Origin of the sequence: Flavobacterium cheonhonense (genome assembly GCF_035671315.1) — a bacterium.
In the GTDB taxonomy this organism is placed as follows: domain Bacteria; phylum Bacteroidota; class Bacteroidia; order Flavobacteriales; family Flavobacteriaceae; genus Flavobacterium; species Flavobacterium cheonhonense.
The window spans coordinates 403,701-865,073 of sequence record NZ_JAXAVY010000001.1 but is presented as its reverse complement, the minus strand read 5'-3'; the positions used below and the strand labels follow the sequence as shown (position 1 = coordinate 865,073).

Here is a 461,373-nt window from a genome sequence, read left to right as displayed (position 1 = left end):
GTAATTCCAAGTGATGTTTGGTGTAACAAAAACGGCTACATGACCGAAGTGAATAGCTTAGGAGAAACCATTAAAGTTCCCAATTACAAAAAAGCCATGCAAGAAAATGCAGAATTGCTGGCTGTTATAGCCAAAATTAACGGTCTTATGGCTGATCGCGGGTTTCCGCTAAAAGACATGGCTGCGGCTATAAAAACATTGGAATCTGAAAACGCAGAAAACGCAATGTTAACTTCAAAAAGCGGCGCCGCTGTAGCAGAAACACCAATTGAAAGATTAAAGAAAGTAGCAAAAGCCGATATCATTATCGACCTTACTTGGACAGTTAATCAAACAGGCCCAAAAAAATCGGTTACCTTTACCATGAAAGGATTAGATGCTTACACCGACAAACAAGTGGCTACCGCTACCGGAACAGGAAGTCCTTCTTTCTCAGCAGAGTTACCGGTATTGTTAGAAGAAGCTGTTTTAGCTCATATTGATAACTTTAACGGACAATTACAAACTCATTTTGATGATTTGTTTGCCAACGGAAGAGAAATCATCGTGCGCATCAAGAAATTCGATTCATGGCCTGATGACCTTGAAAAAGAATTTAACGGAAAAGAATTGCGCGAAATCATATCCGATTGGATGCATGAAAATACTGTAAACCACCGTTTTTCTGAAACAGATTCAGGTGAAACTTCTATGTTGTTTGAACAAGTTCGCATTCCATTATTTGACGCAAACGGAAAAGCAATGGATGCTAAAGCGTTTTTAAAAGGACTTCAAACCATGCTGAAAAATGCACCTTATTCGATTACTAACAAACTCATGACAAAAGGGCTTGGTCAAGCTACTCTTGTACTAGGTGAAAAATAAAAAAAAGTAACATGAAAAATACATTAAAATCTATCAGTTGCTGGATTCTTGCTTTAACAGGTACTGTTGTAATGGCTCAAGAATCATCCACCAGCGCTGCGGCTCTAGGCAGAATTACGGTTACTGCTTACATCCCGCCACAAACAGAAGCGCTTCCCAGCGGTGCAGAAAACATGCTCACTAACAAACTTAACCAGTTGTTAACCGCCAATGGTATTTCAGGTTCAGGAGTTAATTCAAGGTTCATTATTGCGCCAAGTATAGTAGTTACTTCCAAAGATATAACCTCAACGGCTCCGGCTATGACAGCTATTTCTTTAGATGTTAACCTATACGTAGGTGATGGTTTTGACGGAAAACGCTATGCTTCTAAAACCGTTTCTGTAAAAGGAGTCGGAACTAACGAAACCAGAGCTTATCTTGATGCCATTAAAAACATCAAACCAAATGATCCTGCTATGCAAAGCTTTTTATCGGGCGCTAAAAGCAAAATTATTGATTACTACAACGCCCGTTGTACACAAATCATTAACGAAGCCAATGCCTTAGCTAACTCGCAAATGAAATTCGAAGAAGCTATGTACAAACTGACTTCAATTCCTGAAGAATGTACAGAATGTTACACCAAAGCTATGGCTGCTGCCGGACCAATGTTCAGAAAGAAAATTGAACGCGACTGTAAAGTTAAAATGGTTGAAGCCAACAATCTTTGGAACGCTAATCAAGATTGGGATACCGCTAACACTGTTGGACAACTTTTAAGCAGCATCGACCCTGAAGCCAGCTGTTATAAAGACGCTAAAGCACTTTCCGACAAAATTGGTAAGCGCGTATTGGAAATTGACAAACGTGAATGGAACTACAAAATGGAAATCGATGTTAATCTGAAAAGAGATGCCATCAAAGCCATTAGAGATATCGGAGTAGCCTATGGCAACGGACAACCTAGCACTGTAGTTTACAGAAGTATTTGGTAATCGTTTTCCTTTATTAAAACACAAACCCCGATTCGAAGTGAACCGGGGTTTTTTATTTTACCAAAAAACAGTACATTTGATTCATTAGGTATGCAAATCAACACTCATGTTCCACTCTAAAAAAGACCCCCGCTCCCGCGTGAATCCTTTCGCGTGGTTGTAGAAAACTAAGTCATAACTGCAATACAAAACCACATTCACGGGTGGTTTGTTTATTTTATAACGTTCTTAGCATTTTAGAAGAAAATAACTATTATCCATTTGGGCTAAAACATAAAAACTATAATGTAACCAGTAAACAATATACCCAAGCAGGTGGTGCTATTCTGATTGAAGATTGTGTTAATTGTAGTTATAAGTATAAGTACAACGGCAAGGAGTGGCAGGACGAGTTAGGGCTTAACTTTTATGATTTTGGTCTTAGAAACTACGATCCTGCCATAGGAAGATGGTTTAATACAGATCCATTAGCAGAAAAAAGATATGAATTGAGTTTATATAACTATGTTCAAAACAGCCCATTATTTAGATTTGACCCTAATGGTTTAACGGATTATACTTTGAATAGAGAAACAGGTGAAGTCAAAGAAGTTGGAAAACCAAATAATGAAAAAGACAGAATATTAAAAACTGATTCTAAAGGCAATGTTAAGAAAAAAGGAGAAGGATTTTTAGGTTTTTTGGTTCCTGAATCTGAAAGAGGTAAAGAGAAAGTTGCAATAGAAGGTATTGAAAAAGGAATATTGAAAGACGGACAGAATTTTTAAGAAAAAGGGGAGTTATTTGAAATCGGTGGAAAAGGAAATCCTACTCGAGAAGGAGTTGAGTCATTTGCCGTTAAATTATCTAATTATCTTGGAGGTAAAGAAGTAGGAGGTGCTTATTCTTCAACTGATGGTAAGAACATAACACATATGACTATTGGAAAGTATGAAGGTAATGCTTCTGATCAGATTAATGGAGGTTTTGCTATTGACCTTTTACTAAGAGTAACTCCAAAATTTTACTTGTTAGGACATTTTCATGTTCATCCTGCGGGTACTGTTACTACATCTCGTGAAGATGAGAGTTCACAAGATGTTTGGAAGAAAGAATACAAAAGTACTTTATTTTATATATTAATTAATTCAAGTAACAAAGATGGTTATGAAAGAAAATCGTATTAAGTTAGTGATTACATTTTTTATTTTTATGTTTTTTTTTAGTTGTACTGTTTCAAAATCAAGTTCAAGAGAAAATGGGGATTATGATAACATAATTCATAATGCAATTTATGATTTTAAAATGAACAACAAAAAATTGCTTAAAAGAGATTCTGTTTTTCATTTAATCCTATTCAAGGAAGAATATAAGGAGAATGAGTTTGTTAAAATAATTATTATAGGTTCAAATAAGCAATTTTTATATAATAAATATAAAGATCCAAACGAAAACAAATTTCCCAGTGGTTATTTAGATTCAGATAATATTTTGTTTTTTTGGTATGATGACAATAAACAAATAGATAGTTTAACAATCAATACTTTTAAAAAGTATAACTTATTGGTGGATGATGAGAATGGGAAGATAAAATTTCTGGATAATGATAAAATTGATGATAGAAAAAAGGGAGTACTTTATTTTTTTTGCAAAGGTAATATAAAAAAATTTGAAAAATCTATTTCAAATGAGTCATCTAAATATCCCAAAAGACTCAAGTGTGAATAATAGGTTAGATTTTAAAAAGTTAATATGAAAAGGTTTTCCGGTAATATGTCAAATTAGGCTTAATGTGGTAATGTTCCAAATTTAGTGATGAAACAAGATTATTGTATTAACATTTTGCAAATCAATAAATACTAAAATAGTAACACAAAAAAGGAGCGCAATAATGCGCTCCTTTTACATTTGAAAATGTCTTAAATCCCCCGCTCCCGCGCGAATCCCTTCGCGTGGTTGAAGATAATTAAGTAACAACTGCAACACAAAACCACCTTCACGGGTGGTTTGTTTATTTTATAACGTTCTGTCTTGTCCTCAAATAGCCATAACAAAGCCCTACTTAATGTATGAGTAGTATATCAAAACACACATTATGTCAAATAGAATAGCATTTAACCATACTTTGTTACACAAACCTCGGTTCACTTCGAATCGGGGTTTTTTATTTTACCAAAAAACAGTACATTTGATTCATTAGGTATGCAAATCAACGCTCATGTTCCACTCTAAAAAAGACACCGTTTATGTCGTTCTCGCCGGCATATTCACTACCAATGCCATAGTAGCTGAACTCATAGGCGGCAAACTCATCGATGTTGGCTCAGCTGTAATGAGCATCGGCATTCTTCCTTGGCCCATTGTATTTGTCACCACCGACTTAATCAACGAATATTTCGGGGAAAAAGGCGTTAGAAAATTATCCTTCATCACTGCAGGATTAATCGCTTACACCTTTTTTATTTTGTACTTTGCGATGCAAATTCCGTCAACAGGCATCAGCTCTGTAACTTCGGAACAGTTCAATGCGGTCTTTGGGCAGAGTCAATTAATCATCGTAGGCAGTATCATTGCCTTCTTGGCTTCGCAATTAATCGATGTAACCATTTTCCATTTTGTAAAACGAAGAACCGGTAACAAAATGATCTGGCTCCGTAGTACAGGTTCCACTGTAATCTCTCAATTTTTTGATAGTTTTATCGTTTTAGGGATTGCATTTTGGTTGCCGGGCATCATGGACACCAAAACCTATATCATTTCCGGATTAACGGGTTATACGGTTAAATTGGTTATCGCGGTTGGCATGACACCTTTCATCTATTTAGGACATTACTTAATTCAAAAATACATCGCCAAAGATGGACAATAAAATACGCTGTGCTTGGTGCGAAAAAGACGATTTGTACCGCCAATACCACGACACCGAATGGGGAAATCCGGTATACGACGACGACAAATTATTCGAGTTTTTAGTCTTGGAAACCTTTCAAGCCGGACTGAGTTGGTACACCATTTTGAAGAAAAGAGACAATTTCCGTAAAGCTTTTGATCAATTTGATTACAAAAAAATAGCCCAATACAACGAAGACAAAGTCGCCGAATTAATGCAAGACGCCGGCATCATCCGAAATGGTTTAAAAATTAAAGGAACGATTGCCAATGCCATTGCATTTATGGAAGTTCAGAAAGAATTCGGGAGTTTCTCCCAATACATTTGGAATTTCACCGGCGGAAAACCTATAGAAAACAACATCAAGAAAATGAGCGATATCCAATCGACCACGCCACTTTCTGACAAAATCAGTAAAGATTTAAAAAAACGAGGATTTAAATTTGTAGGGTCAACCGTAGTCTACGCGCACATGCAAGCCACAGGAATGGTCAACGATCACGTGGAAGATTGTTGGAAACGAAAATAGTTTGCTGTGACCTTATTCAACTCCAAACATAAATACATCTTATGAAATCATTTATTTTACCTTTATTTTTTTTAGTTTCCAATCTTGTAAATTCACAGGAAACAGCAAATAAATTTATAAGAAAAGGTGATTTTCCGGAAGGTATTTATATGACAATAGAAGATGTCTTAAATAAAAAACCGAGTTCAACAGAAGAAGTTTACTTAAAGACTACCGATAGAAATGATACTGTTAATTTACCGGAAAAAGCTTTCTTTTATTTCAAGCAAAAAAACAAGAAGATAGTATATCCGTTAGCCATTTCATATCAAGGTGAAATGTATTTTCAAACCTACAGAAAGTATACTAACAAAAAAGACAAAGGGTATGATCCGGATCAATATTCAAGATTTTGTAAAGTTTCCAATTACGGAAGGTTTATCTATTTTGAAGAAAATATGCGGGGGCTTTGGTCAAAAGCTTTATTAGTTAATCTAAATCCTGCCAGTTATTCTATCAAAGGCAAAATCAAAGGAATAGTATTAGACCTGGATAATAGAGAATTTAATATGCTCAGAGACTGTGAGGATTTGAATGACTTTTTCAAACAACATAAGATTCCTGAAATTCAATGTGATTCGGATAAATTAACCATTGGCGAATTGCGAACGATAATTGATGAAATAAATAAACCGTACCGAGAATAGTCCAGTTAAAACATTAAGTATTATTAAGCCTTGATAAAATTCTTAACGTTAAATTTTCTGAGAAACTAACTCTTCAACACCTTAATAAAAGTCTCCCTCGAAATCTCAAAAGCACCCAATTGCTCCAAATATTCATTGTGGATTTGGCAATCGAGCAATTTATAGTTGTGGTCTTTCAAGTATTGCACTAAGGTCACAAACGCAATCTTACTCGCATTCGATACTTTAGAAAACATACTTTCCCCACAAAAAACATGACCCAAATCAACGCCGTACAATCCGCCTACTAATTCTCCGTTTTGCCAAACTTCTACCGATTGCACATGACCCAACTCGTGTAATTTAGTATATGAATCGATAATGTCCTGCGTAATCCAAGTGCCGTCTTGTCCTTTGCGTGCTATTTGCTGGCAGTTGCGGATAACCGACCTAAAATCTTGGTTAAACGTAACGTCAAACTGTTGGCGATTCAATAAATTCCGTATACTTTTCGACACCTTGTACAGCTGCGGCACTACCACCATGCGTTCCGGTGGCGACCACCACAATATGGGTTCTTCTTCATTAAACCAAGGAAAAATACCGTTGCGATACGCCAAAAGCAAACGCTCCGTCGACAAATCGCCGCCGATGGCTAAAATGCCTTCATAGGTTGCTTCGTCCACCGGTGGAAAATATAACTCTTTGGTTAGGAAATACATCAGAAAGTGCGAATTAAAAAAGACAAATTTTGAAGTTTAATTTTGCAAAAAAGCCAGAAACTAGAACCTAATTCTAACTTCTGACTTCCATAATCTCCGATTGATATTCTAAATTAGAATGGCAAATCGTCGTGTTCTTCTTCATTAAAGTTGGTGGCCGGAGCAAACGTTTCAGCAGCCGGCATTGGCGCCATAGCAGCAGGAGCAGCAGCAGGAGTTTCCGCTTGCATTCTCTCAATTCTCCAACCTTGAATATCGTTAAAATATTTGGTTTCTCCTTGCGGATTTACCCATTCTCTTCCTCTTAAGTTGATGGAAACTTTTACCGCTTCTCCCACATTATAGCTGTTCAATAAATCGCATTTATCTTGCACAAAATTAATGCTGATAAACTGCGGATACTGCTCTTCTGTAGCCACAACTAATTCTCTTTTTCTAAAACTGGCACTCACTTGTTGCTCAGGATTAATCACTTTAATTTTTCCGGTAACTTCCATAATTAATGTTTTGCTAAAAGCACTTTCCAGGCCGAAAGCACTTCGTTGTTATTCAAATATTCTTTTGCTTTTTGGTGGATTTTTTGCTCGTCATCGGAGCTTAAAACGCCTTTTACGGCAAAATTCTGTTGTACAAATATAGCAATTTCTTCTTCGGTTGGCAAGGCTTCTACGTTTCCTAATTTTCCCAAATCATTCCCGTCGAAAATCGGGCTTTTTTTAATAAAATCAGGAATCGCATCTACTCCTATTCCTAAGGTTACCAAGGGTTTTTCTACTTCAAACAAACCGGCATTCGAACGCGAATACCAATTGCCGCCCAAGCGCGAAACCAAGTCAATTTTACTTTGGTCAATCGCTCCTTTATCGTCTAAAACACTTTCGTTGATGTGGATTTTTACGACTTCGCAAATGATCAAATTCCCCGCACCGCCTTGATTCCCCAAAGCAATAATCTGGTTCACTTTACACTCCATTTGCACCGGACTTTCCGCTACTCGAAACGGCTTCACCATATCCGAAGGCAACATCGTCAAACCCGATTTGATAAACTCGTTCACACCATCAGGATATTCGGTACTCGACAACGACATTTGCTGAACGATGTCGTAATTCACCACGTTAATCACTACTTCCTTAGTAGCTTCACAATTTTCCAAGGTGTGTTTTGTAGTGTTGTTTCTAACACGTCGTGCGGGCGAAAAAACCAGTATCGGCGGATTGGAACTAAACACATTAAAAAAACTGAAAGGCGACAAATTGGGTTTCCCATTGGCATCAACCGTACTGGCAAAAGCAATCGGTCGCGGCGCCACAGCACTCTGTAAATAGCCTTGTAACTGTGCCGGTGAAAGGGTATGAGGTTCGAAACTGAGCATAGATTTTATTTTTCCCAAAAATACAATTTTAATTGATTGTAAGAGCGATCTCGTCTTTTGGGACGAGAGGGCATTCTTGCGGTCCGTATTCCTGCTGTTCGCTCTATCTTTTGTTTTTTATCAATCTCGTCAAAGCAATGGTCATACTGAGTCAGTTCAAGTGCAATCGAACAACCCCAACAAAAAACAAAAGGATGCCGCTGCCATCAGGGCTAAACCAAAATCGTCTTGCACTTTTGACGCTTTTGTCTATATTTATAAAAAATTTAGCATGCAGTTTTCCGAAAGAAGAAACATCACCCGTTGGATTATCATAGTGACTTCCTTTGTCATAGTGACGCTGATTCTTTGGAACACCTATACTTTCTTTCAAATCTTTAAAAACGAAGAGCGCATCAAAATGGAACTTTGGGCGCAGAGTTTAAAAGCCTTCAACAATGCCGACCCTGAAACCGGCGACATCGAACTGCCCAGCTTAATTATGAGCAATAACAAAACCATTCCGCTCATATTGACAGAGGAAAATAAAATCATCAATCACGTTAATATTGAAGACGATATTGCCAGCGATAAAGTGAAGCTCAAAGACTATCTGGAAAAACTCAAAAAAGAAAACAATCCTATCGTTATCGAATACAATCCGGGTAAATTTTGGAAGCTCTACTACGGCAATTCGTCGTTGCTCAACAAACTCAAGTACTATCCGATTGCCTTATTGCTGATTATTTTCCTCTTTGCCGCCGTGGTGTATAACTTCTATCGCAGCACCAAAATGGCCACGCAAAACAAGCTTTGGGCCGGGATGGCAAAAGAAACCGCACATCAAATCGGAACGCCTTTGTCTTCCTTAATCGGTTGGCTCGAAATTATGAAAGCTAACAATGTCGATCCAGTTATGGTAACCGAAATTGAGAAAGACATCACACGTTTGCAAACCATTACCGATCGTTTCTCTAAAATCGGCTCAGAACCCATTTTGGAAGAACGCAACATCATAGCCGAAACCGAACAATCTTTCGACTACCTGAGATCGAGATTCTCCAGTCAAGTTGAATTTAGTTTTAAAGCGCCCCAAAAACCGATTATAGTATCTTTAAATCCGGCGCTGCACAGTTGGACGATTGAAAATTTGGTAAAAAACGCTATCGACGCCATGAAAGGTCGCGGCCAACTCTCGGTCGTAATTGAAAACGACGACCAATGGGTGAAAATTTTAGTGACTGATACCGGAAAAGGCATTCCGAAAAAACAGTTTACCAGTGTGTTCGAACCGGGTTTTACGACCAAAAAAAGAGGTTGGGGCTTGGGTTTATCGCTCACCAAACGAATTGTTGAAGAATACCACAAAGGAAAAATCAAGGTATTACACTCTGAAATCGGCAAGGGTACAACCATGCAGATTATGTTTAAAAAAACGGGGTAACCCGACTATCCTCGACCGGAAAGCAGCAATTTTCGGCCAATTTTGGTTCTGCTTAAATAGTCGTTTAAAAAAGCTTCTTGCTTTTCAACTTCTCTTAAATTACTACTGATATTTTTTTTCAAATCGGAAAACATAGCAGCATTCTGATTTCCAACAGTCCCGATTTTGTAAACCTCATCGTTGCAGTACAAAAACTTATCTTTTACGCTTTGGAACATGGCTTTCAATTCCTCATCAGTCATAGCTGGTTTAAATTGGCGTTGTCTGTACATCATATAGTCGTTAAAATAAACAATGGCTTCGTTGTATTTGGTAACCAGTTCATTCAATCGATCGATATTTTTATTGGCAGTCAGTACCGTAAAATTCCCTTTCAGCATTTTGTGATACTGCACAATTAAAGCATTTTTCAAACCACTTTCCTCTACTCTGGCGGCTTCCTCAAAGGTTTGTTCGTTTTCGGATAACTTTTCATAACGCTCAATTTCCGTTATATAATCGAAGCTCTTTTTAGGCTTGTTGGGCATTTCTTTTCCGTCATAAAACTCCTGATTGTTCCATGGCGAATTGAGAAATTGCCACAAATAATCGAACGGCATATGGGAGTTAATCATCTTTTGGGGTGCGACTTTGAAATACGCATTGTTCAACTTCTTGACAAACTTTTGCTTATCGACATAACCGGCGCCCCAAGTCGGATCAAAAAGGTACCATTGCCCCTCGATTTTAGCAGCACACCATGCATGAGAAATAGGCGAAACTATTCCGGCTTGCTTGGTATAGCCCGAAACTATTACCGTTTGAATATCCAGCAAATTAGCAATTTCTCTAAATACTTCGGCATAGTGAATGCAAACACCTTTTCGGGTATGCAAGGCTTTGTTAATCTTTTCCTCAGGAGAATCCAATTGATTGGGTTCAAACATATTCGGAACATCATACACAATGTTTGATGCTGTCCAATAATAAAGCGCTCTAATGCGTTCTGTAGGCGTTTTGAAGTTGGTATCGATGTACCGGGCAATTCCGGCAGCACTTAAGGTCAAATCTGTTGGAATCTGACTCATTTTAGCATCTGTTTGCGCATAAGGATTAGGTGTTTGACCAAAACCCAAAGCCATCCAAAAAAGCAACGCTATTTTTAAAAAATGTTTCATCACAAAACCCTATAAAAAACCCTGCCAAAGAATAAGCAGGGTTTAGATTTTTATCTTTAATTAACTTACAATTGTTCTTGTATTTGCTGTACTAAGGTTTCAAACTCGACTTTGGTTAACGTTACTTTTCGTTGGAAACGCATATCATCCATATCGTGTAACGGAATCAAATGTACGTGAACGTGTGGTACTTCTAAACCAACAACGGCTACGCCAATTCGTTTGCAAGGAACAGCTTTCTCTATGGCTTTGGCCACTTTTCGGGCAAACTGCATCAGACCCAAATAATGGTCTTCTTCCATATCGAAAATCTTATTGATTTCTTGTTTCGGGATACAAAGTGTGTGCCCTTTGGCATTCGGATTAACATCTAAAAAGGCCAAATAGCGGTCGTCTTCGGCAATTTTGTAGGCCGGAATTTCTCCGTTAACGATTTTGGTGAAGATAGAACTCATATTAGTCTCTGGTTATTTCTAAAATCTCGAAGTTCAATTTTCCGTTTGGTACGCTGATTTCAGCAATTTCACCTACCTTCTTCCCTAATAATCCTTTACCGATTGGCGAGGTTACCGAAATTTTTCCGGATTTCAAATCGGCTTCACTCTCGGCTACCAAAGTATATTTCATTTCCATGCCGTTGGCTTGGTTTTTAATTTTTACTTTAGATAATACCAAGGCTTTAGACAAGTCCAATTGCGACTCGTCAATCAATCGTGCATTCGCATAAAGCTCTTCCATTTTGGCAATACGCATTTCCAAAAGTCCCTGTGCTTCTTTGGCGGCGTCATATTCTGCATTCTCCGATAAATCGCCTTTATCCCTAGCTTCGGCTATAGCTTGTGAAGCTTTAGGTCGTTCTATACTTTTAAGTTGGTCTAATTCGTCTTTTAATTTTTTTAATCCTTCTGCGGTGTAATACGATACTGTACTCATAATTTCATCATTTATATAAATAGAAAAAATCCCATCGGAACGGGATTTCTTTTTGCAAAGATAGTATTTTGATACTTATTTCAAATTTGTTTACGTTGGATAACGTTTGTCAAAGTTAATTAAATTAAATTTGTTTCGCTATAGGAAACCTAAAATTTATATGAAAAAGATACTCCTCCTGTTTTTAGTAGGCTTGACCTTGAGTTGTGATGGTGGTTCGGTGAATTATAACAATCCGAATATCCCGAATTATCAAGTGAACTTGCAAATCAACATGAATTTACCGGGTTACACCAACTTACAATTTCCCGGGAACAGGGTTTTAGATTACAGTCAGGGTGCGCGAGGTATAGTGGTTTTTAATACCGGCAGTGGCTATAACGCTTTTGATTTGGCCTGTCCGAATCAGGCTTTCAATGTTTGTGCCGAACCTATGACCGTAGCACAAGGTAACACCAATGCCGAGTGCAATTGCGACGATAGTTTTTATAGCTTGTATACCGGATTAGGCGCAGGACAACAATATCCTATGAAACCTTATCGGGTAAGCATTAATGGCAATACACTGATTATAACGAATTAAAAAAAGCCGAACGAAATGTTCGGCTTTTTGTTTTATAACTTTATTGTTGCTCCTGCTAAGAAATTGATACCGGCTTGCGGGTAAAACCCGGCGCCTTCTATAGTGGTTACACTGCCCGGCGTAGTCCAATCGTCATCGTAGGTGTAAAAATATCCGTTAGACTCGTATTCCAAATTGAACAGATTATTTATTAAGGCCGAAAAGACAATTGACTTCACACCTTTGTTGATTTTCCATTCGTAGGAAACGTTCAAATCGTTTACAAAATAGGCATCTAGTTTAGAGCGATCTGAATCGATATTACCCATGTATTGGTTGCTTACAAACTTAGAGAACAAAGAAAGTTGCAACGCTTTTACAGGGCTGTAAGTAATTCGGTTCCCAATAACCCAATCCGGTGAAAAAGCAATAGTCGTATTGCCTAAATTTTGTAACACACCGTCTCTTTGGAACACGAAGTCACGATTTTTGTTTTGGCTAAAAGTTACATTCGGATTAACAATCCATTTATCGGATAAGGCAATCACCGATTCCACTTCTAACCCTACGCGGTAACTTTTCCCACTATTGGTAAAAATAGGCGAACCAACATCGTTTAACGCGCCGGTTAACACCAATTGGTTTTGGTAGTTCATGTAGAAAGCATTGGCCGAAATGTTTACCTTTTTCGATTGGTATTTCCAACCTAATTCGTAATCGAACAAACGCTCCGGTTTGGTGCTGCCGTTTTCGTAATCATCGCGTCGTGGTTCTTTGTTGGCTACACCGAAATAACCGTAAAAGGAATGTTTATCGTTGAAATCGAAATTCAATCCCAATTTCGGATTAAAAAATCGGAACGTATCATTCACGTCATCAAAGCGGAAACTCGTAGCTTCATAAAACACCATACGGTATTGCAAATCGGCAAAAACATTCAACTTACCAAATTGTTGCGATGCTTTAGCATACACATTCACATCGTCTTTGTTCCCGATATTGTTGTAATAGCGATTGGCGGCAGGCACATAATATTGCGTCCAAACCACTTCTCCGAAATGGTCACCCAAATAGCGATTAGCTGCTCCGCCAAGCATCACGTCGGTTTTAGGGGTTTTGTAGTTTAATGAAAAAACAGCCCCGAAGAAATCGTTGTCCAACCATCTTTTGCGCACCAAATCGGATATGGCATTGCCCTGGAAATCAGGCAAATTGTAATCGGCTAAGGTTTCGTCTTCTCGGTATTGTTCGAAATAGCCTTTGCCAATGGTGTAATGCAACGCGGCATTAGAAACCCATTTGTCAGACCACTTTTGAGACCAATGCAATTGGAAGTGATTTTGTGCATAATTATCCGTTTCATCGTCATAAAATTGCATGCTGCCGTTTTCATCAAAATACATTCCGGCCGGGTTGAATGTCCTATCGTTACGGAGTTTTTCAGGATCTTCTATACCGTACCAAGCTTGATAGGTTTTCTCTTTACCTCCGAACGCTATTGCTTTAATCAAGGTCTTTTCGGTCACATAATTGACATTGAAAAAATAACCGAATAAGTTAGAAGAAGCACGGTCGACAAACCCATCTGAGGCAATATTGGACAAACGGGCGTTGAGCTCAAAGTTATTGTGTAAACCCGTTCCGAAAGCCAAAGTATGTTTGCGTGTTCCGAAACTTCCGCCGGAATTGGCAATTTCAGCATACGCCTTTTCCTGATACGATTTGGTTTGCATGTTCAAACTGGCACCAAAAGCGCCGGCGCCATTAGTAGATAATCCGACACCACGTTGCAATTGAACGCTTTCCAATGAAGAAGCAAAATCAGGCAAGTTGACAAAAAAAGTGCCTTGACTTTCACTGTCATTAAAAGGAATACCGTTAAGTGTAACATTGATTCTTGAACCGTCAGCACCTCGAACGCGCATGTAAGTGTAGCCAACTCCGTTTCCGGCATCTGTAGTAGTTACTACTGACGGCAGGTAGTTGAGTAAAATCGGAATATCTTGCCCGAGATTTCGGGGCGCCATTTCCTTTTTGGAGAGATTCGTAAAAGTGACCGGATTTTTGCCTTTGGCTCTGACCGCAGATACCGTAACTTCCTCAAGTTGATTGACTTTTGTAGTGTCCTTGGTTGTTTCCTGTGCAAAGCCTATTAAAGGCAAACAGCAAAAAGCGGTAATCAATACTGCCTTCGTACCTTGTACTTTGTAATTCGTACTTTTTGTTGTGAATAAAGTTTTCATTCGTAATGTATTACGAATAAAAGGGGCAATTATTCTTGGTTTATAAAAAAAATTGATACTCCTGACGTACGACTAACGTGCACTTTAGTTTTTCGTCAAATCCTTAAACAGCATTACCTGTTCTAAGTTCGTTGGGTATGATCTCAGCTCGTTATTTAGAGCACCCCTTTGAGACGAGGCAAAGATAATTACAAATTATGAATTACAAATTATGAATTTTAGAAATTAGGCTTTCTTCTGTTTTGTTTGATTTCCGATAGATTGCGCTTGGCTTTGATGCGTTTTTCGATTACGGCACGTGGAATTTTAGTGGGTTTTCTTTTCTTAGGAACGACTAAAGATGATTTGAGTAGTTCTAAAAATCGTTTGGTTACGATAGTTTTGTTCTTAAGCTGGCTTCGGTCTTCATCGCAAGCCAAAATTAACACTTGTTCGTTAGTGAGTTTTGATGCCAATTTATGCTTCAGTAAAGTCTTCTCTTCATCGGTCAACGCTAATGATTGGTTGACATCAAAAGACAGCATTACTTTTGAAGATACTTTGTTTACATTTTGCCCGCCAGCACCCGAACTTCTGACTGCTTTAAACTGCAGTTCAGTTAACAATATCTCAGTTTTCATATTGCGGTTGATGAGCCGGTTTCAGTAAGTCATTCACTGTTTTTACCGGATTAAAAGTTACCAAAGGTACTTCGACAAAAACGGTAATCCACTTGGCCATGGCGCCATTCCAAAGTCCAGGTAGCTCATAGCCTTTTAAGTCTATCCCTTTGTTATTTTTGTGAACTATAAAACCGGTACTTTGGTCGACAAATTGAGTCAAATCAAACTTTTGCCCTTGGTAGTCTTTAGTAGCACAAACCAAATCCACGGGATTGAAATGCGTAGCTTTTGACAAAATACTCGCCTGTTCCGAATTGTGGGTATCAACCTGTGAGCTTTCCACAATTTGTAATGATACATTCCCTTTAAAACTTCGCACCCAAAAAGGGCCACCACCGGGTTCGCCTTCGTTTTTTACCATACCGCAAACGCGAATTGGTCGGTTAAGTTTGTTTTTGATAAAATCGATTTTGTTTTCGAGTGTGTATTTGTAGAAATCGTCCAACACATCAATATTGAGTTGTTGCTTCATGAAGCGGATGATTTCCTCTATATCATTTTCACCTATGGAACGGCTGTCGATCGCGTTCAGAATCTCGAAAACTTTTTGCTGTAGTTCGAGTAAAATCCCGGCTAATCCCTTTTTGTATAAGGTAATTTCGTGTATGTGATTTTGAATAACGTTATCGATGTTTTTAATGAAAATAACATCCGCTTCGAGTTCGTTAAGATTATTGATTAACGCACCATGACCGCCTGGACGGAAAACCAATTTGTTTTGCTCATTGCGAAAAGGTCTGTTATTCATGTCGACAGCAATGGTATCTGTGCTTTGGTCTTGGTAAGAATAGCTGATGTGAACTTTGGTATCCGTTTTACTTTCTACCTTATCCTTAACCTTATCAATAATGGAAGTGAATAGATTTTGATGGTTTTCTGAAACGGTAAAATGCAAATGCGAGACCGAATTTGAAGCGGCATAAAATGCACATTCATTCAGATGTTCTTCGACCGGAGTAGCGACATGCGACGGGTATTTATGAAAATCGAGTACGCCTTTGGGTTTGTTGGCAAAATCAAAATGTTCAGTGGAAAGCATCAATTTGATGAATCGATAACTCTTTTCGTGACTTTCCAGAGAATAGTAATCCGGATACAGCTGTTTCACTACAGATTTGATTTCGTCGTAGAACGGAAACTTTTCAATTCCGGCCAGAAAAATCGGCAAATTCTTGTCTTTTTTCCGATTGATGTAAGCGTTGATGGTTTCATTTTCGTGGTCGAAATCGTTTAAAAACTCATTCAAAAATTTGAACATTCGGCTGGCAGCGCCCGAGGCCGGAACAAACTTTTTTAGCTTCAATGCGGTTTTGTTTGCATCGAAACTATGGGCATATGATTGAAATTGTTCAGCAGTCAGTTTTAGGATTCCGTCTCCTAAAGTGGCCGGTCTTTCTATATATATTTTGGGAATCCCGGATTTAAAGAGCAATAATTCAGTTTCAATTTTATCCAAAGCAATGCCTTTCGCTTTGATTTGCTCAAAGTCGGCCTCGCTTAATCCGTAATTTTTAGCTAAACTTTCTTTTCTAGTATGATTTTCTTCCATTCCAAATATCCGTAAACGGCCAAAATTGTGAAAATGAAGTATTGAAGCGATAACATTCCCAAGCCTCTATAGGCAAACAACGGCACAACGATGCAATCCCCAATAATCCACAACGTCCAATTTTCTATTTTTTTAAGTGCCATATACCACATGGCTGTAAAAAAAAGGCCGGATGTAAAAATATCAATATAATTAGGAATTTCAAGTTTGTAATCAAAAAACTTGTAAACCATGTAAGTGATGACCATAGTTAGTCCAAACAATCCCAAACCGATAAGTTTTTCGCGCATATTGGTTCGGGTGATTTTGATTTCGGGCTCGTTAGTCTTGGCCGACCATTTGTACCATCCGTAAAGACTCATTAAAGAATAATAGGCGTTCATTGTCATATCACCGAAATACTTCGCTTGATACAACAAATAGGTTGTAATAACCGTGGCAATCAAACCGGTTGGATACACCCAAATATTTTCTTTTTTAGCTAACACCACACTGGCAATTCCGAATACAAATACCAAAAACTCCAAGATAATTTGAAGGAAGGAAGCATTTTGATATTGTGAGATAAAAAAATCTAGCATCAGTCGAAGAAAGTTGGGTCGTTTTCAAAAGCAGTGCCGATAACCACCAAATCGGCTCCGGCATCAAAAGCTGAATTAATAGCTTCTCGCGAACGAATACCGCCGCCCACGATTAGCGGAATCGAAATGCGTTGCGCCACTGCAGCAATCATAGCCAAAGACACTGCTTGTTGCGCACCGCTTCCGGCTTCGAGGTAGATTAATTTATTTCCGATAAATTCACCGGCTTTGGCCGTTTGGGCAACATAATCGATTTGGTCTCGGTTAATCGGTTTCGTTTGGCTGACTCTTTCAACGGCGGTTTCGTGACCGCTTTCAATTAAAATATAACCGGTAGAAAGAATTTCAAGATGTGTTTTTTCTAAAACAGGAACAGCGTTCACTTGGTGTTCAATTAGGTATTCCGGATTTCTACCTGAGAGTAGTTGTAAAAACAAAATCCCGTGGGCTTCGGGTGAAATTTGCGAAGGATTTCCGGGGAAAAGTACAATAGGTAAATTTATTTGAGATTTTAAAACCTTGAGCAGTTCATTTAAATGATTGCCTTCAAAAGAACTGCCCCCGACAAAAATATGACTTGCCGGAGATTGGTTGATTTTTTCTGCTAGTTTACCTATGGCTGTAACCGAAACTTTATCGGGATCCAGCAAAATGGCTAATAGCTTTTGTTGGTTACTTTTAGCCGTTTGTATGTCTTGGTAAATGTTTTTCATTGTTGTATTTGGCCTAAACATCGCTCAAAGAAACAGAATTAAAGGCACAAACAAACACATAGTCTTCGATGAAATCGAATAGTACATCAAAATACTCTTCTTTATTGTTGAACCTTAAGGTGACTTTACATTGTTTATCGTTGAGATTAAAATCGCTTTCAAAAATATGATCTTTAAAACTAATGCCGACTTCATTTTTTATCTTAAAAACCGACTCTTTAATACCCCAAACCACCGTAGCTTTTTGGAGCGAATCGGTTTCCGACAAACCTTTCAAATGCGCAACATCCATAAATCTGGGTGCTAGTTTCAGGGTTTTTTCTTTTAGAAGTTCAAGATCGGCTCCAATATTTTCTTGACTGATTACGATTACCGAAAAATCATGGGAATGGGAAATCGAAATGTGTTTCCCATCGGCCAAATGCGGCTTCCCAAACGCATCGTAATGCAAATCGAAGTCGATATAACCTGCTTCCATCAACAATCTTCTTACGCTGAGAAAGCCTTTTTGGTGACTTTCGGCTTTCATCCCTTCTAATCTTGCCAGAGAAACATCTTTCAAAGCTACACTTCGAAAAAGTTCATCGAAAGACTCGGTGATTTTCCAAACATAAAGCGTAGTGTTAGTATTTAAAGCTTTGATTTTTAGTAACGGCATGGGTGTTTTAAAATTATCTAATTGTTTTTCAGAAAATTAAGCGCTTAAACAATCCCTAAAAAATCAAAAAAGTTTTTTTTAATTCTTTTCTATTCCGTAATTTTGCGCCACAATTTTATAAAACAAATATACACAATAGATGAGTACACAAACATTACCTTTTGTAGCTTACAAAGTTAAAGATATTAACTTGGCAGCTTGGGGAAGAAAAGAAATTGAGTTGGCCGAAGCCGAAATGCCCGGATTAATGGCACTTCGTGAAGAATATGGAGCCAGTCAACCGCTTAAAGGCGCACGCATTGCAGGATGTCTTCACATGACTATCCAAACTGCTGTTTTAATCGAAACTTTGATCGCTTTGGGTGCAGAAGTGACTTGGTCTTCTTGTAACATTTTCTCTACTCAAGATCAGGCTGCGGCTGCTATTGCTGCTGCAGGAATCCAGGTTTACGCTTGGAAAGGTTTGAACGAAGAAGAATTTGATTGGTGTATTGAACAAACTTTATTCTTTGGTGAAGACAGAAAACCATTGAACATGATTTTGGATGATGGTGGTGATTTGACAAACATGGTATTCGACCGTTACCCTGAATTAATTCCGGGCATCAAAGGTTTGTCAGAAGAAACTACAACCGGAGTTCACCGTTTATACGAAAGAATGAAAAACGGTACTTTATACATGCCGGCTATTAACGTAAACGATTCGGTTACTAAATCGAAATTTGACAACAAATACGGATGTAAAGAATCAGCTGTTGATGCTGTTCGTCGTGCTACCGACATTATGTTGGCCGGAAAAAGAGTTGTAGTTTGTGGTTACGGAGACGTTGGTAAAGGAACTGCAGCTTCTTTCAGAGGCGCGGGTTCTATTGTAACTGTTACTGAAATTGACCCGATTTGTGCTTTACAAGCGGCTATGGACGGATTTGAAGTGAAAAAATTAGACACCGTTATCGCTAATGCTGATATCGTGATTACAACTACAGGTAACAAAGACATCGTTGTTGGAAGACATTTTGAAGCCATGAAAGACAAAACCATCGTTTGTAACATTGGTCACTTTGACAACGAAATCGACATGGCTTGGTTAAACCAAAACCACGGTGATTCTAAAGTAGAAATCAAACCACAAGTGGACAAATACAACGTTAACGGTAAAGATATCATTATCTTAGCTGAAGGTCGTTTAGTAAACTTAGGTTGTGCTACCGGTCACCCAAGTTTTGTAATGAGTAACTCATTCACCAACCAAACTTTGGCTCAAATCGAATTGTGGAACAACAGCGCTGCCTACAAAAATGAAGTGTACATGTTGCCTAAACATTTAGATGAAAAAGTGGCTGCTTTACACTTGGCTAAATTAGGGGTTGAATTGGAGACCTTAAACAATGAACAAGCCGCTTATATTGGTGTTGACGTTCAAGGACCGTTTAAACCGGAATATTACAGATATTAATCAGATTTTAAATATTAGATATAAACCCTTGCTTCAAGCGAGGGTTTTTTATTTACAATTCCTTTTGATTTGTTGATACCGTAGGCCGAACAGTAAGAAAAAAGATGTCTTATGTTTACAATCCCGTTAGGGATTTAATAGGGGTAGCAAAAATCCATATAAAAAGAAGTCCCGTTAGGGACGATATTCCTGAGACAAAAGACGAATACCGGCTAGCCCCGATTGTAGAGGAAATCTTTTTGTTTTTTAAAAAACCCTTCGACTGCGCTCAGGGTGACAAAAAAATGAAACAAATAGCGGGGAAAAAAACCGAACCTTTGCTTCGCCAATTCACTTCGATCGGCCGCTCCAAAATAAAAAACCGCTCATTGCTGAACGGTTTTGATGGCTAAACCAACCTTATTGTTTGGAGTCGTTTTCTTGCTTGAGTTGGTATAAATCGTTGGTTTTATTGATGATTTCACGGATGATTTCATCAAAATTTACCGTTGAGTCTTTGAGAGCGTGGATGATTTCTTTGTTTTCAGGATCATTAAATTCCTCGTAATTGATTAGGTTGATCAACCCTAAAAGCCGAACTATTGGTGCTCTAACTTGGTGAGATTGCAAAAATGCGATTTCGTATAACTTCTCATTTTGCCCCAACATATTTCGCTTGAGCTGTTGCTCTTGGGTAATATTTTTAAGAAAAACATAAAACCTTCCTTGATTGATATTTAAAAAGGTTACGCTAACCTCAACTTCTATTTTTTCTCCCGACTTGGTCATATGAGTGCTGACAAACCTATCGTGTCTTTTTTCGATTATCCTTTGAAAATGGTTTTTCATTTCTTCAAGCGACTCATTACAATCAATATCTCTTATATTCATTTGTAGTAACTCTTGTCGCGTATAGCCAATCATTTCGCAATAAGCATCGTTAACGAATAAGATTCTGCCGTTATGCTCTATGTCGGTAATCCAAAATCCATCGCTTGTGGTTCGCAATACAGTTTCAAATTCATTTAACAACTCCAAGGAGTTTTGGAAAGAATGATGCAAGGGGCGATAATAAATCAAATAGTAGGCTGTTGAAAAGGAAAGTGTGAAGATTACCGACTCTAAAACCAGTAATACAACGCCACTGAGACTGGTGAATTGTTCAATCACCAACATGGTCGTAAAATCGAAAACCAAACAGACTAAGGATAATTTAAAAAAGTCAAAAAAACCAAAATGCTTTGGCCGCTTGTTGATTAAATACATAAATAAGACAAATCGTTTTTACAATTCCGGACTGTTTTGGGGCAATTTGCTTTGGCTAAAATTAGGCAAAAATTAAAAAAGGAAAGTGGTTTTTGAAAATATTTGCGACAAGTATAGCACAATAATTTACATTCTTGACATTCTTGCTGTAGCTTCGTACAAAAAAAAACGAGCAATAAGTAATTGCGGACAAATCTGTGCGACAAGAAAATAAAAAAACCCGCTCATTGCTGAGCGGGTTTTATATTGTGATAAGAGTTTGTTCTTATGCTTCGAACGGAAGGATAGATACAAATGATTTGTTATCTCCTTTTTTCTGGAATTTTACAATCCCGTCAACCTTTGCATGTAAAGTGTGATCTTTACCCATGTAAACGTTATCTCCGGCATTGTGTTTAGAACCTCTTTGTCTAACGATGATATTACCAGCAATTGCAGCTTGACCACCATAAATCTTAACGCCTAAACGTTTCGATTCTGATTCTCTACCATTCTTAGAACTACCGACACCTTTCTTGTGAGCCATGACGTTTTAGTTTTTAAATGTTAATTATTCTTCTGTAGCTTCAGCTTTTTTTGCTGCTTTCTTTTTTGGAGCAGCACTTCCGTTGATTCCCTCAATTACGATTTGAGTCAACGACTGTCTGTGTCCGTTTCTTTTTTTGTAACCTTTTCTTCTTTTCTTTTTGAAAACGATTACTTTGTCTCCTTTTAAGTGTTGTAACACTTTGGCTTCTACTGAAGCACCTTCTATAGCTGGGGCGCCTAAAGTGATGTTACCATTGTCGTCTAACAAAAGAACTTTGTCAAAAGAAACTTTTGATCCTTCTTCTGTAGCCAAACGGTGAACAAAAACTTTTTGGTCTTTGCTTACTTTAAATTGTTGCCCTGCTATCTCTACGATTGCGTACATAACAATAATGTTTAGTTAATTTTTAAGTGCGCAAATATACAACTATTTCTTTTACACACAACCCTGTTAAGTATTTTTTTCAAATCTTAGCAACAGCCTCTTAGCCAAAACAATATAATTGTGCGGGTTATCACATTTTTAGATAAAAAAAAGTACTTTTGTGTAACAAATTTAAAGGTTAGTTAACTAACTCAACAATCAACGAAAAAATTTCAATTTTTTATGAAAAAATCATTAATTGCTTTAAGTTCATTGCTTATGCTTGGAGGAACAGCACATGCTCAAAAGGTAGCTTTTGAAGAGTACGATTTACCGAATGGTTTGCATGTTATTTTACACAACGATCCGTCTGCACCGGTGGTGATTACTTCGGTAATGTACCACGTAGGTTCTAAAGATGAGAATCCGGAAAGAACAGGATTTGCTCACTTCTTTGAGCATTTATTATTCGAAGGAACTGAAAACATCAAAAGAGGAGAATGGTTCAAAATTGTAACTTCTAACGGAGGAACAAATAACGCCAATACTTCGGAAGACAGAACCTACTACTTTGAAGTTTTTCCTTCTAACAATACCGAGTTAGGATTGTGGATGGAATCTGAGCGATTAATGCATCCTGTTATCAATCAAATTGGTGTTGATACTCAAAACGAAGTCGTTAAAGAAGAAAAAAGATTACGTGTTGACAACCAACCTTACGGTCAATTGATTGCCGAGGTAAAGAAAAACATGTTCAAAAATCACCCTTACCGTTGGGCACCAATTGGTTCAATGGCGCACTTAGACGCAGCCACTTTAGAGGAATTCCAAGCGTTCAACAAAAAATTCTACACCCCTAACAATGCAGTTTTAGTAGTAGCCGGTCAAATTGATATGGCACAAACTAAAGCGTGGATTGAAAAATATTTCGGTCCTATTCCAAGAGGTGTTGAAATCAAAAAAGAAACTTTTACAGAAGCACCTATCACCGAGCCTATCAAAGCCCGTTACGAAGATCCGAACATCCAAAAGGAAATGGTGGTAGCCGCTTACAGAACACCATCGATGAAAACCCGTGACGCCAGAGTATTAGACATGATTTCTACTTATTTAAGCAACGGTAAAAGTTCTAAATTGTACAAAAAAATTGTAGACGATAAAAAGATGGCCTTACAAGTAGGTGCTTTCAACTATACCCAAGAAGATTACGGTCAGTACATTTTATACGGAATGCCGCAAGGTGAAAACACTTCGGCCGACTTGATCAGAGAAATCGATGAGGAAATTGTAAAAATGCAAAACGAATTGATTTCTGAGAAAGATTTTCAAAAATTGCAAAACATCTACGAAAGCAACTATGTTGACAGCAATGCCAGCGTAGAAGGTGTAGCCGAAAACTTAGCTACTTTCTATCTTTTATATGGTGATGTAAACTTAATCAATACCGAAATCGAAATCTTCCGTTCTATCACTCGTGAAGAAATCAGAGATATCGCTAAAAAATACTTGAACCCAAATCAACGTTTGATTTTGGATTATGTACCGGCCAAAGACAAAGCTCAAAACTAAGACTCAAAGTATCATGAAAAAAACAATTATAGTATTATCAAGCTTGTTTTTAACCTTAACTATGCAAGCACAAGACAGAACCCAACCAAAACCGGGTCCGGCACCAACTATTAACATCAAAAAACCGGAAACTTTTTCTTTGCCAAACGGCTTGAAAGTTTTAGTGGTTGAAAACCATAAATTACCTCGTGTATCTTTCAACTTATCTATCGACAACACTCCGTATGCGGAAGGTAACAAAAAAGGCGTTGACGATTTAACGAGCAGCTTAATCGGAAACGGTTCTACCAAAACATCGAAAGATGCTTTTAATGAAGAAATCGATTTCTTAGGCGCTAACATTAACTTTTTCTCTTCGGGCGCTTCTGCCAGTGGTTTGTCTAAACACTCGAAAAGAATTTTAGAATTGATGGCCGAAGGTGCTTTAATGCCTAACTTCACACAAGAAGAATTCGACAAAGAAAAAGAAAAACTAATCGAAGGCTTAAAAACGCAAGAGAAAAGCGTTCCTGCAGTAGCCGGAAGAGTAGAGCGAGTTTTAGCTTACGGGAAAAACCATCCTGCGGGTGAATACTTGTCAGAAGAAACCATCAACAACGTTTCTTTAGCCGATGTAAAAACCAATTACAGCACTTACTTTGTTCCTGAAAAAGCTTACTTAGTGGTAGTTGGCGATGTTAAAACCAAAGAAGTTAAAAAATTAGTAGAGAAATTATTCGGTTCATGGGTAAAAGCTACTGCGCCAAGATTAACTTACTCTAACCCAACCAACGTTCAGTATTCACAAATCAATTTTGTAGATATGCCGAACGCAGTGCAGTCGGAAATCACTCTTTTCAACACGGTAAACTTGAAAATGGGCGATGCCGATTTCTTCCCGGTAATTTTAGCGAATCAAGTATTTGGTGGCGATTTTAACAGCTACTTGAACATGAACTTGAGAGAAAAACACGGTTGGACATACGGTGCCCGCTCTAGTGTTGGTTTCGACAAAAACATGTACAGCCAATTCAGAGCCAATACGCAAGTAAGAAATGCAGTAACCGATAGTGCCATCACACAAGCTTTATACGAATTAAACCGTATCAGAACTGAGAAAGTTTCTGAAGAAGCATTAAACAACGTAAAAGCCGGTTACATCGGTCGTTTCGTAATGCAAGTAGAAAAACCGTCTACTGTTGCCCGTTATGCTTTAAACATTGAAACAGAAGGTCTTCCGGCTGATTTCTATGAAAACTACATCAAAAACATCAACGCCGTTACTCCGGATGATGTAATGAGAGTGGTAAACAAATACTTCTTAGCTGATAACTTAAGAATCTTAGTAGTAGGAAAAGCAGCTGAAGTTTTACCGGGATTAGAAAGTTTGAAAATTCCGATTTTCTTCTTTGATAAATTTGGTAATCCAACAGAAAAACCGGCTATGAAGAAAGCGATTCCTGCCGGCGTAACGGTAAAAACGGTAATCGACAATTATATCAATGCTATTGGTGGTGACAAAGCCATCAAAACTGTAAAATCAATTGCTTATTTAGGTTCTGCTAAAATCCCTCAAGCACCAATGCCGTTAACTTACACTTCAAAAATCGATTCTAAAGGAAGATTTGCTGAAGAATTATCAATGGCCGGAATGGGTTCATTGATGAAACAAGTGGTAAACGGAAATACCGCTTATGCTTCGCAACAAGGACAGAAAAAAGTAATGGAAGGCAAAGAATTGGCTGAAATGAAAGAAAGCGCTGTATTGTTTAGCGAAACTTTATTAGCTACTAAAGCCGGAGTAACGCTAAGCGGTATCGAACCTATGAACGGAAGCGATGCTTACACTGTTGTTGACGGCGATACTACTTACTACTTCGATGTAAAATCAGGCTTGAAAATTGCCGAAGCTTCTACAAGTGAACAAGGTGGTCAAAAAGTAACTCAAGTAACTACTTTTGGTGATTACAGAGACGTAAAAGGTGTAAAACTTCCTTTCAACCACATCATGAATGTTGGCTTTGAATTAGACATCAAAATGTCTGAAGTTAAAATTAACGAAGGTATTTCAGATGCTGATTTTCAATAATTGAAATCATACCAATAAAAAAAGACCGTTAGCAATAGCGGTCTTTTTTTTGTTTGAACCACATAGAGACATAGGAGATATTAATGCCTTTTTGTTACCATCAACAAAAAGTGAAACGCCTTTTGAATAAGCTTCAAAACCTATGTTATTATGCGGTTATTTCAGCGCTATTTTTTACTCGACAAATAAACGCCGACCAACACTACAAAAGCACCAACAAACTGCACCGGCGTTAACATTTCATTGTCCAACAATCCCCAAAAGAAAGCTACAACCGGAATCAAATAGGTAACGGATGTGGCAAAAACCGGAGACGAAATTTGGATCAATTTATAAAATAGCACATTGGCAATTCCGGTTCCGATGATGCCCAAAATGGCAATGTAAATCATCGCTTCCTTTACCGAAGTCAAATGCATTTTTGTGGTAAAATCGGTAAAAAACAAAATGCCCAAAGCCGGAAGTAACATTACCAAAAAATTCCCTGTAGTAATGGTTAAAGGCTTCAAATCGGATAAATATCTTTTGATCAAATTGACATTAGTGGCATAACACATCGAGGCTATTAACACCAAAATCGTGTACCAATAATTCTGATTCGGATGGTGTGCAGCTCCATTTAAAATAAGCAACATCGTTCCGGCAAAACCAACAAGCACTCCTATGATTTGCGTTCGTTTAAAGTCGAGACCAAAAACCACCGCACCCAATATTAAAGTATTCAAAGGCGTAAGCGAATTGAGTATCGAACTCACCGAACTACTGATTTGCGTTTGCGCAATGGCAAAAAGATAAGCCGGGATAAAAGTCCCGAAAAGCGAAGTTAGGGCAATGAATTTCCACTTGTGCAGCGGAATAGTTGTCAAACTTTTAAATCCGATTACTAACAAAAATAAGGCGCAAAACACTATGCGCAAGGAACCCAATTGAAACGGACTCAATCCTACCAATCCCTTTTTAATCAATATAAACGAACTGCCCCAAATTAAGGCCAGGACGATTAAAATAAGCCATTTTGTTTGTGTTGCTTTCATACGCAAATTTTGGATTTCAAATTTTGTAATTATTTTAAGAATAATAACTTTAATTTTTATTTATTTTTGTCTCTCAAACAAGCAATTACAATTAAAAATTAGGAATACCATGAATTTCACCAAATCTTTAGTAACCTTAGGCATCGTCTCATCTTTGTGTTTCAGCTGTAAAGACACTGCGAGCAAACCCGTTACCGAAAACGAAACCGAAGTTACCGCTACTAACGAAAAAACAAAGGCTGTAGCTGCAAAACCGGAAACAGCCAGTTTTAAAATAGAAGGAATGACCTGCGCTATGGGTTGTGCAAAAACTATCGAAAAGAAATTAGCCGATATGGATGGCGTGCAAAAAGCGACGGTTAACTTTGATAAAAAAGAAGCGACTGTAGAATTTGATGCTGCCGTATTAACTCCGGAAAAACTATATGCCACTGTAGAAGGAGCTGCCGACGGTAACACTTATAAAGTAGTCAAAAAATAATCCCAACAAATTTCAGTTAATGAAGAAGGAGCTCTCAGGAGTTCCTTTTTTTATTTAGTTTGCTTCGCTCGTTCCGCTCCGTTCCATCTATCGGCCTTGAGTCCATTGAATAGATTCAATCAAATGCTGCATGTCGTTTCGAATGTAATCGGCGGCCGGCATAATCGAATCAAAATTGGGTTTAGCATAAAAATACACCGAACCGGTTACAAAATGTTTGACACTGTCGGTAGCATAAAACTGTGCATTAGTGGCGGCATTACCACTCACACGATAAAACATACCGTATACTTTTTTATCGTTATTGATGAACGGCTGCTCTAAAATATCATCGGCCTTAATAACATGCTCGTAAGTCAACTTTTGAGCGTCGCGCAACAATTTATCAATATCGTTGTTTACCGTCTTATAAGTAAGATAAATGGTCGCCTTCATCTTTGGATAATGGATGGTGAACTCGCAATTTTGAGTCGCTTTTATCTTGGCTTTTTCATTCATTTCAAACGTAAACGGACACGGATTACTGAACGTAGCGTACTTAGCCACCTCATAATCCAAACGCAATTGTCCGGCCGGTTTGGGCAACACTTCATTTTTACATCCAACAAAAGTTAACAGTAAAAAAACCGTCAATAACCCTACAACTTTATTCCTCATCTTACTTTATTCCAAAGTTACTTTTAATTGTTTCACTCTTTTTTTATCAACTACTTCAACGGTGAAAGTCACAGTAGAAAAGTGGATTTTTTGACCTTTCTTCGGGAAATTACCTAAAATTTCTAAGATAAAACCGGCCAAGGTTTCAGCTTCTCCTTTTCGATCATCAAAAGCTTCTTCATCAACATTGACAATGCGATAAAAATCTTTGAGATTCATTTTACCTTCAAACAGAAAATTCTTCTCGTCAATTTGCGAATAGCTGATGTTCTCGTCATCAAACTCATCCGAAATGTCGCCCACAATTTCCTCAATCACATCTTCTAAAGAAACCAAGCCCGAAGTACCGCCGTATTCGTCAACTACTATTGCTAAATGGCTTTTCATGCTTTGAAAATCCTTCAGCAAATCGTCGAGTTTTTTGTTTTCAGGCACAAAAAACGGTTCGCGCAACAACGAATTCCAATTGAATTCCTTTTTATGAATATGCGGAATCAAATCTTTTACAAACAAAACGCCTTCGATATGATCGATATTTTCGCGGAAAACGGGAATTCGCGAATAGCCTTTTTCAACAATCTTCGGATAAATCTCGGCGAAAGATTCTTCAATCTCGAGCGCAAAGATATCAATTCTCGGACTCATTACTTGCTTGGTATCGGTATTCCCGAAAGAAACGATGCCTTCCAAAATTTTTTGTTCTTCCGAAGTAGTATCGTCAGCCGAGGTCATCTCCAAAGCTTGCGATAGTTGGTCAACCGAAATATTGGTTTTTTGTCTGCCTAATTTTTTATGTAAATAAACTGTAACAGCGCGCATAGGCAAACTTAAAGGCGATAACAATTGGTCTAATATCCAAAGCGGTCTAGCAATACCGGATGAAAATTTAATATTATTTCGGCTGGCATAAACTTTAGGCAATACTTCGCCGAAGAGCAAAATGAGAAAAGTAACCAAAACAACTTCAACCACAAACTTCACTAACGGTGAAACTATCCCGGCAAAAAAGGAATTCGATAAAAAAGAAAAGATAATCACTATCCCGATATTGACAAAATTGTTGGCCAAAAGCAAAGTAGCCAGTAGTTTTTTGGGTTTTTGCAACAATTGGGAAACCAACTGAGATTTGGTGGGATTTTGCTGAGAAAGCTTGGTCAAATCATTCTGAGATAACGAAAACAAAGCTACTTCTGCGGCTGAAATCATAGCCGAACAAAACAACAACAAAACAATGACTAAACTTCCAAAAAGCAAGTTGGTATCAAGAGTATCGAGAAAAGTCAAACCGGGCTCGGGGTCCAAAAGTATCAAGGTTAGTTAAACAATGTCAAAACGGCAAATCGTTCTCAGGATTGGCGGTATTGGGCGACTCAAAGTTAGCAGGTTTAGCTTCTAAATTTTGGGGTGTTTTGATGCCTTCCACCTCTTTCTTGGTGGTTAAAAAAGTGAATTCGGTTACCTGAATTTCCGTGGTGTATTTGGTAGTGCCGTCTTCAGCTTGCCATTGACGGGATTTGATGCGACCTTCCACATAAATTTTATCACCTTTAGACAAATATCTTTCACAAATTTCCGCCGCTTTGTTTCGAACCACTAAATTGTGCCATTCGGTGGAAGTGATTTTTTCGTTGGTTTGTTTGTTGATGTAAACCTCATTAGTGGCCAACGGAAAACGACCGATGCAATTGCCACCCTCGAAATAGTGCATTTTTACTTCGTCACCTAAATGACCGATAAGCATCACTTTATTTAATGTCCCATTCATTTTTTCAGCAATTTGTTCTTTTCAAATTTACAGCTTTTTTTGAAATTTAAAACCTTTCGGCTTCAATAAAATTGTGAATTACAATCGGAAACGGCAATTTTTTGACTGATTTCCAGTTGGTTCCTTCGGAAAGCTTGCCTGCTACTCTAACTTTCCAAAAGCAAATATTCAAATGCTGATGGGTTAACTTGTGTACCATTACTGCTTCATTGAATCGCGATATGTCGAGTATTTTATTTTCTACATAGGTATGTTTAAGCAGCAAATCAGATAATGCTTCAGGCGACAAATCGTTATCAGTTTCAAGTAACGGAAACTCGTATAAATTGTGCCAAATGCCTTTTTGGGTTCGTTTTTGAATGAGTGTATTGTTGACCTCATCTTCAAAAACCAAATAAGTAAAAAAACGGGTTCTGACTTTTACTTTCTTTGATTTTATGGGCAACTGAGCTACTTTCTTTTTTTGTAACGCAGCGCAACTGTTGTTAAAAATACAGTTAGCACAATCCGGATTCTTAGGTACGCACTGTAAAGCTCCGAATTCCATTATGGCTTGATTGAACAAATTGGCTTCCCCGGCGGGCAACAATTCGGCGGCCAATTGCGTGAATTCTTTCTTGGCGCCGGAAGAGGCAATATCAGTTTCCACTTCAAAATAACGAGACAACACTCGGTACACATTGCCGTCAACCACAGGAACACTCTCATTATAGGCAAACGAAGCGATGGCGGCTGCGGTATATTCACCTATGCCTTTCAGCTTTAGCAATTCGGCATAGTTGGCGGGAAACTTCCCATTGAATTCAAAAGCAACTTGCTGGGCTGTTTTATGCAAATTTCTGGCTCTGGAGTAATAGCCCAACCCTTGCCATAATTTGAGCACTTGCTCTTCATCGGCTTTGGCCAAATCAAACACGGTAGGAAATGCTTCGGTAAAACGCAAAAAATAAGGCAATCCTTGCGCTACACGCGTTTGTTGCAACATGATTTCGGAGAGCCAAATAAAGTAAGGATCAATCGTATTTCTCCAAGGCAAGTCGCGTTTGTTTTGTAAATACCATTGGATTAGAGATTTAGAGAAATTCATAGCGGAATTTAGGTTTACAAAAATAAATCTTTATGTGATTAAATTTTAATAGATTATGCTTGAAATATTCTTTTTTTAATTCATATATTTGCAACCTCAAAAATTTACACATAATATTAAATACGAAAGAAAATGACGAAAGCAGATATCGTAGCGAAGATTTCAGAAAAATTAGGCCTTGAAAAAGGAGATGTACAAGCCACTGTTGAAGCGTTTATGGAAGAAGTAAAAACTTCATTAGAAACCGGCGACAATGTATATTTAAGAGGTTTTGGTAGCTTCATCATCAAAACAAGAGCTGAAAAAACAGGAAGAAACATTTCTAAAAATACTACTATCAAGATTCCTGCTCACAATATTCCGGCATTTAAACCTGCTAAAGTATTCGTAGAATCAGTAAAAACCAATACTGAAGTAGCAGTATAATAACTTATTTATTAATCACAAAAACACAAGCTTATGCCAAGTGGTAAAAAAAGAAAAAGACATAAGGTAGCAACGCACAAACGTAAAAAAAGAGCGAGAGCTAACCGTCACAAAAAGAAAAAGTAGTTCTAAACTACTTTTCTTTTTTTAAAAAACGTTCATTGAAATGGAATTTTAGATATCAAATTTCAAATATTAAATATAGTGCTGCGGCATTAAGTCAAATATTTAAAATCATAAATCTAATATTATTCCCCCGGGTAACAACATTACCTGTTTAAAATGTTTAATCCATCCCTATTGTTGATTTAGGAATTAGGAATTAGGAATTAGGAATTACAAATCCTTAATCCAAAATCCTTAATCCTTAATTGAAAATACGGATAAAAATTTACAACATGAATAAAGAACTAATCATCCGTAGTGGTGAGAATGCTGTAGATTTTGCCTTATTAAAAGATGGAAAACTAATTGAATTACACAAACAGGAAGACACCAGTAATTTTCAGGTTGGTGATATTTTTATCGCCAAAATCAGAAAACCTGTGGCCGGTCTAAACGCGGCGTTTGTAAACGTAGGCTTTGAAAAAGATGCCTTTTTACATTACCACGATTTAGGACCAAACTTGGCTTCTTATTTGAAATTCATAAAACTTGTAAGCGCAGGTAAACTAAAAGATTTCTCCCTAAAAAACTTTCAGTTTGAAAAAGAGATTGATAAAAACGGTGCCATCTCAGACATACTGAGTGCCAATCAATCTGTATTAGTTCAAGTAGTCAAAGAACCTATTTCTACCAAAGGCCCAAGAATCAGCACTGAGCTGTCTTTCGCCGGTCGTTTTGTAGTGTTAGTGCCTTTCTCCGACCGCGTTTCTATTTCTCAAAAAATAGAATCCAAAGAGGAAAAAGACCGACTCAAAAAACTAGTACAATCCATCAAACAAAAAGGTTTCGGGGTTATTGTGAGAACAGTAGCCGAAGGCAAAAGCATAGCCGAACTAGAAAAAGATTTGCAGAACTTAATGAATCGATGGACTGCAATGTGTAAAAAATTACCAACTGCTCATCATCCTTCCAAAATATTAGGAGAACTTAATAAAGCTTCTTCTATTTTGCGAGATGTATTCAATGATACTTTCACCAGTATCCAAGTTGATGATGCAGAGTTGTACCAAGAAACCAAGGACTATTTAGCCGAAATAGCCCCTGATAAACAAAAAATTGTTAAGCTTTACCAGTCGAAAGACTTGCCGTTGTTTGAGAAATACCATATCGAGCGACAAATCAAAACGTCTTTTGGGCGTACCGTATCCATGAGTAAAGGTGCCTATTTGATTATAGAACATACCGAAGCTTTACACGTTATCGACGTGAACAGCGGAAACCGTTCTAACAAAGCCACCAATCAAGAAGATACCGCCCTCGAAGTCAACATGATAGCTGCCGCCGAAATCGCCCGACAATTGCGTCTGCGCGATATGGGTGGTATCATCGTAGTGGATTTTATCGATATGCAAAATCCGGACAACCGTCAAGTATTATTCAACTTCCTTCGTGAAGAAATGAGCGACGACAAAGCCAAACACAAAATCTTACCGCCGAGTAAATTCGGATTAGTCCAAATCACTCGCCAACGCGTAAGACCAGAAGTCAATATCGAGACCCGAGAAGAAAATCCGAATAATTTGAGCGGCGATGTAGATGCGCCAATTCAAATTATCGACAAGATTAACTTCTCCCTCGAAAAGATTATCAAAGACCACAGCGGCATCAAGCTTAATGCCCATCCGTTCGTGGCCGCTTACCTTAAAAAAGGTTTTCCATCAATACGTTCAAAATGGCTTTTTGAACATAAAAAATGGGTAAAAATCATACCACGTGACGCTTACACGTATTTAGAGTATCATTTCTTCGACAAAGACGGAAATGAGATCAAGGAATAAAAGAAGAAACCATCCCGTTTTCATAACGCGGATGGTTTTTTTATGCTTTTTTGCTAAAGCAAAAATACCTGAAGCCCACCGGGCTTCCTCCTCTTAATATCAAATCACGTGACGCTTACACGTATTTAGAGTATCATTTCTTCGATAAAGACAGAAATGAGATCAAGGAATAAAAAAAGAAACCGCCTTTCGAAAGATTGCTTTCAGCCTGTTCGGCCGCGAGCGTCCTCAAGTAGGCGGTTTTTGTGTCTTTTTGGGAGCTATTTCCGGCTATACGCTCTATCTTTACTGTTATTGCATAACAGCAAAGGATGCCGCTGCTATCCGGGCTAGGACTAATCCTTTATAATCTCCACTCTTCTCTTAATCTCATTCCCAAATTCATCCGCTACCGTAATATAATGCACTCCTGTTTCCGCAGCAATCGGCATTTCGTGAAAGGTTTGCGTCGTGCCTTTGTAGTCGTTATCCACATACCAAAATAGTTTGGCTTCCCTATTGGAATGCGCCACTTTTACAATTACCGGCTGTACTTTGCTGTTAAAATCCTTAGTCAAATAAATCTTACTGTTCGTTTTGGGATATATAAAATCCATTACCGCTTGTTGTGTCGGCTGACAATCGGCTCGGTACGGCGGCACCGTTTTGTAATCAATATGCAAACTCTTGTAATACCATTCCATCACCGGTGGTAGTATAAACCATTTGGTAGTTACTATCTTATCCACATCCTCGCAACTGCTGTTCACCCTAAACTGCCGCGATGCATCCAAATGTACCAACTTGTGATACGGACAAATCGCAGTTTTCTTGCCGCTACGAGTGATGAGCTGTTTGATTTTCGGGCAATCGTCTTGGGCTAAATGACCACTTTGTTTACAAACCTCAGCATATTCCAAATCGTTCAACGGCGGTTGGAACCATTTTTTCCGAGGCAACAAATTAAACACATCAAACAAGATAGGTGCTGCGCTGTCCACTCCGGTCAATTCCGGTCGGCCTTCACCATTGGCATTGCCAACCCATACACCAACCACGTAACGCGAATTAGTACCTATCGCCCAAGCATCGCGATTTCCAAAACTGGTTCCGGTTTTCCAAGCCAATTCTAAAGAGGAATCGTAAAACTTCCAAGCTTCATCACCTTCCGGTCGGTTGACTTCCTTCATCGCATTATACGTTAAATAAATAGCGCCTGCACCGAAAATGTTTTGCTGAAAACTATCATCGCCAAAATCCTGTTGAAAGTCGTTCACATAATTCAACTCGGCAAACTCTTTACTACGGTACTTTCCGTTCGACTGATTGAAATAATTAATCGTAGCCGACATATTGGCATAAGCCCGACACAAATCCCACAAATTGCTCTCGGCACCGCCTAAAATGAGCGATAATCCGTAATGATCGGGATGTTGGTTGATGTTTCTGAGCTTCAATTTTTGCGTCAACTCGTAAAATTTGTTCACGCCGTGTTCCTGCAACATCAACACCGACGGAATGTTCAGCGAACGCGATAAAGCGCGCTGTGCCGGTACGGCTCCGTCAAAAGTCAGGTTAAAATTCTGCGGCGAATACCCGGAAATTTGCGTAGGAATATCAGCCACCAAAGTATTGGGCAATAGTTCACCTTCGTCAAGCATGGAAGCAAACAACAGTGGTTTCAAAACGCTACCCGTACTTCGCGGCGCGCCAATGATGTCTACATCTTTATCGTGGTCTTTGTCCGTAGGCGAATTGCCTACATAACCAATGACATTGCGGTTTTGAATGTCGATGACCATAATGGCCAAATTGTGCACCTCGTTTTGTTTGTACTGATTGTAATACTGTTGCGCGATTTGATTCACTCGGTTTTGCAACGAAATCGCAACGGTGGTTTTAATGCGTTTGCCTTCATCGGTTTTGGCAATTCTTTGCAGCAAATGCGGCGCAATTTGTGGTAAATTATAGGGTTTTTGAGGCAAAGGTTCTTTAACGGCCAATTCGTATGTGAGTTGGTCTATGACTTTTTCATGATACAGTTTGAGCAACAAGGCATTGCGTTTGCGCAACAACTTAACCTGATTTTTCCCGGGATAAATCAAACTCGGCGCATTGGGCAATACCGCCAAAGTAGCACTTTCCGCCCAAGATAATTGGTACGATTGCACGCCGAAATACCGCCAAGACGCCATTTCTAATCCGACCACATTACCGCCAAAAGGCGCATGAGCAGCATACAATTCGAGAATTTTTTCTTTGGAATGTCGGAATTCCAAACGCGTCGCCAAAACGATCTCGATGGCTTTTTCAAAGTAAGTGCGCTTTTTGTTTTGACGCGACAAACGAATGACTTGTTGGGTCAACGTACTACCGCCGCGAACCACTCTTCCGGCGCTTCGGTTTTGCTGAAAAGCCTTAACCATAGCCACCGGATTGAATCCGGGATGGTGGTAAAAATGTTCGTCTTCAAAGTAAACCAAGCATTTCTTAAATTTTTCAGGCACGCTGTCTTGAGCGGGAAAACGCCATTGACCGTCACGGGCTATTTTGGCCGCTAATAACTCGCCTTCACTACTTTCTATAACAGTCGCATAAGGCGAATCGAATAAAACACGGGGCAACGAAAAATAATAGACGAGCAACAGTATAAAAAATACCGCTGATTTCTTGGGATTCCTTTTGATATAAGTAACGAAGCGTTGCGAGAACACTTTGATTTTTGCTTTCATTTTGTTTGCTAACCAATAAAATTAACCGCAAAGTTCGCAAGGTGTTACGCAAAGTCCGCTAGAAAAATCTCTTTTGGCGAACTTTGGGCTTGCTTGGCGTCTTTGCGGTTAAACATTTATTTCACCACTTCTACCCATTGTCCTTTAGTACGCGCTATAAACTCGTTGTCATACATGGCTTCACATTGCAAGCCCGGCAAATAGTATTTCCCAAGGTAAGAAGCATTCAACAGGATTTTAAACTGTCGCGTTTCCGAAGGTTTTAAACTGAAATAGTAATTGGCGCGGTCGTCGCGGATGTCAATGTAATCGGCTACGTTGTCGGTAGCACTGCCAAAATCGGTGTAGCGGGTGTTGACTATTTCAAACCCTGACGGCACTATTTGCGATAGCGCAATATTTTCCACTCTTTCGTTCTTGCGGTTGGTTAGCGTAACCTCGGCGTAGAACTCGGTTCCTTGCGCTATTTTCGACACCGAAATCACTTTGCCTTTTCGGTCTTTGAAGACCAAACCGGCCGACACATTTTGCTGCATTGGTTTTTCACTGCCCACCGGAAGAATACCACTATTCAGGATACGAACAAACAAAGTGTTCTTCTTGTTGTTTTTAAGTGTAACCGAATTGCTGCCCATTTTCACCGACAAGGTTCTTTGGGCTACCGTTTTATCGGTTGCAATCACTTCGGTTTTGCCATTGTTGGTAAACTGAACGGAAACGCCTTTGCTGCCGTTGGATTTGGCGAATTTGGCCATCGCATACAAACCATAAGCCGTGGTTTGGGTGCTCATCCATTGTTTGCTCGATAAATTTTTAGCCAATTTGGTAGCCATGGCAAAGGCCTTTTGTTTTTGACCTAACAAAATCAGCGTTTCTAAAGCCATAGCTCTATTTCTCTCGGCGGAACCGTAGTAGTAATAGTAGTAGCCATCTTCGGTGTTTTGTTCGTCAATGAAAGATTTACTCAACAAAGACATCCCGGCGGCATTTTGTTTTAGCATGGCATAACAAGCCGCCAAACGCAATTTGCTTTCGTTAGAAATACCAACCGTTTCGCGCAATCTGTTCATTGAAGCCAAATCGGGTGCACCGGCCAAAGCCAAAGTGTACAAACGGTAAGCTTGTGCCAAATCGTTGCCATAGGATTTTTCAAAACGCCATTGTTTGGCTGCTTTTTGTTGGTAAGACAACCATTTCGATTTGAAACTGATGGGCAATACATAGCCTTTTTTCTCGGCTTCAATCAAGAAATGTCCGGCATAGGAAGTGCCCCAATCGTCTGCATCTACATTGCCCGGCCAATACGACAAGCCTCCGTTAGGCAATTGGAAATTCCCCAAACGCTTGATGCCGGCCATGACATTCTTCTGGATATTTTGCTTGCGAACCGCATCTAAGTCCATAATCTCCGTCAAATACAACTGCGGAAAAACGGAAGAAGTAGTTTGCTCCACACAACCATGTGGGTACTGGATTAAGTAATCCAATCTTCGACTGAAATCAACGGTTGGCGACGAGGAAACTTCCATTTTGGCTTTGTTACTGCCACTTACCCCAAAGGTTTTCCAGCTAATGGTTTTGGAACTGTTTGGCGGAATCACCACATCGGTAAAATCATTCGTAATCGGATTCGGGTTCGTCACATCAATCTCGACAGCGTAAGTCGATTTTTCTTTGCCGGAAACAGCAGTAATTTCGATTTTGCCGATACCCGTAGTGGCGCCGACTTCCAAATTAAAATAGCCCATTTTTTCATCCGGTTCGGTAAACTTGATAACTTGACTCGACTTACCAATCACCCTAACACTGTTATTGGTTTTGATTTGCAAGGTGACATTTTTAATGTATTTCTCGGTTGCGAACAAGGTAACCGGTAACGTAACTTTTTCAGAAGGTGAGATTTTTCGAGGCAGTGAAGCCAAAATCATGAGCGGACTTTTCACCGGAGTGGCTTTTTCCGCCATACCGTAAGCACTGGTTTTGGCATCAGCAGCTACTACCATAGTGCGAACAGAACCAATGTATTTCGGCAATTTGATTTGGTGAGTCTTCGAACCGCCGTTCAATTCAAAAGGACCATAATATAAAACTACCGGTTTGAAACGGTTGGCTTTTTTGGCTTTTCCACCTCCTGCATCGGCATCACCACCGATACTGAAAACCTGATTTACTTTACCGCCATAAGCGCCAATCACATCATCATAAATATCCCAAGTTCTTACACCCAAAGATTCACGAGTGTAAAAACTGGTCCAAGCATTCGGTGTTTTGAATCGGGTTAAATCCAGCAATCCTTCATCCACCACGGCTATGGTGTAAGTCATTTTTTTGCCTTTCTTTTCAGAGACTTTAACGTTGATGGTTTGCTCCGGACGCAACACATCCGGCATCGTGAGTACAGGTTCTAAAACCGTATTTTTATCGATAACTTCTATTGGAACGATACCGTACATGCGGATAGGCAAATCGTTTTTGGTGGACGCATGCGGTTGCAGTAAAGAAATGTTGATGTACACATTCGGCGCCATATCTCCGGTAATCGGCAACTCGACCGTCGTTTCACCTTTTTTTGTTTTGGCCCAAATGGTTTTCAATACTTTGGTGCCGTTTTCAATGGAAATCATTGCTCTGCCGCCTTCGCTAGACGGGAAGAAAATTTTGGCTTTATCGCCTACCGCATAATTGGTTTTATCGGTAGAAAAACGAAGCATCGTAGCCGATTCACCATCCGTATTTCTCGACTTAGCCGACCACCAAGGCATATCGATATAGACTCTGACTCCGGTAGCGTGACCGTCATTCGGATCGGTTACACGTACCAAATAATTACCCCATTCGTCATCCGGCACTACAAAAGAAACACTGCCTCTACCCGATGCATCGGTATTGATAAAAAAGTTTTTGTACGCGATAGTCGCATTAGAAGTGTTGTAACTGGACAAATCATCGTTAGAGGCATCCCACCACCAGCGTGATTCCATTCGGTACACACTGACTTGCAGATTTCTCACTGCACGCGGACGACCGGTTTCACTTAGCGTAACTATGTCAAATCGGTTAGCCCTTCCAGTTTCAATCATCCCGTATTTGTTGGGTTCAGGCGATTTGATACCGACATAAGTCGCGTAAGGCGAATAGTTGGTGGAAGCCACATCGGTACTTACATCGCCTCCGTTTTCATATACTTTGGTAATGAAAGCGGCGCGCAACATTCCCGGTGCTTGGCCTTCGATGTTCGGTTTAATCGGAATAGAAGCACGTCCGTTGCCATCGACTTTGCCGGAGAAAATATTGATTTCTTCGGTATAAAATCTACGCGTTGGATCGTCGAAAACATAGTTGGCAAATCCTTTAAAAGTGGTGACTTGTTGTGAAAACTTCGCTTGCACTTCGGTTTTTAAATCCTTAGCCACAGCGCCGTGTAACCATAAAACCTGCATGTTGTTGATGTTTTCTTTATTGGCCGAAAGCACCGACTCGTTAAAACTGTTTTTAATTTTTAATCGATTCGGTTTGATGGTTTCGATTTTGATGCTTTTGTAAAATCGCGCGCCTCCAACACTTACCACGGCTTCCCAATTTCCGGTGATGTCGCTGGTTTCAGTTGGAATGACGAATTTGTAATGGTTTAAATCGTTCAGTTTTTGTACCGATTCGTAAACCGTTTTGCCTTTAGGGTCGTTCAGTTTTAATTTAATCGGATGCGAAGCCGGCAATTTGTTGGCATTATCATTTAAGATAAAAGACAAATACACGGTATCGCCGGGACGCCAAACGCCTCTTTCTCCGTAGATGTAACCTTTGATGCCTTTTTGCAGGGTTTCGCCTGACACATCAAAATTACTCAACGACAATGACAGCTCATCATCTAACTTCACATAAGTACTTTGATCGCCTTTGGTTACTATAGCAAAGTAGGCGTATTTTTCCAACTGAAAAGAAGCCAAACCATCGCCATCAGTTTGGGAACCGGCAATTTTTTGTTGTTGGTAATTGTACAAATCCACCGTAGCGCCTGAAACCGCAGCAGTAGTCACAATATCACTAACAGCTACCACCACAGATTTGTCAGTGCCTCTTTTAGCAATGACACCCAAATCGGAGGCCAAAATATTGGTTCCGACTCTGGTATTGTAGAAATAATAGTTAGTGCAAGGATCTTGTCGCTCGCGCCATTCGTAATCTTGTTCGTAATAGTAATCGTAACCGCTGTTGCTGTAATTGATGTCGTCTTCCGCTACGGGTTCATCATCTTCTTCGTTGTTGTAATCTTCGTCGTCTTCAGCACTTACCGAAGTACATTTGTACATTGAATACTCTTTTTTAAAGGAAAACTCAACGCGATAAATGGCGCCCGGTTCGGGTTTGATAATCTTAGACAAATCCAAAGCGTAAGTATTCCACTTGGTGTAATCGATAAGGTTATTTTGCTTGAGTTCGATTTTGGTTTTGGCTACCGATTGTCCAACTCTACGCAAGTTTTCGGTACCGTTGAGATTGTTGTCTTGCAAAAATTGTAAGATGTTATTTTTGTAAATTTTAAAGACTTTCACGTCAACAGCATTCAGATTCGCCGCTTCAAAATTGATTTTTAAATTGTTGGAACTCGGTAAAATCGTACCGCTTTTGAGCAATTTTACGCCGGGTTTTACTTGTTCAAACAGCAACTTTTCGGAGTAGTTTTGCTTCATCTTGTAGCCGTCAATGTTTTCAATACCTTGAAATACTTCGACTAACTTGCTTCCGGAAAATCCGGTTTCAGCGGCAGCAACAGCTTCCACAATTTCTTCCACAGCAACAGCAGCAGTGTCAACAGCAGCCATAGCCGTATCGACAGTTGCGGTAGTAGTACCGCGGTCGACTTTAGAATCAGGTTCTTTGTTGTAAAACACTTTTAAAACATTCCCCATCGTGGCAAACTTAAGGTTGTTGGTGTTTTCAATGGCCACTAACCCTTTAAAATCCTGGTCTTTTCTGAGTGGATCGGAAAAATTAATCAGCACCGATTGGTTGTTGGCATCGCCTACTTCAATCTTCAAGACTTTAAACTGGTTTTTCCCCGGAATCGGGAATTTGGTCACGCCTTTTTGGTCAATGTCAACCGCATCGCCATCCCAGTTGATAAAAATCTCACTGTCGTCATCAAAACGTTGAATACTGTCGATCATAAATTTAAAATCGGTACTCGTACTCAAAGCTTTGTCGAATTTGATTTTGAGTTTTTTATCGTTTTGTGTAACCTCAATAATTTTTTGGGCTTCTTCTAACGTAAGGTTATCGGCGGTTTTTAAATTACCGTTCAAGTAGTACCAATCTTTGCTGTACGATTGCAAATCTTGGGTGTTGACGATAAAATCTTGCTTAATGGTTTTGACAGAAAAATTGAAATTGGCCAATTCTTTAGGCACTTTATTGGTAATTTCCGAAAGTCGCAACGTAATTTGATAGAGCGTATTTTGCTCTAATTTTTCATTGGGAATGAAAGCGATAGTGTTGGGCGACAAGGCAACCACTTTACCACTCACACTTGGAGAAACGTCAAACAAATCGCTGTCTAATTCCTGATTGGGTTTCCAATCGCTTTTGTTGAATGCCAACTGTACCCTGAAGTCGGAGTTGACCGAGACAAAGCCCGATGAAAATCCTGTAATGTAATCTTTGTAAAGAGAGGGATCTGAATCAAAATCGGAAGCCGATTTTTTAGAACAGGATTGCCATAGTAACATGGCAACAAGCAAACCTAGAATCTTGCTGGTTTTCATCGTTTTAAAAGGAATTATTTGTTAGAACTTTTGCCTTGGAATTTTTCTCCAATTAGCATCATAACGCTAAAATTATTAAAATATTATTTACGTTATGAATAATTTTTTAAGAATATTTTTCTGAATTTTTTATGGGCGTTTGGCTGCAAAAAATCTGATCATTAATTCGGCCGCTTGTTCAGCCAAAACACCTTTAACCACTTGGGTTTTAGGATGTAATTGGGTGCCTAATTTTTGGAAACCACGTTGCTCATCAGAAGCGCCGAAAACCACTTTGGAAATCTGACTCCAGTACAAAGCACCGGCACACATTTGGCAAGGTTCTAATGTAACGTACAAAGTGCAACCTTTGAGGTATTTGCCACCGATAAAATTGGCCGCCGAAGTAATGGCTTGCATCTCGGCATGAGCGGTTACATCGTGTAACATTTCGGTGAGGTTATGGCTGCGGGCAATCACTTTGTTATCGATTACAATAACGGCACCCACGGGAATTTCGCCTTTTTCAAAAGCCATTTCGGCTTCCTGCAAGGCTTTCTTCATAAAATACTCGTCGGTGAAAGGATTTTCCATAAAACAAAAATACAATTTCAATTCGTACATTTGTGGCATGTCAAAAAAATTGCTGCAACAAATCAATACGCCATCGGATTTAAGAAAACTCGACCCGTCTCAATTACCGGAGTTGGCCAGAGAGTTGCGTGAGTTTATCATTGATATCGTTGCCGTAAAAGAAGGTCATTTGGGCGCCAGTTTGGGTGTAGTTGAATTGACTATTGCTTTGCATTATGTGTTTAATACCCCAGAAGATTTACTGGTTTGGGATGTTGGGCATCAAGCCTACGGACATAAAATTTTAACCGAAAGACGAACAAAATTTGACACCAACCGACAATTGGGCGGCCTTTCCGGATTTCCGAAACGCAGCGAAAGCGTTTATGATACTTTTGGGGTGGGCCATTCTTCTACTTCCATTTCTGCGGCTTTAGGTATGGCGATTGCGTCCCAGCTTAAAGGTGAAAACAAACACCATATCGCCGTGATTGGCGATGCCTCAATTGCCAGCGGAATGGCGTTTGAAGGTTTGAATCATGCCGGAGTAACCGATGCCGATTTGCTGGTGATTTTAAACGATAATGCCATCGGAATTGATCCGAGCGTTGGTGCTTTGAAAAACTATTTAACGGCGGTTAAAGAAGGGAAAAACCCGAAGCAGAATAACATGATTAAGTCGCTTAATTTTGATTATTCCGGACCCATTGACGGTCATGATTTGCCAACGTTAATCAAAGAGTTGGAACGACTCAAAAAAGTAAAAGGACCGAAGTTTTTACACATCATAACCACCAAAGGAAAAGGCTTACAACAAGCCGAAGAAGACCAAGTGAAATACCACGCACCAGGTAAATTTGATGCCACTACCGGAGAAATTATCAAAAAATCAGAGGAACATTTACCGCCGAAATTCCAGGATGTTTTTGGATTAACACTGGTTGAACTGGCTAAAAACAACCCTAAAATAATTGGGATTACTCCGGCCATGCCCAGCGGTAGTTCGATGAAATTTATGATGGAAGCTTTCCCGAATCGCGCTTTTGACGTTGGGATTGCCGAACAACATGCGGTAACGCTTTCCGCCGGAATGGCCACCCAAGGCATGGTGGTTTTTTGCAATATTTATTCCACTTTTCTGCAACGCGCCTACGACCAAGTGATACACGATGTAGCCTTGCAAAACCTACCGGTAATTTTTTGTTTAGACCGCGCAGGTTTAGTGGGCGAAGACGGAGCTACACATCACGGGGTTTTTGACATCGCCTATTTGCGTTGTATTCCGAACCTTATGATTTATGCGCCTAAAGATGAAATCGATTTGCAAAACATCCTTTATACGGCTTCTTTAGGATTGAAACATCCGATAGCGATTCGTTATCCGCGAGGCAGAGGTAAAAATGCCGACTGGAAATTCCCGAGCGATTTCCAAAAAATAGAAGTTCGTAAAGCGCAAAAACTCAAAAAAGGCAAAAAAGTCGCCATTTTATCTACCGGAACGATTGCGACTAATGTAACTGCTGCGTTAAATGAAATAGAAGAAGACGGCCATTTTGCCCACTATCATTTTGGGTTTGTCAAACCTTTAGACGAAAAGAAACTGCACAAAATTTGCGATAAATTTTCAACGATTATTACCGTGGAAGATGGCGTAACCACCGGGGGATTTGGAAGTGCTATACTTGAATTTGCCGCGAAAAACGATTACGTCAACGAAGTTTTCCTTTGTGGCGTTCCCGATTACTTCATCGAACACGGCACGGTAGATGAGTTGCAACAATTCTGCAATATCGATGTCGATGGTTTGAAATCGCTTTTCTCCACTGTATTAGAAGAAGACGAATAACTACGCTGATTCTATAAAGCGGTTTTTGGCCTCAGAATCTGGCAGGCGAGTGTCAAATATTCGAAGAATCCGTGAAATAAAAAGCTGTCTGAGCAAAGCGAGTTCTTTTTATTTAGGATTCGAGAAAAAATTTGACCGCCGAAGATTCTTAGCCTTGACTTTTTTGTCACTTTTTGTGTCAAGACAAAAAGTGAAATTAAGCCGTCACAATCTTGTTCAACTCCACCGCTTTACCATCGGTTAGCATCGAGATGAAGTGGCAAATGTGCAGCAATCGTTCGTACAGACTTTCTTTTTCCAAATGGTGTTTCTCGGGTAAAATCTTCATTAACAACTTATCGTAATTCGTGGCTTTACCATCATAAGTATTGTTGTAGGCTGTAATGAATTTATCGAGTAAATTATTGATGATTTGGTAGCCCGAGAGTTCCTTTTCAATCACTTCCCGACTTTGGTAAATGTTTTTGACGCTCAATTTGATAATGTCGTCCATTTGCGCTTTGTATTTACTTTTGTCGGTTAAGGCGAAATGGAATTTCCCTTGCAAGATTGCTTCTTCGTTTTCAACAAATACACGAACCGCATCATTAATCAAATTCCCGATAGCCAAAGCGCGCAAATAGCTGATGCGGTCTTCTTTGGTGGTCAACGATTGGTATTTCGCCGCATCGATAGTGTCTTTGACCAATTTGATTAGGTATTCCAAGGCATAATCTTCAGAAACCAAACCGAGATTGATGCCGTCTTCAAAATCAATAATGGTGTAGCAAATATCGTCGGCCGCTTCGACTAAAAAAGCCAACGGATGACGTTCGTAACCAATATCCTCGCCGGTTTTGTTGGGAATCATGCCTAACTCATCAGCGACTTCTTTAAAGAAAGCCACATCCGATTGGAAGAAACCGTATTTTTTATCAGCTATGTTTTTGGTGGGCTTTTTGGGCAGACTTTCCTTCGGGTATTTGGTAAAAGCGCCAAGGGTGGCATAGGACAAGCGCAAACCGCCTTCAATCCCGGGACGCGAACCGGTTAGAATGGAAAAACCATTGGCGTTGCCTTCAAAATCGACTAAATCCTGCCATTGTTTGGGCGTGAGTTGGTCTTTGTACTGTTGGCCTTTTCCTATCGAAAAATATTCCCCTATGGCTTTTTCACCCGAGTGTCCGAATGGCGGATTGCCGATATCGTGCGCCAAAGCAGCTGCAGCGACTATCGCTCCGAAATCGTTCATATGATAGCCGTGTACTTCTTTCAGATACGGATACTTTTCTATGATTTTTTTTCCGACTAACCTTCCGATGGAACGACCTACGACGGAAACTTCCAAACTGTGCGTCAAACGCGTGTGCACAAAATCGGTTTTCGACAAAGGAATGACTTGGGTTTTGTCTTGCAAACTGCGAAAGGCTGAAGAGAAAATAATACGATCGTAGTCGACTTCAAAGCCGAGACGGGTGTCGTCTTGTTCGATACGCAATCGTTTACCGGTATCGCCTTGGCGTTTTAGAGAGAGCAATTGTTCCCAGGTCATACAATATTAAATTTTAGATTTTAAATATAAGCCCTTCGACTGCGCTCAGGGTGACAATATAGTTGTAACCAAAAATACGTTTTAATTTAGAATTTTCTTCATACAAACGCTGTTTTCCACGCCTATGTATTGTCCGAAATTCTCAGTGATTTGATAACCTAGTTTTTGGTATAAACCAATGGCGTCTTTTTGCAGGTGACCGGTTTCGAGTATGGCCATTGTATAGCCTTCTTCTTTGGCCCAAAGCTCTAATTCGGTTATAATGGCTTTGGCGATGCCTTGTCCGCGGTATTCCGGGCGAGTATACATGCGTTTGATTTCGGCGGTTTTCGAGTCGTATTCTTTGTAAGCTCCGATGCCAACCGGAAACTCATTTTCATAAACAATCAGCGCATTTTTAAGCAAACTGGTTTTGTTGAATTGGGCGTAGAACTCGTGGTCGTCGCCATCTAAAATGCGCAAATAAGCATCTAACTCGGCTACTAACTGTCCGAAATCGGGATGGTCTGAAGTAGTTCGAATCAGTTGTATCATAAGGCTTCCGGGTTTTCTCCAATTTGTTCAAACGAATGGAACAACTCTTTGCTGATGCGCAAGTCTTCTTTGTTAACCACATAGGTTTTCGACAAACTATCGTGCCAACCTACACAAGGCGTTCCGAAAAAGGAGAAGAATTCGAACGGAATCAAGCGGCACAAACTGCGGATTAAAACGGCATTGGCAGTAGGCTTTTCGCCGTATTCGTCTACCACTACGGTTTTGGTCATGAGTTTGCCAACTGTAGTTCCGAAAAAGATTTCAAAAACATTATAATATAGCAGCAATACTACCAAACCAATGGTGAGTTCTTGAATGCGCGTGATGTTTTGAAAGAAAATCAATATTTCTTCATTTCCGGTTAAAACACCAATCATAGCAGCTATCATACCGATAACGAATGTTAGTCCCAATCGGGCCACATAATCGATAACAACATTGGCAAAACGCTTGCCGTTAGAGGCAATAATTTCATCCGGAATGGTATATTGTCGGTTGCTCATGCGTTATTCTTTTTCGTTGGCCAGGAAGAAATGTCGGGATTTCTTTGGGTATTGGTTGTAGCTTTTATCGCTGGGATTGGCAATGACGGATTTGATGTTGATTTCGTCTCCGACTTTAAAATTGGCTTCGGTATATTGGTAATCCAATAAATACTCGCCGCAATAATAATTACCGTTTTCGTCTTTTTGGATGATGCCGGTGTAGACTCCTTTTTTTTGTTTTGACATGATTTTACCGATATTAAATCCCTAACGGGATTGGCCCTAGCCCCGATTACTTCACTAAATTAAAAACATTTCATTGGTGTTCAGTGAATGCTTTGCATTTGGAGCAAGTATCCTTTTTTGACAACCCAGCATCTCGACTGCGCTCGATGTGACAAAAAAGATACTGCGGAAAGCGGGAAATAGCTCCTAAAATTAATCAAAAAACAGCCATCTAATGACAGCTGTTTTCTAAATTCTTACTCTATGTTTTAATTACGATCCGCACATTTCGCAATCGTCACCACCGTTTCCGGCGGCAGCACGAGCGCGTTCTACCATAGCGGCAAAATCTTCGGCGGTCATTTCTCCGTTTTCGGTTGGTGCTACTACTTCTACAGCTACCGGTTCGGCGGTTGGTTCGGCTTTTTTATCGTTGTTCAAAGTGAACTTGATAGCGTCTACCGCGGCTTTGGTTCTGAGGTAGTACATACCTGTTTTTAAGCCGCTTTTCCATGCGTAGAAGTGCATCGAAGTCAGTTTCGCATAGTTAGCGTCTTGCATGAACAAGTTCAACGATTGCGATTGGTCGATGAAATACCCTCTGTGTCTCGACATGTCGATGATGTCTTTCATAGACATTTCCCAAACGGTTTTGTAGAGTTCTTTTAAGTCGGCCGGAATTCGCTCGATATTTTGCACCGATCCGTTGTGGCGCATGATTTCTTGTTTCAATTCTTCGTTCCACAAACCGCGTTTCACCAAGTCTTCCAACAAGTGTTTGTTCACTACTATAAACTCACCCGACAATACGCGACGCGTGTAAATGTTAGACGTGTATGGTTCGAACGCTTCGTTGTTTCCAAGGATTTGAGACGTAGAAGCGGTTGGCATTGGTGCCATCAACAAAGAGTTTCTTACGCCGTGTTGCATTACTTCTTTGCGCAAACTTGCCCAATCCCAACGGCCGGACAATTCTTCGTCTTTGATGTTCCAAAGGTTGTGTTGGAACAAACCTTCTGAAATTGGCGACCCTTTAAAGCTTGAATATGGACCTTCTTCTTTGGCCATTTCCATAGAAGCCGTTACAGCAGCAAAGTACATGGTTTCGAAGATATCTTGGTTGAGTTGTTTGGCTTCATCGCTGGTGAACGGCATACGCAACAAGATGAACGCATCGGCCAAACCTTGTACACCCAATCCAACCGGACGGTGACGCATGTTGGAGTTTTCGGCTTCTTTTACCGGATAGTAATTTCTGTCGATTACTTTATTTAAGTTGCGGGTTACGCGTTTGGTTACATTGTAAAGCAATTCGTGGTTGAATTGACCGTTTTCCACAAACATCGGTAAAGAAATAGAAGCCAAGTTACACACGGCAATCTCATCTTCCGAAGTGTACTCCATAATTTCGGTACACAAGTTAGACGAGCGAATGGTTCCCAAATTCTTTTGATTGGATTTGCGGTTCGCAGCATCTTTGTACAACATGTACGGCGTTCCGGTTTCGATTTGCGACTCTAAGATTTTCTCCCAAAGTTCACGCGCTTTTACTGTTTTTCTGCCTTTGCCTTGTGCTTCGTAAGAAGTGTATAACGCTTCAAACTCATCACCGTAAACATCGTACAAGCCCGGACATTCGTTGGGACACATTAAGGTCCAATGCGAGTCTTCTTCCACGCGTTTCATAAACAAATCAGACGTCCACATCGCAAAGAATAAGTCACGCGCACGCATTTCTTCTTTTCCGGTGTTCTTTTTCAAGTCGAGGAATTCAAAGATATCCGCATGCCAAGTCTCTAAATAAATGGCGAAACTTCCTTTTCTTTTTCCGCCACCTTGGTCTACGTAACGTGCGGTATCGTTGAATACACGCAACATCGGAACAATTCCGTTAGACGTTCCATTGGTACCGCGGATGTACGAACCTGTCGCACGAACATTATGGATAGACAAACCGATTCCGCCGGCTGATTGCGAGATTTTCGCGGTGTTTTTTAGCGTATCGTAAATCCCGTCGATGCTGTCGTCTTTCATCGACAACAAGAAACATGACGACATTTGCGGTTTTGGTGTACCGGCATTGAATAAAGTTGGCGTAGCGTGGGTAAAGAACTTCTTCGACATTAAGTCGTAGGTTTCAATTACCGCATCCAAATCGTTTAAGTGAATCCCGACAGAAACACGCATTAGCATGTGTTGCGGACGCTCTACGATTTTACCGTTGATTTTTAGCAAATACGAACGCTCTAAAGTTTTAAAACCGAAATAATCATAATTGAAATCGCGGTTGTATATGATGTGTGAGTTTAAGAACTCGGCATTGTCTTGGATAACCTGGTGCACTTCTTCAGACAATAGCGGTGCTGCTTGGTTGGTTCTTGGATTAACATAGTGGTACATTTCGTTCATGGTTTCCGAGAACGATTTGTTGGTGTTTTTGTGCAAGTTAGAAATAGCAATACGAGCGGCTAATTGGGCATAATCCGGGTGCGTTACCGTCATCGATGCGGCAGTTTCAGCAGCCAGGTTGTCGAGTTCGGAAGTGGTTACGCCGTCGTACAATCCTTCGATAACTTTCATCGCTACTTTTACAGCGTCTACCAATTCATTTAAACCATAGCATAGTTTTTTAATTCTATCCGTGATTTTGTCAAACATTACCGGTTCCTTGTGACCGTCTCTTTTTACTACGTACATACTTGTTAGGTTTTGTGAAATAGAGAATCCCTTCGCTACTTCGAGTTACTTGTTTTGTTTTTTGTTAATCCCTTAACTTGCAGAAGATGCTTCTGCGGTTTTATGAGAAGCTGTTCCGGCTGTCCGCTGTATCTTTTTTTGTTTGTGCTTCGACTCCCGAAGTTTCGGGACAGCATGACAAACAAAAAAAGGATGCCGCTTCCCTCCGGGCTAGTACTGATGCAGTACTCAGCATGACAACTTTTTATTAGAAGTCAGCGTCGAAGCTGATTTTTTGATCTTCGGTATCTTTCGACATTACACCGGCTTTTTGGTATTCGGCCACGCGTTTTTCAAAGAAATTGGTTTTTCCTTGTAGTGAAATCATGTCCATGAAATCGAAAGGATTGGTTGAGTTGTAGACTTTTTTACAGCCTAATTCCACTAACAATCTATCGGCTACAAACTCTAAATATTGCGTCATTAAAGTAGCATTCATACCGATCAAACTTACCGGTAAAGATTCGGTGATGAATTCGCGCTCAATATTCAATGCATCAGTAATGATTTCGGTAATTCTTTCTTTAGACACTTTGTTAACCAAATGGTGGTTGTGTAAGTGAACGGCAAAGTCGCAGTGAACGCCTTCGTCACGAGAAATCAACTCGTTGGAGAAGGTTAGTCCAGGCATTAAGCCGCGTTTTTTCAGCCAATAAATCGAACAGAACGCGCCCGAGAAGAAAATCCCTTCTACCGCAGCAAAAGCAATCAATCTTTCGGCAAACGAATCCGACTTGATCCAACGCAAAGCCCATTGTGCTTTTTTCATAATCGCCGGAAATACTTCAATGGCATGGAAAAGGTCATTCTTTTCGGCTTCGTCTTTTACATAGGTATCAATCAACAACGAATACGTTTCGCTGTGGATGTTCTCCATCATGATTTGGAAACCGTAGAAAAATTTGGCTTCGGGATATTGTACTTCGTTCACAAAGTTTTCGGCTAGGTTTTCGTTTACAATACCATCAGAAGCCGCAAAAAAAGCTAAAATGTGCTTGATGAAATACTTTTCATCAGCATTCAACTTGTTATTCCAGTCTGATAAATCTTGGTGTAAATCGATTTCTTCGGCAGTCCAAAAACTGGCTTCCATTTTTTTATACCAATCCCAAATATCATGATGTTTGATAGGGAAAATCACGAAGCGGTTTTTGTTTTCTTGTAAAATTGGTTCGATAGCGGCCATTTTGAATTATTTTTTTTGGATTATTGGGGAGATTTTTTCTTCAATCTGTCTGTTACAAAGATTGTCAAACCAAACGTAAAATGAAAGTCAAACTTATTCACAATCGGCTTTAGTTTTTAACAAATCTCAACTTTGTTTAACTTTTTTAATCATTTTTTAAATACTTGATTTTCAGCGTTTTATTTTTTTAAAAATCGCCAAAAAGCCCTAAAATAAAGGGAGTTAAGAATTTACTGAATGCCCAATTTTAACATTTAAGCGGCTTCTGAAAACTGTTTTTTTAGCAATACAAAATGAATTTTACTACATAAAAATTTAAGCTTAAAGTATGTTGATAATTTTTAAAAAAAAGAACGATTAAATTTTCAAAAAAGTTCTACTTTTGGAAAAGAAAAACCGACATAATCTTTCAATTACATCGGCTTCTTTTAATTATTCTATCTTTCGATAAATAATTTCACTACATCCACTATTAAGTGTCCTAAGCTAATCAGTGGTGCAGCGAGTTTCCAAAATTTGAGCCAATGACTTTCTACGTCTGAAGGCTCTTTTTTTATTAAATTCATTTCACAAAGTTTATCAATCCAAACGTAAAATGAAAGTCCTAATTATTCACAATCGGCTTTAGTTTTTAACAAATTCCAACTTTGTTTAACTTTTTTAATCAATTTTCAACCAATTGATTTTCAGCATTTTATATTTTTGAAAATCGCCAAAAAGCCCTAAAATAAAGGGAGTTAAGAATTTACTGAATGCCCAATTTTAACATTTAAGCGGCTTCTGAAAACAAGATTTACGGCACAAAAAAAGTGGTTTTCCCTTACGGAAAACCACTTCATTATAAGTTTGCAAAATCAGACTGTTTTAGTCCTCTGAAATATAGGTTTTGTTTCCGTTTTTATTGATGTAATATTTGCCGCCTCTTGGTCCGGTAAATACTTTTTTACCTTTATAAGAACCCGTCACTTTGTCTTTATTGTTTTTTGGGGCTTTTTCTTTAGACTCTCTTTCTTTGACTTCTTTTTTGGCTTTGGCTTCTGCTTTATTGGCAGCAGATTTGGCTTTGCCTTCAGCCGATTTCATTTCGCCTTTTGCGGAAGCGTTGTTTTCTTTCGATTTGAAACGCTTGTCCGGAGTACCATCTTTTTTTAAAGGCACGTCTGTTTTCTTGAAGCGTTTGTCGGGTGTTCCGTCTTTTTTCAAAGGCACCGCTGTTGCTTCTTTTTTAGCCTTGTCTTTGGCTGCTTTTTCGGTTTTAGCTTTTGCTTTTTCGGCTTTGGTTTCCTGTGCTGTGGCGTTTACCATGAAGGCAAACAAAAAACACAACAAAAATAATTTTCTCATAATGCTTGCTTTTTAGTTAGTGATTTAAAATTACTAAAAAAACACTTCCAAAAATCATTCCGCTTAAAAATAAGCTCTCAACTGAACATTACCGGTATGTATGGTTTGACTGGTTTCCGATTTTCGCCCTTGGTAATTGATATTGATGTCTAAGTATTGGGTTAGATTCTTCTGCAACAACAAGCGCCATGTTAAATTTCGACCCGGACGCAAGCCTTCTAACATTTGAAACGCTACCGGCTGGGAAGCATCGCCTTCAAACGTGTTTTGATAGAGCGAAAATTCGCCGTTGGCTGTAATCTTCTTTTCACCAGCATAAGTAAAAGAAGTTCCGAAACGTTGTTGGGATAACGTTTCCAAATTACCTTGTCGATTTTCCTTGTTTTGGTATTCGTAAAAAATATCCCAACTCGCATTTTTGCTGAACAAATAGGAAATCTTCGGGTTAATTTGATAACCTTCGACTTTAAAGTTCTTGCTTTCGTAATTCTCCGAAGTCAGACCGGTTTGATTGATTTTAGTGCCAAAATTAAACAACCAAACTTTTTTCAGTAAATGGGTATACTGCAACTGATGCGATTGGTTTTGACTGGATTGTGAACCTACCGTTAATAAGGCGCGGAGTTCATTTTGGGTATAATTATAGGTAACCGAATGTTTTTGCTTGCCGCGATTGTAGAAAAAACTATTGCGGAAACTGGTGTTTAATCCTAATTGGTTGTCACTATTATTAGGTAGCGGATTCAAATCGAAATTGCCGCCTTCTCTTCTGATTTTGCGTTCGATTAAATACGAGGTTTGATTGTAAAAATGCGACAGGAACTTTTTGAATCCTTTGCCGTTTTGCCACTGTGCGGGATTTAAAGTGAGTGACTGCGAGAATTTATTTTGATGGGTTTTCACAAAAACTTGGTTCGGTAAAAACACGCGTACATATTTGGCTTGGTCCGGAAAAGGCGCGACTTCAAACTCTTGTAATTCCTGAATCCCGTTGTTGTTGTAATCTATCCAAGTGAAAACGCCTTGCCCGGGTTCGACTTCTAAATACGTAAATTCCTGTTGCGCAATGGTACCCGAAGTGGTTTCGTAGGCGGTGCTGACTTGCATCTTTTGCTTAAAAAACTGATCGTTGTACAACAATCTGGAGTTGAGCGACGGTTCGTTTTCGCGGTCGGCTTCTTCAAATTTCAAATTGCGGTAATTAACAAACAAAGATAAATTGGTTTTGTCGTTTTGAATCAGGCGCGATTTTAAGTAATACGATTGCGAAGTGTTGACTCTTTTTACCAAACCATTTTGCAAACTGTCGTTTACCCTTTGCAAATAGCCCAGTTCTACAAAGACTTTAGTACTATCGCCACGTCCAACAAAGGCACCGTATTCGGTAAATTTCTGGCTCAAAGAAGACAACTGATTGGTCGCCGCCAAACGTTCTTGGTTGTCTTCCAAACGTAACGTTCCGCCTATCCAATTCTTTTTAAAATGATAGCGCGCTTGCGATTGGTTTCTAACGAAGGTTGACTTGGCAAAATTTCCGTCGCTGTTCAATACGCTGGTATTTTGTTGTAAGTTCCATTGGTTGAGTTTGAAAAACCCGTTTACCGAGTGGCGATTTCCGGTAAAACTTTTAGAAAAATCTAATTTCTCAAATTGATAGGTCAGCTTGCCTTTTTGCGGCAGGATAAAATCCAAGCCGTTCACAATTAAACTCTGATTTCCGGAGAAAGTGGTCAAGTTCCAGTCGCGGTTGAATTCGATATTAAATAACCGCTCAATAGTTCTGAAATTTTCTTGTATAAATTGGTAGTTTCCAAAAGCATCAACCTGCCATTTTTTAGTGAGTAATCGTTGTTTGAAATTGAGCTTTCCGGCCACACCTTTATTGTCTTCATCATCTAAAGAAGAAAACAAATTTTGGTCGTTGTTGCTCACGCCCAATTCAAAATCGATTGCGGTTTTTTCATTCGGATTGTATTTCCCTAAAACGGTGGCGATTTGGATTTTCGTAGGCGCTACCAATCGCACTACCGGTTCGTAATTCCCTTGCGGAATGCCGGCAACAGGTTCAACATACTGGTAAATTTTACCGATAGCCGCGGTATTGGTTAGGATGTAATTCCCTAAATTATTGCCGACTAAAGTAAAGCGTACATTGTACAATTCGTCGTTAGGGTTGTTCGAATATTCAAAAACCTCAACACTGTTTACGATTACTTTTTTGTACAAAATTTTATTCTCGGAATAAGTATCCAAATAAGCCGAGGGCGCGTTCATTTGGTTGATGTCGTCTCCGGCATTGTTGAGTATATCGACTTGCTCCGGCGACAAACTTTGCTGTAAAGGTTGGTTTTTGACATCGTTTTCGGAATACAGGTAACCGCCTAAACTCCATTTTTTAGCGGTATGATTTACGCCGCCGTAGGTCACAAAACGCGTATAATTTCTATCCGAATATTGGTATTCAATTACAATTCGCATTTCGGAATTGATGGGAAACAAAGAAGTAAATGTAATTTCTCCGGCATTGTAATCGATGATGTAATCGTTATTCTCGCCTCGTTTTTTAAGAATTCCGTTGACATACACTCGCTCCGAACCCGAAATCACCAACACATACAACTCGCCGTTATTGCCGCGCAATTTGTACGGTCCTTGATTGCCTTCCTGACCGGTAAAAGTGCTTCGGGCATATTGTCCGCGCACCAACGCGGCCGAAGCAAAAATTTCAGTTTTATTATCTTCGTCGCCTAAGGTAAAGCGAGTAGCCAACCCTTGCACTTTTTTGTTGAAATTAAGGAAACGCGATTGCCGGTTTTCCAAGAATAAATCACCGGCGCGAATGCTCCATTTATCGGTAAACAATTCGATGAAAATTTGGTCAAATTCGTCCAACTTTTGGGAATAGCCGTTTTCCTGCAGCGGAATGTTAGAATCCTGAATCGAAGCCCGAAGCGAAACTTTATCCGAGATTTTTCCGGTGATTTGCAAATCTAAATTCGACGTTACCGAAGCATTTTGATTGTTTCCGATGGTTACCCCGCGCGTAATGCTACCGGAAGTATTCAAGCCTTCAAACGGCACAAACTTTTTTAAGGAGCGATCGGTTTTAACCAAAAATCCGGCCTCGTTTGGCACCACTTTGTCTTGATCGTAAATGCTGTATGTTTTGGTTAGAAATTCAGGATAGTTAAAATAACGAATGGTAATGGTATCGGTAACCGTGAAATTCCTTTTGAAAAATAATTTGCCGGTTTTAAAATCGACTTTATAGAATGACGTATCGACTTCTTTGCCTTCGCGAGTGAGTAGTTTGAAAAAACTCGGACTGATACTGACTTTTTCAATGGCGATAGTATCTTTGGAAGGCAGGACTTTTTTGGTTCGGTACAGCGAATTGATTTCCTGAGCCGAAAGCCCGGAAAAACTGAATAATATCCACAATAAAAGCCCTTTTTTCAGCATATCTTAATAACGTAAAAATAGGCTTTTTTAATATAAAAAACCGCGAACACTTTTTATTTTAGTCTTCGCGGTTTGGATGATTATTCTTTGGTGACTACTTGTAAAGTTTCACGGGAAATTTGCTTGAGCAAAACCGTTTTCCCTTTTTCCACCATTTCGGCGGCTTCTTTATTGAAGTGTCGAATAGTGTACAAAGAAACGTTTTCGTTATAAGCCACTTTGAATTTTTTGGCCAAGATATTTTTCAAATCATTGAAATTGCCGAATTTGTCTTCCACACAAACCGAAAAACTGATGGCCGAATTTTGGATCAAACTTACCTTCATTTTGTACTGGTGGAACAGCGCAAAAATTTCGCTGATGTTTTCTTCCATGATAAAGGAAAAATCGATAGACGACAGGGAAATCAACAATTGATCTCTTTTCACAATATAACACGGTGTTTGCGGCTCCAAATCTTTGCCTTTGGAAACACTGGTTCCGGGCAAAAGCGGATTGATAAACGATTTAACGTGCAACGGAATTTCCTTTCTTTGCAACGGCTGCAAAGTTTTCGGGTGAATCACCGTAGCGCCGTAAAAGGCCAATTCGATGGCTTCGCGATACGAAATTTGGTTCAACAATATGGCATTTTCGAAATAACGCGGATCTGCATTCATCACACCCGGAACATCTTTCCAGATGGTTACGCTTTCGGCATTCAAGCAATAGGCAAAAATAGCCGCGGTGTAATCGGAACCTTCACGACCCAAAGTAGTGGTGAAATTATTTTCATCGGAACCTAAAAATCCTTGGGTAATGTTTAAGGCTTTCTTCTTAACGCCTTTAGCAATGAGTTGCTGGGTTTTTTCCCAATCCACATTGGCATCGCGATAGGTATTGTCGGTTTTGATAAAATTGCGTACATCAATCCAGTTGTTTTTCAAGCCGGCTTGGGCAAAATAATGACTGACAATAGTGGTTGATATAAGTTCTCCGAAACTCACCACTTGGTCGTATACAAAATTGTAGTTTGGCGATTTATTGCTTCGGATAAAATACTCCAAATCGGCAAAAAGACTGTTCACGGCAAAGTACACATCGTGTTCTTCATCTTCAAACAAATCCATCAAAATTTGGTAGTGGTATTTCTTAACTTCTTGTAAGGAAGAATGCAACTCATTCGATTTTTCGAAATAGTTCTTGATTACTAACTCCAAAGCATTGGTTGTTTTTCCCATAGCGGAAATCACTAAAAGTGTGTCTTCGTGACCTACTTTTTCCAATACACTGAATACATTTTTAATCCCATCGGCGTCTTTAACTGACGCACCACCAAATTTGAAAATTCTCATTATAAATTAGTTAAAAAGTCATTGATTCCTTGTTCATCCATTTGCACCACATCCCAATCGGCTAAAATTTTCGCTCCCGATTTTTTGTAGAAGTCGATAGCCGGCGTGTTCCAATCCAACACATTCCATTCGATTCTGCGAACGTTGTCTGCTTTACCTTGCTCGATAATTTTGGTATACAAGGCCAAACCTAAACCACTACCGCGCATTTTTTCTTTGACGATTAAATCCTCTAGGTGTATGGTTCTTCCTTTCCAAGTAGAATAGCGATAGTAGTACAACGCCATACCAACAATTTGCTTCGCCTGTTCGCTATCGCTCGAGTCACCCTCAACTTCGGCTACAAAAGTGTAAAACAGCGGATTTTCACCAAAACCATCACGCTCCAAATCGGCCACCGTGACCACAACCGCATCGGGTTCTTTTTCAAAAATAGCCAATTCTTGTATTAAATCAAGAACAGCTTTCATATCGTTTTTGGTTCCTCTGCGGATATTCATCAGGTGTTGCTTTTTTTGCTTAGTAATGTGATTAGATAAAAGTCTAGCGTCAACAAAAATACAACTTATAATTTCTTTTCAGAATAGATTTTTTCTTAGACAATTTTAGCGATATTTGCACCCACAACTACAACGATTTCGTAATGGAAGAACGCAACAAAACCTTAGGGGAATTTATCATCGAAAAACAAGAGGAATTCAAATATTCCTCGGGCGAATTGTCCCGAATTATCAACTCCATCCGATTGGCTGCCAAAGTAGTCAATTACAAAGTAAACAAAGCCGGTTTGGTGGATATAGTGGGCGCTGCCGGAGATCAAAATATTCAAGGCGAAGACCAACAAAAACTGGATGTTTATGCCAACGAAGTGTTCATCCAAACTTTAATCAACCGCGAGATTGTTTGCGGAATCGCTTCGGAAGAAAACGACGATTTCATAACAGTAGCCGGTTCCGATAACAGTCACAGCAACAAATATGTAGTGTTAATGGATCCGCTCGATGGTTCTTCCAACATAGACGTGAATGTTTCTGTAGGTACCATTTTTTCGGTTTACCGCAGGGTAACTCCGGTTGGTACTCCGGTTAGTATTCAAGATTTTCTGCAACCCGGAACCCAACAAGTAGCGGCAGGTTATGTTATTTATGGCACCTCAACTATGTTGGTATACACTACCGGTCACGGCGTGAATGGCTTTACGTTAAATCCGGCCATCGGTACATTTTACTTATCGCACCCGAATATGCAATTTGCCAAAGACGGCAACATTTACTCCATTAACGAAGGCAATTATGTGCATTTCCCGCAAGGCGTGAAAGATTACATCAAATACTGCCAGCTGGAAGAAGGCGATCGCCCTTACACTTCCCGTTACATAGGAAGTTTAGTATCCGACATTCACCGGAACATGATCAAAGGCGGTATTTATATTTATCCTACCAGTTCCAAATCGCCTAACGGAAAATTGCGTTTGTTGTACGAATGCAACCCAATGGCTTTCATAGCAGAACAAGCCGGCGGTAAAGCCTCTAATGGTTTCGGACGCATTATGGAAATCCAGCCGACCGAATTGCACCAACGTGTACCGTTCTTTTGCGGTAGTTACAATATGGTAGAAAAAGCAGAGGAGTTTATGGCGAAGTATGTTTAAGTGACTGAGTGGCTGTTTTGCAAATTCTTCATACTTTGTAAAAGCATGAAGAGTCATAAAGAGAAAATACCTAAGTAATAGCTTGTTAAAAAATTGTTAAATTATCAATATGTAAGTTTTTTTTTATTTTAAATTTGTAAGTATAAACTTTAAAATCAATTAAAATGAAAAAACAACTTTTAACAACATTATTTGCTTGTACATTTCTACTATCTTGCTCAAATGAGAGTATTAGTGAGAAAAAAATGTCATCAGAATCTTTTTCAAAAGGAAGATGTCCGGAAGGAACTACAGAGGTATGGACTTATTAAGCAGATGGTTTTAGATTTAAAAGGCCTAAATTCAATTGCGAAAGCGGCTTTTGGTTTTGTACTTACGGAGGCGGATGGGTTTTTGAAGGTTGTAAAGACAGCTCTGGTAATATATGGCCGGCCACTCCTTCAACAACAATTAACAAAACTAATTTAGTTGCATTTCCTTCTCCTAACAACACAATAACCATTCTATTCCCAAAAGAATTGATTAATAAACCAGGAAATACACTGGATGATTTCAAAATTTTTTCTGTTGATGAAGAAATTAGTATTGGAGATATGAAATTAAAAGCTGGATCTTATAACACAACTTTAACCAATGAAACCATTGTCGTCAAAGTTCCTATTTATTAAAATTGGAACTACTCTTGTTGGTCTGATGCTATTGACTGTTTCTTGTAAAATGGTTTACAATTCATTCAATGGTGTAAATAAGATGACTACGTTCAACAATAAAGAAGAATATTTGAAATACTTTGAAAAAAGATTCAATTTTCACAGAGAAGACATATATTTCCCTGAAAAAGAAGAATATGGGAATCTAATGAATTATATCAGTAGTCAAAAAGTGTCTTTCTTTTATGGAATTACTGTTAATGAAAACAGCAAAATTTACGACTCCTATTTGAATGATAATAATTCATGTTTTGGAAGAATTGTAACCATAATAAAAAATAGAAACTTCGAACACAAATTAACAGGAACCGAAATAACAAAATTTAAATTTGAAAATATAAATAGTAAAACAATAGATTTTAATAACGGAAAATCTGTAATCTTCATTATTTCAACAAAATTGGGAAGAGCAATTAACAATAATATTAAAGAACTAACTTGTATTATTGATGATTTAAATGACAAATCTATAAATTACTACTTAATTAGTGTAGACAATCAAGATTTTAAAAATCCTCTATGAATCAAGTCCTTAATTATATACTCACATTGTAATTTCGTAGACATTTGATAATAAGAGGAGGACTGCAGGTGGCAGTCAGGTAAACGAACTTTAGTTCGTCGTAACAAAAAACCCTGAATACTCAGGGTTTTTTGTTATTTATTCATATGTGTCATTTCGTAGACAAACGTATCCGAATCCACATTCATCACCAAAAGCGATAACGCTTTGTCAACAATGTATGGTACATTCCCCGGCGTAAATCCTAAAGCCAAAGCAAATTTGGTCAAGATTTCTTTTTGTTTCGGTCCGAGGATGTGATCAGCATAAACCATACGCGACAAATCGTATAAACGCTCTAAACGTTGTACGTGTAAATATGGCGGATTGATTGGGTATTTAAGCGGGTTTTCCAGAATTTCTTCATATTCTGCCGGCGATATTTCCAAACGAACAGCTAATTTATCTAAGAACTCTTTTTCCTCTTTGCTCAAATCGCCGTCGGCAGTAGCCACACGTACGATAGCGGAAAAATGACCCTTATTTCTGCTTTTAAACTCGCTGTCAAATAAATCTGAAATAGACATAATGGTATAGATTTTAATGCGACAAATATAATCCAATTTCCTGTTTTAGAAAACCAATTCGACAAATGTTTTTTATCGATTTTTGGATTTATTTTGAAACGACAATTAAAATTAATCGTAAGTTTACCTCACTAACAACCTATCACTACCATGTCAGATTTCTGGATATACTTTAATATCGGATTACAACATGTGCTCGACATTAAAGCTTACGACCATGTATTATTCCTTTTGGCGCTTACCGTTCCGTATGAATTCAAATCGTGGAAACGCATTTTAATCTTAGTTTCACTCTTTACGTTAGGCCATACCGTAGCCCTTTTTTTATCGGTTTTTAACATCCTTAGCATCAAAGCGGAAGTGGTTGAATTCCTTATCCCGATTACCATTCTAATTACGGCATTGTACAACATCATCATCTTGGGGAAATCGGCTAAAAAAGACAGCACTACCGTAACCGGTATTATAACTGTTTTCTTCGGAATCATACACGGTTTGGGCTTTTCCAACTACTTCAATAGCATTTTAACCGGCAAACCTACCGATAAATTAGCACCGCTTTTTGAATTTGCTTTAGGGATAGAAGTCGCTCAAATTATCGTGGTAGTCGCTGCTTTATTGCTGGCATATGTGGTGCAAACCTTGTTGAAATTCTCCAAACGCGACTGGATTTTGATCATCTCTGCTTTTATTGCCGGCGTGGTGATTCCCATGATTATGCAAAGTGAAATTTGGGTTAAATAAATTGTTTTGGAGCTAAAGGTTTGGGTATATTTGCTATACATTTTCCCGCTAACTGTTCCAATCTTTTCAAATGGTTTCCATTTAAAAAGGATTTCCACGTTTATCGGGGCTACAAGGGAAACCATTTGAACTTCTGGAAATGAAAGAAAAGAAACAACAAAAATACGACATCGCTTACCTTAGAATTGCTGCCGAATGGAGCAAACTCTCCTACTGCAAACGCAAGCAAGTTGGTGCGATTATTGTTCGCGACCGCATGATTATTTCCGACGGCTATAACGGAACGCCTTCCGGTTTTGAAAACTGCTGTGAAGACGACGAAGGCTTAACCAAGTGGTATGTTTTACACGCCGAAGCCAATGCCATTTCCAAAGTCGCCCGTTCTACCCAAAGTTGTGAAAATGCTACGCTTTATATTACGCTTTCGCCTTGTAAAGAATGTAGCAAATTAATCCACCAATCGGGTATCAAACGCGTAGTCTACCACAACGGTTACCGCGACGAATCGGGTTTGGATTTCCTCAGAAAAGCCGGCGTGGAAGTCACCAAAATTGACGATTTGGATTAACCAACTGTACCATTTCTTTCACACATGAAATCAAAGGAAAAATACTTGCCGCTTTTACTATTCTCTTGCGTTGCCTTAGGCATCGTGATTGGCGGCATGCTCAATTTTCCGGAACGCTCCTTATCCAAAGCCAACGCTCGAAAAGCCAAAATAGACAAACTCATCGACTTTATCGACGATGAATATGTAGACCATGTGAATTCGGATTCCATAGTCGACTTAACCGTAAACAGTATTTTGGCCAATCTCGATCCGCATTCGGTTTACATTCCGCCCAGCGAACAATCTAGCGAGGTCGAACTCATGCGCGGCGATTTCGTAGGCATCGGCGTAAACTTTTATATGTACAAAGACACCGTAACAGTTGTTCGTCCGCTGGAAAACGGTCCGGCCGAAAAAGCCGGAATACTGGCAGGCGACCGAATTTTGTATGCCGATAAATCGAAACTCTTTGGGCGAAAATTGCCAACCGACAGTTTATTCAACAAACTCAAAGGCGAAGAAGGTTCAACCGTTTTGCTTACGGTTTACCGAAAAAATACCGGGAAGAAACTCAAAATTCCTGTGGTGCGAGATGTCGTTCCGATTGAAAGTGTTGACACCTATTTAAAACTCAACAAAAACACAGGTTACATCAAAATCAATCGATTCGCTGAAAACACTTATACCGAATTCCGTGAAGGCTTAGAGCAACTCAAAAGACAAGGTATCAATACTTTGGTCATCGATTTGCGCGACAATGGTGGCGGTTATTTGGAAAAAGCCGTGGAAATTGCAGACGAGTTGTTGAAAGACCAAGAACTTATCGTCTTTACCAAAAACAAGAAAGGCACCATTAAAAAAACCTTTGCTACCGCAGAAGGCATTTTTGAAACCGGAAGAGTATTTGTTTTAATTGATGAAAATTCGGCTTCCGCCAGCGAAATTTTGGCCGGCGCGATACAAGACAACGATCGCGGCACTATTGTTGGTCGACGTTCGTTTGGAAAAGGTTTGGTGCAACGCGAAATGGACTTTGATGACGGTTCGGCGGTTCGATTGACAACCTCTCGCTATTATACGCCAAGTGGTCGTTCCATTCAAAAACCTTACACCAAAGGCAACAGCGAGGCTTACATACACGATTTTGAAAAGCGCTTTGAAAGCGGCGAATTGTATGCTAAGGACAAAATTAAAGTGGCCGATTCCCTAAAATTCAAAACTAAAAAAGGGCGCATTGTTTACGGCGGCGGCGGTATAGTGCCGGATATTTTTGTGCCTTTAGAGGTGAAAAAAGGTGAAGAAAATGTTGGTTACGTGCTGAACTCCGGTTTGGTAGGACATTTTGTTTTTGAGCAACTTGACCAAAACCGAAAAGCCTATGAAGGCTTAGACCTTAAATCCTTTTTAAGTCAATTATATTCCGACAAAACTATAGTAGCTAAGTTCCAAAAGTACTTAGCCGAATCAGGTTTGGAAATCAGTGTGGCAAATAATGAAACTTTGGTGAAAAAATACGTTTCGGCAGAATTCGCCCGACAGCTGTTTGGTGAAGATCAGTATTACCAAATCTTACTGAAAGACGATGCGATCTTGAAAGCGATTTTGAAATAGTTATTTGCGAATGCTGTCGTGCACTTGCACATGAACACCATTATTCCAAAGTGTTAAAATATCGGTTGCTACGGCAGCGCCACTTCCGGCAGCTATGGCCAACTGACTTCTCCAACCGGCTAAGGTTCCGGTTACATAAATCCCTTCGGTTACTTTGTGATCGGTATTGCTGAGTTGGATTCTGTTTTTTTCAGCAATAACTTTTTGATGCGGTATCACATACGCTTCTAAACCTTCTATCGTAAACGGATTTGCGGCACCGATACTAATAACTACCATTTTGGCAGCATAAGTGTTTTTGTTAGTGATTACGGAAAAGTTGCCGACTTCACCTTCAATCTTCATTACTTTTTCGCCTGAGATTTGATCAATATGCGGATACAATTGTTGCAAATGCGTAATGCTTTCGGTCAGTAAATCCGAACCCAATTTTCCGGCCGGTATTCCGTAAGCATTATTGAATAAAGCATCTTGTAAAGAAGAAGCTTTTTGGTGCGCGATGATGCCAATCTTTTTGTCGACTGCGAAAGGTTTGTGTTGGGCCGAACCCAAAAGCAAGGCACACGACATCCCTGAAACACCGCCGCCGATAATCAAAACATCATACATAGAAAGGAAAATTACAAATGTTAAAAATCAAATTACAAATAAGCTCCAAAAAATTAAATCTCAATATTCAATCCTTTGAAACTTAACGTTTCGGATTTGCATTTTATTTGGAATTTGGCACTTTGAATTCGGAATTTAAAAGGCTTAGTTTTTCAGTTTCTCTTCGATTTTCTTCGACATTCTGAAGATCAAAAGAATCAGCATGGCACACATCGCTGCTGCTATTCCGATTAGGGCAACCAAACTATCGCCTTCAAACAAATTGCTGAAGTCTAACATGGTTACGTTGAAAGCAATCAGAGCAAAAGCAACAACAATTAATATGGTAGTAAAAATTTTCATGGGTTGAATTTATAGCACAAAAATACTAATTTTTAAAATCAGACAAATAGTCCTTTAACATTAGCCGCAAATAATTTAACAGCTATGGCTAATAAAACCACGCCAAATACTTTTCGGATAATACTCAAGCCGTTTTTACTGAGTCGTTTTTCAATTTTTGAAGACGATTTCAACACGACATAGACTAAAATGATATTCAGCAATATGGCAATAATGATGTTGATGGATTGGAATTCGGCGCGCAAAGACAACAGTGTTGTCATTGTCCCGGCACCCGCAATTAAAGGAAAAGCAATCGGCACAATAGACGCAGAATTGGCTTCTTCATCACGGTACAATCGAATGCCTAAAATCATTTCCAAAGCCAAAAAGAAAAGCACAAACGAACCGGCCACTGCAAAAGAATTGACATCGATACCAATCAATTTTAAAATTTCTTCCCCAACAAAAAGAAAGGCAATCATAATACCGGCTGACACTAGCGATGCTTTCTCCGATTGAATATGGCCAAATCGAGCTCTCAAATCGATGATAACCGGTATACTGCCCACAATATCAATCACAGCAAACAAAACCATAGTAGCTGTAGCAATTTCTCTGAAGTCTAAATTCATGGTACTTTTTTTTTGCAAAATTAGGTTTTTAATCGTTTATTACGATTTTTGATTTTACCTTTGCATTAAAAATCGCGCTTTGGCTTTTAGCCGCAGCAAAAAAAATAATCTATTTTAAAATACCTGAAGCCCACTGGACTTCCTCCTCTTAATATCAAATGTTTCAATTAGGCAAAACCATAGTATCAGAAGATATACTCGAAAAAGATTTTGTATGCAACCTTTCAGCCTGTCATGGCGCTTGTTGTGTGGATGGCGATGCCGGTGCACCATTGAGTGAAGCCGAAACCAAAATCTTGGAGGAAATTTATCCGAAAGTCAAACCTTTTTTACGCAAAGAAGGTATTGAAGCCATAGAAAAACTGGGTACTTGGGTAGTTGGCACCGATCAAGATTTAGAAACACCGCTAATTGACAACAAAGATTGCGCTTATGTAATTTTTGACGGGAAAACAGCGCTTTGCGGTATTGAGCAAGCTTATAATCAAGGTATCGTTGATTGGAAAAAACCGGTTTCTTGTCATTTGTATCCGATTCGTGTGAAAGATTTCAGTGAATTCGCCGCGGTTAATTACGACCGTTGGGACATTTGCAATGACGCTTGTACATTGGGAAAAGAATTGCAAGTTCCTGTCTATAAATTTGTCAAAGAAGCTTTGATTCGAAAATTCGGTCAAGATTGGTACACCGAATTGGAAAAAGTAGCCGAAGACTTGAAAAACGAGAAATAAAAAAAGCCTGAATCAATGATTCAGGCTTTTTTGTGGAGAAGATGGGGCTCGAACCCACGACCTCTTGACTGCCAGTCAAGCACTCTAGCCAACTGAGCTACATCCCCGTTTTGAGACAGCAAATATATACTTTTCTACTAACAAAAAACAACATCAAACACATCTTTTTTTGAGATTTGTTGTAAATTTACCTTAAATATTCATTTTTATGTCTGCCGAAAATACCCAAGGGTTTATCCAAACCCAAATTGAAAACAAAATTGCCTTTCTCACCTTTAGTCATCCGGCCAGTAACTCATTTCCGAGTGATTTATTAGAAAAACTAACTCATGAACTCCATTCGCTCAGCAACAACACTGAAGTAAACGTAATTGTACTGCAAAGCGAAGGCAAAACCTTTTGCGCCGGAGCTTCATTTGACGAATTACTCTCGATAAGCAACCTTGAAGAAGGAAAAAAATTCTTCTCCGGTTTTGCCAATGTCATCAATGCGATGCGCAACTGCTCTAAAATTATACTAGGAAAAATTCAAGGTAAAGCTGTTGGCGGTGGCGTCGGATTGGCGGCCGCCTGTGATTTTGCTTATGCATACCAAGACGCTTCGATTAAATTATCCGAAATTGCCATTGGTATTGGTCCGTTTGTGATTGAACCGGCCGTATCTCGAAAAATCGGTAAAAATGCCATGTCTTTATTAGCGCTTCAACCTAACCACTGGCAAACGGCTGATTGGGCTGTGGAAAAAGGACTTTACGCAGATGTTTTCGACAGCTACGACGAGTTGACGGAAGCGACTGTTGCTATGGCCAAAAAATTGGCTTCCTATCATCCGGATGCGTTAGCTGAAATGAAGAAGGTATTTTGGGAAGGTACCGAAAATTGGGATAGTCTTTTGTATGAACGTGCCGCTATCTCGGGCACCTTAGTGCTTTCGGATTTTACCAAAAAAGCGCTTAACGAATTAAAAAAATAAATCATGCTATTGCTTATAACACTTTTACAGCAAACCAATATTGATGAAAAAATCAAAAACGCTCCCGACAATGGCTACATGATAGGCGTTTGGATTGGTTATATTTTGCCATTCGTTGTATTTGCAGGATTGGCTTGGCTGCTGTATCGCAAAGCCAAAAAAAGACAAGACGAGCTGTAGTTATATTTACTAAATTTGCGGCATTAAAACTTTTTTCATGAGCAACATCCGAATTACCAAACAATTCTCTTTCGAAACCGGTCATGCACTTTATGGCTACGACGGCAAATGCAAGAATGTGCACGGACACAGCTATAAGTTATCGGTAACAGTAATTGGTCAACCTATAACCGACACTTCGAATGTGAAGTTTGGAATGGTCATCGACTTTTCGGATTTGAAAAAAATTGTGAAAGAAGAAATCGTTGATGTATTTGATCATGCGACGGTTTTCAATCAAAATACTCCTCATATTGAATTGGCCAACGAACTCAAAGAACGCGGTCATCATGTGATTTTGGTAGATTACCAACCTACCAGCGAAAATATGGTTACCGATTTTGCACAAAAAATAAAAAATCGTTTACCGCAAAACATCGCCTTACATTCTTTAAAACTCCAAGAAACCGACACTTCCTTTGCCGAATGGTACGCCTCGGATAATTCATAAGTAAGCTACATGCAAATTACACCCAACAAAAAAATCTATTTTGCCTCCGACCAACATTTTGGCGCTCCGACTCCTGAAGCTAGTTTTCCTCGTGAACAAAAATTTGTAGCGTGGTTGGACGAAGTAAAGCAAGACGCTGAAGCGATTTTCTTGCTAGGTGATTTGTTTGATTTTTGGTTCGAATATAAAACCGTGGTTCCGAAAGGATTTGTACGTGTTTTGGGCAAATTAGCTGAAATTCGCGACAGTGGCATTCCGGTTTACTTTTTTGTAGGCAACCACGATTTGTGGATGCATGATTATTTCGAAAAAGAACTGAACATTCCGGTGTATCGCGACAATCAAGAGTATGAATTCAACGGTAAAACGTTTTTAATCGGTCACGGTGATGGTAAAGGTCCGGGTGACAAAGGTTACAAACGCATGAAGAAAGTCTTTACCCATCCATTTTCCAAGTGGCTCTACCGTTGGTTGCATCCGGATATCGGTATGCGATTGGCCCAATATTTATCGGTTAAAAACAAACTGATTTCGGGGGAAGCCGATGTGAAATTTTTAGGCGAAGAAAACGAATGGTTGATTCAATACTGCAAGCGAAAACTGCAAACCAAACAATACAATTACTTGGTTTTTGGTCATCGTCATTTGCCGATGGTGATTTCTGTAGGTGAAAATGCCGAATACGTAAACTTAGGCGATTGGATTGGCTATTTTACTTACGGTGTTTTTGACGGTGAGACTTTTGAGTTGAAGAAATACTAAACTACCGTAAATCCTTAAACCGCAGCTGTACCGAAACTTTTCCGTTGAATTCGTTTTCGTCTATGCAATACACAGCGTCAAAAGATTGCTGGTTTTTGACCAAATCCAATTTCTTTCCTAAACCAAAACCAATAGCACCAAATCCGGGAGAATTATTTTGCTTGACGTATAGTTTCAAATGGTCTTCATCGGCACCTATTCCTTTAGCGTAACCCGAATCTTTTAACCCTTTGGTCATAAAAACCGGCGTCATATTTTGTGGTCCGAAAGGTTCAAATTGGTTTAGAATTCTAATCAATTTCTCGTTGATATCCGTCAAATTGATTTCGGCATCCACTGCAATTTCAGGAGTCAGCAAATCAGGATGTATTGTTTCTTCCACCGTTCTTTCAAAAGCTTCTTTGAACGTTGCATAATTTTCTTCCTTCAAGGTCATTCCGGCAGCGTACATATGGCCGCCAAATTGTTCCAAGTGTACCGCACAAGCTTCTAAAGCATTGTAAATATCAAAATCCTTCACCGAACGCGCTGAGGCCGCAAGTTTATCGCCACTTTTGGTAAACACTATCGTAGGACGATAATAAGTTTCTGTCAAACGTGAAGCTACAATGCCGATAACGCCTTTGTGCCAGTTTTCTTGGTAAACGACTGTGGTGAATTTTTTAGTTTCGTTATTCTCGGTGATTTGCGACAAGGCTTCTGCAGTAATTAGCTTGTCCAAATCTTTGCGGTCACTGTTGTGCTGCTCAATTTCTGAAGCAAAAAATTCTGCTTGTTCTAAATCGTATTCCGTAAGCAAAGCCACGGCTTCGTTACCGTGTTTGATTCTACCTGCTGCGTTAATGCGCGGTGCAATAATAAAAACCACATCGGTTATAGTGAGTGTTTTCTTTTTGACGTTCTGAACCAAAGCCTTGATGCCCGGACGCGGACTACTATTAATGACTTCCAAACCAAACTTGGCCAAAACCCTGTTTTCCCCTGTCATCGGAACAATATCCGCGGCTATCGCAGTCGCCACCAAATCTAAATAAGGCACTAAATCGGCCACCGTTTGGTTCCGATTTTGTGCAAGCGCCTGAATCAATTTAAACCCAACGCCACAACCACACAATTCGTCATACGGATAATTGCAATCCGTTCTTTTAGGATCTAAAACAGCCACTGCTTCCGGTAAGGTATCGCCCGGACGATGGTGATCACCAATGATAAAATCGATGTTTTTGGCTTTGGCATACGCCACATGATCGATGGATTTTATGCCGCAATCCAAGGCAATAATCAAGGTAAAACCATTATCGTCTGCAAAATCAATCCCTTGATAAGAAACGCCGTAACCTTCGTTGTATCGATCCGGAATATAAGTAGCCACATTAGGATAAAAACTTTTCAGATAACTCGACACCAAAGAAACCGCTGTTGTACCGTCTACATCGTAATCGCCAAAGACCAAAATATTTTCGGCATTGGCAATAGCTGCTTCAATTCGAGCTACCGCTTTGTCCATATCTTTCATCAAATACGGATTGTGCAAATCAGCCAAACTCGGACGAAAAAATTGGCGAGCGGCTTCATACGTTTCAATACCTCGCTGTACCAAAAGCATCGCAATCAACTCATCTACTTTGAGTTCGGCTGCTAAAGCTTTGACTTTTTCCGGTGATGGTTTGGTTTTAAGTGTCCAGCGCATGATAAATTAGGAATTACAAAATTGTATTCAACAAAAATAGGAAAAGCAACGGCAGGTTTATGGTAGTTTTAGTGTATTTATTCGTTACTTTTGAACTACAAATTACAAAGAAAATGCAAATTCAAGGTCAAATAGTCGATATCGAAAACCGCCGGATTTACTCTGGCGAAGTTAGGGTTGAAAACGGTAAAATTGTCTCCGTTATTGAAAAACAACACGATAACAAAAACTATATCCTTCCGGGTTTTATCGACGCGCACATTCATATCGAAAGCTCGATGTTGGTGCCTTCCGAGTTTGCTAAAATTGCGGTTTTGCACGGTACTGTCGGAACCATTTCCGATCCGCATGAAATTGCCAATGTATTGGGAAAAGACGGTGTATATTATATGATTGAAAACGGTAAAAAAGTCCCGTTGAAGTTTCATTTTGGGGCGCCTTCGTGCGTTCCGGCTACCTTTTTTGAAACTGCCGGAGCCGTAATCGATTCGGAGCAAATTAAGGAACTGATGGCGCATCCCGACATTTATTATTTGGCCGAAATGATGAACTATCCCGGTGTGTTGTTTGACGATGAAGAAGTTTTAAAAAAGATAGCTTGGGCGAAACATTACAATAAACCGGTTGACGGTCATGCGCCGGGTTTAAGAGGCGAAGCCGTTCAGAAATATATTTCAGCCGGAATTACTACCGATCACGAGTGTTTTACCTATGACGAAGCCGCTGAAAAATTAGCCTTAGGGATGAAAGTAATCATACGCGAAGGTAGTGCCGCCAAAAATTTTGAAGCGTTAATCGACTTACTGCCGGATCATTATGAAAACCTAATGTTTTGCTCTGATGACAAACATCCGGACGATTTGATTGTAGGTCATATCAACCAATTGTGTGCTCGGGCAGTAGCCAAAGGTCATGACCTTTTTAAAGTTTTGCAAATGGCTTGTATCAATCCGGTGAAGCATTACAACATGACGGTAGGTTTATTGCAACCCAATGATGCCGCCGATTTTATCGTAGTGGAAGATTTGACCCATTTTAAAGTGTTACAAACGTATATCAACGGCACATTGGTAGCCGAAAACGGTCAGTCGTTTGTACCGCATGTTGCCTTTGAAAAGCCAAATAATTTCAACACTTCACCTAAAGTGTTAGCCGATTTTCAAGTGGCGAGTTCGGCCAAAACCATACGCGTTATTGAAGCATTGGAAGGACAGTTGATTACCAATGAAATTCATTGTTCCCCAAAAATTCAGGATGGCAATTTGGTTTCCGATACCGAACATGATGTGTTGAAAATGGCGGTAGTCAATCGGTATGAAAATGCTCCGGTAGCTGTAGCTTTTATCAAAAACTTTGGTTTGAAAAAAGGAGCGATTGCCAGTTCGGTGGCGCACGATTGTCACAATATAGTCGTGGTTGGTACTTCGGATGAAGAAATTTTGAATGCGGTAAATTTACTCATTGCCAACACCGGCGGTATTTGTGCCGTAAACGGTGCCGAACAAAAATCGTTGGCTCTACCTATAGCCGGTATTATGAGCGACCAAAACGGTTGGGAAGCCGGGCGCTTGTACCAGGAAATCGATGCGATGGCCAAAGACTTAGGCAGTACTTTAAAAGCGCCTTTTATGACACTTTCATTTATGGCTTTGTTAGTGATTCCCGATTTAAAATTATCGGACAAAGGCTTGTTTAGCGGAAAACAATTTGCGTTTACGGATTTAAAGGTTTCCTAATCCCTAAAGATGTTGGTTAATGAAAGGGTCGGACCACTTTTCATTGTGAAGAATATTAGGATCGGTTAGTGTCCGTAAAAAAGCTACTAAAGCGGCTTTTTGTTGCTCTGTTAGATTGAGTTGCTGTGGATTCCCATTAGCATCTTTTAAAAAAGGCGATACATTAGGATGGTTTTTAACACCACTATTGTAATGCTCAATTACTTGCTCTAAGGTTTGGAAACGACCATCATGCATATAAGGCGCACCCAATGCAATATTTCTCAACGTTGGTATTTTAAAAGCTCCTTTCAAACTGTTGGTTGTTGGAAACGTTTCAAAAGCACCTAAATCATTGGTGGAAACTAAGTCAAGTCCGTTGTTTTTTGGTCCCGAATTTACACTAACAAAAGCCTCGGTTGCGTGACAATTGATACATCCCGCGCCACCTTGAGCTACAGTTTTTAAAAACAATGCTTTTCCTTGGTTTTCAGCCTCGGTAAAATTCGGAAATGGTTGTAACCTCGAATTCACCTGCATTCGACCATCATCATACTTACTTTGTGAACTAACAATACTCCTTATAAATTGTGACAAAGCTTTTGAAACTCTCGATTGGGTAATTTGACCAGAACCAAAAGCTTGTAAAAATAAATTACTGTAAAAAGGTCTTTCGGATAATCTTTGTATGATTTCGCTTTCGGTTAAACCCATTTCATTATGATCTAAAATAGGTTGTAAAACTTGGTCTTCGAGAGTGGCGGCTTTTTCATCCCAAAAAAAACGACCTCTAAAATAATAGCGTTGATTGACTAATGAAATAGAGTTTCTTCTGGTAGGCACTTGGTTAAAACCTAAACTCTTAACCGGCGAATCCGTAAAGGCCAATTCTTGGCGATGACAACTGCCACAAGCTATGGTTCGATTTTGACTCAAAGCTACATCATAAAACAGCACTCTGCCCAAAGTAGCTCCGGCATCGGTAACGGGATTGTCATCGGGTGTATTGTCTATGCCATTGACAGAACTGATAAAGGTGCCTCCTTCATTAACTGTAAAATGATACGGCAAATTGAGGTTAGCGTAATCATAAGGTGTTTCGGGCAATGAAATTATGGGTAAGTTTTGTGTAATCGGCACATATTTTTCATCCTCTGAACATGAGGTACAGAAAATGATCAAGAGAAATATACTTACCAAAAACCTTATCATTAGTATTACTATTTTAAAATTTTCCCGCCAACTACCGCGACGATTTCACCTTTTGCCGGTTTGGCTTCAAAATGTTGCAATACCTCAGCCGCAGCACCGCGAATAGTTTCCTCGTGAAGTTTCGACAATTCTCGGGAAACCGATACCGGTCGGTCAGCGCCAAAATACTGCACAAATTCGCCTAAAGTTTTCACCAATTTGTGAGGCGACACATAAAAAATCATGGTTCGGGTTTCTTCGGCCAACGCTAAAAAACGGGTTTGTCTTCCTTTTTTTTCGGGCAAAAAACCCTCAAAAACAAAACGATCGTTGGGCAAACCACTATTCACCAAAGCCGGCACAAAAGCCGTAGCTCCCGGCAGACATTCCACCTCGATATTATTTTCTACACAAGCTCGGGTGAGTAAAAATCCGGGGTCGGAAATAGCCGGCGTTCCCGCGTCGCTGATTAAGGCGATGTTTTCTCCTGCTTGCAAACGCTTGATAATATTTTCCACCGTTTTGTGCTCGTTGTGCATGTGGTGGCTGTGCATGTGTGTAGCAATGTCGAAATGTTTCAACAATTTGCCGCTGGTGCGTGTGTCTTCGGCCAAAATTAAATCGACTTCTTTCAAAACGCTGATGGCTCTGAAAGTCATGTCTTCCAAATTACCAATAGGTGTAGGAACAAGGTAAAGTTTGCCCATTTAGCTGAATTTTCGCTCCACAACAGTCATAAAACGCTCCATATAATCTTCTTTGCCTACCCAATAATTATAGTCGGGTATCACCATCTCGTTCAAGAAAGTTTTGGCTTCTTCCAGGGTATCAAAGGTGTTCAATTGCGAGATTACGCGGTTGAAATCTTCGTTGCTTTCTCCAAACAAATGGTTTACAAAAGCGATGCGATCGTTTAGGCCGATTTCAATGGTTTTTGCAAAAGCACTGTTTAAAGACGCTGCCGGTTTGGATTGCTCGATTTCAGGCTCCGGAACGATTTCTGCTTTAGTTTCCGTTGGAAAAAGGGAGACTTCATTCGGCTTTACGAAAATCGGATCTACGTAATTTTCGCCTAATAAATCTTCTAAAGCTATGTGTTTGGTATCTGGTTTTAGTTCGGATGCCGCCTCTGCTGCAGGTGCTTCTTCTTCAGCTTCTTCTTCGGCCAATTCAAATATCGGCGTAAAAAGCGGTGCTTCGGTAGCGGCTGGTTCTGCTGCAACTTCCGGTGCCATTTCTGCAACTTCTTCCTCAACTTCTTCCTCAGCTTCTTCCTCAACTTCTTCCTCAACAACCGTTTCAACTTCAGTTTCGGCTTCAGTTACAACCGGTTCTTCTTGAGCTTCTTCGGCTGCAAGAGTTTCCACCTCAACAGCAGGTGCTTCGGTTTCAACCACTAGTTCCGCTTTCACTTCAGCCATGATAGCCTGAGGTGTTTCAACATCAAAAGCAGTTTCTAATTTTTCTTCCAATTCGGCGGCATCAACCTCCGATTTTAGGACTTCGTAATTGTCCTGGTAAAATTTTAAAACCGATAACGTTTCGTATAATTTTTGGGTTTCTTTATACAATTGATCCACATCCGATTTGTTTTTGAGTTTCAAAATTCGGTGGGCAATGCTGATTAATTCGGCTTCTACTCTTTTTTTCATGATGGTTTGTAATTATAGGAAATACGCTGGTCTGTTTTTTAAATTCACTTCCGAAACATTTATTTACCTTCGGGAAGCGGGAACCATAATTAAAATTTTTCTACATTTGAATCGACGTAAAAATAGCAATTATTCAAGTCGATTGGTTTTCGTTACAAAGTAATAAAAACTATTCATTTTTAGCGCAAGAAAAATACAAAATGTTTCTCGAAAATACAGTAAATCATAAAGAACAATTTGGGTGGATTGAAGTCATTTGCGGTTCCATGTTCTCGGGCAAAACCGAAGAATTGATACGCCGATTGAAACGCGCTCAGTTTGCCAAACAAAAAGTGGAAATTTTCAAACCTTCCATTGACACGCGCTACGATGAAGAAATGGTAGTTTCGCACAACAAAAACGAAATTCGCTCTACTCCGGTTCCCGCCGCAGCCAACATCCGCATTTTAGCCCAAGGCTGTGATGTAGTCGGTATAGACGAAGCCCAGTTTTTTGATGACGAGATTATTGCCGTTTGCAACGATTTGGCCAATTCGGGTATTCGCGTTATCGTAGCGGGATTGGATATGGATTTTAAAGGCAATCCGTTCGGGCCGATGCCGGCGCTGATGGCTACGGCGGAATACGTTACTAAAGTGCATGCCGTTTGCACCCGAACCGGAAATTTAGCCCATTACAGTTTCCGAAAAACCGACAGCGATAAGTTGGTTTTGTTAGGTGAGACCGAAGAATACGAACCTTTGAGTCGCGCTGCCTATTTTAAAGCGATGCGCGAAAACATGGAAGTTAAAGATCCTGAACATTTGTCTTCAGAAGACCCGAGCGTAGCAAACTGACGCAGTAATAAATCCCAACACCTTGACACTAACCTTACGAAATATCATTCCCATCCTCAAAGCCCATTGGGTTGGTGAAAATGATGTAGCGGTAATCGACTCTATATCCATCGACAGCCGCTCTTTGCAAAACGGTGAAAACACGATGTTTTTTGCCATATCCGGACCTAACAATGACGGGCATACTTACATTAACGAACTGATTGATAAAGGGGTTCGCCATTTTGTAGTAACATATATTCCGGAAACAGTTACCGGTAAAGCCAACTTTTTAGTGGTGGAAAATACTTTGGACGCGTTGCAGAAATTTGCCGCTTACTACCGAAGTTTATTCGATTTCCCAATCATCGGCATTACCGGAAGCAACGGAAAAACTATCATTAAAGAATGGCTGAACTTTTTACTGAGTCCGGATTACAACATTATCCGCAGCCCGAAAAGTTACAATTCGCAAGTCGGCGTTCCATTATCCATTTTGGGCATTAAAGAAAAGCATAATCTCGGGATATTCGAAGCGGGGATTTCAACCATGCACGAGATGGAAAAACTGCAGAAAATCATTCGCCCAACGATTGGTATACTGTCCAATATCGGTTCGGCGCACGACGAAGGTTTTTCAAGCGTAGCTGATAAAATCAAGGAAAAATTAAAGCTGTTTACTTCGGTGAATGTGCTGATTTTAAATAAAAACAAAACCATACAAGCCTTTGTCAATCCGAAAATAAAAACTTTTAGTTGGTGTTCCGACAACAAAAGTGCGGACGTTTACATTACCAAGAAAAATTTGGGCGATTTAACCGAATTGCAAGTGACTTACAAAGAAGATACGTTCCCTATTCTGATCCCGTTTCAGGACCAAGCTTCTATTGAAAATGCCATTCATTGTATGATGGTGATGTTGTATTTCGGCTACAATCCAAAAGTAATTCAAACCCGGATGGCACAATTGTATCCTGTGGAAATGCGCTTGAAAGTGAAAAACGGAATCTATAATTGTACACTTATCGACGACAGTTACAGCTCCGATTTCCAATCGTTGAAAATTGCCCTCGACTTTTTAGAACACCAAAAGCAACACAAAAAGAAAACCATCATACTCTCGGATATTTTCCAAAGTGGATTGAACAACGATGAGTTGTACTCACAAGTCTCACAATTGATTATTTCGAACAAAATCAACCGCGTTATTGGCATAGGCGAAACCATTTCGCAGTACAAAAACAAGTTCATCAACGGCACTACTTTTAAAAATGTAGCCGAATTTATGAATGCTTTTGACCGCTTGAATTTTGAAAACGAAACGATACTGATTAAAGGCGCACGCGATTTTCACTTCGAACAAATTGTTTCGATGTTGGAAGAGAAAACGCATGAAACGGTATTGGAAATCAACCTCAACGCGATTAGTCACAACCTGAACTTCTTCAAATCGAAATTGGCACCCAAAACCAAGCTGATGGTTATGGTAAAAGCCTTTGGCTACGGCAACGGCGGATTTGAAATTGCCAAGTTGCTCGAACACCACAAAGTGGATTATTTGGGCGTGGCTTTTGCCGATGAAGGAATAAGCTTGAAAAGTGCCGGAATCAATGTGCCGATTATGGTGATGAATCCGGAAAACACTAGTTTTTCGGCGATTATCCAACACCAATTGGAGCCGGAAATCTATTCCATTAAAGGATTGAAAGCCTTTTTAAAAATAGCCGAGCAAAAGAAACTCAAACACTTCCCGATTCATCTCAAAATCGATACCGGCATGCACCGTTTGGGCTTTGAAGAAGAGCATCTTTCAGAGTTAATTGCCATACTAAAAGGCAACGAAACAGTTCAAATCAAGAGTATTTTATCGCATTTGGCCACTAGTGACGATTTGAAACAAGATGCCTTTGCCCAATCGCAAATTGCGTTATTCGAACAATTATCAACTCAACTGATAAGCGAGTTAAAAATCAAACCGATTCGACATATTTTAAACACTTCCGGTATTTCCAATTATCCCGATGCGCAGTATGATATGGTGCGTTTAGGGATTGGTTTGTACGGCATTTCCAACGATGAAGAAGAGCAGAAATATTTGGAAAATGTGGGTACTTTAAAATCGGTTATCTCTCAAATCAGAACTATAGAAGCCGGCGAAAGCGTAGGTTACGGACGAAGATTTATGGCTGATAAAACCACTAAAATCGCAACGATTCCTATTGGTTACGCCGACGGTATTCGCAGAAGTTGGGGCAATGAAGTTGGCTATGTGGTTATCAATGGTAAAGAAGCTAAAATTGTAGGAAGTGTTTGCATGGACATGCTAATGGTGAACGTAACTGAAATAGATTGCAAGGAAGGCCAATCAGTAATTATTTTCGGAGAAAATCCAACAGTAAACCTTATGGCTAAAGCTGTAAACACCATACCTTATGAAATCCTGACCGGAATTTCACAACGCGTGAAAAGAGTGTTCTTCCGAGAATAATTCAAAACCCTTTTCGGTTTTTCAAAAATTTAACTATTTTAGTACTGTTAATCAACTAAAAAAACACAAATTATGGGAATGGTATCAGAATTTAAAGATTTTATTGCAAAGGGAAATGCAATGGATTTAGCCGTTGGAGTAATCATTGGAGCTGCGTTTGGCGCCATCGTTAACTCTTTAGTTGCCGATGTGATTACACCGGCCTTATTAAATCCGGCTTTGAAAGCTGCTCAAGTAGAAAATTTAGCCGACTTAAAAACCGACAACGGAATTTTATATGGTAAATTTTTGGCGGCAGTTATCAGCTTTTTAGTTATTGCCTTTGTTATTTTCATTATGGTTAAAGCGATCAACTCCATGAAGAAAAAAGAAGAAGCGGCTCCGGCAGCTCCGGCTGGTCCAACACAAGAAGAATTGCTGACTCAAATTAGAGACTTGCTTAAAAAGTAGTACCGTTACACTATATATTCTAACTAATCCGCCTCGTCATTGGGGCGGTTTTTCTTTTTGGGAATGAGTCGTTTTCGAATTCCGAAATTTTCACCTTAAAAACAAAAACAGCATTTGTTTTCTGATTACTTTTGTATTTCAATTTTTAAAAAATCTTAATTCTATTCATATGAAAGTTGCTGTAGTAGGTGCCACCGGTATGGTTGGTGAAGTGATGCTTAAAGTTTTGGCAGAAAGAAATTTTCCTGTAACCGAATTAATTCCGGTTGCTTCTGAAAAATCGGTGGGTAAAGAAATCGAATTCAAAGGCAAAAAATACAAAGTAGTTGGCTTACAAACAGCCGTCGACATGAAAGCTGATATCGCTTTGTTTTCGGCAGGTGGCCAAACCTCTTTGGATTGGGCTCCTAAATTTGCAGCAGCAGGCACCACAGTAATCGACAATTCTTCGGCTTGGCGAATGGATCCGACTAAAAAATTAATCGTTCCCGAAATCAACGCCCACGAATTAACTCCAACCGATAAAATTATCGCTAATCCTAACTGTTCCACCATTCAAATGGTGATGGTTTTAGCGCCTTTACATCAAAAATACAACATCAAACGCGTAGTGGTTTCCACTTACCAATCTATCACCGGAACCGGAGTCAAAGCGGTACAACAATTAGAAAACGAATACGCCGGCATTCAAGGAGAAATGGCTTATAAATACCAAATCCACCGCAATGCCATTCCGCAATGTGATGTTTTTGAAGACAACGATTACACCAAAGAAGAAATGAAATTGGTGCGTGAGACCAAAAAAATCTTAAGCGATAACAGCATCGCTGTAACGGCTACTGCGGTCCGCATTCCGGTAGTTGGCGGACACAGTGAAACAGTAAATATCGAATTCACTAATGATTTTGATGTGACCGAATTGCGTAAAATATTACACCATACTAATGGCGTGACCGTTCAGGATAATACGGACACTTATACTTATCCGATGCCTTTGTATGCCGAAGGAAAAGACGATGTTTTTGTGGGCAGAATTCGCCGTGATGAAAGTCAGCCTAACACCGTAAACATGTGGATTGTAGCCGACAACTTGAGAAAAGGCGCCGCAACCAACACCATTCAGATTGCCGAATATTTGGTAGCGAATAAATTAGTTTAATAAAGTCGAGCTACTGATACTGGCCACGAATTTCACCAATTACCACGAATTAATTTGTGCTAATTTGAGGAATTCGTGGCTTTTTCATTGAAAAAAATGGTCCTCGTATTTTACAAATGCTAAAATTTGTTAAAAACAGGCCTATTTTATTTGGTCTTACCTTACTTTTGCAGCAATGAAGGAAAAATTACGCTATACCAATGCTTGGATGGGATTGATGATATTGTTCGCAATATTCTTTCAATCTATTCACTCCATGGAGCATTTGGTCAAGCAATTCTCCGAAAAAAAATGCCATCATATTTACCACGACCACAAAACCGAATTGACACATGGTCACGACGGTTTGGAAAAATGTTTCGTTTGTGAATTTGCGTTCAGCAGCTACACGCCAAACGCAATAAAATCTTTTGAATTTCTACAAAAAGAAGTTGTAACTTCTTATACTTTCTCTTATTCCAAAGCCATTACCCAAGGGTTTCGAGGATCACTCTTTGCCCTTCGGGCGCCACCGCAATTTATTGTATAAATAGTTTTTAAAGACCAAAATCGCTTTGGTCTGTTATGTAATACAATAAATCAATTTATATGAAATCAATATATTTTATCCTAGCCTTAGGGATATCCTTCGTGGCTACAGCCCAAAATAAAATTATCGGTACCGTAACCGATGCCGACCAAAAACCATTAGCCAACGTTATCGTTTCATTGCCCGAAATCCATAAAGAAACAGTCACTAACGAAACCGGAAATTTCACCTTAAATACGATTCCGCAAGGAAACTTTAAAATCAGCTTTTCTTTAGTTGGTTTCGAACGCAAAATACTATCCGTAAGCGTTATCACATCGGAAACTACAGTAAATATTTCACTTGCACCAAGTATTACTCATATGGATGAAGTGATTGTATCAACGGCATTCAACAAAATACAATCGCAGAATGTGATGAAAGTCGAACACCAAAACATCAAAAGCTTACAACAAAAAGGCGCTGCTACTTTAATTGAAGGCTTGGCGACCATTCCCGGTGTTTCACAGGTATCGACCGGTACGTCCATCGGAAAACCTGTTATCCGTGGGTTAAGTGGCAACCGTGTTTTAGTATACACACAAGGCGTTCGCTTGGAAAACCAACAATTTGGGGAAGAACACGGCTTAGGTTTAAACGATGCCGGTGTAGAAAGTGTAGAAGTAATTAAAGGTCCGGCTTCCTTACTTTACGGATCGGATGCATTGGGAGGCGTTTTGTATTTCAATCCCGAAAAATTTGCCAATAGCGGTGATTGGAGCGGTGATTTTAGTCAAAGGTTATTTTCCAACACCTTGGGTAGCAATAGTAGTTTGGGATTGAAAACGTCGGGGGAACACTGGAAATTTTTGGTTCGCGGGAGCTACAACTCTCATGCCGATTACCAAATTGCCGATGGCGACAGGGTTACCAATACTCGTTTTAACGAAACCGATTTGAAAGCCGGCATTGGGTACAATAGTTCTGTTTTTTCGAGTGTTTTGCGATATAACTTTAACAAGCTAAACTTAGGTATACCTGAAGAAGGCATTAGCTCCGCTCAGTTCGGCTTTGCCTCGGGTGCCGAACAATCTAAAGGAAGAGATGTGCTTTATCCGCGTCAAGGCGTAGACAATCATATTCTAAGTTTGCACAATACCTTTTATTTTAAAACTTCCAAACTCGATGCCGATTTGGGTTATATTTTTAACGACCGCAGCGAATTTGAAGACAGCAATGTTGCGGTTTTACACATGGAATTGGCTACATTTAATTACGATGTGAAATATTATTTGCCTAAGTTGGGTAAACTCGAAACCATTGTAGGCGTACAAGGAATGAACCAAACCAATCGCAATTTTGGCGAAGAATTATTAATTCCGAATGCCTTGACGAATGATTTTGGTGTTTTCGGGACAACCAATTACGAATGGAAAAGCAATGTAATTCAAGCCGGTTTGCGTTTTGACAACCGAAAAATATCCACGGAAAACCACGGCCTTGTAGGCGAAGAAGGTTATTTTGAAGCCCTAAAGAGAAATTTTAACAGCTTCAATGCCTCGTTGGGTTACAAAACTAATTTCGCCGAAAATGTAACGATGCGTTTGAACATAGCTTCCGGATTTCGAGCACCGAATTTAGCCGAACTTACCTCCAACGGTGTGCACGAAGGCAGCAATCGCTACGAAATTGGAAATGCCGATTTAAAAAATGAGCAAAACGTACAAACTGATTTGAATTTGGAATACAAAAGCTCGCATTTTGAATTGTTTGCCAATGGTTTTTACAATCACATCAACGATTACATCTATATTAGTCCGAATGGCAGTGTGATTGACGGGAATAATGTTTACGATTATGTTCAGGCCAATGCCCGATTGTATGGCGGTGAAGCGGGTATTCATTTTCATCCGCATCCGTTAGATTGGTTGCATTTGTATAGCAGTTTTGAAACCGTTATCGGCGAAAAAGACAACGGCGATGCTTTGCCTTTAATTCCGGCAAACCGCTGGAATACTACTTTCCGTGGAGAATTTAATATTAAAAACTGGTGGACAGCAGGATTTGCCACAGTAAACATAGAAAGTGTTTTTGACCAAAACAATTACAGTGCTTTTGAAACCAAAACCAACGATTACACTTTGGTAAACTTAAGTTTGGGCGGAAAGATAAATATTGGCAAAACCCATTTCAACCTGAATTTGAATGGCAACAATATTTTCGACAAACGCTATGTTTCCCATCTGTCCAGGTTAAAAGCTGACGGCATTCCGAATATGGGTCGCAATATAGTATTAGGCCTCAACTTTATGATATAAAAAAACGTCCCGAAAATTCGGGACGTTTTTGTTTAAAATCGGTTATCTCCATCTAACATTCGGCCTAATCCACCCAACAAACTACCTTCTTCTCTGCCGCTTCCGCCGGCTTTTGGTGCAGAAGCTATGATTCTGTCTGCCAAACGGCTAAACGGCAACGATTGCACATAAACCGTTCCGGGACCGCGCAAAGTAGCGTAAAACAAACCTTCGCCGCCGAATAAGGAATTTTTAATGCCTCCTATGAATTCGATATCGTAATCCACGTCTTTAGTAAAGCCCACTATACAACCGGTATCAACTTTCAAGATTTCGCCTGGAGCCAATTCTCTTTTGGCCAAAGTACCGCCGCTGTGAACGAAAGCCATGCCATCGCCTTCAATTTTTTGCATGATGAAACCTTCGCCACCGAATAATCCGCGACCTAACTTTCTGGAAAATTCAATCCCAACGGAAACCCCTTTGGCAGCGCAGAGGAAAGCGTCTTTTTGGCAAATAAACTTGCCGTTGAATTGCGATAAATCTATAGGAATAATTTTTCCGGGATAAGGCGAGGCAAAACAAGCCTTGCTTTTGGTATTATTTTGATTGATATACGCTGTCATAAAAAGACTTTCTCCGGTCAGTACACGCTTTCCGGCGGACAATAATTTGTCGAACAAACCGGATTGTTGTTGGGAGCCATCGCCAAAAATAGTTTCCATAGTGATGCCGTTATCCATCATCATAAAACTTCCGGCTTCGGCGATCACTATTTCTTGCGGATCGAGTTCAATTTCTACGTATTGCATTTCTTCTCCATAAATATGGTAATCAATTTCGTGTGCTTGCATAATCAATGTTTTTGGTTTTTCCTTATTAGTTTATGGTCTTTAAAAAAAGTTACAATACCGATAAAACCCATCACAGATCAAACTTAAAAAAGACAATATGTTAATAATTTAACTTTTTCAATATCATAGTTTTAATTTTTTAATGCTATTTTTACCATATTACTAATTAAACTAGCTGCCTATGAATTCCATGTTTACCACCATTATTAGAATAGTTTTAGGTTTAGCGCTATTGGTTTTTGGCGCCAACAAATTATTTACCTTCATTCCAATGGAAGCTCCAACCGGTTCTGCCGGTGATTTTATGAGTTCTTTAAATGCCACAGGGTATATTTTCCCGGTATTGGGTGTTTTGGAAATGATTATCGGAATGATGTTGTTGTTGAAAAAATGGATTGCTTTTGCTTTGATTTTATTAGCACCTATTTCCATCAACATTTTGTTATTCCACCTGTTTTTGGGAATTTCAGGACTGCCGGTGGCAGTAGCCATTTTAGCCTTTAATGTTATCTTGATTTACAAGCATTGGCAACAATACAAACCGCTTTTTTATTAGCAGTTTTCTCCAAAATAAAAAACCGTCTCTATTTACGAGACGGTTTTTTTTAATATTCTAATTTCCCTACATGCCTCATATTGCGGAGGATTTTATCTTTTCTTCTTTCAATATACGAAGACGAATTGGTGGCCTTGTATTTTAGTGGATTGGGCAAAATGGCGGCAATTCCGGCGGCTTCCCTTTTGGTTAAATTCACCGCTGATTTTCGGTACCAATGTTTAGCAGCTTCTTCTGCGCCGTAAACACCTTTCCCCATTTCGATGCTGTTTAAGTACACTTCCATAATGCGTTCTTTCCCCCAGATAAGTTCGATTAACACTGTAAAATAGGCTTCTAATCCTTTTCGAAGATAGCTGCGACCTTGCCAAAGAAAAACATTCTTAGCCGTTTGTTGCGAGATAGTACTGCCTCCTTTAATGCGCTTCCCTTTTTGGTTGTTTTTAAAAGCTTTTTGCATCGCTTGAAAATCGAAACCATAATGGTTTAAAAAATTCCCGTCTTCACTGGCAATGACGGCTTTTTGCAGATTGGGAGAAATCTCTTCTAACGGTACCCAATCATGACTCAATACAGCGTCTTTTCCTTCCCATTTGTTTTCTACGGCACGAATAGCCATTAAAGGCGTGAACGGTATCGGCACCCATTTAAACACTATCACCAATAAAATGGAAATCGCAAAAAACCAAAGCATGGCTTTTTTAACCCAACGTAATATCTTTTTTATCATACTTTATTTGACTAAATCGGCTAATTCCTGACCTATTAAACTTCCAATAGCTACGCCCATACCGCCCAAACGCACACCGCAATAAACGTGTGTAGACAATTGTTCAACGATAGGTCGCTTACAGGAACCCATTCCCATAATGCCGCTCCAGCGATGGGCTATGGTGTACTCGGTCTTTGGCAAAATTACTTCTTTTAACAAAGCCTCCAAACGTTGCTGAATTAATTCGGTTTGCGCGAACTCGGTTGTTGTTTCTCCTTCAAAATCGAGGTTGCGACCACCGCCTAACAAAATTCGGTTATCGATATTTCTGAAATAATAATAGCCCTGTTCCAGATGAAACGTCCCTTTGATATCCAAATCGGGTATCGGATTGGTGATTAAAACCTGAGCTCTGGCCGGTTTTACCTGATTATTGGTTAATTCGGCTGCAAAACCGTTAGTAGCAAACAATAAGTTGCGAGTTGCAAAACTAAAATCGTTAGCCGTTACCATAACACCATCACTTTTTTCTTGGAATGCGGTTACTTCGACTTGATTCAGGATCAAAATATCGTTGGCAATGGCTTTCTTTAATAAAGCTTGCATCATTTTACCGGTATCGATTTGAGCTTCGTACGGATTAAAAATAAGGTATTCTTGTATGCCGCTAAAATCGAAACGATCCACCTCTTTGGAAAACACTTCGTTTCTGAAGATAGGTTTTAAGATGTCGTTGATGAAAGGAAGTCGTTGCAAACAGTCGTTATACGAAGGCTCATCTGATTTCAAAAAAAGCTCATAGCCACCATAAGGTTTAAAATCGATGGCTTCATCACCTAAGTTTTTGCGCAACAATTGTAATCCGCTCCAGCGCTTTTGAATCAACTGTATCACTTCTTCTTCGCTGTGTGATTTCAAATCGTCTAAAATCTCCGAAAGACTACCGAAACAAGCAAACCCGGCATTTTTAGTACTGGCGCCTTGTGGTAAAATTCCCTTTTCTAGGATTAAAATCTTACTGTGAGGAAAACGCTCTCGCAAGGCTAATGCACAATGCAAGCCTACTATGCCGCTGCCAACTATGGTAAAATCGACTTGGGCAAACCAATGTTTAAGTTCCCAATAACTTAAGTTCATCTGAAAATTTTTCTAAAAATACTTTTTTTCAAAATTGTGATGGAAAGTAACGGTAAATTTTTTCGAATTATTCTTCATTTTAAGTATTTTTCTATCTTATTCATAACAACTAATCTTACGCTTTATCGATTTGTTAGCAGTTTTGTGATATTATCCCTTGTCGTGTAAAAAATAGTTATAATTTTGACCTACTATTTAACCAAATTGAATATTTATGAAATACAAATTACTCACTGTTGCGCTACTGACCTTCAGCAGCATAGCTTTTTCTCAATCCGGGAGATCGCTTTGGAACACCACAACGAAAAAGAGTGATATGATTCCGCTGGAAAGCAGAATGGTATTGCCGGAAAAAAATCTTTTCACTTTGAATTTAGACCAGCTCAGAACGGTTTTGTCGAATGCGCCACAGCGTTTCGGTGAAGCAAGACGCAATGGGATAACCTTGTCAATTCCGAATGAAAACGGCGTATTAGAAAGTTTTAATGTTTATGAAAATCCGGTATTGGATCCGGCTTTAGCAGCCCGTTACCCTGAAATTAAGTCTTACATCGGTATTGGTATTGACAATCCGACTGCTACTTCTTATTTCAGTGTATCGCCGTTAGGATTTAAAGCGATGACATTGAGTGCCGATAAGGCTGCGGTTTTTATTGAGCCGATTTCACAAGATTTAACTACTTATACAGTTTATAGAAAATCAGACAAAGCCCGTTCTTTATCGGCTTTTGAATGTTCTGTAATTGACGATGTAGTGCCGCAAGTAGACCCAAGCACTTTAAGACCAAATGCAGACGACAGTACTTTGAGAACTTTCCGTTTGGCCATGTCTTGTACAGGTGAATATACTGCGTATTTTGGCGGAACTAAAGCCTTGGCTTTGGCTGCTATCAACAACTCTATTACCAGATGTAACGGTGTTTTTGAAAAAGATTTCGGAGTAAGAATGGTAATTATTGCCAATACAGATTTGGTTATTTACACCAGTGCTTCTACTGATCCCTACGCTGCTGCTGCAAGTATGTCACAATGGAATGCACAATTACAATCTACATTAACCAGTGTTATCGGAGAAGCCAACTACGACGTAGGTCATTTATTTGGCGCTACCGGTGGTGGTGGAAATGCAGGCTGTATCGGATGTGTTTGTGTTAACGGTTCAAAAGGTAGCGGATACACTTCGCCGGCCGATGGCATTCCATCAGGAGATAATTTCGATATCGATTATGTAGCACACGAATTAGGCCACCAATTTGGAGCAAACCACACTTTCTCTATGAGTAATGAAGGCACCGGAGCCAATATGGAGCCGGGAAGTGGTTCAACTATTATGGGATATGCCGGAATTACAGCGCAAGACGTACAACCGCACTCTGACGCTTATTTCCATGCTATCAGTATCCAACAAGTAACCAATAACATTAAAGCTAAAACTTGTCAAACCAACACGGCTACCGGAAATTCAGTCCCTACTGCCAATGCCGGTTTGGACTATACAATTCCTAAAAGCACACCGTTTGTGTTAACCGGTTCCGGTTCAGATGCCAATGGCGATGCCTTAACTTACAACTGGGAGCAATTTGACAATGCAGCCAGTACAGCAACAGGAACGAGTTCAGCGGCCAGTGCAACCAGAACCAGTGGTCCAACTTTCCGTTCTTACAACTCATCTTCTTTACCGGTTAGATATTTCCCTCGTCTTCAATCGGTTTTAGCAGGAGCTACTACTACAGCCGGCACAGAAATTACAGTTGAAGCTTTGCCTTCTGTAGCCAGAACCATGAATTTCCGCTTGACAGTTAGAGATAACAGAGCCGGTGGTTCTGCCAATAACAGTGATGATATGATAGTAACGGTTAACGCTACAGCCGGTCCATTCACCGTAAGCGCACCAAATACCGCAGTAACTTATGCCGGGAACAGTTCTCAAACCGTAACATGGAATGTGGCAGGGACAACGGCTAACGGAGTTAACTGTGCTAATGTTGACATCTTATTATCTACAGATGGCGGATTAACTTATCCTTATACTTTAGCGGCTGCAACACCTAACGACGGCACACAAGCGGTAACTATTCCTAATGTAGCCGGTACTACAAACCGTATCATGGTAAAAGGAACCAACCACATCTTCTTTGATGTTTCTAACGCTAACTTTACCATTACCAACTCGGCTCCGGACACAACTGCTCCAACTGCTGCTACTTTAAGTGCTTCGGGAACTACTACTACTTCAACCAACTTGTCATGGAGTGGCGCTACCGATAACATTGGAGTAACCGGTTATGATGTATACCAAAATGGTGTTTTCAGAGCTTCAACCGCTTCAACTTCTTTTGTAGCTAATGGATTAACCGCTTCAACAGCTTACAGTTTTTATGTAATTGCTAAAGATGCTGCCGGAAATGTTTCTCCTGCTAGTAATACTGTAAACGTAACGACTTTAGCTCCTGATACAACAGCACCAACAGCACCAACTTTAAGTGCTTCAGGAACCACTTCCTCTTCTACAAACTTATCTTGGACAGGTGCTACTGACAATGTAGGGGTAACGTCTTATGACGTGTATCGCAACGGCACTTTCTTAGCGTCTACTGCTGCCACTACTTATGCTGTTACAGGTTTAACGGCTTCTACTGCTTATACTTTCTACGTAATTGCCAAAGATGCTGCCGGAAATGCTTCTGTGGCTAGCAACACAGTTAACGTAACTACTTTAGTGAATTCTGTGACTTATTGTACTTCTCGCGGGAATAATACCGCTGATGAATACATCAATCGTGTACAATTGGGCAGCATCAACAACTTATCGGGCAACAATGGTGGTTATGGAAACTTTACTGCTTTATCAACCAATTTAGTTCGCGGAACCAGCAACACTATTACTATTACGCCTACGTGGACTGCAACAGTTTATAATGAAGCTTACAGAGTTTGGATTGACTATAATAAAGATGGCGATTTCTTGGATTCGGGAGAACAAGTTGTGAATGTAACTCGCACCAAAACAACTCCAATTGCCAGAAGTTTTACAGTACCAACTACAGCATTATTAGGGACTACCAGAATGCGTGTTTCTATGAAATACAATGCATCGCCTACCTCTTGTGAAACTTTTGCAGATGGTGAAGTAGAAGATTATACGGTAAACATTACTGCTACCGCCAGACCTGAAGATGCTAACGTGGCTACTCTTGCGTTCAATGTATATCCAAACCCTGTAAAAGGCGATATGTTAAACATTGCTAATTTAGATGAAGCCGCAACCTATAGAGTTTTCAACTTAATGGGACAAGAATTGGCTAAAGGCAAAATTGAAAACAATGCGGTTTATGTAGGTTCGTTAAAAACCGGTGCTTATTTAATTGAAATCACCAGCGGAAATGCTACTAACACCAAACGTTTTATTAAAGAATAACCTAACCAAAACTTTATAATGCTAAAGACCACTCTCACAAGGAGTGGTTTTTTATTTTATATGAACTGACTTTTGGGCATTTATGTTGCAAGTAATCTTGTTTTAAGGCAAGATCCTATTAGGATATCAAATCTTTCAAAGTGCGATTGTTTTATGTTATCTTTGATATTAAGAAAGCTTTGAGATAACTTCATTAAAAAATGAACATGAGAATATTTAGCATTGTAATGATGTGTCCATTTTTAATTTTTGCTCAAGCAGGAACAACAGATTTGTCATTTAGTGGTGATGGAAAAGCAATATTCTGTTTTGACACAAACTCCATTGCAAATAATTCAATATTACAAAATGACGGTAAAATTATTATTACCGGCTTAAAAGAATATAATACTAGTTTTGCTTGTAGAGTAAATAGCGATGGAACTATTGACAGTAGTTTTGGGAATGATGGAATTGTCGTTATTGCTACTAATTTAACAACCGAGGCCAATAGTCTTTGCTATAGTTCTGCTTTGCAAAATGATGGCAAAATAATTTTAGTTGGAAATTTCACCTCTTTTTCAGGAGATCATAACCTAATGGTTATCAGATTGAATTCGAATGGTTCCCCAGACACTAATTTTGGTGTTAATGGTAAATTAAATCTTGAGTTGGGATCACCATACGATTTTGCCTACGCAGTTAAGATACAAACAGACGGAAAGATATTAATTGGTGGAAGTTTTGGTAGTGTTGATGGTGGTTTCTGCCTTGTGAGGCTACTACCAACCGGCCAAATGGATCCCTCATTTGGAACAAATGGGATGGTTGTTACGATAATATCTCCCGGGAATGAGAGCGCAATTAAAAGTTTAGATTTATTGTCAAATGGAAAAATTATAGCCTTAGGAAACAGAGTAAATAATGGTATCCAGAATATTGTTTTAGCACAATATAATGAAGATGGAAGTCTAGATTCCAGTTTTGGAATAAACGGCAAGGCTGAGACGATAATTGAAACCGGAATTAGTGACGATGCAAGAAATATAAAAGCATTACCTAATGGAAATCTTTTGATTCAAGGAATCTTTAATTTGTATGGTGCTTTTAGTGAGGGAGGAAATATGTTAGTACAATATACCAGCAATGGTAATCTCGATTTAAATTTTGGCAGCAATGGAGTAGTTATTAATTTAGGTGAATACTCCGGTTATGGATTAGCCACCCAAGTTGATGGTAAAATTATTGTCTCAGGCTCAGCAGCCGGTGAAACAATAGTTGCTAGATATTTGCCAAATGGTAGTTATGACAATACTTTTAATGATGACGGGAAAGTAATAACGTCAATAATTGATAATCATATTTCTTTCAGTTCAACTGTTTTAATTTCAAACGATAACAAAATAGTAGCTAGTGGATTTACAGACAGTGAAGATTATTCTCTTGGATGCGTTGGATTGATCAAAATTAATTTAGGGACTTTGACTAATGAAGAGTTTATCTCTCAACCTTTGAAATTATATCCAAACCCTATAAAAGGCGATATACTAAACATTGCTAATTTAGAAGAAGCCGCAACCTATAGAGTATTCAACTTAATGGGACAAGAATTGGCTAAAGGCAAAATTGAAAACAATGCTGTTTATGTAGATTCGTTAAAAGCCGGTGCTTATTTAATTGAAATCACCAGCGGAACTGCTACTAACACCAGACATTTTATTAAAGAATAACCTAACCAAAACTTTATGTTGCAAAAGACCACTCTCAAAAGGAGTGGTTTTTTATTTTATATGAACTTGACTTTTGGGCATTTACGCTGTCCGTATTCTTGCTTTATACTACAATAGCAAAGGCTTCTTTTGGAGGAGTTTTCACTGTTCACAAGCGTAGCGACTACGAAAGAATTAAGACTTGTTGTATTTTGACTTTTATAAATCAGTAGGGTTATATTCCATTGCGTTGGGCATTGATTATTTCATCCCTAAAGGGATTTTGGGATTAGTTGTGCATCTTTACCGAGATAACATCCCTAGCGGGATTATTGGATTTGTCTATTCATATTGACAAGATCAACCCTAGCGGGATTATGCATATTGTTTTTCTATTACTTAACAATTACAAAAGGATTAGCGGTTAAATTTAAATAAATAAGGTTTAGAGTGTCTACACTTAACAAAAGGAAAACTTCTTTGAACTATTGATGTAAGTTTAATAATGCGTCAGCCTTTTCGCCTAAAGTAACGTTGCACAGTTCTATCGCATTTATATTTGCCAATCAGTTTAGACTAGTTAGTATGAAAATTGGTAAATCATATTTCATCTTTACTAAAACAAAGTGCATTCTGTGTTCAAAATGAAACCAATAATTGGCCACCGCAAACTTTGATAAGACAGCTGGGAAAGAAATAAAATCATTAATCACCACAAATAGAAAGAAATAAAAAAGCCCAAACAGTATTGCTTGGGCTTTTTTTATAATGGATAGTATATTACTTCACAATCAAGAATTCTGAGCGTCTGTTTTGAGCGTGTTGCTCTTCAGTACAATCAGCACCACAATCTACTTTAGGCTCTAACTCTCCCATTCCTTTAGCCGAAATACGACTAGGATCGATTCCTTTAGAGATAATGTATTGTGCAGTAGCTTTAGCTCGTCTGTCTGACAATCTTAAGTTGTATTTATCAGTACCTCTGTTATCGGTATGCGACTTAGTCAAGATGACCATTTTGTCGTTATTCTTCATTACTTGAACTAATTTATCTAACTCAAACGCACCTTCTTGAGTGATGTTGCTTTTGTCGTATTCAAAATAAATCGGTTTTAAGATAATTTCTGTTTCCGTAACAATTACATCGATAGGTTGTAAGGCAGCATCCACTTTAGCAGTTGGGCCTTTGCTTGAAGTAACTGCAAATGAATTGCCTTCGTAACCGTCTTTAGAAGCTTGAACGACATAAGGGCGATCACATTCTACACGGTATTTTACTTCTCCATTAGCGTTAGACATTTCTGTAGCGATTACGTTTTTCTTGTCGTCTAAAATAGATACGCTGGCATTGGCTAAAATAGCGCCTGTTTTAGCGTCGGTAACCACAATCATAACATCTACACCACAAATTGGACTAACAGCGAAAATATCGTCGTTTCCGCCTCTGTTAGACGATAAGAAACCAACTTTCTTAGACTCGTTAAAAGTAAAAGCAAAATCGTCTTTTTCTGTGTTCACCGGTTTGCCTAAGTTAACGGCTTCTGAACCGTTAGACAAGTCGATTTGATACACGTCTAAACCACCAAAACCTTGTTTTCCGCTTGAGGCGAAATATAACGTTTTGTTGTCATCAGCAATAAAAGGGAAACTTTCGTTGCCTTCTGTATTCACTTTGTTCCCTAAGTTTTGAGGTTCTCCGTAAGTCCCATCTTCATTAATGGCTACTTTCCAGATATCAACACCACCAACACTTCCGGGTCTGTTAGAGGAGAAGTATAACGTTTTACCGTCGCGGCTTAAACTAGGGTTACTGTTGGAAAACGTTTTGTCGTTGAACGGCAACTCGGTGATATCACCCCAAGAACTTCCGGCTTTAGTAGCCTTGAACAAATAAATTTGGCTGAAACGAGCATTATTCTTTTTGTCTTTCTCGAACTCTTTTTCTTTGTAACTCTCGCTGGCAAAGTAAGCCGTATTCCCATCAGCACTGATTGTGATAGGTCCGTCGTGCCATTTAGAGTTCAATTCGGTTACCGTTGCCGCATTAGTAATAGTTCCGTCGGCATTGTAATCCGCTTTGTAAATGTCTAAGAAAGGTTCATCCGTCCATCCGTAGTTTTTACGAGCACCATTGCGGGCACTGGCAAAGTATAAACTGTTATCATACAATACGGCTGCAAAGTCCGATTTATCACTACTGATATCAGAAGCATTTACATTGTACAATTTGGTTTTATCCAATAATCTTGGAATATAGTTAGGATTTTCCTTGAACGCTTTAGCACGGTTGTCACTAGGAGCAGCAGCAGCAAACTTTTGCATTTGCTTGTTGGCTTCTTCGTATTTACCGTTGGCTTTCAACATTTGGGCGTAACGATAGTAGGTTTCAGCATCCTGATCACTTTCAGTGGCTTTGGCATACCATTTTACGGCTTCCGTTGAGTTAAACATATTGTAGTTAGCATCAGCCAATTGCTTGTAAACATAAGCATCGCCTTTACCATTCTCTACCAATTTCTGATAAGCCTTGGCAGCATCCACGTATTCGAATCTGGCAAATAACTTATCGGCAGCTTTGGTATCTTTATTTTGAGCCGAAAGAGAAAAACTTAGGGCTACAAAACTTAAGGATATATATAGATTTTTCATTTTTAAGATTCTTTATAGGTTAGAAATATCTTGGTGAACGTGATACTTTTTTCGGGAAATTCAAATCAAATAACAACATCACCTCGTGAGATGCCGGAGTTACCACATTCAAATCGGAAACAATGTGGTCGTAAGCATATCCGATTCTCAAAGACGGTGTTACTGCAAAATTGACCATAGCTCCGAAAGAGTCTTCCAATCTGTAAGTTGCACCTAATTCTAACTTATCGTAAAGTAAAAAATTGGTTGATAAATCTACTGAGGTAGGAGCATTAAGCGATGATTTAATCATAGCAAAAGGCTTGAATTTTAAATTCGGATTGATATCAAATACGTAACCTCCTGTTAAGAAATAATGAAGTTCTTCTGTTCCGTATTCTCTTCCGTCAAAATCTAAATATTTAGACTTAAGCATGTTTGGCACAGAGAAAGCCACATAGTATTTATCAGTGTAATAGAACAATCCCGAACCTATGTTTAAGAAAGTCTCGTTAGGATTACCTGATCCAAAAACATCATCTCCTAAATCCGGTAAGGTTGGATAAATAGTGTTGAAGTCGATTTTATGCATCGTGAACCCGGCTTTTAATCCGAATGCCAAGCGATGTTCTCCTCCTAAATTTAAAGTATAGGAGAAGTCCGCATAAAAGTTATTTTCTTCAACTGGTCCGATTTTATCTGAAATAACAGAAAGTCCTAAACCAACGTTTCTTCCAACAGGACTGTGGATAAAGAAGGTTCCGGTGGTTGGAGCGTCTTCTATCTCAACCCATTGTTTGCGATAGAGAACACCGCCCGAAACAGCTTCTTTCGAACCGGCGTAGGCCGGATTCATTACACTCATGTTGTACATGTACTGAGTGTAATGAGGATCTTGCTGTGCGTTTAACTCTGTTAAACCAAAAGCTAGTAGTGCAATGAAATATATTTTCTTCATTTTGTTTTGTTTTATTTTGTATGCCAATTTATAATGTCCTATTGTGCTCTGTTAATGTAAATCCAACCTGTTTTGGTTTCTGCATTATCTCTGTCAATAACAAAGTAATACGTTCCATCAGGAAGATCGTCACCATCATCAGATTGTCCTCCCCATTGATTAGTATAATTAGCACGACTGTATACTTTCATTCCGTTTCTGTTGAAGATAGTTAACTTTTTAACATTGAAACCTCTCAAGTCGAAAGTATCATTTAAACCATCATTATTAACAGAAATACCTTTTTGGACAACACAAGTTATGGCATCAACCGGGAATGCAGCAGACTCACTATTACATCCATTATCATTAACAATAACTGTGTAAGTATCTAATTCAGTAACGGTAATACTTTGTGTAGTTCCAACTTCAATACCTAAGCTATTCTGCCAAGAGTAAGTAACTGTTTGCGGGTTAAATGATCCGTCAACAGGAGATGCAGTCAACACATAGCTTACACCTTCACAACCTCCTGTTACTTCAATCGCAACCTCCGGAATAATTGTAATTGTAGCTTGGCTGTCTCCTACTAACTGACAAGTAGAAGCATCAGCATCAATATGATAAGAAACTGTGTAAGCTGAAGTACTTGGAGTACTAGCATCTACGGTAACAACTCCGGTACTAGCATTTAGAGATAATCCTGCGGAAGAAGAGAAAACACCTCCCAAGGTAAATCCTGTTCCAAGAATAGGAGATTGTAAATTAACTGAATCAGAAGCACATACCGGCGAGTTGTAACTGAAAGAAACTACCGGTGTAATCACTGGTTTGATTTCTAAAGTAAAGGTAGCTGATGTTGCTGGAACTCTACAAGTAGCTGCGTCAGCAGTTACATCAACAACAATTTGATAAATACCTGCCGTTGAAGCTGCCAAGTTAATAACTCCTGTTGTAGTATTTATTGACAATCCCGTTGAAGGCGTTACAAAGAATTGCGCAAAAGTGCTGAATCCTGCATCTAAAGTTGGTGTTAACGTAGATGGTTGTGCATTTTGACAAATTGATGTTGTATTATAACTGAATCCAACAATCGGATTAATTACTTGAATAATTTGAATGGTAACATCAGTTGAACCTGCACTTTGACAAGTTACCGGATTAAAGGCCACTTCATATCTAACCGTATGTGAACCAACTGTAGAAGCCGCTAAATTTATCTGACCTGTTACAGGATCGATAACTAAACCTGTTGTATTAACTTCTGAGAAAGTTCCACCTGTTGTAAATCCGGTTGCACTTGTGTTTGGTGAAGGGTTTGCTGCGTCTTGACAGAAAGTACCTGTTCCGTAATCAAAAGTGGTTACTGCCGGAATTGGGTTAGTAGGTGCTACAAATACATCTATAGGTTGTGAAGTACATCCTGTAGCAATATCTCTAACTACTAAAACATGTGTGCCAGGGGCAACAGCAGTGAAAGCAGGAGATGATTGATAAGTTGTACCACCATCAATACTATACTCGTAGTTATTCACAAAATTAACATAAGAACCTACGTTAGTATAATCTTGCGGATCAATGGCAGTCCAATCTGCAGAATTCCAAGTAGTACTAGGAGCTACAGCATTGGTATTTCTTCTGTAAGTGTAACCAGCCTGATTACCTGGTGTGAAAGAAACACCATCAGTTCTTCCCCAAATATCAACTAATGCATTTGCTGAAGTTGTTAATCTAATATTATCATTATCATTAACCCCACCGCAAGAAGCGAAAACCTGATTTGGTGTTACTCCTCCTTGGTTAACATTACTTCCAACAGCGACAACATGTGTTGCATTGTTGTTTAATGTTCCTGACAAAGTCAAATCACAAGAAGGATTTCCGGTTACCGTAGTATAAATTCTTAATTTATAGTTGGCTAAGTTTTTAGGAGCTCCGGTTCCGTTAAAGATTTCAATGTAAGTTAAAGAACCTGTGCTCTCGTCAGTCACTTCAGATATGAACAAGTCAGTCGGAGTAGTACCCGCTTGTGAAGTTGGAGAATTAACTGTAATTGTTCCTGTTGCTGTTGCACAGTCAGATTGTGTTGCTGTGAAAGTTGGTGTAGGAACTGAATTAATGGTTACATTGAATGACTTTTCGTTATAACAACCGTTACCATCTATAGCATAAACATATACTGTTTGAGATGAAGTTAACGGAGTAGTTATATCAATTGGCGTGGTTGATCCTCCTAATTGAGATTGTGTAAAATAATTACCAACAGTCAAAGTAGTTAATGTATAAGAATCACAAGCTTGAACTGAAGCAGGTTGAACTACATTCGGTAAAGGTAAAATCTCTACTTGAGTAGTTGGATTTGCATTGGCACAAACCGTAGAACCTGGTAACGAATAAGTTACATTATAAACGCCCGGCGCACTGGTGCTTGGATCAATGGCTCCTGTGTTGGCATTGATATTTAAACCTCCATTAGGAGTAGCAGAGAAAGTACCGCCTGTTGTTCCGTTTACAGTAACCGCTTGAGGAGTGTTAATGTTTTTACAATATGATGGAGCTCCATAAGAAATTGTAGCCGAACTTGGTGCCACAATACTGATGTTATAAGTTCTTTGTCTTTCAATACATGATGCCGTTGCAGCAACAGTATTTAAAACCAAATAGTTTCCTGGAGCACTTGCCGCTAAATCAATCTCACCGGTAGCAGTATTAGCAAATACTAAACCTGTTGGTGAAGCCGGCGATAAGGAAAACACACCTGCAAGCGAACCTGGATTGATTGTAGGAACTGGGTTAGGGGCTCCTGGTGACTTACAATAAGAAGCCGGGGTATAAGTAAAAAACGCGTCCGGACAACAATCATAAACACCTGCTCCTTGAGCGCCAACATTGGTTTGTGTTAAACTGATAAAACCTGGTTGATTGGAAAAATTAGTAATTAAAATAACATATACTTGTCCTGCAACTGCATTGGCAATATTTAAATTTTCAGTTGGAGCAGCAGAAAAACTACAACCAGTTTGTAGTGTTACCGGAACTCCAATTCCCGGAGCCAAAGTTGGAGGATTTCCAATAGCAGCACAAGCAGCAGCTTGATTTGTAAAAGGCCCCCAAGCAGCATAATCCACATCTAAATTAGGTGTTCCACCTTGAGTGGTTGACTGCGTTAATAATAAATTTATAGGACCAGACGTAGCTACATTAATTGTGTAATAAGCAGGGTTTGGTGAGCTTCCCAAACAACCAATAGTTCCTTGATTGGCAACGCCGGTAGTGTTTTGATAGCTCAAGTTTTGACACGCCGCTTGACCAGATATACAACTAGCTGGGGTTGAAATACATAAATTGAAAGTTGTCGTTTGTGGAGTGTTAGCATTTGAATACACACGAACAAAGTAAGTTTGTCCAATAGTTAAACCATTTACTACTCCACTCGTAGTATTTGCAGCACTACAAAACAACTGAGCTAATGTTCCACAGCTTCCTGAGTAAACGGCAAAATTTAAATTGGTAGTTGATCCGACTATATTTTGTAACGATACTGTTAAAAATGGATTTGAAGCTATAAATTGATACCAAACATCATCATCAGGAGTACCAATACATGGGGCGATTGCAGGCGCACCAGAAGCTGTTGCACCGGCTAATGATCCCGGAGTAACTTGTTGACAAACGGAAGAAGAATTTACAGGAGCAAAAATTGCCGTATTACATTCATCATTAGCTAACAACGTATTAAAGTTAAATCCGTTAGACCATAAACTGGTTCCTGAAGTAGGACAAATTGATCTAACATAGAAAGTATATTGTGTACCAGGGTTTAATCCGCTAAATAGGGCACCATTGGTTGAAACTATAGTTCCGGTTGCACTTGGTAACGGCACAGGAGAACCTGCAGGCAAAATAATCACTTCCCATTGGGTTACATCAGCACTGGCTTCTGTCCAGCCCAAAAGAGCGGAAGTTGTTGTAATTTGAGTAGCTGTTAATACAGTTGGTTTAGCACAATTTGGTGCAGGATCACAAGTTACATTAGCAACCCATCCAGGATTGTTAACAGAAGTATCACTTCTAAATCTGAAAGTTAAACATCCATCAGTACTTGATGATGTAAACGGTCCAGGAATTGTAGTACCCCAAAAACCTCCTGCCAATCCACCGGGAACGTTGGCTGCTGGATTTGTACTGGCAATTTGAGGTGCATTGATAGAGTTTCCGTCAAAAACGTATAAAGCATCCCAGTTAGCCTCTGTGTTAAAGGAGGTAAATGTAACGGTAACTACATTGCCAGGTGTAGGACAAATAGTCACTGTCGAATCTGAACTATTAGGATAATTCGCATTAGCACCACCGGCATCTACGTAAGGACCACCACAAACAGGAGGAGCCACTTGAGTAGTAAAGGTAGTTGGACCGGTCCAAGGACTGATATCGTTAGCCGCACATACCGCTCTAACATAAACATCATAACAGGTGGTTGGGTTTAAACCTGTCAAAGTGTGTGTCCCCGAAGTGGTTACATTTACTCCAACTGATGCAGCTGTAGGAGCAGGAGAACCACATGGTAAAGCAATTACTTCCCAAGCAGTTTCAGTATTTCCGTTAACCCATGAAACTGTCGCAGATGTTGAAAGTACATTACTTGAGGTTAAAGCAGTTGGCTCAGGACAAGATGGTAAATCTTCTATAATTACGTTGTCTATAAACAATCTCCATCCGTCTAAACCTCCTTGCGGCACATGCCATGCAATGTTAACAGGGCCTGTATAACCAGCTAAACTTACTATACTTTGAACATAAGTTGTATTACTATAGGTTGCTAGTGGAAGCAATGTGGTTGTAAAATCAGCAGGGCTGGTTCCGTTGGTTGACAACATTACTCTGAAATCATTTGGTTCACCGGTTGATTGAACTCTGTAGTGAAATTTCAACCTTTGGTTACCTGTTAAAATGATTTGCGGAGAAATCAACCAATCGTTATTAGCTCCATTATTAAAATCTGTCGTAATAGCAGCACATTGGTTACCTTCAAATGGGGTGGTGGCGTAATTCATATTCCATAAATCAGTATCACCATTAACATTAAGAACAGTCCAACAGTTTTCAGTAGTAGAAGTACTATTGAATCCTTCTTGGAAAGGCACATTGAAAGGAGCACACAAAGTATTAAACAAGAATGGCCCTGCCCAAGCACTGAAAGTACCGTTTCCGCAGTCCGCTCTTACATAATATTGGTATGCCGTATTTACAGTTAAACCAGCAGCAGGATAATTAGTATTCACATTGGTTTGTACACCTGCTCCAGCAGGAATTGGAGATCCAGCGGTTTGTACAGCAACTTCCCATGAAGTAGCACCACCTGGGTTAGCCCAACTCAAGTTAGCAGAAGTTTGACTAATTCCAGAAGCAGATAAAGTTGTTGGCATAGCACAGTTAACCGTTTGAATAACGAGCGTATATCCAATGGTTTGTGGTGTCGCATTAGTTGAAATTACAATAATGTATTCTTGCCCTGCAACAACTGGGATACTTGGAATAGATCTTACTCCTCCCCCAGTATTAGCCACACCGGCAACACAGTTAACACCTACGTTGGCACATCCCTGGTAAACAAAAATACCAGACCAGTTCCCGGTAGGAGTCATTGTAACACTGATAGCTCCGGTAGTTGTTGGAGTAAACGAATAAAACACGTCATTACCAGTCATATAATTGGTTGCCGTTCCGGCACAAGCTGCCGGCTGAGCCGCATCGGTAGTATCGCCATAGTTTCCGGTATTATCCGTAGTACTATAAGGAAGCGTTGTAACAACGATTGGTGAAGCACAAGTCAAACCCGGTGAAGAAGTAGAAAACGCAAATGGCCCTACCCATTGACTGCTGGCTCCGTTGGCACACAAAGCACGAACGTAATATTTGTAGTTGGTAGTTGGTGTAAAGGCTACACCCGTTGCCGTAGCAGTAGCAGTATACGGCGGAAATCCGTTATACACTACTCCGGTTCCGGTTGGGGTATTGGCAAAAGGCAATACTTCAATCTCCCATGAGTTAGCCCCACTGGTGTTGGTCCAAGTTAAGTTAGCAGAGGTTTGTGTAATTGCATTAGCGCCCAAATTGGTTGGGTCTAAACATTGTTCTAAAATACTAACATTGTCAACCAACCAACGGTCACCGTCTAAAACAGCTAACGGTTGAGTATAAACTTTTACAAACGAAACATATACCTGTTGCCCGGCATAAGCAGCAAGACTCACTACTTTTTCTTCATAAATATTATAGGTAGCCGTTAAAGTTGTTTCATTCCATTGCTGTACTAAAGTATAAGCTGCAGGATTGGTTTGTGAAGCAGTAGCGGGAGCGACCTTAATTTGATAAAGCGTTCCTTGATTTCCTGTGGTAAAACTTCGGGTATAAAAACGAAGTTGACCATTCGTAGGAATGGTCACTAATGGTGTTGCCAAGTAATCCTCGGAGGTGTTATCCTGTCCGATAAATTCGCGACTTACAAAGGCTGCATTAGCACCTTGATAAACAAAAGGCGGGTTTGGTGGCGTGGCCACTGTTGAATTGATGCCCCATCGCTGAACGGTTCCTACTCCGTTGTCAAAAACGGCCCAGTTTCCAGTCCCTAATGTCCAGTTGGTAGAGGGAAGCGCATCCGGACCGGTTGTTGATTCGAATCCTTCCAAAGCCATTTGTGAGTAGCCAAAGACAGAAAAGAACATCAACAAAATTAGTAATGTAATTTTTTTCATGAAATGAAAATTTTAGTTGTTTAATTGAGTTTTTTTGGAATTTGAGTTCCAAATTTAGTAAAAATTATGAAAAAAATGCCTTTTAATTTTTTTTTGAAACAATAATTCAAGTTAATGTTATGTTTTAGTAAAATAATTCTACCTAAAGTTTAGCTTGTAATCCTTACTTTTGTAACTCAATTGAAGATAATGTTAGAAAAAGAAATTATAAATTTTGAACGCACGGTATTGGTGGGTATAATTACTCAAACCCAAAGTGAAGAAAAATTAAAAGAATACCTTGATGAACTTGAATTCTTAACTTTCACCGCTGGAGGAGAAGTTATTAAACGATTTTCTCAAAAATTAGAAAGACCCAATCCGAAAACCTTCTTGGGAACCGGAAAAATTGACGAAATCAATCTTTACATCAAGGAAAATACTATCTCTACCGTCATTTTTGACGACGAATTATCACCATCCCAACAAAAAAATCTTTCTAAAATTTTAGATTGTAAAATTTTAGACCGAACCAATCTCATTTTAGACATTTTTGCTCAAAGAGCTGAAACCTCTTATGCGCGTACTCAAGTAGAATTAGCGCAATGCCAATATTTATTGCCGAGATTATCCGGAATGTGGACGCACTTAGAGCGTCAAAAAGGAGGTATCGGATTGCGTGGTCCCGGTGAAACAGAAATAGAAACCGACCGCCGAATTGTGCGCGACAGAATCGCATTGTTAAAAGATAAAATCAAAACCATCGACAAACAAATGGCGGTACAAAGAAGCAACCGTGGCGCAATGGTAAGAGTTGCTTTAGTAGGTTATACCAATGTTGGTAAATCTACCTTAATGAACGTCATCAGTAAAAGCGAGGTATTTGTAGAAAACAAGCTTTTCGCCACCTTAGACACCACCGTTCGTAAGGTGGTTATCAAAAATTTGCCTTTTTTACTATCCGATACCGTGGGATTTATACGAAAATTGCCAACTCAGCTAATCGAATCTTTCAAAAGTACTTTGGACGAGGTAAGAGAAGCGGATTTGTTACTGCATGTGGTAGACATCTCACATCCTGATTTTGAGGAACACATCGCCTCTGTAAATCAAATTTTACAAGACATCAAAAGCAATGACAAGCCAACTATAATGGTATTTAATAAAATTGATGCCTACAAACATTTGGTAATAGAAGCTGATGATTTAATCACCGAAAAAACGACCAAACATTACACTTTGGAAGAATGGAAAACCACATGGATGCACAATGTGGGTGAAAAAAACGCGCTTTTCATCTCGGCTACTAACAAAGAAAATTTTGAAGAATTCAGAGAAAAAGTTTACGAAGCTGTTAGAGAAATTCACATAACGCGATTCCCGTACAATAAATTTTTATATCCTGATTATAAAGACGCTTCTGAAGAATAAAAGTGCGGCCTATTGCAAGTAATAGATGTAACCAAAGTTCAACCATACATTCCAATCGTTAGCTCTGTTTTCAACATAAACCGCCGGATCCGGATTCAACCCGTCAACCCAATTGGAAAAATAGTACTGCATTCTTAAATCAACCATTAAGTCAGACAACTCGGTTAACTTATATCTTGTCCCAACACTACCAACAATAGACCAAACAGTTCCCCCTTGGTTTGTGGTAGCATTGTAATATTTAATAGGTGTAGAAATTGGTGTATTCAATGGCCCTAAAGTTGAATAAGCCTCAGGATCATAAAAACTGAACTGGCCTCCTAAACTTATAAAAGGTGCCCAAGCCCCAATTGTAGACGAAAAATCTCTGATACTTAAAGGAAAATATTCCAATTGCATCCCAATATTAGTTACCGAAGTACTACCACGCATTCCTCTCAACTGGTTGGCAAACAAAGAAGTTTTGTCGGGATCAACCCAACGCCCAAAATGCTGCAAGTCCGTTTTATTGTATGACAGCTCACTTCTTAATTTGAAATGATCGTTAAAATAGGTTTCCGGTGTGTAACAATTACAGTCAGCTCGGTAAGAAAAGTTTAAATAGTGAATCAATCCAATCCCATAACCAGTATTTCCAGTGTTGGTAGAAAAATCATTTCGTTCGCCATAATCCGATTGAAAGGCCACCGGACCCAAAATAACACCAACCTCATGCGAAAAACCGAACTGAGACAAGGCATTATTCGTAAATGCAAACATTAGGAAAACAATTGCGATATATTTTTTGGGCATTTGCATACTGATAAGTTCAATTATCGACAAATATATAAAAACATCATTCAGTTGTAAAATAAAATAAAAATTTGTTGATTTATATACGAAAAAAAGCAAAAAAAGTTCTAAAAACCTTAATTAAATATAGACTTATTTAAAATTTCTTAACATAAACACAAAAGTTCTGAGAATTTAAAAAAATTTGCCCCCGTATTTTTAATAAAATGTATATTTGTCGGAATTTACGAAAACGTTTTCTTAAAAAAATTAAAAGTATATTTTATGTCACAAAGTATCAATGATTTTATCGATTTAGTTGCCCAAAGAAATGGCCACGAACCCGAATTCATGCAAGCCGTTAAGGAAGTTGCCGAAACCGTAATTCCTTTTATCGAACAAAATAAAAAATACCAAAACAAAATGCTTTTGGAAAGAATGGTAGAACCGGAAAGAGTAATCATGTTCCGTGTTTGTTGGATTGATGACGCCGGTAATACGCAAGTCAACCGTGGTTACAGAATCCAAATGAACTCCGCCATCGGACCTTATAAAGGAGGAATCCGTTTCCACCCTTCTGTAAACTTAAGCATCTTGAAATTCTTAGCTTTCGAACAAACTTTCAAAAACAGCTTAACTACCTTGCCAATGGGCGGTGGAAAAGGTGGTTCTGATTTCGATCCTAAAGGAAAATCAGATAACGAAATCATGAAATTCTGTCAAGCATTTATGACTGAATTAGCCAAACATATCGGTGCTGATACCGACGTTCCTGCAGGAGATATCGGTGTAGGCGGAAGAGAAGTAGGCTACATGTTCGGACAATACAAAAGATTGAGAAACGAATTTACCGGAGTACTTACCGGAAAAGGAATTACTTTCGGAGGTTCATTAATCCGTCCTGAAGCTACAGGTTATGGCGATGTATACTTTGCTCAAAACATGTTAGCTACTAAAGGTGATAGTTTCTCCGGAAAAACCGTAGTGGTTTCAGGCTCCGGAAACGTGGCTCAATACGCCATCCAAAAAGCCACTCAATTAGGCGGTAAAGTAGTTACGGCTTCTGACTCATCAGGATACATCTATGATGCAGAAGGAATTGACGCTGAAAAATTAGCGTACATCATGGAAATCAAAAACGTAAACTACGGAAGAATTTCAGATTACGTAAAAAAATACCCGAATGCTACTTTTGTAGCCGGAAAACGCCCTTGGGAAGTAAAATGTGATATTGCTTTACCATGTGCCACTCAAAACGAATTAAACGGTGAAGAAGCCAAAGCATTAGTAGCTAACGGTTGTATCTGTGTGGCCGAAGGTGCTAACATGCCTTCAACGCCTGAAGCTATTGAGGTATTCTTGCATGCGAAAATTTTATTCGCTCCGGGAAAAGCCTCTAACGCCGGAGGTGTTGCCACTTCAGGTTTAGAAATGTCGCAAAACTCTTTGCGTTTGAGCTGGACTGCCGACGAAGTAGACCAAAGATTGAAAGACATCATGGCGAACATCCACGCTGCTTGTGTAAAATACGGCAAAGATGAAACCGGTTACGTAGATTACGTAAAAGGTGCTAATATTGCCGGCTTTGTTAAAGTAGCCGATGCCATGTTGGCTCAAGGAATCGTATAAACCAAATAAAACCAACCACTCAAGGCCGCTGCCGAACTGTATGGAGCGACAGCGGAATAAAAACTTCAAAAAGAGCCTTCGGAAACGAAGGCCTTTTTTTTTGACATAAATACCAAATCGATATTTTTCTCGTTTATACTATATTTGTGTCAAATTGCTGCTAGATGAAAAAATGCCTTTTTTACGTATTGCTCTTTATATTCCAATGGAGTTGGTCACAACAAAACCAAAATTGGAAAGGGTATTTTTCATACAACCAAATCAAAGACCTTTCTGAATCGGTCACGAAAGTTTATGCCGCTTCGGAAAACGCATTGTTTACCAAAAACACTGTTTCCAACAACATTCAAACCATCAATACCATCGATGGCTTATCCGGGAAAACCATCTCAGCTATACACCACAGTGATGCTTTTCAAAAAACCGTAGTCGGCTACGAAAGCGGATTGATGATTGTTATCAATGACATAGACGGCAGTATGTTGAATGTGGTCGATATAATCAACAAAAATCTTCCGGCTAACATCAAAAAAATAAACCACTTTACCGAACACGAAGGCATTTTATACCTGTCTTGTGACTTTGGAATTGTACAATACAAATTAGCAACGCTGGAATTTGGTGATACCTATTTTATCGGACCCAACGGTCAAGAAATCAAAGTCTTCCAAACCACTGTTCTCAACGGAGAAATTTATGCCGTTACACAACTCAACGGCATCCTAAAAGCAAATTTATCCAATCCGAACTTAGTTGACTTTGCTCAGTGGACATCCTTCGACGGTGGCTATTGGTTTGGCATAACAACCTTTAACAACCAATTATTTCTTTACAGTACTAACAATAAAATCTACAAACACAACGGCGGTTTTATTGAAGTGGCAAACATTGGTGAGGCATGCATCGACTTCAGAGCAACTAACGACTATCTCATCGCAGCTTCTGTCAATCACGTTTATATTATCAATACAGGATCAAATACCGTGGCTCACATTCAAAGCGGTCTGGTGACTTCGCCAACGGTGACTTTTACTGCGGCTACCGTAATCAACAATACCATTTACATAGGCACCAACGAAAACGGCGTTTTATCAGCTCCTGTCAGTGCTCCCAACAATTTCGAATTTATTATGCCTTCTGGGCCAACAAAAAATAAACTTTTTGCTATTGACGCCTCATCGTCAAACCTGTGGGTGACTTATGGTGGTTACGATATTTTTTACAACCCATACACTTATTTTGGCAATAATCCGTCGCAATTTGAGATCTCAAAATACAATGCAACCAATGGTTGGCTTCACCTTCCTTACGCGGATTTACTGGGCGCCCAAGCGCTCTCTAAAATCACCGTCAATCCCACCAATGAAAATCAGGTTTTCATGAGCTCCTACCACAGAGGTTTACTGAAAATTGAAAGTGACATTCCCACCATGCTGTATGACCAAACCAACAGTGGCTTGGAATCTTTGGTAGACGGCTCCAATATTAGCGTCAGAATTAATGGGACGGCTTTTGACCGACAAGGCAATCTTTGGGTAACCAACAACAACATCAAAAACCAATTGAAAGTATTGCGAAGTGGCGGACAATGGCAATCTTATAATTTAGAAGGCATTTTGGACAATTTCACGTCGGCCAACATGAATAAAATAGTCATCGACAGAACCGACACCAAATGGATGGCCACTTACCTCGATGGCGTTATCGCTTTTAATGAAACGGTGAACGAGTTCAAAAAAATTACCGAAGGCCCTGAAGCCGGAAATTTACCCTCCAGAGACGTAAGGGCTATTGCCATCGACAACCGAAACCAAGTTTGGATCGGCACCAATAAAGGATTACGTGTCTTACCAAGTACAGGAAGTTACAATGGTACGGAACAAATGCGGGCCAACGCCATCATTATTTTGGAAAACGATTTGGCGCAAGAGCTGTTGTACGAACAATTCATCACCGACATCGTCGTTAACGGTTCGAACGAAAAATGGATTGGCACCGCCGATTCTGGGGTTTTTCTTTTTTCTCCAAACGGTCAAGAAACCATTTATCATTTTACCACAGACAATTCGCCCCTACCCAGTAATGTTGTCAACGATATCGACATCAATGCCGAAACCGGAGAAGTTTTCTTTGCTACCGACAGAGGTATGGTGTCATTTCAAGGTACAGCCACCAAACCGGCCGACAACTTAAAGGATGTTTATGTTTACCCTAATCCTGTACGCCCGGAATTTGTTGGAACCGTGAAAATTGCGGGTTTAACCTCGGGTGCCAATATTAAAATTACCGATATCGAGGGAAGCTTAGTGTACGAAACCACTTCAACCGGCGGCACCATCGAATGGGACACTACCGCTTTCGGAAAATACAAAGTAGCCTCCGGCGTTTACATGATTTTTATCGCCGCCGAAGATGCTTCGGAAACCACGGTTAAAAAAGTAATGATTATTCGATAACTTCGTACTTCAAACTTCGTAAATCGCACTTTTTAGATGCTTGTCAAAACCAAAGCCATTGTCATTTCTTCCCTAAAATATCAGGAAAAAAGCTTGATAGTAAAATGTTTTACGCAAAGCGATGGTTTAAAAAGCTATTTTGTCCCGAATGCTTTTTCAGCTAAAAAGTCAAACCAAAAAATTGCCTACTTCCAGCCTTTTACAGTCCTCGAAATTGAAGCCAATCACAAAAACAAAGGCACTTTAGAACATTTCAAAGAAATCAAACTGGCACACGCCTTCCAAACCATCAACACCGACATCATCAAAAGTACCATCGTTATTTTTCTCTCCGAAATGCTCCACCACAGCATACACGAAGAAGAAAAAAATGAGCGCTTGTTCACGTTCTTGGAAACGGCTTTGCTCTGGCTCGACACCCATGAAGAAACTTCTAATTTCCATTTGATTTTACTATTGGAAATCACCAAATTCTTGGGTTTCTATCCCGATACTTCCGAGATGGATTATCCCTTTTTTGAAGTGAAAGAAGGCTACTTTTCGCCCACTCTAGGTATTGGCTGCCTGCCCGAAAACGAAACCCGTTTATTCAAAAAATTAATCGATTTGAAATTCGACAGTCCGCAAAAAATATTTAGCGGTAACGAACGCCAACTCTTACTCAAAATCCTCTTAGACTACTATACTTTTCACTTAGTTGGCTTCAAAAAACCCAAATCGCTGGACGTTTTAAAAGAGGTTTTTGCTTAAAATTTTATGGGCGTTTCCCTTCGGGTAGTCAGCTTTTGCAAAGCCTCGTGTCCCTTTGGGCCGCGTCTTCCGCTACAATCTTTTTTAATCATACTATGGCAATTCAAGGAACTTTGGGCAAAAAAAGGATTTTCGCTCCAACCGCTAACGCAAAAACTCCCGTCTCATAACCCATAACTCACAACTATTTATTACTTTCGCAAACTGATTTAAGAAAACGATAAAAATGAGTACTAAGTTTACTGAATACAAAGGACTTGACCTGCCAACTGTAGCCTCAGAAGTTCTTGCATTTTGGAAAAAAAATAACGTCTTTGAACAGAGTGTCACTTCCCGTGAAGGTGCTACTCCTTATGTGTTTTTTGAAGGTCCGCCGTCGGCCAATGGCTTACCGGGAATTCACCACGTAATGGCGCGCACCATCAAGGATATTTTTTGTCGTTACAAAACTCAGAAAGGTTTCCAAGTCAAACGCAAAGCCGGCTGGGATACGCACGGTTTACCGGTTGAGCTAGGCACCGAAAAAGAATTAGGCATCACCAAAGAAGACATCGGCAAAACCATTTCGGTAACCGAATACAACGAAGCGTGTAAAAGAACCGTGATGCGCTACACCGATGTTTGGAACGACCTGACCGAAAAAATGGGGTATTGGGTAGATATGGAAGATCCGTATGTGACCTACAAATCCAAATACATGGAAACGGTTTGGTGGTTGCTTAAGCAAATTTACAACAAAGACTTACTCTATAAAGGCTACACCATTCAGCCATATTCGCCCAAAGCAGGAACAGGTTTGTCTTCGCACGAAGTGAATCAGCCGGGTTCTTATCGTGATGTAACCGATACGACGATAGTAGCGCAATTCAAAACCAAACCAGAAACTTTACCGAACTTTTTACAAGGCTTTGGCGATGTTCATATTTTGGCTTGGACAACCACGCCATGGACTTTACCAAGCAACACCGCTTTAACCGTTGGACCAAAAATTGACTACGTTTTAGTCAAAACGTTCAACCAATACACTTTTGAACCGGTAAATGTGATTCTGGCCAAGAACTTAGTCGGAAAACAATTCGGCGGTAAATATTTTGTTGCGGAAACAGAAGCTGATTTTGCGAATTACAAAGCCGAAGACAAAAAAATTCCATACCAAGTCTTAACCGAAGCCAAAGGTGCTGATTTAGTAGGCATCCGTTACGAACAATTATTGCCGTACACCTTGCCGTATCAAAATCCTGAAAATGCTTTCCGAGTGATTTCGGGCGATTTCGTCACTACTGAAGACGGAACCGGAATTGTACACACCGCGCCTACTTTCGGTGCCGATGACGCCAAAGTAGCCAAAGAAGCTACTCCGGAAGTACCGCCTATGTTGGTGTTAGACGAAAACGGCAATCCTGTTCCTTTAGTAGATTTGCAAGGGAAATTTGTAGCCCAAATGGGTGATTTCGCCGGAAAATATGTCAAAAACGAATACTACAATGAAGGCGAAGCGCCTGAAAAATCAGTCGACGTAGAAATCGCCATTCGTTTAAAAGAAGAAAACAAAGCCTTTAAGGTTGAAAAATACGTACACAGTTATCCGCATTGTTGGAGAACCGACAAACCTATTCTATACTATCCGCTGGATTCTTGGTTCATTAAAGTAACCGAAATCAAAGACCGCATGTTTGACCTTAACGATACCATCAACTGGAAGCCAAAAGCAACCGGAGAAGGTCGTTTCGGAAACTGGTTGAAAAATGCCAACGACTGGAACTTATCGCGCTCCCGATATTGGGGTATTCCGTTGCCAATTTGGAGAAGCGAAGACGGCACCGAAGAAATGCTTATCGGTTCGGTAGAAGAATTGTACACTGAAATCGAGAAAGCAGTCGCAGCCGGTTTCCAAACTGAAAATCCGTATAAAGGATTCCAAATCGGCGACATGAGCGAAGCCAATTATGACTTAGTGGATTTGCACAAAAATGTGGTAGACAACATTATATTGGTATCGCCATCCGGCCAACCAATGAAACGCGAATCCGATTTGATTGATGTGTGGTTCGACTCGGGTGCCATGCCTTATGCACAATGGCATTATCCGTTTGAAAATCGCGAATTAATCGACGATAACAAAGCCTTCCCGGCCGATTTTATCGCGGAAGGTGTTGATCAAACCCGCGGTTGGTTCTATACGCTTCACGCCATCGGAACCTTGGTTTTTGATAAAATCGCTTATAAAAATGTAGTGTCAAACGGTTTGGTATTGGACAAAAACGGACAAAAAATGTCGAAACGTTTGGGCAATGCTGTGGATCCGTTTGAAACCTTAAAAGAATATGGTCCCGATGCTACGCGTTGGTATATGATATCGAATGCCAATCCGTGGGACAACTTGAAATTTGACATCGAAGGTGTGGCGGAAGTACGCCGTAAGTTCTTCGGAACACTTTACAACACCTACTCTTTCTTCAGCTTGTATGCCAATATCGACGGATTTAAATATGCCGAAGCCGAAGTACCGTTGAACGAAAGACCGGAAATTGACCGTTGGATTTTATCGGAACTGCATACGTTAATCCAAACAGTTGATGAAGCTTATGCGGATTACGAACCGACAAAAGCCGCCAGAGCGATCTCGGATTTTGTACAAGAAAATTTGAGCAATTGGTACGTACGTCTATGCCGTCGCAGATTCTGGAAAGGCGAATACGGAACAGATAAAATTGCCGCTTATCAAACCTTGTACACTTGTTTGGTTACTGTAGCTAAATTATCGGCTCCGATTGCGCCGTTTTTTATGGATCAACTTTACAGAGACTTAACGCAGGCAACACATACGGAGGAATTTGAATCGGTACATTTGGCAAAATTCCCGGTAATGGTTGAAAACTTTGTTGATAAATCGTTAGAGAGTAAAATGTGGAAAGCCCAAACGGTTTCGTCCTTGGTTTTATCGCTCCGCAAAAAGGAAATGATTAAAGTGCGCCAACCGTTGCAAAAGGTAATGATACCAATACTTGACGAGACTCAGCGTGCTGAAATTGAAGCGGTTTCCGACCTGATAAAAGCCGAAGTAAACGTTAAAGAAATCGAACTTTTAGACGATGCTTCAGGCGTATTGGTAAAGCAAATTAAACCTAATTTTAAGGCTTTAGGCCCGCGTTTCGGAAAAGACATGGGATTGATTTCCAAAGAGATACAAAGTTTTACCCAAGAGCAAATCAACGAATTAGATGCTAAAGGCGAACTAACGCTTGTAATTTCAGGAAAAAGTATAACTTTATCATTAGAAGATGTTGAGATTTCCTCTCAAGATATTCCGGGTTGGTTGGTAGCCAATGCAAACGGCATCACTGTTGCTTTAGACATTACCCTAACCGAAGCGTTGAAAAACGAAGGTATTGCGAGAGAATTGGTAAACCGCATCCAAAACATCAGAAAGGACAGCGGCTTTGAAGTGACCGACAAGATTAAAGTGCAATTGCAACACCATCCGGTTTTAGCGCAAGCCATTAAAGAAAATGAAAACTATATCAAATCGGAGACATTAACCGAGAGTTTGGTTTTAGAGAATGAGATTACCGAAGGTTCTGAAATAGAATTTGATGAGATAAAAACAAGAATATTAATTTCTAAATAATTACGTAACGATTATGGTAGAAGAAAAATTAAGATACTCAGATGCTGATTTGGCAGAGTTCAAGGAAATTATTTTAGCAAAGATTGAAAAAGCAAAAGCCGATTTAGACTTGATAAAAAGTGCTTATATGAACGATTTGAATAACGGTACCGATGATACATCGCCAACGTTCAAAGCGTTTGAAGAAGGCAGCGAAACCATGTCGAAAGAAGCCAACTCGCAATTGGCCATTCGTCAGGAAAAATTCATCCGCGATTTGAAAAATGCTTTGTTCCGTGTTGAAAACAAAACGTATGGTGTTTGTAAAGTGACCGGAAAATTGATTTCGAAAGAGCGCTTGAAAATTGTACCTCATGCGACTATGAGTATCGAAGCCAAAAATTTACAACGATAAATCAAACCATCTTATCATAAAAAAGCCCCGAAATTCGGGGCTTTTTTTATAAGGTAATCTGACTTAACTGGATCAACGAAAAATTCGGACCGTAGCTGTATTGCGTAATGGTGTTATCGCCTACCGTAATTAAATGTGAGGCGAGCGGAATCACATCTTTTACATTATTAGCATAACTGTTTTCCAAAACCAAACCGGCACTGTTGGCGGCGTTAAAAATCTTTAAACCATCGGTACCGCAACCTACATATAAAACCCCATTTTTAATGCCCAATCCGTAAGGCTCGTTTAATAAATAAGTCGATAATAAAGTCGGATTGGCAATATCGGTTACGTCGATTACATTAATTTGGTCTTCAATCGCACCGCAACTTGAACCGCCACGTACCGTAATGTAAGCGGTATTACCAAAAACCACTACCGGATCACAAGCCGTAGCATGAGCAAAACCGGACACAAAATACGGATTGAACTCGTCTTCAGCATCAACAGTGTACATTCCGGTTGTTGAACCTACAAATAAAATATCTTTTTGGATAAACAGCGTCTCAAATTCACCGCCACCAAACCATTGTGTCATGTAAACTTCTTTATCGAAAAAAGCAGCAGCCGGATCGGCTATATTAAACACATTCAATTTATAAGAATCTATGGTATACAAAGCATTATTGTTAATTTGAAAACGAGCATAAGAACCGCCAATGCCAATATTCCCGCCATTAGCACTTTCAAAACCGGCTAAAGCATCGTTGGCCAAAACAATTTCTTGTCCTTGAGGTCTGTTTCTCATTTCGACAGTAAATCCGGTGATAATCTCGTCCTGACCCGGTTCTGCCGTGTAATCATAATACTCTGCATCTTCAGGATATTCCGGGAAAAAAGCAATCGAATTTGGCACAGTACGAACCAAAGTTATGTTTTGGATGTTACTGATGTCAAACACCAACAAATCCACAAAATTGTCGGCAAACAGGTAATTCCCTTTTACCGCTATATCGTGCACACCGGCCAAATTAATGAAGGCGATGTTCTGCGGCGCACTCGGATTGGTATTGTCAAAAACATGCACACCGGATTCTTTTGCAATGTAAAACAAATAGTTTTCGGCGACATAAATTTTACCGTTGGATTGGGTAGCTCGGGCAGTGGTTACCGAAACATTACTTCTGATTTCGGCTAATGATTTTACGGTAGGTACGGCAAATTTGGCCAAACCTCCATTGTCGTCATCTTGATCACAAGACATTGTGAATAGTGCCAATGTAAAAAACAAGGCTGCATAAAACTTTCTCATAAGGTTTATTGTATTGGTTTTCATTTTAGGGATGAAAAAATGGTGTTTAGGTTGCTTTTTAGGGTAAAAATAAACAATCTTTCGTTGGTAGCGTTAAAATGTATCAGATGAGTTGACTAACAAATAAAATATTCTGCTTTTTGTGTAATAATATTGCTATTTTTGCGCCATTAAAACCCTAAGAATGTCGTTAAGAAACTCTATTCTAATCATTGCCATCGTTTTATTGGTTGATCAATTTGTTAAGATATACATCAAAACCAATTTCTTTTACGGAGATGCCAGCCAAATTGACGTTACCGGTTGGTTTAAAATATTGCTCATCGAAAACGAAGGAATGGCTTGGGGAACTAAAATTCCTGGCGAATACGGGAAATTAATTCTGACCAGTTTCCGAATTTTAGCCATCTGTGGAATCGGATATTGGTTGTATGACGCCAGTACCAAACACAGTTCAAGATACTTGATGGTGGCCATCGCGCTTATCTTTGCCGGTGCTGCCGGGAATATCATCGACTCGGTATTTTACGGGGTTATTTTTGACGAAAGCACTCGTTACCATATAGCTACTTTTTCACCCGATCAACCATACGGGACTTGGTTTCATGGTAAAGTAGTTGACATGTTATACTTCCCGATTTACGAAGGCACATTTCCGGAATGGTTGCCTATTTGGGGCGGAGAACCTTTTAAGTTTTTCAATGCCATTTTCAACATAGCCGATATGGCCATTTCTACCGGTGTCGGGATATTGATTGTCTTCAATAAAAAAGCTTTTGCTAAGAAGACGTCCTTGGGAACTTATGAATAGTTTCGGGCGTTACACAATAATCTAATCGAATATCGTTAGGTGATACATCGGTTATATTTTCTTCAGGTTCAAAAAACGAGAAACCAACTTTGATGACCTCTTCCTTGCATTGCGACAAAAATTTATCGTAAAAACCCTTGCCGTAACCTACTCGATTTCCGTTACTGTCATAAGCCATTAAAGGCACAAACACTACATCCAGCTTGCTTGGCGGCACTTCAATACCATCTACAGGCTCAAAAATATTGTACTGGTTTTTTTGGAATTTGGTATTGTCGGTCAACAAAAAATGAGTCATTGCCAAAGTGTCAAAATTGCTCTTAGCCACCACAATCTCTTTGTCTTTTCCGGCTAAAATTTGCAATACAAATTCAGTGTCTACTTCCTTTTGCTCTTCAATGGTCAGGAACAAATGAAAATAGGTATTCTCCCAAATGTCTAATTGTAATAATCGATTGGCAATCGCCAGACTTTGATCTTCAATTTGTGCTTCGGAAAGCTGTTGTCTAAGTGCTTTGTATTTTTTGCGTAAGTCTTTTTTAAACATAGGTAGTGGCCATCAAATCTTCTATAAAAGTAGTCAAATGTTCTACTTCTACGTGATCCATCAACACAATTTTGTACCATTGGTTATTTTCATCGTGTTGTTGTGGCACTAAACCATATTTCTCAGCTATTTTTATCGGAATGTACTCGGCTTTGATGGTCACTATATTCATAAACGGCTCACGGAAATATTGGATTTGCATAGCGTTTAGTTGGTTACACAAAAACTGTGTCCTCATTTGCAAGACGCTCACTTTTTCAAACCAACCGTTTGGCCCATAAGTGAACAAAATCATCCAAACCGCTACCGCATTGGCGCCGCTTCGACTGCCACAAAGGGTTAAATCCATGCCTTCAACGTATTCCGCTTCTTTGGTCAGTACGTTTTCAATGTAGCCTTTTCGGCAAATAAAAACACCCGTTCCGTAAGGCGCTTGCAACATTTTGTGTGCGTCTATGGTGATGGAACTGATTTTTGGGTTACTAAAATTAATCACTGATTGCTGATTACTGAACGGATAGACAAATCCGCCGTATGCACCGTCTATATGGAGCTTGTAATGCAAGTTATGTTTTTCAAAAACAGCGATATAATCTTCCGGATTGTCTACCGAACCAAACATGGTAGTTCCCATATTGGAAACCGCAAGGAAATATTTTTTACCGTTGTTATTGGCATTCAGAATTATCTGTTCCAATTGAACTTTATCAATGGCACGCGTATTAAAATCAACCGGAATTTTAAGCCAATCCAACTGCAGCAAATTAGCCGCTTTCGGAATCGAATAATGCGTATCTTCTGAAGCTACTATCGCTATTTCATCGGCTTTGGCATCATAATTATTCATGTAATAATTGCGGAACATCCAAATCGCTTGGATATTGGCTTCGGTACCGCCGGGCGAAATATAACCATCGAACGCGTTCGGTTCGGCTTTAAAAATATCTACCGCTATAACACGCAACACTTCCCGCTCAATCTCGTGTGTTCCGTTAAAAGCTTTTTCCGAAGTCCCAAAAGTGTGACAACCAATATTATTCGGATTGGCTACATAGGTTTGCAAAATGGGCGCGTCTTTCAAAAAAGGCGCATCGTCATTAAACACTATACCGTCTAATTTAGAGGCCGGATAACCCAAAGAAGTGTCTTTTGAAAAGTTGACGTTATCTTGCAAAGCCCTTGCTATACGCTCTTTTCTTTGCTCGTTGGTAAGCTTTTTCCAGTATTTCATCCTAAAAATTTTGACAAAGCTAACCCTTCGCACACAAAAAAAACATGATAAATGTTAGGCTACAGAGTTCTTGTATTTACGGCAATTTCCGTTAACTTTGTTGGTATGGAAACGCCTTCTATTGAACTGCAATTGCAAACTTTGCCCGACAGTCCGGGTGTGTATCAGTATTACGACGCAGCCGGTAAAATTTTATACGTCGGCAAAGCCAAAAACCTCAAAAAAAGGGTTTCCTCGTATTTTCATAAAGTCCATGACAATGCCAAGACCAATGTGTTGGTTCGGAAAATTGTGGAAATCAAGCACATCGTTGTCGCTTCCGAAGCCGATGCCCTATTGTTAGAAAACAACCTCATCAAAAAACTGCAACCGCGCTATAATGTGTTGCTTAAGGACGACAAAACCTATCCTTGGATTTGCATCAAAAAAGAACCTTTCTCCAGAATATTTCCCACGCGCAGAATGGTGAAAGACGGCTCGGAATATTTTGGCCCTTACACCAATTTCAAAACCGTCAATACCATTTTGGATATGATTGCAGCATTGTATCCGTTGCGGACTTGCAATTACGATTTATCCAATGCCAATATACAATCGGGGAAATACAAGGTTTGCTTGGAATACCATATCGGCAACTGCAAAGGACCGTGTGAAGGGTATGAATCGTTGGAACATTACCAAAAACAAGTAGACGCTATTCGCGAAATTCTGAAAGGCAATTTTAAAGACAGTTTGCGCGATTTTAAAAAAATGATGTTGGAATTGGCTGCGGATATGAAATTTGAAGCTGCCCAAAAAATCAAAGAAAAAATTGAGGTTTTAGAAAACTACCAATCGCGTTCCACCATTTTAAATCCGAAAATTTCCAACGTAGATGTTTTTTCTATCGTTTCGGATGAATCGATGGCTTATGTGAACTTTCTTCAAATTGCACACGGCGCGATTATCCGTTCGCATACGATGGAAATCAAAAAGAAACTCGACGAAACCGATGAAGAATTATTGGAATTGGCTGTGGTTGAATTGCGAGAGCGTTTTCACTTAACTTCCAAAGAAATTATCCTACCGTTCGAGCTCGATTTCGGAGATAAAATAAAAGTCACCGTACCGCAACTCGGTGACAAAAAACAAATCCTCGAACTCTCGCAACGCAACGCCAAATACCAACGTTTGGAACAATTAAAGCAGATGCAAATTGTAGATCCCGAACGCCATACCAACCGCATTATGGCGCAAATGCAAAAAGACCTGCGATTGCCCACAGAACCGCGACACATTGAATGTTTTGACAACTCGAACATTCAGGGAACCAATCCGGTTTCGGCTTGCGTGGTTTTTAAAGACGGGAAGCCGAGCAAGAAAGATTACCGTCACTTCAACATCAAAACCGTGGAAGGTCCGAACGACTTTGCTTCGATGGAAGAAGTGGTGTATCGTCGATACAAACGCTTACTAGACGAAAATCAAGCGTTGCCGCAACTTATCATTATTGACGGCGGCAAAGGCCAATTGTCATCGGCACTCAAAAGCTTAGACGAATTGGGTTTACGCGGAAAAATTGCCATTATCGGTATTGCCAAACGACTGGAAGAGCTGTTTTATCCCGGAGATTCGGTACCATTGTACTTGGATAAAAAATCGGAAACCTTAAAAATCATCCAACATTTACGAAACGAAGCGCACCGTTTCGGGATTACGCACCATCGGGACAAACGCAGCAAATCGGCTTTGCAAACCTCTATGGAAACCATCCCCGGAATTGGCGAAAAAACCATGTTGGCATTACTAAAACATTTCAAAAGTGTTAAAAGATTACAATTAGCCACAGAAAAAGAAATTTCTGAGGTTATTGGTACCTCAAAAGCCAAAAAAATTTCCGAATTTTACAACATCGGGAAATCCTAACCTTTTTTTATGAAAAAAATTACACTGCTGCTTCTTGGACTCTTTTTTCTTCAAGTCAGTGTGGCGCAAGATTCAACACAAACCAAAAGACCTAAAATTGGTTTGGTTTTGAGTGGCGGCGGTGCTAAGGGATTTGCCCATATAGGTGTTTTGAAAGTATTGGAAGAAGCCGGCGTTAAAATTGATTACATTGGCGGAACCAGTATGGGCGCAGTAGTCGGCGGATTGTATGCTTCCGGTTACAGCGCGACGCAAATCGATTCCATTTTTTACAACACTGATTTCGACGAATTATTGCAAGATTACATTCCGCGTTCTTCTAAAAGTTTTTACGAAAAGCGAAACGACGAAATGTATGCGCTGACTTTGCCTTTTCACAAATTCAAAATCGGAATTCCCATTGCGCTTTCCAAAGGGATGTACAACTATAATTTATTGTCGAAATTAACGCATAAAGTCCGCCATATCCGAGAATTCGACAAATTGCCGATTCCGTTTTTGTGTGTAGCCACCGATATAGAAACCGGCGAAGGAATTCTTTTAAAAGAAGGCTATTTAGCGCAAGCATTATTGGCCAGTTCTGCGTTTCCATCCTTATTTTCACCGGTGGAAATAGACGGAAGAGTATTGATTGACGGTGGTGTCGTGAATAATTATCCTGCGGAAGAAGTCAGAAAAATGGGCGCCGACATCATTATTGGCGTTGACGTTCAAGATGATTTGAAAAACCGAGATGCTTTAAAAGATGCTACCCGAATTTTGGTGCAAATTACCAACTTGGACATGATTAAAAGCATGAACGAGAAAAAGAAAATCACCGATATTTACATCAAACCGGACATTTCCAATTATGGTGTAATCTCTTTCAATGAAGGAAAAGCGATCATCCAAAAAGGAGAAATTGCCGCCATGTTAGAGATTGATAAAATTAAAAAGTTGGTCAATCCGGCAGAAAAATATGTGTTGAACCAACATCCGGTTAAAAGCGACTCGCTGTTCATCAAAAGCATTAGTCTTAACCGTTTGGAGAATTACACTCGTGCATACATTTTGGGAAAACTGCGATTTAAAAACGGTAAAAAAATCAGTTATGAGGATTTAAAAACCGGCGTAAATAATATCAATGCTACGCAAAACTTCAGTCGCATCAGTTATACCATCGAACCTTATCAAGGTGCAGACGAATTGAAATTGAATCTCACCGAAAACCATACTAAAACGTTTTTAAAATTCGGATTGCACTACGACGGTTTGTACAAAAGTGCTTTGCTGACTAACATCACGCAGAAAAAATCGCTCTTCAAAAACGATGTGGTTTCTTTGGATTTGGGATTAGGCGATAACATTCGCTATAACTTAGATTATTACATTGACAACGGATTTTACTGGAGTTTCGGATTAAAATCGAGATACAACAAATTCAACAGAAACGTGTCAACCGACTTTCGAGACGGTGCCATTTTAGGCCAATTGGGCTTGAACAGCATCAATATCGACTTTTCGGATTTTACCAATCAAGCCTACATGCAAACCGTTTTTATGCAAAAATTCTTAATTGGCGGCGGAGTAGAATTAAAAAATATTAAAATCAAATCGGACAACTTAGGCACCGTGAATCCGGTTTTTGAAAATAGTCTTTACACCAGTATTTTTGGATATATGAAATTCGACTCCTTCGACAACAAATTGTTTCCTAAAAAAGGATGGTTTTTGTCGGGCGATATTCAATCGTTTTTGTATTCTTCAGATTACACCCGAGAATTCAATCGCTTTTCTATTGCCAAAGGAGAAATTGGCTTTGTAAAATCATTCCATAAAAAAGTAACATTAAAAGTACAATCTGAACTCGGATTTACTATAGGAAATGACAGTGTTCACTTTTTTGATTTCGTTTTAGGCGGATACGGCTTTAACACCATCAATAATTTCAAGCATTTTTATGGGTATGACTTTTTGAGTTTATCAGCCGACAGTTACATCAAATCCTGCTTTACCGTTGACTACGAATTCTACAAAAAAAATCACTTCAATTTTGCCGCCAACTATGCCAACATTTCCGACGATTTATTCAGAACCGGGAATTGGCTTTCTAAACCAACCTACAACGGTTATGCAGTTGGCTATGCCTTGGAATCGGTTATCGGTCCGGTAGAAGTAAAATACACTTGGTCGCCGGAATTGAACCGTGGCTTTACCTTTATCAGTGTCGGATTTTGGTTCTGATAGCCAATCAAACATCAAAAATTATATTTTTGTGATTTTTGAAACAGAAAAAACTATATTTGGAATCTATTAACTAAACCAAACTATTTATGTCAATTTGGAGAGTAAAACCTGTGGCTGCTTTTGAAGCAGACATGAAAAAAAACGATTTAAAAAGAGTATTGACAAAATGGGGATTGACCTCATTGGGTATCGGAGCCATCATTGGTGGTGGTATTTTCACGCTAACCGGTATTGCAGCCCATGATTATGCCGGACCGGCCTTGGCTTTGTCCTTTGTAATCGCAGGTATCGGCTGTTTATTTGCTTCCCTTTGTTACGCCGAATTCGCTTCGGTACTTCCTGTGGAAGGTTCTGCTTATGCTTATGCCTATGGTACTGTGGGAGAGCTTTTTGCTTGGTTCATCGGTTGGAACTTAATCCTGGAATACATGATGGGCGCTACCACTGTAGCAGTAGCATGGAGCGGCTACTTTGTCAAACTGCTCCATTTGTTTGGGATTGATTTCCCGATTTGGTTGTGCAACGATTTAACAACGGCCACTGAGAAATATGCAGAATTAGGACAAGGCGCTCCCAGCTTTGCCTTTAATTTACCCGCCTTTTTAATCACTTGGGTGGTAACTTACATTTTGGTGAAAGGCATTAAAGAAGCTGCTAAAACCAACAATATCATTGTAATCATTAAAGTCGCTGTGGTTTTGTTTGTGATTATTGCCGGTGCCTTTTACATCGACACTGCCAATTGGCAACCATTTATCCCGACTGAAAAAACTATAATCATTGATGGCGTAGAAAAAGTGAGCTTTGGTTTCGGAGGTGTTTTAACAGCAGCTACTATCGTATTTTTCGCTTACATCGGTTTTGATGCGGTTTCTACCCAAGCCGGTGAAGCCATTAACCCTAAGAAAGATGTGCCGTTTGCTATTGTAGCTTCGCTAATCATTTGTACTGTATTGTACATCTTGGTTTCATTAGTTTTAACCGGTATGGTACCTTATGACCAATTGGACAAATCAGCTCCGGTAGCTTCTGCTTTCAGTGAAAACGGAATCACTTGGGCCGTGTTCATCATCACCCTTGCAGCTACTGCCGGATTGACCAGCGTAATGTTGGTAATGATGTTGGGACAAACCAGAATCTTCTTAGGAATGGCCAAAGACGGTTTGTTGCCTAACTTCTTCAAAACCTTACATCCTACTTTTAAAACTCCACACAAAAGCACAATATTAGTAGGTGGTATCATTTCCATTGTGGCGGCTTTGACACCAATCAACAAGGTAAGCGAAATGTGTTCTATGGGAACTTTACTAGCTTTTGCCATGGTTTGTGTAGCGGTAATGATTTTAAGAGTGAAAAAACCGGAATTGGAAAGACCTTATAAAACTCCGGCAGTTTACTTAGTAGGAACTTTAGGAGTAGCTTTCAATTTGTTTTTGATGTACTTTGTACGAAAGGAAACTTGGATTGCGTTCATCGTTTGGGGAATCATCGGAATCACCGTTTACTTCCTCTACAGTAAGAGAAAATCAAACCTCAACCAACTTTAATAAAAGAAATCCAAATTCAGAAAAAGAATTTGGATTTTTTTTTCAGATATTTGTGTAGTAAAAAATCATTTTATGATCATAATTTTAGCCATTCTTGCCGCTTTTGGCATGGGAATCATTGTCGGTAAAAATTTAAAAAACAATTAGATTTTGAACTATGACTGTGACGTGGCAAGGTTTATTAGCGTATTTAAAATTCCTCATCAAGAGAAATCCTGAGTGATTTGAAGCAATGTATCAATTATACAATGTAACAATAAACCCATTGTTACATTTAACATTGTTTAATTAAAACATTACAGTTATGCCTTTATATCATAAACTGGGAAATATCCCTCACAAAAGACACATTATTTTTCGCAAACCTAATGGCGATTTGTATTACGAGCAGTTGTTCGGTACAGTAGGCTTTGACGGAATGTCGACCAACTCCTATCACGAGCACCGTCCGACACAAGTAAAAGAAATTAGAAACCAATACAGCGTGGCACCCAAAATTGCCAAAGCCAACAACATCCAATCGTATCGCCTTCGTGGATTTCAAGTAAATCCTGAAAACGACTTTTTGGAAAGCCGTAAAATCGTCTTAACCAACTCGGATTGTCACATCGTTTTGGCCGCACCGAAACAATCGACTACTGACTATTTCTATAAAAATACCGATTCCGATGAAATGATTTTCATCCACAAAGGTTCCGGAAAATTGAGAACCATGTTGGGTAATATCGATTTCAAATACGGGGATTATTTGATTATTCCTCGTGGTATCATTTACAAAATAGATTTCGACACCGAAGACAATCGCTTGTTCATCGTAGAATCACATCGCCCTATTTACACTCCGAAACGTTATAGAAACTGGTTCGGACAATTGTTAGAACACTCTCCTTTTTGTGAACGCGATATTCGCCGTCCATACGAACTGGAAACTTATGACGAAAAAGGCGAGTTTGTCATCAAAGTAAAGAAAAAAGACGAAATTTTCGATATGGTTTATGCCACACATCCATTCGATGTCATAGGATACGACGGCTACAACTATCCGTATGCGTTTTCTATACACGACTTTGAGCCACTAACCGGTAGAATACACCAACCGCCTCCGGTACACCAAACTTTCGAGACCGATGCTTTTGTGGTTTGTTCTTTTGTGCCGCGTTTGTACGATTACCATCCTGAAGCCATTCCGGCACCTTACAACCACAGCAACATCGACTCTGACGAAGTACTGTACTATGTTGACGGTGATTTTATGAGCCGAAATGATATTGAAGCCGGACACATCTCGCTTCACCCGGCAGGTATTCCGCATGGTCCGCATCCCGGAGCTGCTGAGAGAAGTATCGGTAAAAAAGATACTCAGGAATTGGCCGTAATGGTAGATACTTTCAAACCCTTAATGGTAACAGAAGAAGCCATGAAAATTGCCGATGATAAATATTACCAATCCTGGTTAGAATAAAACAAACACAACTTTAGGTAACTCCATTACCTCTTTAAAATACAATATTATGTCACAAGAAATCAAATCCGTAGAATACGGTTTAGAAAAAATATTTGAAGGAGCGCAAGACTTCCTTCCGTTGTTAGGAACAGATTACGTAGAATTTTATGTTGGTAATGCTAAACAAGCGGCCCATTTCTACAAAACAGCTTTCGGATTCCAATCATTGGCTTATGCCGGATTAGAAACCGGAATGCGAGACAGGGCTTCCTATGTTTTGAAGCAAGATAAAATTCGTTTGGTTTTAACCACTGCTTTGAACAGCGATTCTCCTATTGGTGAACATGTAAAAAAACACGGCGACGGCGTAAAAATTATTGCCCTTTGGGTAGAAGACGCCCGAGCTGCCTTTGCAGAAACTACCAAAAGAGGCGCCAAAGTATACATGGAACCGACCGTTGAAAAAGACGAACACGGTGAAGTAGTTCGTGCCGGAATTTACACTTACGGCGAAACCGTACACATGTTTGTAGAACGCAAAAACTACAATGGGACTTTCCTACCGGGTTACCAAGAATGGAAATCCGACTACAATCCGACGCCGGTTGGTTTGAAATATGTAGACCATATGGTGGGCAATGTAGGTTGGAACGAGATGAACACTTGGGTAAAATGGTACGAAGATGTAATGGGATTTGTAAACTTCCTTTCATTCGACGACAAACAAATTACCACTGAATATTCTGCTTTAATGTCGAAAGTAATGAGCAACGGCAACGGAAGAATCAAATTCCCTATCAACGAACCGGCCGAAGGCAAGAAAAAATCGCAAATTGAAGAATACTTAGATTTTTACGAAGGCGCCGGAGTGCAACATATTGCTGTGGCCACTGATGATATTATCAAAACCGTAGCCGAAATGAGAGCACGTGGTATTGAGTTCTTAACTACGCCGCCACAAGCCTACTATGATGCTATCCCGGAACGGTTAAAAGATCACATGAATAAGTTCAAAGAAGACATTAACGAACTGCAAAAATTAGGGATTATGATTGATGCAGACGACGAGGGTTATCTGTTACAAATTTTTACCCGACCGGTAGAAGACCGTCCAACTTTGTTCTTTGAAATCATCCAAAGAATGGGTGCTCGTGGTTTTGGAGCCGGAAACTTCAAAGCTTTATTTGAATCTATCGAAAGGGAGCAAATGTTGCGAGGAACGTTATAAAAACTCGTTTTTGTTAAAAATAATTTAAAAATAAGACCGAAAAAAGACCATATTTTATTAAATTATTGTTAAAGTTGGCTTTTTGCTTGTAATATCGTAACGCCTTAGGCTATCTTTGCAGGACAAAAATAGAGGGGTGGTTCCCTCGCATTTTGGATAAATTTTCATAATTTATAGTTTTTTGGTTGGTTAATAGCATAAAAACTCAGTCATTAATTTGACTGGGTTTTTTTGTTTTAATACTTTTGGAACAGATATTGTAATCGCAGTATAAAATTCAATTCGAAATGAAAAAATACTTATTCCTGTTATTGCTTTTTATTACTGTGAGTTTCAATACCCAAAAACCGGAAGCTTATGATACTGGTGAATGGTTCAAATTCCGAATCCACTATGGCTTTATCAATGCCGGATACGCAACCTTGGAATTAAAAGAAGCCGTTCGAGACAACAAAAAAGTGTACCACGCTATTGGCAAAGGATATACTGTCGGAATGTCGCGTTTTTTCTTTAAAGTGGATGACAATTACGAAAGCTACTTCGATAAAGCCACCAACAAACCTTACCAATTTGTTCGAAAAATTGACGAAGGCGGTTACACCAAAAACCAAGAAGGATTCTTCAATCAGGCGACCAACAAAATCTTAGTTAAAAACTATAAGAACAATACCGAGAAAACATTTCAGGTTACCGAGAATGTACAAGATATCGTTTCAACGTTCTATTTCCTTAGAAACCATCCGAATATCGACAAACTCAAACCGGGAGAATCCATTGTAGTAGATATGTTTTTTGATGATGAAATATATAAATTCAAATTAAAGTTCTTGGGCAGAGAAGAATTAAAAACTAAATTTGGTACCGCACAAACCATGATATTCAGACCTTTGGTTCAATCCGGAAGGGTTTTTAAAGAAGAAGAAAGTCTAACCGTCTGGATATCCGATGATGAAAACAAAATACCATTGCGCATTAAAGCCAGTTTGGCTGTTGGTTCTCTTAAAGCCGATTTAGAAGGATTCAAAGGACTCAAAAATCCGTTTATGGTGAAATTGAAAAAATAATGAACAACAAAACAACAAACTACCACGAAGTTCTCTCCGATTTAGAAGAAAAGTTTGAGGCCATAAATCAAAAAACCGAAACCCATCTCGAAGGCTTACTTTGGGCCAAACCCATTACTTATTGGGACTACATCCAAACTGATGCCTTGCTGAATTTGCAAACACAAAGAACGGTATTACCCGACGAAATGGTATTTATCATGTACCATCAAGTTAATGAGTTGTTGTTCAAAATGATACTATGGGAAATCAAACAATTGTGTCATACTGAAAAACCGGAAACTGCATTTTTCACGGAAAAACTACGAAGAATCAGCCGCTATTTCGACATGTTGACCACTTCGTTTGACATCATGGGAGACGGAATGGAAGTAGCACAATACATGAAATTCCGCAACACACTTACGCCGGCCAGCGGTTTTCAAAGTGCACAATACCGCTTAATTGAATTCTCCTCGACCGATTTAATCAACTTAATCGATTATCGCTTCCGAGCTACCATCGACAGAAACACGCCTTACTCTCACGCGTTCGAACACTTGTATTGGCAAGCGGCGGGAAAAGATTACCAAACCGGAGAAAAGTCGTATCTGATTTTAGAATTCGAAAGAAAATACCGCGAGGAATTTCTTCGATACATGGAAGAGTACAATACCATCAACATCTGGCAAAAATTCAAACAACTTCCGGGAGAAGACCAACAAAATCCTGAGTTGGTTAAAGCCATGCGCCATTACGATTACACTGTGAATATCACTTGGGTAATGGGTCATTTGAATGCCGCCAAAAAATACATCGAAAGCGGACAAGGTTCCGGAGAAGCCACCGGCGGAAGCGATTGGAAAAAATACATGCATCCGAAATACCAACGCCGCATCTTTTTTCCGGAATTATGGTCTGAAGAAGAATTAAAAAACTGGGGAGAAGGATTGTAATATGAAGTTAAAAATCTTTCGAATTGTCTTTGCAGTGCTTATGCTCACTTCTTTTGTGGTTTCTTGTGACCAATCAAAAGAAGAAGCCTTTGTGGAAGAAAAGCCAAAACCTAAGTTAATTGATTTTGGTTTTAATCTGCACGATTTTAACGTAGTAAACGATACTGTAAAATCAGGTGATACTTTCGGAAGCCTACTCCAAAAACAAAACCTTAACGGTAAACAAGTTTATGATATTGTTGCTCAAGTAAAAGATACTTTTGATGTAAGATCCATCCGAATCGGGAAACCTTATACCATCTTGAGAAGCAAAAACAGAACACACAAAATTCAGTATTTCATCTACCAACCGGATAAGATAAACTACTATGTGATTGATTTGAGAGATTCGGTTTCAGCCTACCAAAAAACGCGCCCTTTAACGTTCAAAACCCGAACTATTGCAGGCGCTTTAAACGGTTCCTTGTCCGAAACCTTGGCCAACGAAAAAGTAGATCCTGCATTAGCGGCTAAAATTGCCAAAATCTATGCTTGGTCCATCGACTTCTTCAAACTCCAAAAAGGCGATAAATTCGGATTGACCTTCACTGAACGCTACATCAACGACACAGTTTATGATGGTGTCGACAGTTTAAAGGCTTCCTTCTTTGAATACAAAGGCAAAAAAATATACGCCTTTCCTTTCTCTCCCGACGGCAGTTCCAAAAAGCAACAATACTTCGACGAAGAAGGGAAAACGCTTAAAAACTTTTTCTTGAAAGCGCCTTTAAAGTTTGTCAACATTACATCGCGTTATTCCAAAAGCCGATTCCATCCGGTTCAAAAAAGATGGAAAGCCCACAACGGAACAGATTATGCGGCGCCAACCGGAACGCCTATCATGACTACCGCTGCCGGGGTTGTAGAACAAGCCGGTTATACGACCGGAAACGGGAATTTTGTTAAAGTAAAACACGATCGAACCTATTCGACACAATACTTACACATGTCTAAAATTTTGGTAAAACGCGGCCAAAGAGTTACCCAAGGACAAATTATCGGAAAAGTGGGCAGTACCGGTTTAGCTACCGGACCACATGTGTGTTATCGCTTTTGGAAAAACGGCGTACAAGTAGATGCTTTGCGTTTAAAATTGCCCACCTCTACTCCAATGGAAGCCAAATACAAACAACAATTTTTGGAACAAATCAAACCGCTCAAAAAGGTATTGGACAGCACCGCCGAACTCAAATTCAGAAGATAATTTACTTTTTTTACTTACTACAACGTTAGCGTAAAAGGCCACCTCTTTTTTTACCAATCTATATTTGTAAATTTGTGCTTCAAATGTAAAAAAATGGCATTAGCACAAATCAATCCGACAATTACGGGAGCTTGGGAAAAACTCACCCAACATCATGCACAAATCAGCAACACTTCCTTAAAGGAAATGTTTGCCAACGATTCGCAAAGAGCGGAAAAATTTCATATCCAATGGCAAGATTTTTTAGTCGATTATTCTAAAAACATACTCAACCAAGAGACCATCAACTTATTATTGGATTTGGCTAAGGAAGTAAAACTCGAGGAAGCCATCAGCCAATATTTTGGGGGTGATGCTATCAACCAAACCGAAAACAGAGCGGTATTGCACACCGCCTTGCGTTCGCCGGAAAACCAAGTGGTTTTGGTAGACGGAGAAAACGTAATGCCGGAAGTTTTTGCTGTTAAAAACAAAATCAAAGCGTTCTCCAATGAAGTGATTTCTGGACAACGAAAAGGATTTACCGGAAAACCATTCACCGATGTAGTGAACATTGGAATTGGCGGTTCCGACCTTGGTCCAGCTATGGTGGTGGAAGCGTTGCAATTCTACAAAAACCATTTAAACGTTCATTTTGTATCTAACGTTGATGGTGATCAAGTAAACGAAATCATCAAAAAACTCAATCCGGAAACGACACTTTTTGTCATCGCTTCCAAAACGTTTACCACACAAGAAACCTTGTCAAATGCGGAGACCATTCGAGCTTGGTTCTTGCAGTCAGCATCACAAGAAGATGTGGCCAAACATTTCGTTGCGGTTTCCACTAACATTCAAAAAGTAACCGAGTTCGGTATTAATCCCGACAATATTTTCCCTATGTGGGATTGGGTTGGCGGACGTTTTTCGCTTTGGAGTGCCGTAGGTTTATCCATCAGCTTAGCCGTTGGATTCGAGCACTTTGACGCATTATTAGCCGGCGCTCACGAAATGGACAATCATTTCAAAACCGAATCTTTCGACAAAAACATACCGGTAATTTTGGCCTTGTTGACCATTTGGTACAACAACTTTTTCGGTGCCGAGAGCGAAGCCTTGATTCCGTACACCCAATACCTACAAAAGTTAGCGCCATATTTGCAACAAGGCATCATGGAAAGCAACGGAAAAAGTGTAGGTCGCGATGGCAAGCCGGTCAATTACCAAACCGGAACCATTATTTGGGGCGAACCGGGAACCAACTCACAACATGCCTTTTTCCAATTGATTCACCAAGGTACCAAATTGATTCCTACTGATTTTATCGGATTTGTAAAACCTTTATACGGGAACGAAGACCATCACAATAAATTGATGTCAAACTTCTTCGCTCAAACCGAAGCTTTACTCAACGGTAAAACCGAAAGTCAGGTTAGAGCCGAATTTGAACAACAAAACATCACAGGTGACAAGGCAGAATACCTTTTACCGTTTAAAGTATTTACCGGCAACAAGCCAACCAACACCATTTTAATCGACAAGCTAACGCCAAAATCATTAGGATCATTAATTGCTTTATACGAACATAAGATTTTTGTACAAGGCGTAATCTGGAATATTTTCAGTTACGACCAATGGGGCGTTGAGTTAGGGAAACAATTGGCCAACTCTATCTTAGACGAAATCCATTCGGGAACCGTTAAAAACCACGACAATTCAACCGAATTCTTACTAAAGCATTTTTTGAAAAACAAATAGCCTTAAACAAAAGTTAATCATACCTCATTTTTTCTTAATATTTTCTTAACGGCCGAGTTTGTTTAAAATTGAACTTTTGCAGAAATTTTAAACAAACTCTAAAATGAGAAAAATTAAAGCGAATTATTTTGTGTGGATTTTTACTTTGTTTACAGCTTTTGCTTATTCACAAGGTAAAATTAACGGTGTCATTCTTGATACTGATTCTGGTATGGGTTTGCCTGGAGTAAACGTTACTGTTAAAGGAACAAACGAAGGCACCACAACTGATTCTGAGGGTAAATTCAGCATTACTACTAAAACCCAAACAGGACAATTAGTATTTACTTATATTGGGTTTCAAACAAAAACAGTAAATTTTTCAGTAGAAAAAACGGGAACAATTGATTTGGGAAAAATAAATATGGCTTCCGAATCAAACCAATTGGAGGAAATTGTAATCAAATCAAGTGTCATCGACATTGCTAAAGACAGAAAGACGCCAATTGCTGTTTCTACCATTAAATCAGCGGAAATAGTGGAAAAATTAGGCTCGCAAGAGTTTCCTGAAATCTTAAACAATACACCGTCGGTATATGCTACAAAATCGGGTGGTGGATTTGGAGATTCAAGAGTTAACATTCGTGGTTTCTCCCAAGAAAACATAGCCGTAATGATTAATGGTGTTCCGGTAAACGATATGGAAAACAGCAGGGTGTTTTGGAGCAACTGGGCCGGTTTATCCGACGTTACTTCAGCCATGCAGGTTCAAAGAGGTCTTGGTTCTTCAAAATTAGCTATTTCTTCTGTAGGTGGAACTATCAATGTTATTACTAAATCATCCGACTTAAAAAAAGGCGGCACCCTTTCTTCTACTATCGGAAATGATGACTATTTAAAAACCTTAATGTCTTATTCCAGCGGTAAATTAGAGAATGGATTTTCAACTTCAGTCTTATTGAGTCAAACTTTTGGTGACGGATATGTTGATGGAACAAAATTTGCCGGCGCTAACTATTTTGTGGCTCTTGGATATGAACTAAACAAAAACCACGATTTTCAAATTACTTTCACCGGAGCACCGCAATGGCACAACCAAAGATCTGCAGCGCCAACAATTGCCGATTATATAAAATATGGTGATGGCGTAGGTGAACCTAACATCCGTTACAATTCTGATTGGGGTTATTTGAACGGAAGAGAATACAGTTTCAGAACCAATTACTACCACAAACCGGTGGCCTCCTTAAATTGGGACTGGAAAATCAACGAAACTACTAAGTTATCAACTGTAATTTACGGTTCTTGGGGACGCGGTGGCGGAAGTAATGGTGCCGGTGCTATCAGAGGAAATCGTTTCTTTTCAAACAGTTTAAGAACCGCAAACGGATTAATCAACGTTGATTTAATCAATGCCTATAATTCCGGTCAACAAGTAACCATTGGAACAACCAACTTTACCCGTTCACAAATCAACGGTGATTTCCAAAACTCTGCATCAACCGGCAATAATGCCACCAACGGTATTTCTAAAATTTCTTCTATTAACTCTCATAACTGGTATGGAGGAATTGTAAACTTGAACAAAAAAATCAATGATAAGTTTACGTTGGATTTTGGTTTAGATGCCAGAACTTACAGAGGTATTCACTTCCAAAATTTAAATGATTTGTTAGGAGCAGATAATTATGCCGATAACTTTGATGTCAACAATCCTAACAGAGTTTTGAGCTTTGAATACTCAACCAAACCGCATTTTAACCCTTTCTTCAACTCGGATTACCAACAAAAAATCAATTACAACAACGATGGATTGGTAAGATGGTATGGTGCTTTTACTCAGTTAGAATATGCCACAGAAAAACTAACTGCTTTTGTACAAGCTGCGATTTCACAACAAGGATTCAGAAGAGATGACTATTTTAAATACCTTACTACAGATCCATTATATTCTACTGATTATGAGAATATTTTAGGCGGAAACATCAAAGGTGGTTTGAACTATAACATCAACAAAAATCACAATGTTTTCATTAATTCGGGATACTATTCAAAACAACCGTTCTTTAATGCTGTTTATCCGAACAATGCGTCTGTTGTAAACGAAAACTTGACCAATGAAAAAGTATTTGGTGTAGAAGCGGGTTACGGATACCGCTCCTCAAAATTCAATGCGAACTTAAACGTTTACAGAACCAGCTGGAAAGACCGTTTTATAAGATTAACAGCCAATATTGACAACGATTTGAACCCTGCTACTCCTACCATTCTTGGAAATGCCTTTTTACAAGGCGTTGAACAAATTCACGTGGGTGCAGAGTTAGATTTTACTTATAAACCAATTCGCAAATTAGCCATTAACGGTATGGCTTCAATAGGAAACTGGAAATACGGCAGCAACGTTACAGCAAATTACCAAGATGACAACAACTTAGTAATTACTAACCCAAGTGGTGAAGTTTTCACTGAAACACTATATTTAGATGGCTTGAAAGTGGGAGATGCTGCTCAAACTACAGCAAGTATCGGCGCTTCATACGAAATCATTGAAAGAGTGAAAATTGATGGTAATTATCGTTTTGTTGACGAATTATACGCCAGTATAGACCCGGTTAACTTCAGAACGCAAGCCGCTAATGACAAAGGTTCGTTGTTGTTACCTTCATACGGTTTGTTAGATGCAGGTTTCTCTTATAAAATGTTGGTTGGAAAAGACCGTGCAGATGCTATCAATTTCAGATTAAACATCAATAACGTTTTGGACGAGATTTACATCGCTGAATCAAGAACTAACATTCACACCAAAACACAGGCAGACTTTACCAATACAGATGGTTCTCCAAATACAACTGCTTACAACACTTATGTTACCACTCAAATTTATGATGGTTTAGACAAGTCAAATCAAGTCTTTTTCGGATTCGGAAGAACTTGGAACTTTGCTATCAGTTATAGCTTTTAAGTTGGTATCCTTCCTATCAAAAACCTCAACTCCGGTTGAGGTTTTTTTATGTCTTTTACCTATATTTGTGATTCTAAAACAAAAACTATGTACGATTTCATTCAAAAATTCCACTCAGGTTGGGCTTATTTAGCTTTATTATTGTTGGTTTTCGCTGTTGTTAATTCCTTTTTGGGCATGTCTTCTAAAAAAGAATTTACGGCTAAAGACCGAAAAATTGCTTTGTTTGGATTAATCGGAGCGCATATACAATTATTGGTTGGCTTGATTTTATATTTTGTTTCTCCGCTAGGTCACGCCTTGTTGGGGGAAATGAAAGATGCCGATGCCAGATTAACCTCTCTAGAACATCCGCTAATCAACATTATCGCGATAATTTTAATTACTATCGGTTGGTCGAAACACAAAAAAGGGGAAACCGGAACGGCAAAATTCAAATCTATTGCCATTTTCTATGGCATAGGATTACTGCTTATTTTAAGTCGAATTCCTTGGAAATTATGGTTCTAAAAAATAACTAAAGTCCTGAAAAGGACTTTTTTTATCAGGTACGGTTTTTGTAAACCGATTTATCAACTAAAAAATTCTCTATGAATACCAAAATAAACTCATTATTGCTTCTCTTGATGACTTTTACTTTGCTGTCATTTTCTTCGGGTAATCCGCAGCAAAAGGAAAAGCCAAAAGACAAGAACAAAGAGAAAACTACTCCGGCCAAAGACAGTAAAGATCCTAAGGAAATCAAAGACCCAAAGGACAAAACAAAAACTGTAGCAACGGCTAAAACCGACACAGTAGTAGTGAAAGAAATTCCAGTGGTGAAAGAAACTGATACGCTTCAAATTGATCCCAATTCAAAGCTGAAGATCTACAAAAAAAACGCTCACGCTTCTTATTATCACCATAAATTCAACGGTAGAAGAACCGCCAGTGGCAAACGTTTTGACAACAACAAATACACTGCTGCTCACAAAAAATTACCATTTGGCACTTTGGTAAAAGTCACCAACGAAGCCAACGGAAAATTCGTTATCGTCGAAATTACCGATCGTGGTCCGTTTTCTAAAGTCCGTGAAATCGATTTGACTAAAAGAGCTTTTATGGATATCGTTTCCAATAAAAATTCAGGTTCGGTAATTGTAAAAATTGAAGTAGTAGAAGAACCTAAATAACTACCAGCGGGTAAAAGGATTTTTACTCAAGTAGGCGTTGTAATAGCGTTCATCGTTGGTTACTTCTTCGCCCAACCATTTAGGTTTTTCAAAAGTTTCCGTTTCCGATTCCAATTCAATCTCGGCCATTACCAATCCATCGTTCTCGCCTGAGAAAATATCGACTTCATACACGTGATGTCCGACTTTGACTTCATATCTAACTTTATCGATAATACCGCTTTCGCATATGGTGAGCAAGGTTTCGGCATCCATCACACTGATTTCCCTTTCCCATTCCAAACGCGTTGTACCGTTGGCGCTGCTTTTGCCTTTGATGGTTAAATACCCTTTATCGCCTTTAATTCTCACGCGTACAGTTCTTTCCGGATTAGAACTCAAATAGCCTTGTACAATGCGCTTTTGCGAGAAGGACTCGTTGATAAAATCGTTCGAAAGGACTAAAAATTTACGCTCTATTTCTATCATTTTTTGAGTCATATTTAGGAGCAAGTTAAGAAATATATACCTTGAAAATTGTATTTTTACAAGAATCTTAACCGCCTAACCTTCTTGGGATGAAATTGTACCGCAATAAGACACCAATTACAACTTTAACCGATTTATTTAGGTTGTACTTCGACCAAAACGGTTATCAATCTAATGACCGTTTGCTTTTTTTGGTGGATTTAGTTCGTTTTTTTCGTCCTGATTATCCCAAAAATGAGAATGTGGTTAGTATTAAGCCTCTCTTAGAGTATTTAGAAACAAATCCGAATATGACGGCGCAATTCAAACTGTATTTGGGTGAAGCGCTTTCGCAAAGAAAATTCGGCAGAATGCTTTCCGACACCGGAATTTTAAGGGATTCCGACTTTACTTATGAAGTCAAAAAACGAATCTTTGCCAAAATTTTACCTTTCCAACCGGAAAAAGACACTTTGGAATTTGTGCTGAATCAAGTGTTTTTTAAAAGTTCGGATCCGATTTGGATAGCCCGTATTCCGTTTGAAGAATTGCAACAACTGTTTGATATTATCGCTACAGAAACCATTTATGAATCGGTGGCCGAACAATCGGTTTTGGCCGAAGTCATGAACGCTATGGGTTTAATTTCGCAACGAATGAGCGGACGAGCGATGGAAACCGATGTGATTAAAATGGTACCCGAATACGATGATTTGGAAAGTCCTTTTGTAGCGTTTGAAAACGAACTGAACAGTATTTTGTCCAAAATCAGAAAAAGCGAACCACATTATATTGTTTCAGAAGATTTAAACTACAAGCAACTGATTATCCTGCACAAACAATGCGAGGAATATGTAGATAAAGCTTTCGGTAACAGTTCGAAATTCGGCATTTCGTTGAAAGTAAATCAGAGTTTGCTCCGCATCCGACAACAGTTGCACCGAATGAAAGTCTTGATTTCTACTTTAGTCGTTAACAAACCTTCAGACAAAAAAAATAATTCCATTTTACTGTTGCTACGACTGATTAAATACAACTGTCAAAAGAACAATGTCCGCCAGTTAATCAACGAAAGTACCCAATTGATTTCCTATGAAATCACACAACATACAGCCAAAACCGGAGAACATTACATTACTGAAAGTCGCTCCGAGTATTTTTCCATGTTTAAAGCAGCGGTTGGCGGTGGATTTATCGTTGGGATTTTGTGTATCCTTAAAATATTGTTTTCCAAGATAGAAACCAGTGCTTTTGGTCATGCTTTTTATTACAGTTTGAATTATTCGCTGGGTTTTATCGCCATTTATTTGATGGGTTATACTTTAGCCACCAAACAACCGGCCATGACAGCTGCAACCTTGACAAAAGCTTTAGAAAGCGGGATGAAAAAACAAAGTAATTCAGAAAACAAACACGGTTCGTTTGCCCAACTATTTGCCCGTTTGTTTCGTTCGCAATTTATCGCCTTTGTAGGCAATGTTTTTATGGCCTTTCCCGTAGCCATGTTAGGCATTTGGCTTATTGATTATTTATTGGACTACAATATTGCCTTTGAAAAATCGTCGAAACTGTTATACGATTTATCTCCGGTGCACTCGGCAGCTTTATTTCATGCCGCTATTGCCGGTGTGTTTTTGTTTCTCTCCGGCATTATTTCAGGAAATGTATCGAATAGGAACAAACACAATCAAGTTTACTATCGCATCAAAGAACATCCGGTTTTAAAACAAAATTTAGGGATTGTCAAAACCAATGCTATTGCCAAATGGTTTGAAAATCACTGGCCCGGTGTGGTTTCCAACGGTTGGTTTGGCGTGTTTTTGGGGAGTACGGCTTCGTTGGGGATTTTTCTCGGACTGAATCTCGACATTCGCCACATTACTTTTGCCGCCGGAAACTTTGCTTTAGGCTTGTACGGTGCTGATTTTTTTGTGGATTGGCCAACAATTATTTGGGGAATCATCGGGATTGGATTGATTGGTTTTGTGAACTTCATCGTTAGTTTTTCGTTGTCGTTGGGATTGGCATTCCGTTCCCGCAATATTCCGCTTTCGGAGTTAAAACTGTTATTCAGCGCTACTTGGGCGTATTTCAAAACGCGTCCGATGGCCTTTTTCTTCCCGGTAAAAGACAAGTAAAATGGAAGCCGAGGTAACTTATCGAAAAATCATACACATCGATATGGATGCTTTTTACGCTTCGGTAGAACAAATGGACAATCCAGAGCTCAAAGGCAAACCTTTAGCCGTTGGCGGCAGCGAAGTTCGTGGTGTGGTTTCGGCGGCAAGTTATGAAGCACGAAAATTTGGTGTTCGTTCGGCCATGAGTGGCATTCAAGCCAAGCGCAATTGTCCGGATTTGATTTTTGTTCGCCCTCGATTTGACCGCTACAAAGAAATCTCCAAAAAGATTCGCAAAATCTTTCACGAATACACCGATTTAGTCGAACCGCTATCGTTGGACGAAGCCTATTTGGATGTAACTCAGAATAAAAAAGGTAATCCGAGTGCGACTTTAATCGCACAGGAAATCAGGCAACGGATTTTTGAAGAAGTAGGTTTGACAGCCTCTGCCGGAATTTCAGTGAATAAATTCGTGGCCAAAATTGCCAGTGATTACAACAAACCCAACGGGCAAAAAACTGTGAATCCGGAAGAAGTAGAAGCTTTTTTGGAAAACCTCGACATCAAAAAATTCTATGGTATTGGTAAAGTCACCACCGAGAGAATGTACCATTTGGGCATTTTTACCGGTAAAGATTTGAAGTCGAAATCGAAAGAATTTTTGGAAGAACATTTCAGCAAAAGCGGTTTGCATTTTTACAACATTGTTCGCGGCATTCACAACAGTGCGGTAAAACCCAATCGAATTGCGAAATCGGTGGCCGCGGAACATACTTTTAACGAAAACCTGACTTCGGAAATTTTTATGGTAGAAAAGTTGGAACGCATAGCTGCCGAACTGGAAAACCGATTGAAGAAATACAACATTTCCGGAAAAACCGTAACCCTCAAAATCAAATACAGCGATTTTACGACCCAAACTCGCAGCAAGACCTTGCCTTACTTTATTGCTGATAAAGGATTGCTTCTCGAGACCGCCAAAGAGCTTTTATTTCAAGAACGGATGAAGGAATCGGTGCGATTGTTGGGCATTTCGTTGAATAACCTAAATACAGAAATTAAAAAGACGGTTGTCGTGCAGTTGAAGTTTGAGTTTTAAGCACAAAAAAACCAGCCCGAAAGCTGGTTTTGATTTTTATAAGAAAGCCTTAATCTCTGCTTGACAATTTAGATAATAGTCTCAAGAATTCAACATACAACCAAACTAAGGTAATCATTAAGCCCATAGCGCCGTACCATTCCATGTATTTCGGCATTCTTTCTTGAGCGCTTTTTTCAATTTGGTCAAAATCTAAGAACAAATTCAAAGCTGCGATTACAATTACAAACGCACTAATACCAATGCTGATCATCGAATTACCGTGGTGAATTGGCGTAAAACTAGTGAATAACGACAATAACCAAGAAATCAAATAGTAAGTAGCAATCGCTAAAGTAGCCGCTATTACTACCGATCTGAATTTGTCGTTAACTTTCACTACTCCGTATTTGTACAAACCGAAGCAAACCATGAAAGTCACAAAAGTACAACTCACCGCTTGGATTACAATTCCGGGATACATTACCTCAAAAATGGCTGAAAGACCACCAATAAATAATCCTTCGAAAATGGCGTAACCAGGAGCTAAAAAGGTAGAATATTGCGGTTTAAATACGGCAATTAACACCAACACAAATCCAACAATAGCACCACCGATGGTTAACACTACCGGGTTTTGTCCGCTCAATGTCATCATCCAAGTGATGGAAGCACTGGCGATTAAAAGAATTAACATCAGGAAACTCTTGTTGATGGTTCCTGAAACAGTCATGGTGTTATTGTAATCAATCACTACGGCTTCGTGCACCGTTTCATTGTTTTCGGTGAATGATTTGGTTTTGAAAAACGGATTGTTTGAATTCATTTTATTTCTTTTTAAAGATGGTTGTGGCTAAAATACTAAAAATTATTCTATTTCAGAAACCCTTAACGTATTTACCATTCCTTTATCGGCCACCGGCATTGCGGCAAGATTAATCATCATATCACCTTTTTTCACGTAGCCCTTGTCTTTGGCCATTTGGTTGATATCGTCTACGGTATCATCGGTGCTGACAAATTTATCGTAAAAGAAGGCATTCACACCCCAAAGCAAATTCAGTTGCGTTAAAATTCGCTTGTTCGAAGTATACACTAAAACGTGTGCTTTAGGACGCCAAGCAGAAATTTGAAACGCGGTATAACCACTATTGGTTAAGGTTGATATGGCTTTGGCTTTGATGTCGTTGGCCATAGTCGCCGCGTGATAACAAATAGATTTGGTAATAAATCGCTTGGTTCTAACGTGAGGCGGATTTTGCGGCACGACAATTAAAGGCGAATCTTCAACGGCTTCGATAATTTGTGTCATTTTTTCAATCACTTCTACCGGATAATTTCCGACTGAAGTTTCCCCCGACAACATTACGGCATCGGCTCCATCCATAACCGAGTTGGCTACATCGTTTACCTCAGCTCGCGTTGGCGTTAAACTGGTAATCATCGTTTCCATCATTTGCGTAGCTACAATTACAGGAATACGAGCAGTTTTGGCGCGGTGGATTAATTTTTTCTGAATCAACGGTACTTCATGGGCCGGAATTTCTACACCAAGATCCCCTCGAGCGACCATTAATCCGTCGCAGAAAGCTACAATCTTATCGATGTTTTCTACTGCTTCCGGTTTTTCAATTTTGGCTACAATCGGAATTTTATAGGCAGAATGTTTGGCTATCAAATCTTGTAATTCTTCTAAATCTTTGGGCGTTCTCACAAAAGAAAGTGCAATCCAATCCACTTCTTGCTCAATAGCGAAAAGCGCATCCTTAATGTCTTTTTTAGTCAATGCCGGTAAGGAAACTTTGGTTTGCGGCAGGTTGACTCCTTTTTTAGATTTTAACGGTCCGCCTTGTATAACTTTACAAACCACTTCGGTCGTACCGTTGGTTTCCAAGGCTTCGAAAATTAACTTTCCGTCGTCCAACAAAATGCGCTCTCCCGGATTAACATCCTGCGGGAAAGACAAATAGTTCATGTACACACGCTCTTTAGAACCCGGAACATCTTCGGCGGTTTGAAACGTGATGATATCGCCCGGATTCACTACTACATCTTCCTTCATCACACCAACTCGAAGTTTTGGACCTTGCAAATCGGCTAAAATTGCGGTGGTGTAACCATATTCATCATTCAATTCTCGAATGATATCTATTCTTTCTTTTACATCGGTATAATCAGCATGGGAAAAATTGATACGAAATACGTTCACTCCGGCATCAATCATCTTCTTAATTACTTCTTTCGAACTGCATGCAGGCCCTAAGGTGGCTACAATTTTAGTTTTCTTTTTTGTTGGCATTATACTTAAAAAATTAAATTGTTCTTTGATTTTATATTGGCTACGTCTACGGTGTAAACGGTGCTTATTTTGTCTATTTTTTTGAGACAGTTAATGATGTTCGGCAGGTCTATCGGCACCTCATCGTTCTCAATTTTAAAAAAATAATCGACCTTCTTAAACTCCGGAATCAAGTAAATTTTGGGTGCAAACTCAGTGCTGCTTTCTGCAAATAACCCAAAATTGTTGGACGGAGCCGAAACTATCGCATCGTTTTGGTTTTGAATCAAACTCCAAGCAACGTCTTGATGGTCTTCAAAAATAAATCGGGTAAATTGCGTTTCGCCTTCTTTATTGCTGATCTGTATGTTGTTGTGGCACTTTTTAAGATTGATAGGCAAATGCTTGTTGATAAAATAAGCCAATCGATAATCCTCTAAAGGGGAATGAATAGCAATTAACTGATAATCTATCTTGTCAAACTCTGCAATATGCAATTTGTGAACATACATAAAGATTGCAATTTAAGTTGTAAATATAGTGCATCTGCGACAGATTTTCAGCAAGTAAAGTTTGTGTTAACGTTATTTTATGAACGAAAACGTTATAGCTTTTTAAGAATCTGCATTATTTTTTGTTAATTTTTTCTTGAAATGCAAAATAAGCCCTTTGAGACGCTTTTTCTTCTGCTTTCTTTTTAGAAGTTGCTCTGGCTTTGGCAACAACTTTATTGTCGATGCTTAATTTAACGCCAAAGAATTTTTGCCCATCGTTACCATTATCATCAAAAACGTCGTAATGAAAAGACTTTTTCTCTTTTTGACACCATTCGATTAGAAGACTTTTGTAACTGATGACTTTGCCTTCCAATCGGGCTATATCTACATAAGGAGCTATGACACTTTTTTGGATAAACTTCTGACAAAAATCGTAGCCTTTATCTAAAAAAATAGCGCCAACTAAGGCTTCAAATATATTACCGTGTATGTTTTCTCCAAAATGTTGTGTCGGTACTTTACTTTCCACAAACCGAATCAAATTTAAATCTCTTCCCAACTCGTTCAAGTGTTCTCGACTCACAATTTTAGAGCGCATTTTAGTCAGATAACCTTCATCTCCGGCGGGTGCTTCGTTGTAGAGATACGCAGCAATAACAGCGCTCAACATCGCATCACCTAAAAACTCCAAACGCTCGTAATTCATAGGGTTTCCTTTTAAATCGGTGCGGTTGGTAGACCGATGAGTAAAGGCTTTTTGATAGTACTGAATGGATTGTGGTTTGAATCCGATAACTTTTTCAATTTCAGTAAAAAAAATCCCGTCCTCAGATGATGAACGGGAATTTTTGAATATATTTTTTAGAATTTTCATCCTAAACTTAGTCTTGTATTTTTTTGAATAACACACAAGCATTATGACCTCCGAAACCGAAAGTATTGCTCATGGCAACATTAACTTCTCTTTTTTGGGCTTTGTTCAACGTCAAGTTCAAAGAAGGATCAATGTTCTCATCAACAACAGTATGGTTGATGGTTGGCGGCACTATACCGTGTTTCATAGCCAAGATTGAAGCAATGGCCTCAATAGCACCGGCCGCTCCAAGTAAGTGTCCGGTCATCGATTTGGTCGAATTGATGTTGATGTTTTTAGCATGTTCACCGAAAACGGCACTGATGGCTTTTAATTCTGCCACATCTCCCAGCGGTGTAGAAGTACCGTGAGTATTGATGTGATCGACTTGTTCCGGAGTCATTCCGGCATCGCGCAAAGTGTTCTCCATCACAGCAATTACCCCAATACCTTCCGGATGCGGAGCGGTTAAGTGATAGGCATCTGATGACATTCCGCCACCGCCTACTTCACAATATATTTTAGCACCACGAGCTTTCGCGTGCTCATATTCTTCCAATACTAAAGCTCCAGCGCCTTCTCCTAAAACAAAGCCGTCGCGCGTAGCATCAAAAGGTCTTGAAGCCGTTTCCGGACTGTCGTTTCTGGTCGATAAGGCTTGCATGGAGTTGAATCCGCCCATACCGGCGATGGTAACTGCAGCTTCTGAGCCACCTGAGATGATCACATCACACATTCCTAAACGGATGTAGTTGAAAGCATCTATTAAGGCATTGGCCGATGAAGCACAAGCAGAAACCGTGGTATAATTAGGCCCCATAAAGCCATTTCTCATAGAAATATGAGCAGGAGCAATATCGGCAATCATTTTCGGGATAAAGAAAGGGTTGAATCTTGGCGTTCCGTCTCCGGCAGCATAACTCATTACCTCTTCTTGGAAAGTCTCCAATCCGCCAATTCCGGCACCCCAAATTACACCAACACGGTGTTTATTTACATTCTCTTTGGTAATACCGGCGTCTTTAATAGCTTCTTCGCTGGCAGCAATGGCATATTGGGCAAATTTATCCATTCTGCGAGCTTCTTTTCTGTCGATATAATTTTCGATATTGAAGTTTTTTACTTCGCAGGCAAATTTTGTTTTGTGTTTTTCGGTATCATAATAGGTGATGGGCGCTGCTCCGCTTTTCCCATTAACCAAAGCATCCCAATACTCTTCGATGGAATTCCCTATGGGTGTCAACGCACCTAAACCTGTTACTACAACTCGCTTTAATGCCATAATGTGTTTTTTACAATTGTATTTAAACAAATAATACCCATGTTTTCTTCAAATTGATCATTAAAGAGACAGGGGTATTTCAATATTTTTAAGATTGAATATCAATCAAGTTTAATCTTTTCAGTAAAAATAATAAAAACCCGCGAAAAATAAAGATTCTTCACGGGTGTTTTATTTATTATTTTTTAGCTTCTTCGATGTAAGAAATAGCTTGACCTACAGTAGCAATGTTTTCAGCTTGATCGTCCGGGATTTGAATATCAAATTCTTTTTCGAACTCCATGATCAACTCAACAGTGTCTAATGAATCAGCACCTAAATCATTGGTGAAGCTAGCTTCAGTTACAACTTCGTTTTCGTCAACGCCTAATTTGTCTACAATAATCGCTTTAACTCTTGATGCAATGTCTGACATAATTTCTAGATTTTTAATTTAAATTGTTGGCAAAAATAAAAAACTTTATTTTATAACAACCTTTTTGTTACTAAATATAACTACGAAAGTAAAAAAATAATTTCAAAATCTTACATTCTTATACCTCAAAATAGCGTAATTATTCTTTTTTTTGTACTCTAATTTCAGGCTTGACAAATGAAAAAAATTGTGCTGTTCGCCTCAGGAAACGGTTCTAATGTTGAAAATATCATTCAGCATTTTAAAAATAGTAAGCTGATAGCTATAGCCGGTGTGTTTACCAATAATCCGCAGGCCAAAGTATTGGAAAAAGCTAAAAACCACAACGTTCCCTCTTTTGTTTTCAGCAAAAACGACTTAGAAAGCAACTTGGTTTTACAAAAACTGCTATCAATACAACCGGATTTAATTGTCTTAGCTGGATTTTTATTAAAATTCCCGGAACATATTATTGCTCAATTTCCCAATAAAATTATCAATGTTCATCCGGCGCTGTTGCCTAAATACGGTGGCAAAGGCATGTATGGTATGCACGTACACAAAGCTGTTTTGGAAAACAAGGAGAAAGAAACCGGCATCACCATTCATTACGTGAACGAGCATTACGACGAAGGCGAATTTATTTTCCAAACTTCTGTCAACATTGAAGAATGCCAAACACCTGAGGAAATCGCTGCCAAAATACATGAATTGGAACACCAATACTTCCCTATAGTTATCGAAAAACTTCTTATCCCTAATCCCTAATCCCTTTTCATTTGAGTCACCAAGTCCACATCTACACCGACGGCGCTGCCAAAGGAAATCCCGGAAACGGCGGTTATGGCGTAGTCATGGAAATGGTTGGCACACCCTATCGCAAAGAATTCTACGAAGGTTTTCGTTACACAACTAACAACAGAATGGAATTATTAGCCGTGATTGTTGGTTTGGAAAAACTCAAACAACCCAACATGAAAGTGCTGGTGGTTTCCGATTCGAAATATGTGGTGGATGCTGTGGAGAAAAAATGGGTTTTCGGTTGGGAAAAGAAAAACTTCACCGGGAAAAAAAACCCGGATTTATGGATGCGATTCCTCAAAATTTATCGTAAGCATCAAGTCGATTTTAAATGGATCAAAGGCCACAACAACCATCCGCAAAACGAACGCTGTGATGAACTGGCGGTGTATGCCTCAGGTTTAGAAAAACTTTCGGTTGATGATTTTTATGAAAGAGAAGAAGGGAAACTTTTTTAAGCTTCAAACCATTTTAAACTTTTAAAGGAAAACTGTATCTTTGCGCCTTTAATTTGAAACCCTAAGAATGAACAAATTACTTATAGTAGGAACAGTAGCTTTTGACGCTATTGAAACTCCTTTCGGAAAAACAGATAAGATTTTGGGCGGTGCCGGTACTTTTATCGGATTGTCTGCTTCGCACTTCAACTTACAATCGGCTATCGTATCCGTAGTTGGCGGCGATTTTCCTCAAGAATATTTAGATTTACTAACAGCCCGAAATATTGACATTTCAGGTTTAGAAATCGTAAAAGAAGGCAAAACGTTTTTCTGGAGCGGTAAATACCATAACGATATGAATTCGAGAGATACATTGGCCACCGAGTTAAATGTATTGGCCGATTTCAATCCGATTGTGCCGAATCATTTTAAAGATGCCGATGTGGTAATGTTGGGTAACTTACATCCTATTGTACAAACCGGCGTTTTAAACCAAATGACACAAAAACCGAAATTGGTGGTTTTAGATACTATGAATTTCTGGATGGATTGTGCCTTGCCGGAATTGTTAGACGTAATTAAACGTGTTGACGTGATTACCATCAACGATGAAGAAGCACGACAGTTATCAGGAGAATATTCGTTAGTGAAAGCAGCGGCTAAAATCCACACTATGGGTCCAAAATATGTAGTGATTAAAAAAGGAGAACACGGTGCGTTAATTTTCCACAACGAACACATTTTCTTCGCTCCGGCTTTACCATTAGCTGATGTGTATGATCCAACAGGTGCCGGTGATACTTTTGCCGGTGGTTTTGCAGGTTTTATTACCCAGCAAGGTGATATCTCTTTTGAAACGATGAAAACCGCTATCATTCAAGGTTCTAACTTAGCGTCTTTCTGTGTAGAGAAATTCGGAACCGAAAGAATGCTCGAACTAACCAAAGAAGAAGTGAACAAGCGCTTGAAACAATTCAAAGCTTTAACACAATTTGAAATAGATTTACAATAACTTTATGCCTCGAATTTTCGGGGCATTTTTGTTTTTAAATACCCTTAACATACAACTTACAACAACACAACAACCTATGAGCGACGCCATTAAACACGAATGTGGAATTGCCCTTTTACGATTAAAGAAACCGTTAGCTTTTTACAAAGAAAAATATGGTTCGGCTTTTTACGGCATACAAAAAATGTATTTGCTGATGGAAAAGCAACACAACCGCGGTCAAGACGGTGCCGGTTTTGCTTCTATCAAGTTTGATGTAGAACCGGGCGAACGTTACATTAGCAGAGTGCGTTCTAATAAAGCACAACCCATACAGGATATTTTTGATCAAATCAATGATCGCATCAACGAAGAATTAGAGTTACATCCTGAATACCAAGACAACGTAGATCTGCAGAAAGAAAATCTACCTTATATAGGAGAATTATTTTTGGGACATGTTCGCTATGGTACTTTCGGCAAAAACAGTATCGAAAGTGTACACCCGTTTTTGCGTCAAAACAATTGGATGCACCGAAATCTAATTGTAGCCGGGAATTTCAACATGACCAATGTAACCGAATTGTTCAATAGTTTGGTCGAATTAGGACAGCACCCGAAAGAATTAGCCGATACCGTAACCGTAATGGAAAAAATTGGCCATTTCCTTGACGACGAAGTCACCGATTTATACCAAGAATGCAAAAACAACGGCTTGTCGAAAAGAGAAGCTTCTCCTGTAATTGCCGAAAAACTTGATATCGCCAAAATTTTGAAACGCGCCTCTAAAGGTTGGGACGGCGGTTATGCCATGGCAGGATTGTTAGGTCACGGCGACAGTTTTGTGTTTCGCGATCCGGCAGGAATTCGACCGGCGTATTTTTATGAAGACGAAGAAATTGTAGTCGTAGCTTCGGAAAGACCGGTGATTCAAACCTCTTTTAATGTACCTTTTGAAAAAGTACAAGAGTTACTTCCCGGAAATGCACTTATCATCAAAAAAAACGGAAGTGTTTCCCAACAGGAAATTATCACCCCAAGCGTCAAAAAAGCCTGTTCGTTTGAACGCATCTATTTCTCACGAGGCAGTGATGCTGAAATTTACCAAGAAAGAAAAGAACTGGGTAAATTAATCTTGCCGGCCGTTTTAGAAGCCATTGACGACGATACCGACAATACCGTTTTCTCTTTCATACCAAACACGGCCGAAACCTCCTTTTACGGAATGATTGAAGCGGCTAATGATTTTCTGAACCACAGAAAAAACCAATTCATTTTGAATAACCGCAAAACATTGACCAAAGAAAAACTGGAAGAAATACTGTCGGTCAAAATCAGAACTGAAAAAATTGCTATTAAAGACGCCAAACTCAGAACCTTCATCACCGAAGACAGCAGTCGCGATGATTTAGTAGCACACGTTTACGATGTCACTTACGGAGTAATCCAACCTTCCGATAATTTAGTAATTATTGACGACAGTATCGTTCGCGGCACTACTTTAAAAAAGAGCATCTTAAGAATGATGGATCGTTTGAATCCGAAACGCATAGTAGTAGTTTCGTCAGCGCCGCAAATTCGCTATCCGGACTGTTACGGAATCGATATGGCCAAACTTGAGGGTTTAATTGCATTTCAAGCCGCGATAGAATTGCTAAAAGAAAGAAAGCAATACCACATAGTAGACGACGTTTATAAAAAGTGTAAAGCACAAGAAAAACTGAATGATACCGAAGTCGTAAACTTTGTAACCGAAATCTACGCACCTTTCACCGATACGGAAATTTCAAACAAAATAGCAGCACTGTTACATCCGGAAGACATTAAAGCAGAAATAAAGATTATTTTCCAAACCGTTGACAATTTACACTTGGCATGTCCGAAAAATTTAGGCGATTGGTACTTCACCGGCGACTATCCAACTCCGGGTGGTAACCGCGTGGTTAACAGGGCGTTTATGAATTTCTATGAGGGTAAAGACGCTCGTGCTTACTAAAATTTTAACATTTTTTGTCATTAAACGATTTTTGTTGCATTTCGTCTGAATTTTTTGTTTCAAAAAAGGCAATCCACTTACATTTGACTTTACCATAGCATTAGTAGGTTAAGTTTATGGTAGATTTGGGGCAAAAAGGGTGAAAAGCAATTTTCACCTTTTTTATTTTATACACCGCTGAAAAACAGCCCAAAAAGATTTCAACGATTTTACTTGTCGTTTATCTGATTATTTTTTTTAACAATATTATCCGCATTATATTTGTTCCACCATAGCATTAGTAGGTTAAGTTTATGGTAGATTTGGGGCAAAAAGGGTGAAGTTTTTCTTCACCTTTTTTATTTTATACACCGCTGAAAAACAGCCCAAAAAAACTTCAACGATTTTACTTGTAGTTCGTCTGATTATTTTTTTTTAACAATATTATCCGTGTTATATTTGTTCCACCATAGCATTAGTAGGTTAAGTTTATGGTAGATTTGGGGCAAAAAGGGTGAAGTTTTCTTCACCTTTTTTATTTTTTATACCTCTGAAAATCCCCAAAAAGACAGTTTTCACTCTCATTTGCCTATCATTCCAATATATTTTAACAAAAAAAGCGCAAAATTAATTTGGATGTTATTAGATTTGCGTTACCATAGTATTTAGTGTAGGTTAAGTTTATGGTAGATTTGGGGCAAACAGGTGGAAGCAATTCCGCCTGTTTATTTTTTATCCCTATACCAAACAAAAAACCGATTCCGCTTAATTAGCGAAATCGGCTTTTATTCTTTCTGAAAAAAGGCTCGGCTTTATTTTTCAGTAGCGTACAAACGAGACACCTCTGTCCAATTGATTACGTTAAAAAACGCTTCAATATAATCCGGACGACGGTTTTGATAATGCAAGTAATAAGCATGTTCCCAAACATCCATTCCTAAAATAGGGAAACCGCCACAAGCCGTATCCGGCATCAGCGGATTGTCTTGGTTTGGTGTAGAACACACTTCCAACTTCCCACCTTTGTGTACACACAACCAAGCCCAGCCAGACCCGAAACGAGTTGCTCCGGCTTTGGCAAACTGTGCTTTAAATTCTTCAAAAGAACCAAAAGCCGCATCAATAGCTTCTGCTAATTCACCGGTTGGTTTTCCGCCACCATCAGGCGACATTACTTTCCAAAACAAATTGTGATTATAGTGACCACCACCATTGTTGCGAACCGCCATATTGGTCATGTCTAAGTTAATCAAAATGTTTTCGATGGTTTTGCCTTCCATATCGGTGCCGGCGATAGCCGCATTCAAATTGGTCACATAAGCATTGTGGTGTTTAGAATGATGGATTTCCATCGTTCTGGCGTCGATATGTGGTTCTAAGGCATCGTATGCATAGGGTAATTTTGGTAATTCAAAAGCCATGATATTTTTAATTTAAGTTAGTATTAAAATGAATTCAAATTTATACATTTATCTTCGGAAGATAAAATACTATTTACCAATTAACAAATAATTAAAATCGATATTTTATTTGGAGCTGTTTGCTTCGCCTGTTCGCTCTTTATGAGCTCGTGTCCCGCTTTCAATTACAATCTTTTTAACTCACCAAGGGTTACAACCCTCAGCAAGTCAAAAAGGATTTCTCCCGAAAATTCGGGACAATCGGGGCTATAAAACCAACTGCTACCCATGACTTTAAACTGGCAACCACAACATCTGCAAAACGAACTTATAGCGCTTTTTCTGCTCAAGGAAGAAGATTTTGAAGATTTATATGTTGTAGCTTCTGATCCGTTGGTTTGGGAGCAACATCCTAATAAATTGCGCTACCAACGCGAGGTGTTTCAAAAGTTTTTCGAAGGGGCATTGCTGTCGCAGGGCGCTTTTTTAATTCGGGACAAAGCCACCAATGAAATTGTTGGCTGCAGCCGTTTTTACGATTACAATGAAAACCAAAAATCGGTTTTAATTGGCTACACTTTTATCGGACGCAAATTTTGGGGCAATGGCTACAACAAAGCGCTTAAAAAATTGATGCTCGAATACGCTTTTCTGTTTGTTGACAAAGTGTATTTTCACATTGGCGCTTGCAACATTCGTTCTCAAAAAGCCATAGTCAAAATAGGCGCGGTAAAAGTCGATGAATTTGAGGTGGAATATTACGGTGAAGAGCCGAAGCTGAATTTCGTCTATTTAATCGAAAAAGGCCAATGGTAGATTTTGATTTCATCTTACATTTTATCCGAATCGATTTAATTTTAGGCTTCGGTTGGTATACTGTTTTATTCTTTACTCTAAAATTATTCAAGTACAAAAAAGACTTGCTCACAGAATTTGACAAAGACGCCTGCAAAACCTTCGTATTCTTAGGGATTTTATTTGCGATTGTTTGGCTTCTGGCTGTAACGGTCGATTTTGTTGTTATCATGACGGAAGAAGAAAAAACGCAATTCCTGAATCGACTAACAGGAGAATATTCTTTTGGCATTTGGCTTCAACCCTTATTTTGGTTAATTTTAACCCAATTGGTTAGATTCAATGTTATAAGGAAGTTTTTGTTTTTCAGGATACTTATAGTTGTCCCTTTTATCATAACTTTTGAACGATTTGTCATTATTGTAACTTCTCTTCACAGAGATTATCTCCCAAGTTCTTGGACTATATACAACTACATCGGATTTACTTGGTGGGAGTTTTTACTCTCTATTCCGGTTAAAGCGATTGAATTTAGCCTTATAGTATTCGTTTATAAATATGCCAACCAATCCATTTTAAAATTTAAAACTGTAAATCATAATTAATGCAAAAATCTGCTTTCTCCATATACGACGCTTCGGCCGGCTCGGGCAAAACCTATACTTTGGTGAAAGAGTATTTAAAAATCATTCTCCTATCCAAAAAACCCGATGCCTACCGCAATATTCTGGCCATTACGTTTACCAACAAAGCGGTACACGAAATGAAAAGCCGTGTGGTGGAAAGTCTTTCGGAGTTTGCTAAAGAAAATCCTTCGAACAAAGCGTTGCAGTTGATGCAAGATATTCACAAGGAAACCGGATTATCATTGCCCACAATTACCGAAAAAGCCAAAAGCATCATCAAAAACCTCATCCACAATTATGCGGCTTTTGATATTTCGACCATAGACAAATTCACACACAAAGTGATCCGTGCTTTTGCCCACGATTTGAATCTGCCCATTACCTTTGAAGTATCTTTAGACACTGAAAATTTATTGACGGAAGCCGTTGACGCTATCATAGCCGAAGCCGGAAATGATGAAACGCTCACCAATTTGTTGGTCGATTTTACCATGGAAAAAACCGACGACGACAAATCGTGGGACATTTCAAGGGAAATTATGGACACCGGAAAATTAATTCTGAACGAAAACAACCGCCAAGAGATTACCCATTTTCAGAATAAAACCATAGCGGAATTCATCGAAATAAAAAACAAACTGACGGAACTTTGTGCTGCTATGGAAGCCAAAACTGTTGAATTGGCTACAGAAGCTTTGTTGTTGATTGACAATAAAGGCATCGACAACAAAGCTTTTTCAGGCGGCTATTTCCCAAAACATTTGGTAACGATTCAGGAAAAGAAATTCAACCCGAACAACAAAACCTACCACGAGTTTGACGATATCAAAATCAACAAAACGGCCGCAGACAGAGCTGTCATTGAAAGTATCATTCCGGATCTACTCGAAATGCTGTCATCAATTTATGCCACATTCGAAAAGAAAAATTTCTACGAAGCCTTTCTGAAAAACATTACGCCGCTGTCATTGTTAAATACGGTGAGTAATGAATTGGATAAAATTCAGAAAGAACAAAATATCCTTTCGATAGCCGAATTCAACAAACTCATTTACGAGCAAATCCAGAACCAACCCGCACCTTTTATATACGAGCGCTTGGGCGAAAAATACCGCCATTTCTTTATCGATGAATTTCAGGATACTTCCGAAATGCAATGGCACAATTTAATTCCGCTGATTGACAATGCCCTGTCGAGCGAAGATTTAAACGGTGAACGTGGCTCGCTGATGATTGTAGGCGATCCTAAGCAATCCATCTACCGTTGGCGTGGCGGAAAAGCGGAACAATTTATCGAACTCAGCAAAAACAACAATCCGTTTGTCAATCCGGATAAAGCGCTTTTCTCTTTGGGAACGAATTACCGCAGTTATTCGCAAATCATCGATTTCAACAACCGGTTTTTTCGTTTTTTATCGGGCGAGTTTACCCACCAAGATTACAAAAACTTATACCTCAACCACAGCCATCAGGAATTCAATGCCAAAACCGGTGGTTATGTACATATTTCCTTTGTACCGAAAGTGGACAAAGAGCATTGGGACGACGACGAAAGTTTGGAAAAAAACGAAATGTACTTGACTGCTACTTTGGCTACCATTGAAAAAGTCATCCAAAAAGGATTTCGCTACAAAGACATTGCCATCTTAACCCGAAAAAAAGCCCATGGTGTCGAAATTGCCAATTACCTGACCGAAAATGGGATTCCGATTTTGTCTTCGGAAAGTTTGTTGTTGGGCGCTTCATCCGAAGTACAAGGCGTGATTCACATTTTGCGCTACTTGAAAAACAACAGCGATTTGATGGCCAAAGCCAACTTTTTGTACTATTTGGCTTCGCTACAAGAGCAATTGCCAATTCACGATTTCATTGCGAAAGGGATGGAACAACAAAGTGAATCGGCTTTTCAACAATGGCTGCAAAGTTTCCATCTAGATTTTTCGTTTGAAAACATCCGCAAAAAGTCGCTTTATGAAGCCACCGAAATTATAATTGCCAAAGTCATTCCGACGAACAAACGCAATGCTTACATACAGTTTTTCCTCGATTTGATATTGGAACACGACTTGAAAAAGCAAGCCGGTATTTCGGATTTTCTCAATTATTGGGATACGAATTCGGAAAAACTCAGCATTGCGTCGCCCGAAGGCAATGATGCGGTTCGGATTATGACCATTCACAAATCGAAAGGACTCGAATTTCCGGTGGTGATTTTTCCGTTTGCCGAAGAAGATTACAGCAAAGGGCCGAGAGAAAAGATGTGGCTCAATGCCGATGCCGAAACCATTGGTTTGCCGAAAGTTTTAGTAGACAAAAGCAGTAAAGTAAGCAGTTACGGCGAAGAAGCAAATACTCTTTACCAACAAAAAAAACAAGAAGAGTTGTTGGACAACATCAATGTATTGTATGTGGCCTTAACACGTGCCGAGGAGCAGTTGTACATTATTTCGGGCATGCAAACGCGAAGCAAAACTTCGGGAGAATATCCGAACAATATGGCGACATTCTTTATCAAATTCATAGGCGAACCATTCGATGAAAACCAACTTGACTACGCTTTTGGTCAAGCCGACAAACTGTCTGAAACCGAAACATCGACCTCAGCTACACAAGTGATTCCACAATTAACAGCTACCTTGAATCCGAAAAACATCAAAATTGCCCAAAAAGAAAGTTTGATGTGGAATACCCAACAGCAAAAAGCGATTGAATTCGGGAATATTTTACACGAAATCCTGTCTTTTGTCAACACTACGGACGACATCGAACTAGCGCTGACGAAAGCCATTGAAAACGGATTAATCATCACTTCGCAAAAGGAAACCATCGCACAAACTTTGGAAGAAGTAGTCACACATCAAGACTTGTTGCCTTATTTTGCGTCCGGCAATACAATTTTGAACGAACAAACTATCATTCAAAAAGAAGGCCATTTAGTCAAACCCGATCGAATGGTTGTCCATCCGAACAAAGAAATTTATTTATTAGATTACAAAACCGGTGCGCACCAAAGCAAATACACCACGCAGCTGGAGAATTACCAAAACGCCATAGAAAAAATGGGGTTTAAAGTAACTAAAAAAGCCTTGGTTTACATTGGAGAACGTTTGGAAGTAGTAAATTTGTAACATCAACATCAAACAACATTAAATTTAAATTCCAATCATGTACGGAAAAATTCAGCAATACCTACAAAACGAATTAGATACCATAGAACAAAACGGTATTTTTAAAAGAGAAAGAATCATTACTTCACCGCAAGGAGCCGAAATTAAGGTTAACGGAGAAACGGTTTTAAACTTTTGTGCCAACAATTATTTGGGATTATCATCCCATCCTGAAGTGATTCAAGCGGCCAAAGACGCTTTGGATTCTCATGGTTTCGGAATGTCATCGGTGCGTTTCATTTGCGGTACGCAAGACATTCACAAAACCTTAGAAAAAAAGATAGCCGAATTTTACGGCACCGAAGACACCATTTTATACGCTGCGGCTTTTGATGCTAATGGAGGTGTTTTCGAACCTTTATTAAGTGAAGAAGATTGTATCATCTCCGACAGTTTGAACCATGCTTCTATTATTGACGGTGTTCGTTTGTGTAAAGCCGCACGCTACCGCTACGAAAATTCCAATATGGAAGATTTGGAAAACCAATTAAAAAAAGCGGTTGAAGCCGGACATCGTTTCAAACTGATTGTTACCGACGGCGTGTTCTCTATGGACGGATTGGTAGCGCCTTTGGATAAAATTTGCGATTTAGCCGATAAATATGATGCCTTAGTCATGGTGGACGAATGTCATGCTGCCGGTTTTATCGGTGCTACCGGTAAAGGAACCATGGAAGCCAAGGGTGTTATGGGCCGAGTAGACATCATCACCGGAACACTCGGAAAAGCGCTAGGCGGTGCGATGGGCGGCTATACAACAGCCAAAAAAGAAATCATCGAAATTTTACGTCAACGTTCACGACCGTATTTATTCTCTAATTCATTGGCGCCGGCCATTGTTGGTGCGTCTATCAAGGTTTTTGAATTATTAGAAAAAGACACCACGCTGAGAGATAAGTTGGAGTGGAATACCAATTACTTCAAAGAAGGAATGAAAAAAGCAGGTTTTGATATCATCGATGGTGATTCTGCCATAGTTCCAGTAATGCTTTACGACGCTAAACTCTCACAAATTATGGCGGATGAACTTTTGAAAAAAGGTATTTATGTCATCGGTTTCTTTTATCCTGTAGTACCAAAAGACAAAGCAAGGATAAGAGTTCAATTATCCGCAGCCCACAACAAAGAGCATTTAGACAAAGCTATAGCGGCTTTTACCGAAGTTGGCAAATCACTCAATATCATTAAATAGTGACATTTTAACCATAAGATTTTGATATTAGGGTAATAGGTATTACTTTTGCCCTATTATAATTATTATAATTTAATCAAATTAAGTATGAAACATCTTAACAAATTATTCGTTGCTATGCTATTGTTAGCTGGTTTTAGCTCACAAGCTCAAGACAGCAACAACCCATGGGCAATTACCTTTGGTGTTAACGCTGTAGACACTAGAGTTAGTGCTGCTTCAAAATTGGAAGATCAATTTTCACAGTTTTTCAATGCTCGTGACAATTGGAATATCTTACCTGCCGTATCTTTTGTAAACGTATCAAAACATGTTGGCGGTAACTTCTCATTCGGTATTACCGGATCTATCAACAAACTTACAAGATTCGTTTTGCCAAGAGTTGGTGAAGGACCTTATGAGGTAGTTAATCCTGGAGACATCAACTATTATGCAGTTGACGGAGTTATCAACTACAGCATGATGAATTTACTTAAATCAAAAACTATTGATCCTTCATTACATGTTGGTGGAGGTTACACTTGGTTAGGTGATGTAACTAGTGCTGGTACCGTTAATGCTGGTTTAGGCTTAACTTACTGGTTCAACGAAACTGTAGGTTTATCATACCGTGCTACTTACAAACATTCTTTCGAAGATGTTCGTGAAGATATGCCATCTCATATGCAACACTTTGCAGGTCTTACTTTCAAATTTGGTGGATCTGACAAAGACGGTGACGGAATTTATGACAAAGATGATGCTTGTCCTGAAGAAGCTGGTTTACCACAATTCAAAGGATGTCCTGATACTGATGGTGACGGAATCGAAAACAGCAAAGACTCTTGTCCAGATGTAGCTGGTCCTGCCGAATTTAACGGTTGTCCTGATACTGACGGTGACGGAATTGCTGATAACGTAGACGCTTGTCCTGAAGTAGCTGGTTTGAAAGCTTTCGGTGGATGCCCTGACACTGACGGTGATGGTGTTCAAGATAAAGAAGACAAATGTAAAGACGTTAAAGGCCCTAAAGAAAATGGTGGTTGTCCATGGCCGGATAGAGATGGTGACAAAGTATTAGACAAAGATGACAAATGTCCGGATGTTGCTGGTACTGTTGCTAACAATGGTTGTCCAGAGGTAACTGAAGAAGCTATCAAAAGATTAAATGACTACGCTAAAACTATCTTGTTTGACAGTGGTAAAGCTTCTTTCCAACAACAAACTTTCCCGGTATTACAAGCTATCACAGCTATCTTAAAAGAGTATCCAACAGCTAACTTCTCTATCGAAGGTCACACTGACAGCGATGGTAAAGATGCTACTAACCAAAAATTATCTGAAGACAGAGCTGCTGCTGTGAAAAACTACTTAGTAGAAAACGGAATTGCTGCTTCTAGATTAACTTCAGCTGGTTTCGGTGAGTCAAAACCAATCGATACTAACAAAACTAAAGCTGGTAAAGCTAACAACAGAAGAGTTGAAGTGAAATTAGTAAAATAATTTCTCCTTAAAATATCTCAGAAAAACGCTCCGAAATTCGGGGCGTTTTTTTATTTTTATGCTATGTCAAAACCAACTTTTCTTCATAAACTGGCTCAGGAAATTTTAAAATCCCATTCCAATACACTATTGGACTTAGTGGTGATTTTACCCAACAAAAGAGCCAAAGTCTTTTTGTTAGCCGAATTAAAAAAATCCGTTTCTGATAACATCTTCGCACCTAACATTATCAGTATAGAAGACTTTATCCAAGACATAGCCGGAATACGTTCAATTGACAGCGTTGAACTGCTTTTCGAGTTTTACAACGTTTACCTTTCGGTGACAGAAAAAGAACAACAAGAATCTTTCGAATCCTTTGCCAACTGGGCCAAAACCTTATTACAAGACTTTAACGAAATCGATCGGTACCTGCTGGAACCCAACAAGATTTTAAAATACCTCGAAAACATCAAGGAAATTGAACATTGGGCAGTGGCTGTTGAAAAAAGAACTGACCTCATCGACAATTACCTCCGATTCTGGAAAAAACTGCCGGAATACTATCATGCCTTATATACATATTTACTTGATAAAGGTTTAGGTTACCAAGGCTTAATTTACCGTGAAGCGGTTCAAAATTTAAATCACTTTTCCGAAAACAATAACCAGCAATTTCTATTTGCCGGTTTCAATGCGCTTAACCAAGCCGAAGAGAAAATCATCCAACACCTTTTAGCTTTAGATGTAGCTAAAATATATTGGGACATAGACGAAACCTTGCTGCACGATACTTTTCATGATGCAGGTTTGTTTCAGAGAAAATTCAAATCAGAGTGGATTCACTATAAAACCCATCCATACGAATGGATTGTCAACGATTTTACCGAAGCCAAAAACATTCATGTTATTGCGACCTCAAAATCAATTGGTCAAGCCAAAATTACGGGGAGTATTATCGAAAAATATGCTGCCGAAAACAACGCCAATCTTCAAAATGTAGCAGTCGTTCTTGGCGAAGAAAATCTGCTCTTGCCCTTATTACACGCTTTACCCGAATCGGTGAACGCTCTCAACATCACCATGGGATTTTCCAGCAAGAACAATCCGGCGCAACTATTGATTGCCAAATTATTCAAGCTGCACACCAACGCGCTTTCCAGAAACGGGGAAAGTTATGTGATGTATTACAAAGATGTCATGGATATTTTAACGCATCCGCTTATTGAACCTTATGTTAACGCAAGCGGATTGGTCAATAAAATCAATAAAAACAATTACACTTTCATCACCCATAAAAAAATCACAGAATTACAAGCCGAAAGCAATGTGCTTTTTGAGATGTTGTTCCGAAAATGGAATACAACTTCCGTAACAGTGTTGGAGAATTTATCTCAAATTCTACTGCAAATTAAAGCCCATTTAAGCCACGACAACGAAGAGGAAAAAATTACCAATGCCTTTGTGTACTCGGTTTATAAAGTCATCAATAAGATGATTACCTATTTCGAAAACCACACAAACATCGACGACATTAAAACACTACAAGCCATTTACAAGCAAGTCATCGACGTGGCCGATGTTTCCTTTGAAGGCGAGCCGCTGAGTGGTTTGCAAATTATGGGTGTATTGGAAAGCCGCGTGCTCGATTTTGAAACCGTGATCATCACTTCCGTCAACGAAGGGAAATTTCCCGCCGGTAAAAGCACCAATTCGTTCATTCCTTATGATGTTAAAAAAGAATACGAATTGCCGACTTACAAAGAAAAAGACGCCATTTATACTTACCATTTCTATCATTTATTGCAACGCGCCAAGAACATCTACTTGCTATACAACGCGGATAGCGAAGGATTTGACGCCGGTGAAAAAAGCCGATTCATTACGCAATTGGAAGTCGAAAAACAACCGAATCACAACCTGACTTTTCAATATTTCAATCCTGATGTACCAACAATCGCATACCAACCGATGCTGGTGCCGAAAACAGATAGCGTCATAGATCGTTTAAAAGAAATTGCGAGCAATGGGTTTTCGCCTTCTTCTTTAACGACTTATATTCGCAATCCGATACAATTTTATATGCAAAGGGTTTTGCGCATTTCCGAAACCGATGAAGTAGAGGAAAACGTAGCCGTCAATACGTTGGGAACTATCATTCACGGCACTTTAGAAGAGTTGTACAAACCATTTATCGGGCGATTGTTAACCACGGCTGATATTGAAAGTTGTTTTCAAAAAATAGATGCCGAAGTGTTGCACCAATTTAAAGAAGTATACAAAGAAGGTGAAATCAAAAAAGGCCGAAACCTCTTGGCGTTTGAAGTGGCCAAACGCAATGTGTACAATTTTCTGAAATTGGAGAAAGCGGCTTTAGAAAATGGCGATCAAGTACAAATTATCGCCCTGGAACAAACCTATGAGCGCCTTTTAGAAGACAATCGTTTACCGATTCCCGTATTGATCAAAGGAAATGTAGACCGTATAGAACTTCGCAACGGTAAAATCAGGATTATCGATTACAAAACCGGAAAAGTCGAACAAAAAAATGTCACTTTAAAAGATTGGAAAGGCCTAACCGAAGACATCAAAAACGATAAAATCATCCAAATTTTGGCTTATGCCTTTATGTTTGAAAAAGAAACCAAAGGCCTTGAAATGGAAGCCGGCATCATTTCTTTCAAAAACCTAAACGCAGGCTTTTTGCCGTTTACTTTCAAACCGGAAAAAGAAGCCCAATCGGTTATCAATGCCGAAGTAATGAAAGCTTATTTGGAAGAAATAGTAGTTTTATTGCAAACCATTTTCAATCAAGACATTGCATTTGAGGAAAAAACAAATTAACCTTTGACAGTTAATTACACCTTCTTTAAAAAACCCAACATCGCTTGCAACAATGCCGCCTCGTTCTCAATGTGGCTCATGTGACCGTCGGGAAATGTAATGAGTTCGACTTTAGTTTCTTCAATTTGGTCGATGTTGTCATCGTATAAAAGCACGCCATCCTTTTTACCCAAAACCAACTGCATCGGATAAGGCGCAAAATGCAATATCACTTCTCGGTCTTTGCGGATTTTCATGCCTTCTAAAGCAGCGACTATACCTTGCAATGGTGTTTTCAAGGCTTGTTCTTTTACCTTTTCGATGGTATCTGCCAAACGTTCGCGGTTTTCTTCTGCAAACAAATTGGCTATAGACATACGGACAAAAGCCGTATAATTTTGCTTTACCGCTACAATCGCCCGATCTCGGTTTGCTTTTCGCTCATCGCTGTCGGCTCTGGATGTCGAATTCAACAAAAACAAGCCTTTCATATAATCGGGATACAATTCGGCGAAAGCCAAAGCCACATAACCGCCCATGGAATGCCCAACCAAAACCACTTTGCGAATTTTTAAATGTAACAACAAAGCATACAGCATATCCGCTTGGTCTTCCATGGCGTGGACATAACCCAAACATTCGGTTTCTCCGTGACCTAATAAATCAACGGTAATCACGCGGTGCTTTTTAGAAAGTTCGGGCACAAAGTTGTCCCACATAGTTTGGTTTTCCAAAAAACCGTGTAATAACACCACTGCCGTGCCTTTGCCTTGGTCGGTGAAAGAGATTTTAGTGTTTTTGTATGTAATGGTTTTCATCGTTACAAAAATAGTTTTTAAACCATATAAGACATAGAAGTTTCATATGAGAAAACTTAAATAATCTTATATGACTTATATGGTAAACAAAAACGACCCGCAACTGCGAGCCGTCTTTCCCTTTATTTCTTTTGCCTATTCCCTTAATTAGGAATTCATCAAACTCTCAATTTCTTCCACGGTAATCGGGATATTTCTCATTAAGTTAAAAGGCTCTCCTTTTTCTTGAATCACTACATCGTCTTCAATACGAATTCCGAAACCTTCCGCCGGTATGTAGATTCCGGGCTCCACCGTGAACACCATATTGGCTTGCATTGGTTCGTACAACAACCCATAATCGTGCGTGTCTAAGCCCATATGGTGTGACGTTCCGTGCATAAAATATTTTTTATAAGCCGGCCAATCGGGATTTTCGTTTTGAACGTCGGCTTTGTCGATTAAACCTAAGCCTAACAATTCGGAAGTCATGATTTTACCAACTTCCACATGGTATTGTTTCCAATAATTGCCGGGAACCAACATTTTCGTGGCTTCGTCTTTCACGCGCAAAACCGCATTGTAAACCGCTTTTTGTCGGTCGGTAAATCTCCCCGAAACCGGAATCGTTCTAGTCATATCGCTGGAGTAATTCGCGTATTCAGCGCCAACATCCAACAATAATAAATCGCCGGCCTTGCATTGTTGGTTGTTTTCAATATAATGCAACACATTGGCATTGCTTCCTGATGCGATGATTGGCGTATAGGCAAACCCTTTGGAGCGATTTCTCAAGAATTCATGAGCAAATTCAGCTTCCACTTCGTATTCCATCACATTCGGTTTCACAAAATTCAAAACCCTGCGGAATCCTTTTTCGGTGATGTCACAAGCTTTCTGAATCAAATCCAATTCTTCACTTTCTTTCACGGAACGCAAACGTTGCAAAATCGGATTCGACTTCTCTACTCTGTGCGCCGGATAGTTTTCTTTCCACCATTTCACAAAGCGTGCTTCGCGAGTTTCGGTTTCAATCACAGCGCGGTAATGTTCATTGGTATTGATGTACATCGTTTCGGCATAGGCCATCACTTCTTTCAAAGTTTTGTGGAAATCCTGTAGCCAAATCACGGTTTTAATCCCCGAAACCTCGAACGCTCTTTCTTTGGTTAGCTTCTCGCCTTCCCAAACCGCTATGTGTTCGTTGGTTTCGCGCAAAAACAACACTTCTTTCAAGTGCTCGAACGGCGCATCGGGAAAAAGCAATAAAACACTTTCTTCTTGGTCAACGCCCGATAAGTAAAAAATATCGCGGTGTTGTGCAAAAGGCAAAGTACTGTCGGCTGAAACCGGATAAATATCGTTAGAATTAAAAACCGCTACACTGTTGGGTTTCATTTGCGCGGTGAATTTGGCTCTGTTTTTTACAAACAAATCGCGGTCTATCTGATGGTATTTCATTTTTAGACAATGTTAGATTATTAGATATTTTAGACTTCTGGAAAGAAGTTTTTCAAAATTACGGATTAGTCCAAAGCAATTAGTAGCCAAATGGCGTTATTTTTGGTTAGCCGATGTTTTTTCGAATGCGGCTCATGTGGCGATTGGAGATCCCAAGAAAAGAAGCCAAGTAATGCAGCGGAACTTCTTGTAGTAATTTGGGTTCGGTAGCTAATAGTTTTTTATAACGTTCTTCCGGCGATAACGTGAGTAAATCGATGCGATAGTCATCGATCAACATGATTTGTCTTTCGATTAAATTGTAGTAAAACTGATGAAACGCTTGGTTATTCATCAATAAATCCTTGAAGTTTTCCAAATCGATTACCCAAAGTTGGCAATCGACCAAAGCTTTGATGCTTTTTCGCGACGGAATCTTGTTGAGAAAGCTATTCAGCGATGAAGTAACCGAATCTCGTAAGGCTAAATAAGTAGTTTTCTCTTCAGCTTCGACTACAATGGCATGTTGTAAAATCCCGCTTTCCACAAAACAGAAATAAGGACAAACTTGGTTTTCAGCGACTAAAAGTTGGTTCTTTTTTAAAGCTAATACCGAAAATCTATCGACAATTTCATCTAATTCAGACTCTGATTGCAGGATATTATCATCTGCAAACTGACGCAAATACGCTAAAAAATCCGAGTTGTCGTTTTGTGTTTTCATGCCTTTAATGAACTACAAAAATATTCTTTTTAGCTTAGGTTTTTTTATTCTATTATTAATGAATATTTTTAAACAAAAATCACCCGATGAAAAAAATAGTGTTAATGATGGTCGTAATGTATGGCTTAACTTCGGCAGCTCAAGACAAAAAGGCCTACCAACTTTTTGATAAAAATGGCAAAAAAGTAAAATACGGAAAATTACTCAAAGCAGCCGAAAAAGCGCAAGTGGTTTTGTTTGGCGAATACCATAACAATGCGGTGGTACATTGGTTACAATTAGAATTAACCAAAGATTTGGCAGAGAAAAAGCCTTTGATTTTAGGCGCCGAAATGATAGAAGCGGATAATCAAAAACAACTTGATCAGTACCTAAACGGAGAAATTAATCAGAAAAAATTAGACTCAACTGCGCGTCTTTGGCCCAACTATAAAACCGATTATAAACCCTTAGTCGATTTTGCCAAAGCCAAAAAACTGCCTTTTATTGCTACTAATATCCCGAGAAGATTTGCATCGATGGTGTCTAAAAAAGGATTTGAAGCATTGGAAACCTTAACCGATGAAGAGAAATCCTGGATGGCGCCTTTACCGATGCCTTACGATGAAAACTTGCCTGGTTATGTGAACATGATGAAAATGATGGGCGATCATGCGAGTCCGAATATGCCGAAAGCCCAAGCGAGCAAAGATGCTACGATGGCTTATTTTATTCAGAAAAACTTCAAAGAAAATTCGGTTTTCATCCATTACAACGGTTCGTATCATTCGGATAACTTTGACGGCATTTGTTGGTATTTGAAAAAATACGCGCCGGAAGTTCAAATTTTAACCATTGCGACTATCGAACAAAGTGATTTAGAAAAAATTCCGGCAGAAGAACACAATAAAGCCGACTATATTCTCGTTATAGATGAAGATGTAACAAAAACACATTAACATCGTCTTAACATCATCAATCAAAATCAACCGAGGCGACTTGCTTGGAGCGCAGCGGAAAAAATCAAAAAATCATGAATAAAGTAATTGTTGTTTTACTCTTCCTAATCGCCGGACTACCGTTTTTTTCGTGTAGCAGCGATACTGCTGAAGAACCAATGTTGATCATCAAATTCAAATTTGACGAAAATCAAGTTCGCTTGAATAATTTAGGCCAACCATCGGCAGTTGCGCCCGGGAATGCGGCCCAATCTCCGATTTTCAATGCCATTTCATCCCATTACATAGAATTGGCACCGAATGCCAACACCCAATTGGGCGCCGGAACCATCATTTACCACGCTCCGGAAACCAATTTAGGCGGTGCTACAGCTATCGATTTCAGTCGCTCTAAAATTGTGGGCGAAGATGAAGTATTTTTAAAAATTCCGTTGCGAGATGTTGCCGCCGGTAATTACGAATGGTTGCGAGTGTCTTTGTCTTATCAGAATTACCAAATTAACATTCGCCATCAAAATGTGGATTACGCCGGAACTTTGGCCAGTTTTGTTGGGTTTAACACTTACATCACCGAGTTCAATATCGGCAATAATCTTTTCCCGGTTAATGCTAATAAAGCGCAAGGTTATTGGGCTTTTGCTTTGAACAACCAACCTTATTCGGCTTCCGGACAAGCTCCGGCAGGTTCTACCACGGTTCCTAATCCGATAGAAGCCACGTCGCCTATTCCGAGAAACTTAAACACTTGTGTGGTGACTGGAAAATTCACCAACAACTTAGCAATTAGCGGTAACGAAACCCAAGATATCATAGTAACCTTGTCCCTTTCTGTCAACAATAGTTTTGAATGGCACGAAATTAACGCCGACGGCAAATTTGAACCTTCCATTGGGGAAAATGTGGTGGACATGGGATTGCGAGGGTTGATTCCTAGCTATGTTCGCTAGTTTTGTTTAAGTTTTTGAGCCTCAAAAAGCCTTTTAAACAGTTGAAAATCAACAACTGTTAAACTCACTTTAAATTCATTATAAATTACAGCGAAAAGGTTGTAGTTATATGCAAATAGCCTTATTTTTGTGTGAATTTTTTAAACAATTATACACAACATTATGGCAAAATCTGCACTTTTAAAGTCGTCCATTGTAAAAAAATATTGGATGGCTCTTACAGGTTTATTTTTATGCTTGTTTTTAGCGGGTCACTTAGCAGGAAATCTTCAATTAATTTTTAGCGATGCATCAGCATTTAACAAGTATGCGTTGTTCATGACCACTAATCCGGCAGTAAAAATTCTTTCTTACCTAACTTACATTTCTATTCTTTTTCACGCAGTTGACGGATTCATGTTAACCTATCAAAACGCCAAAGCCCGTCCAATAGGTTACGCTAAAAACAACCCTTCCAAAAACAGTAGTTTTTCATCGAGAAACATGGCGGTTTTAGGAACTTTGATTTTGGTGTTTATTGTAACGCACATGGTGAACTTTTGGGCAAAGATGCATTTCGATGAAAAAATGCCTTTACAAACCATAATCGTAGAGCAAATGGGCCAAAAAATGGAGTATTATGTTACTACTGATCATGGTAAATACTACCCTGCTGATCCGGCACAATTGGGACAAATGGGATTAGAAATCAGAAACAAAACCGAATTTTACAACAAAGAAGTTAATGTGAAAATGGGTGAAGGGTACAAAGATTTACACAAAATCACCGTGGCCTTTTTCAAAGATCCGAAATTCGGCTTAATCGCAACTATCGCTTATGTTGTGGCTATGCTTGTATTGGCTTTCCACTTGTTACACGGATTTCAAAGTGCATTCCAATCACTTGGGTTGAACAATCCGAAATACACCCCGCTAATCAAAGGCTTCGGAAAAGCATTTGCTATAGTAGTACCGCTACTTTTTGCCGCAATTCCGGTTTACATTCACTTTTTTCTAAAATAATCAACATCAGTATACATCATGAAGTTAGATTCTAAAATACCAGAAGGTCCAATAGCAGAAAAATGGACTAACCATAAAAACCACTTAAAATTAGTTGCTCCGAATAACCGCCCTAAAATTGATGTGATTGTAGTAGGAACCGGATTAGCCGGTGCTTCAGCTGCGGCTTCTTTAGGTGAAATGGGCTACAATGTAAAAGCATTTTGTTTCCAGGATTCTCCAAGAAGAGCGCACTCTATTGCTGCTCAAGGAGGAATCAATGCTGCGAAGAATTACCAAAATGACGGCGACAGTACTTACCGTTTGTTCTACGACACCATCAAAGGTGGAGATTACAGAGCTCGTGAAGCCAATGTTCACCGTTTGGCAGAAGTTTCAGCCAATATCATCGACCAATGTGTGGCACAGGGTGTACCATTTGCTCGTGAGTATGGCGGAATGTTAGACAACCGTTCTTTCGGAGGAACACAAGTACAACGTACGTTTTATGCTGCCGGACAAACCGGACAACAATTGTTGTTGGGTGCTTATTCAGCTTTATCTCGTCAAGTCGGATTAGGACGCGTTCAGATGTTCAACCGTCACGAAATGTTAGACTTGGTAAAAGTGGACGGAAAAGCCCGCGGTATTATCGCTCGTAATTTAATCACAGGAGAATTAGAAAGACATTCGGCTCATGCCGTAATCATAGCTTCCGGAGGATACGGAAATGTATATTTCCTTTCCACCAACGCGATGGGAAGTAACGTAACCGCTGCTTGGAAAGTACACAAAAGAGGGGCTTTGTTCTCCAACCCTTGTTTTGTACAAATTCACCCAACCTGTATTCCGGTTCACGGCGTAAACCAATCGAAACTGACTTTGATGTCGGAATCATTGCGTAACTCAGGAAGAATTTGGGTACCGAAGAAAAAAGAAGATGCCGAAGCCATCAGAGCCGGTAAATTAAAACCAACACAATTAAAAGAAGAAGACCGAGATTATTTCTTGGAAAGAAGATATCCGGCATTCGGTAACTTAGTACCACGTGACGTGGCTTCAAGAGCGGCTAAAGAGCGTTGTGACGAAGGTTTCGGAATTGAAGCCAACGATACCAACGAAGGGGTTTACTTAGATTTCTCCACCGAAATCCAAAACAAAGGTAGACAAGCGGCTTATGCCCAAGGAAACCACAATCCTTCTGCTGAGGAAGTGACCAAATTGGGTAAAAAATGGTTGGAAGAAAAATACGGTAACCTTTTCGCGATGTATGAAAAAATCACCGATGAGAATCCATATGAAACGCCAATGAAGATTTACCCTGCCGTTCACTACACTATGGGTGGTGTTTGGGTAGACTATAACTTACAATCCAGTATTCCGGGTTGTTTCGTGGCCGGTGAAGCCAACTTCTCGGATCACGGTGCAAACCGTTTAGGGGCTTCTGCCTTGATGCAAGGATTGGCCGACGGTTACTTTGTATTACCATACACCGTTTCTAACTACTTGGCTGATGAAATCAGAACCGGGAAAATCTCAACCGATTCTCCTGAATTCGCAGAAGCCGAAGACAGCGTAAGAGCTTCTATAAATAAGTTTTTAGGCAACAACGGATCCAAATCAGTCGACCATTTCCACAAGCGTTTAGGTTTAATCATGTGGAATAAAGTAGGTATGGCGCGTAACGAAAAAGGTTTGAAAGAAGCTATTGCAGAGATCGCCGCCTTAAAAGACGAATTCTACAAAGAGGTTTACGTTCCGGGTAGTGCCGACGAATTAAACCCTGAATTGGAAAAAGCACTTCGCGTGGCCGACTTCATGGATTTAGGACAACTAATGGCTATGGACGCATTACAACGAAATGAATCTTGTGGTGGTCACTTCCGTGAAGAATACCAAGATGCAGAAGGAGAAACACTTCGTGACGACGACAACTTTGCTTTTGTAAGCGCTTGGGAATACATGGGCTACGACATCAGCAAAGAAATGCTTCACAAAGAAGAATTGAAATACGAGTTTATTAAAATAGCCGCTAGAAACTACAAATAATTACATTATGTCTGCAGCAAAAAACATCAATATAACCCTTAAAATTTGGCGTCAAAAAAACGCTAAAGCCAAAGGTCAAATAGAAACTTATAAATTAGATAATGTTTCTACTGCCAGTTCATTTTTGGAAATGTTAGACCAATTGAACGAGCAATTAATCAACGAGAAAAAAGAACCGGTAGCTTTCGACCACGATTGTCGTGAAGGTATCTGCGGTATGTGTTCTTTATATATCAACGGTCGCGCACACGGTCCGGATACCGGAACTACGACTTGTCAGTTGCACATGCGTAAATTCAACGACGGCGATACCATTTACATCGAGCCTTGGAGAAGTAAAGCCTTCCCGGTAGTGAAAGATTTAGTGGTAGACCGCAGCGCGTTCGACAGAATTCAACAAGCCGGAGGTTTTGTATCGGTAAACACTTCAGGAAGAACCATCGATGCCAACGCAATTCCAGTACCTAAACACGATGCAGACCGCGCTTTCGAAGCCGCTGCTTGTATCGGTTGCGGTGCTTGTGTGGCGACTTGTAAAAACGGATCTGCTATGTTATTCGTAGGAGCCAAAGTATCACAATACGCTTTGTTACCGCAAGGAAAAGTAGAAGCCACCCAACGCGTCTTAAACATGGTACGCCAAATGGACGAAGAAGGATTCGGAAACTGTACCAACACCGGTGCCTGCGAAGTAGAATGTCCAAAAGGCATTTCTTTAGAAAACATCGCACGCATGAACCGCGAGTACTTAAAAGCCAGTTTGAAGTAATTCAAATCAAAATTGTCACCCTGAGCGCAGTCGAAGGGCAAAACGCATTCATTGATTTGGATGCGTTTTTTTATGGCGTTCCCTCGTAGTGATTTTGCAAAACACAACGAGGTCAGGCTTTCCGCAGTACAAGGTACTTGCTCCACACGAGCGAAGCGACTGCCGAAGGAATCCCTAACGCAAACTCTGCTGTAAAAAATGTATATTTGAGTCATACAACTCGACTTATGAAAACGTATTTCACCTTCTTACTATTACTGACTTCACTTTTTAGTACCGTTTCAGCTCAAAAACTAAGTTTAATGACCTACAACATTCGCCTAGACCTGGCTTCAGACGGCGAAAACGCTTGGCCTAATCGCAAAGTGTATTGGGCTTCGCAAGTAACTTTTTACGAACCGGACATCTTCGGCATCCAAGAAGCCTTACCACAGCAAGTAACTGATATACAAACTTTGTTGCCTAACTATAACTACATCGGTATTGGTCGTGACGGTGAAGGCAAAGGCGAATCATCCAACATCTTTTACTTAAAAGACCGATTCCAAATACTGCAAGAAAACACTTTTTGGCTATCGGAAACTCCCGATAAAATCTCCAAAGGTTGGGATGCTGCGCTCAATCGCGTTTGCACTTACGGACTCTTCAAAGATCGAAAAACCAAACAAACCTTCTGGGTTTTCAATACCCATTTGGATCACATGGGTGAACTGGCAAGAACGAATTCCATTCTTTTAATTCTGTCAAAAATCAAAGCATTGAATATCAAAAACTATCCTGTATTTTTCATGGGTGACTTCAATACAGAACCTAACGAAGAACGCATCATCAACTTAAAAAAGGAAATGAACGACAGTCAAGATATAGCCAAAACCAAACCATTCGGGCCAAGCGGCACCTTTAATGGCTTCCGTCACCAAGAAGCGGTAACCAAACGCATTGATTACATCTTTCTTTCTAAAAATAATCCGTTCACTGTAGAGAAATACGCCATTTTAAGTGATTCAAAAGACTTAAAATATCCTTCAGACCATTTACCGGTTTACATTGAACTCAAATTTTAACAAAAGCATTTGCTATCTTTGATATTACCAACAACAACACTATGACACTTCGATTCTCAAGCTTATTTTTATTGTTTTCGCTCTCCGTTTTAGGACAAAATTGGCACCAATACGTCAACCCGATGATTGGCACCGGCGGTCATGGCCATACTTATCCCGGCGCTACTGTGCCTTTCGGAATGGTACAACTATCGCCCGACACCAGAATCGACGGTAGTTGGGACGGTTGTTCTGGCTATCATTACGATGATAAAACCATTTATGGCTTTTCACACACGCACCTCAACGGCACCGGCTGTACCGATTATGGCGATATAATGTTGATGCCAACGATGGGCGAACCCATGTTAAGTCCGAAAGATTATGGTTCTACATTTTCACATGCTAACGAAAAAGCATCCGCAGGATATTACAGTGTTAAACTCGACAAACACCCTATCGATGTGGCTTTAACAACTTCAACAAGAGTTGGATTTCATCAATATACATTCAATTCGGCGGGAAATGCCAATATCATTTTAGATTTAAACCACCGCGATAAATTGCTATATGGAGAAGTGCGCATTGTAAACGCCAAAACCATCGAAATCCTCCGAAGAAGCGAAGCTTGGGCGAAAGACCAATATGTTTTTGCCCGCATTGAATTCAGCCAACCGATGCAAATCAACAAAATCAGAAGCAACAATGCAGCACAAGCTTCAGTTACAGACAAAGTGTTTTCAGGCACGCAATTGGCGTTGAGTTTTTCCAAAAAAGTGAGCAAAGGCGATAAAATTTGGGTGAAAGTCGCTTTATCCCCAACAGGTTACGAAGGCGCCAAGGGCAATATGAGCGAAATTCCGGGCTGGAATTTTAACAAAGTCAAAGAGGACGCCGAAGGACTATGGGACCAACAATTAGCCAAAATCGAAATTACTGAAACGAATAAAGACAAACTAAGCATATTCTACACCGCTTTATACCATACGATGGTGCAACCGAATATCGCCCAAGACATCGACGGAAAATACCGCGGTCGCGACAATAAAATTCATAAAGCCGAAGGGTTTGATTACTATTCGGTCTTTTCGCTTTGGGATACCTTCCGTGGCGCGCACCCGTTGTACACTTTAATCGAAAAGAAACGCACAGCCGATTTTATCAATACCTTTTTAAAACAATACGAACAAGGCGGCAGATTACCCGTTTGGGAATTGGCTTCCAATGAAACCGATTGTATGATTGGCTACCACTCCGTTTCCGTGATGGCTGATGCTATGGCCAAAGGCATCAAAGGTTTTGATTACGAATTGGCGTTTCAAGCCGCGAAACATTCAGCTATGTTAGACCATTTAGGTCTGGAAGCCTACAAAAGACAAGGCTTTATCTCGATGGATGACGAACACGAAAGCGTTTCCAAAACGGTGGAATATGCTTATGACGATTGGTGTATCGCTCAAATGGCTAAGATATTGAACAAGAAAGCTGACTACGATTACTTTATGAAACGCTCACAAAGCTGGAAAAATGTCTTCGATTGGACAACCGGTTTTATGCGTCCAAAGAAAAACGGCGGCTGGGACAAACCTTTTGACCCACGGGAAATTAACAACAATTTCACCGAAGGCAACTCGTGGCAATACTCATTCTTTGTACCGCAAGACATACAAGGCATGGTTGAAGCTTACGGCGGTCCGGAAAAATTTGAAGCAAAACTCGACGAAATGTTTAACAGCGAGAGTAAAACCACGGGACGAGAGCAAGTGGATGTCACCGGGTTAATTGGTCAATATGCGCACGGCAATGAGCCGAGTCACCATATGGCGTATTTGTATAATTACATTGGCAAACCCGAGAAAACCAAGGAAAAAGTGCATTATATCTTAAACGAATTCTATAAAAACACACCCGATGGTTTGATTGGTAATGAGGATTGCGGTCAAATGAGTGCCTGGTATGTTTTGAGTTCGATGGGAATTTATGCGGTTACGCCGGGTAAAACAGGCTGGAGTACAACCGAACCTTATTTTGAAAGTATTAAAGTCCATTTAAACGAAAACAAAACCGACTACATCAACCGTAATCGGAATGGCGATTATTTACAAATTTTCGGGCTGGAAGAATTTCAAAAGACTCCGCATCAAGAAGCTTGGCAACCCATTATTCCTGTTCCGGTAATTGAAGCCAAAAGCAAATCTTTTAAAGACCAAATGGAAATCAGTATAGCATTCAACAAATTCGACTTTGCGGAAAGTCAAACCAATCTGAAGACTTATTACAGAATCAATAATAATGGAGCATTTCAGCTTTATGAAAAACCTTTTACCATCAATGAAACAGCTAAAATAGAAGCCTATTTGGCGCCTGATTTTATGGTTGGCAGCGATACTATTTCGGCTACTTATTACAAAAAACCCAACAATTATAGTATAGACATCAAATCGATTTACAATCCGCAATACCACGCCGGCGGTCCGGAAGGTTTGTTGGATGGCATTAATGGCACAACCAACTGGCGCAAAGGCGATTGGCAAGGTTACCAAACTCAGGATTTTGAGGCCGTTATCGATTTGCAAAAAGAACAAAAAGTAAGTGATTTTCACAGTACCTTTTTACAAGACCAACGTTCTTGGATTTTGATGCCGACCAAAGTAGAATACTACGTTTCCTCAGACAACACCAACTTTACCTTAGTAGCGACTGTTGACAACGACATTGACCCGAAAACCGACGACAATCAAATCAAAGATTTCGGCATCACCTTACCAAAAGTGCTTAATGCTCGATTCGTAAAAGTGAAAGCCTACAATTACGGCAAACTGCCCGAATGGCATTTAGGCTATCCGTACAATGGCGATGCGTTTATCTTTATTGACGAAATCAGCATAAAATAATCTGTGTTAATCTGTCCAATCCGTTTAATCTGCGGCTAAAACATAAATCATGTCTTTGAAAATCGCTCTAGTACAAACCAACCTCATTTGGGAAAACCCAATTGAAAACCGAAGTCATTTGGCTCAAAAAATCACGGGCTTTATGGAAGAAGTTGATTTGATAGTCTTGCCCGAAATGTTTTCCTCAGGCTTTACCATGAATCCTAAAGCCGTAGCGGAAACGATGAACGGCGAAACCATAGCTTGGCTGCAACATTTGGCCAAAGCCAAAGACTGCGCCATTACCGGTAGTTTGGTCATTGAAGAAAACGGAAAGTATTACAATCGTTTGGTTTTTGTATATCCGAACGGTGAACTTAAAACTTACGACAAACGGCATTTGTTTACCTTGGCCGGAGAGGACAAAGTTTACACTGCCGGGAAAGAAAAATTGATTATAGAATACAAAGGATTCCGAATTTGTCCGCTCATTTGCTATGACTTGCGCTTTCCGGTATTTGCTAGAAATGTAGAAGATTACGATGTGTTGATTTACGTTGCCAATTGGCCGAAACCGCGCATCAATGCATGGGATATTTTACTCAAAGCCCGAGCTGTGGAAAACATGAGTTATGCCATTGGCGTAAACCGAATTGGAATGGACGAAAATGAATTGGAATACGTTGGGCATTCCCAAGCGGTTGACTTCTTAGGAAATTACCTTTTGGAGGCACAAGAAACCGACGGTGTTTTTATAGTTGAATTAGACAAGGAAAAACTACTCGAAACAAGAAGTAAATTGGCTTTTCTTAAGGACAAAGATTCGTTTAAACTTTTATAGACAGCAACTATTTCAGGTTAAATGGTTGTTCCACATCCCAGTTGGCGCGAACATCAATTTCTTTGGGGAAATAAATGACTTCTTCGGTTTGGCGTTTTTCCATAAAACTACCGGTATCCCAAAGCTTATTTTTATTGTCGTCGTAAATGATTCGCAGCACATATTTGGCCGGTTCGATAGCGTCAAAATTGATACTGTTATTGCCTTCGGAGTATTCGGAGTATTTAACTTTACCGTCTTTATCCGTTAGCTCAATAATGACCGGAAATCGCTTGACGTTTTCCAACACCAACCTTAAATTTCCGTAATCAGATAAGTTTTTAGTCGTGGCTTTGTAATTCAGCGTATCATTAACGGTATCAAAAAAATCAACCATCGCGCCCGGCAACAATTGTATTTTATAGTTTTCTAAAGGTTCTTTTTTGAAGTCTAAATACAGCTTTTGGTTGAATTCATCGTATTCCGTGGTAAAATCTACCGCCAAAGAATCTTTATTTTTGATACTGATTTTAGTTTTATCAAATTTTACCAATGGTGTCGTACTGCTCAAAGCGTAGCGTTCACGGAATGGCAAATTACCGCTGAATTCCGGACTAATTTGCAGCGAATCGGCTTTATTGCTTTTTCCTTTGATATAGAAATCGGTTTTATAATTATCTTTTTCCACCATCACCTGAAGCGAATCGGCTTTGACCGGTTTCATCCAAATTTGAAGCGAATCTTTCTTCTGCATTTGTGTTACCACAGTCGGGATAATATCATTGCCATTTTTCACGGTTACTTTGGCGCCTTTGGCTTTACCTTGGTAACCCATTGCACATCTTTTGTTCGTGATTTGAGTGGGCTTTTCAGCTTTGAACGGCACTACTTCTTTGAACAATTCCACTTCAAAAACAGTATCGTTCGGTATGCTGATGTGTTGTTTTTGAAACCCGATTTTATCCGATTTCGGGTCGTACTTGTTGTTACCATTATCTTTTAAAGCAACCAACAAATATTTTCCGGCTTTGATATTTTCCAAAGTCACCACTTCCAAACTGTCCAAAGTATTGGTTACATAGCGCGGTGTTTCTTTATAAATAGTGGAATCGTTGAATGTTTCGTTAACCTCGTACAACATCACCGAAACAAAATTGTCGGTTTTCAGTTCCAAAGCATCTTTAACTTTGACTTTCAACTGTAATGAATCAATGTAAGCGCCGGTTGAAAAAACGTATTTGAATTGAGAATACGGATTGGCTTCGTTATTGTCTTCTATACTTTGACCGAAATTAAAACTGTAAGTAGTATTCGGCTGTAAAGTATCTTTAATGTTAATCGTTATTGTTTTACTGGCTGTATACGGTAAAATTTCCAACTGATTTTTCATTGGTGGCGAAACAATCAATTGCTTACTGACATTTTTCAACTTTACATATTCATTAAAAACCAATTTAATTTGCTTCCCGTTGAAATTAGTGGAGAAATTTTTAGGCAAACTCGATTTCAAAACCGGTGCAATCGTGTCTTTATCTCCGCCGGTTATGGAGCCGCGTTTGGCACAACCAATGGTTAAAAAGACCAACAATAAAGCAAAATATTTAAAGTGCGTTTTGAGCATAAACCATTTTTTCAAAGCACAAAATAACAATTATATTTAGTGCGAATGAAATCTTTTGCAGGAAACTTAACAATTAACTGTGTGCCATCGCCATACAGGCTATACTGATTTTAGCTTCGGGGATTTTGAGCAGCGCTTTACTGCAAGCTTCCAAGGTAGCGCCGGTAGTCATTACATCATCTATCAATAGGAAATGTTTTCCGGTAAATTCCTCTGAAAATTCGATATCGAATAGTGTCTGACTCAAATCGGCGCGCCCTAAAAGCGACTTTTTCGTTTGGGTTTTGGTGTACAATTTTCGTTGCAAAAGGGTTTCGCTGTACGGAATATTCAAATGATCTGACAAAGCCTGCCCGAAAGTGGTGACCTGATTGTAGCCGCGTTCCCGAAATCGCTTTTTGTGCAACGGAACCGGAATAATGTAATCGACAGTTTGCAGTAGCGGCACTTGTTGTAATTCGGCCGCAAACCATTCGCCAACCAACGTACCAACTTCTTGGTTGCCTTTGTATTTGAGTTGGTGCATCATTTCCTGTACGATGCCTTTTTTGTGAAAATAAAACAGCGCGGCGCCAAACTCTAACGGAATACGACCGTAAAATCGTTGAAAGACTTCGTTTTCAGTCATTGTAAGATGATGTGTAAGCGGAATTTCGTGGCGGCATTGCGTACAAATCACGTTTTCATCTTGTAATAAAAGGCTGTGACAGCCGGCGCACGACTTCGGAAAAAATAAATTGAGCAGGTGATTCCACATAAAAAAGTAATTTTCTTACATAAAATTATACATTTTTTCAATTCTAATTGGTTTTAAACCCTTTTTTTATCTGCGCTTTTTATATTTTTGCAGCATTATGGCAAAACAAGAAGATTTATTTAAGAATGTAGTTTCGCACGCTAAAGAGTACGGATTTATTTTTCCGTCGAGCGAAATTTACGATGGTTTAAGCGCAGTGTATGATTACGCGCAAAACGGCGTCGAATTAAAAAAGAACATTAGAGAATATTGGTGGAAAGCCATGGTGCAAATGCATGAAAACATTGTTGGGCTTGACGCCGCGATTTTAATGCATCCTACCACTTGGAAAGCTTCAGGTCACGTGGACGCGTTTAACGATCCGCTCATAGACAACAAAGACTCTAAAAAAAGATATAGAGCCGATGTTTTAATTGAGGATTATGCCGAAAAATTAAACCTGAAAGCGAAAAAAGAAATTGAAAAAGCCCGCGAGCGTTTTGGCGCTGCTTTCGACGAAGAGCAATACAAAACCACCAATCCGCGCGTGATGGAATACTTGGCTAAAGAGCGTGAAATTCTGGAAAGAATGGGTCGTTCGTTAGGCGCCGGAGATTTGGAAGACGTAAAAGCCTTAATCGAGGAGTTGGAAATTGCCGATCCGGAAACCGGTTCAAGAAATTGGACGGATGTGAAGCAATTCAACTTAATGTTTGGTACAAAACTCGGTGCTTCAGCCGAAAATGCCATGGATTTATACTTGCGTCCGGAAACGGCTCAAGGGATTTTTGTGAATTTCTTAAACGTGCAAAAAACCGGTAGAATGAAAGTACCTTTTGGTATTGCCCAAACCGGTAAAGCCTTCCGTAACGAAATTGTAGCCCGTCAGTTTATCTTCCGTATGCGTGAGTTTGAACAAATGGAAATGCAGTTTTTTGTAAAACCGGGCGAAGAAATGAAATGGTACGAGTATTGGAAACAAACCCGTTTAAACTGGCACTTATCTCTAGGATTAGGCAAGGAAAACTACCGTTTCCACGACCACGAAAAATTAGCACACTATGCGAATGCGGCAGCGGATATTGAATTCAATTTCCCTTTTGGTTTCAAAGAATTAGAAGGTATTCACTCGAGAACCGATTTCGATTTGAAAGCTCACGAACAATACTCGGGTAAAAAACTGCAATATTTTGACAACGAGACCAATTCGAATTACGTGCCTTATGTAGTCGAAACATCTGTTGGTTTAGACCGTATGTTCTTGGCGGTTTTTGCTACTGCTTTAAAAGAAGAAACGTTAGAAGACGGTTCAACTCGAACGGTTTTACGTTTGCCTTCTGTTTTAGCACCAACCAAAGCAGCCGTTTTACCTTTGGTGAAAAAAGACGGTTTGCCGGAAGTCGCCAAAAAAATCATCGACGATTTGAAATGGGATTTCAATGTAGCCTATGACGAAAAAGATGCGGTTGGTCGTCGTTACAGAAGACAAGATGCCTTAGGAACACCATTCTGTATTACAGTGGATCACCAAACTTTAGAAGATGAAACCGTAACCATTCGCCACCGCGATTCTATGCAACAAGATCGCGTTAAAATTGCCGAACTAAGAGCCATCATCAACAACGAAGTTTCTATGAGAAATTGGTTGATGAAGATGTAACTCCTATCTTATATTTCCGAATTTATCGGAATCCAAAATCCCAAATATTAAACTGTTTGGGATTTTTATTTTTGTAAGAATTATACTTGAATAAAATTCACATATTAACAGTTTGGGCGATTCTGTCAACAATTTGAAATTCTCCTAAATTGAACCTATAATTTCGTTACAACGAAAATTGGCTCTTTTGGTCGGTTTTATTTTTGTGTTTTATTTTTAAGATACATATTTAGTGTAACAACAAAGTTTCCCCAAAACTACCTGTTAATTTAATCAGAAAATGCTGTCCCAAAATCAACGGATAAGCGTTAATGAGCCATACTTATATCATTATTGATGACAGTCAAGACGATGTCGTGAAAACCCAAGCCATAGCTGAACGTTTTCGCAACCTGTCGTTTGTGGCTTCTGCCAATAATTATGACGATGGTGTAAACTTGATTTTGGAACACCAACCGCGCTTGGTTTTTCTGGAAATCGATCCTTCCGATAAGAAAAGTAATTTATCCTTAGCGCTGATTAATGAACTCTATCGCTACTTGAGCGTGGTTCCAAAAATTATTGTTACTACTTCCAAAAAAGATCAGGCTTACGAGGCGTTGAAATACGAAGTTGTTGATTATTTGTTGAAACCTTTAGACATTAACGATTTCAGAAAAGCCATCCTCAAGTTTGACCGAGCCATCAAATCGGATTTACCGCATATGGAAGTCAAAAATCCTGCCGCTACTTTTGAAGTGTTAGACGAAACCCTGACTGAAGAACTGCAAACTGAAGAACATGATGTGGAAATCAAAACTGTTCCGGCTACCACAGACAATACAATTACGGTTCAGCAACCACAATCATTAATCATTTGTATTAAATCTTACGGTGATTACCGTTATATCGACTCGGAAGATATTTTGTATTTTGAGGCAGATAACAACTCGACCGATATTCACTTGAACAACGGAGAAATGATCACAGCTTTCAAAACCTTAAAACACTTTGAAACCGTTTTACCGGAATCACAATTCCTGAGAATTCACAATAGCTACATTATCAATGTGAATCAAGTTTCCCGAATTCACACCGGAAATACCGTTTGCTACATTAAAAACTCTACTACTAAACTGCCTTTCTCAAAATCGTATAAAGACAATGTAGATTTGATTATCAACAGAATCGCCGGCGGAAATTATTTGGAAATATAGCAGAAAAGTATTACGTTTACTAAAAATCTAATCAAAATGGAAGTAAACGTATTAATGATTGATGACCACAAACTCATCATTGAGGGCTACAAATCTATTTTATCTTTCAATCCTTATGGTTATGAAATAAAGACTGAACAAGCTTTGAGTTGTGAAAGTGCCTACGACATAATTACCAATACTACAGACCACTTCGACCTAGTCACCATTGATTACACCATGCCTGCTTATCCTGAAAAAGGTATTCAAAACGGCAGCGATTTGATTCCAATCATAAAAAGGCATTTACCGAATAGCAAGATTATGATGTTGACCACGCATTCGGAATCGCTATTGTTGTTTAATATCTTAAAGAATCACGATCCGGACGGCTTTTTGGTCAAAAGTGATTTTGATGCCTTCGATTTTACAGAAGCGTTTCATACTGTATTACAGGGAAAACAATACCACAGCAGTACCATTAAACACTTGAACAAACAATTGGAAGAAAAGGTAAAGTTGCTGGATTTTTACAATCGTCAAATAATTTTACTGTTAAACCGGGGGATTAAAACTAAAAACCTGCCGGAATATCTACATTTATCTAAGAGTGCCGTTGATAAACGAAAGGCATTCATCAAAGAATTTTTCGATATTGAAAAAGGAAACGATGAAGACATTTTAAGGGAAGCACGAAAACAAGGTTTTATATGAAACTTTTGATAATTTGTGTAGTTTAAAAAAATGTACACTTTTTGTATACTAAAATCTAATTTTCCCGTTATACTTTTACCATGATAAAAATCAAACTCAAAACTTGTTTTGGGAATGACTGCCGGATCCAAAGTGGTATTTGGGAAGGTAAAAATTAACTGAAATTTGTCCTGTTTATTTTAGGTTAGTTATTAAACGGGAGACCTGCAAAACAAACCAAAAACAGCCCTTAGCTTTTCTGTTTGGACGACTGAAAGCGGGGCTGTTTGCTTTAATGAGGTTTATGAAACAAGCTGTGCTTTACTTTTTATGGTTATGTCCGTTAACATTTTTGGGGCAAAACGCTTCAACGAAAGCACCTTGCTATCTCAAAATTAAAATCGGTGAGGAAATAACCACCTATTATTTTGACCAGGTAATGGATTTAGAAGAACATTACGAAAAATTACTGGAAGACATCCCCATCGCGGAGAACAAGAAGAAGAAAAAAGATAAAATTCCGGAGACTGAAGTAGAGATTTCAATTTTTTACAACAATCAAACCGCTAGCGATAAAGTACCCGCTAACTTAACATTGTTGAAGGAAACCCTCCAAAAACTAAAAACTCAATTGCAGATTCCTTTTAAAGAATAAGACAAGTACTATTCTTTTTCAATTTTTACTACATTGCCTTTATGAATAAATCTATTTTTTTCTTAGCCATCATTTCAATACTCTCCGGTTGTTCCCAAATGGGAAACCAACCCGAAAGCAATCCCGCCAACGATTCTGTCCAAAAATACTTGGCATTAGCTGAAAATGACAGTTTAGATTTTAAAAAGCGTGTGGAGTATAATGATAAGGCCTTGTCTTTTATTGATTTGAGGAGGAATGATAGTTTGACAATAAAAAATCTTTATAATATTTCATTTAAATGTCATCTTTTTAACCAAACTAAATTATTAAAAAAGACAGCAGATCTTATTTTAAAAAAATCTGAAAAAGTAAACGATTCATCTGGATTAGGCTATGCAAATAGATGTCTAGGATTATATTATATGTCAAAATCAGAAAACGAGAAGGCAATTGAACATTTATTTACAGCAAAAAAGATATTCAATACACTAAAAAATAAAAGGTACACAAATAGAGTTACGCTTGACATCTTATTAACTCAATCTTACGCTTGTGATTATCTTGGAAGTAATAAAACAGCTTTCGAACTTCTAAAAAGCAATGAAACAAAAAATGACAAAAGGATTAAATGCTTCTGCTTTAATATTATTGCAAATAACTTATCCGGACTTAAATTACATTTAAAAGCAATTCAATATTATTTAAAAGCCGAAAAAAACAGCTTGAGTGAAAGCCAAAAATATACTATATACAACAATATATCCCAAGAATACATTAATTTAAAAGAACACCAAAATGCGGCAGAATACTTAATGAAAATTATATCATCAAAAAAAAACAAAGATAAATTCCCAAATGAGTATGCAATTGCTGAATCATTATTTGCATTAAATGAGATTGAATCAAGAAAAAACATTGAAGTTTTAGAATTATTAATGGATGCCGATTCGATACTTTCATCTACAAATAGTAAGAATGGTTACAACTATAATCTCCTGAATCTATCAAAATTATATGCTATAAAAAGAGATAGCACAAAAGCTATTTACTATGCTAAGAAAGCGGTTAAAATATCCGAAGATTATAAAAACCCAACGGATATATTACTAAGCTTATCCCAATTAATTAAAATTGACAGGAATAACGTATCAAAAAATGCATTGAAATATATTGCAGTTAGTGACAGTCTTCAACTCAAAGAACGAAACTTTAGAGATAAATTTGCGCAAATGCAATTCGAAACAGAAGAAATCAACCAACAAAAGGAAACAGCTCTAAGACAACGCACTTTGTTTCTTATTATTACTATAGCTGTATTCTTCATCGCGATTTTAATATTTATCATCGCGCAGCAAAGATTAAAGCAAAAAGAGCTTGTCTTAAGAAACACCCAACAAATAGCCAATGAAGAAATCTACCAATTGATGTTGGTTCAAAAAACAAAAGAAGATGAAGCAAGGCTACAAGAAAAAAAACGCATTGCCATGGAATTGCATGATGGCGTTATGAATAAACTGACCAGTACACGACTTAATCTATCCGTGCTTTCCTTTAAAAGAGATGCTGTTACTGTAGAACACTGTTTGCCTCATATAGAGGAAATCAAAACCATAGAAAACGAGATCAGGAATCTTACGCACAATTTGAACCAAAAAACAACATTAGGAGATAATAGTTATGAAAAACTCTTAACTGATTTAATACTGGAGCTCAACCAAATAAGCCCTGTAGATTTTGCGTTGGCTATTGACCCTGCAGTAAATTGGGAAAACTATACCGATATTCAGAAAATGAACTTATACCGAATTCTACAAGAGTCTTGCCAAAACATCAACAAACATTCCGAGGCTCAAAAGGCCGACATCCGCTTTTTTATTGATGGAGAAAAACTATATCTTACCGTTGCTGATGATGGAATAGGCATACAACCAAACAACCCTAAAAAAGGAATCGGTTTAAAAAATATTAAATACCGGGTAAAAGCATTAAACGGAAAATTGAATATCAACTCAAAAGTAAACCAAGGCACTACTTTGTCCATTTCAATTCCATTGGAAAACTAAACTCAGTTTCTAAGACTATCAACTAAATCTTCTTTCCCTCAAAAAAAGTTTTTTCTGAGGGAATTTTACTTTGCCATTTCAAATCCCCTTTTCTTTAAAGAGTGAAAAAGTGTCAATTTCTTCAAAAACCCGAAAATCATTCACCCGAATTTGACCATCATTCACTCACAAACGAGGTCATTCTACCATAAACACCAATATATATAGGGCTTCACAGAGACTTCCTTTTTAGTTTTACATCGTGAAAGTGTCACAGCCTCAAAACAAATGCAATGACACTACATTAAAACAGAAATAAAAACATTAACAATAAAAAGTCTCAAATTATGAAAAAATTAGCAACTACTTTTGGCCTATTAGCTTTAATGCTTGTGGTTACGTCTTTTACAACACCCATAGAAACGGGTGGCAAAAAAGATCCAGATATTTTAATGTTTACTCAGGAGACTGGTGGCAAGAAAGATCCAGATATTTTAATGTTTACTCAGGAGACTGGTGGCAAAAAAAATCCAGATATTTTAATGATTACTCAAGAGACTGGTGGCAAAAAAAATCCAGATATTCTAATGTAGAAATTATATTAAATCTATAATTAAACTGCCTTGTAATCCAAGGCAGTTTTTTTTTTACTTTTGATAAAATTTCAAACCTTGAAAACAAAAATATTTTATATAACCATTTTATATTTTATAATATTTTTATCTTGTTCAAAAGATAGGAAGGAATTCTCTTCCAGCAACTCTGTAACGATTGAAACCATAAATAAAACCTTAGCCTCTTCAAAAAAAGAAAACAATCCAAAAGTAAAAAAAGCCTTAATTGATTCAATATTTAGAAATATTCAATACAGCAAAAACAGTAAAGAACTGAGAAACACTCTGTCAGATGTGGTTTTTGAGTATTATTTTTTAAAATCTTTCAAAGATATCGACAAGTCTTCACAGTTATTACTTCAACTATCTAAATCGTCTAAAGATTCTACTAACTTGGCTGTGGCATATAGAAGTAGGGCATTTTATTTCAATAATATAAAAAATATTGATAGCTCTTTTAATTACTATCTTAAGGCTGAAAAAATATATTCTCTACTTAAAGATAAAAATAATTATGCCAATGTCTTATTAAACAAAGGGCTTGTACAATACAAAGGAGGTGATAATTTAGGCGCAGAATTATCACTAACAAAAGCGTATAATATATTTTCTGAATTAAAAGATGATTTGAGGTTATTCAACACATTGATTGCTTTAGGTAATGTTGCTGACGAATTAAATGAATATGAAAAATCAATTGTTTACTACAGTAAAGCCCTTGATAAAGCCTTCGAATTATCAAAAACAGATAACGTTTTAAATCCTTCAATATGCTATAATAACTTAGGTTTTGTCTACATAAGGCAGAAGAATTACAACAAAGCGATGGAAAACTTTAAAAAAGGATTGAAAAATCTTAAAGTTGATGACGATCCTGATTTGTATGCAAGTCTTGTAGATAATCTTGCATATTGTAAAATGAAAACAAATGATTTTACAGGGTTACCCCAAATGTTTTTTAAGTCCCTAAAAATTAGAGACAGCATCCAATCTAGACCTAACATAATTTTAAGCAATATACATCTTTCTCAGTATTTTTATTTAAAAAATGACAAAGTAAAAGCAATTGCCTACGCCAATAAAGCTCTCTTCTTATCAGAAAAAGATAAAAATCCCCTAGACTTATTAGCTTCTTTACATCAAGCAGCTGAAGTTGACTCTAGAAAAGCAATTGAATATAATAGAAAGTATATAACATTAAGCGATAGTCTCCAAGTTGCTGAAAGAAAATCGAAAGACCGTTTTGCTCGTATTCAACTCGAAACTGATGAAATAATTCAAGAAAACCAAGGCCTAGCCGAAAAAAACCGGAACTTACTCTACGTTTTTGTAGTCACTTTTATTTTGGTAGTATTGTTATTTGTAGTTAGAGCTCAACGCGCCAGAACACGGGAATTACTCTACAAACAAGCCCAACAAAAGGCCAACGAGGACATCTACAACCTCATGATGTCGCAACAAGCCATTATTGATGAGAGTCGCAGTAAAGAGAAAAAACGTTTGGCCCAAGACTTACACGACGGCGTGCTGGGCAGAATGTTTGGGCTTCGCCTCAACTTAGACAGCTTAAACTCGAGTACTGATGAAGAAGCCGTTCAAAAACGATTTGAGCTCTTAAACGAGCTTAAAACGATTGAGCAAGACATCCGCGAAATATCCCACGACCTGAACCGAGAAAAACAAGTATTAATTAATAACTTTGTTTCCATCGTTCATAATTTATTGGAAGAACAAAAAAATGCATTCGATGCCGAAGTCAATTATACCATCGACAATACTGTTAACTGGGATAAAATCGGCAATGCCATCAAAATCAATTTGTATCGTATTTTACAGGAAGGCTTGCAAAACATTAACAAATACGCCAATGCTAAAAATATCTCAGTAGAGATTAAAGGTGACGAAGAAAATGTATATTTGAAAATTAAAGATGATGGTGTCGGTTTCGACGTCAACAGAAAAAGTAAAGGCATTGGTATGCAAAACATGATTTCCAGAACTCACGACTGTAAAGGAATTATCGATATCACCTCGAAAAAAGACGAAGGCACTAAAATCGTTATTACCATACCCATCGAGACAAAACAACCCACCACAATACCACAAGAATGAGAACCCCTATCCAAATTTTAATTGTAGACGACCATCCGTTTATCATTGAGGCCTACAAAAATGCTATTAATAAATACAGCCAAAACGGCTTCGAATTCGAAGTAACTCAAGCCAACAACTGTAAGTCGGGTTACGAAAACATTACGGAAGCTCCCAAAGATTTTGATATCGCCTTTTTTGATATCAGTATGCCCGAATATGCCGAAAAAGGCATCTATTCCGGAGAAGATTTGGCCATGTTGATGAAATCCGAAATGCCGGCATGTAAGGTAATCTTATTAACCATGCACACCGAGCTGTTGAAAATCAATAACATCATTAAAAACATCAATCCAAGCGGTTTAATTATTAAAAACGACTTGACGTTCGACGAATTACTTTTCGCTTTCGATAAAATCATCAACAACGAAAGTTATTACAGCCAAACCGTTATCAAATTGGTAGGACAAGCCCAATACAATAATATCGAATTAGATGTATTCGACAAGCAAATTCTTTTCCACTTGTCTAAAGGCGTGAAAACGAAAGATTTGCCGACTTACATTCCGCTTTCACTGAGTGCCATAGAAAAAAGAAAGTTAAACATCCGCGAAATCTTAGAAGTTCCGGGCGGAACCGACGTAGATTTAATTCGTGAAGCCAAAAACAAAGGTGTTATTTAACAATTATACGGGAAACCATACTAAAATATGCGGGAAACCGTAACAATCATCAACTTAACTCTACTTACCTTAGCAATATGATTTCAGGGTTAGTATTTGTAGAATAACGTAAGTAGTAAAAACTTCAAAACTACTGCTTAGTTTACAAGACTTAGGGGAAAAAGCGATACTTGACGGTATCGCTTTTTTATTGGCTTAAAGCGTCCCAACCACGGGCTTTCAAAGGAATTTTAGTATTGGCTCTGGTGACCAAATGTGCGCCTTCGCTTTCCTGTGTCATGTGCCCAATCACGGTAAAGTTCGGATTGGCTTTGATTTTATCGAAATCTTCCAAAGCAATGGTAAACAACAACTCGTAGTCTTCGCCACCATTAATCGCTACTGTGGTAGAATCGATATTAAATTCTTCGCAAACATTGATGAACTGCGGATCGATAGGGATTTTTTCTTCAAATAAGTTACAACCCACTTTACTTTGCTTACAAATATGAATAATCTCTGACGACAAACCGTCGGAAACATCAATCATAGCTGTAGGTTTTACTTCCAATTTTTCTAATAATTCTCTAATATCGGTACGCGCCTCAGGTTTGAGCTGTCGTTCGATTAAATAGGTATAATTGTCCAAATCCGGTTGGTTGTTTGGATTGACCTGAAACACTTGCTTCTCACGCTCTAAAACCTGCAATCCCATATAAGCCGAGCCCAAATCGCCGGTAACCACCAACAAATCATTTTCCCTAGCGCCATTACGATACACTAAATCTTTTTCGTCAGCTTCGCCCAAAGCGGTTATCGAAATAATCATCCCTTTTTGAGAAGATGTCGTGTCGCCGCCAACCACATCTACTTTATAAATCTTGGCCGCCATTGCAATCCCTTCGAAAAGTTCTTCCAAGGCTTCCAACGGAAATCGGTTAGAAACCGCTATGGAAACCGTAATCTGAGTAGGTTTAGCATTCATAGCCGCGATATCCGATAAATTAACTACGACGGCTTTATAACCCAAATGTTTTAAAGGCATATAACTCAAATCGAAATGAACGCCTTCTATCAACAAATCGGTTGAAACGACAGTCCTTTTTCCTTTAAAATCTAAAACAGCGGCATCATCGCCTATACTTTTGAGCGTAGAGGGTTGTTTTACGTCAAAATTTTTGGTCAAATGACTAATCAATCCAAACTCTCCTAATTGAGAAAGTGGTGTACGTTGTGGTGTTTTATCTTCTAACATATCTAAGTTGCTGAGAGCCTGAGTTCCTATGTGACTGAGTTTAAATTTTCGTTTTCGCCTTTCGGCTCAAGTATAGGCAACAAAGATACTAAGGTTCTAAGGTTTATCCCAATAAAAAACCCGATTGCTTTCACAATCGGGTATCTATAATAGTATAATTCTTTAGTGCCTCAGTACCTTAGAACCTCAGCGCCCAATAATTAATCATTCAACTTCAATACCGCCATAAAGGCTTCTTGCGGAATTTCTACGTTTCCTACCTGACGCATTCTCTTTTTACCTTTTTTCTGTTTTTCCAAAAGTTTACGCTTACGGGAAATATCACCTCCGTAACACTTGGCCGTAACGTCTTTTCTTAAGGCTTTAATGGTTTCACGAGCGATGATTTTGGCTCCGATAGCAGCCTGAATAGGAATATCAAACTGTTGTCTCGGAATCAATTCGCGCAATTTTTCACACATTTTTTTACCAATGTTGTACGCGTTGTCTTCGTGAATCAAAGCCGACAAGGCATCAACCGAATTGGCGTTCAATAATACGTCTAATTTCACCAATTTGGAAGCTCTCATGCCTATCGGAGAGTAATCAAACGAAGCATAGCCTTTGGAAACCGTTTTCAATCGGTCGTAAAAATCAAATACAATCTCCGCCAACGGCATGTCGAAGTTCAATTCTACTCGCTCCGTAGTCAAATACGTTTGGTTGGTGATGATCCCGCGTTTTTCAATACACAAACTCATTACGTTGCCCACAAAATCGGCTTTGGTAATAATCGTAGCTTTGATAAACGGCTCTTCTACACGGTCTAATTTAGAAGGTTCCGGCAAATCTGAAGGGTTGTTCACCACAATTGGCGTATCCGGTTCTTTTTTGGTATAGGCCAAATACGAAACGTTCGGTACCGTAGTAATCACCGTCATGTCGAATTCACGCTCCAATCGCTCCTGAATAATCTCCAAGTGCAACATGCCTAAGAATCCGCATCGGAAACCAAATCCTAGAGCCGCCGAGCTCTCAGGTGCAAACACCAAAGACGCATCATTCAATTGCAATTTCTCCATAGAAGAACGCAAATCTTCATAATCTTCCGTATCTACCGGATAAATTCCGGCAAAAACCATCGGTTTTACATCTTCAAAACCAACAATCATATTAGTAGTTGGTATTTTGGCATCGGTAATCGTATCTCCAACTTTTACTTCTTTCGCTTCTTTAATACCCGAAATCAAATACCCAACATCGCCGGTAGAAATCACGTCTTTCGGCACTTGGTTGAGTTTTAAAGTCCCAACCTCATCGGCAAAATATTCGTTGCCCGTGGCCATAAACTTAATTTTTTGGCCCTTGCGAATTTCTCCGTTTTTCACACGGAAAATAACTTCAATTCCGCGAAACGGATTGTAAACACTATCAAAAATCAACGCCTGTAAAGGTTCGTCTTTACTGCCCTTAGGCGCCGGAATTTTTTCAATTATGGCCGATAATATGTTTTCCACTCCAAAACCGGTTTTCCCCGAAGCGTGGATAATGTCTTCTAACTTACACCCTAACAAATCAATAATGTCGTCGCTCACTTCCTCCGGATTGGCACTCGGCAAATCCACTTTGTTCAACACCGGAATAATCTCCAAATCGTTTTCCAAAGCCAAGTACAAGTTGGAAATGGTTTGTGCCTGAATACTTTGCGCTGCATCTACAATCAACAAAGCGCCTTCACAAGCCGCAATCGAACGGGAAACTTCATACGAAAAATCCACGTGTCCCGGAGTATCTATCAAGTTTAAGATATAATCTTCGCCTTTGTATTTGTACTCCATTTGAATGGCGTGACTCTTAATGGTTATCCCGCGCTCACGCTCCAAATCCATGTTGTCTAACAATTGTGCTTTCTCTTCACGAGCCGTCACGGTTTGGGTAGCACCAAGCAATCGATCGGCCAACGTACTTTTCCCGTGGTCAATGTGGGCAATAATGCAAAAATTTCTAATATGCTTCATTTTCTTTCTTTGTCAATTTAATTAGGGCGTGTCCCCTTGGCCTGTCTTGAGCCTGTCGAAAGGGGTCGGGCTTTCCGTTGCAATCTTTTGCTTTTTTCAAAAGCAAAAGGATTTTCACTGTAATCCCTCACGCAAACCACCGCTATCCCTTTTACAGCAGTCATTTAATCGGCAAATATAAAGCAAAGTTTTGGATTGCAGATTGAAGATTAACGATTGTTGAGCGCTACCTAAAATTCTTAAATCTAAAATCGCCAATCATCATTCAACAATCTTTAGTATTTTTGCAAAAAAAACGCAACCATGCCTAAAATCGGCAACATTCAATTACCTGATTTCCCGCTGCTTCTTGCGCCTATGGAAGACGTGAGCGATCCGCCTTTTCGCCGCTTGTGTAAATTACACGGCGCCGACTTAATGTACTCGGAATTCATCTCTTCGGAAGGACTCATTCGTGATGCGATTAAAAGTCGCCAAAAGCTGGATATCTTCGACTACGAAAGACCGGTCGGGATTCAAATTTTTGGTGGCGATGAAGAAGCCATGGAAATGTCGGCTAAAATTGTTGATACGGTACAACCCGATTTGGTTGACATCAACTTTGGTTGTCCCGTAAAAAAAGTGGTTTGCAAAGGCGCCGGTGCCGGTGTTTTGAAAGATGTAGATTTGATGGTGCGTTTGACCAAAGCGGTAATTAAAGGCACTTCGTTGCCGGTAACCGTAAAAACGCGTTTGGGTTGGGACGAAAATTCTATCAATATCGATGAAGTTGCCGAAAGACTCCAGGATGTTGGTGTACAAGCCTTAACGATTCACGCCCGAACCAGAGCACAGATGTACAAAGGCCATTCTGATTGGTCGCACATTGCCCGCGTAAAAAACAATCCTCGCATTACGATGCCTATCTTTGGTAACGGCGATATCGATTCGCCCGAAAAAGCACTCGAATACAAAAATAAATTCGGCTTAGACGGTATGATGATTGGTCGTGCCGCTATTGGCTATCCTTGGATTTTTAACGAAATCAAACACTTCTTTAACACCGGAGAACATTTGGCACAACCCAGCATGGCTGACCGAATCGAGGCCGCCAGAAATCATTTGATTTGGTCTATGGAATGGAAAGGAGAACGTTTAGGGATCGTAGAAATGCGCCGCCACTACACCAATTACTTTAAAGGGATTCACGGTTTTAAAGACTTCAAGCAACGTTTGGTTACGACCGATGACCACAATGCTTTGTTGCAAGTTTTTGAGGAAATTCGTGAGGCATATGCCAACTATCAGTTTATTTAATCCAATAATTTTGGGCTCACTCTGCTGCTGGCAATCCAACTCGATACAACGCCCAGCGATACGATGGTAGCAAAAACTATAGCCACATTCTGAATACTGAAAACCACGGGATAAGCCAAAGATTCGGTAATCATTACCCATTTAAATTGTTGTTGGATTAACACGATTATAATCCCTAATATCAATCCAACTAACCCGCCAAAAACGCTTAACAAGCTGCCTTGCAAAAGGAATATCTTTTTCAAATCTTTGATATCAGAACCCAGGCTGTGTAAGGTTTTGAGGTTACTCTTCTTGTCCAATATCATCATGATCAAAGCACCGATTAAGTTGAACAAAGCAATAATTATCACCAAAGTAAAAATGAGATACACCGCTATGTTTTCGGTATTCAACATTTTATAAAGTGTGGCGTTTTGCTGGGCTCGGTTTCTGATTTGCAATTTGTTTTGGAACAAATCAGCTACGGCTTTCATAACCGAAGCTTCATCGGCATTCGGCTTAAGTTTGAGTTCCAATCCGGACAACTGATTGGGTTGTAATTCCAAAAGTTCTTGCGCCAAAGTCAAATCGCAAAACACATATTTCTGATCTAAATCTTCGCTAATGGCATAAATACCTACCGGAATCAATCGGGTTTTGTTAAAGGCTTCGGCCTCGCTTTCGATTACGCCTTTTCCTTTTCGCGGCACATAAACCTCAAACGGATTATTGAAATCGTACAAGCCAAGCGATAATTTTTCGGAAATTCCGTAGCCAATCACTACTTCAATGGTATTGGGTTTTAACCATTTTCCATTCACTACATTTTGCTCGACTACATTGGTTTGGGTAAACTTGCTGTCGACGCCTTTAAGGTAAGTTACCTGTTCTTTGCCATCAAAAAAAAACAATACGCGCTCTTCCAACACTTTACTGTAAGAAGCTATGCCTGGAATTTGGTTGAGTTTTTGCTCTTGTTGGGAAGTTAAAGTGAAAAATTTTCCGGTAACAGCCGTTCCTTTTATGTCGGGGTCAAAATCGTTAGAAAAAGACAAACTGAATTCGCGTAACCCGCTAAAAACGGACAAAACTACGAATAAAGCCATAGCGCCTACTACGATTCCGACAGCTGCTATCCCGGTAATAATATTGATAGCATTGTTCTTGCTCTTACTAAAAAGATATCGTTTGGCTATGTAAAGCGGGAAATTCAAGTGGAGATTAAAATTTCTTGCGTTTGTCTAAAAGCTCTCTGTTTTCGATAGGATTTTCTTTTCCGGCCAAGGCATTGTCTATCTTTTCGATATAATCCAAAGAATCATCAATGTAAAAAACCAAATTGGGCACTTTGCGCAATTGGAGTTTCACTCTTTGAGCCAAATCGTGCTTGATTAAAGGCGCGTTGGTTTTTACCGCTTCGAGTAACTCGGCGGCCTTGTCCTGTGGAAAAACACTCAAATAGACTTTGGCAATGGATAAATCGGTGGTTACACTTACTTTAGAAACCGAAATCACTAAATTGGTAATTCCGTTTTTACGCACTTCGCCTTGCAGGATATCTACTAAATCCTTTTGCAATACACTTCCGATTTTTTTCTGTCTGTTCGTTTCCATGCCGCAAAAATACAACTTTTAAGTTATAAAGTTGCAAAGTTGCTGACCCGAGCACGAAGTGCGAATTGTATAGAGCGAAGCGTAATAAGGTACTGAGTTTTTTGAGAAGCTATGTCCTGCTATCCGCTATATCTTTTTATTGTTATGCCCCAAACGCAATCATAAGGTCGTTTCTCTAACAATAAAAAGGATGCCGCTTCTATCAGGGCTAAAAGGCGAAATGCTTATCTTTGACACTTTAAATAGCTCAGCGACTAAGTCTCTCAGCAACTCAGCAACTAATAGAATGAGAAAAATAGAACACATTGGTATAGCCGTAAAAAGTTTGGAAACCTCCAATTTATTATTTGAGAAATTATTTGGCAATCCGCCTTACAAAGAAGAAGAAGTCGCCAGCGAAGGTGTTAAAACCTCCTTTTTTATGAATGGCCCCAATAAAATAGAGCTTTTAGAAGCTACTAATCCGGAAAGTCCCATTGCTAAATTTTTAGAAAAAAAAGGGGAAGGCATACACCACATTGCCTTTGATGTGGAAAACATCGTTTCAGAAATCGCACGATTGCAAAAAGAAGGGTTTGTGGTTTTAAACGAAACCCCTAAAAAAGGAGCCGACAATAAGTTAGTAGCCTTTTTACATCCCAAAGGAACTAACGGTGTATTGGTGGAACTTTGCCAAGAAATCCCTTAAAAATAGTTGCAACGAAAAAAAAATAGTAGTAATATTGCAACCTCTTAGCCGGTCCTATAGCTCAGTTGGTTAGAGCACCTGACTCATAATCAGGTGGTCCTTGGTTCGAGCCCAAGTGGGACCACAAAAACTTAAAGACCTCAACGGAGGTCTTTTTTGTTAGAGAAAACCCAAAGTGAAAAAAAATCGTATTTAATAAAGAAGCTCATTTGCAATGATCTTGGGTTTTATAAGAACAAAACGATAGATTTACACTTTAAATTTGTATTAACTTAATGGATTAAATAATTAATTTATTTTGGCGATTAGATTTTTTTTTTACTTTTACGCACTATGAAAATTCTCCCCAATAGAATTGTAATTATTTTGACTGCGGTTTTTTTACCGGCCATTAGTGTTTTCGCTGCCCCTGGTCCGCCGCCTCCGTCTACTCCTCCGCCCCCGCCAGGCTTGCCTTTGGATTGTGGATTGGTTCTATTGTTATTAGGGTCACTAGTCTTAGGATTTTACAAAATTCACCAATACAATATAAAAAAAGCATCCCGTTAAAAAGGATGCTTTTTTGTTTTTTGTCCCAAAATAGGATTTAACTACTGTCTTAAAGCGTGTAATCTTGCCACGTATTTTCCCACAACATCAAATTCTAAATTAATTTTTGAGCCAACTTTGAAAGTTTTAAAGTTAGTGTGCTCAAAAGTGTAGGGAATAATCGCCACAGTAAAACCATTAGGTTGTGAATTAACTACTGTTAAACTTACTCCATTGACCGTAATTGAGCCTTTCTCAATCGTAATGTTGTTGAGCTTACTATCGTATTCAAAAGAAAAATACCAACTTCCGTTGGCTTCCGCTACTGATTTACAAACACCTGTTTGATCAACATGTCCTTGAACTATGTGGCCATCTAACCTGTCGCCTAACTTCATTGCGCGTTCGAGGTTTACCAAATCCCCAACCTGCCACTCGCCCAAAGTAGTCTTATCAATAGTTTCTTTAATGGCTGTTACTGTATAGTCATTGTTATCAATGGCTACAACTGTCAAACAAACCCCGTTATGGGCAACACTTTGATCTATTTTAAGCTCTTTTGCGATGTCAGAAGATATCGTTAAATGAAGATTGCCTCCGTCTTTTTGAATTTCTTTTACAATTCCGAGGGTTTCAATTATTCCTGTAAACATTGTGGTTTTATTTTACTAAATTTGCACTTCAAAATTAGCAATAAATAACCAGTACTTCTTATGAAAAAAGCAGAAAATATCATTGTTGGGATTTCAATCGGAGATTTAAACGGTATTGGAAGCGAAGTGATTTTGAAAACTTTTGAAGATGCCAGAATGCTGGAACTTTGCACCCCGGTTATTTTCGCCAATGTTAAAATTCTCTCCTTCATTAAAAAAACACTGGAACTAACCGCACCTCTTCATGGTATAGATAAAATGGACCAATTGGTTGCAGGTAAAATTAATGTTCTAAACGTTTGGCGTGAAGGGATCGATTTGAACTTCGGAATAAATGACGACAATGTTGGCAAATATGCCATTAAATCGTTTACTGCAGCTACCAAAGCATTAAAAGAAAATCAAATTGATGTTTTGGTTACAGCCCCAATCAATAAATACAATATCCAATCGGAAGACTTTAAATTTCCGGGACATACCGATTACCTCAACCAAGAACTGGAAGGCAATGCTTTGATGTTAATGGTTCAGGACAATTTAAGAGTTGGTTTGTTAACCGACCATGTTCCCGTAAATGAAGTAGCCAAGCACTTAACTGAAAAATTAATTGTCCAAAAAATTGAAACCATTAAAAAATCATTAGTGCAAGATTTTGGCATTAATAAGCCTAAAATTGCGGTTTTGGCACTTAATCCTCATGCAGGAGACAATGGGGTAATAGGAAAAGAAGACGATGAGATTTTAAGACCAACTTTAAAGAAATTGTTTGAGAAAGGCACTTTGGTTTTTGGTCCGTTTGCTGCCGATGGTTTTTTTGGCAGCGGTCAATACGAAAAATATGATGCAGTAGTGGCTACTTATCACGATCAAGGATTAATTCCGTTCAAAACCCTGTCTTTTGGCAACGGTGTTAATTACACTGCCGGTTTAAACAAAGTAAGAACCTCTCCAGATCACGGAACGGCTTATGAAATTGCCGGAAAAGGTTTGGCCGACTACAATTCCTTTAAAGAAGCAATTTACACCGCGATTGACATTTATAATTCAAGAGCCGATTATGCTGAAATCAGTCGGAATCCCTTGAAAACAAAAGAAAAACAGTTATAAACAAAAAAATGTTGATAAGGTTATTGGAATTCCAATAATTTTATATCTTTGCACTCCCTAAATGTTGGGTCAAATTGTTGTTTAGATGAAAAGTACGAATGAATTTTTAATTCCTTTCATAGGATTAAAGTTGGGAAAGCATCAGTTTGAGTTTAAAATAGAGAAAAAGTTCTTTGACGAATATCAATTTGATGAATTTGAAAGCTGTAATATAGCAGCAACAGTAGTGCTTGAAAAAAAGACTACTATGTTGGAAATCAGCTTTAAACACCAAGGAACCGTTAATGTCCCTTGTGACTTAACCGGAGAACCGTTTGATTTACCTATCAAAGGAAAAATTAAATTGGTAGTTCAGTTTGGTGACGAATTCAACAACGATAATGATGAACTTTTGATACTTCCACACGGAGAACATCAAATTGATTTGTCGCAGTATATTTATGAAATGATAGTGTTGTCTGTGCCTCACAAAAGGATACATCCCGGCGTAAAAGACGGAACTTTGCAAACAGAAGCACTTCAAAAATTGAATGAATTACAAGTTAAAGAGATTAAAGAAGAAAAAAAAGAAGATGATATCGACCCGCGTTGGGACAAATTAAAACAACTATTAACGGATAAATAATATAGTACAATGGCACATCCTAAGAGAAAAACCTCGAAAACAAGAAGAGATAAAAGAAGAACTCACTATAAAGCAACTGTAGCTCAAATCGCTACTTGCCCGGTAACAGGTGAAGCACATTTATACCACAGAGCTTACTGGCATGAAGGTAAAATGTATTACAGAGGACAAGTAGTTATTGATAAATCAGTAGCTGTTGCTTAATTAAGGTTTTTTTACAAAACAAACTCTCACTATGTGGGAGTTTTTTGTTTTATTTAATTTTAGCAAATATCCCCGTAGAATTACCCTAAGGTATAATTTTTTTTTGTAATTTCCACAACTTTTCGATTAGACAAAAATCGATTGGAAAAATACCCTTTTTATGACCAAAATTACAGCCGCAATTACCGCAGTTGGAGCTTATGTTCCGGAATTTGTACTCTCTAATCAAGTACTGGAAACCATGGTAGATACCAATGACGAATGGATTACCACTCGCACTGGCATCAAAGAAAGAAGACTTTTGAAGGAAAAAGGAAAAGGCACTTCTTACTTGGCCATCAAAGCTGCTGAAGATTTAATTGCTAAAGCCAATATCAATCCCGAAGAAATAGACTTAATTATCATGGCCACGGCTACTCCGGATATGCCGGTAGCTTCAACCGGTGTTTACGTTGCCAGTCAAATTGGTGCTGTTAATGCATTTGCATTCGACCTACAAGCGGCTTGTTCCAGCTTTTTATACGGAATGTCTACTGCAGCAGCCTACATTCAATCGGGTCGCTATAAAAAAGTTTTACTCATCGGTGCCGATAAAATGTCGTCCATCATAGATTACACAGACAGAGCAACTTGCATCATTTTTGGTGATGGTGGCGGTGCGGTTTTATTTGAACCGAATTATGAAGGTTTAGGTTTGCAAGATGAATTTTTAAGAAGCGACGGTATCGGTAGAGAATACCTTAAAATTGATGCCGGTGGTTCAATCCTTCCGCCATCTGCCGAAACAGTAGCTAACGGACAACATTTTGTGTTCCAAGACGGAAAAACAGTTTTCAAATATGCCGTTTCCGGTATGGCTGATGTAAGCGAAAAAATAATGGAGCGCAACAATTTAACCAAAGAAAATGTAGATTGGTTATTGGCGCACCAAGCCAACAAAAGAATCATTGATGCAACCGCCAGCAGAATGGGTCTTGACGAAGAAAAAGTATTGGTCAACATTCACAGATACGGAAACACCACTTCGGCCACTTTACCTTTGCTGATGAGTGATTTTGAAAAACAATTTAAAAAAGGAGACAACTTAATTTTCGCGGCATTCGGTGGTGGGTTCACTTGGGGATCTATCTACCTGAAATGGGCGTATTAAAATACGAGGCGTTTGATATTAAGAAAATTAATTAATCGGAGCGCAGCGGAAAAAAACAATAAAACTAATTCTAAAACGAACAAATTATGGATTTAAAAGAAATTCAAAACCTGATCAAATTCGTGTCCAACACTGGAGTGGCTGAAGTAAAATTGGAAACAGGTGATGTAAAAATTACTATCAGAACTACCTTAGAAGGAAATACCCCGGAAATCACTTATGTACAACAAGCGGCTCCGGTTCAACAAGCTATGGCAGCTCCGGTTGCAGTGGCTCCGGTTGCAGCAGCGCCTGCGGCTCCTGCAGCACCTGCTGAAGACAATTCAAAATTTGTTACTATCAAATCCCCAATGATTGGAACTTTTTACCGCAAACCATCTCCTGACAAAGCACCTTTTGTTGAAGTAGGAAGCACTATCGGTAAAGGGGATGTTTTGTGTGTGGTAGAAGCCATGAAATTATTCAACGAAATTGAAGCAGAAGTTTCAGGAAAAATCGTTAAGATTTTAGTAGACGATATGTCGCCGGTAGAATTCGACCAACCTTTATTCTTAGTAGACCCATCTTAATTTAGACCTCTTAGATTATTAGATTTTTTAAAAATTTCTAAGCAATCTAAGTAGTCTAAAAATCTAAGAAGTCTAACAATCTAATCGAAAAAAGATGTTTAAAAAAATATTAATTGCCAACAGAGGCGAAATTGCGCTTCGCGTAATCAGAACTTGTCGTGAGATGGGGATTAAAACCGTTGCGGTTTACTCTACTGCCGATGCGGAAAGTTTACACGTGAAGTTTGCGGACGAAGCAGTTTGTATTGGTCCGCCACCGAGTAATTTATCTTACTTAAAAATGTCTAACATCATCGCAGCTGCCGAAATCACTAATGCTGATGCGATTCATCCCGGTTACGGCTTCCTTTCAGAAAATGCTAAATTTTCTAAGATTTGTCAGGAACACGGTATCAAATTTATCGGAGCTTCTCCGGAAATGATTGATAAAATGGGAGATAAAGCTACGGCAAAAGCTACCATGAAAGCTGCCGGAGTACCTTGTGTTCCGGGATCTGACGGAATTTTGGAAGATTTTGAAGAAGCCAAAAAAGTAGCCAAAGAAATTGGTTATCCTGTGATGATGAAAGCTACCGCCGGTGGTGGTGGTAAAGGAATGCGTGCCATTTGGAAAGAAGAAGAACTCCTGAAAGCTTGGGAAAGTGCCCGTCAAGAAGCTGCAGCAGCCTTCGGAAACGATGGCATGTACATGGAGAAATTAATCGAAGAACCACGTCATATTGAGATTCAAGTGGTTGGTGATTCTTACGGCAAAGCTTGTCACTTATCGGAAAGAGATTGCTCTGTACAACGTCGTCACCAAAAATTAACGGAAGAAACACCTTCTCCGTTCATGACCGACGAATTAAGAACTAAAATGGGTGAAGCAGCGGTTAAAGCTGCCGAATACATTAAATATGAAGGTGCCGGAACGGTAGAGTTTTTGGTTGACAAACACCGCAATTTCTACTTTATGGAAATGAACACCCGTATCCAAGTAGAGCACCCGATTACCGAGCAAGTAATTGACTACGATTTGATTCGTGAGCAGATATTAGTAGCTGCCGGTGTGCCAATTTCAGGTAAAAACTATTTACCGCAATTGCACTCTATTGAATGCCGTATCAACGCGGAAGATCCTTATAACGATTTCCGTCCGTCACCGGGTAAAATTACCGTTTTACATGCACCGGGTGGACACGGCGTACGTTTAGATACGCACGTTTACGCAGGGTACACTATTCCGCCAAACTATGACTCGATGATTGCCAAGTTAATTACGACTGCGCAAACCAGAGAAGAAGCCATCAACAAAATGAAACGCGCTTTGGATGAGTTTTATATCGAAGGTATCAAAACCACGATTCCGTTCCACCGTCAGTTGATGGAAGAACCGGATTATGTAGCCGGAAATTACACTACGAAGTTTATGGAGAGTTTTAAAATGAACGATCCGGAATAAATAGAAAAACCCAACGTAATGTTGGGTTTTTTATTTTGTTATTCCCATGATGGTATTAAATATACTGCAAGAAGTATATCATAGAGAGTAAAATTATGTCCAAAAACATTTTAATGGCAGCATTGAATTATTTTTACTACATTTATTCTGATGCATACTATATTTCGGTAACAATGCATTAAGTCCTGTTTTAATAATTAATAGGCATTAAAATTCTATGAAAAATTTAATTTACTTCCTTTTTACTTGTTATTGTTATTCGCAATCAGGTTCTTTTGATACAACCTTTGACGGTGATGGGAAAGCATTTTATTGTTTTCCACTCGGCCAGAGTTATAGTCCTCTTGATGCTTCATTTCAATCTACTGGAAAGATTATTGTTTATAGTAACAATTATGATGTGGTTGGAGCCAGTGTATTAAGATGGAACACCAATGGTACTATAGACACCACTTTTGGAGTTAATGGATTTGTTAATTTTACACAAACAGTTCCTTTTATTAATGGAGGGCATTTTCCTTACAGAATGACGGTACAACCAGATGATAAAATAATTATCATGGGTTTACAACAAAACAATACATATCCAAATGCATATTGGATAGCAAGATTGTTACCTAATGGCGCTTTAGACACCAGTTTTAATGGAACCGGTTATAGAGACTTGAGTTTTGGTACTATTCAAGACCGAGGGACATGTATTTCCTTACAAGCCGATGGTAAAATATTGTTAGGCGGCACATCAGGTGACACTGGTGAGTTTTTTACCTTGGCACGACTCAATAGTAATGGCACTCTTGATATAAGTTTTGGTAACAATGGTAAAGCTCAAATATCTTTTAGTGGTAACGAAAGCTTTGTACAATCTATGGAGGTTCAAAATGACGGTAAAATTATTTTAGGAGGTTATACCGTTTCAACTACTAAAGATTTTGCTCTAGCAAGGTTAAATAATAACGGAACACTTGATACAAGCTTTGGAACTAATGGCAAAGTGATAACAACACTAAATAGCAGTTATTCTGATTTAATAACTGATTTAATAATAGAACCAGATGGTAAAATCATTGCGGGAGGTTTTACCTCTAGTGAAAATAACCCTTTGATGTGCATGGTTCGTTATTTATCTAACGGAACTATTGATACTTCTTTTGGGACTAACGGAATTGTTATTAATAATGATGATAACAGTCGAAGCTGCACTTTAGTAAGGCAAATTGATGGAAAGATTATAATGGGTGGCTGTTATGACGGATTGTTTTTTTTGACTATCAGATACAATAATGATGGAACTAAAGATTCTAGTTTTGGAACTAATGGTGTAGTAAACCTTTTTCCAGATACTTATGGATATGCGACAAAAGCATTAATACAGTCCGACAACAAAATTGTGGTTTGCGGGAGTACAAATAGTCCGGATTTTAGCCAAGTTTGTTTTACAATTATACGCTTAAATCCGGGAACATTAGAAGTCAATGATTTTGATAGGGCAAATATGCAGGTTTATCCTAACCCTACAATAGGTATTGTTTCCTTTGACAATAGTGAAAAGCAGTATGAAAAAGTTAGTGTTTACAATTGTTTAGGACAGTTGATTTTACAACCTTTTTATTGTTATCCTGGTACAACGACAATAGATTTGAGTGGTTTTGCAAGAGGAGTTTTTCTAATTAAATTTGAAGGAAATGGAAGAGATGACTTCGCAAAAGTTATTAAAGAGTAATCGCAATTTATATAGCCGGAAACTTCTCTACGAAGTTTATGGAAAGTTTAAAAAATGAACGTTTCGGAATAAATAGAAAAACCCAACGTAATGTTGGGTTTTTTATTTTGTTGCCTTTCCAAAAGTTAAAATGGCTTCCACGTTAGCCCCGATTGGAGTGGAAATCCTTTTGTGTTATCCTGTAGCGAAGCGAAAGGAAACACAAAAGATTGTAACGCAAAGCGGGAACACCGATGGCAAAAATGCCCGAACCTTTGCTTCGCCAATTCGCTAAAGCTCGGGTCGCTTCTAATTAAAAAAACAAAACCCAACTTTTACAAGTTGGGTTTTTATGTTTATAATGTTTCGTTTAACCATTTGTAAAACTCGCGTTGCCATACTAAGGCGTTTTGTGGTTTTAACACCCAGTGGTTTTCTTCGGGGAAGAGCATGAAACGGCTTTTAATGCCTCGCAATTGTGCGGCTTGGAAAGCTTCTTGTCCTTGTCCAATAGGCACACGGTAGTCTTTTCCGCCTTGGATGATTAAAATCGGCGTATTCCATTTGTCAACCATTTTAATTGGGTTGAACTTAGTGTACGTTTTTTGGGCAACGGCATTGTCTTTTTCCCAATACGCGCCACCGTGGTCCCAATTATTGAAGAAAACTTCTTCGGTAGTGCCATACATGCTTTCTAAATTGAAAACCCCGCAATGCGAAATAAAGGTTTTAAAACGATTGTTGTGGATGCCGGCGAGATAGAATACCGAATAACCACCATAACTCGCTCCAACGGCACCTAAACGCGCTTTATCGACATAGCTTTCTTTGGCCACATCATCGATTGCTGATAAATAGTCGTCCATTACTTGGCCTCCCCAATCTTTAGAGATTTGTTCGTTCCAAGCTTGGCCGTGTCCGTACATACCACGACGGTTTGGTGCTACTACGACATAACCTTGGGAAGCCATTAGCGAAAAGTTCCAACGGAAAGAATAGCTTTGGGTTAAAGGTGATTGCGGTCCGCCCTGACAGTACAATAATGTTGGGTATTTTTTGGTGGCATCGAAATTCGGTGGCAAGATTACCCAAACCAACATTTTTTTACCGTCGGTAGTAGTTACATAACGTCTTTCGTATTTGGGCAAAGCCAATTTGGCGTAGGTTTCGTCATTGGTTTTGGTTAATTGTGTCCAAGTTTTTTTCTTACAGTTATACGAATAAATCTCAGCCGCATGGTTCATATCAGTACGCGTTACAATGATGTTATCGCCTGAAAAACCAACCAAATCATTCACATCAAAATCGCCTGAAGTAATTTGTTTTACGGTTACGGCTATTTTAGTTAAACCCGGGAAATTAACTTCGAATAAATGCTTGGCACCGTCGACTGCAGCGGTGAAATAGACTTTTTTGCCATCAGTACTCCAAAGGAAATTGTCTACACTACCGTCCCAATTGGCGGTCAGGTTCATATCGATTCCTTTAAAACGAACGATGATGTCGTTTTTATCGGCCTCGTAACCGTCGCGTTTCATTTGCAACCAAGTTAAATTACCGGTTGGAGAGAAAACCGGATTCGTGTCATAACCCAGATTGTTTTCGGTTAAATTTTTAGTGGTTTTGGTCTCGATATTATACTCGTATAAATCGGTATTGGTTGAAATGGCGTAAGCAGTACCCGCTTTCTTTTTACAAACGTAAATGATGCTTTTGCTATCAGGAGACCAAATGTAATCTTCATCACCACCAAACGGTTTTTGCGGACTGTCGTAAGGTTCGTTCGACATGATATCGATGGCTTGAGCCTTGTCTTTGTTTTCGGCGTAAAACACGTGATTATGAGAACCGTTGTTCCAAGTATCCCAATGACGGTAGTCTAAACCATTGTAGACTTGCGCATCGGCTTTGCTTAAATCCGAATAAATGTCTTTACCCAACACATTTTCGGTTTTTACTTCTTGGTTGGACAAAATATACAAACCGTTTGGTGATACATTTTTATCAACCAATAAATCTTTGGTTTCCTTTACTTCGACGGGATTACCGCCGTTAACCGGAATGGTATAAAATTTCGAATTGGATTTGTTGTCTGCCACCGAAGGCGTCGCTACTTTATAGACGATAGATTTGCCGTCTTTGGAAATACCCATAGCCGTTACACGGCCCAATTTCCAAAGTGTTTCAGGAGTAAGTACTTCTTGTGCTGACGCAGTAATGCCCATAGTGCAGAGGATTATTGAAACAATTTTTTTCATGGTTGTAATGCTATAAATTAAAGCCTTAAAAGTAGCTAAATAATCGCTACAAAAAAAGCCACCCTAACGGATGGCTTTTATTTGGAATTAATAGTTTGATACCTAGTTGATCAAAATATCGTCAATTTGCATAGTAGTTGTCACTCCGGTTCCGTTTCCTGTGTATTCAAACACGAAGAATCCATTTCCGGTTAAAGTTCCCGGTATCGCATAGTTACCACTGTTGGTAAAGTTGGTTGGATATCCATTTGACAAACCTGCAGAAATGGTGAAACTTGACGTAATGTCGGTGTAAGTTGCATTGGTAGCGTTGGTACCCGGAACATAATCTGTAGTGTAATACACTTTCAAACAATTTCCGTTAGCAAATCCAGCTTTAGATTTGAATGAGAAGTTGCTCGCTGCCGTAAAATCAACTGGCACGAAGAACAAAGTTCTGTTGGCTTCTGCAGTACCTCCAAAAGAGGTCATTTGGATGTAACGGTTTCCTCCGAAAGTTTTGATTTGCCAGTATCTGCTTCCTACTACTGCATCATTGATGTAAGCAGGGAAAACTTGTTGGTTAGTAGCTGTGTAAGAAGTGAACGGCTCGTTTATCGACCCTGAATACGCTAAGGCTGTTCCTCCGATTGGTGGGAAAAAGTCAATTGCTAAACGGTCGTTAGTTAAGTTGATGTCGCTTTCAGTTCTAACCATGAATTGGTAATCAGAATTGTATTTGGTTAAAACACCTCTGATTTTACCACTTTTAGATGGTACCGCTTTAGAAGCAAAATTAGCATAAGAACTAACTCTCACAATAATTGTATTACCAAACTCATTAGTGATTAAGTGGTTGGTAGAGCCACCTAAATCGTTCAATGTAGCATCATAATAAGTTTTACCTAAAGAGGCATCTGTAAACTGAACATTATCAAACTCGATTAATTTATTCAAATAAGAATCGTTTAAAGCTTGAGAAATGGTAATATTGTTAATGATTTGACTTTCCTCTACTTTATCGCAAGAACGAGTAATGATACTTTGGTATTCTACCGGAGAAATTCTACCCACTTCATCATCGCTGGTATCATCCGGTGTTCCACCATTGTAAAGATTTCCGATAATTGGTGAACCGAATTCTCTAACAATATATCTGTTTTTCATGTTGACATAAACCTTTCTTCCCGGTTCATATTTAGTGTACAAGTTGTAATCGTCAACCGGAATACTAAATCCTTGTTGTCCGTCAACAGAGACCAAAGAGATTGATTTGTAAAAGTTTCCTCCTGCGTCACTTGAAGTAACGTAAGCTTCAATAATATCTTCGCCTTCATATTTAACATATGAAGCGGTAGCCAAAGCTGCGATTTGTTGAACGGTTTTTGTAGGCGTTAAAGTAGTACACTCTCCGCTCAAATCCGGCTCTCTGAACTCGTCATTTACACAACTCACGAAAGTTGCTGCTGTAAATGCTAATGCTAAAAATTTTAAGTTTTTCATAGTCTTTTTTAGTTATTAGAGTAAACTTTTACTTTATCTACTTGGAATAATCCGTCTAAAGTTGATCCGTTTCCGGTAACTTTAAAGGCGATGTGAACTGTTCCGGAATAAGTAGACAAGTCAATTTCACCTGATGGGATATATGTATAATTGTTGGTGGTATTATCAGCAACAACGGCATCTAATTGTGTCCAAGTTGCGGCTAAAACATTAGTACCGTCGTAGTTGGTTGAAATGAATACCTGCAATTTATTATCAGGGTTGTCTACAAAATTAGAAGCTGAGGAGAATGAAAATACAGCATTAGCTCCTTCTTCTATTGTAATTGCCGGAGTAATAGCCCAACCAATGTTAGAGGCTTGACCGCTTCCAAATGAACTGAATTGGATATACCCGTCGTTATTAAAGTCTCTTTCAATCCAAAGTTTGGTTCCTGTTTCGGCAAAATTGGTCCAACCTTCAAAATCAAAAGTAGCATTGTAGTTAATTTCAGCTTCCGGAAAATCTTCGGAAAAAATCAATGGCTTGAACGGAGGAATTTCAGTATCATCCGAACAACTAACAGCAAGACTAAGCGTTGCTATGGCCAAAAACGATTTAAATATATTTTTCATAGTGCTATACTATTAGAAATTGATGTATAAATTTAAGAAATAAGTTCTTCCGTAACCATAGAAATATTTAGGTCCGAATGATGGGGTTCCGTTAGCATTGTCTGCTTGGTAATCCGGGAAAGTTGCCTTTCTGGACTGCTCGAAACCTCCGGTTTTGTATTCATAATCCAAAACGTTATTGATAGATGCAAAAAATCCGAAAGTGTTGCTTCCAACTCTCCAAGATTTTCCACCTACTAAATTCAACAAGGTAGTTGGATCAAATTTTTCTTGTCTTAAAGCAGCTCTAACTGCTTCTTCCGTAGCGCCTTCAAAACCTAAACCGTTTGAATCAGTAACAAAGTTATCAGTTCTCAAGATGTTAGAAATGCTGATGTAACTGTCGGCTAAATAGTTAATGTTAGCACCAATCCACCAGAATTTAGGATCTCTGTATTCTAAACCAAAGGAATAAGCTTGCTGCGGCATTCCCGGTAAACGATATCCTTTAATATACGTTTTTCCGAAATCAAATACCGGGTTCGGGTTAGTTGATGTAGCCAAAGCATCATCGTTAACTTTTAAATTCGGGTTGTTGTCGTAAGTGTATTCTCCGTAAGAAGCAGAACCGGTAGCCTTAATGGTAGAAGTGATTTGGTATTCAAATCCGAATTCTCCACCGATGTGTTTTTTGTTGATTCCGGTAACAATTTCACTGATGAAAGAATCCGTATCTGTTGATCCGTCTTCACCGGCATCAAAAATTCCTTCTCCATAGAAGAATGAAATTTGAGTAGCATTCGAAATTTTGTTGTAGAAACCAGTTAATCTCGCTTTGAATTTCGGCGCTTTGATGATGTAGCTGATATCAGTACCCATAATAGACTCGCTAGTCAAATCAGGGGTAATATTGTTGTTCAAACGAGCATTAGAAAATGTATTTCTCAAGTTTGGCGCTTTCGTCATGTAAACACCATTAATGTCTAAGAATTGTTTTCCGGTAATTTTATAAGTCAAACCTCCTTTGAAACCGAAGTTTTCAAAAATAGCTTTAGAACTTTTTCCGAATGAATTGTTAGCATAAATACCATTTCTGTAGTTTCCTTCTCTTTGGTATTCAGATCTTGAAAAAGTTTGTCCCAAATAAAAGTCAACTTTTTTGTAATTGAATTTGAATTGGGTAAAACCGTCAAAAGTAATAGCATTTAAATCATAGTTGTATCCGTAAGCATCACCCTCGTATACTTGTCTGTCCGGATTGTTTAAGTCAGTTTGAGACGCATCACCAGAGAAGAAAGGATCAATATCAGAGAAGTAAGTTCCACCTAAAAGATCGATAAGCTTTTGGAAATTTTTAGATTTTAACTTCTTAAAGTTTACTCCGGCATTCATAATGATGTTATCGGCAATAGAAGAATTTAAGTAAGAGTTAGCACTCCATTGTTTGTCTTCTACACGGTCTTCGTATAAAACGTAAGCACTTTTTTGACCTCCGTTAACAATTTTGTTGGTATAATAAATATTTTCCCAATCAATTTGACCATCATTTACAAAGTTGGTTTGTGCTTGTGTTGCAGCTGGATTGGTATAACCAGTGATGGTTACGTTGTCCGATGCGAATGTTGGCACATAATAACTTTGGTCATTTAAGTAGTAACTTGGAAGGTTTTTGTAGTATGTTGGATCAGGATTGTTAGCCAATTGAAAATCCAAACGGCTGTTTCCAACAAATCCAACTTGGTAAGCTACGTTAGTATTTAAGTTGGTTTTAGCATTGATTTTCCAAAAGTGACTCAACATATTGATAGGCTCTTCAATTTCTTTATATCTTGAATTTCTTTTTTCGCCTTCTTGCCAACCCCAATAAGAGTTGTATTCAATTCCTTTTAAACGAGTAACCTCATCTGTATTAGGAGAACTTTTTCCTCTTTTGTTCTGTGCAAAAATGGAAGTAAAATTAATCGAGTGATTCTCGTTAATTTTCTTTTCAATACTGGCAAATAAAGAGTTAGCAGCGTAGTTTGTTCCTTCAAAATAACCTTCATTAGCCCATCTTCTGGAAGCAGAAACTACAAAAGCCCATCCGTCTTTATTCATACCGGAAGCGTGTGTTCCCATTGTTCTCCAGCTGTAGTTGGTGTTGGTTCCTGAGAACGAAACCCTTGAGCCTTTTCTATAAATAGAAGCTCTGGTGTTGATTTCTTGTGTTCCTAAAATACCCCCGAAAGTGTAATCTGAAGGTGCTGAACCCATAGTAAATTCTTGGTTTCTGGTCGCGTCGTTTAATCCGCCCCAGTTGCTCCATTGTGGTCTTCCGTCGTAAATTTTATTCATCGAAATACCGTTAATCATGGTAGTACTGTATTCGTTATCCAAACCTCTGATTCTGAAACGAGCCTGACCCCAGTTAAAGGCTGCCGCTTGTTGGTAAACATCTCTGGAAGCTTGTAACAAGCCCGAAGTACTCTCAGAACCGCTGTTGTCATCACCCAAATCGTTTTCGGTTATGGTAACCAAACTCAACTGTTGTTCCGACGTAACGTCTTCTTCAAAAACAATAACGCCTAAGTCTAACACTTTTCCCGCTTCAACTTCAACCGACAACAATTGGTCTTTGTATCCCGCGCTTTTAATTTGCAGTAATTGACTACCGCTTGGTACTTCTTTAAAAACAAAAACACCTGTAGCATCTGTCAAAGCAGTGAAACTGGTGTTTTCAATAGAAGCAACAACATTTTGTAAAGGTTTTTGTGTTTTTGAATCTACCACTTTACCTGTGATTCCGGCAGTAGTTTGTGCAAAAACAAAAAACACTTGCATCACAAATAAAGTACTAATAACAAGTTTTTTCATAAATAAAATAAAATTAATTTTAATCCCTGCCAAGTCTTAATAAAAACTTAACAGCCGACAAATGTACATCTTTTAATAATATTATCTACTTTTGGCCCAAAGTTTGTAAAAACTTGATATTAAATTAATATACATTTTATGAGAATTAAAAATTTAATAGCGCTTTTCTTTGTTTTTTTCGCAATAATCGGCGCTAATGCACAGGCAAAAAAGTATAATATTCATACTGTTGCCTTTTACAACTTTGAAAACTTATTCGACACCATTAACGGCTCAAACAACGATGAAGAGTGGCTTCCGAACGGTGCTCAAAACTGGACCGGAAAAAAATACAAACAAAAGCTCAAAAACTTAGCCCGAGTACTTGCAGAAATCGGCACCAATGACCAACAAAAAGAATCTCCTGTAATCATAGGTGGTTGTGAAATTGAAAACAGAGGTGTTTTAGAAGATTTAGTAAAGGAACCGCTATTAATCAATAAAGATTACGGCATTGTTCACTTCGATTCTCCGGATAAAAGAGGGATTGATGTAGCGCTATTGTACCAAAAAAAGCATTTTAAACCTACCAGTTTCAAAAATATCCCGTTGTTAATTTACAGAAGTCAGGAAGGAAAAGCCGACAAAAAAGATACTGAAGAAGTTACCGATGACAAAGCCGAAGCCGGAAAAGACGACAGAGTATATACTCGTGACCAACTTTTAGTAACCGGATTTTTAGACGGTGAAGAAGTCAATATCATAGTAAATCACTGGCCTTCTCGTTCCGGTGGAGAAAAGAAAAGCGCCCCTTTCCGTGAAGCCGCCGGACGTTTGAACCGTCAAATTATGGATTCGATTTTTAAAATCAATCCTAACGCTAAAATCATCACCATGGGCGACCTTAACGACGGAACGTACAATAAAAGTGTAAAAGAAGGCATCGGCGCCAAACGCAAAAAAGAAGAAGTAAAACCACAAGGTATTTACAACCCGTTTGAAGAAATGTACTATAAAGGAAATGCCTCTTTGTTTCACCGCGATGCCGGAGATATTTTTGATCAAATCATGATTTCGGAAGCCTTCATCAGATCAGATTACTCTTCTTTCCGCTACTGGAAAGCCGGGATTTACAACAAACCATATATGATTACCACTACCGGACAATACAAAGGCTATCCGTTGCGTCACAGCTTAACCGAAATCGGTTTCAGTGACCACTTTCCGGTGTATATTTACCTCATCAAGGAAGTTAAATAATTTTAAAAGTCTCGATATTTCGGGACTTTTTTATTTTAACTTTACTCAAAAATTCAGTTTATGCCAGTTGCAAAACCTTTTAACCTCCAACGTTGGATTGATGAAAACCGTCATTTACTCAAACCACCTGTTGGAAACAAAAACTTATATGTAGATTCCGGAGATTACATCGTAATGATCGTGGCCGGTCCTAATGCCCGCAAAGATTTCCATTACAACGAAACCGAAGAATTATTTTACCAACTGGAAGGCGAAATCACCGTTTACATCCAAGAAGACGGTGAAAAAAAAGCCATGAAACTCTCCGCCGGCGATATGTTCTTGCTTCCTGCAAAGGTGCCGCATTCCCCATCGCGAACTGAAAACTCCATTGGTTTAGTGGTAGAACGCAAGAGAGTGGGAAAAGAAATTCCCGATGGCCTGCTTTGGTTTTGCGAAAACTGCAACCACAAACTCTACGAAGTCTATTTCGAATTGCAAGACATCGAAAAGGACTTTCTCCAACATTTCAATCATTTTTACCAATCGGAAACTCTCAGAACCTGTGAAAAATGCGGTACTGTGATGGAAACCGATCCGAGATTTATTACCAAGTAAAGTATTTAGGAGCTAATCCGGCTGTCCACTGTATCTTTTTAACTTGTTATAAAAACAAGCTAAAAAGGATGCCGTTCCCATCCGGGCTAAAATTCAAAATAAACGATTACTTTTGCGGAAACTAAAACATTCAAACTAAAATACAATGGCAACAATAGCTCAACAATTCGGGATGACCGAAGCCCTAGAAATACTAGGTGTAAAAGCCGTTAACGAAGGAACTTCAACCGGAAACAATCATTTTTCCTCAGGAGATATTATCGAAAGTTATTCTCCGGTAGACGGACAACTCATCGGAAAAGTAAAAACCACTACTGCCGAGGATTACGAAAAAGTAATGCAAACGGCTTCAGAAGCTTTCAAAACCTTCCGCTTAATGCCGGCTCCGAAACGCGGAGAAATCGTGCGTCAATTCGGCGAAAAATTGCGACAATACAAAGAGCCACTAGGCAAATTGGTTTCTTATGAAATGGGAAAATCACTTCAAGAAGGCTACGGAGAAGTTCAGGAAATGATTGACATTTGCGACTTTGCTGTAGGTTTGTCTCGTCAATTACACGGCTTAACCATGCACTCTGAACGTCCCGGTCACCGCATGTATGAGCAATACCATCCGCTGGGTATTGTCGGCATCATTTCGGCCTTCAACTTCCCGGTAGCCGTTTGGTCTTGGAATACGGCATTGGCTTGGATTTGTGGTGACGTTTGTGTTTGGAAACCGTCTGAAAAAACACCTTTGTGTGGTATCGCTTGCCAAAACATCATTGCGGAAGTTTTAAAAGAAAACAATTTACCGGAAGGTATCTCTTGTTTAATCAACGGAGATTACAAAGTAGGCGAAATGATGACACATGACAAACGTGTGCCTTTGGTTTCGGCTACCGGTTCAACAAGAATGGGTAAAATCGTAGCCCAAGCTTGTGCGGCTCGTTTAGGCAACTCTTTATTAGAATTAGGCGGTAACAACGCCATCATCGTAACGCCGGATGCCGACATTAAAATGACGGTTATCGGAGCCGTTTTCGGAGCCGTTGGAACAGCAGGTCAGCGTTGTACTTCTACTCGTAGACTAATCATCCACGAAAGCATTTACGATAAAGTAAGAGATGCGATTGTTGGTGCTTACGGTCAATTGAGAATCGGAAATCCGTTAGACCAAAACAACCACGTAGGTCCGCTAATTGACAAGCATGCTGTTGAAATGTACCAAAAAGCCTTATCGCAAGTGGTTGCCGAAGGCGGAAAAATTTTAGTAGAAGGCGGTGTACTAACCGGCGAAGGCTACGAAAGCGGTTGTTATGTAAAACCGGCCATTGCTGAAGCACAAAATCATTTTGAAATCGTTCAACACGAAACTTTTGCACCAGTGTTGTACTTACTAAAATATTCAGGTGATGTTCATGACGCTATTGCTATTCAAAATGGCGTGGCGCAAGGTTTATCCTCGGCCATTATGACCAACAACTTGCGTGAAGCAGAAGCATTCCTATCAGTAGCCGGTTCAGATTGTGGTATTGCCAATGTAAACATCGGAACTTCCGGTGCTGAAATTGGTGGTGCTTTTGGTGGTGAAAAAGAAACCGGTGGCGGTCGTGAATCAGGTTCAGACGCTTGGAAAGTGTATATGAGAAGACAAACCAACACCATCAACTATACAACGAGTTTGCCATTGGCACAAGGGATTAAATTTGATTTGTAGTCAAATCCAATCATAAAAAAAGCCCCGATTACTCGGGGCTTTTTATTTAATGATATTTATAATTATTCATTAATATCTTTAAAAAATTTAGGTCCTATTTCCATTTGATTAAATCCTGTCATCACTCGTCCGTACATCAATTCACTATTCTTTGTGGCAATAAAAAGCACAAATTTTAGATTTTTATAATTAATTACTTTTGTAATAACTGCATCAGCATCCTGATCTTGAATGGCTTGCTCAATTTTTTCTTTCGTGGTAAATTCAACACTGTGGTTGTATATTTTTTTTAGTTTCTCTGCCGTATCGATATCGTCTTTTAGACCTGTACGAGTCAATAATATTTTTTTCTCTTTAATTTTTTTCATGTTTTTTTCATTGACTTCTTCAAGGAAATCTTTGATGTCTAAATCCTTTTTCGTGTTCAATTCGAAAACAAAATTAATTTGACTTTGCATGAGCTGTATGGCAAAAAGCATTTCTACGGGTGAGACTTTGTCCAATTGGACCAAAGATAAAACTCCTTTTGGGGTGTTTTTTTTATAGTCTTTAAACATTGCCAGTTTGGTTACTCCATAAGCCATATTCAAAGCGCCGGTAGTTCCGCCTTCTCTGGAGAAACTGTACTCAACTTGGTCAACAAAAAAAGAACGCTCTCCTTTTAATTTTTCGATTTGATTTGAAGCAATCATCTCAAATTTGTTTACGGTCCAATATTTTGTTAAAATGTCGCTGATAATCTGATTGTATTTTTTATCGCTTGACTTTACAAAATAAGTAGTTCCTTCTTTAAAAGATACATATTCACGGATATCTGTATTCACTTCTTGACTGTAGCCCTTGGAAATGATTAGCAATAAAATAAGACTGATTTTTTTTATCATAATAATTTTAAAAATAAGGTTAGGTTAATTTGAATTCTTATTGTTCTTGCCAATAAGTGGTAAAAGTATATACAAATAGATTGAAAAATATGCTAGTGTGGGCAATTTTTTGTCCCATAATAAAAAAGCCCCGGTTAATCAGGGCTTTTTAAGGGTAAACACTTGTCATTTCTCTTTTCGTTGAAATGACATCAAATTATTAAAAATATGTGATTTCTCTCTGCATTTCATTGTGTTCGAAATGATAAAGCTGATTTTATTTTGTTTTCTTCACATACTGTGTCAAAATCACAATGTGCTGGCCTTCTACTCGGCCTTCAATTTGTTCGGCATTGTCCCAAACTACTTTTATGTTGTGCACAGCAGCACCGCGTTTTGCTGTGAAATTAGCTCCTTTCACATCCAAATCCTTGATCAACACCACAGAATCGCCGTCAAATAAAAGGTTGCCGTTACTGTCTTTGTGAACGATTTTACCTTCTTCATCTTCGCCTTCACCAGTGGCTTTCGCCCATTCCAAGGCGTCTTCGTCTAAATACATCATGTCTAATAAATCATGATTTTTCAAACGCGCCAGCATACGCCAAGAAACAATTTGCACCGGAAGATTCTCGTTCCACATGCTGTCGCTTAACCCTCGCCAATCGTTTGGATTCATGGTTTCGGGTTTTTTAATCTGATCTAACAACGATTGGTTTATTAAGATACAGTTTTCAGGTGTGGCTTCCGTTTTCGGCTCTACCAAATACACCACTAAATTTTCATTGGTACCGCTGATTTCGCAAATAGAACCACTGCGGTCTTTTAATCTTTTTTCAGTTACTACACTCATTTTGTATGGATTATAAATTAAAGGAAGCGCCGAGGACAAAAACAAACTGATTGTTGTATTTTTCAAATCCTTCGACGTTTGCGTCATATCGGGCTAACGGAGCACTGCCTTCTGCAAAAACCCCGAAACCGTCGGTAAAAAAGTATCTAAAACCTAAATGAGCTCCGAAATTTCGAGTGCCCAAATGCAAGCCGGGATAAATATCCATTTGTTTATCAAAACCAAAAACATTGCCTAAATTGGCATTGAATCGTGCTTTTACATCGGCTCTATCTGCAAAATCAGGCTTAATCCCACCCGGTTTTTCTACAGATAACAAATAGGAAGCTACAAATCCGTAGGACATGTTTTCACCAATTCCAAAATCGGCTGAAACCTGAATTCCGTTACCGTGGTCTTGAATATTCCAACCCACTTGTCCTTTAATGTCGTTTTTGCCTTTGTAGGCTTGGGCATTGACCATGCTTAAACTCAGCAATGCCATCAACAAAATCATTTTTTTCATCGTATCCTATTTAAAGTGCAAATATAACCGTTTAGTAAAAAGGATGTTGCAGAATTACACCAAAATCAATTCCGCCCTTTTTCACTGAAATACAATTCGTGCAACGGCTCGCTTTGCCAAAACTGTTTAGTATCAATATCCATTAAGGTTAGCGGTCCTTTGAAAGCCGCACCGGTATCAATATTCCAAACACAAGCCTTTTGGACCGGAACAGTCTGACCAATTCGTGTGACAGGCGTGTGACCTATATAAATTTCGTTGTAAAGCGTCAACCGTTTGGGATAAAACAAACTGTCTTCGGAAAGCGAACTGTCTAAAGCCAATGCGGTTTCCCATAACGTTCTGTCCCAATAAAATAACTTCGGAAAATACTCGTAAGCAATACCGTTCATATTGGTAAATCCGGCATGTATAAACAGTCTGTTTTGCTCGTCGAGATAATAGTTTTGCAGCGTTTTTAAAAAGGCAATATGCTTTTGTTTATCTGCTTCCGCCACTTTTTCAAAGGCCAAAACCGTAGCTTCTCCGCCATGTTTGAACCACATGTTCTCGTCAAAATTTTGGGTATTGCCTTCCAACCAATCCAACAGCAACTCGTCGTGGTTGCCTTTAATGAAAACACAGTTTTGTTTCCGACTTAACTGAATCAAATAGTCCAACACTTGTGGCGATTCGCTCCAACCATCAACATAATCACCTAAAAAAATCAGCGTATCAGCGGTAGTTACTTTAGCTCTTTCTATAACTTGATGCAGCGCACGCAATCCGCCGTGGATGTCTCCAATTACTAAACTTCTACTCATTCATTTTATTGTATTTCATTTTTCTCAAAATGCGCATCGCTTCTTTAAAACTCAAATAGACTGTGGGCGACTTTTGAACTTTTAAATAAGGTTTAGCATCAATTAACTTTTGCTTCGCATCTGAAAATCCGTTCAAATAACAAATCATTAAGGTCGATGACAGGTTTTCCAAGTCTTTCTCTTCGCGCTTGGTAAACGCCATATTTTTTTGCAATTTATTAATTAAGCTCAAATTGGCGTTATAAATGTGATGCAACATTTTTTTATTGTACTCCGGCGGCTCGAAAAGCATTTGGGTTTCCATTTTGTAATAGCCGTTGTCAAAAAATCGAATGGTTAATTGTTCCAACGGGTAAAAACTGGTTTTATCATTCAGTCCTAACGGTACATGTTCAATAATCGTAAAACTGCTTTCATCGTATTGAATGGAGACCACATCTAAGGCAGAGTAAAACAATTTAATTTGCTCGTTAATCAGTTCGATATCGACTCGGGACAAATAAGTGGTTTCACGGATTTTTTTCGGAATTCCGGCCCAACAAATCACGAACAATTCCTTAAAAACCTTGTACTTCGATTGCAATTCGCCGTGACGAACATGCATAAAATCCATCACGCCGTCTAAAGTATGCGCGATGCTGTTTCTGGAATTGTTTTCAATCCGAATAACGGTTTCGATATTTTGCTTCGAGTACGGCACTTTGTCTTCCGTGGGCATCGAGTTACTGCCAACTCTAACAAACACCGTATTGGCCAAAATGGTATGGATATTTTTTTTGAAAAAAGACGTTTTATGCTTTGGTTTAATAGTGACCAAACCCACCACTTTGTCTTTGGACAAATGCGGAAAAGGAACGTTTTCATACTGAATCTTCGGTGGATTTTCAAGATAGGCGTTCACCAAGTTCTGAATCCGACTATCGTCAAAAAAATCATCACCTACTATCGTATTGTCTTGGTCTTCAACGCCCACAACTATATAAGAATTGTTGGAAGGATTGGAATTAGACAAGGCACAAATGTGCTTTAAAAACTTGGCTTTGCCTTCTTTGGTATGCAAATTCAACTGACGTTTTTTATCATAAAAACTACTCTCATCATTATGAGCGAGTAGGTTTTTAATTAAAAGACGTTTGTTGATCATAGTTAAGTACGATTTACAAAGTACGAAGTAAAACCACTTCAAACTTCGTACTTCAAACTTCGTATTTTATGGCACTTTATTCCCCATACTCTCGGTCCAAATGGCAAACCAATCTTCTTGTTCTAAGTTGAGTTCAACCGCTTTCATCAATGCTTGAATGCGGGCGATATTAACCGTTCCGGCCACCGGAATAACTTTGGCGGGATGTTTTAAAATCCATGCCAATAAAATGGTATCCGAACCCAAACCGTATTTTTCAACCAATTGTGCCAATAGTTTTTTCAAACGACGGGTTTGCTCTATGTCTTCTCTGAAAACTGTTCCCAGCGGATTCCAACTCATCGGCCGGATTTGGTGCAGCTGCATATAATCGAGACTGCCGTCTAACATGGCTTCGTGATGCGTAGCGGAAAATTGAATTTGGTTGTAATTGACGGCTGTTTTTTGTCGGATCAATTCGGTTTGCGAAGGTGTAAAGTTAGACAACCCGAAATCGAGAATTTTACCTTCCTTTTGTAATTGGTCAACAGCTTCCGCGATTTCATCGGCAACCATTAACGGACTCGGACGATGCAACAACAATACATCCAGATAATCCGTTTGCAGGTTTTTTAATGAATTTTCAACCGACCAAATGATATAATTTTTAGAATAATCGTAGTGCTTGATTTTATTGTCTCTTCCTCGAGTGTGCTGGATACCGCACTTGGAAATCAACTGTATGGTCTTGCGGTCTATTTTGCTGTTTTTCAACGCTTTTCCAAAATCAGATTCCGTAGTGTAATCACCGTAAATATCCGCGTGATCAAAAGTGGTAATCTTATTTTCAATACAAATATGCATCAGATGTTCCATTTGGGCTGTATTGAGTTTCTTATCCCAAATTCCCCAATTCATCGTTCCGGCTATAATGGGTGAAAGTTGTGTTTTCATAAGTCTTTTTTTTACTATTTTATGTTTGGTTTTATCTTTTTGCACTGTGGAAAATTTTAGTATTTTGCCGCCGAAAAAAGTAAAACAGGTTCAGGTCTTAAAATTATAAAAAGAAAATCATAAATCATCCTTAAATTCGGGATGATTTCTAAAGTTTTAACGCATTATTAACATCGCGTAACCTAATTAATTTTCACTTTTGAAATGTTAAAATTTAAACCGAAATACATCTGAATAAACCCAACACTATGGAAGAAAACGGTACTGCTTTAGACATTAGAGCCATTAATGCTAAAATTGAACATGAAAGTGCTTTTATTGAATTACTGACGTTGGAAATGAACAAAGTCATCGTAGGTCAAAAGCACATGGTAGAACGATTGCTGATTGGTCTTTTAGGACAAGGGCATATTTTGCTGGAAGGTGTTCCGGGTTTGGCCAAAACTTTAGCCATCAACACGCTTTCCCAAGCCGTTGACGGTAGTTTCAGCCGCATTCAGTTTACCCCGGATTTATTGCCGGCAGACGTTATAGGAACGATGATTTACAACGTAAAAGCCAACGACTTTTCCATCAAGAAAGGGCCGATTTTTGCCAACTTTGTCTTAGCGGATGAGATTAATCGTGCTCCGGCCAAAGTACAATCGGCACTGTTGGAAGCCATGCAGGAAAAACAAGTTACTATTGGAGATACTACGTTCAAGTTAGATAAACCGTTCTTGGTTTTGGCCACTCAAAACCCGATTGAACAAGAAGGAACCTATCCGTTGCCGGAGGCACAAGTCGATCGTTTCATGCTCAAAACCGTAATCGATTACCCAAAAATTGACGAAGAACGCATGGTAATTCGCCAAAATTTGAAAGGCACTTATGAAAAAGTGAACAAAGTGGTTACTACCGAGCAAATCTTGCGCGCACAAGAAGCCGTAAGAGAAGTATACATGGATGAAAAAATCGAAAAGTACATCCTAGATATCATTTTTGCTACGCGTTACCCTGAAAAATACAAATTAGACAGCTTGAAACCGCTGATTGGCTTTGGAGCTTCGCCGCGTGGTAGCATCAACTTGGCTACTGCCGCCAAATGTTACGCGTTTATCAAACGCCGTGGTTACGTAATTCCGGAAGACGTTCGCGCTGTGGTACACGATGTGTTACGTCACAGAATCGGAGTGACCTACGAAGCCGAAGCTGAAAACATTACCTCTGTTGACATCATCAACAAAATTGTAAACGAAATTGAAGTGCCTTAATTGTTCCGAGTTGTAAAGTTCCGAGTTCAAAGTTAATCGCTTAAACTCGAAACCCGAAACCCGAAACCCGAAACCCAATTATGGAAACCAAAGACCTTCTCAAAAAAGTTCGTAAAATCGAAATCAAAACCCGAAGATTGAGTGATCACATCTTTTCGGGCGAATACCACACGTCTTTCAAAGGCCGTGGAATGACGTTTTCGGAAGTGCGTCAGTACCAATTTGGCGATGATATTCGCGCCATCGACTGGAACGTAACCGCGCGCTACAACGAACCGTATGTGAAAGTTTTTGAAGAAGAACGCGAGCTAACGATGATGCTGATGGTAGACATCTCGGGCTCGGAAAGTTTCGGCACTCAAAACCAACTGAAAAGTGAAATTGTAACCGAAATTGCCGCTACTATGGCATTTTCTGCGACACAAAACAACGATAAAATCGGGCTGATTTTATTTTCAGACCAAATCGAATTATACATTCCGCCCAAAAAAGGAAAATCGCATGTGTTACGCATCATTCGAGAACTAATCGAGTTTGAACCGAAAAGCAAAAAAACCGATTTGTCACAAGCCTTAAAATTCTTATCAAGTACGCAAAAGAAAAAAGCCATAGTATTCGTCATCTCTGATTTTATGGTGGAAGACGATTACGAAAAAACCTTGAAAATAGCCGGAAAAAAACACGATATCACCGGTGTTCGCGTGTACGACGTCCGAGAAGAAAAAATGCCAAACATTGGTATGGTGGAAATGGAAGATGCGGAAACCGGGGAAATTTTAGTGGTCAATACCGCTTCTAAAAATGCGCGTTTGAGCTATGAAAAACAGTACCGAGACAAGGTGAATTATTTCAAAGATATTTTTTCCAAATGCGGATCAGGAACCGTAAATACTCGTGTGGATGAGAGTTATGTAACTAAGTTATTGGGGTATTTTAAATCGAGATAAGAAGAAATGAAAACGAAGTTAGTATTGATTTTAAGCTTATTATCGATTGCGGTTTGGTCACAACCCAAAGTGACGACGGCTGTTGACAGCGTCAAAAACAAGATCGGAGCCGAGTTCAAACTTTCCCTGAAAACCAACGTCGATACGCTTTCGAAAGTCAAATTTCCGGAAAGCAAATTCTTTGGCGCTTTGGAAGTATTGGAATCGTATAAAGTCGATACCGTTAAAAAAGGCGACCGCTATGAATTAATCAAAAAATACGGGCTGACGCAATTCGATTCCGGAAAATACACCATTCCGAGAATTCCGATCATCATCAACGGGAAAACGGTTTACTCTGATAGCCTTGCCATTGAAATCAGCGATGTCAAAGTGGATACTTTGAAGCAAAAAATGTTCGATATCAAAGACATTGCTACGGTGAAAAGCCCGATGGGCAATTGGTGGATTTATGTGTTAGTTGTAATCGGACTCATCGGATTGGGCTTTTTAATTTTCTATTTACTTAAAAATAGAAAACCAAAAGCCAAAGCAGAAGTTATTGTTTACAAAACACCAATCGAAAAAGCCACTACTTTACTGCAACAACTTGAAAGCAAAGAACTTTGGCAGAAAGGCGCCGTTAAAGATTACTATTCGGAGCTGACCGATATTGTCCGCAATTACATTGAAGAAGAAATCAAAATTCCGGCCATGGAAAGCACTACTTCAGAATTGATTGAAGGATTGCGCAAAGCCGCCAAACAAAAGAAACTCAAGCTTTCCAACGATACGGTTGAAAATTTAGAAAAAGTACTCCAACAAGCCGATTTGGTAAAATTTGCCAAAGTTACACCTATGGATTACGAAATTGAAGAAGACAAAAAACGCATTTCCAATACCATAGTCACCATTCACAAATCAATTCCGGAAGTAGTGGAAACCGAAGACGAATTAGCGCTTTGGAACGAACAACAAAAAGAAAAAGCCCGTTTAGAAAAACTGAAAAGAGAAAAGCGCAAAAAAATGGCCATTATTGTCGGCTCAGCAGCATTTTTGATTTTGGGAACACTTGGTTTTTTCGTTGCTACCAAAGGATTTGATTATGTAAAAGATAACCTGATTGGTCACCCAACCAAAGAATTGTTGGAAGGCGAATGGGTGTACAGCCAATATGGAAATCCGGGCGTTAAAATAGAAACGCCAAAAGTTTTGATGCGTCAAGATGCCTCGAAAATATTGCCGAAAAACGCCATGGCCTTGATCAAAGAAATGCAAATCTTTACATACGGCAGTATGATAGACGACTTTTATATTGGCGTATCTACCTCAACGTTCAAAGAAGAAACTAAAATCGATTTGGAACAAGCCGCAGAAGGCAGTATCAAAATATTCGAGACCCAAGGCGCAAGCAATATTTTGGTGAAAACCGAAGAATTCGACACCCAAAAAGGTATTACCGGTCGCAAAGCTTACGGAACCTTAAGTATGGTGGACAAAGTAAGCGGCAAATCGACCAAAATGTATTACGAAATTTTGATTTTCGCCCAAAGTAACGGTATCCAACAGATTACTGTTTTACAACGCGAAGACGATCAATACGCCAAGAAAATAGGCGAACGTATGTTGAATTCGGTAGAACTAAAAATAGCACAGTAATGAAAGACGTAAGCTTTTTGAATCCCGAGTTTTTCTGGTTGTTTTTGTTACTTCCGGTGGCCATTGCTTGGCTTTTTTGGAAAGGGAAAAAATCGTCGGCTACGCTCAAAATCAGTTCTGTGAAAGGGTTTAAAGCGGAAAAATCCATCGCTGCCAAATTAAAACCGTATCTGTTTGTGTTGCGTTTGTTGGCTTTGAGTTCATTAATTATTGCCATGGCGCGCCCAAGAAAAGTGGATATCAGCAGCCAAACCAAATCGACCAAAGGGGTTGATATTGTGATGGCGATTGACGTTTCAGGCAGTATGTTGGCCAAAGATTTGAAACCGAATCGCATGGAAGCCTTGAAAAAAGTAGCTTCCAATTTCGTGGAAGGCCGACCGAATGACCGCATCGGAATTGTAGTTTACGCTGCCGAAGCCTACACCAAAACACCGGTAACCAGTGATAAAGCAATAGTTCAGGACGCTATCAGAAGCATCAAATACGACAATGTATTGCAAGACGGAACCGGAATCGGAATGGGATTGACTACCGCTGTCAATCGCTTAAAAGACAGCAAAGCGAAAAGCAAAGTCATCATTTTATTGACCGACGGTGTGAACAATGCAGGTTTTATCGAACCCGAAACGGCGTCGCAAATCGCGAAAGAGTTCGGCATTAAAGTCTACACCATCGGTATCGGAACCAACGGTGATGCAATGTTTCCTTATGCTTACGCTCCGGGCGGCGGCTTTTTATTTCGCATGATGCCGGTAGAAATCGACGTAAACTTGCTGCAAACCATTGCTAAAAATACCGGCGGTAAATATTTCAGAGCCAACAACAACAGTAAATTGGAAGCCATTTATGCCGAAATTAATAAATTAGAAACCACCGAAATCCAAGAACTTCGATTCTACGATTACGATGAAAAATACCGTCCGTTTGTATGGATTGCCGGTTTGTTACTTTTATTGGAATTGGCGTTGCGCAATACAGTTTACAGAAGTTTTATATAATGCCTCATTGATTATGTACGAGTTAGAAGAAAAAGGATATTTTTATTGGTTAGCGGTTATTCCGGCACTAACGCTTCTTTTCTTGTATGTACAATACTGGAAACGCAAGAAGCAACGGGAATTTGGCGACTTAGGGTTGATCAAAAAACTAAGTCCGGAAAAGTCGGTTTTCAAACCGATTTTGAAATTAGTCGTGTTGCTTTTAGCCCTAACTTGTTTGATTGTTGGTTTGGTCAACCCGAAAATGGGCACCAAAATCGAAACCGTAAAACGCGAAGGTATCGATATCGTTTTTGCTATTGACGTTTCTAAAAGTATGCTGGCCGAAGATGTCGCGCCAAGTCGTTTGGAAAAAAGCAAGCAATTGGTTTCGCAAATCATCAATAATTTAGGCAGCGACCGTATCGGAATCATTGCTTACTCAGGCAGTGCGTTTCCGGTGTTGCCGATTACCACCGATTACAGCGTGGCCAAAATGTTTTTGCAAGGCATGAATCCCGGCATTATTTCGGCCCAAGGGACTTCCATCGACCAAGCAATAACCTTAGCCACTACGTTTGTAGATAAGAAAGAAAAGACAAACAAACTACTCATCATCATCAGCGACGGAGAAGACCACGCAGAAGGTTCGGTCGATGCAGCCGCAGAAGCCAAAAAAATTGGGATGAAAATCATTACCATAGGAGTAGGAAGTGAAAAAGGCGGACCGATTCCGCTCAAACGAAACGACGTAGTAGAATCGTTCCAACGCGACCAAAATGACGAAGTGGTCATCACCAAAAGAAATACCGAAATATTACGAGAAATAGCCAAAGCCACCGGCGGCGGATATGTAGACGGTAATTCAACCAAAGGTGTTTTGGATTATGTGAAAAATGCCTTAGATAACATCCAAAGAACCGAGTTTGAAAGCACACAAATGGCCGACTTCAAATCGCAGTTCCAATGGTTCTTAGGATTTGCATTCTTCTTGCTGTTTTTGGATGTTTTCTTGTTGGAGAAAAAAACCAAATGGGTAGAAAAAATGAATCTGTTTAACGAGAAAAATTAATGAAAAAGATATTGCTTTACGGTTTGCTCGTGACTTCTTTTTTGGCAAAAGCCCAAGAAAAAGAAGCAGATAAAAATTTGCCTCAAGGCAACGAAACCTTTGCCGAAAAAAAATACGCCGAAGCCGAAGCCGAATACCGTATATCAGAATCCAAAAATCCAAAAAAAGCTATCGCTTCATACAATTTGGGGAATGCTATTTACCGTCAAAATCAACCTAACGAGGCCAAATACCATTATGCAAAAGCCTTGAGCAATGCCAAAAACAAAGCAGATAAACACCGCATTTACCACAACCTTGGTAACATTTTGATGAAAGCCAAAGATTATTCCGGTGCGGTTGAAGCCTATAAAAATGCGTTGCGCAATAATCCGAGCGATGACGAAACCCGTTACAATTATGCTTTGGCGAAAAAGTTCTTAAAAGACAATCCTCCGAAGAAAAACGACGACAAGAGCAAAGACAAAAAAAACCAAAAGGAAGACCAGAAAAAGAACAAAGACCAACAAGACAATAAAGACAAGGACAAAAATAAGGATCAAAAAGACCAAAATAAAGATCAGAAAGACAAAGACCAAAACGGCAACAAACCACAACCGCAACCGGGCGGCGTTTCCAAACAACGTTTGCAAAACTTGCTCGATGCCGTAAACAATGAAGAGAAAAAAGTTCAGGATAAAGTCAACAAACAAAAAGTAAGAACCAACCCTAAAAAAGCCGAAAAAGACTGGTAAAACTATTGAAGATGAAAAGGATATTGCTATTACTGTTTTTGATTGCGCAATCGCTTTCTGCCCAAGTACAATTTGAGGCCAAGGTGAGCAAAAATACCTTGGGCATCAACGAACGCCTCCGCATCGAGTTCAATATGAATGCCGACGGTGATAACTTTGTAGCGCCTAATTTTGAAGCTTCGGGTTTTCGCGTCATTGGCGGACCAAGTCAATCCGTTAGCCAATCCTGGATTAACGGAAAGAGTTCTTTTAACAAGTCCTATATCTATATTTTATTGCCAACCCAAAAAGGGCAATTAACCATCAAACAAGCGGCTATCGAGATTAACGGTCAAATCTACAAAACGTCACCGGTGAAAATCAACGTGACCAATGCCGTTGAAATTCCGAAAGACCCTAACGAAGCGCCGGCCATAAGCGCCGATGATAACATTTATCTGGTGGCCGATATTTCGAAATCGAATCCGTACCTCAACGAACCGATTACTGTGGTGTACAAATTGTATTTCAGTTACAGCATTGGTATTTCGAATTGGCGCGAATTGAACAAACCCAAATACAACGATTTCTGGTCGCAAAATATCGATATCAAGCAACTGAAAGCCGAAGAAGGCATGTTTAAGGGTGAACGCTATCGCTATGTAGTGTTGCGAAAAACAGTACTCTATCCACAAAAATCAGGTAAATTGGAAATCGAACCATTATCACTCGACATCGATTGTCAAGTGCCGAGCAACCGACGCAATTTCTGGGGCCAACCCATCATGGTGGAAGACAGCAAACGCGTTTCGGCCGGGAGTAAAATCATTAATGTAAGAGCCTTGCCGGAAAGTGGCAAACCGGTTGATTTTTCCGGTGCTGTCGGGCAATTTGATTTCAAAGTGAATCCTTCTAAAACCACTTTAAAAAATGGAGAATCGTTAGACTTAACATTGAGTGTCATCGGAAAAGGCAACTTAAAACTGTTCTCTTTACCTAAACCGGTAGTGCCGACTGCTTTGGAAATGTATGATCCTGTACACGAGGAAAACGTAACCACACCTTTAACCGGTATGACCGGAAGAATCACGGATAAGTATACCATCATTCCGCAGTACAAAGGCAGTTACCAAATCAAACCGCTTAGTTTCAGTTATTTCGATTTGGCTTCGGGACGTTACAAGACCATTACTTCACAACCCATAACGATTACCGTTTTAGATGGTCCGAGTGTGGCTTCGGGAGAAAAATCCAACCCAACTGAAGTAACCAAAAACAAAGTGGAAGTGGCCAAATCTTTCGCTTTCATCAAACCAAAAACCAGCTTGAAATCGATGGAAAAAGAAGATTTCTTGGGTTCCGGTTTGTTTTATTCATTGGTAGCTTTGCCATTTTTGGCTATTCCGTTACTTATTGTTGGCCGACGCAGAAAACGCGCTATCGATAATGATGTGGTGGGCAATAAAATCAGAAAGTCGAATGCTCTGGCGAAGAAATATCTATCAGAAGCCAAAAAACATTTAGGTCAAAAAGAACCATTTTACATCGCTTTGGAAAAGGCGCTGCACAATTTTTTGAAAGCCAAATTGAACATCGAAACTTCCGACATGAGTAAGGAGAAAATAAGGGAGATTCTAACGGAAAGAAATGCACAACCGGAAACCATCTCCGAATTTATCACCTTGACCGAAAACTGCGAATTTGCACGATACGCGCCGTCTTCTGACACCGCCATTCAGCAAGATTATGAAAAGGCAGTTGAAATCATCTCTAATTTGGAAAAACAACTCAAATAAGATAAGATCATGAAAAAGATATTCCTGTTGTTTTTAATTTTTTCCGGTGTTTTAAGAGCCGAATCACCTGTACCGCCCGCAACCTCTTCCTTTGAAGAAGGCAACCAATATTACCAAAAGGAAAATTACAAAGCCGCTGTTGCGAGTTATGAAAGCATTATTAATTCCGGTCAAGAATCGGCCGAAGTATATTTTAATTTAGGCAATGCGTATTATAAATTGCATCAAGTGGCGCCGGCAATTTACAATTACGAAAAAGCGTTGTTGCTTAACCCGAATGACGAAGAAATCAAAACCAACCTCGATTTTGCCCGAAAAATGACCATTGATGACATCAAGGTGATTCCGAAAGTAGGCTTTCACAAACTAATCTCTGATTTTACCTCGAGTTATTATTACGATACTTGGGCTTGGATAGCGGTAGTTTTTGCCTTCTTATTTCTAGCCTTTTTTGCTGGGTATTACTTTTCGCAACAAGCAGTAGTAAAGCGGATTTTCTTCTTCGGCATGTTTGTATGGATTTTAGGTATCGGCTTGGCCGCAAGTTCCGGATTTTATGAGAAAAACCGAATGAACAACGAAAAACCGGCCATCATTTTCGCAGAAGCTACGGCTTTGAAAAACGAACCAAAAGTAAATAGTCCTGATGCTACCGTTTTACATGAAGGAACCAAAGTGTACATCTTGGAAAGCATCGCCAATTGGAAAAAAGTCGAACTCACCGACGAAACCACCGGTTGGATAGAGGAAAGCGCAATTAAAGAGATTAAGAATTAGTGGTCTGTGGTCCGCAATTAAAGGTTAGTATGATTATCTTTGCCAACCTAATTACGATTTGAATATTAAATCTGATATTTAAAATCTAAAATCTAATATTGCTGTGTCAAGAGACGAACAATTAAAACAACGCTGGGAAAAAGTGGTGCATCTCCTTTCCAATCAGTTTGCTGATGGAGAAATGCTCGATTTAGATGCCATTATATACTTAATTGGAGTACAAGAACTCGGAAAAGTACACCAAACCTTCAAAAAAGACGAGAAACTTAACCTGATGCACATCGCCATTTGTCGATTGCTCGAACCTTACGGTTATTACGAATTCGACTATTTCGACAAAGACGGTTGGCCGCATTATAAAGTTAAAGAAGCCTTACCACCATTAAAAGCCGGCGAACAATCGGTTTTAATGAAAGAAGCGATTGTGAACTATTTTTTAGAAAGAGAAGTGATTGAGTAATAGTCGCAGCTTGCAGTCACAGTAATCAGTCCGATATTTACTGAAAACTGAGACTGAGACTGGTAACTTTCAATAAAAAAATCGCTATTTTTGCCCCTTCAAAGTACGACCGATGATAGACAAGATTAAAGAACATATTGAAGAAGCTAAAGCGTTCAATGCCAAAAACAAAGAAGCTTTAGAACAATTCCGCATTAAATATTTGGGTAGTAAAGGTTTATTAAAAGAACTTTTTACCGAATTCAAAAATATCCCGAACGACCAGAAAAAAGACTTCGGGCAGGTAATCAACACCCTGAAAACGGTGGCTGAAGAAAAGGTAAAAGCCATTCAGGAAGAATTGGAAAGCAAAGAAGAAGTAAAAGGTTTCTATGGCGATTTAACGCGTCCTGCTGAGCCGATTTCGATTGGTTCTCGCCATCCGATATCCATTGTAAAAAACCAAATCATTGATATTTTCTCGACCATCGGATTCAACGTTTCCGAAGGTCCGGAAATTGAAGACGATTGGCACAATTTTACCGCGTTGAACTTACCGGAATACCATCCGGCGAGAGATATGCAAGACACGTTTTTCATCCAAACCAATCCCGATGTATTGTTAAGAACACACACTTCATCGGTTCAGGTGCGTTATATGGAAAATAATAAACCGCCTATTCGTACCATTTCTCCGGGAAGAGTTTTCCGTAACGAAGCCGTTTCTTCACGTTCGCACTGTATTTTCCACCAAGTCGAAGGTTTGTACATAGACAAAGATGTATCGTTTGCCGACTTAAAGCAAACCCTTTTATACTTCACTAAAGAAATGTTCGGTAAGTCAAAAATCCGTTTGAGACCGAGTTATTTCCCATTCACCGAACCAAGTGCTGAAGTTGATATTTACTGGGGATTAAAAACCGAAACCGATTACCGCATTACCAAAGGAACCGGTTGGTTGGAAATTATGGGTTGCGGTATGGTGGATCCGAATGTATTGAAAAACTGTGGCATCAATCCGGAAGAATACAACGGTTTTGCCTTTGGAATGGGTATCGAGCGTATCGCTATGTTATTGTACCAAATTGGCGACATCCGTATGTTCTATGAAAATGACGTTCGTTTCTTGGAGCAATTCAAGTCGAGTATATAATTAAAAGTAAAAAGGGATAAGAGAAAAGGCATAAGAACTTTTTACTTATCCCTTTTCTCTTATCCCTTATCCCTAAACAATGAAAGCAGACATCACCATCCCAAAAGTAGAAAACGTATTCCTGGCCGCCGTTCAAGAATGGAGCGACGACTTTATGGAAAAGGTTTGGTATGTGTATTTGATTAACGACTCCGACTTCGATTTAGACTCTGTAATGGTCGTTTCTAAGGCTTTTGGTACGATTGATGGGGAAATGAAAAAAACGTCGCTCCTGCGTCACGCATTTATGCAAGTGCCATCGGTTTCAGCCGTTAAAATAGAAATGGTGGAAAAAAGCGTATTGGAACTCAACAACGAGTTTATGGTGACTTATTTTATCGGCAACACTTTATACGATAAGAAGTTCACTTTCCGTAAAAACATGATTAACGAGCGTGCTACAGAAGAAGTGCCTATTTTGTTTGTGAACGGCGTTATCGTGAGATAATTATTGTTTATCCGAGCGTTTCAGCTTTTCTTTCCAGCCCATATAACCCAAAACAAAGATTCCCATAGCTAAGAAACCACCGGCTCGAACATAAAAATCTCTTGAAGCTAACTGTTCCGCCAAAGGTTTTTCTTTGATTTCAAATAGCGTCATGAAAACGGTCATGAAGATTCCCCAAAACATCCCGTATTTCAACTGGTATTTCCAACGCCCGCTCATCTTAGTCCAGTTTTTCGGTTAGTTTTTTGAATACTTTTTTGGCTTCTTTGCCTTCGTATAAAACCTCATATACCGCATCAATGATTGGTGTTTTGGCCTTATAGTCTTGGTTGAGTTTGTAAGCGCTTTTTACGGCGTAATAGCCTTCGGCCACCATACTCATTTCGTGTTGCGCCGCCTGAACGGTATAGCCTTTACCAATCATCTTCCCAAACATACGGTTTCGGGAAAAAACAGAATAACCGGTTACCAACAAATCGCCCAAATAAGCTGAATTGTTGATATTTCGCTTCATCTTGTGCACTTTCTTAATGAATCGCTTCATCTCTCGTATAGCATTACTCATAATCACCGATTGGAAATTATCGCCATAACCCAAACCATGTGCAATTCCGGCGGCAATAGCATAAATGTTTTTCAACATCGCTGCATATTCGGTACCAATGATATCGTCGGAAATTTTGGTTTTGATAAAATGGCAACTCAAATGATTGGCTACTACTTTAGCTTTTTCTGAATCGGCGCAAGCAATAGTCAAATAGGAAAGTCTTTCTAAGGCGACTTCTTCCGCATGACACGGTCCGGTGATAACGCCTATATTGTCATAAGGTATATCGAAATTTTTATGGAAATGTTCACCAACTATCAAAAAAGTTTCAGGAACAATTCCTTTAATGGCTGAGAAAATCACTTTGCCTTTTAAATCGACGGTTAATTTCTCTAACTCTTTACTTAAAAAAGCAGATGGTATAGCAAAAATGAGGTAATCTGCATAAGCTATGGCTTCGTTTATATCACTGGTGAGTCGTAATTTTTTAGTATCAAACTCAACCGAACTCAAGTAATTAGGATTGTGCTTTTCTGCTTTTAAATGGTCTATGGCCGATTGGCTTCTCATATACCAAGCAATTTCAGGTAAGTTTACGCATAGCATCTTGGCTATGGCTGTAGCCCAACTTCCGCCGCCTATTACAGCAAATTTTGGTGAATTATTCATAAGAGATTCTTTTTTACTGTCCAAAAATAGTCAATTTTAAATGATATAACTTATGTTTTACTTACAGGTTTTGATTTAGTTTTTTGTAATATTATATTTATATATTTTATAATAATATGCATTTCATCGATTTTTTTGTTTACTTCATAGATATAATTACTATTTTAGCAGTCCTAAATCTACAAAAAATATGACATCAAAATCTTTACTTTTGTTTATGGGCGCCTTAGCCTTGACAATGACCTCGTGTGAAACAGAAAATGTTTCAGAAACTAATGCTACAGCTCGCCAAGCTTCAATGACTACAGCCGTAGCAGCAGCACCAATAGACAACCTAACTCCGTGTGCGCACAGTGAATTACTAGCCGGACAGCGATACGATGCCGGTGACATTAAAGTGTATTTTGACCAAGATAATCTTTATGTTGAATACCAAGCCAGTATCAATTGGCATTTGAGAAAAACACATCTCTATGTTGGCGATCAAAGATTAATTCCGCTAACCAGATTGGGTAATCCTAATGTTGAATTTTTCCCAATCCAACAAACACTCAGCGAAGGTACACAAACCGTAATGTACACATTTCCTAAAACCAACTTGAGAAAATGTTTTATAATCTCAGCGTATGCAGAGGTTTACAAAACCGATTCGAGTGGTGAAATCGTACAAGTGGAAAGCGCTTGGTCTACCGGAGAACGCTTCAACGAAGATGGCTGGGGCATGTACTTTGACGTTTGCCAGTCGGATTGTTCGAACTAACTGACATCGCAATATAAAAAAAGCCTTCTTAATGAAGGCTTTTTTTATTAGTAACTCATTTCGACTATGGTTTTTACTTTGTCTATAGTCACATTTTGTTTTTCTCCTAAGGCTTTCCAACCTCTTTCCTCAAAACGATTCACAATAAAATCGGCGGTTTCTTGATAGTTTTCGGTATTTTCTGATAATCTGGTTTTCATGCCCATGATATGGAAAAAAGCTACTGTTTTGTCAATGGCCTGTTGGGCAATTTCATCTTCACTATTGCCTTCTATATTCCAAACCCTTTTTCCGTATTGCGCTAATTTTTCTTTTTTAGAATCAAACATCACTCGGTACAAATTAGGACCAATAATCGCCAACGTTCTCGCGTGATCAATTTCGTATAAAGCGGTCAATTCGTGTCCAATCATGTGCGTTGCCCAATCGCTCGGTACACCTTTTTGGATTAAACCGTTTAAGGCCATAGTGGCGCACCACATGTAGTTGGAAGCCAATTTGTAGTCGGTTGGATTTTCGGCTACGTCCGGTCCAATTTCGATTAAAGTTTGGAGTATGCTTTCGGCAAATCGATCTTGTAAAAAGGCGTCATGCGGATAAGTCAGGTATTGCTCCATTACGTGTGTAAAAGCATCTACAACACCGTTTTGAATTTGTCTTTTAGGCAAAGAAGCAATTACTGATGGATCGCAAATAGAAAACTTAGGAAACAAAGCGCTTCCGCCTAATGTTAATTTTTCTTGAGTGGCTTCAATGGTAACAACAGCACCGGAATTCATCTCACTGCCGGTTGCGGGTAAGGTGAGCACTGTTCCGAAAGGAATCACTTTAGTCACATCGGTAAACAATACTCTGTTTTTAAGAATTTCAATAGGGTCGCCTTCGTAGTTTACGGCTCCTGAGATGAACTTAACGCCGTCAATAACACTTCCGCCGCCAACTGCCAAAATAAAATTAAGGTTTTGCTCACGGATGATTTCTACAGCCTTCATCAAGGTTTCAAAACGCGGATTAGGCTCAATTCCACCAAATTCAATGACTTCAAAGCCATCCAAAGCAGCTTTTACCTGATCGTAAACACCGTTTTTAAAAATACTGCCACCACCATAAGCCAACAAAACTTTGGCATTTTGAGGCACTAAGGTAGCCAGTTTTTGTGTTTGGTCTTTCCCGAAAACGTATTGTGTCGGGTTGTATAATTCGAAATTTAACATGCTTGTGTAATTTTAGAACACAAAGTTACAAAAGCAGTAAACGAACAACTGATAAAAGTATGTTAAGTTATCGGCGGTAAAAATTGTTGTGGTCTACGTATTCCCAAACGTTATGCGGCAATAACGGTCTGATGTTCTTTTTATTTTTGATGTTTTCTCGGATAAACGTGGAGGAGATTTCCACTATCGGAGCATCAATCCAATGCACTCTTGGATGATCTTTTAAAGTCAGATTTTCAGCTTCTTCCGACACTCTGGGGTAAATGTAAATGTCGTGATGTTGCAAAATGTACTCGTAGTTTTTCCATTTGTGCAACGATTTCAAATTGTCTTCACCCATAATTAAAGAAAACTCATGTTGTGGATACTTCTCCATCAAATGCGCTAGCGTATTGACGGTATAATTCGGCTGCGGCAATTTGAATTCGATATCGGAAGGTTTAATTTTAGGATAATCTTCGGTAGCCAATCGGACCAAATGCAACCGTTGATAATCATCGAGCAAAGTGTTCTTCTGCTTTAAAGGATTATGCGGCGTAACCACCATCCAAATTTGTTCTAAATCGGAATGCTCCGCCATGTGGTTAGCGATAATCAAATGACCTACGTGTATAGGGTTAAAAGTGCCGAAATAGAGACCGATCTTCATATTCGAGGGATAAGGGAAAAGGGAAAAGGGATAAGTAAATTTTCTTATGCCTTTTCCTTTATCTCTTTTGACTTATTTTACAAATTCTTTTACTAATTCATACGCCTCTTGCTTAGCCACATCTAGATCATAATTCTTAATAATGACATCAAACTGTGGCGCGGTGGCCAATTCTACGTGGGCTTTGGCAATTCTCATATTGATTTTATCATCGCTTTCAGTTGAACGTTCTTTTAGGCGACGTTTCAATTCGTCTACACTGGGCGGCTTCACAAAAACAGCCAAAGTCTCTTGGGGAAATTTCGATTTGATTCGCAATCCTCCGGCTACATCGATATCAAAAATCACGTTCTTTCCTTCTGCCCAGATGCGTTCCACTTCGCTTTTTAAAGTCCCGTAAAAATTGTCGCGATACACTTCTTCCCATTCGATAAAATCTTCGGCTTTGATGTGTTTTTTGAAATCGGCAATCGACATAAAATAGTAATCTTTTCCGTGTTGTTCTTCGCCTCGAGGTGCGCGCGTTGCTGCCGAAATCGAGAATTCCAGATTCAACTCAGGTTGTGCTAATAAATGCCTTACTATGGTGGTTTTCCCCGAACCCGACGGCGCAGAGAATACTAATAATTTTCCTTTGTTCATGGTAGATAGCGGTTTGCTGTAAGCTTATAACTTTTTATAATACGTTTAAAACCTGTTCCTTAATTTTCTCCAACTCATCTTTCATCATTACCACCAATTTTTGCATTTCTGCATGGTTGGATTTCGAACCCATAGTGTTGATTTCTCTACCCATTTCCTGAGTAATAAAACCTAATTTTCTGCCATTGGCTTCCGTTCCGGCTAAGGTTTCGATGAAATAATTCAGGTGGTTTTCCAAACGTACTTTTTCTTCGGTGATATCGTACTTTTCGAGGTAAAAAATCAATTCTTGTTCAAAACGATTTTCATCTACATTCTCTTTCAATTCAGATAAAGCCGTTCTCAATCGGGTTTTCACCGTTTCCACGCGTTCAGCATCATAGGCCACAGCATTGTTCATCAAGGTCAAAATATTGGCAATGCGATGTAAAAATTCTTTTTCAAGCGACACACCTTCGTCTTTGCGAAACTGCACAATATTAGCTAAAGCTTCATCGATAACAGTTTGGATTTGCTGCCATTCGTTTTCATCAATTTCATCGCGCTCGGTTTTTAAAGCATCCGGCATTCTGACGGCCATTTTCATCAATTCGGTTTCATCGGCATTCGGAATCACAGCTTTCATTTGGTTGATGTAACCTTTTACTATCGGCACATTAATTTTGGAAGATGTTTCTTCTCCGGTAACTTCAACATAAAGCGAAAAATCGATTTTGCCGCGTTCCAATCGCTGCGAAATTTGGTTGCGCAAACCCAACTCCATTTCTCTGAATACAGAAGGCATGCGGGTATTTAAGTCTAAGCCTTTGCTGTTAAGCGATTTGATTTCTACGGTAATTTTTTTGGTCGGCAATTGCAAAGTAGCTTTCCCGAAACCGGTCATGGATTGTATCATAAATGTTGTAAAATGTTCTCAAAGATAAATAAAAGTTTGCAGTCGCAGTTTACTGTTTTATCTGAGACTGAGACTTCTTTTTCTGTAGTACCAAATAAACCCCAACAAATATCAAAACGGCCGATAAAACCTTCACTAAAGTAAGTTCATCTTTACCTACACTCATAGCGAAAATCGTGGCAAAAAGCGGTTGCAGGTAAATAAAAACGGCTACCGTTGTCGGCTTTAATTCGCGCATGGAAACCAAGTTGAGCAAATACGTCATAAATGTGGTAAAAACCACTACAAAACCTATTTCCCACAAGATTACCGAAGGCAAGTTTTGCCACTGAATCTCTTGGTATTCGCTCCAACCAAACGGAAGCACCATCAGCAAACCAAAGGTGTAAATCCACTTTACAAAAGTGAAAGCGTTGTATTTGTCCATCAGTTTTTTCACGATAATCAGGTAAAAACCATAGGACACGGCATTGATAAAAACCAACAAATTCCCCAAAGGCGCATTGGTGGCGCTGCCCATCGATTTACCGTATAATATCAGAAATCCGGTGCCGAATAAGCCGAGGAAAATGCCAATGATTTTTCGTGCTTCCATCCTTTCTTTCATCAATATCGACGACAAGATTAACACGATAATCGGTGTAGTCACCATAATCACCGCGCCGGAAATAGGCGAGGTATAGCTCAGTCCTTTGAAAAAAGTGAGCATGTTCAACGCTACGCCAAACAAAGCTGCCGCAATAATTCGGGGAAAATCTGAGCGCTGGATTTTTTCCTTCGGTCCAAAAAAGGAAACCAACCAAAACAAAACGGTAGCACCTAAAACCCGAAGCAAAATAAAGCCGTAAGGTTTTACGAAAGTCGGCATCACATCTTTAGCAATGGTAAACGAAACGCCATAGATAATTGACACAAAAGTGGCGGCCAACAAAGCCCAATTGCGCTTACTCATGCGATAAAAAAGCGATGGCTTGTTGGACTACTTTCGGACTATTGCCTACAAAAATTTGCCCATCGGCTATAATCACCGGTCGCGATAAAAAAGTGTAGTGTTCCAAGATATATCTTTTAAAATCGGCTTCCGACAACTTTTCATCTTTCAAACCCATTTCTTTATACAAAGTCGCTCTTTTACTGAAAAGCGCTTCATAACTGCCCGCCATTTGCGCCATTTCTTCCACTTGCTTTACCGTCATCGGTTCGGTTTTAATGTCTTGCAGCTGAAAAGTCTCCAACTGTGGCAACGATTTTAAAATACGTTGACAGGTGCTGCAAGTTTTGAGGTGGTATATTTTTCGCATGGCTAAAAGTTTAACAATTCCAGCCACAAAAATACGTGGTTATGGCTTGGCAAATTCGTATTTTTATCAAAAAAAATTATGGACGCATCATTTAAAATCTGGGAAACCAACCGACACTTGTACTTGAAGCTGATCAACAATTATTCGTTGGAACAGCTCAACAAAATTCCCGATGGTTTCAGCAACAACTTAATTTGGAATTTAGGCCATATCATCGTGGCGCAACAAGGTTTGGTGTATCGTCTTTCGGGATTGCCGGTGAACGTTTCCGAGGTAATGACCAACACCTACAAAAACGGTTCCAAACCTAACGGACAAACCACGCAAGCAGAAGTAGACGAACTCAAAGAATTGTTGATTGCCCTGATGGAACAAACCAAAACCGATTTCGCTGCCGGAAAGTTTCAAAATTATACCGAATACACTACCGGAACCGGATTCCATTTGGCGTCGACTAAAGAGGCTATCGAATTCAACAACTATCACGAAGCCATGCATTTAGGCTTTATGATGAATATCCGAAAGTTTATTTAGAAGCTAATCCGGCTATACGCTCTATCTTTTTTACTTTTGCCAAAGCAAAAAAGGATGCCGCTGCTATCCGGGCTATAAAACAAAAAACTACCTTTGACAAAATTTTTATTAAAATGAAGTTTAATACCAAAGTCATACATGGTAACCAACACCATGAAGAAGTAACCGGAGCCGTAATGCCACCGGTATTTCAAACCTCAACTTATGCCCAAGTTTCTCCCGGGAAACCAGTAGGGGATTACGAGTATTCTCGTGCTGCCAATCCAACACGTCAAGCCTTAGAAGATGCTTTAGCCAGTATCGAAGGCGGCGCACGCGGTTTGGCTTTTGCTTCAGGATTAGCAGCAACCGACTGTTTGTTGCGTATGTTCAAAGCCGGTGACGAAATCATCGCTATGGACGATTTGTACGGCGGAACCTATCGCTTATTTACCCGTTTGTACAACAACAGCGGTATCAAGTTCCACTTTGTGGACATGACCGATTTAGACAAACTCCAGTCGTTAATCAACGAAAACACCAAATTGGTTTGGGTAGAAACACCTACCAATCCGTTGATGAAATTGGCCGACATTGCGGAAATTGCCAAAATCACAAAAAAACATAACATTTTATTTGCTGTAGACAATACTTTTGCGACGCCATATTTGCAAAAGCCTTTGGATTTAGGTGCCGATATCGTAATGCACTCGGCTACTAAATATTTGGGCGGACACAGTGATGTAATTGCCGGTGCTTTGATCATCAAAGACAAAGCCTTGGGCGATGAATTGCACTTCAAACAATTTGCTACCGGCGGAACTTTAGGACCAATGGATAGTTTCCTGGTATTGCGCGGTATCAAAACCTTGCATTTGCGTGTACAAAGACACTGTGAAAACGGGGAAAAAGTAGCTAACTTTTTGGCCAATCATCCTGAAGTAGACAAAGTATTCTATCCCGGATTACCGGATCATCCGTTCCATGCTATTGCTAAAAAACAAATGAGTGGATTTGGCGGTATGGTTTCCTTTACCTTCAAATCAGGTAAAAAAGAAGACGCAATTGCATTCTTAGAAAAGGTAAAAGTATTCACTTTAGCCGAATCATTAGGCGGTGTAGAATCGTTGGCCAATCATCCGGCTTTGATGACACACGCTTCGATTCCGGAAGACAAACGCAAAGAAGTAGGCATCACCGATGACTTAGTTCGTTTAAGTGTTGGTGTAGAAGACATAGATGATTTGTTGGCCGACTTAGAACAGGCTTTCCGATAAAACAAAAAAGCGCCGATTTTCGGCGCTTTTTTTATACTTTTTTCTAAACTAGAAGCCATAATTTACGCCAACTCCTATCACTTGTCGGGTTTGGAAACCTGAAAAGGCGTTGTCATCATAAATCGTTTGGAACGCAAAATTTGTCGTAAGGTATTTGTTTACTTTCATGACAATGTTGAGCGTGTAATCGATATCAATGTTATAAGGTTCTTCCAAATAGTTGGTGTAAGACGTAAAAATATTTTCTGCTGTTACATTCTCCATGATATTGAACTTGTAATAAGCATTGACCGCAGCTCCAAACTCGTAACGCGAATTAGCTCCCTGTGCCACCCCGAAAGCCGGGCCAAGTTCTGTAAAATGCTTGTGAACCATGATTACCTTAGAAGTTGCCGGCGCTACGTTAATCTTTAAATTGTCGTTCTTTTTCCACATCATACCCGGACCGAATTGAGTAAATGTTGGTGAAAGAAAATGCGAAATTTTAACCGAGCTATTGGCCGGATCAAAACCGGAATCAAACTGGGTTTTAAAGTTAAAAAAGAACGAGTAATACCATTCGCCCGAAGCTTTTTTCCCTAACAAAGAGTTGAATTCAAATCGGTCATCTGTTTTACGCAAATCTTGACCGGAAATCTTAGTTAAACCATAATTGGCATTCAATTTATTGTCCCATGTCCAAGTATCACTTTTATAATTGAAATCGTATTTCAATCCCATATTCCCTGAAATACTGGTTTGTCCACCGGCCAACCAATTGTCAAAACTAGCTTGGTTAGCTAAAAAGGTAAATACGCCTTTTTTCTCCCAACCATTAGGTTTTTCTTCCTGAATTTTAGCAATGGTTTCTTCTGTCTTTTTTAAAAGTTCTTTTTCACTGACTTGTGCTTGGGTAATGCTTACCATCAATACAGCGGCAAGGGCTAAGCGAAGTGTTTTCATTTTCATTCCAAAAAAATTTGCCGCAAAGGTAAGATTTCCTTGCGGCATTTTCAAATGATTCTATTTGGCTTTTTTATAGAGTGGTACAGCCGAGCAGGCTTCGCCGTACATGATACTTTTGGCAAAAGGTTGGAGTTTTTGAACCACCATAATATAGGCGCTTTCCGGGACTGGTTTTTTGGAACAACCTTTAATGATTACCGGTTTATCCTGATATACAGCATAATCCAGCGTTGGTAAAATTTCCTGATACAAAGCGGTATTCAAATCGGCTATAGTACCTAAGACCACTTTTTTAGCAAACGGCGTTAAATAGGTAGTGACTAAAATAGTAGCCCAAGCCGGCACTATGGCATCGGTGGAACAATGTATGGCTACAAAATGATTTTGGTATTGCGTCCAATCGTGATTTTTTAAGGCTTCCCTAAAGTCTTTTTCTTTTAGTAAAAACCCTTCCAACAACCATTGTGCAAGGTCGATTTGTGTGCGAGTGCCAACAGGATAATAATCTTCCAAATCGAATACCTCGAGTGCGGAGTTGGCTACTCTGTTGATGATTTCGTCCATAGTTAAGTTTGTGGTTTATGGTTTGTGATTAGAAAAGATAAACCGTAAACCTCTTAAAGCATTCCTAATTCTAACTTAGCTTCTTCGCTCATTAAATCTTTGCTCCAAGGCGGATCGAAAGTGATTTCCACTTCGCAGGATTTTACGGCTTCTATTTTAGTGATTTTTTCTTCCACTTCGCGCGGTAAAGTCTCGGCTACCGGACAGTTGGGTGAGGTTAAAGTCATTAATACTTTCACTTCATTGTCTTCGTTAATCATTACATCATAGATTAACCCTAATTCGTAAATATCAACCGGTATTTCAGGATCGTAAATGCCTTTGAGTACTTTGACTACGTTTTCGCCTAAATTGATATCGTCTTTAAATTCTTCCATAGTTTTTTAATTTTTTGCATTGAATGCCAAAGCATACATTTTCAGTTTTTTAATCATTGACACCAAACCATTGGCTCGTGTGGGTGACAAATGTTCTTTGAGTCCGATTTCGTCTATAAAATCGGTATTCGCGTCTAAAATTGCCGAAGCTTTTTGATTGGAAAAAGCGCGAATTAAAATAGCGATGATGCCTTTGGTTAAAATAGCATCACTGTCGGCGGTAAAAACCACTTTATCGCCTTGTAGTTCGGCGTGTACCCAAACTTTAGATTGACAGCCTTGGATGATATTGTCTTCGGTTTTGTATTGTTCTTCGATTAGAGGCAATGATTTCCCTAATTCGATGATGTACTCGTAGCGCTGCATCCAGTCGTCAAACATGGAAAATTCGTCTACGATTTCGTCTTGTATTTCTTTAATGCTCATTCTTCTTTTTCTTTGGCCAAAGCTACAATTTTATTGACTAATTTTTCGATTTCGGCCGGCGGATGACCATGATCAAAATCGGTGGTTTCATACTCTTTGTCTTGGTATTTGATTTTTAAATTGGCAATCGCTGCGCCGTCGTAAAATCGCTTTTGAGTTGGGTCTTTTAATTTAGGAATTTCATCCAAATTAATTTTGCCGAAAGCCTTTACCAATTCCGCCCAATCGGTATCAGAGATATTAATTTCTTCAGGAGATTTTGTCCCGTTTCGATCTCTTGAAACGGTTAACTTTTGATTCCTAATAACCACTTGTTGATAAAATCCTCTACTGCTGGCCGTGTACTGAATGGTGGTATTGGTCAACTCGTTTTGGGCTTCGTTGGTACAGCTTTTCGATAGGAAAAGGGTCAAAAAAATCAGTGTTATTGTTTTCATAGTTTTATTGTTTAGCCCGGATTCCTTCGGCAGTCACTTCGTTCGTGTGCAGCGGCATCCTTTTTTAATTTGATAAATTAAAAAAGATAGAGCGGATAGCCGGAATTAGCTCCTAATAATTTAACTCAACATCATTTGGGCCTTTTTAACAGCCTCGACCATGGCATCAATTTCTTCTTTGGTGTTGTAAAAGGCGAAACTCGCTCTAATCGTGCCCGGAATTTTGAAATAATCCATGATCGGTTGGGCGCAATGATGCCCGGTGCGCACCGCTATTCCTAACTTATCGATAATTGTGCCAATATCGTAAGGATGTATGCCTTCGATGTTAAACGAAATTACGGAAGTTTTATGTTCCGCCGTTCCGTAAATTTTCAAACCGTTTATGGCCGATAATTTTTCGGTGGCGTATGTCAACAATTCGTGTTCGTATTGGGCGATATGGTCAAATCCGATGCCGTTTAAATAATCTACTGCGGTTCCCAAAACAATACCTCCGGCTATGTTGGGCGTTCCGGCTTCAAATTTGTGCGGCAAATCGGCATAAGTGGTTTTTTCAAAACTTACGGTGGCTATCATTTCACCGCCGCCTTGATACGGTGGCAATTTTCGAAGCCTATCTTCTTTACCGTAGAGAATTCCCGTTCCGGTTGGTCCGCAAATTTTATGACCGGAAAACACGTAAAAATCACAATCCAAATCTTGCACATCAGGTTTTAAATGTGGTGTGGCTTGAGCACCATCGATTAAAACAGCAGCGCCCACTTGGTGCGCTTTGGCTATCATTTCCTTGATAGGATTAATGGTTCCTAAAGCGTTTGAAATATGATTTACGGTTACGATTTTGGTTTTGTCCGAAAGCAATTTGTCGTATTCCGACTGTATCAATTCGCCTTGTTCATTCATGGGAATGACTTTAAGCGTGGCACCGGTTCTTTCACAAAGCATTTGCCAAGGCACAATATTGCTATGGTGTTCCAGGGCAGAAACCAATACTTCATCACCAACTTTTAACAGCGAGGCAAAACCATTAGCAACAGCGTTGATACCATGAGTAGTTCCGGAAGTAAAAATCACTTCATGCGCATGTTTGGCGTTGATGTGGTTTTGGATTTTGCCACGAGAGACTTCGTAGGCATCGGTAGCCAATTGACTTAGGGTATGGACGCCGCGGTGAATGTTAGCGTTGATTTCTTGGTAATATTGAGCAATCGCATCAATCACGACTTGTGGCTTTTGCGAGGTGGCGCCGTTGTCAAAATAAACGAGCGGTTTACCGTTTACTTTTTGAGAAAGTATCGGGAAATCGGCTCTGATTTTTTGGATGTCTAACATGGTATTATTTAGAAAAATTCTAAATACAAAAGTAGTTAAAATGAGTTGTTTATTTGCTAAACAAATATTAATATTTTGTGATAGTAAACCCTGTAAGTTGTGTAAGAAAACAGTAGCTTAAATGAACTTTCGTGACTTATATGGTTCAAATTTTATAAATTGCTGGAAAAATCATTTGCCATGAAAAAATTTCTGAAAGTTTTTGCTGTTTTATTGTTGATTGCTTTAGTTTATTTGCGCATCGAAATTTATCCGCAATTGGACATTATCACCGGGTTTTCAGCTAAAAGTGTGGCTTCCGGACATTTTATTGATGGTCGAACTTTGGAAACCATTCAACAAGGTGACAACGACATTAACAAAGTCGATTGGGCTACCAATACAATAGATGAAAATGAAAAAAGTGTCTTGTCGAAAGTGTACGGATTAAAAGCACGCAAAGCCATTTACCGCGAAGGATTAGGCGCCACGTTAATCAACGACGATTTTGATGTTACTAAGCCTTATAACGTTCCGAAAAGAAGTTTATCCCAAAGCGATTTACCTTATCCTTATGGAAACGGGAATCCGGTAGATACCAGTTTTGCCGAATTAGATGTTTTCCAACTGCAAAAAGCTGTAGAAAAAGCCTTTGACAAAGAGGGCGAAAAGAACAAAAGAACCCGCGCAGTAGTTGTGTTGTACAAAGGCCGTTTGGTGGCTGAGAAATACAGTCCGGGTTTTAGAGCAACTTCTAAAATCTTGGGTTGGTCGATGACCAAAAGTTTGACGGCGACTTACTTTGGTATCCTCCAAAAGCAAGGGAAAATCGACATTATGAAACCGGCTCCGATTGCTGCTTGGAAAAACGACGAGCGCGCTAAAATTACCATCAACGACTTGCTACACATGAACTCTGGTTTGGAATGGGAAGAAGATTACGGCAAGATTTCCGATGTGACCAAAATGTTGTTTACGGCAGAAGATATGACCAAACCTCAAATTGACAAACCTTTGGTGGGCAAACCGAATGCGTCGTGGAATTACTCGTCGGGAACGACGAATTTGTTGTCGGGTATATTGCGTCAGCAATTCAAAACACACCAGGAATATTTGGATTTTTGGTACAGCAGTTTGTTGGATAAAATCGGAATGGACTCGGCTTTAGTGGAAGTTGACATGGCCGGAAACTTTGTAGGTTCATCCTACGGTTGGGCTACGGCGCGCGATTGGGCGAAGTTTGGATTACTCTATTTAAACCAAGGCAATTGGAACGGAGCACAACTATTTGACCCGAGTTGGACGAAATACGTGGCCACGCCAACCAACACTTCTAATGGTCAATACGGCGCACAATTTTGGTTAAATGCCGGCGGAAAATTCCCGGATGTGCCTCGTGATATGTTTTACTGTAGCGGTTACCAAGGACAAATGGTAGCTATTTTCCCGAGTCACGACTTGGTAGTAGTTCGCATGGGATTGAGTGAAGCATTTGATTTTAATGGGTTTTTGAGAGATATTATTTTATCAATAAAGAAATAATTTAAACGCAAAGAACGCAAAGTTAAAAAAGAGAAAGGGCGCAAAGTGTAATTAACAACTTTTGCGCCCTTTGTGTATTTCTTAGCGAACTTTGCGGTTAAAACTACAAATCAAACCCTAAGTTCACGCCTAATTTCGTGGCGATAATTTTGGTGATTCTTTGTTTTAATTCCGGGATTTTGATGCTTTCGATGACCTCATTAGAGAAGGCGTACATGAGCAATGCTTTGGCTTCTTTCTTAGGAATACCGCGTTGTTGCATGTAAAACATAGCCGTTTCGTCTAACTGTCCGATGGTACAACCGTGGGAACATTTTACGTCATCGGCAAAAATTTCCAATTGCGGTTTAGCGTTAATTGTGGCTTTGTCGCCCAGCAAAATATTGTTGTTTTGTTGGAAAGCATCGGTTTTTTGCGCTTCTTTTTCCACGTAAATTTTACCGTTGAAAACACCGGTTGCACTATCGGCCAAAATGGTTTTGTAGTTCTGGTGGCTTTCGCAATTGGGCGTGGCGTGATGCACTAAAGTGTAATGGTCAACGTGTTGCTTGTTGCCTATGATGGTAATGCCTTTTAGCGTAGAATCGATTCTTTCGCCAAAATGGTAGAAGTTCAAGTTATTTCTGGTGATATTGCCGCCAAAAGAAAAGGTATGTACTGAAACACGACTTTCTTGCTTTTGGGAAATATAGGTGTTGTCTACCAAGTTGGCCGATTGTAAATCGTTTTGGATTTTGTAGTAATCTACGATAGCGCGCTTTTGGGCAAAAATCTCAGTTACTGAATTCGTCAGTACCGGGTTTTCGTTTAAACTTTGGTGTCTTTCAATGATTTGGACATGCGCATTTTCGCCTACGATAACCAAATTTCGGGGTTGCAACATCAACGCATTTTCTTTTCCGGTAGAGAAGTAAATGATTTCGATGGGTTTTTCGACTACTTTGCTTTTCGGAATGTTGATGTAAGCACCTTCATTGGCAAAAGCCGTATTCAAACTGGTCAAACTTTCGTCTTTACTGGCGATTTTGTTGAAATATTCATCAATCACCATTTTGTATTTGGGTTTGTTCAAGGCTGATGACATCAAACAAACATCAATTCCGTCGTGTGTGGTAGCCGATAAAAACGAAGTAAACTTACCATCAACAAAAATCACTTTATAAGTATCAATCTCGTGTAGGAAGTACTTTTTAACTTCGGCAAACTCGATAGCATTTTCGTGTTTTGGAAATACCGAATAGTCGTTTTTCAAAACCGAATTCAGCGAGGTGTATTTCCAAGCTTCCTCTTTTTTAGTGGGGAAACCTTTGTGTTCAAAGTTTTTTATTGCGGCCGTCCTAATGTCATGCAAATCCGAATGAACATCGATTTGTTCTTCGAAAGCCATAAAAGACGAGATGAGTTTTTCCTTCAATTCCATTATACTTCCTGTTCTTGTTTAATCCAATCGTATCCTTTTTCTTCTAATTCCAACGCTAAGTCGGCGCCACCGGTTTTTACGATTTTACCGTCCATTAAAACGTGAACAAAATCGGGTACGATATAATCTAACAAACGTTGGTAGTGCGTGATAACCAATACCGCGTTGTTTTCGTTTTTTAATTTGTTCACTCCGTTGGCTACAATTCTCAAGGCATCGATGTCTAGTCCAGAATCGGTTTCGTCTAAGATGGCTAATTTTGGCTCTAACATGGCCATTTGGAAGATTTCATTACGCTTCTTTTCACCGCCCGAGAAACCTTCGTTTAAGGAACGTGATAAAAACTTGCGGTCCATTTCCAACAATTCTGATTTTTCACGGATGAGTTTCAGCATTTCATTGGCCGGCATTTCCTCTTGATTGTTGGCTTTTCTTTTTTCGTTAATGGCTGTTTTGATGAAGTTAGTCACCGAAACGCCCGGAATTTCTACCGGATATTGGAACGACAAGAAAACGCCTTTGTGTGCTCTTTCTTCCGGAGCCAATTCGGAGATGTCTTCGCCTTCCAAGAGGATTTCTCCTTCGGATACTTCATAGTTTTCGTTTCCGGCAATGATGGAAGAAAGCGTACTTTTTCCGGCACCGTTGGGTCCCATAATGGCGTGCACTTCTCCGGCTTTAATCTCTAAATTAATGCCTTTTAATATGTCTTTATCTTCAACAGAAGCGTGTAGATTGCTAATTTTTAACATTTTATACTTTTATTTTAAAACCATTTAAGGAATGTAAGTTCATTTAAGTTTTTATCCGACGGAACCTTCGAGTGAAATCTCTAACAATTTCTGCGCTTCAACAGCAAATTCCATCGGTAGTTTGTTCAATACGTCTTTACTGAAACCGTTTACAATTAACGCGATAGCTTTCTCGGTTGGAATCCCGCGTTGGTTGCAATAAAACACTTGGTCTTCTCCGATTTTGGAAGTCGTGGCTTCGTGTTCAATTTTGGCAGTAGTATTTTTACTTTCGATGTACGGAAACGTGTGTGCGCCACAATTATTTCCCATCAACAACGAGTCGCATTGGGAGAAGTTACGCGCATTTTCGGCACGAGCACCAATTTGCACCAAACCTCTGTAACTGTTTTGTGATTTTCCGGCCGAGATTCCTTTGGAGATGATAGTCGATTTGGTGTTTTTACCCAAATGGATCATTTTAGTTCCGGTATCGGCTTGTTGGAAATTATTGGTTACGGCAATCGAATAAAATTCGCCTATAGAATTATCGCCTTTTAACACACAAGACGGATACTTCCAAGTTACGGCAGAACCTGTCTCTACTTGTGTCCAGGAGATTTTGGCATTTTTCTCGCACAAGCCTCTTTTGGTTACAAAATTATATACACCGCCTTTGCCTTCTTTATTTCCGGGATACCAGTTTTGAACGGTGGAATATTTGATTTCAGCATCGTCTAAAGCAATCAATTCTACCACCGCTGCGTGCAATTGGTTTTCGTCACGACTTGGCGCTGTACAGCCCTCTAAGTAAGAAACATAACTGCCTTCATCGGCAATTACTAAAGTTCTTTCGAATTGTCCTGTTCCGGCTTGGTTGATGCGGAAATAAGTGGACAATTCCATTGGACAACGAACGCCTTTCGGTATGTAGCAAAAACTACCATCAGAGAAAACAGCTGAATTCAATGCAGCATAGAAATTATCTTTTTGCGGCACTACTGTTCCTAAATATTTCTGAACCAAATCCGGATGTTCTTTGATGGCTTCAGAAATACTCATGAAAATAATCCCCTTTTCGGCTAATGTCTTTTTGAAAGTAGTAGCAACCGAAACAGAATCAACCACGATGTCCATAGCGATATTGTTCATTTTTTTCTGCTCATCGATGGAAATGCCTAACTTTTTGTACATCGCCAAAAGTTCAGGATCTACATCGTCTAAGGATTTACTAGGATCGGCTTTTTTGGGTGCCGAATAATACGAAATGGCTTGAAAATCGGGTTTTTCGTAATGTACGTTGGCCCATTCCGGTTCCGTCATTTCTTGCCAAGCCCTGAAGGCTTCAATGCGCCAATCGGTCATCCATTGCGGCTCTCCTTTTTTCTGAGAAATGGCACGAACAATATCTTCGTTTAGACCTATGGGAAAAGTCTCCGATTCTAACTCAGTGTAAAATCCGTATTCGTATTCTTTGGTTTCGAGTTCGACTTTTAAGTCGTCTTCCGTATATTTTGCCATGATAGTATTCTATAATGAGAATGATTCTCCGCAACCACAAGTTCGGCTTGCATTGGGATTATTAAAAACAAAGCCTTTACCGTTCAATCCTCCGGAAAATTCTAAAATAGTTCCGGCTAAGTACAAGAACGATTTTTTTTCAACGGCTATCTTTACATTATTATCTTCGAAAACTTTGTCGTTTTCGCCTATTGCTTTGTCGAATTTTAATTCATAAGACAAACCCGAACAACCACCGCTTTTTACGCCTACTCGAACGTAATCTTGGGTCGCATCAAAACCGTCTTCCTGCATCATTTCAACGATTTTTTTACTTGCTGTATCCGATACTTTAATCATCTTATTTTGATTTTGTCTAAATTAATATGCAAATTTAAGACAAATATCGGTTTATACCACAAGCCGTAACATTTTTATAACTAATGTACGGATAGAAAAAAATGATTTTTTATTCAGTAAATTTGTCACAAACCTCAACCTATGAAAATATATCCTATAGAAGCCGGAAACTTTAAGTTGGATGGCGGCGCTATGTTTGGCGTGGTTCCGAAAACGATTTGGAACAAAACCAATCCTGCAGACAACAATAATTTGATTGATATTGCTGCCCGATGCATGCTCATTGAAGACGGCAACCGTTTGATTTTAATTGACACCGGCATGGGCAACAAACAGTCGGAGAAGTTTTTCGGTTATTACTCGCTTTGGGGCGATTTTACTTTAGATCGTTCACTAGCCCGATACGGTTTTCATCGCAATGATGTTACGGATGTGTTTATGACGCATTTGCACTTTGACCATTGCGGTGGTAGTGTGAATTGGAATGCCGCCAAAACCGGTTACGAAGTTGCTTTCAAAAATGCCAAATTCTGGACCAACGACAACCACTGGGAATGGGCGACAAAACCCAATGCGCGTGAGAAAGCTTCTTTCCTTTCCGAAAATATTTTGCCGATGCAAGAAAGCGGTCAGCTGAACTTTATTAAAAGGCCGGAAGGCGATTTTGGGATTTCGGAAGAATTGGGTTTCGGGATATTTTATGTTGACGGTCACACCGAAAAAATGATGATTCCGCACATACAATACCAAGATAAAACCATCGTTTTTTGTGCCGATTTGATTCCGACTGCCGGGCATTTACCTTTGCCTTATGTAATGGGTTATGATACCCGACCACTTTTGACCATGCCGGAAAAAGCCAAGTTTTTGAATGCCGCAGCGGAAAACAACTATTTTTTGTGGCTAGAACACGATGCGCACAACGAAATCATCACGGTAGAAAATACGGAAAAAGGAATTCGTCTGAAAGAAGTATATAAGTTGAGTGATATTTTGTAAAAACAACTATTAACACACTTGATGCAGTATAGTATTGAGCGAGATTCTTACTTCAGTCTTTATCGCTAAAATATTGTTAATCCGATGAACAAATGCTCCAAAAGAATTTATTTTTACCACTTACTTACCAAAATCATTGTAGAATGAAAGGATTATTGTATTCCGTTTTTTCGCTGTTCGCTTTGACTGTAACAGCTCAGGAAGCCCAGCCGGTTCCCTTTAAAAAAGCACCTTTAACCGAAGAACAACAACAGCGTTGGAGTCATCTCGATTTAGAAAAAGACTCCATTCCCGGGATGAGTGTGGATAAGGCGTACTCAGAACTTTTGAAAGGGAAAAAAGGCGCTAAAGTGGTTGTAGGCGTAATAGATTCAGGGGTTGACATTAACCATCCCGATTTAAAATCGGTCATCTGGACCAATAAAAAAGAAATCCCGAACAACAAAAAAGACGATGATAAAAACGGTTATGCCGATGACGTTCACGGATGGAATTTTTTGGGCGATTCCAATAACGAAACACTGGAATTGGTTCGTTATTTACGAAAAGGCGATGACGGAACCGAACTTTATAAAAAAGCCCAAAAGGAATATGAAAAAGAATATAACGAAGTGTTTCCGTACAAAGAAACAGTCGATTTGTTAGCAGATGCCGACAAAACCATCCGCGAGTATTTAAAAAAAGACAACTATACCAAAGAAGACCTTAACAATATTGCTTCGGTGAAGTACGATCTATTCAGAAGCAAGAAAATCATGTTAATGTATGCTGAAGATACGGGCGATAATTTCCGTGAAAGTTTGGAAGAATTCAAAGAGTATGTATACGACAAGTTAAACTATAATTTGAATAAAGAATTCGACGGCAGAAAACCGGTTGGTGACAATCCTGAAGATATAAAAGATAAAAAATACGGAAACAATGTAGTGTATTCCAAAGAGCGAAAAGACTCGTCTCACGGCACACACGTAGCCGGAATTATTGCCCAAGAGAGAAATAATAAAATAGGCGGTGATGGTGTAGCCACTAATGTTGAAATCATGCCGATTCGTGCCGTGCCTAACGGTGACGAATACGACAAAGACATCGCTTTAGCCATTAGATATGCTGTTGATAATGGCGCCAAAGTCATCAACGGAAGTTTTGGTAAAGATTACTCTCCGCACAAAGAGTGGGTTTGGGAAGCGATGAAATATGCTGAAAGCAAAGACGTTTTAATCGTTTTAGCCGCCGGCAATGATGGTAAAAATGTAGATGTAGAACCCAATTATCCGGAAGACACACCCGATAAAAAAACCGAACTGGTAAACAATGTGATTAAAGTCGGCGCCATCAATTACAACTATGGCGAAGGTGTGGTAGCCGATTTTTCAAATTACGGAGCTACAAATGTGGACGTTTTTGCGCCGGGCGTAAAAATTTATGCGACCATCCCGAACGGTAAATACAAATACGAACAAGGCACTTCTATGGCATCGCCTAACGTAGCCGGAGTGGCCGCCTTAATTCGTTCGTATTATCCGAACTTGAAGGCCAATCAGGTAAAGCAAATCATTATGCAATCGGGAGTAACTTTGGCTTTTGACGTAAAAGTGGGCGAAGAAGCATTGAAAATCCCTTTTTCACAAACTTGTATTTCCGGAAAAATAGTTAATGCCTACAATGCTTTAAAAATGGCAGAGGAGCTATCAAGCCAACTCAAAAAAGAACCAAAACTCTAAACGAAGTATTACAAACTATCCTTCAAAACCATGATAAAAAAGTTTTTTATTCCCATCATACTGTTAGTCGGCGCAAAAGCTACAGCACAATACAAAGGCTATTGGCAACAAAGGGCAGATTACAAAATGGAAGTAACGATGGATGTTAAATCCTATCAATATTCCGGTAAGCAGGAATTGCTGTATACCAACAACTCCAACGATACTTTGAAACGTGTTTACTACCATTTGTACAATAATGCTTTTCAACCGGGCAGCGAAATGGATGCGCGCCTTCAATCTATTCCTGATCCTGACGGTCGTATGGTAACGAAGATTAAAAATGCCGAAGGAAAAGACACAAATAAAAGTCGAATTGCCGCTTTACAACCCAATGAAATCGGTTTTTTAAAAATTTCCAACTTCAAGCAAGACGGCGTTGACGCCAAAGCTAAAGAAGTCGGAACCATTTTGGAAGTCGATTTAGCCCAACCGCTTTTACCGGGGAAAACTACTTTGTTGACCTTGGATTTTAACGGACAAGTTCCGGTTCAAATCAGACGTTCCGGAAGAAACAACAAAGAAGGTGTAGAATTGTCTATGGCGCAATGGTATCCCAAAATGGCCGAGTTCGACTTCGAAGGTTGGCATGCCGATCCGTATATCGCCCGTGAGTTTCACGGTGTTTGGGGCAATTATGATGTACAAATCACCATTGATAAAAATTATGTGTTAGGCGGTACCGGTTATTTGCAAAACAAAAACGAAATCGGACACGGCTATGCCGATGAAGGCGTGACCGTTACCATTCCGAAGAAACAAAAAACCTTAACTTGGCACTTCTTAGCGCCCAATGTACACGATTTTACCTGGGCTGCCGACAAAGATTACCTACACGACAAACTGCTAACCGAAGAAGGAGTGACTTTGCACTTTTTGTACAAAAACAATCCGAAAATAATCGATACTTGGAAAAAAGCACAAAAATACACTGCAGAAATCCTGACTTTCTACAACAAGATGGTTGGAAAATATCCGTATGAGCAATACTCAGTGATACAAGGAGGCGACGGCGGTATGGAATACGCCATGTGTACTTTGGTCTTAGGCGAAGGCGAACTCAATGGTTTTATAGGCTTGATTGCTCACGAATTCGGGCATTCTTGGTTTCAACATGTTTTGGCTAGCAACGAAAGCAAACACGGTTGGATGGACGAAGGCTTTACCTCGTTTATTGAAGATACCGTAATGAATCAGTTTGCAGAGAAAAAAGCTGCTAATCCTTATGCCGGCGCTTACAAAGGCTATGTTGATATGGTGAAATCCGGTAAAGAACAGCCGCTCTCTACTCATGCGGATCGTTTCGATTTGAACCGATGCTATAGCATTTCTTCTTATAGCAAAGGAGAAATCTTTTTGAGCCAATTGATTTACCTCATCGGGAGAGACAACCTGATGCAAACCTTACGCCGTTACTACGAAGAATTTAAATTCAAACACCCAACACCAAACGATATCAAACGGACGGCAGAACGTGTTTCGGGTGCCAATTTGGATTGGTATTTGACCGATTGGACGGAAACGACAAACACCATCGATTATAGCATTGCAACAGTAGCCGCTAACGATGCCGATGCTTCACAAACTAAAATAACTTTAGAGCGCATCGGAAGAATGCCTATGCCGATTGACCTTTTAGTGGAATACACCGACGGCAGTAAAGAAAGTTTCTACATTCCGTTGCGCATGATGAGTTTTGAAAAAGAAAATCCAATGCCTGAAATCTCCAGAACAGTACTTGCCGATTGGGCTTGGGCGTTTCAAAACTATAGTTTCACCCTTTCGAAACCCAAAAACAGCATCAAACAAATCACCATTGATCCGAGCGGTTTAATGGCCGATGTGAAAAAGGAAAACAATACTTTCACCCAATAAGGGAAAAGGATGAAAAGCGTCTGGCAGCAGACGCTTTTTTTATGGAATAGAATTTGTAGATTTACCGCAAATATAGAGTACCATGAAACATTTGAAAATCCTTATTGTTTTGTTGACCTTCGGATTGGGTATTGCTAAAACTGAGGCGCAACCTATCCGTTTTAAAAGCAGCAGTGTTAGTTTTACCGATAAAAAACCTGACGGCAGTTGGAACGAATGGTCAGATTTTGTGAAAGCCAACGTTTTAATTACACTCGATGCTAAAAAAGATTTGATCTTAATTAATTCCAATGAAGTACAGTCGTTTAAGATAAAAGCTTATGGTGAAATTGAGGACAATGAAGAAGTGAACATCGTTCCTTTTGAGTGTGTTGACAATAAGTTTTCCAAGTGCACTATTCTCATCATCACTAAGAAAAAAGAAAGTAATCGCATGCAAATTTACATCAATTACAATGAGGTGAAATTTGTGTACAACATCTACAACGAAACTAAAAATGGATAATTCTTATCCTAAAGATGAAAAACTTAAGAGCAAAAAAATCATAGATTTACTTTTTACAGAAGGCAAGTCTGTGGGGAAATACCCTTTGCGATTGGTTTATGTGCCTTGCGATTTTGAAGAAGATGTACCGCTCAAAATGGGCGTTTCGGTTTCCAAAAAATACTTTAAAAAGGCTGTAGATCGCAATTATTACAAAAGAGTGTTGCGCGAGTGTTATCGACTGAATAAAACGCAATTGACAGCACATTTAAACCAAAAATACTGCTTTATGTTTTTCTATCAATCTGCCGACAGATTGACGTATGAGGAAATAGCTACCAAAACCCAACAACTCTTTGAGAAGTTTGGTAAAAGTCTGCCACAATAAAAATTTGTTAACCTTCAACTAAATCCTCTTCATTAGAAGTAATTTAGTATATTCGTTAACCCGACAAACGTTTAAAATTATGTTTTCAAAGTTTAAAAAAAGATATATCCTGACTTCCGTTTTGACGGTTTTTCTGTTCATCGGAGTGAGTTTTAAAGATGATTTTTTCGAGATTTCCAAGCAAATCGAAATCTTCACCACTTTATTCAAAACGGTCAATCAAAACTATGTAGACGAAACCAATCCTTCAGAATTGATGGACAAAGCCATCAAAAGCATGTTGGCCGATTTGGATCCGTATACCAATTATTTTAACGAGCAAGACGTCATCAAATTCAAAATCAACAACACAGGAGAATACACCGGTATTGGCGCCATGATTACGCGAAAAGAAGACAAACTCATCATCAAAGAACCTTACAAAGGATATCCGGCCGACAAAGCGGGTTTAAAAGCAGGAGACGAAATTGTTCAAATTGGCGATGTGCTTTTGTCCGATTTTAAAGACGATGCCTCTCAGCTTTTGAAAGGCGCTAAAAACACCAAAATCGAAATCAAATACTTGCGCCAAGGAAAACCGCAAACTACGCAGTTGGTTTTGGATGAAGTGGAAGTAAAAGCCGTTCCTTACTTTGGCAAAATAGACGACAAAACGGGTTATATTGTCCTTTCACAATTCAACAAAAAAGCCTCTTCGGAAACCCGTGATGCTTTGGAAAAACTCAAAGCCGATGGTGCCAAACAAATCATCTTAGACTTACGAGGCAATCCGGGCGGATTATTAAACGAAGCCGTAAACATCTGCAACCTATTTGTCCCTAAAGGCGAAATCATTGTAACCACTAAATCCAAAAACGAAAAATACAACAACACTTATAAAACCACGAGAGAGCCGGTTGATACCGAAATTCCGATTGTGGTTATTGTAGATGGGAAAAGCGCCTCGGCTTCGGAAATTGTTTCCGGTGCTTTGCAAGATTTAGACCGCGCTGTTATTGTAGGCAGTCGCAGTTTCGGAAAAGGTTTGGTGCAACGTCCGATAGACATGACCTACGGCACCCAAGTTAAAGTAACCATTTCCAGATATTATACGCCATCCGGAAGATGTATTCAAGCGCTTAACTACAATAAAAAAGACAAAGACGGGAAAGCCACACGCACCGACGAAAAGAACTACAATGCGTTCAAAACCCGAAAAGGCAGACCGGTTTACGATGGCGGCGGTGTTTTACCGGATGTGGAAATGGAAGAAACCAAAACCAGCAGCATAGCCGAAGCCTTGCAAAAAAATGACGGTATCTTTAACTATGCCACATACTACTACTACAAAAATCCAAGTTTAGGCGATAAAATCCCAACGCTAACCGAGGCTGATTTTGCCGATTTTAAAGCCTTTTTAAAACGCGAAAAAATCGAATTCAACACGGAATCGGAAGTAGCTTTGAAAGCCCTTTTAGAAAAAGCGAAAAAAGAAAATATCGACACGGCCATTGCTGCAGAATACCAACAACTGTTGACTGCATTGCAAAAAAGCGAGCAGGTAATGATTGATAAAAACCAGAAAGAGATTAAGAACTTAATCTTGGACGAAATTATCAAGCGCTACCAATACAAAGAAGGATTGTACCAGTACTACACGAAAAGCAATTTGGAAATTAAAAGAGCTGTTAGCCTATTAAACAATACTGCCGAATACAATAAAATTCTAAAAATCTAACATGAGACTACTATTTAAATACCTGCCTTTGCTTTTTTTCGTCTTTATGAATGCTCAGGAAGAAGTAGTGCACTCGGTGTATTTCGAATTTGACAAATTTGCCTTAAATGAAGTTCAGTCCAAAGAGGTAGTTGATTTTATAAAAAAAACGGATTCCACCCGAATTGAATCCATTCAAATTTTCGGCTACACGGATGACATCGGGAAAGAAGCCTATAACTTTAAATTGTCGACCAAGCGCGCCGCAGCCATTCAAAATAAATTTATCGAAAGCGGCATTAAAAGCAAAATCATCGTCACGATTGAAGGCAAAGGCCGCATTTTGATAGACGATGACATTGTGGAAAATTTACCCGAAAAGCGCTCCAAAAACCGCCGTGTTGACGTGGTGTTGAATTTAAAACCGCTTCCTAAAATTGAAATTCCGGGTTTTTACAGTACGATTCAAAAAAACCATATTATTGGCGATCATGTTTATCTTGACAATGTTTTGTTTGAGCGCGGCAGCAGCAAACTGACTTTCAAATCAAAAAACGAGTTGGATAAGATTGCCAAGTTGCTGCACAAGTACAAAAATTTGCAATTTGAAATTCAGGGACATGTGTGTTGTACGCCACCGTACCAAAAAGAAGCCATCGACAAAGACACTAAAAAAAGACAATTGTCTACCAACCGCGCCCAAAGCGTTTACAAGTACCTCATCTTTAAAAAGATTCCAAAAACCAGGATGACTTTCAAAGGATATGGTAATACAGTTCCGTTGGGTAAAGGCGCCGAATACGATCGCAGGGTCGAATTGGTAATTACCAAAATATAACTACGATTTCTTCATTCGGATGTGTGGAATATCATCTTCGAGATAGGTGTCACTGATTTGAACGAATCCGTGGCTTTGGTAAAAATGTTTTAAGTAAAGCTGCGCAGAAATCGTGATTTCTGTCACCTCGAAATGTGTTTCAATTAGCTGAATGGCTTCGCGCATTAAAATGTGGCCGAGTTTTTTACTCCTGGAAGTTTCTTTAACTACTACTCTTCCAATGGATGCTTCTTGAAAATAATCTTTCGGTTTAAACAAGCGAGCATAAGCCACGATTTCGCCGTTGTCTTCGCCAATCAAATGCAATGCTTTCTCGTCTTTGCCATCAATGTCTTGATAAACGCAATTTTGCTCCACCACAAACACTTCTGATCGCAATTGTAACAGTTTGTATAGTTCAGATACAGAAAGCGTCTCAAATCGCTTTATTTTCCACTGTAGGTTCATATTGGTTATTTTTGGAATTGAATCGACTTGATGATGGATTCCAATTCAAACATCAAATCTCTTTTTTCTTTTGACGGTGCGTAGCAAAAACCTTCCAGCACTAAAATGCGTTTGTTGGGTTTGTCGAAAATGGTGTAATTGATAAACGGTCCCGACATAAAGTCGTTTTTCATTTGCCAAGTGCCTTTGGTTTCATACGTTTTTCGGTTGGCCAAAGTGATTTTAGAAAAATATGGCGAATAAGCCTCTTCGGTTAGCATACGGGTTCTGGGAGCCGAGCCATGAATGTACTTTCTGCCTATTGAATCTCGAGTACGGACAATATCATTTACAGCACTGCCACTGTGAATGCTGTGCCAAGGCAATTGATAAATGATGATGCTGGTATTGCCGCTGGTAATTTCGCTCTTGAGCCAAATGAAATTCTTGCGTCGCATGACATATTCGTATTTTGAAGGAATAAGCAAATCGATGTTGAATTTCTTTTGGATTTTTTTGGTATCCAACAAGGAATCTTTGAAAATCTTTTGGTTTTGGGCGATTTCTATGTCGCGCATCTTTTGAATGATACTAGGCGCATTCTCCTCCAGTAAAGCAATGATTTCAGTGGTAGATTTTCCGGTGATATGAACGGCATTTTGCGGTGCAGAAAATTCGTTCTCTTTAATTTCAAATTTGGTTTCATTGCCTTTTTTTACAATGATAATATTTCGGGAATCCGTAGAAAATCCTTCAAAAAGTTTAACCGGATATTGATTAATGGTAAAGAGCGGTTCTTCTTGTGGTAAGCCTAAAACCGGTGACGCAAATTTGTTGCGAATGCTATCGCCTACTTCTCCGTTCCAAAGTTGGTCGTCAATAATAACCGCTATGGTATTAATGGCCGCTGAAGATTCCTCGGAAAAATTGTCCTTTTTAAACGAGCAAGAACTCGCGACAACCGCAACCAAAAGCCATAAAAAAAGGGTTTTATTCATAACTGAAATAAAACCCAAATTTAGAGAAGATTTTCGGATTAACCGTTGTTAATTTTCAACTTCATCCCCGGCTTTAAACTTTCGTTTTTGATGCCGTTCCATTTTTTAATGTCGGATATGGTTACACCCGGATATTTTTTAGCAATGCTGAACAGTGAGTCGCCTTTTTTAACGTAGTACAATTTGGCTTCACTTCTTTCGTTGGCGGCTATGTCCTCTTTTTTAGAGGATTTAGCTTCGCTAACTGCTACTTCTTTTTTAGAAACAATTAAGGTTTCGCCCAATTTTACATTGTTATCTTCTAAACTGTTCCATTCTTTAATTTCGGCTACAGTTACATTGTATTTTTTAGCAATGGTGCCTAAGTATTCGCCTTTTTTAACTTTGTGTTCTACGATTTTAGTTTCTGTTTTCGGAGCTTCGGCTATGGCTGATTCTTCTTTGTTAGCCAAGGCCAATTTCGAACCTAATTGCACATTTAAATCCTCGAGGTTGTTCCATTTTTTTAAATCTTCAATGCTGACATTGAATTTTTTGGCAATGCTGAACAAATTATCTCCTTTTTGTACTTCATAAAAATCTGAAGCTTGGGTATTGCCTTCGGTGTTGTTGTCGTTGGAAGCAACTGCTGTTTCTATTTTATCCGCTTTCACTTCTTTTCTGACAGTAGTAACTACACGCTCATTTTTGATAATTTTCAAACTGGCTCCAAGAGCGATATTATTGCTTTTTAACTTGTTCCATTTTTTAATTTCTGCTACAGAAACACCGTACTTATCCGAGATCTCGCCTAAGTTATCGCCGCTTTTCACTCGGTAATACTTGACTACATCTTTATAGCTAACCACTTTTTCCTCTTTAAAAATTTTATTAGATGAGGAAGCTGCAGCTATTGATGCAGTATCTTTAGTAGTATGTTTAGAAGTTACTGCTACCGCAGTGTTTTCGTTGGTGTAAATTTTCAAGCTTCTGCCTAAAGGTGCTTTGTTGCTTCTTAGTCGGTTCCATTTTTTCAAATCTGACATGGAAACGCCATATTTATCTGAAATCTCGCCTAAACTGTCGCCACGGCGTACTTTGTGGTATTTAATTTTGGAAGAACCGATTGAATCTCTGGAAGCCAACATCGATTGAAATGGCTTTTCTCTTCGGCTGGATTCGTAATCTGCATAAGCGTAAATCTTCTCTTCATTAGAAGTAAAGACGGCGATTTTATCTACCGGCAATCTTAAGAAATGACTTTCTCCGGTGATAAACGGTATTTCTTCTCTTTTGTAAGTCGGGTTCAAAAACTGAAGTTCCGCTACTGAAACATCTAACAATTCTGAAAGTTGTTTGAACGTCAGTGACTTTTTAATAATCACTGTATCGGTTGCAAAATGATTCGCAATAGATCTGTCCGGTTTGATGCCGTGTTCTTTGTGGTATTCAAAAATGTACATCGTAGCTAAAAATGCCGGTACATACCCTTGGGTTTCTTTATGCAAATACGGTCTGATGTTCCAGTAGTTTTGCTTTCCGCCTGAACGACGAATCGCTTTAGCTACGTTACCCGGACCGGTATTGTAAGAGGCCAAAACCAAATCCCAATCGCCAAAAATGGCATACATGTTTTTCATGTATTGGGCTGCAGCAGCACTTGCTTTTAACGGATCTCTTCGGTCATCAGCATAAGTATCAACTTTCAAACCGTATTGTTTACCGGTTTGGTACATAAACTGCCATAAACCGGTAGCGCCCACACGTGAAACCGCTCTTGGGTTAAGAGCTGATTCTACCACCGATAAATATTTGATTTCTAATGGAATATTCTGAGCCGCTAAAGCTTCTTCAAACAAAGGAAAATAGAATTGAGAAATACCCATCAATCTTTCGAAAGAGCGCTTTCTGTTTTTCAAAAACGATTTGATTACGTTTTCTAAACCAACATTATACTCGATGTTGAACGGCGATTTTTCGTCTAACTTTTTAAGCCGTTCTTTTAAAAGTTCGGTCGGTAATTCGTAGTCCACCTTTTCATCAACATTGATGTTTTTGATGTCTAAAGTCAATTCCTCATACAAGTCCAAACTTGCCAATTCCTTCATCCACATGCTGTCGATACATTGGGCAATGTTATCGTGTACAAAAGTAGCTTTGATGGAATCGAGATATTGTCGTTGGGTAAGCGGCGTCTTTTTGATAGGTACTTTAATAATAGAATCTTGGGCAAAAACTGCCGAGGAAAGTAAAATTAAAGCCAAAGACGTTATTTTTTTTACAGTCATAAGTCTTGTTTGTTTTGTGGTATTTGTGTTGTTATTAATTAACCTATTAATAACGCAATTAATTGTCTTTTATTGTGTTACCGGATATTTAGTCTAAAATGGCTGCAATTCCCGGTAAAACTCTTCCTTCTAACATCTCCAGCATAGCACCGCCTCCGGTAGAAACATAACTCATTTTGTCTTCTAATCCGAATTGTTTTACAGCTGCAACCGAATCGCCTCCGCCCACTAAAGAAAAAGCGCCGTTGGCTGTTGACTCGGCTATAAAATTACCTAATGTAATCGTTCCTTTGGCAAAGGTTTCCATTTCAAAAACGCCTAATGGTCCGTTCCAAAGAATTGTTTTAGAATCCATGATGACTTTTTTGAAATGCTCCAACGATTTTGGTCCGGCATCCAAACCTTGCCAACCGTCGGGAATTTCACGAACGTCAACAATTTGAGTGTTGGCATCGTTGGCAAAAGCATCGGCAGCTACCACATCAACCGGAATATGGATTTGTACATTTTTTTCTTTGGCCAAACGCAAAATTTCCAAGGCTAATTCTTGTTTGTCATCTTCACAAATAGAATCACCTATCTTTCCGCCCAAAGCTTTCACGAAAGTAAACGTCATTCCACCGCCAATAATCATGTGGTCTACTTTGTCTAAAATATTTTCGATTACGGTGATTTTCGAAGAAACTTTTGAACCTCCTAAAACAGCGGTCACCGGTTTTACGGAGTTATTTAACACTCTATTTAAGCTGTCAATTTCTTTGGCTAAAAGCAACCCAAAACACTTATCGGTTGGGAAAAATTGAGCAATAATCGTTGTGGAAGCGTGCGCTCTGTGGGCTGTTCCGAAAGCATCATTCACATAAATGTCACCTAACGAAGCTAATTCTTTAGCGAAATTCACATCGCCGGCTTCTTCTTCTGCATAAAAACGGAGATTTTCCAACAACAGTACTTGTCCGGGTTTCAAATTTTGAGCAGCATTTTGTGCCACTGTTCCGCGACAATCCTCAGCAAAAAGAACCGGAATACCTAAAACTTCTGAGGCTTTAGAAACGATGTGTCTTAGTGAAAATTGATCTTGTTTTCCTTTTGGTCTTCCCAAATGCGACATCAAGATAACGCTTCCGCCGTCGGCCAAAATTTTATCGATAGTTGGTTTTGCAGCTTCAATACGATTGGCATCTGTTACGTTAAAATGCTCGTCTAAAGGCACGTTAAAATCAACTCGAATAATGGCTTTTTTGGCGTTAAAATTGAAATCTTGTAATGTTTTCATTGGAAATGATAAAGGTTTTGAATCCGTGCAAATATAGTAAAATTTAATTTTACCGTTCTTTTTGTAGCTTTTATCGATGTTTTTTAAGGATTTTTTAAGACTTAAGCAATTTATTTTCAAGAATATACTGAAACAGCTATCGGTTATTACAGATTGAGCCGATTTCTGGCGGCTGTAGTATAATGGCTGAAATTTGATTTTCTATTAGGAAAAAAATTGCGCTATATTTGCTCTATGCAGTTTTCAGAAATACTCGGTCAGGAATACCTCAAAAACCATTTGATGCAAAGCGCTTCTTCGGGAAGAATTCCGCACGCGCAATTGTTTGTTGGTCCGGAAGGTTGCGGCACATTGCCTATGGCTATTGCTTATGCACAGTATGTTTTGTGTCTGAATTCGGGTATGGAAAACTCGGGCGGCAACGAAAGTTGTAACTTGAAATTCCAAACCTTATCGCATCCCGATTTACATTTTATTTATCCGAATGTAGCCAACGAAGACGTAAAATCGAAACCCAAAAGTGCTGATTTTATCGCCGATTGGCGTGCCTTTGTTTTAAAAAATCCCTACGGAAGTTTGTTCGATTGGTACAAACATTTGGGCGTAGAAAAAAAGCAGGGAATGATTCGCGTAGAAGATGCGCAGGATATTTTAAAATCGTTAGCCTTAAAATCTTACGAAGGCGGTTACAAAGTAATGATTGTTTGGATGGTGGAAAAAATGAACATCGAAGCCTCGAACAAATTGCTTAAACTTTTAGAAGAACCGCCGGATAAAACGCTTTTCATTTTAATTTCTGAAAACGAGGAAGACATCATTCAAACCATTCGTTCCCGTTGCCAAGTATTGCATTTTGGGGCTTTGCCTGAAACTGTGATTGCCAAAGCCATGCGCGAAAAGTATTTTTTAGATGAACCTTCGGCTTTGAAAGTGGCCCATTTATCACAAGGCAATTACAACAAGGCCATTCACATTTTGAACAATGACAACAACGATTTTCCGTTTGAGAAATGGTTTGTAGATTGGGTTCGAGCGGCGTTCAGAGCCAAGGGAAATGCTTCGGCTATTCAGGATTTGATTTCCTGGAGCGAAGAATTGGCCACTATTGGTCGCGAAGGCCAAAAACAATTTTTGGCGTATTGCACCGATTTGTTTCGCCAAGCGTTATTGCTGAATTACCAAACCGAAAAATTGGTGTATTTGGAACCTGAAGTAGAAGGTTTTAAATTGGAAAAATTCGCTCCCTTTGTCACCGGAAATAATATCACTGAAATTTTCAAAGAGCTTTCCGATGCTTCGTATCATATTGAGCGTAACGGAAACGCTAAGATTATATTAACTGATTTGTCTATAAAACTAACACGATTAATCCATAAAAATTAAACCCATGAACAATACTGCCTCTATTTTAGTCTTACTTTTTTTAGCGGTTACCTTTGTACAATCGGCTTATGATAAAGTATTTGCCTGGAAAGGCAACGTTGAATGGTTGAAAGGTCATTTTGCCCAAACCATTTTAAAAAACAATGTGCCTTTGGCCTTGTTCATTATACTCGTTTTGGAGTTGATTACCGGCGTTTTTACTTTGGTCGGCTGCGTTGAATTATGGGTTAACGGCGGCAAAACTTGGGGATTGTATGGCGCGATTTTTTCGTCGGTGACTTTAATCTTCTTGCTTTTAGGGCAGCGCTTGGCTAAAGATTACGACGGTGCGCGTACGATTGCCATTTACTTTGTGCCTTCGGTTTTAGCCGTTTGGTGGTTAAGTTAAACCACTTTTTCTGGCCGCTTGGTACATTTTCAATTCATCCCAAGTAAATTCGTCTCCGTATTTTTCTTTTAAACTGCCCAACGATTCTTCTTTGTGATCTTTGAAGGCTTGGGCTAAGGCTGCTATCTTGTCCTCCGGCAATATGGCTGAAATGGCTATAGTTTCTGTCTCGATTAATTTGGCTAAATGCGAGCTGATGGTTTGGACTGTTAACTTTCTGACGGCTGCAATTTCTTTGATGGTATACTGTTGCAGCCAAAGTTCGTAGGTTTCTTGAACCGTAGATTTTTTCGGTTCTTTTTGCTTTTTCTTTTTGGCGTAACGCGATGGTTCTTCTTCGTCTATCAGCGAAAGATGACTGTTTTTATAGGCTTGACGAACAGTTTCTGCTTTAGTAAATCGATAGGTTTTGATTGCTTCCGAAGACAGGCTTTCTTTGGAGATGGTTTCACCATTGGCTACAGTTGCTATCAATTGTTTGGCTTTCATCAATCGGATTACTGCTTTGGTTTGGAGTTCTTCCAGCACGATTAATTCTTCGAAATAAGCTTTGGCTTTTTTCATTCGGATTACTTCTTCCAGCTGCCAGAGAATGTCGTGCGTTAATTGATCAAGTATCGGAAAAAAGTAATCGTAAGCCGAAAAAATTCTGTTTTTAATAAAATGAAAATCAACCTCTTCCGAAAATAATTTATTGAGTTGCGCGATGAATTTGTGTGACGGATCGGTTAGCTGTTGCAAGGTTTCCCATTGCTTAATTGCCCAATCTTTGTGTTGGGTTTTGAACGATAAATCCGTTTTCTCGTTGTAGCTGTATAAATGATTGCGCCATTCTTGGAGCAATACCGACCAATCGAAAGCGGTCATCAGGTAGTTACGGATAAAATTTTTGGTTTCTTTGTGTAACGTATTTTCTAAGGTTACGCTTTCTGCCTTGTTAGAAGCATAATTCATCACTTCTTGGTCGCTGGAAATCCCATTCATTTGCAACGGAGAAAGCAATACGAGGCCATTTAACGAACGCAAACGCGATAAAGCCACATAGGCCTGCCCGGGCAAAAAAACATCGGCTACATCAAGCGCAGCTTTATCAAAGGTTAATCCTTGGCTTTTGTGTACCGTAATCGCCCAAGCCAATTTAATGGGATAATGGGTAAAAGTGCCTAAAACTTCCTCTTCTATCTCTTTGGTGTTTTCGTTTACAGTGTATCGGATGTTTTCCCAAACGTATTTTTCGACTTCAATTGTCATATTTTCTTCCGGAAAATGCACCCAAATTTCACGCTCCGACAAGGTTTGGATAATCCCCATTTTTCCGTTGAAAAATTTCTTTTCCGGAGTGCTGTCGTTTTTGATGAACATGATTTGAGCGCCGACTTTCAATTCAAGTTTTTCTTCCAGTGGGAAAATTTTATCCGGAAAGTCGCCTATTACATCCGACCGATACACAAAAATTTCTCCTTCTAAATCGGCTAAAGATTGCGCATTAATCGTATCAGCTTTGTGATTATGCGTAGTTAAAGTGATGTAACCTTTGTTGGCTTTTAAATCGAATTTAGGTTGGACGAATTGGTTTAAAACTTGAATGTCCTTCGCGGTAATCTTGTTGACTCTCAGGTTATTCAAGACCGAAATAAAAGTGTCATCTGTTTGGCGGAAAATCTTAGACAATTCGATGTAAATTGGTGGACTTTTCTCGATGACATGCGCATGAAAAAAGAATTTTCCTTTGTAGTATCGGCTTAACGTTCGCCATTCGTCCTCTCGGATCACCGGCGGCAATTGGAGCAAATCGCCAATAAATAACACTTGTACTCCTCCGAAAGCTTGGTTGTTTTTACGGACAGTTTGCATCATAAAATCCATTGCGTCCAATAAATCAGCACGAAGCATACTGACTTCATCAATGATCAGCAATTCCATATTGCGAATTACTGCCTTTTTTAAGCCGCTCATTTTGAAGTGTCTTCGAAGCGTTAATCGGCTTTCAAACTTAGATGAATCCGTGAATTGCGGCGAAGAATTATCGGGTAAAAAACCACCAAACGGCAACTGGAACATAGAGTGAATTGTAACGCCTCCTGCATTCAATGCGGCTATCCCGGTTGGCGCTACAACGACTGTATTTTTGTGAGTCGTTTGAATGATTTCTTTAAGTAAAGTTGTCTTGCCGGTACCGGCTTTTCCCGTTAAAAAAACAGAGCAATTGGTTTGGTTGATAAATTGCAATACATATCGGGCTTCGGCAGTTACAGATTTCATGGCTTATAAGTTTTATCTTATACAAATGTAAAGCATTGTGTTTCAATACACAACAAAAAAGCGCCTTAAAAAGACGCTTTGAAGATTGGTTAGGATAGCAATTTATTTCTTTTCCTCTTTTTTAGCTGCCGGTTTTTCTTCTTTTTTCTCGGCTGACTTGTATTTTTCGTTGACTAATTTGATGATTTCTTTGGTGATATCATAACTGTCTTTAGCATATAGTACAGAGGCAATATCTCCGGTTCCGTAGATGTAATCATAACCTTTGTCCTTACCGTATTCTTTGATTACTTTTCTGTAAGTACTTACTAATGAATCCATTTCAACTCCGCTTTCGCTTTGTAATTGTTGTAACATCGCTTGTTGCGCGTAGCTTAATTCTTGCTCTCTTCTTTGTAATTCGGCTCCTTTTTGTTGTGCCCAAACTTGTCCGTTAGCCTGTGCATTTTTTTGAAAATTAGCCGCTTCTGATTTGAAACGATTCACTTCCACTTCCAATTGGCTACCCATAACTTTGGATTTGTCTTTGTATTTTTCGGCGATGTCTTTGGCTTCTGTTGATTCTTCCATCAATTTAGAAGTATCGATATAGGCTGTTTTGAATTCTTTTACTTCTGTCGTTTTATTGCATGATAGAAATGAGATGGCCAATGCAAAAAGGATAACTGTTTTTTTACTCATGATATAGAATTGATTTTTGGTACAAGTGAATTTATAATTTCACTATGGTTTAGATAAATTAATTTTTCGTTTCAAAAATATAAAATAAAGACAATAATTAGGCTGAAAAAAAGGCTGAAAGCCAGAATAGCTTTTAATTATTGAATTTAAAAATGCTATAATATAGCATTATTGAAATTGGCTTCAAATAAAGCGATTTAAGCGAGCATCCTGTTTTAGTAAACCAAGAGCTTAACCGGAAGCGATTTCGTTAAAATATGCTAATTTATTTCAATTTTATTGATTTTTTAGGATATAAATATGCGAAGAATACTCTTTTGTTTTCTTTCCGTTGAGATTTGACTTCAAACCGACGAAAAAAGCCCTAATGAAATTCATACGACCGGTTTTGTATTTTTCAGACAGCAAGCTCACGTAAAAACTATCAAACTTCATTGGCAAAACAGCTGTTAATTGAATTCCTTTTTCTTCAAATAATTTTTCAATAGCTGTTTTGGAGAAATGCCAAATATGTCTCGGGACATCATAAGCTGCCCAATGTCTGCCATAAAAATTAGCATCAAACGATTTAAAATTTGGCACGGCAATAATTATGGTACCGGTTGGTTTAATTAATCTTTTCAATTCGGATAAATAGTCTTCTAAATTTGGAACGTGTTCTAATACATGCCACATGGTAATAATGTCGAAAGAATGGCTTTCTAAATCTGATAAACTATCAGCAAAGTTTACACCTTTGTTGATAGCAATTCCTTTGGCTTTTGCACTAGGCTCAATTCCGGTAATATTCCAACCGTCGTTTTTGGCTACTACTAAAAAATCGCCTGTTCCCGCACCAATGTCTAATAATTTTCCTTTAGCCGATTGTGCATTAATTAATTTCAATTTATTTTTCAAGGCAATGCCTTTGATGAAATGATACACTCTTTCAAATAAGGATCGCTTCCCATCGGTATGTGAAATATAATCGTCGCTTTCGTAATAAGACGGTAATTTGTCCAAACTTGGTTTGGGAAAGGTCATTAAAAGATCGTATTCGGGATTGTGATGCAATTCGAACATTTCTTTAGAAACCGAATAATCTTTGACTTTTTGAAAAAAAATATTGTTTTGAAAACTCATAGAACTCTTAATTGGTAAGGCTTGGCAAAGTTAGTTTCACGTGGAACGCAAAACGATTAGGTTATCTGTTTTTAAATTATCGACCCATATAAATCAACAAAACCGAAATATCGGCTGGCGAAACACCACTGATTCTTGAGGCTTGTGAAATGGTCACTGGTCGAATAGCCGTTAATTTTTGCTTGGCTTCAATCGACATGGATTTTATTTTATAATAATCGAAATTCTCGGGGATTTTAATATCTTCTAAACGCGTTAGCTTTTCAGCATTGTTTCTCTCTTTTTCGATATAACCGGAATACTTAACTTGGATTTCGGCTTGTTCGATAATTTCTTTATCCAAATCGTTATCTTGAATGTATTGCTGTACTTTTTCGAACTTCAGTATATCTTCTAAGTCAATTTGCGGACGTGAGAAAACTTTAAACATCTTATCCGATTGCGTCATAGGAGAACTTTCCTTTTCGACTAAAATCGGATTGGCTTCTTCGTGTGTCAAACTGGTTTCTTTGAAGAAATTCACCATCTTTTCACTCTCGTTGAATTTATGTTCCATACGCCGCATTCTCTTCTCAGAGGCTAAACCAATTTCATAAGATTTAGGCGTTAACCTGAAGTCGGCATTATCCTGACGTAAAAGCGTTCGGTATTCAGCACGTGAAGTAAACATGCGATAGGGTTCTTCCGTTCCTTTAGTAATTAAGTCATCAATTAGAACTCCGATGTAAGCTTCATCTCTGCGAAGAATCATAGGTTCCATTTCTTTGACTTTTAAAGCAGCATTAATTCCGGCCATTAAACCTTGAGACGCAGCTTCTTCATAACCCGTCGTACCGTTAATTTGTCCGGCAAAATACAAACCTTCAACCAACTTGGTTTCTAAAGTGTGTTTTAATTGCGTTGGCGGAAAATAATCATACTCTATCGCATAACCGGGACGGAAAAACTTCACTTTTTCAAAACCTTCCACAGAACGCAATGCTTTAAACTGAATATCCTCAGGCAAAGAAGTTGAGAAGCCATTTACATAAACTTCTACGGTATTCCATCCTTCTGGCTCAACAAATAATTGGTGTCTTTCCTTGTCGGCGAAACGATTAATCTTATCTTCTATAGAAGGACAATATCTTGGGCCAATACTTTTAATTCTACCATTAAACATAGGTGAGCGATCAAATCCTTCACGCAAAATATTATGTACTTCATTAGAAGTGTAGGTCATATGACAAAGTAATTGGTGCGTCAACGGTTTAGTCTCATCAGTATATGAAAACTTGTCCGGCACTAAATCTCCGGGCTCTTCACGCATTTTAGAATAATCTAAAGAACGACCGTCAACTCTGGGCGGTGTTCCGGTTTTCATTCTACCGGCTTGGAACCCAACATTAATCAAATCTTCAGTAATACCAAAAGCTGCACTTTCTCCTGCTCTACCGCCGCCAAATTGCTTGTCGCCAATATGAATTAACCCATTCAAAAAAGTACCGTTGGTTAAAATAACCGTTTTGGCTTTAATCTCAATTCCAAGAGAAGTTACAATTCCTTCAACCTTGTTATTTTTTATCAAAAGCCCTTTAACCATCTCTTGATAAAAATCAAGATTAGGCGTTCTTTCCAACATCAAACGCCATTCTTCAGAAAACCGCATTCTGTCACTTTGAACGCGAGGCGACCACATGGCAGGCCCTTTGGATTTGTTCAGCATTTTGAACTGCACTGCTGTTTTATCAGAAACAATTCCGGAGTAACCACCCAAAGCATCAATCTCTCGAACGATTTGACCTTTGGCTATTCCTCCCATGGCAGGATTGCAAGACATTTGAGCAATGTTTTGCAAACTCATCGTGACCAATAAAGTTTTACAACCTAAATTGGCCGCTGACGCGGCGGCTTCACAACCGGCATGGCCGGCACCCACAACAATAGTATCGTATTTTTCTAAAAACATTTTCTAATTGTGTTTCACGTGGAACATCTTCATTTTTTCTTCTTCCTTCACGCGCATTAATTGCTCATCAGCATCAGATTTATCTTTATAACCACAGTAGTGCAAAACACCGTGAACCATAACGCGTTTTAATTCATCTTCAAAAGAGACATTAAAATCTGCTGCATTATCTTTAACGCGTTCAATAGAAATGAAAATATCGCCGTGTAGTTCATTTCCCACAGAATAATCAAAGCTGATAATGTCTGTTAGCGTATCGTGATCTAAATATTGCTTGTTAATTTCAAGCAAATAGTCATCGTCGCAGAATATATAGTTAATCTCGCCTTCGTTCTTTATTTCGGATTTAATGACTTCGGTTAACCAAGCCGCAAAAGCAGATTCATTATCTAAAGCAAAATCGCATTCGTAATTAAAACTAATCATTATTGATAAAGTATTCTTGAACCTTCTGGTTAAAATTGGAGCGCAAAGGTAAGCTTTGTCTATTTAAAATTTCAATGCTGTTTAAATATTCTTGTAACCTTGTTGGCAAAGCATTGGCTTGATTACTAAATTCTTTCTTATTGGTTTCTGATTGGCGCTTCTTATCTTGTCCTTGTTGTTGCACTGCCTTTTCAAGTTTCAACAGTTCGTATTTAAGATTTAGAACTTTCTGTAAAGTTTCATTATTAAAGCCTTTATTCAATAATTGCTTCTCAATTTGCTTCATTTGTTCTAAAGCGTTTTGACCATTACCACCAATGCCCTGTTTCTTTAATTCTTTTTCTAAAGCTTCACGCAATTGCTGCTGTTCTTTGTAAATTTCCATAATAGCTTTTGCATCGCCTTCACCATCTTGTCCTTGCTCACCTCCTTTTTCGTTCCCTTGGCTTTGGCCTGAATTTCCACCTTTTTGACCTTTACCTTCTTTACTGCCTTGTTGACCTTGACCCTGCTTTTCACCTTCTTTACCTTCTTGTCCTTCACCAGGTTTCTCACCCTTTTTCATGCCTTTCTTCATCTTGTCAGCAAGACTTTCCTGCTTTTTGATAATATCCGGCAACTGCATACCGGCACCTTGACCTTGACCAGGTTTAGGTTTGCCTTTACCCTGTCCTTCCATTTGAAGAGACATTTGCATACTATTAAGAACGTCACTAAGCATATCCGCCAATCTATTGGCTGAAGAAACAGCATATTGCTGGTGAGAATTTCCTTTAGATACATTAGCTTCAGCTAACGTTTCGAGTGCTTTGTCAACGTTATATTGAACGTTACCAATCTCCTTAGTTACGTCTTCGGCAATTTTAGGGTTGCGCAATGACATGGCAAATAAACTGTCATCAACATGTTTAAATTGCTGCTTCAAATCTTGTTGTATTTTAAGATTTTTATTGAAAGAGGGTGCGCCACGTTTCAAATTTTTGAACTGCTTCATCACCTCTTCTTGAGAAAATGAATATGCTAACAAATTGTCCAAAATCTGGCGCAACATAGCCACATCTTCTTCCATTTGTTCCATATCACCAGACTGCATTTGCTCTGCCATTTTCTGGCTCATTTGTTTCATCTTCTTGGCAGCACTCTTTTGCTTTGGCTTCGCTTTCTCTTTTTGTTGCTTTTGCAATTGCTCCTTAGCATTCTTCATGTCATCCTCTATGCTCTTCTCTTGCTCATCTGAATTGGGAATATCCATTGGTGATTTCAACTCTTTGTTTTCCTGTTCTAATTCGTTTAATTCTTGCTGAAGCTTATCAAACTCCTTATTGATGTCCTCTTGCTTCTCTGCTGAATTCTCTTCAACTTTATCGGCCAACTTGTCTTGCTTATCCGCAAGTTTATCTAGTTTATTGGCTATTTGTTCCGCTTTCTTTTCAACGTAATAACGCTTGGTTAGCTCAACCAACTGCTCTAAACTCTTGGTTTGGTTTTTACTCGCTTGTTGGAATTTTTGCATTTTTTCGAACAACTCTTCTTTGCTGATTTTATCATTCAGCTTTTGCAGTTCATCCAACAACTTTTTGTTCTTCTCCAATTCTTCTTTGGTTTTCTCTAAACGGTCTTGCAATAATTCTTTCTTCTCGTCTTTTTTCTCCGATTTAAATTGCTCCAAATTCTCCTTCATCTTCTCTGAAAACTCTTTCATCATTTCGTCTTGTTGCTTTTGACGTTGAATGAAATCGTTAACTTTTTGTTGCTCTTTGTAATCTAAATTATCCTTCTCTTTACCCATTTTTTGCAACTTCTCCATTTCGGACAATTGTTTGTCTTGGGCTTTTAACGATTTGGCTAACGAATTGATATTGTCATTTTGCTGTTGCAACATTTCATCTTGTTTCTCGGTCTCAGTCGCAATGCGGTTGCTGAATACAGCTGATTTGGAGCTTTTGAAATTGTGAATGGCATCATTATCGAAAATCTCAAAATAGTACTCATATGAAACACCTTCTTCTACCGGAAGATTACTCGGAAAAGCAAACACAAACTGATCATAAACATCTTTCTTAACGTTGATAAGCGCTTTTTTAGCTGTGTTCGGTTTATCCTTAAGATAATAAACAATTTGCAGCTTAGAAAGTCCGTAATCGTCAGAAACTTGTCCGAGCACATAATTCTTATTGACTTTTAAACTATCCGGTGCATTGTTGACTGTTATCGTTGGAAATTGGTCTTTGATGACAGAAATCTGATAATTCAACTTTTCGTAGTGCTGCACTTTATTGTTTGAGGTCAAAATTTGATACTCTACATTTTGCAGTATACTTTTCGACAACGTAAAGACATTATCTTGTTTAGCGAAAGTAAATCGATTGGTAGCATTCACCCAGTCCACTTTTTGAGTAGCCAAAGTGTTCATTCGCCAAGTAACTTTGGTTCCTTCAGGAATAACAGCATTTCCGGTGCCTTTGATTACCTCCGCTTTTTTATTCAAATAAACCGGGAAATTCAGAATCATTTCGAAGTTGGCTATGGAAGGAACCGTAACTACTTTAAGTTCATAATCGTGCGAACTGACTTCGTTAGCTTCGATATGAAATTCAATATCTTCGGATGGTTTCGGAATGACAAATTCAAATTCTCCTGCTTTAGTAGTTTCCATAAAGTAACTTTCATCGCCTATAAAAATCATCGCATTTTCCGGAACAACTTTACCAACCGTTTTAACTTTCACTAAGAAATCTTTGTTCTGTTCGGTTTGCAAATTATTGTTCACCAACACAATTTCAAAAGGTGCCGGCGGTGTAAATTGTTGTTTGAAGTTTACCACACGATTGAAACTTTGTGATAAAATTTCTCCTTTTCCCGAGATCAGGAAAAACAAAAAGAACAAAATCGGAATCACAGCCAGTGGTAAATACTTTTTATTCTTGCCTAAATTGATGGCATTGCCAAAAGGAATTGGCTGTAAAGTGGCAGCTTTCTGTTCAATCGAAGCCAAAAGGAGTTCCGATTGGTTTCGGTCTTGTGACAATTGTAAAAAGTTGGTTAGCTTATCGCCTACTTCATTAAAATGGTTTCCGATAATATTTGACGCCTGATTGTAGTCAATTCCCTTTTGCAATTTGAATAACTTAAAAAGTGGAAACAAGATGAATCGCAACAAAAGAAACAATTCTACCGCTACAAAAAGCACAAACAAAACGGTTCGCGCTGCAGGTTTAAGCCATAAGAAATACTCAACAAACAGCGTGAAGATAAAATAAAGCAAACCAATGCCGACGAAAAATATAGTGCCGCGCAGCAATTCATTGGTGTAAAACTTTCGAATAAAGTCTTCTAACTTCTGATAAATAAGGGTTGATTTTTCCAATTTTTAGCCAATCTTTTTTATAACCGATAAATGTACAATTTTTGGTGAATAACCAACGTTAAAAATTTGTCAATGAAAACGTCTTGAAAATGAAGCGGTAAGACAAATCAAAAACTTCCAACTTCTAACTTCCAACTTCCAACTTCTGTTTATCTTTGCACACACTTCGACAAGCTCAGTGTTAATATGAATAACCCTAAATTATAAAAATGTCAAGACCAGTTAGAGTTCGTTTTGCTCCAAGTCCAACCGGACCATTGCACATTGGTGGTGTGAGAACAGCCTTATTTAATTATTTATTTGCCAAAAAACACAACGGTGTATTCTATTTGCGAATTGAAGATACCGACCAAAATCGTTTTGTTCCCGGAGCGGAACAATACATTTTTGAAGCATTGGAATGGTTAGGCATTGCGCCGAGTGAAACCGTTGCGAAAAATGAAAAATTCGGACCTTATCGCCAAAGCGAAAGAAAGCATTTGTACCAACAATATGCGGATCAGTTGGTACATTCAGGCTGGGCTTACTATGCTTTTGACACAGCTGAAGCACTGGACAACCACAGAAAGCAACACGAAGCCGAAGGGAAAACTTTTATTTACAATTGGCACAACCGTGAAAAATTAGATACTTCTTTAGTTCTTTCGGCAACAGAAACCGAAAAAAGAATTGCCAATGGAGAAGCTTATGTCATTCGATTTAAAACGCCTGTAAACGAGACTTTGAATTTGCATGATATTATTCGCGGTGACTTAAAGTTTGAAACCAATTTGTTAGACGATAAAGTATTGTTTAAGTCAGATGGCATGCCAACGTACCATTTGGCGAATATAGTAGATGACCATTTGATGGAAACCTCACATGTGATTCGTGGAGAAGAATGGTTGCCAAGTTTGCCATTACACAGCTTATTGTATAAAGCCTTTGGTTGGGAAGCGCCTGAATTTGCACATTTACCACTAATTTTAAAACCTATCGGGAACGGAAAATTATCCAAACGCGATGGCGATAAAATGGGCTTTCCGGTATTTCCGTTAGAGTGGAAAAGCGAAGAAGGTGTTTCATCGGGTTACCGAGAAAAAGGATTTTTCCCGGAAGCAGTAGTGAACTTTTTGGCCTTATTAGGTTGGAACGACGGCACCGAACAGGAAATCTTTTCTTTAGAAGAATTGGCTGAAAAATTCGATTTGAATCGCGTACACAAAGCCGGAGCCAAATTTGATCCGGAGAAAAACAAATGGTTCAATCACCACTATTTACAACAACAAAGCAATGAAAGTTTAGCAGAAGCTTTTGCACCAACTTTAGCTGAAAAAGGCATCTCGACTGCGCTCGATGTGACAAAAGTAGTATCGTTAATTAAAGAGCGTGCCAATTTTGTTTCAGAATTTTGGGATTTGGCCGATTATTTCTTTGTAGCACCTACAGCTTATGATGAAAAAGCAGCTAAGAACTGGAAAGAAGATACGCCGCATTTGATGCAACAATTGATTTCGGTATTGGAAAATATAGGTGATTTTACGTCTGTCAACATCGAAACCATCGTAAAAGATTGGATGACCAAAAACGAAATTGGTATGGGAAAAGTGATGCAACCCTTCCGTTTGAGTTTGGTTGGCGCGCTCAAAGGACCACATCTTTTTGATATCGTGGAATTGATTGGAAAAGAAGAAACCATCAAACGACTGGAAAAAGCGATAGCTACATTATAAAAAAAGCCCCGAGATTCGGGGCTTTTCTTTTATAGATTAATAATCACTTGTCCGTTAATACTACCTAAATTTCCCTTAAAGGTATCACCGTTATTCAACACTTTTAAAGCATCGTCTTTGTTGAGTTTGTTTAAGATGTTGGTAAAACCGTATTCATAAAAAAGTACTGCTCTGATGGTTTTACTACCGGCAGAACATCCCAAATAGAAATTACCGCTAACCGGTGATATATCCACAATTTGATTGGCCGCTAACAACGTTCCTTTCAGGATTCGGTTTTCATCGGTTGGATCTACTTTAAGTTTGCCGTTGACTTGCAAAACCGGACCAAAATCCAGAGACACGTGGTCTTCCACCACATTATAACTGAACAAAATACGTACTTGAACACCTTGAATATTGTATTTGATATCTTGATTAAAGGAAGATTCCAAAGAGAAGTTATTGCTAAAAAACTGCATCCCGTAAATCATGCTCCAATTGTTGTAATAATTACCACGAACGGAAAGTCCGCCCGCAAAACCCATACCTGGAGAAGCTTTGAAGTTGTTGGTGAATAAAGTAGTTTGTGAAATTCCGGCTGAAATACCGATACGATTCCCATCTCGGTTACCGTATTGAGCGAAACCTAAAGTTGCAAAAAACAACAATAGCAAAGTAAGTTTTTTGTTCATGTAATGTTGACAGTTAATTTGTAACAAACATACATATATTTTCGTACAACCTATTTTAATCACTAAAATTTAAAATAGTATGGAATTTATTATCATCCCAATTGTATTTGGTGTTCTTTTTCTGTTCGCTTGCTTTTTTACCGTAAAGCAACAAACGGCTGTAGTCGTAGAACGATTCGGTAAGTTTTTGAGCATCCGCAACTCGGGTTTGCAGCTTAAAATTCCGGTAATCGACCGAATTGCAGGTCGTGTTAATTTGAGGATTCAACAATTGGATGTCATCATCGAAACCAAAACCAAAGACAACGTATTCGTAAAAATGAAAGTGTCGGTTCAGTTTAAAGTCATCCAAGAAAAAGTGTATGAAGCTTTTTATAAGTTAGAATATCCTCACGATCAAATTACGGCTTATGTGTTTGATGTAGTTCGTGCCGAGGTGCCGAAATTGAAATTAGACGATGTTTTTGAAAGAAAAGACGATATCGCGATAGCCGTGAAACGCGAATTAAACGAAGCGATGATGACTTATGGTTACGACATTATCAACACCTTAGTAACGGATATCGATCCGGACATGCAAGTAAAAAATGCAATGAACCGAATCAACGCGGCTGATAGAGAAAAAACTGCAGCCGAATTCGAATCGGAAGCCCAAAGAATCCGTATTGTAGCCAAAGCCAAAGCCGAAGCTGAAAGCAAACGCTTACAAGGGCAAGGTATAGCTGATCAAAGAAGAGAAATTGCGCGCGGTTTGGTAGAAAGTGTGGAAGTATTGAATAATGTAGGCATCAATTCGCAAGAAGCTTCGGCATTGATTGTGGTAACACAACACTATGATACTTTACAAGCTATTGGTGCCGATACCAACTCGAACTTAATCTTGTTACCTAATTCACCTCAAGCCGGAAGCGATATGTTGAACAACATGGTGGCGAGTTTTACCGCCAGTAACCAAGTTGGTGAAGTGATGAAAAACGCCCCTAAACGCATTAAAAAGAAAGAAGATCACACTTCCACCGATTACAATCCGTCGGACACTTCCAATCCGGAAGAACCGAAAAAGTAACAACTAGGGAATACAAAAAAGAGGCTTAATCGCCTCTTTTTCTATTTATAAACCAACCGATTACGTATGGTAATGCTATCTTTAAAATGCTGCCTAAAGTTCCGGAAAACAATTTTTTATAAACGGCATAAAACCCTTGAACCGGTTCCGAAGGGAAAATGCTATCTTTAGTTTTCTCATAGCTGAGCTTCATTTTCTGGAAATAGATTTCTTTTTCCAATTTCAGAATCTCTAAATCGTGCTCAATCTCGGCATAAGAAGCATACTTTTTGGTTTCCATCATTTAATCGTTAAAAAATATTTCTGAGAACTTCTCTAAAATTGGTCCTTCTACAATTTTATCTTTTACTAAAAATAAGAGCATTGCTAATACTAAATAAACACCGGCTACCGCTAAAAATCCTAGTGGATAACTGTTAAACCATCGTCCTAAGGCCAAAGCACCTGCGATTGAAACAAACAATAAAACAATAGTCAAACAAAGTGCAATTAGTAAAAACTTGACCATTAAAGTAGTCGACTTCATGGCTACTTTAAAACCCCAAAGTTTATAATAGGCCAAACTGGTTTCTACATAAGCTTTGGCATTCTCCTGAATGTCTTCTACATTTTCTTTTATTTCTTCAAAAGGCATTACTTCTGTAATTTGGCGTTTTGTTTTTTAAGCTCGGCTAATTTTTCTTCTAAAAAGGTAATAGCTTCTTCCGCTTTATAACTCGATTTAGATAACAAATTTTCGACAGTTTCTTTTAACTCGTCTTTGGTTTGAGAAAATTTTTCTTTGGCTTCTTCTTCTGCTGAGTTGAATTTGGATTTTACGTCATCTTTCAAATCATCAAAACCGTTTTTAATTTTTTCTCTCGTTTTTGAACCTTTATCGGGTGCAAACAAAATTCCGATACCTACTCCAATGGCAGCTCCGGCTAAAAGTGCCAAAATACTGTCGCTACTTCTTCCTGACATAATATTTGAAATTTTAATTTGATTAAAGTTACGAAATTTTTAACCAAAGCCAGTTAATAAGCCGTTAAATGATAAAAAATGATTTTAAAGCAATATAAAAGAGGTTTACTACAAAGACTATAAAATCACCTTAAGGATTTTTAAAAATCAAATAAAACCGATTTATGAAGGTTAATTTTAATCAAATGAAATTATACTTTTTATTAAAACAATAAGTTTTATTAATAATAGAAAAAGCCCACGATTATGCGAGCTTTTCATTTGATTTTTCTATACTTGATTTAGTCTTTGTTTTCCACTTTGGCCCAAGTATCTCTTAAGCCAACCGTTTTGTTAAAAACTAATTTTTCGGTCGATGAATCTTTATCAACGCAAAAATATCCCAAACGTTGGAATTGGAACTGGTCTAAATTTTTAGCAGATTGCAAACTTGGTTCTACAAAACCGGTAATCACTTCTAATGAATTCGGATTGATAAATTCTTTAAAGTCGATTTCTTTGTTGCCATCCGGACTTTCATGGGTAAATAATCGGTCGTATACACGAACTTCAGCCGGTATAGCATGATTGATAGAAACCCAGTGAATGGTACCTTTTACTTTTCTTTGAGACGCTTCTGTACCACTTCCGCTGCGAGAATCGGTATCATACGTACAATGAATTTCGGTAATGTTCCCGTTTTCATCTTTGATAACACTCTCTCCTTTAATGATGTAAGCATTTTTTAAACGTACTTCAGTACCTAAAGTCAGACGGAAAAATTTCTTATTAGCCTCTTCTTGAAAATCTTCTCTTTCGATATATAACTCTTTGGAAAAAGGCACTTTTCTATAGGTCATTATTTCTTCTTCAGGATTATTCTCAGCTTCTAACCATTCTTCCTGACCTTCAGGATAATTCGTAATTACCAATTTTACCGGATTCAAAACTGCCATTACACGAGGTGCGGTTTTGTTCAATTCTTCGCGAACACAGAACTCCAGTAAGGAAACATCTATTAAGTTAGTACGTTTGGCAATACCGATGGTTTTAGCAAAATTTCGGATAGCCATAGGCGGATAACCTCTGCGACGCATACCGGAAATAGTACTCATTCGAGGATCATCCCAACCACTAACGTGTTTTTCTTCAACCAATTGCAAAAGTTTTCTTTTAGAAACCACTGTGTGTGATAAATTTCTTCTGGCGAATTCTCGTTGTTTCGGACGCACTTTAGTCTCATCGTAAACTTGGTCTAAAAACCAGTCATACAACTCGCGGTGCGGTAAAAATTCAAGCGTACAAAACGAATGGGAAATCTGTTCTAAATAATCGCTTTCTCCATGTGCCCAATCATACATTGGGTATATACACCAATCATTTCCGGTTCGGTGATGGTGCTTTTTTAAGATGCGATACATAATTGGGTCACGCATCAGCATATTAGTCGAAGCCATATCGATTTTAGCGCGCAAAATATGAGTTCCTTCATCAAATTCACCATTTTTCATGCGTTCAAAAAGGTCTAAATTCTCTTCCACCGAACGATCGCGGTAAGGAGAATTGGTACCAACTTGTGTTGGTGTTCCTTTTTGCTTGGCCATTTCCTCCGAAGTTTGGCTGTCTACATAGGCCTTTCCTTTCTTAATAAATGCAACAGCCCAATCGTATAATTGTTGGAAATAATCAGAAGCATAACATTCGTTAGCCCATTGGTAACCCAACCATTCAATATCTTTTTTAATAGCATCCACGTATTCCTGCTCTTCTTTAGCGGGATTGGTATCATCAAAACGCAAGTTCACAGGCGCCTGATAATCAATTCCTAAACCAAAGTTTAAACAAATGGCACTGGCATGACCAACGTGTAAATACCCGTTAGGTTCCGGTGGAAAACGAAAACGCAATTTGTCTTGAGACAAACCATTTTTCAAATCTTCTTCAATAATTTGTTCGAGGAAATTAAGTGACTTCTCTTCTGTTGCCATTATTTTTGTAATTTTAGCAAAGATATTAAAAACGTTACGAGTTACAAGTTACGGATTGTAAGTTTGTTCAATTACTAACAACTCTAAACTAACCACTCTAAACCCGAAACTTAACCAATGGGAACAATTAAATTACAAAATATAAGAACCTTTTCCTTTCATGGTTGTTTGGAAGAAGAAGCTCGAATCGGTTCTGATTACAGAGTAGATTTGGAGATTAAAACCGATTTAAGAAAATCATCAGTCAGTGATGACCTAAAAGACACAGTAGATTATGTACTTTTAAACAAAATTGTGGTAGATGAAATGGCTATTCGTTCTAAATTATTAGAACATGTAGCCCAGCGAATTGTGTCCAGAATATTCAAAGAAATCCCTTCAGTATCCAGAATAGTATTAGCGGTTTCTAAACTCAATCCACCAATAGGCGGTGATGTTGAAGCAGTTACTATTGAATTGGAAGAATACAGAAGTTAGATTTAAGATTGGCGATTTAAGATTGTTGAATGCAGAATGAAATCAAAAATCAAAAATCGTTAATCAACAATCTAAAATTAAAACTTTTTAGTATATTTGCCGTCCAACTGGCATCGTGGCCGAGCGGCTAGGCACCGGTCTGCAAAACCGTATACTCCGGTTCGAATCCGGACGATGCCTCTTAATTAAGCTCTCTTTTTGAGAGCTTTTTTTATGCTTAATTTTTAGAAAAAATTAATTAAAGATTGTGTTCGAATCCGGACGATGACTCTAAATCTTAAAGCACAATAGCATTGCGACTGAAGAAGGAAACTTGGAGGTTTTTTTTATGGTTAATTTTTAAGAAAAATTAATTAAAGATTGTGTTCGAATCCGGAAAATAAAAGCATAAAAAAACTTCAGAATAAAATCTAAGGTTTTTTATTTTGATCAATATTTATTCTTGTTCTTCTAACTTTTCAATAGCAGAATTCACTATTTTTTGCTCTTTTGGAAACCAAGCCTGTGACAGTAAAACGACACCACAAATGATTAAAGCAATACTAATAACCTTTTTGATTAAAAGGATGTTTTTAGGATTGAGTTTGCTTCGTAACTGTTTGGCTAATATTATTTTAAATAAATCGGTTATAAAATAAACGATGATTAATGTTGCGAAAAAAGTAATCATTCGCGACGCCTTTAATTCTAATTGCGGACCAATGGTAATTAAGATAGCCAACCAAAAACCTAGGACGCCAATGTTAATAAAGTTTAAAAAGAAACCTTTGATGAATAAAGAAAAGTAATTGGTCTTTGCTAATTCTTTAGGGTCAATTTCATCGATGTTTTTTTTAGATTCTTTCTTGTTTTTGATAAAAGATATTATCCCATAAGTAAGCATAACTAATCCGCCGAAAATAAACAAGGCCGGATCATCTTTGATGCTTTGAATCAAACGATAACTACTGAAAAAAGCAATCAGAATAAAGATAATATCCGCTAAAACTACACCCAAATCAAACATGACTGCAGCTCTGAATCCTTTGACTACACTGGTTTCCAGGAGTACAAAAAATACCGGACCAATCATAAAACTCAGGAAAAAACCGAGCGGTATGGCGGATAAAATATCGTTTAAAAAAATCATGTTTTGAATTTTGACACTGCAAGTTAGCATTAAATTTGAAAAATTTAAAAAAAATACTACTTCGCTTCTCTAACCGTTCCGCCGGCTATGACTTTTTGATTGATCTGTTTCGGTTTGCCGTAAATGGTAATATCGCCACCGGCTCTGACTTTAGCTTCTACTATATCTGTAGCAAAAATATCCGCTTCGCCACCGGCATTGGCAGTAATAGTAGTTTGCTTTGTTTTGAATTGTTGTGCTTCAAAAATACCGCCTGAATTCACTAAAATATCCTGATTATCAGCATTTCCTTCAATGATAACTTTAGAGCCATTGGCAATTCTGGCTGAAAATTTTTGGGTTTCAAGCTTAACTTTAACCTCAGAACCTTCTTTGGCATTTACATCAAAAGTCAGTGTTTTTATAAGATCGCCACATGCTATTCTGGAACCTTCATTAGCTTCAACAGCAGTAATATTTTTGAAGTAAACCGTTACTGAAATGTGATCGCCGCCTAATAATTTCGTCAGCGACATTCTGATTTTAAGTTCACCATTTTTGTTAACCAATTCAACTTCATTGGCTTCTTTACCATCAATGATGACTTTGTTTTCGCTGCTTTTTACCAAGAAAACATCAATCTGATCGAAAGCGGTAACTTTATCAAAATCACCAACATTTTTTTCAACTTGTCCAAAAGTTACAGCACTGAATAACAATGCACTATACACTACATTTTTCATACTATTCGTTTCTTCTTATAAAATGAAAATCTAATTGTTTCTTCACTAAATCGGCATTTTTAACCTTCACATACACTTCGTCTCCAAGCTGTAACAATGCTTTTGAAACTTGACCTACTAAAGCATATTGTTTTTCATCAAACACATAATAATCTTCCTTGATTTCTCGGATGCGAACCATACCTTCACATTTGTTTTCAATTATTTCAACATAAATTCCCCATTCAGTTACACCGGAAATTACGCCTAAAAACTCTTGGTCTTTATGGTCTTGCATGTATTTCACCTGCATGTATTTCACAGAATCTCTTTCTGCCTGAGCCGCTAATGCTTCCATATCACTGGAATGTGCACATTTAGCTTCATAATCTTCTTGACTCACACTTTTGCCACCATCCAAATAATGTTGCAACAATCGGTGCGCCATTACATCGGGATAACGACGAATTGGCGAAGTAAAATGACTGTAGAAATCGAATGCTAATCCGTAATGACCAATATTTTCGGTAGAATACACTGCTTTACTCATACTTCGAATGGTCAGCGTATCAACTAAATTTTGCTCTTTTTTACCGTTGACTTCGTTTAATAAATTATTCAATGATTTCGAAATATCTTGCTTCGATTTCATGTTAATCGTATAGCCGAATTTAGAAATCACCGTTTGTAAATTCATCAACTTATCTTCATTAGGTTCATCGTGAATTCGGTATACAAAGGTTTTCTTTTGTTTACCTATAAATTCCGCTACTTTTCTGTTGGCCAACAACATAAATTCTTCAATCAAATGATTGGCATCTTTCGACACTTTGAAGAATACACCAACAGGCTCAGCTGCTTCATTTAAGTTGAATTTTACTTCCACTTTATCAAATGAAATTGCTCCGGCAGCCATTCTTTTTCTTCGAAGAATTTTAGCCAATTCATCCATTTTTAAAGTTGCTTCCACTATGGGTTTCGGAGCCTGATAGGATTTTCCGGTCAGGGAAACTTCGGCCGGAATCAAATCGGATTGGGTTTCTATGATACTTTGCGCTTCTTCATAAGCAAATCGCTGATCAGAATAAATCACTGTTCGGCCAAACCATTGGTTGACTACTTCGGCTTTCGGTGTCAATTCAAATACAGCCGAAAACGTATATTTCTCTTCATTTGGGCGCAACGAACAGGCAAAATTAGATAAAACTTCAGGCAACATCGGAACCACACGATCAACTAAATACACAGATGTCGCTCGGTTATAAGCTTCGTCATCTAAAATAGTACCTTCTTTCACATAATGTGACACATCGGCTATATGTACACCAATTTCGTAATTGCCGTTTTCTAAAACTTGAAACGACAAGGCATCATCAAAATCTTTAGCATCTTTCGGATCAATGGTAAAGGTTAATACTTTACGCATGTCTCTTCGTTTAGCAATTTCTTCAGGCGTGATTGAAGTATCTATTTTATTAGCAAAAGCTTCTACTTCTATCGGGAAATCATAGGGTAAACCGTATTCGGCTAAAATCGCGTGAATTTCGGTATTGTGTTCGCCGGGTTTTCCCAGCACTTTTATCACTGAACCAAAAGGAGAATCGGCTTTTGCCGGCCAATCTTCCAACTTAACTAATACAACATCACCGTGTTCAGCATCGCCTAATTTGTTCTTTGGTACAAAAATATCAGTGTACATTTTGGCATTGGCAGTAGTCACAAAACCAAAATTCTTTTGAATGTCAATTACGCCAACAAACTCTTCTTTGTGTCTTTCTATAATTTCTAAAACTTCAGCTTCCGGTTTCCTCGAACTTCTGCGATCGTACACATACGCTTTTACTTTGTCGCCATCCAAGGCATGATTCAAATTAACAAATGGAACAAAAACGTCGTGCTCTAATTCATCACAAACAAAATAACCGGCTTTTCTACTGGTCATATCGATAGTACCTTCATAGTATTTTTGACTGGTAGCTTTCACTAAATACTTTCCGGGTTCCGACTCGATGATTAGTTTTTGAGCGGCTAAAATTTTTAAATCTTTTATAATTTCATTCCGACTTTTAGTATCGTCGAGTTCCAGTATCGCTGCTATTTGTTTGTAATTGAAAGGCTTATTGGGATTTTTAGATAGTATTTTAAAAATCTTTTCGGAAAAGGTTTTGGCTTTACTTCCGAACTTTTTGGGTTTCTTACTCATTGTATCATTTCTAATTAATGTTGAAAATTACAAAATACTTACTAGTTATGAGTATAAGTTATGAGTTTTAATATAAATCTAACATTCACTACCTTTAGCAAAACACATAAAAATGACTGAATTTATAACCATAGCAATTTTCAACTTCGCCCATGAAATCAACGTATTGAGAACGATTTTAGAACACGAAGGTATTCCGCATTTATTTCAAAATGAAAACTTAATTGCCATTGATCCTTTAGCCAGTTTAGCGTACGGCGGTATTCAGTTAAAAATACATCCTAACGATATCAAAAGAGTGCAACAAATTTTAAACGACTTAAACAATCCTTTAACTGTAGTTTGAAAAATCAAAGTTTTCAACAATAATTAAAAACAACAAAAAAGAATTTTTAAAATTTTAAAATTTATGATGGTTATTATAGCTTGTTAATTTCACGCATAACTTTTAGTCATTTTATTTTTTAAAAAAGTTATACCAATTTATACAGAGAAATTAACAACGATTTTAAAATCTAAAAGCCTTAAAATGAATTAAAATTTAGTTTTTATTAACAGTTGTTAACAGTCAAAGAAGCACTACTTTTTTTAATAAGTTTAGTTGTTGATAATTGTTGAAAACCTACTTTTTTGTGCTCATAATTTTTCTATAAAAAGCCAAAACTAAATTTGATTTTCTCAATCCAATTTTGGATTAGAAAAAAAAGAAATACAAGGGCAAAAAACTTCTGATTTTCTATCCAAAGTTGTTAACAATTGATGTTAATTTAAAGTTAACTGATTATCAAGGATTTGCAAAACGCTATTAACATTATATAATTTTAACATTTATATTGAAATATATCTAATGATTTTCAATTAGTTATACAATTATCTTAAAATGGCGTTTTGCTTACTTTTTAAAAATCAATCAGTTAGAATTATGTAAGCATCCAATCAATAGATTCCGTAAATTTGTGCAACTAATAACACAACATACCTTATGAAAATCTCCATCGGAAACGATCACGCCGGACCGGATTATAAAAAAGCCATATTGGCTTATTTAACACAAAAAGGCTACCAAGTAGTTAACCACGGAACCGACACTTTTGACAGTGTGGATTATCCTGATTTTGGCCATCCTGTGGCGGAAGATGTTGAAACCGGTAAAGCCGATTTCGGTATTGTAATTTGTGGTTCCGGAAATGGGATTAACATGACGGTTAACAAACACCAAGGCATTCGTTCAGCTTTGTGTTGGACTAAAGAAATTGCTGCTTTGGCTCGTCAACATAATGATGCTAATATTATTAGTATTCCGGCGCGTTACACCTCTATTCAACAAGCGGTTGACATGGTTGACACTTTTTTAAACACCGATTTCGAAGGCGGAAGACACGCTAATAGGGTCAATAAAATAGCTTGTCAGTAAGCTTTATGTATCCGAAAACCGTAATAGAGTACAATAGTTTTGGTCGGAAAACGGCTTTAGCTACTTTTGTAACCGGCAGTTTGATTGTGGCGCTCTATTACTATACTGCTTTCAGCGGAATGATTTTCGTTAGTTTGTTTTTCATCATTTCATTTTTTCTCTTGAATACTGCAGTTTCGGTTTCTCTAATCAAGCTTTTACTGAAAAACAAAAAAGATAAAAAATCAATATTAACTACACTGTTTTTAATGTCGCTCAACCTTCCTGTAGGTTACGCTTATTTGCAGCTAGGATTTAAAATTTACGCCCACACCATTAATTAAAATGAGCGAAGTACACATTCACAAACATGAAGTAAAAGGGAAAAATTTAGTCATTTCCATCTTGTTAAACTTATTGATAACCATCGCGCAAATTGTGGGTGGAATCATTTCAGGAAGTTTAGCACTCATCTCTGATGCTTTACATAATTTCTCCGATGTACTTTCCTTGGTTTTTAGTTACATCGCTCATAAATTATCTAGGAGAAAAGCATCTATCAACAACACTTTTGGTTTTAAAAGAGCCGAATTAATTGCCGCTTTTGTCAACGCTTCCACCTTAGTTATTGTGGCTTTAATCCTGATTTACGGAGCGGTAGAACGTTTTTTTAATCCACATCCCATTGAATCCGGTTTAGTGATTTGGTTGGCTTTATTGGGGATTATTGTGAATGGTCTTTCGGTGATTTTTTTACGCAAAGATGCCGAGCACAACCTCAATATGAAATCGGCTTATTTGCATTTGCTTACCGATATGATGGCTTCCGTGGCTGTATTGGTTGGTGGATTGTTGATGCAATTTTACGGTTGGTTTTGGGTAGATAGTTTGATGACTATTATTATTGCGATTTATTTGATAGTTGTTGGTTTAAAACTGTTAGTCGAATCCACCAAGATGCTCATGTTGTTCACTCCTGATTTTATCGATATTAAAGAATTGGTTCGCGAAGTCCATAAAATTCCCGGTGTTAAAAAATTACACCACATACACGTTTGGCATCTTAACGACGAAGAATTACACCTCGAAGCGCATTTGGATTGTTCGGAAGATATCCGAATGAGTGAATTTAACGAACTGTTACATGAAGTAGAGCTAGTATTGTTTCACCAATTCAACATCAACCACATCAACATTCAGCCCGAATTTAAAAAGGAAGATCCTAAAGACTTTATAGTGCAGGATTGAATTAGACACTCATCACAAACACCCAAAAGCACACCGTTAAAAAGAATGCCGGAATTGCCGCAATGAGATTCAAGTTTCGTTTCAGGTGCAATTTTTTCTGATGAAAAATGTAGCTTTCTATCATTAAAAATAAGGACCAAAAAAATAATCCTGTTAAGATACTGAACAAATAGGCCAGGAAAAATTCCTCATATTCTCTAAAAAACACAATACTTCCAAAACAAAAAATTACTAATAATAGTATCCTTAGAAAAAAATATTTTATCATTGTCCAAATCATTTCTCAAAGATATAAAATGACCACCATACAATTCATTCAAAATCAAGTTTCAGCATCACCCAAAAGTATTGAAGCCACGTTAAAATTACTTTCCGAAGATTGCACTATTCCTTTTATTTCACGTTACCGAAAAGACCAAACCGGGAATTTAGACGAAACCGTAATCGAGCAAATTGCCAAATTATCCAAACAGTTTGACGATATCAACAAACGCAAAGAAAGCATCCTAAAATCGATCGAAGAACAAGGACAATTGACTTCTGATTTAAAAACTAAAATTGAAAACAGCTTCGATTTACAGGAAATAGAAGATTGGTATCTGCCGTATAAAAAGAAGAAAAAAACCCGTGCCGATGTAGCGCGTGAAAACGGCTTGGAACCATTGGCTAAAATCATCATGGCGCAAAATTCTGATGATATTGAGTTCATCGCCTCTAAATATTTGAACGCTAAAGTGCCTAATGAAGACGAAGCGTTACAAGGTGCGCGCGACATTGTAGCGGAATGGATCAATGAAAACAGCTATATCCGAAAGAACCTCCGTCGCATGTTCCAAAGAAAAGCAGTAGTAGAAACCAAAGTGGTTAAAGCTAAAAAAGACGATGAAGCGGCCCAAAAATTTGCCCAATATTTCGATTGGTCTGAACCGATTTCTAAAGCGCCTTCTCATCGTTTATTGGCGATGTTGCGCGCCGAAGCGGAAGGCTTTGTCAAACTCAACGTGGGTTTAGATGCCAATGAAGAAGCCATCGAATTCATCGAAAACAATACCATCAAAAATAACAGAGAAACCGCAGATCAATTGCGTTTGGCTATTAAAGACAGTTTCAAACGTTTGCTTGAACCAGCCATTTCCAACGAAACCTTACAAGAAGCCAAAGCCAAAGCCGACAGCAAAGCCATCGAAGTATTTGCCGGCAATTTAGGCCAACTTTTACTCGCGCCGCCACTGGGAGAAAAGCGAATCTTAGCCATAGACCCGGGTTATCGCAGTGGTTGTAAAGTGGTTTGTTTGGATGAAAAAGGCGACTTGCTCTACAACGAAACCATCTATCCGCACCAGCCGCAAAATGAAACGGCTATGGCCATGAAAAAAATCAAATCGATGGTTAACGCCTACAACATAGAGGCCATTTCTATCGGAAACGGAACCGCTAGTCGTGAGACGGAATTCTTCATCAAAAAAATTGCTTTTGACAAACCGGTTCAGGTTTTTGTGGTTTCCGAAGCCGGTGCTTCTGTATATTCCGCCAGTAAAATCGCTCGAGAAGAATTCCCGAATTTCGACGTTACCGTGCGTGGTTCGGTATCTATCGGAAGACGTCTTTCTGATCCGCTGGCCGAAGTGGTCAAAATAGATCCGAAATCGATAGGCGTAGGCCAATACCAACACGATGTAGATCAAACCAAACTGAAAGAAGAACTCGACACGGTAGTGGTACGCTGCGTGAACTCGGTTGGCATCAACATCAATACTGCCAGTAAATCGCTCCTGAGTTATGTGTCGGGCATTGGCGAAAAAATGGCCGAAAATATAGTAGCGTTCCGCTCTGAAAATGGTCCGTTCGAAGACCGAAAGCAGCTCAAAAAAGTACCGCGTTTAGGTGATAAAGCGTTCCAACAAGCCGCGGCTTTCATCCGAATTAAAGACGGTAAAAATCCGCTGGACAATTCGGCTGTTCACCCAGAAGCTTATCCGGTGGTAGAAAAAATGGCAAAAGATTTAGGTCTGAAAACTGCCGAATTAATCGGTAAAAAAGATAAAATAGCTTTGATTAAACCCGAAAATTACATTACCAACGATATCGGAATGTTAGCCATCAAGGACATTGTAAAAGAATTGGAAAAACCAGGGCTTGACCCTAGAAAAGCGGCTAAAATTTTCGAATTCGATCCCAATGTGAAAACCATTAAAGACGTTCTTTCCGGTATGATTTTACCAGGTATAGTGAACAACATTACCGCCTTTGGTTGTTTTGTCGATATCGGAATTAAAGAAAGCGGTTTGGTACACATTTCTCAGCTCAAAGAAGGTTTTGTGTCTGATGTAAATGAGGTGGTCAAGTTGCACCAACACGTACAAGTTAAAGTAGTTGAGGTAGATGAAGACCGAAAACGCATTCAACTGACCATGATTTTTTAAGTATAAAAAAATCCCAAATACTTTTGAATCGGTATTTGGGATTTTATTTTTCTTCTCAATAAAAAGCGGAAGTACTATTTAGATTCTTCCTCTTTGGCCGGAGTAGCTGGCGCCACAGTATCGTCTTTGGCAGCTTTCTTAAATTCTTTTACACCGCTTCCCAAACCTTTCATCAATTCCGGAATCTTTTTACCGCCGAAAAGCAATAAAACTACCGCCAAAATTAACATCATTTGAGGAAACTCGATAGTGCCTAAAAATATGGTTAAAAAGTTCATATAGTTGTTGTTAAATTATTCTTTAGTATCTTCTTCTTTCTTAGTTTCAGAAGTGTCGTCTTTAGCGGCTTTTTTAAATTCTTTTACACCACTACCTAAACCTTTCATCAATTCCGGAATCTTTTTACCGCCAAAAAGCAATAAAACAATCGCAAGAATCAACAAGATTTGAGGCATCCCGATTTCACCTAAAAATATCATTAAAAAGTTCATGATTTCTCTGATTAGATTATAATAATGGGCAAAGGTAGAAAATAAATCAATAGCTGCGTTTATTTGACTCGAAAGAACCGCAAACTTTATGAAATCTTAAGCAGATATAATTCCTATATTTGTGGTATAAACCATTACCATGTCTGAGAAAAGACTCAAACGCAAAATCATCAAAAAGAAATTGTTCACGAAAAACCGCTTGGTGATTCTGAATGAAGACACTTTTGAAGAAGTATTTTCTTTGCGATTGACACTGATGAATGTGTTTGTGGTGGCTACCATAGGCGCGTTGTTGATTATTTTTGTCACTACTTACATCATCGCTTTTACCCCTTTGCGAGAATATATTCCGGGCTATGCGTCAACGAAACTTAAAAAAGATGCGACCGAATTGGCGCTGAAATCCGATTCATTGTCAAAAGCCTTAAAAAAGAACGAAGCCTACATTGCCTCCATCAAAAAAATTTTAACCGGCGATTTGGATTACGCTAAATTCAGTAAAGATTCCATTACCGCAACCAATATTGAAACCATTTCGGAAGAAGACTTGCAACCGACTAAAGCCGATTTATTGCTTCGTGAGCAAGTGGCTCGTGAAGACAAATACAACTTGTTCGAAAAGGCTAAACCCAAAGCAGGCGTAGTGCTTTTTCCGCCGGCCAAAGGCATGATTACCGAAAAGTTCAATCCGAAAGAAAAGCATTATGCCGTTGATGTCGCATTGGCTAAAAATACCCCAATAAAATCCGTCTTAAGCGGCACCGTAATTTTTGCTGATTGGACACCAACCAATGGTAACGTAATCATCATTCGCCATAACAACGGATTTATTTCTGCTTACAAACACGCTGCATCATTGACCAAAGACCAAGGAGAAACTGTAAAATCGGGTGAAGTAGTAGCTTTAGCCGGTTCAACCGGACAAGAATCTACCGGCGTTCACTTGCATTTCGAATTGTGGAAAGACGGGTACCCAATTGATCCATCCATTTTTATAGCCTTCGAATAATATGGAAGATTTTTTAATTGTTGTAGTAGAAAAACTTTTCTTCATGCCTTTTTTAATGGGCCTTGTTTTTGTGATTACAGCACTCATTTCACTCCGATTTCCGCCCAAAAAAATCAATAATTTGTACGGCTACAGAACCGGAAAGTCAATGAAAAATCAACAGCTTTGGGATTTCTCTCAAAAATATTCTTCGGTTAAAATGCTGCAAATTGGCTTTTTCCTTTTGGCGGTTTCGTTTTTGGGACTGGTTTTTCACCTGAATGAAAAACAGCAAGTTATCTTCGGAGTAGCACTCTCGGCATTGGTTTGTATTTATTTATTTTGGAGTACCGAAAGAGCGATTAAAAAGAATTTTCCAAACGAATAATTATGTCCATCAAATCCATCGCTGCGAAATTATTTGCGCAATACATTCATAATAAAGTCCAAACTTGGGCGACTAAACCGGTAGAAACCCAGGAAAAGGTTTTCCGTGATTTAATCGAACAAGCCCAAAACACACAGTTTGGGAAAGACCACGATTTTGCCAACATCAAAACGTTTCAGGATTTTGCCGCCAAAGTCCCAATTCGGGATTACGAACAACTTCGCTCGTATGTAGACCGCGTTGTCAAAGGCGAAGAAAATATACTTTGGAAAGGCAAACCCATTTATTTTGCCAAAACTTCGGGAACAACTTCTGGTGCCAAATACATTCCGCTCACCAAAGAGTCGATGCCGTATCATATCGAAGCCGCTCGAAATGCTATTTTGAGTTACATACACGAAACCGGTAAGGCTGATTTTGTGAACGGCAAAATGATTTTTCTCCAAGGCAGCCCGATTTTAGAAGAAAAAAATGGGATTAAACTCGGCCGACTTTCGGGCATAGTGGCGCATTTTGTTCCGAAATACCTCCAAAAAAACCGCATGCCGAGCTGGGAAACCAACTGCATCGAAGATTGGGAAACCAAGGTCGACGCGATAGTTGAAGAAACCTTCAACGAAAACATGACCGTGATTTCCGGGATTCCGTCTTGGGTGCAAATGTATTTCGAAAAACTGCAGCAAAAAGGAAATAAACCTGTAGGTGAGATTTTTAAAAATTTCAATTTGTTTATTTACGGCGGCGTGAATTACGAACCGTACCGCGCCAAATTCGAGAATTTAATCGGACGTAAAGTCGATGCTATCGAGCTCTTTCCGGCTTCCGAAGGCTTCTTTGCCTACCAAGATTCCCAAAAAGAAAAAGGGATGTTGTTATTGCTCAATTCTGGTATTTTTTACGAATTTGTCAAAGCCGAAGAATTTTTCACCGAAAACCCGCGACGCTACACCATAGGTGAAGTCGAACTTGGTGTGAACTATGTTTTGTTGCTTTCCACCAATGCCGGACTTTGGGCTTATAACATTGGCGACACCGTGCAATTCACCAGTTTAAATCCTTATCGCGTTATCGTTTCAGGTCGCATCAAACATTATATTTCAGCTTTTGGAGAACACGTTATCGGCAAGGAAGTCGAATCTGCTTTAAAAGAAGCTATGGAAGATACCGATGTCCGTGTGAACGAATTTACCGTCGCGCCGCAAATTACCCCTAACCAAGGATTGCCGTACCACGAATGGTTCATCGAATTTGAAAACGAACCGGAAAACCTGGAAGACTTTGCGCTTAAAATTGATCAAGCCATGCGCAAACAAAACACCTATTACGACGATTTGATTGTAGGTAATGTGTTGAGAACTGTCGTGATTACCAAAGTGGCCAAAAACGGTTTCCAAGAGTACATGAAATCCATCGGGAAACTGGGCGGCCAAAACAAACTGCCGCGCTTGGCCAACGACCGCAAGATAGCCGACTTTTTTGTTAAGTAGGAGCGAACCGCTTGGGCTATTGCTAAACCTTATTCCTGCTGCCAAAACTCGCTGTAACGGTGTTACGAGCTCAAACAATTTTGGCATCAGGGCTAAAAACAAACTAAAGGCATGAAAAGAATCGGCTTACTTACTTTCTTAATTTTTAATATGAACTTGGTTATTGGCCAAGTAACCCGAGGCGAAGCCGAACGGAACGAAGTTAAAGGCGTTGTTGTAGACGAAAATAACAAACCGATTCCGTATGTGAATATTTGGGTTGAAAACGAAAATGTCGGTACTACTTCAGAAGAAGACGGAACGTTCTCTTTATCGGTTTCGGAAACAAAGAAGATTTGCTTTTCAGCATTGGGTTATGAGGCTAAAATCTTGTTGGCAACAAACGTAAAATCGGTTGTATTGTATCCAAAAGCACTGGAATTAAATGAAGTGGTTATCGAAAAAAGAAAAGGAACTCAGGAGATAGTAATTGGCGATTTTTCAGGTATAAAATTAAATTCAGGAGTCACCAATACCGGACAAGACAATGTGCATGTTTGGGCCAAAAAAATTGAGACTTCAGCAATAGTAAAAGCCCATCCTTTTATAAAAACAATAGAGTTCGTAACCCAATCAAGATTGAAAAACGTTTTGTTAAGAATCAGAATTTTTAAGGAAAATAATAATGGTCTTCCTTTGGAAGATTTAGTTGAGGAAGATATCTTAGTTCCAATAAAAAAAGGTCAAAAAAACAATCTGGTTGATTTAATAAAGTACAACATCAAGATTCCTGAGGAAGGTCTTGTGATAGGATTTGAATATTTAAAATTAGAGCAAAACAAATTTGAATTCGATATCACCTCAAAAGACAACAAACAAACTCAAAAAGCTTACCGATATGAACCTTCCATTAAAGGTTTTTTTCCCGGTGGAGAAACACTACTTATATTAAACCACGATGGAAGTCCTCGTTCTAAAGGCTACGGGAATGTGGAAATTGCTTTAAAAATCAAACTATCCAATTAAATGAAATCACTCTTTTTCCTATTGTGTTTTTTCCAGCTTTCCGCTCAAGTTAAAGGCGTTGTTGTAGACGAAAACAACAAACCGATTCCTTATGTGAATATTTGGTTCGCTAACGGTAATTTGGCGGATACTACTGAAGAGGACGGTACATTCATTATTTCGGATTTAAAAGAAAATCAGGTATTGTTTTTCAGTGCCATGGGATTTGAAAAGAAAACAGTTAAAGTGGCCGATGCAGCCCGAGTCGTAATGAAGCAATCCGCAATTGAGTTGAAGGAAGTTCAACTTGAAAATCCACGAGCCAATCTCAGCAACCAAATTGATGAGTTTGAAAGAAAAAAAGTTCATTTATATTATGGTTTAGGGCTTACACAATGGTCTTTAGCTAAACAATTTACATATAACGACACTATTCAAAAAACACCTTATTTAGCCTCTATTTTGGTTAAAACCCAATCTCCCGGCGGTGCTTCAAAAGTTAAAGTCAGAATAACATCTGTTGGTCCTGATGGCAATCCCGGGGAAGATTTGATTAATGAAGATTTGATTTTTAAGGTTAAAAAAGGCGATCGAATTTCAGAGTTTGACATGTCTCAATACAAATTAAAAATAGAGGAATCAGGTATTTTTGTAGTAATAGAATATTTAATGTTGGATGAAAACCAATACATTATATACGATAAATATAAAAAGCCCTATCCGCACTCGAGACCATCAATCGGAACTATTCCTTCAGAAGAAATAACTTTTTGGTGCTATAATAAAAAATGGCGCAAAATGGACAAGCGTAATCCTTATAATTACCCGGATGAAGAACATTATTTTAATAAATATATCGAATTAGCTATGAGTTTAAAATTGACCAACTAATGAAAGCAATCTTATTTTTTATCTTATTTTCAATTTCACTTTCCGCCCAAATCACTAAAGGTGTAGTCAAAGATAGTCTTACCGGCCAACCCATTCCGTATGCGAATATTTGGGTAGAGAACGAAAATGTGGCAACAACATCTGAGGAAGATGGGACTTTTTCCATAACGGTGGCCAATACTAAAAACTTAATTTTTTCGGCTTTGGGTTACGAAACAAGAACATTAAAAGCCACTCAAGTCACCCAAGTATTCCTGAATCCGAAAGCCTTTGATTTGGATGAGGTAGTCATTTCCAACAGCATCGGCACCAAACAAAATGTCATCGGGTTAACCGAAAATACCGTGGCCCAAGCTTTTGACAACGGTCCGAGAATAGACGTGAAATTTTTTCCTTATTCCTCGGAATACAAAAAAACACCTTATCTCAAAAGAGTAACGGTTTACACCGACAGTAGAATAGAAGATGCAACTGTAAAACTTCATTTTTACAAAGTTGACGCCAATGGTTATCCGGGTGATGAATTGTTGCAGAAAGAACTTATAGTAAAGGTTAAAAACGGGACTAAAATCAACAAAATTGACTTGAGTGATTTTGGACTGGTAATGCCTAAAAAGGGTCTCTTTGTAGGTTTTGAAAAACTCATGATTGAGAAAAACAAAAAAGAAAAAACCGTGATTAATCCGGTCACTAAGGAAGCCCAAATACAAAAAACTTATTATCCGTTGATGCTTTATAACTATGTAGAAAGGGATTTTTTATTCACGTTTTCGGGTGGTAAATGGAGCAAACAAACCGATGTCGATTCGGGAAAAGTTAAGGTTTATGAACCGGCCATCCATTTAACACTGACCAATTAAAGACAAAAACCCTATATTTGCAGGTTAGAAAAAAATATTTAATGAAAGAAATTAAAAACATTTCGCGCTCCAGAGCGCAAGAGTCCTCGGCAGCTATCGAGCGACTGTACATTACCATGAGACATTTATTTAACAGAGGTTTTTACAAACCAATGGGTGTTTCAGGAGACACATTACGAGAAGCTTTATTAGCGCTTCGCCCCGAAATTTACGGCAGCATAGCCGAAGAAAAAGTAGAATTGAACGGTTTACTTTATGTGATTGAAAGACTTCCGATAGGAATTGAAGAATGTCGTTACATCAACTTGACTTCCGACGAAGGCTATTCTAAATCGCACTTCAAACCGATTATTCCGCCTAAGAGAAGAAGAAATTGCTATCGCATCGACGACGAGCAAATGAACGTGGAAATTACTCGCGGACGTTCGGATATTTATGATATTTTAACGCATTTGACTTTCATTTTCATCGAATCTCACAAAATCAAAGACCGAGTGTTGATTGACGATGAAGGCCGAATTTCACGCGATTGGCAAAAATTGGAGCAAGCCGCTTTACAAACCAAAAAGTTAAATCAGGTTGATAAAGAAAAGGCTATTTCACACGCTGCCAATGTGTTGGGCAGAACCTTTGCAGAGGTTTTAGATATTTATGATGCCTTTGGTTCAGCCGAAAAACCGGATCGCTTTTTACACGTAATTTACTGGTTAGGAAAATTAGCCATCGAAGAAGTAGTGGATAACAACAAAAGAACCATTACGTTCAGTCCGATTTTAAGAGAGCGTTTAGGCCATCACATTCACGGTGAAATTTGGGCCAACAACATCAAAGAAGTTTTAAACCAAAACAATTTAATCGACCGACCTATACACATCATCAGTGCCAACATGCACTCGGTAATGAATTCCATCTTTGCCCAAGGTGTTTTGGGTGCTAAATACAAAGGTAAATCGGAATACCAAATTTATGAGGATTTGAGTGCTTCGGGCAACAAAGACTTGAGAAGTAAAGTAGAAGAATTGGCCTTGAAACAAGGGATGATTTCTTTACCGGATTGTTCAGGAACCAATATCGATGTACAAATTTTTGATACTGATAAAGTCGATTGGTCTAAATCGGGTTTCCCAAAAGCCAAACTCGGCAAAGAAAAACCGGTCATTATTGTAATGGACTATGCTTTTGGTGAGCAAGCTTACGAAACCATAGACGAGTTGTTGAAACCTTATAAAAAAGGAAAAAACCATATTTTCTTAAATGTAGAATCGGTTTCAATTATGGGGAAAGCCGGTATTTTACAAGGCGGAAAAGGCGACATCATGATTCCGAATGCACACATCAACGAAGGTACTGCGGATAATTATCCGTTTGAAAATGAGTTGACTGCTCAGATGTTTGAAGGTAACGATATTCCCGTTTTTGCCGGTCCGATGGTAACTGTATTAGGAACTTCATTGCAAAATAAAGACTTACTGAAGTTTTTCCATGAGTCTACTTGGGGCGCTATCGGTTTGGAAATGGAAGGCGCTTATTACCAAAAAGCGATACAATCCGCCTCTAAAATCCGCAAAAGCATTAATCCCAATGTAAAAGTGCGTTATGCTTATTACGCTTCGGATAACCCTTTAGAAACCGGTAGTACTTTGGCTTCCGGCGGATTAGGAACAACTGGAGTAAAACCAACGTATCTGATTACCATCAAAATATTGGAACAAATTTTTAACGTAAAATAAATTTATATGAGTGCCACACCTCAAAATCCGGATGATCAAGAGCTTGATTTGTCGCAAATTTCCCGAAAAGTCGGTGATTTTTTTGAAGGCATATCCAACAGATTCTTCAAAGGAATTTTATTCTTTAAAAGAAATATTGTTTGGGTAGGAACATTATTCGTTATTGGTGCCGGACTTGGGTTTTATTTGGATAAAAACACCAAAATTTACGACAATCAAATTATCGTTACGCCAAATTTTGGATCAACCGATGATATGTATGCCAAGATAGAGTTGATTAATTCCAAAATTGGTGAAGGTGACTCCATTTTTCTTAAAAATGTGGTTGGCGTCAAAGAACCTAAAAAATTGAGAGGTATTGAAGTGAGTCCCGTTACAGACGTTTACAAATTTGTTGAAAATAAGGCTCAGAATTTTGAGTTAATCAAATTAATGGCAGAAGACGGCGATATAGAGAAAGTTATCAAAGAATCGATTACCAGTAAAAATTATCCTTACCATTTGATAGAGTTTTCAACGGTTGATTTAACCTCTAATGAAGCTACTGTAAAGCCTATTTTAGACTATTTAAACAACTCTGATTATTATAAAATGATACAAAAAGAGTTTGTGAATAATGTTAAAATAAAAATGGTTGAAAACGATTCGGTTATCGGACAAATCAATGGTTTTTTGAACACATTTAACAGCACTATCAGCGGATCACAAAAAAGTGATAAGTTGGTGTATTACAACGAGAATTCGCAATTAGACGACGTAATAAAAACTAAAGATAATTTAGTTAACGAGCAAGGAAGTCATCGCTTAGAGTTGGTTAGTTTAGATAAAATTGTAAAAGACAACAGCGTTACACTAAATGTAAAAAACAACAAAAAATTAAATGGTAAAAAGAAAATAATCTTACCGTTATTATTCGTTTTTGTTTTTGTTTTAGTGAACTCTTTTAGGTCTTACTATAGAAACCAATTGGCTAAATTCAATGCATAAGCTATGAAGGGAATTATATTAGCCGGTGGTTCCGGGACTCGACTACATCCGCTTACCTTGGCCGTGAGCAAACAGCTGATGCCGATATACGACAAACCGATGATTTATTATCCGTTATCCACTTTAATGTGGTCGGGCATCAGAGAAATTTTAATTATATCCACACCACACGATTTGCCTTTGTTTCGACAACTGTTAGGTGACGGAAGCAGTTTAGGTTGTCGTTTTGAATACGCCGTACAAGAAAACCCTAACGGTTTAGCCGAGGCATTTATTATTGGTCGGGACTTTATCGGACAAGATAAAGTAGCTCTAGTGTTGGGTGATAATATTTTTTACGGTACCGGATTATCGGACCTGCTTTTGGCGAATAATGATCCGGAAGGCGGTATTATTTATGCCTACCACGTGCAAGATCCCGAGCGTTACGGCGTAGTTGATTTTGATGAAAACGGCAAGGTACTTTCTATTGAGGAAAAGCCCGAAAACCCTAAATCCAATTTTGCGGTTCCGGGAATTTATTTTTATGATAATGCAGTAGTTGATATTGCGGCGAACATCAAACCAAGTCACCGCGGCGAATTGGAAATCACCGATGTTAATAAAGAATATTTGCGAAGGGGAAAATTAAAAGTTAGCATACTCGACCGAGGCACCGCTTGGTTAGACACCGGAACTTTTAACTCTTTGATGCAGGCCGGTCAGTTTGTTCAAGTAATTGAAGAGCGCCAAGGCTTAAAAATCGGAGCCATTGAAGAAGCCGCCTACAAAATGGGCTTTATCGATGCGGATCAACTGAAAAAACTAGCCCAGCCACTTTTGAAAAGTGGTTATGGTACTCACTTGTTAAGTTTGATTTAATGAAATTCATTCCAACAAAACTCGAAGGTTGTTTTATACTCGAACCTACTGTCATTTTAGACGAGCGAGGGTATTTTATGGAGAGTTTTAACGAGCAAACTTTTCAAAAGGGAATCGGGCAATCTGTTCACTTTGTACAAGACAACCAATCGTATTCTTCCAAAGGCGTTTTACGCGGATTGCATTACCAATGTGGTGAACACGCTCAAGCCAAATTGGTTAGGGTATTACAAGGAGAAGTATTGGACGTGGCAGTTGATATCAGACCTGATTCTCCCTCTTTCGGACAATACGAATCAGTAGTATTATCAGGAGAAAACCAACGCCAATTTTTTGTACCTCGTGGCTTTGCGCATGGCTTCTTAGTTTTAAGCAACACGGCAACATTCTTTTACAAATGCGATAATTTTTACCACAAAGAAAGCGAAGGTGGTGTGTTGTTCAGTGATCCGAAAATCGGAATTGATTGGGGATTTCCATTACGAGAAATGATTGTTTCTGAAAAAGATAAATTCCAACCTTTGCTGGAAAATGCTAAAAAAGTATGGTAGTATTGGTTACAGGCAGTTCTGGACAATTAGGTCAAAGTTTACAATACTTAGCGCCTAACTACCAAGAAATTCAATTTGTTTTTTGTACTTCAGCCGATCTAAACATTACCAATATTGCGCAGTGCCATGCGGTTTTTAAACAATACCAACCTGATTATTGTATAAATGCTGCTGCTTACACCGCTGTAGATAAAGCAGAATCAGAACCGGAAAAAGCTCATATCATTAATGTAATAGGTGCTAAAAATATAGCTGAGGTTTGCAAAGCCTACAATACGGTTTTACTACACATTTCAACCGATTTTGTTTTCAACGGCACAAAAAAATCGCCTTATACAGAAGAAGACATTCCCAATCCTACCGGCGTTTACGGTAAAACCAAGTGGGAAGGAGAAATAGCAGTTCAGCAAACTTGGGAGAAGCATTTCATCGTGAGAACCTCTTGGGTTTATTCGCAATTCGGCCATAACTTTATGAAAACGATGTTGCGTTTGGCTTCGGAAAGAGATACCATTTCAGTGGTTAACGACCAAATAGGAACACCAACGAATGCTGTAGATTTGGCAGATGCTTTAGTTCAAATTATTTTAACCGATAACCGACAAACCACAACCGATAACTTTGGCATTTACAACTTTAGTAACGAAGGACAATGTTCGTGGTATGATTTTGCTAAGAAGATATTTGAAATCAACAAGACACAAATTGAGCTAAAGGCCATTCCTACCTCAAGTTTTCCAACACCGGCTCAAAGACCTGCCTATAGTGTGTTGGATAAATCTAAGATTAAAAACACTTTCGGATTATCCATTAAAAACTGGGACGCTTGTTTGTAGTAATTATGCGGTAACTTTTTTTGACTCAGCTTCTGTTACAAGGGTTTGGTTTTCAGTATATCTGATGAAACAAATCAGTAGCAAATTGAAGTACAATATCCCGTAATGTCTGTACAGATAATCTTCTATAAACCAAATCACCATTACATTGATTAGGAAAACTTTGAATAAGAAATTGTTGGATTTCCAAGCGATTCGCAAAATGGTAAAAAGATAAAACAAAAAGACAGCCAAGCAAAAAATCCCACCGGACACCAAGAGGTAAAAGAAATAATTGTGTGTCATGTAGTTGTGACCATCATAAAAACTGGAATCGTAATTATCTCTATAACAAGTGTTTAATTCGTCTTGTAGATTCTCGAAGCCCACGCCAAACCAAAAATTTTCCTTAGAAATTGCCACCGAGCAGTCAAAAATAGCTCTTCGAATGTTGGTTGAATCATAGGCCACATTTTGGGGTTTTACATCGTAACTGTGATACAGTTCTACAAATCGGTGTTTTATGCCCGGTGTGAGCAGGGATATAACAACGGTTAAACCTAAAATACCGCCCGACAACAGCAACATTTGTTTGAGTTTGAGTTTGCTTCTGAAAAACACCATTAATGTTAAAGTTAATATGAGCAAGACAATGTTGAGTCGGGTTAAAAGCATGATTGAAATCAGCATAAACGCTACTACAAACAAAAATTGACTGTATTTTTTTTGTTGCAAAACCAAATCAAAGGAATGCGCTGTACAAAAAACCAACAAAGTAGTGTAATAAGTAGGATGAATTTTAAACAGCGTAAAGTCGAAATACACATAGTTTCTGAAGCTCGAAACGTTTTGGAACACGATAAAAAACTCGCTGACGGAGTAATTCATAAAGAAACTCACCACATAAATGATTCCTATAGCCAAACAAGTATACTTTAAAACCTTGATGTATAAGTCAAACTTTTGTTTAGTAAAATGTTCTTTTGGGATAAAGAAGAAAAAAAGCGGCAGTATCAAAAAAAACAGTGCATGCTGAATGTGAGTGGCGCTTTCACTCCAATGGTTGCTGAATAAAGATCGAAAAGTAACCAACCAAAACGGAATCGTAAGCAAGAGCGTTGTTCTTTTGGGCCAAGTAAAATCTTTAGCGGCAATTTTATATACAATAGCATTTAAGCAAATCAGGATGACAATTATACTCGACCAGTTTTCCTTTAGGATGGGGAAAACAAAGAGTAAAGCAAGCAAAAAAGGAAATAACTGAAACGATATTTTTTTCATACAAGGGTATATAAGCAACACTATTTTACAAACATTGGTAACTTACAATCTAACTAAAAAAAGGATTGTATTTTAGGACATTAAGTCCCTAGAGTGAGCAGGTATTTTTACAGTCACAAATATATCATTTAATAGAAAATATAATATATTTGCATACCTAAAAAACGAGAAAATGAAAAGACTAATTGTATTATTTTTAACCGGTGCTTTTTTAGTATCCTGCGGTAGAGACAAGAAAAACGATGTTGAAAACAGTGAAGAGGCGGTGGCCTTGAAAGATAATTTCAGTGTTGTTTTAGAATCCGTTTATGAAAAAGACGATAGTTTATCGGTTGTATATAAAAAAGGCGGATATTGGGATTATGACCATCCGGTTCCTTTTAAAGTAATGGGTCAACCGAATCCACAAAAACTAACCATTTTAATTCCGGAAGGCGACAAACTTGAAAACGTTCAAATTACGTTAAGCACCAACAAAGAACAAAAAACAATGGCTTTAAAAAGCGTTGCTATTTTTAACAACCAAAAAGAAGTTTTTAATGGTGGCAATATGTCTTATATCAAATACTTTGATTCGAATTCAGGTTTGATTTGGGATGAGAAAAACATGAGAAACAATTTAAATTTCGACGGACAATATCCACCGGGAATTGCCGGAAATCAAAATTTAGAGGCGGCTTTAGCCCGATAAACAAAAAGAGGTTGATATTCAACCTCTTTTTTATTTTATACTATTGTAAAAGTCATCCCAAAGATGGCCTTTTCGTTCCCAAGAGTACTGGTTCAGCACATAGTTAGAGAGTTGTATTCCTCGGTCTACTCTTTCTGCTGAATTCCAGCGGCAGGCTTCATCCAAAGCGGTTATTAATTCAGGAACACTAGGATGAATCATCAAACCACCGTTTTTATTCCAATCGGGATTAATGCCGGAATTATATGTGGTGATTACAGGTGTTTTACACATCGCCGCTTCCAAGTTCACCATACCGATAACCTCAGAGTAGGAAGGCGCCACAAATGCTTTTGCATTAGCATACAAGCGAAACTTCTCTTCACCAACCGTTTTGCCAATAAACTTAATGCGATGGCTTAGGTTGTTTTTTCTAGCCAGTTCTTCTATGGAAGCAGCATACTCGTTTTTGAAACCAACCAAGTACAGTTTGATGTTTTTGTCGGCTATTTGACTGAAAGCACTTAGCAACAAATCAATTCCCTTTATTTTGTGAAACCTACCCAAAAACAACAGATATTCCTCTTGTGGTTGGTATTGCCAATCTTTCAAGCTGGTATTAAAGTGAATTAAATTCGGGATTTCAACGATATTTTTGTTTTTCGAAAGCTTGTATAGATTTTCCTTTTCAGAAGGCGTAATGGCGTGAAGATACGTAGCCTTTTTTAAGATATTTTCAAGAAAAAGTTTTAAGTAAACGTTCTTCTTTAAGCCTTTATCCTTAAGCAATAGTGGTTCTAACATACCGTGTGCTGTAACTACATAAGGCGTTTTCTTTTGCAAAGCTATTTTGGAAGCGATGTATTGCGGATACATCCAAACACCGTGAAGATGCGCCATTTTATCACTTGTAAAATGAGTCTCTAAAAATTGACCGTATGGTTTAGAATAATACCAAGATTTCGGACTTCCGCTTTCAAAACAGGTAAATGAATCTTCTTTTTCTTTGTGAAGAGTGAGTATGGTTGACTTATAACCGCCTGAATTCACAATATGATCGTGAAGGCTGGTCACCATTGTACGCAAGCCACCACTTTCTACAGTAATGTCTTCAATAATATGGAAGATTTCATTTTTCATGGGCATCAGAGGTTAGGGCGAATTCCTTTCGGCAAAAATAAAAAAGCCAAATAAAGAAGAAGAATTCAGGAGGAAAATAATGGCCATCTCTGAATAGTTTTAACAAAAAGTAAATAAAAACACCCTGTGAAAAGAGTAATTCCTCATGCGAGTAGCATTTGGAAGCCATAAACATAGTATAGAGCACCAAGAAAAATCCAATAAATCCGAATTCTGAAAAAATGCGTGTGAATAAGGAATTGGCATCAAAAGAATTGTCATCTTGTTTTTGCTGGTCGCGGATGTATTCGGGCGGTCGCACTTCTTTTAAGTAACGTTGGGTATGCATATAATGGTGGCTTCCGATGCCGCTGCCCAATGGATGTTCAGTGATATTTCTTTTAGCAATGTACAAATTACTGATTAACACATAGGAACTTAGGTTGGTGTGCTCTTCAAACTTTCCGGTATTGACCACATTAAGCGAATTATAAGTGTCGTCAACGCGCATTTTGAAGAAAGGCAACTCGTTGTAAGCAAAGTAAAATGCAAGTCCGATAAAAGGCATTAAAGCAACGAAATAGCCGATTCTTTTTAACGTGAGATTGGGCACTAAAAACAACAATCCGCAGCCAATGTATCCCAAGGAAGAATTGGACAGGAGCAATGTCCCGAAAATTATAGTGAAATTGAGGTACTTTTTTGTTTTAAGGTAATAGTAACAGGCCGGAATCACTACGATAACATAGTGTGCCGGTTCTTTAAAAATACTATTCAATCGACCGTCAACATAGTTAATCCCAAAGTAAAAAAACACATACCCAATAAGGGCAACATAGGTACACATTTTAGCATATACCTTGATGATATCGATGGTTTTGTACAGCGAAATAAAATTGTAATAATACGTTCCCACTATACCAATTCCTATAATTTGGGAAAGCATATAATTATATGGAATCCGGATAACGGAATAAGCCAACAGACCATGAATAAAAAAGAAGACCAAAAGCAGCGCAAAGTACTTATTCAGGGCTATTTTTTTGATTCGGAACAATAAAAAGTAATTGACCACAATGATTAGATAGAGTAATTTCCAATCAATAATAAAATTAAAAAAGAAGGCTTCAGTAAATATGGCAAATACTGACGAGTAGAGTAAATAATTTTTTATATTTATTTTCAACGAAAAAATAGATTAATTTATAAAATAACCGGAATTATTCAGTACAAAACCCGTCCTTCAAATCTTCACCTCTCAATTTTAAACTTTGATCAATATACCATGAACAAGGGAATTTATCAAAACATTGGGCGTGATTCGGATTAGGCTCGAACAGCTCTATTTTTCTTCCGTCTTTTGTTAATAAGACAACCGAATTAAATTTTATATTTCTTTTGTCTTTAATCTCGGAAGCATCTAAAGGCAAATAGGCATATTCAGAAAAATTTCCAGCTGAAAAATAGTCTTCACAAAAGAGCTTATAGCCATTCTTGCCCATCAAAAATAAGCAATATACAGTCGAAATAATTAATAAAAGGTTGATTTTTTCGGCTACTTTATCTACTAAAGATTTAAAGAATAATAATGGTAGTAATGCTAAGAACAACACAAAAGCAAATGAAAACCGTACATCCGGTGCGGTGACAAACCAAAAGGTTAGGCCTAAGTAGGCGACCAAAATAGTTGTCAGAATACTTTTTTCAACTTTTTTGTTAAGCAAATAGTAAGATGCATAACTTAAAGGAGCAGCTGCAGCCAGTAAGTAAAAAATCTTATTGATGTTTAAAGAGGCATTCCACCACACGGAAAACCATTCTTTAAAAGGCATGGCCAAAACTTCATCGTGGTTTTTCATGGGAATCCTAGCCCAAGAAGTAATCCATCTTTTGATGTCTAATACACTGTTTTTCGAAACTTCCCAATCGAAATTGAACAAATCAACTTCTGCCATAGGGTAAATGATGTATCCCGTGAGCATGACATTTTTAGTCATCCAAGGCAAAATCAAGAGACAACCAAACCCTGAAAATTGGAACAAAGCTTTAAAAAACTTTTTATTTCGTAAATAAACAGCCCACAATCCAATTAAAATTATGGGGAATGAAGACAGTTTAAGAGTAATACAAAAAAGGGACAAAATGATAAACAAGTGGGTTTTCTTGGTTAAAATTTCGCCGTCAAACAATATGGAAAGCAATACATAACCCACAATAATGTTTGGTAATAAGTCGGTGCCCGGCGAGGAAATGTCATTAGCGTATTGAGCAGTAAAGAAGTAAATGAATAAAATGGAAAAGAAACCAATTATCCCTTTTTTGAAAACGATTTGCTTTAAAAGCCAAATGAACAAAACCAAGTAACAGAGTGAAGAAATGGTGAAAATGTACTGATTGTAAAGAAAATTATAGGAGAACGCTGCGCTAAGAACAAAAACCGAGGAATTTAACCCAAACCGATCGTGAAAATTAGCTAATCCGGGAACGGTTCCATACATTTCATTCCATTGGATAGCATTAATGTGGTACAGATAAGAATCGTAATTCCTTGGAGTAACTAACCCGTACAATAAGGTGATTAGAATAGCAATAAATGAAAGGAAAAGGAATATTTTATTGTCTAATATTTGTTTTCTCAAAGAGGAGAAAAATGGAATAAAATCAGCTTTGTTGAAATACACTAAAAAAGCCGCTCCGAGGCTTAAGAATATCAGAGAAAACAGGTCTACCGGTAAAAATAAAGACCAAGTATTGAGTAACGTTCCGGTTAGACAAAGGCCAATAAAGAAAAAGTCAAAGCCATTGTAATTGGAAATATCATGTTGGCCAAATTTGAGGACAAAACTCTTCCCGTAAACTACAAAAATTAAAGTGGTAAAAAGAAAACAAATTAAGCTAACATACATAGTGTTACATTAAAAGACAATACTCATTTTTCTTTAGTAGCAATACAAATAACCGACAAGCCAATTTTTTGAAAGTCAAAACATCAGTTAATTTGAACAGAGGCACTAAACGATTAAACAGGCCCATTTGTCCTTCAGGTATGTTTTTTTTCTTCAAGATGTTTCCCGAGAAATACCACCCGAAAATTCCAATGAAATTGAATGAAAAAGGTTTAAGGATTTTCAAATCATTCTCAACAAAAAGGGGATTCAATGCTTTGGCTGAGTATCTTCTGAAAGCCTCTAATTCTGTATCAAAAATGTTGTTTAGTGCTATTTTTTTGATTCTGAACAATAAAAAATAATTGACCAGTATGATTAGGTAGAGTAATTTCCAATCAATAATTAAATTAAAAAGGAAGGCTTCAGTAAATATGGCAAATACTGACGAGTAGAATAAATAATTTTTTATTGAAATTCTCATGGCTCCTTTTTGTAAAGCCAAATATACAAATGATTGCTGTTTTGGTTGGAATATTTTATACCATTATACATTATCTCCGGACTATTTGAAGTAGATATTATTAAGTCGACGCTCTGATTTTCTTGCTTAAGGATTCCGGTGTTATTATTAACATCAATGGCTACGAGTTGCAATTGATCATAATAATAAGCATTAAATAAAGGATATTCCCAGTCCATCATTTTTAATCCAACTGTTTTTGGATTTGCATCGTACAATTCCTCTAAGACGACTTTGTATTCCGTATAGAGCTGCGGTTGGTTGGCAAAGTATTTTTTGAAGCGATTATCGTCAATCCTTAAATTTTTAGTGTAAACAGGATTGTTTTGTATTGGTCTCAAATTATTATACACAAAGTAAAACATGAAACTATAAAGAAGTAACGGAGTGCTAAACCCAACAATTCCTTTAAACCACTTAGCTTTTTGACAAGCTAGAATTATGGGAATAATTGATAGTATGAAAATCGGAATATGAAGTCGGGTATGCCAAGGTTGCCATTTTAAATAGCCCGTAAATAGTAAAATTTGAGCAACCAAAACGATAACGATTATCATTTCAGTCTTATTTCTTGTTTTTGAAAACAAAAAGTGAAACACTAAAAAGGAAAAAGCTAAAGCCCAAAGAATGAAATGTACAGTATTAGTCACATAATCTTCATGGGTAACGGCTGCTCTGGCACTTTGGTATGGAACTCCTAAATAGTTTAACCTCTTATCATCAATCGAAACGCCTATTGCTTTGTGTGCATTTCGAATTATTGAATCACACTTTTTCTCTATAGGATAGCCCAAATGCAAGCCGGAGTTTTTGATCAAATTAGACAAGAGCAATTTCCCGTTCATAGTTTCATTAGCGTAAGCTTTAACTTCTGCATCGTCAATATTCAAAAAAGACTTGTTTACAGCATAATTACGGCTGTAATGTTTAACGTTCAAACTTAGCGCAAGGACCATTGCTAAAGTGGCCAATCCTATGGGTTTGACACTTTTGTCTTTCAGGCTTACGGATAATATGTGAAAACCGTATAAGACTAAAATAGGCGCCATAAAGACGTACGCGGTTCCTTTGGTAATAAATCCCAAACCGATACTAAGTCCAAAAAAAACAGTATTGTTTAACGAATTATTTTTGAATATTTTTAAACTGTAAAACAACGACGATAAAACAAAAAAAGCACAAACTATGTCGTTTTTGGTTGTGGTGGATTGTAATTCTACCGCCGGAATAGTAATCACCAAGAATAACGCTAACAGCTTTAATAAACGAGTTGTTTGGAAAATACTTAGTAGGGCATACACCACTACAAGACACTGTATTAAAAAGAAAAGTTCAACACTATTCGATAAAAAATCGTTTCCGTTTAATAAGTTGATATTTAGAATAAAGTATTCGGCGAAAGGCGGTTGGTAGAGATGGCGTAATATATGTGTAGGAAAATAATCAACGGATTCGTTGCCAATCCAATACATAATTCTCGACATGTGGTAAGTAAGCGAATCCCAGTTGTTTGGCGGATACAACAAGCCTTGAGCAAGCAAAAGACACAATAGAATCAACAAGACACCAATCAATAGCTTTTCTTTTAGTAAAAGGTTTTGATAGTAGAATTTAATTTTTTGCACCATCAACCTGAGTGTTACTTTGCCTTGATTTCGAAGTAGTAAAGCAATTAGGATCACATTGAAAGTGCTCCAAAAAATCGCCAAACTAAATAGGTTTAAGGAATGAAAACCACTCAATAATTCGGTTACTAAAAATAGAATACCGGAAAAAAGAAGAGTTGTTTTTATAACCGTCTCTGTAATTCTGGAAAAATTATTTTTCCCCAAAAAAACCATTAGCAGTAAAATGTAACCTAAGTATACTAGCATGTTATAATTATTTTGGAATTACCCTAATTTGTAGAGACAGTACACAACAAAAAAACTCAAAATGTTGTAATTGAATATGTTATGTTGGCCAAATTTGAGAACAAAACTCTTCCCGTAAACTACAAAAATTAAAGCGGTAAGAAGAAAACAAATTAAGCTAACATACATCGAGTTACATTAAAAGACAATACTCATTTTTCTCTAGTAGCAATACAAATAACCGACAAGCCAATTTTTTTGAAAGTCAAGACATCAGCTAATTTGAATAAAGGCACTAAACGATTAAACAGACCCATTTGCCCTTCAGGGATGGTTTTTTTCTTCAGGATATTTCCCGAAAAATACCATCCGAAAATCCCAATGAAATTGAATGAAAAAGTTTTGAGGATTTTCAAATCATTCTTAACAAAAAGGGGTTTTAATGTTTTGGCTGTATACCTTCTGAAATGCTCTAATTCTACATCAAAATTGTTGTACAGGGCTTGAAATGCAGGCACCAGAATAATCAAGTTCCCATTGTTTGTTAATAGCTTTTTACAATTGGCAATAGCTTGAACATCATCCTTAATGTGTTCAACCACATTGAGTGCAAAGACAGTATCAAAAGCGCCTAGGTAATCTTTGTAAACAAGGTCAAATTCCGGATGCACCAGATCAATTTTGATAGCCTCTGAAGTTGGAAACTTTTTTCCTAAAATATCAATATAATTATCTCTTAAATCGCTTAAGACAATTTCCTGATTATTAGCCAAAAAAAACTGCGAGATATTACCAATGCCACTACCGATTTCCAAAATTCTTCCTTTGCAAAACGGCGCAATAGTGTGGTACATCCAACCATTGAATTTATCCGCTTTTTCTATTACCGATAAGGTGGTTAATCCTTCTACGTCAATTTCTTTTATTTCCATTATGACTTAAATAATCCATATTTTAAAATGCAGTAAATGGCCCGAAATCCATCTTTCCAACCAATTTTTTTACCCTCTTCATAGGTTCTTCCGTAGTAGGATATACCCACTTCATAGATGCGTATTTTGGGTATTCTCGAAATTTTTGCTGTGACTTCAGGCTCAAAACCAAACCTTTTTTCTTTAAGAACCAAACTTTGTACAACTTTGGTATTGAACATTTTGTAACAGGTTTCCATATCTGTTAAGTTCAGATTGGTAAACATATTGGAAAGAAAGGTCAAAAATTTATTACCAATGGTATGCCAAAAGAAAGATACCCTATGAGGATTTCCTCCCATAAAACGAGAGCCAAATACTACATCGGCAAAGCCGGATAAAATAGGCTTTAACAGTAGGTTATATTCTTCCGGGTCGTATTCTAAATCAGCATCTTGAATAACCAAGTATTCACCGGTTGCTTTTTGAATTCCGGTATGAAGCGCAGCACCTTTACCCATATTAACTGCTTGTTTGAAATATTGTATGTTCAAAGCGGGGTTTTGCTGCATGTAATTGTAAATAGCTTCCTCTGTGTTGTCTTTGGAACAATCATTTACAATAATTACTTCTTTTTCAATTCCATTAGGAAGGTTTACCTTTTGTAATTTATCCAATATCAAATGAATGGTTTTTCCTTCGTTATAGGCCGGTATGATGATAGAGAGTTTTTGAATCATAATAATTTATCTGTAAAAAACACCATCAACTTCCAATTGTTTCCCTGTTTTCTTGTCATAAAAACCGTTTTCCAATGCCAGTAAGGTGAATCCTTTTTGGTTAAGTTTTGTTTTCATTTCGTCAAATGTAATGGCGCCTTGATAAGAGGGCACAAATGACATTTCTATCTGAATTCCGGTCACTTTTTCCAAGGATTTTTCCGCGCCCAACAACACCATTTCTTCATAGCCTTGGGTGTCAATTTTTAGGTAAATGTTTTTCCCGTTTAAATTTAAATCGTCAAAAATAGTGTCCAATTTTCTGATTTCGATAGTCTCCTTCTCCACAAAAGCAGCTTCCGGCGCACTATCAGTAAGCTGTGGCAGGTTTTCTAACAGCGAACTGCTGACCGAGTTTTTAGCTATATTGATAGTGGTTTGACCGTCTTTTTCACCAATGGAATAATGGTGTACTTTCCATTTGGAATCACCGGCAGCATTTTTTTTCAGTTTTTCAAAAGCCGATTTCATAGGTTCAAACGAATGGATTTCTCCTTTAAATCCCAAGTTTCTCATTTCGCCACCGTATTGGCCTATATTGGCACCAATGTCGAGTATCACATCTATATTATGATGTTCAATCAGGCGAATTCTGCGGGTCAATTCATCGGTAGGATATCTTTTCAGTTCAATACCCAAAAGAGAATTCAAAAACCGTTTTAACTTTAATAGACTGCTTTTATTGTTGTAAATAAATTTATTCATGCTTTTTTAAATCGGAGACAATTTTATAAGCCTCCATGGGTTGTACGAAACTCCAAATTAAAAGGCAGCAGCTTGAGGCAATAACTACACTTGAAATTCCGAAGTCAAGTTTAATAAAAAGATAGGAAAGCGGCAATTTGATCAACACACTCCCGGACAAAAGTAGTAAATAACTTCTCAGATTGCCAATTCCGTTAAAAAAGTATCCGTAGAAGGCTGTAAATATGCGCAATGCGGTCATAACAGCCACAAAAATCAATAAAAGCAACGGCGGATTAAAATCTTTGGAAATCCATATACCCATTACAGGGCGTGCCAAAACGGTAAACACAATAATTCCAATTAAAACCGCAATAAAAAAATAATTGAATTTTCGGAACGCATCTTTAATCCAAATAGCGTCTCTCTCTAAGTAATGCTTGGTAAATTTTGACCATAACGGAGCCATACCGGCCAATAAAATCATCAACGGAAATTGAAAGTATTTTGAAACTACTTCATACGGTACAATTTCTTTTGGGCCGAAAAAATAAGCTAAAATGTAATTGTCAGACGAAAACAACAGCAATCCACCAACCTGAATAGCCATGTACTTCATGCCTAAACGATAAATGCTGTTGAGGTATTCTTTAGGCGTTTCAAGCTTGGTTTTAAGGGAGAATTTTTCGCTTTTAAAGAAGTAAACGGTGTAGATTAAATTAATCAATAACGACACAAAACCATTGACAAAACTCACCAAATATAGTTTAGTTTCTATGGCAGTCTCAGGAAAACAATGTGTAGTCACGATTAGTAAAAGCAAAAAGGAAACTTGAGTTACCGCAATAGATTGTTCCGCAAATTTTCCTTTGTGAACACTTACGAAAAGGGCTTTGTGCGTATTCAAAACAAAGTTGAGGCAAAAGAAGAAGATGTTGAGCAAAAAAAGTTTAATCACAAAGCCACTATCGAAATCGATATTCAGCAAGTTTTTGACATCTAAAACCGCGAAAAGCAACACAAACAACAGGAAAATCCCCGTTGCAATGTAGCCGCAAATTTTATAAGTTGATTTTACGTAAGCGTTGATTAAATCAGTGTTTCCCGTGTGTTGCAACTCGGGTATTTTGGTCTTCAGTACACTGGACAACCCGAAATCCATAAGCAACACCCACTGAAACAGTGTGAATACTAAAACCCAAACACCATAACTGGTGTTGCCTAAATAATGAATTAGTACCGGAATGGAAACAAACAAAGCCAAACCGGAAAAGGCTTTGTAAAAGCCACTCATAATGAGTTGATTGCTTGTTATTTTTTGGAGTATTCTAACCAAAATTAAATTGTTTTTTCAAAAAAAGGAATCGAATTTTCCCTGTAGGCGAGTCATTTTTTGATGCTTCACAGCAAAGATAACGCAAACGGGTAAAAGTAATTTTTTTAAAGTTAATTCTTGTTGAAAACCGAGTTTTATTTTCCGGAAACATTCCATATTCTAAAAGAAAATTATAATATTGTGGCTTTCAAGAAAACACAGTAAATGACAATTAAAATTTTAGGGATCGATTTCTTTAAAGGAAAAGTAAACCAAGTGTTTGAACAGTTGAAAAACCACGGCGGATTGCTTACTGTTCCCGCCGCTCCGGCATTGGTTACCATAGCACAAGATCAGGATTATTACGACGCTTTACTGCAATCTGATCTGGTAATTCCCGACAGTGGTTATATGGTGCTGATTTGGAATATGATTTCAAAACACAGAATTAATAAGATATCCGGTTTGGAATTCATCAATTATTTTATTGATCACATTGACGCCTTCAAACAAGACAAGTTTTTTTTGGTTAATCCTTCCGAACTCGACAGTCAAATCAACAGAACTTTTCTATCCGAAAAAGGATTGAACATTAACGAAAATGACGTATACACGGCACCCTTTTACAAAGGCAATGTAAACGACACAGTGCTTTTGGAGCAAATTGAACAACAAAAACCTAAATGGGTTTTTATCAATATTGGCGGAGGAACACAAGAAAAATTAGGGCTTTTTTTAAAAAACAATTTAAGCTATAAACCGGCCATTCTTTGTACCGGCGCAGCTTTGGCATTCAAAACCGGTCGGCAAGTAAACATGCCTACATGGGTTGATTATATCTATATGGGTTGGTTGAGCCGCTGCATTTCAAACCCCAAAGTATTTGTGCCGAGATACCTAAGTGGCTTTAAGCTTTTTGGGATGATTTTAGTTAATAAATCCAATAAGGTCGCTCCTATTGAAAATAATTCATAAATTCGCACCTTGAAAATAAAATTGCATTTTAATAAATGAAAAAAATATTGGTATGCGGTGCCGGTGGCTTTATTGGAGGTCATTTGGTAAATAGATTAAAAGCAGACGGTCATTGGGTAAGAGGGGTTGATTTAAAAGAAAACGAGTTTGGGAATGCAAATGCTGACGAGTTCATTTTAGGCGACTTAAGAGATCCTGTAGTAGCAAAAAATGCTGTTAAAGGAATGGATGAAGTGTATCAATTGGCTGCTGATATGGGTGGTGCCGGATATATTTTTACCGGAGATCATGATGCAGATGTAATGAGTAATTCCGCGCTTTGTAACCTCAATGTTTTGGGCGCTGCTCAAAATGAAGGAGTAAAGAAAATTTTCTATTCTTCCTCGGCTTGTATGTATCCTGAATACAACCAAATGGATCCTGATAATCCAAAATGTTCAGAGGATTCCGCTTATCCTGCCGCTCCCGACAGTGAGTACGGTTGGGAAAAGTTATTCAGCGAAAGACTTTATTTGTCTTACCACCGTAATTATGGGATGGAAGTCAGAATAGCCAGATTTCACAATATTTTTGGTCCACAAGGAACATGGACAGGAGGCAAAGAAAAAGCTCCGGCAGCCATGTGCAGAAAAGCAGCTGAAGCCGAAAATGGCACTTCGATTGAAGTTTGGGGCGACGGAAAACAAACCCGTTCTTTCCTTTTCATCGATGAGTGCATCGAGGCTATACTTCGCTTAATGGATTCTGATTTTACAGGTCCGGTGAATATCGGTTCTGAAGAAATGATATCTATCAATGATTTTGCCAATATGGCCATAGCTATTTCAGGTAAAACGCTAACTATTAATAATATCAAAGGACCAACAGGAGTAAGAGGCCGAAATTCCGATAACAAACTGTTACTGGAAAAACTCAATTGGGCTCCGTCAATGCCTTTGTTGGAAGGAATGAAAAAGACTTATGAGTGGATAAACGCTCAGGTTAAAGAAAAACAAATGGAAAACCTCAAAGCTAATTAGTTTTGAGGTTTTTTCTTTAAACAGCGGACTTTAGTAAAGTCTCACTATGAAAGATTTCGTCCCAAAAATTCAATATACAAAATAAAAAACCTAAATTGCCTTGTTCCAATAAAAGACATTTGTTTTCCTAAAGTAAACAACGAAAGAACAATCAGGGCATGAACAACGTTTTAAAAAACTTTTCTGAAACTATAAAACAGGATTTTGAAGGAGAAAAGCAGGCCTTATTAGTCCTTTTGGTTTTACTCAGTATTCCTTTTCCCTATATTGTCAATTCCATTGCTATTGCGGTGTTGGGATTGTATACGCTTATCCGTCTCAAAACAGCACAAATTCGTTTTCAGTCATACTTGTTGTTTCCCATCCTGCTGTACGTTTTAATGGCGTTGTCTTTTTGGTGGAGTATTGATCGGAGTTTAACCTTACCGGCCTTGTCAAAAGAGCTTTCTTTGCTTTTAATTCCGCTGTTTTTTTGGCTTTTTGGCGGTATTTCACAAGAGAAAAAAGCTACTGTTCTAAAATACTACAGTCATTGTATTTTAATTTTCGCCTTGTTTTATCTGTCAAAAGCAACGTTAAGGTATTTTCTAACAGGAAACTCGGATGTCTTTTTTTACCACGAATTAGTGACCAAAGATGTCAATGCCATCCACGTTTCGGTATATATGGCGGTCTCTTTTTTTTGGTTTTTAGCCAAGAGTACCCAAAAAACCTTTGACTATGTAGCCATGGCCATATTACTACTAATGGTGCTTTTGCTCTCTTCGGTTAACATCATTATTGCCTTTTTCGGATTAATCATCATTTATTTTTTAGCCTTCGCCAAAGTTTCTAAGCAAATGCGAATGAAAAATTTAATAGTGATGACAGTGCTTTTACTCTCCTTAGGATTCATAGGGAAAATTAAAGACCATTTGCATCGGGAATACGAAACCATTATGACCAACAGCACGGTGAACGACGTTATTTCTAAAGAAAAGAACAGTACTTTTTTCAATGTCAGCATTAAACAAGCGTGGACGCAAGACAAGTTCAATGAAAACGACTTTTTCCCGGGGACAGCATTTCGGGTTTACCAATTCAGATTATTTCTGGAAATGTTGGATGAAGATGCTATTTTTTGGAAAGGTTACGGACTCAATGCTTCTTATCCTAAAATAGAAGCCAAGGGATTAATTTACAACGTTTTTCAAGGTAATGCCTCTTTAGAAGGTTACCAAAAAAAGAACTTCCACAATCAGTATATTCAGAATTTTGCCGAGCTGGGCGTGTTTGGTTTCTTGCTTTTGATTATTATCATTACGCTAACATTAAAAAAAGCCATTCAGTCAAAAGATTTTACCCATTTTGCTTTTGCATTTCTAATGATAAGTTTATTTTTGACGGAATCATTTTTATGGAGACAAAGAGGGGTGGTATATTTCACCATAATGTACTGCCTTTTTAATTCGGGCATTCCATTTCAAGGTCCCAAAACAGAACAAAAATTATGAAAAGAATATTAATTACCGGAGCCGCAGGATTTTTAGGTTCTCATCTTTGTGACCGATTCATTGCCGAAGGATACTTTGTGATTGGAATGGATAATTTAATCACGGGAGATTTAAAAAACATCGAGCATCTATTCAAAGAAAAAAACTTCGAATTTTACCACCACGATGTAACCAAGTTTGTCCATGTTCCTGGAAAAATAGATTATATACTTCATTTTGCCTCACCGGCCAGTCCGATAGACTATTTAAAAATTCCGATACAAACCCTTAAAGTAGGTTCTTTAGGAACGCATAATTTATTGGGTTTGGCGCGAGTTAAAAAAGCCAGAATTCTGATTGCTTCAACCTCTGAAGTGTATGGAGACCCATTGGTGCATCCGCAAACCGAAGAATATTACGGCAATGTAAATACCATTGGACCAAGAGGTGTTTACGATGAGGCCAAACGCTTCCAAGAATCAATCACCATGGCTTACCATACTTTTCATGGTGTAGAAACAAGAATTGTCAGGATTTTCAATACCTACGGTCCAAGAATGCGTCTCAACGACGGCCGTGTAATTCCGGCTTTCATTGGTCAGGCTTTGAGAGGGGAAGACTTAACTATTTTTGGTGACGGAAGTCAAACCCGCTCTTTCTGTTATGTAACCGATCAGGTGGAAGGGATTTTCCGTTTGTTGCACTCGGATTATGTTTATCCGGTTAACATTGGTAACCCGGACGAAATCACCATCAAAGATTTTGCTGACGAAATCATCAAACTTACCGGAACCAATCAAAAAGTGGTTTACCATCCGCTACCGATAAACGATCCGTTACAGCGCCAACCCGATACTACCAAAGCCAAAGAAATTTTGGGATGGGAAGCCAAAGTGTCTCGTGAAGAAGGGATGAAATTAACGTATGACTATTTTAAATCGCTTTCAAGTGAAGAGCTTTTAAAAGAAGAACATAAAGATTTTAAAGGATATATCCATTAGTATTTATGGTTGCACAGCAAACAGGAAGATACTCAAAGTACATCAGACCAATCAGTGTGCTTTTTGATGTAATTACGCTAACGGTTTTAAGCCTGTTTTTCTTCAGAGATTTGAACGTTTCAGAAGTTAATTATGTCGTTTATCAAACCATTACATGGCTTTTGATTGCCGCTATTGTTGGGTATTATGAGGTTTTTCGTTTTACAACTCCTGTAGAAATCTTGTCCAAACTCATCAAGCAATTCAGCCTATTTCTGCTGGTGGTTATTGCTTTTTTCCCCTTCGCCAAAACAGCCATTTTTAGCGGAACTGTCATAGCCTATTTCGTAACGCTGAGTTTTATCATTATAGTTGCTTTTAAAAGTTTTCTTTTCATTTACCTTAAAAAGTACCGAATAACTACCGGGAGTAATTACCGTAATGCCATTATTATCGGTTATACGGCTGAAGCCATACGTTTGAAAGAAGTGTTTGATAACAGAAAGGATTACGGTTATCGATTTTACGGTTATTTTTCAGATAAGAAGCAAAATCCGGAAATTTCAGGTCGCGTAGAAGATATCAAAAAATATGTCATCGACAATAAAATAGATGAAATCTACTGTTCTCTGAATGAGATTTCCAACGAAAAACTAAAAGACCTTGTCGAATTTGCCGACGAACATAAAAAAGCCATCAAGTTCATCCCGGATACTAAAGAGATTTTCTCTAAAAATCTGAAGATTGACTATTACGAATTATTTCCCGTTTTATCGCTCCAAAAAACCCAATTGCACAATCCGCTCATCAAAGGCATTAAAAGAGCTTTTGACGTAGTTTTTTCCCTTTTTGTGATTGTTTTTCTCTTGTCTTGGCTCATTCCCATATTGGCCATTTTGATTAAACTGGAATCTAAAGGACCTGTTTTTTTCAAGCAAGGCCGACCGGGATTGGACGAAAAAGAATTCTTTTGCTATAAATTCCGTTCCATGCAGGTGAATCGATTCACGGAAAAAGAAGCATCCAAAAACGACCCAAGAGTTACCAAAATGGGTAAGTTTATGCGCAAAACCAGTATCGACGAATTGCCACAGTTTTTCAATGTCCTTTTAGGAGATATGTCGGTAGTTGGTCCAAGACCGCATCTATGGTCTCAAAACAAAGCCTATGCCACCAGAATCAAAAAGTATATGGTGCGTCATTACGTAAAACCCGGGATTACCGGACTAGCTCAGGTAAAAGGTTTCCGCGGCGAAATTGAAACCGAAGAAGATATGGTAAACCGCATCAAGTTAGACGTGTTTTACATCGAAAATTGGTCTATGTTTATGGACATGAAAATCATCATCCAAACGGTGATTAACATCTTTAAAGGAGAAGACAAAGCGTATTAAAAAATACCTTTCTCAATCAAATCTTTCAACTGATTATCTAAGTCAAAAGCAAGCTGGGCTTTATTAAAAATGCGTGTTTTCATGAGGGCCAAATCGGCTTTGTTAAGTTGGGCAATGGCCACTAGTTTTTCATTCAGCGCTTCAAAATTTCCTACCGCTGCAACCCAACCTAAATGGTTCTCTTCCACGATGGTTTCGCCTTCTCCGCCGCCAAAGTACAAGACCGGAAATCCCAGCGCCGTATATTCAAAAATTTTGGAAGGAACTGAACCGTAAATTCGGGTTTTTAAAGGCACTAAAGCGATGTCGAAAGTCTGCAAAGTTTCGTGCAATGCCTTTCTGTCCATCATGCCGTGGTATACTATTTTAGGGTTTTTTCCATCGGCTATGAGTGATTCAATCGCCGCTTTTTCTGCACCGTCACCAAACAAATGCAATTCGATATTCAAGTCTTTTAAATCGATTTGCTTACACAATTCGGAAACGCCTTGGGCAATCCCCAAAAGTCCGGCAAAAAACAGCTTTGTCGGTTCGTTTTCGATGGTTTTCAAGGTAAAGGCATCCGATTTATGATCGGGGAAATTGCGGTACAAAAACGCTTTTTTACTAGGGAAAAGCGTCTTGACGTGCGTGATGATTTCTTCGGATTGCCCAATGATAACCGTTGCTTTTTTGTAAATGAAACGTTCCATGAACAATGAAACTTTATGCGAAAACGAGCCTTCTTTTAATGCTTTAAGCTCTATGGCAGCCAACGGCCATAAGTCGGAAATGTTGAGGATGATTTTTTTATTTTTAAGCGATAAAACCATAACCGACAGAAACGATAACAATAATGGCGGCGATTGTACTACCACTTTTTTCGGGGTCTTGCGAAACAGCAAATAAGCCAACAAACACAACGAAAAGGACAAGACCGAAACAATCCGAACAAAAATATTCTTACTCACACTCGGATAAATCCATAGTCTTTTTACGGTAATGTTATCCCTGTTTTCAGTCACCGAAAATTTCCCTTTGTACTCCGGAAAGAGTTCGCCTTTAGGGTAATTTCCTAACGGACAAACCACGGAAACACGATAATTATTTTGGTGCAACTTCAAAGCCAATTGCTCAATCCTATTGGCAGCAGCGCCTTTTTCGGGCGGATAATAATTGGATATAATGAGAATTTCTTCCATTACTTTTGCAAGAGGATTTCAATAATGCGTTCTGATGCTTTTCCGTCCCAGAGTTCCGGTATGCCTGCCGGTTTCGGGCCATCCTTTAAAAAATCACCGAATAGTTTTTTTAAGTTTTCTATAGACGTTCCTACCAAAGTATTGGTGCCGATGGTTTGCGTTTCGGGCCTTTCGGTATTGTTGCGCATGGTAAAACACGGAACGCCCAAAACCGTAGTTTCTTCAGATATTCCACCCGAATCCGTAATTACGGCAAAGCTGTTTTTTACCAAAAACATAAAGTTCAAATAGCCTTGCGGTTCCACCATCAGCGTGTTTTTCAATGCAAGCGACCTATCGCCTAAAATGGCTTTGGTACGTGGATGTACCGGGAAAATTATTTTCTTTTCACCTGCCAAGGCATCTATACCTTGCAACAAAGTGAGTAATGATTGCGCTTCATCCACATTAGCCGGGCGATGCAAGGTTAAAACAATATAATTTCCTGTGGTTAGTCCGAATTCGTCCCAAAAAACAGGGGCTGAGATTCGGTTTAAGTTTTGGGTTAAAGTATCAATCATTACGTTGCCCACAAAGTGGATATCGTTAGGATTAGCACCGTATTTGAGTAAGTTTTCCGAAGCCGTGGTCGAAGTGGTGAAAAAGTAATCCGTAATACTGTCGGTTACAATTCGATTAATTTCCTCCGGCATGCTCATGTCTCCGGAGCGAATTCCGGCTTCAACGTGGGTAACCTTGATATGACTTTTTTTGGCCACTATAGCACAGGCCATAGTTGAATTCACATCGCCAACCACCAACACCAAATCGCATGGATGCTGCTGTAACTCTTTTTCAAAAGCCACCATTATGGCTCCGGTTTGCTCGGCTTGCGTTCCGCTTTTTACTTCCAAATTGGCATTGGGATGCGGAATATTCAACTCTTCGAAAAAAGTATCGCTGAGGTTTTTATCGTAGTGTTGACCGGTGTGTACCAAACGGTAAGTGATGTCAATGCCTTCGCTTTGCTTTTTCTCAATAGCTTTAATGATAGGAGCAATTTTGATAAAATTCGGCCTTGCACCGGCTACAATGGTAATTTTCATAAACAAACTTTTCGTTACGAATTTAGTATTTAATTATCGATACATCTTTTTTTACCAAATAAAATGCAATCAAAGCTTCAATTACATTATGGGGTATTTTTTACCAGAGAAGTAAACTGTTTTAATTTTCCGTTTTTATTTCTTTGTAAAAGATTTTTACGAGTGAAAATATATTTTAGATTAGGCTCTAAAAAATTGGTAAATACTTTTTCTATTCTATTAATTTCGTCGGTAGTCAAAGCAACTTCACTGGCATATTGAATTTCAAAAGTATCACTTTGAATTTGAGTAATTGTAAATTCTTTTACATTTCCTTCGTCTCCAAATAGTTTTTTGGTGATGGAATAAAAAGTCATTCCCGGAGCCATTTTCCCACTTGGTAAAACTGCAACGTCATTGGTTCTTCCGGTTAGTTTTTTCAATATCGGATGCTTTGCGGTACTTTTTTCGTCCAATACCCCATAATCCCCAACGTCATACCTTATAAATGGATGGGCTTTGTTGTACAAATTGGTTACTACAATTCGTCCTTCTTTACCCAGAGGCAGCGGCTTGTTGTTTTCGTCTAAAATCTCAACAAATAAAGTCTCAGCGTTAACTGTCCATTCTCCGGTCTGATTTTCAAAAGCAATCACATCCAGCTCCGAAGCACCATACTCGTTAATAATTGGTACACCAAGAGTTTCCACCAATAATCTTTTATCATCTTCAAAAAGCATTTCAGAAGTAACAATGCATATTTTTAAGGAAGGACATAAATTTTTGAGTACAAGTTTTTTTTCTTTTAAATGTTTTGCCACTAAGACAATAGAACTGGTGTATCCGTTGATATAGGTGAACTTTTTTTGTTTAAACTTAGTTATGATTTTTTCTATTCCACTTGCCGATAAATCAAAAATATTAAACCGGTATCTGTTGCTTAAGAAATCTTTAAAACGCAATATTTTGTTGGATTTAAAATCCAACGGCATACCGTAAAATCTAGCCTGATAGGAGTGATTAAAATCGACACCATGCCAGGCAAATCGGTGCATGATATTGGCCCAAATCAAAGCATGACAAAACTTATCTTTTGCAAAAACCATAGGATCACCACTCGAGCCGGAGGTAGAGTTGATGTAGACAGTCTTTTTATTATAACCGATTGACAGTCTTTTCTCTAAAGGGATTTGAAAATCACTTTTTTTCAATACCGGAATGTTTTCCCATTGAAAAGTGTCAATCTCTCCAATAAAATTTTTGTAGAATTTATTGTTTTTCAAGTGAAAATCTACAATTTCTCTTTTTTTTTGTTCAACAAAGGCGGTGTAGTTTTCTTCCGGAACGGCCAAAATATCAGATAATTGCCGTTGAGCTTTCTCAATTGGAAAGCCATTAATTTTTAATGCAAAGGAAAAAAGGTCAAACACGAAAAGAGGAATTTGTACAAAAATAGCATATAGCTGCAACTAACCGTTAATTGCTAGTCTTTTTTTGAAAAATTATTCTCGCTTAGAAAGTAAAAACAAACTACTTTTGTGCCACAACTACAAACAACACACACCATGACTATTTTACTACTCGGTTCCGGAGGAAGGGAACATGCTTTAGCCTATAAATTATTACAAAGTCCGTCTTGTGAAAAGCTATTAGTAGCACCCGGGAATGCCGGTACTGCGGGTATAGCAACAAATGTTGCAGTAAATCCAACGGATTTTGAAGCGATTAAAGCATTAGTCCTTACCGAAAGCATTGATATGGTAGTGGTTGGCCCCGAAGATCCTTTGGTGCATGGGATTTACGATTTCTTTAAAAACGACAATCAAATCAACCACGTTCCGGTAATTGGTCCTTCTAAATTAGGTGCTCAACTCGAAGGCAGTAAAGAATTTGCCAAAGAATTTTTAGTCAAACACCAAATCCCAACTGCAGCGTATGCCAGTTTTACAGCTGAAACCGTAGCGCAAGGTTGTGAATTTTTAACCACTTTACAACCGCCATACGTGCTAAAAGCCGACGGATTAGCGGCCGGTAAAGGTGTTTTAATTTTGCAAGATTTACAAGAAGCCCAAAACGAATTGCGCAATATGTTGGTGAACGCTAAGTTTGGCGCAGCGAGTTCCAAAGTGGTTATCGAGGAGTTTTTGGATGGAATTGAATTGAGTTGTTTCGTGCTAACCGATGGGAAAAATTACAAATTATTGCCAACGGCCAAAGATTACAAGCGAATAGGAGAAGGGGATACCGGATTGAATACAGGTGGAATGGGTGCTGTTTCACCGGTGCCGTTTGCAGATGAAGTGTTGATGGGGAAAATCGAAAGCAGAATCGTAAAACCAACCGTTGCCGGTTTGCAACAAGACGGTATTGAATACAAAGGATTTGTGTTTATCGGTTTGATTATTGTTAAAGGCGAACCCATGGTGATTGAGTATAACGTGAGAATGGGCGATCCGGAAACTGAGGTGGTTATGCCGAGAATCCAGTCGGATTTAGTGGCCTTGTTTCAAGCGGTAGCCGAACAAAAACTCGATGAAGTTACTTTGACTATTGATCCGCGTAGCGCTACTACGATTATGGTTGTTTCAGGCGGATATCCTGAGGAATACGACAAAGGATTTGCCATTTCCGGTATTGAAAACATTTCGGATTCGATAGTATTTCATGCGGGAACGAAATTAGAAAATGGCCAAGTAGTAACCAATGGCGGAAGGGTTTTGGCCGTGACATCTTTTGGAACTACGTACCAAGAAGCCATAAAAAAATCTTACCAAAACATAAACAAGTTACATTTTGATAAGATGTATTTCAGGAAAGATATCGGCTTCGACTTAGCTTAAGAAAGAGTGAGCCGTTGTATCTTGGTTTTCTTCGTTGTTGGCTTGGTGCTTTTTCAACTCTTTACACCAGTACACAATGTATTTGCAGCAAACAATGATTAAAGTCCAGCTTACAATGTTGGCCAACCACCAGTTGCTCAATTCTAATTCGCGTAACCAATCTAAAGGTTTGAATAAAAAGTCTACAAATAAAGTTTGAATAGCTTCGAAAAATGCTTTCATTGTATAAAATGTTATATTTACACCACAAATGTATAAAATATCCTCATGATTACAAGCATTTTTAAAAAATCAAGCATCGTTAATTATGTCTTGGTGTTTCTTTTGCTTTTGGCTTCTTTTTTTGTTTACCAAAACAGCTTGTTAAGTCAATCTGTTACGGCTGGTGGAAATTCGGCTAATATTTTGTTAATCATTCTTTTATTGGTTTGTTTTTTCTTGGTCAATTTTATAGTAAAGAAAAATGGGCTGACCAAAAACAGCAGTTATGCCATTTTCTTTTTCTTATTGTATTTGATGCTTTTTCCATCAGTTTTCAGCCATTCCAACTTGTTGTTTGCCAATTTCTTTCTGCTCTTAGCGATGAGAAGGCTCATTTCGTTGCAAACTTTAAAAGCGCCAAAAGAGAAAATTTTTGATGCTTCGATGTGGATTTTTATCGCCTCACTATTCCATTTTTGGTGTATTCTTTTCGTGCTTTTAGTTTACATTTCGATTATTTTTCATGTGTCGCGTGATTACCGAAATTGGTTGTTGCCGTTTGTGGCTTTTGTGGCTACCGCTGTGGTTTTTTTGGTGGCGGCTTTGTTGATAGATAAATCGTGGATTGACCATATTGTTCTCCAGGCCCAAATGCATTTGGAATGGAATTATTTCACGAACAATTTCCAAAATGCAGCCTTGTCTTTTTACGTAGTGGTCGCCTTGTATTTTTTACTGTCGATGGTATTTACCTTAACCAACAGGCCATTAATTTTACAAGCTTCTTATAAGAAAATGGTATTCGGATTTCTGATTGGCAGTATCGTTTTTATCCTTTCTCCCGAAAAAAATAACGCGATGTTATTGTTTACGTTTTTCCCTTTAGCCGTAATGACGACAAACAATATCGAATACTCCCAAAACAAAATGTATCAGGAAATTGTATTGCTTTTATTAACTGTAGGGAGTTTTACCGCCTTTTTTGCGCAATTATAATTTACTGCCATAAGCCAAATCTCCTGCATCGCCTAATCCGGGAATGATGTAGTTTTTCTCATTCAAGCGATCATCTAAAGCGGCTACCCACAAGTGACAATTGTCCGGCAAGTTTTCTTCTAAATAAGCAATGCCTTCAGGCGCGGCAATGACTACGGCTATGTGGATTTCTTTCGGCTTTTGCTCCAAATGCAATTTATGCAATACGGCTACTATCGATTGTCCGGTGGCCAACATCGGATCAATTAAAATGAGGTTTTTATTTTCAAAAGAAGGCGCCGCTTGGTATTCTACTAAAATTTCAAATTGATCATCGTTGTTGTAATGATGGCGGTAAGCCGATACGAATCCGTTTTCCGCATTGTCAAAGATGTTCATAAAACCGGTATGCAAAGCCAATCCGGCGCGAAGAATGGAACATAAAACCACATGATCCGCAATAGTGGTAGTGTGTTTTATACCTAGTGGTGTTTGAACATCAATGTCTTTATATTCAAGTGTTTTACTCAACTCATACGCCATGATTTCACCGATGCGCTCAATATTTTTTCGAAAACGCATGCTGTCTTTTTGGATGGTAACATCACGAATTTGGGCCAAAAAATGGTTGAGAATACTGTTTTGCTCAGAAATGTAATGAATGTGCATGGACGACTTAAATTTTGTTGAGGTAAAAGTATAAAAAACTATCTTTGCACCCGAGACCTTTTGGTTGATTACTAAGAAATAAAATAAAAACTGCGTTATGTTTTCACAATTTGCCTTCCCGATTTTTGAACAATGTATCAAAGATTATCACATTATTGACGATGTTTACCAACCTACTTTAAACCCATACGCCAAAGGAACTATAGAGTATTTGTTGTATGCAAAAAATTGGGTTGACACCGTACAATGGCATTACGAAGACATCATCCGTGACCCGAATATTGATCCGGTAGCCGCCTTGGATTTAAAGCGAAAAATTGACGCTTCCAACCAAGTGCGTACGGATATGGTGGAATACATCGACAGCTATTTTTTACAGAAATACAAGGAAGTTCAAGTTAAACCTGAGGCCAAAATCAATACCGAAAGTCCGGCTTGGGCCATCGATCGTTTGTCGATTTTAGCGTTGAAAATTTACCACATGAGCGAAGAAGCCAATCGTGCTGAAGCTACCGAGGAACACAGAGCCAAATGTCAGGAAAAACTAAACGTATTGTTGGATCAAAAAAGCGATATGTTTGTATCTATCAACGATTTGTTGACCGATATTGAAAACGGCGACAAATACATGAAAGTGTACAAACAAATGAAAATGTACAACGACGAAGAATTAAATCCGGTATTGTACCAAAACAAAAAATAACCGACAAACTTTTGTCAACACCAATTACACATATAGCCGTCATCCGATTATCTGCCATGGGCGATGTTGCGATGACGGTTCCTGTTATACGCGCATTGGTTCAGCAAAATCAGCACGTTAAAGTCACCGTGGTTTCCCGACCGTTTTTCCAACCTTTTTTTGAAGGCATTCCGAATGTTACCTTTTTTGCAGTGGATCTTAACGGCAGACACAAAGGTACTATGGGCTTGTTCAAACTGTACGCCGATTTAAAAAAGCGCAACATCAACGCGGTAGCTGATTTACACAATGTTTTACGCTCTATTGTCATCCGAAATCTTTTCGCTTTAAGTGGCAAAAAAGTGGCTTACTCCGACAAAGGCCGTGCAGAAAAAAAAGCCTTAACTCGAGCGCAAAATAAAATCTTTCAACCGGTAAAATCGATGGTAGAACGCCATGTGGAAACCTTTAAAAACCTTGGATTCGATATCGATTTAACACAGCCGAATTTCCCCGAGAAAGTGAAGCCTTCGGAAGAAGTTTTCAAAGTTTGCGGAGAAAAAGGGAATACGAATTGGATTGGGATTGCTCCTTTCGCCCAATATGAAAGCAAAGTTTATCCGCTCGATTTGATGCAGGAAGTCATCCATAAATTGGCCGAAAACAACAGCAACAAAATTTTCCTTTTTGGCGGAGGTAAAAAAGAAACCGAACAGCTGCATGCGCTATCGGCTAATGTAGACAATGTAATAGTGGTGGCCGGAAAGCTCAAATTACAACAAGAACTTCAGTTGATTTCTAATTTGGATGTCATGTTGTCTATGGATTCCGGAAATTCGCATATTGCCGCCATGTTAGGTGTTAAAGTAGTAACGCTTTGGGGCGCGACACATCCGTATGCCGGATTCAAACCTTTCAACCAACCTTTAGAAAATTGCTTGACTGCCGATCGAGAAAAATACCCGCTTTTGCCTACTTCTGTTTACGGGAACAAAATGGTTCCAGGCTATGAAGACGCTATGAGAACCATACCGGTTGATGCTGTGGTAGCAAAAATAAATTCCAATCTTGCCTAAACAAAATTGGAATTTTAAAACAGTATTTTATTTTTTTAAAGACTATACGTCGTCAAAATTCACATAAATTTCTGTCGTAGTCGGATGCGCTTGGCAAGTTAAAACCAATCCTTCGGCGACTTCACTATCGGTTAAAATCGAATTCTTTTTCATCACTGCTGCGCCATTTGTAATGCGCGCCAAACAAGAACTACAAATGCCACCCTGACAAGAGTAAGGCGCATCGATGCCTTGTTTTAAAGCGGCTTCTAATAGGGTTTGCTTTTGCGACATTTCGAAAGAGGTTTCTTCATCATCTACCAAAACAGTGATTTTAGTATGGCCTTCTTGAGAAGTTGCCGCCGAATTATCCGCTGCTGATGACGTAGAAAACAATTCAAACTTGATGTTTTTCTCGGCCACATTGTGCTCTTTCAAAACCCCAGAAACCAAGTTAATCATTTCTTCCGGACCGCATAAGTAAAACTTATCGAACGTTTTTTCTTTGTGTTTGTTGTGTAGTACGAAGTTAACGGTTGATTTATCTATACGACCAAAAAGTTCGTTGTCTACTTTAGTCTGACTGTACACAAAATGCACAAAAAATCGGCCTACATACTGTAATTGCAGGGCATGTAATTCATCGTGAAAGATGGTTTCTGCCGGAGTTTTATTGCCGAAAACCAAAACAAATGTACTGTTGGGTTCGTTTTCTAAAACCGATTTCAAGATAGACATTATTGGGGTAATGCCACTACCGGCTGCAAAAGCTGCATAGTTTTTTTGATTAGAATTATTCGGCTCAAACGTGAATCTTCCTTCGGGTTGACTCACTTCCAAAAGATCGCCGGCTTTCAAATGGTCGTTGGCAAATTTCGAAAAGTGACCGTTTTTAACCGATTTGATAGCAATACGCAATTCTCCACTGTTGGGTGATGAACAAACCGAATAAGCGCGACGTACTTCTTCACCGTCTAAAGTTAATTTGAGATTTACATATTGCCCGGCGGTAAATTGGTAAGCCGATTGTAATTCGGCCGGAATGGTAAAAGCCACTGAAATGGCACTTGGCGTTTCGCGTTTTACTTCTTTAATGTGTAATTTATAGAAAGTGGACATGGAGTAGTATTTTTGACAAAGGTAGCGAACGAAACACTTTTGAGAAAAAAATAATTTATACCTAAGATTTTTATGTATGTAAAAAACTTATGTATATTTGTTCGTCTAAATGCTGTAGCATGAAAAATTCACAATTGTACAAAGGCAGTCTGACTACTATAGTTATGAAGCTTTTGGAAGAAAACGGCCGAATGTACGGCTACGAAATCACCCAAAAAGTAAAAGAAATCACCCAAGGCGAATTAAAAATCACCGAAGGCGCGCTTTATCCTGCTTTGCACAAGTTGGAAGCTGATGGTGTGCTTGAAGTTGAAGTTGAAAACGTAGACAATCGCTTGCGCAAATACTATAAACTTACTGAAAAAGGCACGGCGGAAACCTTTAATCGTTTGGCCGAGTTGGAAGATTTTATCAGAAATATGCAAGCTTTGGTACAACCTAAAATTACCAATTAACCACATGACGTTGAGTAAGGAAAACATAGCTGTAATCGATAAAATACTCCTTAAAAAGTACGGGCTGATTTATCGAGACATCCGTTTGGAAATTTTAGATCATTTAGCCTCTGAACTTGAAATTTCGGAAGGCACTTTTGACGAGAAGATTTCCGAGTTTATGGAATCTAACAAAGAGTTTATCCAAAAGACCAACCAATTGTTAACCCAACAGTATTCTAAAAACGGGCTACAACAAGTGGCCAAAACCGTTTTTTCTTTGCCATTCGTTTTGCTTTATGCAATAGCCTCATTGGCCTTTTATTATTTGATTGCTGTTCATGGGAAAGATTGGTTTTTAACCTATTTCGATATTTTACCCATTGTAATTCCGGCACCATTATCGTTGATTGAATTGTATTCTTTATTTACTTCGAAAAGAAGATTGTACACTTTTTCATTGGTAGGAAGCTTCAATATGATTTTTATGATATACCTGTTTTTGGTTATCCATTTGGTTCGAAAAGCAGATAACATTTATGCCGTTGCCGTTTTTTCATTCTTCTTCGCCTTATCGCTCATGTATTATTACTCTTATTGGGTGGCAAAACAACACACTAAAAAGTTAATTTGATTGATGAATCCTAAAAAACTCACCGCCGAACAAATCGAAAAGCTTTATGCTTTTACGCGCCAACATTATGTAGAATACTACGATTTACAAACCGAGTTGGTCGACCATTTGGCTAATGCCATAGAAGCACAATGGGAGCAAAATTCGAAACGCTCTTTTGAGGAAGCGCTTCAAATTGAATTTAAAAAATTTGGTGTTTTCGGTTTTATGGAGGTCGTTGAAAAACGCCAAGCGGCGCTGCAAAAAAAGTACCATAAATTGGTTTGGAATGAACTCAAAAACTTTTTCCGTTGGCCCAAAATTATAGGAACCTTAGCGACTATCGGTATTGTTTTTTACGCCTTAAAGTTATTCCAACAAGATGTTGTAATAGTCCAAATGGCTTTTGTGGTTTTGGTCGTTTCCTTTTTTGTCGGGATTTTTTGGTTGTCCAGAAAAAACAAAAAGAATCGCCAAAAAACCGGAAAGAAATGGTTGCTCAAAGAGATTATTTTCGGCTACGGTTCTATCACAGGATTGATGAATTTACCAATTCAAGTCGCCCTTAATGTCAAAGGCGAAAACTACAGCGATTGGGCTTTACTTTTTTTTAGCTTTTTTATAATTTTCATGGCTTTAGGCGAATATGTCGTCTTGGTTTTAATTCCTTCAAAGGCCGAAACTTTCCTAAAAGAGACTTATCCCGAGTACAATTTTGTAAACTAAGTTGTAACTTTTTGCTATCTTTAGAAACTAACACACAAAACCTAAAACCAAGCAACATGTTCAAACATTTTATCAGGCTGGAGTGGAAATCTTTTACCCGCTCGGCTTCTTTTGGAACTAATCTCGCCCTAAAAATTATCATGGGATTAGGAGCATTGTATTTTATGGCTTGCTTTGCTATCCTCGGAACCGCCGTCTTTTTCATTTTAGAAGATGAAGGACTGGAACCGCTCGCAGCCATTAACAAATTCATGATTTATTACATACTATTCGATTTGGTAATTCGATATTTTCTACAGAAAATGCCGGTAACCAATATCAAACCGCTGTTGATATTGCCCATCAACCGAAGCACTATTGTGCATTACACGCTTGGCAAAACGACTATTTCTTTTTTCAACATACTCCATGCCTTTTTCTTTGTGCCTTTCACGGTTGTATTATTGTACAAAGGTTACGGTTACCAAGCCATTTTGTGGCATTTGGCCATGATGGCGTTGATTTACACCAATAATTTCCTGAACATTTTGGTCAACAGTAAAAACACGGTTTTCTATATCGCTCTGGCACTTTTGGCCGCTTTAGGCGCTTCTCAGTATTACAATGTTTTCGATATAACAACATACAGTAAGGTGTTTTTCCAAAACATGTATGACACCAATTATTGGTTTTTGATTGCAGTACTTTTAGTTGTTGGTACTTATTACAGCGCTTACAATTATTTTAAAAATCGACTCAATTTAGACGATGGCTTAGCCAAGAAAAGTGAGGTTGCCCAAACCGAAAATTTCACTTGGTTGGATCAGTTTGGTACTTTAGGAACATTCCTTAAAAATGACATTCGATTGCTCAAACGCAACAAACGCTCGAGAACTACTTTAATCATGAGCTTTATTTTTATTTTTTATGGGTTGCTCTTTTTTACCCAATCGATTGAAGCGTATGATAATCCTTGGATGAAGGTTTTTGCCGGGATATTTGTTTCGGGTGGATTTTTATTCACTTTCGGACAGTTTGTGCCGAGTTGGGACAGTGCTTACTACCAACTCATGATGAGTCAAAACATTCAATACCGCGAGTACATCAGTTCTAAATGGTGGTTGATGGTTATTGGCACCGTAATTTCAACCTTGATTGCCTCATTCTATTTGTATTTCGGTTTGCACACTTATTTGATTATTGTGGCCGGTGCCATTTTCAACATCGGGGTGAATTCGCATTTGGTGATGTTGGGCGGCGCTTTTGTAAAAACACCTATCGATTTAACGACTTCCAAACAAGCTTTTGGCGATAAGCAAGCGTTTAACATGAAAACCATGTTAATTTCCTTGCCTAAAATGTTGGTGCCTATGGGATTGTACACTGTTGGGTACTATTTGATTTCGCCTAACGCAGGTTTGGTTTTAGTGGCTGCGGCCGGCGTTTTAGGTTTTGCCTTCCGCAACTATGTATTCGATAAAATTGAAAAGATTTACAAATCGGAGAAGTACGCTACCATTGCGGCTTACAAACAAAAAAATTAATTCATCACTACTAAAAAAAAGAAACATGATACAAGTTACTAATCTTTCAAAAACATATACTAACGGTGTTCGCGTTTTAAACATTGAACATCTAGAAATTCCCAAAGGACAAAGCTTTGGTTTAGTGGGCAACAACGGAGCCGGAAAAACTACTTTTTTCAGTTTGTTACTCGATTTAATTCAGCCTAGTTCCGGGCATATTCTTAACAACACTATTCAGGTAAATACCAGTGAAGCTTGGAAGCCTTTCACCGCTGCTTTTATAGACGAAAGTTTTTTGATTGGCTATTTAACGGCTGAAGAATATTTTTATTTCATAGGAGATTTGCGCGGTCAAAACAAAGCCGATGTGGATGCGTTGTTGGCCAAACACGAAGAGTTCTTTAACGGTGAAATCCTGAACAGTAAAAAATACCTTCGAGATTTGTCTAAAGGAAACATGAAAAAAGTCGGTATTATAGCGGCTTTAATTGGTGATCCGGAAGTAGTAATTTTGGACGAACCTTTTGCTAATTTAGATCCGACGACCGTTAATCGCTTGAAAAAAATCATCAAAGAATTGGCCGATGATCCTAACAGAACCGTTTTGGTTTCGAGTCACGATTTAGTCCACACCGTTGAGGTTTGCAACCGAATTGTAGCCTTGCATTTGGGTGAAGTGGTGAAAGACATTCAAACCTCGCCGGAAACCTTGAAAGAATTGGAAGCGTTTTTTGCGGTGTAATTTTTTTGCCATATCAAAAAGAAACGTATTTTTACCAGTTAGTTATACAATTTATAACAATTTGACGTTATACTAAAAATACGTTTCGCTTTGAAAACCAATACACTTAAATATTTTCTCTATACCGGATTGTTTATTTTTTTAATAGCTTGTTCTACTAAAAAAAACACTTTCCTTTCCCGCAATTCTCATGCTTTAAGTACCGAGTACAACATATTGTACAATGGGCAAATGGCTTTGGATAAAGGGATTGAAGATGTTAAGTTGCAAAACAAAGACAACTTTTGGGAGTTGCTTCCTATTGAAAGAATGCAAGTCAATGAAGCCGCCATGTTGCCCGGCGATACCCGAAATGCCAATTTTCAAAGAGCCGAAGAAAAAGCCACTAAAGCCATTCAAAAACACTCTATGTACATCCAAGGGTCGGAAAAAAACCCGCAAATGGATGAAGCACATTTGTTGTTAGGCAAATCGAGATACTACGAACAACGCTTCGTTCCCGCTTTGGAAGCCTTCAACTACGTATTGTACAAATATCCAAAGAGCGATAAAATTTACGAGGTAAAAATTTGGCGTGAAAAAACCAATATGCGTCTGGAAAACGATGCCATTGCCGTTAACAACCTAACCAAATTACTGAAAGAAATCAAGTTCAAGGACCAAATTTTTGCTGATGCCAATGCTGCTTTGGCGCAAGCCTTTCTGAACTTGGAGCAAAAAGACAGCGCTGTAGCCAAAATTAAATTGGCCACTGAATTCACCAAATCCAACGAAGAAAAAGCGCGTTATCGTTTTATACTCGGACAGCTGTACGAAAGCTTAGGGTACAAAGACAGTGCTTTTGCCAAATACCAAGAAGTAATCGATATGAATCGCAAAGCGGCTCGTCAATATGTGATTCAGGCGCATGCCAAACAAGCCGGTCAGTTTGATTATGCCCAAGGTGATACGATTGCCTTTTTGAAAAAATTCAACGATTTAATCGAAGATCGTGAAAACCGACCGTATTTGGATGTTTTGCACCACCAAGTAGCTTTGTTCTTCGACAAAAACAAAAACATTGCCCAGGCGAAAAAGCACTACAATATTTCCCTTAAGAAGAAATCTCAAGACACTTATTTAACGGCTTCAAACTACAGAAATTTAGCCGATATTTATTTCAATCGCGCTAAATATGTAACTGCCGGAAAGTATTTCGACAGTACCTTAGTTAACTTGAAGCCCAGAACCCGCGAATTCAATTTGATTAAAAAGAAGCGCGAAAACTTAGAAGATGTTATCAAATATGAAGGCATTGCACAGCGAAACGACAGCATTATTTCGTTGTACAAAATGTCTAACGAAGACAAAGTAGCCTATTTTGAAAAGCATATCGAGAAAATTAAAAAAGAAGAAGCTGCTGCTTTAAAATTAGCCGAGAAAGAAGCGCAAATCAAGGAAAATCAGGAACGAAATTCCGGCAATTCAGTCCAAGACAACAGCAAAAAAGCCACTGCAACCGAAAACACGAAATCCAATTCCAATGGCAATCAGGGTTCGTTCTATTTTTACAATCCAACTACTGTGGCCTTTGGTCAAAAAGAGTTTCAGAAAAAATGGGGCAAGGTTACACTGCAGGACAATTGGAGAAACTCGGCGGCTAACGGTAGTTTAAAAGGCAAAGATAACGATACTAAAGAAGAACAACTTGCTGAAGAAACCAAAGATGTCGCCAAAGCAGAAGAACGATTTACGCCTGAATTTTACATCCAACAATTGCCTACGAATCCTACCGTAATTGATAGCTTGAGTAAGGAAAGAAATTTTGCTTACTATCAGTTGGGTATCATCTACAAAGAAAAATTCAAAGAATACCAAAGAGCCGCCGATAAACTAGAGCAACTGCTTAAAAACAATCCGGAAGAGCGCTTGGTTTTGCCGTCGATGTATCACTTGTATAAAGTGTATGAGATAATCGACAAAGACAAGGCTGCAGCCATGAAATCGCAAATCATTTCGATGTATCCGAATTCAAGATATGCACAAATTTTGGCCAATCCGAACAGTCAAATGGCTGAGTCAGGAGATTCGCCTAAATCTGTTTACGAAAACTTGTACGAAAGCTATCAAAATCACGAATATAAAACAGTATTGGCAGAGATTAACGGTGCTATTGATCGCTTTACCGGCGACGAGATTGTGCCGAAGTTGGAACTGTTAAAGGCCAACTTAATCGGCAAGTTATCCGGGTTAGAAGAATACGGCAAAGCCCTAAATTTTGTAGCGCTCAATTATCCGAACAGCGAAGAAGGCAAAAGAGCTGAACGTATGATTGCTGTCGATTTGCCAAAACTGCAAGCTTTACAACTTTCGAGTTTAGACTCTAAGAACTGGAAAATTTTATATGCGACTAAAGATTTCGAAGACCAGCCGACGAAAGTATTGCGTGAAAAAATTGCGAAATTCATCAAAGAAAGAGGCTTGGAAAAATTGTCTGTTTCGTTGGATATTTATACGATGACGGATAATTTTGTAGTGATTCACGGGTTGAATTCTAAAGATTTAGCCGACGGAATTACTGCCATTTTGAAAGACTATAAAGAGTACAAGGTGCAAGAAAAGGCAATAGTTATTTCGGCTGAAAACTATACCATAGTTCAAATCAAGAAAAATATAGACGAGTTTTTGGCAGGGAATTTAACCGCTACGCCAACCCAACCTAATTGGGACGGAACATTTGAAAAACCGATAGTACAACAAGAACAAAAACCGGCTCAAAGTCAGGAACAGTCTAAAAAAGAAGTACAAAATAAGCAACAGAATAACCAACCGGTTAAACCTTCTTCTGGGATGGAAGGCCAAGACAGCGAGTTCGGTTTACCGCCGTCACCGCAAATGGGAACTCCGGGTAAAAAAGGATAGTCATGTTTGAAAAAAGTCCGAAATCATACACCGATTTATTGGGTAAAACCAATCGAATTGTAGAAGGAACCACTATTACCGGCGACATCAATTCTCCGGCAGACTTTCGTTTAGACGGTCATTTGATTGGCAATTTTCAATCCAAAGGGAAAATCGTAATTGGACCTGCCGGAAGCGTTAAAGGCGACATCATTTGTAAAAATGCCGATATTGAAGGCCGATTTGAAGGCAAAATCCAAGTGCAGGAAATCCTCAATGTAAAATCGAGATCGCACATCATCGGAGAGGTAGTTTGCGGTAAACTCTCGGTTGAACCAGGAGCCGAGTTCAGTGCTTCTTGTGTGATGAAACCGCATGTAAAAAACCTTGCGCCTAATGGACCAACCAAAGAAGAACAAAGCGCCTAACAAGTGGTTAGCCCTGGTGAACATTCCGATTCAAATGGGTGTTATCGTTTTCTTGTTTGCTAAGTTCGGAGATTGGCTCGATAAAAAGTATACTAATCCTCAACATCTTTATGTTAAGTTGCTAACTCTGCTTGGTGTAGCCATTGCTTTTTATAATCTCAACCGACAACTCAAAGAAATCAATAAATCCGACCAATAACATGAATTTACAAAAATTCAAATCCATTTTTACCTTATTAGTTCTGGGAACAATCGGGTATTTGATTCATAAAACTGCTTTTTATTTTTGGGTTCCGAAATTGTATCAAGACCAATTCGTGTATACTTTGGAGTTGTTGTATTTGTTCTTTTTCTTCTTTTCTGCGTTCTTAATTTTAGTTTTAGATTTGGTCAAACAAAAGAGTATCAACTCAGTTGGTTATACCTTTTTATTACTAACTACACTTAAAATGGGTATTGCCTATATTTTCCTCAAACCGATACTGGCTGCCAACTTGGAAAAAACGCCAATCGAAAAAATGAGTTTTTTTATCATTTTTATTTACTTTTTGGCAATGGAGACCTATGTAACTATCAGAATTTTAAATAATAAACAATAAATCTGCTTTTAATTGTCATTTCTGTCAAAAAAAATAAAACAGATACTTTTTAATATTAATTAATATTGTACTTTTGCACCAAATTTGAGAAATAAAATCTTAGCTAATTATCAGATATGGTGTTTTCAAAAAAACCACTCCAATTTATAATCGCTGCTTTAGTAGCTTTCTTTCCATTAATTAGTATTGCAAATCCAACCGGAGATTCTACTCACGTAGCCGTTGAAGCAACTCACGAAGTTGCCTCAAAATCTCATGAAGCACACGGAGAAACTGCTAACTTATCAGAAGAACAAAAAGCCGATTTAGAAAGAAAAGCCTACATCAAGCACCACTTGATGGATTCTCACGATTTTACCCTTTTTACTTATGGAGGGGAAGAGCATCCTACGCATGTTGGATTTCCACTACCTGTAATTTTATGGGATGGCGGATTACACGTTTTCTCTTCTTCTAAATTTGAGCATGGAGAAGCAGTAGCCGAGTCTAATGGAAACTACTATAAAATCAACCACCATGATGGTTTGGTTTACAAAACAGACGCTGATGGGAACTTCACCGAAGACGCAAAAGGACATGTAACCAATGCTAAGCCTATCGATTTTTCAATCACTAAAAACATCTTTATGATTTTAGTTGTTGGTTTGATCTTGTTCATGGTGTTTGCCGGTTTAGGAAAGTCATACAAGAAAAACGGTTCTATTGCCAAAGGTGCCGGAAGATTCTTCGAGCCAATCATCCTTTACATCAGAGACGATATTGCTATTCCTAATATTGGGGAGAAGCACTATAAAAAATACATGAGCTTTTTATTAACCATCTTCTTCTTTATTTGGTTCTTAAATATGTTCGGATTGACTCCACTAGGGGTAAACATCACCGGTAACCTTGCTATTACAGCTTCATTGGCTTTAATTACTTATTTGATTACCACGTTTACTGCTAAGAAAGATTATTGGGGACACATTTTTTGGATGCCGGGTGTTCCGGTTCCGATGAAGTTTATTTTGGCGCCTATCGAATTGTTAGGAACCATCATCAAACCGTTCTCATTGATGATTCGTTTGTATGCTAATATGGTAGCGGGACACATTGTATTGATGAGTTTGATTGCTTTGATGTATACTTTCAACAGTCCAATCGGAAGTCCGTTGTCGTTCTTCTTGGCTTTTGTACTATCTTTATTGGAAATCTTAGTTGCCTTATTACAGGCTTATATCTTCACCATGTTGGCAGCACTTTATTTCGGGGCCGCTGTTGAGGAGCATCACCATGATGAGCACCATGAAGCTGCTCATCATTAATAAATTGAATGTTTAATTAAATATATATACATTATGGAAATTCCTAAAATCATTGGAGCAGGATTAGTAGTAATCGGAGCTGGTATCGGTATCGGAAAAATCGGTGGTTCAGCTATGGACGCTATTGCACGTCAACCGGAAGCTACTGGTAAAATCCAAACAGCGATGTTGATTGCTGCGGCTCTTATCGAAGGTATCGGTTTCGCTGCATTATTCGCAGTAAACTAAAAAAACAAACAAAAGCTGCAACGGTTGGTTGTAGCTTTTGTTAACTATTAAACATCATTTAAACTAAAGACATATTATAATGGAAGAATTATTTGGACAGTTTTCAATAGGTTTGTTTATCATGCAAACAATATTGTTCGTTGGGCTAATTTTCCTTTTGAAAAAATTTGCTTGGAAACCTATTTTAGATGCGGTTAACGAAAGAGAAGAAGGAATCAAAAACGCTTTGCTTTCTGCAGAAAATGCAAAGAAAGAAATGCAAAACTTAAAATCAGACAATGAGAAATTATTGGCTGAAGCAAGATTAGAGCGTGATGCGATGATAAAAGAAGCTCGTGAAATCAAAGAAAAAATGGTTAACGATGCTAAGACAGAAGCTCAAGTAGCCGGTCAAAAAATGATTGAGCAAGCTAAGGCTTCTATTGAAAGTGAGAAAAATGCCGCTATGGCCGAATTGAAAGCGCAAGTTTCTACTTTATCATTAGACATCGCCGAGAAATTATTGAAAGATGAATTGTCTAACAAAGAAGCTCAAACCAAATTGGTTGAGAAAATGTTAGGCGACGTAAAATTAAATTAATCGGTATGTCAAGAGCAGCGATTAGATACGCAAAAGCAATATTAGAAACAGCGGTTTCCAGTGGAAACGCCACTAAAGTAAACGATGATATGTTGGCTGTAGCAGCTACTGTCAAAGGGAGTACTGAATTGAGCGATTTTTTATCAAGCCCGGTTACTTCTTCAGAAGTGAAAATGAATGCCGTGAAAGAAATTTTCGCTGGAGTGCAACCTGAGACCAATTCGTTGTTTCGATTGTTGCAAGAAAACAAAAGATTTGAAATTTTAGCCGCAATTGCTGCACAATTCAACGCTCAGTTCGATGAAATGAACGGTGTAGAAGTAGCCAATGTAACGACTGCTTTTCCTATTACAGCGGAATTGGAAAAACAAGTGTTAGAGAAAATTGCTACCATTTCAAACAAAAAAATAACGGTTCAAAATACAGTTGACCCAAGCATTATTGGTGGTTTCATTTTGAGAATCGGCGACAAACAATACAATGCATCTGTAGCCAACAGATTGCAAGAGTTAAGAAGAGAATTTTCAAATTAACCACCCATGAAAAAGGTATTTACAATATTGTTCTTTGTTCTCAGTTTTTCTGCTTTCGCTCAAAAAGTAAAGCTGAAAAAAGACAAAGTAATCATCGATGATGTTGAAGTTTACAACTACGAAAGACAGGGAGATACTTATACTTTCTCAACTTTGTCAGCTGTTGAATTTGTAACGGTATTAAGTACAGAATACCAAGTAAGAAATGACGCTTATTACAGAACTCCAAATCCTTCGAAATACGGAATGTCTCCTTTAAAAAAAGAGTTCGTGTTCACAGTAAGATTTTTGAAAAGCGGGCAGGAAATATTCACAGACATGGATCATAAGGATGTAATTAAAGCCATCTATAAATCTAAGTTGGTGGATGAAAACGGAAATATTGACGAAGAAAAACTGACTATTTTTATCAATAAGTACAATAACGAAAATTTAAAATTAAAAATAAACTAATCTTTTAGATTATATATTATGGCAGAAATTAAAGCTGCTGAAATTTCAGCAATATTAAAGAAACAAGTAGAAGGATTTCAATCCGGTGCTACATTAGAAGAAGTAGGAACAGTTCTTCAAGTTGGGGATGGTATCGCTCGTGTTTACGGGTTATCAAACGCACAATACGGTGAGTTAGTTCAATTCGACAACGGATTGGAAGCTATCGTATTGAACTTGGAAGAAGACAATGTTGGGGTAGTACTTTTAGGACCTTCAACCGGTATCAAAGAAGGATCAACCGTAAAAAGAACTCAACGTATTGCGTCTTTAAAAGTGGGTGAGCAAATCGTAGGTCGTGTAGTAAACACCCTTGGTGAGCCAATCGACGGTAAAGGTCCAATCGGAGGAGACTTATACGAAATGCCATTGGAAAGAAAAGCTCCTGGAGTTATCTTCCGTCAGCCGGTAACCGAGCCGTTACAAACTGGTATCAAGTCAATCGACGCCATGATTCCTGTAGGTAGAGGTCAACGTGAGTTGGTAATTGGTGACCGTCAAACAGGTAAGACTACGGTTTGTATCGACACGATCTTGAACCAAAAAGAGTTCTACGATGCTGGTCAACCGGTATTTTGTATCTATGTTGCTGTTGGACAAAAAGCGTCAACAGTTGCAGGTATTGCTAAAACATTAGAAGAAAAAGGCGCTATGGCTTATACAGTAATTGTTGCTGCCAACGCTTCTGACCCTGCACCAATGCAGGTATATGCTCCAATGGCAGGTGCTGCTATCGGAGAGTATTTCCGTGATTCAGGTCGTCCGGCCTTGATTATTTATGATGATTTATCAAAACAAGCGGTAGCTTACCGTGAGGTGTCTTTGTTGTTAAGAAGACCACCGGGACGTGAGGCTTATCCTGGAGACGTATTCTACTTACACTCTCGTTTATTAGAAAGAGCTTGTAAAGTAATTGCCGATGATGATATTGCTAAAAACATGAACGACTTACCAGAATCTTTACGTCCAATCGTAAAAGGTGGCGGTTCATTAACCGCTTTACCAATTATTGAAACACAAGCAGGTGACGTTTCTGCGTATATCCCAACCAACGTAATTTCAATTACCGACGGTCAAATTTTCTTGGAGTCTGACTTGTTCAACTCAGGGGTTCGTCCGGCGATTAACGTAGGTATCTCGGTATCACGTGTTGGAGGTAATGCACAAATTAAATCGATGAAAAAAGTAGCCGGTACTTTGAAATTGGATCAAGCACAATTCCGTGAATTGGAAGCGTTTGCTAAATTCGGTTCAGACCTTGATGCTGCTACTTTAAATGTAATCGAAAAAGGTAGAAGAAACGTTGAAATCTTGAAACAAGCCGTAAACGATCCGTTTACAGTAGAAGATCAGGTGGCTATTATCTACGCTGGTTCTAAAAACTTGTTGAGAAATGTTCCTGTAAACAAAGTAAAAGAATTCGAAAAAGATTATATCGAGTACTTGAACAACAAACACAGAGATACTTTGAATGCTTTAAAAGCCGGTAAGTTAGATGATAATATTACTGACGTTTTAGAAAAAGCAGCTAAAGAAATTTCAGCAAAATATAACTAATAACAATTTGAAGATTTGAGAATTTGAAGATGTAATCCATTTTTAAATTTTCAAATCTGATAATTTTCAAATTAACTATGGCAAACTTAAAGGAAATCCGTAATAGAATTACTTCCGTTCAGTCGACGATGCAAATCACATCAGCGATGAAGATGGTTTCTGCCGCTAAGCTGAAAAAAGCACAAGATGCTATTACAGCGATGCGTCCTTATGCCGAAAAATTAACGGAATTATTACAAAGTGTTAGTGCTACTTTAGATGGTGATGCAGGCGGACAATACACTTCACAACGTGAGGTAAATAAAGTCTTAATCGTAGCCGTTACCTCAAACCGTGGTTTGTGTGGTGCTTTCAATACCAACGTTATCAAGCAAGTAAAAGTTGTTGCTGATGCTTATGCCGGCAAACAAGTAGATGTATTTGCTATTGGTAAAAAAGGAAATGATGTTTTGAGAAAAACACATAATGTTATTGCCAACAGAAGTGATGTATTTGATTCCCTTACCTTTGAAAATGTAGCAGAAGTTGCCAACTTGCTAACCGATAAGTTCGTGGCCGGAGAATACGACAAAATTGAAATTGTTTACAATCAATTTAAAAATGCCGCTACTCAATTGGTAATGACTGAGCAATTTTTACCATTGGCACCAATACAATCCGAGAATACGACTGCGGGCGATTACATTTTCGAACCGTCAAAAGAGGAAATTGTATTAACACTTATTCCTAAGTCATTAAAAACACAGTTGTACAAATCTGTACGCGATTCTTTTGCTGCTGAACATGGTGCTCGTATGACCGCAATGCACAAAGCAACAGACAACGCAACCGATTTAAGAAACCAATTAAAACTAACGTACAACAAAGCGCGTCAAGCGGCAATTACCGGAGAAATTTTGGAAATTGTTGGTGGAGCGGAAGCCTTAAACGGATAGTTTTACACAATATTTCAAGGAAAGGGCGAACATTTGTTCGCTCTTTTTTTTTGGAACAGATTTAATAGTTATTTTTGTTCAACACCATAATAATTCTCGGATTGAGCCTTTATAAAAACCTTTTCAAACAAACCCTAATCTATGGCCTGGCAACAGTGCTGCCCAGAATGATTAGTTTTTTATTGAATCCGCTCTACGTAGACCAATTGCCCAAACAGGAGTTTGCCGATGTTTCCATTGTTTTTGCTTGGTTGGTGTTTTTCAACGTCATACTTTCTTATGGCATGGAAACGGCTTTTTTCCGTTTTTACAATACAGAATCCGATAAGCAACGGGTAATTTCCACAGCAACAGTCTCGCTGTTTTGGTCTTCGCTTCTTTTTTTACTTTTATCGTTAATCTATCGCAATACCTTGTCGGATTGGTCCGGAATTAAAGTAGAATACATCACCTATACACTTTGGATTCTTGCCCTAGACGCTTTAGTCATACTGCCGTTTTCTAAGCTGAGAGCTACACAAAGACCTATCGTTTATGCGGTTATCAAAATAGGTAACGTAATGTTGAATATGTTTCTTAACTTATTCTTTTTGTTACTACTGCCCCGATTGGCTCAAATGGATTCTGAAGGGTTTTTCAATACCATATACTACGAAAACTTTCAAGTGGGATACATTTTCATCTCCAATTTAATAGCCAGTCTGCTGACTTTTGTGGTCTTATCTCCCGATTATCTCAAGATCAGTTGGAAGTTTGATTTCAAGCTATGGAAGCGAATGATGCAATACGGTTTACCCATTTTAATTGCAGGGGTAGCCTTTGCCATCAATGAACATTTCGATAAAATTTTGTTGGATTGGATGAAAGTGTCCAAGTCAGATATCGGTGCTTATTCAGCTTGTTACAAAATAGGCATGTTTATGGTCTTGTTCCGAACAGCCTATACCTTAGGAATTGAACCGTTCTTTTTTAGTCATGCCGCTAACGAAAATGCCCAACAAACGTATGCGACTATTACCAAGTATTTTGTGATTTTTGGGTCGTTTATCAGCTTTTTTGTGATTGCGTTTATCGATTTATTAAAATTGCCGTTGGTGCCGGAAGGCAGTTATTGGGTAGCCATTAAAGTAGTGCCGTTGATTGTTTTGGCAAATTTCTTTTTAGGCATTTACACCAACTTATCGGTATGGTACAAATTAATTGACAAAACCCGAATTGGCGCTTATATTTCCATTGTGGGTGCTCTGGTAACACTCGTGCTCAATTATGTGCTTATCAAACAAGGTTTGAGCTATTACGGTTCTGCCATCGCGACTATCGCTGCTTACGGAACCATGATGGTGATTTCCTATCAAATGGGACAAAAACAATATCCTATTCCTTACGATATTACAACCCTTTTAAAATATTTATCGCTTTCCATAGTGTTTTCAGCCATTTCATTTTATATCCCGTCATTGCGGGAAAACTATGGGGTAAAAATACTTTTGTTGGCCTTATTTTTATATTTTATCTACCGAAACGAAAAGGAAACATTACTCCGAATTGTTAAAAGAAAAACCAAGTAAAATGACGATTAAAATCATCAACAAATCGCAACACGATTTGCCGAATTACGAAACCATAGCCTCAGCCGGAATGGATTTGAGAGCCAATTTAACCGAATCCATCGTCTTAAAACCGCTGGAGAGAATCATTGTAAAAACAGGTCTTTTTATTGAATTGCCGTTGGGTTATGAAGCCCAAGTTCGTCCAAGAAGCGGATTGGCAGCCAAAAAAGGAATCACCGTCTTAAACTCACCGGGAACGGTTGATGCCGATTATCGCGGAGAAATTGGGGTGATTTTAGTAAATTTATCCCAAGAAGATTTCACCATCGAAAATGGGGAAAGAATCGCCCAATTGGTCATTGCCAAACATGAACGCGCCGAGTGGATTGAAGTTTCCGAATTATCTGAAACCTCTAGAGGCGAAGGCGGTTTTGGCAGTACAGGAGTAAAATAGTGATCAGTATTCAGTTCACAGTATTCAGAAAACAAAGTAAAACACCTTGCGAACTTTGCGAAATACCTTTGCAAACTTTGCGTTTAAATTAAATAAAAAATGAAAATAATAGTTCCTATGGCCGGACGTGGTTCACGCCTTCGCCCGCATACTTTAACCGTTCCGAAACCGTTAATTCCCATTGCCGGGAAACCTATCGTTCACCGTTTGGTGGAAGACATTGCCAAAGTACTCAATCAAGATATTGAAGAAATTGCCTTTATCATCCACGAAAGTTTTGGGAAAAAAGTGGAGGAAGATTTGATTGCCATAGCTGAAAAATTGGGTTCAAAAGGAACCATTTATTACCAAAATGAAGCCTTAGGTACCGGTCACGCCATTATGTGCGCCAAAGATTCTTTAAGCGGACCGGCCGTGATTGCTTATGCCGATACCTTGATTCGCGCCAATTTTAATTTGGACCAATCTGCCGATAGCGTGATTTGGGTAAAACAAGTTGACCAACCGGAAGCTTTCGGGGTAATCAACTTAAACGAAGCCAATGAGATTGTAGAGTTAGTCGAAAAACCGAAAGAGTTTGTTTCGGATTTGGCCGTTATCGGAATTTACTATTTCAAAGATGTTGGTGTTTTGAAAAACGAGTTGCAAAGCGTTTTAGATAACAATATCATCCACGGCGGCGAATACCAAATTAACGACGGAATCAAACAAATGATGGCAAAAGGCATGAAATTTGTGCCGGGTGAAGTAGACGAATGGATGGACTGCGGGAACAAAGAAGTAACTGTCGAAACCAATTCCAGAATGTTAGGGTTTTTACACGAGGACGGCGAAAATTTAATCGCCGACAGCGTAAGATTGGAAAATGCTACGGTAATTCCGCCTTGTTATATAGGCGAAGATGTGGCTGTTATTAATTCGGTAATTGGACCAAATGTGTCTTTAGGAAAAGGCACGCATGTAACCAATAGTAAAATCCAAAATAGCTTGATCCAAACACACGCACACATTAAAAATGCGCAACTGAACAATGCGATGATAGGCAATCACGTGAATTTTGACGGTGATTTTACCAGCATTAGCTTGGGCGATTATTCAGTTTTAGAATAAAAAGACAAAGGATGAGATTTAAAATGTATAGTTGGCTTATCGGAATGTTATTCGTTCCTACGCTTCTTTTGGCGCAAACCGAGCCGGAGGACGTGGCGGCTGTAGACGATAAATTTCAAAATTTCTTTTACGAATCTCTCAAGCAAAAAGGCATCGAGAACTATGACAAAGCCATTGAAGCTTTGCAAAGATGCCAAGAACTCGAACCTAATAATGCTGTAGTGTATTTTGAATTGGGTAAAAATTACCTGGCGCAAAAAAAATACAAAGACGCCTACGACAATTTCGAGAAAGTAACCCAAATGGATCCGAAAAACCGTTGGGCTTGGGTAGGCATGTACGACGTTTGTTATGATACGCACGATTACAATCAGGCAATAATCATCGTCCAAAAGTTAATCGAATTCAAAGCCGATTATAAAGAAGATTTGACGTCGCTATACATGAACACGCAGCAATACGACAAAGCGTTGGAACTCATCAACGAGCTGAATGAAAAAGTAGGAAGGTCAGACAAACGCGACTTGTACAAAGCCGACATTTTGCGCGATGCCAAGTACCAAACGGCGGAAAAAAATAATCTGCTCGACCAAATCAAAAAGTTTCCGAAAGATGAGTCAAATTACATTAGCCTGATTTATCTCTATTCTCAAAGCAATCAAGAAGAAAAAGCCTTGGAAATTGCCAAAAAGTTGGAAAAAGAAATCCCAACTTCCGATTGGGCGCAAGTAAGTTTGTTTAAATTTCATTTGAATAACGGCGATGGAGACAATGCGGTAAAAGCCATGAATATTGTGCTGCCGAGTAAAAAAATCGACCCGAAAATCAAACATCGCATTTTAAACGAGTTTTTGTTATTTGCTAAAAATAATCCGAAATACGAAACAGACTTGGACAAAGCCATTGCCTATTTTGACAACGATAAAGAAGTCAAAGTAGCCAAAGAAATTGCCAAGTTTTATGTTAGTAAAGCCGATTGGCCCAAAGCGGTAAAATACTTCGAGATGCATCTTAAAAACGCACCCGAAGACATGGAATCATTACTATTGTTGTTACAAGCCTATACTGAAAACAATCAATTCGAGGCATTGGCTAAAAAGGCAGACGAGTTGACACAGCTTTTCCCGACTCAGCCTCAATTTTATTATTACGCCGGATTGGCTTACAATCAGCTTAAATCGTTTAAAAAAGCTACCGACATATTGGAAACTGGCTTGGATTTTGTGATTGACGATACAGCTTTGGAAATCAACTTCAACATTCAACTCGGCGAGGCCTACAATGGTTTAGGCGATATGAAGAAAAAAGAAAAGTACTTTACCAAAGCCAACGAACTCATTAACAAACAAAAGCCATAATGAAGTATTGGATTGTCATCATAGCCGCTCTTTTTTTAGCCTCTTGTAAAACCAAAGCAGGAATGGTCAACACCAATTCGGTTACACCTTATGTAGTCGATGAAAACGAGTTGACTTCTAAAAAAGTAATTGAAAACCATTACAACAATAAAAGAGATTTTTCCACGTTATACATACGTTCCAGCGCGAAATACCGCGACGACAGACAATCGCAAAGCATTTCGGCCGAAATCAAAATCAAGAAAGACGAAAAGATCTTAGTCAGCATTCGTTTCTTAGGAATTACCATGGCCAAAGCCTTGATTACACCTAAAGAAGTGAAGTACTATGAAAAAATCAACGGAACCTATTTTGAAGGTGATTACGCTTCATTGAGCGAATGGTTGGGCACCGATCTGGATTTCAATAAAATACAAAACATGCTGTTGGGACAACCGATAGACGATTTGACGCAACAAAAATATCTTTCGGAAGTCACCGATAGTTTTTACAAGTTGAATGCTACCGTGAATAAAACAGAAAAGTCCTTTTTCTTCGAGTCTAAAAATTACCTGCTCAAAAAGCAAGAAGTAGTGCAGCCGGAAAAGGAAAGAGCTTTTACCGTCAATTATTCCGAATTTCAAACCTTCGCCACCGCTATTCTTCCGGCAGGATTGTTCATCAATGCCACGCAGAAGAAAGGCAAAACCGAAATAGCCATCGATTACAATTCGGTTACCTTTAACGAAGAATTGTCTTTTCCGTACAGCGTACCCGACGGATATGACAGAATTTTTATAAATTAGTCGAGCCAAAATTTACTGATATCATGCCTAAATTCTTTTTCTTTTTATTGCTTTTTTGTTTTGCTACACCCATGTGGAGCCAACCGCCTACACAAGAAGAATTAGAGCAACGAAAAGCCAAAATCCAACTCGAAATCCAAGAAAAGGAAAAATTATTACAATCGGTTAAGAGCAAAGAGAAATCGGTGGTAAATCAGTTGTTGATTCAAAAGGAAAAAATCGGTCTCAAAGAAAAACTCATCCGAACAACCGAAAAGCAAACCAAGTTGCTCACCAATGATATTTACATCAATCAATTGAAAATCAATCAGCTTAATCGCGATTTAGAAAAGTTGCGAGAAGATTATGCACAGATGATTGTTAAGTCGTATAAAAGTCGCTCAGAGCAAAGTCGCGCCATGTTTTTATTGTCTTCCGAAAACTTCCTGCAAGCTTATAAAAGAGCGCAATACATGAAGCAATACGCCAGTTACCGCAAAATGCAAGGCGAAGAAATCAAAGGAAAAACCAAGCAATTGGAAGATTACAATGTTAAAATCGGTGCTCAAAAGCAAGAGAAAGAAAAATTGATTGCAGAGAACGAGAAAGAGAAGCAAGAGCTCGAAAAAGAAAAGAAAGAGCAAGAAAAAATTGCCAATCAAATCAAAAAAGAAAAAGGAAAAATTGCGGCTGAAATCAAAAAGAAGCAGCAAGAAACCAAACGTATAGATGATCAAATTAAAAGAATGATTCGTGAGGCCATTGCGGCAGCCAACAGAAAAACGGCAGCGGCCAACGTTAAAGCCAATCCGAAAACAACGGCAGCAGAGAAAAAGGCAATCGAATCTTCTAGTAAGATTATTTTAACTCCGGAAGGTAAAATCGTTTCGGATAACTTTAAAGCCAACAAAGGCAGATTGCCTTGGCCGGTAGAAAAAGGCGCCATTACTTTGGGCTACGGAGACCAACCACATCCGGTATTCCGAACTTTAACGGTTCACAACAGCGGTATCGAAATTTCTACAGAAAGCGGCTCAACGGCACGTGTGGTTTTTGCCGGCGAAGTTACCCAAGTGCAGCAGATAACGCCGCTTAAAAAAGCTGTAGCGGTCAAACACGGGGATTATTTTACCATTTACCAAAACTTAAGTTCGGTTAACGTAAGTGTGGGTGATAAAGTTTCCGCTAAACAAGTCTTGGGTAAAATCAGAACTGATTCTGACGGCAAAACAGTACTGAAGTTTTTAGTCCTTCAAAATACTACATTTTTCAATCCAACCGGATGGTTGTCAGGAAGATAAAAAAAGACCCTTTTGGGTCTTTTCTTTTTTTATATAAATAAAGCTTTCAGTTCGGTAGCATCGTTTGGTTTCATTTTTCCGGCCAATACCAAGCTCAATTGTTTTCTTCTCAAGGCAGCGTCATAACGTTGTTTTTCCAACTCGGTTTCCGGCTCAAGCAACGGCACCGGTACAGGATGTCCCATCTCGTCTACCGCTACAAAAGTGTAAATGGCTTCGTTAGCCTTAGTTCGGTTACCCGATTCACGATCCTCTATCCAAACATCGATAAATATTTCCATGGAAGAGGTAAAAGCGCGTGATACTTTAGCTTCTACGGTTACCACGCTTCCCAGAGGAATAGCGCGATTAAAAGCCACATGGTTCACTGAGGCGGTTACCACAATTCTGCGCGAATGTCTTCTGGCGGCAATACTGGCAGCGCGGTCCATTCGGGCTAATAATTCACCACCAAAAAGATTGTTCAACGGATTGGTTTCACTGGGCAATACCAAATCAGTTAATACCGTTAAAGACTCAGAAGGATGTTTCGGATGCATAGCTTTTTTTTGCAAAGGTAATTACAGTAAATAAAAAATCCCGAGAAATCGGGATTTTTTTATAATTCTTCTATCAGTAACCAAGCGTCTTTGTTGTCTAATTTTCGGATGTCTTTCACTGTGGCTTGTGCTTCAGCATAGCTTGAAAAACTGCCGTACAATACCGGGAATAAACCGTGTTTGTTTTGTGGTAGTCTTTTGGCTTTGAAACCTAATTTTAGTAAGGCATTATAAGCTTTGTCGGCATTGCTTTCTATTCTGAAAACTCCGGCTACAACGTGGTAAGGCATTTTTTCATTCGGTACCGTTAAAGTAACACTCGGTAACGGATTTTCGATGAAAAAGGTAGCTTCCTGAATTTTTTGGTTGATTTTTTTCTGGACATTGGATTGAACTAACAGCGTTTCTTGCTCTATTTGATTCAAATAATTGTCGTATAATTTATAGCCCAAAGCTCCGGTTAAACCTAGGGATAAGGCAAAAACAGCGGCATATTTTAACGCTTTGTAACTGCTTCTTTTTTCCGGAGTAAAGGCAATAGGCGCTTTTTCTTCGATGGTTTCTACCTCTTTTTTGTACACCTCGCGTTTTATGGCAGGCGACATAAACGGACTCAATCCGAAAGATTCTTTGAGATAGTTGATTTGATCAGCCGGAACGAATACGATGTTTCTCTCGGCATTCAGCGTAAACTCACCTATATTTTTTAAAGAAATGCGACCCATCTCCTGGATGCGATTCATCCAAACCGATACTTCATTTTGAATGGCATGTACAGCTGTTTCGTAGGCAACTTTTTCAGCCTGCGCCAAATGATTCGCCAACAAACCATCGTTATTTTTTAAAAACGGGTTGAAGGAAATCAATTTTTTAGGCGGATAAAAAGAATGTGAACTTTCATCCAATTGTGCCGACTGGAATTCGGTTAAAAAAGCACCAAATCCGGGAACGGTAACACACTGATAGCGATATAATAATTGGGAAATGTGATGTTCAATCTTCATATCGACAAATTTAGAGAAACAATAGTAGTATCAAAAAATTATTCACAATTTTTATTAACAATCCGAATAAAAAAACTCCTATTTTTGTAGTATTTTATTGATATGAATCAAAACGAACTATTTCATCTTTTAGCACTGCTCCAGGTAGAAGGCGTAGGCGATATTATGGCCAAAAAGTTGCTAAATGCCTTTGGTTCAGCTGCTGCTGTTTTTGAAGCCAAGCCCAATCAACTGAGGACTGTTGACGGTATAGGTGATGTTTTGGTGCGAAAGTTAAAAGACAAATCCATTTTTGAAAAAGCCACTGCCGAAATCCAATTTATAGAACATGAAGGTATTCGGGTTTTATATTTTACAGACGAAGCTTATCCCGAACGATTGAAACACTGTATAGACGGACCTGTTTTGTTGTTTGGCAACGGTAATTTTGACTTTCGCAATCGGAAACTTATCAGCATAGTTGGCACCCGACAAATCACCGCTTACGGTACCGAATTTTGCAAAAAACTGCTGGAAGATTTGTCGTTTTACAATCCTATCATTGTAAGCGGATTGGCTTACGGCGTTGATATTGTAGCGCACCAAACTGCTATGGAATTGCAACTTCAAACCGTTGGTGTTTTAGCACACGGATTAAATCAGATTTACCCCAAGAGCCATAAAAAGTTTGTGGCCAAAATGGTGCAAAACGGTGGTTTTTTAACCGAATTTTGGAGCAGTTCCAGTCCCGAAAAAGAGAATTTTGTCAAACGAAATCGCATAGTAGCCGGCATGAGCGAAGCCACAATTGTGATTGAAAGTGCCGAAAAAGGTGGATCATTAATCACTGCCAATTTGGCCAACGACTACAACAGAGATGTCTTTGCCGTACCCGGAAGAACAACCGACAAATACAGTCAGGGTTGCAATGAGTTGATCAAAACCCAAAGAGCGCAACTCATTACTTCCGCAGCCGATTTAATTTACAGTTTGAATTGGCAATTGGAAGAGGAAAAGCCTAAAACCATTCAAAAGCAACTTTTTGTGTCGTTGGATGCTGAAGAACAAAAAATCTACGATTTCTTATTGCAAAACGGAAAACAACTCTTGGATATCATCGCACTCGAATGCGAGTATCCGATTTTCAGAGTGTCGTCAACGCTCATTAATATGGAATTAAAAGGCGTGGTTCGACCTTTGCCCGGAAAATTATTTGAGGCGATTTAGCTTTTATTCAAAACCCAATTTCACGCGAACTCTTTGCAAAACGCCATCGGCAATTACACCGGCTTTTTCAGCACCTTGTTTTAGTAAAGCATCTACTTCCGGTAAGTTGTTCATATAGTAGTTGTACTTTTCTCTCTCGGTTTTGAAACGCTCGCAAATCAATTCAAATAAAGCTTGTTTGGCATGACCGTAACCAAAATCTCTGTTCACATTAGCGTATTTGGTTTTCATTTCGGCAATTTGCTCGGCATTAGCTATCAATTTGTAAATCGCAAAAATTTTGCAAGTTTCCGGATCTTTCGGTTCTTCTAATGGTGTACTGTCGGTTTCAATGCCCATGATTTGCTTACGCAACGCTTTGTCATCTAAGAAAATATTAATGAAGTTGCCACGGGATTTACTCATTTTCTGTCCATCGGTACCTGGAACATACATGGTTTCTTCTTGTACTTTGCCTTCCGGTAATACAAAAGTTTCGCCCATTTGGTGGTTGAAACGGGAAGCCACGTCGCGGGTAATTTCGATGTGTTGCATTTGGTCTTTGCCCACCGGAACAAAATTAGCGTCATACAACAATATGTCGGCCGCCATCAGCATCGGATAAGTAAACAAACCGGCATTCACATCTTCCAAACGATCGGCTTTGTCTTTAAATGAATGCGCCAAAGTCAAGCGTTGAAAAGGAAAAAAACAGCTTAAATACCATGATAATTCCGTAGTTTGTACCACATCGCTTTGACGATAGAAAATTACCTTATTCACATCTAAACCACAAGCCAACCAAACCGACGCTGTACTGTAAGTGTTTTGGCGAAGTTCAGCTCCGTTTTTAATTTGGGTTACCGAATGCAAATCGGCTATAAATAAAAACGATTCGTTGTTGGGGTTTTTCGACATTTCGATGGCAGGCAAAATAGCGCCTAACAAATTTCCTAAATGTGGTGTTCCGGTACTTTGAACTCCGGTTAGTATTTTTGGCATTTTCAATAAATTTTCTTCCCGCAAAGTTAAGCCTTTGTAGCAAAAATTGCATACGTTTCATTACTTTTGACAACATGAGAGGCATCAAAATTATTTTTTGGATACTGTATCGCATTTGGTTTTACATTTTAATGGCGATTCCCATCATTGTCATGTTCCCGTTTCTGTTGGTTTCCATACTTTCAGAAAAATGGTATCCGTACTTTTTTGTCATGGCGCGAATTTGGGCCAAGTTTATCCTTTTTGGGATGGGATTCCCAACCAAAGTCGAATTTGAACAACAACCCGAAGAAGGGAAGAGTTATATGTTTGTAGCCAACCATACTTCCATGACCGACATCATGTTGATGCTTTCGGTTATCCGAAATCCGTTTGTTTTTGTGGGGAAAAAAGAGCTTTCAAAGATTCCGCTTTTTGGGTTTTTCTACAAACGTACATGTATATTAGTGGACAGAAGCAGCTCTAAAAGCCGTATGGCTGTTTTTGAAAGAGCGCAGAAAAGATTACACCAAGGTTTAAGTATTTGCATTTTTCCCGAAGGTGGCGTGCCGGATGAAAGCGTGGTGTTAGACGAATTTAAAGACGGCGCTTTTCGCTTGGCCATAGACCATGAAATTCCTATAGTTCCTATGACTTTCTTCGATAACAAACGATTGTTTTCCTATACCTTTTTTAGCGGAAGTCCCGGTTTGATGCGGGTTAAAGTGCATCGCTTTTTTGAGACTAAAAACCAAAATCCGGAGTACAAAAAAACACTTAAAAATGAAGTTAGGGAGTTGCTGTTACGAGATTTACTAAATGACCAAAAATAAAAAGAGTTCCGATATAAGGAACTCTTTTCAGTTATTACTCGAAAGCAATAACACCACTTAACTAATTTTAAACAAGTAACAAACTAGAATTTATAACTAAAGCCACTGTAAACCCCAAACAGGTAAGGCCTGAAGTTTTCGGCGTTATTATTAAATGTATTGATTTGATATTTGAATGTTGGTTCAATATGAAATTCGAAAGACTTTAGTAAATCATATTTTACTCCCAATCCTATGTTGGTGCTGAAATGAATATTGTTCAGATTGTTAGCTTCACCCAAAACCGTAGTTCGGTTTCCGGATACCACAGCAATAGAATTGTCTTGTAAAAACAAGGTGCTGAAGCCGCCTATAATTTTTAAGCCGAATTTTTTAGCCACAAGCGCATAAGTCATTTCAACCGGCATTTCTAAATAGCCGATTTCTTGATTGATATACCCTCTGTTTTTGTGTACTATGTTTTGCTCAAAATTCAACAAATCGGTTTCTGAAGGGCCAGCGACAGCGGATGGACTTGGTCCGTTAGCATTTTCAACTTGTATGGAGTAACCCGGTCCTGAAGGACTCAAACCACTCAAACCGCGCGTTTCCATACTAGCATAATAAAACACATCGTTGGTGTTGTAGTTCATGTTCACTTTATTCAATCCGGTTCGGATAGTGAACTTCGGACTTACCGCGTAACTTACGCCCAATCCAAATCCAATATTGGTATTGAAAGACTTGCTGTTTCCGGCCAAAGTAGAATCAATTGCGGAACCATTAGCTAAAGCCCCCATAAAAACAGGAGAGACATTGGAAATGATTTGCCATTTACTTGTTTTGCCTTCCGGTTTTTTCTTGTTTTCTTCTTTAGCGGCTAACAATTCTTCTAGAGGATTTTTAGGCGTTTCGTTGGTTTTAGCGCTGTCTTTTGGGCTCGTTTTTGCTTCAGTTTCAGCAATGGCTTTAGGACTTCCTTTTAAAGATTCCAACGAAATTTCTTTAGAACGATCCAAAACAGTAGCGTGCTCTTTAGACTTCGAAGTTTCATCCTCGTTGGCTGTTATGGCAGTCTTATTGTTTTCCGTCAACCCATTGATATCGTTCTGATGGCCAGCATTGTTTGCCGCATCCGTTTTGTGTTTGTTCGCCTTTGTCGCATTTCTTTCCGCTATTGTTTTGTTTGCGAATGAATGTTGAACAGGTGATTTTTTAGTTGCGTTTTGTGGACGATTATTGTTTACAAAGGCAGCTTCTTTGGCCGTTGCTGTCGAACTATTTTTAGGAGCGTTGTTGTTTACCACAACCGGCTGTTGGTTTTTGTCTTTTGCCGTTACAGTGTTAGGGTTTGGAATGTTGGTATCGGATTTTGTTGCCTCGTTTTTGTTGGTATTGTTTTCTTCAACAGTCACTTGGTTTGACGGAATTTGGTTTGGATTAGAGCCATTTTGTAGTATTAAAAAGCCGATAAGGAATACCGCTGCAATGCCGCCGAGTTTCCACCATAACGGTATAATCTTTCTGGTTTTGTTTTTATCCAGATGGGTTTCAATAGCATCCCAAACAACCTCAGGAGGATTGACTTCAAAATCCTTGAATTTCTCCTGAAAAAGGCGGTCTATGTTCTTTCTTTCTCTCATTTTGCAGAAGGAAACTTATTTGTTTCTTCGTTTTTTAACTGTTCAATTTTTTCTTTTAATATCATTCGACCTCTTGCCAAGTTGGATTTTGAGGTACCAATATTGATGTTTAGCATTTCTGCTATTTCCGCATGCGAATAGCCGTCGATGACATAAAGGTTAAAAACTAACCGATAGCGGTCGGGCAATTCTTGAATGATTTTCAGCAGATAATCTAAAGAAATATCATCGTCATCCAATTCAATTTCATAATCTTCCGCGATGTCTTCGTTTACCAAACTCAAAAATGTTTGTTGGCGGTATTGTTGGAGTACATTGTTAATCATTACTCTTTTCAGCCAACCGTCGAACGAACCTTTAAAGGAATATTGCCCTATTTTTTGAAAGATAATCAGAAAACCATCTTGCAAATTGTCTTGCGCCTCAGCATAATTGCGCGAATATTTTAAGCATACAGCGAACAATTTTCCCGAATACAATCGATATAATTGTTCTTGTGCTTTCCGGTTGTTATTCTTGCAATCATTAATGAGTTCCTTTAAATCCAATTTTCAAAAATTGATAGGTTTAATTGAGTACCGGTATTTCGTATTCTAAAAAAATGTCATTGCCTTGCTCGTCTTTCCCTTGCCAGAATTTAAAAACATAAGAGCCATTGCTGGTGACTACAAAATCAAACGTACACTCGTACAAGTTGTTTTCGGTCACTTCCTGGCAATTATTTTGTTCTCTGACCAAGCTTTCAACAGCCACGGTTCTTACGTTTAAATCTTTGTGATAATAAATAGTGTTGTAAGAATGACAAGTTGTAGGCAAGCGATAATACATTTTGAATTGGTAGGTTTCGCCCAAAGTCATTTCCGTAGGAATATCAACGCTTTCAACCGGCAATAATTCTAAGGAATATCGAGTGTCTGATTCCGGAGAACAAGAATTGAGTAAAAAGACTAAGGTTACAACAGAAAGTAATTTCTTCATGATGGTATTCTTTTTTGTTTCAGATGATCGTATTGGAAAATGGTTGCGTTTAAAGTAATAAAAAAACGTCTCGCTTTTGAAACGAGACGTAGATTTTTAATTGTCAGAATCTTTGATAAGTTCTTTGATTTTTAGTTCGAGCTCATCGGCCAATTCCGGGTTGTCTTTGATAAGTGCTTTTACAGCATCACGACCCTGACCTAATTTGGTATCGCCGTAGCTGAACCAAGAACCGGCTTTTTTGATGATTTCAAACTCAACAGCCAAGTCCAAAATTTCTCCGGTTTTAGAAACACCTTCGCCATACATGATGTCGAATTCAGCGGTTTTAAACGGCGGCGCTACTTTGTTTTTCACCACTTTTACTTTGGTTCTGTTTCCGATTACGTTTTCACCTTCTTTAATTTGAGACGATCTGCGAATGTCTAAACGAACGGAAGCGTAAAATTTCAACGCATTTCCACCTGTAGTGGTTTCAGGATTACCAAACATGACACCGATTTTCTCTCTCAATTGGTTGATGAAAAACACGGTACAGTTAGTTTTGCTAATAGTTCCGGTTAATTTTCTCAAGGCTTGTGACATCAATCGAGCATGCAATCCCATTTTAGAATCGCCCATTTCGCCTTCAATTTCACTTTTCGGAGTCAATGCAGCCACCGAGTCAATCACAACAATATCAATAGCGCCTGAGCGAATTAAGTTTTCAGCAATTTCTAAGGCTTGCTCTCCGTTATCCGGTTGGGAAATGATTAAGTTTTCAATGTCAACGCCTAATTTTTCAGCATAATGACGATCGAAAGCGTGCTCTGCATCAATAAAAGCAGCAATACCTCCTGCTTTTTGAGCCTCGGCAATAGCGTGTAACGTTAACGTAGTTTTACCCGAAGATTCCGGACCGTATATTTCAATAATTCTTCCTTTTGGATAGCCGTTTACACCCAATGCTAAATCCAAACCTAACGAACCGGAAGGAATAACTTCTACTTCCTCTACCGCTCTGTCGCCCATTTTCATTACGGTTCCTTTGCCGTAAGCTTTGTCTAGTTTATCAAGGGTTAGTTGTAAGGCTTTTAATTTGGCTTCTTTTTCTGAACTCATTTTTTAAAAATTTAGTGGCATAAAAATAATGCTTTTTTTGTTGTTATGTTGTTCTGACGGCAGGAGTTTTGAACAAATTCGTTTGCCGGCAAGACCTTGGTTTCTTTTTACTAAAATTACTATTATTCAACCCAGTGTAAGTGTACAAAAAGTGTATGTTTTGATCGTTTTTATTCCGATTTTTTCTCCTTTTCGATGTATTCTACCGGGCTATTTTACCTATTTTTGCAGTCTATTTGACAAGCATGGAAAAGTTACTTTCTTACCCGATTTCTGTTATATACTATTTGTGTTTCGGATTGACCTTGGTTATTTTTCATCCGATACAATGGATTTGTTTTAATCTTTTCGGATACCAAGCGCACAAAAAAAGTGTAGATTATCTGAATTTTTTCTTGGTCAAGTGTACTAATCTCTTAGGAACCACTTACACCTTTGAAAATCGAGAGCGCATTCCGCAAAATGTACCGATTATTTTTGTGGCCAACCACCAAAGTCTGTTTGACATTATTGGAATTATTTGGTATTTGAGACGTTTTCACGCCAAGTTTGTCAGTAAAAAAGAGTTAGGCAAAGGCATTCCGAGTGTTTCTTATAACTTGAGACACGGCGGTTCAGTCTTAATCGATCGCAAAGATCCCAAACAAGCTATTCCGGTTATCAAAGGACTTTCAGAATATATAGAAAAACACCAACGCTCAGCCGTTATTTTCCCTGAAGGCACCCGAAGCAAAAACGGAACTCCCAAAGAATTTGCGCAAAGTGGACTAAAAATCTTATGTAAATATGCACCTTCGGCTTATGTTGTACCGATTACCATCAATAACTCGTGGAAAATGGTTAAATTTGGTGCTTTCCCAATGGGTTTAGGTACTCGCTTGGAGTTTATCATTCATGAACCGCTAGCCGTTAAAGATTTTTCTTTTGAAGAATTGATGGAAAAGACCGAAAACGCAGTCAAACAATCGATTAAAAATTAAATAATGCCTCAAAAAAACATCCGACTTGAAGTCATGCAATTCCTCGAAAAGAAAGTCGACAGCTTTGTCGATCAGTTTTTAATTCCAGTGGAAAAGATATGGCAACCATCTGATTTACTTCCCAATTCTGAGGAAGACAATTTTATGGAAGAAGTCAAAGAATTAAGAGAAATCGCCAAAGACTTACCCTATGATTTTTGGGTAGTAATGGTTGGCGATACCATAACCGAAGAAGCTTTACCAACCTACGAATCCTGGTTAATGGAAGTAGAAGGTGTAGACAACGAAGGCCGAAACGGCTGGTCGAAATGGGTGCGCCAATGGACAGGAGAAGAAAACCGTCACGGCGATTTGCTCAACAAATACTTATACCTTTCCGGACGAGTGAACATGCGCGAAGTCGAAGTTACCACCCAACATTTAATCAACGATGGTTTCGATATCGGTACCGGAAGAGATCCTTACAAAAACTTTGTGTATACGAGTTTCCAAGAATTGGCGACTTATGTTTCCCACAACAGGGTTTCTCAAATTGCCAAACAATACGGCGACAAAAAGCTATCTAAATTGTGCAAATTAATTGCCGGCGATGAAATGCGTCACCACCATGCTTACTCCGAATTTGTAAACCAAATTTTCAAAGTGGATCCTAGCGAAATGATGTTGGCCTTTCAATACATGATGAAACAAAAAATCACCATGCCGGCTCATTTCTTGAGAGAATCAGGAGAAAAAATCAGTACGGCTTTTGAAGAGTTTTCGAATTCAGCGCAAAAAATTGGCGTGTATACAGCTTCCGATTATGTGGATATTATGCAAAAACTTATCGAAAAATGGGAAATCGATAAAATCGGTAACCTAACGGCAGAAGCTGAAAAGGCCAGAGATTATTTGATGAAATTACCCGAAAGAATGGCCAAGATTTCTGAGCGTTTGGTCTTACCCGATGAAACCAAGGTGTTCAAATGGGTACAACCGGCATTAGTGCGATAAAACTTTAAAATCCTTTCCCGCGAAAGGATTTTTTTAAATTCAACAACATGTCCATTATAGATAAAACCATTCTTTTTGTCAAAACTAAGCTGGAGCAGGCCGAAGGCGGACACGATTGGTTTCATATCGAACGCGTGTATAAGAATGCCTTGTTGATTGCCCAAGAAGAATCGTGCGATTTGACCGTGGTGAAACTGGGCGCTTTATTACATGATATAGCCGACAGTAAGTTTCACAATGGCGATGAAACAATTGGTCCCAAAACCGCTCGTTTGTTTCTGGAATCCGAAAATGTAGATGAAGCCACCATTGTTCATGTGGTCAATATCATCGAAAATATTTCCTTTAAAGGCGGTAATTTCGAAAGAACGTTTTCCTCTAAAGAGCTAGAAATTGTTCAGGACGCCGATCGTTTAGATGCGATTGGCGCTATAGGTATTGCCCGTTGTTTTAATTACGGCGGCTTTAAAAACCGAGCGCTTTACAATCCGGCTATTCCGCCAAAATTTGGCATGAGCAAAGAAGAATATAAGACCAATGATTCGCCTACCATCAACCATTTCTACGAAAAGCTATTGTTGTTGAAAGACAAAATGAATACGCCAACCGGAAAGAAAATTGCGGAAGCACGCCATCGCTTTATGGAAAATTTCCTCTCGCAGTTTTATGCTGAATGGGAAGGGGAAAGTTAGTTTATGGTCGCAGTATTCCGTTTTATGAGACTGAATACTGCGACTACAACTCTTTATTTCCCGGTAAAACTGGCTTTTCTTTTTTCTAAAAATGCCGTTGTACCTTCTTTAAAATCTTCGGTGCCGAAGCATTTTCCGAAGTTTCTGATTTCTACGTCAAAGCCATCCACATCGTGTTTGTAATTGGCATTCACCGCTTTAATCGCTTTACCAATGGCCGATGGCGAATTGCGCATGATTTTCGATGCTATGCCTTTGGTGAATTCCAATAACTCAGCTTGTGGTACTACATGATTCACCAATCCGTATGATTTAGCGGTTTCGGCATCAATCATTCCGGCGGTCATAATCATTTCCATAGCGCGTCCTTTGCCTACCAATTGCGGCAAACGTTGTGTTCCGCCATAACCCGGAATTACGCCTAAAGATACTTCAGGCAATCCCATTTTGGCATTATCGGAAGCTACTCTGAAATGACAAGACATGGCCAATTCTAATCCGCCACCTAACGCAAATCCGTTGACCGCTGCAATAACCGGCGTTCTTAATTTTTCCACGAAATCAAATAGCAATTCCTGACCTTGTGCCGCCAATTGCGCGCCTTCTTCCACGCTGAATTCGGCAAATTCAGAAATGTCTGCACCGGCTACAAACGCTTTTTCGCCTTCACCGGTTACAATAATCACTCTTACTGCTGCATTGTTTTCCAAGTTCTCAAAAGCATCATGCAATTCCTGGATTGTGGCTTTGTTTAGAGCGTTTAATTTAGACGGACGGTTGATAGTGACTTGTCCAATGCCGTTGTCGATAGAGACTAGTATGTTTTCGAAGTTCATATTTTTATATATTAGATTGATGTAATGACTTAATTTGCGACTCTGCGGTTGATTTTTATTTCACCACAGGAAGCGACACCATAAAGGTTGAGCCTTTTCCCGGTTCTGATTCAAAAGTAATGGTTCCTTTATAATTTTCAATAATGTTTTTGATGATTCCCAATCCCAATCCCATTCCGCTGGTTTTGGTGGTAAATTTAGGTTCGAAGATACGCTCGGTGTTTTCCGTATTAATCCCGATTCCGTTGTCTTTTACAGCAATGATAACATGATCTTCTTCGGCATTAACCGAAACCAAAACAGCTTTTTCCGATTGTTCTTCCGGAATGGCTTGAATGGCGTTTTTGACCAAATTGGTAATGATTCGAATGAGTTGCGTTCTGTCCATCACCGTAATAATTTCTTCCGAATTGCTCTCGAATCGGATAAAATCTTCATTAAAAATATCCAACGAAAATTCTACCACTTCCACCACATTCAAGGTTTCGTTTTGTTGCGCCGGCATCGAAGCAAAGTTGGAAAAGGCCGAAGCCACGGCGCTCATGGTATCGATTTGTTGGATTAAGGTTTTAGAATAATCGTCGAGCTTTTGTTTCAAATTCGGATCGTTGGCGTCAAATTTTCGCTGGAAACTTTGCACTGTCAAACGCATCGGAGTCAACGGATTTTTGATTTCGTGGGCGACTTGCTTAGCCATTTCACGCCAAGCTTGTTCTCTTTCACTTTGGGCAAGCATGGTAGCACTTTCCTCCAATTTGTCCACCATTTGGTTGTAGGCGTTAATCAAGGAATTGATTTCTCGGCTGTTGGCTTCGATGACGATTTTTTCGTTTTTCTGATTCAGACTCGTTTCGTTGATTTTATCTGAAATGGTTTTAAGCGATTTCGTGATGTAACTTGCCAGAAAATAAGCCAAAGCAAAGGCAATAATCAACATGAACGAATACACCTGGCTCAAGCGCAATAAAAACTGACGCAGCTCTTTTTCGTAAAAGCCGTCGTCTTCCACATAGGGAATGTTTAAAATCCCCAAAGGCTTGAATTTGTCGTCTTTAATCTGGCTGTAAGAAGAGCGGTTTTTGACGCCGTCGATATTTTTGATGTCAACGTATCGTTTGTCTACCGAAGATTGCACTAGTTTTAAGATGTAGTTCGGAATGGGCGGTGCCACTTTATCTACTGAAAAGGTTGATTTAGACGATTTAACCAGTTTGCCTTCCAGCGAATATATGTTAATCTCCAAGTTATGAATGTCGGACAACTCGTGGATTTTATCTTTAAAAATCAATTTCAGATTTTCGGGTGTCAACGGATAAGTTGTTGTAGAAAGGACATAATTAATATGTTCTTTGATGGCAAATTCTTTTCGGTCTAAACGCTCTTGGTGGTAATCTTTGGCTTCGTTTTTAAATTGAATAATCGAAATCGAAGCCATCAAAACCGACGCAATAACTATCAATATAATCATCGACAGGAAAATCCTGGTACGAAGCGATAGCATGGATAGTTTGATGTTTAGCATTTTTTAGTGTTCAGTGGTCACTATTTTTTCTCCCGAATTCGTTTGTAAAACTTAAAGCCTAACATAATCAATATCGAAAACAAAAAGATGCCGATTACACCGTAAATCCAGTTGAAAGCATTTTTTAAAATTACTAAAAAAACTACAGCAAATAGGATAATGGTAGCACCTTCATTCCACAACCGCATAAAGTTGGAACTGTATTTAAATTCGTCCTTTTGCAACTGATTATAAATTTGATGACACTTAAAATGGTAAGCGAACAACAACACTACAAATCCCAGCTTCACATGCATCCACGACATTTGTAACCAAGCCGGATTGAGATACAACAACCAAATAGCAAAGCAAGTTGCTAACACCGCACTCGGCCAAGTAATGATGTACCACAAGCGATACGTCATGATTTTGTATTGGTTGAGCAAAATTTCTCGCTCGGGCGAAGGTTTTTCATTGGCTTCTATTTGGTATACAAATAAGCGTACAATGTAAAACAAACCCGCAAACCAAGTGATCACAAAGATGAGGTGCAACGATTTGATGTAGTTGTAGAGTTCCATTTTACTTACTCCAATCTTTTACCCAATTGGCTACGACTTGACACCATTCGTCTTCATCGTTCAAACAAGGCACGGCAAAAAATTCTTCTCCGCCGTTTTCTATAAATTCTTCGTTGGCGCGCATGGCAATTTCTTCCAATGTTTCCAAACAATCGGCCACAAAAGCCGGTGTAACAACGGCTAATTTTTTAATGCCTTTTTTCGGCATTTTATTGATTTCCACATCGGTGTAAGGCGTTAACCATTTGTCGCCGGCCAAACGCGATTGGAAAGTCTGGCTGTATTTGCCTTCAGGAATTCCAAGCAATTCAACTACTTGTCGCGTGGTTTCGTAACATTGATGACGGTAGCAAAATTCATGCGCCGGAGAAGCCGTTACACAACATTTGTTATCAATAGTACAGTGGGATTTGGTCACATCCGTCTTGCGAATATGACGTTTCGGAATTCCGTGGTAGGAAAATAATAAATGGTCGTATTCAAAGCCTTCTAAATGTTTTTTGATAGAATGTGCCAAAGCATTGATAAAATCGGGTTTATTGTAAAAAGCAGGTACTTTGGTGATGGTCATTTCCGGGAAATGCTTTTGTTGCAATTCATCGGCCAAAGCCCAAATGGTCGTAGTCGAAGCCATGGCATATTGCGGATACAAAGCCAATAACATTACATCGGTTACGCCTTTGTCTTTCAACTCTTGTAAGCCTTTCTGAATGGTCATCGAACCGTAACGCATGGCCAAAGCCACCGGGACATCAACTAATTTTTCCACTTTTTGGTGCATTTTTTTTGAAATCACAATCAACGGTGAACCTTCATCGGTCCAAATCTGACTGTACGCTTCCGCCGATTTTTTTGGACGGGTTTGTAAAATTATACCTCTTACCAACAAGGCTCTCAGTAAATACGGTACGTCAATCACGTATTTATCCATTAAAAATTCATCTAAATACGGCTTGACATCTTTGGCTGTTGGACTTTCGGGTGAACCAAGATTGACTAATAATACTCCTTTCATTTGTGGCAATTTTATTTTTGATAAAAGTAATGAAACTTCTTTTTTTGATTTTCGTTTGTTAAATTCTTTATTGATGATGAGATATACGAAATCAATTCGATTAGGTATTGGCTTGTAAACTCATTAAATATTTTTTCGGTGTGGTGGCAAATTTCTTTTTGAAAGCCGCGATAAAATGACTGCCGGTACTGTAGCCGATTTTAAGGCCAACTTCATTGACATTATACGAACCGGAATCAAGCAACTGACGCGCATAATCCATTTTGTAATCGAATAAAAACCCGTAAACCGTATCGCCGTAAATTTGCTTGAAACCCATTTTGAGTTTTTTCAAGGTTAATCCAACCTGATTGGCCAATTCTTCCAAACTTGGCGGTTCGGCCATATTGGCAATGATGATTTCTTTGGCTTTTTTGATTTTCAGGACGTTTTCTTCATCAATCAAAAACGGACATTGTTCGGCGTTTGGATCGTCGTTGCGGTTGAAGAACAAACTCAGCAATTCATAACCTTTGCCTTTATAGTATAGGTTTTTAATCGACGGATTTAAATTGTAATGGAACATTTGATTGAGCACTATGGCCATCGACGGACTAATATCACTTTCATCATAATACTTACGGTCTTTGTTTTCCTGACTCAAAAACGGAATGTGTTCAGCGTCATCCGTAAACAAACCGTGGAATTTTTTAATGGAAACTAAAATAGTAATCAACCAAGATTTAGGTTCGATTTGCACATTGAGCGGCAATTCTTTTACGGGATTGTAAAACAGCAAACATTTTTCCTCTTTCAAATCGAGCGTGTAATTGCCTTTGTTAAAGATGAATTTCGCGCCGCCTTTCAAGCCAAAATGAAACTGAATCAAGCCCATAGTCACCGGACGTTCAAAAGTGGTTACTTCTTCTGTGTCGTTTTGAAAACGAATCAAAATAAAGTCGTCGTCAATTTTTATTTCTTCTTTAGAACCCATAGCGATATTTTTTCGTATATGTTTTGGAAGTGAAATCAAACCTTATTTAGAATGAATCTATATAAATACGTTCTGAGCGCTTGATTTCATTACAAATTTAAAAGAAATAACGATAAAAAGACAAAAGCGTTTAAAAATAACATTGAGCGACACAAAAAGTTCTTTTAGCGTTACTTTTATAAAATCGATAGCAATAACTTTGTTTTACTTTTAGGGAAAGAGCATTTTATGGAACACGGAAACATATCAAAGCATAGTACTTTTTATGCGGTAGGCTTGAGTTATAAAAAAGCCGATGCCGAAATGAGAGGGAAATTTAGCTTAGATGATAACGGCAAAAGTAACGTTTTAGCCCAAGCTGAGGCTGAAGGCATTGAAGCACTTATTGTGACTTCAACGTGTAACCGTACCGAAATTTATGGTTTCGCCCAGCATCCTTTCCAACTCATCAAATTGCTTTGTGAAAACAGTCAAGGTACCGTGGAAGACTTCCAAAAGGTAGCTTATGTGTATAAAAATCAAGAAGCCGTTTCCCATATGTTTCGTGTCGGAACCGGTTTAGACAGTCAGATTTTAGGCGATTTTGAAATCATCAGTCAAATCAAATCGGCCTTCGTAGAAAGCAAAAACCGTCATTTGGCCAATGCTTTTATGGAGCGTTTGGTGAACGCTGTGATTCAGGCCAGCAAGCGCATTAAGAATGAAACCGAAATTTCTTCGGGAGCGACTTCCGTTTCTTTTGCTGCTGTGCGTTACATTTTTAACAATGTAGAAAATATCGCTAACAAAAATATTTTGCTTTTCGGAACTGGTAAAATTGGTAGAAATACTTGTGAAAATTTGGTTAAACACACCAAACACGAGCAAATCACACTCATCAATCGCACCAAAGACAAAGCCGAACGTTTGGCCAGAAAGTTGGATGTAATTGTAAAAGATTATGTCGATTTACAGTTGGAAATCCAAAAGGCAGATGTGTTAGTCGTGGCCACCGGCGCCCAAAATCCAACCGTAGACAAAGCCATTTTAAATTTGAAAAAACCGTTATTGATTTTGGATTTGTCCATTCCGAAAAATGTGAACGAGAATGTGCAAGATGTGAAAGGTGTTACTTTAGTTCATATGGATCATTTATCACAAATGACCGATGAAACTTTAGAAAACCGCAAAAAACACATTCCTGCGGCCGAAGCCATCATCGAAGAAATCAAAGACGAATTCATCGCTTGGACCAAACAACGCAAATTTGCGCCTACCATTCACGCCTTAAAAGAAAAACTCAATTCCATTAAAGACGGAGAGCTCAATGTGCAACGAAAAAAACTGGCCAACTTCGATGAAGAACAAGCCGAGTTAATCAGCGCTCGCATCATCCAAAAAATTACCAATCATTTTGCCAATCATTTAAAAGATGACAATACAATGGTGGATGAAAGTATTGAATGGATTGAGAAAATTTTTCAGATAGAAACGACTTCCAAATAAAATGGCCAAAACAATCAGAATAGGTACTCGCGATAGCGAACTCGCCCTTTGGCAAGCCCACACCGTTCAAAAAAAACTCAACGATTTAGGCTATTCCACGGAAATAATAGCCGTGAAATCACAAGGTGATATCATCTTAGACAAACCTTTATACGAATTGGGCATCACAGGAATTTTCACCAAAACGTTAGACATTGCCATGATTAACGGTCAGGTTGATATTGCTGTGCATTCCATGAAAGATGTGCCAACGGCGTTACCTACCGGAATTGTGCAAGCGGCCGTTTTGGAAAGAGCCAATGTACTCGATATTTTAGTCTACAAAGGCAACACCGATTTTTTAAACAAAAAAGCCACCATCGCTACCGGAAGTTTACGCCGACAAGCCCAATGGCTCAATAAATATCCTAATCATACTGTGGTAGATTTACGCGGTAACGTGAATACGCGCATGCAAAAGTTACAAGATAACGATTGGAGTGGCGCCGTATTTGCCGCAGCAGGTTTGGAGCGCATCAACTTAAAACCGGATACTTTTATCAACCTCGATTGGATGATTCCCGCGCCGGCGCAAGGTGCTATGGTAGTGGTTGCGATGGGTAATGACGATTTTACTGTAGACGCTATTTCGCAATTAAACGATATCGAAACCGAGATTTGTACTTACATCGAAAGACAATTTTTAAGAACCTTGGAAGGCGGATGTACAGCACCTATCGGAGCTTTGGCCCAATACAATCAGCACGATGACACAATCGAGTTTCAAGGCTGCTTACTTTCGTTAGACGGCCAACAAAAATTCGAAATTATCAAAGCAGTGGATATATCCGAATGGAAAAAGTTAGGATTTTATGCTGCCAAAGAAATACTCGATAACGGTGGAAGCGAATTGATGGAAGAAATTAAAAAACAGCTCAAACCAAAAGCGTAACGATGGAAAATCAAATTCGCGTATTGTCAACCAAAATGCTTACAGACCAACAAAAGCGACTGCTGTTGAATGCGAATTTTTCGATTGATGAAGCCGATTTTATCGATGTGGTCAACCAATCATTCGACTTGAAAAGCAGTAATGACTACCTGATTTTTACCAGTCAGAATGCGGTAGAAAGTATATTGGAAAATGAAAAAGCCACGGAACTCAAAACCAAAAAATGTTTTTGTGTAGGCGAAAAGACTAAAGCCATGCTGGAAACTAACGGCTTTGACGTCATAGCCGGCGCAGATTACGCCTCAGAATTGGCCTCAATCATTTGCAACCAATACGGCAAGAGTAGTTTTACGTTCTTTTGCGGGAATTTGAGAAGAGATATTTTACCCGATTCCTTGCGCTTGGCCGGTATCACTTTCGAAGAAGAGGAAGTGTATGAAACCCGTTTAACGCCGCACAAAGCCGCTGCCGATTTGAACGGGATTTTGTTTTTCAGTCCGTCGGGCGTGCAAAGTTTTTTGAAAGAAAATGAATTGCAAGATGAGGTTTGTTTCTGCATCGGAAGCACCACTGCCAAAGCGTTGAGAGGCATTACCAACAAAGTGGTGACCGCCAATCAGCCTACTATTGAAAGTACAATTGCAAAAAGTATAGAATTTTTTAATAAAATATAATTTGGCCAAAGCCAAAAGCAAACAACAATTATGATTAAAAACGATTTATTCCTTCGCGCCTTAAATAACGAAACCGTAGAACGTCCACCGGTATGGATGATGCGACAAGCCGGTAGGTATTTACCCGAATTCAGAGCGTTACGCGACAAATACGATTTCTTCACCCGTTGTGAAACCCCTGAATTAGCCGCGGAAATCACGGTACAACCGATTCGAATTGTAAAACCGGATGCTGCCATTTTGTTCTCGGATATCTTGGTAGTGCCAAGAGCGATGGGAATCCATGTAGAATTGAAAGACAATTTAGGACCCATTATACCCAACCCGATTCGCACGATGGAACAAGTCAATCAGGTTTTTGTGCCGAATATTCATGAAACTTTAGGGTACGTGATGGATGCCGTAAAACTGACCAAAGAAATGTTGAACGACGAAGTGCCGTTAATTGGTTTCGCCGGTTCACCCTGGACGATTTTCTGTTATGCGGTAGAAGGCAAAGGCTCTAAAAGTTTTGATACGGCTAAAGGATTTTGTTTCTCCAATCCGGTAGCCGCGCACACGTTGTTGCAAAAAATCACCGATACGACCATTTTATATTTGAAAGAAAAAGTAAAAGCCGGTTGTAACGCCATTCAAATTTTCGATTCTTGGGGCGGCATGTTGTCTCCGGAAGACTATAAAGAATTCTCTTGGCAATACATCAACCAAATTGTAGAAGCGTTGGCTGAGGAAACCAAAGTCATCGTATTCGGAAAAGGCTGTTGGTTTGCGCTCAATGATATGGCCAAATCCAAAGCGTCAGCCTTAGGTGTTGATTGGACTTGCTCGCCAAGAAATGCCCGTTATTTAACCGGTGGCAAAATCACTTTACAAGGCAATTTCGACCCGAGTCGTTTGTTATCGCCTATACCAACCATCAAAAAAATGGTACACCAAATGATAGATGAATTCGGCAAAGACAATTATATCGTAAACTTAGGCCACGGTATTTTACCCAATATTCCGGTAGACCACGCCAAGGCGTTTGTAGAAGCAGTAAAAGAATATAAATCATAGTTAATGAGCAGCTAAGTCACTGATTATCCAATTAAAAACTCAGTCACTCAGTCACTCAGTCACTCAGTCACTTAAAAATGAAAGACCAATTTTACCTCTACATACAAAACCTTCAAGACCAAATCTGTGCTGCTTTGGAAGCTGTTGATGGCGTAGCGACATTCCGCGAAGACCTATGGCAGCGACCGGAAGGCGGCGGTGGCAGAACTCGTGTCATCGAGAACGGTCAGGTTTTCGAGAAAGGCGGCGTTAACATTTCTGCCGTTCACGGCAAATTGCCCGATACCATGCAAAAGATGTTTGGTGTTGGAGAAGCCGATTTTTTCGCCTGCGGATTGAGTTTAGTTATTCATCCTAAAAATCCAATGGTGCCGACAGTGCATGCCAATTGGCGCTACTTCGAAATGTATGATACTTCGACAGAGCTCAGCACAGGCTCACGGAAAGTAATCAATTCCTGGTTCGGTGGCGGACAGGATTTGACGCCTTATTACCTGTTTGAAGAAGATGCGAAACATTTTCACCAAACGTGTAAAACTGCTTGCGACAAACACAATCCGGAGTTTTATCCGAAATACAAAAAACAATGTGATGCCTATTTCTGGAACGCTCACCGTAACGAAGCCCGTGGTATCGGCGGTTTGTTCTTCGATTACTGCAAAGCCACAGACACAATGAGTATGCAGGATTGGTATAATTTCGTGACTGAAGTCGGCAACAGTTTCTGCGAAGCCTATGTGCCGATAGTAGAAAGAAGAAAAGCATTACCGTATACCGAAGCCCAACGCAACTGGCAAGAGATTCGTCGCGGGCGTTATGTGGAGTTCAATTTGGTGCACGACAAAGGCACGCTTTTCGGCTTAAAAACCAACGGTCGCATCGAATCGATTTTGATGAGTTTGCCACCACACGTGCAATGGGTGTACGACCATCATCCGGTAGTCGGTAGCGAAGAAGAGAAATTAATTAAAGTATTGCAACAACCGATTAATTGGATTGTAGCGTGAGAATTGAAGATTGAAGATTAACGATTTTTGATTGCAGAAGTAATCAATAAATCAAATCTCAACACAAATCTTAAATCAACAATCGTTAATCATAAATCATAAATCAAAATGTTCCCATTACAAAGAGGCAGAAGATTACGCGTTAACGAAAGCATTCGTTCTTTAGTCCGCGAAACTACTTTAAGTCCGGTCGACTTCATGTTTCCCATGTTCATAGCCGAAGGCGAAAACTACCAATCCGAAATTCCATCCATGCCGGGCATTTACCGTCGCTCGTTGGATTTAACCGTGGCAGAAGTGAAGGAATTATTTGCTTTAGGCATACGTGCCGTGAATATTTATGTCAAAGTCGATGAAAGTCTAAAAGACAACACCGGTAAAGAAGCTTGGAATCCCAACGGCTTGATGCAACGCGCCATTCGCGACATCAAAGCCGCTTGTCCGGAAATGATTGTCATGCCCGATGTAGCTTTAGATCCGTATTCCATTTACGGCCACGACGGTATCATCGAAAACGGTGATGTGGCCAACGATGCCACCAACGATGCCTTAGTCAAAATGGCCGTTTCACACGCCCAAGCCGGAGCCGATTTTGTAGCACCAAGCGACATGATGGACGGCCGCGTATTGCGTTTACGCCAAGGCTTAGATGCTGCAGGTTTTCAACATGTTGGGATTATGAGTTATTCGGCCAAATATGCTTCTGCTTTTTACGGACCGTTCCGCGATGCGTTGGACAGTGCGCCAAAAGAAGCCGATGTAGTCGTTCCGAAAGACAAAAAGACGTACCAAATGGACTACGCCAACCGCATCGAAGCCGTAAAAGAAGCTTTAATGGACGTAGAAGAAGGCGCCGATATGGTCATGGTAAAACCCGGAATTGCGTATTTGGATATCGTTCGTGAAGTCAAAAACGCGGTTAACGTCCCTGTTACGGTGTTCCATGTTTCGGGCGAATACGCCATGATCAAAGCCGCAGCCGAAAGAGGTTGGCTCGACCACGACAAAATCATGATGGAGCAGCTTATGTGCATCAAACGCGCCGGTGCCAGTTTAATATCGACGTATTTTGCCAAAGAGGCTGCGATTTTATTGAATCAAAAGTAGGAGCGACCCGAGCGATAGCAAATTGGCGAAGCGAAAGGTTCGGGATTTATCAGTTATCCCTATTCCCGCTTTCCGCGCTACACGGTAGCTAGCGCCAATCGGGGCTAATTATAATATGTATTGCATTTTTGTACACTATGAAAAAGATAATATTACTGCTATTGGTTATCACTTTCGCTTCTTGTAAAAAGGAAGCTGAGCCAACGGAAAATCTACCCCAACACGACGAATCAGCGGTAGCCGTTTCCGGAGAAGCATTGTTTTCCGGCAAAGGCACATGTACGGCTTGTCATTTGCCCGACCAAAAAGTCATCGGACCAAGCATAGCCGAAATCGCCAAAATCTATAAGGAAAATAACGGTAGTATCGTAGCCTTCCTCAAAGAAGAAGCCGAACCGATAGTTGATCCTAGTCAATACGAAACCATGAAAACCAACTTCGCCATTACCAAAAAAATGAGCGAAGCGGAACTTAAAGCATTGGAAGCATACATGTTAAGTTTTGCTAAATAAAATGATTTCATCACATTTTTTTTTAATTTTATAGAAAATCGGTGTAATTATGAAAACAAGCTATTTTTCCATTGCCCTATTAATGATTTTTTCATTTTCATTTTCTCAAAATAAAACGACTTTTTTTACTTTTAAAGAAAATATTGCACCAACGATATTTAACACCCAATCCAATCCATCTGTTGAAGTTTTAAGCCTTCAGATGTTGGGAAAATCAGCTTGGGAATACAATTTTGATAAAGACAAAATCAACTTAACACCAAAATATTTTAGTTGGGATACCGATTCAAGAAGGATAGAAAGTACAAAAAATATGATTTCTAATGTGCAACGACAAGATTTATGCGGACGCGACTTACCAATTGATATTCATTCAGAGGTAATTCAAAAAGTATATTTACGAAGTCTGTATTATCCTTAAAAATGCAAACCGCTTTTATCAACTCACCACTGGGAATTGTTAGCATCGTAGGCGATGAAAATGGGATATCAGCAATATCCGTATTTTCAAACGGTAGTGTTTCTGAAACTATTCCAATCCAATTACAAGAAGCAGCATCACAGCTTAAGGAGTATTTTGGAGGTAATCGTAAAGAATTTACTTTTAATATTAATCCTATAGGAACCGATTTTCAACAAAAAGTTTGGCGAGAATTGCTACAAATTCCGTTTGGCAAAACGATGTCTTATCTCGATTTATCCAAAAAGTTGGGCGATGTTAAAGCCATTCGAGCAGTCGCATCGGCTAACGGGAAAAATCCGTTGTGGATAGTTGTTCCCTGTCATCGTGTTATTGGTACTAATGGTTCGTTAACAGGTTATGCTGGTGGTTTATGGCGCAAAAAATGGTTGTTAGAGCACGAAAGTCCAAGCGCACAACAATCACTTTTTTAAGTATTTTTCTTTCATATTTAAAATAAATTCGTACTTTTAAATCAGTTATTTCTTAATATTTTGCCATGATTGAAAAAATACAACTCAACAATATACTTTTCCTCGACATCGAAACCGTTCCTGAAGAAGACAATTTCAACGCCTTAGACAACGAGATGAAATTGCTGTGGGAACAAAAAACGCAATACCAAAGACGCGACGAATACACGCCCGAAGATTTTTATGAACGCGCCGGTATTTGGGCCGAGTTTGGTAAAATCGTTTGTATTTCGGTTGGCTATTTTGCCAATAAAAGTGATATTAGAAATTTTAGGGTAACTTCCTTTTTTGGAGAAGAAAAAAAGATTCTTAAGGATTTTGCCAATTTGTTAGATACGCATTTCAACGGTGCGCAGCATTTATTGTGTGGTCACAATGCCAAAGAATTTGATTTTCCGTTCATTGCCCGTCGCATGATTATCAATCAAATTGCCATTCCGAGTAAGCTTAATCTATTCGGAAAAAAACCTTGGGAAATCCCGCATTTAGACACGTTGGAATTATGGAAATTCGGCGATTACAAACATTTTACGTCTTTAAAATTATTGACCAAAATATTAGGCATTCCTTCCCCAAAAGGCGATATTGACGGTAGCCAAGTAGCCCATGTTTTTTACGTCGAAAAAGACATTGATCGCATAGTGATTTATTGCGAAAAAGATGTGATTGCAGTAGCACAAATTTTCCTTCGATTACGCCGGGAAGACTTGTTAATAGAAGAGGAAATTTTACATGTATAAAAAAAGAGGTCATTTCGACCTCTTTTTTTTAGTTTCTTTTCAATACGATTTTCTTGGTTATGCTTCCTGAGGTATTGTCTATTTGTATCAAATAAACACCATCTTGAATACCTTCTAAACTGATAGTGTTTTCCACCTGGTTCGTTTCTTGAGTGTAAACCATTCTTCCTTGTAAATCATAAACACTTAAAGTGGTTTTTTCGGTCAAAGACGGAATTTCAATATTTATAATCCCGGAAGTAGGATTTGGATATACTTTTGTGTTCACAAGCGGATTCTCAGTAATCTCTAAAATAGAAGCTTGTACCCTACAAATATTGATGTTGAAGTTGGTTATAGCTCCGCCGTCTTCATTGTAAGGATCATCCACGCGTAAAATCCAAATACCATCGGCAATCAAATTATTCAAAGTACTCAAACTTCCTACCGGAGCGATATTACCACTGATAGCCGGAGTACCTACACAAGTAGGCATAGTTCCTGCATCATCATAAGTACAGTCAATATTATCTTCACCGGCACAAGCCTCTTGTTGTAAAACAATTACAGGACTACCCAAACTCGCGGGTCCTTCTAAGGTAATGGTAAGGTCTTGTACCCAAGTGTGCGTAATGGCAACATTAACATTGAGGTCTCCAATAGAATATCCACCGCTCACAGTAACCGGGACAAATGCTTCTGAATTTGCTACGGCTGCAATGGTCGCATTCGAATAATCAGTGGCGCTAAAGTTCACATCACAAAACAAGTTTCCGGTTGTAAAGTCGTAGGTTTGGGCGCTGCTTATGGCAACATTACCGCAACTGTTCATTGGGATTACCCTCCAAAAATAACGAGTAGCTTGGTTCAATCCGGTAAGTGAAAAAGAATTCGTAGTTACAAAATCCTCAGCTACCATACTGGAAAAGTTACTGAATTGAGAAACTTGAACATGGTAATTGACGGCATTGGCTTGAGCGGCCCAAGTTAGGTTAACCGAAGTAGATAAACCGTTTTGACCATCGGTTGGTGTATTGATTACGATAGGTTGAAAAGTTGCACTGTAAACACGTAATGTTTTGTAGCGGATTTCGGTTTCCGTGCCGTTAAAACCACGAATACCAACAAAATAGTCGCCCGGAGCCACATTCGATAATCCTGAGATTGTCATAGTAACCAATCCGTTAGCGCTTAATGAACTTGGTGAAAAAGTTGCCGTTGCTCCCGTCGGTAAGTCAACAGCTGAAAAGTTGGTAGTTCCACCGCCATTTTGAGCATAGTTAAATGTGAAAACAGCATTTTGTGTATCACAAACCGTGGCGTCAGTAGAATTAGAATTCAATGAAAAAGCAGAAGTGATTCCGGTTACTACCAGAGAAAAGCGTTGATTTCCTGACTGTATATTACCCTTGTGTGTTACTGTTATTACGTATTCTCCGGCAGATGGCGCATCAATTTTGATTAATTCCACATTGTCTACGTTATTGTCTGAAGTTCTCTCAGCCGGTGTTGTTGGGCTAACTAACTTCCAAGGGAAATAAGTAGTTCCGTTTTTGGTAATTCGGATGTCTAAATCATTAACCAAAACAGGAGTTGGATCATTCGCTCCGTTAGCTCCGTTATAAATCGGTCCAGGGAGATCTGTCCAAGTTATCGAGGCCATCAAAGGAGTTAAACCATTAGAGTTTACAGTCATCGTATAGCTTTGATGGTTACTCAGGTTTTCTTCAGAAACCCATGAAGTTAATCCATTATTAGTTAAGGTCTCAGCAGCTCTTTTGGCATTCAACAAACCCCAACCGAAAATACCATCCGGACCCACTGCGCCCGCATCATCAGCTGTATGACAAGCTAACCCTTTTAAAGTGGCTGCTCGCATAAAATTTGTGGTTAAATTTCGGTAGTGTTGTTGCAACAAGGTTAAAGTTCCCGCTACATTGGGTGAAGCCATAGAGGTTCCTGTTAAAGTTGCGGTGGCGGTATTACTGCCACTGCTGGTTGAAGTCAAATTAGTTCCATTCCCGGTAATATCGGGTTTGATTCGCAAATCGTCTGTTGGTCCTTGACTACTGGACCCATTAATATTGATATTTCCTGAGACATTCCCGTCAGTACCAACTGAAACGTCCAAACAGTTGGCTACAACCAAAGTGTTTTTGGCGGTTTTATCACCCACAAGTTTATCATACCCAAAAGCTAAAGGTTCAGCATTATCATTGTTTCCACCATCATTTCCGGCTGACATAACCGGAAGGTAGTAAGGGGAATTGTAGGCCACATCATCCCACTCATTGGCACCGAAGGTGTAGGAGCCGATAAACCAAGACGGCAAAACATTGCCATTGTTGGTAATGGGTGTTCCGTATGAATGATTGGAAATCAGCATCCCCGATTGTACTTCGCCAAGGGCTTCCGCTACATCGTCGTTCCAATCGAACGTTCTGGCAGTTGCCTCTGAGGCCATTCCTTTAACCGATGCAGGATTAGCACTTGCCACCATAGTGCCGGTTACGTGTGTGGCATGTTGTATGGTTCCTGTACTGGTGTTGTCTCCTAAAGTTACTCTTCCTCCAAAAGCAGTATGAGTAGTTCTAACATTTCCTCCGTCCCAAACTCTAACTGTCATGCCTTGTCCGTTTAGGTTTAAACCCATGCCGCCACCAGTGTTTAAAAAACTCGCACGGGTAGTTCTGGCAGCATTAACATTTTCTGTAGAATAGTAAATAGGATAGCCGTCCGGAGTTAATCGCATTAATTCTAATATATTGCCATCATCTTTTTTTACAAATAACGGCCAACCTTTGGCTATTGCTTGCGCTTGGGCTTTTTCTTTTTCAGTTTTAGCTAATTTACGATAGTAGGCTTCTTTCTCTTTTAATTTAGCCATGTCATATTGAGCAGTGATGACTTTAACTTCTTCCGGAGATTGTCCGTAAAGAGTTGAAGCAAAGAACAATAATGTCAATGATGTCAGTAAATGGTGTTTCATGATCTGTGGTCAAATAGTGTGGTCATTTTAAGGCGACAAATATATAAATCTTAACGGATTACACTCGATTTTTAAGAAATAAACATAAATAATTATAAATTGTTTAATAGTTTCTAATTTATGACAGGACTTATAATTTCGGTTGTCAAAAATTTTCTGTTCGAAAGGAACAATTTTTTTCTTGCCATTTTCAGAAATAGTATATTTACCAAAAAACAGCACTATGGTTCTAAGTAGATTTTGGTTAGTCATTTTTGTGGCTTCGATCACTTTTGTGATTTTCAGTTTATTTTCCGGAGATAGTTATTCTATCGATTATGTTTTAAACGGAAAAAAAGACGATCCGATTCTGATATCTGAAAAGTACTTAAACGAAATTCCTAAGTTTATCCAAGACAGTATTCAAAAAAGTGAGGAAAAATCATTTGTCATCAACAGAGATACATTGAATGCCGACACCACTTATGTCTATAAAAACCAAACCGTTAAAATCTACAGTGGTGTTCAAAAATCGGATGGGTTGCTGCCTACTTGTAAAAACAGTTTACTTGATTTAATTATCCCGCTTATTGCTTATTTGGCCTTCTTTTGCGGCTTAATGGAGTTATTAATTGTTTCCGGTGCTGCCGAAAAATTGGCTAAAAGATTAAGTCCGGTATTTGCTAAAGTCTTTCCTTCAGTGCCTAAAAACCACGAATCGATATCGTACATGACTTTGAACTTTGCTGCTAATTTCCTCGGATTAGACTCGGCTGCCACGCCTTTCGGTTTAAAAGCCATGCAAAGTTTACAAGAAATCAATCCGGAAAAAGAAAGAGCCAGCGATGCACAGATTATGTTCATGTGTTTGCACGCTGCCGGGTTAACTTTAATTCCAACCTCAATCATCGGGTATCGTGCTGCTGAAAATGCTGCCAATCCGGCTGATGTGATGTTGCCTTGTATCATCACTTCGTTTATCGGAACCATAGCGGCCATGATAATTGTTGGGATTCGTCAAAAAATCAATTTCAAAAGCGCTACTTTGATTGTGGCACTAATGACAGTGGTTTCCGCTATAGTTGGATTGCTGTTTTACATTAACGGTTTGGATTTGGTAGGTAAAAACTTTTTCACCGCCAATTTATCCGGGTTGATGTTGGTAGCTATTATTGCTTTTACCTTGGTGTTTTCTTTCATCAACGAGAAAAAGTTTGTGGCTAAAAGCACCACTATTTTCGATGCTTTTGTAACCGGTGCCAACAATGGTTTGCAAACCGGTGTCAAGATTTTCCCTTATGTAATGGGGATGTTGGTGGCCATTTCTTTCTTCAGAAACAGCGGTCTTTTTGAAATCATCAGCAATTGGATTTCGTTTGCGTTTTCCAACATTGGTGTTAGCAAACAAATTACAGATTCCTTACCGGTGGCCATGTTACGACCATTCAGCTCAGGCGGTTCTCGTGGTTTTATGATTGATGCTATGCGTAGCTTTGGTCCCGATTCGTTTACCGCGCGGTTGAGTTGTATTTTTCAATGCAGTGCCGAAACTACTTTTTATGTGATTGCGGTTTACTTTGGCTCTGTCAACATCAAAAACACCCGTTACACTTTGGGCACGATGCTTTTGGTTGACTTGATTTGTGTGATTACTGCGATTTTTGTAGCGAGTTGGTTTTTTTAAGAAACAACTACACCAATTTAGCAATTATTTAATTTCAGCTGTCACGCACTTTGCGTAACTTTACATTTCTAAAAACAAATACCAAATGGACTTTATATACCAAGATCCGTATCCTATTTTGAAAGACGATACGCAATACAAAAAAATCACTTCCGATTACGTAAAAACCGAACAATTAGGTGATAGAGAAATTCTAACCGTTGATCCGAAAGGCTTAGAGTTGTTAGCGCAAGAGGCGATGATAGACGTGTCATTTATGTTGCGTACCTCGCATTTACAGAAATTGGAAAACATTCTAAATGATCCGGAAGCGACCGATAACGACCGATTCGTAGCCTACAACTTATTGCAAAATGCAGCAGTTGCGGTGGAAGGCGAATTACCGTCGTGTCAAGATACCGGAACAGCCATTGTCATGGCCAAAAAAGGCGAAAATGTTTATACCGGTGTAGATGATGCCGAATGGCTGTCGAAAGGGATTTTTAACTCTTACCAAATTAAAAATCTTCGTTATTCTCAGATAGTACCAATATCCATGTTTGAAGAGAAAAACTCCGGTTCTAATCTTCCGGCGCAAATTGATATTTATGCTAAAAAAGGAGCGAGTTATGAATTTTTGTTTTTGGCCAAAGGCGGCGGAAGTGCAAACAAAACCTTCTTATACCAAAAAACCAAATCGCTGTTAAATGAAAAATCAATGGATGAATTCATCCGTGAAAAAATAAAAGACCTTGGTACTTCTGCGTGTCCACCGTATCACTTGGCTCTAGTCATTGGAGGTACTTCGGCAGAAGCCAACTTGGCTGCCGTAAAAAAAGCATCAGCAGGCTATTTTGATAACTTACCAACGACAGGTAATATGGCCGGTCAGGCGTTTCGCGATTTAGAATGGGAGCAAAGAGTATTACAAATTTGCCAAGAAAGTGCTATTGGTGCTCAGTTTGGCGGTAAGTATTTTGCCCACGATGTTCGCGTTATTCGTTTGCCTAGACATGCTGCTTCGTGTCCGGTTGGCTTAGGTGTTTCGTGTTCGGCCGATAGAAATATCAAAGCCAAAATTACCAAAGACGGTATTTTCTTGGAGCAGTTGGAAACTAATCCGCAACAGTTTCTACCGGCAGTGCCGCCACATTTGGAAGCACCGGTGGAAATTGATTTGAACCGACCTATGAGTGAAATCTTGGCCGAGTTAAGCAAATATCCAATCAAAACCCGATTGAAATTAAACGGAACCGTAATCGTAGCCCGTGATATTGCCCACGCCAAAATCAAAGAATTACTCGATGCCGGAAAACCAATGCCGGAGTATTTTAAAAACCATCCGGTGTATTACGCCGGTCCTGCTAAAACACCGGAAGGTATGCCATCAGGAAGTTTCGGACCAACCACTGCTGGCCGTATGGATGTGTATGTAGATGAATTCCAAAGTCACGGTGGCAGCATGATTATGTTGGCCAAAGGCAATCGCAGTAAAGAGGTAATGAATGCTTGTAAAAAATACGGCGGTTTCTATTTAGGGTCTATTGGCGGACCGGCAGCTATTTTGGCCAAAGAAAATATTTTGAAAGTTGAGGTAGTGGATTTTGAAGAATTAGGCATGGAAGCTGTTCGCAAAATTACGGTGAAAGATTTCCCGGCGTTTATTATTACCGACGACAAAGGAAACGACTTCTTTGCCAATTTATAAGATGTTGTTTACCGAAACTTTTTCCGAATTCTACAGCCAGGTCAAAGACAGTTTGGGGGATGGTACTTTTGCCAAATTGACCTTAGCCAAAACCATCGGCAACACCGATTTGATGAACATTTATGTGCGTCCGATTGTTGAAGAAGAGGTTTTGAAATTAGAATTGAAGTATAAATTCCAAAGAGAAGAAATTGTCGAAATCCATACTATTGATTCGGCGTTTCCCAGATTATTGGAGTTTATCAATAATCCGTTTTTGTCGGCCATATTGTTTACCACCGAATTTGATTTGGTTTACAAACTCAACAAAAAAAGAGCCGTCAGCATCACCGAAGCCGCTCCGAGTTTTGCCCATGCTTCGCCGGTATTGTTGGAGTATTTAGATAAGCAACAGTAAAGTAATTTTAAATCATAAAAAAACCACAAGTTTCAACTGAAATTTGTGGTTTTGTTTTATGACAGGTTTTCGATTAAATCACCATTTCCGGAATATCGCCTTCAATGATTAATTCAGCTTCTGTTGAGGCAATAATGTGTTCTACCGAAACACCGGGCGCGCGTTCCAATAGCTTGAATCCTTTAGGCGTAATTTCCATAACCGCCAATTCAGTTACTACTTTTTTCACACAACCAACACCGGTTAACGGGAGTGTACATCTTTTCAGAATTTTACTTTCGCCGGCTTTGTTTACGTGCATCATCGCTACAATAATATTTTCGGCCGAAGCGACTAAATCCATGGCGCCACCCATTCCTTTGACCATTTTACCCGGAATTTTCCAGTTGGCAATGTCACCGTTTTCGGCGACTTCCATAGCACCTAAAATGGTTAAATCTACTTTCTGACTGCGGATCATGCCAAAACTGAAAGCCGAGTCAAAGAAACTTGCACCCGGTAAAGTGGTGATGGTTTGTTTTCCGGCGTTGATGACATCGGCGTCTTCTTCTCCTTCGAATGGGAATGGTCCCATACCTAATACACCATTTTCAGATTGAAACTCCACTGAAATATCAGTCCGTACATAATTGGCCACCAAAGTCGGAATCCCGATACCGAGATTCACAAAGTATTTGTCTTTGACTTCTTGGGCTATTCTTTTTGCAATGTCGTTTTTATCTAAAGCCATGATTACTCTCTTTTACGGGTTGTACGTTGCTCAATTCTCTTTTCAAATTTCTCTCCTTTAAAGATGCGTTGCACCATAATACCGGGAATGTGAATTTGATTTGGGTCGAGTGTTCCCACCGGTACCAATTCTTCTACTTCAGCAATGGTGATTTTAGCCGCGCCTGCCATAGGTGCATTAAAGTTACGAGCCGTTCCTTTGAAAATCAGGTTGCCGGCTTCGTCACCTTTCCAAGCTTTTACAATGGAGAAATCGGCTTTGTAAGCCAATTCCATGATGTGCATTTTACCATTGAATTCGCGGACTTCTTTGCCTTCGGCTACTTCGGTTCCGTAACCGGCCGGCGTAAAGAAAGCCGGAATTCCGGCTTGTGCCGCACGGCATTTTTCGGCCAAGGTTCCTTGTGGAGTGAGTTCTACTTCCAATTCGCCCGACAACATTTGGCGTTCGAATTCGGCGTTTTCGCCCACGTAAGAAGAAATCATTTTTTTGATTTGTCGTTTTTGAAGCAATAAGCCCAATCCGAAATCGTCTACGCCGGCATTGTTGGAGATGCAAGTTAAATTGGTGGTACCTTTTTGAACTAATTCGGCTATACTGTTTTCCGGGATGCCGCAAAGGCCAAAGCCACCGAGCATGATGGTCATGCCGTCTTCGATGCCTTGCAGTGCTTCTTGTACAGAGTTCACTTTTTTATTGATCATATCGATTGTAGTGTAGTTTGTGCCGTAAATTTAGGAATTAAATAGCGAACGCCGAAAATAAAAAATCCCATCTACTAAAGGTAAATGGGATTTTTCTATGTCTAGCCCCGATGGTAACGGCATCCTTTTATTGCTTTACAATTAAAGCTCTTTGACTGTGTTCAGCGTTACAAAGCAATAAAAGATACAGTGGACAGCGGGAAACAGCTCCTAAAAATTACATTTCAAATTCGTCGGTGCTTTGTTCTTCCGGATTGTCGACGGCAGTCGAATCGGTTTCAGCTTTTGGCGGTGACCAACAATCTACCTTAATCGACAAGTTGTCCGGTCGTTGGAACGGATCTTTAGAGATTTGCAGGTCTTTGTCCTCGTAACATTTTTTCATCATATAACCCCAAATCGGTAATGCAGCCGTGGCGCCTTGTCCGTAAGTAATGCCTTTGAAACGGGCGGAACGGTCTTCGCAACCGACCCAAACACCGGTTACCAAATTTGGCACCATTCCGATAAACCAACCATCGGATTGATTTTGAGAAGTTCCGGTTTTACCCGCAATTGGGTTGGTGAACATATACGGATAGCCTGTCCAACGATTGTCGCCACTTCCGCCGCTTTGGGTACGCAAACGCACACCCGAACCGCTTTCGGTTACCCCTTCAAGCAATTTGATTACGGCATAAGCGATGTCTTTGTTTAGTACATCGTGTGTATCCGGAACAGGTTCGTATAATACGACACCGTTTTTATCTTCGATTCTGCTGATGAATTGCGGTTTGATGTAAACGCCTTGGTTGGCAAAGGTACTGTAAGCGGCCACCATGTCTTCCACGGTGATTTCTACTGCACCGAGCGCGATAGAAGGTTGGTTAGGAATATCGGATTTCACGCCTAATTTTTTGGTCAATGCCGCTACAGATTCCGGTCCGGTTTTGTCAATCAATTTAGCCGAAACTGTATTGATGGACAAGGCCAGCGCCCGTTTTAAAGTAACCATACCACGGTATTGGTGGTCGGAGTTTTTAGGTTCCCAATCTTCGGTTACATTGTGTCGGCCTTTGTGAATCATAAACGGACTGTCGATGATGGAATCGCAAGGCGACATGCCCAACTGTTCGATGGCTGTGGCGTATACAAACGGTTTGAAAGTCGAACCTACTTGGCGCGCACCTTGTCCAACGTGATCGTATTGGAAGTATTTGTAATCGATACCGCCAACCCAAGCTTTGATGTGTCCGGTTTGCGGTTCCATCGACATCAATCCGGCTTGAAGGAAGTGCTTGTAGTAGCGGATTGAATCGCGTGGCGTCATGGTGGTGTCGATTTCTCCTTTCCAAGAGAAGATTTTCATTTTGGTTTTCACATCGAAGGAAGCCATGATTTCTTCTTCGGTTTTGTCCATTTCTTTCATCACACGCCAACGTTCTGAGTTTTTCATGGCTTGCGTCATGATGCGATTGGTTTCGTCGTCGGTAATATTAACGAAAGGCGCATTTTTGTTTTCTTTTTGTTGGGCAAAAAACTCTTGTTGCAGGTTTTTCATGTGCGCTTGAACGGCTTCTTCGGCATGCTGCTGAATTTTAGAATCGATAGTAGTATAAATTTTTAAACCATCGGAGTAAATGTCCCAATCACTGCCGTCAGGGCGCTTATTTTCTTTAGCCCAGTTTTTCATGTATTCCCTAAGGTACTCGCGGAAATAAGTCGCCGTTCCTTCTTTGTGACTTTCCGGGTGGAAGTTTAAAACGATAGGTTGGCTGGCCAAACTGTCTCTTTGTTGTTTGTTGATGACTTTGTTTCTGACCATTTGGTCCAATACTGTATTTCGTCTGTTTTTTACTTTTTCCAAACGACGCAACGGATTGTAGAGCGAAGGATTCTTAAGCATTCCTACGAACATGGCTGCTTCGTCTATGGTTAAGTCGCGCGGTTCTTTGCCGAAATATACTTTTGAGGCAGAGCGAATTCCAACAGCTGTATTTACGAAATCGGCTTTGTTTAAATACATGGCGATGATTTCGTTTTTGGTGTATTGGCGTTCCAATTTAACCGCGATAATCCATTCTTTGGCTTTTTGGATAACGCGGAACAAGAAAAATTTTGATCCTTCGCCGTGGAAAAGCAATTTGGCCAATTGTTGCGTTAATGTACTGGCACCACCGCTTTGTCCTAATCTTAAAGCAGCTCCGAAAGTTCTTTTGGCGTCTATACCGGAGTGTTCGTAAAAACGCTCGTCTTCGGTGGATACGAGTGCTTTTACCAAATGCGGCGGTAAATCTTCGTATTTGATAGGCGTACGGTTTTCGTTGTAAAACTTACCAATGGTGACACCGTCGGAGGAAATAATTTCGGTAGCCAAATTGGATTCGGGATTTTCTAAGTCTTCAAAAGACGGCATGGCGCCGAAAAATCCCCAAGAAGCCAAGCAGAAAAACAATATTAGGGTTCCTAAACCATACAAGAACAGTTGCCAAAACTTCTTTTGGTAGTATTTTATATCTTTAACTGTGGTGGTATTACTTTTTTGTGCCATATTTTTTTAGTCTGTAGATTCGATTCGGAAACCAACATCTGAAATGCCGTTCAAGGAGGTTACACCTTCAATTTTACCGGTTTGTCTTAGCGCGTGTTTGATGTGTACTTTGTATAATCCTTTTTGGGTAAAACTTACCTTGTCTTTGTAAAACAACTTGTTTTCTTTGATGTCGGTAAAGCCTTCCCCAAGAAGTGTGCCATCCGGATTGGTCATTTGGTATTCCAAGGTGTCCACTTTTATTTGCTTGTTGGGTTGTTCCAAAGACACTATTAAAAACAAATTGTTGAACGGATAATCATCATTGTCCCTAACATTTACATACAAATTGTATGTTTTTTTGGGATCCAATTGCGGCAAATCAAAAGCGACAATACTGTCTTTATGCCATGATTTCCCCACAGATTGGTATTCGTCGAAAACCCTTTTTTTGTCGCAAGAGATGAGCGAAAAAAAGATTAAAATAAAGAGAATGCTACTTTTTATCTTCATTCTTTTTCTGAATTATATTTGGTTTTTTTCCTTGCGGCCTTTGCTTTTGTTTTGGTCTTTCGTTTGTTGCATTATTGGTGGCGACATCAGAAGTTTTGGCTTTGTTTCGATTGCGGTTTTTATTTTTGTTTTTGTTTTTTCTCGGTTGGTCAAAGCGGGTTAAACTTTCCTGCCCCATGGCGTTATTGAAATCTTTTTCCGGTTCGGCTATTACTTCAACCGCAAAATCTTCCAAAGAACTCACTTTTTTGCCTTGCTTGTTTTGGGCAATAATTTCTTTGACTTGCTCTATGTTTAACACATGCCAGTTGGCAAAGTTATCGTAGTATGCAAACCACATCAGGCCTTTAAAAATATCTTGCTTTTGGCAAACGGCATCGCCTTTTTCGGTTTTGAGTTTGGTTTCAAAATCCGGAAAATCTTTTAAGGCATCCATGTAGGTGTCTAACTCGTAGTTCAAACAGCATTTCAGTTTACCACATTGTCCGGCTAATTTTTGCGGATTTAAAGACAGTTGTTGGTAACGCGCTGCAGAAGTATTGACACTTCTGAAATCGGTTAGCCAAGTAGAACAACACAATTCTCTTCCGCAAGAACCAATACCGCCCAAACGAGAGGCTTCTTGACGGAAACCTACTTGCTTCATTTCGATACGGGTGCTGAATTCACGGGCGTAATCTTTAATTAGCATTCTGAAATCTACACGGTCGTTAGCGGTGTAGTAGAAGGTTACTTTAGAACCATCGCCTTGGAATTCGATATCCGAAATTTTCATTTCTAGTTTGTGCGCAATTGCTAATTCGCGGGCTCTGACTTTCATCGGTTCTTCTTTGTCCCGAGCATCACTCCAAATATCGATATCTTTTTGAGACGCTTTTCGGTACACTTTCGGGATGTCCGAGCTGGTATGATTCACGCCTTTTTTCTTCATTTGGATTTTAACCAATTCCCCGGTTAAAGTCACTATACCCACGTCATGTCCGGGCGAAGCTTCGGTAGCTACAATATCGCCTATGCTTAAAGTAAGCTTTTCGGTATTGCGGAAAAATTCTTTTCTACCGTTTTTAAATCTCACTTCCACACAATCGAAAGGCGCTTCTCCACTGGGCAAACTCATGTTTGCTAACCAATCGAAAACCGTTAATTTGTTGCAGCTATCGGTGCCGCAAGTCCCATTATTTTTGCATCCTTTAGGCGCACCGCCATCAGATGTTGAACAACTTGTACAAGCCATAATTTGTATATAGGTATGTTGATGGTCTCGTTTAAAAACCGAGACTACTAATCATAAACGTTAAAAGTGTAAAGATAGTATTTTTTGAAGTTTTTAAAATTCTTTCGAATTAATATTTGATTTTGTTTTTTTATAAGATAATTTTTCTATTTTAGCTCTTTAACCTATAAAAACTAAAATTTAATGAAAAAAGTAAGCGTATTATCCTTGGCGATTTTGTCGGCTTTTGCTATGTCTTGTTCTTCTGATGACAGTCCTACTACTTCCGGAGATATATTAGGCAAATGGTATTTTAAAGAGTACAAAGTTCAAGGGCAAACTATTCCTTATGATGACCATGAAGAATGTGGTAAAGATTATGTTCAATTCAATGCAGATGGTTCAGGAGCCAATGTAGATGTTTGGAATTGTGAGTTGGATGTAGCGCCTTTTACTTACACCAAATCAGGTAATAATCTTACCATCACTTCTGACGGTGTAACTGATATTGTTCCAATAGCGGAGCTTTCATCAACAACTTTAAAAATAAAAACGATTTTTGATTTTGATGATGACGGCGACGATGAAACAGTTATAACAGTTCTAACAAAAAACTAAAAATAAAAACCGAGTTTAACTCGGTTTTTTTATGTTGTTTTTACAGCGATGATGTGTACCGGACAGGCTTTTTGTGCCAATTCACAGTTTTCAACTATAGTGTGGTCGGCCGATTTTAAAGTGTAAAATCCTTTGGCGTTAACCGATTTCAACAACACTGATTTCCCATCTTTTTTCGACATTTGAAATTGTCCCGGCGCCATTTCTACACAGTAATTGCAGCCGATGCATTTGTCTCTTTGTAACGTAACTATGACCATTAGTTTTCTACAATTTTGTACATTTTGTCGGATAAACGAATGCGAAACGGTACTTTCAAAGTACAGCTGTCTCCTTTGGTAGCTTTTTCCAATGGTGAATCGTTGACCAACATATCATCTACAATCATTTCTTGCGCACCGGTACTTGGTCCGGTAATTAAAATTTTATCGCCTTTTTTGATATCGTAGGCTTCAATTTTGAATTCGGCCACATTCGATTTCGGGAAGTAATGCATGCCTTTGCCAATGTATACTTTTTTCTGCGTCGCACTAGATCCCGGATTGTCGCTCCATTCGCCTAATTTCTGACCTAAATAATAACCACTCCAAAATCCGCGGTTGTAAACGGTGGCAAGCGCTTCCATCCAAACGGACACTTTTTCTTTGGTAAAAGTACCTTCGTAGTATGCATCGATTGCTTCGCGGTAGGTTTTGATGACGGTGGCGACATAATCGGCGGCACGACCGCGACCTTCAATTTTCAATACTTTGATGCCCGAATCGATGACTTGATCTAAGAAATCAATGGTACATAAATCTTTGGGTGACATCATGTATTCGTTGTCGATTTCAATTTCGAAACCACTTTCTTGGTCTATTACCGTGTATTTTTTGCGACAGTTTTGCTTGCAAGCACCGCGATTGGCGGAAGAATTATGAGAATGCAAACTCAAATAACATTTGCCCGAAACCGCCATGCACAAGGCACCATGACCAAAAATTTCTATTTCCACTAAGTTGCCGTTTGGGCCTTTGATTTGTTCTTTTTCGATGGCTTCGGTAATTTTTTTCACCTGACGCAAACTCAGCTCACGCGACAATACGATAGTATCAGCAAACATGGCGTAAAACTTCACCGTTTCTATATTGGTTACATTAAGCTGAGTGGAAATATGCACTTCCATACCCATCGTTCTGGCGGTCATGATAACTGCTTGGTCGGATGCGATTACCGCTGTAATGCCGGCTTCTTTGGCTTTAGTCAAAAGGGTTTTTACGATGGATAAATCGTGATCGTAAATAATTGTATTTAAAGTCAGATATGTTCTGACGTTTTTTTCGTTGCAACGACGCGCAATTTCGGGTAAATCGTCTAAAACGAAATTTACCGTAGCCCGCGCCCGCATATTCAATTGTTCAACACCAAAATAAATCGAATCACAACCATTGTCTAAAGCTGCTTGCAGTGATTCGAAGTTGCCGGCCGGAGCCATCAATTCAATTCTTCCTGAAGTAGTCATTAGTTTAATATTTTAAATAATTTATCGGATAAACGAATGCGGAACGGCACTTGGAACGTAACTTTATCTCCTACTTTCGCGGTAGTTTTTTCTTGTCCGTTGACCATCATTTTTTCCAATACCAATTCTTGATTTCCGGTCGTTGGACCGCTAATTAGGATTGTATCGCCAAGATTCAGTTCTTGGTTTTCCATCAAAAATAAACCTACACCGGCTTTGGTATAGTAATGTTCAGCTTTGGCGACCAACACTTTTTTGACTTTTATTTTTTGGCGAATGTCTTTCGTTTCTTGGGCTTTTGCCAAAGGAATGTTTGGTAAGTCGCCGGAGTGTTTGAAACGTAAATTTTCCGAACGACCTTTGCGGAAGATTTTGTTGCCCACTTGTTTGCCACGTCGCAATTTTACTTGTTCGGCTAGCGGTAAGTGAGTGGTTTCTAAACATTCGGCAGAACAACAATTTTCCATCAACGCTTTACAATCGTCACATTGGATAAATAACAAATGACAACCGTCGTTAGCGCAATTGGTGTGATTGTCGCACGGTTTACCGCATTGGTGGCATTGGGAAACAATATCGTCGGTGATTCTTTCACCTAGTCTATTATCGAAAACAAAGTTTTTCCCGATGAATTTACTTTCCAGATTTTGCTCTTTAATTTGACGCGCATAGTTAATGATACCGCCTTCCAATTGGAACACATTTTTAAAACCTTGGTGTTTGAAATAGGCCGAAGCTTTTTCGCAGCGAATCCCTCCGGTGCAATACATGACCAAATTTTTGTCTTCTTTAAAATCTTTTAATTGTTCGTTGATGATTGGCAAACTCTCGCGGAAGGTTTCCACATCGGGTGTGATGGCATTTTTAAAATGACCGACTTCGCTTTCGTAGTGGTTTCTGAAATCGACTACAATGGTATTCGGGTCGTCTAAAATTTGGTTGAATTCGGCTGCGCCTAAGTGCACGCCTTTGTTGGTTACGTCAAAAGTGTCGTCGTTCAAACCGTCGGCTACAATTTTGTGGCGGACTTTTATCGTTAATTTCAAAAACGAATGGTCATCGTGCTCTACGGCTACATTCAGACGAATGCCTTGCATAAAATCATACACTTCTAAGGTATTGCGAAAGGCTTCAAAGTTTTCGGCCGGCACACTCATTTGGGCGTTGATACCTTCGTGAGCTACGTAAATTCGACCCAAAGCATCGAGTGCATTCCAGGCAATAAACAATTCGTCTCTAAATTTTTTAGGATTTTCAATTTTAGCGTAGGTATAGAAAGACAACGTAAGGCGTTGTTGTCCGGCTTGGTCAATCAGCTCGGCTCTTTCTTCTGCGCTTAAGGTGTTATACAGTTGCATGCTATAAACGTTTAAGGGAGAATATGTAGGAACTCTAAATGGAAGAATTCGGCGCAAAGTTAGTAAATTTCACCAATAAAAAAACCCAAACCATTTTGCAATAGTTTGGGCTTTTCTTCATAGCAATTTCTCCCTTTTTTCATAGCATCTAACCAAGAGACGCGAGGAAACCGAAAAGGTTGCGTCTGAAAAATAAAAAAGCCTTTCTTTTTTAGAAAGGCTTGTGTTTTTTAGCAAAATTCTGCGTAAGCATCTTTAAGGTTTTCGGCTATCATTTCTGCCGGACGACCTTCAATGTGGTGACGCTCTAACATGTGTACTAATTCGCCATTTTTGAACAAAGCCATACATGGAGACGATGGCGGGAACGGGAACATTTCTTCTCTCGCTGCATCTACCGCTTCTTTGTCAACGCCGGCAAAAACGGTGATTAAATGCTCCGGTTTTTTAGCACCGTCTAAACTCATTTTAGCACCCGGACGTGCATTTCTTGCTGCACAACCGCAAACCGAATTGATGACAACTAAGGTTGTTCCATCTGCTTTGATAGCATTTTTTACATCGGCAGCTGTATATAATTCTTGAAAACCGGCTTCTGTTAATTCAGCGCGCATCGGTAATACCATTTCTTCTGGATACATAATTTTTATTTTAAATATTTGATATTAAATATGAGATATAAAATCAGTTGCAAAGATAATCAGAAATCTAAAGCTAAGTTTTAAAGAAATGATAAAGATTTCTTATTCGGGCATAACCTGAAAAACAACTTATCCGTTTTTCATTCGGCTTTTTAAAATGGTTTCTACATCGGTCAATCCGAAACCTTTGGCTTTGAGTAGCAGCAGGTAGTGGAACAGCAAATCGGCGGCTTCTTTCAGAAACAAATCTTTGTTGTTGTCTTTGGCTTCGATGACTAATTCTACTGCTTCTTCACCTACTTTCTGCGCTATCTTATTGATGCCTTTTTGAAGGAGTGAAGCCACGTAAGAATTCGCATTTTGATTGGCGATTCTGTCCTCAATTACTTGTTCCAATTGGTTTAAAAACGGCAGTGGAGTTTCGTCTGCAAAACAGGAAGTCGTTCCGTTGTGGCACGTTGGTCCGCTTGGAATTACTTTGATTAACAAGGTATCTTGGTCGCAATCTTCTTTAATGGAAACGACTTTCAAATAATTTCCGGAAGTTTCGCCTTTAGTCCACAAGCGGTTTTTACTGCGACTGAAAAAGGTTACGATGTTTTCTTTTAGGGTTTTTTGGAGTGCTTCTTCATTCATATAACCGAGCATTAGCACTTGTTGGGTTTGGTAGTCTTGAATAATCGTTGGTATCAATCCGTTGTTTTTGGAGAAATCTAAAATCATCTGATAGGAATGTTTTGGGTTTTTAAAAGGGTTTTTAAATCGGGTATAGCAACTTCATTAAAGTGAAAAATACTGGCTGCCAGTCCGGCACTGACTTCGGTTTGGGTAAACAACTCGACAAAATCATTGGCACTTCCTGCGCCACCCGAAGCAATAACCGGAATAGAAACAGCTTGGTTTATCGCGTTTGTAATTTCCAAAGCAAAACCGTCTTTAGCACCATCGTTGTTCATAGAGGTTATTAAAAGTTCTCCGGCGCCGAGTGCTTCAGCCTTTTGAGCCCAATCGATGGCTAAAATTCCGGTCGATTCGGTACCGCCTTTGATAAAAACATACCAATCGTTTTCGACTTTTTTAATGTCGATGGCGACCACTACACTTTGACTCCCAAAAGCTTCGGCGATTTGTGTAATGAGTTTCGGATGGGCCACGGCAGCTGAATTGAGGCTGACTTTATCCGCACCCGACTGCAACAGCAATTGGGCATCTTCTACTGACTGAATCCCGCCGCCTACGGTAAACGGAATGTTGATTTCTTTGGACAATCGCGTTACCAAATCAACCAAAGTTTTGCGGCCTTCCAATGTTGCGCTGATGTCTAAAAACACCAATTCGTCCGCACCGTTTTTAGAGTAAAATGAAGCCAAAGCCACCGGATTTCCGGCATCTTTCAAAGCTAAAAACTGTACACCTTTCACGACGCGACCATCTTTAATATCCAAACACGGGATGATTCTTTTCTTTAACATAATTCGAGTAATTTTTCGATTTGTATAGTGCCTTCGTACAAGGCTTTTCCAACTATGGCGCCTTCGCAACCAATCGTTTTCAGTAATGCTAAATCGGCCAAAGTAGTCACGCCACCACTGGCAATCAGGTTTACGTTCGTTAGGGATAAAATATCTTTATACAGTTCATCGGATGTTCCTTGCAACATGCCGTCTTTGGCGATGTCGGTGCAAATGACAGTCGAAATCCCTTTGGCAACATAGTTGGCTATGTAGTCGACAACGTCCAATTTCGAGGTTTCCAACCAACCGTGCGTGGCTATTTTTCGGTTTATACAATCGGCACCTAAGATGATTTTTTCGCTGCCGAATTCGGCCAACCAACTTAAAAATTCAGTTGGATTTTTAGCCGCTATGCTGCCGCCGGTGACTTGACGTGCGCCGTTTTCAAAAGCGATTTCCAAATCTTTACGCGATTTCAATCCACCACCGAAATCAATTTTTAAGTTGGTTTTGGTGGCTATTTGATACAAGATTTTATGGTTGACAATCTGATTGGATTTGGCACCGTCTAAATCCACCAAATGCAAATATTGTAGGCCGTTGTCTTCGAAGTATTTAGCCGCTTCCAGCGGATTTTCGTTGTAAATTTTTTGCGTATTGTAATCGCCTTTGGTCAAACGGACACATTTGCCGTTGATAAGGTCTATGGCCGGAATGATTCTCATAATTGTAGAAAGTTTAGTAATAATTGTTCACCTGCCAGTGATGATTTTTCGGGATGAAATTGCGTCGCATAAAAATTATCCTTTTGCATCGAAGCGCTGAACGGAAGGATATAATCGCAAATGGCTGAAGTGTCAGTGCAGACTTCCGCATAATAACTGTGGACGAAATAGAAATTTTCCTCACTCGAAATTCCATCGAACAAAACAGAATTTAATGCCGAAATAGTATTCCAACCCATATGTGGTACTTTTAATTTAGGTTCAAATTTTTTAACGGTAGTTTCAAAAATTCCCAAACATTTTGTGTTGCCTTCTTCCGAAAACGCACACAATAATTGTTGTCCGAGACAAATACCTAAAACCGGTTGTTTGAGGTTTTTGATGACTTGGTCTAACCCATTTTCACGAAGATACTGCATGGCTGAACTTGCTTCGCCAACGCCCGGGAAAATGACTTTTTCAGCTTGTTGGATGAGTTTAGGTTCGTCGGTCACTATACTGGAATAACCTAATCTTTCCAGTGCATTTTGCACTGAGGTAATGTTGCCAGCGTTGTATTTTACTATGGCTATCATAAGATTCCTTTGGTGCTTGGGATGGTATTAGTTCCGTCTTTTTGTACGGCCATTTTTATGGCTTTGGCGAAGGCTTTGAAAATCGATTCGATTTTGTGGTGCTCGTTGTCGCCTTCGGCTTTGATATTTAGGTTGCACTGCGCACCGTCGCAGAACGATTTAAAAAAGTGTGAGAACATTTCGGTAGGCATTTCTCCAATTTTTTCTCGGTTGAATTTTGCCTCCCAAACCAACCAAGAGCGACCGCCGAAATCCAAAGCCACTTGCGCCAAACAATCGTCCATAGGCAATAGAAATCCGTAACGGTTGATGCCTTTTTTGTTGCCTAAAGCTTGTGAAAATGCGGTACCCAAAGCGATGCCTACGTCTTCAATGGTGTGGTGTTCATCTACATACAAATCGCCTTTAACTTGGATATTTAAATCGATATTTCCGTGTTTGGCAATTTGGTCGAGCATGTGGTCAAAAAAGCCTAAACCGGTATTGATGTTGCTTTTTCCATTGCTGTCCAGATTGATGGCAACGGAAATTTCGGTTTCTTTGGTTGTTCGGTTTACGCTGGCGGTTCGAGGCTGACTTTTCAAAAAGCGGTAAATGGTTTCCCAAGAAGTAGTAGTTAAAACCGCTTGTTCATTGGTTTCCGCCGAAATAAAAATCGCTTGAGCACCTAAGTTTTGTGCCAATTGAATATCAGTAATTCGATCGCCTATGACGAAGGAGTTTTTCAAATCGTAGCGGCCTTTCACATACTGTTGTAATAAAGCCGTTCCCGGTTTTCGTGTGGGCAAATTTTGTTCGGGAAACGAAACGTCGATTATCACATCGGTAAATCGGATGCCTTCGTTTTCAAAAGCTTTGAGCATTTTGTTGTGCGCCGGCCAAAAGGTGTTTTCCGGAAACGAATCCGTTCCCATGCCGTCTTGGTTGGTGACCATGACTAATTCGTATTCGAGTTCTTGAGCAATGCGCGATAAGCATTGAAATACCTTCGGATAAAACTCGAGTTTCTCCAAAGAATCGACTTGAAAATCAATCGGCGGTTCCACAATTAAGGTCCCGTCTCTATCTATAAATAATACTTTTTTCATATAGTAACTAATTGTAGTGCGTAAAGTAATTGTTGGTTTTCTTGCGGTGTTCCGATGGTAATTCGAATAGTGTTTGGCACCACCGAACTGCGATTGCGCGTAATGATTTGTTGTTCGATTAATTGCTCATAAATCGCCGTAGCGTTTTCCATGTCGACCAATAAAAAGTTGGCATCCGACGGATAAACGCGCGTTACAAAATCCAGTTGCTGCAAGGCGTTTTTAAGTTTTTCCCGTTCCGATTTTAAAACCTTGACCGTGTTTTGGAATTGGGTTTCATCGGCTAAAGCTTTCACTGCGGCTTCTTGGTTCAGCTGACTGATGTTGTAAGGCGGTTTTACTTTTTGCAACACCGAAATAATCGTTTCATTGGCATAAGCAATACCGATACGAGCCGCAGCCAATCCGCGTGCCTTGCTAAAGGTTTGCGACACAATCAAATTCGGATACTGTTGGATTTTGGAAACCAACGAAGGTTGTTCGCTGAAGTCGATGTATGCTTCATCCAGAAACACTATACCTTTGAAATTTTCTATAATGTATTCCAGATTTTCTAATGCATTTCCGGTCGGATTGTTGGGCGAACACAGGTATAAGATTTTCGCGTTTTGGGCTAAAATCGCTTCGGTATTCAACTGAAAATTTTCGGTTAACGGAATGGAAATGATAGCCAAATTATTGATATTCGCATACACTTCATACATCCCATAGGTTGGCGGACAAATGATGATTTGATCTTGGCCGGGTTCGCCAAAAACGCGTTGCACCAAGTCGATGATTTCGTCGCTGCCATTGCCGATTAAGATGTTTTGGATGCCGACTTTTTGCTGACTGCTCAGGAGTTGCTTCAAGCGCCATTGGTACGGATCAGGATAGCGATTTAAATTACCGTACGGATTTTCGTTGGCGTCTAAAAAAATGCCTTGATTGCTTTTATATTCATCTCTCGCACTGGAATATGGCGTCAACGAAAGAATATTTTTCCGAATAAGATTAGTTATAGTCTCCATTTTGTAATTTTTGTAAACGAACAGAAACAGCATTTCTGTGCGCGGTGAGTTGTTCGGCTTCTGCCATAATTTCTATGGTTGGTCCCAGGTTTTGCAAGCCTTTTGAAGTGAGTTTTTGCACAGTAATTTTTTTGACAAAACTGTCCAATGAAACGCCGCTGTAATTTTTGGCAAAACCATTAGTAGGTAAGGTGTGATTGGTGCCGCTGGCGTAATCTCCGGCGCTTTCACAACTGTAATTGCCCAAGAAAACCGAGCCGGCATTTTCAATAAAAGGCAACATGTTTTCTGCATCTTCTACAGCCAAGATTAAGTGTTCCGGAGCGTAAAAGTTGCTAAACTCGATTCCTTTCTGTATAGTTTCAAAAACCAATGCTCGACTATTTTCCAAAGCTTTTTCGACTACGGATTGTCGCGGTAATACGGCTTTTTGTTGTTCGATAGCGGAAGTTACTTTGGCGACAATGGTTTCTGAATTGGTCACTAAAATAACTTGACTGTCACCACCGTGTTCCGCTTGTGAAAGCAAATCGGAAGCTACAAAATCAGGGTCGCAACTGTCATCGGCAATCACCAATAACTCACTCGGACCGGCCGGCAAATCGATAGCAGTACCTAATTGTTGGGCGTATTGTTTGGCTGCTGTAACAAACTGATTTCCGGGGCCGAAAAGTTTGTCTGCTTTCGGAATTTCATCCGTTCCTAAAGTCATGGCAGCGATGGCTTGGATCCCGCCGACTTTATAAATTTGTGTCACGCCTGTCAATTGTGCCGCATATAAAATCGCCGGGTTTAATTCGCCGTTCTTATCGGGTGGCGAACACAAGATGATGTTTTTGCAACCGGCAATTTGAGCCGGAATGGCCAACATTAAAACCGTAGAAAAAAGCGGTGCTGTTCCGCCGGGAATGTAAATTCCAACCGAATTAATCGCTCTACTTTCCCGCCAGCAAAACACACCCGATGTGGTTTCGATTTTCTTCGCAATTTCTTGCTGTGATTGGTGAAAGCGTTTGATGTTTCCGGCGGCCGTTTGTATGGCTTTTTTTAAATCGGCCGGCACTTTGGTCAAGGCTTTTTCGATTTCAGCGGTAGTCACTTTTAGGTTTTCCAGAGTCACACCATCGAAATATTGGGTGTACTTTTTCACCGCTTTACTGCCGTTTTTTTCGATGTCGGAGAAGATCGACTTTACCGTTTCATTTAAATCGGCCGAAGCAACGGTTTGGCGTTGGGCCAAGGTTGGCCATTGTTCCTGACTTGGGTTGAGGTATGTTTTCATGTTTTAAGGGAATTAACGGATCATTTTTTCGATGGGAATGATTAAAATGCCTTCGGCACCTAAGTTTTTGAGTTGTTCGATGCGGTTCCAATAATCATCTTCTTGGATTACCGAATGCAAACTGCTCCAGCCTTCGTTCACTAAGGGCAAAACAGTTGGCGATTTCATACCGGGCAGTACAGCGCAAATGCTTTCGATGGCCGAATTAGGCGCATTGAGCAAGATGTATTTGTTTTGTTTGCCTTCGCGCACCGATTGGATTCGGAACAATAATTTGTTGAGGATGGCTTGGGTTGCTTCGGTTAAATTTGGATTAGCAATGAGTACGGCTTCGCTTTTTACGACGGTTTCCACTTCTTTTAAACCGTTCATTAAAAGTGTACTTCCTGTGCTGACAATGTCGAATACCGCATCGGCTAAACCAATACTGGTGGCAATTTCAACGCTGCCGCTGATTTCTTCGATGAAGACTTGGATGTTGTTTCGATTAAAAAAATCGACGAGAATTTTGGGATAGCTGGTGGCAATTCGCTTGCCTTCGAAATACGTTAAATCGGTATAACTTTCGTCTTTCGGAATGGCCAATGACATGCGACAGCCTGCAAAACCCAGTGGCTGAATCACCGTAACTGCTTTGCCTTTTTCCCAGACTTCGTTTTCGCCCAAGATACCAATGTCGGCTACGCCTTGCTCCACGTATTGCGGAATATCGTCGTCGCGCAGGAATAGGATTTCAACGGGAAAATTTTGGGCAACGGCTTTGAGTTTTCGTTCGCCATTGGAAATTTTGATGCCGCACTCTTCCAAGAGTTGGAGTGATTTTTCGCTCAAGCGACCGCTTTTTTGAATCGCAATTTTTAAAGTACTCATTTTTAAATGGGGAATAAAAGCTGAGTATATCGCGAAGTGTATCCATAAAAAAACCCGTCTTGATATACTCAGACGGGTTTTGAATTATGTTTTTGATTAGCTACAATACATCATTAACTCGCCTGGTTGCAAGAATGATGATGATGTAATTGTGCGATAATCGTGTTCATGTTTTTATTTTGATGGCACAAAACTAAAGAGAAGTTTTGGAAACGAAACGCTATTTTATAAAGTTTAACATTTGTTCAGAATGGATATCAGCGGAAGATTCTGCCGATAAGTGCTTTAATGAAGAGCCTTTTCGGGCAACGCCAAATGACTTGTAAATCTTCGGTAAAGGAAGTTTCTTCGTCCAAAAATTGAAAGATAACCGCCGGATTTCCTTTTCGGAACATGGCCGAGAAAATGGTTGATCCCAAGTGGTTTTTTCGGTCTAAAATATCCAAAAGCAGTAAATCGTAAAACCAGAACTTATCGATTTTGTGAAACTTTGTTAAGTCGTTTTCTTTCAACAAAAAGGCAGTTAAGGCTTTCGAATTTTTGACGGTGTTTTTAAACGTATAACCCGTGCTGGCTTTCGTCCAACCGCCGGCTGCCCCTATGTTTAGGATGTTTTTAGAATTGTTTTTCCAAAACGGATAACACGTCATCGGAATGTTGCCTTGTTCTTTTTCAACGATTTCGTAGGCTGTAATGCCTAACTTTTCGATATACAGTTGAATTTCCGATTCGTATTCTTCCTTTGGCAATAGGTCTTTGGAAAATAAAGTGTATTCTAGTAAGGCTTCGGTTTCGGAGGTTGGCAACACGTACATGAATCGCGTATTGCCACGTTGTTCCACCGAAAAATCCATGAAGGTAGCACAATCGGCAGTAAAAACCGGTTCTTTGCTTTTGATAAACCAACCGATGAAATGTTGGTGCAGAAACGGGTATTTCGATTGATTATCGACTAGATTCGGATTAAAAATCGAATTAAAAATTTGGTTGCAGGTAAAACTTTCACTTTCGGTTTTAACCACACAATGGTGTCCTAATTCTTGAAAATCGAGCACTTTTTGGTTGAGGAAAGTGATGTTCTCTTCTTTGGAAATTAAGTCGAAAACACGCTTGTAAAAATCCAATCCGTTCACCATTTTGTATTGGTAAGGATGAAGATTTAGGCGTCTTTCAAACGATTCGTTTTTGAACCAAGCGGCTTGCCATTTGGTGGAAGCTAAGTCGTTGAACAATGCTTTGTCGTCCCAAAAACACCAAGTGCGGTCGTTGGATTTTTTCGTGTCTTCATCGATTAATAAAATGGATTTGTCCTTGAACTTTCCCGACAGTACCATTTCATAAACGGTCATTAGTGCGGATAATCCGGCGCCGGTAAAAATGTAATGGTAGTGTTTCATTAGTATAGCGTGTATCGCAATCCGAGAAACCCTCGAATTCCTTGATTGGGTGCATAAACATACGTGGGATCAAAAGTCAGCGCATAAGGATTTGACGGTGTAGCCATCACGTTTCCATTGGTGTCGTAGGTCACATTTTGGTCAAAAGGATCTTCTGCACGGGCAATTAAAAACGGATTTCCTTTGTTGGGTGTCCAGTTTAAAATGTTTTTGATTCCGCCGTAAAGCTCAAAATTACGGAATTTTTTATAAGTAAATTGGATGTTTTGCAAACTCCAAGGTTGGGAATATTCGGCTCTTGGATCTAGCGGACCTAACAGTGGTAAGCGCATTGGTCCGTAAAGGCTTCCGGTGTAGTCGATGGATAAATACCAGTTGGGAATATCGTAAGAAATCGTCCAGTTGATGCTGTATTTTTCGGTTAAAATTGGTCGGGATGTGATGCCGTTCTGTACGTTTTTCGGATCCATGACGGTAAAACCTATGATGGATTTGATGCCATAAGGAGAAACCCAATCGATATTGCCACTAATACCAATTGTCTCCGAATAACCGTTCAGATTTTTGTAGATAATTTGGTTTGGATTGGTGTCGTAATCTGGGATAATTTGGTTGGTAAAATAAGTATACCAAGTCGACAATTCAAAGCCCAAGAACGAAGCATCTTCGAAGCGGATTTTTTTGAGGTAATTCAAATTGACATTATACGATTTCTCGGGCGCCAGATTTTCTGCGATAATTACTTCTCTTGCACCGGTAAGCGCAGCGTGTTCTTCGGTAAAAAGATTTACAATTCGGAAGCCAGTACCGGCATTAATTCGGAACACATCATTTGGAGTTGGATTCCATTTGTAAGCGATGCGTGGTGTAAAAATGCTGCCGTGATTGTTGTTGTAATCATATCTTGAACCAAGCAATAAATGATGTTTTTCCGCGAGTTTAATTTCGTCTTGCAGAAAAACACTGTAAATATTTGACTTATCCGCATTAATGGTGGCGGAGGTATTGTCGTTGTAAAATTGATGGCGAAAGGCAGCACCAAACAGTAAATTGTGAATCTTGAGTTTTTTATCCCAAGTATATTGCCCGAAACCAATTTTTTGTTGGGCCAAATACAAAGTCGTTCCGTACACCGAATTCTGGTCGTGAGCCGTAGCTGAAAATGAAACAAACATGTTTTCTTTCACAGGCAATTGGTATTTGCCAAGGAACTCGAATCGGGTAGTGTAGATGGTTTCGCCGTAAACTTCATTGCCTCCTCGATAGCTTTTATTCCATTGCATTTCGCCACCCCAGCGGTTTTCGTAAAAAAAACGGCCGGCCAGGGTAAACTCCTTTTCACTTTTTCGGTTGAAATTCCATTTGTTGAATACGGAAACTCTTTCTTGTAGGGTAACATCGGTAAAATTATCACCATTGTTGTCAATCGGGCTATTGTAATTGTAATAGTTGAGTCCGATTAAGGATTCGGCGGTTTGACCTATATTGGTTTTGAAACCCAAATCGACATTGTTTTCCAGCCAAGAAGTCGAAAAGATATCCGCGGTAAACAGAGGCGCATTTTTGGTTTTTTTGGTGATGATGTTGATTAATCCGCCCACGGCTTCGCTACCGTACAAACTGGAAGCCGGACCTTTGATAATTTCTATTCGGTCGATCAACGAATTCGGAATCCCCGACAATCCGTAAACTGTAGCTAGCGCACTTACAATGGGCATACCGTCAATGGTTACCATCGTATACGGACCTTCCAAACCGTTGATGTGAATGTCGCCGGTATTGCAAATGTTGCAGTTGAGTTGCGGGCGAACGCCATTCACGTTTTGTAAAGCTTCAAATACGTTGGAGGTTGGGTTTTTCTTTAAGAATGCAGTAGTATAAATTTCTACCGGAACCGGAGTTTCCATACGCGAAACCGGTTTTAAAGTCCCTGAGATTACGACTTCTTCCAATGCTTCTGATTTTCCTCCGGACGGAATCGAGTCTTTTACTTGAGCAGGCAAAACAGAGAAATTCAGACAAACATAAACCAACATCAGCTTTTTCATTTGGCAAAATTTAAATTTAGACAAAACTAAAAATATCTTTTGACACATAAAAATAAAATGCTTTTCTTTGTGTTAAAATTACCATTGTCATGACGACCTCGGAAGAAAATTATTTGAAAGTCATTTATCATTTGTCACAAGTTTCACCCAAAGGCGTGAATACCAATGCTATTGCCGGGATGTTGGAAACCAAAGCGTCGTCGGTGACTGATATGTTGAAGAAACTTTCGGATAAAGATTTGGTTTCCTATCAAAAATACCAAGGTGTAACTTTGACCGAAAATGGCTTTTTATCGGCCAAAATGATCGTGAGAAAGCACCGTTTGTGGGAAGTTTTTTTGGTGGAGAAACTCCAGTTTTCTTGGGATGAAGTGCATGAGATTGCGGAAGAGTTAGAGCACATTCAATCGATGGCGTTGATTGACAAATTGGATGCATTTTTAGGGTATCCCGATTTTGATCCGCACGGTGATCCTATTCCAAACCGACAAGGCGAAATCAAGAAAACGTCCAAACTGTTGTTGTCTGAAGCCGAATTGAATCAAGAATACCATTGTGTTGGGGTGAAAGATTCGACCTCCGAGTTTTTGAAATATCTCGACAAGCAAAAAATCGCTTTAGGTTCAGTTTTCAAAGTCATTGAAAAAGAAAGTTTCGACGATACGCTGACCGTTGAAATCAACGCACAAGAAAAAATCATATCCAATAAAATTGCCAATAACTTATACGTTCAATAACTATGTACCAATCCATAATCGATTATTTTAGCAGTATTGACCCGATTTTAGCGGCTTTTTACGCGACCATGTTTACTTGGTTTTTGACCGCTTTGGGCGCTTCTTTTGTTTTCTTTTTTAAGAATATGAACCGAATTGTACTCGATGGTATGCTCGGTTTTACCGGTGGTGTGATGATAGCGGCCAGTTTTTGGAGTTTACTCTCGCCGGCTATTGAAATGAGCGAAGGCGAAGGGTTTGTAAAAGTGATTCCTGCTGCGGTTGGATTTTTATTAGGCGCGATGTTTATTTTCGGCTTAGACAAAATTTTGCCGCATTTGCACATCAACTTTAAAGAAACCGAAGGGATGAAATCGCCTTGGCAAAGAACGACTCTTTTGGTGCTAGCTATCACATTACACAATATACCCGAAGGTTTAGCGGTTGGTGTACTTTTTGGCGGAGTAGCTGCAGGCATTCCGGAAGCTTCTATAGCCGGTGCCGTAACTTTAGCCATAGGTATCGGAATCCAAAACTTTCCTGAAGGGATTGCGGTTTCCATGCCGTTACGCCGTATGGGTATGAGCCGATGGAAGAGTTTTATGTACGGTCAATCTTCTGCTTTAGTAGAACCGATTGCCGGGGTTTTGGGTGCTGTGGCCGTAACTTTTTTCACGCCTTTATTGCCGTATGCCCTGGCTTTTGCTGCCGGAGCGATGATATTTGTGGTAGTTGAAGAAGTGATTCCGGAAACCCAACAAGACAAGAATACCGACATCGCCACTTTAGGTTTAATAGGAGGATTCATTGTGATGATGACTTTGGATGTGGCTTTGGGTTAATGACATCCACAGTCGTCTTTGCCGCAGTTTTTCTTTGATTTTTTACCTTTAAAAAGAGGCTTTATCAAGAAAAACACCGCTAATCCAACAAGGCAATAGGTGACTATCGTTTGAAACATAGTATAAAAGTAAAAAGGTTTTCACCATAATGAAAACCTTTTTTGTATTAAAGTTTGGCGCCTACAGAAATATAGAAGGTTCTGCCTTCGCCCGCTAAAATTCCGGGACCGGGATAACCGCCGGCTCTTCGGGTGGCATATTCTTCGTCTAACAAGTTATTGATACCGGCGCGAAGGTTATAGTTTTTCAAGAATTTATATTCGGCTGAAAAGTCAAAAACTTGATACTCTTCTAATAAACCGGTCAAACCGTTGGCTGATGGTGTTTTTGTGTTGTTAGCATCGGTATAAATTTTACCAGACATGCGGTATTGTACTGTAGCCGATAGATTGTTATTACCCCAAGAAAGACCAAAATTGTGAATGTATCTCGGTGCATTTTCCACACGGTTTCCGGATAAGTTACTTTCGGTAATGGTTACGTTTGGTGCGCTTCCTGTTGCGGTATACACTTTAAAATCGGTGTAACGACTGTCGATAAAACTCACCGACGCGAACAAATCTAAGTTACCGTATGGTTTTTCTACTTCAAAGAAACGGGTAATGTTTAAGTTAAAAAAGCCTTCAATTCCTTTGTTTACGGTTTCTCCCAAATTGGTTCTGTAAATGTAAGTGCCTTGTGTCGGATCGTTGTTCACAAACTGACGCACTCCGCCGATTCGGTTGTTATAGCTCAAGTAGAATAAGCTGAAATCGAAGTTCAAATAGTTTTTATAAGTACCTCTGAAGCCTAAATCAGCATTATATCCATCGGCATCTTTTAAGTTCGGATCGATAATATCGGTTACAGCCGGAGGCGTTAAATCGGAGAACAATACCGGACGATACGCTTGGGTAATGTTGGCGTAAAGATTGGTGGTTCTGAATTTGTATTCTAAACCTAACCCAAATAAAGGTTGGTTTCTGGAGATGGTTTTATGAGGCAAAGCTACTTCGTTACCGCTGCTGATGCCAAATCTTCCTTCGGCTTCCGATTTAATGTATTCGTAACGAACACCCGGAGTTACGCTGAATTTTTCAGTTACTTTGAATTGGTTTTCGGCAAATAGTGCTACGTTTTCGGTGGTGAAATCTAAGTCGCGTGCAAATTCGCCGTCAATCGATAAATCGAAATCAGATCCGGTGGTGCCTCTTCCTTCTTGTTTGCGTTCGGTATTCGCTTTGTACAAACGAACGCCAAAAGCTAAATTGTTATCAATTTTACCCAATTTGTATTTGAATACATTGCGGTTTTCCAAGCCGAAGTTTTTATAGTAATCGCGATCCACTCTTCGGTTGGCGTAATCATTAGTTGCCGGATTGATAGCGTCTTCCACATTTGGTGTAGCGGTAAAACCAACACTGTTGCGCTCTCCGATAAGTCCGAATAACTTCGTGTCAGAAGTCAATCGGTCACTGATTTTAGTTTCTAAGTGAATGGAGAATAAATTCCACGGCGTCCCAAACCAGTTTCTTTCTCTTAGCGACTGACGCGGATCATTGTTAAACTGCTCATCCGTTAAACCACCTGCTTGTTGCATTTTGTAATCCATATTGGTATATTCTGCCGAAAGTTTGGTGTCTTCTGTAAATTGGTATTCCACAAAAGCATGGGTGTTTCTCACGGTATATTCGCTGTTTTCTTTCCAACCATCGGCACTTCTGGAGTGGTTGTAAACATAGTAAGAGAATTTCTTATACTTACCACCAAGGGCATTATAGCTGCTCATCAAACCATAGCTTCCTACGGTATTTTGGGTTTCGAAAGAGAATTTTTTCTTGGTTTCTCTTTTTAAAACATAATTTAAAGTTCCGCCAAATTGTGGTCCGAATTGCAACGAAGCACCGCCGCGAACTAAGCTAATGGTTTCAACGGCTTCCAATGGCGGATTGTAATACGCTTCCGGATAACCAAAAACATCAGAAGAAATATCGTAACCGTTTTGACGGGTATTGAGTTCCCAACTTCTGTTCGGACTTAAACCACGTACACCAACATTGATTTGAATACCGGAACCATCGTTTTCCCATACCGTTACACCCGGAATACGGGCAAAAATTTCACGGGCGTTGTTATTGGTTAAGTTTCCGTTGATGTTGGACAATTTTAAGACCTCATTTTTTTTGCCAGAAAACAGAACATTGTCTTTGGTTTCAGGCATTCTTTCCGGACTTTGTTGTTTTGGAATGATGATAACCGGAGCCAGTTTTTTAACAGTGTCATTGGCTTCGGGTACAAATTGGTCTTGGGCTTTTACGGAGTAGGTTGCTAACAGGGAGATGAGCAAAAAGGAAAAACGTCGCATTTTTATTTAGATTAAATCAACGCAGCAAAGATACTTTGTATTTTTATTTAGACAAAATATAAATAAGAAAATTTTCGAATTATTTTAAGTCAGAAACAGTATACTGTTAACGCAATAATTGATAGGCGATTAGGGAAGACAGATAGGCGACTCCGCTCATAAAAACCAACTGAATAGCAGGCCATTTCCAACTGTTGGTTTCTCTTTTTACGATAGCCAACGTGCTGATACATTGCATGGCAAAGGCGTAAAAAAGTAAGAGTGAAACACCGGTCGCAAAGTTGAAGACTTTCTTGCCGTCCGGATGGATTTCGGCATTCATACGGTTTTTGATAGTGGTTTCTTCATCGCTATGGCTGCCCACACTGTAAATGGTGGCTAAAGTTCCCACAAAGACTTCTCTTGCGGCAAAAGAACTAACTACTGCAATTCCGATTTTCCAATCGTAACCCAAAGGTTCGATAACCGGTTCGATAGATTTCCCCATAATACCGATGTAAGAGTTCTCTAGTTTATGGGCGCTGATTTGGTCGTTGAGGTATTCAGTATCATCCAAACGGTTTTCTGCTTTGACTTTTTTGATGACCAAGCTTTCTGCGTTGTCAAAGCCTTTGGCCGGACCGTGAGACCCTAAAAACCACAAAATAATCGATAAGGTGAGAATGATTTTTCCGGCACCTAATACAAATGATTTGGTTTTCTCCACCACATTGATGGCTACATTTTTAAACAACGGCAATTTGTAGTTTGGCATTTCCACTACAAAATACGATTTGGTTTTGAGGTCAAGTATTTTATTTAAAAGATAAGCCGAAAAAATCGCCATCCCAAAGCCAAGCAAGTACAACAACATTAAAGTGCCGCCTTGTAAACTAAAGATACCCAACACTCTTTTTTCCGGAATGATTAAAGCAATTAAAATGGCATAAACCGGTAAGCGTGCGGAGCAAGTGATGAAAGGAGTAACCAATATGGTAATTAATCGTTCTTTCCAATTTTCGATGTTTCTGGCACTCATAATGGCCGGAATTGCACAGGCTGTACCCGAAATCAAAGGCACGACACTTTTGCCGGATAGTCCGTAGCGGCGCATGATTTTATCCATTAAAAATACCACGCGACTCATATAACCGCTTTCTTCTAATACCGAAATAAACAAAAACAAGAAAGCAATCTGTGGGATAAAAATCACGATACCTCCAATACCGGGAATAATTCCCTCGCTAATCAGATTAGTCAGTTCACCCGGTGCCAGATGTGTTTTGGCGTAGTTGGCCAAATTGGCAAAAGTGCTGTCAATAAATTCCATCGGTACACTTGACCAGTCAAAAATGGATTGAAAAATCAAGAATAAAATCCCAAAGAAAATCGCGTAGCCGTAAATTTTGTGCGTCAGGATTTTATCGAGTTTCAAGCGCCAATCCGAGGCTGAAGAAAGATCTATTTTTTGTCCGATTTTTAAAGTATCATTGATAAACTGATACCGCTTGATGGTTTCTTTTTGTTGTAATCGCTTTAAGTCGGCATGCGATTTGGCAAAGGAACTTTCAATTTCCTTTCGTTCCAAATTCATGAAATTCACATCTTGTGTTATCACCAACCAAAGTTTGTACAATAACTGATCCGGGAAGGCAGTTCGAAGTTTGTCAAAATACTCCGGATCAATCACGGAAGCATTCAAGCAAGGTTCTGTAGATAGGTTTTTATAGTCTACTATCGCATTTTTCAAGTCATTAATTCCGCTGCCTTTTCGCGTACTAACCAAAACAACTTTAGTTTTTAATTGGGCTTCCAAAAAAGGAATATCCAACGAAATGCCTTTAGCTTTCATTCGGTCTACCATATTGATGACCAAAATGGTTGGAATTTCCAAATCCTTAATCTGGGTAAAAAGCAATAAGTTACGTTTCAGGTTTTCAACGTCTGTAACCACAACGGCTACATCGGGGAAGAGTTTGTCGTTTTTATTCAACAACAATTCAATCACCACATTTTCATCTATGGAACTCGCATTCAAACTGTAGGTTCCCGGCAAATCGAGAATATTCGCCTTGATGTTATTCGGCAGTTTACAAAATCCCAGTTTTTTGTCTACGGTTATCCCGGGATAATTCCCAACTTGTTGGTTTAAACCGGTAAGTTCATTAAAGACTGAGGTTTTTCCGGTATTGGGATTTCCGATAAGTGCTACGTTGATATTTTGGAGGCTCATGTTTTTACGGTTCGAGGATTTCTACTTCAATTTCATGAGCGGTTTCTTTCCGAATGGCCAAATGGGAACCGTTGTTTACATTAAGGTAAATAGGATCACCGAGCGGTGCAATTTGAATAATTTCCAACTCATTGTCGGGCAAGCAACCCATTTCCAAAAGTTTCAACGGAATTTTATCCAAATCCACATGAGTGATGATGGCTTTGTCTCCTATTTTTAATAAATCAACGGTAGTTTTCAATGCTTATTTAGATTGAATTAAGATTACAAAAGTAGCGATAAAAAAAGAAAACAGAATGATAAATATCAGTTTAACTAATTTTTATCTTCTGTTAACAACCATTGAATGTCTTCAATTAATTTTTGGATGTCTTCTTTCTTCGTGCCGTCATAAAACCCACGAACGCGTCTTTCGGCATCCACTAACACAAAATTTTCGGTGTGAACCATGTCGTACAATTCTTCAGGCTTACCAAGTTTGACGGCCAAATACGATTTGCGTGCCATGCTGTAAATGTCTTTTTTATCGCCGGTAACCAAGTTCCATTTCGAATCGATGACGCCTTTTTCCAAGGCATATTTTTTCAGCACCGGAACACTGTCAATTTCAGGGGTTACAGTATGAGAAAGAATCATCACTTTAGGGTTATTGGCAAACGCTTTTTGAATGTCAATCATATTCGTGGTCATAATAGGACAGATAGAGCCGCAAGTGGTGAAAAAGAAATCGGCCACATAAATCTTGCCCTCATAATCTTTTTGAGTAATGGTTTTGCCGTTTTGGTTGGTAAAAGAAAAGTCGGCTATAGTGTGGTATTTTGCCACAAACTGAACCGTGCTGTCTACCAATTCCGGATTCACATCGGCCGGATTGTAGATCGGTAAGGTCTTTTGTGGTTTTAAAGCGTTGTAAAACAAGGAAACTGTTACTATGGAAAACAGTATAAATGTGATGATTAAAATCCGGTATTTTTTGATAAAATCCAACATCTGGTTTTTTTGACAAAAGTACAAAAGCACCATCATAATTGTAACGATAAACAGCTAATCAACACTTATAATTTTGTTAAAAAATCGATTGTCACATCATAATCGGTAAATTTGTAAGTCTAACTTATTTTAAACCTATGAAAAGAAATACCATTTCAAAAGCATTGTTTGTGACCCTTGTTGCTTTGAGCACGGCACCTATCATTGCACAAGAAAAAAAACCGGGCATCGATTTGTCGTTAATGGACAAATCCGTTCGCCCAAACGATAACTTTTTCAACTTTGTTAACGGAACTTGGGTAAAGAACACCGAGATTCCGGCCGATCGTACCCGTTGGGGAAGTTTTGACGAATTGCGTCAAAAAACCGACATAGATGCCTTAAATATCTTGGAAGAAGCGGCTAAAAATCCGGCTTATAAATCCAATACCGATCAAGGCAAAGCCATCAATTTGTACCGAAGCATTATGGACACTGTGGCCCGAAACAAAGCGGGAATCAAACCTCTAAAACCGTATTTGGACAAAATCAACAAAGTAAAATCGGTAGCCGATTTACAAAAATTAATGTTGGAAATGGCTCCGAAAGGCGGCATTGGCTTTTTTGGCGTTGGGGTTGGTACCGATGCTAAAAACAGCAACCGTAACGTGGTGAATGTTGGTCCCGGTTCTTTAGGATTGCCCGACAGAGATTACTACGTTTCTGATGATGCCGATTCCAAAGAAAAGAGACAAAAATACGTAGCGCACGTTGCCAGAATGTTGGCTTTCTTAGGCGAAAAACCGCAAGTAGCTCAGAAAAATGCCGAGAATATTTTGGCCTTGGAAATTGCCATGTCCAAACCAAGATTGGACAGAGTGGAGCGCAGAGACCGCAGAAAAACGTATAACCCAATGACGGTAGCCGACTTGCAAAAATTAACGCCGGCCATACAATGGGAAAGTTATATAACCGGTTTAGGATTGCCAAAAGTGGACACGGTAATTGTGTCGCAACCTCGTTATATGGAAGCTTTGCAAAAAATATTTACCGAAAACAAATTGGAAGATTGGAAAGCTTATATGCGTTGGACCTTACTCAATGACGCTGCCGGAAAATTATCGACCGAACTGGAAACGGCCAATTGGGAATTTTACAGCAAAACCTTAAGCGGCGCCATCAAACAACGTCCTCGCAAAGAAAGAGCGTTGCAAGTTATTAACGGTGCTACCGGTGAAGCTTTAGGAAAATTATACGTGGAAAAAATGTTCCCGGCTGAGGCGAAAACCAAAGCCGCGAATATGATTAAAAACGTGATCAAGGCTTATGAAATACGCATTAACAATTTGACTTGGATGTCGCCTCAAACCAAATTGAGCGCTATCGAGAAATTGAACAAAATGACCATCAAAATCGGTTATCCGGATAAATGGAAAGACTATTCGGCACTCGCCATCCAAAGTCCGGAAGAAGGCGGAACCTATTTTGACAACGCCATGAACATTGCCAATTGGAGTTTTAACAAGAATATAGAAAAAATGGGCAAACCGGTAGATAAAACCGAATGGGGCATGTCACCGCAAACCGTAAACGCTTATTTCAATCCTTCCAACAACGAAATTGTATTTCCGGCCGCTATCTTGCAACCGCCGTTTTATGATTACAAGGCGGATGAAGCGGTAAATTATGGTGGAATTGGTGCCGTTATCGGTCACGAAATTTCACACGGTTTTGACGATTCCGGCTCAAGATACAATGCTGATGGAAACTTGGTAAACTGGTGGACGGATGAAGATTTGAAACAATTTACGGCTTTAGGAACGGCTTTGGCTGATCAATATTCGGCTTTAGAACCGCTACCGGGAACTAAAGTAGATGGGAAGTTTACCTTGGGAGAAAATATTGGTGATTTAGGCGGCATTAATGCGGCTTACGACGGTTTGCAATTGTATTTAAAAGAGAACGGCAATCCGGGCTTGATTGACGGTTTTACACCGGAACAACGTTTGTTTATTTCTTGGGCGACCATTTGGAGAAGTAAAATGCGCGATGAAGCGATTAAAAATCAAGTGAAAACCGATCCGCATTCACCAGGAATGTACCGGGCTTATGTGCCTTTGTTGAACTTAGATACGTTTCACCAAGCCTTTGGCATCAAACCTGGCGACGGGATGTACCTAGCTCCGGAAAAGAGAGTGAAAATTTGGTAAAGAATAAAAAACCTCAAGTTACAGCTTGAGGTTTTTTTTATACTTGTAGCTTCAATTTTATAACTCTGAGTGCTTAAAAGTGTAACCCAAAATAGTGCTGATTTTGTCACTTACAATGGTTTTTCCAACAGTAGGCTTGCTTTCCTCAAATTCAGGCAACACCAACCCTAATGCAATCGCTTTTTGGGTGTAATAGTCTTTTCGGGTTGGATGGAATGGCGCTACGGCATTGAACACTTCGCCTTTAGTATTTTGGGCAATGACTGCTTCGATGATGCCGATACAATCGTTTTGATGGATTAAATTAATAGGCGCCTCGGGGTTTTCCAAGTTTTTTCTTCCGGCTAAAAAATGTATCGGATGTCGGTTTTCGCCTATCAATCCGCCAAAGCGAATCACGGTGGTCTGAAAGTTAGTGTTGGCTTGCAATAATTTTTCGGTGGCTAACAATTGCCTGCCACTTTCGGTGTCGGGTTCGGGTTGGCTGTTTTCGGTCACGATGGTATTGTCATCGGCATACACCGAAGTCGAACTGATAAACACCACATTATTGATGGGCGATTTTTCAATAAAGGGAATAAGTGTTCCAATTTTGGTCACAAAGTGCTCCGCACCATCACCTCTCAGTTTCGGTGGAATATCAATAATTAAAATTTCGGATTCCGATAAAAAAGCTTCCATGTTGCCCATGACTTTATTTTCCGTCAATCGAATAGAATGCGCTTTAATATTGGCCGACTCCAATACGGCTAGTTTGGCTTCAGAAGTGGTAGAGCCTTTCACCGAGAAACCTTTATTTATAAGTGATTTGGCGAGTGGTAATCCCAACCAGCCACAACCTAAGATACTGATTTTTTTCATCGACGCAGCGTGTCTTTAGTTACCGAAGTGCTGTCTTTGACCCAATGGCGTCGGTAAGTTGGTGTTGGTGCTGAAACCGTTTTTGCGGTAGCTTTTAGTTTTTGACGTATCATCACGGCATCATTAAGGACAAAAGGCGTCGGAATCATCCAGCTTTTTCTTTTGGCGACACTGAATTGAGGATTGGTCAGCAAATCAAAAGAACTTTCCACCAAATCTAAATCGAGTTTTTGGTTGGCCGGAATGGAAAATTCGAGTTCCAGCGGAATATTATCTACCACGTAATAACTCAGCAATTTGCCGTCGGTATTACCCGAAATATTACTTTTAAATTCAATTGCCGTAACACCATTGGCTTTAAAATTGTGAATGGTGATGCCTTTATTGTTGAAGATATCGTAGCGGTTTACGGTTCGGTTCGGTGAAATTTTGATGCGGTAAAGGTGTTGGTTGCCTTTAACGGTATCGCGTAAAAATTCGATGGTCGGTTGGGCGATGTTCTTCATCGGTGCTTCGGCCATAAAGGTAAATTCGGAACCATATTTACTGTACAACTTGTTGGTGTTTAGTGGTTTTCCGCTTTTCGGATTATCGCCTAAATAGGCTTTCGTCCATTCGTCTAAATTCACATCATAAGTAGTCCAATAGGCTTTGTTGGTGTCCGTATCCAGCGCGTAGACCAAACTGTTTGGTTTGGCTTTACCGTAAGTGTAACCCGATTCCTGATGGGCTTTAATGAACAATCCGATGGCTAAAAGAATAAAAAGTGTCGCCCAAATCCCTTTCTTTTCATACGAACCGAAAATAGGTAGTAAAAGTGTAAAAGTCAGTACAGTTAAAATCGAAGTGCCAAACATCACTTTCAACCCTAAGCCAACCGGGAACATCTGAATTAGTGGTGCCAGTATGAGTAAGGTTGGGATGGCCAAAATAACGTTTAACAGCCAATTGGTTTTTTGCGTCAAAACATAGAAGCCCAACATAAAAGCTGAGGACAATACCGGTAAAATCATAAATCCGGCACCTTTCAGTTTTAAAGCGATACCGGTATTGATGAGTAACCAAATGAATAATGGTGCGATCAGTTGGTTCATTTCGGGATGGCGTTTACCCTTGTTTTGGTAAAAGAGGAAGCAAATACCAAGGGTTAAGCTGGTAAAAGCATAACAATAGTCTTGTCCGTTATAAGTAAATCCTTGAAGAATATCTTGGTATTCCGGGTAAAAGTTAAGTAGTAATTTCCAACCGATGTAAGTTACTAAACCTGCCGTAATGAGTGCTCCAATCAGCGGTAGGAAACCTTTAATGATTTCATCAATTCGAAGGACTTGTTTGCCCAAACCGATAAATACAAAAAGGAAGAGCAAGGCAAAGCCAACTATTAACATGGGGAAAATCCAAGCAAATGGATAGCTAATGAAACCAAACGGTACTGTAAAGTAAATATCATCTTCTGCGGAAGCCAAATCGGATAAATCGGCATTGGCCAAATGATTTAAAAGTGGGAACAAATAGCTGCCTTGGTGAGCCAAGGTTTTGGGATCTAAATGCTCAAATTTATCTTGAGCAGTGTGGTAATCGTAATGGCTGTCGATGAAAGCAAAGTTAAATCCCTGAATTTTTCCGGCTTCTCTAAAAACAGTCAAGTCGGTGTCGTTGGGCAGCATTTTATACACGCTGTACATCAACGAATTCGATACCGGATATGTCGCATTTGCGGCTTTAAAGGCTTCTGACATTTTCGAATTACCTTGATTGGTTTCCATCAGCATATAGCTTGGTCCGGAAGAACCACGGGCTTCAAAATTAAGGACCAATCCTATATTTTTAGCCCATAGATGTTGGGTTACGAATAAGGCTGCCCCGTTAAGTCCAACTTCTTCGGCATCGCTGAACAAAATGATAATGTCGTTTTTGTTAGTGGATTTGTTATGTAAAAACGCCCGAACACTTTCTATAATTGTGGCCACGCCCGAAGCATCGTCGCTGGCACCGTGAGAAAACGAATGCGGAGCACTGTCGTAATGCGCCAACAGCAGTAACGCTTTAGAATCCGTAGTGCCTTTAATCTTGGCGATGATATTTTTAGCCTTAACCAAAGTGCCTTTTTCGGTCATGGTAAAGCCTTCTTGTACGGTGGTTTGTAAGCCCAAACTTTGCAGTTCTTTTTGCAGATAATTGGCCACAGCTTTATGATTTTGTGACCCTACAAAATGCGGTTTGGCGGACATGTTCTTAACAATCTCAAGAGCTCTTTTAGTCGAAAATTCGGAGAGTGGCGCTTCTGTGACATCGTAACTTTGCGGCATCATAAAATAGAATATGCCGCTGAGTAGGACTGCCAAAAACAAAAAGCTAAACAGTGATGGTTGGTTGTTTTTCATTGCTGGTTAGTGGTTTGCTTTTTTTCTATTAAGCCATTTTTACACGGCACAAGAAGTAAAATACAAGGTAAATGTACTAAATATCTTTTTTGACCAACACATAAAAATCATTCTCGATGGCCATATAGCCTTGATCATAAATAAAATAGTAGGTATTTCCGTTTTTAGTGGTTCTGATAGTGGTTAAATAATCAAAGTCAAATCCTTTGTTGAGGAGTTTTAATCGGGTTGTTTTTGATTTGCCTTCAGAGTTGAGCTCTGCCAATATTCTGTAATTCCTCCGAAGTTTGTTGTTGGTATTGCGCATGTAATTGTTGCTGTCTTTGTTCATTTTGTTATTGAAGGCATTCCGACAACCGTCACCGCAAAATTTTTTATCTTCTCGGCCTATAATTCTCTCGCCGCATTCTAAACAATTTTTCTCCATATCCTTTCCTTTTAATTATAAAAAGTAGATAAAATCTTATAAGATTAAAACGAATGTACGAAAAATATTTCTATTTGCAAATGGTTACAATTATTTATAGTCGAAAGTAAATGGTAAGAAACCGATTATTTTTTCCTTGCTGTCACAACTTTGCACTGTCGGAATTTAAAACCGGACAATTCAAAATCATCTAATAACAATAACATTAAATTTTAAAAGCCATGAATGCCATGAAAAACAAAGTACAATTAATTGGTCATGTAGGACAAGATCCGGAAGTCAAAGACCTTGAAGGAGGAAAAAAAGTAGCTAATCTTACCTTAGCTACCAATGATTACTACATCAATGACAAGGGTGAAAAAGTTGAAAATACCGAATGGCACAAAGTGGCTGCTTGGGGGAAGATTGCCGAAATCATTGAAAAGTATGTGGTCAAAGGCAAGGAGATTGTTGTGGAAGGAAAACTAACCCACAGAAGCTACGAAGACAAAGACGGGACAAAGCGTTATGTGACCGAAGTAGTTGCGAATGACATTTTGTTGTTAGGTAAATAAAGTGTCTTCTTTTGACTTCCTCATTTCATCTCGGAAATGAGGAAGCTCAAAAGATTTGTTTTTAGAGTTTACCCGTTTTGATTCCCTAAGAAAGGATTCGACTCCCATGATTATTGGTGCAACGTTACTCAAAGAGTTGGTGACTAAAGAATAGGTTTGAATAAAAAAAGCCTTCTAATATTGAAGGCTTTCTATTTTATTGAGCTTTTTAAAAATATCAAACATCGGACATTTTTTGCAGCGTTTGTCTTCTGACTTTTTGTATTTCTCGCAGCACTCCGACTTACAATCGTCTGAAACCAAGAGCGATTTTAGCAGTAGCTTTTTTTGCTTTTTGTCCTTGTCTTTATTTTTTTCTTTTTTACTCACTTTTTCCGATTTAATCAATTTCAGGGTTTGGCATCCAAAGCAACAGAGCTGGTTACAGCCAATTGTTGAATGTCGCGGTCAAACAAATACAATCCGCCACGGTCTTCCCCAATCAAATTGATTTTATCTAAAATGGTTTTGGCTTGTGCTTCTTCTTCAATTTGTTCTGCCACGTACCATTGTAAAAAGTTGTGTGTAGCATAATCTTTTTCGCCTAAAGTAATATGAACCAATTCATTGATAGAGTTAGATACAAACAATTCATGTTGGTACAATTCTTCAAACATTTCTTTGAACGTTCCGAATTCGGTTTTAGGCGCTTTCAATTCGGTGATTTTGGCATGTGAACCTCTTTCGTTCACATACTTTACCAATTTTAACATGTGTTGACGCTCTTCATCAGACTGATTGAACATGAACTGCGCAACACCTTCCAAACCTTGAGCCTCAGCCCAGCAAGCCATGGAAAGGTAAATTTGTGATGATTCCGCTTCTATGCGAATTTGATTGTTTAATGCTGTTTCGATGTTAGTTTTTAGCATAATCTTTTTCTTTTTGGTAAATTTAGAAAAATTATTCGTTCATCAATTCTTGTAGTAACGTTAAAAATTGCCCAACATGATAGCCATCGGCCAATCCGTGATGAACATGTACAGCAATCGCCATTGTTTTTTTGCCATTTTCGTCGGTCATTTTTCCGTAGGATATTTTCGGACAACTGTCGGGCCAAGTAAAACTTCGGGCGTGTGAATAAGATGTAAAATCTATCCAAGGCACGGCCGAAAAGTGAATTAAATTAATTTCGAAATCGCGGGTGATTAATCCGGGAGTGACTTGAATTCGGGCAATCTCTTTTTTGGTAATTTCGGCAAAAGTCGCCAAACTTTCATCAAATTCTACCAATGAAAAGCCAAAAGTTTTGTCGTCTCGTAATATGGTTGCCGAGGCATCGATTCGGTCAAATACAAAGATTTCATCATCAATTATGCGATACCGGAAATTTTCAACGGCATTGACCGCTAACAAGGTTTTATGTAAATAATAAGTAAAAAAAGATACGCCTAATTCTTTTGCCTTTGCATAAGCTTTAGTACAATCTATACGCGCTGTAACACCAAAAAAAGGTTCTTCCATTTGCTTGAAAAAGGCAAAGTGTTCTTTGCGATTCCAAGCGTTCAAGTCTAATTTATGTTTCACTTTAGGATAATAAAAGAGGCAAAACGTCTGTGATTTTTTCCAAAGCTCTAAAGTTTGGATGTTCTACCTTGTGGTTGATTTTTTCGTGTTCCCAAGTGGTGTGAAATGGAATGTGAACGGCATGTCCGCCTATATTCAACACCGGTAACACATCAGATTTTAAGGAGTTGCCAATCATAAAAAACTCCTCAGCTTTGATTTCCAAACGCTTCAATAAGTCTTCATAATCTTTCTCTTTTTTGTCCGACATCACTTCAATATGGTGAAAATAATGGCCCAAACCGGAATTGTGTAATTTTCTTCTTTGGTCTAACAAATCACCTTTGGTGGCGACTACCAATTTGTATTTCCCACTTAAAGCTTGCAAGGTTTCTTCCACGCCGTCAAGCAATTCGATAGGCTTTTGAAGCAATTCTTTACCGTATTCGGTGATCTTTTCCACCACTTCTATCGATATGGTTTTGTTGGAAATACGCATCGCCGCCTCTATCATCGATAAGATATAACCTTTGATGCCGTAACCATAAAGTTCTAAGTTGGCAATTTCGGTTTTAAACAATTCCTGCGACAAACCTTGATGCGACAAATAATCGCTCATCAAAGCGCAAAACTTCTCTTCGGTTTCCTGAAAATAAGGTTCATTGACAAACAAAGTGTCGTCAGCATCAAAAGCGATTACTTTTAGGTTCATATTCGTTTATTTTTTCTAACTAATCAAAGCGCCATTCCCAACACCATCCGCATCAGGATTCACAAAAACCAATTGTCCTTCTTTGTTGTTGGTCATCAAAATCATTCCTTGGCTTTCCACGCCACGTAAGGCTCTTGGCGCTAAATTCACCAACACTGTTACGCGTTTTCCAATCACTTCTTCCGGAGAAAAATGTTCGGCTATACCCGAAACGATAGTGCGAACGTCAATACCCGTATCCACTTTTAAAACCAATAATTTATTGGCTTTCGGCATTTTTTCGGCTTCCAAAATGGTACCGACACGCAAGTCTAATTTTGAAAAATCTTCAAAAGTTGAAGTAGGTTTTTGAGGTTCTACCACTTGGTTCTCCATGATATTGGCTTTTTTAGTAGCTTCGAGTTTGTCTATTTGTTTCTGAATTTCCACATCTTCAATTTGGGCAAACAAAATTTCGGCTTGCCCAATTTGGTGACCGGCTTTGGTCAAGTTCCATTGATCGAATGCCAAATTCCAGTGGTTCAATTGGATGTTCAGCATTTTGCACAACTTTTGCGAAGTAAACGGCAAAAATGGTTCGGATAAAATGGCTAAAGCTGAAGCGATTTGCAAAGCCACATACATTTGGGTTTGCACACGTTCCGGATTGGTTTTTACCATCTTCCAAGGTTCTTCGTCGGCCAAGTATTTGTTGCCTAAACGGGCTACATTCATCAATTCGACTTGCGCTTCTCTGAATCGGTAACGCTCTAAAGAACTGGCAATCACTGCCGGATACGCTTTGAGTTCGGCTAAGGTTTGTTCGTCAACTTCCGTCAGTTCATTCGGAGTCGGTACTATACCATTGTAATATTTGTTGGTCAACACCACTACACGGTTGATAAAGTTTCCGAAAACAGCTGCCAATTCGTTGTTGTTTCTGGCTTGGAAATCTTTCCACGTAAAGTCGTTGTCCTTAGTTTCCGGTGCATTGGCTGTTAAAGCATAACGCAATACGTCTTGCTTGTCCGGAAAATCGATTAAATATTCGTGCAACCAAACCGCCCAGTTTTTGGAAGTTGACAGTTTGTTGCCTTCTAAATTCAGGAATTCGTTCGCCGGCACATTATCGGGTAAAATGAAACTGCCTTCGGCTTTCAACATGGCCGGAAAAATGATACAGTGGAACACGATGTTGTCTTTCCCGATAAAGTGCACTAATTTGGTATCTTCTTTTTTCCAATAATCTTCCCAGTTTTTACCTTCGCGGGCGGCCCATTCTTTGGTGGCCGAGATATAGCCGATAGGCGCATCAAACCACACATAGAGTTTTTTACCTTCAGCACCTTCCACAGGTACGTCGATGCCCCAATCCAAATCGCGGGTAACGGCACGAGGTTTTAAACCATCGTCCAACCACGATTTCACTTGTCCCAACACATTAGCTTTCCAATCTTTTGCATGGTCTTCTAAGATCCACTTTTGCAAAAAGTCTTGGTAACGATCTAACGGTAAAAACCAGTGTTTGGTTTCCTTGATAATAGGAGTTTCTCCCGTGATAGTAGATTTCGGATTAATCAAATCCGTAGCATTTAAAGTAGAACCGCAACGTTCACATTGATCGCCGTAAGCTTCGGGATTTTCGCATTTCGGACAAGTTCCGGTTACAAAACGATCGGCCAAGAATTGCTCGGCTTTGGCATCGTATAATTGCTCGGTCACTTCTTCGATAAAGTCGCCGTTGTCGTATAATTTTTTAAAAAAGGCAGAAGCCGTTTCGTGGTGAATTTTAGCGGAAGTTCTGGAATAGTTGTCAAAAGAAATTCCGAAATCTTCGAATGATTTTTTGATAATGGCGTTGTATTTGTCGATGACTTCTTGCGGTGTAATGCCTTCTTTTTTGGCTTTCATGGAAATGGCCACACCGTGTTCATCGCTACCGCAAATAAAGGCTACATCTTTTCCTTGTAATCGCAAATAACGCGCATAAATATCGGATGGAACGTAAACGCCTGCCAAATGTCCGATGTGAATCGGACCATTCGTATACGGCAATGCTGCCGTAATAGTATATCTTTTTGGATTTTCTAACATATTCAGATAAATAGACTGCAAAAATAACTTTTTAGCCACGAAATCCCGAATTAATTTTGGGATTTGTTTACTTTTGGGATAGCCAATTTACAATCCTTTTCGATTCATGCGAATCCTTTTAATTTTTGTTTCACTAATTACTTTTTCTTCTTATTCCCAAAGCAAGATGATTACACCACCATATCTCCAAAAAGGCGACACTGTTGCTATCGTTTCTACCGCGCGAAAAAACTTAGATGACAATTTGAAACCGACCATTGATATGCTGGAAGGTTGGGGTTTGAAGGTTAAAATAGGCAATACTATCGGGTTGGATTATTTCCAATTGGCCGGAACCGATGACCAACGTGCGGCCGATTTTCAGGAGCAAATGGACAACCCGAACATCAAAGCCATTTGGTGCGTTCGCGGCGGTTACGGTACGGTGAAAATCATCGATAAATTGGATTTTACCAAATTCAAAAAAAACCCGAAATGGATTATCGGTTTTAGCGATGTAACGGTGTTGCACAGTCATTTGAACCGTATGGGCATCGAATCTTTGCATGCTATTATGCCGGTGAGTGTGGCTCGAGCAACCGATGAGGCCAAGAATTCGCTTTGTACGGCACTGTTCGGTGAAAAATTGCAATACACTTTAGACTGTGATGCGCTCAATCATACCGGAAAAGCCAAAGGCGAATTGGTAGGTGGGAATTTGTCGATTTTGTACAGTTTGTTGGGCTCGGAATCGGCGATTGATTGCCATGATAAAATTTTGTTTATAGAAGATTTAGACGAATATTTATACCACGTCGACCGCATGATGATGAACCTTAAGCGCAACGGTTGTTTGAGCAGTTTGAAAGGGATTATTGTGGGCGGCATGACCGAAATGAAAGACAACGAAATCCCATGGGGCAGAAATGCATTAGAGATTATTGAAGATACCGTGAAAGGACTAAACATTCCCATCATTTACAATTTTCCGGCCGGACATATTCGAGACAATCGCGCTCTGATTTTCGGGCGACAAATTACAATGGAAGTCACGCCTGAAACGAGTAAAGTGGTATTTGAATAGACAACTAAGACTTATCAGATGGTTAGATTATTCATTAATCTAAGCAGTCTAATAATCTAACAATCTAAAAATGGCAGAACACAACGAACTCGGAAAGTTAGGCGAAGAATTGGCTGTGGAGTTTCTGCAGCAAAACGGCTATACCATTTTAGAAACCAATTGGACTTTTCAAAAAGCCGAAATTGACATTATTGCACAAATCGGTAACACTTTAGCTGTGGTGGAAGTCAAAACGCGCTCTTCCATCGAATTCGGTTTGCCGCAGGATTTTGTCAAACCTAAGAAAATCCAATTGCTGGTTAAAGCCGTAAATGAATATGTAACGAGTAACGATTTAGACGTTGCCATTCGCTTTGATATTATTGCCATCTGCAAGGAAGAAAATAATTATAAAATCGACCATATTCCGGATGCCTTTTATCATTTTTGATAAGAATTTCTGAAAAAAAGGGTTAAAAATTGATTTTATCCTGAATTTCAATAACTTTACTCCAAAAATTACTGCTATGAAAAGAATCCTACTATTCATCTTATTCTTGAATTGTGCTTTGCTCCCGGCACAAAACAGAATCGCGCAACAAGTGTCTGAGTTGCAAAAACGCGGTGCCGACTTTAAACCGTTTACAGTTTTACAAACTAAAACGAACCAACAAGACGCCCAAGTCAGTCAAGTGGTGAACGACGCGACTTTAGCTACAGTTGATTTGTCTAAAGTGAATGAAATTGCCCAAAACCAATACGAAGCGCTAAAGCTTCAAATTCCTTATCAAGGACAAAACATCGAAGTTTTGTTGTACAAGGTCACTCTTTTTACAGAAGATTTTAGTTTGGATACCGATAAGGCAAAAAACGTGTTTTATCAAAAAGGCGCTTACTATCGCGGGATTGTAAATGGCGATGTGAATTCGGTGGCTTCTTTTAATTTCTTTAATGGCGAATTCAACGGTATTCTTTCCGGGGAATCATGGGGAAATTTGGTAGTGGGTAAATTACAACAACCCAACAATCAAATCGATTATATAGTATATTCTGATGCCAAAATGAAAGTGGCCAACGATTGGGATTGTTATACCAAAGAAGAAGGTTACGAAATCTCACAATCAGATAACATTACAGGCAGAGAAACCAATACCGTAAAATGTGTTACCTTTTATTTTGAGGTCGATTTTAATTTGTACACCCAAAACGGCAGTAATGTGACCACGGCTACCAATTGGATGACTTCGGTGTACAATAATGTACAAACACTGTTTACCAATGATGGTATCACCACGGCCTTGAAATCGGTTTTTGTATGGACGACTGCCGATCCTTATGTGAGTATGCCATCGGGTTCAACCTCCGGAGATTATTTGGGGACTTTTGCGCAAAACAGACCGGTTTTTAATGGCGATGTTGGGATGTTAGTAGGCATAGATCCGGGAGGATTAGGCGGAGTAGCCTATCTGAATTCTATCTGCGGACAATCTAATTATGCGTATTCAGACGTCAATTTTAATTATTCAGCAGTGCCTACTTATTCTTGGACAGTACAAGTGATTACCCACGAATTCGGACATTCCTTAGGTTCGCCACATACGCACGGTTGTGCTTGGAACGGCAACAATACAGCCATTGACGGTTGCGGTCAACAAGCCGGTTACAGTGAGGGAACCTGCGCTCAAGGGCCTATTCCGTCTACCACTGTAAAAGGAACGATTATGAGTTATTGCCATTTGATTTCAGGTGTCGGCATCAACCTAGCCAACGGATTCGGGCCGCAGCCTTCCGCATTAATAGCAAGTACAGTAGACGCCAAAAGTTGTTTGAGTACCGATTGTATCAACACTTGTATTAATACTGTTGTTGAAATTCAGATTAACAATATTACCCAAACCTCTGCAGTTATCACATGGAATGATTTGGATCCAACGAGAACAACTTGGCAAATTTCTGTAACGTCCATTACAGCTGCTTCGTCTTGGCAAACGGTTACCGGAAATTCCTATACTGTGACTAACCTATTGCCTAACCGCTATTATGAAGTGCGATTGAGACCAATTTGTACCGCTATAACACCAACGTTTGAGAAGAAAATATTTGCTACTGAAGGCAACTATTGCGGCGGCATGGTATTTACGGATTCGGGCGGAGCATCAGGACAGCATACAAACATGGAGTCATTTGTTAGAACCATGATTCCTAACCAACCGAACCAAGCGTTGATGGCAACCTTTACCAGTTTTGAATTGGAGTTGGATTACGATTATTTGTATATCTATGACGGACCGGATACTACTTATCCTGAATTTTTAGCCGGAGGTTATACCGGAACCAATTCACCGGGCACTGTAGTTTCTACCGCAGCGGATGGTTCTTTAACTTTCCGATTCTATTCGGATCAATACGTAACGGCTCCGGGTTGGATAGCCAATATTTCCTGTATCCAATCGTTAGGTGTGGCAGGGAATGATTTTATAGATTACAGTTATTATCCGAATCCAACCAATGGCATTGTGTCTATTAAATCGAAAGATGCTATTCAAGAAGTTATGGTATACAATGTTCAAGGACAATTGTTGTTACAACAAAAAGGCAACGAGTTGGCTACGGAAGTCGATTTGTCTACTTTCTCTAAAGGCACGTATTTCTTCAAGTTGAAGATTAACGATAGAGAAACCAATTTCAAGATTTTGAAGATGTAGGTTGAGAGTGAACCATATAAGGTCATATAAACAGAAGGCGTTCACTATTAGTGAACGCCTTCTTTACTTCTGTTTTATTATTATGAATGTAACGAATTATTGAGCCATCAATTCCATGAACTCCAGTGCTCGGGATATGGATTTAACATTGTCAAATGTCAGCAACAATCGCAAACCGTTTTTGGTTTCTTTCTCTTTCATTTTACAGAGGTTTCCATGCAGTTGTACAAATCGCAATACTTTTGAAAATTGTCTTGAATTGTAATAATCCGATTGTTGGTCGGAGACAAAATAGCCAATCAACTTGCCTTGTTTCATCACAATCTTTTCAATACCCATGTGCGTGGCAATCCATTTGATGCGAATGCTGTTCAACAAAGCCTTAGCTTCTTTTGGTAATGGACCAAATCGGTCGATGAGCTTAGTTTCAAAAGCCTGCAGTTCTTCCTCGGTTTTAAGGTTACCCAATTCGTTGTACAAATTCAAACGTTCTGAAATATTATTGATGTACTCATCAGGGAACAACAACTCGAAATCGGTGTCAATTTGCAACTCTTTGACGTATTCTTTGGTGTCGATATCGCTCTCGGATTCGTATAATTCTTTGAATTCGTTTTCTTTTAATTCTTCTATGGCTTCGTTCATGATTTTTTGGTAAGTTTCGAAACCAATTTCATTGATAAAACCGCTTTGTTCGCCGCCCAATAAATCGCCGGCGCCGCGAATCTCCAAATCTTTCATTGCAATGTTAAAACCGCTGCCCAATTCGCTGAACTGCTCCAAGGCCTGTATGCGTTTGCGCGCATCTTCTGTCATGGCGGAATAAGGCGGACAAATGAAATAACAAAACGCTTTTTTATTGCTTCGGCCTACGCGACCACGCATTTGATGCAAGTCGGATAACCCGAAGTTGTTGGCGTTGTTGATGAAAATCGTATTCGCGTTCGGCACATCCAAACCACTTTCAATAATGGTTGTCGCTACTAAAACATCAAAATCACCATTCATAAAGCCAAGCATCAGTTCTTCTAATTTGCTGCCTTCCATTTGACCGTGGCCTATGCCTACGCGTGCATCGGGTACGAGTCGCTGAATCATGCCGGCTATTTCTTTGATATTTTCAATGCGGTTGTTGATGAAAAACACTTGACCGTTGCGTTGGATTTCATACGAAATGGCATCGCGAATCAACTCTTCGTTGAAGCCAACTACTTGCGATTCGATAGGATAACGATTTGGCGGCGGTGTAGTGATTACGGATAAATCGCGCGCTGCCATCAACGAAAATTGTAATGTTCTCGGGATAGGCGTTGCCGTTAAGGTTAAGGTATCTACGTTGGCCGCTATGGTTTTGAGTTTGTCTTTTACGTTTACGCCGAACTTTTGCTCTTCATCTACAATCAGCAAACCCAAATCTTTGAATTGGACGTTTTTGTTCACCAATTGGTGCGTTCCGATGATGATATCCAATTTACCCGAAGCCAAATCTTCCAGGGTTTGGGCTTTTTGTTTGGCCGTTCGGAAACGGTTGAGGTAACCAATTTTGACCGGCATGTCTTTCAAACGTTCGCTGAATGTTCGGTAATGTTGGTACGCTAAAATGGTAGTTGGCACCAAAACGGCGACTTGCTTGCTGTTGTCGACAGCTTTAAAAGCAGCACGAATGGCGACTTCCGTTTTCCCAAAACCTACGTCGCCACAAACCAATCGGTCCATCGGACGGTCTTTTTCCATGTCGGCTTTGACGTCTTGGGTAGCCGTAATTTGGTCCGGTGTATCTTCGTAAATAAACGAACTTTCTAATTCTTTTTGCAAATAACTGTCGGGCGCAAAAGCAAATCCTTTTTCCAAGCGGCGTTTAGCATACAACTGAATTAAGTTGAACGCAATGTGTTTGACACGCGCTTTGGTTTTTTGCTTTAAGGCTTTCCAAGCGTTTGAACCGAGTTTGTATATCTTGGGTGGCGTGCCGTCTTTGCCGTTGTATTTCGAAATTTTATGGAGCGAGTGGATGCTAACGTAAACAATATCATTGTCGGCATATACTAGTTTGATAGCTTCTTGGGTTTTGCCTTCGACTTGTATTTTTTGCAAACCGCCAAACTTCCCGATACCGTGATCGATATGCGTCACATAATCGCCTACGGACAACGAATTCAGTTCTTTTAAGGTAATGGTTTGCTTTTTGGAATAGCCGTTTTTGATGCTGAATTTGTGGTAGCGTTCAAAAATTTGATGATCGGTATAGCAAGCCACTTGGTTTTCCTCGTCGATGAATCCTTGGTATAACGAAGCTACCACCGTATGGTATTGCTTGCGGATGTCTTCGTGATTCTCTTCATCTATCGATTCAAAAATATCGTGGAAACGGTTGGCCTGCGCTTCATTGGCACAATATAAATAATTGGTATAACCGTGGAAATGGTTATCGCTTAAATTGTTGAGCAACAAATCGAATTGTTTGTTGAACGACGGTTGCGGCTGAATGTGAAACTCGAACGTTTTGGTGGTTTTAAACAGCGGTTTGTTCGATAATTCGATTAGGGAAAAATCCAATGCCTTGCGTAAAAAGCCTTCTTGATTTAGGAACAAATGTTCCGGCGATGCGTGTTTGACGTCTTTAGAAAGTTTGTCGAAAGTCTCGATGGCTTTCCCGAAAAGTTTGTCGAGTTGCGAAGTCAGAAACTCAGTTTTTTCAATGCACAACACTGTTTTATCACTGATGTATTCCAAGAAACTTTCGCGGTTTTCTTGGATGAATTTATTTTCTAAATTCGGAATGATGGTAATCTTGTTTTGCTTTTCCACCGAGAGTTGGCTTTCCACATCGAAGGTTCGGATGCTGTCGACTTCATTGCCGAAAAACTCAATGCGATACGGATTGTCATTGGAAAATGAAAACACATCTAAAATGCCGCCACGAACAGAAAACTCGCCCGGTTCGGTGATAAAATCCACGCGCTTGAATTCGTATTCAAACAATACTTCGTTGATGAAATCGATGGAAACATTATCGCCTACCGCTACTTTCAACGTGTTTTTGTCGAGTTCTTTTCGCGTCACCACTTTTTCAAAAAGCGCTTCGGGATAGGTGACAATGACGGCCGGTTTTTTGCGCGAATTGATGCGGTTGAGCACCTCGGAGCGCAGCAAAACATTGGCGTTGTCGGTTTCTTCAATTTGGTACGGACGGCGGTAGGAACTTGGGTAAAACAGTACGTCATTGGCGCCTATCATTTGTTCCAAATCGTTCAAATAATAAGCGGCTTCTTCCTTTTCGTTAAAGATGAGTAGATATGGCTTTTCACTGTTTTTGAAGAGCGAATAAAAAACAAAAGAAAAAGACGAACCCAATAGACCTTTGAGCTGTATTTTGGCTAAAGGCTGTTCTAAATTTTCCGCAATTTGCTTGACTTTCGGCGAATGCAGGTAACGGTTGTATAAAGCGTTTTGACTCAAAACTTAGGGTAAAGATTTTACTTTAGGTGAACTGGGAATGGCTCTGGTGGTATCGAGCATTTGCAGCATGTCGCTTTCGCCTTCCTCCATTTTAATCTGACTTTTACGGGTAATTTCTTCTAGTTGAAATTGTAAAGCATTCACTTCGGTATTGATGCTTGGAATTAATTCCACAATTTTTTGATCCGGGATTTGTTGCAGGTTGATGTATAAGTTCACCGCATTGATTTTGGTGGTAATGGCGGCAATTCGGCTTTTTACTTCCGGTGTGTTGTAAGCCATCGGGATATTGTTGTTAAGCTCTAAAGCCCTTTTGGATAAGGTTTTGGCTTTTTGTTTGAAAGCACCGATACTGCTTTTTGGTTTTTGCCCTAACTCGGTTAAAAACATACGCCATTCCGCCCAATTGCTGGTTAACGAACCGGCTGTTTGGGTAACGGTTTGCGCATTAAAACGCCATCCCTGATTGATGCTGTTGAAAATAGCTTCTTGTTTTTTAGCTTCTTTTTCTTGTTCTAAGATTCGGATTTTCGGGTCTTCTTGACAAGACACGAGCGTTAGCGTACTCACGAAGCAAAACAAAAGCAGAGAGCGCATTGCAAAACGCAACAAATTGATTTTCATTGACCTTACTTTTTTACATCACAAAGGTACAAAGGTAAAAGGAAACATGGTAAAGATGTAGTTAAAGCAAAGGTAATTTTTTAAGACTTTTCCATTTACGAAAACGTTATATTTGTAGCAATACTCGTATGGTCTTTTCCGATGGCGAGTTTTTGCTTAAAACACACAACATGAATACAAAAATTTTAATCATTGGTGCCTGTGGTCAGATTGGGACCGAACTTACCAAAAAACTCAGAAGTATTTACGGCGTTGATAATGTAGTGGCTTCCGATATCAGAAAGCTGAATATTGACATTGTTAACGAAGGGATTTTTGAAGTAGTCAATGCTTTAGATTACAATCAGATTGAGCATTTAATCGAGCAATACCACATTACCGATGTGTATTTGATGGCGGCGTTACTATCAGCAACTGCCGAAAAAAATCCCGCTTTTGCTTGGGATTTGAACATGAATTCGCTTTTCCACGTATTGAATTTGGCCAAAGCCGGTAAAATCAAAAAGATATTCTGGCCTTCGAGTATAGCGGTTTTCGGACCTACAACACCGCGCATCAATACCCCTCAATATACTATTATGGAGCCGACCACTGTGTACGGCATCAGCAAGCAAACCGGCGAGCGTTGGTGTGAATATTACCATAATATTTATGGCGTTGATGTGCGCAGTATTCGTTATCCGGGCTTGATCAGTTGGTCAACAGAACCGGGCGGCGGTACAACCGATTATGCCGTTGATATCTACCACAAAGCTTTGAAAGACAGCAAATACGAATGTTTCCTATCCGAAGATACTGCCTTGCCGATGATGTATATGGACGATGCCATACGCGCTACGGTTGAAATCATGCAAGCACCGGCTGAAAGTGTTAAAATTCGTTCGTCTTACAATCTGGCAGGCGTGAGTTTTACGCCGAAAGAAATTGCGGCTGAAATTAAAAACCACATACCGGATTTTACCATTTCCTATAAACCCGATTACCGTCAGAAGATTGCCGACAGTTGGCCGGCTTCTATAGACGACAGTTGTGCGCAACAGGATTGGCAATGGAAGCACCAATACGATTTGGCTTCGATGACGGTTGAAATGTTAGATAACCTAAAATAAAAAAACGCTACTCTTACGGGTAGCGTTTTTCGTTGCATGGAGTGGTATTTGAGGTTTTACTGAACAATAGGATCGCGCAAAGATTCTAAAACCGCTACGATATCGGTGTACAATTCGGTGTTAGCCGCTACACCGTTTTGCTGGGCAGCTGCGCCAACATAGCCTACGAATTTAGTATAGTCGGCATTGGTAGAAGTGGTTCCCATTCTTGGATTCAACGACGGATTGTGTGCCGTTACCATATCCAAACCGGAATAGGTGTTTACTGCATTCGTTCCGCCGGTATTGAACGAGAAGAAATCGGTTAAGTTATCCACCAAGATGGCTAAGTTGGTCGTGTTTCCGGCACCTACTTCACCTAAAATCGGAGCAAAGTGTGCGCCTAAATTTCCTGAAGCATTGGCTTGCACATCGGCTACAATTAAACCTACCGTAGTGTTCACTACTTTGCGGTAACTTAAACGACCTTGTTCAATCATTTGTCCCGGATTGTCGGGATCGGCAACCATAGTAGTACCACCTAATCTTTCATAGATAGAAGGCGCTGGAGCGGGTGAATCATCGTCTTTACTGCAAGAAGTAAAGGCTACAGCTCCGAAGGCTAAGGCCAATAAGGCCCAATTTGAAAACTTTTTCATAACGTTATATTTAGAGGATTAATTAAAGATTCCTTGGATGAATTGGCTGAATTTATATTTATAACTGTCTTTTTTCATCACCGGGCAAACTTGCTTTTGGGCTAAATTGGCTGGAAGCAAAAAGCGTTCGGCTTTGTAGTTGCCTTTGGTCATCAGTTCGTCGTAGATTTTTTTAGAATCGGCGATGTTGTTGTCGTGGAAATACACCACTACGTTTCGCTTAACGATGATCTCGCTTTTCACGCCCTTGATTTCGTGTAGCTTCTTTTGAATATCGATACTACTAATTGAATCAAAGGGTTTGTCAAAGTCGATGCGGCTGATTTGAATGTTGGCATTTTCTACCGGTTTGATGCTGGCAATGTGGTAAACCAAAATACCGAAAAGCATTAGGGCTATCCCCAACAGACTCAGCACTACTTTTTTTACAGTTTGGTTGATTTTCATGTCGATTTGTTGTTGTGGTTTTAAGCATTTACGAGAACCAAGACGATTTGGTTTTTAAATGGCTAAAAAATCGAAAAGCGCTATCTGAATTCAAACAGCGCTTTTCTTTAAACAAAAACAAAACTAACCTAATGCCTTGGGACTATTGTGTAAGAATGAGTAGCGTTAAGCGGGAGCAAAAAGGGCAAAGCCATAAGCCAACACAACCAGCAACACCAATACAATAATCAGAATGCGGCCGAGCCAGTTGGGTGTTTTTTTGAGGAGTTCCATAGGTAAAAGCATTCGTTTCTTTTTTCATGTACGAAAAAAGAAAGCCTATGGATTTTGGAAAGAAAAAATCAGTTCTTTTTTTCTTTCAAAGTGATGATGAGTTGGTTTTCCAGCGGCGACTTGATTTCGACTACTTTGTCAACGTTGTCATTCGGCACCGTCATTGAAAGCACGTAGTGTTTGATTTTCCATTGGCCGTTCCTAAAAACCAATACGCCTGAACCGCGACAAATTTTCATTTGAGTATCTAATAACTCGTCAAACCAAACGGTTTTTTGGTCTTCGCTAACGTAAATATTGCGTTCCAAAGCTTTAAAGTTCCAAGCTTTTCCGCGGTCGAAATACGGTTTCGCGAAAGCCTGAAAAGCCTTTTTGTTCCAGTTTTCCGTGGCATCGGTCCCTATAAAAATACCGTCATCTGCGATGGCCTCAAAATAATTTTGAAAGTTCGCTTCGGCGGCCGCTTTGTGCCAATTGTCTAATATGACTTCGATTTTTTTCTTGACATCGGCAGGAGTTTCGGTTTTTGAACTTTGCCCAAACGCAACCAGACTAATGAGTAATAGTAGCCCTAAACAGTATCTTTTCATAGTGTTACAATGTGGATTCGACAAGTAAATATAAGCGTTCCATTAGTTAGTAGCGATTAGTTTTTGTATTTTTATGAAAAATAATTTTGCCCCGTATGAAAAAAAGAGAGTGGTTTATCGGGCTGGTCTTGCTGGTGTTGCTCGGATTTTCTCTGACGAGTTGGTATTGTGCCCATAAAGAAGCGGCAGATAAAACCGATGCGATAACGGAGCGTAAATTTCACTTTGAAGAAGTTTCCTTGTCGTTTGACAGCACTGCCGTTACTGCTTTTTACGCCAAGTACCCGAAGCTGGTTTTGTACCAAAAGCAAGCGGTTGATTTGTACCGCAAAAACCAATTTACCTATCTGTGGTACGACAAAAAAGGGCGCAAAGAAACGGCAGAAGTCATCTACAACAAAATGAATAATTTGGTTGAAGAAGGCGTTCAGGCGAAAGTGCCTTACAAGGAAATTTTAGATGGGATATTTCCCAAAACCAACACCAAACCCAATGTTGAGGTAGAATTGTTCCTGACCAACTACTATTTTTATTACACCAATAAAGTACTGCAAGGGATAGACAATACCAAAGTGGAAGAGTTGGGTTGGTATTTACCGCGAAAGAAATTGTCTTACGGCCAGTATCTGGATTCTTTGTTGATAGATCCTAAACTGATAGACAACAATGCCAAGTTAATAGGACAATATTACAAGCTGAAAGACGTTTTACAGCGCTACAGAACAATCGAAAAAAACGGCGGTTGGGAGACCATAGTCACGCCTGCCGACTTCAAGCAATTGAAGCCCGGAGATAGTTCGGATTTGGTGGTTCAAATCAGAAAAAGATTGTTTTTAACCAATGATATTGCGGTAGATTCTAAGCGTGCTGTTTATGACGAATCGCTGCAAGAAGCCATTTTGAAGTACAAAAAGCGCAATGGTTTTTCGGAAGACAAAATCATCCTGCCGAAACATATTTCGGAAATGAATGTGTCCATCAGTGACCGCATCAAAACGATTATGGTGAACATGGAACGCTGCCGTTGGATATCGACCGATTTGACCAAGGCAAAGGCATTTATCGTAGTGAATATTCCGTCTTATCGTCTGACTTTTTTTAAAGACGGAAAAGCCGCTTTGGTCTCCAATGTAGTAGTAGGAACGGCGCTCAATGAAACCGTAATTTTCAGCGGGATGATGAGTTATGTGGTATTTAGTCCGTATTGGAATGTGCCGAAAAGCATTCGTGATAAAGAGATTCTTCCGGCCATCAAGAAGAACAAGGATTATTTAGCCAAACACAATATGGAATGGAACGGCAACAACATCCGTCAGAAACCCGGACCGAATAATTCGTTGGGTTTGGTTAAGTTTTTATTTCCCAATTCCAATAATATTTATTTGCACGACACACCGGCTAAGAATTTGTTCAGTCAGGAAAAAAGAGCCTTTAGTCATGGTTGTATTCGAGTACAAAAACCAAAGGAATTGGCCCAATTGATTTTGCAAGACGATCCGAATTGGAATCCCGAAAAAATAGACGCAGCCATGAACGGCGGCAAAGAAAAATGGTACACCTTAAAAAATAAAATCCCGGTGTACATAGGTTACTTTACCGCTTGGGTTGACGATGATGGGTTGGTGAATTTCCACAAAGACATTTACGGGCGTGATAATGCGTTGGCCAATTTGTTGTTGGAGGAGTAAGGGAAAAGTTAAGAGGGATAAGGGAAAAGTAAAATATATTCAATCCGAGGATTGATACCCGCAACCCACAACCTTAAACCCGCAACTTAACTTAAAACTTTTCCCCGTGCTGTGACAAGTCTAATCCCATATTTTCCGATTCTTCCGACACTCGGATTGGAATTAGGGCATTGGTAATTTTGAACAGTAAATAGGCGCCGCCAAAAGTAACTACAGAGACCAGAACTAAGGCCATCATATGGTGACCGAAAACACTCCAGCCTCCATATAACAAACTCGCATTTTCTCCTTTGGCAAAAATGGCTGTAAGGATCATTCCCATAATACCGCCTACACCATGACAAGCGAATACGTCGAGGGTGTCGTCAATTTGTTTTAGTTTTTTCCAGTACATCATTTTATTGGAGACAATGGCGCCTATGAATCCGAAAAAGATACTTTGCGGAATGCTTACATAACCGGCAGAAGGCGTAATGACTACCAATCCTACTACCGCACCGATACAAGCGCCTAAAGCAGACACTTTACGGCCGTTCATTCGGTCGAAAAATACCCAAGTCAACATAGCAGAAGCGGAGCAAATGGTGGTGGTCGCAAAAGCCATAGCGGCAGTCGCATTAGCTGCTAAGGCCGAACCCGCATTGAATCCGAACCAACCAAACCACAACATACCGGTGCCTAACAATACAAACGGGATGTTGGTGGGAATGTGTTCGCTGTTTTTTCTTTTTCCCAAGACTAAAACACCGGCCAAGGCCGCAAAACCGGCACTCATGTGAACGACCGTTCCTCCTGCAAAATCCTTTACACCGAAATAGCTGCCCAAGAGACCGTTGGGATGCCAAATCATGTGGCATAAAGGCGCGTAAATACAAAGGGTGAACAAACAAATAAAGAGCAAAAAGGAAATGAAACGGATGCGTTCGGCAAGGGCGCCGGTGATGATGGCCGGGGTGATAACCGCAAACTTCATTTGGAATAAAGCAAATAAAATAAAAGGGATAGAGGAAGCCATACTGCTGTGCGGATTCATGGCCACATGGCTAAAGAAAGCAAACTCGAACGGATTGCCGATAATGCCGTAATGAGTGCCGTTGATGGTTGGGCCAATGGGGCTTCCGAACGACATGGAAAAAGCCACAACCACCCAAAGCAGGCTAACCACGCCTAAACAGATGAAGCTTTTGAGCATGGTGGAAATCACATTTTTTTTGCCCACCATACCGCCATAGAAAAAAGACAGCCCCGGCGTCATTAACAACACCAAGCACGAAGCCGTTAACAACCAAGCCACATCGGCATAATTAATAGTATCGACGGCATTAAAGGTTTTGAGATTGTCGGTAGCTTTTTCGGGCCAAAATAAACCGGCAAATGCTACTGCTGAAACCAGCAAAAAGGCAAAAATCCAACGCTTTTCTATTTTCATAATTTCTTTATTAACCCATTTTAATTTAGGGTAAAATTATAAAAGTTAGTTTAAAAATAATATATAACACTATAAAAAATAGGGGTATTGTTAAATTTTTGTATTTAATATAATATTTCAACCCTAAAAACCGCTATTATTTTAATAGTTGAATTTTTTGGACTTAAAATTGAAAAACCTTCAAGTAAAATGAGGTGAATACCCATTCAAATTTCGAGAGTATCACAAACAATCATTCGTCTACAGTTAAAGTCATTTGGTCTAACTAAAAATGCAGTTGGGCGAATTTATATTCTAAAATCAAGTATTCTTGGTAACATTGTGACTAACAAAAAAACACAAACTAGGAATTATATTTTATGAATCAAGATGTACTCATCATAGCATCGTCTAAAATAGTTCCAACAGTTGGTCGGTTTTTCTTTCATACCGGAAACCGACCAACAATTGTTTGTAAACAAATTATTCATCATAACCGGAGTGAGACCTACATTAAGTCTCATAACACTTTCCCCACAAATACCAACCAAGTGTTAACCAGCACTTCTGCGCCTATACCAGTTAATACCAATACCACAATTCATTCCCCGACCTTATTTAATTCCTCCTTCATATTTCATTCCCTTCTTGAAGGAGGAAAGGTCAAAAACATTAACCTAGGCAGAAGTGCTACTCATTCCGGACGTTGTATCTTGTTGAAAACAACAATGAGTACTTTAAAAATGGTAAGTTAAACCATTAACCAAAGTCACGGGTTAGTGATGATTTTTAGTAGAGTAATGTGATTTTTTTAGTTAGGTCCCCGCAATATTTATTGGGCGTTGCGGGGACTATTTTTTTACGGTTGTTTTTTGAATTGCTTTTAAGTCGGCACTCTTAAGGTTTGCTGCTGCAGCGGTGTAACCCAAGTAAATGATTTCTCCGGTTTGGGCGTTGGTCACGGTTACAAATTTCTCGCTAGGGGTTTTTATGTACAACAAGTAATAAAACGGGGCAGTACTGTTTACAATTTTCTCATTGAGTTCAGCTATGGAGAGCACTTTATAGGCTAAGGTATAGCCATCGAAGATTTCTTTTTCGGGGTATTTTTTGCTTTCGTCGTCGGAGTTTTTGCCGAATTTGGTCAGCACATAATCGGGGACAAACAAGGTGCTTCCGGCCATTTTTTGGAGTTCGGTGGTGTTGGCGATTTCGGTTTTGGCACTGCATTCATTGCCTTTTTCCAATAAAGTACAAAGTTGTTGCAGGTAGTTGCTTAGCACACCGGCGCCCCAGTTTTTAAAGTGTCCGGCGGCGTCATATTCCATTTTATACATGGCGCTCGGATTGTTTTGCGCATAGTAATCGGCGAAGAGTTCTACAGTGGCCACTACTATTTTATCGGCTTGATTGAAATGTCTTCTTTTCTTGGGGTCGTAGGTGAATTTTCCGTTGGTGGTCCACAGTTCCAAATACATGCGGGTTTCGGTGGATGCCAAAGTACTGTTGGAGGTAGTCATGTTAGCACCCAGGGTGACAAAGCTGTTGTTGGGGGCGATGTTTTTTTCTACGTCGGTATATTTAATACATTCTACTTTACTGAGTGACCACGCTTTTTTAATAGCTGCTACATACATCGCTGCCGCAGGCGAGGCCGGATCTTTCATGGCGAAGTAGGTAGTGCCTTGTTTGATTTTGGCGATTTCGGCGGTGTTGGTGAGGGTGATTTGGGAGAAAGTAAGCCAAGGCAACAAGCTGAAAGGCAAGACACTGTATATTGGGCATTTTGATTTCATGGGGTAAGGGATTGGTTTAGTGAGGTAAAGTTAACAGAAAAACATTTTTTATAGTATCCCTAAAGGGATTTTGTGTGCTTAGGACCGTCGTTACCGGAATGGCATCCCTAATGGGATGGTAATCTTGAGAGGACGGATTATGATTCTATGTGGTTTGATGAGGTCTTGTAATGGCACACTGATATCACTGATGAGACTGATTATCACAGATTTCTTTGAAGCATTTTATAGTTTTGAGATTGGCTATAATTTGAAAAATGGCACACTGAGGTCACGGATGAGAACGATTATCACTGATTTTTTTGAAGTATTTTATGGTTTTGAGGTTAGCTATAATTTGAAAAATGTTACACTCATATCAAGGATGAGACTGATTGTTGCGGATTTTTTGGTTTTGGAGTTTGGCGTGTAGGATTGGGTATTGACAGTAAATAGGTAAGAACAATGAAATTCCATCGTAGGTTAACTTTCGAGAAAAGGTTAGATAAATCCCGTTAGGGATTTACTGTTGGTAAAGCAGCTATGGTCTATGAACCATATAATCCCGTTAGGGATTAAATGTTTACTATTTTTCTACTACTCGAAAGGATTGACTTCGCCGAATTGAATTCGCGGAGAAACGAGAGGCAAACTGTCACCATTCATGGCTCATCTATAAGGGAGATACGGCGGACCTATATAGGAGGTATATAGGAGAAGACAGTACAAAGTACGAGGTACGAAGTGGGAAGTATGAAGTGGATGTTTTATGTTTGTGTGACAAGGTTATTGGGTTTAATTGCTTTTCTATTTGACATAATGTATGTTTTGATATACTACTCATATACTAAGTAGGGCTTTAGTAGGGAGGAGATATGGGAGAAGTACGAAGTGGGAAGTTTTAGGTTTGTATTACTACAGTGTCGGGGAAGGCTTGTATTATTCTTGAGGTGCTGAAGTTGTATAGTGGTTGTGGTTCGGGTTGTTTTAGGATTTCTTTTATTTCATCGAGGAATTCGGGTTCGGATTTTGGCATAAGTTGGATGGCCAGTTCGAGGATATTGGCTATGTCAATATTAGGATTGCCTACTAAGGGAGAGATATAGGGTGGCTCTGTTAGCATTGCTACGGTGCAGAGTTTCATTAAATCGTTGACAGTTCCGTAAAGGGAGCTGTAACCGCTGAAGTTAAGGGTAACGGTATACCAGTCTTCCTTTTTAGGGTGGTCTTTGAGACCGGTTAATAGCCAATTGGCTTTTTTGCGGAGTTGGTTGATTGGTGTGTTCATGATGTTGAGGGTTATGAGTTATAAGTTATGAGTTGGTCCTTCGGCCCTTCGACCCTTCGACCCTTCGACTGCGCTCAGGGCAGGCAAGCTCAGGGCAGGCGAGCTCAGGGTGACAAGGATGTTTAAGCAGTGTTTTGGGTTAATGAGGTTGGTGGGATTAGGCAATAGTTTTCGAGCAGGATTTCATCTTCTTGCGGTTGTGAGGGGTTTAGGAGTTGTTGGCGGATGGTATCCAGTAGTTCGGCTTCTTCGTAGGGGATTAGGTCGAGGATGATGCCCAGTACGCCGCTGATGTTGGTGGCGGGTTCGGGGATGCGGGAGGAGCTTGTTTCTCCTTCGAGGGCTAGCATGCATACTTTGACGATATCGGCCATCAAAAACATCACATCCGAATAGCCGGAGAGGTTGAGTTGGAGGGTGTCGAGTCCTTTTTTGGGATTTTGGGATTCGAGTAGGGCGAAGTGCTTGGCGGCTAGTTCGCGGAGGGGTTGTGGGAGGTGGGTGAGTGTTTTCATTTTTAAGGGATTAGGGATTAGGGAAAAGGGATAAGTTTGTTTGGTTTAAAGTTGCGGGTTTCGGTTCCCGCCTTCGCGGGAATGACAGCGGGAATGACAAGTTATGATAGTAGTGGCTTGGTTGAGGAAATCTTGGGTGGCGGTTAGGAGGTAGATGAAATCTTCTTCGGGTGCGTTGAGGTGTAGCCTGTGGTTAAGCAAAGATGGCGGAGCACATAGACAATTGAAACGGTAGCGATCCGCCATTGTTTTAGGGTTGAATGCAGCTGGCAGTGGGTTCCCGCCTTCGCGGGAATGACAATTGGGGTCTGACAAAGTGCAGTAGTTGCACAGTTGGAGCAGGTGTTTTAGACCGAACTCGTTGGGGGTGTAGTGCAGTAGGACTCTGATGAGGCCGAGGGCGATTTGGGTACAGGCGGTGTTGAGCAGTGCTATTTTGCAAAGCTCTACGCCTTGTTGGGGGTTTTCTTTGGCGGCTTGGATGTTGAAGAGAGCCACGGCTTGGCATTTGAGCCAGAAGGCCGTGTCCTCTTCTTGGTTTAACGGTGGTATAGTATTGGCGACGAGGTAAGGCGGATCCTCTTTGTCTAAGCACAGGCGGTGCCCAAAGCGTAGGGCTTGGTTGAAGAAGCGGATTTGGTGGGGATGTTTGGTGGCGAGGTCTGTAGGCTTGTGGAGTAGGACGGTAGCGGTTATGGTTTTGCCGGATAGTTCATGAATACTGTTGGCCATGATAGCGCCTGTAGCGGGGATTTGCTTGGCGGTTATGACCAACAGGTAAAAATGATGAACGGCCCAATTGGCTGTTTTTGAAAGTTGCTCGATTATGATATTGCTGTTGTGGTGTCCTAAGATATACACAGTGCATGGCTCGTAGCGCATGCAACAGTTTTCTAAAATTTCTAATACGGGTTGCTGAGGGAGGTTTAACTGTTTCATGGTGTTGGAATTTTGACGCAAGTTACTAAGCCTTAACCCTGTACCGAACCAGAATGGCTTGTATGCTACCAATGGCTTTGGTATTTTACGCTCCCTTTTGGCATAGTATTTTTACTAAATTGCATACTTAAAGGGCGCTAATTAACCTAACTTTAAACCTTACAGTTTACAAGTAATAATTGTTAAAATATTTCGAATGTTTTGTTTGTTTCGTTTATTTCGTTTAAATTAGCTTACCTAAAACACATTATGAAAACTTTGAACGAACTAAAAAAGCCCTCTAAAACTGAGCAACGTGTTGCTATGGCTTCGTATGCCACCTTGACTGCTGCCATTGAACATATTAGTGCAGAGCAAACGGAGATAGAAATAGAGGAGACCAACGACAAAATAGTTATCCCTTCGAGAGCTTTGAAGCTATTGGGGGATATATTAAAAGCTATGGGGCAAGGGAAACCTATTTCGATAGTTCCTATAGCTACGGAAGTTACTACCCAAAAGGCTGCTGAGTTATTGGGTTGTTCCCGACCTCATTTGGTAAAACTGATAGAGGAAGGTAAAATACCATTTGTAAAAGTGGGTAAACATCGTCGTTTGAAATTTGAAGATGTTATGAATTATAAAATAGCCATGAAAAATGAGCAAAAGCAGCATATTATTGATATTATGAATTTTGATGATGAGATAGGTTTGTAAAAATTACTATAGTTACTAAAAAACCAATAAAACATTTAATACTTTTATTATATTTGAAGTATGGAAACTACTACAAAACCCAAACATATAGGCCGCAACATTAGCCGTATTAGAGAGCTGCGCCAAATGAAGCAAGAAGCTTTAGCCCAAGCTATAGGGGTGAGCCAACAAACTATTTCTACTATTGAAAATAGTGAGACGGTTGATGAAGATAAATTACAACAGATTGCAGAGGCGCTAGGGGTTACTGCAGAAGTCATTAAGAATTTTTCAGAAGATGCAGTGCTTAATATTATTAATAATACTTTCAATACGAACGACAATGGCATTGCAATTTTAAAGACTGAAATTTATCAACCTAATTTCAATCCAATCGATAAAATTGTCGAATTGTATGAGAGGCTACTTGAAGCAGAGAAAGAGAAAAACGTTTTATTGGAGCAGTTGAAGAAATAAGGGAAAGGATAGCTAAAGTCTATCCTTTTTATTTTATAAAAATAGTATCTAAATGAAATTCTAAGAATTCTTTTCTTGGCAAATACCCAATCGGAATATTTATTTTTTGGTTTTCTATATCTGAGAAAAATTTTGAGAAGTAATCAGCCTCTTTTTTCTTTTTAATTTCATTGGATAAGATAACTTTATGATTAGTGTTAATTCCAATCAATCCTTTATCAAAAGCCTTGTCATATAAACTGGATAAACAAATTCCATTCTCAGGATTTAATCTTTCTTTTTCGTTTTTAGACCAAGGCACTATATGACTGGCAAAAAGTAATTGTGGGATGTCGATACCGGAAATGGCGCATTTTGACTCGTAATTAGACAATACCATTTGTCTGAAAACAGATTGGTTTACTCTTGTTTTAACTTCTCTAATTACATTTTCTCCTTTTAAATGACTCAAATCTTTAAGGATATCATTGTATTTTGTTTCTAGAGTTGTTTGTTGTTTTTGTGCAAGGATTTGTTCGCTTAAGAAAACCAACTCTTCCTGATTGTGAAAGAACTCGTCCCAAATAGGTTGGACCTGATTCATGCCGCCTTTAAGGCCTCCAATACCTCTTTGTTGGTGGTATGGGTCAACGCTTGCAAAATTGCCCAAGCGCATTCCAATAGAACTTGGCGTTCTACCCAATAGATTTGCCAGCTCAATAATCTCCGGGGTATGCTTGTGCATCTTCCCAAACGGTAGTTTTAAATAGAGATTGAAGGCTAATATTAGTTCTTCGCGGGTCCAGAGGTTTCGGATTGGCATTTAACTAATAAGTGTCTTTAAATCTTTTAAATTTTTAATATGCCTATTAATATTTTTTCTAATATTAGTGCACTCTTCATTATTAAAAACAATTCCATTTCTGGTTTTAAATGTATTTGTTTCACTATCAAGGACAGCATGGGCAAATTGGTTTCTAACTTCAATTATCTGTTTAGTGTAATCTGATAAAATATCTTTTATTTCCCCATTATCAATATTTCTTATAATCGATCTTACTCTATGATTAGCACCTATATAATATAATAAATCTGAAACAACATTACAATTAGTAATCCTGTTAGCAAAATCAGAATTTGTTTTTAGAAACTTATTTTTAATTATCTCTATAATTTTTTGATCCCCTTTTTCAATTATTTTACTCAAAATATCTTCAATTTCAACATCTAATGAACTTGTTTCATTCATTATCATTCCTCGCATCGCAACAATATTTTGAAATTTTTTTATTGTTTGATTAATAACTTCCATAATCTCACTTTCTAATTCTTTGTAATCTCCACCTGTTAATTGAAAAAAAGTAATTCGGTTGTTACTGAAAAGTTTAATATCCTTAACATTATCATTAGCAGAATAGAAAAATATTTCAGTAAAATTGTGCTCACTATCTCTTACAAAGTCTATTACTTGACTTCCAAAAGTTCCTTCGTTTAGTGAGTAATCTGTTATGATAATATCAAATTCTTTTTTTTTGGAAAATATCTCTTTAAATTCGTTAAAGTCTTCTGTTTCAATGATGTTGCAATTGAAGTATTGATCGGATAGAAAATCTTTTGTCTCGCCTAGTATTTTTTGAAATGGGCGTTCTTTAATTCTATCATCAACCCATAAAATATTATAATCTAACTTCATATTGGAAATGTTATTAAAAATTCAACTCCTTTTCTTGAATCGTTATTAATACATATTGATGCCCCAAGTTTTTTTAAAGTTTCTTTAGTTTGATAAAGTCCTATTCCTGATCCATTAGTTTTTGTATAACCAAATTCAAAAATTTTATCTTTAATTTCATCGGGAATCCCATCACCATCGTCTTTAAAATGTAAAATAATACTGTCTTTATGTTTGACCCATTTAATAAAAATATTTTTTGAGTTTGCTTTTTTTGAATTACTAAACAAATTATCAAATAGGACAGTTATTTCTAAAGGTCTAAATTTGGTTTTATAGCCTATATTGCCTAATGGTTCAAACTCTATATTGATTGGTCTTTTTTGGTGTATAAAAGAATTTACAGGGATGTAATTGTTTACAACATAATCATATGAAAACTGAACAATATCTTCTGTTATTCTCTCACTTTCAAGACTAAATCCAGCATTTGTGACAAATCTTGAAGCACTTAATATTTTTTTAACTTCTAAATTTATATTTAGAACTTCTTCAATTAACTTGTCCTTGGATAAATTACTATTTATTGATTTTACTAACTCATCAAGACTAAAAGTAATATTCCCTGCTGTGTGAACTATTTGATGTTGTAGTGTTAATAAATCCTCTTTGTCTCTATTGTTAATTGAATTGTCAAAAAGTTTTTTCGAAACTTCTTCACTCAATTCTTTTGAAAGTTTTTCATTTTCTATTAGCTTTTCAAAAGCTTCGGCTTCGGCTTCATCTTTAACTTTTCGGAGTTCATCTATTTTCTTTTCAGCTTTTTTGATTGTATTAATGACTGCATCTTTATTAAAAGAATCAGTTTTTATTTGTTCAGTAAGATTAGTTAATACTGTATTTAGCGAGTTTTCAGATTTCTTATTTAGAATACTCAAAATTTCATCTGAAACCTCAAATCGGATAATGTTTTTTGAATTTGTTAATCCGTTTAATAACTTCCTTAAATTATCATTTATGTCATTAATTTTCTCATTTTCTTGACCTTTGTTTTTAATAAAAACATGATCAAAATTGATAAACTCGTCTGGTGAAAGGGAATTACCCCAATCTGTTATATCTATAGTATATTTTTCTAATTTTTTTAAAGTCTCATAAAACCAATTTTCTAAATCTAGGTATGTTTGCGTTTTTATAAGTCCATCCCCTCTACTAGATGTTTCTCGTAAATTATTATTATCACCTTCTATTGAAACATAACCAATTACTTCGCGGGTTCCTAAATATCTACTGTGACCTTGAGCTTTTCTATTATCCATTTTTAAGGGATCTTCACCCCTTTCACCATACGGAAAAATTCTAAGACCATTCTTATAAACAAATATGTGGCCGTATTCAACTGGTTGCAATCCCATTCTTCTGCTAAAAGTAGATTTTGCTGATTGGTTTAAAAAGTAAATTGCAAAATTTAAATCTTTGAAATCTATAAAAGGATTTTCTTCCGTTATAGAGTAAACCATTTTTCCAGCTTCAAATAATGTGGTGACTATCTCTGAAGCGAATACTTTTGATTCAATATAAGTTGTCTTAATCCCTAAAGTATCAAAAATTAGATTCTGAATTTCGCCATTGACGATATCTATATAATTTACTAATGATGAATCAATGGGTTTTTTCGGATTGTCAACTCGCTTCTTGTTTTTACTTATTTGAAGATTATCATTTTCAAGTTCTTCTTTGACTTTTAATATTATTTTGAAGGAATCTTGCTCGTTAATTGTATTAGGATTAATTAACCTGGAAAGAGCATCTTTCAATTGAAGAAATTTTTCTCTATTCCAATTGCTTTTAAGATTTGTTATTTCTAAAACAGTTCCATGCTCAATATTAAAATTACTTTGTTGTATTGTTTCTTGTAGGACTGTAATATTAACAAATTCGTCTTTAATGTCACTTTCAAATTTACTCCAATCAGTAATTAGAACTTCTACTTTTGGATTTGGTTCATCCTTTATTGTTTCAAGATATAGATTGTTTCCTAGTCTATCACATGAAAATCGTCCGATTCCTTTTGCTCCAGCATAGGCTCTTTTCACTTTTATTTTATCACGATAATCATAATTATCTTCCTCTGTCCCTTCTATTTTTGCTGAGTATGCTACAAATAACCATTTATTCACTAGATCATCGTAGTTCATACCTTTACCGTTGTCCTTTATAATTATTTTACCTCTATTGGAATAAATATTATCAAAGATAATTTCAACTTTTGTTGCATGTGCATCATAAGAATTTTTAACTAGTTCAAATACAGCAATAAAATCATCATTGATTAAATCGCTTCCAATTATGTTCTTCAATGCAGAACTAACTTTGAATGATAAAGGGGTTTGCATTATTTAAATAAGTTTTTTTAAAACCAAACCACTCTGCTCACTGAAAAGAGGAGGAATGGCATTCCCGATTTGTGTATATCTTGGCACTTCTTGAGTTCTCCTTTTTCCTCCTGTGGTGTATTTTCCTTGAAAAATATACCAATCAGGGAATGATTGTATACGGGCATATTCACGGACTGTTAAAATTCGTGGCTCTTCATAGTGAATGTAATCGTCAGGTAGTGTTGTAATTGTTGGACTTTTGTCTAAACCGTTTAAAGGTATAACCGTGTGTTTTTTAATATTGAAACGTTCTCTAACTTCTTTGCTTAAGTCAAGATTCCTTCTGTTATGTGTTACTGCTAAAATATCCTCAAAACGTTTAAGAATTATCGGAGAATGCTTTGGAAATCTGTGACTGTTTGGAATTTTCTCTCCTACACCTTGACGCATCAATTTCTGATAGTTGTTTTTTTCTTTTCCATAGATTCCAGATTCAAACGATAAAGAATCAGGGGTCGGTTTCAGTCCGTTTTTCTTAAATAAATCAGAAATCGCATCTTGTAAATTGGTATCAACAGTAAGACCTTTTTCTTTTAAAAACTCAAATTTATTTTCTTTGAGTAAAGAGAAAAAAGTTTCTACTTTTTCTTGTGATGCTTTTTTTAATTCTTTTTGAATACCTACTAATATGAAACGTGTTCTTTTTTGTGGCACACCATATTCACCAAAATTCACCAACTGTCCTTTAACATAATAACCCGCATCATCTAATTTTTGAGTTACAATTGAAGAATATGCAATCCCTTTTTCTTTGTTCTTTTTGAACTCCATTGTAAAACCTTTTACATTTTCGAAGAAAATTATTTTTGGTTTTACAGTTTCAACAAACTTGATGTAAGAATCAATCAAGAGATTTCTTTGGTCATTTTCATTTCGTCTTCCTGCCATAGAGAAGCCCTGACAAGGCGGTCCACCGGCTATCATGGTTACTTTGCCTTTGAGGTTATTTAATTTGTCAGAATAATGACAAAGCACCTCATTAATGTCATGTGCTCCTTTTGGTAACCAATTAGGCCAATCGAAATGATTTTTATTTTGAATTAGATTGTAGTCGAGAGTTTTAAAAGCATCAGGACTTTTTTCAATAGCGAAAAGCCCTTTCCAGCCAGCTTGATGTAAACCTAGAGATAGCCCACCACAGCCCGCAAACAAGTCTATGTAGGTTAATTTTTTTGACATAAAAAAGCATTATGAACAAAAATATAGAAAAAAACCTCATAAAATACAAAAAAACAAATATGATAGCAAATTATTTTGTGGTTTGAATAAAAATTATTTCAAAATAATTCTCCAAATCTCTTCCAAATAACGCCGTCTCTAACTTCAAAAGTTCTTCTTTTACATTCCTTCCTTCTATTTATTTTTCTTCTTGTTTGAAGATGTTTTAACGGATTAGTTTTTATATCTAGCTATCTCTACCCAGGAAAAAATAGAACCTGAAAATAATTAGATTGTATTTGTTGTAAAGTAAAAAAATATTTGTCTTTACAATAAGACAACTTTTTATTTGAGTGACAAGGAGTATTTAGATTTGAAGTAATGAGTAATATCTTCAGTGATTTCCAGCGGTTATCTTTCGGAAAAAATAGACTATGTCAATGAAGTCAATCTATTCTAATTACAAAATGTTTGCTGATTTTATATTGAATCTTTTGAAAAACCCCTGTGTCTATGCTTGCTACGCATTTATTATTTATTTGGAATTTTTGTAAATTATTGTATTTCAGTATATTTCATTATTTAATTCTAAACAACTGAAAATGATCAACTTACACTTGTGTAATCAAAAATATGATCTAATATTTGCAACAAATTGATTAGAATGAATACTTCTTTTGAACGTTGCGAGAATACAAAAGTAGAATGGTTGACACCGCCTGAATTGGTTAAGCAATTAGGGGAATTTGATTTGGACCCTTGTAGTCCAATAGATGCACCATTTTATCATGCCAAAAATAATTTTACTTCACTTGATGATGGGCTACGTAAAGATTGGTTTGGAAGAGTGTATTTGAATCCACCCTATGGAAGAGGTATGGAATTATGGCTAGAGAAGTTAAAGTTTCACGGTAACGGAATAGCATTGATTTTTGCCAGAACAGAAACAAAATGTTTTTTTGAGCATATTTGGAATGATGCAGATGCAATACTATTTGTAAAAGGAAGAATTAAATTTTATCATGTTTCAGGAGTGCAAGGAGGTACGCCTGGTGCTCCAAGTGTTTTTATAGCGTATGGGAAAGCGAATGCTACTGCTCTTAAAAACAGCGGGATTGAAGGCAGATTTATATTTTTAAAATAATCTTTTGATTATTTGATTTCGTAACAAATAAACTCTGCCACGTTGAATTCAGCGTCTATAATCCATTCATTTTCTAATAACAATTTTTTAAATGCTTCGTTTTCATCAATTACATCTTCAACTATTCCTATAACTTGCATGTTTTCTATGTCATTTCCATTAGGAGCTGTTGTATTGCCTTCGGGTGTTATAAATATATATTTTTTCATTAGATTACCTTTTTATAAGTACCTCTTCCGTTAAATTCGATTATTCCTTTATCTCTTAAATATTGAAGTTGTTGGCGGATTTTATCTTTTATAAAATTATTGTTTGGGTGCTTTTGTTTTAATTTATCTTCAAAGGAATAAATATCAGCCAAATTAAATTCTGTCTTTGGAATGCTCTCTATACAGTTCAAAATATCTAAAAGCCAACCTTTTGATTCTTGGCTTTTATTTCTTAGAAAGATGGTTTTGTTAAATGCAGTTTGAACATTTTCGGGATTGATTATTTTGGAATTATTTATTAAAAATATTTTACCAAGTTCAGAAACCTTCGAGATGTCTATATTGCAACCTATCCAACCCGCTCTTTTTGCCGTCTCCGATAGAGGTTTACGTTTTATGATAATATCAGGTGTGAAAAACTGTTTTGGAATAATCAAAAAATTATTGACGGTTAGATTTTTGTCATAGGTTAAAAAGAAAAAATTAGGATTTGTTTCAGAAGTTATTCTTTGAATCATTGAGTTGTATGCTCCATCAGTTATAGTATTGCTAAATTTTCCAGCTTTGCTCTTTAATTCGAATTCTTCGGAGCATTTTAAACAATGGAAATCGGCAACGGGTCTGTTGTTTTCGTAATCATTAAGTGGTTTTTCACCACAACTGGGGCAATACGAATTTTGCTTTACCCAACCTTCGGTTAATACTCTCGCAATTTGGGAATTACTTTTATAACCTTCTGCAAGCGCTAAGTTAAATCTTAAATCCATGTAGTCTAATTAACCTAATTTATTTGCTAAAATAATAATTTAAATGCTACTCATTGTAGTTATTCCCACCAAAAAACCCCAACGTTTCCGCCGGGGTTTAAAAAAACTACTTATTCAACTAACCCAATTTATTTTATCAGTAATTTTTTGGTGATGCCCTCGGCTGTTTTGACCAAGTAGAGGCCTGCCGCCCAGTTGTGGGTATTGAGGGTTTGTGCTGCTTTTTGTGACAGTAGTAGTTTGCCGCTTAGGTCGTACACTTCGATATCGGCGGCGCGGTTAAAGTACACCAAGCCGTTGTTTTCGCTCGGGTTCGGGAACATAGCAAAGGTGTTCTCAGGTTGGTTAACCTCCGGTGTGGAAAGGTTGGTGGTGTTCACTTCAAAAATAGTAATAGTCCCGCTGATTTCGTTGGCTACTAAAATATAGGGCAAACCGGTTGGACTGTTTTCAGGGGCGACATAGGTAATGCCTTCCGGACCGTGGTCTCCGCTGTAGGCTGAGGTGCTGCGACTGTTTTTATAATCGGTAAAGGTCGGATTATTGGGATCGGTTACATTGTACACCATCACACCGCCTATGCGTTCTAAGGAAATAAACGCAAAGGTTTGGCCGCTTATAGTGGCTAAGGTTACGCCCTCGGCTTCCGGTCCTTTGGCACGGCTTCTGCCTTTTGGGGTGTTGTTTTCGTGGTCGGCATTAAAAAGGGTTGGGTAATTGGCCGCCGTGTACCTTTCAAAATCGTCGCCACTGTCATACACCAACTGTTGGGTATTGGCATTGAAAATTGAGAAGGAACGCGAACCCACGGCATGGATGGCTTCAAACTCACTGTCGGCATCCGTATTTCCGTTCAGGTTGGTTACACGGTAACGCCCCATATTGTAAGATTGTTTTAACACGGCAGCATTAGGGAATTCAGCAGGGTCTAACACATAACCGGCCGCGCCTACGGTAGTTCTTTCGTTTAAACCGTCGTATTCTTTTTCGTCGCCTTCGTTAGCGGTTACCAAATAGGTGTTGCTGCCAACCGTATAGTTAGCAATGGCATCCGGAATGTAGTAGGCGTTGATAGGCCAGTTGGCAATAAGTACTTGACCGTTGTTATCGGAGATGTCAAAACCGTTGCCCGGGATGCTGACGTCTTTGGTGCCTAAAGCCCAAACGCCGGTAATGGTAGTGTTGCTAAGGTTGATTTCGGCTACCGCATTGTTTTCTTGTAAGGTTACCCAAGCTTTTTGGGAATCCGAACTAATGGTGATGTATTCCGGCTCGAAGTCTTGCGACAAAGTACTCGTGGCTTTTAATTTTCTAACACCCGAAGCGATTAAAGCGGTTTCCTGTGCATTGAAAGCCGTAAACAACAAAGTAGTCACATTGGCTTGACTTAACGAAGCGATGCCGCCCGAAATATCAATAATGCTTACCGAACCTTCCGGGTCAACGGTATAAGCGGTGTTAGGTTGGCCTTCGTTGGCGGTTAAGACTTTAGTGCCATCGGGCGAAAAGGTAATCATATCGGGTAAGGCGCCTACGGTAACTTGGTTTAAGAAAGTACCGTTGGTATCGAAAAACACTACAGAACCGTTTAAGGTTTCATCGGCATTGGGCGAGGCTACGGCTACTACGCCATTTTTTACCGCTACACTGGTTACACCGCCGTAAACATTCATATTGATGGAGTTAACTACGGAAGGCGCTGTAGGGTCGGCAAAGTTGATGATGTCTAAAAATCCGGCTACGGCACTGGTGGTAAATAACCGTTGGGAAGCGGCATCATGTACTACAATTTCGCAAGTACTGCTATTGCTTCCCGAAGGATCAAAACTACCGATGTAATTCAACTCGATTTCTTCGCTGGCCACAGGCGCCAAACGGTCGTTATCGATAATGTAAATCGTAGCCATAGTGTTTCCGGTAAGCGTTAATCCAACAGGATTTTCTAAGCTCACTACAAAATATTCGGCTTGTTGTTCTTCAGCTGTATCGTCAACAATAGGAATATTGAGGGTTTGGGTTAAAGCACTGCTGCTATTGAAGTTGAGTGTTTGCGTAGTCCATGTGAAATCGGCTGCATTGGCAGTACTAAACGGGGCTGTTTTAACCACCACATCCACCGAACCTGTTTGCGGATTGGACAAATTTAGGGTCAAAGCCACTGAGACGGCATTTTCGTTTACCGTGATAAAATTAGACGCTAAAGCGGCCGTGGTACTTCCGGTAGTAAAGGTTACCGAGTTGGTAGTGGTGATGGCATTGTTGTTTACATCTTCTATAGTGTTTGGCAACAAAGCCAAGTAATAGGTTTGGCTGTTGTTTAAAGCAGCAGTTGGAACTATAGTTATAGTATTGCCGTTTACGGTAGTGGTAAAAGGCACATCGCTGCCCGAGGCATTGCCGAGTTTGAAAGCGATTAAGGCAGCGGCATTACTGTTGTTGAGGGCTGAGTCGTCAACCAAGCGAACGGCTTCGTTAAAGGTGAGAGTTGGGTTTACGGTGGCCGCTACATTTACTGCGCCATCGGCCGGAACAAAAAGCGTTACGGGAGCCGTTGTATCGGGTGCTCCGGAAGGATTGCCTTCCAAGGTAAAATTGTCAAAGCGATTGTTCCCTACAGTGCCGCCTGAACCTTGTAAAAACTCCACTTTCAGTTTAAAGTTCGGATTGTTATCGGTAGTAGGAATAGCGGTGAAGTCGAGTGTCGCTAAGGCAGGATCACCGTTGTTGGGAATGATGTTGGTTAAGAAAGTATAAGTACTGCCATCGGTACTGTAAGACCACACTTGGGTGCCGGCACCTGAGCCTGAGCGGCGGGTAGCAAATTTTACAATCACGTCTTCAAAACCTGTGGTGGGCAAGGCAAATTCTAACGCACCGCCAATAGGGTCGTTGAAACGCAAGTGAGTACCCGAAGCATCGCCGTTACGGGCATTGAGGTTTTGTACGTTAAAGTTTTGTCCGGTTCCGCCGGCAAAATCAATGGTGCTGATGCCTCCCGGAATGGCAGTAAGGGTTGCACCACCAAGGGTTTGAGAGGGCGTAGTAATGGTAGTTACCGAAGTGTTGTTGTTGAAATTCCAATAGTGTACTAAAGTTTGACCGAAGGAAAAATTGGTCAGTAAAAACAGTATGGTAAAAATCAACAATCTTTGGGCGTAGTTGTGGTTCATAGTTGTTTTGTTTTTGATTGATGCAAAGCTCTTCTTACAGTGTTAATTGGTGATTAAGTCAACGACATTGGTTTATTAAGAAGTGGTGGCGGAAGTTTTATTTTTTGTTATCAAAGCGGTTTAGTGTTTTCAATTTCTTAATGTTAGAAGGCAAAGTACAAAGTACAAAGTACGAAGTACGAAGTACGAAGTGGGAAGTGGGAAGTGCGAAGTGGGAGGGTTTAGTTTGTCGATACATTTCAAATCGTTCTCGAACGATTTGAAATACTCGAAGTGACTGCTGCCCTTCGACCCTTCGACCCTTCGACTGCGCTCAGGGCAGGCAAGCTCAGGGCAGGCGAGCTCAGGGTGACAAAATGTACAAAACAAAAACCCCAACGTTTCCGTCGGGGTTTCTTATAAATTAAGTGGTAACTACTACCAAATCTTCACACGCTTTTCGGGTGCTAAGTATAAGGAGTCGGTAGGTTTAATATTGAACGCTTCGTAGAATTCCGGAATGTTGCGTACGGTTCCGTTCACACGGAATAAGGCCGGCGAGTGTGGGTCGCCTGCAATTTGACTGCGCAAAGCTTCTTCGCGGATTTTCTCGGCCCATACTTGTCCCCAGCCCAAGAACACGCGTTGCATACCGGTAAAGCCGTCCATTACCGGTGCTTCTTTGCCGTTTAGGGTAGCTTTGTAGGCTTTGATGGCAATGCTTAGTCCGCCCAAGTCGCCTATGTTTTCGCCTAGGGTAAATTCGCCGTTCACATTTAAATCAGGGAAGGCTTTAAAGCTGTTGTATTGTGCTACCAAAGCCGAAGTTCTCTTTTTAAAGGCCGCTAAGTCTTGTGGTGTCCACCAGTTTTTCATGGTTCCGGTACCGTCGAAGGCGCTGCCTTGATCGTCAAAACCGTGACCAATTTCGTGTCCGATAACGGCTCCGATTCCACCGTAGTTTACAGCATCGTCTGCATTTAAATCAAAGAAAGGCGGTTTTAAAATGGCAGCCGGGAATACAATTTCGTTCAGCGATGGGTTGTAGTAAGCATTTACGGTTTGAGGATTCATGCCCCATTCGGCACGGTCCACCGGTTTGCCTAATTTGGCCAAGTTGCGGTTGTATTCAAATTCGGTCGCACGGGTAGCGTTACCGTACAAATCGTTTTTCACAATTTTCAGGGCAGAGTAGTCTCGCCATTGGTCGGGATAGCCAATTTTAATCATAAAATTATCTACCTTTTTCAAGGCTTCTTTTTTAGTAGCGGCACTCATCCAATCGAGGGTTTTGATGCTTTCGGCGTAGGCTTTCAAAAGGTTTTTCACCATTTGCGTCATGCGCTCTTTGGCTTCCGGAGAGAAGTGTTTTTTAACGTACACTTTTCCAACTACTTCACCTAAACCACCGTTCACCATTTCTACGGCGCGTTTCCAATCTTCTTGTTGGCTTTCGGTACCGTACAAGTTTTTACCATAGAACTCGAAGTTTTGTTTGTCGAGTGCCGTGGTTAATAAGCCGGCAGAACCATTAATCACACCCCATTTTAAATAGGTTTTCCAAGTGTCGATAGGCGTGTTTTTGATGAGGTTGTTCAAGCTTTTAGTATAATCCACTTGTGTTACCACCAATTTTTTCTCTTGGGCAACTCCTGCATTTTTCAGCATGGCCGTCCAATTGAAGTCGGGCATCAAGGTTTTTAAGTCTTTTACCGCGTAAGCATTGTACAATTTTACAATGTCGCGCGTGTCTTCTTTTTTCATTTGTTGGCTGGCCAATGCCGTTTCCAACGCCATAATTTTAGCCGCACTTTCCGCAGGGTTTGGCATGTTGGTTAGTTGGAACATCTTTTCGATGTGTGCCACATATTTTTGACGGATGTCGGTCATTTTGGCATCGGTTGCCAAATAATACTCACGCTCCGGTAGGCCCAAGCCACCTTGCCAAGTAATTAAGGTGTGTTTGGTAGGATCTTTAAAATCCGACATCACCGATACGGAAAACGGGATGTCAACACCGGCGCGGTTGGCTTTCCCGAAATAAGCAGCCAAGTCATCGTAGGAAGCAATAGCATCAATGGCTTTTAACTCCGGTTGGATGGGCGCAATTCCTTTAGCATCTCGGCCTTTGCGGTCCATGAACGAGGCGTAGTAATCGCCTATTTTTTGTTCGTCGGTACCTTCGGCATTGTTGCCTTTGGCGGCTTCTTCAATAATGGCTTTGACGTCTTTTTGCGATTGATCGTATAACATATCAAAGGCGCCATAAGAGGATTTGTCGGCCGGGATCTTGGCGGTTTTCATCCAAGTACCGTTTACGTACATAGCAAAGTTATCGCCGGGTTTGACCAGCGTATCCATATTTTTTTTGTTGATACCCGAAGTGAGTTCTTTTTGGCTGCAGGAAGCTAAAGATAAGGCTGCCAGCAAGGTAAGGGTTGCATTTCTCATTTATATTTTTGATTGAATTGAAAAGCTAAGGTAATGAAAAAAGCCATTGCTTTATTTGGCTATTACAGATTGAAATTCAGATTCACAAAAATATTTCTTCCCATACGCGGCACTTTGTTCCAGTCGGAGTAAGTGGTATAATAAGCGTCCAGTATATTTTCGACGCCTATTTTGGTGTATAACTTGCTGCCTGAAACTACCCATTTGTAACCGAAATTAGCATTTAATAAGGCAAAATCGGCGGTATTGGTTTCGCCATACACCGAACCGTAACGGGTTTGAGCGGTGTTTCCAACGCATTCTATTGCGGCATTGTATTTTACTTTGGTAAACGTTAAAGCCGTTTTATAGCTCAATGGATTAACCAGCGGAAGGGCATTGCCGTTGCTGTCTTTGCCTAAACTATACAATAGGCCGACATTCCATTTCAGGGAGTTGCTGAGGGCGATTTCCGAATTCCAATCGACGTTAAAAATCGTGGCATACGACAACGCAGTGTACAATTTTACGCCACTCGCGCCTATGGTCATAGGGACTAAAACAGTGTCGGGCGTCCCAATGATATAATCCGAAATGCGGAAAAAGGAACTGCTGATTTTGGTACTGATTTTTTCCTTTTTATATCCGATGAACGCATGGGTTTCGATGGATTTTTCGTTGCTTAAGTTTGGATTCCCTACATAGTCAAAGCGGTCGGAACTGTTGAATAGGTAAAAGCCATAGCCTTCGGAAACCGACGGAGCTCTTTCGCCATAACCCAAACCGAAGCCGTATTCCCATTCGCCTTTGTGGTAGTTGTAATGGGCGGCGATGCTTTTTAGGAAACGCGTTTTTTGGCGCGACATTTCAGGGTAAAAGATTTGCAGACTTTGTAAGCCAAAATCACTCGCCACATCGTTGGTATGACTTCCGGCTGAAACCGACAATTTCAGTCCCGAGTGGCAGTTGAAAACCCATTGGTCTTCGGCAAATAAACCGGTGTATAAGGTGCGCACATCGGGCCAAGTGTACATGAACATCAGGTTTTCGTTAGGGTCGTTCGGATACATGGTCATTTCGGCTACGGATTGGTTATAAAACGCATTGAAGTTGGCCAAAAAGTGATGGCGATTTTTTACGGCAGTCGCTTTAGAATACATCCCAAAAGTTTTGCTCCAGCCGGGCATGTCCATGTGAATGGGAACTGATGGCCGCGTGGTATCGTCCATGCGATGGGTGATGGTGTTGAAATACACTTTGGTTTCCCAGTCTTTCACTAAGGATGATTTCGGAATTACTACATATTTCAGGGAGGTAATTAACGCTTCTGCCAAAGATACGTCCATGTGTAAGGCCGGATAACCAACATCGGTGGCTTTGTCGTAAATGACGGAAGCTTCCAGTAGTTTATTGGTAAAGAATTTGAACCCTGCGGTACCGGAGAAATTCAGTTTTCGGAATTGAGAATACAAAATTTCACGGTTGTTTCCCGCGGCGTAATTGTCGGCTTCGCGGAACATGACATCGGTATCTACGTAATACGTACTGTCGGCATAATTCACAGAAGAGCCTACGATTTTCTGACGGTTATTGGTTTCGAAACCAGTGTTGAGGGCGAAATCCCATTGTTGACTTCCGAAACGGTTTTGGCTTCGTTTTAAATCGATGGCACCACCAATGGTTGACCCGAAACACGAGCCTTGCTGCCCGGATTTTATGGTAGCTTCCGATAAATTAGAGACTTCTACATAGGAAGTAATCGGATCCATTTTATCGGTACAGGCGCCAAAAATGCGCATGCCGTCTATGGTGATTAAGGTTCGCTCGGTAGCCATGCTGTTGATGAGCGGTTCCCAAGCATAAGCGCCGCGTTTGACCAAATCGACTTTGCTTCCTTTGTCGAGAAACTCATCGATAGTAGCCAGCGATTTGCTTTGTTTTTCGTGGATTTGTGTTTTTTTGCCGATGACAATAACTTCTTTTAAGTCTTTAGGCACCAAGGAATCTTTGGTTTCTTGGGCATAGGAAAAGAAGCCACTGCACAACAGCAACAGCAATATATTTTTCATCGCATCTGAGATTTAAAAAAGGTCTTGTTCGCTATGAGCAAGACCTTTTTGGAGTGGATTTTTTAGAATTCGAGTTCGAAGAAAATGCTGCTTTCCAACACGGTGTCGGTAATGGCTTCCCCTTTTAAAACGGTACCTTCGGCATTCAACAATTGCAAGTTGATTTTCCAGTAACCCGTCATGGTTAACGATAGTTTGCCTTCGTATAAACCGCCGGCTGTTACTTGAGTGGCATCTACATTGTTTGGCGAACTGTGGTTGCCCATGCTTGGCATTCTCGGGTCGATTTTTACCGTGTAACCATCTACTACCGGGAAATTCATCATGTCTTGCATTTTCCATACCCCGAAAACCACATCGTTAACGGCTACTTTTGGGTGGTGTGGTTCGGCATAAGCCACGATGTATTTGGTGCCGTCGGTTCCGGTAAAGGTATTAACCCTGCGTTCTGTCGAAGCCGGAACATCAATAACAGCAGTGGCTGAATAGGCAGTGCCGTTGATGGTGTAGTTTACTTTTAAATCCCAATATTCTGTTGCATTTTGCGCCATTTGGAAAACGATGTAACCTTCGTACAAGGTACCGTTTGTAGTTACTTTTTCTACTGCCGATTTAGGACAAGAGTGGTTCATCATGGTCATGTGCATGAGCGGCATCCAATTGACTTCAGCATTTTTTACGTAGTCGCCGGTGGCGTTGTCTTTGATGCGTAGGGCGACTTCGTTATAGCCTTGTTCCAAGCTGCCCATGTGGGAATACAATTCGATAGTATGGGTTTCGTTAGCGAATTCTTGGAATTTGGTTAGGTTGGCCAATTCGTCGGCTTCGGGATTGCTATCGTCTGAAGAACAAGCAGTAAAGGTTAGGGCTGAGGCCAATAGGAATAAGGAAAGCGTATATTTTAATAAGGTTTTCATGATTGTAAATTTTAAATAATAAAGATTTGATTGGAAGATTTTCCAATGCGATTCGGACATAAATCGTCCGGTCAATCTCAGTAAGATTGATCAAAAAATAAAAAGTTTTTAAGCGGAATAAGTGGGCGGATGGAAAACAGAACCACTCGCTAAGTGAAAGTAAAGATTGGCGTAGTGGTTGCTGATAGCATTTTTATGCTGAAAAAAAGTTTGTCTAGTCAATAACGGTTGGATTTCCTGAAAGAACAGCACTTCGGTTTCTTGTACTTGGATTTTTTTTACCGGGGTAATTGGTTTTTCCTCTTCCGAAGCTTTGGCCAATTCTTTCATCAACTGACACTTTCCGTTACACTTTAATTCGGGTTTGGCTTTGTTTTCACAAAGTACTTTTGAAATGTAATCGTAGTTAATCATATAGTCGACCACCGGAAGTATCGGTTTGGCCAGCATTACAAGCGCGACTATGATTAGTAACTTTTTCATGAGACAAAGATAGTAGTTAAAAAACCGCTATTTGTATGATTTCAGTCATATTTTTAGTATTTTTATTAAAACTAAATTTGTAACCATTAGCTGTAAAGCCTTATAAAATAAGGTTTTTTAGCTTAAAACACTCAAAATCAATTATGCAAATAGACTTAGATTTACTCTACACTTGGGGTGCCATTGCTAAGGAATATAAAAAAGGTGAGATGATTTTTTGTGAAGATGAAACGGCCAATTTTTATTATCAAATTGTAGAAGGCAACATTAGAATGTACAACTCTAACGATGAAGGCAAAGAATTTACCCAAGGGTATTTTTCGAGCGGGCAAAGTTTTGGCGAACCGCCTTTGTTTATTGATGAGTGTTATCCGTCGACAGCAGAAGCTTTTCAGGATAGCGTGATTGTAAAGTTGTCCAAAGACAAGTTCCTGAAAATATTGGAGGAATATCCAACCATACAAAAACAGTTTTTAGTACAGATGTCGCGCCGGATTCATTCTAAAGCGATGACCTCGAAAGACATCATCAACCAAAAACCCGAGTTTAGAATACTGGCGTTTTTAAACGCCCATAAAAAAGGAAAATGTTCCAACGAAAAAGAACAAATTCCGTTTACCCGACAAGAGATAGCCAATTTTACCGGATTGAGAGTAGAGACTGTTATTCGCGCTTTATCGAAAATGGCCAAAGACAAAAAGGTAGACATCGTTAACCATAAAATCTATTTCTAATGCAATTTAAGGCGAAGTTCTGGTTACAATTTTCATTGCTTAATTTACTTATCGTAGCCTCATTGGGATTGTTGATGCGCTACAAAATTGGGTTTGAGTTTCCTTTTCTGAACCAAAAAAATTTGCAACACTCCCATTCTCATTTTGCTTTTGCCGGTTGGATTAGTCACACTTTAATGGTGTTGATGGTTGGGTTTTTGGAGAGAAAAGGCCCTTCTCCCGAAGCTTCGGGAGCGCTCAGGGTGACAAAAATGAAAAGGACGTTTTCGTACAACACCTTATTGACAGCCAATTTGATTTGCGCTTATGGAATGTTGGTGTTTTTCATCATCCAAGGCTATGCGACTTTATCGATTGTATTTTCTACAGCTTCTATTGTAGTGGCTTATGTTTTCGGGTACCAATTTTGGAAAGATTTGAAACAGGTTAGTCCCGAATGGCTTTCGGTACCTTGGTTTAAAGCGGCGATTTTCTTCAATGTGATTTCTTCCCTTGGGACTTTTCTACTGGCCTTTATGATGATTACCAAAAACATTCACCAAAACGAATATTTGGCCTCCATTTATTATTATTTGCACTTCCAGTACAACGGTTGGTTTTTCTTTGCTTGTATGGGATTACTATTCCATTTTTTGAACCTAAAATCAACAGAGCATCCTTTCTTTAAAAAAGTGTTTTGGTTATTCTTTGCGGCTTGTATCCCGGCGTATTTTTTATCAACCTTGTGGTTAAACTTACCCATTTGGCTTTATGTTTTAACCGTAGTGGCGGCTTTTGTTCAAAGTTATGCTTGGTTCAAACTGCTGGCTGTTTTGGTTAAAACCCGAAAAGGTTATTTTGAGAATTACCCGTTCTTTTTGCGCTACATTATATTGTTTGTTGCGGTGGCTTGCAGCATTAAAATAGTATTGCAACTCGGTTCCACCATTCCGGCTTTGAGTCAGTTGGCTTTTGGTTTCCGCCCTATAGTAATTGCCTATTTACATCTGGTATTGTTAGCGGTGATTAGTTTGTTTTTACTGTTTTATATTTATGTGAACCATTATTTCTACATCAGCAAACCGATAAAGTTTGGGATTATTTTGTTTTCTGTCGGCGTTTTTTTAAACGAATTGGTTCTGGCAGTTCAAGGTATTGCGTCTTTCAGTTACACTTTAATTCCTATGGTGAATGAGTTGCTTTTTGCCGTAGCGGTACTGTTGGTTTCCGGCATTGCGGTTACGACATACTACTCGATAAAAAAAGTTAAAATTCCTCCGGTTTTATGAGTTCAATCATAAAATAACTGTTTCATAGTTAGGTACTTTGTATGTATAAACCAAGTATTTATTATTATGAAAAATTCCATCAAAATTTTGCTTTTAGCTTGTTTTTTTGCGACAGTAGGTTGTAAACAAAGCAGCGAAACCCCAACCGAAACCACCGAAAGTACACCAACCCAAAACGTGGGTCAAGAAGGCGTAAAAGATGAAACGTCTAACCCAAATATTGTTCAGGTAGCTTCCGAAAGTAAAGACCACACTACCTTAGTAGCGGCTGTTAAAGCAGCTGAATTGGTTACCTCATTAAGCAATGCCGGACCGTTTACGGTGTTTGCACCAACCAATGCCGCTTTTGATAAATTGCCTGCCGGAACTGTGGAAGGCTTGTTGAAACCGGAGAAAAAAACTGATTTGCAAAATATTTTAGGTTACCACACTTATGTTGGCGTTTTGAAACCCGAGTACATGCAAGATGGTCAGGAGTTTGATATGGTATACGGCGGTAAGGTAAAAATTACCAAGCAAGGTGAAAAAACCTTTGTTAACGGTTCCGAAATTGTAGCTTCTATAGAAACTTCCAACGGTATTATTCACGTGATTGGTGACGTTTTACTTCCGAAATAGGATAATTATTAATTCAAATCTTGTTTTTCTTTTTTGAAAGAGAAAAGGCGTGGAAGTTGTCATTCACGCCTTTTTTGTGATTAAAATCATAAATCAAGCCACTTTCTTTGCGTCTCTTTGTACTTCCATTTCAATGCCTTTATTATGTTTTCTTCTGTAAAATACCTTTTGGTTTTACTGTTGCTGTTGTTGTTTTTTACAGCTTATAATTATTCACTTTATACGAACCAATCAGACTATGGGACAATCCGCCTTTCTGAAAAAGCCCTGCAAGGCGAAAAACATTGGCGGGAAAACAATTGCAATGCTTGTCACCAATTGTACGGATTGGGCGGTTATCTCGGACCCGATTTGACCAATGTGTATTCTTTCAGAAAAAACGACGGCAATTATTTGAAGGCCATGTTCAACAGCGGTGTCAAAGCCATGCCGCGATTTGATTTTAACGAAACTGAAAAAGAAGAATTGCTGCAGTTTTTAATGGAAGTGGATCAAACCGGTAACTATCCTAATACCGAAGCCACGATTAAACCCGATGGTTGGGTAAAAGTTCAATATAAAAAGGAAACCTATGAACACTAATCGCTACCCGTTTTATTTTATTGTTGCCGGATTATTGTCATTGTTGTTGGGCTTGCTTTGCGGTTTACTTGCCGGTTTTCAGTATGTTGTCCCCGATTTCATCAAAGAAGCTTTACCGTTTACGGCGCTGCGACCGTTACACACACTCTTTGTGGTTTCTTGGGTTTTGCTCACTGCTATCGGCGGAATTTACTATTATTTGAGTCGGAATTCCAACGAGAAACCGACCAATCAGCTTTTGGTTAAAACGCATTTTTGGATTTTTATCTTAACGGGATTTGGTATTGCCTTGTCTTATTTGTTTCGAAATTTTGCCGGAAAAGAATACCTGGAATTTCCGAGTTATTTTTACTTCCCCATTGTTTCAGGCTGGCTGTTGTTTGGCATTCAATATTTCAAAACGTTGGCCGCTACTTTCAAAACCTGGCCGGTGTATTATTGGATGTGGGCCACCGGAATTGTGATGATGATTTACCATTTCACCGAAGCCCATTTGTGGTTGTTGCCTTATTTTAAATCGCATTTCATACAAAACACTGCGCTGCAATGGAAAGCCGGCGGTTCTTATGTAGGCTCTTGGAATATGTTGGTTTACGGTACCGCCATTTATGTTATGGCCAAAATCAGCCAAGACGAACATTATGCTACCTCAGGGAAAGCATTTTTCTTTTACTTTTTGGGATTAACCAACCTTATGTTTGGCTGGGCGCATCATGTGTATATCGTGCCTACTGCGCCTTGGATTCGGTATTTGGCTTACGGAATTAGTATGACCGAATGGATTATTTTGGCATCTATTATTTACGATTGGAAAAAAAATTTGAATCAAGACCAAAAAACAGCTTTTCCTATTGCACACCAATTCATGCGATTGGCCGATTTTTGGGTGTTTTTGAATATTATTTTGGCGTTGTTGATATCAATACCGGCGGTTAATTTATTTACCCACGGAACGCACATTACCGTGGCGCATTCTATGGGAACAACTATCGGTATCAATACCCTGATATTACTGTCTTCCGTGACTTATATACTCGAATCGAATCAGTGTTCGCTTTCCGTGGCAAAAATCCGATTCGGCATTCGCTTGTTCCAAACTTCCTTTGTATTGTTTTGGGGCTGTTTGTTGTTGATGGGTGTTCGGAAAGCACATTGGACTTTCTTCGACAAAACGTTGTCTTTTGGTCAATTCCAAGATGCTATGCATGGGTTTTATGTGGTTTTCGTGCTGTTCGGCTTGGGGATTTTTATCGGTTTGTACCGCATCGTATTCGAATTGCTCAGCGGTTTGCGCCTAACCCTCAAATAATGATTGCAGATGACATATATCATACTTTTTCCCGAATGATTTCACAAAATTCGCCCCTTATTAAAACATACGACATGACTACTAAAAACGTCCATACTTTCCATATACCTGTTATGGGATTGGCTTATACCATAGACAGCCCAATACGCTTGGCACATTACGGCATTTCCTCTGTAATTTCCATTACCGATGACGAACTGATTGAAAAAATGCGTGCCTTTTACAGCCGAAAATTCAGTTTGCCTTATCGTGAAATTACCCAAAAATGCCACGATTACCGCGCTGAACGCATCAAGCATTATTTGAACTTGGTCGATACCGTGGTGAAAGACAAATTCGAACGCTTTAAAATCGAATTGGCGGAAAACAAAACCACTTTAGACAATTACATTGCGATGTTACCCAACCAATCGGAGTTCAAAAAAGGGTTGCAAAATCTTGTGGCAGATGGGTTGACTTTTAAAGAAAACATCAAAAATTACCTGGCCGAACATTTTGCGCCCGGCAGTATTGATGTGAATATTATGACCAAAGTGGATAAAGAGAATTACGATAAAAATGAACCTTTGCCCGTGGAATTTAACGATGCGCATGCCTCATTGCGCGGTTTTGCCGAAAGTAATCTGACGTCTTCGGTCGTGCTTTCGGCCGGAATGAATCCGAGATTATACAGTTATTTCGAACACTTTCCGGTGTTTTATCCGAATGCTGACGGACAGCTCCAAAAGAAAATTATACTGAAGGTGAGCGATTTTCGTTCGGCCATGATACAAGGGAATTTTTTGGCCAAAAAAGGCCTTTGGGTGTCGGAATACCGTATAGAATCGGGCTTAAATTGTGGCGGACATGCCTTTGCTACCGAAGGATTTTTAATGGGTCCGATTTTAGAAGAATTCAAATCCAAAAAAGAGCAACTCATCCAATCGGCACATGAGCTGATGGTTAAAGCTTTGCAAGCGAAAAATTTGCCGATACCAACCCAACCGTTAGCATTGAAAATCACTGCCCAAGGTGGCGTTGGCACGGCTGAAGAACACGAGTTTTTACTGCAGCATTTTGACATGGACGCTGTAGGTTGGGGTTCGCCGTTTTTATTGGTACCTGAAGCCACTTCGGTAGATGAAGCCACCCGAAAGCTTTTGGCCAAAGCCCAAGAAAAAGATTTTTATTTAAGCGATATTTCGCCGCTCGGCGTATTGTTTAATACGGTTAAAGGAATGAGTAATGATTTTTGGAAACAAAAACGTATTAACGAAAATAAGGCCGGAAGTTCATGTCCAAAAAAATTGTTGGCTTTGAGTAAAGAATACAATCCGCAAGGGATGTGCACGGCTTCTAAAAAATACCAGGATATTAAGTTGGCCGAATTGGAAGCACAAAAAGACCAATTATCAGAGTCAGAAATTCAGCAAAAGCAAACCAAAATCTTTGAGAAATCGTGTTTGTGTGTAGGCTTGGCCAATGCGTCTTATTTGGAGAATGGGATGGAAGTTAAAGGCCAGCAACAGGGTGTGGTGATTTGTCCCGGACCGAATTTAGCCTATTTTGACCGCGAAGTTTCTTTGGCCGATATGGTGAAACACATTTACGGCAATGCTAACGTGTTGGCCGATAATAATCGTCCGCATATGTTTATCAAAGAGCTGAAAATGTATGTGGATTACCTCAAAAACGAATTGGAGCAATTTACCGATGACTTTACATCGGCCCAACTCAAAAAATGGAGCGCATTTAAAAGTAATTTGCTTTCGGGTATAGCGTATTATTCGGATTTGTTTGCGCAGACAGATTTCTTTACCCAAGATAAGAAACACATGCAACAGCAATTACAGCAATGTAAAGCGGCAGTCAATCGATTGGAGATTCCTGTTTTAGAGACCGCTTAATTTAGCGAAATTTGATTTTCAGGTTAGGATTTTCGGGAAGTTGGTGTTCCAAACGATCTCGGGAATCCGGCAATTTGCCTATGGTTTCGACACTGTTTCGGAAATGCTGAATGTAATACGTTCCTGTGTATTGGTTGTATTGCAGGTAATCAATCATCTCGCACAACTCTTCTTTGGCCAATAATTCTGAATGGTAAGTGGTGCGCACTTCAAAAGGAATATTGGCGTTCAGTAATAACTGCAGCGATTTTTCAAATTGGTCAAACAAGTCCGATTGTGTTATGGCAGCAAACGATTCTTTGGTCGATTTGAAATCGAGTGCCACATAGTCAATTACCTTCTTTTCCAGTAAATTTTGCAACACTTCAGGTTTAGAGCCGTTGGTGTCTACTTTCACCAAAAAGCCCATGGTTTTCACCGTTTGAATTTGCTCGACGATGTCTTTGTGGAGCAAACATTCGCCACCGCTAAACACTACGGCATCGAGCAAGCCTTTTCGGGTTTCCAAAAAAGAGACCATTTCAGCAAAGGTAAACTTCCCTTTCCCGAAAACAATCTCAGGATTGTAGCAATACAAACACCGCATATTACAGCCGGCATACCACAAGATACAGGCGGTTTTATCCGGATAGTCCAACAGTGTGAACGGTGTTATATTGCTAACCGATTTGACCATTTCAGCTTTCTTTAAAGTGCAGGCGTTGTTTGTGTTCGCCTTTTTTACCGATGTTGAAACTTTCTACCGGACGATGGTAGCCCATTACTCGGGTGTACACCAAGCATTTGGTGCGTAGTTCTTGATGTTGCTCCAGAACAGGGTTAGTTTTGGTTTTCATAGTTATCTTGGTTTAGTTTTTCTAATAAAGCGTCGTCACATTTCGGACAAAATTCGTGTTCGCCGTTGAGGTAACCGTGCACCGGACACACACTAAAAACAGGCGTGACCGTGATATAAGGCAATTTGAATTTCGATAGTACGGTTTTGACAAAGTTTTTACAAGCTTCCGAAGTGCTGATTCTTTCGTTCATGTACAAATGCAGTACGGTTCCGCCGGTGTATTGGCATTGTAATTCATCTTGCATCATCAAGGCTTCAAAAGGATCTTGGGTAAAATCTACCGGAATTTGCGAGCTGTTGGTGTAATAAATATTGTCGTCGCCACCCGCTTGTACAATGTTCGGATAGCGTTTTTTGTCTTCTTTCGCAAAGCGATAAGTAGTACCTTCTGCAGGCGTAGCTTCGAGGTTGTATAAGTTTCCGGTCGCTTCTTGGAATTCTTTCATGCGATTGCGGATGTGATTCAGGATTTCCATCGAAAAGTCATGGCCGAAACGCGTCGTAATGTCGTCTTGGTCATTGGTAAAATTGCGAATCATTTCGTTCATGCCGTTCACCCCAATAGTCGAAAAGTGATTGCGGAAATGCGGCAAATACCTTTTGGTGTAAGGATACAAACCTCTGTCGTACATTTCCTGTATGAATTGTCGTTTTTTCTCTAAAGTCGATTTGGCCAATGCCAACAACTCGTCCAATCGGGAGAAAAGCGCTTCTTTATCGCCTTCGTATAAGTAGCCCAAACGGGCCATATTGAGGGTTACTACACCAATACTTCCGGTCATTTCGGCACTACCGAACAAACCGTTTCCTCGTTTTAACAATTCCCGTAAATCGAGTTGCAAGCGACAGCACATACTGCGCACGGCATTGGGTTTATAGGCATTTGGGTTTTCCATTTTGTTGCCGTTTTCGTCGGTAGTATACTGACTTCCGATGAAATTCTGGAAATAGGACGAACCGATTTTAGCGGTGTTTTCAAACAGCAGTTCGGTGTTTTCGCCGTTCCAATCAAAATCTTCAGTGATGTTTACGGTCGGAATCGGGAAAGTGAAAGGTTGGCCATTGGCATCGCCTTCGGTCATTACGGTATAATAGGCTTTGTTAATCAGGTTCATTTCGGCCTGAAAATGTTCGTAACGCAGTTCGGTTAAGCTTTCCACACCGCGTTCTTGGGCACGAGTCAAGATTTTTTCATCGGTAATTTTTTCAAATAAATGCCGGTCGTTTTTGGTCGGAACCTGTACCGCTAAATCCGCCGGAACTACCCAATCTAAGGTAATGTTGGTAAACGGCGATTGTCCCCAGCGCGCCGGAACATTCAAGTTGTACACAAAACTGCGCACCGCTTTGAGCACCTCGTCAAACGACAAATTGTCTTTAAAAACATAAGGTGCCAAATACGTATCAAAAGAACTAAACGCTTGGGCACCGGCCCATTCGCTCTGCAAAATCCCGAGGAAGTTGGCCATTTGTCCCAAGGCTTCCCGGAAATGCGAAGGGGCTTTGCTTTCCACACGACCGCGAACGCCGTTAAAACCGTCGTTGAGTAACACGCGTAAACTCCAACCTGCGCAATAACCCGTTAAGCAATCCAAGTCGTGGATGTGAATATCGCCGTTGCGGTGGGCGTAACCTTCTTCTTTAGAATAGACTTTATCCAGCCAATAATTGGCAATGATTTTTCCGGCCACATTGTTCACCAAACCCGCATTGGAATAGGAAGTGTTGGCATTGGCATTGATGCGCCAATCGGTTTGTGTGATATACTCTTCAATGGTTTGGGTGCTGTCTACATATGTCGTGTCGTCATTCAATCCTTGTACGTGTTCGCGTTGCAGTTTTCGCGTGTGACGGTACAACATAAACGAGCGCATCACTGTAAAATAGTGATAGTCGAAAAGCATTTTTTCAATAATGTCCTGAATTTCTTCGACTGCCCAAGTTTCTTTGGCGTCTAAACCGGCCATTACTTTTTCAAAAACACGCTCGTCAAAAGGAAGTGAAACGCTGGTAAAGCTCTTGACTATCGCATCCTTTATTTTAAAAGGTTCAAAAGGTTTATAATCTCCGTTTCTTTTAATTACATATTTTTCCATGATGAGCGTGTTTTTTGGGTTGATTAGTTTGATTATATGAGGTCGAACTTGGTTTCCATAGCCTGCGCTTTAGGAAACACTATGTTGTTTTCGAGGTGAATGTGTTTGTGTAAATCCTGTTCGAATTCTTTCAGCATGGCAAAAGTTACGCGGTAGGTTTCACAAGCATCAACCGGCGGATTGTAGTTGTCGGTTAATTTGGCAATGATGCGGAAGCGTTCGCCTTCGTTTTCGTGTTCGTCCTGCATCATGGCAATCGGATTATTGACAGTTCCAAAATGCGGCTGTTCTATCGATTCTTGGTCTCGAAGGGCGTTGAACATTTTTTTGACAAACGGGAACAAAATCAGTTCTTCTTTTTTCATGTGTTGGGCCAATTCTGTAGCGCAAATTTTAAAGTGAAGTCCAATTTCAAAAAGTTCCGGATGGCGTTGTCCGTGTACCTTGCAGAGTTTGTCGAGGTAAAAAAGTAAGGCGGTCGATTTTTCTTCTACATAACGATGGTGCGTTTTTTCGATGTAGTCGATTAATAAGTCGATGGGCCAAGATTTGAAATCGATGTTATTGTCTGATTTCGATTCTAAAACGGCATTCAATTCATCTTGTATGGAATGGACGTCGAGTCCTTTTTTTTCGCAAACTTCTTCTAAAGTTCTATTGCCTTTACAGCAAAAGTCGATGCCATATTTTGAGAAAACCGCTGCTGTTCTAAAATCTCCGGCTACAAATTCTCCTACGGTTATTTGTTCTAAAGCATTCATAAATAAGGTGTTTTAATTTTAAAGTTCTCCAAAATTAAGACTACTACACTGTTGCGATATATGATTAAAGTCATATAAATTGGATTTTTTCAGTGGTTATTTTGTAGCTTCTTAAACTATGCCCATGGAAAATTTAAAAGAGCAGATTCTCCGATTGAAAAAAGAGAAGAATGCCGTGATTTTAGCCCATTATTACCAACAACCCGACATACAGGAAATAGCCGATTATGTGGGCGACAGTTTAGGATTGTCGCAAGAAGCGGAGAAAGTAAATGCCGATATTATAGTGTTTGCCGGTGTGCATTTTATGGCTGAAACGGCCAAATTATTAAATCCGAAAAAGAAGGTTTTATTGCCCGATTTGAATGCCGGTTGTTCGTTGGCCAATTCGTGTCCGCCTGATATTTTTAAGAAGTTTGTGGAAGCGCATCCCAATCATATTGTGATTACGTATGTGAATTGCTCCGCCGAAATTAAAGCGTTGAGTCATTTGGTTTGCACTTCTTCTAACGCCGAAAAAATTGTCAACTCCGTACCCGAAAACATCCCGATTATTTTTGCGCCCGATAAAAACCTCGGAAACTATATCAACAAAAAAACCGGGCGACAAATGATTCTCTGGGACGGTAGTTGTGTAGTCCACGAAGCGTTTTCGTTAGATAAACTCATCGCGCTTCATAAAGAACATCCGAATGCTGCCATTATAGCGCATCCCGAATCGGAAACCCATATTTTGGAAACGGCGAGTTATATTGGTTCGACTTCCGGAATGATTGACTACGTAAAGCAGAGTCCGAAAAGCGAATTTATTGTGGCTACGGAGGCAGGCATTTTATACAAGATGCAGGAAGAAGTGCCCGATAAAATCTTAATTCCCGCTCCGGCTATGGAAGACAATACTTGTGCTTGCAGCGAATGCGCGTATATGAAACTCAATACGCTTCGCAAATTATACGATTGTTTGCTGAATGAATCTCCGGAAATCAATGTGCCGAAGAAAGTTGCAGACAAAGCCCTTATTCCCATCCAACGTATGCTTGAATTGTCGAAATGATGAAGATAGAAACCGATTATTTGATTTTAGGTTCAGGGATAGCCGGACTGACAGTTGCTATCAAATTGGCGCTAAAATTTCCCGACCGAAAAGTGTTGATTGTCACCAAATCCAACGAAGACGAGTCGAATACCAAATACGCCCAAGGCGGTATAGCCGTCGTGATGGATGGGGTGAGCGATGATTTTGAAAAGCACATCCACGATACTTTGGTGTGCGGTGATGGGTTGTGCAATAGAGCAGTGGTGGAAATGGTAGTGAAAGAAGGACCGAAACGCTTGACCGAACTTATTGAATGGGGAACGCAATTTGATTTAAACGAAACGGGAAATCTTGATTTAGCCAAAGAAGGCGGACATTCCAATTCTCGTGTCGTGCATTATAAAGACCAAACCGGGCGTGAAATTGAGCGCGCTATTTTGGCCAAAGCCCACCAGCAACCTAATGTTGAAATCCTCGATTTTCATTTCGCTACCGATTTGATTACAGACCAAAATACGTGTTACGGCGTTAGTGTTTTGGATGAAAAAGCCAATGAAATGATGCCGATTTTCTCTCGCTTTACCATTTTGGCAACCGGCGGTATCGGGCAAGTATATCAGCAAACGACAAACTCTAAAATAGCCACTGGCGATGGTATTGCTATGGCGATTCGGGCCAAAGCTAAGATCAGCGATATGGAGTTTATCCAATTTCATCCAACGGCTTTGTATGCGCCAGGTTCAGCTTCGACTTTTTTGATTTCCGAGGCAGTTCGGGGTTTTGGCGCGTATTTGAAAACCAAGAAAGGGCATCGGTTTATGTTGGATTACGATGTACGAGGCGAATTGGCGTCGCGCGATATAGTGTCGAGAAGTATTGAAACCGAACTCAAAAAATCGGGTGATGACTGTGTGTATTTAGATTGTACGCATTTGGATCAAATTGAATTTCAGAAGCATTTCCCAACCATTTATCAGAATTGTTTGTTGGAAGGGGTTGATGTGGCTACAGCTTGGATTCCGGTGATTCCGACGCAACATTATTTGTGTGGCGGCGTTGAGGTGGATTGGAACGGACTCACTTCTATTAACCGATTATTCGCTTGTGGCGAATGTTCCCGAACCGGCTTGCATGGAGCCAATCGCTTGGCATCGAATTCGTTGTTAGAGGCTTTGGTGTATGCGCATCAGATTTATACTTATTTAGGCGAAACGGATTCGGAGAATACAACGTATTTGTCTAAAAATCCCCTTTATTTGAATCAGAAAGCCAAAACCATTTCCTCCGAATGGGTATCGAAACATCGAGAAGAACTGCAAAATCTCATGCAACACAATGCCGGGATTGTTAGGCACGACATCGATCTGAAAAACACTTTAAAGCTATTGCAGCTCCGCAAAAACGAGTATCGGGAAATGGAACGGGAATATGCGGTGACCAAAGATTTTTTGGAACTGAAAAACAGTCTTGAGGTTAGCATTCCGATTGTCGCTTTTTCTTTAAAACGCCATGAAAACAAAGGCAGTTTTTACAAAGAAGGCCAAACAAAAATGACCGCCAACCCAAACGGTCGCGGCCTGTAAATGAAAGATTAATACAATTTTGGTGTCATCAGCTTAGAGTTTTGTACATCATGGCGGCGGAAATATTCAGCGCGCGATTCTTGATTTCTTCGGCTTTCGGACCTTCAAAAAGTTTGTCTACGGTTTCGGTGAATAATTTATTCCAATGTCCGAAATGCGTTGGATTCATTGGACTTTTTTCGTGTAACGCTTTGTGTTTGGCCATCGGATTGCCTTCATAATTTCCGGTAAAGAAAAGAATGTTTTCCCAAAAATTGTACATTTTGGGCAGGTGGTTTTCCCAATTCACTTGAGCCACATCGTTGAATAAATAACCGATAATGTCGTCGGTTTTTACTTTGTCGTAAAAGGTATTGACCAATTTCTCGATGTCTTTGCGGTTTCGGATATCGGTTTTCATGTTACAAATCTTTTTGGTTGAATTTTTTTAGTGAGATAAAAAACGGAACCATCGCCCACAAACACAGCAGCAAAAACGAAACGATTAAACCGACCGCTGTTCCGAAGAAATCCTGAAAAATGGCTCCGGTATAACCCATCATAGCTGAAACATCCAAGTGCATCAAAATTTGAATACGGGCCAAATCAATAGGGCTTAAAGCCGTCATAGCCACCATGGCGTGTTCGATAGGATAATCGGCCAATTGGAAGAGTAAAAACAATACGATACCGTCGAATAATAAGGCAAAAAACAACCAAGTCATAATGGCAATCCCGATGCCTTTGGCTTTGTCTCGGGTTAGGATGGAACTCAAGAAAGCCAATGCCACAAAGATGACCGAGATTAAACTACCAACCATAATCATCATTAGTCCAACGCTGTCGGGTGCGTTAATCAGCAACGGTATGCCGGCACCTACAACAAAGGCTAATACCATTGAAAGTGACAATCCCAAGAACAAACTGGTCCAAATTTTTCGGCGTTTGATCGGTTGGCTGAGCAGTAGTTCGATAAACTCTGAGCTGTTGTACAAGTAAATGGTAGCGAACAAGATGGAAACCAACGGTACAGTAAATAATATTACGTTTAAGATGGTGAGCAATCCTTTGGCTGAATTGTCCTCTAAGGCGAAAGAACTCCAGGAGAGTGCTGCCAAAATTAAAGTGTAGGCCAACACAATTTTGTTCTTTAGGATGTCGAGTAAGATGATTTTTATGATGCGGTTCATGATGAGTTTCAGGTTACGAGTTACGAGTTGTGGTTTGTTTGGCTTTTAGGATGCTGGCAATGGCTTTGGAGATTCGGGTTTCGTTGGTTTCCGCTTTGATAACGGTGACATTTTTATGGAAATGCACTTGACCTTCCTGCATAAAAATGATTTCGGTGATTAAGTCGTCGAGTTCACTAAGCAAGTGCGAAGTGATGAGGATTA

General features: G+C 39.1%; 416 protein-coding genes and 3 tRNA genes (2 of these 419 running past the window's edge). 215 read left to right on the top strand and 204 right to left on the bottom strand.

Annotated features, from left to right (window positions below; translation table 11 throughout):
- The 8 genes from SK086_RS03805 to SK086_RS03770 form a co-directional block, all read left to right on the top strand.
- Window positions 1-864, top strand: partial view of a DUF6175 family protein gene (locus SK086_RS03805; RefSeq protein ID WP_290874801.1) — the 3' portion only. 90 nt of this gene lie to the left of the window's left edge; only the last 864 of its 954 coding nucleotides appear in the window; its start codon lies beyond the left edge, outside the window; the stop codon is at window positions 862-864.
- Window positions 865-875: 11 nt separating this feature from the next.
- On the top strand, window positions 876-1,841 hold the full coding sequence (locus tag SK086_RS03800) for a hypothetical protein (protein WP_290874798.1): 966 nt from the start codon (window positions 876-878) through the stop codon (window positions 1,839-1,841).
- Window positions 1,842-2,044: 203 nt separating this feature from the next.
- Window positions 2,045-2,608: an RHS repeat domain-containing protein gene (locus SK086_RS03795; protein ID WP_324689887.1), complete on the top strand. Its 564-nt coding sequence runs from the start codon at window positions 2,045-2,047 to the stop codon at window positions 2,606-2,608.
- A 147-nt stretch (window positions 2,609-2,755) separates the two neighbouring features.
- Window positions 2,756-3,007 carry a hypothetical protein gene (locus SK086_RS03790; protein WP_324689885.1) on the top strand — a complete coding sequence of 84 codons (252 nt, stop codon included), beginning with the start codon at window positions 2,756-2,758 and terminating at the stop codon, window positions 3,005-3,007.
- Window positions 2,988-3,548, top strand: a complete 561-nt coding sequence (locus tag SK086_RS03785; protein ID WP_324689883.1) for a hypothetical protein — start codon at window positions 2,988-2,990, stop codon at window positions 3,546-3,548. The genes SK086_RS03790 and SK086_RS03785 overlap by 20 nt, the downstream gene beginning before the upstream one ends.
- A gap of 490 nt (window positions 3,549-4,038) precedes the next feature.
- Entirely contained in the window at window positions 4,039-4,689 is a 651-nt protein-coding gene (locus SK086_RS03780; protein ID WP_324689881.1) for a queuosine precursor transporter, read from the top strand.
- The gene (locus tag SK086_RS03775; RefSeq protein WP_324689879.1) at window positions 4,679-5,239 is read left to right on the top strand and encodes a DNA-3-methyladenine glycosylase I; all 561 of its coding nucleotides are present in this window, start codon (window positions 4,679-4,681) and stop codon (window positions 5,237-5,239) included. Before SK086_RS03780 ends, SK086_RS03775 begins: the two co-directional genes overlap by 11 nt.
- Window positions 5,240-5,280: 41 nt before the next feature.
- Complete coding sequence (locus SK086_RS03770; RefSeq protein WP_324689877.1) at window positions 5,281-5,925, top strand: hypothetical protein; 645 nt, start codon at window positions 5,281-5,283, stop codon at window positions 5,923-5,925.
- A 65-nt stretch (window positions 5,926-5,990) separates the two neighbouring features.
- Here SK086_RS03770 and aat read toward each other — a convergent pair whose 3' ends face one another.
- From aat to SK086_RS03755, 3 genes are all read right to left on the bottom strand, one after another.
- Window positions 5,991-6,626, bottom strand: a complete 636-nt coding sequence (gene aat, locus SK086_RS03765; protein ID WP_324689876.1) for a leucyl/phenylalanyl-tRNA--protein transferase — start codon at window positions 6,624-6,626, stop codon at window positions 5,991-5,993.
- Between the two features lie 113 nt (window positions 6,627-6,739).
- Entirely contained in the window at window positions 6,740-7,123 is a 384-nt protein-coding gene (locus SK086_RS03760; RefSeq protein WP_324689874.1) for a DUF3127 domain-containing protein, read from the bottom strand.
- A gap of 2 nt (window positions 7,124-7,125) precedes the next feature.
- Entirely contained in the window at window positions 7,126-8,001 is an 876-nt protein-coding gene (locus tag SK086_RS03755) for a flavin reductase family protein (RefSeq protein WP_324689872.1), read from the bottom strand.
- Between the two features lie 271 nt (window positions 8,002-8,272).
- On the opposite strand from SK086_RS03755, the gene SK086_RS03750 reads away from it, so the two are divergent.
- Window positions 8,273-9,424 (top strand): sensor histidine kinase, encoded by a 1,152-nt coding sequence (locus SK086_RS03750; protein ID WP_324689870.1) that lies wholly within the window; start codon window positions 8,273-8,275, stop codon window positions 9,422-9,424.
- A gap of 5 nt (window positions 9,425-9,429) precedes the next feature.
- On the opposite strand, the gene SK086_RS03745 is transcribed toward SK086_RS03750, so the two are convergent.
- The 3 genes from SK086_RS03745 to greA all read right to left on the bottom strand — a co-directional run bounded on the left by SK086_RS03745 (window position 9,430) and on the right by greA (window position 11,514).
- Window positions 9,430-10,581: a transglutaminase domain-containing protein gene (locus tag SK086_RS03745; protein ID WP_324689868.1), complete on the bottom strand. Its 1,152-nt coding sequence runs from the start codon at window positions 10,579-10,581 to the stop codon at window positions 9,430-9,432.
- A 65-nt stretch (window positions 10,582-10,646) separates the two neighbouring features.
- The gene (locus tag SK086_RS03740) at window positions 10,647-11,036 is read right to left on the bottom strand and encodes an HIT family protein (protein WP_324689866.1); all 390 of its coding nucleotides are present in this window, start codon (window positions 11,034-11,036) and stop codon (window positions 10,647-10,649) included.
- Window position 11,037: 1 nt separating this feature from the next.
- Window positions 11,038-11,514, bottom strand: a complete 477-nt coding sequence (greA, locus tag SK086_RS03735) for a transcription elongation factor GreA (protein WP_290874771.1) — start codon at window positions 11,512-11,514, stop codon at window positions 11,038-11,040.
- Window positions 11,515-11,674: 160 nt separating this feature from the next.
- On the opposite strand from greA, the gene SK086_RS03730 reads away from it, so the two are divergent.
- Window positions 11,675-12,097 (top strand): Rieske (2Fe-2S) protein, encoded by a 423-nt coding sequence (locus SK086_RS03730; protein ID WP_290874768.1) that lies wholly within the window; start codon window positions 11,675-11,677, stop codon window positions 12,095-12,097.
- Window positions 12,098-12,129: 32 nt separating this feature from the next.
- Here the strand turns inward: SK086_RS03730 and SK086_RS03725 are convergent, their stop codons facing one another.
- From SK086_RS03725 to SK086_RS03700, 6 genes are all read right to left on the bottom strand, one after another.
- A complete protein-coding gene (locus tag SK086_RS03725) occupies window positions 12,130-14,319 on the bottom strand; it encodes a TonB-dependent receptor (protein WP_324689862.1) in 2,190 nt (729 codons plus the stop codon).
- A 218-nt stretch (window positions 14,320-14,537) separates the two neighbouring features.
- Entirely contained in the window at window positions 14,538-14,939 is a 402-nt protein-coding gene (arfB, locus tag SK086_RS03720; RefSeq protein WP_290874762.1) for an alternative ribosome rescue aminoacyl-tRNA hydrolase ArfB, read from the bottom strand.
- Window positions 14,929-16,530: a DUF4301 family protein gene (locus SK086_RS03715; RefSeq protein WP_324689860.1), complete on the bottom strand. Its 1,602-nt coding sequence runs from the start codon at window positions 16,528-16,530 to the stop codon at window positions 14,929-14,931. Before SK086_RS03715 ends, arfB begins: the two co-directional genes overlap by 11 nt.
- Window positions 16,497-17,111, bottom strand: coding sequence for a nicotinamide riboside transporter PnuC (gene pnuC / locus SK086_RS03710; protein ID WP_324689858.1), 615 nt, complete (start codon window positions 17,109-17,111; stop codon window positions 16,497-16,499). Before pnuC ends, SK086_RS03715 begins: the two co-directional genes overlap by 34 nt.
- Window positions 17,111-17,824 (bottom strand): phosphoglycerol geranylgeranyltransferase, encoded by a 714-nt coding sequence (locus tag SK086_RS03705; protein ID WP_324689856.1) that lies wholly within the window; start codon window positions 17,822-17,824, stop codon window positions 17,111-17,113. Before SK086_RS03705 ends, pnuC begins: the two co-directional genes overlap by 1 nt.
- A 13-nt stretch (window positions 17,825-17,837) precedes the next feature.
- On the bottom strand, window positions 17,838-18,482 hold the full coding sequence (locus SK086_RS03700) for a 4'-phosphopantetheinyl transferase family protein (protein WP_324689854.1): 645 nt from the start codon (window positions 18,480-18,482) through the stop codon (window positions 17,838-17,840).
- A 139-nt stretch (window positions 18,483-18,621) separates the two neighbouring features.
- Here SK086_RS03700 and ahcY point away from each other — a divergent pair, with 139 nt between their 5' ends.
- Together ahcY and SK086_RS03690 are read left to right on the top strand one after the other, a co-directional pair.
- Window positions 18,622-19,938, top strand: coding sequence for an adenosylhomocysteinase (gene ahcY / locus SK086_RS03695; protein WP_290874748.1), 1,317 nt, complete (start codon window positions 18,622-18,624; stop codon window positions 19,936-19,938).
- A gap of 104 nt (window positions 19,939-20,042) precedes the next feature.
- Window positions 20,043-20,330, top strand: a complete 288-nt coding sequence (locus SK086_RS03690; RefSeq protein WP_324689852.1) for a hypothetical protein — start codon at window positions 20,043-20,045, stop codon at window positions 20,328-20,330.
- A gap of 7 nt (window positions 20,331-20,337) precedes the next feature.
- On the opposite strand, the gene SK086_RS03685 is transcribed toward SK086_RS03690, so the two are convergent.
- From SK086_RS03685 to rplU, 3 genes are all read right to left on the bottom strand, one after another.
- Window positions 20,338-21,114, bottom strand: coding sequence for a PAS domain S-box protein (locus tag SK086_RS03685; RefSeq protein ID WP_324689850.1), 777 nt, complete (start codon window positions 21,112-21,114; stop codon window positions 20,338-20,340).
- Window positions 21,115-21,448: 334 nt separating this feature from the next.
- Window positions 21,449-21,709 (bottom strand): 50S ribosomal protein L27, encoded by a 261-nt coding sequence (rpmA, locus tag SK086_RS03680; protein ID WP_290874740.1) that lies wholly within the window; start codon window positions 21,707-21,709, stop codon window positions 21,449-21,451.
- A gap of 24 nt (window positions 21,710-21,733) precedes the next feature.
- Window positions 21,734-22,096, bottom strand: coding sequence for a 50S ribosomal protein L21 (gene rplU, locus SK086_RS03675; RefSeq protein ID WP_295338159.1), 363 nt, complete (start codon window positions 22,094-22,096; stop codon window positions 21,734-21,736).
- 222 nt (window positions 22,097-22,318) lie between these two features.
- Between rplU and SK086_RS03670 the strand changes: the two genes are divergently transcribed.
- Both SK086_RS03670 and SK086_RS03665 read left to right on the top strand, forming a co-directional pair.
- Window positions 22,319-23,644, top strand: coding sequence for a M16 family metallopeptidase (locus tag SK086_RS03670; RefSeq protein WP_324689848.1), 1,326 nt, complete (start codon window positions 22,319-22,321; stop codon window positions 23,642-23,644).
- Between the two features lie 13 nt (window positions 23,645-23,657).
- Window positions 23,658-25,712, top strand: a complete 2,055-nt coding sequence (locus SK086_RS03665; protein ID WP_324689847.1) for a M16 family metallopeptidase — start codon at window positions 23,658-23,660, stop codon at window positions 25,710-25,712.
- A 167-nt stretch (window positions 25,713-25,879) separates the two neighbouring features.
- Here the strand turns inward: SK086_RS03665 and SK086_RS03660 are convergent, their stop codons facing one another.
- Entirely contained in the window at window positions 25,880-26,746 is an 867-nt protein-coding gene (locus SK086_RS03660; protein WP_290876762.1) for a DMT family transporter, read from the bottom strand.
- Window positions 26,747-26,855: 109 nt separating this feature from the next.
- On the opposite strand from SK086_RS03660, the gene SK086_RS03655 reads away from it, so the two are divergent.
- Window positions 26,856-27,227: a heavy-metal-associated domain-containing protein gene (locus tag SK086_RS03655; RefSeq protein WP_324689845.1), complete on the top strand. Its 372-nt coding sequence runs from the start codon at window positions 26,856-26,858 to the stop codon at window positions 27,225-27,227.
- 87 nt (window positions 27,228-27,314) lie between these two features.
- Here SK086_RS03655 and gldD read toward each other — a convergent pair whose 3' ends face one another.
- Genes gldD through mutY form a run of 4 tightly spaced genes read right to left on the bottom strand, consistent with a single transcriptional unit; the run spans window position 27,315 to window position 30,736 of the window.
- Window positions 27,315-27,884: a gliding motility lipoprotein GldD gene (gene gldD, locus SK086_RS03650; protein ID WP_324689843.1), complete on the bottom strand. Its 570-nt coding sequence runs from the start codon at window positions 27,882-27,884 to the stop codon at window positions 27,315-27,317.
- 6 nt (window positions 27,885-27,890) lie between these two features.
- The gene (locus SK086_RS03645) at window positions 27,891-29,186 is read right to left on the bottom strand and encodes a gliding motility-associated protein GldE (RefSeq protein ID WP_290876768.1); all 1,296 of its coding nucleotides are present in this window, start codon (window positions 29,184-29,186) and stop codon (window positions 27,891-27,893) included.
- 25 nt (window positions 29,187-29,211) lie between these two features.
- A complete protein-coding gene (locus SK086_RS03640) occupies window positions 29,212-29,649 on the bottom strand; it encodes a single-stranded DNA-binding protein (protein WP_290876771.1) in 438 nt (145 codons plus the stop codon).
- Window positions 29,650-29,695: 46 nt separating this feature from the next.
- On the bottom strand, window positions 29,696-30,736 hold the full coding sequence (gene mutY / locus SK086_RS03635; protein ID WP_324689841.1) for an A/G-specific adenine glycosylase: 1,041 nt from the start codon (window positions 30,734-30,736) through the stop codon (window positions 29,696-29,698).
- 132 nt (window positions 30,737-30,868) lie between these two features.
- Between mutY and SK086_RS03630 the strand changes: the two genes are divergently transcribed.
- The gene (locus SK086_RS03630; protein WP_131474623.1) at window positions 30,869-31,162 is read left to right on the top strand and encodes an HU family DNA-binding protein; all 294 of its coding nucleotides are present in this window, start codon (window positions 30,869-30,871) and stop codon (window positions 31,160-31,162) included.
- Between the two features lie 398 nt (window positions 31,163-31,560).
- Window positions 31,561-33,105, top strand: coding sequence for a ribonuclease E/G (locus SK086_RS03625; protein WP_324689837.1), 1,545 nt, complete (start codon window positions 31,561-31,563; stop codon window positions 33,103-33,105).
- A 335-nt stretch (window positions 33,106-33,440) separates the two neighbouring features.
- On the opposite strand, the gene pbpC is transcribed toward SK086_RS03625, so the two are convergent.
- The 3 genes from pbpC to SK086_RS03610 all read right to left on the bottom strand — a co-directional run bounded on the left by pbpC (window position 33,441) and on the right by SK086_RS03610 (window position 42,151).
- Window positions 33,441-35,816, bottom strand: coding sequence for a penicillin-binding protein 1C (gene pbpC, locus SK086_RS03620; RefSeq protein WP_324689835.1), 2,376 nt, complete (start codon window positions 35,814-35,816; stop codon window positions 33,441-33,443).
- 116 nt (window positions 35,817-35,932) lie between these two features.
- Window positions 35,933-41,578, bottom strand: coding sequence for an alpha-2-macroglobulin family protein (locus tag SK086_RS03615; protein ID WP_324689833.1), 5,646 nt, complete (start codon window positions 41,576-41,578; stop codon window positions 35,933-35,935).
- 129 nt (window positions 41,579-41,707) lie between these two features.
- Window positions 41,708-42,151: a nucleoside deaminase gene (locus SK086_RS03610; RefSeq protein ID WP_290875670.1), complete on the bottom strand. Its 444-nt coding sequence runs from the start codon at window positions 42,149-42,151 to the stop codon at window positions 41,708-41,710.
- A gap of 37 nt (window positions 42,152-42,188) precedes the next feature.
- Between SK086_RS03610 and SK086_RS03605 the strand changes: the two genes are divergently transcribed.
- Window positions 42,189-43,976, top strand: coding sequence for a 1-deoxy-D-xylulose-5-phosphate synthase (locus tag SK086_RS03605; RefSeq protein WP_324689831.1), 1,788 nt, complete (start codon window positions 42,189-42,191; stop codon window positions 43,974-43,976).
- A 196-nt stretch (window positions 43,977-44,172) separates the two neighbouring features.
- Here SK086_RS03605 and SK086_RS03600 read toward each other — a convergent pair whose 3' ends face one another.
- The 10 genes from SK086_RS03600 to SK086_RS03555 form a co-directional block, all read right to left on the bottom strand.
- Window positions 44,173-45,507, bottom strand: coding sequence for a deoxyguanosinetriphosphate triphosphohydrolase (locus tag SK086_RS03600; protein ID WP_324689829.1), 1,335 nt, complete (start codon window positions 45,505-45,507; stop codon window positions 44,173-44,175).
- An 81-nt stretch (window positions 45,508-45,588) separates the two neighbouring features.
- Complete coding sequence (locus SK086_RS03595) at window positions 45,589-46,041, bottom strand: GNAT family N-acetyltransferase (protein ID WP_324689828.1); 453 nt, start codon at window positions 46,039-46,041, stop codon at window positions 45,589-45,591.
- On the bottom strand, window positions 46,038-46,547 hold the full coding sequence (locus tag SK086_RS03590) for an RDD family protein (RefSeq protein ID WP_324689826.1): 510 nt from the start codon (window positions 46,545-46,547) through the stop codon (window positions 46,038-46,040). Before SK086_RS03590 ends, SK086_RS03595 begins: the two co-directional genes overlap by 4 nt.
- A gap of 3 nt (window positions 46,548-46,550) precedes the next feature.
- Window positions 46,551-46,775: a hypothetical protein gene (locus tag SK086_RS03585; RefSeq protein ID WP_290875668.1), complete on the bottom strand. Its 225-nt coding sequence runs from the start codon at window positions 46,773-46,775 to the stop codon at window positions 46,551-46,553.
- A 252-nt stretch (window positions 46,776-47,027) separates the two neighbouring features.
- Window positions 47,028-49,451 (bottom strand): ribonucleoside-diphosphate reductase subunit alpha, encoded by a 2,424-nt coding sequence (locus SK086_RS03580; protein WP_324689824.1) that lies wholly within the window; start codon window positions 49,449-49,451, stop codon window positions 47,028-47,030.
- A 247-nt stretch (window positions 49,452-49,698) separates the two neighbouring features.
- Window positions 49,699-50,676, bottom strand: coding sequence for a ribonucleotide-diphosphate reductase subunit beta (locus SK086_RS03575; RefSeq protein WP_290875062.1), 978 nt, complete (start codon window positions 50,674-50,676; stop codon window positions 49,699-49,701).
- An 864-nt stretch (window positions 50,677-51,540) separates the two neighbouring features.
- Window positions 51,541-52,020: a hypothetical protein gene (locus SK086_RS03570; RefSeq protein WP_324689822.1), complete on the bottom strand. Its 480-nt coding sequence runs from the start codon at window positions 52,018-52,020 to the stop codon at window positions 51,541-51,543.
- 63 nt (window positions 52,021-52,083) lie between these two features.
- A complete protein-coding gene (locus tag SK086_RS03565; RefSeq protein WP_324689820.1) occupies window positions 52,084-55,482 on the bottom strand; it encodes a hypothetical protein in 3,399 nt (1,132 codons plus the stop codon).
- Window positions 55,483-55,562: 80 nt separating this feature from the next.
- Complete coding sequence (locus SK086_RS03560) at window positions 55,563-56,816, bottom strand: aspartate kinase (protein ID WP_290875068.1); 1,254 nt, start codon at window positions 56,814-56,816, stop codon at window positions 55,563-55,565.
- A complete protein-coding gene (locus SK086_RS03555) occupies window positions 56,816-57,316 on the bottom strand; it encodes a GNAT family N-acetyltransferase (RefSeq protein ID WP_290875070.1) in 501 nt (166 codons plus the stop codon). The genes SK086_RS03560 and SK086_RS03555 overlap by 1 nt, the downstream gene beginning before the upstream one ends.
- A 143-nt stretch (window positions 57,317-57,459) precedes the next feature.
- Here SK086_RS03555 and fbp point away from each other — a divergent pair, with 143 nt between their 5' ends.
- The 3 genes from fbp to SK086_RS03540 all read left to right on the top strand — a co-directional run bounded on the left by fbp (window position 57,460) and on the right by SK086_RS03540 (window position 59,700).
- Window positions 57,460-58,467, top strand: a complete 1,008-nt coding sequence (gene fbp, locus SK086_RS03550; protein ID WP_290875072.1) for a class 1 fructose-bisphosphatase — start codon at window positions 57,460-57,462, stop codon at window positions 58,465-58,467.
- Window positions 58,468-58,631: 164 nt separating this feature from the next.
- Window positions 58,632-58,778, top strand: coding sequence for a hypothetical protein (locus SK086_RS03545; RefSeq protein WP_324689818.1), 147 nt, complete (start codon window positions 58,632-58,634; stop codon window positions 58,776-58,778).
- Between the two features lie 322 nt (window positions 58,779-59,100).
- Window positions 59,101-59,700 (top strand): hypothetical protein, encoded by a 600-nt coding sequence (locus SK086_RS03540; protein WP_324689817.1) that lies wholly within the window; start codon window positions 59,101-59,103, stop codon window positions 59,698-59,700.
- 134 nt (window positions 59,701-59,834) lie between these two features.
- Here the strand turns inward: SK086_RS03540 and SK086_RS03535 are convergent, their stop codons facing one another.
- The gene (locus tag SK086_RS03535) at window positions 59,835-60,266 is read right to left on the bottom strand and encodes a tellurite resistance TerB family protein (RefSeq protein ID WP_290875074.1); all 432 of its coding nucleotides are present in this window, start codon (window positions 60,264-60,266) and stop codon (window positions 59,835-59,837) included.
- 150 nt (window positions 60,267-60,416) lie between these two features.
- Here SK086_RS03535 and SK086_RS03530 point away from each other — a divergent pair, with 150 nt between their 5' ends.
- The 3 genes from SK086_RS03530 (at window position 60,417) to SK086_RS03520 (ending at window position 63,171) form a co-directional block, all read left to right on the top strand.
- On the top strand, window positions 60,417-61,010 hold the full coding sequence (locus SK086_RS03530; RefSeq protein WP_290875076.1) for a HupE/UreJ family protein: 594 nt from the start codon (window positions 60,417-60,419) through the stop codon (window positions 61,008-61,010).
- Window positions 61,011-61,149: 139 nt separating this feature from the next.
- Window positions 61,150-61,578: a deoxycytidylate deaminase gene (locus SK086_RS03525; RefSeq protein WP_324689816.1), complete on the top strand. Its 429-nt coding sequence runs from the start codon at window positions 61,150-61,152 to the stop codon at window positions 61,576-61,578.
- 24 nt (window positions 61,579-61,602) lie between these two features.
- Window positions 61,603-63,171 carry a S41 family peptidase gene (locus tag SK086_RS03520; RefSeq protein ID WP_324689815.1) on the top strand — a complete coding sequence of 523 codons (1,569 nt, stop codon included), beginning with the start codon at window positions 61,603-61,605 and terminating at the stop codon, window positions 63,169-63,171.
- Here the strand turns inward: SK086_RS03520 and SK086_RS03515 are convergent, their stop codons facing one another.
- From SK086_RS03515 to SK086_RS03505, 3 genes are all read right to left on the bottom strand, one after another.
- The gene (locus SK086_RS03515) at window positions 63,172-63,780 is read right to left on the bottom strand and encodes an FAD-dependent oxidoreductase (RefSeq protein WP_290875082.1); all 609 of its coding nucleotides are present in this window, start codon (window positions 63,778-63,780) and stop codon (window positions 63,172-63,174) included.
- A 144-nt stretch (window positions 63,781-63,924) separates the two neighbouring features.
- Window positions 63,925-64,122, bottom strand: a complete 198-nt coding sequence (locus SK086_RS03510) for a hypothetical protein (protein WP_290875084.1) — start codon at window positions 64,120-64,122, stop codon at window positions 63,925-63,927.
- Between the two features lie 38 nt (window positions 64,123-64,160).
- The gene (locus SK086_RS03505) at window positions 64,161-64,736 is read right to left on the bottom strand and encodes a MarC family protein (protein ID WP_290875086.1); all 576 of its coding nucleotides are present in this window, start codon (window positions 64,734-64,736) and stop codon (window positions 64,161-64,163) included.
- A gap of 158 nt (window positions 64,737-64,894) precedes the next feature.
- Between SK086_RS03505 and SK086_RS03500 the strand changes: the two genes are divergently transcribed.
- Window positions 64,895-65,467, top strand: a complete 573-nt coding sequence (locus tag SK086_RS03500; RefSeq protein WP_290875089.1) for a DUF3109 family protein — start codon at window positions 64,895-64,897, stop codon at window positions 65,465-65,467.
- A gap of 33 nt (window positions 65,468-65,500) precedes the next feature.
- Here the strand turns inward: SK086_RS03500 and SK086_RS03495 are convergent.
- Window positions 65,501-65,574, bottom strand: a tRNA-Ala gene (locus SK086_RS03495).
- A gap of 101 nt (window positions 65,575-65,675) precedes the next feature.
- Here SK086_RS03495 and SK086_RS03490 point away from each other — a divergent pair.
- From SK086_RS03490 to SK086_RS03475, 4 genes are read left to right on the top strand one after another with little or no spacing between them, the layout of a single operon-like run.
- Window positions 65,676-66,440 (top strand): enoyl-CoA hydratase/isomerase family protein, encoded by a 765-nt coding sequence (locus SK086_RS03490; protein WP_324689813.1) that lies wholly within the window; start codon window positions 65,676-65,678, stop codon window positions 66,438-66,440.
- A gap of 3 nt (window positions 66,441-66,443) precedes the next feature.
- Window positions 66,444-66,620 (top strand): hypothetical protein, encoded by a 177-nt coding sequence (locus SK086_RS03485; RefSeq protein WP_324689811.1) that lies wholly within the window; start codon window positions 66,444-66,446, stop codon window positions 66,618-66,620.
- Window positions 66,621-66,657: 37 nt separating this feature from the next.
- Window positions 66,658-67,110 (top strand): 6-pyruvoyl trahydropterin synthase family protein, encoded by a 453-nt coding sequence (locus tag SK086_RS03480; RefSeq protein WP_324689809.1) that lies wholly within the window; start codon window positions 66,658-66,660, stop codon window positions 67,108-67,110.
- 9 nt (window positions 67,111-67,119) lie between these two features.
- Window positions 67,120-67,872: a UDP-2,3-diacylglucosamine diphosphatase gene (locus tag SK086_RS03475; RefSeq protein ID WP_324689807.1), complete on the top strand. Its 753-nt coding sequence runs from the start codon at window positions 67,120-67,122 to the stop codon at window positions 67,870-67,872.
- Between the two features lies 1 nt (window position 67,873).
- On the opposite strand, the gene recJ is transcribed toward SK086_RS03475, so the two are convergent.
- Window positions 67,874-69,562: a single-stranded-DNA-specific exonuclease RecJ gene (gene recJ, locus SK086_RS03470; RefSeq protein ID WP_324689806.1), complete on the bottom strand. Its 1,689-nt coding sequence runs from the start codon at window positions 69,560-69,562 to the stop codon at window positions 67,874-67,876.
- A gap of 113 nt (window positions 69,563-69,675) precedes the next feature.
- Between recJ and ade the strand changes: the two genes are divergently transcribed.
- Entirely contained in the window at window positions 69,676-71,298 is a 1,623-nt protein-coding gene (ade, locus tag SK086_RS03465) for an adenine deaminase (protein WP_324689804.1), read from the top strand.
- Between the two features lie 3 nt (window positions 71,299-71,301).
- Here the strand turns inward: ade and SK086_RS03460 are convergent, their stop codons facing one another.
- The 3 genes from SK086_RS03460 to SK086_RS03450 are packed head-to-tail and all read right to left on the bottom strand — an operon-like array spanning window position 71,302 to window position 74,120.
- Window positions 71,302-72,459, bottom strand: a complete 1,158-nt coding sequence (locus SK086_RS03460) for a cytochrome-c peroxidase (RefSeq protein ID WP_324689803.1) — start codon at window positions 72,457-72,459, stop codon at window positions 71,302-71,304.
- A 38-nt stretch (window positions 72,460-72,497) separates the two neighbouring features.
- Window positions 72,498-73,175 carry a 16S rRNA (cytidine(1402)-2'-O)-methyltransferase gene (gene rsmI, locus SK086_RS03455; protein WP_324689801.1) on the bottom strand — a complete coding sequence of 226 codons (678 nt, stop codon included), beginning with the start codon at window positions 73,173-73,175 and terminating at the stop codon, window positions 72,498-72,500.
- On the bottom strand, window positions 73,176-74,120 hold the full coding sequence (locus SK086_RS03450) for a hypothetical protein (RefSeq protein ID WP_324689800.1): 945 nt from the start codon (window positions 74,118-74,120) through the stop codon (window positions 73,176-73,178).
- Window positions 74,121-74,320: 200 nt separating this feature from the next.
- On the opposite strand from SK086_RS03450, the gene SK086_RS03445 reads away from it, so the two are divergent.
- From SK086_RS03445 to SK086_RS03420, 6 genes are all read left to right on the top strand, one after another.
- Window positions 74,321-74,956: a thymidine kinase gene (locus SK086_RS03445; RefSeq protein ID WP_290876053.1), complete on the top strand. Its 636-nt coding sequence runs from the start codon at window positions 74,321-74,323 to the stop codon at window positions 74,954-74,956.
- 22 nt (window positions 74,957-74,978) lie between these two features.
- Window positions 74,979-77,423 carry a bifunctional UDP-N-acetylmuramoyl-tripeptide:D-alanyl-D-alanine ligase/alanine racemase gene (locus SK086_RS03440; protein ID WP_324689797.1) on the top strand — a complete coding sequence of 815 codons (2,445 nt, stop codon included), beginning with the start codon at window positions 74,979-74,981 and terminating at the stop codon, window positions 77,421-77,423.
- A 72-nt stretch (window positions 77,424-77,495) separates the two neighbouring features.
- A complete protein-coding gene (mscL, locus tag SK086_RS03435) occupies window positions 77,496-77,873 on the top strand; it encodes a large conductance mechanosensitive channel protein MscL (protein ID WP_324689795.1) in 378 nt (125 codons plus the stop codon).
- 169 nt (window positions 77,874-78,042) lie between these two features.
- Window positions 78,043-79,032 carry an aspartate-semialdehyde dehydrogenase gene (locus SK086_RS03430; protein WP_324689793.1) on the top strand — a complete coding sequence of 330 codons (990 nt, stop codon included), beginning with the start codon at window positions 78,043-78,045 and terminating at the stop codon, window positions 79,030-79,032.
- A 175-nt stretch (window positions 79,033-79,207) separates the two neighbouring features.
- The gene (locus SK086_RS03425; protein ID WP_324689791.1) at window positions 79,208-79,561 is read left to right on the top strand and encodes a hypothetical protein; all 354 of its coding nucleotides are present in this window, start codon (window positions 79,208-79,210) and stop codon (window positions 79,559-79,561) included.
- Window positions 79,562-79,620: 59 nt separating this feature from the next.
- Window positions 79,621-81,858 (top strand): TonB-dependent receptor, encoded by a 2,238-nt coding sequence (locus SK086_RS03420; protein WP_324689789.1) that lies wholly within the window; start codon window positions 79,621-79,623, stop codon window positions 81,856-81,858.
- Between the two features lie 32 nt (window positions 81,859-81,890).
- Here SK086_RS03420 and SK086_RS03415 read toward each other — a convergent pair whose 3' ends face one another.
- Window positions 81,891-82,691, bottom strand: a complete 801-nt coding sequence (locus SK086_RS03415) for a TIGR00266 family protein (protein WP_324689787.1) — start codon at window positions 82,689-82,691, stop codon at window positions 81,891-81,893.
- A gap of 181 nt (window positions 82,692-82,872) precedes the next feature.
- On the opposite strand from SK086_RS03415, the gene SK086_RS03410 reads away from it, so the two are divergent.
- The gene (locus SK086_RS03410) at window positions 82,873-83,247 is read left to right on the top strand and encodes a DoxX protein (RefSeq protein WP_290876067.1); all 375 of its coding nucleotides are present in this window, start codon (window positions 82,873-82,875) and stop codon (window positions 83,245-83,247) included.
- A gap of 49 nt (window positions 83,248-83,296) precedes the next feature.
- Here SK086_RS03410 and mtgA read toward each other — a convergent pair whose 3' ends face one another.
- Window positions 83,297-83,977 (bottom strand): monofunctional biosynthetic peptidoglycan transglycosylase, encoded by a 681-nt coding sequence (gene mtgA / locus SK086_RS03405; RefSeq protein ID WP_290876069.1) that lies wholly within the window; start codon window positions 83,975-83,977, stop codon window positions 83,297-83,299.
- 3 nt (window positions 83,978-83,980) lie between these two features.
- On the bottom strand, window positions 83,981-85,096 hold the full coding sequence (locus SK086_RS03400; RefSeq protein WP_324689786.1) for an NAD(P)/FAD-dependent oxidoreductase: 1,116 nt from the start codon (window positions 85,094-85,096) through the stop codon (window positions 83,981-83,983).
- Window positions 85,097-85,310: 214 nt separating this feature from the next.
- Between SK086_RS03400 and SK086_RS03395 the strand changes: the two genes are divergently transcribed.
- Both SK086_RS03395 and SK086_RS03390 read left to right on the top strand, forming a co-directional pair.
- Window positions 85,311-88,514 carry a reprolysin-like metallopeptidase gene (locus SK086_RS03395; RefSeq protein WP_324689785.1) on the top strand — a complete coding sequence of 1,068 codons (3,204 nt, stop codon included), beginning with the start codon at window positions 85,311-85,313 and terminating at the stop codon, window positions 88,512-88,514.
- 200 nt (window positions 88,515-88,714) lie between these two features.
- Complete coding sequence (locus SK086_RS03390; RefSeq protein ID WP_324689783.1) at window positions 88,715-90,223, top strand: T9SS type A sorting domain-containing protein; 1,509 nt, start codon at window positions 88,715-88,717, stop codon at window positions 90,221-90,223.
- A 759-nt stretch (window positions 90,224-90,982) separates the two neighbouring features.
- On the opposite strand, the gene SK086_RS03385 is transcribed toward SK086_RS03390, so the two are convergent.
- The 3 genes from SK086_RS03385 to SK086_RS03375 are packed head-to-tail and all read right to left on the bottom strand — an operon-like array spanning window position 90,983 to window position 100,522.
- Window positions 90,983-92,851, bottom strand: coding sequence for an OmpA family protein (locus tag SK086_RS03385; protein WP_324689781.1), 1,869 nt, complete (start codon window positions 92,849-92,851; stop codon window positions 90,983-90,985).
- Between the two features lie 19 nt (window positions 92,852-92,870).
- Window positions 92,871-93,788: a PorP/SprF family type IX secretion system membrane protein gene (locus SK086_RS03380; RefSeq protein WP_324689780.1), complete on the bottom strand. Its 918-nt coding sequence runs from the start codon at window positions 93,786-93,788 to the stop codon at window positions 92,871-92,873.
- 38 nt (window positions 93,789-93,826) lie between these two features.
- The gene (locus SK086_RS03375; RefSeq protein ID WP_324689779.1) at window positions 93,827-100,522 is read right to left on the bottom strand and encodes a choice-of-anchor J domain-containing protein; all 6,696 of its coding nucleotides are present in this window, start codon (window positions 100,520-100,522) and stop codon (window positions 93,827-93,829) included.
- A gap of 189 nt (window positions 100,523-100,711) precedes the next feature.
- Between SK086_RS03375 and hflX the strand changes: the two genes are divergently transcribed.
- Window positions 100,712-101,932 (top strand): GTPase HflX, encoded by a 1,221-nt coding sequence (hflX, locus tag SK086_RS03370; RefSeq protein ID WP_324689778.1) that lies wholly within the window; start codon window positions 100,712-100,714, stop codon window positions 101,930-101,932.
- 9 nt (window positions 101,933-101,941) lie between these two features.
- Here the strand turns inward: hflX and SK086_RS03365 are convergent, their stop codons facing one another.
- On the bottom strand, window positions 101,942-102,724 hold the full coding sequence (locus SK086_RS03365; protein WP_407652318.1) for a THC0290_0291 family protein: 783 nt from the start codon (window positions 102,722-102,724) through the stop codon (window positions 101,942-101,944).
- Between the two features lie 264 nt (window positions 102,725-102,988).
- Between SK086_RS03365 and gdhA the strand changes: the two genes are divergently transcribed.
- The 5 genes from gdhA (at window position 102,989) to SK086_RS03340 (ending at window position 111,560) form a co-directional block, all read left to right on the top strand.
- Window positions 102,989-104,332: an NADP-specific glutamate dehydrogenase gene (gene gdhA / locus SK086_RS03360; protein ID WP_324689774.1), complete on the top strand. Its 1,344-nt coding sequence runs from the start codon at window positions 102,989-102,991 to the stop codon at window positions 104,330-104,332.
- A gap of 164 nt (window positions 104,333-104,496) precedes the next feature.
- Window positions 104,497-106,788 (top strand): type IX secretion system anionic LPS delivery protein PorZ, encoded by a 2,292-nt coding sequence (porZ, locus tag SK086_RS03355; RefSeq protein ID WP_324689772.1) that lies wholly within the window; start codon window positions 104,497-104,499, stop codon window positions 106,786-106,788.
- A gap of 36 nt (window positions 106,789-106,824) precedes the next feature.
- Window positions 106,825-107,538, top strand: coding sequence for a DNA repair protein RecO (recO, locus tag SK086_RS03350; RefSeq protein ID WP_324689770.1), 714 nt, complete (start codon window positions 106,825-106,827; stop codon window positions 107,536-107,538).
- 226 nt (window positions 107,539-107,764) lie between these two features.
- The gene (gene ileS, locus SK086_RS03345; protein ID WP_324689768.1) at window positions 107,765-111,166 is read left to right on the top strand and encodes an isoleucine--tRNA ligase; all 3,402 of its coding nucleotides are present in this window, start codon (window positions 107,765-107,767) and stop codon (window positions 111,164-111,166) included.
- Window positions 111,167-111,179: 13 nt separating this feature from the next.
- Window positions 111,180-111,560 (top strand): TraR/DksA family transcriptional regulator, encoded by a 381-nt coding sequence (locus tag SK086_RS03340; RefSeq protein WP_121312043.1) that lies wholly within the window; start codon window positions 111,180-111,182, stop codon window positions 111,558-111,560.
- Window positions 111,561-111,606: 46 nt separating this feature from the next.
- Here SK086_RS03340 and SK086_RS03335 read toward each other — a convergent pair whose 3' ends face one another.
- On the bottom strand, window positions 111,607-112,854 hold the full coding sequence (locus SK086_RS03335; protein ID WP_324689765.1) for an LVIVD repeat-containing protein: 1,248 nt from the start codon (window positions 112,852-112,854) through the stop codon (window positions 111,607-111,609).
- Window positions 112,855-113,038: 184 nt separating this feature from the next.
- Between SK086_RS03335 and SK086_RS03330 the strand changes: the two genes are divergently transcribed.
- Window positions 113,039-113,665, top strand: a complete 627-nt coding sequence (locus SK086_RS03330; protein WP_324689764.1) for a lipoprotein signal peptidase — start codon at window positions 113,039-113,041, stop codon at window positions 113,663-113,665.
- Here the strand turns inward: SK086_RS03330 and SK086_RS03325 are convergent.
- Together SK086_RS03325 and SK086_RS03320 are read right to left on the bottom strand one after the other, a co-directional pair.
- Window positions 113,634-114,212, bottom strand: a complete 579-nt coding sequence (locus tag SK086_RS03325) for a 5-formyltetrahydrofolate cyclo-ligase (RefSeq protein WP_324689762.1) — start codon at window positions 114,210-114,212, stop codon at window positions 113,634-113,636. The two genes, SK086_RS03330 and SK086_RS03325, sit on opposite strands and share 32 nt — an antisense overlap.
- Window positions 114,205-115,443: a pyridoxal-dependent decarboxylase gene (locus SK086_RS03320; protein WP_324689760.1), complete on the bottom strand. Its 1,239-nt coding sequence runs from the start codon at window positions 115,441-115,443 to the stop codon at window positions 114,205-114,207. Before SK086_RS03320 ends, SK086_RS03325 begins: the two co-directional genes overlap by 8 nt.
- A gap of 105 nt (window positions 115,444-115,548) precedes the next feature.
- On the opposite strand from SK086_RS03320, the gene uvrC reads away from it, so the two are divergent.
- From uvrC to SK086_RS03260, 12 genes are all read left to right on the top strand, one after another.
- Window positions 115,549-117,348, top strand: coding sequence for an excinuclease ABC subunit UvrC (gene uvrC / locus SK086_RS03315; protein WP_324690441.1), 1,800 nt, complete (start codon window positions 115,549-115,551; stop codon window positions 117,346-117,348).
- A gap of 9 nt (window positions 117,349-117,357) precedes the next feature.
- Window positions 117,358-119,571, top strand: a complete 2,214-nt coding sequence (locus SK086_RS03310) for a patatin-like phospholipase family protein (protein WP_324689758.1) — start codon at window positions 117,358-117,360, stop codon at window positions 119,569-119,571.
- 89 nt (window positions 119,572-119,660) lie between these two features.
- Complete coding sequence (locus SK086_RS03305; RefSeq protein WP_324689756.1) at window positions 119,661-121,121, top strand: APC family permease; 1,461 nt, start codon at window positions 119,661-119,663, stop codon at window positions 121,119-121,121.
- Window positions 121,122-121,425: 304 nt separating this feature from the next.
- Window positions 121,426-122,583: a homogentisate 1,2-dioxygenase gene (locus SK086_RS03300; protein WP_324689754.1), complete on the top strand. Its 1,158-nt coding sequence runs from the start codon at window positions 121,426-121,428 to the stop codon at window positions 122,581-122,583.
- A gap of 49 nt (window positions 122,584-122,632) precedes the next feature.
- The gene (gene hppD / locus SK086_RS03295) at window positions 122,633-123,793 is read left to right on the top strand and encodes a 4-hydroxyphenylpyruvate dioxygenase (protein WP_290873719.1); all 1,161 of its coding nucleotides are present in this window, start codon (window positions 122,633-122,635) and stop codon (window positions 123,791-123,793) included.
- Window positions 123,794-124,080: 287 nt separating this feature from the next.
- On the top strand, window positions 124,081-124,857 hold the full coding sequence (locus tag SK086_RS03290; RefSeq protein WP_324689750.1) for a DUF3108 domain-containing protein: 777 nt from the start codon (window positions 124,081-124,083) through the stop codon (window positions 124,855-124,857).
- Complete coding sequence (locus SK086_RS03285) at window positions 124,857-125,792, top strand: tryptophan 2,3-dioxygenase family protein (RefSeq protein ID WP_324689748.1); 936 nt, start codon at window positions 124,857-124,859, stop codon at window positions 125,790-125,792. Before SK086_RS03290 ends, SK086_RS03285 begins: the two co-directional genes overlap by 1 nt.
- Window position 125,793: 1 nt before the next feature.
- Window positions 125,794-127,035 (top strand): M23 family metallopeptidase, encoded by a 1,242-nt coding sequence (locus SK086_RS03280; RefSeq protein ID WP_324689746.1) that lies wholly within the window; start codon window positions 125,794-125,796, stop codon window positions 127,033-127,035.
- Between the two features lie 93 nt (window positions 127,036-127,128).
- The gene (gene pgi, locus SK086_RS03275; RefSeq protein ID WP_324689744.1) at window positions 127,129-128,772 is read left to right on the top strand and encodes a glucose-6-phosphate isomerase; all 1,644 of its coding nucleotides are present in this window, start codon (window positions 127,129-127,131) and stop codon (window positions 128,770-128,772) included.
- Between the two features lie 103 nt (window positions 128,773-128,875).
- Window positions 128,876-131,713: a TonB-dependent receptor gene (locus SK086_RS03270; RefSeq protein ID WP_324689742.1), complete on the top strand. Its 2,838-nt coding sequence runs from the start codon at window positions 128,876-128,878 to the stop codon at window positions 131,711-131,713.
- 87 nt (window positions 131,714-131,800) lie between these two features.
- A complete protein-coding gene (locus tag SK086_RS03265; RefSeq protein WP_324689741.1) occupies window positions 131,801-132,223 on the top strand; it encodes a hypothetical protein in 423 nt (140 codons plus the stop codon).
- 80 nt (window positions 132,224-132,303) lie between these two features.
- Entirely contained in the window at window positions 132,304-132,885 is a 582-nt protein-coding gene (locus tag SK086_RS03260) for a septal ring lytic transglycosylase RlpA family protein (protein ID WP_324689739.1), read from the top strand.
- Here SK086_RS03260 and SK086_RS03255 read toward each other — a convergent pair whose 3' ends face one another.
- On the bottom strand, window positions 132,886-133,353 hold the full coding sequence (locus tag SK086_RS03255) for a CYTH domain-containing protein (protein WP_324689737.1): 468 nt from the start codon (window positions 133,351-133,353) through the stop codon (window positions 132,886-132,888).
- An 89-nt stretch (window positions 133,354-133,442) separates the two neighbouring features.
- Between SK086_RS03255 and SK086_RS03250 the strand changes: the two genes are divergently transcribed.
- Window positions 133,443-135,470: a recombinase gene (locus SK086_RS03250; protein WP_324689736.1), complete on the top strand. Its 2,028-nt coding sequence runs from the start codon at window positions 133,443-133,445 to the stop codon at window positions 135,468-135,470.
- 1 nt (window position 135,471) lies between these two features.
- Window positions 135,472-136,554 carry a DNA polymerase IV gene (dinB, locus tag SK086_RS03245; RefSeq protein ID WP_324689734.1) on the top strand — a complete coding sequence of 361 codons (1,083 nt, stop codon included), beginning with the start codon at window positions 135,472-135,474 and terminating at the stop codon, window positions 136,552-136,554.
- A gap of 49 nt (window positions 136,555-136,603) precedes the next feature.
- Here dinB and SK086_RS03240 read toward each other — a convergent pair whose 3' ends face one another.
- The 6 genes from SK086_RS03240 to SK086_RS03215 form a co-directional block, all read right to left on the bottom strand.
- The gene (locus SK086_RS03240; RefSeq protein ID WP_324689732.1) at window positions 136,604-137,359 is read right to left on the bottom strand and encodes a Bax inhibitor-1/YccA family protein; all 756 of its coding nucleotides are present in this window, start codon (window positions 137,357-137,359) and stop codon (window positions 136,604-136,606) included.
- A 42-nt stretch (window positions 137,360-137,401) separates the two neighbouring features.
- Window positions 137,402-138,832 (bottom strand): pyruvate kinase, encoded by a 1,431-nt coding sequence (gene pyk, locus SK086_RS03235; protein ID WP_324689730.1) that lies wholly within the window; start codon window positions 138,830-138,832, stop codon window positions 137,402-137,404.
- A gap of 5 nt (window positions 138,833-138,837) precedes the next feature.
- Window positions 138,838-139,323: an IPExxxVDY family protein gene (locus SK086_RS03230; protein ID WP_324689728.1), complete on the bottom strand. Its 486-nt coding sequence runs from the start codon at window positions 139,321-139,323 to the stop codon at window positions 138,838-138,840.
- Between the two features lie 115 nt (window positions 139,324-139,438).
- Window positions 139,439-140,182, bottom strand: a complete 744-nt coding sequence (gene rnc / locus SK086_RS03225; protein WP_324689726.1) for a ribonuclease III — start codon at window positions 140,180-140,182, stop codon at window positions 139,439-139,441.
- A 7-nt stretch (window positions 140,183-140,189) separates the two neighbouring features.
- Complete coding sequence (gene fabF / locus SK086_RS03220) at window positions 140,190-141,443, bottom strand: beta-ketoacyl-ACP synthase II (RefSeq protein ID WP_324689724.1); 1,254 nt, start codon at window positions 141,441-141,443, stop codon at window positions 140,190-140,192.
- Window positions 141,444-141,621: 178 nt separating this feature from the next.
- Window positions 141,622-141,858, bottom strand: a complete 237-nt coding sequence (locus SK086_RS03215) for an acyl carrier protein (protein ID WP_007137004.1) — start codon at window positions 141,856-141,858, stop codon at window positions 141,622-141,624.
- Between the two features lie 177 nt (window positions 141,859-142,035).
- Here SK086_RS03215 and purN point away from each other — a divergent pair, with 177 nt between their 5' ends.
- From purN to SK086_RS03195, 4 genes are all read left to right on the top strand, one after another.
- Window positions 142,036-142,605: a phosphoribosylglycinamide formyltransferase gene (purN, locus tag SK086_RS03210; RefSeq protein WP_324689687.1), complete on the top strand. Its 570-nt coding sequence runs from the start codon at window positions 142,036-142,038 to the stop codon at window positions 142,603-142,605.
- Window positions 142,606-142,616: 11 nt separating this feature from the next.
- Window positions 142,617-143,096: a ribonuclease HI gene (rnhA, locus tag SK086_RS03205; RefSeq protein WP_324689685.1), complete on the top strand. Its 480-nt coding sequence runs from the start codon at window positions 142,617-142,619 to the stop codon at window positions 143,094-143,096.
- Window positions 143,097-143,163: 67 nt separating this feature from the next.
- Window positions 143,164-144,090, top strand: coding sequence for a PfkB family carbohydrate kinase (locus SK086_RS03200; RefSeq protein WP_324689683.1), 927 nt, complete (start codon window positions 143,164-143,166; stop codon window positions 144,088-144,090).
- Window positions 144,091-144,166: 76 nt separating this feature from the next.
- Window positions 144,167-146,065 (top strand): amidophosphoribosyltransferase, encoded by a 1,899-nt coding sequence (locus tag SK086_RS03195; protein WP_324689681.1) that lies wholly within the window; start codon window positions 144,167-144,169, stop codon window positions 146,063-146,065.
- Window positions 146,066-146,856: 791 nt separating this feature from the next.
- Here the strand turns inward: SK086_RS03195 and SK086_RS03190 are convergent.
- Window positions 146,857-147,465 carry a superoxide dismutase gene (locus SK086_RS03190; RefSeq protein WP_290876749.1) on the bottom strand — a complete coding sequence of 203 codons (609 nt, stop codon included), beginning with the start codon at window positions 147,463-147,465 and terminating at the stop codon, window positions 146,857-146,859.
- A gap of 267 nt (window positions 147,466-147,732) precedes the next feature.
- Here SK086_RS03190 and SK086_RS03185 point away from each other — a divergent pair, with 267 nt between their 5' ends.
- The 6 genes from SK086_RS03185 to SK086_RS03160 all read left to right on the top strand — a co-directional run bounded on the left by SK086_RS03185 (window position 147,733) and on the right by SK086_RS03160 (window position 157,529).
- Complete coding sequence (locus SK086_RS03185; RefSeq protein ID WP_324689679.1) at window positions 147,733-148,260, top strand: GNAT family N-acetyltransferase; 528 nt, start codon at window positions 147,733-147,735, stop codon at window positions 148,258-148,260.
- Window positions 148,254-148,844: a hypothetical protein gene (locus SK086_RS03180; protein WP_324689678.1), complete on the top strand. Its 591-nt coding sequence runs from the start codon at window positions 148,254-148,256 to the stop codon at window positions 148,842-148,844. Before SK086_RS03185 ends, SK086_RS03180 begins: the two co-directional genes overlap by 7 nt.
- Entirely contained in the window at window positions 148,844-151,993 is a 3,150-nt protein-coding gene (locus SK086_RS03175) for a UvrD-helicase domain-containing protein (protein WP_324689677.1), read from the top strand. The genes SK086_RS03180 and SK086_RS03175 overlap by 1 nt, the downstream gene beginning before the upstream one ends.
- A 37-nt stretch (window positions 151,994-152,030) precedes the next feature.
- On the top strand, window positions 152,031-153,224 hold the full coding sequence (gene kbl, locus SK086_RS03170; RefSeq protein WP_324689676.1) for a glycine C-acetyltransferase: 1,194 nt from the start codon (window positions 152,031-152,033) through the stop codon (window positions 153,222-153,224).
- Window positions 153,225-153,311: 87 nt separating this feature from the next.
- Window positions 153,312-154,706 (top strand): OmpA family protein, encoded by a 1,395-nt coding sequence (locus SK086_RS03165; RefSeq protein ID WP_324689674.1) that lies wholly within the window; start codon window positions 153,312-153,314, stop codon window positions 154,704-154,706.
- Between the two features lie 63 nt (window positions 154,707-154,769).
- A complete protein-coding gene (locus tag SK086_RS03160) occupies window positions 154,770-157,529 on the top strand; it encodes a PD-(D/E)XK nuclease family protein (protein WP_324689672.1) in 2,760 nt (919 codons plus the stop codon).
- Window positions 157,530-157,543: 14 nt separating this feature from the next.
- Here the strand turns inward: SK086_RS03160 and SK086_RS03155 are convergent, their stop codons facing one another.
- The 3 genes from SK086_RS03155 to SK086_RS03145 all read right to left on the bottom strand — a co-directional run bounded on the left by SK086_RS03155 (window position 157,544) and on the right by SK086_RS03145 (window position 160,469).
- Entirely contained in the window at window positions 157,544-158,326 is a 783-nt protein-coding gene (locus SK086_RS03155; protein ID WP_324689670.1) for an alpha/beta fold hydrolase, read from the bottom strand.
- Window positions 158,327-158,473: 147 nt separating this feature from the next.
- On the bottom strand, window positions 158,474-159,766 hold the full coding sequence (locus SK086_RS03150; RefSeq protein WP_324689668.1) for an aminopeptidase P family protein: 1,293 nt from the start codon (window positions 159,764-159,766) through the stop codon (window positions 158,474-158,476).
- Between the two features lie 106 nt (window positions 159,767-159,872).
- Window positions 159,873-160,469, bottom strand: coding sequence for a Crp/Fnr family transcriptional regulator (locus SK086_RS03145; protein WP_324689667.1), 597 nt, complete (start codon window positions 160,467-160,469; stop codon window positions 159,873-159,875).
- A gap of 86 nt (window positions 160,470-160,555) precedes the next feature.
- Between SK086_RS03145 and SK086_RS03140 the strand changes: the two genes are divergently transcribed.
- The 8 genes from SK086_RS03140 (at window position 160,556) to SK086_RS03105 (ending at window position 170,910) form a co-directional block, all read left to right on the top strand.
- A complete protein-coding gene (locus tag SK086_RS03140) occupies window positions 160,556-161,407 on the top strand; it encodes a ChaN family lipoprotein (protein ID WP_324689666.1) in 852 nt (283 codons plus the stop codon).
- A gap of 74 nt (window positions 161,408-161,481) precedes the next feature.
- Entirely contained in the window at window positions 161,482-162,354 is an 873-nt protein-coding gene (locus SK086_RS03135; RefSeq protein ID WP_324689664.1) for a hypothetical protein, read from the top strand.
- 162 nt (window positions 162,355-162,516) lie between these two features.
- A complete protein-coding gene (locus tag SK086_RS03130) occupies window positions 162,517-163,356 on the top strand; it encodes a succinate dehydrogenase cytochrome b subunit (protein WP_324689663.1) in 840 nt (279 codons plus the stop codon).
- An 18-nt stretch (window positions 163,357-163,374) separates the two neighbouring features.
- Window positions 163,375-165,384, top strand: coding sequence for a fumarate reductase/succinate dehydrogenase flavoprotein subunit (locus tag SK086_RS03125; protein ID WP_290876351.1), 2,010 nt, complete (start codon window positions 163,375-163,377; stop codon window positions 165,382-165,384).
- A 7-nt stretch (window positions 165,385-165,391) separates the two neighbouring features.
- The gene (locus tag SK086_RS03120) at window positions 165,392-166,153 is read left to right on the top strand and encodes a succinate dehydrogenase/fumarate reductase iron-sulfur subunit (RefSeq protein ID WP_290876353.1); all 762 of its coding nucleotides are present in this window, start codon (window positions 165,392-165,394) and stop codon (window positions 166,151-166,153) included.
- A gap of 227 nt (window positions 166,154-166,380) precedes the next feature.
- A complete protein-coding gene (locus SK086_RS03115; RefSeq protein WP_324689661.1) occupies window positions 166,381-167,217 on the top strand; it encodes an endonuclease/exonuclease/phosphatase family protein in 837 nt (278 codons plus the stop codon).
- A gap of 41 nt (window positions 167,218-167,258) precedes the next feature.
- On the top strand, window positions 167,259-170,090 hold the full coding sequence (locus SK086_RS03110) for a GH92 family glycosyl hydrolase (protein WP_324689660.1): 2,832 nt from the start codon (window positions 167,259-167,261) through the stop codon (window positions 170,088-170,090).
- A gap of 55 nt (window positions 170,091-170,145) precedes the next feature.
- Window positions 170,146-170,910, top strand: coding sequence for a nitrilase family protein (locus tag SK086_RS03105; protein WP_324690440.1), 765 nt, complete (start codon window positions 170,146-170,148; stop codon window positions 170,908-170,910).
- A gap of 7 nt (window positions 170,911-170,917) precedes the next feature.
- On the opposite strand, the gene SK086_RS03100 is transcribed toward SK086_RS03105, so the two are convergent.
- A complete protein-coding gene (locus SK086_RS03100) occupies window positions 170,918-172,510 on the bottom strand; it encodes an Ig-like domain-containing protein (protein ID WP_324689659.1) in 1,593 nt (530 codons plus the stop codon).
- A 73-nt stretch (window positions 172,511-172,583) separates the two neighbouring features.
- Window positions 172,584-173,267: a ComF family protein gene (locus SK086_RS03095; RefSeq protein WP_324689657.1), complete on the bottom strand. Its 684-nt coding sequence runs from the start codon at window positions 173,265-173,267 to the stop codon at window positions 172,584-172,586.
- 97 nt (window positions 173,268-173,364) lie between these two features.
- On the opposite strand from SK086_RS03095, the gene SK086_RS03090 reads away from it, so the two are divergent.
- The 8 genes from SK086_RS03090 (at window position 173,365) to SK086_RS03055 (ending at window position 182,841) form a co-directional block, all read left to right on the top strand.
- On the top strand, window positions 173,365-174,906 hold the full coding sequence (locus SK086_RS03090; RefSeq protein ID WP_324689656.1) for a glycine--tRNA ligase: 1,542 nt from the start codon (window positions 173,365-173,367) through the stop codon (window positions 174,904-174,906).
- A gap of 311 nt (window positions 174,907-175,217) precedes the next feature.
- Entirely contained in the window at window positions 175,218-176,102 is an 885-nt protein-coding gene (locus SK086_RS03085; RefSeq protein WP_324689654.1) for a LytR/AlgR family response regulator transcription factor, read from the top strand.
- A 36-nt stretch (window positions 176,103-176,138) separates the two neighbouring features.
- Window positions 176,139-176,795 carry a response regulator gene (locus SK086_RS03080; RefSeq protein ID WP_324689651.1) on the top strand — a complete coding sequence of 219 codons (657 nt, stop codon included), beginning with the start codon at window positions 176,139-176,141 and terminating at the stop codon, window positions 176,793-176,795.
- 283 nt (window positions 176,796-177,078) lie between these two features.
- Window positions 177,079-177,429 carry a hypothetical protein gene (locus SK086_RS03075; protein ID WP_324689648.1) on the top strand — a complete coding sequence of 117 codons (351 nt, stop codon included), beginning with the start codon at window positions 177,079-177,081 and terminating at the stop codon, window positions 177,427-177,429.
- A 41-nt stretch (window positions 177,430-177,470) separates the two neighbouring features.
- On the top strand, window positions 177,471-179,474 hold the full coding sequence (locus tag SK086_RS03070; protein ID WP_324689646.1) for a sensor histidine kinase: 2,004 nt from the start codon (window positions 177,471-177,473) through the stop codon (window positions 179,472-179,474).
- 326 nt (window positions 179,475-179,800) lie between these two features.
- On the top strand, window positions 179,801-180,046 hold the full coding sequence (locus SK086_RS03065; protein ID WP_324689644.1) for a hypothetical protein: 246 nt from the start codon (window positions 179,801-179,803) through the stop codon (window positions 180,044-180,046).
- Window positions 180,047-180,124: 78 nt separating this feature from the next.
- On the top strand, window positions 180,125-182,179 hold the full coding sequence (locus SK086_RS03060) for a tetratricopeptide repeat-containing sensor histidine kinase (protein WP_324689642.1): 2,055 nt from the start codon (window positions 180,125-180,127) through the stop codon (window positions 182,177-182,179).
- On the top strand, window positions 182,176-182,841 hold the full coding sequence (locus SK086_RS03055) for a response regulator (RefSeq protein WP_290877439.1): 666 nt from the start codon (window positions 182,176-182,178) through the stop codon (window positions 182,839-182,841). Before SK086_RS03060 ends, SK086_RS03055 begins: the two co-directional genes overlap by 4 nt.
- 187 nt (window positions 182,842-183,028) lie before the next feature.
- On the opposite strand, the gene thiL is transcribed toward SK086_RS03055, so the two are convergent.
- Together thiL and lepA are read right to left on the bottom strand one after the other, a co-directional pair.
- Window positions 183,029-184,075: a thiamine-phosphate kinase gene (gene thiL, locus SK086_RS03050; protein ID WP_324689639.1), complete on the bottom strand. Its 1,047-nt coding sequence runs from the start codon at window positions 184,073-184,075 to the stop codon at window positions 183,029-183,031.
- 200 nt (window positions 184,076-184,275) lie between these two features.
- Complete coding sequence (lepA, locus tag SK086_RS03045) at window positions 184,276-186,072, bottom strand: translation elongation factor 4 (protein WP_324689638.1); 1,797 nt, start codon at window positions 186,070-186,072, stop codon at window positions 184,276-184,278.
- 303 nt (window positions 186,073-186,375) lie between these two features.
- Between lepA and dusB the strand changes: the two genes are divergently transcribed.
- Complete coding sequence (gene dusB / locus SK086_RS03040; RefSeq protein WP_290877286.1) at window positions 186,376-187,368, top strand: tRNA dihydrouridine synthase DusB; 993 nt, start codon at window positions 186,376-186,378, stop codon at window positions 187,366-187,368.
- Here the strand turns inward: dusB and SK086_RS03035 are convergent.
- Window positions 187,365-188,564, bottom strand: coding sequence for an ABC transporter permease (locus SK086_RS03035; protein WP_324689634.1), 1,200 nt, complete (start codon window positions 188,562-188,564; stop codon window positions 187,365-187,367). The genes dusB and SK086_RS03035 overlap by 4 nt on opposite strands.
- A gap of 7 nt (window positions 188,565-188,571) precedes the next feature.
- Window positions 188,572-188,964 carry a 30S ribosome-binding factor RbfA gene (rbfA, locus tag SK086_RS03030; RefSeq protein WP_290877280.1) on the bottom strand — a complete coding sequence of 131 codons (393 nt, stop codon included), beginning with the start codon at window positions 188,962-188,964 and terminating at the stop codon, window positions 188,572-188,574.
- A 286-nt stretch (window positions 188,965-189,250) separates the two neighbouring features.
- On the opposite strand from rbfA, the gene mce reads away from it, so the two are divergent.
- Entirely contained in the window at window positions 189,251-189,652 is a 402-nt protein-coding gene (gene mce / locus SK086_RS03025; protein WP_290877277.1) for a methylmalonyl-CoA epimerase, read from the top strand.
- Window positions 189,653-189,702: 50 nt separating this feature from the next.
- Window positions 189,703-189,776 (top strand) — tRNA-Ile (locus SK086_RS03020).
- A 466-nt stretch (window positions 189,777-190,242) separates the two neighbouring features.
- Here SK086_RS03020 and SK086_RS03015 read toward each other — a convergent pair.
- Entirely contained in the window at window positions 190,243-190,833 is a 591-nt protein-coding gene (locus SK086_RS03015; RefSeq protein ID WP_290877794.1) for a riboflavin synthase, read from the bottom strand.
- Between the two features lie 60 nt (window positions 190,834-190,893).
- Here SK086_RS03015 and pdxA point away from each other — a divergent pair, with 60 nt between their 5' ends.
- The 8 genes from pdxA to SK086_RS02975 all read left to right on the top strand — a co-directional run bounded on the left by pdxA (window position 190,894) and on the right by SK086_RS02975 (window position 197,926).
- Complete coding sequence (gene pdxA, locus SK086_RS03010) at window positions 190,894-191,940, top strand: 4-hydroxythreonine-4-phosphate dehydrogenase PdxA (protein WP_290877791.1); 1,047 nt, start codon at window positions 190,894-190,896, stop codon at window positions 191,938-191,940.
- A gap of 85 nt (window positions 191,941-192,025) precedes the next feature.
- Window positions 192,026-192,565: a YceD family protein gene (locus SK086_RS03005; RefSeq protein WP_324689632.1), complete on the top strand. Its 540-nt coding sequence runs from the start codon at window positions 192,026-192,028 to the stop codon at window positions 192,563-192,565.
- Window positions 192,566-192,574: 9 nt separating this feature from the next.
- Complete coding sequence (gene rpmF, locus SK086_RS03000; RefSeq protein ID WP_073308476.1) at window positions 192,575-192,769, top strand: 50S ribosomal protein L32; 195 nt, start codon at window positions 192,575-192,577, stop codon at window positions 192,767-192,769.
- A gap of 160 nt (window positions 192,770-192,929) precedes the next feature.
- Window positions 192,930-193,919 carry a beta-ketoacyl-ACP synthase III gene (locus SK086_RS02995; protein WP_290871819.1) on the top strand — a complete coding sequence of 330 codons (990 nt, stop codon included), beginning with the start codon at window positions 192,930-192,932 and terminating at the stop codon, window positions 193,917-193,919.
- Window positions 193,920-194,005: 86 nt separating this feature from the next.
- A complete protein-coding gene (gene accB / locus SK086_RS02990) occupies window positions 194,006-194,488 on the top strand; it encodes an acetyl-CoA carboxylase biotin carboxyl carrier protein (RefSeq protein WP_324689630.1) in 483 nt (160 codons plus the stop codon).
- A gap of 94 nt (window positions 194,489-194,582) precedes the next feature.
- A complete protein-coding gene (gene accC, locus SK086_RS02985) occupies window positions 194,583-195,929 on the top strand; it encodes an acetyl-CoA carboxylase biotin carboxylase subunit (protein WP_290871815.1) in 1,347 nt (448 codons plus the stop codon).
- Between the two features lie 217 nt (window positions 195,930-196,146).
- A complete protein-coding gene (locus tag SK086_RS02980) occupies window positions 196,147-197,652 on the top strand; it encodes a T9SS type A sorting domain-containing protein (RefSeq protein WP_290871813.1) in 1,506 nt (501 codons plus the stop codon).
- A 130-nt stretch (window positions 197,653-197,782) separates the two neighbouring features.
- Window positions 197,783-197,926 carry a hypothetical protein gene (locus SK086_RS02975; protein ID WP_324689627.1) on the top strand — a complete coding sequence of 48 codons (144 nt, stop codon included), beginning with the start codon at window positions 197,783-197,785 and terminating at the stop codon, window positions 197,924-197,926.
- Window positions 197,927-197,987: 61 nt separating this feature from the next.
- Here the strand turns inward: SK086_RS02975 and SK086_RS02970 are convergent, their stop codons facing one another.
- The 4 genes from SK086_RS02970 to SK086_RS02955 form a co-directional block, all read right to left on the bottom strand.
- Window positions 197,988-199,889: a S9 family peptidase gene (locus tag SK086_RS02970; RefSeq protein WP_324689626.1), complete on the bottom strand. Its 1,902-nt coding sequence runs from the start codon at window positions 199,887-199,889 to the stop codon at window positions 197,988-197,990.
- A 102-nt stretch (window positions 199,890-199,991) separates the two neighbouring features.
- Entirely contained in the window at window positions 199,992-201,371 is a 1,380-nt protein-coding gene (locus SK086_RS02965) for a DUF5689 domain-containing protein (protein WP_324689624.1), read from the bottom strand.
- Window positions 201,372-201,379: 8 nt separating this feature from the next.
- Window positions 201,380-201,985, bottom strand: coding sequence for a DUF5017 domain-containing protein (locus SK086_RS02960; RefSeq protein ID WP_324689622.1), 606 nt, complete (start codon window positions 201,983-201,985; stop codon window positions 201,380-201,382).
- Between the two features lie 12 nt (window positions 201,986-201,997).
- On the bottom strand, window positions 201,998-204,817 hold the full coding sequence (locus tag SK086_RS02955; RefSeq protein WP_324689621.1) for a TonB-dependent receptor: 2,820 nt from the start codon (window positions 204,815-204,817) through the stop codon (window positions 201,998-202,000).
- A gap of 138 nt (window positions 204,818-204,955) precedes the next feature.
- Between SK086_RS02955 and SK086_RS02950 the strand changes: the two genes are divergently transcribed.
- The 3 genes from SK086_RS02950 (at window position 204,956) to amaB (ending at window position 208,352) form a co-directional block, all read left to right on the top strand.
- On the top strand, window positions 204,956-206,056 hold the full coding sequence (locus SK086_RS02950; protein ID WP_324689620.1) for an endonuclease/exonuclease/phosphatase family protein: 1,101 nt from the start codon (window positions 204,956-204,958) through the stop codon (window positions 206,054-206,056).
- Window positions 206,057-206,116: 60 nt separating this feature from the next.
- Complete coding sequence (locus SK086_RS02945) at window positions 206,117-206,653, top strand: 3-hydroxyanthranilate 3,4-dioxygenase (RefSeq protein WP_324689619.1); 537 nt, start codon at window positions 206,117-206,119, stop codon at window positions 206,651-206,653.
- Between the two features lie 145 nt (window positions 206,654-206,798).
- Complete coding sequence (gene amaB / locus SK086_RS02940; RefSeq protein ID WP_324689618.1) at window positions 206,799-208,352, top strand: L-piperidine-6-carboxylate dehydrogenase; 1,554 nt, start codon at window positions 206,799-206,801, stop codon at window positions 208,350-208,352.
- A gap of 62 nt (window positions 208,353-208,414) precedes the next feature.
- Here amaB and SK086_RS02935 read toward each other — a convergent pair whose 3' ends face one another.
- From SK086_RS02935 to SK086_RS02910, 6 genes are all read right to left on the bottom strand, one after another.
- Window positions 208,415-209,236, bottom strand: coding sequence for a hypothetical protein (locus SK086_RS02935; RefSeq protein WP_324689616.1), 822 nt, complete (start codon window positions 209,234-209,236; stop codon window positions 208,415-208,417).
- 256 nt (window positions 209,237-209,492) lie between these two features.
- On the bottom strand, window positions 209,493-210,068 hold the full coding sequence (locus SK086_RS02930) for a PhnA domain-containing protein (protein ID WP_324689614.1): 576 nt from the start codon (window positions 210,066-210,068) through the stop codon (window positions 209,493-209,495).
- 10 nt (window positions 210,069-210,078) lie between these two features.
- On the bottom strand, window positions 210,079-210,573 hold the full coding sequence (locus SK086_RS02925; protein ID WP_324689611.1) for a DUF6646 family protein: 495 nt from the start codon (window positions 210,571-210,573) through the stop codon (window positions 210,079-210,081).
- A gap of 65 nt (window positions 210,574-210,638) precedes the next feature.
- Window positions 210,639-211,376, bottom strand: coding sequence for a metallophosphoesterase (locus SK086_RS02920; protein ID WP_324689609.1), 738 nt, complete (start codon window positions 211,374-211,376; stop codon window positions 210,639-210,641).
- On the bottom strand, window positions 211,369-212,520 hold the full coding sequence (locus SK086_RS02915) for an ATP-binding protein (RefSeq protein ID WP_324689607.1): 1,152 nt from the start codon (window positions 212,518-212,520) through the stop codon (window positions 211,369-211,371). The genes SK086_RS02920 and SK086_RS02915 overlap by 8 nt, the downstream gene beginning before the upstream one ends.
- Before the next feature lie 66 nt (window positions 212,521-212,586).
- Window positions 212,587-213,453, bottom strand: coding sequence for an aldo/keto reductase (locus tag SK086_RS02910; RefSeq protein ID WP_324689606.1), 867 nt, complete (start codon window positions 213,451-213,453; stop codon window positions 212,587-212,589).
- 248 nt (window positions 213,454-213,701) lie between these two features.
- Here SK086_RS02910 and SK086_RS02905 point away from each other — a divergent pair, with 248 nt between their 5' ends.
- The 11 genes from SK086_RS02905 to SK086_RS02855 all read left to right on the top strand — a co-directional run bounded on the left by SK086_RS02905 (window position 213,702) and on the right by SK086_RS02855 (window position 224,708).
- Window positions 213,702-214,706, top strand: coding sequence for an AAA family ATPase (locus SK086_RS02905; RefSeq protein WP_290871783.1), 1,005 nt, complete (start codon window positions 213,702-213,704; stop codon window positions 214,704-214,706).
- An 80-nt stretch (window positions 214,707-214,786) separates the two neighbouring features.
- Window positions 214,787-215,653 carry a DUF58 domain-containing protein gene (locus SK086_RS02900; protein ID WP_290871822.1) on the top strand — a complete coding sequence of 289 codons (867 nt, stop codon included), beginning with the start codon at window positions 214,787-214,789 and terminating at the stop codon, window positions 215,651-215,653.
- 6 nt (window positions 215,654-215,659) lie between these two features.
- Window positions 215,660-217,291, top strand: a complete 1,632-nt coding sequence (locus tag SK086_RS02895; protein ID WP_324689605.1) for a hypothetical protein — start codon at window positions 215,660-215,662, stop codon at window positions 217,289-217,291.
- Window positions 217,291-218,292 (top strand): vWA domain-containing protein, encoded by a 1,002-nt coding sequence (locus SK086_RS02890; protein WP_324689604.1) that lies wholly within the window; start codon window positions 217,291-217,293, stop codon window positions 218,290-218,292. The genes SK086_RS02895 and SK086_RS02890 overlap by 1 nt, the downstream gene beginning before the upstream one ends.
- A 13-nt stretch (window positions 218,293-218,305) precedes the next feature.
- Window positions 218,306-219,343 carry a VWA domain-containing protein gene (locus SK086_RS02885; protein ID WP_324689602.1) on the top strand — a complete coding sequence of 346 codons (1,038 nt, stop codon included), beginning with the start codon at window positions 218,306-218,308 and terminating at the stop codon, window positions 219,341-219,343.
- Window positions 219,343-220,077 (top strand): tetratricopeptide repeat protein, encoded by a 735-nt coding sequence (locus SK086_RS02880; protein ID WP_290871773.1) that lies wholly within the window; start codon window positions 219,343-219,345, stop codon window positions 220,075-220,077. The genes SK086_RS02885 and SK086_RS02880 overlap by 1 nt, the downstream gene beginning before the upstream one ends.
- Before the next feature lie 11 nt (window positions 220,078-220,088).
- Complete coding sequence (locus SK086_RS02875) at window positions 220,089-221,852, top strand: BatD family protein (RefSeq protein WP_324689599.1); 1,764 nt, start codon at window positions 220,089-220,091, stop codon at window positions 221,850-221,852.
- Window positions 221,853-221,861: 9 nt separating this feature from the next.
- A complete protein-coding gene (locus SK086_RS02870) occupies window positions 221,862-222,629 on the top strand; it encodes a tetratricopeptide repeat protein (protein ID WP_324689597.1) in 768 nt (255 codons plus the stop codon).
- A gap of 103 nt (window positions 222,630-222,732) precedes the next feature.
- On the top strand, window positions 222,733-223,089 hold the full coding sequence (locus tag SK086_RS02865; protein WP_290871767.1) for a hypothetical protein: 357 nt from the start codon (window positions 222,733-222,735) through the stop codon (window positions 223,087-223,089).
- A gap of 112 nt (window positions 223,090-223,201) precedes the next feature.
- Window positions 223,202-224,221, top strand: coding sequence for a phenylalanine--tRNA ligase subunit alpha (locus SK086_RS02860; protein ID WP_324689595.1), 1,020 nt, complete (start codon window positions 223,202-223,204; stop codon window positions 224,219-224,221).
- Window positions 224,222-224,300: 79 nt separating this feature from the next.
- Complete coding sequence (locus SK086_RS02855; protein ID WP_324689593.1) at window positions 224,301-224,708, top strand: hypothetical protein; 408 nt, start codon at window positions 224,301-224,303, stop codon at window positions 224,706-224,708.
- Here the strand turns inward: SK086_RS02855 and SK086_RS02850 are convergent, their stop codons facing one another.
- Together SK086_RS02850 and SK086_RS02845 are read right to left on the bottom strand one after the other, a co-directional pair.
- Window positions 224,709-224,927: a hypothetical protein gene (locus SK086_RS02850; protein ID WP_324689591.1), complete on the bottom strand. Its 219-nt coding sequence runs from the start codon at window positions 224,925-224,927 to the stop codon at window positions 224,709-224,711.
- Between the two features lies 1 nt (window position 224,928).
- On the bottom strand, window positions 224,929-225,924 hold the full coding sequence (locus SK086_RS02845; protein ID WP_324689589.1) for an NAD(P)H-dependent glycerol-3-phosphate dehydrogenase: 996 nt from the start codon (window positions 225,922-225,924) through the stop codon (window positions 224,929-224,931).
- Between the two features lie 190 nt (window positions 225,925-226,114).
- Between SK086_RS02845 and SK086_RS02840 the strand changes: the two genes are divergently transcribed.
- Window positions 226,115-226,684, top strand: coding sequence for a hypothetical protein (locus SK086_RS02840; protein WP_324689587.1), 570 nt, complete (start codon window positions 226,115-226,117; stop codon window positions 226,682-226,684).
- Between the two features lie 47 nt (window positions 226,685-226,731).
- On the opposite strand, the gene SK086_RS02835 is transcribed toward SK086_RS02840, so the two are convergent.
- The 6 genes from SK086_RS02835 to SK086_RS02810 all read right to left on the bottom strand — a co-directional run bounded on the left by SK086_RS02835 (window position 226,732) and on the right by SK086_RS02810 (window position 231,385).
- The gene (locus SK086_RS02835) at window positions 226,732-227,898 is read right to left on the bottom strand and encodes an iron-containing alcohol dehydrogenase (RefSeq protein WP_324689585.1); all 1,167 of its coding nucleotides are present in this window, start codon (window positions 227,896-227,898) and stop codon (window positions 226,732-226,734) included.
- A 67-nt stretch (window positions 227,899-227,965) separates the two neighbouring features.
- The gene (gene nadD / locus SK086_RS02830) at window positions 227,966-228,547 is read right to left on the bottom strand and encodes a nicotinate (nicotinamide) nucleotide adenylyltransferase (RefSeq protein WP_290871753.1); all 582 of its coding nucleotides are present in this window, start codon (window positions 228,545-228,547) and stop codon (window positions 227,966-227,968) included.
- 72 nt (window positions 228,548-228,619) lie between these two features.
- Window positions 228,620-229,189, bottom strand: coding sequence for a guanylate kinase (gmk, locus tag SK086_RS02825; RefSeq protein WP_324689583.1), 570 nt, complete (start codon window positions 229,187-229,189; stop codon window positions 228,620-228,622).
- A gap of 34 nt (window positions 229,190-229,223) precedes the next feature.
- On the bottom strand, window positions 229,224-230,084 hold the full coding sequence (locus SK086_RS02820) for a YicC/YloC family endoribonuclease (protein WP_290871750.1): 861 nt from the start codon (window positions 230,082-230,084) through the stop codon (window positions 229,224-229,226).
- A 49-nt stretch (window positions 230,085-230,133) separates the two neighbouring features.
- Window positions 230,134-231,036: a DMT family transporter gene (locus SK086_RS02815; protein ID WP_324689580.1), complete on the bottom strand. Its 903-nt coding sequence runs from the start codon at window positions 231,034-231,036 to the stop codon at window positions 230,134-230,136.
- Window positions 231,029-231,385, bottom strand: coding sequence for an arsenate reductase family protein (locus SK086_RS02810; RefSeq protein WP_290871746.1), 357 nt, complete (start codon window positions 231,383-231,385; stop codon window positions 231,029-231,031). Before SK086_RS02810 ends, SK086_RS02815 begins: the two co-directional genes overlap by 8 nt.
- 78 nt (window positions 231,386-231,463) lie before the next feature.
- Here SK086_RS02810 and SK086_RS02805 point away from each other — a divergent pair, with 78 nt between their 5' ends.
- Window positions 231,464-231,919, top strand: coding sequence for a DinB family protein (locus tag SK086_RS02805; RefSeq protein ID WP_324689576.1), 456 nt, complete (start codon window positions 231,464-231,466; stop codon window positions 231,917-231,919).
- A gap of 113 nt (window positions 231,920-232,032) precedes the next feature.
- Window positions 232,033-233,175, top strand: coding sequence for a cystathionine gamma-synthase (locus SK086_RS02800; RefSeq protein ID WP_290871742.1), 1,143 nt, complete (start codon window positions 232,033-232,035; stop codon window positions 233,173-233,175).
- Between the two features lie 48 nt (window positions 233,176-233,223).
- Here the strand turns inward: SK086_RS02800 and SK086_RS02795 are convergent, their stop codons facing one another.
- The 6 genes from SK086_RS02795 to SK086_RS02770 all read right to left on the bottom strand — a co-directional run bounded on the left by SK086_RS02795 (window position 233,224) and on the right by SK086_RS02770 (window position 237,259).
- Entirely contained in the window at window positions 233,224-234,117 is an 894-nt protein-coding gene (locus SK086_RS02795; protein WP_290871737.1) for a DUF3078 domain-containing protein, read from the bottom strand.
- A 60-nt stretch (window positions 234,118-234,177) separates the two neighbouring features.
- Entirely contained in the window at window positions 234,178-234,684 is a 507-nt protein-coding gene (locus SK086_RS02790; RefSeq protein WP_290871735.1) for a DUF2480 family protein, read from the bottom strand.
- A gap of 53 nt (window positions 234,685-234,737) precedes the next feature.
- Window positions 234,738-235,061, bottom strand: a complete 324-nt coding sequence (locus SK086_RS02785) for an SUF system Fe-S cluster assembly protein (protein WP_171221308.1) — start codon at window positions 235,059-235,061, stop codon at window positions 234,738-234,740.
- A gap of 6 nt (window positions 235,062-235,067) precedes the next feature.
- On the bottom strand, window positions 235,068-235,487 hold the full coding sequence (locus SK086_RS02780) for a SufE family protein (protein ID WP_290871730.1): 420 nt from the start codon (window positions 235,485-235,487) through the stop codon (window positions 235,068-235,070).
- Window positions 235,484-235,924 (bottom strand): hypothetical protein, encoded by a 441-nt coding sequence (locus SK086_RS02775; RefSeq protein WP_290871728.1) that lies wholly within the window; start codon window positions 235,922-235,924, stop codon window positions 235,484-235,486. Before SK086_RS02775 ends, SK086_RS02780 begins: the two co-directional genes overlap by 4 nt.
- Before the next feature lie 120 nt (window positions 235,925-236,044).
- On the bottom strand, window positions 236,045-237,259 hold the full coding sequence (locus SK086_RS02770; protein ID WP_324689569.1) for an aminotransferase class V-fold PLP-dependent enzyme: 1,215 nt from the start codon (window positions 237,257-237,259) through the stop codon (window positions 236,045-236,047).
- Window positions 237,260-237,439: 180 nt separating this feature from the next.
- On the opposite strand from SK086_RS02770, the gene SK086_RS02765 reads away from it, so the two are divergent.
- Complete coding sequence (locus SK086_RS02765) at window positions 237,440-238,780, top strand: serine hydrolase domain-containing protein (RefSeq protein ID WP_324689568.1); 1,341 nt, start codon at window positions 237,440-237,442, stop codon at window positions 238,778-238,780.
- Between the two features lie 103 nt (window positions 238,781-238,883).
- On the opposite strand, the gene sufD is transcribed toward SK086_RS02765, so the two are convergent.
- Genes sufD through SK086_RS02745 form a run of 4 tightly spaced genes read right to left on the bottom strand, consistent with a single transcriptional unit; the run spans window position 238,884 to window position 242,791 of the window.
- The gene (gene sufD, locus SK086_RS02760) at window positions 238,884-240,200 is read right to left on the bottom strand and encodes a Fe-S cluster assembly protein SufD (RefSeq protein WP_324689566.1); all 1,317 of its coding nucleotides are present in this window, start codon (window positions 240,198-240,200) and stop codon (window positions 238,884-238,886) included.
- On the bottom strand, window positions 240,200-240,952 hold the full coding sequence (gene sufC, locus SK086_RS02755; RefSeq protein WP_324689565.1) for a Fe-S cluster assembly ATPase SufC: 753 nt from the start codon (window positions 240,950-240,952) through the stop codon (window positions 240,200-240,202). The genes sufD and sufC overlap by 1 nt, the downstream gene beginning before the upstream one ends.
- 51 nt (window positions 240,953-241,003) lie before the next feature.
- Window positions 241,004-242,452 carry a Fe-S cluster assembly protein SufB gene (gene sufB / locus SK086_RS02750; RefSeq protein WP_324689564.1) on the bottom strand — a complete coding sequence of 483 codons (1,449 nt, stop codon included), beginning with the start codon at window positions 242,450-242,452 and terminating at the stop codon, window positions 241,004-241,006.
- 9 nt (window positions 242,453-242,461) lie between these two features.
- Complete coding sequence (locus SK086_RS02745; RefSeq protein ID WP_295333817.1) at window positions 242,462-242,791, bottom strand: HesB/IscA family protein; 330 nt, start codon at window positions 242,789-242,791, stop codon at window positions 242,462-242,464.
- 141 nt (window positions 242,792-242,932) lie between these two features.
- Here SK086_RS02745 and SK086_RS02740 point away from each other — a divergent pair, with 141 nt between their 5' ends.
- The 7 genes from SK086_RS02740 (at window position 242,933) to SK086_RS02710 (ending at window position 250,831) form a co-directional block, all read left to right on the top strand.
- On the top strand, window positions 242,933-243,790 hold the full coding sequence (locus SK086_RS02740; protein ID WP_324689560.1) for an MBL fold metallo-hydrolase: 858 nt from the start codon (window positions 242,933-242,935) through the stop codon (window positions 243,788-243,790).
- Window positions 243,791-243,933: 143 nt separating this feature from the next.
- Window positions 243,934-245,511, top strand: a complete 1,578-nt coding sequence (locus tag SK086_RS02735) for a S8 family peptidase (protein ID WP_324689559.1) — start codon at window positions 243,934-243,936, stop codon at window positions 245,509-245,511.
- Between the two features lie 30 nt (window positions 245,512-245,541).
- Entirely contained in the window at window positions 245,542-247,425 is a 1,884-nt protein-coding gene (locus tag SK086_RS02730; protein WP_324689558.1) for a M1 family metallopeptidase, read from the top strand.
- 82 nt (window positions 247,426-247,507) lie between these two features.
- The gene (locus tag SK086_RS02725) at window positions 247,508-247,930 is read left to right on the top strand and encodes a hypothetical protein (protein WP_290871708.1); all 423 of its coding nucleotides are present in this window, start codon (window positions 247,508-247,510) and stop codon (window positions 247,928-247,930) included.
- The gene (gene rnpA, locus SK086_RS02720; RefSeq protein ID WP_290871706.1) at window positions 247,923-248,297 is read left to right on the top strand and encodes a ribonuclease P protein component; all 375 of its coding nucleotides are present in this window, start codon (window positions 247,923-247,925) and stop codon (window positions 248,295-248,297) included. The genes SK086_RS02725 and rnpA overlap by 8 nt, the downstream gene beginning before the upstream one ends.
- 79 nt (window positions 248,298-248,376) lie before the next feature.
- Window positions 248,377-250,014: a S41 family peptidase gene (locus SK086_RS02715; protein ID WP_290871704.1), complete on the top strand. Its 1,638-nt coding sequence runs from the start codon at window positions 248,377-248,379 to the stop codon at window positions 250,012-250,014.
- A gap of 1 nt (window position 250,015) precedes the next feature.
- On the top strand, window positions 250,016-250,831 hold the full coding sequence (locus SK086_RS02710) for an OmpA family protein (RefSeq protein ID WP_324689556.1): 816 nt from the start codon (window positions 250,016-250,018) through the stop codon (window positions 250,829-250,831).
- Here SK086_RS02710 and SK086_RS02705 read toward each other — a convergent pair whose 3' ends face one another.
- From SK086_RS02705 to SK086_RS02690, 4 genes are all read right to left on the bottom strand, one after another.
- The gene (locus SK086_RS02705; protein WP_324689554.1) at window positions 250,832-251,278 is read right to left on the bottom strand and encodes a GNAT family N-acetyltransferase; all 447 of its coding nucleotides are present in this window, start codon (window positions 251,276-251,278) and stop codon (window positions 250,832-250,834) included.
- A 5-nt stretch (window positions 251,279-251,283) separates the two neighbouring features.
- Window positions 251,284-252,255: a DUF4837 family protein gene (locus tag SK086_RS02700; protein ID WP_324689553.1), complete on the bottom strand. Its 972-nt coding sequence runs from the start codon at window positions 252,253-252,255 to the stop codon at window positions 251,284-251,286.
- Window positions 252,256-252,293: 38 nt separating this feature from the next.
- The gene (locus SK086_RS02695; RefSeq protein WP_324689552.1) at window positions 252,294-254,522 is read right to left on the bottom strand and encodes a LysM peptidoglycan-binding domain-containing protein; all 2,229 of its coding nucleotides are present in this window, start codon (window positions 254,520-254,522) and stop codon (window positions 252,294-252,296) included.
- A gap of 88 nt (window positions 254,523-254,610) precedes the next feature.
- Complete coding sequence (locus SK086_RS02690) at window positions 254,611-255,798, bottom strand: phosphoglycerate kinase (RefSeq protein WP_324689550.1); 1,188 nt, start codon at window positions 255,796-255,798, stop codon at window positions 254,611-254,613.
- Between the two features lie 234 nt (window positions 255,799-256,032).
- On the opposite strand from SK086_RS02690, the gene SK086_RS02685 reads away from it, so the two are divergent.
- Both SK086_RS02685 and SK086_RS02680 read left to right on the top strand, forming a co-directional pair.
- The gene (locus SK086_RS02685) at window positions 256,033-257,181 is read left to right on the top strand and encodes a DNA polymerase III subunit (RefSeq protein ID WP_324689548.1); all 1,149 of its coding nucleotides are present in this window, start codon (window positions 256,033-256,035) and stop codon (window positions 257,179-257,181) included.
- A gap of 4 nt (window positions 257,182-257,185) precedes the next feature.
- Complete coding sequence (locus SK086_RS02680) at window positions 257,186-257,569, top strand: DoxX family protein (protein WP_324689546.1); 384 nt, start codon at window positions 257,186-257,188, stop codon at window positions 257,567-257,569.
- Here SK086_RS02680 and SK086_RS02675 read toward each other — a convergent pair.
- The 6 genes from SK086_RS02675 to SK086_RS02650 form a co-directional block, all read right to left on the bottom strand.
- Window positions 257,561-259,831 (bottom strand): helix-turn-helix domain-containing protein, encoded by a 2,271-nt coding sequence (locus SK086_RS02675; RefSeq protein WP_324689544.1) that lies wholly within the window; start codon window positions 259,829-259,831, stop codon window positions 257,561-257,563. The two genes, SK086_RS02680 and SK086_RS02675, sit on opposite strands and share 9 nt — an antisense overlap.
- Before the next feature lie 102 nt (window positions 259,832-259,933).
- Window positions 259,934-260,512: an OmpH family outer membrane protein gene (locus tag SK086_RS02670; RefSeq protein WP_324689542.1), complete on the bottom strand. Its 579-nt coding sequence runs from the start codon at window positions 260,510-260,512 to the stop codon at window positions 259,934-259,936.
- A 276-nt stretch (window positions 260,513-260,788) separates the two neighbouring features.
- The gene (locus SK086_RS02665) at window positions 260,789-261,634 is read right to left on the bottom strand and encodes a class I SAM-dependent methyltransferase (protein WP_290871684.1); all 846 of its coding nucleotides are present in this window, start codon (window positions 261,632-261,634) and stop codon (window positions 260,789-260,791) included.
- Window positions 261,635-261,710: 76 nt separating this feature from the next.
- A complete protein-coding gene (gene mnmG / locus SK086_RS02660) occupies window positions 261,711-263,582 on the bottom strand; it encodes a tRNA uridine-5-carboxymethylaminomethyl(34) synthesis enzyme MnmG (RefSeq protein ID WP_324689540.1) in 1,872 nt (623 codons plus the stop codon).
- A gap of 3 nt (window positions 263,583-263,585) precedes the next feature.
- A complete protein-coding gene (ybeY, locus tag SK086_RS02655; protein ID WP_324689538.1) occupies window positions 263,586-264,008 on the bottom strand; it encodes an rRNA maturation RNase YbeY in 423 nt (140 codons plus the stop codon).
- Entirely contained in the window at window positions 264,001-267,375 is a 3,375-nt protein-coding gene (locus SK086_RS02650; RefSeq protein ID WP_324689536.1) for a DUF4175 family protein, read from the bottom strand. The genes ybeY and SK086_RS02650 overlap by 8 nt, the downstream gene beginning before the upstream one ends.
- A 209-nt stretch (window positions 267,376-267,584) precedes the next feature.
- Here SK086_RS02650 and gltX point away from each other — a divergent pair, with 209 nt between their 5' ends.
- The gene (gltX, locus tag SK086_RS02645; RefSeq protein WP_324689534.1) at window positions 267,585-269,087 is read left to right on the top strand and encodes a glutamate--tRNA ligase; all 1,503 of its coding nucleotides are present in this window, start codon (window positions 267,585-267,587) and stop codon (window positions 269,085-269,087) included.
- A gap of 29 nt (window positions 269,088-269,116) precedes the next feature.
- On the opposite strand, the gene SK086_RS02640 is transcribed toward gltX, so the two are convergent.
- A complete protein-coding gene (locus SK086_RS02640; RefSeq protein WP_290877068.1) occupies window positions 269,117-269,761 on the bottom strand; it encodes a PorT family protein in 645 nt (214 codons plus the stop codon).
- A gap of 79 nt (window positions 269,762-269,840) precedes the next feature.
- On the opposite strand from SK086_RS02640, the gene SK086_RS02635 reads away from it, so the two are divergent.
- On the top strand, window positions 269,841-270,827 hold the full coding sequence (locus SK086_RS02635; RefSeq protein ID WP_324689532.1) for an SPFH domain-containing protein: 987 nt from the start codon (window positions 269,841-269,843) through the stop codon (window positions 270,825-270,827).
- 25 nt (window positions 270,828-270,852) lie between these two features.
- On the opposite strand, the gene SK086_RS02630 is transcribed toward SK086_RS02635, so the two are convergent.
- The 4 genes from SK086_RS02630 to SK086_RS02615 form a co-directional block, all read right to left on the bottom strand.
- On the bottom strand, window positions 270,853-271,110 hold the full coding sequence (locus SK086_RS02630; protein ID WP_324689530.1) for a DUF6327 family protein: 258 nt from the start codon (window positions 271,108-271,110) through the stop codon (window positions 270,853-270,855).
- A complete protein-coding gene (locus SK086_RS02625; protein ID WP_324689528.1) occupies window positions 271,111-271,461 on the bottom strand; it encodes a competence protein in 351 nt (116 codons plus the stop codon). It lies immediately after the preceding gene.
- Window positions 271,461-271,790, bottom strand: a complete 330-nt coding sequence (locus SK086_RS02620; protein ID WP_290877056.1) for a YtxH domain-containing protein — start codon at window positions 271,788-271,790, stop codon at window positions 271,461-271,463. The genes SK086_RS02625 and SK086_RS02620 overlap by 1 nt, the downstream gene beginning before the upstream one ends.
- Before the next feature lie 281 nt (window positions 271,791-272,071).
- Complete coding sequence (locus tag SK086_RS02615; protein WP_324689525.1) at window positions 272,072-273,757, bottom strand: glutamine--tRNA ligase/YqeY domain fusion protein; 1,686 nt, start codon at window positions 273,755-273,757, stop codon at window positions 272,072-272,074.
- Between the two features lie 117 nt (window positions 273,758-273,874).
- On the opposite strand from SK086_RS02615, the gene folB reads away from it, so the two are divergent.
- Both folB and SK086_RS02605 read left to right on the top strand, forming a co-directional pair.
- On the top strand, window positions 273,875-274,234 hold the full coding sequence (folB, locus tag SK086_RS02610) for a dihydroneopterin aldolase (protein WP_290877300.1): 360 nt from the start codon (window positions 273,875-273,877) through the stop codon (window positions 274,232-274,234).
- A gap of 109 nt (window positions 274,235-274,343) precedes the next feature.
- Window positions 274,344-274,414, top strand: a tRNA-Cys gene (locus SK086_RS02605).
- A gap of 256 nt (window positions 274,415-274,670) precedes the next feature.
- Here the strand turns inward: SK086_RS02605 and SK086_RS02600 are convergent.
- The 3 genes from SK086_RS02600 to rnr are packed head-to-tail and all read right to left on the bottom strand — an operon-like array spanning window position 274,671 to window position 278,267.
- A complete protein-coding gene (locus tag SK086_RS02600; RefSeq protein WP_324689522.1) occupies window positions 274,671-275,363 on the bottom strand; it encodes a LysE family translocator in 693 nt (230 codons plus the stop codon).
- 56 nt (window positions 275,364-275,419) lie between these two features.
- Window positions 275,420-276,085 carry a head GIN domain-containing protein gene (locus SK086_RS02595; protein ID WP_324689520.1) on the bottom strand — a complete coding sequence of 222 codons (666 nt, stop codon included), beginning with the start codon at window positions 276,083-276,085 and terminating at the stop codon, window positions 275,420-275,422.
- A 1-nt stretch (window position 276,086) separates the two neighbouring features.
- Complete coding sequence (gene rnr, locus SK086_RS02590; RefSeq protein ID WP_324689517.1) at window positions 276,087-278,267, bottom strand: ribonuclease R; 2,181 nt, start codon at window positions 278,265-278,267, stop codon at window positions 276,087-276,089.
- A gap of 112 nt (window positions 278,268-278,379) precedes the next feature.
- Here rnr and SK086_RS02585 point away from each other — a divergent pair, with 112 nt between their 5' ends.
- From SK086_RS02585 to SK086_RS02565, 5 genes are all read left to right on the top strand, one after another.
- Window positions 278,380-278,613, top strand: a complete 234-nt coding sequence (locus SK086_RS02585; protein WP_324689515.1) for a DUF2007 domain-containing protein — start codon at window positions 278,380-278,382, stop codon at window positions 278,611-278,613.
- 636 nt (window positions 278,614-279,249) lie between these two features.
- The gene (gene rpiB, locus SK086_RS02580; protein WP_324689513.1) at window positions 279,250-279,681 is read left to right on the top strand and encodes a ribose 5-phosphate isomerase B; all 432 of its coding nucleotides are present in this window, start codon (window positions 279,250-279,252) and stop codon (window positions 279,679-279,681) included.
- Window positions 279,672-280,004, top strand: a complete 333-nt coding sequence (locus tag SK086_RS02575; protein ID WP_290872737.1) for a hypothetical protein — start codon at window positions 279,672-279,674, stop codon at window positions 280,002-280,004. The genes rpiB and SK086_RS02575 overlap by 10 nt, the downstream gene beginning before the upstream one ends.
- Window position 280,005: 1 nt before the next feature.
- Window positions 280,006-280,908 carry a cation diffusion facilitator family transporter gene (locus SK086_RS02570; RefSeq protein WP_290872740.1) on the top strand — a complete coding sequence of 301 codons (903 nt, stop codon included), beginning with the start codon at window positions 280,006-280,008 and terminating at the stop codon, window positions 280,906-280,908.
- Between the two features lie 296 nt (window positions 280,909-281,204).
- Window positions 281,205-283,331, top strand: a complete 2,127-nt coding sequence (locus tag SK086_RS02565; RefSeq protein WP_324689510.1) for a Tex family protein — start codon at window positions 281,205-281,207, stop codon at window positions 283,329-283,331.
- A gap of 74 nt (window positions 283,332-283,405) precedes the next feature.
- Here SK086_RS02565 and SK086_RS02560 read toward each other — a convergent pair whose 3' ends face one another.
- Together SK086_RS02560 and SK086_RS02555 are read right to left on the bottom strand one after the other, a co-directional pair.
- Window positions 283,406-283,609, bottom strand: a complete 204-nt coding sequence (locus SK086_RS02560; protein ID WP_324689508.1) for a Sec-independent protein translocase subunit TatA/TatB — start codon at window positions 283,607-283,609, stop codon at window positions 283,406-283,408.
- Window positions 283,610-283,624: 15 nt separating this feature from the next.
- On the bottom strand, window positions 283,625-283,822 hold the full coding sequence (locus tag SK086_RS02555; RefSeq protein WP_324689506.1) for a Sec-independent protein translocase subunit TatA/TatB: 198 nt from the start codon (window positions 283,820-283,822) through the stop codon (window positions 283,625-283,627).
- A gap of 139 nt (window positions 283,823-283,961) precedes the next feature.
- On the opposite strand from SK086_RS02555, the gene SK086_RS02550 reads away from it, so the two are divergent.
- The 11 genes from SK086_RS02550 to rfbD all read left to right on the top strand — a co-directional run bounded on the left by SK086_RS02550 (window position 283,962) and on the right by rfbD (window position 294,385).
- The gene (locus SK086_RS02550) at window positions 283,962-284,831 is read left to right on the top strand and encodes a M23 family metallopeptidase (RefSeq protein WP_324689504.1); all 870 of its coding nucleotides are present in this window, start codon (window positions 283,962-283,964) and stop codon (window positions 284,829-284,831) included.
- A gap of 1 nt (window position 284,832) precedes the next feature.
- Window positions 284,833-285,198: an SdpI family protein gene (locus SK086_RS02545; RefSeq protein WP_324689503.1), complete on the top strand. Its 366-nt coding sequence runs from the start codon at window positions 284,833-284,835 to the stop codon at window positions 285,196-285,198.
- Window positions 285,199-285,200: 2 nt separating this feature from the next.
- Entirely contained in the window at window positions 285,201-286,685 is a 1,485-nt protein-coding gene (locus SK086_RS02540) for a GH3 auxin-responsive promoter family protein (protein WP_324689501.1), read from the top strand.
- A gap of 111 nt (window positions 286,686-286,796) precedes the next feature.
- Window positions 286,797-287,690: a carboxypeptidase-like regulatory domain-containing protein gene (locus SK086_RS02535; protein ID WP_324689500.1), complete on the top strand. Its 894-nt coding sequence runs from the start codon at window positions 286,797-286,799 to the stop codon at window positions 287,688-287,690.
- A complete protein-coding gene (locus tag SK086_RS02530; RefSeq protein ID WP_324689498.1) occupies window positions 287,691-288,560 on the top strand; it encodes a carboxypeptidase-like regulatory domain-containing protein in 870 nt (289 codons plus the stop codon). It begins immediately after the preceding gene.
- On the top strand, window positions 288,560-289,420 hold the full coding sequence (locus SK086_RS02525) for a carboxypeptidase-like regulatory domain-containing protein (RefSeq protein WP_324689496.1): 861 nt from the start codon (window positions 288,560-288,562) through the stop codon (window positions 289,418-289,420). The genes SK086_RS02530 and SK086_RS02525 overlap by 1 nt, the downstream gene beginning before the upstream one ends.
- Window positions 289,421-289,461: 41 nt before the next feature.
- Window positions 289,462-291,150, top strand: coding sequence for a DUF6909 family protein (locus tag SK086_RS02520; RefSeq protein WP_290872766.1), 1,689 nt, complete (start codon window positions 289,462-289,464; stop codon window positions 291,148-291,150).
- Window positions 291,151-291,156: 6 nt separating this feature from the next.
- On the top strand, window positions 291,157-292,137 hold the full coding sequence (locus SK086_RS02515; protein ID WP_324689493.1) for a hypothetical protein: 981 nt from the start codon (window positions 291,157-291,159) through the stop codon (window positions 292,135-292,137).
- 3 nt (window positions 292,138-292,140) lie between these two features.
- The gene (gene rfbA, locus SK086_RS02510) at window positions 292,141-292,998 is read left to right on the top strand and encodes a glucose-1-phosphate thymidylyltransferase RfbA (RefSeq protein WP_290872772.1); all 858 of its coding nucleotides are present in this window, start codon (window positions 292,141-292,143) and stop codon (window positions 292,996-292,998) included.
- Entirely contained in the window at window positions 292,998-293,549 is a 552-nt protein-coding gene (gene rfbC / locus SK086_RS02505) for a dTDP-4-dehydrorhamnose 3,5-epimerase (RefSeq protein ID WP_290872776.1), read from the top strand. Before rfbA ends, rfbC begins: the two co-directional genes overlap by 1 nt.
- Window positions 293,543-294,385, top strand: coding sequence for a dTDP-4-dehydrorhamnose reductase (gene rfbD, locus SK086_RS02500; protein ID WP_324689489.1), 843 nt, complete (start codon window positions 293,543-293,545; stop codon window positions 294,383-294,385). Before rfbC ends, rfbD begins: the two co-directional genes overlap by 7 nt.
- Before the next feature lie 3 nt (window positions 294,386-294,388).
- On the opposite strand, the gene SK086_RS02495 is transcribed toward rfbD, so the two are convergent.
- Complete coding sequence (locus SK086_RS02495) at window positions 294,389-295,645, bottom strand: O-antigen ligase family protein (RefSeq protein WP_324689487.1); 1,257 nt, start codon at window positions 295,643-295,645, stop codon at window positions 294,389-294,391.
- Window positions 295,646-295,817: 172 nt separating this feature from the next.
- On the opposite strand from SK086_RS02495, the gene SK086_RS02490 reads away from it, so the two are divergent.
- The gene (locus tag SK086_RS02490; RefSeq protein ID WP_324689486.1) at window positions 295,818-296,336 is read left to right on the top strand and encodes a hypothetical protein; all 519 of its coding nucleotides are present in this window, start codon (window positions 295,818-295,820) and stop codon (window positions 296,334-296,336) included.
- A 30-nt stretch (window positions 296,337-296,366) separates the two neighbouring features.
- Here the strand turns inward: SK086_RS02490 and SK086_RS02485 are convergent, their stop codons facing one another.
- From SK086_RS02485 to SK086_RS02450, 8 genes are all read right to left on the bottom strand, one after another.
- Window positions 296,367-297,455, bottom strand: coding sequence for a glycosyltransferase (locus SK086_RS02485; protein ID WP_324689484.1), 1,089 nt, complete (start codon window positions 297,453-297,455; stop codon window positions 296,367-296,369).
- The gene (locus SK086_RS02480) at window positions 297,445-298,380 is read right to left on the bottom strand and encodes an O-antigen ligase family protein (protein ID WP_324689482.1); all 936 of its coding nucleotides are present in this window, start codon (window positions 298,378-298,380) and stop codon (window positions 297,445-297,447) included. Before SK086_RS02480 ends, SK086_RS02485 begins: the two co-directional genes overlap by 11 nt.
- Before the next feature lie 274 nt (window positions 298,381-298,654).
- Window positions 298,655-300,340, bottom strand: coding sequence for an LIC_10190 family membrane protein (locus SK086_RS02475; RefSeq protein WP_324689480.1), 1,686 nt, complete (start codon window positions 300,338-300,340; stop codon window positions 298,655-298,657).
- A 459-nt stretch (window positions 300,341-300,799) separates the two neighbouring features.
- Window positions 300,800-302,716 carry an ArnT family glycosyltransferase gene (locus SK086_RS02470; RefSeq protein WP_324689478.1) on the bottom strand — a complete coding sequence of 639 codons (1,917 nt, stop codon included), beginning with the start codon at window positions 302,714-302,716 and terminating at the stop codon, window positions 300,800-300,802.
- 191 nt (window positions 302,717-302,907) lie between these two features.
- On the bottom strand, window positions 302,908-303,627 hold the full coding sequence (locus SK086_RS02465) for a class I SAM-dependent methyltransferase (protein ID WP_324689477.1): 720 nt from the start codon (window positions 303,625-303,627) through the stop codon (window positions 302,908-302,910).
- On the bottom strand, window positions 303,627-304,346 hold the full coding sequence (locus SK086_RS02460; RefSeq protein WP_324689475.1) for a glycosyltransferase family 2 protein: 720 nt from the start codon (window positions 304,344-304,346) through the stop codon (window positions 303,627-303,629). Before SK086_RS02460 ends, SK086_RS02465 begins: the two co-directional genes overlap by 1 nt.
- Before the next feature lie 6 nt (window positions 304,347-304,352).
- Complete coding sequence (locus SK086_RS02455; RefSeq protein WP_324689473.1) at window positions 304,353-305,090, bottom strand: FkbM family methyltransferase; 738 nt, start codon at window positions 305,088-305,090, stop codon at window positions 304,353-304,355.
- Window positions 305,083-306,363: a lipopolysaccharide biosynthesis protein gene (locus SK086_RS02450; RefSeq protein ID WP_324689471.1), complete on the bottom strand. Its 1,281-nt coding sequence runs from the start codon at window positions 306,361-306,363 to the stop codon at window positions 305,083-305,085. The genes SK086_RS02455 and SK086_RS02450 overlap by 8 nt, the downstream gene beginning before the upstream one ends.
- 246 nt (window positions 306,364-306,609) lie before the next feature.
- Between SK086_RS02450 and SK086_RS02445 the strand changes: the two genes are divergently transcribed.
- The 5 genes from SK086_RS02445 to SK086_RS02425 all read left to right on the top strand — a co-directional run bounded on the left by SK086_RS02445 (window position 306,610) and on the right by SK086_RS02425 (window position 312,224).
- Complete coding sequence (locus SK086_RS02445) at window positions 306,610-307,359, top strand: WecB/TagA/CpsF family glycosyltransferase (RefSeq protein WP_324689469.1); 750 nt, start codon at window positions 306,610-306,612, stop codon at window positions 307,357-307,359.
- 35 nt (window positions 307,360-307,394) lie between these two features.
- Window positions 307,395-308,378, top strand: a complete 984-nt coding sequence (locus SK086_RS02440; RefSeq protein WP_290872842.1) for an NAD-dependent epimerase/dehydratase family protein — start codon at window positions 307,395-307,397, stop codon at window positions 308,376-308,378.
- A 158-nt stretch (window positions 308,379-308,536) separates the two neighbouring features.
- The gene (locus SK086_RS02435) at window positions 308,537-309,871 is read left to right on the top strand and encodes an O-antigen ligase family protein (RefSeq protein ID WP_324689467.1); all 1,335 of its coding nucleotides are present in this window, start codon (window positions 308,537-308,539) and stop codon (window positions 309,869-309,871) included.
- Complete coding sequence (locus SK086_RS02430) at window positions 309,868-310,851, top strand: UDP-glucuronic acid decarboxylase family protein (RefSeq protein ID WP_290872849.1); 984 nt, start codon at window positions 309,868-309,870, stop codon at window positions 310,849-310,851. The genes SK086_RS02435 and SK086_RS02430 overlap by 4 nt, the downstream gene beginning before the upstream one ends.
- Before the next feature lie 5 nt (window positions 310,852-310,856).
- The gene (locus SK086_RS02425) at window positions 310,857-312,224 is read left to right on the top strand and encodes an undecaprenyl-phosphate glucose phosphotransferase (protein ID WP_290872852.1); all 1,368 of its coding nucleotides are present in this window, start codon (window positions 310,857-310,859) and stop codon (window positions 312,222-312,224) included.
- Here SK086_RS02425 and SK086_RS02420 read toward each other — a convergent pair.
- From SK086_RS02420 to SK086_RS02410, 3 genes are all read right to left on the bottom strand, one after another.
- Entirely contained in the window at window positions 312,221-313,405 is a 1,185-nt protein-coding gene (locus SK086_RS02420; RefSeq protein WP_324689464.1) for a glycosyltransferase family 4 protein, read from the bottom strand. The genes SK086_RS02425 and SK086_RS02420 overlap by 4 nt on opposite strands.
- A complete protein-coding gene (gene wecB, locus SK086_RS02415; RefSeq protein WP_324689462.1) occupies window positions 313,405-314,490 on the bottom strand; it encodes a non-hydrolyzing UDP-N-acetylglucosamine 2-epimerase in 1,086 nt (361 codons plus the stop codon). Before wecB ends, SK086_RS02420 begins: the two co-directional genes overlap by 1 nt.
- A gap of 86 nt (window positions 314,491-314,576) precedes the next feature.
- Window positions 314,577-315,899 carry a phenylacetate--CoA ligase family protein gene (locus tag SK086_RS02410; RefSeq protein ID WP_324689460.1) on the bottom strand — a complete coding sequence of 441 codons (1,323 nt, stop codon included), beginning with the start codon at window positions 315,897-315,899 and terminating at the stop codon, window positions 314,577-314,579.
- Between the two features lie 135 nt (window positions 315,900-316,034).
- Here SK086_RS02410 and purD point away from each other — a divergent pair, with 135 nt between their 5' ends.
- Complete coding sequence (gene purD, locus SK086_RS02405) at window positions 316,035-317,309, top strand: phosphoribosylamine--glycine ligase (protein WP_324689458.1); 1,275 nt, start codon at window positions 316,035-316,037, stop codon at window positions 317,307-317,309.
- Here purD and SK086_RS02400 read toward each other — a convergent pair.
- Window positions 317,301-317,531 carry a DUF6341 family protein gene (locus tag SK086_RS02400; protein ID WP_290872865.1) on the bottom strand — a complete coding sequence of 77 codons (231 nt, stop codon included), beginning with the start codon at window positions 317,529-317,531 and terminating at the stop codon, window positions 317,301-317,303. The two genes, purD and SK086_RS02400, sit on opposite strands and share 9 nt — an antisense overlap.
- A gap of 45 nt (window positions 317,532-317,576) precedes the next feature.
- On the opposite strand from SK086_RS02400, the gene SK086_RS02395 reads away from it, so the two are divergent.
- The gene (locus SK086_RS02395; RefSeq protein ID WP_324689455.1) at window positions 317,577-318,506 is read left to right on the top strand and encodes a DUF6427 family protein; all 930 of its coding nucleotides are present in this window, start codon (window positions 317,577-317,579) and stop codon (window positions 318,504-318,506) included.
- Here SK086_RS02395 and upp read toward each other — a convergent pair.
- Window positions 318,501-319,154, bottom strand: coding sequence for a uracil phosphoribosyltransferase (gene upp / locus SK086_RS02390; RefSeq protein WP_324689453.1), 654 nt, complete (start codon window positions 319,152-319,154; stop codon window positions 318,501-318,503). The two genes, SK086_RS02395 and upp, sit on opposite strands and share 6 nt — an antisense overlap.
- A 97-nt stretch (window positions 319,155-319,251) precedes the next feature.
- Here upp and SK086_RS02385 point away from each other — a divergent pair, with 97 nt between their 5' ends.
- Both SK086_RS02385 and SK086_RS02380 read left to right on the top strand, forming a co-directional pair.
- Window positions 319,252-319,857, top strand: a complete 606-nt coding sequence (locus SK086_RS02385; protein ID WP_324689451.1) for a DUF4254 domain-containing protein — start codon at window positions 319,252-319,254, stop codon at window positions 319,855-319,857.
- A gap of 56 nt (window positions 319,858-319,913) precedes the next feature.
- A complete protein-coding gene (locus SK086_RS02380) occupies window positions 319,914-320,912 on the top strand; it encodes a glycosyltransferase family 9 protein (RefSeq protein ID WP_324690439.1) in 999 nt (332 codons plus the stop codon).
- Window positions 320,913-320,954: 42 nt separating this feature from the next.
- Here SK086_RS02380 and SK086_RS02375 read toward each other — a convergent pair whose 3' ends face one another.
- Complete coding sequence (locus SK086_RS02375; RefSeq protein ID WP_324689449.1) at window positions 320,955-322,010, bottom strand: ferredoxin--NADP reductase; 1,056 nt, start codon at window positions 322,008-322,010, stop codon at window positions 320,955-320,957.
- Window positions 322,011-322,129: 119 nt separating this feature from the next.
- On the opposite strand from SK086_RS02375, the gene SK086_RS02370 reads away from it, so the two are divergent.
- The 22 genes from SK086_RS02370 (at window position 322,130) to SK086_RS02265 (ending at window position 342,103) form a co-directional block, all read left to right on the top strand.
- Window positions 322,130-322,465 (top strand): PadR family transcriptional regulator, encoded by a 336-nt coding sequence (locus SK086_RS02370; protein ID WP_324689447.1) that lies wholly within the window; start codon window positions 322,130-322,132, stop codon window positions 322,463-322,465.
- A 4-nt stretch (window positions 322,466-322,469) separates the two neighbouring features.
- The gene (locus tag SK086_RS02365) at window positions 322,470-323,078 is read left to right on the top strand and encodes a hypothetical protein (RefSeq protein ID WP_324689445.1); all 609 of its coding nucleotides are present in this window, start codon (window positions 322,470-322,472) and stop codon (window positions 323,076-323,078) included.
- 3 nt (window positions 323,079-323,081) lie between these two features.
- Window positions 323,082-323,783: a hypothetical protein gene (locus SK086_RS02360; protein WP_324690438.1), complete on the top strand. Its 702-nt coding sequence runs from the start codon at window positions 323,082-323,084 to the stop codon at window positions 323,781-323,783.
- 56 nt (window positions 323,784-323,839) lie between these two features.
- Window positions 323,840-325,306, top strand: coding sequence for a DUF5687 family protein (locus SK086_RS02355; protein ID WP_324689444.1), 1,467 nt, complete (start codon window positions 323,840-323,842; stop codon window positions 325,304-325,306).
- 25 nt (window positions 325,307-325,331) lie between these two features.
- Complete coding sequence (locus SK086_RS02350) at window positions 325,332-326,030, top strand: ABC transporter ATP-binding protein (RefSeq protein WP_324689442.1); 699 nt, start codon at window positions 325,332-325,334, stop codon at window positions 326,028-326,030.
- A 90-nt stretch (window positions 326,031-326,120) separates the two neighbouring features.
- Complete coding sequence (gene porW / locus SK086_RS02345) at window positions 326,121-328,931, top strand: type IX secretion system periplasmic lipoprotein PorW/SprE (RefSeq protein ID WP_324689441.1); 2,811 nt, start codon at window positions 326,121-326,123, stop codon at window positions 328,929-328,931.
- A 2-nt stretch (window positions 328,932-328,933) separates the two neighbouring features.
- The gene (locus SK086_RS02340) at window positions 328,934-329,338 is read left to right on the top strand and encodes a bactofilin family protein (protein WP_324689439.1); all 405 of its coding nucleotides are present in this window, start codon (window positions 328,934-328,936) and stop codon (window positions 329,336-329,338) included.
- Window positions 329,307-329,537 carry an AtpZ/AtpI family protein gene (locus tag SK086_RS02335; protein WP_324689437.1) on the top strand — a complete coding sequence of 77 codons (231 nt, stop codon included), beginning with the start codon at window positions 329,307-329,309 and terminating at the stop codon, window positions 329,535-329,537. The genes SK086_RS02340 and SK086_RS02335 overlap by 32 nt, the downstream gene beginning before the upstream one ends.
- Window position 329,538: 1 nt before the next feature.
- Window positions 329,539-329,937 (top strand): hypothetical protein, encoded by a 399-nt coding sequence (locus SK086_RS02330; protein ID WP_324689435.1) that lies wholly within the window; start codon window positions 329,539-329,541, stop codon window positions 329,935-329,937.
- 116 nt (window positions 329,938-330,053) lie between these two features.
- On the top strand, window positions 330,054-331,241 hold the full coding sequence (gene atpB / locus SK086_RS02325) for a F0F1 ATP synthase subunit A (protein ID WP_324689433.1): 1,188 nt from the start codon (window positions 330,054-330,056) through the stop codon (window positions 331,239-331,241).
- Between the two features lie 33 nt (window positions 331,242-331,274).
- Window positions 331,275-331,469, top strand: coding sequence for an ATP synthase F0 subunit C (gene atpE, locus SK086_RS02320; RefSeq protein WP_283237822.1), 195 nt, complete (start codon window positions 331,275-331,277; stop codon window positions 331,467-331,469).
- Between the two features lie 79 nt (window positions 331,470-331,548).
- The gene (locus SK086_RS02315; RefSeq protein WP_324689430.1) at window positions 331,549-332,049 is read left to right on the top strand and encodes a F0F1 ATP synthase subunit B; all 501 of its coding nucleotides are present in this window, start codon (window positions 331,549-331,551) and stop codon (window positions 332,047-332,049) included.
- Entirely contained in the window at window positions 332,049-332,582 is a 534-nt protein-coding gene (gene atpH, locus SK086_RS02310) for an ATP synthase F1 subunit delta (protein ID WP_324690437.1), read from the top strand. The genes SK086_RS02315 and atpH overlap by 1 nt, the downstream gene beginning before the upstream one ends.
- Before the next feature lie 6 nt (window positions 332,583-332,588).
- Complete coding sequence (locus tag SK086_RS02305) at window positions 332,589-333,035, top strand: hypothetical protein (protein WP_324689428.1); 447 nt, start codon at window positions 332,589-332,591, stop codon at window positions 333,033-333,035.
- An 18-nt stretch (window positions 333,036-333,053) separates the two neighbouring features.
- On the top strand, window positions 333,054-334,631 hold the full coding sequence (gene atpA / locus SK086_RS02300; RefSeq protein WP_324689427.1) for a F0F1 ATP synthase subunit alpha: 1,578 nt from the start codon (window positions 333,054-333,056) through the stop codon (window positions 334,629-334,631).
- A 77-nt stretch (window positions 334,632-334,708) separates the two neighbouring features.
- Window positions 334,709-335,566: an ATP synthase F1 subunit gamma gene (gene atpG / locus SK086_RS02295; RefSeq protein ID WP_290876131.1), complete on the top strand. Its 858-nt coding sequence runs from the start codon at window positions 334,709-334,711 to the stop codon at window positions 335,564-335,566.
- Between the two features lie 101 nt (window positions 335,567-335,667).
- Complete coding sequence (locus tag SK086_RS02290; RefSeq protein ID WP_324690436.1) at window positions 335,668-337,134, top strand: lipopolysaccharide biosynthesis protein; 1,467 nt, start codon at window positions 335,668-335,670, stop codon at window positions 337,132-337,134.
- A 1-nt stretch (window position 337,135) separates the two neighbouring features.
- A complete protein-coding gene (gene dut, locus SK086_RS02285; protein ID WP_290876135.1) occupies window positions 337,136-337,570 on the top strand; it encodes a dUTP diphosphatase in 435 nt (144 codons plus the stop codon).
- 99 nt (window positions 337,571-337,669) lie between these two features.
- A complete protein-coding gene (locus SK086_RS02280; protein WP_324689424.1) occupies window positions 337,670-338,680 on the top strand; it encodes a sugar phosphate nucleotidyltransferase in 1,011 nt (336 codons plus the stop codon).
- Between the two features lie 11 nt (window positions 338,681-338,691).
- Window positions 338,692-340,038, top strand: a complete 1,347-nt coding sequence (locus SK086_RS02275; protein ID WP_324689423.1) for a tetratricopeptide repeat protein — start codon at window positions 338,692-338,694, stop codon at window positions 340,036-340,038.
- Window positions 340,038-340,823: a DUF4292 domain-containing protein gene (locus tag SK086_RS02270; RefSeq protein ID WP_324689422.1), complete on the top strand. Its 786-nt coding sequence runs from the start codon at window positions 340,038-340,040 to the stop codon at window positions 340,821-340,823. Before SK086_RS02275 ends, SK086_RS02270 begins: the two co-directional genes overlap by 1 nt.
- Window positions 340,824-340,846: 23 nt before the next feature.
- Window positions 340,847-342,103, top strand: a complete 1,257-nt coding sequence (locus SK086_RS02265) for a murein hydrolase activator EnvC family protein (protein WP_290876144.1) — start codon at window positions 340,847-340,849, stop codon at window positions 342,101-342,103.
- A 29-nt stretch (window positions 342,104-342,132) separates the two neighbouring features.
- On the opposite strand, the gene SK086_RS02260 is transcribed toward SK086_RS02265, so the two are convergent.
- On the bottom strand, window positions 342,133-342,642 hold the full coding sequence (locus tag SK086_RS02260; RefSeq protein ID WP_290876146.1) for an acyl-CoA thioesterase: 510 nt from the start codon (window positions 342,640-342,642) through the stop codon (window positions 342,133-342,135).
- Window positions 342,643-342,701: 59 nt separating this feature from the next.
- The gene (locus SK086_RS02255) at window positions 342,702-343,646 is read right to left on the bottom strand and encodes an HU domain-containing protein (protein WP_290876148.1); all 945 of its coding nucleotides are present in this window, start codon (window positions 343,644-343,646) and stop codon (window positions 342,702-342,704) included.
- Between the two features lie 102 nt (window positions 343,647-343,748).
- Between SK086_RS02255 and dprA the strand changes: the two genes are divergently transcribed.
- Entirely contained in the window at window positions 343,749-344,852 is a 1,104-nt protein-coding gene (gene dprA, locus SK086_RS02250; protein ID WP_324689421.1) for a DNA-processing protein DprA, read from the top strand.
- A gap of 3 nt (window positions 344,853-344,855) precedes the next feature.
- Here the strand turns inward: dprA and trpS are convergent, their stop codons facing one another.
- The gene (gene trpS / locus SK086_RS02245) at window positions 344,856-345,833 is read right to left on the bottom strand and encodes a tryptophan--tRNA ligase (RefSeq protein ID WP_324689420.1); all 978 of its coding nucleotides are present in this window, start codon (window positions 345,831-345,833) and stop codon (window positions 344,856-344,858) included.
- A gap of 74 nt (window positions 345,834-345,907) precedes the next feature.
- On the opposite strand from trpS, the gene SK086_RS02240 reads away from it, so the two are divergent.
- Window positions 345,908-346,645 carry a lysophospholipid acyltransferase family protein gene (locus SK086_RS02240; RefSeq protein ID WP_324689419.1) on the top strand — a complete coding sequence of 246 codons (738 nt, stop codon included), beginning with the start codon at window positions 345,908-345,910 and terminating at the stop codon, window positions 346,643-346,645.
- Window positions 346,646-346,728: 83 nt separating this feature from the next.
- Here the strand turns inward: SK086_RS02240 and SK086_RS02235 are convergent, their stop codons facing one another.
- The 4 genes from SK086_RS02235 to recA all read right to left on the bottom strand — a co-directional run bounded on the left by SK086_RS02235 (window position 346,729) and on the right by recA (window position 350,346).
- Window positions 346,729-348,267: a hypothetical protein gene (locus SK086_RS02235; protein ID WP_324689418.1), complete on the bottom strand. Its 1,539-nt coding sequence runs from the start codon at window positions 348,265-348,267 to the stop codon at window positions 346,729-346,731.
- On the bottom strand, window positions 348,264-348,815 hold the full coding sequence (locus SK086_RS02230; RefSeq protein ID WP_290874214.1) for an RNA polymerase sigma factor: 552 nt from the start codon (window positions 348,813-348,815) through the stop codon (window positions 348,264-348,266). Before SK086_RS02230 ends, SK086_RS02235 begins: the two co-directional genes overlap by 4 nt.
- 19 nt (window positions 348,816-348,834) lie before the next feature.
- Window positions 348,835-349,245, bottom strand: a complete 411-nt coding sequence (locus SK086_RS02225) for a hypothetical protein (protein ID WP_290874217.1) — start codon at window positions 349,243-349,245, stop codon at window positions 348,835-348,837.
- A gap of 96 nt (window positions 349,246-349,341) precedes the next feature.
- Entirely contained in the window at window positions 349,342-350,346 is a 1,005-nt protein-coding gene (recA, locus tag SK086_RS02220; RefSeq protein ID WP_290874219.1) for a recombinase RecA, read from the bottom strand.
- A gap of 245 nt (window positions 350,347-350,591) precedes the next feature.
- Between recA and SK086_RS02215 the strand changes: the two genes are divergently transcribed.
- Genes SK086_RS02215 through SK086_RS02205 form a run of 3 tightly spaced genes read left to right on the top strand, consistent with a single transcriptional unit; the run spans window position 350,592 to window position 353,011 of the window.
- A complete protein-coding gene (locus tag SK086_RS02215) occupies window positions 350,592-351,326 on the top strand; it encodes a lysophospholipid acyltransferase family protein (RefSeq protein ID WP_324689417.1) in 735 nt (244 codons plus the stop codon).
- Between the two features lie 3 nt (window positions 351,327-351,329).
- On the top strand, window positions 351,330-352,319 hold the full coding sequence (locus SK086_RS02210; protein WP_324689416.1) for an acyl-ACP desaturase: 990 nt from the start codon (window positions 351,330-351,332) through the stop codon (window positions 352,317-352,319).
- A 47-nt stretch (window positions 352,320-352,366) separates the two neighbouring features.
- Entirely contained in the window at window positions 352,367-353,011 is a 645-nt protein-coding gene (locus tag SK086_RS02205; protein ID WP_324689415.1) for an HD domain-containing protein, read from the top strand.
- Window positions 353,012-353,064: 53 nt separating this feature from the next.
- On the opposite strand, the gene SK086_RS02200 is transcribed toward SK086_RS02205, so the two are convergent.
- From SK086_RS02200 to SK086_RS02180, 5 genes are all read right to left on the bottom strand, one after another.
- Window positions 353,065-353,847 carry an enoyl-CoA hydratase/isomerase family protein gene (locus tag SK086_RS02200; RefSeq protein ID WP_290874231.1) on the bottom strand — a complete coding sequence of 261 codons (783 nt, stop codon included), beginning with the start codon at window positions 353,845-353,847 and terminating at the stop codon, window positions 353,065-353,067.
- A 55-nt stretch (window positions 353,848-353,902) separates the two neighbouring features.
- Window positions 353,903-355,315, bottom strand: coding sequence for a sensor histidine kinase (locus tag SK086_RS02195; protein WP_324690435.1), 1,413 nt, complete (start codon window positions 355,313-355,315; stop codon window positions 353,903-353,905).
- A gap of 74 nt (window positions 355,316-355,389) precedes the next feature.
- Window positions 355,390-355,929: a CopD family protein gene (locus SK086_RS02190; RefSeq protein ID WP_290874234.1), complete on the bottom strand. Its 540-nt coding sequence runs from the start codon at window positions 355,927-355,929 to the stop codon at window positions 355,390-355,392.
- Window position 355,930: 1 nt separating this feature from the next.
- Window positions 355,931-356,944, bottom strand: a complete 1,014-nt coding sequence (gene hemH, locus SK086_RS02185) for a ferrochelatase (RefSeq protein WP_324689414.1) — start codon at window positions 356,942-356,944, stop codon at window positions 355,931-355,933.
- Window positions 356,945-357,044: 100 nt separating this feature from the next.
- On the bottom strand, window positions 357,045-357,917 hold the full coding sequence (locus SK086_RS02180; protein ID WP_324689413.1) for a helix-turn-helix domain-containing protein: 873 nt from the start codon (window positions 357,915-357,917) through the stop codon (window positions 357,045-357,047).
- 228 nt (window positions 357,918-358,145) lie between these two features.
- Here SK086_RS02180 and hemA point away from each other — a divergent pair, with 228 nt between their 5' ends.
- From hemA to SK086_RS02130, 10 genes are all read left to right on the top strand, one after another.
- The gene (gene hemA / locus SK086_RS02175) at window positions 358,146-359,402 is read left to right on the top strand and encodes a glutamyl-tRNA reductase (protein ID WP_324689412.1); all 1,257 of its coding nucleotides are present in this window, start codon (window positions 358,146-358,148) and stop codon (window positions 359,400-359,402) included.
- A gap of 1 nt (window position 359,403) precedes the next feature.
- Complete coding sequence (hemC, locus tag SK086_RS02170; RefSeq protein WP_324689411.1) at window positions 359,404-360,333, top strand: hydroxymethylbilane synthase; 930 nt, start codon at window positions 359,404-359,406, stop codon at window positions 360,331-360,333.
- A gap of 2 nt (window positions 360,334-360,335) precedes the next feature.
- Entirely contained in the window at window positions 360,336-361,007 is a 672-nt protein-coding gene (locus SK086_RS02165; protein ID WP_324689410.1) for a uroporphyrinogen-III synthase, read from the top strand.
- A 30-nt stretch (window positions 361,008-361,037) separates the two neighbouring features.
- Window positions 361,038-362,063: a uroporphyrinogen decarboxylase gene (hemE, locus tag SK086_RS02160; RefSeq protein WP_290874252.1), complete on the top strand. Its 1,026-nt coding sequence runs from the start codon at window positions 361,038-361,040 to the stop codon at window positions 362,061-362,063.
- A gap of 77 nt (window positions 362,064-362,140) precedes the next feature.
- Window positions 362,141-363,070, top strand: coding sequence for an oxygen-dependent coproporphyrinogen oxidase (gene hemF, locus SK086_RS02155; RefSeq protein ID WP_324689409.1), 930 nt, complete (start codon window positions 362,141-362,143; stop codon window positions 363,068-363,070).
- Window positions 363,071-363,178: 108 nt separating this feature from the next.
- Complete coding sequence (gene hemB, locus SK086_RS02150; protein WP_324689408.1) at window positions 363,179-364,177, top strand: porphobilinogen synthase; 999 nt, start codon at window positions 363,179-363,181, stop codon at window positions 364,175-364,177.
- A 137-nt stretch (window positions 364,178-364,314) separates the two neighbouring features.
- Window positions 364,315-364,689 carry a c-type cytochrome gene (locus SK086_RS02145; protein WP_324689407.1) on the top strand — a complete coding sequence of 125 codons (375 nt, stop codon included), beginning with the start codon at window positions 364,315-364,317 and terminating at the stop codon, window positions 364,687-364,689.
- 49 nt (window positions 364,690-364,738) lie between these two features.
- Window positions 364,739-365,110, top strand: coding sequence for a hypothetical protein (locus tag SK086_RS02140; RefSeq protein WP_324689406.1), 372 nt, complete (start codon window positions 364,739-364,741; stop codon window positions 365,108-365,110).
- Between the two features lie 2 nt (window positions 365,111-365,112).
- The gene (locus SK086_RS02135; protein ID WP_324689405.1) at window positions 365,113-365,583 is read left to right on the top strand and encodes a methylated-DNA--[protein]-cysteine S-methyltransferase; all 471 of its coding nucleotides are present in this window, start codon (window positions 365,113-365,115) and stop codon (window positions 365,581-365,583) included.
- Between the two features lie 65 nt (window positions 365,584-365,648).
- The gene (locus tag SK086_RS02130; protein WP_324689404.1) at window positions 365,649-366,362 is read left to right on the top strand and encodes a 3'-5' exonuclease; all 714 of its coding nucleotides are present in this window, start codon (window positions 365,649-365,651) and stop codon (window positions 366,360-366,362) included.
- A gap of 28 nt (window positions 366,363-366,390) precedes the next feature.
- On the opposite strand, the gene SK086_RS02125 is transcribed toward SK086_RS02130, so the two are convergent.
- Window positions 366,391-369,330, bottom strand: a complete 2,940-nt coding sequence (locus SK086_RS02125) for a S8 family serine peptidase (protein WP_324689403.1) — start codon at window positions 369,328-369,330, stop codon at window positions 366,391-366,393.
- A 223-nt stretch (window positions 369,331-369,553) separates the two neighbouring features.
- Between SK086_RS02125 and SK086_RS02120 the strand changes: the two genes are divergently transcribed.
- The 3 genes from SK086_RS02120 to SK086_RS02110 all read left to right on the top strand — a co-directional run bounded on the left by SK086_RS02120 (window position 369,554) and on the right by SK086_RS02110 (window position 373,077).
- Complete coding sequence (locus SK086_RS02120) at window positions 369,554-370,993, top strand: nucleoside recognition domain-containing protein (protein ID WP_324689402.1); 1,440 nt, start codon at window positions 369,554-369,556, stop codon at window positions 370,991-370,993.
- Window positions 370,994-371,078: 85 nt separating this feature from the next.
- Window positions 371,079-372,680, top strand: coding sequence for a fumarate hydratase (locus SK086_RS02115; protein WP_324689401.1), 1,602 nt, complete (start codon window positions 371,079-371,081; stop codon window positions 372,678-372,680).
- Window position 372,681: 1 nt separating this feature from the next.
- Complete coding sequence (locus tag SK086_RS02110; RefSeq protein WP_324689400.1) at window positions 372,682-373,077, top strand: hypothetical protein; 396 nt, start codon at window positions 372,682-372,684, stop codon at window positions 373,075-373,077.
- Window positions 373,078-373,150: 73 nt separating this feature from the next.
- Here the strand turns inward: SK086_RS02110 and SK086_RS02105 are convergent, their stop codons facing one another.
- The 5 genes from SK086_RS02105 to SK086_RS02085 all read right to left on the bottom strand — a co-directional run bounded on the left by SK086_RS02105 (window position 373,151) and on the right by SK086_RS02085 (window position 378,767).
- A complete protein-coding gene (locus tag SK086_RS02105) occupies window positions 373,151-373,807 on the bottom strand; it encodes a 3-oxoacid CoA-transferase subunit B (RefSeq protein WP_324689399.1) in 657 nt (218 codons plus the stop codon).
- A 2-nt stretch (window positions 373,808-373,809) separates the two neighbouring features.
- Window positions 373,810-374,511 carry a CoA transferase subunit A gene (locus SK086_RS02100; protein ID WP_290877303.1) on the bottom strand — a complete coding sequence of 234 codons (702 nt, stop codon included), beginning with the start codon at window positions 374,509-374,511 and terminating at the stop codon, window positions 373,810-373,812.
- A gap of 217 nt (window positions 374,512-374,728) precedes the next feature.
- Entirely contained in the window at window positions 374,729-377,041 is a 2,313-nt protein-coding gene (locus tag SK086_RS02095) for a penicillin-binding protein 1A (RefSeq protein WP_324689398.1), read from the bottom strand.
- 6 nt (window positions 377,042-377,047) lie between these two features.
- Complete coding sequence (locus SK086_RS02090) at window positions 377,048-377,533, bottom strand: gliding motility lipoprotein GldH (RefSeq protein WP_324689397.1); 486 nt, start codon at window positions 377,531-377,533, stop codon at window positions 377,048-377,050.
- Window positions 377,517-378,767 (bottom strand): PSP1 domain-containing protein, encoded by a 1,251-nt coding sequence (locus SK086_RS02085; RefSeq protein ID WP_290877312.1) that lies wholly within the window; start codon window positions 378,765-378,767, stop codon window positions 377,517-377,519. The genes SK086_RS02090 and SK086_RS02085 overlap by 17 nt, the downstream gene beginning before the upstream one ends.
- Before the next feature lie 183 nt (window positions 378,768-378,950).
- Here SK086_RS02085 and SK086_RS02080 point away from each other — a divergent pair, with 183 nt between their 5' ends.
- Window positions 378,951-379,364 carry a lipocalin-like domain-containing protein gene (locus SK086_RS02080; RefSeq protein WP_324689396.1) on the top strand — a complete coding sequence of 138 codons (414 nt, stop codon included), beginning with the start codon at window positions 378,951-378,953 and terminating at the stop codon, window positions 379,362-379,364.
- A gap of 29 nt (window positions 379,365-379,393) precedes the next feature.
- Here SK086_RS02080 and SK086_RS02075 read toward each other — a convergent pair whose 3' ends face one another.
- From SK086_RS02075 to SK086_RS02010, 14 genes are all read right to left on the bottom strand, one after another.
- Window positions 379,394-379,624 (bottom strand): ferredoxin, encoded by a 231-nt coding sequence (locus SK086_RS02075; protein ID WP_324689395.1) that lies wholly within the window; start codon window positions 379,622-379,624, stop codon window positions 379,394-379,396.
- Window positions 379,624-380,865 carry a peptidase U32 family protein gene (locus SK086_RS02070; protein ID WP_324689394.1) on the bottom strand — a complete coding sequence of 414 codons (1,242 nt, stop codon included), beginning with the start codon at window positions 380,863-380,865 and terminating at the stop codon, window positions 379,624-379,626. Before SK086_RS02070 ends, SK086_RS02075 begins: the two co-directional genes overlap by 1 nt.
- Complete coding sequence (gene trhO / locus SK086_RS02065; RefSeq protein WP_324689393.1) at window positions 380,865-382,223, bottom strand: oxygen-dependent tRNA uridine(34) hydroxylase TrhO; 1,359 nt, start codon at window positions 382,221-382,223, stop codon at window positions 380,865-380,867. The genes SK086_RS02070 and trhO overlap by 1 nt, the downstream gene beginning before the upstream one ends.
- 230 nt (window positions 382,224-382,453) lie before the next feature.
- The gene (locus tag SK086_RS02060) at window positions 382,454-382,864 is read right to left on the bottom strand and encodes a BrxA/BrxB family bacilliredoxin (protein WP_290876270.1); all 411 of its coding nucleotides are present in this window, start codon (window positions 382,862-382,864) and stop codon (window positions 382,454-382,456) included.
- Window positions 382,865-382,993: 129 nt separating this feature from the next.
- Window positions 382,994-383,587, bottom strand: a complete 594-nt coding sequence (gene hisIE, locus SK086_RS02055) for a bifunctional phosphoribosyl-AMP cyclohydrolase/phosphoribosyl-ATP diphosphatase HisIE (RefSeq protein ID WP_324689392.1) — start codon at window positions 383,585-383,587, stop codon at window positions 382,994-382,996.
- On the bottom strand, window positions 383,584-384,336 hold the full coding sequence (hisF, locus tag SK086_RS02050; RefSeq protein ID WP_324689391.1) for an imidazole glycerol phosphate synthase subunit HisF: 753 nt from the start codon (window positions 384,334-384,336) through the stop codon (window positions 383,584-383,586). Before hisF ends, hisIE begins: the two co-directional genes overlap by 4 nt.
- Window positions 384,330-385,043 carry a 1-(5-phosphoribosyl)-5-[(5-phosphoribosylamino)methylideneamino]imidazole-4-carboxamide isomerase gene (gene hisA, locus SK086_RS02045; protein WP_324689390.1) on the bottom strand — a complete coding sequence of 238 codons (714 nt, stop codon included), beginning with the start codon at window positions 385,041-385,043 and terminating at the stop codon, window positions 384,330-384,332. Before hisA ends, hisF begins: the two co-directional genes overlap by 7 nt.
- Window positions 385,040-385,618 carry an imidazole glycerol phosphate synthase subunit HisH gene (hisH, locus tag SK086_RS02040; RefSeq protein ID WP_324689389.1) on the bottom strand — a complete coding sequence of 193 codons (579 nt, stop codon included), beginning with the start codon at window positions 385,616-385,618 and terminating at the stop codon, window positions 385,040-385,042. Before hisH ends, hisA begins: the two co-directional genes overlap by 4 nt.
- Window positions 385,615-386,706 carry a bifunctional histidinol-phosphatase/imidazoleglycerol-phosphate dehydratase HisB gene (gene hisB / locus SK086_RS02035; RefSeq protein WP_324689388.1) on the bottom strand — a complete coding sequence of 364 codons (1,092 nt, stop codon included), beginning with the start codon at window positions 386,704-386,706 and terminating at the stop codon, window positions 385,615-385,617. Before hisB ends, hisH begins: the two co-directional genes overlap by 4 nt.
- Complete coding sequence (gene hisC / locus SK086_RS02030) at window positions 386,703-387,716, bottom strand: histidinol-phosphate transaminase (protein WP_324689387.1); 1,014 nt, start codon at window positions 387,714-387,716, stop codon at window positions 386,703-386,705. Before hisC ends, hisB begins: the two co-directional genes overlap by 4 nt.
- The gene (gene hisD, locus SK086_RS02025) at window positions 387,700-388,998 is read right to left on the bottom strand and encodes a histidinol dehydrogenase (protein WP_324689386.1); all 1,299 of its coding nucleotides are present in this window, start codon (window positions 388,996-388,998) and stop codon (window positions 387,700-387,702) included. Before hisD ends, hisC begins: the two co-directional genes overlap by 17 nt.
- A 12-nt stretch (window positions 388,999-389,010) precedes the next feature.
- Complete coding sequence (hisG, locus tag SK086_RS02020; protein WP_324689385.1) at window positions 389,011-389,868, bottom strand: ATP phosphoribosyltransferase; 858 nt, start codon at window positions 389,866-389,868, stop codon at window positions 389,011-389,013.
- 257 nt (window positions 389,869-390,125) lie between these two features.
- Window positions 390,126-391,265, bottom strand: a complete 1,140-nt coding sequence (locus SK086_RS02015) for a lycopene cyclase family protein (protein WP_324689384.1) — start codon at window positions 391,263-391,265, stop codon at window positions 390,126-390,128.
- Window positions 391,265-393,313, bottom strand: a complete 2,049-nt coding sequence (locus tag SK086_RS02010) for a TonB-dependent receptor plug domain-containing protein (RefSeq protein ID WP_324689383.1) — start codon at window positions 393,311-393,313, stop codon at window positions 391,265-391,267. Before SK086_RS02010 ends, SK086_RS02015 begins: the two co-directional genes overlap by 1 nt.
- Window positions 393,314-393,402: 89 nt before the next feature.
- On the opposite strand from SK086_RS02010, the gene SK086_RS02005 reads away from it, so the two are divergent.
- Together SK086_RS02005 and SK086_RS02000 are read left to right on the top strand one after the other, a co-directional pair.
- Window positions 393,403-394,050 carry a metal-dependent transcriptional regulator gene (locus tag SK086_RS02005; RefSeq protein WP_324689382.1) on the top strand — a complete coding sequence of 216 codons (648 nt, stop codon included), beginning with the start codon at window positions 393,403-393,405 and terminating at the stop codon, window positions 394,048-394,050.
- 2 nt (window positions 394,051-394,052) lie between these two features.
- A complete protein-coding gene (locus SK086_RS02000; RefSeq protein WP_324689381.1) occupies window positions 394,053-394,871 on the top strand; it encodes a ZIP family metal transporter in 819 nt (272 codons plus the stop codon).
- Between the two features lie 166 nt (window positions 394,872-395,037).
- On the opposite strand, the gene SK086_RS01995 is transcribed toward SK086_RS02000, so the two are convergent.
- The 4 genes from SK086_RS01995 to SK086_RS01980 all read right to left on the bottom strand — a co-directional run bounded on the left by SK086_RS01995 (window position 395,038) and on the right by SK086_RS01980 (window position 400,477).
- Window positions 395,038-397,275: a TonB-dependent receptor family protein gene (locus SK086_RS01995; RefSeq protein ID WP_324689380.1), complete on the bottom strand. Its 2,238-nt coding sequence runs from the start codon at window positions 397,273-397,275 to the stop codon at window positions 395,038-395,040.
- Window positions 397,276-397,381: 106 nt separating this feature from the next.
- Window positions 397,382-399,487: a ferrous iron transport protein B gene (gene feoB / locus SK086_RS01990; protein ID WP_324689379.1), complete on the bottom strand. Its 2,106-nt coding sequence runs from the start codon at window positions 399,485-399,487 to the stop codon at window positions 397,382-397,384.
- Window positions 399,488-399,491: 4 nt separating this feature from the next.
- The gene (locus SK086_RS01985) at window positions 399,492-399,728 is read right to left on the bottom strand and encodes a FeoA family protein (RefSeq protein ID WP_290875975.1); all 237 of its coding nucleotides are present in this window, start codon (window positions 399,726-399,728) and stop codon (window positions 399,492-399,494) included.
- Between the two features lie 74 nt (window positions 399,729-399,802).
- Window positions 399,803-400,477, bottom strand: a complete 675-nt coding sequence (locus tag SK086_RS01980; RefSeq protein ID WP_324689378.1) for an SCO family protein — start codon at window positions 400,475-400,477, stop codon at window positions 399,803-399,805.
- A 137-nt stretch (window positions 400,478-400,614) separates the two neighbouring features.
- Here SK086_RS01980 and SK086_RS01975 point away from each other — a divergent pair, with 137 nt between their 5' ends.
- Window positions 400,615-402,666, top strand: a complete 2,052-nt coding sequence (locus tag SK086_RS01975; protein ID WP_324689377.1) for a M13 family metallopeptidase — start codon at window positions 400,615-400,617, stop codon at window positions 402,664-402,666.
- A gap of 57 nt (window positions 402,667-402,723) precedes the next feature.
- Here the strand turns inward: SK086_RS01975 and SK086_RS01970 are convergent, their stop codons facing one another.
- The 3 genes from SK086_RS01970 to SK086_RS01960 all read right to left on the bottom strand — a co-directional run bounded on the left by SK086_RS01970 (window position 402,724) and on the right by SK086_RS01960 (window position 406,338).
- Entirely contained in the window at window positions 402,724-403,527 is an 804-nt protein-coding gene (locus SK086_RS01970; protein WP_324689376.1) for an SDR family oxidoreductase, read from the bottom strand.
- A complete protein-coding gene (locus SK086_RS01965) occupies window positions 403,524-405,911 on the bottom strand; it encodes a M28 family peptidase (protein WP_324689375.1) in 2,388 nt (795 codons plus the stop codon). The genes SK086_RS01970 and SK086_RS01965 overlap by 4 nt, the downstream gene beginning before the upstream one ends.
- 76 nt (window positions 405,912-405,987) lie before the next feature.
- The gene (locus SK086_RS01960; protein WP_324689374.1) at window positions 405,988-406,338 is read right to left on the bottom strand and encodes a hypothetical protein; all 351 of its coding nucleotides are present in this window, start codon (window positions 406,336-406,338) and stop codon (window positions 405,988-405,990) included.
- A gap of 221 nt (window positions 406,339-406,559) precedes the next feature.
- Between SK086_RS01960 and SK086_RS01955 the strand changes: the two genes are divergently transcribed.
- Window positions 406,560-406,892, top strand: a complete 333-nt coding sequence (locus SK086_RS01955) for a single-stranded DNA-binding protein (RefSeq protein WP_290874600.1) — start codon at window positions 406,560-406,562, stop codon at window positions 406,890-406,892.
- A 389-nt stretch (window positions 406,893-407,281) separates the two neighbouring features.
- On the opposite strand, the gene SK086_RS01950 is transcribed toward SK086_RS01955, so the two are convergent.
- Genes SK086_RS01950 through metG form a run of 4 tightly spaced genes read right to left on the bottom strand, consistent with a single transcriptional unit; the run spans window position 407,282 to window position 411,222 of the window.
- On the bottom strand, window positions 407,282-407,803 hold the full coding sequence (locus tag SK086_RS01950) for a ferritin (protein WP_290874606.1): 522 nt from the start codon (window positions 407,801-407,803) through the stop codon (window positions 407,282-407,284).
- Window positions 407,804-407,834: 31 nt separating this feature from the next.
- A complete protein-coding gene (locus tag SK086_RS01945) occupies window positions 407,835-408,458 on the bottom strand; it encodes a chloramphenicol acetyltransferase (RefSeq protein WP_324689373.1) in 624 nt (207 codons plus the stop codon).
- A gap of 1 nt (window position 408,459) precedes the next feature.
- A complete protein-coding gene (locus tag SK086_RS01940; RefSeq protein ID WP_324689372.1) occupies window positions 408,460-409,149 on the bottom strand; it encodes an HAD family hydrolase in 690 nt (229 codons plus the stop codon).
- A 15-nt stretch (window positions 409,150-409,164) separates the two neighbouring features.
- Window positions 409,165-411,222, bottom strand: a complete 2,058-nt coding sequence (gene metG, locus SK086_RS01935) for a methionine--tRNA ligase (RefSeq protein ID WP_324690434.1) — start codon at window positions 411,220-411,222, stop codon at window positions 409,165-409,167.
- 166 nt (window positions 411,223-411,388) lie between these two features.
- Here metG and SK086_RS01930 point away from each other — a divergent pair, with 166 nt between their 5' ends.
- The 3 genes from SK086_RS01930 (at window position 411,389) to SK086_RS01920 (ending at window position 414,969) form a co-directional block, all read left to right on the top strand.
- Window positions 411,389-412,285, top strand: a complete 897-nt coding sequence (locus SK086_RS01930) for a S66 peptidase family protein (protein WP_324689371.1) — start codon at window positions 411,389-411,391, stop codon at window positions 412,283-412,285.
- A gap of 70 nt (window positions 412,286-412,355) precedes the next feature.
- Window positions 412,356-412,715 (top strand): YraN family protein, encoded by a 360-nt coding sequence (locus tag SK086_RS01925; protein ID WP_324689370.1) that lies wholly within the window; start codon window positions 412,356-412,358, stop codon window positions 412,713-412,715.
- 76 nt (window positions 412,716-412,791) lie between these two features.
- Window positions 412,792-414,969, top strand: a complete 2,178-nt coding sequence (locus tag SK086_RS01920) for a M12 family metallo-peptidase (RefSeq protein ID WP_324689369.1) — start codon at window positions 412,792-412,794, stop codon at window positions 414,967-414,969.
- Window positions 414,970-415,065: 96 nt separating this feature from the next.
- Here SK086_RS01920 and mfd read toward each other — a convergent pair whose 3' ends face one another.
- Together mfd and SK086_RS01910 are read right to left on the bottom strand one after the other, a co-directional pair.
- Window positions 415,066-418,428 (bottom strand): transcription-repair coupling factor, encoded by a 3,363-nt coding sequence (gene mfd, locus SK086_RS01915; protein ID WP_324689368.1) that lies wholly within the window; start codon window positions 418,426-418,428, stop codon window positions 415,066-415,068.
- Window positions 418,429-418,431: 3 nt separating this feature from the next.
- On the bottom strand, window positions 418,432-419,052 hold the full coding sequence (locus tag SK086_RS01910; RefSeq protein ID WP_324689367.1) for a hypothetical protein: 621 nt from the start codon (window positions 419,050-419,052) through the stop codon (window positions 418,432-418,434).
- A gap of 170 nt (window positions 419,053-419,222) precedes the next feature.
- Between SK086_RS01910 and SK086_RS01905 the strand changes: the two genes are divergently transcribed.
- Window positions 419,223-420,161 (top strand): L-threonine 3-dehydrogenase, encoded by a 939-nt coding sequence (locus SK086_RS01905; RefSeq protein WP_324689366.1) that lies wholly within the window; start codon window positions 419,223-419,225, stop codon window positions 420,159-420,161.
- Window positions 420,162-420,217: 56 nt separating this feature from the next.
- On the opposite strand, the gene SK086_RS01900 is transcribed toward SK086_RS01905, so the two are convergent.
- From SK086_RS01900 to SK086_RS01890, 3 genes are all read right to left on the bottom strand, one after another.
- Window positions 420,218-420,799 carry a globin family protein gene (locus SK086_RS01900; protein WP_324689365.1) on the bottom strand — a complete coding sequence of 194 codons (582 nt, stop codon included), beginning with the start codon at window positions 420,797-420,799 and terminating at the stop codon, window positions 420,218-420,220.
- Window positions 420,800-420,817: 18 nt separating this feature from the next.
- Entirely contained in the window at window positions 420,818-421,246 is a 429-nt protein-coding gene (locus tag SK086_RS01895; protein ID WP_290874636.1) for a hypothetical protein, read from the bottom strand.
- Window positions 421,247-421,587: 341 nt separating this feature from the next.
- Window positions 421,588-422,109: a nuclear transport factor 2 family protein gene (locus SK086_RS01890; RefSeq protein WP_290874639.1), complete on the bottom strand. Its 522-nt coding sequence runs from the start codon at window positions 422,107-422,109 to the stop codon at window positions 421,588-421,590.
- 95 nt (window positions 422,110-422,204) lie between these two features.
- Here SK086_RS01890 and SK086_RS01885 point away from each other — a divergent pair, with 95 nt between their 5' ends.
- Window positions 422,205-423,797, top strand: a complete 1,593-nt coding sequence (locus tag SK086_RS01885) for a L,D-transpeptidase family protein (protein ID WP_324689364.1) — start codon at window positions 422,205-422,207, stop codon at window positions 423,795-423,797.
- 91 nt (window positions 423,798-423,888) lie between these two features.
- On the opposite strand, the gene SK086_RS01880 is transcribed toward SK086_RS01885, so the two are convergent.
- The 5 genes from SK086_RS01880 to SK086_RS01860 all read right to left on the bottom strand — a co-directional run bounded on the left by SK086_RS01880 (window position 423,889) and on the right by SK086_RS01860 (window position 429,722).
- On the bottom strand, window positions 423,889-425,226 hold the full coding sequence (locus SK086_RS01880) for an ammonium transporter (protein WP_324689363.1): 1,338 nt from the start codon (window positions 425,224-425,226) through the stop codon (window positions 423,889-423,891).
- An 830-nt stretch (window positions 425,227-426,056) separates the two neighbouring features.
- The gene (locus SK086_RS01875; RefSeq protein WP_324689362.1) at window positions 426,057-427,001 is read right to left on the bottom strand and encodes a hypothetical protein; all 945 of its coding nucleotides are present in this window, start codon (window positions 426,999-427,001) and stop codon (window positions 426,057-426,059) included.
- Window positions 427,002-427,881: 880 nt separating this feature from the next.
- Window positions 427,882-428,268 (bottom strand): hypothetical protein, encoded by a 387-nt coding sequence (locus SK086_RS01870; protein ID WP_324689361.1) that lies wholly within the window; start codon window positions 428,266-428,268, stop codon window positions 427,882-427,884.
- A gap of 122 nt (window positions 428,269-428,390) precedes the next feature.
- Window positions 428,391-428,783, bottom strand: a complete 393-nt coding sequence (locus tag SK086_RS01865; RefSeq protein WP_324689360.1) for a hypothetical protein — start codon at window positions 428,781-428,783, stop codon at window positions 428,391-428,393.
- A gap of 45 nt (window positions 428,784-428,828) precedes the next feature.
- Window positions 428,829-429,722, bottom strand: a complete 894-nt coding sequence (locus SK086_RS01860) for a hypothetical protein (protein WP_324689359.1) — start codon at window positions 429,720-429,722, stop codon at window positions 428,829-428,831.
- Window positions 429,723-429,971: 249 nt separating this feature from the next.
- Between SK086_RS01860 and SK086_RS01855 the strand changes: the two genes are divergently transcribed.
- Window positions 429,972-430,418 carry a helix-turn-helix domain-containing protein gene (locus tag SK086_RS01855; RefSeq protein WP_324689358.1) on the top strand — a complete coding sequence of 149 codons (447 nt, stop codon included), beginning with the start codon at window positions 429,972-429,974 and terminating at the stop codon, window positions 430,416-430,418.
- Between the two features lie 60 nt (window positions 430,419-430,478).
- A complete protein-coding gene (locus SK086_RS01850) occupies window positions 430,479-430,874 on the top strand; it encodes a helix-turn-helix domain-containing protein (RefSeq protein WP_324689357.1) in 396 nt (131 codons plus the stop codon).
- 28 nt (window positions 430,875-430,902) lie between these two features.
- On the opposite strand, the gene SK086_RS01845 is transcribed toward SK086_RS01850, so the two are convergent.
- The 4 genes from SK086_RS01845 to SK086_RS01830 form a co-directional block, all read right to left on the bottom strand.
- The gene (locus tag SK086_RS01845) at window positions 430,903-431,598 is read right to left on the bottom strand and encodes an HNH endonuclease (RefSeq protein WP_324689356.1); all 696 of its coding nucleotides are present in this window, start codon (window positions 431,596-431,598) and stop codon (window positions 430,903-430,905) included.
- 78 nt (window positions 431,599-431,676) lie between these two features.
- Window positions 431,677-432,546 (bottom strand): hypothetical protein, encoded by an 870-nt coding sequence (locus SK086_RS01840; protein WP_324689355.1) that lies wholly within the window; start codon window positions 432,544-432,546, stop codon window positions 431,677-431,679.
- Window positions 432,543-434,921: an ATP-binding protein gene (locus tag SK086_RS01835; protein WP_324689354.1), complete on the bottom strand. Its 2,379-nt coding sequence runs from the start codon at window positions 434,919-434,921 to the stop codon at window positions 432,543-432,545. Before SK086_RS01835 ends, SK086_RS01840 begins: the two co-directional genes overlap by 4 nt.
- A gap of 3 nt (window positions 434,922-434,924) precedes the next feature.
- Window positions 434,925-436,142, bottom strand: a complete 1,218-nt coding sequence (locus tag SK086_RS01830) for a DNA cytosine methyltransferase (protein WP_324689353.1) — start codon at window positions 436,140-436,142, stop codon at window positions 434,925-434,927.
- A gap of 643 nt (window positions 436,143-436,785) precedes the next feature.
- Here SK086_RS01830 and SK086_RS01825 point away from each other — a divergent pair.
- Entirely contained in the window at window positions 436,786-437,265 is a 480-nt protein-coding gene (locus SK086_RS01825) for a DNA N-6-adenine-methyltransferase (protein WP_324689352.1), read from the top strand.
- Between the two features lie 8 nt (window positions 437,266-437,273).
- Here SK086_RS01825 and SK086_RS01820 read toward each other — a convergent pair whose 3' ends face one another.
- The 7 genes from SK086_RS01820 to SK086_RS01790 all read right to left on the bottom strand — a co-directional run bounded on the left by SK086_RS01820 (window position 437,274) and on the right by SK086_RS01790 (window position 447,289).
- Entirely contained in the window at window positions 437,274-437,474 is a 201-nt protein-coding gene (locus SK086_RS01820; protein WP_324689351.1) for a hypothetical protein, read from the bottom strand.
- Window positions 437,474-438,241 (bottom strand): DpnI domain-containing protein, encoded by a 768-nt coding sequence (locus SK086_RS01815; RefSeq protein ID WP_324689350.1) that lies wholly within the window; start codon window positions 438,239-438,241, stop codon window positions 437,474-437,476. Before SK086_RS01815 ends, SK086_RS01820 begins: the two co-directional genes overlap by 1 nt.
- Window positions 438,242-438,369: 128 nt before the next feature.
- Window positions 438,370-441,411 (bottom strand): choice-of-anchor I family protein, encoded by a 3,042-nt coding sequence (locus SK086_RS01810; RefSeq protein ID WP_324689349.1) that lies wholly within the window; start codon window positions 441,409-441,411, stop codon window positions 438,370-438,372.
- Between the two features lie 417 nt (window positions 441,412-441,828).
- Window positions 441,829-443,841, bottom strand: coding sequence for a M13 family metallopeptidase (locus SK086_RS01805; protein WP_324689348.1), 2,013 nt, complete (start codon window positions 443,839-443,841; stop codon window positions 441,829-441,831).
- A 62-nt stretch (window positions 443,842-443,903) separates the two neighbouring features.
- A complete protein-coding gene (locus SK086_RS01800) occupies window positions 443,904-445,889 on the bottom strand; it encodes a TonB-copper family protein (RefSeq protein ID WP_324689347.1) in 1,986 nt (661 codons plus the stop codon).
- Between the two features lie 62 nt (window positions 445,890-445,951).
- Window positions 445,952-446,806 (bottom strand): FixH family protein, encoded by an 855-nt coding sequence (locus SK086_RS01795; RefSeq protein WP_324689346.1) that lies wholly within the window; start codon window positions 446,804-446,806, stop codon window positions 445,952-445,954.
- Window positions 446,807-446,914: 108 nt separating this feature from the next.
- Window positions 446,915-447,289 (bottom strand): hypothetical protein, encoded by a 375-nt coding sequence (locus SK086_RS01790; RefSeq protein ID WP_324689345.1) that lies wholly within the window; start codon window positions 447,287-447,289, stop codon window positions 446,915-446,917.
- Window positions 447,290-447,432: 143 nt separating this feature from the next.
- Here SK086_RS01790 and SK086_RS01785 point away from each other — a divergent pair, with 143 nt between their 5' ends.
- The 6 genes from SK086_RS01785 to SK086_RS01760 all read left to right on the top strand — a co-directional run bounded on the left by SK086_RS01785 (window position 447,433) and on the right by SK086_RS01760 (window position 453,686).
- A complete protein-coding gene (locus tag SK086_RS01785; protein WP_324689344.1) occupies window positions 447,433-448,023 on the top strand; it encodes a Crp/Fnr family transcriptional regulator in 591 nt (196 codons plus the stop codon).
- The gene (locus SK086_RS01780) at window positions 448,023-449,291 is read left to right on the top strand and encodes a hypothetical protein (protein WP_324689343.1); all 1,269 of its coding nucleotides are present in this window, start codon (window positions 448,023-448,025) and stop codon (window positions 449,289-449,291) included. The genes SK086_RS01785 and SK086_RS01780 overlap by 1 nt, the downstream gene beginning before the upstream one ends.
- Window positions 449,292-449,357: 66 nt before the next feature.
- Entirely contained in the window at window positions 449,358-449,909 is a 552-nt protein-coding gene (locus SK086_RS01775; protein WP_324689342.1) for a fasciclin domain-containing protein, read from the top strand.
- 144 nt (window positions 449,910-450,053) lie between these two features.
- Window positions 450,054-450,491 carry a c-type cytochrome gene (locus SK086_RS01770; protein WP_324689341.1) on the top strand — a complete coding sequence of 146 codons (438 nt, stop codon included), beginning with the start codon at window positions 450,054-450,056 and terminating at the stop codon, window positions 450,489-450,491.
- A complete protein-coding gene (locus SK086_RS01765; protein WP_324689340.1) occupies window positions 450,481-451,800 on the top strand; it encodes a cbb3-type cytochrome c oxidase subunit I in 1,320 nt (439 codons plus the stop codon). Before SK086_RS01770 ends, SK086_RS01765 begins: the two co-directional genes overlap by 11 nt.
- Window positions 451,801-451,874: 74 nt before the next feature.
- Entirely contained in the window at window positions 451,875-453,686 is a 1,812-nt protein-coding gene (locus SK086_RS01760; RefSeq protein ID WP_324689339.1) for a hypothetical protein, read from the top strand.
- Window position 453,687: 1 nt separating this feature from the next.
- On the opposite strand, the gene SK086_RS01755 is transcribed toward SK086_RS01760, so the two are convergent.
- The 4 genes from SK086_RS01755 to ric are packed head-to-tail and all read right to left on the bottom strand — an operon-like array spanning window position 453,688 to window position 457,381.
- Window positions 453,688-454,362: an anaerobic ribonucleoside-triphosphate reductase activating protein gene (locus SK086_RS01755; protein WP_324689338.1), complete on the bottom strand. Its 675-nt coding sequence runs from the start codon at window positions 454,360-454,362 to the stop codon at window positions 453,688-453,690.
- A gap of 1 nt (window position 454,363) precedes the next feature.
- On the bottom strand, window positions 454,364-454,522 hold the full coding sequence (gene nrdD, locus SK086_RS01750) for an anaerobic ribonucleoside-triphosphate reductase (protein ID WP_324689337.1): 159 nt from the start codon (window positions 454,520-454,522) through the stop codon (window positions 454,364-454,366).
- Window positions 454,506-456,620 (bottom strand): ribonucleoside triphosphate reductase, encoded by a 2,115-nt coding sequence (locus tag SK086_RS01745; protein ID WP_324689336.1) that lies wholly within the window; start codon window positions 456,618-456,620, stop codon window positions 454,506-454,508. Before SK086_RS01745 ends, nrdD begins: the two co-directional genes overlap by 17 nt.
- A 32-nt stretch (window positions 456,621-456,652) precedes the next feature.
- The gene (gene ric / locus SK086_RS01740) at window positions 456,653-457,381 is read right to left on the bottom strand and encodes an iron-sulfur cluster repair di-iron protein (RefSeq protein WP_324689335.1); all 729 of its coding nucleotides are present in this window, start codon (window positions 457,379-457,381) and stop codon (window positions 456,653-456,655) included.
- 124 nt (window positions 457,382-457,505) lie between these two features.
- On the opposite strand from ric, the gene nadA reads away from it, so the two are divergent.
- Window positions 457,506-458,435: a quinolinate synthase NadA gene (gene nadA, locus SK086_RS01735; RefSeq protein ID WP_324689334.1), complete on the top strand. Its 930-nt coding sequence runs from the start codon at window positions 457,506-457,508 to the stop codon at window positions 458,433-458,435.
- Entirely contained in the window at window positions 458,432-460,000 is a 1,569-nt protein-coding gene (gene nadB, locus SK086_RS01730) for an L-aspartate oxidase (RefSeq protein WP_324689333.1), read from the top strand. Before nadA ends, nadB begins: the two co-directional genes overlap by 4 nt.
- A 28-nt stretch (window positions 460,001-460,028) precedes the next feature.
- Here nadB and SK086_RS01725 read toward each other — a convergent pair whose 3' ends face one another.
- The 3 genes in view from SK086_RS01725 to SK086_RS01715 are tightly spaced (at most 13 nt apart) and all read right to left on the bottom strand, a layout consistent with a single transcriptional unit that may run on beyond the window.
- On the bottom strand, window positions 460,029-460,400 hold the full coding sequence (locus tag SK086_RS01725) for a group III truncated hemoglobin (protein WP_324689332.1): 372 nt from the start codon (window positions 460,398-460,400) through the stop codon (window positions 460,029-460,031).
- Between the two features lies 1 nt (window position 460,401).
- Window positions 460,402-461,169 carry an ABC transporter permease subunit gene (locus SK086_RS01720; RefSeq protein ID WP_324689331.1) on the bottom strand — a complete coding sequence of 256 codons (768 nt, stop codon included), beginning with the start codon at window positions 461,167-461,169 and terminating at the stop codon, window positions 460,402-460,404.
- Window positions 461,170-461,182: 13 nt separating this feature from the next.
- Window positions 461,183-461,373: the end of an ABC transporter ATP-binding protein gene (locus SK086_RS01715; RefSeq protein ID WP_324689330.1), read on the bottom strand. The gene runs 535 nt beyond the window's last position; the window shows 191 of its 726 coding nt (coding positions 536-726); its start codon lies beyond the right edge, outside the window; the stop codon is at window positions 461,183-461,185.

Bases quoted from the DNA above. Each gene is read 5' to 3' on its own strand.
- SK086_RS03800 (WP_290874798.1), top strand. From the start codon at position 876: ATGAAAAATACATTAAAATCTATCAGTTGCTGGATTCTTGCTTTAACA.
- SK086_RS03790 (WP_324689885.1), top strand. From the start codon at position 2,756: ATGACTATTGGAAAGTATGAAGGTAATGCTTCTGATCAGATTAATGGA.
- SK086_RS03785 (WP_324689883.1), top strand. From the start codon at position 2,988: ATGAAAGAAAATCGTATTAAGTTAGTGATTACATTTTTTATTTTTATG.
- SK086_RS03780 (WP_324689881.1), top strand. From the start codon at position 4,039: ATGTTCCACTCTAAAAAAGACACCGTTTATGTCGTTCTCGCCGGCATA.
- SK086_RS03775 (WP_324689879.1), top strand. From the start codon at position 4,679: ATGGACAATAAAATACGCTGTGCTTGGTGCGAAAAAGACGATTTGTAC.
- SK086_RS03770 (WP_324689877.1), top strand. From the start codon at position 5,281: ATGAAATCATTTATTTTACCTTTATTTTTTTTAGTTTCCAATCTTGTA.
- aat (WP_324689876.1), bottom strand. From the start codon at position 6,626: ATGTATTTCCTAACCAAAGAGTTATATTTTCCACCGGTGGACGAAGCA.
- SK086_RS03760 (WP_324689874.1), bottom strand. From the start codon at position 7,123: ATGGAAGTTACCGGAAAAATTAAAGTGATTAATCCTGAGCAACAAGTG.
- SK086_RS03755 (WP_324689872.1), bottom strand. From the start codon at position 8,001: ATGCTCAGTTTCGAACCTCATACCCTTTCACCGGCACAGTTACAAGGC.
- SK086_RS03750 (WP_324689870.1), top strand. From the start codon at position 8,273: ATGCAGTTTTCCGAAAGAAGAAACATCACCCGTTGGATTATCATAGTG.
- SK086_RS03745 (WP_324689868.1), bottom strand. From the start codon at position 10,581: ATGAAACATTTTTTAAAAATAGCGTTGCTTTTTTGGATGGCTTTGGGT.
- SK086_RS03740 (WP_324689866.1), bottom strand. From the start codon at position 11,036: ATGAGTTCTATCTTCACCAAAATCGTTAACGGAGAAATTCCGGCCTAC.
- greA (WP_290874771.1), bottom strand. From the start codon at position 11,514: ATGAGTACAGTATCGTATTACACCGCAGAAGGATTAAAAAAATTAAAA.
- SK086_RS03730 (WP_290874768.1), top strand. From the start codon at position 11,675: ATGAAAAAGATACTCCTCCTGTTTTTAGTAGGCTTGACCTTGAGTTGT.
- SK086_RS03725 (WP_324689862.1), bottom strand. From the start codon at position 14,319: ATGAAAACTTTATTCACAACAAAAAGTACGAATTACAAAGTACAAGGT.
- arfB (WP_290874762.1), bottom strand. From the start codon at position 14,939: ATGAAAACTGAGATATTGTTAACTGAACTGCAGTTTAAAGCAGTCAGA.
- SK086_RS03715 (WP_324689860.1), bottom strand. From the start codon at position 16,530: ATGGAAGAAAATCATACTAGAAAAGAAAGTTTAGCTAAAAATTACGGA.
- pnuC (WP_324689858.1), bottom strand. From the start codon at position 17,111: ATGCTAGATTTTTTTATCTCACAATATCAAAATGCTTCCTTCCTTCAA.
- SK086_RS03705 (WP_324689856.1), bottom strand. From the start codon at position 17,824: ATGAAAAACATTTACCAAGACATACAAACGGCTAAAAGTAACCAACAA.
- SK086_RS03700 (WP_324689854.1), bottom strand. From the start codon at position 18,482: ATGCCGTTACTAAAAATCAAAGCTTTAAATACTAACACTACGCTTTAT.
- ahcY (WP_290874748.1), top strand. From the start codon at position 18,622: ATGAGTACACAAACATTACCTTTTGTAGCTTACAAAGTTAAAGATATT.
- SK086_RS03690 (WP_324689852.1), top strand. From the start codon at position 20,043: ATGTCTTATGTTTACAATCCCGTTAGGGATTTAATAGGGGTAGCAAAA.
- rpmA (WP_290874740.1), bottom strand. From the start codon at position 21,709: ATGGCTCACAAGAAAGGTGTCGGTAGTTCTAAGAATGGTAGAGAATCA.
- rplU (WP_295338159.1), bottom strand. From the start codon at position 22,096: ATGTACGCAATCGTAGAGATAGCAGGGCAACAATTTAAAGTAAGCAAA.
- SK086_RS03670 (WP_324689848.1), top strand. From the start codon at position 22,319: ATGAAAAAATCATTAATTGCTTTAAGTTCATTGCTTATGCTTGGAGGA.
- SK086_RS03665 (WP_324689847.1), top strand. From the start codon at position 23,658: ATGAAAAAAACAATTATAGTATTATCAAGCTTGTTTTTAACCTTAACT.
- SK086_RS03660 (WP_290876762.1), bottom strand. From the start codon at position 26,746: ATGAAAGCAACACAAACAAAATGGCTTATTTTAATCGTCCTGGCCTTA.
- SK086_RS03655 (WP_324689845.1), top strand. From the start codon at position 26,856: ATGAATTTCACCAAATCTTTAGTAACCTTAGGCATCGTCTCATCTTTG.
- gldD (WP_324689843.1), bottom strand. From the start codon at position 27,884: ATGAGGAATAAAGTTGTAGGGTTATTGACGGTTTTTTTACTGTTAACT.
- SK086_RS03640 (WP_290876771.1), bottom strand. From the start codon at position 29,649: ATGAATGGGACATTAAATAAAGTGATGCTTATCGGTCATTTAGGTGAC.
- mutY (WP_324689841.1), bottom strand. From the start codon at position 30,736: ATGAATTTCTCTAAATCTCTAATCCAATGGTATTTACAAAACAAACGC.
- SK086_RS03630 (WP_131474623.1), top strand. From the start codon at position 30,869: ATGACGAAAGCAGATATCGTAGCGAAGATTTCAGAAAAATTAGGCCTT.
- SK086_RS03625 (WP_324689837.1), top strand. From the start codon at position 31,561: ATGAATAAAGAACTAATCATCCGTAGTGGTGAGAATGCTGTAGATTTT.
- pbpC (WP_324689835.1), bottom strand. From the start codon at position 35,816: ATGAAAGCAAAAATCAAAGTGTTCTCGCAACGCTTCGTTACTTATATC.
- SK086_RS03615 (WP_324689833.1), bottom strand. From the start codon at position 41,578: ATGAAAACCAGCAAGATTCTAGGTTTGCTTGTTGCCATGTTACTATGG.
- SK086_RS03610 (WP_290875670.1), bottom strand. From the start codon at position 42,151: ATGGAAAATCCTTTCACCGACGAGTATTTTATGAAGAAAGCCTTGCAG.
- SK086_RS03605 (WP_324689831.1), top strand. From the start codon at position 42,189: ATGTCAAAAAAATTGCTGCAACAAATCAATACGCCATCGGATTTAAGA.
- SK086_RS03600 (WP_324689829.1), bottom strand. From the start codon at position 45,507: ATGACCTGGGAACAATTGCTCTCTCTAAAACGCCAAGGCGATACCGGT.
- SK086_RS03595 (WP_324689828.1), bottom strand. From the start codon at position 46,041: ATGATACAACTGATTCGAACTACTTCAGACCATCCCGATTTCGGACAG.
- SK086_RS03590 (WP_324689826.1), bottom strand. From the start codon at position 46,547: ATGAGCAACCGACAATATACCATTCCGGATGAAATTATTGCCTCTAAC.
- SK086_RS03585 (WP_290875668.1), bottom strand. From the start codon at position 46,775: ATGTCAAAACAAAAAAAAGGAGTCTACACCGGCATCATCCAAAAAGAC.
- SK086_RS03580 (WP_324689824.1), bottom strand. From the start codon at position 49,451: ATGTACGTAGTAAAAAGAGACGGTCACAAGGAACCGGTAATGTTTGAC.
- SK086_RS03575 (WP_290875062.1), bottom strand. From the start codon at position 50,676: ATGGCCGCTATCGAACCAATTTTACAAGAAAACAAAAACCGCTTCGTG.
- SK086_RS03570 (WP_324689822.1), bottom strand. From the start codon at position 52,020: ATGAGAAAATTATTTTTGTTGTGTTTTTTGTTTGCCTTCATGGTAAAC.
- SK086_RS03565 (WP_324689820.1), bottom strand. From the start codon at position 55,482: ATGCTGAAAAAAGGGCTTTTATTGTGGATATTATTCAGTTTTTCCGGG.
- SK086_RS03560 (WP_290875068.1), bottom strand. From the start codon at position 56,816: ATGAGAATTTTCAAATTTGGTGGTGCGTCAGTTAAAGACGCCGATGGG.
- SK086_RS03555 (WP_290875070.1), bottom strand. From the start codon at position 57,316: ATGAATATCCGCAGAGGAACCAAAAACGATATGAAAGCTGTTCTTGAT.
- fbp (WP_290875072.1), top strand. From the start codon at position 57,460: ATGGAAGAACGCAACAAAACCTTAGGGGAATTTATCATCGAAAAACAA.
- SK086_RS03545 (WP_324689818.1), top strand. From the start codon at position 58,632: ATGAAAAAACAACTTTTAACAACATTATTTGCTTGTACATTTCTACTA.
- SK086_RS03540 (WP_324689817.1), top strand. From the start codon at position 59,101: ATGAAACCATTGTCGTCAAAGTTCCTATTTATTAAAATTGGAACTACT.
- SK086_RS03535 (WP_290875074.1), bottom strand. From the start codon at position 60,266: ATGTCTATTTCAGATTTATTTGACAGCGAGTTTAAAAGCAGAAATAAG.
- SK086_RS03530 (WP_290875076.1), top strand. From the start codon at position 60,417: ATGTCAGATTTCTGGATATACTTTAATATCGGATTACAACATGTGCTC.
- SK086_RS03525 (WP_324689816.1), top strand. From the start codon at position 61,150: ATGAAAGAAAAGAAACAACAAAAATACGACATCGCTTACCTTAGAATT.
- SK086_RS03520 (WP_324689815.1), top strand. From the start codon at position 61,603: ATGAAATCAAAGGAAAAATACTTGCCGCTTTTACTATTCTCTTGCGTT.
- SK086_RS03515 (WP_290875082.1), bottom strand. From the start codon at position 63,780: ATGTATGATGTTTTGATTATCGGCGGCGGTGTTTCAGGGATGTCGTGT.
- SK086_RS03510 (WP_290875084.1), bottom strand. From the start codon at position 64,122: ATGAAAATTTTTACTACCATATTAATTGTTGTTGCTTTTGCTCTGATT.
- SK086_RS03505 (WP_290875086.1), bottom strand. From the start codon at position 64,736: ATGAATTTAGACTTCAGAGAAATTGCTACAGCTACTATGGTTTTGTTT.
- SK086_RS03500 (WP_290875089.1), top strand. From the start codon at position 64,895: ATGTTTCAATTAGGCAAAACCATAGTATCAGAAGATATACTCGAAAAA.
- SK086_RS03490 (WP_324689813.1), top strand. From the start codon at position 65,676: ATGTCTGCCGAAAATACCCAAGGGTTTATCCAAACCCAAATTGAAAAC.
- SK086_RS03485 (WP_324689811.1), top strand. From the start codon at position 66,444: ATGCTATTGCTTATAACACTTTTACAGCAAACCAATATTGATGAAAAA.
- SK086_RS03480 (WP_324689809.1), top strand. From the start codon at position 66,658: ATGAGCAACATCCGAATTACCAAACAATTCTCTTTCGAAACCGGTCAT.
- SK086_RS03475 (WP_324689807.1), top strand. From the start codon at position 67,120: ATGCAAATTACACCCAACAAAAAAATCTATTTTGCCTCCGACCAACAT.
- recJ (WP_324689806.1), bottom strand. From the start codon at position 69,562: ATGCGCTGGACACTTAAAACCAAACCATCACCGGAAAAAGTCAAAGCT.
- ade (WP_324689804.1), top strand. From the start codon at position 69,676: ATGCAAATTCAAGGTCAAATAGTCGATATCGAAAACCGCCGGATTTAC.
- rsmI (WP_324689801.1), bottom strand. From the start codon at position 73,175: ATGGGCAAACTTTACCTTGTTCCTACACCTATTGGTAATTTGGAAGAC.
- SK086_RS03450 (WP_324689800.1), bottom strand. From the start codon at position 74,120: ATGAAAAAAAGAGTAGAAGCCGAATTAATCAGCATTGCCCACCGAATT.
- SK086_RS03445 (WP_290876053.1), top strand. From the start codon at position 74,321: ATGTTTCTCGAAAATACAGTAAATCATAAAGAACAATTTGGGTGGATT.
- mscL (WP_324689795.1), top strand. From the start codon at position 77,496: ATGGGAATGGTATCAGAATTTAAAGATTTTATTGCAAAGGGAAATGCA.
- SK086_RS03430 (WP_324689793.1), top strand. From the start codon at position 78,043: ATGAAAGTTGCTGTAGTAGGTGCCACCGGTATGGTTGGTGAAGTGATG.
- SK086_RS03425 (WP_324689791.1), top strand. From the start codon at position 79,208: ATGAAGGAAAAATTACGCTATACCAATGCTTGGATGGGATTGATGATA.
- SK086_RS03420 (WP_324689789.1), top strand. From the start codon at position 79,621: ATGAAATCAATATATTTTATCCTAGCCTTAGGGATATCCTTCGTGGCT.
- SK086_RS03415 (WP_324689787.1), bottom strand. From the start codon at position 82,691: ATGCAAGCACACGAAATTGATTACCATATTTATGGAGAAGAAATGCAA.
- SK086_RS03410 (WP_290876067.1), top strand. From the start codon at position 82,873: ATGAATTCCATGTTTACCACCATTATTAGAATAGTTTTAGGTTTAGCG.
- mtgA (WP_290876069.1), bottom strand. From the start codon at position 83,977: ATGATAAAAAAGATATTACGTTGGGTTAAAAAAGCCATGCTTTGGTTT.
- SK086_RS03400 (WP_324689786.1), bottom strand. From the start codon at position 85,096: ATGAACTTAAGTTATTGGGAACTTAAACATTGGTTTGCCCAAGTCGAT.
- SK086_RS03395 (WP_324689785.1), top strand. From the start codon at position 85,311: ATGAAATACAAATTACTCACTGTTGCGCTACTGACCTTCAGCAGCATA.
- SK086_RS03390 (WP_324689783.1), top strand. From the start codon at position 88,715: ATGAACATGAGAATATTTAGCATTGTAATGATGTGTCCATTTTTAATT.
- SK086_RS03385 (WP_324689781.1), bottom strand. From the start codon at position 92,851: ATGAAAAATCTATATATATCCTTAAGTTTTGTAGCCCTAAGTTTTTCT.
- SK086_RS03380 (WP_324689780.1), bottom strand. From the start codon at position 93,788: ATGAAGAAAATATATTTCATTGCACTACTAGCTTTTGGTTTAACAGAG.
- SK086_RS03375 (WP_324689779.1), bottom strand. From the start codon at position 100,522: ATGAAAAAAATTACATTACTAATTTTGTTGATGTTCTTTTCTGTCTTT.
- hflX (WP_324689778.1), top strand. From the start codon at position 100,712: ATGTTAGAAAAAGAAATTATAAATTTTGAACGCACGGTATTGGTGGGT.
- SK086_RS03365 (WP_407652318.1), bottom strand. From the start codon at position 102,724: ATGCCCAAAAAATATATCGCAATTGTTTTCCTAATGTTTGCATTTACG.
- gdhA (WP_324689774.1), top strand. From the start codon at position 102,989: ATGTCACAAAGTATCAATGATTTTATCGATTTAGTTGCCCAAAGAAAT.
- porZ (WP_324689772.1), top strand. From the start codon at position 104,497: ATGAAAAAATGCCTTTTTTACGTATTGCTCTTTATATTCCAATGGAGT.
- recO (WP_324689770.1), top strand. From the start codon at position 106,825: ATGCTTGTCAAAACCAAAGCCATTGTCATTTCTTCCCTAAAATATCAG.
- ileS (WP_324689768.1), top strand. From the start codon at position 107,765: ATGAGTACTAAGTTTACTGAATACAAAGGACTTGACCTGCCAACTGTA.
- SK086_RS03340 (WP_121312043.1), top strand. From the start codon at position 111,180: ATGGTAGAAGAAAAATTAAGATACTCAGATGCTGATTTGGCAGAGTTC.
- SK086_RS03335 (WP_324689765.1), bottom strand. From the start codon at position 112,854: ATGAGAAAGTTTTATGCAGCCTTGTTTTTTACATTGGCACTATTCACA.
- SK086_RS03330 (WP_324689764.1), top strand. From the start codon at position 113,039: ATGTCGTTAAGAAACTCTATTCTAATCATTGCCATCGTTTTATTGGTT.
- SK086_RS03325 (WP_324689762.1), bottom strand. From the start codon at position 114,212: ATGTTTAAAAAAGACTTACGCAAAAAATACAAAGCACTTAGACAACAG.
- SK086_RS03320 (WP_324689760.1), bottom strand. From the start codon at position 115,443: ATGAAATACTGGAAAAAGCTTACCAACGAGCAAAGAAAAGAGCGTATA.
- uvrC (WP_324690441.1), top strand. From the start codon at position 115,549: ATGGAAACGCCTTCTATTGAACTGCAATTGCAAACTTTGCCCGACAGT.
- SK086_RS03310 (WP_324689758.1), top strand. From the start codon at position 117,358: ATGAAAAAAATTACACTGCTGCTTCTTGGACTCTTTTTTCTTCAAGTC.
- SK086_RS03305 (WP_324689756.1), top strand. From the start codon at position 119,661: ATGTCAATTTGGAGAGTAAAACCTGTGGCTGCTTTTGAAGCAGACATG.
- SK086_RS03300 (WP_324689754.1), top strand. From the start codon at position 121,426: ATGCCTTTATATCATAAACTGGGAAATATCCCTCACAAAAGACACATT.
- hppD (WP_290873719.1), top strand. From the start codon at position 122,633: ATGTCACAAGAAATCAAATCCGTAGAATACGGTTTAGAAAAAATATTT.
- SK086_RS03290 (WP_324689750.1), top strand. From the start codon at position 124,081: ATGAAAAAATACTTATTCCTGTTATTGCTTTTTATTACTGTGAGTTTC.
- SK086_RS03285 (WP_324689748.1), top strand. From the start codon at position 124,857: ATGAACAACAAAACAACAAACTACCACGAAGTTCTCTCCGATTTAGAA.
- SK086_RS03280 (WP_324689746.1), top strand. From the start codon at position 125,794: ATGAAGTTAAAAATCTTTCGAATTGTCTTTGCAGTGCTTATGCTCACT.
- pgi (WP_324689744.1), top strand. From the start codon at position 127,129: ATGGCATTAGCACAAATCAATCCGACAATTACGGGAGCTTGGGAAAAA.
- SK086_RS03270 (WP_324689742.1), top strand. From the start codon at position 128,876: ATGAGAAAAATTAAAGCGAATTATTTTGTGTGGATTTTTACTTTGTTT.
- SK086_RS03265 (WP_324689741.1), top strand. From the start codon at position 131,801: ATGTACGATTTCATTCAAAAATTCCACTCAGGTTGGGCTTATTTAGCT.
- SK086_RS03260 (WP_324689739.1), top strand. From the start codon at position 132,304: ATGAATACCAAAATAAACTCATTATTGCTTCTCTTGATGACTTTTACT.
- SK086_RS03255 (WP_324689737.1), bottom strand. From the start codon at position 133,353: ATGATAGAAATAGAGCGTAAATTTTTAGTCCTTTCGAACGATTTTATC.
- SK086_RS03250 (WP_324689736.1), top strand. From the start codon at position 133,443: ATGAAATTGTACCGCAATAAGACACCAATTACAACTTTAACCGATTTA.
- dinB (WP_324689734.1), top strand. From the start codon at position 135,472: ATGGAAGCCGAGGTAACTTATCGAAAAATCATACACATCGATATGGAT.
- SK086_RS03240 (WP_324689732.1), bottom strand. From the start codon at position 137,359: ATGAATTCAAACAATCCGTTTTTCAAAACCAAATCATTCACCGAAAAC.
- pyk (WP_324689730.1), bottom strand. From the start codon at position 138,832: ATGCCAACAAAAAAGAAAACTAAAATTGTAGCCACCTTAGGGCCTGCA.
- SK086_RS03230 (WP_324689728.1), bottom strand. From the start codon at position 139,323: ATGTATGTTCACAAATTGCATATTGCAGAGTTTGACAAGATAGATTAT.
- rnc (WP_324689726.1), bottom strand. From the start codon at position 140,182: ATGAAAATTCTAAAAAATATATTCAAAAATTCCCGTTCATCATCTGAG.
- fabF (WP_324689724.1), bottom strand. From the start codon at position 141,443: ATGGCATTAAAGCGAGTTGTAGTAACAGGTTTAGGTGCGTTGACACCC.
- SK086_RS03215 (WP_007137004.1), bottom strand. From the start codon at position 141,858: ATGTCAGACATTGCATCAAGAGTTAAAGCGATTATTGTAGACAAATTA.
- purN (WP_324689687.1), top strand. From the start codon at position 142,036: ATGAAAAAAATTGTGCTGTTCGCCTCAGGAAACGGTTCTAATGTTGAA.
- SK086_RS03200 (WP_324689683.1), top strand. From the start codon at position 143,164: ATGAACAAATTACTTATAGTAGGAACAGTAGCTTTTGACGCTATTGAA.
- SK086_RS03195 (WP_324689681.1), top strand. From the start codon at position 144,167: ATGAGCGACGCCATTAAACACGAATGTGGAATTGCCCTTTTACGATTA.
- SK086_RS03190 (WP_290876749.1), bottom strand. From the start codon at position 147,465: ATGGCTTTTGAATTACCAAAATTACCCTATGCATACGATGCCTTAGAA.
- SK086_RS03185 (WP_324689679.1), top strand. From the start codon at position 147,733: ATGACTTTAAACTGGCAACCACAACATCTGCAAAACGAACTTATAGCG.
- SK086_RS03180 (WP_324689678.1), top strand. From the start codon at position 148,254: ATGGTAGATTTTGATTTCATCTTACATTTTATCCGAATCGATTTAATT.
- SK086_RS03175 (WP_324689677.1), top strand. From the start codon at position 148,844: ATGCAAAAATCTGCTTTCTCCATATACGACGCTTCGGCCGGCTCGGGC.
- kbl (WP_324689676.1), top strand. From the start codon at position 152,031: ATGTACGGAAAAATTCAGCAATACCTACAAAACGAATTAGATACCATA.
- SK086_RS03165 (WP_324689674.1), top strand. From the start codon at position 153,312: ATGAAACATCTTAACAAATTATTCGTTGCTATGCTATTGTTAGCTGGT.
- SK086_RS03160 (WP_324689672.1), top strand. From the start codon at position 154,770: ATGTCAAAACCAACTTTTCTTCATAAACTGGCTCAGGAAATTTTAAAA.
- SK086_RS03155 (WP_324689670.1), bottom strand. From the start codon at position 158,326: ATGAAAACCATTACATACAAAAACACTAAAATCTCTTTCACCGACCAA.
- SK086_RS03150 (WP_324689668.1), bottom strand. From the start codon at position 159,766: ATGAAATACCATCAGATAGACCGCGATTTGTTTGTAAAAAACAGAGCC.
- SK086_RS03145 (WP_324689667.1), bottom strand. From the start codon at position 160,469: ATGAAAACACAAAACGACAACTCGGATTTTTTAGCGTATTTGCGTCAG.
- SK086_RS03140 (WP_324689666.1), top strand. From the start codon at position 160,556: ATGAAAAAAATAGTGTTAATGATGGTCGTAATGTATGGCTTAACTTCG.
- SK086_RS03135 (WP_324689664.1), top strand. From the start codon at position 161,482: ATGAATAAAGTAATTGTTGTTTTACTCTTCCTAATCGCCGGACTACCG.
- SK086_RS03130 (WP_324689663.1), top strand. From the start codon at position 162,517: ATGGCAAAATCTGCACTTTTAAAGTCGTCCATTGTAAAAAAATATTGG.
- SK086_RS03125 (WP_290876351.1), top strand. From the start codon at position 163,375: ATGAAGTTAGATTCTAAAATACCAGAAGGTCCAATAGCAGAAAAATGG.
- SK086_RS03120 (WP_290876353.1), top strand. From the start codon at position 165,392: ATGTCTGCAGCAAAAAACATCAATATAACCCTTAAAATTTGGCGTCAA.
- SK086_RS03115 (WP_324689661.1), top strand. From the start codon at position 166,381: ATGAAAACGTATTTCACCTTCTTACTATTACTGACTTCACTTTTTAGT.
- SK086_RS03110 (WP_324689660.1), top strand. From the start codon at position 167,259: ATGACACTTCGATTCTCAAGCTTATTTTTATTGTTTTCGCTCTCCGTT.
- SK086_RS03100 (WP_324689659.1), bottom strand. From the start codon at position 172,510: ATGCTCAAAACGCACTTTAAATATTTTGCTTTATTGTTGGTCTTTTTA.
- SK086_RS03095 (WP_324689657.1), bottom strand. From the start codon at position 173,267: ATGTGGAATCACCTGCTCAATTTATTTTTTCCGAAGTCGTGCGCCGGC.
- SK086_RS03090 (WP_324689656.1), top strand. From the start codon at position 173,365: ATGGCAAAACAAGAAGATTTATTTAAGAATGTAGTTTCGCACGCTAAA.
- SK086_RS03085 (WP_324689654.1), top strand. From the start codon at position 175,218: ATGAGCCATACTTATATCATTATTGATGACAGTCAAGACGATGTCGTG.
- SK086_RS03080 (WP_324689651.1), top strand. From the start codon at position 176,139: ATGGAAGTAAACGTATTAATGATTGATGACCACAAACTCATCATTGAG.
- SK086_RS03075 (WP_324689648.1), top strand. From the start codon at position 177,079: ATGAAACAAGCTGTGCTTTACTTTTTATGGTTATGTCCGTTAACATTT.
- SK086_RS03070 (WP_324689646.1), top strand. From the start codon at position 177,471: ATGAATAAATCTATTTTTTTCTTAGCCATCATTTCAATACTCTCCGGT.
- SK086_RS03065 (WP_324689644.1), top strand. From the start codon at position 179,801: ATGAAAAAATTAGCAACTACTTTTGGCCTATTAGCTTTAATGCTTGTG.
- SK086_RS03055 (WP_290877439.1), top strand. From the start codon at position 182,176: ATGAGAACCCCTATCCAAATTTTAATTGTAGACGACCATCCGTTTATC.
- thiL (WP_324689639.1), bottom strand. From the start codon at position 184,075: ATGTTAGAAGATAAAACACCACAACGTACACCACTTTCTCAATTAGGA.
- lepA (WP_324689638.1), bottom strand. From the start codon at position 186,072: ATGAAGCATATTAGAAATTTTTGCATTATTGCCCACATTGACCACGGG.
- dusB (WP_290877286.1), top strand. From the start codon at position 186,376: ATGCCTAAAATCGGCAACATTCAATTACCTGATTTCCCGCTGCTTCTT.
- rbfA (WP_290877280.1), bottom strand. From the start codon at position 188,964: ATGGAAACGAACAGACAGAAAAAAATCGGAAGTGTATTGCAAAAGGAT.
- mce (WP_290877277.1), top strand. From the start codon at position 189,251: ATGAGAAAAATAGAACACATTGGTATAGCCGTAAAAAGTTTGGAAACC.
- SK086_RS03015 (WP_290877794.1), bottom strand. From the start codon at position 190,833: ATGTTTACAGGAATAATTGAAACCCTCGGAATTGTAAAAGAAATTCAA.
- pdxA (WP_290877791.1), top strand. From the start codon at position 190,894: ATGAAAAAAGCAGAAAATATCATTGTTGGGATTTCAATCGGAGATTTA.
- SK086_RS03005 (WP_324689632.1), top strand. From the start codon at position 192,026: ATGAAAAGTACGAATGAATTTTTAATTCCTTTCATAGGATTAAAGTTG.
- rpmF (WP_073308476.1), top strand. From the start codon at position 192,575: ATGGCACATCCTAAGAGAAAAACCTCGAAAACAAGAAGAGATAAAAGA.
- SK086_RS02995 (WP_290871819.1), top strand. From the start codon at position 192,930: ATGACCAAAATTACAGCCGCAATTACCGCAGTTGGAGCTTATGTTCCG.
- accB (WP_324689630.1), top strand. From the start codon at position 194,006: ATGGATTTAAAAGAAATTCAAAACCTGATCAAATTCGTGTCCAACACT.
- accC (WP_290871815.1), top strand. From the start codon at position 194,583: ATGTTTAAAAAAATATTAATTGCCAACAGAGGCGAAATTGCGCTTCGC.
- SK086_RS02980 (WP_290871813.1), top strand. From the start codon at position 196,147: ATGAAAAATTTAATTTACTTCCTTTTTACTTGTTATTGTTATTCGCAA.
- SK086_RS02975 (WP_324689627.1), top strand. From the start codon at position 197,783: ATGGCTTCCACGTTAGCCCCGATTGGAGTGGAAATCCTTTTGTGTTAT.
- SK086_RS02970 (WP_324689626.1), bottom strand. From the start codon at position 199,889: ATGAAAAAAATTGTTTCAATAATCCTCTGCACTATGGGCATTACTGCG.
- SK086_RS02965 (WP_324689624.1), bottom strand. From the start codon at position 201,371: ATGAAAAACTTAAAATTTTTAGCATTAGCATTTACAGCAGCAACTTTC.
- SK086_RS02960 (WP_324689622.1), bottom strand. From the start codon at position 201,985: ATGAAAAATATATTTAAATCGTTTTTGGCCATAGCAACGCTTAGTCTT.
- SK086_RS02955 (WP_324689621.1), bottom strand. From the start codon at position 204,817: ATGAAAAAACTTGTTATTAGTACTTTATTTGTGATGCAAGTGTTTTTT.
- SK086_RS02950 (WP_324689620.1), top strand. From the start codon at position 204,956: ATGAGAATTAAAAATTTAATAGCGCTTTTCTTTGTTTTTTTCGCAATA.
- SK086_RS02945 (WP_324689619.1), top strand. From the start codon at position 206,117: ATGCCAGTTGCAAAACCTTTTAACCTCCAACGTTGGATTGATGAAAAC.
- amaB (WP_324689618.1), top strand. From the start codon at position 206,799: ATGGCAACAATAGCTCAACAATTCGGGATGACCGAAGCCCTAGAAATA.
- SK086_RS02935 (WP_324689616.1), bottom strand. From the start codon at position 209,236: ATGATAAAAAAAATCAGTCTTATTTTATTGCTAATCATTTCCAAGGGC.
- SK086_RS02930 (WP_324689614.1), bottom strand. From the start codon at position 210,068: ATGAGTGTAGTAACTGAAAAAAGATTAAAAGACCGCAGTGGTTCTATT.
- SK086_RS02925 (WP_324689611.1), bottom strand. From the start codon at position 210,573: ATGAAAAAAATGATTTTGTTGATGGCATTGCTGAGTTTAAGCATGGTC.
- SK086_RS02920 (WP_324689609.1), bottom strand. From the start codon at position 211,376: ATGAGTAGAAGTTTAGTAATTGGAGACATCCACGGCGGATTGCGTGCG.
- SK086_RS02915 (WP_324689607.1), bottom strand. From the start codon at position 212,520: ATGATCAACAAACGTCTTTTAATTAAAAACCTACTCGCTCATAATGAT.
- SK086_RS02910 (WP_324689606.1), bottom strand. From the start codon at position 213,453: ATGAAAACACAACTTTCACCCATTATAGCCGGAACGATGAATTGGGGA.
- SK086_RS02905 (WP_290871783.1), top strand. From the start codon at position 213,702: ATGGAAGAAAACGGTACTGCTTTAGACATTAGAGCCATTAATGCTAAA.
- SK086_RS02900 (WP_290871822.1), top strand. From the start codon at position 214,787: ATGGAAACCAAAGACCTTCTCAAAAAAGTTCGTAAAATCGAAATCAAA.
- SK086_RS02895 (WP_324689605.1), top strand. From the start codon at position 215,660: ATGAAAACGAAGTTAGTATTGATTTTAAGCTTATTATCGATTGCGGTT.
- SK086_RS02890 (WP_324689604.1), top strand. From the start codon at position 217,291: ATGAAAGACGTAAGCTTTTTGAATCCCGAGTTTTTCTGGTTGTTTTTG.
- SK086_RS02885 (WP_324689602.1), top strand. From the start codon at position 218,306: ATGTACGAGTTAGAAGAAAAAGGATATTTTTATTGGTTAGCGGTTATT.
- SK086_RS02880 (WP_290871773.1), top strand. From the start codon at position 219,343: ATGAAAAAGATATTGCTTTACGGTTTGCTCGTGACTTCTTTTTTGGCA.
- SK086_RS02875 (WP_324689599.1), top strand. From the start codon at position 220,089: ATGAAAAGGATATTGCTATTACTGTTTTTGATTGCGCAATCGCTTTCT.
- SK086_RS02870 (WP_324689597.1), top strand. From the start codon at position 221,862: ATGAAAAAGATATTCCTGTTGTTTTTAATTTTTTCCGGTGTTTTAAGA.
- SK086_RS02860 (WP_324689595.1), top strand. From the start codon at position 223,202: ATGATAGACAAGATTAAAGAACATATTGAAGAAGCTAAAGCGTTCAAT.
- SK086_RS02855 (WP_324689593.1), top strand. From the start codon at position 224,301: ATGAAAGCAGACATCACCATCCCAAAAGTAGAAAACGTATTCCTGGCC.
- SK086_RS02850 (WP_324689591.1), bottom strand. From the start codon at position 224,927: ATGAGCGGGCGTTGGAAATACCAGTTGAAATACGGGATGTTTTGGGGA.
- SK086_RS02845 (WP_324689589.1), bottom strand. From the start codon at position 225,924: ATGAATAATTCACCAAAATTTGCTGTAATAGGCGGCGGAAGTTGGGCT.
- SK086_RS02840 (WP_324689587.1), top strand. From the start codon at position 226,115: ATGACATCAAAATCTTTACTTTTGTTTATGGGCGCCTTAGCCTTGACA.
- SK086_RS02835 (WP_324689585.1), bottom strand. From the start codon at position 227,898: ATGTTAAATTTCGAATTATACAACCCGACACAATACGTTTTCGGGAAA.
- nadD (WP_290871753.1), bottom strand. From the start codon at position 228,547: ATGAAGATCGGTCTCTATTTCGGCACTTTTAACCCTATACACGTAGGT.
- gmk (WP_324689583.1), bottom strand. From the start codon at position 229,189: ATGAACAAAGGAAAATTATTAGTATTCTCTGCGCCGTCGGGTTCGGGG.
- SK086_RS02820 (WP_290871750.1), bottom strand. From the start codon at position 230,084: ATGATACAATCCATGACCGGTTTCGGGAAAGCTACTTTGCAATTGCCG.
- SK086_RS02815 (WP_324689580.1), bottom strand. From the start codon at position 231,036: ATGAGTAAGCGCAATTGGGCTTTGTTGGCCGCCACTTTTGTGTCAATT.
- SK086_RS02810 (WP_290871746.1), bottom strand. From the start codon at position 231,385: ATGCGAAAAATATACCACCTCAAAACTTGCAGCACCTGTCAACGTATT.
- SK086_RS02805 (WP_324689576.1), top strand. From the start codon at position 231,464: ATGGACGCATCATTTAAAATCTGGGAAACCAACCGACACTTGTACTTG.
- SK086_RS02800 (WP_290871742.1), top strand. From the start codon at position 232,033: ATGAAGTTTAATACCAAAGTCATACATGGTAACCAACACCATGAAGAA.
- SK086_RS02795 (WP_290871737.1), bottom strand. From the start codon at position 234,117: ATGAAAACACTTCGCTTAGCCCTTGCCGCTGTATTGATGGTAAGCATT.
- SK086_RS02790 (WP_290871735.1), bottom strand. From the start codon at position 234,684: ATGGACGAAATCATCAACAGAGTAGCCAACTCCGCACTCGAGGTATTC.
- SK086_RS02785 (WP_171221308.1), bottom strand. From the start codon at position 235,061: ATGGAAGAATTTAAAGACGATATCAATTTAGGCGAAAACGTAGTCAAA.
- SK086_RS02780 (WP_290871730.1), bottom strand. From the start codon at position 235,487: ATGAGCATTAAAGAAATACAAGACGAAATCGTAGACGAATTTTCCATG.
- SK086_RS02775 (WP_290871728.1), bottom strand. From the start codon at position 235,924: ATGAAAACAATAACACTGATTTTTTTGACCCTTTTCCTATCGAAAAGC.
- SK086_RS02770 (WP_324689569.1), bottom strand. From the start codon at position 237,259: ATGTTAGACATCCAAAAAATCAGAGCCGATTTCCCGATACTTTCTCAA.
- SK086_RS02765 (WP_324689568.1), top strand. From the start codon at position 237,440: ATGAAAAAATTTCTGAAAGTTTTTGCTGTTTTATTGTTGATTGCTTTA.
- sufD (WP_324689566.1), bottom strand. From the start codon at position 240,200: ATGGAATTGAAGGAAAAACTCATCTCGTCTTTTATGGCTTTCGAAGAA.
- sufC (WP_324689565.1), bottom strand. From the start codon at position 240,952: ATGTTAAAAATTAGCAATCTACACGCTTCTGTTGAAGATAAAGACATA.
- sufB (WP_324689564.1), bottom strand. From the start codon at position 242,452: ATGGCAAAATATACGGAAGACGACTTAAAAGTCGAACTCGAAACCAAA.
- SK086_RS02745 (WP_295333817.1), bottom strand. From the start codon at position 242,791: ATGATTAAAGTATCGGATACAGCAAGTAAAAAAATCGTTGAAATGATG.
- SK086_RS02740 (WP_324689560.1), top strand. From the start codon at position 242,933: ATGAAAATATATCCTATAGAAGCCGGAAACTTTAAGTTGGATGGCGGC.
- SK086_RS02735 (WP_324689559.1), top strand. From the start codon at position 243,934: ATGAAAGGATTATTGTATTCCGTTTTTTCGCTGTTCGCTTTGACTGTA.
- SK086_RS02730 (WP_324689558.1), top strand. From the start codon at position 245,542: ATGATAAAAAAGTTTTTTATTCCCATCATACTGTTAGTCGGCGCAAAA.
- SK086_RS02725 (WP_290871708.1), top strand. From the start codon at position 247,508: ATGAAACATTTGAAAATCCTTATTGTTTTGTTGACCTTCGGATTGGGT.
- rnpA (WP_290871706.1), top strand. From the start codon at position 247,923: ATGGATAATTCTTATCCTAAAGATGAAAAACTTAAGAGCAAAAAAATC.
- SK086_RS02715 (WP_290871704.1), top strand. From the start codon at position 248,377: ATGTTTTCAAAGTTTAAAAAAAGATATATCCTGACTTCCGTTTTGACG.
- SK086_RS02710 (WP_324689556.1), top strand. From the start codon at position 250,016: ATGAGACTACTATTTAAATACCTGCCTTTGCTTTTTTTCGTCTTTATG.
- SK086_RS02705 (WP_324689554.1), bottom strand. From the start codon at position 251,278: ATGAACCTACAGTGGAAAATAAAGCGATTTGAGACGCTTTCTGTATCT.
- SK086_RS02700 (WP_324689553.1), bottom strand. From the start codon at position 252,255: ATGAATAAAACCCTTTTTTTATGGCTTTTGGTTGCGGTTGTCGCGAGT.
- SK086_RS02695 (WP_324689552.1), bottom strand. From the start codon at position 254,522: ATGACTGTAAAAAAAATAACGTCTTTGGCTTTAATTTTACTTTCCTCG.
- SK086_RS02690 (WP_324689550.1), bottom strand. From the start codon at position 255,798: ATGAAAACATTACAAGATTTCAATTTTAACGCCAAAAAAGCCATTATT.
- SK086_RS02685 (WP_324689548.1), top strand. From the start codon at position 256,033: ATGCAGTTTTCAGAAATACTCGGTCAGGAATACCTCAAAAACCATTTG.
- SK086_RS02680 (WP_324689546.1), top strand. From the start codon at position 257,186: ATGAACAATACTGCCTCTATTTTAGTCTTACTTTTTTTAGCGGTTACC.
- SK086_RS02675 (WP_324689544.1), bottom strand. From the start codon at position 259,831: ATGAAATCTGTAACTGCCGAAGCCCGATATGTATTGCAATTTATCAAC.
- SK086_RS02670 (WP_324689542.1), bottom strand. From the start codon at position 260,512: ATGAGTAAAAAAACAGTTATCCTTTTTGCATTGGCCATCTCATTTCTA.
- SK086_RS02665 (WP_290871684.1), bottom strand. From the start codon at position 261,634: ATGAGTTTTCAAAACAATATTTTTTTTCAAAAAGTCAAAGATTATTCG.
- mnmG (WP_324689540.1), bottom strand. From the start codon at position 263,582: ATGTTTTTAGAAAAATACGATACTATTGTTGTGGGTGCCGGCCATGCC.
- ybeY (WP_324689538.1), bottom strand. From the start codon at position 264,008: ATGATTAGTTTTAATTACGAATGCGATTTTGCTTTAGATAATGAATCT.
- gltX (WP_324689534.1), top strand. From the start codon at position 267,585: ATGTCAAGACCAGTTAGAGTTCGTTTTGCTCCAAGTCCAACCGGACCA.
- SK086_RS02640 (WP_290877068.1), bottom strand. From the start codon at position 269,761: ATGAACAAAAAACTTACTTTGCTATTGTTGTTTTTTGCAACTTTAGGT.
- SK086_RS02635 (WP_324689532.1), top strand. From the start codon at position 269,841: ATGGAATTTATTATCATCCCAATTGTATTTGGTGTTCTTTTTCTGTTC.
- SK086_RS02630 (WP_324689530.1), bottom strand. From the start codon at position 271,110: ATGATGGAAACCAAAAAGTATGCTTCTTATGCCGAGATTGAGCACGAT.
- SK086_RS02625 (WP_324689528.1), bottom strand. From the start codon at position 271,461: ATGCCTTTTGAAGAAATAAAAGAAAATGTAGAAGACATTCAGGAGAAT.
- SK086_RS02620 (WP_290877056.1), bottom strand. From the start codon at position 271,790: ATGTCAGGAAGAAGTAGCGACAGTATTTTGGCACTTTTAGCCGGAGCT.
- SK086_RS02615 (WP_324689525.1), bottom strand. From the start codon at position 273,757: ATGGCAACAGAAGAGAAGTCACTTAATTTCCTCGAACAAATTATTGAA.
- folB (WP_290877300.1), top strand. From the start codon at position 273,875: ATGGGAACAATTAAATTACAAAATATAAGAACCTTTTCCTTTCATGGT.
- SK086_RS02600 (WP_324689522.1), bottom strand. From the start codon at position 275,363: ATGATTTTTTTAAACGATATTTTATCCGCCATACCGCTCGGTTTTTTC.
- SK086_RS02595 (WP_324689520.1), bottom strand. From the start codon at position 276,085: ATGAAAAATGTAGTGTATAGTGCATTGTTATTCAGTGCTGTAACTTTT.
- rnr (WP_324689517.1), bottom strand. From the start codon at position 278,267: ATGAGTAAGAAACCCAAAAAGTTCGGAAGTAAAGCCAAAACCTTTTCC.
- SK086_RS02585 (WP_324689515.1), top strand. From the start codon at position 278,380: ATGACTGAATTTATAACCATAGCAATTTTCAACTTCGCCCATGAAATC.
- rpiB (WP_324689513.1), top strand. From the start codon at position 279,250: ATGAAAATCTCCATCGGAAACGATCACGCCGGACCGGATTATAAAAAA.
- SK086_RS02570 (WP_290872740.1), top strand. From the start codon at position 280,006: ATGAGCGAAGTACACATTCACAAACATGAAGTAAAAGGGAAAAATTTA.
- SK086_RS02565 (WP_324689510.1), top strand. From the start codon at position 281,205: ATGACCACCATACAATTCATTCAAAATCAAGTTTCAGCATCACCCAAA.
- SK086_RS02560 (WP_324689508.1), bottom strand. From the start codon at position 283,609: ATGAACTTTTTAACCATATTTTTAGGCACTATCGAGTTTCCTCAAATG.
- SK086_RS02555 (WP_324689506.1), bottom strand. From the start codon at position 283,822: ATGAACTTTTTAATGATATTTTTAGGTGAAATCGGGATGCCTCAAATC.
- SK086_RS02550 (WP_324689504.1), top strand. From the start codon at position 283,962: ATGTCTGAGAAAAGACTCAAACGCAAAATCATCAAAAAGAAATTGTTC.
- SK086_RS02545 (WP_324689503.1), top strand. From the start codon at position 284,833: ATGGAAGATTTTTTAATTGTTGTAGTAGAAAAACTTTTCTTCATGCCT.
- SK086_RS02540 (WP_324689501.1), top strand. From the start codon at position 285,201: ATGTCCATCAAATCCATCGCTGCGAAATTATTTGCGCAATACATTCAT.
- SK086_RS02535 (WP_324689500.1), top strand. From the start codon at position 286,797: ATGAAAAGAATCGGCTTACTTACTTTCTTAATTTTTAATATGAACTTG.
- SK086_RS02530 (WP_324689498.1), top strand. From the start codon at position 287,691: ATGAAATCACTCTTTTTCCTATTGTGTTTTTTCCAGCTTTCCGCTCAA.
- SK086_RS02525 (WP_324689496.1), top strand. From the start codon at position 288,560: ATGAAAGCAATCTTATTTTTTATCTTATTTTCAATTTCACTTTCCGCC.
- SK086_RS02520 (WP_290872766.1), top strand. From the start codon at position 289,462: ATGAAAGAAATTAAAAACATTTCGCGCTCCAGAGCGCAAGAGTCCTCG.
- SK086_RS02515 (WP_324689493.1), top strand. From the start codon at position 291,157: ATGAGTGCCACACCTCAAAATCCGGATGATCAAGAGCTTGATTTGTCG.
- rfbA (WP_290872772.1), top strand. From the start codon at position 292,141: ATGAAGGGAATTATATTAGCCGGTGGTTCCGGGACTCGACTACATCCG.
- rfbC (WP_290872776.1), top strand. From the start codon at position 292,998: ATGAAATTCATTCCAACAAAACTCGAAGGTTGTTTTATACTCGAACCT.
- rfbD (WP_324689489.1), top strand. From the start codon at position 293,543: ATGGTAGTATTGGTTACAGGCAGTTCTGGACAATTAGGTCAAAGTTTA.
- SK086_RS02495 (WP_324689487.1), bottom strand. From the start codon at position 295,645: ATGAAAAAAATATCGTTTCAGTTATTTCCTTTTTTGCTTGCTTTACTC.
- SK086_RS02490 (WP_324689486.1), top strand. From the start codon at position 295,818: ATGAAAAGACTAATTGTATTATTTTTAACCGGTGCTTTTTTAGTATCC.
- SK086_RS02485 (WP_324689484.1), bottom strand. From the start codon at position 297,455: ATGAAAAATGAAATCTTCCATATTATTGAAGACATTACTGTAGAAAGT.
- SK086_RS02480 (WP_324689482.1), bottom strand. From the start codon at position 298,380: ATGCTTTCCCAAATTATAGGAATTGGTATAGTGGGAACGTATTATTAC.
- SK086_RS02475 (WP_324689480.1), bottom strand. From the start codon at position 300,340: ATGTATGTTAGCTTAATTTGTTTTCTTTTTACCACTTTAATTTTTGTA.
- SK086_RS02470 (WP_324689478.1), bottom strand. From the start codon at position 302,716: ATGCTAGTATACTTAGGTTACATTTTACTGCTAATGGTTTTTTTGGGG.
- SK086_RS02465 (WP_324689477.1), bottom strand. From the start codon at position 303,627: ATGGAAATAAAAGAAATTGACGTAGAAGGATTAACCACCTTATCGGTA.
- SK086_RS02460 (WP_324689475.1), bottom strand. From the start codon at position 304,346: ATGATTCAAAAACTCTCTATCATCATACCGGCCTATAACGAAGGAAAA.
- SK086_RS02455 (WP_324689473.1), bottom strand. From the start codon at position 305,090: ATGAATAAATTTATTTACAACAATAAAAGCAGTCTATTAAAGTTAAAA.
- SK086_RS02450 (WP_324689471.1), bottom strand. From the start codon at position 306,363: ATGAGTGGCTTTTACAAAGCCTTTTCCGGTTTGGCTTTGTTTGTTTCC.
- SK086_RS02445 (WP_324689469.1), top strand. From the start codon at position 306,610: ATGACAATTAAAATTTTAGGGATCGATTTCTTTAAAGGAAAAGTAAAC.
- SK086_RS02440 (WP_290872842.1), top strand. From the start codon at position 307,395: ATGAAAAAAATATTGGTATGCGGTGCCGGTGGCTTTATTGGAGGTCAT.
- SK086_RS02435 (WP_324689467.1), top strand. From the start codon at position 308,537: ATGAACAACGTTTTAAAAAACTTTTCTGAAACTATAAAACAGGATTTT.
- SK086_RS02430 (WP_290872849.1), top strand. From the start codon at position 309,868: ATGAAAAGAATATTAATTACCGGAGCCGCAGGATTTTTAGGTTCTCAT.
- SK086_RS02425 (WP_290872852.1), top strand. From the start codon at position 310,857: ATGGTTGCACAGCAAACAGGAAGATACTCAAAGTACATCAGACCAATC.
- SK086_RS02420 (WP_324689464.1), bottom strand. From the start codon at position 313,405: ATGGAAGAAATTCTCATTATATCCAATTATTATCCGCCCGAAAAAGGC.
- wecB (WP_324689462.1), bottom strand. From the start codon at position 314,490: ATGAAAATTACCATTGTAGCCGGTGCAAGGCCGAATTTTATCAAAATT.
- purD (WP_324689458.1), top strand. From the start codon at position 316,035: ATGACTATTTTACTACTCGGTTCCGGAGGAAGGGAACATGCTTTAGCC.
- SK086_RS02400 (WP_290872865.1), bottom strand. From the start codon at position 317,531: ATGAAAGCATTTTTCGAAGCTATTCAAACTTTATTTGTAGACTTTTTA.
- SK086_RS02395 (WP_324689455.1), top strand. From the start codon at position 317,577: ATGATTACAAGCATTTTTAAAAAATCAAGCATCGTTAATTATGTCTTG.
- upp (WP_324689453.1), bottom strand. From the start codon at position 319,154: ATGCACATTCATTACATTTCTGAGCAAAACAGTATTCTCAACCATTTT.
- SK086_RS02385 (WP_324689451.1), top strand. From the start codon at position 319,252: ATGTTTTCACAATTTGCCTTCCCGATTTTTGAACAATGTATCAAAGAT.
- SK086_RS02380 (WP_324690439.1), top strand. From the start codon at position 319,914: ATGGGCGATGTTGCGATGACGGTTCCTGTTATACGCGCATTGGTTCAG.
- SK086_RS02375 (WP_324689449.1), bottom strand. From the start codon at position 322,010: ATGTCCACTTTCTATAAATTACACATTAAAGAAGTAAAACGCGAAACG.
- SK086_RS02370 (WP_324689447.1), top strand. From the start codon at position 322,130: ATGAAAAATTCACAATTGTACAAAGGCAGTCTGACTACTATAGTTATG.
- SK086_RS02365 (WP_324689445.1), top strand. From the start codon at position 322,470: ATGACGTTGAGTAAGGAAAACATAGCTGTAATCGATAAAATACTCCTT.
- SK086_RS02360 (WP_324690438.1), top strand. From the start codon at position 323,082: ATGAATCCTAAAAAACTCACCGCCGAACAAATCGAAAAGCTTTATGCT.
- SK086_RS02355 (WP_324689444.1), top strand. From the start codon at position 323,840: ATGTTCAAACATTTTATCAGGCTGGAGTGGAAATCTTTTACCCGCTCG.
- SK086_RS02350 (WP_324689442.1), top strand. From the start codon at position 325,332: ATGATACAAGTTACTAATCTTTCAAAAACATATACTAACGGTGTTCGC.
- SK086_RS02340 (WP_324689439.1), top strand. From the start codon at position 328,934: ATGTTTGAAAAAAGTCCGAAATCATACACCGATTTATTGGGTAAAACC.
- SK086_RS02335 (WP_324689437.1), top strand. From the start codon at position 329,307: ATGGACCAACCAAAGAAGAACAAAGCGCCTAACAAGTGGTTAGCCCTG.
- SK086_RS02330 (WP_324689435.1), top strand. From the start codon at position 329,539: ATGAATTTACAAAAATTCAAATCCATTTTTACCTTATTAGTTCTGGGA.
- atpB (WP_324689433.1), top strand. From the start codon at position 330,054: ATGGTGTTTTCAAAAAAACCACTCCAATTTATAATCGCTGCTTTAGTA.
- atpE (WP_283237822.1), top strand. From the start codon at position 331,275: ATGGAAATTCCTAAAATCATTGGAGCAGGATTAGTAGTAATCGGAGCT.
- SK086_RS02315 (WP_324689430.1), top strand. From the start codon at position 331,549: ATGGAAGAATTATTTGGACAGTTTTCAATAGGTTTGTTTATCATGCAA.
- SK086_RS02305 (WP_324689428.1), top strand. From the start codon at position 332,589: ATGAAAAAGGTATTTACAATATTGTTCTTTGTTCTCAGTTTTTCTGCT.
- atpA (WP_324689427.1), top strand. From the start codon at position 333,054: ATGGCAGAAATTAAAGCTGCTGAAATTTCAGCAATATTAAAGAAACAA.
- atpG (WP_290876131.1), top strand. From the start codon at position 334,709: ATGGCAAACTTAAAGGAAATCCGTAATAGAATTACTTCCGTTCAGTCG.
- dut (WP_290876135.1), top strand. From the start codon at position 337,136: ATGACGATTAAAATCATCAACAAATCGCAACACGATTTGCCGAATTAC.
- SK086_RS02280 (WP_324689424.1), top strand. From the start codon at position 337,670: ATGAAAATAATAGTTCCTATGGCCGGACGTGGTTCACGCCTTCGCCCG.
- SK086_RS02275 (WP_324689423.1), top strand. From the start codon at position 338,692: ATGAGATTTAAAATGTATAGTTGGCTTATCGGAATGTTATTCGTTCCT.
- SK086_RS02270 (WP_324689422.1), top strand. From the start codon at position 340,038: ATGAAGTATTGGATTGTCATCATAGCCGCTCTTTTTTTAGCCTCTTGT.
- SK086_RS02265 (WP_290876144.1), top strand. From the start codon at position 340,847: ATGCCTAAATTCTTTTTCTTTTTATTGCTTTTTTGTTTTGCTACACCC.
- SK086_RS02260 (WP_290876146.1), bottom strand. From the start codon at position 342,642: ATGCATCCGAAACATCCTTCTGAGTCTTTAACGGTATTAACTGATTTG.
- SK086_RS02255 (WP_290876148.1), bottom strand. From the start codon at position 343,646: ATGAAGATTGAACATCACATTTCCCAATTATTATATCGCTATCAGTGT.
- dprA (WP_324689421.1), top strand. From the start codon at position 343,749: ATGAATCAAAACGAACTATTTCATCTTTTAGCACTGCTCCAGGTAGAA.
- trpS (WP_324689420.1), bottom strand. From the start codon at position 345,833: ATGCCAAAAATACTAACCGGAGTTCAAAGTACCGGAACACCACATTTA.
- SK086_RS02240 (WP_324689419.1), top strand. From the start codon at position 345,908: ATGAGAGGCATCAAAATTATTTTTTGGATACTGTATCGCATTTGGTTT.
- SK086_RS02235 (WP_324689418.1), bottom strand. From the start codon at position 348,267: ATGAGAGAAAGAAAGAACATAGACCGCCTTTTTCAGGAGAAATTCAAG.
- SK086_RS02225 (WP_290874217.1), bottom strand. From the start codon at position 349,245: ATGAAGAAATTACTTTCTGTTGTAACCTTAGTCTTTTTACTCAATTCT.
- recA (WP_290874219.1), bottom strand. From the start codon at position 350,346: ATGAGTTCAGAAAAAGAAGCCAAATTAAAAGCCTTACAACTAACCCTT.
- SK086_RS02215 (WP_324689417.1), top strand. From the start codon at position 350,592: ATGGAAAAGTTACTTTCTTACCCGATTTCTGTTATATACTATTTGTGT.
- SK086_RS02210 (WP_324689416.1), top strand. From the start codon at position 351,330: ATGCCTCAAAAAAACATCCGACTTGAAGTCATGCAATTCCTCGAAAAG.
- SK086_RS02205 (WP_324689415.1), top strand. From the start codon at position 352,367: ATGTCCATTATAGATAAAACCATTCTTTTTGTCAAAACTAAGCTGGAG.
- SK086_RS02200 (WP_290874231.1), bottom strand. From the start codon at position 353,847: ATGAACTTCGAAAACATACTAGTCTCTATCGACAACGGCATTGGACAA.
- SK086_RS02195 (WP_324690435.1), bottom strand. From the start codon at position 355,315: ATGATTATATTGATAGTTATTGCGTCGGTTTTGATGGCTTCGATTTCG.
- SK086_RS02190 (WP_290874234.1), bottom strand. From the start codon at position 355,929: ATGGAACTCTACAACTACATCAAATCGTTGCACCTCATCTTTGTGATC.
- hemH (WP_324689414.1), bottom strand. From the start codon at position 356,944: ATGAAAGGAGTATTATTAGTCAATCTTGGTTCACCCGAAAGTCCAACA.
- SK086_RS02180 (WP_324689413.1), bottom strand. From the start codon at position 357,917: ATGGGTTCTAAAGAAGAAATAAAAATTGACGACGACTTTATTTTGATT.
- hemA (WP_324689412.1), top strand. From the start codon at position 358,146: ATGGAACACGGAAACATATCAAAGCATAGTACTTTTTATGCGGTAGGC.
- hemC (WP_324689411.1), top strand. From the start codon at position 359,404: ATGGCCAAAACAATCAGAATAGGTACTCGCGATAGCGAACTCGCCCTT.
- SK086_RS02165 (WP_324689410.1), top strand. From the start codon at position 360,336: ATGGAAAATCAAATTCGCGTATTGTCAACCAAAATGCTTACAGACCAA.
- hemE (WP_290874252.1), top strand. From the start codon at position 361,038: ATGATTAAAAACGATTTATTCCTTCGCGCCTTAAATAACGAAACCGTA.
- hemF (WP_324689409.1), top strand. From the start codon at position 362,141: ATGAAAGACCAATTTTACCTCTACATACAAAACCTTCAAGACCAAATC.
- hemB (WP_324689408.1), top strand. From the start codon at position 363,179: ATGTTCCCATTACAAAGAGGCAGAAGATTACGCGTTAACGAAAGCATT.
- SK086_RS02145 (WP_324689407.1), top strand. From the start codon at position 364,315: ATGAAAAAGATAATATTACTGCTATTGGTTATCACTTTCGCTTCTTGT.
- SK086_RS02140 (WP_324689406.1), top strand. From the start codon at position 364,739: ATGAAAACAAGCTATTTTTCCATTGCCCTATTAATGATTTTTTCATTT.
- SK086_RS02135 (WP_324689405.1), top strand. From the start codon at position 365,113: ATGCAAACCGCTTTTATCAACTCACCACTGGGAATTGTTAGCATCGTA.
- SK086_RS02130 (WP_324689404.1), top strand. From the start codon at position 365,649: ATGATTGAAAAAATACAACTCAACAATATACTTTTCCTCGACATCGAA.
- SK086_RS02125 (WP_324689403.1), bottom strand. From the start codon at position 369,330: ATGAAACACCATTTACTGACATCATTGACATTATTGTTCTTTGCTTCA.
- SK086_RS02120 (WP_324689402.1), top strand. From the start codon at position 369,554: ATGGTTCTAAGTAGATTTTGGTTAGTCATTTTTGTGGCTTCGATCACT.
- SK086_RS02115 (WP_324689401.1), top strand. From the start codon at position 371,079: ATGGACTTTATATACCAAGATCCGTATCCTATTTTGAAAGACGATACG.
- SK086_RS02110 (WP_324689400.1), top strand. From the start codon at position 372,682: ATGTTGTTTACCGAAACTTTTTCCGAATTCTACAGCCAGGTCAAAGAC.
- SK086_RS02105 (WP_324689399.1), bottom strand. From the start codon at position 373,807: ATGGCTTTAGATAAAAACGACATTGCAAAAAGAATAGCCCAAGAAGTC.
- SK086_RS02100 (WP_290877303.1), bottom strand. From the start codon at position 374,511: ATGATCAATAAAAAAGTGAACTCTGTACAAGAAGCACTGCAAGGCATC.
- SK086_RS02095 (WP_324689398.1), bottom strand. From the start codon at position 377,041: ATGGCACAAAAAAGTAATACCACCACAGTTAAAGATATAAAATACTAC.
- SK086_RS02090 (WP_324689397.1), bottom strand. From the start codon at position 377,533: ATGAAGATAAAAAGTAGCATTCTCTTTATTTTAATCTTTTTTTCGCTC.
- SK086_RS02085 (WP_290877312.1), bottom strand. From the start codon at position 378,767: ATGGCTTGTACAAGTTGTTCAACATCTGATGGCGGTGCGCCTAAAGGA.
- SK086_RS02080 (WP_324689396.1), top strand. From the start codon at position 378,951: ATGAAAAAAGTAAGCGTATTATCCTTGGCGATTTTGTCGGCTTTTGCT.
- SK086_RS02075 (WP_324689395.1), bottom strand. From the start codon at position 379,624: ATGGTCATAGTTACGTTACAAAGAGACAAATGCATCGGCTGCAATTAC.
- SK086_RS02070 (WP_324689394.1), bottom strand. From the start codon at position 380,865: ATGACTACTTCAGGAAGAATTGAATTGATGGCTCCGGCCGGCAACTTC.
- trhO (WP_324689393.1), bottom strand. From the start codon at position 382,223: ATGCAACTGTATAACACCTTAAGCGCAGAAGAAAGAGCCGAGCTGATT.
- SK086_RS02060 (WP_290876270.1), bottom strand. From the start codon at position 382,864: ATGTATCCAGAAGAAATGGTATTACCGATGCGCGCTGAATTAACAGAA.
- hisIE (WP_324689392.1), bottom strand. From the start codon at position 383,587: ATGATTTTAGATTTCTCCAAAAACAACGGATTGATACCAACGATTATT.
- hisF (WP_324689391.1), bottom strand. From the start codon at position 384,336: ATGTTAAAGAAAAGAATCATCCCGTGTTTGGATATTAAAGATGGTCGC.
- hisA (WP_324689390.1), bottom strand. From the start codon at position 385,043: ATGAGAATCATTCCGGCCATAGACCTTATCAACGGCAAATGTGTCCGT.
- hisH (WP_324689389.1), bottom strand. From the start codon at position 385,618: ATGATAGCCATAGTAAAATACAACGCTGGCAACATTACCTCAGTGCAA.
- hisB (WP_324689388.1), bottom strand. From the start codon at position 386,706: ATGAAAAAAGTATTATTTATAGATAGAGACGGGACCTTAATTGTGGAA.
- hisC (WP_324689387.1), bottom strand. From the start codon at position 387,716: ATGGAGACTATAACTAATCTTATTCGGAAAAATATTCTTTCGTTGACG.
- hisD (WP_324689386.1), bottom strand. From the start codon at position 388,998: ATGAAAACATACCTCAACCCAAGTCAGGAACAATGGCCAACCTTGGCC.
- hisG (WP_324689385.1), bottom strand. From the start codon at position 389,868: ATGAGTACTTTAAAAATTGCGATTCAAAAAAGCGGTCGCTTGAGCGAA.
- SK086_RS02015 (WP_324689384.1), bottom strand. From the start codon at position 391,265: ATGAAACACTACCATTACATTTTTACCGGCGCCGGATTATCCGCACTA.
- SK086_RS02010 (WP_324689383.1), bottom strand. From the start codon at position 393,313: ATGAAAAAGCTGATGTTGGTTTATGTTTGTCTGAATTTCTCTGTTTTG.
- SK086_RS02005 (WP_324689382.1), top strand. From the start codon at position 393,403: ATGACGACCTCGGAAGAAAATTATTTGAAAGTCATTTATCATTTGTCA.
- SK086_RS02000 (WP_324689381.1), top strand. From the start codon at position 394,053: ATGTACCAATCCATAATCGATTATTTTAGCAGTATTGACCCGATTTTA.
- SK086_RS01995 (WP_324689380.1), bottom strand. From the start codon at position 397,275: ATGCGACGTTTTTCCTTTTTGCTCATCTCCCTGTTAGCAACCTACTCC.
- feoB (WP_324689379.1), bottom strand. From the start codon at position 399,487: ATGAGCCTCCAAAATATCAACGTAGCACTTATCGGAAATCCCAATACC.
- SK086_RS01980 (WP_324689378.1), bottom strand. From the start codon at position 400,477: ATGTTGGATTTTATCAAAAAATACCGGATTTTAATCATCACATTTATA.
- SK086_RS01975 (WP_324689377.1), top strand. From the start codon at position 400,615: ATGAAAAGAAATACCATTTCAAAAGCATTGTTTGTGACCCTTGTTGCT.
- SK086_RS01970 (WP_324689376.1), bottom strand. From the start codon at position 403,527: ATGAAAAAAATCAGTATCTTAGGTTGTGGCTGGTTGGGATTACCACTC.
- SK086_RS01965 (WP_324689375.1), bottom strand. From the start codon at position 405,911: ATGAAAAACAACCAACCATCACTGTTTAGCTTTTTGTTTTTGGCAGTC.
- SK086_RS01960 (WP_324689374.1), bottom strand. From the start codon at position 406,338: ATGGAGAAAAATTGTTTAGAATGCGGCGAGAGAATTATAGGCCGAGAA.
- SK086_RS01955 (WP_290874600.1), top strand. From the start codon at position 406,560: ATGAATGCCATGAAAAACAAAGTACAATTAATTGGTCATGTAGGACAA.
- SK086_RS01950 (WP_290874606.1), bottom strand. From the start codon at position 407,803: ATGCTAAAAACTAACATCGAAACAGCATTAAACAATCAAATTCGCATA.
- SK086_RS01940 (WP_324689372.1), bottom strand. From the start codon at position 409,149: ATGAACCTAAAAGTAATCGCTTTTGATGCTGACGACACTTTGTTTGTC.
- metG (WP_324690434.1), bottom strand. From the start codon at position 411,222: ATGTTAGAAAATCCAAAAAGATATACTATTACGGCAGCATTGCCGTAT.
- SK086_RS01930 (WP_324689371.1), top strand. From the start codon at position 411,389: ATGATTACACCACCATATCTCCAAAAAGGCGACACTGTTGCTATCGTT.
- SK086_RS01925 (WP_324689370.1), top strand. From the start codon at position 412,356: ATGGCAGAACACAACGAACTCGGAAAGTTAGGCGAAGAATTGGCTGTG.
- SK086_RS01920 (WP_324689369.1), top strand. From the start codon at position 412,792: ATGAAAAGAATCCTACTATTCATCTTATTCTTGAATTGTGCTTTGCTC.
- SK086_RS01910 (WP_324689367.1), bottom strand. From the start codon at position 419,052: ATGAAAATCAATTTGTTGCGTTTTGCAATGCGCTCTCTGCTTTTGTTT.
- SK086_RS01905 (WP_324689366.1), top strand. From the start codon at position 419,223: ATGAATACAAAAATTTTAATCATTGGTGCCTGTGGTCAGATTGGGACC.
- SK086_RS01900 (WP_324689365.1), bottom strand. From the start codon at position 420,799: ATGAAAAAGTTTTCAAATTGGGCCTTATTGGCCTTAGCCTTCGGAGCT.
- SK086_RS01895 (WP_290874636.1), bottom strand. From the start codon at position 421,246: ATGAAAATCAACCAAACTGTAAAAAAAGTAGTGCTGAGTCTGTTGGGG.
- SK086_RS01890 (WP_290874639.1), bottom strand. From the start codon at position 422,109: ATGAAAAGATACTGTTTAGGGCTACTATTACTCATTAGTCTGGTTGCG.
- SK086_RS01885 (WP_324689364.1), top strand. From the start codon at position 422,205: ATGAAAAAAAGAGAGTGGTTTATCGGGCTGGTCTTGCTGGTGTTGCTC.
- SK086_RS01880 (WP_324689363.1), bottom strand. From the start codon at position 425,226: ATGAAAATAGAAAAGCGTTGGATTTTTGCCTTTTTGCTGGTTTCAGCA.
- SK086_RS01875 (WP_324689362.1), bottom strand. From the start codon at position 427,001: ATGAAATCAAAATGCCCAATATACAGTGTCTTGCCTTTCAGCTTGTTG.
- SK086_RS01870 (WP_324689361.1), bottom strand. From the start codon at position 428,268: ATGAACACACCAATCAACCAACTCCGCAAAAAAGCCAATTGGCTATTA.
- SK086_RS01865 (WP_324689360.1), bottom strand. From the start codon at position 428,783: ATGAAAACACTCACCCACCTCCCACAACCCCTCCGCGAACTAGCCGCC.
- SK086_RS01860 (WP_324689359.1), bottom strand. From the start codon at position 429,722: ATGAAACAGTTAAACCTCCCTCAGCAACCCGTATTAGAAATTTTAGAA.
- SK086_RS01855 (WP_324689358.1), top strand. From the start codon at position 429,972: ATGAAAACTTTGAACGAACTAAAAAAGCCCTCTAAAACTGAGCAACGT.
- SK086_RS01850 (WP_324689357.1), top strand. From the start codon at position 430,479: ATGGAAACTACTACAAAACCCAAACATATAGGCCGCAACATTAGCCGT.
- SK086_RS01845 (WP_324689356.1), bottom strand. From the start codon at position 431,598: ATGCACAAGCATACCCCGGAGATTATTGAGCTGGCAAATCTATTGGGT.
- SK086_RS01840 (WP_324689355.1), bottom strand. From the start codon at position 432,546: ATGAAGTTAGATTATAATATTTTATGGGTTGATGATAGAATTAAAGAA.
- SK086_RS01835 (WP_324689354.1), bottom strand. From the start codon at position 434,921: ATGCAAACCCCTTTATCATTCAAAGTTAGTTCTGCATTGAAGAACATA.
- SK086_RS01830 (WP_324689353.1), bottom strand. From the start codon at position 436,142: ATGTCAAAAAAATTAACCTACATAGACTTGTTTGCGGGCTGTGGTGGG.
- SK086_RS01825 (WP_324689352.1), top strand. From the start codon at position 436,786: ATGAATACTTCTTTTGAACGTTGCGAGAATACAAAAGTAGAATGGTTG.
- SK086_RS01820 (WP_324689351.1), bottom strand. From the start codon at position 437,474: ATGAAAAAATATATATTTATAACACCCGAAGGCAATACAACAGCTCCT.
- SK086_RS01815 (WP_324689350.1), bottom strand. From the start codon at position 438,241: ATGGATTTAAGATTTAACTTAGCGCTTGCAGAAGGTTATAAAAGTAAT.
- SK086_RS01810 (WP_324689349.1), bottom strand. From the start codon at position 441,411: ATGAACCACAACTACGCCCAAAGATTGTTGATTTTTACCATACTGTTT.
- SK086_RS01805 (WP_324689348.1), bottom strand. From the start codon at position 443,841: ATGAGAAATGCAACCCTTACCTTGCTGGCAGCCTTATCTTTAGCTTCC.
- SK086_RS01800 (WP_324689347.1), bottom strand. From the start codon at position 445,889: ATGAAAAATATATTGCTGTTGCTGTTGTGCAGTGGCTTCTTTTCCTAT.
- SK086_RS01795 (WP_324689346.1), bottom strand. From the start codon at position 446,806: ATGAAAACCTTATTAAAATATACGCTTTCCTTATTCCTATTGGCCTCA.
- SK086_RS01790 (WP_324689345.1), bottom strand. From the start codon at position 447,289: ATGAAAAAGTTACTAATCATAGTCGCGCTTGTAATGCTGGCCAAACCG.
- SK086_RS01785 (WP_324689344.1), top strand. From the start codon at position 447,433: ATGCAAATAGACTTAGATTTACTCTACACTTGGGGTGCCATTGCTAAG.
- SK086_RS01780 (WP_324689343.1), top strand. From the start codon at position 448,023: ATGCAATTTAAGGCGAAGTTCTGGTTACAATTTTCATTGCTTAATTTA.
- SK086_RS01775 (WP_324689342.1), top strand. From the start codon at position 449,358: ATGAAAAATTCCATCAAAATTTTGCTTTTAGCTTGTTTTTTTGCGACA.
- SK086_RS01770 (WP_324689341.1), top strand. From the start codon at position 450,054: ATGTTTTCTTCTGTAAAATACCTTTTGGTTTTACTGTTGCTGTTGTTG.
- SK086_RS01765 (WP_324689340.1), top strand. From the start codon at position 450,481: ATGAACACTAATCGCTACCCGTTTTATTTTATTGTTGCCGGATTATTG.
- SK086_RS01760 (WP_324689339.1), top strand. From the start codon at position 451,875: ATGACTACTAAAAACGTCCATACTTTCCATATACCTGTTATGGGATTG.
- SK086_RS01755 (WP_324689338.1), bottom strand. From the start codon at position 454,362: ATGGTCAAATCGGTTAGCAATATAACACCGTTCACACTGTTGGACTAT.
- nrdD (WP_324689337.1), bottom strand. From the start codon at position 454,522: ATGAAAACCAAAACTAACCCTGTTCTGGAGCAACATCAAGAACTACGC.
- SK086_RS01745 (WP_324689336.1), bottom strand. From the start codon at position 456,620: ATGGAAAAATATGTAATTAAAAGAAACGGAGATTATAAACCTTTTGAA.
- ric (WP_324689335.1), bottom strand. From the start codon at position 457,381: ATGAATGCTTTAGAACAAATAACCGTAGGAGAATTTGTAGCCGGAGAT.
- nadA (WP_324689334.1), top strand. From the start codon at position 457,506: ATGGAAAATTTAAAAGAGCAGATTCTCCGATTGAAAAAAGAGAAGAAT.
- nadB (WP_324689333.1), top strand. From the start codon at position 458,432: ATGATGAAGATAGAAACCGATTATTTGATTTTAGGTTCAGGGATAGCC.
- SK086_RS01725 (WP_324689332.1), bottom strand. From the start codon at position 460,400: ATGAAAACCGATATCCGAAACCGCAAAGACATCGAGAAATTGGTCAAT.
- SK086_RS01720 (WP_324689331.1), bottom strand. From the start codon at position 461,169: ATGAACCGCATCATAAAAATCATCTTACTCGACATCCTAAAGAACAAA.